This is a genomic window from Agrobacterium sp. 22117, from assembly GCF_052045735.1.
GTDB lineage: Bacteria > Pseudomonadota > Alphaproteobacteria > Rhizobiales > Rhizobiaceae > Agrobacterium > Agrobacterium cavarae.
Genome location: NZ_JBQEPP010000002.1, coordinates 503,265 through 844,796 on the forward strand (window position 1 = coordinate 503,265; position 341,532 = coordinate 844,796).

Annotated in this window: 310 protein-coding genes, 4 tRNA genes, 2 other RNA genes and 3 pseudogenes (1 of these 319 cut by a window edge); 173 read left to right on the forward strand and 146 right to left on the reverse strand. The window is 58.5% G+C overall.

Features of this window, described 5'->3' with window-relative positions:
- The 6 genes from ACTJKV_RS06840 to queF form a co-directional block, all read left to right on the forward strand.
- On the forward strand, positions 1-356 hold the 3' portion of the coding sequence (locus ACTJKV_RS06840) for an anthranilate synthase (protein ID WP_112359908.1). 1,834 nt of this gene lie to the left of the window's left edge; 356 of the gene's 2,190 nt are visible here — the last part of the coding sequence; the start codon falls outside the window, past its left edge; it ends in the stop codon at positions 354-356.
- A gap of 63 nt (positions 357-419) precedes the next feature.
- Positions 420-1,136: a TIGR02117 family protein gene (locus tag ACTJKV_RS06845; protein ID WP_440598553.1), complete on the forward strand. Its 717-nt coding sequence runs from the start codon at positions 420-422 to the stop codon at positions 1,134-1,136.
- Positions 1,137-1,270: 134 nt separating this feature from the next.
- A complete protein-coding gene (locus ACTJKV_RS06850; protein WP_440598554.1) occupies positions 1,271-1,903 on the forward strand; it encodes a LysE family translocator in 633 nt (210 codons plus the stop codon).
- Positions 1,904-1,932: 29 nt separating this feature from the next.
- The gene (locus tag ACTJKV_RS06855; protein WP_440598555.1) at positions 1,933-2,328 is read left to right on the forward strand and encodes a glyoxalase superfamily protein; all 396 of its coding nucleotides are present in this window, start codon (positions 1,933-1,935) and stop codon (positions 2,326-2,328) included.
- Positions 2,329-2,454: 126 nt separating this feature from the next.
- Positions 2,455-3,372 (forward strand): cation diffusion facilitator family transporter, encoded by a 918-nt coding sequence (locus ACTJKV_RS06860; RefSeq protein ID WP_062426349.1) that lies wholly within the window; start codon positions 2,455-2,457, stop codon positions 3,370-3,372.
- 3 nt (positions 3,373-3,375) lie between these two features.
- Positions 3,376-3,840 carry a preQ(1) synthase gene (queF, locus tag ACTJKV_RS06865; protein ID WP_062426350.1) on the forward strand — a complete coding sequence of 155 codons (465 nt, stop codon included), beginning with the start codon at positions 3,376-3,378 and terminating at the stop codon, positions 3,838-3,840.
- Between the two features lie 99 nt (positions 3,841-3,939).
- Here the strand turns inward: queF and ACTJKV_RS06870 are convergent, their stop codons facing one another.
- On the reverse strand, positions 3,940-4,737 hold the full coding sequence (locus ACTJKV_RS06870; RefSeq protein ID WP_440598556.1) for a DUF2076 domain-containing protein: 798 nt from the start codon (positions 4,735-4,737) through the stop codon (positions 3,940-3,942).
- 101 nt (positions 4,738-4,838) lie between these two features.
- Complete coding sequence (locus ACTJKV_RS06875) at positions 4,839-5,429, reverse strand: HupE/UreJ family protein (RefSeq protein WP_440598557.1); 591 nt, start codon at positions 5,427-5,429, stop codon at positions 4,839-4,841.
- Between the two features lie 235 nt (positions 5,430-5,664).
- On the opposite strand from ACTJKV_RS06875, the gene ACTJKV_RS06880 reads away from it, so the two are divergent.
- The 3 genes from ACTJKV_RS06880 to leuA all read left to right on the forward strand — a co-directional run bounded on the left by ACTJKV_RS06880 (position 5,665) and on the right by leuA (position 9,829).
- A complete protein-coding gene (locus tag ACTJKV_RS06880; protein ID WP_062426353.1) occupies positions 5,665-6,246 on the forward strand; it encodes an ATP-dependent Clp protease proteolytic subunit in 582 nt (193 codons plus the stop codon).
- Positions 6,247-6,606: 360 nt separating this feature from the next.
- Positions 6,607-7,803, forward strand: coding sequence for a benzoate/H(+) symporter BenE family transporter (locus ACTJKV_RS06885; RefSeq protein ID WP_440598558.1), 1,197 nt, complete (start codon positions 6,607-6,609; stop codon positions 7,801-7,803).
- A 316-nt stretch (positions 7,804-8,119) separates the two neighbouring features.
- The gene (gene leuA, locus ACTJKV_RS06890) at positions 8,120-9,829 is read left to right on the forward strand and encodes a 2-isopropylmalate synthase (RefSeq protein WP_274102006.1); all 1,710 of its coding nucleotides are present in this window, start codon (positions 8,120-8,122) and stop codon (positions 9,827-9,829) included.
- 122 nt (positions 9,830-9,951) lie between these two features.
- Here the strand turns inward: leuA and ACTJKV_RS06895 are convergent, their stop codons facing one another.
- From ACTJKV_RS06895 to ACTJKV_RS06905, 3 genes are all read right to left on the reverse strand, one after another.
- Complete coding sequence (locus ACTJKV_RS06895) at positions 9,952-10,242, reverse strand: GIY-YIG nuclease family protein (protein ID WP_274102007.1); 291 nt, start codon at positions 10,240-10,242, stop codon at positions 9,952-9,954.
- 185 nt (positions 10,243-10,427) lie between these two features.
- On the reverse strand, positions 10,428-11,393 hold the full coding sequence (locus ACTJKV_RS06900) for a metallophosphoesterase family protein (protein WP_274102270.1): 966 nt from the start codon (positions 11,391-11,393) through the stop codon (positions 10,428-10,430).
- 4 nt (positions 11,394-11,397) lie between these two features.
- Positions 11,398-11,646, reverse strand: coding sequence for a hypothetical protein (locus ACTJKV_RS06905; RefSeq protein WP_440598606.1), 249 nt, complete (start codon positions 11,644-11,646; stop codon positions 11,398-11,400).
- Between ACTJKV_RS06905 and ACTJKV_RS06910 the strand changes: the two genes are divergently transcribed.
- Positions 11,602-12,000 carry an NUDIX domain-containing protein gene (locus ACTJKV_RS06910; protein ID WP_274102271.1) on the forward strand — a complete coding sequence of 133 codons (399 nt, stop codon included), beginning with the start codon at positions 11,602-11,604 and terminating at the stop codon, positions 11,998-12,000. The genes ACTJKV_RS06905 and ACTJKV_RS06910 overlap by 45 nt on opposite strands.
- On the opposite strand, the gene ACTJKV_RS06915 is transcribed toward ACTJKV_RS06910, so the two are convergent.
- Positions 11,991-12,995, reverse strand: a complete 1,005-nt coding sequence (locus tag ACTJKV_RS06915; protein WP_440598559.1) for a glutathione S-transferase family protein — start codon at positions 12,993-12,995, stop codon at positions 11,991-11,993. The genes ACTJKV_RS06910 and ACTJKV_RS06915 overlap by 10 nt on opposite strands.
- A 289-nt stretch (positions 12,996-13,284) precedes the next feature.
- On the opposite strand from ACTJKV_RS06915, the gene ACTJKV_RS06920 reads away from it, so the two are divergent.
- Together ACTJKV_RS06920 and ACTJKV_RS06925 are read left to right on the forward strand one after the other, a co-directional pair.
- The gene (locus ACTJKV_RS06920) at positions 13,285-13,851 is read left to right on the forward strand and encodes a GNAT family N-acetyltransferase (RefSeq protein ID WP_440598560.1); all 567 of its coding nucleotides are present in this window, start codon (positions 13,285-13,287) and stop codon (positions 13,849-13,851) included.
- A gap of 91 nt (positions 13,852-13,942) precedes the next feature.
- Positions 13,943-15,256, forward strand: a complete 1,314-nt coding sequence (locus tag ACTJKV_RS06925; RefSeq protein ID WP_113178067.1) for an MFS transporter — start codon at positions 13,943-13,945, stop codon at positions 15,254-15,256.
- Positions 15,257-15,304: 48 nt separating this feature from the next.
- Here ACTJKV_RS06925 and ACTJKV_RS06930 read toward each other — a convergent pair whose 3' ends face one another.
- Genes ACTJKV_RS06930 through ACTJKV_RS06950 form a run of 5 tightly spaced genes read right to left on the reverse strand, consistent with a single transcriptional unit; the run spans position 15,305 to position 22,594 of the window.
- The gene (locus ACTJKV_RS06930) at positions 15,305-15,727 is read right to left on the reverse strand and encodes a GNAT family N-acetyltransferase (protein ID WP_274102013.1); all 423 of its coding nucleotides are present in this window, start codon (positions 15,725-15,727) and stop codon (positions 15,305-15,307) included.
- 1 nt (position 15,728) lies between these two features.
- Positions 15,729-17,810 (reverse strand): hypothetical protein, encoded by a 2,082-nt coding sequence (locus ACTJKV_RS06935; RefSeq protein WP_062426363.1) that lies wholly within the window; start codon positions 17,808-17,810, stop codon positions 15,729-15,731.
- A 3-nt stretch (positions 17,811-17,813) separates the two neighbouring features.
- Positions 17,814-20,621 (reverse strand): DUF4159 domain-containing protein, encoded by a 2,808-nt coding sequence (locus ACTJKV_RS06940; protein WP_440598561.1) that lies wholly within the window; start codon positions 20,619-20,621, stop codon positions 17,814-17,816.
- Positions 20,618-21,538 (reverse strand): DUF58 domain-containing protein, encoded by a 921-nt coding sequence (locus ACTJKV_RS06945; protein WP_062440233.1) that lies wholly within the window; start codon positions 21,536-21,538, stop codon positions 20,618-20,620. Before ACTJKV_RS06945 ends, ACTJKV_RS06940 begins: the two co-directional genes overlap by 4 nt.
- Positions 21,539-21,583: 45 nt before the next feature.
- Entirely contained in the window at positions 21,584-22,594 is a 1,011-nt protein-coding gene (locus ACTJKV_RS06950) for an AAA family ATPase (protein WP_296014523.1), read from the reverse strand.
- A gap of 181 nt (positions 22,595-22,775) precedes the next feature.
- Between ACTJKV_RS06950 and ACTJKV_RS06955 the strand changes: the two genes are divergently transcribed.
- From ACTJKV_RS06955 to ACTJKV_RS06965, 3 genes are read left to right on the forward strand one after another with little or no spacing between them, the layout of a single operon-like run.
- The gene (locus tag ACTJKV_RS06955; RefSeq protein WP_440598562.1) at positions 22,776-23,399 is read left to right on the forward strand and encodes a DUF1285 domain-containing protein; all 624 of its coding nucleotides are present in this window, start codon (positions 22,776-22,778) and stop codon (positions 23,397-23,399) included.
- Positions 23,396-24,043, forward strand: a complete 648-nt coding sequence (locus ACTJKV_RS06960) for an NUDIX hydrolase (protein WP_440598563.1) — start codon at positions 23,396-23,398, stop codon at positions 24,041-24,043. Before ACTJKV_RS06955 ends, ACTJKV_RS06960 begins: the two co-directional genes overlap by 4 nt.
- Positions 24,040-25,302, forward strand: coding sequence for a CCA tRNA nucleotidyltransferase (locus ACTJKV_RS06965; protein ID WP_440598564.1), 1,263 nt, complete (start codon positions 24,040-24,042; stop codon positions 25,300-25,302). The genes ACTJKV_RS06960 and ACTJKV_RS06965 overlap by 4 nt, the downstream gene beginning before the upstream one ends.
- A 54-nt stretch (positions 25,303-25,356) precedes the next feature.
- Here the strand turns inward: ACTJKV_RS06965 and ACTJKV_RS06970 are convergent, their stop codons facing one another.
- The 7 genes from ACTJKV_RS06970 to hemF form a co-directional block, all read right to left on the reverse strand.
- Positions 25,357-25,545, reverse strand: coding sequence for a DUF1059 domain-containing protein (locus ACTJKV_RS06970; protein WP_062440243.1), 189 nt, complete (start codon positions 25,543-25,545; stop codon positions 25,357-25,359).
- Between the two features lie 122 nt (positions 25,546-25,667).
- Positions 25,668-27,200 (reverse strand): putative bifunctional diguanylate cyclase/phosphodiesterase, encoded by a 1,533-nt coding sequence (locus tag ACTJKV_RS06975; protein WP_440598565.1) that lies wholly within the window; start codon positions 27,198-27,200, stop codon positions 25,668-25,670.
- A 135-nt stretch (positions 27,201-27,335) separates the two neighbouring features.
- Positions 27,336-27,806: a chemotaxis protein CheW gene (locus tag ACTJKV_RS06980; protein WP_144621291.1), complete on the reverse strand. Its 471-nt coding sequence runs from the start codon at positions 27,804-27,806 to the stop codon at positions 27,336-27,338.
- Entirely contained in the window at positions 27,806-29,599 is a 1,794-nt protein-coding gene (locus ACTJKV_RS06985; RefSeq protein ID WP_440598566.1) for a methyl-accepting chemotaxis protein, read from the reverse strand. Before ACTJKV_RS06985 ends, ACTJKV_RS06980 begins: the two co-directional genes overlap by 1 nt.
- A 443-nt stretch (positions 29,600-30,042) precedes the next feature.
- Positions 30,043-30,774 carry a LuxR C-terminal-related transcriptional regulator gene (locus ACTJKV_RS06990; RefSeq protein WP_440598567.1) on the reverse strand — a complete coding sequence of 244 codons (732 nt, stop codon included), beginning with the start codon at positions 30,772-30,774 and terminating at the stop codon, positions 30,043-30,045.
- A 140-nt stretch (positions 30,775-30,914) separates the two neighbouring features.
- Complete coding sequence (locus ACTJKV_RS06995) at positions 30,915-31,181, reverse strand: hypothetical protein (protein WP_062426375.1); 267 nt, start codon at positions 31,179-31,181, stop codon at positions 30,915-30,917.
- A 132-nt stretch (positions 31,182-31,313) separates the two neighbouring features.
- Positions 31,314-32,225, reverse strand: coding sequence for an oxygen-dependent coproporphyrinogen oxidase (gene hemF, locus ACTJKV_RS07000; protein WP_062426376.1), 912 nt, complete (start codon positions 32,223-32,225; stop codon positions 31,314-31,316).
- A 186-nt stretch (positions 32,226-32,411) separates the two neighbouring features.
- On the opposite strand from hemF, the gene ACTJKV_RS07005 reads away from it, so the two are divergent.
- Positions 32,412-32,687 carry a hypothetical protein gene (locus ACTJKV_RS07005; protein ID WP_062440259.1) on the forward strand — a complete coding sequence of 92 codons (276 nt, stop codon included), beginning with the start codon at positions 32,412-32,414 and terminating at the stop codon, positions 32,685-32,687.
- A 180-nt stretch (positions 32,688-32,867) separates the two neighbouring features.
- Here the strand turns inward: ACTJKV_RS07005 and ACTJKV_RS07010 are convergent, their stop codons facing one another.
- On the reverse strand, positions 32,868-34,520 hold the full coding sequence (locus ACTJKV_RS07010; protein ID WP_113271439.1) for a Na/Pi cotransporter family protein: 1,653 nt from the start codon (positions 34,518-34,520) through the stop codon (positions 32,868-32,870).
- A 190-nt stretch (positions 34,521-34,710) separates the two neighbouring features.
- On the reverse strand, positions 34,711-35,172 hold the full coding sequence (locus ACTJKV_RS07015) for a tRNA (cytidine(34)-2'-O)-methyltransferase (RefSeq protein WP_274102025.1): 462 nt from the start codon (positions 35,170-35,172) through the stop codon (positions 34,711-34,713).
- A gap of 415 nt (positions 35,173-35,587) precedes the next feature.
- Here ACTJKV_RS07015 and ACTJKV_RS07020 point away from each other — a divergent pair, with 415 nt between their 5' ends.
- From ACTJKV_RS07020 to ACTJKV_RS07030, 3 genes are all read left to right on the forward strand, one after another.
- Positions 35,588-37,444: an ABC transporter ATP-binding protein gene (locus tag ACTJKV_RS07020; RefSeq protein WP_062426380.1), complete on the forward strand. Its 1,857-nt coding sequence runs from the start codon at positions 35,588-35,590 to the stop codon at positions 37,442-37,444.
- A gap of 211 nt (positions 37,445-37,655) precedes the next feature.
- Positions 37,656-39,584: a methyl-accepting chemotaxis protein gene (locus ACTJKV_RS07025; protein ID WP_337993148.1), complete on the forward strand. Its 1,929-nt coding sequence runs from the start codon at positions 37,656-37,658 to the stop codon at positions 39,582-39,584.
- 166 nt (positions 39,585-39,750) lie between these two features.
- Positions 39,751-41,613 (forward strand): ABC transporter ATP-binding protein, encoded by a 1,863-nt coding sequence (locus ACTJKV_RS07030; protein ID WP_274102028.1) that lies wholly within the window; start codon positions 39,751-39,753, stop codon positions 41,611-41,613.
- A 157-nt stretch (positions 41,614-41,770) separates the two neighbouring features.
- Here ACTJKV_RS07030 and ACTJKV_RS07035 read toward each other — a convergent pair whose 3' ends face one another.
- Together ACTJKV_RS07035 and ACTJKV_RS07040 are read right to left on the reverse strand one after the other, a co-directional pair.
- Positions 41,771-44,095, reverse strand: coding sequence for a methyl-accepting chemotaxis protein (locus tag ACTJKV_RS07035; RefSeq protein ID WP_274102272.1), 2,325 nt, complete (start codon positions 44,093-44,095; stop codon positions 41,771-41,773).
- A 362-nt stretch (positions 44,096-44,457) separates the two neighbouring features.
- Positions 44,458-45,408, reverse strand: a complete 951-nt coding sequence (locus ACTJKV_RS07040) for an endonuclease/exonuclease/phosphatase family protein (protein WP_274102029.1) — start codon at positions 45,406-45,408, stop codon at positions 44,458-44,460.
- 310 nt (positions 45,409-45,718) lie between these two features.
- Between ACTJKV_RS07040 and petA the strand changes: the two genes are divergently transcribed.
- The 5 genes and pseudogenes from petA to ACTJKV_RS07065 all read left to right on the forward strand — a co-directional run bounded on the left by petA (position 45,719) and on the right by ACTJKV_RS07065 (position 49,618).
- Positions 45,719-46,297: a ubiquinol-cytochrome c reductase iron-sulfur subunit gene (petA, locus tag ACTJKV_RS07045; protein ID WP_062426384.1), complete on the forward strand. Its 579-nt coding sequence runs from the start codon at positions 45,719-45,721 to the stop codon at positions 46,295-46,297.
- Between the two features lie 13 nt (positions 46,298-46,310).
- The gene (locus ACTJKV_RS07050; RefSeq protein WP_062598688.1) at positions 46,311-47,594 is read left to right on the forward strand and encodes a cytochrome b; all 1,284 of its coding nucleotides are present in this window, start codon (positions 46,311-46,313) and stop codon (positions 47,592-47,594) included.
- A 21-nt stretch (positions 47,595-47,615) separates the two neighbouring features.
- Entirely contained in the window at positions 47,616-48,524 is a 909-nt protein-coding gene (locus ACTJKV_RS07055) for a cytochrome c1 (protein ID WP_274102273.1), read from the forward strand.
- Between the two features lie 74 nt (positions 48,525-48,598).
- Positions 48,599-48,990, forward strand: a pseudogene (locus ACTJKV_RS07060) (GFA family protein).
- Positions 48,991-49,075: 85 nt separating this feature from the next.
- Positions 49,076-49,618, forward strand: a complete 543-nt coding sequence (locus tag ACTJKV_RS07065) for an adenine phosphoribosyltransferase (protein ID WP_113225196.1) — start codon at positions 49,076-49,078, stop codon at positions 49,616-49,618.
- A 266-nt stretch (positions 49,619-49,884) separates the two neighbouring features.
- Here the strand turns inward: ACTJKV_RS07065 and ACTJKV_RS07070 are convergent.
- The 9 genes and pseudogenes from ACTJKV_RS07070 to ACTJKV_RS07110 form a co-directional block, all read right to left on the reverse strand.
- Positions 49,885-50,253: pseudogene (locus ACTJKV_RS07070) on the reverse strand (class I SAM-dependent methyltransferase); the annotation flags it as partial.
- Between the two features lie 30 nt (positions 50,254-50,283).
- On the reverse strand, positions 50,284-50,751 hold the full coding sequence (locus ACTJKV_RS07075) for a MaoC family dehydratase (protein WP_113225195.1): 468 nt from the start codon (positions 50,749-50,751) through the stop codon (positions 50,284-50,286).
- Complete coding sequence (locus tag ACTJKV_RS07080; protein WP_062426389.1) at positions 50,748-51,203, reverse strand: MaoC family dehydratase; 456 nt, start codon at positions 51,201-51,203, stop codon at positions 50,748-50,750. Before ACTJKV_RS07080 ends, ACTJKV_RS07075 begins: the two co-directional genes overlap by 4 nt.
- Positions 51,204-51,570: 367 nt before the next feature.
- The gene (ychF, locus tag ACTJKV_RS07085; protein ID WP_062426390.1) at positions 51,571-52,674 is read right to left on the reverse strand and encodes a redox-regulated ATPase YchF; all 1,104 of its coding nucleotides are present in this window, start codon (positions 52,672-52,674) and stop codon (positions 51,571-51,573) included.
- Positions 52,675-52,792: 118 nt separating this feature from the next.
- Complete coding sequence (locus ACTJKV_RS07090; protein WP_274102030.1) at positions 52,793-53,413, reverse strand: exopolysaccharide biosynthesis protein; 621 nt, start codon at positions 53,411-53,413, stop codon at positions 52,793-52,795.
- A 152-nt stretch (positions 53,414-53,565) separates the two neighbouring features.
- The gene (gene pth, locus ACTJKV_RS07095) at positions 53,566-54,282 is read right to left on the reverse strand and encodes an aminoacyl-tRNA hydrolase (RefSeq protein ID WP_274102031.1); all 717 of its coding nucleotides are present in this window, start codon (positions 54,280-54,282) and stop codon (positions 53,566-53,568) included.
- A gap of 87 nt (positions 54,283-54,369) precedes the next feature.
- Positions 54,370-55,098 (reverse strand): substrate-binding periplasmic protein, encoded by a 729-nt coding sequence (locus ACTJKV_RS07100; RefSeq protein ID WP_274102032.1) that lies wholly within the window; start codon positions 55,096-55,098, stop codon positions 54,370-54,372.
- 20 nt (positions 55,099-55,118) lie between these two features.
- Positions 55,119-57,515, reverse strand: a complete 2,397-nt coding sequence (locus ACTJKV_RS07105) for a sensor domain-containing protein (RefSeq protein WP_062440289.1) — start codon at positions 57,513-57,515, stop codon at positions 55,119-55,121.
- 276 nt (positions 57,516-57,791) lie between these two features.
- Positions 57,792-58,421, reverse strand: coding sequence for a 50S ribosomal protein L25/general stress protein Ctc (locus tag ACTJKV_RS07110; RefSeq protein ID WP_062426395.1), 630 nt, complete (start codon positions 58,419-58,421; stop codon positions 57,792-57,794).
- 281 nt (positions 58,422-58,702) lie between these two features.
- On the opposite strand from ACTJKV_RS07110, the gene ACTJKV_RS07115 reads away from it, so the two are divergent.
- Complete coding sequence (locus ACTJKV_RS07115; RefSeq protein WP_062598679.1) at positions 58,703-59,662, forward strand: helix-turn-helix domain-containing protein; 960 nt, start codon at positions 58,703-58,705, stop codon at positions 59,660-59,662.
- A gap of 159 nt (positions 59,663-59,821) precedes the next feature.
- Positions 59,822-61,339, forward strand: a complete 1,518-nt coding sequence (gene exaC / locus ACTJKV_RS07120) for an acetaldehyde dehydrogenase ExaC (protein ID WP_274102033.1) — start codon at positions 59,822-59,824, stop codon at positions 61,337-61,339.
- Here exaC and ACTJKV_RS07125 read toward each other — a convergent pair.
- Positions 61,309-61,539: a hypothetical protein gene (locus ACTJKV_RS07125; protein WP_274102035.1), complete on the reverse strand. Its 231-nt coding sequence runs from the start codon at positions 61,537-61,539 to the stop codon at positions 61,309-61,311. The two genes, exaC and ACTJKV_RS07125, sit on opposite strands and share 31 nt — an antisense overlap.
- A gap of 29 nt (positions 61,540-61,568) precedes the next feature.
- Between ACTJKV_RS07125 and ACTJKV_RS07130 the strand changes: the two genes are divergently transcribed.
- From ACTJKV_RS07130 to ACTJKV_RS07140, 3 genes are all read left to right on the forward strand, one after another.
- Positions 61,569-63,083 (forward strand): ArnT family glycosyltransferase, encoded by a 1,515-nt coding sequence (locus ACTJKV_RS07130; protein WP_440598568.1) that lies wholly within the window; start codon positions 61,569-61,571, stop codon positions 63,081-63,083.
- Positions 63,073-63,951, forward strand: coding sequence for a phosphatase PAP2 family protein (locus ACTJKV_RS07135; protein ID WP_274102037.1), 879 nt, complete (start codon positions 63,073-63,075; stop codon positions 63,949-63,951). The genes ACTJKV_RS07130 and ACTJKV_RS07135 overlap by 11 nt, the downstream gene beginning before the upstream one ends.
- Before the next feature lie 81 nt (positions 63,952-64,032).
- Positions 64,033-64,455, forward strand: coding sequence for a hypothetical protein (locus ACTJKV_RS07140; protein WP_274102038.1), 423 nt, complete (start codon positions 64,033-64,035; stop codon positions 64,453-64,455).
- A gap of 58 nt (positions 64,456-64,513) precedes the next feature.
- Here the strand turns inward: ACTJKV_RS07140 and ACTJKV_RS07145 are convergent, their stop codons facing one another.
- From ACTJKV_RS07145 to lgt, 7 genes are all read right to left on the reverse strand, one after another.
- Positions 64,514-64,789, reverse strand: a complete 276-nt coding sequence (locus ACTJKV_RS07145; RefSeq protein WP_274102274.1) for a type II toxin-antitoxin system ParD family antitoxin — start codon at positions 64,787-64,789, stop codon at positions 64,514-64,516.
- Positions 64,790-64,887: 98 nt separating this feature from the next.
- Complete coding sequence (locus tag ACTJKV_RS07150; RefSeq protein WP_062426401.1) at positions 64,888-65,820, reverse strand: ribose-phosphate pyrophosphokinase; 933 nt, start codon at positions 65,818-65,820, stop codon at positions 64,888-64,890.
- Between the two features lie 268 nt (positions 65,821-66,088).
- Entirely contained in the window at positions 66,089-66,793 is a 705-nt protein-coding gene (locus tag ACTJKV_RS07155; RefSeq protein WP_274102040.1) for a hypothetical protein, read from the reverse strand.
- A gap of 78 nt (positions 66,794-66,871) precedes the next feature.
- Positions 66,872-68,023 carry a M24 family metallopeptidase gene (locus ACTJKV_RS07160; protein ID WP_062598675.1) on the reverse strand — a complete coding sequence of 384 codons (1,152 nt, stop codon included), beginning with the start codon at positions 68,021-68,023 and terminating at the stop codon, positions 66,872-66,874.
- Position 68,024: 1 nt separating this feature from the next.
- The gene (gene pgeF / locus ACTJKV_RS07165) at positions 68,025-68,819 is read right to left on the reverse strand and encodes a peptidoglycan editing factor PgeF (RefSeq protein ID WP_427928669.1); all 795 of its coding nucleotides are present in this window, start codon (positions 68,817-68,819) and stop codon (positions 68,025-68,027) included.
- A 193-nt stretch (positions 68,820-69,012) separates the two neighbouring features.
- A complete protein-coding gene (locus ACTJKV_RS07170; protein ID WP_113261770.1) occupies positions 69,013-70,113 on the reverse strand; it encodes a class I SAM-dependent methyltransferase in 1,101 nt (366 codons plus the stop codon).
- 5 nt (positions 70,114-70,118) lie between these two features.
- On the reverse strand, positions 70,119-70,940 hold the full coding sequence (gene lgt, locus ACTJKV_RS07175; protein WP_274102275.1) for a prolipoprotein diacylglyceryl transferase: 822 nt from the start codon (positions 70,938-70,940) through the stop codon (positions 70,119-70,121).
- Between the two features lie 300 nt (positions 70,941-71,240).
- Here lgt and ACTJKV_RS07180 point away from each other — a divergent pair, with 300 nt between their 5' ends.
- The 4 genes from ACTJKV_RS07180 (at position 71,241) to ACTJKV_RS07195 (ending at position 73,750) form a co-directional block, all read left to right on the forward strand.
- Positions 71,241-71,504: an accessory factor UbiK family protein gene (locus ACTJKV_RS07180; RefSeq protein ID WP_062426406.1), complete on the forward strand. Its 264-nt coding sequence runs from the start codon at positions 71,241-71,243 to the stop codon at positions 71,502-71,504.
- A gap of 462 nt (positions 71,505-71,966) precedes the next feature.
- Positions 71,967-72,467, forward strand: coding sequence for a YbjN domain-containing protein (locus ACTJKV_RS07185; protein WP_062440311.1), 501 nt, complete (start codon positions 71,967-71,969; stop codon positions 72,465-72,467).
- An 8-nt stretch (positions 72,468-72,475) separates the two neighbouring features.
- The gene (gene proC, locus ACTJKV_RS07190; RefSeq protein ID WP_440598604.1) at positions 72,476-73,291 is read left to right on the forward strand and encodes a pyrroline-5-carboxylate reductase; all 816 of its coding nucleotides are present in this window, start codon (positions 72,476-72,478) and stop codon (positions 73,289-73,291) included.
- A 117-nt stretch (positions 73,292-73,408) separates the two neighbouring features.
- Positions 73,409-73,750: a tRNA-binding protein gene (locus ACTJKV_RS07195; protein ID WP_274102043.1), complete on the forward strand. Its 342-nt coding sequence runs from the start codon at positions 73,409-73,411 to the stop codon at positions 73,748-73,750.
- 33 nt (positions 73,751-73,783) lie between these two features.
- On the opposite strand, the gene ACTJKV_RS07200 is transcribed toward ACTJKV_RS07195, so the two are convergent.
- The 4 genes from ACTJKV_RS07200 to ACTJKV_RS07215 form a co-directional block, all read right to left on the reverse strand.
- Positions 73,784-75,163 (reverse strand): ATP-binding protein, encoded by a 1,380-nt coding sequence (locus tag ACTJKV_RS07200; protein WP_062440317.1) that lies wholly within the window; start codon positions 75,161-75,163, stop codon positions 73,784-73,786.
- 50 nt (positions 75,164-75,213) lie between these two features.
- Positions 75,214-75,924, reverse strand: a complete 711-nt coding sequence (locus ACTJKV_RS07205; protein ID WP_062426411.1) for a response regulator — start codon at positions 75,922-75,924, stop codon at positions 75,214-75,216.
- Positions 75,925-75,926: 2 nt separating this feature from the next.
- Entirely contained in the window at positions 75,927-76,424 is a 498-nt protein-coding gene (locus tag ACTJKV_RS07210; protein ID WP_113327837.1) for a MarR family winged helix-turn-helix transcriptional regulator, read from the reverse strand.
- 227 nt (positions 76,425-76,651) lie between these two features.
- A complete protein-coding gene (locus ACTJKV_RS07215; protein WP_111846842.1) occupies positions 76,652-77,254 on the reverse strand; it encodes a DUF1236 domain-containing protein in 603 nt (200 codons plus the stop codon).
- 234 nt (positions 77,255-77,488) lie between these two features.
- Between ACTJKV_RS07215 and ACTJKV_RS07220 the strand changes: the two genes are divergently transcribed.
- On the forward strand, positions 77,489-78,187 hold the full coding sequence (locus ACTJKV_RS07220) for an MBL fold metallo-hydrolase (RefSeq protein WP_274102044.1): 699 nt from the start codon (positions 77,489-77,491) through the stop codon (positions 78,185-78,187).
- Between the two features lie 89 nt (positions 78,188-78,276).
- Here ACTJKV_RS07220 and ACTJKV_RS07225 read toward each other — a convergent pair whose 3' ends face one another.
- The 3 genes from ACTJKV_RS07225 to ACTJKV_RS07235 form a co-directional block, all read right to left on the reverse strand.
- A complete protein-coding gene (locus ACTJKV_RS07225) occupies positions 78,277-78,492 on the reverse strand; it encodes a cold-shock protein (protein WP_003494703.1) in 216 nt (71 codons plus the stop codon).
- Between the two features lie 429 nt (positions 78,493-78,921).
- Positions 78,922-79,824 carry a DMT family transporter gene (locus ACTJKV_RS07230; RefSeq protein ID WP_274102077.1) on the reverse strand — a complete coding sequence of 301 codons (903 nt, stop codon included), beginning with the start codon at positions 79,822-79,824 and terminating at the stop codon, positions 78,922-78,924.
- A 242-nt stretch (positions 79,825-80,066) separates the two neighbouring features.
- A complete protein-coding gene (locus tag ACTJKV_RS07235) occupies positions 80,067-80,330 on the reverse strand; it encodes a hypothetical protein (protein ID WP_130979096.1) in 264 nt (87 codons plus the stop codon).
- 447 nt (positions 80,331-80,777) lie between these two features.
- Between ACTJKV_RS07235 and ACTJKV_RS07240 the strand changes: the two genes are divergently transcribed.
- On the forward strand, positions 80,778-81,980 hold the full coding sequence (locus ACTJKV_RS07240) for a pyridoxal phosphate-dependent aminotransferase (RefSeq protein ID WP_062598666.1): 1,203 nt from the start codon (positions 80,778-80,780) through the stop codon (positions 81,978-81,980).
- A 48-nt stretch (positions 81,981-82,028) separates the two neighbouring features.
- Here ACTJKV_RS07240 and ACTJKV_RS07245 read toward each other — a convergent pair whose 3' ends face one another.
- Both ACTJKV_RS07245 and ACTJKV_RS07250 read right to left on the reverse strand, forming a co-directional pair.
- Positions 82,029-82,532 (reverse strand): GNAT family N-acetyltransferase, encoded by a 504-nt coding sequence (locus tag ACTJKV_RS07245; protein WP_274102078.1) that lies wholly within the window; start codon positions 82,530-82,532, stop codon positions 82,029-82,031.
- Positions 82,533-82,565: 33 nt separating this feature from the next.
- Positions 82,566-83,678 carry a calcium:proton antiporter gene (locus ACTJKV_RS07250; protein ID WP_274102079.1) on the reverse strand — a complete coding sequence of 371 codons (1,113 nt, stop codon included), beginning with the start codon at positions 83,676-83,678 and terminating at the stop codon, positions 82,566-82,568.
- A 275-nt stretch (positions 83,679-83,953) separates the two neighbouring features.
- On the opposite strand from ACTJKV_RS07250, the gene ACTJKV_RS07255 reads away from it, so the two are divergent.
- Positions 83,954-84,226, forward strand: a complete 273-nt coding sequence (locus ACTJKV_RS07255) for a DUF2188 domain-containing protein (RefSeq protein WP_274102081.1) — start codon at positions 83,954-83,956, stop codon at positions 84,224-84,226.
- Between the two features lie 121 nt (positions 84,227-84,347).
- Here the strand turns inward: ACTJKV_RS07255 and ACTJKV_RS07260 are convergent, their stop codons facing one another.
- Complete coding sequence (locus ACTJKV_RS07260) at positions 84,348-85,292, reverse strand: LysR family transcriptional regulator (protein WP_274102082.1); 945 nt, start codon at positions 85,290-85,292, stop codon at positions 84,348-84,350.
- Between the two features lie 102 nt (positions 85,293-85,394).
- Here ACTJKV_RS07260 and ACTJKV_RS07265 point away from each other — a divergent pair, with 102 nt between their 5' ends.
- On the forward strand, positions 85,395-86,420 hold the full coding sequence (locus ACTJKV_RS07265) for an NAD(P)H-binding protein (RefSeq protein WP_274102083.1): 1,026 nt from the start codon (positions 85,395-85,397) through the stop codon (positions 86,418-86,420).
- A gap of 23 nt (positions 86,421-86,443) precedes the next feature.
- Here ACTJKV_RS07265 and ACTJKV_RS07270 read toward each other — a convergent pair whose 3' ends face one another.
- The 4 genes from ACTJKV_RS07270 to trxB form a co-directional block, all read right to left on the reverse strand.
- A complete protein-coding gene (locus ACTJKV_RS07270; RefSeq protein WP_111846848.1) occupies positions 86,444-87,556 on the reverse strand; it encodes an alkene reductase in 1,113 nt (370 codons plus the stop codon).
- Positions 87,557-87,605: 49 nt separating this feature from the next.
- Positions 87,606-87,896, reverse strand: coding sequence for an ArsR/SmtB family transcription factor (locus ACTJKV_RS07275; protein ID WP_062426423.1), 291 nt, complete (start codon positions 87,894-87,896; stop codon positions 87,606-87,608).
- Positions 87,897-88,464: 568 nt separating this feature from the next.
- Complete coding sequence (locus ACTJKV_RS07280; protein WP_062426425.1) at positions 88,465-89,361, reverse strand: LysR family transcriptional regulator VtlR; 897 nt, start codon at positions 89,359-89,361, stop codon at positions 88,465-88,467.
- A gap of 24 nt (positions 89,362-89,385) precedes the next feature.
- Complete coding sequence (trxB, locus tag ACTJKV_RS07285) at positions 89,386-90,360, reverse strand: thioredoxin-disulfide reductase (RefSeq protein ID WP_113178051.1); 975 nt, start codon at positions 90,358-90,360, stop codon at positions 89,386-89,388.
- A gap of 238 nt (positions 90,361-90,598) precedes the next feature.
- On the opposite strand from trxB, the gene ACTJKV_RS07290 reads away from it, so the two are divergent.
- Positions 90,599-91,066, forward strand: coding sequence for an Lrp/AsnC family transcriptional regulator (locus ACTJKV_RS07290; protein ID WP_062598662.1), 468 nt, complete (start codon positions 90,599-90,601; stop codon positions 91,064-91,066).
- A gap of 10 nt (positions 91,067-91,076) precedes the next feature.
- On the opposite strand, the gene ACTJKV_RS07295 is transcribed toward ACTJKV_RS07290, so the two are convergent.
- On the reverse strand, positions 91,077-91,814 hold the full coding sequence (locus tag ACTJKV_RS07295; RefSeq protein ID WP_274102085.1) for a glycosyltransferase family A protein: 738 nt from the start codon (positions 91,812-91,814) through the stop codon (positions 91,077-91,079).
- 218 nt (positions 91,815-92,032) lie between these two features.
- Between ACTJKV_RS07295 and ACTJKV_RS07300 the strand changes: the two genes are divergently transcribed.
- Both ACTJKV_RS07300 and ACTJKV_RS07305 read left to right on the forward strand, forming a co-directional pair.
- Entirely contained in the window at positions 92,033-92,794 is a 762-nt protein-coding gene (locus ACTJKV_RS07300) for a glycosyltransferase family 25 protein (RefSeq protein WP_274102086.1), read from the forward strand.
- Between the two features lie 42 nt (positions 92,795-92,836).
- The gene (locus ACTJKV_RS07305; RefSeq protein WP_440598569.1) at positions 92,837-93,703 is read left to right on the forward strand and encodes an alpha-1,2-fucosyltransferase; all 867 of its coding nucleotides are present in this window, start codon (positions 92,837-92,839) and stop codon (positions 93,701-93,703) included.
- A 128-nt stretch (positions 93,704-93,831) separates the two neighbouring features.
- On the opposite strand, the gene ACTJKV_RS07310 is transcribed toward ACTJKV_RS07305, so the two are convergent.
- The 6 genes from ACTJKV_RS07310 to gmd form a co-directional block, all read right to left on the reverse strand.
- A complete protein-coding gene (locus tag ACTJKV_RS07310) occupies positions 93,832-94,980 on the reverse strand; it encodes a glycosyltransferase (RefSeq protein WP_274102088.1) in 1,149 nt (382 codons plus the stop codon).
- Positions 94,981-95,010: 30 nt separating this feature from the next.
- On the reverse strand, positions 95,011-95,763 hold the full coding sequence (locus ACTJKV_RS07315) for a DUF1647 domain-containing protein (protein ID WP_337993149.1): 753 nt from the start codon (positions 95,761-95,763) through the stop codon (positions 95,011-95,013).
- A 153-nt stretch (positions 95,764-95,916) separates the two neighbouring features.
- The gene (locus ACTJKV_RS07320; protein ID WP_274102090.1) at positions 95,917-96,924 is read right to left on the reverse strand and encodes a glycosyltransferase family 10 domain-containing protein; all 1,008 of its coding nucleotides are present in this window, start codon (positions 96,922-96,924) and stop codon (positions 95,917-95,919) included.
- A 368-nt stretch (positions 96,925-97,292) separates the two neighbouring features.
- Positions 97,293-98,162 (reverse strand): WlaTC/HtrL family glycosyltransferase, encoded by an 870-nt coding sequence (locus tag ACTJKV_RS07325; protein ID WP_274102091.1) that lies wholly within the window; start codon positions 98,160-98,162, stop codon positions 97,293-97,295.
- Positions 98,163-98,169: 7 nt separating this feature from the next.
- A complete protein-coding gene (gene fcl, locus ACTJKV_RS07330; RefSeq protein ID WP_274102276.1) occupies positions 98,170-99,126 on the reverse strand; it encodes a GDP-L-fucose synthase in 957 nt (318 codons plus the stop codon).
- An 8-nt stretch (positions 99,127-99,134) separates the two neighbouring features.
- Complete coding sequence (gene gmd / locus ACTJKV_RS07335) at positions 99,135-100,205, reverse strand: GDP-mannose 4,6-dehydratase (RefSeq protein ID WP_274102092.1); 1,071 nt, start codon at positions 100,203-100,205, stop codon at positions 99,135-99,137.
- Between the two features lie 234 nt (positions 100,206-100,439).
- Here gmd and ACTJKV_RS07340 point away from each other — a divergent pair, with 234 nt between their 5' ends.
- From ACTJKV_RS07340 to ACTJKV_RS07360, 5 genes are all read left to right on the forward strand, one after another.
- Entirely contained in the window at positions 100,440-101,252 is an 813-nt protein-coding gene (locus ACTJKV_RS07340) for a glycosyltransferase family 25 protein (protein WP_274102093.1), read from the forward strand.
- A gap of 150 nt (positions 101,253-101,402) precedes the next feature.
- Positions 101,403-102,437, forward strand: a complete 1,035-nt coding sequence (locus ACTJKV_RS07345; protein WP_112360277.1) for a glycosyltransferase — start codon at positions 101,403-101,405, stop codon at positions 102,435-102,437.
- 9 nt (positions 102,438-102,446) lie between these two features.
- Positions 102,447-103,238 carry a glycosyltransferase family 25 protein gene (locus ACTJKV_RS07350; protein WP_274102095.1) on the forward strand — a complete coding sequence of 264 codons (792 nt, stop codon included), beginning with the start codon at positions 102,447-102,449 and terminating at the stop codon, positions 103,236-103,238.
- Between the two features lie 52 nt (positions 103,239-103,290).
- Positions 103,291-104,349 (forward strand): glycosyltransferase, encoded by a 1,059-nt coding sequence (locus ACTJKV_RS07355; protein WP_440598570.1) that lies wholly within the window; start codon positions 103,291-103,293, stop codon positions 104,347-104,349.
- 107 nt (positions 104,350-104,456) lie between these two features.
- Positions 104,457-105,245: an FkbM family methyltransferase gene (locus ACTJKV_RS07360; RefSeq protein WP_274102098.1), complete on the forward strand. Its 789-nt coding sequence runs from the start codon at positions 104,457-104,459 to the stop codon at positions 105,243-105,245.
- A gap of 148 nt (positions 105,246-105,393) precedes the next feature.
- Here the strand turns inward: ACTJKV_RS07360 and ACTJKV_RS07365 are convergent, their stop codons facing one another.
- Both ACTJKV_RS07365 and greA read right to left on the reverse strand, forming a co-directional pair.
- A complete protein-coding gene (locus ACTJKV_RS07365) occupies positions 105,394-106,452 on the reverse strand; it encodes a glycosyltransferase family 4 protein (protein WP_274102099.1) in 1,059 nt (352 codons plus the stop codon).
- Between the two features lie 31 nt (positions 106,453-106,483).
- Complete coding sequence (greA, locus tag ACTJKV_RS07370) at positions 106,484-106,960, reverse strand: transcription elongation factor GreA (RefSeq protein WP_062426441.1); 477 nt, start codon at positions 106,958-106,960, stop codon at positions 106,484-106,486.
- 221 nt (positions 106,961-107,181) lie between these two features.
- On the opposite strand from greA, the gene ACTJKV_RS07375 reads away from it, so the two are divergent.
- The 3 genes from ACTJKV_RS07375 to ACTJKV_RS07385 all read left to right on the forward strand — a co-directional run bounded on the left by ACTJKV_RS07375 (position 107,182) and on the right by ACTJKV_RS07385 (position 110,850).
- Entirely contained in the window at positions 107,182-108,414 is a 1,233-nt protein-coding gene (locus ACTJKV_RS07375) for a putative DNA modification/repair radical SAM protein (protein ID WP_062440378.1), read from the forward strand.
- Positions 108,414-109,865: a UdgX family uracil-DNA binding protein gene (locus ACTJKV_RS07380; protein ID WP_274102101.1), complete on the forward strand. Its 1,452-nt coding sequence runs from the start codon at positions 108,414-108,416 to the stop codon at positions 109,863-109,865. The genes ACTJKV_RS07375 and ACTJKV_RS07380 overlap by 1 nt, the downstream gene beginning before the upstream one ends.
- Before the next feature lie 199 nt (positions 109,866-110,064).
- Positions 110,065-110,850, forward strand: a complete 786-nt coding sequence (locus ACTJKV_RS07385; RefSeq protein WP_274102102.1) for a YfdX family protein — start codon at positions 110,065-110,067, stop codon at positions 110,848-110,850.
- A 90-nt stretch (positions 110,851-110,940) separates the two neighbouring features.
- Here ACTJKV_RS07385 and carB read toward each other — a convergent pair whose 3' ends face one another.
- Entirely contained in the window at positions 110,941-114,426 is a 3,486-nt protein-coding gene (carB, locus tag ACTJKV_RS07390) for a carbamoyl-phosphate synthase large subunit (protein ID WP_062440386.1), read from the reverse strand.
- Positions 114,427-114,685: 259 nt separating this feature from the next.
- Between carB and ACTJKV_RS07395 the strand changes: the two genes are divergently transcribed.
- Together ACTJKV_RS07395 and ypfJ are read left to right on the forward strand one after the other, a co-directional pair.
- On the forward strand, positions 114,686-115,354 hold the full coding sequence (locus ACTJKV_RS07395; RefSeq protein ID WP_440598571.1) for a glutathione S-transferase: 669 nt from the start codon (positions 114,686-114,688) through the stop codon (positions 115,352-115,354).
- Between the two features lie 74 nt (positions 115,355-115,428).
- Positions 115,429-116,325 carry a KPN_02809 family neutral zinc metallopeptidase gene (gene ypfJ / locus ACTJKV_RS07400; RefSeq protein ID WP_440598572.1) on the forward strand — a complete coding sequence of 299 codons (897 nt, stop codon included), beginning with the start codon at positions 115,429-115,431 and terminating at the stop codon, positions 116,323-116,325.
- A 246-nt stretch (positions 116,326-116,571) separates the two neighbouring features.
- Here ypfJ and ACTJKV_RS07405 read toward each other — a convergent pair whose 3' ends face one another.
- The gene (locus ACTJKV_RS07405; RefSeq protein ID WP_440598573.1) at positions 116,572-118,986 is read right to left on the reverse strand and encodes a YbcC family protein; all 2,415 of its coding nucleotides are present in this window, start codon (positions 118,984-118,986) and stop codon (positions 116,572-116,574) included.
- A gap of 5 nt (positions 118,987-118,991) precedes the next feature.
- Positions 118,992-120,575, reverse strand: a complete 1,584-nt coding sequence (locus ACTJKV_RS07410; protein WP_440598574.1) for a proton-conducting transporter transmembrane domain-containing protein — start codon at positions 120,573-120,575, stop codon at positions 118,992-118,994.
- 124 nt (positions 120,576-120,699) lie between these two features.
- Here ACTJKV_RS07410 and ACTJKV_RS07415 point away from each other — a divergent pair, with 124 nt between their 5' ends.
- Positions 120,700-121,575, forward strand: a complete 876-nt coding sequence (locus ACTJKV_RS07415) for a LysR family transcriptional regulator (RefSeq protein ID WP_440598575.1) — start codon at positions 120,700-120,702, stop codon at positions 121,573-121,575.
- On the opposite strand, the gene ACTJKV_RS07420 is transcribed toward ACTJKV_RS07415, so the two are convergent.
- Both ACTJKV_RS07420 and mcpU read right to left on the reverse strand, forming a co-directional pair.
- On the reverse strand, positions 121,572-122,051 hold the full coding sequence (locus tag ACTJKV_RS07420; RefSeq protein WP_440598576.1) for a DUF2938 domain-containing protein: 480 nt from the start codon (positions 122,049-122,051) through the stop codon (positions 121,572-121,574). The two genes, ACTJKV_RS07415 and ACTJKV_RS07420, sit on opposite strands and share 4 nt — an antisense overlap.
- 153 nt (positions 122,052-122,204) lie before the next feature.
- The gene (gene mcpU / locus ACTJKV_RS07425) at positions 122,205-124,292 is read right to left on the reverse strand and encodes a methyl-accepting chemotaxis protein McpU (RefSeq protein WP_440598577.1); all 2,088 of its coding nucleotides are present in this window, start codon (positions 124,290-124,292) and stop codon (positions 122,205-122,207) included.
- A 317-nt stretch (positions 124,293-124,609) separates the two neighbouring features.
- On the opposite strand from mcpU, the gene ACTJKV_RS07430 reads away from it, so the two are divergent.
- Positions 124,610-126,013, forward strand: coding sequence for an MATE family efflux transporter (locus ACTJKV_RS07430; protein WP_440598578.1), 1,404 nt, complete (start codon positions 124,610-124,612; stop codon positions 126,011-126,013).
- 59 nt (positions 126,014-126,072) lie between these two features.
- Here the strand turns inward: ACTJKV_RS07430 and carA are convergent, their stop codons facing one another.
- The gene (gene carA, locus ACTJKV_RS07435) at positions 126,073-127,278 is read right to left on the reverse strand and encodes a glutamine-hydrolyzing carbamoyl-phosphate synthase small subunit (protein WP_113327966.1); all 1,206 of its coding nucleotides are present in this window, start codon (positions 127,276-127,278) and stop codon (positions 126,073-126,075) included.
- A gap of 326 nt (positions 127,279-127,604) precedes the next feature.
- On the opposite strand from carA, the gene ACTJKV_RS07440 reads away from it, so the two are divergent.
- From ACTJKV_RS07440 to ACTJKV_RS07455, 4 genes are all read left to right on the forward strand, one after another.
- Positions 127,605-128,057, forward strand: coding sequence for a GatB/YqeY domain-containing protein (locus tag ACTJKV_RS07440; protein ID WP_062440409.1), 453 nt, complete (start codon positions 127,605-127,607; stop codon positions 128,055-128,057).
- Positions 128,058-128,456: 399 nt separating this feature from the next.
- Entirely contained in the window at positions 128,457-130,442 is a 1,986-nt protein-coding gene (dnaG, locus tag ACTJKV_RS07445; protein WP_274102113.1) for a DNA primase, read from the forward strand.
- A 494-nt stretch (positions 130,443-130,936) separates the two neighbouring features.
- Positions 130,937-132,991 (forward strand): RNA polymerase sigma factor RpoD, encoded by a 2,055-nt coding sequence (gene rpoD / locus ACTJKV_RS07450; protein WP_111846872.1) that lies wholly within the window; start codon positions 130,937-130,939, stop codon positions 132,989-132,991.
- Positions 132,992-133,106: 115 nt separating this feature from the next.
- Complete coding sequence (locus ACTJKV_RS07455) at positions 133,107-134,108, forward strand: DUF930 domain-containing protein (protein ID WP_440598579.1); 1,002 nt, start codon at positions 133,107-133,109, stop codon at positions 134,106-134,108.
- Between the two features lie 205 nt (positions 134,109-134,313).
- Here the strand turns inward: ACTJKV_RS07455 and ACTJKV_RS07460 are convergent, their stop codons facing one another.
- Positions 134,314-136,866: an HWE histidine kinase domain-containing protein gene (locus ACTJKV_RS07460; RefSeq protein WP_274102115.1), complete on the reverse strand. Its 2,553-nt coding sequence runs from the start codon at positions 136,864-136,866 to the stop codon at positions 134,314-134,316.
- A 298-nt stretch (positions 136,867-137,164) separates the two neighbouring features.
- Here ACTJKV_RS07460 and ACTJKV_RS07465 point away from each other — a divergent pair, with 298 nt between their 5' ends.
- Positions 137,165-137,587, forward strand: a complete 423-nt coding sequence (locus tag ACTJKV_RS07465) for a secondary thiamine-phosphate synthase enzyme YjbQ (protein WP_274102116.1) — start codon at positions 137,165-137,167, stop codon at positions 137,585-137,587.
- A gap of 128 nt (positions 137,588-137,715) precedes the next feature.
- Positions 137,716-138,060, forward strand: coding sequence for a hypothetical protein (locus ACTJKV_RS07470; RefSeq protein ID WP_062426460.1), 345 nt, complete (start codon positions 137,716-137,718; stop codon positions 138,058-138,060).
- Positions 138,061-138,185: 125 nt separating this feature from the next.
- Here ACTJKV_RS07470 and ACTJKV_RS07475 read toward each other — a convergent pair whose 3' ends face one another.
- Positions 138,186-138,920, reverse strand: a complete 735-nt coding sequence (locus ACTJKV_RS07475; protein ID WP_274102117.1) for an SIMPL domain-containing protein — start codon at positions 138,918-138,920, stop codon at positions 138,186-138,188.
- A 180-nt stretch (positions 138,921-139,100) separates the two neighbouring features.
- Between ACTJKV_RS07475 and ACTJKV_RS07480 the strand changes: the two genes are divergently transcribed.
- Positions 139,101-139,176, forward strand: a tRNA-Ile gene (locus ACTJKV_RS07480).
- A 200-nt stretch (positions 139,177-139,376) separates the two neighbouring features.
- Here ACTJKV_RS07480 and ACTJKV_RS07485 read toward each other — a convergent pair.
- A pseudogene (locus tag ACTJKV_RS07485) lies at positions 139,377-139,727 on the reverse strand (tyrosine-type recombinase/integrase); the annotation flags it as partial.
- 94 nt (positions 139,728-139,821) lie between these two features.
- On the opposite strand from ACTJKV_RS07485, the gene ACTJKV_RS07490 reads away from it, so the two are divergent.
- Positions 139,822-140,007 (forward strand): hypothetical protein, encoded by a 186-nt coding sequence (locus tag ACTJKV_RS07490; RefSeq protein WP_440598580.1) that lies wholly within the window; start codon positions 139,822-139,824, stop codon positions 140,005-140,007.
- 312 nt (positions 140,008-140,319) lie between these two features.
- Here ACTJKV_RS07490 and ACTJKV_RS07495 read toward each other — a convergent pair whose 3' ends face one another.
- Together ACTJKV_RS07495 and ACTJKV_RS07500 are read right to left on the reverse strand one after the other, a co-directional pair.
- Positions 140,320-140,586: a helix-turn-helix transcriptional regulator gene (locus ACTJKV_RS07495; protein ID WP_274102120.1), complete on the reverse strand. Its 267-nt coding sequence runs from the start codon at positions 140,584-140,586 to the stop codon at positions 140,320-140,322.
- A gap of 10 nt (positions 140,587-140,596) precedes the next feature.
- Complete coding sequence (locus ACTJKV_RS07500; protein ID WP_274102121.1) at positions 140,597-140,815, reverse strand: helix-turn-helix domain-containing protein; 219 nt, start codon at positions 140,813-140,815, stop codon at positions 140,597-140,599.
- 95 nt (positions 140,816-140,910) lie between these two features.
- On the opposite strand from ACTJKV_RS07500, the gene ACTJKV_RS07505 reads away from it, so the two are divergent.
- The 4 genes from ACTJKV_RS07505 (at position 140,911) to ACTJKV_RS07520 (ending at position 143,369) form a co-directional block, all read left to right on the forward strand.
- Positions 140,911-141,321: a helix-turn-helix domain-containing protein gene (locus ACTJKV_RS07505; protein WP_036585387.1), complete on the forward strand. Its 411-nt coding sequence runs from the start codon at positions 140,911-140,913 to the stop codon at positions 141,319-141,321.
- On the forward strand, positions 141,318-141,671 hold the full coding sequence (locus ACTJKV_RS07510; RefSeq protein WP_274102122.1) for a hypothetical protein: 354 nt from the start codon (positions 141,318-141,320) through the stop codon (positions 141,669-141,671). Before ACTJKV_RS07505 ends, ACTJKV_RS07510 begins: the two co-directional genes overlap by 4 nt.
- 79 nt (positions 141,672-141,750) lie before the next feature.
- A complete protein-coding gene (locus tag ACTJKV_RS07515) occupies positions 141,751-143,073 on the forward strand; it encodes a type II toxin-antitoxin system HipA family toxin (protein ID WP_274102123.1) in 1,323 nt (440 codons plus the stop codon).
- A gap of 17 nt (positions 143,074-143,090) precedes the next feature.
- Positions 143,091-143,369, forward strand: coding sequence for a helix-turn-helix domain-containing protein (locus ACTJKV_RS07520; protein WP_274102124.1), 279 nt, complete (start codon positions 143,091-143,093; stop codon positions 143,367-143,369).
- A gap of 78 nt (positions 143,370-143,447) precedes the next feature.
- Here ACTJKV_RS07520 and ACTJKV_RS07525 read toward each other — a convergent pair whose 3' ends face one another.
- The 3 genes from ACTJKV_RS07525 to ACTJKV_RS07535 all read right to left on the reverse strand — a co-directional run bounded on the left by ACTJKV_RS07525 (position 143,448) and on the right by ACTJKV_RS07535 (position 145,955).
- Positions 143,448-144,719 carry a relaxase/mobilization nuclease domain-containing protein gene (locus tag ACTJKV_RS07525; RefSeq protein ID WP_440598581.1) on the reverse strand — a complete coding sequence of 424 codons (1,272 nt, stop codon included), beginning with the start codon at positions 144,717-144,719 and terminating at the stop codon, positions 143,448-143,450.
- A 99-nt stretch (positions 144,720-144,818) separates the two neighbouring features.
- A complete protein-coding gene (locus ACTJKV_RS07530; protein WP_274102134.1) occupies positions 144,819-145,196 on the reverse strand; it encodes a plasmid mobilization protein in 378 nt (125 codons plus the stop codon).
- Between the two features lie 309 nt (positions 145,197-145,505).
- On the reverse strand, positions 145,506-145,955 hold the full coding sequence (locus ACTJKV_RS07535; RefSeq protein WP_274102135.1) for a helix-turn-helix domain-containing protein: 450 nt from the start codon (positions 145,953-145,955) through the stop codon (positions 145,506-145,508).
- Between the two features lie 301 nt (positions 145,956-146,256).
- Between ACTJKV_RS07535 and ACTJKV_RS07540 the strand changes: the two genes are divergently transcribed.
- The 3 genes from ACTJKV_RS07540 to ACTJKV_RS07550 all read left to right on the forward strand — a co-directional run bounded on the left by ACTJKV_RS07540 (position 146,257) and on the right by ACTJKV_RS07550 (position 149,793).
- Positions 146,257-147,552, forward strand: coding sequence for an RDD family protein (locus tag ACTJKV_RS07540; protein WP_274102136.1), 1,296 nt, complete (start codon positions 146,257-146,259; stop codon positions 147,550-147,552).
- 220 nt (positions 147,553-147,772) lie between these two features.
- Positions 147,773-149,062: an RDD family protein gene (locus ACTJKV_RS07545; protein ID WP_113226312.1), complete on the forward strand. Its 1,290-nt coding sequence runs from the start codon at positions 147,773-147,775 to the stop codon at positions 149,060-149,062.
- A gap of 278 nt (positions 149,063-149,340) precedes the next feature.
- The gene (locus tag ACTJKV_RS07550) at positions 149,341-149,793 is read left to right on the forward strand and encodes a hypothetical protein (RefSeq protein ID WP_062426464.1); all 453 of its coding nucleotides are present in this window, start codon (positions 149,341-149,343) and stop codon (positions 149,791-149,793) included.
- Positions 149,794-149,957: 164 nt separating this feature from the next.
- Here ACTJKV_RS07550 and ACTJKV_RS07555 read toward each other — a convergent pair whose 3' ends face one another.
- On the reverse strand, positions 149,958-151,205 hold the full coding sequence (locus ACTJKV_RS07555; protein ID WP_274102137.1) for an AGE family epimerase/isomerase: 1,248 nt from the start codon (positions 151,203-151,205) through the stop codon (positions 149,958-149,960).
- A gap of 189 nt (positions 151,206-151,394) precedes the next feature.
- Here ACTJKV_RS07555 and metH point away from each other — a divergent pair, with 189 nt between their 5' ends.
- Positions 151,395-155,168 (forward strand): methionine synthase, encoded by a 3,774-nt coding sequence (metH, locus tag ACTJKV_RS07560; protein ID WP_274102138.1) that lies wholly within the window; start codon positions 151,395-151,397, stop codon positions 155,166-155,168.
- 300 nt (positions 155,169-155,468) lie between these two features.
- On the opposite strand, the gene ACTJKV_RS07565 is transcribed toward metH, so the two are convergent.
- Together ACTJKV_RS07565 and ACTJKV_RS07570 are read right to left on the reverse strand one after the other, a co-directional pair.
- A complete protein-coding gene (locus ACTJKV_RS07565; RefSeq protein ID WP_274102140.1) occupies positions 155,469-156,596 on the reverse strand; it encodes an S-(hydroxymethyl)glutathione dehydrogenase/class III alcohol dehydrogenase in 1,128 nt (375 codons plus the stop codon).
- A gap of 88 nt (positions 156,597-156,684) precedes the next feature.
- Complete coding sequence (locus ACTJKV_RS07570) at positions 156,685-157,623, reverse strand: DMT family transporter (RefSeq protein WP_274102141.1); 939 nt, start codon at positions 157,621-157,623, stop codon at positions 156,685-156,687.
- A 204-nt stretch (positions 157,624-157,827) separates the two neighbouring features.
- Between ACTJKV_RS07570 and glmU the strand changes: the two genes are divergently transcribed.
- The 5 genes from glmU (at position 157,828) to ACTJKV_RS07595 (ending at position 162,848) form a co-directional block, all read left to right on the forward strand.
- Entirely contained in the window at positions 157,828-159,189 is a 1,362-nt protein-coding gene (gene glmU / locus ACTJKV_RS07575) for a bifunctional UDP-N-acetylglucosamine diphosphorylase/glucosamine-1-phosphate N-acetyltransferase GlmU (RefSeq protein WP_274102142.1), read from the forward strand.
- Between the two features lie 163 nt (positions 159,190-159,352).
- Complete coding sequence (gene glmS, locus ACTJKV_RS07580) at positions 159,353-161,179, forward strand: glutamine--fructose-6-phosphate transaminase (isomerizing) (RefSeq protein WP_274102144.1); 1,827 nt, start codon at positions 159,353-159,355, stop codon at positions 161,177-161,179.
- The gene (locus tag ACTJKV_RS07585; protein WP_274102145.1) at positions 161,176-161,679 is read left to right on the forward strand and encodes a GNAT family N-acetyltransferase; all 504 of its coding nucleotides are present in this window, start codon (positions 161,176-161,178) and stop codon (positions 161,677-161,679) included. The genes glmS and ACTJKV_RS07585 overlap by 4 nt, the downstream gene beginning before the upstream one ends.
- Positions 161,680-161,794: 115 nt before the next feature.
- Positions 161,795-162,463 (forward strand): DUF502 domain-containing protein, encoded by a 669-nt coding sequence (locus ACTJKV_RS07590; protein ID WP_062426471.1) that lies wholly within the window; start codon positions 161,795-161,797, stop codon positions 162,461-162,463.
- 73 nt (positions 162,464-162,536) lie between these two features.
- Entirely contained in the window at positions 162,537-162,848 is a 312-nt protein-coding gene (locus ACTJKV_RS07595) for a hypothetical protein (protein ID WP_274102146.1), read from the forward strand.
- A gap of 48 nt (positions 162,849-162,896) precedes the next feature.
- On the opposite strand, the gene ACTJKV_RS07600 is transcribed toward ACTJKV_RS07595, so the two are convergent.
- From ACTJKV_RS07600 to ACTJKV_RS07635, 8 genes are all read right to left on the reverse strand, one after another.
- Entirely contained in the window at positions 162,897-164,231 is a 1,335-nt protein-coding gene (locus tag ACTJKV_RS07600; RefSeq protein WP_274102147.1) for an MFS transporter, read from the reverse strand.
- 198 nt (positions 164,232-164,429) lie between these two features.
- A complete protein-coding gene (locus tag ACTJKV_RS07605) occupies positions 164,430-165,290 on the reverse strand; it encodes a hypothetical protein (protein ID WP_274102148.1) in 861 nt (286 codons plus the stop codon).
- A gap of 5 nt (positions 165,291-165,295) precedes the next feature.
- Positions 165,296-166,339, reverse strand: a complete 1,044-nt coding sequence (locus ACTJKV_RS07610; protein WP_274102149.1) for a zinc-dependent alcohol dehydrogenase family protein — start codon at positions 166,337-166,339, stop codon at positions 165,296-165,298.
- 56 nt (positions 166,340-166,395) lie between these two features.
- A complete protein-coding gene (locus ACTJKV_RS07615) occupies positions 166,396-167,454 on the reverse strand; it encodes an ABC transporter ATP-binding protein (RefSeq protein WP_062440456.1) in 1,059 nt (352 codons plus the stop codon).
- A gap of 9 nt (positions 167,455-167,463) precedes the next feature.
- The gene (locus ACTJKV_RS07620) at positions 167,464-168,246 is read right to left on the reverse strand and encodes an ABC transporter permease (RefSeq protein ID WP_062426477.1); all 783 of its coding nucleotides are present in this window, start codon (positions 168,244-168,246) and stop codon (positions 167,464-167,466) included.
- Positions 168,243-169,133, reverse strand: coding sequence for an ABC transporter permease (locus ACTJKV_RS07625; protein WP_062426478.1), 891 nt, complete (start codon positions 169,131-169,133; stop codon positions 168,243-168,245). Before ACTJKV_RS07625 ends, ACTJKV_RS07620 begins: the two co-directional genes overlap by 4 nt.
- A 96-nt stretch (positions 169,134-169,229) precedes the next feature.
- Complete coding sequence (locus ACTJKV_RS07630) at positions 169,230-170,336, reverse strand: ABC transporter substrate-binding protein (protein WP_062426479.1); 1,107 nt, start codon at positions 170,334-170,336, stop codon at positions 169,230-169,232.
- A 226-nt stretch (positions 170,337-170,562) separates the two neighbouring features.
- Entirely contained in the window at positions 170,563-171,444 is an 882-nt protein-coding gene (locus ACTJKV_RS07635; protein WP_062426480.1) for a MurR/RpiR family transcriptional regulator, read from the reverse strand.
- Between the two features lie 177 nt (positions 171,445-171,621).
- Here ACTJKV_RS07635 and ACTJKV_RS07640 point away from each other — a divergent pair, with 177 nt between their 5' ends.
- From ACTJKV_RS07640 to ACTJKV_RS07670, 7 genes are all read left to right on the forward strand, one after another.
- Positions 171,622-172,395, forward strand: coding sequence for an N-formylglutamate amidohydrolase (locus ACTJKV_RS07640; protein WP_274102150.1), 774 nt, complete (start codon positions 171,622-171,624; stop codon positions 172,393-172,395).
- A 195-nt stretch (positions 172,396-172,590) separates the two neighbouring features.
- A complete protein-coding gene (locus ACTJKV_RS07645; protein WP_112956747.1) occupies positions 172,591-174,105 on the forward strand; it encodes an amino acid permease in 1,515 nt (504 codons plus the stop codon).
- 72 nt (positions 174,106-174,177) lie between these two features.
- On the forward strand, positions 174,178-175,545 hold the full coding sequence (locus ACTJKV_RS07650) for a glutamine synthetase family protein (RefSeq protein WP_062426482.1): 1,368 nt from the start codon (positions 174,178-174,180) through the stop codon (positions 175,543-175,545).
- Positions 175,546-175,562: 17 nt separating this feature from the next.
- Positions 175,563-176,951, forward strand: a complete 1,389-nt coding sequence (locus tag ACTJKV_RS07655) for an aldehyde dehydrogenase family protein (protein ID WP_274102152.1) — start codon at positions 175,563-175,565, stop codon at positions 176,949-176,951.
- On the forward strand, positions 176,948-178,093 hold the full coding sequence (locus tag ACTJKV_RS07660) for an iron-containing alcohol dehydrogenase (RefSeq protein WP_274102153.1): 1,146 nt from the start codon (positions 176,948-176,950) through the stop codon (positions 178,091-178,093). Before ACTJKV_RS07655 ends, ACTJKV_RS07660 begins: the two co-directional genes overlap by 4 nt.
- A gap of 132 nt (positions 178,094-178,225) precedes the next feature.
- On the forward strand, positions 178,226-178,702 hold the full coding sequence (locus tag ACTJKV_RS07665; protein ID WP_274102155.1) for a VOC family protein: 477 nt from the start codon (positions 178,226-178,228) through the stop codon (positions 178,700-178,702).
- A 146-nt stretch (positions 178,703-178,848) separates the two neighbouring features.
- Positions 178,849-179,559 carry a ParA family protein gene (locus ACTJKV_RS07670; RefSeq protein ID WP_062598612.1) on the forward strand — a complete coding sequence of 237 codons (711 nt, stop codon included), beginning with the start codon at positions 178,849-178,851 and terminating at the stop codon, positions 179,557-179,559.
- Between the two features lie 91 nt (positions 179,560-179,650).
- Here the strand turns inward: ACTJKV_RS07670 and ACTJKV_RS07675 are convergent, their stop codons facing one another.
- Both ACTJKV_RS07675 and ACTJKV_RS07680 read right to left on the reverse strand, forming a co-directional pair.
- Positions 179,651-180,046, reverse strand: a complete 396-nt coding sequence (locus ACTJKV_RS07675) for a helix-turn-helix domain-containing protein (RefSeq protein WP_274102157.1) — start codon at positions 180,044-180,046, stop codon at positions 179,651-179,653.
- Positions 180,046-180,342 (reverse strand): type II toxin-antitoxin system HigB family toxin, encoded by a 297-nt coding sequence (locus ACTJKV_RS07680; RefSeq protein ID WP_062426487.1) that lies wholly within the window; start codon positions 180,340-180,342, stop codon positions 180,046-180,048. The genes ACTJKV_RS07675 and ACTJKV_RS07680 overlap by 1 nt, the downstream gene beginning before the upstream one ends.
- Before the next feature lie 166 nt (positions 180,343-180,508).
- On the opposite strand from ACTJKV_RS07680, the gene ACTJKV_RS07685 reads away from it, so the two are divergent.
- Together ACTJKV_RS07685 and ACTJKV_RS07690 are read left to right on the forward strand one after the other, a co-directional pair.
- Positions 180,509-181,129 (forward strand): TetR/AcrR family transcriptional regulator, encoded by a 621-nt coding sequence (locus tag ACTJKV_RS07685; protein WP_112521416.1) that lies wholly within the window; start codon positions 180,509-180,511, stop codon positions 181,127-181,129.
- A gap of 48 nt (positions 181,130-181,177) precedes the next feature.
- Positions 181,178-182,407 carry an MFS transporter gene (locus tag ACTJKV_RS07690; protein WP_274102158.1) on the forward strand — a complete coding sequence of 410 codons (1,230 nt, stop codon included), beginning with the start codon at positions 181,178-181,180 and terminating at the stop codon, positions 182,405-182,407.
- A gap of 103 nt (positions 182,408-182,510) precedes the next feature.
- Here ACTJKV_RS07690 and ACTJKV_RS07695 read toward each other — a convergent pair whose 3' ends face one another.
- Entirely contained in the window at positions 182,511-183,968 is a 1,458-nt protein-coding gene (locus tag ACTJKV_RS07695) for a L,D-transpeptidase family protein (protein WP_440598582.1), read from the reverse strand.
- Positions 183,969-184,180: 212 nt separating this feature from the next.
- On the opposite strand from ACTJKV_RS07695, the gene ACTJKV_RS07700 reads away from it, so the two are divergent.
- The 3 genes from ACTJKV_RS07700 to ACTJKV_RS07710 all read left to right on the forward strand — a co-directional run bounded on the left by ACTJKV_RS07700 (position 184,181) and on the right by ACTJKV_RS07710 (position 185,865).
- Positions 184,181-185,029 (forward strand): aldose 1-epimerase family protein, encoded by an 849-nt coding sequence (locus tag ACTJKV_RS07700; protein WP_274102160.1) that lies wholly within the window; start codon positions 184,181-184,183, stop codon positions 185,027-185,029.
- 112 nt (positions 185,030-185,141) lie between these two features.
- A complete protein-coding gene (locus tag ACTJKV_RS07705) occupies positions 185,142-185,480 on the forward strand; it encodes a TIGR01244 family sulfur transferase (protein WP_062426491.1) in 339 nt (112 codons plus the stop codon).
- A 43-nt stretch (positions 185,481-185,523) separates the two neighbouring features.
- Positions 185,524-185,865, forward strand: a complete 342-nt coding sequence (locus ACTJKV_RS07710; RefSeq protein WP_062440491.1) for a RidA family protein — start codon at positions 185,524-185,526, stop codon at positions 185,863-185,865.
- 104 nt (positions 185,866-185,969) lie between these two features.
- Here ACTJKV_RS07710 and ACTJKV_RS07715 read toward each other — a convergent pair whose 3' ends face one another.
- The 4 genes from ACTJKV_RS07715 to ACTJKV_RS07730 form a co-directional block, all read right to left on the reverse strand.
- Positions 185,970-186,734 (reverse strand): HugZ family pyridoxamine 5'-phosphate oxidase, encoded by a 765-nt coding sequence (locus ACTJKV_RS07715; protein WP_274102161.1) that lies wholly within the window; start codon positions 186,732-186,734, stop codon positions 185,970-185,972.
- 495 nt (positions 186,735-187,229) lie between these two features.
- Positions 187,230-188,894, reverse strand: coding sequence for a thiamine pyrophosphate-binding protein (locus tag ACTJKV_RS07720; protein WP_274102162.1), 1,665 nt, complete (start codon positions 188,892-188,894; stop codon positions 187,230-187,232).
- Positions 188,891-190,096, reverse strand: a complete 1,206-nt coding sequence (locus ACTJKV_RS07725; RefSeq protein WP_116492201.1) for a CaiB/BaiF CoA transferase family protein — start codon at positions 190,094-190,096, stop codon at positions 188,891-188,893. Before ACTJKV_RS07725 ends, ACTJKV_RS07720 begins: the two co-directional genes overlap by 4 nt.
- A 72-nt stretch (positions 190,097-190,168) precedes the next feature.
- Positions 190,169-191,134 (reverse strand): alpha/beta hydrolase, encoded by a 966-nt coding sequence (locus ACTJKV_RS07730; protein ID WP_274102277.1) that lies wholly within the window; start codon positions 191,132-191,134, stop codon positions 190,169-190,171.
- 116 nt (positions 191,135-191,250) lie between these two features.
- Between ACTJKV_RS07730 and ettA the strand changes: the two genes are divergently transcribed.
- Together ettA and ACTJKV_RS07740 are read left to right on the forward strand one after the other, a co-directional pair.
- Positions 191,251-192,900 carry an energy-dependent translational throttle protein EttA gene (ettA, locus tag ACTJKV_RS07735; protein ID WP_274102165.1) on the forward strand — a complete coding sequence of 550 codons (1,650 nt, stop codon included), beginning with the start codon at positions 191,251-191,253 and terminating at the stop codon, positions 192,898-192,900.
- A 214-nt stretch (positions 192,901-193,114) separates the two neighbouring features.
- Positions 193,115-195,457: a methyl-accepting chemotaxis protein gene (locus ACTJKV_RS07740; RefSeq protein WP_274102167.1), complete on the forward strand. Its 2,343-nt coding sequence runs from the start codon at positions 193,115-193,117 to the stop codon at positions 195,455-195,457.
- A gap of 77 nt (positions 195,458-195,534) precedes the next feature.
- Here the strand turns inward: ACTJKV_RS07740 and ACTJKV_RS07745 are convergent, their stop codons facing one another.
- The gene (locus ACTJKV_RS07745) at positions 195,535-196,005 is read right to left on the reverse strand and encodes a VOC family protein (RefSeq protein WP_274102168.1); all 471 of its coding nucleotides are present in this window, start codon (positions 196,003-196,005) and stop codon (positions 195,535-195,537) included.
- A gap of 298 nt (positions 196,006-196,303) precedes the next feature.
- Here ACTJKV_RS07745 and ACTJKV_RS07750 point away from each other — a divergent pair, with 298 nt between their 5' ends.
- Together ACTJKV_RS07750 and metF are read left to right on the forward strand one after the other, a co-directional pair.
- Positions 196,304-197,317 (forward strand): ArsR/SmtB family transcription factor, encoded by a 1,014-nt coding sequence (locus ACTJKV_RS07750; protein WP_274102169.1) that lies wholly within the window; start codon positions 196,304-196,306, stop codon positions 197,315-197,317.
- Position 197,318: 1 nt separating this feature from the next.
- Positions 197,319-198,215, forward strand: coding sequence for a methylenetetrahydrofolate reductase [NAD(P)H] (gene metF / locus ACTJKV_RS07755; RefSeq protein ID WP_062426501.1), 897 nt, complete (start codon positions 197,319-197,321; stop codon positions 198,213-198,215).
- A 423-nt stretch (positions 198,216-198,638) separates the two neighbouring features.
- On the opposite strand, the gene ACTJKV_RS07760 is transcribed toward metF, so the two are convergent.
- From ACTJKV_RS07760 to ACTJKV_RS07790, 7 genes are all read right to left on the reverse strand, one after another.
- Complete coding sequence (locus ACTJKV_RS07760; protein ID WP_274102171.1) at positions 198,639-199,865, reverse strand: lytic murein transglycosylase; 1,227 nt, start codon at positions 199,863-199,865, stop codon at positions 198,639-198,641.
- A gap of 237 nt (positions 199,866-200,102) precedes the next feature.
- A complete protein-coding gene (locus ACTJKV_RS07765) occupies positions 200,103-200,894 on the reverse strand; it encodes a glycoside hydrolase family 25 protein (protein WP_153311914.1) in 792 nt (263 codons plus the stop codon).
- Positions 200,895-201,050: 156 nt separating this feature from the next.
- Entirely contained in the window at positions 201,051-201,728 is a 678-nt protein-coding gene (locus ACTJKV_RS07770) for a class I SAM-dependent methyltransferase (RefSeq protein ID WP_274102172.1), read from the reverse strand.
- Positions 201,725-202,975: a DUF3419 family protein gene (locus ACTJKV_RS07775; protein ID WP_274102173.1), complete on the reverse strand. Its 1,251-nt coding sequence runs from the start codon at positions 202,973-202,975 to the stop codon at positions 201,725-201,727. Before ACTJKV_RS07775 ends, ACTJKV_RS07770 begins: the two co-directional genes overlap by 4 nt.
- A gap of 205 nt (positions 202,976-203,180) precedes the next feature.
- A complete protein-coding gene (locus ACTJKV_RS07780) occupies positions 203,181-204,293 on the reverse strand; it encodes a lytic transglycosylase domain-containing protein (RefSeq protein ID WP_274102175.1) in 1,113 nt (370 codons plus the stop codon).
- 121 nt (positions 204,294-204,414) lie between these two features.
- Positions 204,415-205,050: a LysE family translocator gene (locus tag ACTJKV_RS07785; RefSeq protein ID WP_274102176.1), complete on the reverse strand. Its 636-nt coding sequence runs from the start codon at positions 205,048-205,050 to the stop codon at positions 204,415-204,417.
- A 240-nt stretch (positions 205,051-205,290) separates the two neighbouring features.
- Positions 205,291-206,502: a pyrophosphate--fructose-6-phosphate 1-phosphotransferase gene (locus ACTJKV_RS07790; RefSeq protein WP_274102177.1), complete on the reverse strand. Its 1,212-nt coding sequence runs from the start codon at positions 206,500-206,502 to the stop codon at positions 205,291-205,293.
- A gap of 309 nt (positions 206,503-206,811) precedes the next feature.
- Between ACTJKV_RS07790 and ACTJKV_RS07795 the strand changes: the two genes are divergently transcribed.
- The 18 genes from ACTJKV_RS07795 to murB all read left to right on the forward strand — a co-directional run bounded on the left by ACTJKV_RS07795 (position 206,812) and on the right by murB (position 226,693).
- Positions 206,812-207,552, forward strand: a complete 741-nt coding sequence (locus ACTJKV_RS07795; protein ID WP_062426508.1) for a J domain-containing protein — start codon at positions 206,812-206,814, stop codon at positions 207,550-207,552.
- Positions 207,549-208,316: an N-acetylmuramoyl-L-alanine amidase gene (locus ACTJKV_RS07800; protein WP_062426509.1), complete on the forward strand. Its 768-nt coding sequence runs from the start codon at positions 207,549-207,551 to the stop codon at positions 208,314-208,316. The genes ACTJKV_RS07795 and ACTJKV_RS07800 overlap by 4 nt, the downstream gene beginning before the upstream one ends.
- A gap of 247 nt (positions 208,317-208,563) precedes the next feature.
- Positions 208,564-209,100, forward strand: a complete 537-nt coding sequence (locus tag ACTJKV_RS07805) for a lytic transglycosylase domain-containing protein (protein ID WP_062426510.1) — start codon at positions 208,564-208,566, stop codon at positions 209,098-209,100.
- 177 nt (positions 209,101-209,277) lie between these two features.
- Positions 209,278-210,465: an FAD-dependent oxidoreductase gene (locus ACTJKV_RS07810; RefSeq protein ID WP_274102179.1), complete on the forward strand. Its 1,188-nt coding sequence runs from the start codon at positions 209,278-209,280 to the stop codon at positions 210,463-210,465.
- Positions 210,466-210,579: 114 nt separating this feature from the next.
- On the forward strand, positions 210,580-211,773 hold the full coding sequence (locus ACTJKV_RS07815; protein ID WP_274102180.1) for an FAD-dependent oxidoreductase: 1,194 nt from the start codon (positions 210,580-210,582) through the stop codon (positions 211,771-211,773).
- A gap of 84 nt (positions 211,774-211,857) precedes the next feature.
- Positions 211,858-212,261: RNase P RNA component class A (rnpB, locus tag ACTJKV_RS07820), an RNA gene on the forward strand.
- A 389-nt stretch (positions 212,262-212,650) separates the two neighbouring features.
- Complete coding sequence (gene mraZ / locus ACTJKV_RS07825) at positions 212,651-213,091, forward strand: division/cell wall cluster transcriptional repressor MraZ (RefSeq protein WP_062426513.1); 441 nt, start codon at positions 212,651-212,653, stop codon at positions 213,089-213,091.
- 14 nt (positions 213,092-213,105) lie between these two features.
- A complete protein-coding gene (rsmH, locus tag ACTJKV_RS07830) occupies positions 213,106-214,131 on the forward strand; it encodes a 16S rRNA (cytosine(1402)-N(4))-methyltransferase RsmH (protein WP_113327896.1) in 1,026 nt (341 codons plus the stop codon).
- Between the two features lie 2 nt (positions 214,132-214,133).
- Positions 214,134-214,697: a cell division protein FtsL gene (gene ftsL / locus ACTJKV_RS07835; protein ID WP_062426515.1), complete on the forward strand. Its 564-nt coding sequence runs from the start codon at positions 214,134-214,136 to the stop codon at positions 214,695-214,697.
- Positions 214,697-216,436, forward strand: a complete 1,740-nt coding sequence (locus tag ACTJKV_RS07840) for a peptidoglycan D,D-transpeptidase FtsI family protein (RefSeq protein WP_062426516.1) — start codon at positions 214,697-214,699, stop codon at positions 216,434-216,436. Before ftsL ends, ACTJKV_RS07840 begins: the two co-directional genes overlap by 1 nt.
- 58 nt (positions 216,437-216,494) lie before the next feature.
- The gene (locus tag ACTJKV_RS07845; protein WP_274102182.1) at positions 216,495-217,955 is read left to right on the forward strand and encodes a UDP-N-acetylmuramoyl-L-alanyl-D-glutamate--2,6-diaminopimelate ligase; all 1,461 of its coding nucleotides are present in this window, start codon (positions 216,495-216,497) and stop codon (positions 217,953-217,955) included.
- Positions 217,952-219,385: a UDP-N-acetylmuramoylalanyl-D-glutamyl-2,6-diaminopimelate--D-alanyl-D-alanine ligase gene (locus ACTJKV_RS07850; protein ID WP_274102183.1), complete on the forward strand. Its 1,434-nt coding sequence runs from the start codon at positions 217,952-217,954 to the stop codon at positions 219,383-219,385. The genes ACTJKV_RS07845 and ACTJKV_RS07850 overlap by 4 nt, the downstream gene beginning before the upstream one ends.
- Before the next feature lie 117 nt (positions 219,386-219,502).
- Positions 219,503-220,603: a phospho-N-acetylmuramoyl-pentapeptide-transferase gene (mraY, locus tag ACTJKV_RS07855; RefSeq protein WP_062426519.1), complete on the forward strand. Its 1,101-nt coding sequence runs from the start codon at positions 219,503-219,505 to the stop codon at positions 220,601-220,603.
- 3 nt (positions 220,604-220,606) lie between these two features.
- A complete protein-coding gene (gene murD, locus ACTJKV_RS07860; RefSeq protein ID WP_274102184.1) occupies positions 220,607-222,016 on the forward strand; it encodes a UDP-N-acetylmuramoyl-L-alanine--D-glutamate ligase in 1,410 nt (469 codons plus the stop codon).
- A 4-nt stretch (positions 222,017-222,020) separates the two neighbouring features.
- Positions 222,021-223,175 (forward strand): putative lipid II flippase FtsW, encoded by a 1,155-nt coding sequence (gene ftsW / locus ACTJKV_RS07865; protein ID WP_062426521.1) that lies wholly within the window; start codon positions 222,021-222,023, stop codon positions 223,173-223,175.
- Positions 223,176-223,182: 7 nt separating this feature from the next.
- Positions 223,183-224,319 (forward strand): undecaprenyldiphospho-muramoylpentapeptide beta-N-acetylglucosaminyltransferase, encoded by a 1,137-nt coding sequence (gene murG, locus ACTJKV_RS07870; RefSeq protein ID WP_274102185.1) that lies wholly within the window; start codon positions 223,183-223,185, stop codon positions 224,317-224,319.
- Complete coding sequence (murC, locus tag ACTJKV_RS07875) at positions 224,316-225,731, forward strand: UDP-N-acetylmuramate--L-alanine ligase (protein WP_062426523.1); 1,416 nt, start codon at positions 224,316-224,318, stop codon at positions 225,729-225,731. The genes murG and murC overlap by 4 nt, the downstream gene beginning before the upstream one ends.
- The gene (gene murB / locus ACTJKV_RS07880; RefSeq protein WP_062426524.1) at positions 225,728-226,693 is read left to right on the forward strand and encodes a UDP-N-acetylmuramate dehydrogenase; all 966 of its coding nucleotides are present in this window, start codon (positions 225,728-225,730) and stop codon (positions 226,691-226,693) included. Before murC ends, murB begins: the two co-directional genes overlap by 4 nt.
- Before the next feature lie 119 nt (positions 226,694-226,812).
- On the opposite strand, the gene ACTJKV_RS07885 is transcribed toward murB, so the two are convergent.
- Complete coding sequence (locus ACTJKV_RS07885; protein ID WP_062426525.1) at positions 226,813-228,117, reverse strand: MFS transporter; 1,305 nt, start codon at positions 228,115-228,117, stop codon at positions 226,813-226,815.
- Between the two features lie 526 nt (positions 228,118-228,643).
- On the opposite strand from ACTJKV_RS07885, the gene ACTJKV_RS07890 reads away from it, so the two are divergent.
- The 7 genes from ACTJKV_RS07890 to recN all read left to right on the forward strand — a co-directional run bounded on the left by ACTJKV_RS07890 (position 228,644) and on the right by recN (position 237,953).
- Complete coding sequence (locus ACTJKV_RS07890; RefSeq protein WP_062440555.1) at positions 228,644-229,570, forward strand: D-alanine--D-alanine ligase; 927 nt, start codon at positions 228,644-228,646, stop codon at positions 229,568-229,570.
- Positions 229,558-230,487 (forward strand): cell division protein FtsQ/DivIB, encoded by a 930-nt coding sequence (locus ACTJKV_RS07895; RefSeq protein ID WP_162693843.1) that lies wholly within the window; start codon positions 229,558-229,560, stop codon positions 230,485-230,487. Before ACTJKV_RS07890 ends, ACTJKV_RS07895 begins: the two co-directional genes overlap by 13 nt.
- Entirely contained in the window at positions 230,484-231,818 is a 1,335-nt protein-coding gene (gene ftsA, locus ACTJKV_RS07900; RefSeq protein WP_062426528.1) for a cell division protein FtsA, read from the forward strand. The genes ACTJKV_RS07895 and ftsA overlap by 4 nt, the downstream gene beginning before the upstream one ends.
- A 93-nt stretch (positions 231,819-231,911) precedes the next feature.
- Positions 231,912-233,672 (forward strand): cell division protein FtsZ, encoded by a 1,761-nt coding sequence (gene ftsZ, locus ACTJKV_RS07905; protein WP_274102186.1) that lies wholly within the window; start codon positions 231,912-231,914, stop codon positions 233,670-233,672.
- A 297-nt stretch (positions 233,673-233,969) separates the two neighbouring features.
- Positions 233,970-234,929 carry a UDP-3-O-acyl-N-acetylglucosamine deacetylase gene (gene lpxC, locus ACTJKV_RS07910; protein WP_116492242.1) on the forward strand — a complete coding sequence of 320 codons (960 nt, stop codon included), beginning with the start codon at positions 233,970-233,972 and terminating at the stop codon, positions 234,927-234,929.
- A gap of 468 nt (positions 234,930-235,397) precedes the next feature.
- On the forward strand, positions 235,398-236,264 hold the full coding sequence (locus tag ACTJKV_RS07915) for an outer membrane protein assembly factor BamD (RefSeq protein ID WP_062426531.1): 867 nt from the start codon (positions 235,398-235,400) through the stop codon (positions 236,262-236,264).
- Positions 236,265-236,279: 15 nt separating this feature from the next.
- A complete protein-coding gene (gene recN, locus ACTJKV_RS07920) occupies positions 236,280-237,953 on the forward strand; it encodes a DNA repair protein RecN (RefSeq protein WP_274102187.1) in 1,674 nt (557 codons plus the stop codon).
- Positions 237,954-237,979: 26 nt separating this feature from the next.
- On the opposite strand, the gene ACTJKV_RS07925 is transcribed toward recN, so the two are convergent.
- The 3 genes from ACTJKV_RS07925 to ACTJKV_RS07935 form a co-directional block, all read right to left on the reverse strand.
- Positions 237,980-238,747 (reverse strand): EAL domain-containing protein, encoded by a 768-nt coding sequence (locus ACTJKV_RS07925; protein ID WP_274102188.1) that lies wholly within the window; start codon positions 238,745-238,747, stop codon positions 237,980-237,982.
- A 110-nt stretch (positions 238,748-238,857) separates the two neighbouring features.
- Positions 238,858-239,220, reverse strand: a complete 363-nt coding sequence (locus ACTJKV_RS07930; RefSeq protein ID WP_274102189.1) for a VOC family protein — start codon at positions 239,218-239,220, stop codon at positions 238,858-238,860.
- 16 nt (positions 239,221-239,236) lie between these two features.
- On the reverse strand, positions 239,237-239,851 hold the full coding sequence (locus ACTJKV_RS07935) for a LysE family translocator (protein ID WP_333631556.1): 615 nt from the start codon (positions 239,849-239,851) through the stop codon (positions 239,237-239,239).
- Between the two features lie 128 nt (positions 239,852-239,979).
- Here ACTJKV_RS07935 and ligA point away from each other — a divergent pair, with 128 nt between their 5' ends.
- Both ligA and ACTJKV_RS07945 read left to right on the forward strand, forming a co-directional pair.
- Positions 239,980-242,154 (forward strand): NAD-dependent DNA ligase LigA, encoded by a 2,175-nt coding sequence (gene ligA, locus ACTJKV_RS07940; RefSeq protein ID WP_274102191.1) that lies wholly within the window; start codon positions 239,980-239,982, stop codon positions 242,152-242,154.
- A gap of 48 nt (positions 242,155-242,202) precedes the next feature.
- Entirely contained in the window at positions 242,203-243,105 is a 903-nt protein-coding gene (locus ACTJKV_RS07945) for an aminoglycoside phosphotransferase family protein (RefSeq protein WP_274102192.1), read from the forward strand.
- On the opposite strand, the gene ACTJKV_RS07950 is transcribed toward ACTJKV_RS07945, so the two are convergent.
- The gene (locus ACTJKV_RS07950; protein WP_274102193.1) at positions 243,102-243,632 is read right to left on the reverse strand and encodes a GNAT family N-acetyltransferase; all 531 of its coding nucleotides are present in this window, start codon (positions 243,630-243,632) and stop codon (positions 243,102-243,104) included. The two genes, ACTJKV_RS07945 and ACTJKV_RS07950, sit on opposite strands and share 4 nt — an antisense overlap.
- 206 nt (positions 243,633-243,838) lie before the next feature.
- Entirely contained in the window at positions 243,839-244,738 is a 900-nt protein-coding gene (locus tag ACTJKV_RS07955; protein ID WP_440598605.1) for a DMT family transporter, read from the reverse strand.
- A 147-nt stretch (positions 244,739-244,885) separates the two neighbouring features.
- Between ACTJKV_RS07955 and ACTJKV_RS07960 the strand changes: the two genes are divergently transcribed.
- Positions 244,886-245,476 (forward strand): 3'-5' exonuclease, encoded by a 591-nt coding sequence (locus ACTJKV_RS07960; protein ID WP_062426538.1) that lies wholly within the window; start codon positions 244,886-244,888, stop codon positions 245,474-245,476.
- Positions 245,477-245,540: 64 nt separating this feature from the next.
- The gene (locus tag ACTJKV_RS07965; protein WP_062426539.1) at positions 245,541-246,029 is read left to right on the forward strand and encodes a CreA family protein; all 489 of its coding nucleotides are present in this window, start codon (positions 245,541-245,543) and stop codon (positions 246,027-246,029) included.
- Between the two features lie 227 nt (positions 246,030-246,256).
- Here the strand turns inward: ACTJKV_RS07965 and ACTJKV_RS07970 are convergent, their stop codons facing one another.
- Complete coding sequence (locus ACTJKV_RS07970) at positions 246,257-246,724, reverse strand: chemotaxis protein CheW (RefSeq protein ID WP_062426540.1); 468 nt, start codon at positions 246,722-246,724, stop codon at positions 246,257-246,259.
- A 219-nt stretch (positions 246,725-246,943) separates the two neighbouring features.
- Between ACTJKV_RS07970 and ACTJKV_RS07975 the strand changes: the two genes are divergently transcribed.
- The 3 genes from ACTJKV_RS07975 (at position 246,944) to ACTJKV_RS07985 (ending at position 248,926) form a co-directional block, all read left to right on the forward strand.
- A complete protein-coding gene (locus ACTJKV_RS07975) occupies positions 246,944-247,102 on the forward strand; it encodes a hypothetical protein (RefSeq protein ID WP_162686510.1) in 159 nt (52 codons plus the stop codon).
- 151 nt (positions 247,103-247,253) lie between these two features.
- Entirely contained in the window at positions 247,254-247,853 is a 600-nt protein-coding gene (locus ACTJKV_RS07980) for an SCO family protein (protein ID WP_274102197.1), read from the forward strand.
- A 188-nt stretch (positions 247,854-248,041) separates the two neighbouring features.
- Positions 248,042-248,926, forward strand: coding sequence for a 50S ribosomal protein L11 methyltransferase (locus tag ACTJKV_RS07985; protein WP_130979412.1), 885 nt, complete (start codon positions 248,042-248,044; stop codon positions 248,924-248,926).
- A 137-nt stretch (positions 248,927-249,063) separates the two neighbouring features.
- Here ACTJKV_RS07985 and ACTJKV_RS07990 read toward each other — a convergent pair whose 3' ends face one another.
- Entirely contained in the window at positions 249,064-249,237 is a 174-nt protein-coding gene (locus tag ACTJKV_RS07990) for a hypothetical protein (RefSeq protein ID WP_062426638.1), read from the reverse strand.
- A gap of 323 nt (positions 249,238-249,560) precedes the next feature.
- Here ACTJKV_RS07990 and ACTJKV_RS07995 point away from each other — a divergent pair, with 323 nt between their 5' ends.
- Positions 249,561-251,390 (forward strand): aminopeptidase P family protein, encoded by a 1,830-nt coding sequence (locus ACTJKV_RS07995; RefSeq protein ID WP_274102199.1) that lies wholly within the window; start codon positions 249,561-249,563, stop codon positions 251,388-251,390.
- Positions 251,391-251,416: 26 nt separating this feature from the next.
- Here ACTJKV_RS07995 and ACTJKV_RS08000 read toward each other — a convergent pair whose 3' ends face one another.
- A complete protein-coding gene (locus ACTJKV_RS08000; RefSeq protein WP_113327913.1) occupies positions 251,417-251,731 on the reverse strand; it encodes an AzlD family protein in 315 nt (104 codons plus the stop codon).
- Positions 251,728-252,444 (reverse strand): AzlC family ABC transporter permease, encoded by a 717-nt coding sequence (locus tag ACTJKV_RS08005; RefSeq protein WP_274102201.1) that lies wholly within the window; start codon positions 252,442-252,444, stop codon positions 251,728-251,730. The genes ACTJKV_RS08000 and ACTJKV_RS08005 overlap by 4 nt, the downstream gene beginning before the upstream one ends.
- A 198-nt stretch (positions 252,445-252,642) precedes the next feature.
- On the opposite strand from ACTJKV_RS08005, the gene ACTJKV_RS08010 reads away from it, so the two are divergent.
- Positions 252,643-252,891, forward strand: a complete 249-nt coding sequence (locus ACTJKV_RS08010; RefSeq protein ID WP_236769633.1) for a DUF2164 domain-containing protein — start codon at positions 252,643-252,645, stop codon at positions 252,889-252,891.
- 111 nt (positions 252,892-253,002) lie between these two features.
- On the opposite strand, the gene pncA is transcribed toward ACTJKV_RS08010, so the two are convergent.
- Entirely contained in the window at positions 253,003-253,629 is a 627-nt protein-coding gene (gene pncA, locus ACTJKV_RS08015; protein ID WP_274102202.1) for a bifunctional nicotinamidase/pyrazinamidase, read from the reverse strand.
- Positions 253,630-254,053: 424 nt separating this feature from the next.
- Between pncA and ACTJKV_RS08020 the strand changes: the two genes are divergently transcribed.
- Entirely contained in the window at positions 254,054-255,331 is a 1,278-nt protein-coding gene (locus ACTJKV_RS08020) for a DUF2778 domain-containing protein (RefSeq protein WP_274102203.1), read from the forward strand.
- A 15-nt stretch (positions 255,332-255,346) separates the two neighbouring features.
- On the opposite strand, the gene ACTJKV_RS08025 is transcribed toward ACTJKV_RS08020, so the two are convergent.
- The 4 genes from ACTJKV_RS08025 to ACTJKV_RS08040 form a co-directional block, all read right to left on the reverse strand.
- Positions 255,347-255,769 (reverse strand): DMT family transporter, encoded by a 423-nt coding sequence (locus ACTJKV_RS08025; RefSeq protein ID WP_274102205.1) that lies wholly within the window; start codon positions 255,767-255,769, stop codon positions 255,347-255,349.
- Entirely contained in the window at positions 255,766-256,239 is a 474-nt protein-coding gene (locus ACTJKV_RS08030) for a DMT family transporter (RefSeq protein ID WP_062598571.1), read from the reverse strand. Before ACTJKV_RS08030 ends, ACTJKV_RS08025 begins: the two co-directional genes overlap by 4 nt.
- 323 nt (positions 256,240-256,562) lie before the next feature.
- Entirely contained in the window at positions 256,563-257,471 is a 909-nt protein-coding gene (locus ACTJKV_RS08035) for a glycosyltransferase family 25 protein (RefSeq protein WP_274102207.1), read from the reverse strand.
- Positions 257,472-257,658: 187 nt separating this feature from the next.
- Complete coding sequence (locus tag ACTJKV_RS08040; RefSeq protein ID WP_062441120.1) at positions 257,659-260,133, reverse strand: ATP-dependent helicase; 2,475 nt, start codon at positions 260,131-260,133, stop codon at positions 257,659-257,661.
- A 364-nt stretch (positions 260,134-260,497) separates the two neighbouring features.
- Here ACTJKV_RS08040 and ACTJKV_RS08045 point away from each other — a divergent pair, with 364 nt between their 5' ends.
- From ACTJKV_RS08045 to ACTJKV_RS08060, 4 genes are all read left to right on the forward strand, one after another.
- Complete coding sequence (locus tag ACTJKV_RS08045) at positions 260,498-261,649, forward strand: efflux RND transporter periplasmic adaptor subunit (RefSeq protein ID WP_274102208.1); 1,152 nt, start codon at positions 260,498-260,500, stop codon at positions 261,647-261,649.
- The gene (locus tag ACTJKV_RS08050; protein WP_274102209.1) at positions 261,646-264,810 is read left to right on the forward strand and encodes an efflux RND transporter permease subunit; all 3,165 of its coding nucleotides are present in this window, start codon (positions 261,646-261,648) and stop codon (positions 264,808-264,810) included. The genes ACTJKV_RS08045 and ACTJKV_RS08050 overlap by 4 nt, the downstream gene beginning before the upstream one ends.
- Before the next feature lie 122 nt (positions 264,811-264,932).
- Complete coding sequence (locus ACTJKV_RS08055) at positions 264,933-266,342, forward strand: FAD-binding oxidoreductase (protein ID WP_274102210.1); 1,410 nt, start codon at positions 264,933-264,935, stop codon at positions 266,340-266,342.
- 95 nt (positions 266,343-266,437) lie between these two features.
- Positions 266,438-270,145, forward strand: a complete 3,708-nt coding sequence (locus ACTJKV_RS08060; RefSeq protein WP_274102211.1) for an AsmA family protein — start codon at positions 266,438-266,440, stop codon at positions 270,143-270,145.
- 53 nt (positions 270,146-270,198) lie between these two features.
- On the opposite strand, the gene ACTJKV_RS08065 is transcribed toward ACTJKV_RS08060, so the two are convergent.
- From ACTJKV_RS08065 to ssrA, 4 genes are all read right to left on the reverse strand, one after another.
- Positions 270,199-270,411, reverse strand: a complete 213-nt coding sequence (locus tag ACTJKV_RS08065; RefSeq protein ID WP_062426641.1) for a ribbon-helix-helix domain-containing protein — start codon at positions 270,409-270,411, stop codon at positions 270,199-270,201.
- Between the two features lie 477 nt (positions 270,412-270,888).
- On the reverse strand, positions 270,889-271,086 hold the full coding sequence (locus tag ACTJKV_RS08070; protein ID WP_274102212.1) for a DUF4169 family protein: 198 nt from the start codon (positions 271,084-271,086) through the stop codon (positions 270,889-270,891).
- 47 nt (positions 271,087-271,133) lie between these two features.
- A complete protein-coding gene (locus ACTJKV_RS08075; RefSeq protein WP_062426554.1) occupies positions 271,134-271,643 on the reverse strand; it encodes an SspB family protein in 510 nt (169 codons plus the stop codon).
- Positions 271,644-271,833: 190 nt separating this feature from the next.
- Positions 271,834-272,206, reverse strand: a transfer-messenger RNA (tmRNA) gene (gene ssrA, locus ACTJKV_RS08080).
- Between the two features lie 134 nt (positions 272,207-272,340).
- Here ssrA and ACTJKV_RS08085 point away from each other — a divergent pair.
- From ACTJKV_RS08085 to ACTJKV_RS08135, 11 genes are all read left to right on the forward strand, one after another.
- A complete protein-coding gene (locus ACTJKV_RS08085) occupies positions 272,341-272,649 on the forward strand; it encodes a DUF2853 family protein (RefSeq protein ID WP_274102278.1) in 309 nt (102 codons plus the stop codon).
- 91 nt (positions 272,650-272,740) lie between these two features.
- On the forward strand, positions 272,741-273,535 hold the full coding sequence (locus tag ACTJKV_RS08090) for a thymidylate synthase (RefSeq protein WP_062426556.1): 795 nt from the start codon (positions 272,741-272,743) through the stop codon (positions 273,533-273,535).
- On the forward strand, positions 273,532-274,059 hold the full coding sequence (locus ACTJKV_RS08095; protein ID WP_274102214.1) for a dihydrofolate reductase: 528 nt from the start codon (positions 273,532-273,534) through the stop codon (positions 274,057-274,059). The genes ACTJKV_RS08090 and ACTJKV_RS08095 overlap by 4 nt, the downstream gene beginning before the upstream one ends.
- 146 nt (positions 274,060-274,205) lie before the next feature.
- Complete coding sequence (gene hflK / locus ACTJKV_RS08100) at positions 274,206-275,348, forward strand: FtsH protease activity modulator HflK (protein WP_113177649.1); 1,143 nt, start codon at positions 274,206-274,208, stop codon at positions 275,346-275,348.
- A 1-nt stretch (position 275,349) separates the two neighbouring features.
- Positions 275,350-276,300 carry a protease modulator HflC gene (gene hflC, locus ACTJKV_RS08105; protein ID WP_113327924.1) on the forward strand — a complete coding sequence of 317 codons (951 nt, stop codon included), beginning with the start codon at positions 275,350-275,352 and terminating at the stop codon, positions 276,298-276,300.
- A 220-nt stretch (positions 276,301-276,520) separates the two neighbouring features.
- On the forward strand, positions 276,521-278,068 hold the full coding sequence (locus ACTJKV_RS08110; RefSeq protein WP_274102215.1) for a Do family serine endopeptidase: 1,548 nt from the start codon (positions 276,521-276,523) through the stop codon (positions 278,066-278,068).
- A gap of 380 nt (positions 278,069-278,448) precedes the next feature.
- The gene (locus ACTJKV_RS08115) at positions 278,449-279,801 is read left to right on the forward strand and encodes an LLM class flavin-dependent oxidoreductase (RefSeq protein ID WP_440598583.1); all 1,353 of its coding nucleotides are present in this window, start codon (positions 278,449-278,451) and stop codon (positions 279,799-279,801) included.
- 9 nt (positions 279,802-279,810) lie between these two features.
- A complete protein-coding gene (locus ACTJKV_RS08120) occupies positions 279,811-280,659 on the forward strand; it encodes an ABC transporter permease (RefSeq protein WP_440598584.1) in 849 nt (282 codons plus the stop codon).
- 43 nt (positions 280,660-280,702) lie between these two features.
- Positions 280,703-281,683, forward strand: coding sequence for an ABC transporter substrate-binding protein (locus ACTJKV_RS08125; protein WP_274102218.1), 981 nt, complete (start codon positions 280,703-280,705; stop codon positions 281,681-281,683).
- A gap of 9 nt (positions 281,684-281,692) precedes the next feature.
- A complete protein-coding gene (locus tag ACTJKV_RS08130; RefSeq protein ID WP_062440629.1) occupies positions 281,693-282,460 on the forward strand; it encodes an ABC transporter ATP-binding protein in 768 nt (255 codons plus the stop codon).
- A 78-nt stretch (positions 282,461-282,538) separates the two neighbouring features.
- Positions 282,539-283,285, forward strand: coding sequence for an SDR family oxidoreductase (locus ACTJKV_RS08135; protein ID WP_274102219.1), 747 nt, complete (start codon positions 282,539-282,541; stop codon positions 283,283-283,285).
- A gap of 24 nt (positions 283,286-283,309) precedes the next feature.
- On the opposite strand, the gene ACTJKV_RS08140 is transcribed toward ACTJKV_RS08135, so the two are convergent.
- Together ACTJKV_RS08140 and serB are read right to left on the reverse strand one after the other, a co-directional pair.
- Positions 283,310-283,870 (reverse strand): GNAT family N-acetyltransferase, encoded by a 561-nt coding sequence (locus tag ACTJKV_RS08140; RefSeq protein ID WP_274102220.1) that lies wholly within the window; start codon positions 283,868-283,870, stop codon positions 283,310-283,312.
- Positions 283,867-284,757: a phosphoserine phosphatase SerB gene (gene serB, locus ACTJKV_RS08145; RefSeq protein WP_274102221.1), complete on the reverse strand. Its 891-nt coding sequence runs from the start codon at positions 284,755-284,757 to the stop codon at positions 283,867-283,869. Before serB ends, ACTJKV_RS08140 begins: the two co-directional genes overlap by 4 nt.
- Here serB and miaA point away from each other — a divergent pair.
- Positions 284,756-285,652, forward strand: coding sequence for a tRNA (adenosine(37)-N6)-dimethylallyltransferase MiaA (gene miaA, locus ACTJKV_RS08150; RefSeq protein ID WP_274102222.1), 897 nt, complete (start codon positions 284,756-284,758; stop codon positions 285,650-285,652). The genes serB and miaA overlap by 2 nt on opposite strands.
- Positions 285,653-285,826: 174 nt before the next feature.
- Here miaA and ACTJKV_RS08155 read toward each other — a convergent pair whose 3' ends face one another.
- Entirely contained in the window at positions 285,827-287,785 is a 1,959-nt protein-coding gene (locus ACTJKV_RS08155) for an ATP-binding protein (RefSeq protein ID WP_274102223.1), read from the reverse strand.
- Positions 287,786-288,172: 387 nt separating this feature from the next.
- On the opposite strand from ACTJKV_RS08155, the gene ACTJKV_RS08160 reads away from it, so the two are divergent.
- The 3 genes from ACTJKV_RS08160 to ACTJKV_RS08170 all read left to right on the forward strand — a co-directional run bounded on the left by ACTJKV_RS08160 (position 288,173) and on the right by ACTJKV_RS08170 (position 292,947).
- Positions 288,173-289,966: an acetolactate synthase 3 large subunit gene (locus ACTJKV_RS08160; RefSeq protein ID WP_113261702.1), complete on the forward strand. Its 1,794-nt coding sequence runs from the start codon at positions 288,173-288,175 to the stop codon at positions 289,964-289,966.
- Between the two features lie 21 nt (positions 289,967-289,987).
- Positions 289,988-290,560 carry an acetolactate synthase small subunit gene (ilvN, locus tag ACTJKV_RS08165; RefSeq protein WP_062426570.1) on the forward strand — a complete coding sequence of 191 codons (573 nt, stop codon included), beginning with the start codon at positions 289,988-289,990 and terminating at the stop codon, positions 290,558-290,560.
- A gap of 464 nt (positions 290,561-291,024) precedes the next feature.
- The gene (locus ACTJKV_RS08170) at positions 291,025-292,947 is read left to right on the forward strand and encodes a methyl-accepting chemotaxis protein (RefSeq protein WP_440598585.1); all 1,923 of its coding nucleotides are present in this window, start codon (positions 291,025-291,027) and stop codon (positions 292,945-292,947) included.
- Between the two features lie 127 nt (positions 292,948-293,074).
- Here the strand turns inward: ACTJKV_RS08170 and ACTJKV_RS08175 are convergent, their stop codons facing one another.
- Positions 293,075-293,920: an aldo/keto reductase gene (locus tag ACTJKV_RS08175; protein WP_440598586.1), complete on the reverse strand. Its 846-nt coding sequence runs from the start codon at positions 293,918-293,920 to the stop codon at positions 293,075-293,077.
- A gap of 142 nt (positions 293,921-294,062) precedes the next feature.
- On the opposite strand from ACTJKV_RS08175, the gene ACTJKV_RS08180 reads away from it, so the two are divergent.
- Complete coding sequence (locus ACTJKV_RS08180) at positions 294,063-294,656, forward strand: LysE family translocator (protein WP_440598587.1); 594 nt, start codon at positions 294,063-294,065, stop codon at positions 294,654-294,656.
- Between the two features lie 28 nt (positions 294,657-294,684).
- Here ACTJKV_RS08180 and ACTJKV_RS08185 read toward each other — a convergent pair whose 3' ends face one another.
- On the reverse strand, positions 294,685-295,170 hold the full coding sequence (locus tag ACTJKV_RS08185; protein ID WP_440598588.1) for a DUF2269 family protein: 486 nt from the start codon (positions 295,168-295,170) through the stop codon (positions 294,685-294,687).
- A gap of 4 nt (positions 295,171-295,174) precedes the next feature.
- Entirely contained in the window at positions 295,175-296,455 is a 1,281-nt protein-coding gene (locus ACTJKV_RS08190) for an SDR family oxidoreductase (protein ID WP_440598589.1), read from the reverse strand.
- A 139-nt stretch (positions 296,456-296,594) separates the two neighbouring features.
- Here ACTJKV_RS08190 and ACTJKV_RS08195 point away from each other — a divergent pair, with 139 nt between their 5' ends.
- Positions 296,595-297,722: an ATP-dependent DNA helicase gene (locus ACTJKV_RS08195; RefSeq protein WP_062426576.1), complete on the forward strand. Its 1,128-nt coding sequence runs from the start codon at positions 296,595-296,597 to the stop codon at positions 297,720-297,722.
- A gap of 25 nt (positions 297,723-297,747) precedes the next feature.
- Here the strand turns inward: ACTJKV_RS08195 and ACTJKV_RS08200 are convergent, their stop codons facing one another.
- A complete protein-coding gene (locus ACTJKV_RS08200; protein WP_207773716.1) occupies positions 297,748-298,512 on the reverse strand; it encodes a MerR family transcriptional regulator in 765 nt (254 codons plus the stop codon).
- Between the two features lie 247 nt (positions 298,513-298,759).
- Between ACTJKV_RS08200 and ACTJKV_RS08205 the strand changes: the two genes are divergently transcribed.
- A complete protein-coding gene (locus tag ACTJKV_RS08205) occupies positions 298,760-299,515 on the forward strand; it encodes a pyridoxine 5'-phosphate synthase (RefSeq protein WP_440598590.1) in 756 nt (251 codons plus the stop codon).
- Between the two features lie 82 nt (positions 299,516-299,597).
- Complete coding sequence (locus ACTJKV_RS08210; RefSeq protein ID WP_440598591.1) at positions 299,598-300,884, forward strand: NAD(P)/FAD-dependent oxidoreductase; 1,287 nt, start codon at positions 299,598-299,600, stop codon at positions 300,882-300,884.
- A 63-nt stretch (positions 300,885-300,947) separates the two neighbouring features.
- On the opposite strand, the gene ACTJKV_RS08215 is transcribed toward ACTJKV_RS08210, so the two are convergent.
- Positions 300,948-301,994 carry an NAD(P)-dependent alcohol dehydrogenase gene (locus ACTJKV_RS08215; RefSeq protein WP_111846987.1) on the reverse strand — a complete coding sequence of 349 codons (1,047 nt, stop codon included), beginning with the start codon at positions 301,992-301,994 and terminating at the stop codon, positions 300,948-300,950.
- 186 nt (positions 301,995-302,180) lie between these two features.
- Here ACTJKV_RS08215 and ACTJKV_RS08220 point away from each other — a divergent pair, with 186 nt between their 5' ends.
- A complete protein-coding gene (locus tag ACTJKV_RS08220) occupies positions 302,181-303,095 on the forward strand; it encodes an AraC family transcriptional regulator (RefSeq protein ID WP_113175813.1) in 915 nt (304 codons plus the stop codon).
- 51 nt (positions 303,096-303,146) lie between these two features.
- On the opposite strand, the gene ACTJKV_RS08225 is transcribed toward ACTJKV_RS08220, so the two are convergent.
- Positions 303,147-304,034, reverse strand: coding sequence for an SDR family oxidoreductase (locus ACTJKV_RS08225; protein WP_274102279.1), 888 nt, complete (start codon positions 304,032-304,034; stop codon positions 303,147-303,149).
- 110 nt (positions 304,035-304,144) lie between these two features.
- Here ACTJKV_RS08225 and ACTJKV_RS08230 point away from each other — a divergent pair, with 110 nt between their 5' ends.
- From ACTJKV_RS08230 to ilvC, 3 genes are all read left to right on the forward strand, one after another.
- The gene (locus tag ACTJKV_RS08230) at positions 304,145-304,573 is read left to right on the forward strand and encodes a winged helix-turn-helix transcriptional regulator (RefSeq protein ID WP_274102230.1); all 429 of its coding nucleotides are present in this window, start codon (positions 304,145-304,147) and stop codon (positions 304,571-304,573) included.
- A 155-nt stretch (positions 304,574-304,728) separates the two neighbouring features.
- Entirely contained in the window at positions 304,729-305,382 is a 654-nt protein-coding gene (locus tag ACTJKV_RS08235; protein WP_274102280.1) for a TetR/AcrR family transcriptional regulator, read from the forward strand.
- Positions 305,383-305,426: 44 nt separating this feature from the next.
- On the forward strand, positions 305,427-306,446 hold the full coding sequence (gene ilvC / locus ACTJKV_RS08240) for a ketol-acid reductoisomerase (protein WP_062440673.1): 1,020 nt from the start codon (positions 305,427-305,429) through the stop codon (positions 306,444-306,446).
- 381 nt (positions 306,447-306,827) lie between these two features.
- Here the strand turns inward: ilvC and ACTJKV_RS08245 are convergent, their stop codons facing one another.
- On the reverse strand, positions 306,828-307,280 hold the full coding sequence (locus tag ACTJKV_RS08245) for an RbsD/FucU family protein (protein WP_062440687.1): 453 nt from the start codon (positions 307,278-307,280) through the stop codon (positions 306,828-306,830).
- A gap of 240 nt (positions 307,281-307,520) precedes the next feature.
- Here ACTJKV_RS08245 and ACTJKV_RS08250 point away from each other — a divergent pair, with 240 nt between their 5' ends.
- The 6 genes from ACTJKV_RS08250 to ACTJKV_RS08275 all read left to right on the forward strand — a co-directional run bounded on the left by ACTJKV_RS08250 (position 307,521) and on the right by ACTJKV_RS08275 (position 314,731).
- Positions 307,521-308,765, forward strand: a complete 1,245-nt coding sequence (locus ACTJKV_RS08250) for an aminotransferase-like domain-containing protein (protein WP_062426585.1) — start codon at positions 307,521-307,523, stop codon at positions 308,763-308,765.
- Positions 308,766-308,930: 165 nt separating this feature from the next.
- Positions 308,931-309,764, forward strand: a complete 834-nt coding sequence (locus ACTJKV_RS08255) for a PhzF family phenazine biosynthesis protein (RefSeq protein ID WP_274102231.1) — start codon at positions 308,931-308,933, stop codon at positions 309,762-309,764.
- A gap of 89 nt (positions 309,765-309,853) precedes the next feature.
- Positions 309,854-310,840, forward strand: a complete 987-nt coding sequence (locus ACTJKV_RS08260) for an ABC transporter substrate-binding protein (protein ID WP_274102232.1) — start codon at positions 309,854-309,856, stop codon at positions 310,838-310,840.
- A gap of 9 nt (positions 310,841-310,849) precedes the next feature.
- A complete protein-coding gene (locus ACTJKV_RS08265) occupies positions 310,850-312,544 on the forward strand; it encodes an ABC transporter permease (protein WP_274102233.1) in 1,695 nt (564 codons plus the stop codon).
- A complete protein-coding gene (locus ACTJKV_RS08270; RefSeq protein ID WP_274102234.1) occupies positions 312,532-313,560 on the forward strand; it encodes an ABC transporter ATP-binding protein in 1,029 nt (342 codons plus the stop codon). The genes ACTJKV_RS08265 and ACTJKV_RS08270 overlap by 13 nt, the downstream gene beginning before the upstream one ends.
- A gap of 61 nt (positions 313,561-313,621) precedes the next feature.
- Positions 313,622-314,731, forward strand: a complete 1,110-nt coding sequence (locus ACTJKV_RS08275) for an endonuclease/exonuclease/phosphatase family protein (RefSeq protein WP_274102235.1) — start codon at positions 313,622-313,624, stop codon at positions 314,729-314,731.
- A gap of 48 nt (positions 314,732-314,779) precedes the next feature.
- On the opposite strand, the gene ACTJKV_RS08280 is transcribed toward ACTJKV_RS08275, so the two are convergent.
- On the reverse strand, positions 314,780-315,337 hold the full coding sequence (locus ACTJKV_RS08280) for a DUF4269 domain-containing protein (protein ID WP_274102236.1): 558 nt from the start codon (positions 315,335-315,337) through the stop codon (positions 314,780-314,782).
- 98 nt (positions 315,338-315,435) lie between these two features.
- On the reverse strand, positions 315,436-315,669 hold the full coding sequence (locus ACTJKV_RS08285; protein WP_130979448.1) for a hypothetical protein: 234 nt from the start codon (positions 315,667-315,669) through the stop codon (positions 315,436-315,438).
- Between the two features lie 227 nt (positions 315,670-315,896).
- Here ACTJKV_RS08285 and ACTJKV_RS08290 point away from each other — a divergent pair.
- The 4 genes from ACTJKV_RS08290 to ACTJKV_RS08305 all read left to right on the forward strand — a co-directional run bounded on the left by ACTJKV_RS08290 (position 315,897) and on the right by ACTJKV_RS08305 (position 318,124).
- Positions 315,897-315,972, forward strand: a tRNA-Thr gene (locus tag ACTJKV_RS08290).
- Between the two features lie 330 nt (positions 315,973-316,302).
- The gene (locus ACTJKV_RS08295) at positions 316,303-316,785 is read left to right on the forward strand and encodes a hypothetical protein (protein ID WP_274102239.1); all 483 of its coding nucleotides are present in this window, start codon (positions 316,303-316,305) and stop codon (positions 316,783-316,785) included.
- A gap of 122 nt (positions 316,786-316,907) precedes the next feature.
- Entirely contained in the window at positions 316,908-317,207 is a 300-nt protein-coding gene (locus tag ACTJKV_RS08300; protein WP_274102240.1) for a hypothetical protein, read from the forward strand.
- A gap of 314 nt (positions 317,208-317,521) precedes the next feature.
- Positions 317,522-318,124, forward strand: coding sequence for a J domain-containing protein (locus tag ACTJKV_RS08305; RefSeq protein WP_062426650.1), 603 nt, complete (start codon positions 317,522-317,524; stop codon positions 318,122-318,124).
- A gap of 105 nt (positions 318,125-318,229) precedes the next feature.
- Here ACTJKV_RS08305 and ACTJKV_RS08310 read toward each other — a convergent pair whose 3' ends face one another.
- Together ACTJKV_RS08310 and ACTJKV_RS08315 are read right to left on the reverse strand one after the other, a co-directional pair.
- On the reverse strand, positions 318,230-318,781 hold the full coding sequence (locus tag ACTJKV_RS08310; protein ID WP_116492331.1) for a DUF922 domain-containing Zn-dependent protease: 552 nt from the start codon (positions 318,779-318,781) through the stop codon (positions 318,230-318,232).
- 441 nt (positions 318,782-319,222) lie between these two features.
- A complete protein-coding gene (locus ACTJKV_RS08315; RefSeq protein ID WP_062440716.1) occupies positions 319,223-319,699 on the reverse strand; it encodes a PRC-barrel domain-containing protein in 477 nt (158 codons plus the stop codon).
- Between the two features lie 174 nt (positions 319,700-319,873).
- Between ACTJKV_RS08315 and ACTJKV_RS08320 the strand changes: the two genes are divergently transcribed.
- From ACTJKV_RS08320 to ACTJKV_RS08335, 4 genes are read left to right on the forward strand one after another with little or no spacing between them, the layout of a single operon-like run.
- Positions 319,874-320,707, forward strand: coding sequence for a nucleoside triphosphate pyrophosphohydrolase family protein (locus ACTJKV_RS08320; protein WP_274102242.1), 834 nt, complete (start codon positions 319,874-319,876; stop codon positions 320,705-320,707).
- Positions 320,707-321,099 carry a hypothetical protein gene (locus ACTJKV_RS08325; RefSeq protein WP_274102244.1) on the forward strand — a complete coding sequence of 131 codons (393 nt, stop codon included), beginning with the start codon at positions 320,707-320,709 and terminating at the stop codon, positions 321,097-321,099. Before ACTJKV_RS08320 ends, ACTJKV_RS08325 begins: the two co-directional genes overlap by 1 nt.
- Entirely contained in the window at positions 321,099-321,701 is a 603-nt protein-coding gene (locus tag ACTJKV_RS08330) for a hypothetical protein (RefSeq protein WP_274102246.1), read from the forward strand. The genes ACTJKV_RS08325 and ACTJKV_RS08330 overlap by 1 nt, the downstream gene beginning before the upstream one ends.
- A complete protein-coding gene (locus tag ACTJKV_RS08335; RefSeq protein WP_274102247.1) occupies positions 321,698-322,363 on the forward strand; it encodes a uracil-DNA glycosylase in 666 nt (221 codons plus the stop codon). Before ACTJKV_RS08330 ends, ACTJKV_RS08335 begins: the two co-directional genes overlap by 4 nt.
- Positions 322,364-322,390: 27 nt before the next feature.
- Here the strand turns inward: ACTJKV_RS08335 and ACTJKV_RS08340 are convergent, their stop codons facing one another.
- Complete coding sequence (locus ACTJKV_RS08340) at positions 322,391-323,341, reverse strand: alpha/beta hydrolase (protein WP_274102248.1); 951 nt, start codon at positions 323,339-323,341, stop codon at positions 322,391-322,393.
- A gap of 82 nt (positions 323,342-323,423) precedes the next feature.
- Positions 323,424-326,414: an excinuclease ABC subunit UvrB gene (uvrB, locus tag ACTJKV_RS08345; protein ID WP_440598592.1), complete on the reverse strand. Its 2,991-nt coding sequence runs from the start codon at positions 326,412-326,414 to the stop codon at positions 323,424-323,426.
- Positions 326,415-326,710: 296 nt separating this feature from the next.
- Between uvrB and ACTJKV_RS08350 the strand changes: the two genes are divergently transcribed.
- From ACTJKV_RS08350 to ACTJKV_RS08360, 3 genes are read left to right on the forward strand one after another with little or no spacing between them, the layout of a single operon-like run.
- Complete coding sequence (locus ACTJKV_RS08350; protein WP_112360163.1) at positions 326,711-326,959, forward strand: type II toxin-antitoxin system Phd/YefM family antitoxin; 249 nt, start codon at positions 326,711-326,713, stop codon at positions 326,957-326,959.
- Positions 326,949-327,230: a type II toxin-antitoxin system RelE family toxin gene (locus ACTJKV_RS08355; RefSeq protein WP_113227187.1), complete on the forward strand. Its 282-nt coding sequence runs from the start codon at positions 326,949-326,951 to the stop codon at positions 327,228-327,230. The genes ACTJKV_RS08350 and ACTJKV_RS08355 overlap by 11 nt, the downstream gene beginning before the upstream one ends.
- A 4-nt stretch (positions 327,231-327,234) precedes the next feature.
- Positions 327,235-327,699: an N-acetyltransferase family protein gene (locus ACTJKV_RS08360; protein WP_440598593.1), complete on the forward strand. Its 465-nt coding sequence runs from the start codon at positions 327,235-327,237 to the stop codon at positions 327,697-327,699.
- A 33-nt stretch (positions 327,700-327,732) separates the two neighbouring features.
- Here ACTJKV_RS08360 and ACTJKV_RS08365 read toward each other — a convergent pair whose 3' ends face one another.
- From ACTJKV_RS08365 to ACTJKV_RS08375, 3 genes are all read right to left on the reverse strand, one after another.
- The gene (locus ACTJKV_RS08365; RefSeq protein ID WP_440598594.1) at positions 327,733-329,181 is read right to left on the reverse strand and encodes a PepSY-associated TM helix domain-containing protein; all 1,449 of its coding nucleotides are present in this window, start codon (positions 329,179-329,181) and stop codon (positions 327,733-327,735) included.
- Between the two features lie 192 nt (positions 329,182-329,373).
- Positions 329,374-329,778, reverse strand: a complete 405-nt coding sequence (locus tag ACTJKV_RS08370) for a DUF2946 family protein (protein ID WP_440598595.1) — start codon at positions 329,776-329,778, stop codon at positions 329,374-329,376.
- A 722-nt stretch (positions 329,779-330,500) separates the two neighbouring features.
- Positions 330,501-331,292: a hypothetical protein gene (locus tag ACTJKV_RS08375; protein WP_130979455.1), complete on the reverse strand. Its 792-nt coding sequence runs from the start codon at positions 331,290-331,292 to the stop codon at positions 330,501-330,503.
- A gap of 397 nt (positions 331,293-331,689) precedes the next feature.
- On the opposite strand from ACTJKV_RS08375, the gene ACTJKV_RS08380 reads away from it, so the two are divergent.
- Complete coding sequence (locus tag ACTJKV_RS08380) at positions 331,690-333,267, forward strand: DUF1800 domain-containing protein (protein WP_440598596.1); 1,578 nt, start codon at positions 331,690-331,692, stop codon at positions 333,265-333,267.
- Between the two features lie 3 nt (positions 333,268-333,270).
- Positions 333,271-334,452 (forward strand): DUF1501 domain-containing protein, encoded by a 1,182-nt coding sequence (locus ACTJKV_RS08385; RefSeq protein ID WP_440598597.1) that lies wholly within the window; start codon positions 333,271-333,273, stop codon positions 334,450-334,452.
- Between the two features lie 26 nt (positions 334,453-334,478).
- On the opposite strand, the gene mntR is transcribed toward ACTJKV_RS08385, so the two are convergent.
- From mntR to ACTJKV_RS08405, 4 genes are all read right to left on the reverse strand, one after another.
- A complete protein-coding gene (gene mntR, locus ACTJKV_RS08390; RefSeq protein WP_440598598.1) occupies positions 334,479-334,928 on the reverse strand; it encodes a manganese-binding transcriptional regulator MntR in 450 nt (149 codons plus the stop codon).
- A gap of 240 nt (positions 334,929-335,168) precedes the next feature.
- Positions 335,169-336,473 (reverse strand): Nramp family divalent metal transporter, encoded by a 1,305-nt coding sequence (locus ACTJKV_RS08395; protein ID WP_333631829.1) that lies wholly within the window; start codon positions 336,471-336,473, stop codon positions 335,169-335,171.
- 221 nt (positions 336,474-336,694) lie between these two features.
- Positions 336,695-337,105, reverse strand: coding sequence for an acyl-CoA thioesterase (locus ACTJKV_RS08400; protein ID WP_062598528.1), 411 nt, complete (start codon positions 337,103-337,105; stop codon positions 336,695-336,697).
- A 50-nt stretch (positions 337,106-337,155) separates the two neighbouring features.
- Complete coding sequence (locus ACTJKV_RS08405) at positions 337,156-338,037, reverse strand: TrmH family RNA methyltransferase (RefSeq protein WP_113227179.1); 882 nt, start codon at positions 338,035-338,037, stop codon at positions 337,156-337,158.
- 223 nt (positions 338,038-338,260) lie between these two features.
- On the opposite strand from ACTJKV_RS08405, the gene ACTJKV_RS08410 reads away from it, so the two are divergent.
- Both ACTJKV_RS08410 and ACTJKV_RS08415 read left to right on the forward strand, forming a co-directional pair.
- Positions 338,261-338,345: transfer RNA gene (locus tag ACTJKV_RS08410), tRNA-Tyr, on the forward strand.
- A 25-nt stretch (positions 338,346-338,370) separates the two neighbouring features.
- A tRNA-Gly gene (locus ACTJKV_RS08415) sits at positions 338,371-338,444 on the forward strand.
- Positions 338,445-339,000: 556 nt separating this feature from the next.
- Here ACTJKV_RS08415 and ACTJKV_RS08420 read toward each other — a convergent pair.
- The gene (locus ACTJKV_RS08420) at positions 339,001-339,135 is read right to left on the reverse strand and encodes a hypothetical protein (RefSeq protein ID WP_272865792.1); all 135 of its coding nucleotides are present in this window, start codon (positions 339,133-339,135) and stop codon (positions 339,001-339,003) included.
- A gap of 236 nt (positions 339,136-339,371) precedes the next feature.
- Positions 339,372-340,004: a TerC family protein gene (locus tag ACTJKV_RS08425; RefSeq protein ID WP_062426609.1), complete on the reverse strand. Its 633-nt coding sequence runs from the start codon at positions 340,002-340,004 to the stop codon at positions 339,372-339,374.
- A 350-nt stretch (positions 340,005-340,354) separates the two neighbouring features.
- Between ACTJKV_RS08425 and tuf the strand changes: the two genes are divergently transcribed.
- Positions 340,355-341,530, forward strand: a complete 1,176-nt coding sequence (tuf, locus tag ACTJKV_RS08430) for an elongation factor Tu (RefSeq protein WP_111851116.1) — start codon at positions 340,355-340,357, stop codon at positions 341,528-341,530.
- Positions 341,531-341,532 lie beyond the last annotated feature (2 nt).

The window sequence follows — 341,532 nt, forward strand, 5'->3', positions numbered from 1 at the left end:
CGCTGGCCGAAGCCTATGGCGGCGAGCTTCGTCAACTGGCGATCCCGATGCATGGCAAGCCCTCGCGCATCCGCGTTCTGGAGCCGGGCCTTGTCTTTTCCGGCCTGGGCCGTGAAGTCACCGTCGGTCGTTACCACTCGATCTTTGCCGACCCGGCCACGCTTCACCGCGATTTCATGATCACGGCGGAAAGCGAAGACGGCACGATCATGGGCATCGAGCATACGAAGGAGCCAGTGGCAGCGGTGCAGTTCCACCCGGAATCGATCATGACGCTTGGCGGCGATGCCGGCATGCGGATGATCGAGAATGTGGTGACGCATCTGGTGCGCAAGGCGAAGACCAAGGCTGCGTGATCATTTGAAATCTTTTGGCGGCGACTTTAGGCGCCGCCATTTCTCCTGATCGCGTGAGCGCTGGTGAAAATCCTCAAATATATATTTATTGTTCTGGTTCTTGCCGTTACGGGCATCGCCCTCGGCGTGGCTGTGCCAAGGCAGCCAGCCGTCTCCGATGACGCGTCGCCCGCGGAACCGTCCCGTCGCATTTTGGTGCTCAGCAATCCGATCCATACAGACATTGCGGTGCCGGTGGATGCGGAACTGCTGGCGCGCTTTGCCTTCCTGCGGGATGGCCAGCTTGAAATCGATCACCCCGGCCTTCGCTATATCGTCTTCGGCTGGGGCGGTCGGGCGTTCTACACGCGAACGCCGACATGGGCCGATCTTAAACCCATGCCTGTGTTGAAGAGTTTGACCGTCGATCAGTCGGTGATGCATGTGGCGCTTGCGGGCGATATCCCACTGTCAGAACCGAGTGTCATGCCGGTTGACCTCTCGGCTGCGGGATATGCGAGACTGCTCGATTTTATTGTTGCGAGCTTTTCTCGACCGGAGGGGAGGGAGGTTCCGCTCATTGGCCAGTCTTATGGTGCAGACGATGCGTTTTTCGAAGCGGAAGGCGCTTTCAACGTGCTGGTCGGCTGCAACATCTGGACGGCTGCGGCACTTCGGCAGGCGGGGATCGGCACGGGGTGGTGGACGCCGTTGCCCTGGCTTTTAACGACGTCCTTGCGCTTGCATAATGATGCGGGCGTGTTTGCAGTTGGGCCGCTTCGGGTCCGCGGTTTGGGGTGAGCGACGGTCGAGCCGGTTGGCATTGTTGCTGTACCCCCCCTCACGTTCAACGTTTCGGCACCCCCCGAATTGACACGACACTGCCACTCGGATGACATGGCACCTGAAGCCTCGCCCGAAGAAAGCCAGCCACAATGCTCGACCCGCACCAACTTCTAATCGTCTACGCCGCCTATATCATCGCGACCGCGAGCCCAGGCCCGAGCAACATGACGATCATGGGCGTCGCCATGAGCCAGGGCAGGGCGCCGGCTGTGGTGCTTGCGCTCGGTGTGATGACCGGGTCTCTCACTTGGGCTGCGATTGCCGCAACCGGCCTCTCCGCCGTGCTGGCTTCCTTCGCCAACGCGCTGTTCGTCATCAAGATATTGGGTGGGATCTATCTGCTCTATCTGGCCTACAAGTCTGCGCGCTCCGCTTTCATCAACGCGCCGCAAGCAGGGATTGGTGCAGGGAATGGCGGCAAGGCGGATTACGGCAAGCTCTATCGCCGTGGTCTTCTGCTGCATCTGACCAACCCGAAGGCGGTTCTCGGGTGGATGGCGGTCATGTCGCTTGGCCTCAAACCCGGTGCTGGCCCTGCCACGCTTGCCGCAATCGTCGGCGGTTGCGGGCTGCTTGGACTGGTGGTCTTCTGTGGCTATGCGTTGCTGTTCTCCACCGCGCCCGCCATCCGCATGTATCAAAAGGCCAAGCGCTCGATCGAGGCAACGCTTGCGCTCTTCTTCGGCTTTGCGGGTATCAAGCTGCTGCTCAGCAGGGTTTGATAGACTGCGCCAATCAGACGGGAATTCACATGTCGCACGAAACCCACACCACCCGCTTCACCCGTGTCTGCCCGATCCTGCGTATTTTCGATGAGGCCAAGGCGCGGGAGTTCTATGTCGACTTCCTCGGCTTCTCGGTGGATTGGGAGCATCGCTTCGGGGAGAATTTTCCGCTCTATATGCAGGTTTCGCGCGCGGGGCTCGTTCTTCATCTCTCCGGACATCATGGCGATGCGACGCCTGGTTCGACTGTGTTTGTCGAAACGCTTAGGGTGGAAGCCTATCAGCGCGAGCTTGCGGCGAAGGACTACACTTACATGAAGCCGGGCGTCGAGCCGCTGCCCTGGGGCCTGCAGATGGAAGTGACCGATCCATTCGGCAATCGTATCCGCTTCTGCGAGCGGCTCGAGACGGAAAGCGCTTGACCCTTCTGCAAGATTAAATCATAGAACGCGCCAACAGCGAACCGCCTGCACGAACCCTCGTGCGGGCGGTTCGTGCGTTTTGGGGTTCATTTCTGCAATTCGTTTGCATCTGCACGGGGTTTCGCCATGAATGATGAAGGTAACGCTCTCGTCCGAAAGCTGGCTTTCTGGGGCATTCCGTTTTCGTTTCTCGTCCTTGGACTGAAACTCTCGGCATGGTGGGTCACGGGCTCCGTCGCGCTGCTGTCCGACGGTCTGGAATCGACCGTCAATGTGGTTGCGGCCTTCATTGCCTACTTCGTCATTCGCTATGCGCAGAAGCCTGCCGATGACGATCATCAGTTCGGCCACCACAAGGCGGAATATATATCCGCTGTCGTGGAAGGTGTGCTGATCGTCGTGGCGGCGCTGTTGATCGTCAAGGAAGCCTGGGGTGGGTTGTTCGAGCCGCGCCTGCCGGAAGCGCCGGTGCTGGGTCTGGCGATCAATGCTTTTGCCGGCGGTCTCAATGCGGTCTGGGCGACGATCCTCATTCGCGTCGGTCGCAAGCATGCTTCGCCTGCGCTGACGGCCGATGGCCATCACATCATGTCGGATGTCGTGACCTCGATTGGCGTTCTGATCGGCCTCGTGCTGGCCATCGTCACCGGCTATGCGATCCTCGATCCGCTGCTCGCCATTCTGGTTGCCATCAATATTCTCATCCAGGGCTCGAAGGTCATTCTCCACTCGCTGAGCGGATTGATGGACAAGGCGGTGGAGCCGGAAGAGGACGAGGCAATCAAGAAGGCCATTGCCGAGCATTCCGCTGGCGTCCTCAACGTGCATGACTTGAAGACGCGCCGGGCAGGGTCTGCCGCCTTCATCGATTTTCACGTCGTCGTGCCCGCCAGCATGTCGGTGGGCGCGGCGCATGAGATTTGCGATCGCCTTGAAGATGCCATAAGGGGCGTGATACCCGGGGCCACACTCGCCATCCACGTCGAGCCTGAAAGCGAACAGGCGCATGGCGTCAGGGTCAATGTTCTAGAACCAGGAGTTTAAGCCATGTCAGTGACGGATGTTTCCGGCCTGTCCCAGCTGGGCGCGCAGGTCGCAGCCCCTGAAAATCCAGAAAGTGCTGTTCTGGAGCGCGTGCCGAACGGAAATGCAGGGACGGATTACGTCGTGCGCTTCACCGCGCCGGAATTCACCTCGCTGTGCCCGATGACGGGACAGCCGGATTTCGCCCATATCGTCATCGACTACATTCCCGGTGACTTTCTGGTGGAATCGAAGTCGCTGAAACTCTTCCTGCATTCCTTCCGCAACCACGGTGCCTTCCACGAGGATTGCTCGATCTATATCGCCAAGCGGCTGGTCGATCTGCTGGCGCCTAAGTGGCTGCGTATCGGCGCTTACTGGTATCCGCGCGGCGGCATTCCCATCGATGTTTTCTGGCAGACCGGGCCAGCGCCCGAAGGCGTCTGGCTGCCGGATCAAGGGGTGGCGACCTATCGTGGTCGCGGCTGACAGCCTATCCAGGAATATCCGTTGGTCGCCTGCAAAATAGCAATGTCTGCGCTTCCGGTGCTCACACCAACGGAAGTTCCTGATCAAACTGATCGAGGCTCAGACGAAGGAGCTATCGTCGCCTGAGTCGTAATCCGTGTCATTGCTGCTGTCGTCATAGCTCGGGTCATTGTCATCAGGCGTGTAATCCGCCTGCTGCACGTCGTTGCCGTTGTTATCGGCATTGGCCTGCTGTTGGTCGTCGCCATAGTAATTGTTGATGACCGTTTCCTCGACCGGCGCATTGCCAAGTGCATTGCCGCCGGAGAAGGGCGAACCCCAACCGGACGACGCCATGTGGTTGGAGAAGATGCCGCTCAGCGAATTGGCAAGCAGCATGCCGCCTGCGACACCCGCGGCGGCTCCAAGCGCACCTTGAAGGAAACTGCCACCACCGCCACCGGAGCGTCCGAAGCCGGATGTCTGCTGGCTCCACGGCCCACTCGGCTGCTGTGGCTCAGGACTTCTGCTCCAAGGTCCGGATGTCTGGCCGGACATGTCGTTGCGATAGACCGACTGCGGCTGTGGGGACTGCGGGGTTGGGGCAGGGGCGGGTGCCTGCGGCTGATTGGTGCCGAAAATGGAGCTTAGGAAGCCGCCTTGGGTTCCGCGCTGTTGATCGCTCGCACCGCTTTCCAGCTGGTGGATGCGTTCTTCAAGCTGCTTGATGTGGGCGGCGGCCGCTTCCAATCCCTTCTCCTGCACGATGACGGCCTGTGCGAGGTAATAGGGTGCATGCGGCTGATCCCGAACCGACTGGTCGATCAGTGCTTCGGCTTCCGGGTCACGGGCGGTGGACGATGCGGTCCTGATCCTGTCGAACAGGCCCTTGAGCAGTTGGGTTTCTTCTGGTGACATCTCTTGCCTCCTTGGCATGTCGAGAAACGCATACCAAGGAAGTAGAGTTCAAATCGGATTTTTCAAAGCCCCGATTTCTTACATTTCTGTAATCCGATACCTCATCCGCCGAAGGCGAGCGAGAGACCAGCCAGCGCTGTCAGGCCACCGGCGATGCGGGCTGCGATGGGACCGAAGCGCGAGACGCCCAGACCAAGGGCCACACCGGCAAGATGCAGAAGTGCCGTGGCGATCATAAAGCCGATGCCGAACTGCAGCGCGCCAGCCGTTCCAAGTTCCCCGCCATGGGCGTGACCGTGGAAGAGTGCGAAAACGCCGACAATGGCGGCCGCCGCAACGGTTGGCAGCTTGGCAGCGATGGCGACCAGAAGGCCAAGGCCGATGACGGACGCAAGGATCGCAGGTTCGACGAAGGGCAGCTCGATGCCGTAGACCGCCATGAAGAAGCCGATCGCCATGGTGCCGACAAAGGCTGCCGGGACGGCCCACAATGCGTTTTTGCGGCCTTCTGTCGTGGCGATCTGCGATGCCCAAAGGCCAACTGCCACCATCGCAAGGATATGGTCTGCACCAAACAGCGGGTGTGAAACGCCGGCCATGAAGGAGCCGTGCTCTTCCGGATTGAGATGGGCGAAAGCGGGCAGGGTGGTGGCGCCAAGGCTGGCTGCGGCAAGGATAAGTCTTTTCAACATCGTTCCCTCTTCAAATGTCTGGTCGGGTGCCTGCCGTTCTTGGGATAACGGCCACACCTTATCGCAGCCAACGATATGTCGATTCAGAAGAGCCTGTCCATGCGGCATTTGCCGGTGGTCCATGGATTGAGCGCTTTTATTAAGCAGTTCCGCGCCTTGTCTTTTTCGCTCATTGTTTTACGACACAAATCACACTATGTCCGATAGGCACTGAATTATGTTGGAGACCGTCCGTATGAACGAAGAAGAAGACGACAAGAGCAAGGAACTGCCGATCGGTAAAGAAACGGAAGCGAATCTTTTCAAGTCGCGTTCGATCTTCATTTATGGCGGTATTACCCAGGAACTGGCGCAGAAGGTCTGCACGCAGCTTGTCGCACTCGCTGCTGCGAGCGACGACGACATCCGCGTCTATGTCAATTCGCCAGGCGGCCACGTCGAGTCCGGCGACAGCATCCACGACATGATCAAGTTCATCAAGCCGAAGGTGTACATCATCGGCACGGGCTGGGTCGCATCTGCCGGCGCGCTGATCTACGTATCGGTGCCGAAGGAGCGTCGTCTTTGCCTGCCCAACACGCGCTTCCTGCTGCACCAACCCTCCGGTGGCACGCGCGGCATGGCGTCCGACATCGAAATCCAGGCGCGTGAAATCATCAAGATGAACCAGCGCCTGATCAGGATCTTCTCTAAGGCCACTGGCCAGACGGAAGAAAAGATCGCCAAGGACATCGACCGCGATTACTGGCTCGGCGCAGACGATGCCGTTTCCTATGGTCTGGTCGGCAAGATCGTCGAGCACCAGTCGGAAGTCTGACAGTCTGTCCGATAATCGCCGTTGGTGGACTGCAAATGGCAATTTCTGCGCTTCCGGTGCTCACGTACCTTAAGTACGCTGCGCTCCAGTTCTCGAAATCACCATTTTCGTCTCACCATCGACAATTCTTGAACAGACTGTGAGACGTTTCGATCTAAATTCAAAGCCCGTGCCGGTGAAAGCCAGTGCGGGCTTTTTGCTTTGGGTCTGAACCTTGGCACTCTCCCACCGCAACCTCACGCGATGCGAGGCTTGCAAGGCAAGCGAAAGAGCGGGTCGGCACCCGGAATGGCTGTAATGGCCTTGCACGACTCTGTGTTTTTTGGTCAGCCTCTACTCGATCCATTATCAGAGTAGACCATGTTCAAAGATTTCTCCCTTCAAGCCCTGTTCATGGGCTGCCTCACGGCTTTCGTCGGCTTTGCCAGTTCCTTTGCCGTGGTGCTGCAAGGGTTGAAGGCGGTTGGCGCAACGGATTTCGAGGCGGCGTCCGGCTTGATGGCGCTGTCGGTTTCCATGGGGCTTTGCGCCATCGTGCTGTCGGTGACAACCAGACTGCCGGTCAGCATCGCGTGGTCCACGCCCGGAGCGGCACTGCTGGCGACGACGGGTGAGATCGAGGGCGGGTTTCCGGCCGCTGTGGGCGCCTTCATCATCTGCGCCGCCTTCATCATCATTGCCGGGCTGTTCCGCCCGCTTGGGCGCGCGGTGGCCTCCATTCCGGCGCCGCTTGCCAATGCCATGCTTTCGGGCGTCATCATCGGGCTCTGCTTTGCGCCGATCAAGGCCATCGGTTTCAATCCGGCACTCGGCCTGCCGATCATTCTGGCCTGGATCGTCGTTGGGGCCTTCAAGCGGCTGTTTGCCGTGCCCGCAGCACTCGCAGCTTTCGTGCTGGTGATGATCTTCGGCGTGGACATCCCTGCCGGCGCCTTCGATGCGCTGGCGCAATCTTTGACGCCGCCAATGGAATGGGTGACACCGAGTTTCAGCCTGCATGCGGTGGTTTCCATCGCATTGCCGCTCTTCATCGTCACCATGGCATCGCAGAATATTCCCGGCATCGCGGTGCTGAAGGTCAATCATTACGATCCGCAGCCCGGGCCACTCTTTGCAACGACCGGCTTCTTTTCGCTTCTTTCCGCACCCTTCGGCGGCCATGCGGTCAACCTCGCCGCCATCACCGCTGCCATGTGCGCTGGCGAGGACGCCCATCCCGATCCTAAGCGCCGCTACTGGGCCGCGATCATTGGCGGCGTCGGCTATATCATCTTCGGCCTGCTGGCCGGTGTCGTGACCGCCTTCGTTGCGCTGGCACCGCCCATTCTCATTCAAGCGGTGGCGGGTCTGGCGCTGGTCGGCGCCTTTTCAGGTTCGGCGGTTGCGGCCTTCAAGGAGCCGGAGACACGGGAAGCTGCGGCGATCACGTTTCTCGTCACGGCATCCGGGCTTTCCTTCGGTGGAATTTCCGGCGCATTCTGGGGTTTGCTCGGGGGAGGGCTGATGCTAGCGCTGCAGCGAGCGGTCATCGCCGTGCGAGCACGCTCGCTAAAATGACAAGTCACGGCAGAAGATTACTTGTCAGATCAAAAACCGCTGTTTATAGAAAAACCATGACCAGTTGCATCAGGACCTTTTCCGGCATGAGCGCGCAGATTTCTGCGAAGGCTTCGCCGTGTGGTGCACTCTCGCTTCTTAGCCTCGACCTTACACGCGGTTGCCGGGTCCAGTGAGGAGCGCCCGGCGGCCGAAAGCCCGCTGGTGCCAATGCTCCTCATCTCGAAATCTCATTTCATTCTGGATTTAGGCCCGACAACGGGTGAAGCATCCGCCAGCGGCTTTTCAAGCGCCTGGATGCTCAAGGAGCAAGACAATGGACGCGAAGACAAACAGCATTTCCAAGGGTATGCCGGAAGCAGGCGTAAAATATCGCCCCTATCCCGCCATCAACATTCCCGACCGCACATGGCCCGGCAAGACCATCGACAAGGCCCCGATCTGGTGTTCGGTGGACTTGCGTGACGGCAACCAGTCGCTGGTCAATCCGATGGGTCATGATCGCAAGGCCCGCATGTTCAAGCTGCTGTTGGACATGGGTTTCAAGGAAATCGAAATCGGTTTTCCATCCGCCTCGCAGACGGATTTCGACTTTGCCCGCTGGTGCGTGGAAGAAGGGAATGTGCCGGATGACGTATCGCTGCAGGTGCTGGTGCAGTGCCGCCCGGAACTGATCACCCGCACCTTCGAGGCGCTGGAAGGTGCCAAGAACCCCATCATCCATTTCTACAACTCCACCAGCGAATTGCAGCGCCGCGTGGTCTTCGGCAAGGACGTCCACGGCATCAAGCAGATTGCCGTCGACGCGGCGAAGATGATCACCGACATGGCGGCAAAGGCTGGCGGCGGTTATCGCTTCGAATATTCGCCGGAAAGCTTTACCGGCACGGAGCTGGAAGTGGCGCTGGACATCTGCAACGCCGTCATCGACGTGGTGAAGCCGACCGCCGACAACAAGCTGATCCTCAATCTGCCCTCCACCGTGGAAATGGCGACGCCCAACATCTATGCCGACCAGATCGAATGGATGTGCCGCAATATCGACAACCGCGAAAACGTCATCATCTCGCTGCACCCGCATAATGACCGCGGCACGGGCATTGCCGCCACCGAACTCGGCCTGATGGCCGGTGCCGACCGCGTCGAAGGCACGCTGTTTGGCAATGGCGAGCGTACCGGCAATGTGGATGTGGTGACGCTGGCACTGAACATGTACACACAGGGCGTGGACCCGGAACTGGATTGCACCGATATCGAGCGCATCAAGGCCGTCTACGAATATTCCAACGAAATGACGATCCCCGAGCGTCACCCCTATGTCGGCGAACTGGTCTATACCGCCTTTTCCGGCTCGCATCAGGATGCGATCAACAAGGGCTTGAAGGCGATCAAGGTCGCCAACCACCCGGTCTGGGAAGTGCCCTATCTGCCGATCGATCCTAAGGATGTCGGCCGATCCTACGAGGCGATCATCCGCATCAACTCGCAGTCCGGCAAGGGTGGCATCGCCTATATCCTGCAAGAAGATTACGGCCTGAACCTGCCACGCAATCTGCAGGTGGAGTTTCGCGAGGACATTCAGCGCATCACCGACGAGGAAGGCGTGGAACTGCCCGCCAAGCGGATCTATGAGCGCTTCATGGAGCGCTACGTGACGCAGTCCAATGCGCGTCTGAAATTCGTTGATCACCACACCTATCCGGCCGGCGACTTCAAGGGCGTGCGCGTCGTTGCTGCCGAGATCATGGACAAGGGCGAAGTGAAGCGGATCGAAGGCAAGGGTACCGGTCCGATCGACGGCTTCATCAATGCGCTGTCGACCTATCTCGGCATCGATCTGTCGGTGAATGACTATTCCGAACACTCGCTGCAGCACGGCTCCAACGCATCGGCCATCGCCTATGTCGAGATGGAGCATCCGGGCGGCAAGCTCTTCGGTGCGGGTATCAACACCAACATCGTTGCGGCTTCGCTGGAAGCGATCGTGTCTGCGGCCAACCGCGTGCTGGAAGAGCGGGCGAAGTAAGCGGAGAGTATCTGGTCAGCCCGAGTTTCGGGCTGACGTCCTCTTCGTTGCGCAGACGCGCAACGGCGGGATCCCTGTGACAAGCACAGGGATGAGGGGAGAATTGGGAGCGCTCAGAGAGATCATAAACCGTGCAGGTAGTGGGAGATGTCCTGCCAATCAGGATTCTCCGCCTCTATGAGGTTCAGCTTCCATTGACGCGGCCATTTCTTGATCGTTTTTTCACGCGTAATTGCCGTCGTCAGCAGATCGTACTCTTCAAACCAGACCAGGGTTTTGACGTTGTACCTGGATGTGAAACCCTGCGTTAGCTCGTTTTGATGTTCAAAAAGCCTGTTGGGCAAGTCCTTCGTCACACCGGTGTAAAGTGTACCGTTCCGCTTAGAGGCAAGGATGTAGACATAACCCTTCATGGTCTCATCGTGCCTAGAGAGAGATGACGATGCAAGATGCTTGCGTCCGGAGGCAGTTTAACCGAGGCCAGAAGGTATTTGAGTGGCAGGACGGATTACATACCCTCCCTCATCCCTGTGCTCGTCACAGGGATCCAGCGTGATCAAGTCTTTGATCACAATAAGACTCTTCTCTAAAACAGCGGTTACTCCTCCGGCGCCTGTTCCACCGGGTTGCTGAAGCCAAGCGGGCGGCCGTTGTGGTAGAAGACTCGGATGTCTTCGAGCTCTATCCCGGTTACTTTCTCGTTGAGGCTGAAGCGTTCACAGGTTACTTCCCATGTTCCCGGGCCGCCGGAAATGTTGAAGAGATTGTAGCCGGCGCGGGGTTTTTCACCGCCCGGTCCCTGGCTTGCCGAGGCGATGCCGACGACAGGGATGTGGTCCTGGCCGCGATGGGTGTTCAGCCAGTAGACGGTGTTGAGGTGGGTGTGGCCGTGAAGCACGAGTTCGGCGCCGCCGGTGCCGAGTGCTGCGGCAAATCGGCGAATGCCGATCATGCGTTTGTGGGTGGCGGCAGCGCCGCGCACGGGTGGGTGGTGGATCATCACCACGCGGAACAGGCCTTGTTCACCGGCCTTTTTCAGCAGATCCGCGGTCGCACGCGCCTGGCGGCGGCCGAAATATCCTGTAGCGGAGAAGGGCGGGGTGGCGATCGAGGTGGAGCAGCCGATCAGTGCGACCGGGCCGCGCACACGCATATAGGGGAATATCTTGCGGTCTTCGTTCCAGTCTTGCGCATCGCCATCGCCTCGAACGTAGGGATACCATGCCGCCATCGCCTTGTCGTGTGCGCCCGGCACATAGGCGTCGTGGTTGCCGGGCACGACGGACACCTTCAGCGGGTCGCCAACTTCCTCCAGCCAGTCGGCGGCGGCACGGATTTCGATGCCGGTTGCCAGATTGACGAGGTCGCCGGTGATCGCAATGTGATCCGGCGCCTTGGTTTCCATATCGTCCACCAAGCGTTCCAGCGTGTCGGTGAAAAGATGCTTGCGGCGGTTGAGCCGCCAGTTCACAAAGCCGGTGATGCGCTTGGACGCCAATTCGCGAAAGGTGAGCTTGGGCAATGGGCCGAGGTGAACGTCGGAAATATGGGCGAGCTTGAACATGGGGTCAGACATATCGTATCCGTGTTGAGGCGTCCAATGCGAAGCCTCGGCATTTCAAGGGGATAAGTGCTTCAATCGGGCAGAAACCCATCAGGTGACGGAGAGTTGAACGTTGGTTGAGAACCGCAAGCTCGGTGAAGGGTTCCGGCAACTCTTTCGGAATATTGCCAAAAGGATTGTTCACCGGTTCTTTTTCCTGCGGCGCGGCATGACGCTTGGGGTGCGGGCGGCGTGTTTCGATGATGAGGGCCACCTCTTTCTCGTGCGCCACACCTATGTCTCTGGCTGGCATATGCCGGGTGGCGGCGTTGAGCGACAGGAAACCGGATTGCAGGCGCTGCACAAGGAAATCCGCGAAGAGGGCAATCTCGTTGCGACGTCTGTGCCCCAACTCGTCCACGTCTATTTCAACAACCGCACGAGCGATCGCGACCATGTGCTGTTCTATCGCCTTAGCGTTAGACAGACCGCGGTGAAAGTGCCGGATCGCGAGATTGCCGAGAGCGGGTTTTTCCCGCTCGATGCTCTGCCCGACGGGACGACACCTGCGACGCGGCGTCGTCTCGCGGACCTCACGGGTGACGCTTTGCCGGACGATTACTGGTAGCCTCCCGCCAACCTTGCGCGATCATGGGCCTTTTCGAGTTCCAATTCCGGTCCGACCGGGACGATGCCCGTCGGGTTGATCGTCTTGTGGCTGAGGTAATAATGCTCCTTGATGTGGCGCATATCGACCGTCGCCGGCACGCCGGGCGTCTGGTAGAGATCGCGCAGATAGCCGGTGAGATTCTGGTAGTCGTGAATGCGGCGGATGTTGCATTTGAAGTGGCCGACATAGACCGGATCGAAACGGACCAGCGTGGTGAACAGCCGCCAGTCGGCCTCCGTCTGCTCAGCCCCTAGAAGAAAGCGCTGGTTTGCGAGGCGTTCTTCGAGGATGTTGAGTGTTTCGAACACCTTGATGGCACTTTCCCGATAGGCGTCCTGCGTGGTGGCAAAGCCCGCCTTGTAGACGCCGTTGTTGACGGTGTCGTAAATCAGGTCGTTGAGCTGGTCGATTTCACTGCGCCGCTGTTCCGGATAGAAGTCGAGTTCAGATCCGGTCAACGCATCGAAGGCGCTGTTGAACATGCGGATGATCTCCGCCGACTCATTGGAAACGATGGTGTTCTGCTGCTTGTCCCAAAGAACGGGCACGGTGACGCGGCCGGAATAGTGTGGATCGGCCTTGGTGTAGACCTGCCAGAGAAACGACGAACCGAAGAGATGATCCTCCGTCGCGCCCGGCGTGCGCTCCCCCTCAGGCTTGAACTCCCAGCCGTTTTCCAGCATCAGCGGATCGACGACGGAGACCGGAATATAGTCGTCGAGCTTCTTCAGCTTGCGGAAGATGAGGGTGCGGTGCGCCCAGGGGCAAGCGAGCGAGACGTAGAGGTGATAGCGATCCTTTTCCGCCTTGAAGCCGACCTTGCCGGGGGGGCCGGGCTCGCCATCGGCGGTGATCCAGTTGCGGAACTGCGAAGCGCTGCGCTTAAAATGGCCCTTGGTTTCCTTGGTGTCGTACCACACATCCTGCCAAACGCCTTCAACCAGCCTGCCCATCTGCATTCTCCCTTGTTTCTTCTCTCACCCTAAGTCGCGCAGCGGGCAAAGCGAACCCTCGCATCGATGAACAATGCGTTCTTCCTTCGTGAATGCAACCGAAGGGCCATTTGTTCTGGACCGTCTGATAATTTCCTGATATCTGCGATTTTCATAATCTTGAGGAAATTCTCCCCTATGACCGAACCACGGACGCTCCGACGACGCTGACGCTCTTCTTGCCCTGTCAGGCAATGTCAGGTGCACCGTCACATATCGTCATGTCCGTATTCAACGTTCCGGTCTTTCCATGTCCAAGCACGAACTGGTCTATCTTACCGAGGACGCGTCTCACGACGCCGTTATCGAACTCATCAATGCAGAAGCTTTCGGCCCAGGCCGGCACACACGCGCTGCCGCGCGGATCCGCGAGCAGGGGCCTCATGACCGCTCGCTCTCCTTTATCTGCGCCGATGATGGCGAGACCATCGCGTCGGTGCGGATGACGCCGGTTCGCGCAGGTGAGGTGAATGGCCATATGCTTGGGCCCCTGGCGGTTCGGCCCTCGCACAAGAACAGGGGCATCGGGCGTGAACTTGTACGCATTGCGATTGCAGCTGCCAAGCGCAAGGGCTCCGACGCGGTAATCCTGATTGGCGATCCACCCTATTACATGCCGCTCGGCTTCGAGAAGGTCGCCTATGGCGCGCTCGATTTTCCAGGACCTGTCGACATGAACCGGGTGCTCGTCGTGCCCTTGGCGGATGATGTTCATGCTCGACTGAAAGGCACGATTGGCTGGCGGAATGACGAAGCCAAAGCGGTGGATGCGCAGGACGAGGTTGTGTTTAATCTGCCTCTTCGTGCCATGGGGTGACGCAACCGCAGCTATAACGCCTTGACAGTCTCTACCAGCGGACCGTAGCACTTTGCCCCAAGGTAACGACTCTGGTCGCAAGGGGGCGATGATGACGTCAATTACGATGAACGATGCGCTGGATCGCGCAGGAGCCGGTGCCTATCAGCGCCGGTTAATGGGTATCTTCGGACTGGTATGGGCCGCGGATGCCATGCAGGTTCTGGCGGTGGGCTTCACCGCCGCCTCGATTGCCGCGACATTCGGGCTTACCGTCCCGCAGGCACTGCAGACGGGGACCGCATTCTTCCTCGGCATGCTGCTTGGCGCCATCGGCTTTGGTCGGATGGCGGATCGTTATGGTCGCCGTCGGGTCTTGATCGTTACCGTAGCCTGCGATGCCGTCTTCGGCATTCTCTCTATATTTGCACCGGATTTCACCATTCTTCTGGTTCTGCGCTTCCTCACGGGTGCAGCTGTCGGCGGTACGCTGCCGGTGGATTATGCGATGATGGCGGAATTTCTGCCGGCAAAAAACCGCGGCCGCTGGCTTGTTCTGCTGGAAGGCTTCTGGGCCGTCGGAACGCTCGTGGTGGCAATCGCCGCATGGATTGCGAGCCTTTACCAACTCCAGGATGCGTGGCGCTACATCTTTGCCGTCACCGCGTTCCCTGCGCTGATCGGCATCGGCCTGCGTTTCCTCGTGCCGGAATCGCCGCTTTATCTGTTGAAGAGCGGTCGTTCGGAAGAAGCGAAAGTCGTGGTCAATGCCATGCTGAAGACCAATGGTCGCGCGCAACTGGATGCAGGCACCGGCATCGCCCAGTCCAAGGCTGTGAAGGGGCAGGGCCTGTTTTCGCCGGCTCTTCGTCAGCGCAGCATCATGATCCTTGCCATCTGGTTCCTGGTCTCGGTCTCTTATTATGGCGTTTTCACCTGGATGCCAGCTCGACTTGCGGGTGAAGGCTTCGGCTTCGTCCGCGGTTACGGCTTCCTGGTCCTCGTCGCACTCGCCCAGATCCCCGGCTATGCGCTTGCTGCCTACGGCGTGGAAAAATGGGGCCGCAAGCCAACGCTGATCGGCTTCTGCCTGCTTTCCGCGCTCGGCTGCCTGCTCTTCACACTCGCGACGACCGGTACGATCATCGCCGCATCTCTGCTCCTGATGAGCTTTGCGCTGCTCGGCACATGGGGTGCGCTCTATGCCTATACGCCGGAGCTCTACCCGACCGAATCACGCGCCACGGGCATGGGGGCAGCCGGCGCCATGGCCCGCCTCGGCGGGTTGCTGGCACCCTCGGTGCTTGGCTACGCCGTCGCTCAAGGGTTTGGGTTTGCAGTTGGCATATTCGCAGGTCTCCTGGTGCTGGCGGCAATCGCTGCAACGATGATCAATGCCGAGACGCGGCAGGTCAGCCTGTCTTAAAACTCGCGAGCCTATCATCCAGCCTGAGTGGGTATGCCTGCTCAGGCGTCAGACCAGCGACTTCTTCAAATAGGTCATGGCGTAATCCGGGCCGAACTCTGCGATCTGGCCGAAGATTTCGTAGCCGCATTTTTGGTAGAGCGTCAGCGCGTCAGCACTCATCGTGTCAATATAGGCGCCGGTGCAGCCGCGTTTGCGGGCTTCATCTTCCGCCATTTGAAGAAGTTTGGGGCCAAGACCTTGTCCGCGCAGGTCTTCGGGAATGAAGAGAAGGGCGATGTAAAGCCAGCCGCGGGCGGTGTGGCCGGAGAGGCCGCCGATGACTTTGCCGTCGTCGTTTTTCAGCGCGATGACCAACTCTTTCCAATCGGCAGGGCCGAAGCGATGGAGATTGTAGTCTTTCAGGCCGGCGAGAATGGCGGCCGTGGCGCTCTCATCCGCGCCATCGCTGAGTTCGATCTTGTCGTGCATCTTATCTGCCTTCGCGCCACCACAGAGCAGAGAAGGCCAGCAGCAGGGCGGCGAGGCCGGCGAAGCCTGCAAAGAGTGGCAGGGTGTTGACGCCCTTCAGCACGGTCTCATCCGTCATCCGGATCAGCATGCGGTCATTGTCTGCAACGCGGACCTCGCCGCGCACGGGGAGAATATCCGGCAGGACCACACGATTGGCATCGTCTACCACGCGATGGACGCTGCCTCTTGTCGCATCCGCCAGAGGCTTCAGCGTATCCGTGGTGGAGATCATCGCCTTGAATTCCGGCGCATCGACTGCGCCGACATGAACCAGCGTGGTGAAGTCACCATTGGAGACCTCGTAGAGACCCGTCTCGTTCATGCGGCGCTCGATCTTGTAGAGACCGGGGTCCGTTTGGGTGAAGTTCATGGTTTCGGTCTTGCCGGATGGGAATTTGACCGTGGCGTCGCCCGGATTGTCGCCGATGGTCTGGCGGGTGATCTCGAGCATGCGGCCATTGGCCCGCGCCGTCAGGGCCTCTTCCTCAAGCTCCGGCTCCTTCATCAGCCAGTGGGCGATGCGGCGATAAAGCGCCACATGCGGACCACCGCCTTCAAAGCCGCGCGCCCAGAGCCAGCCCTGGTCGGACAGCAGCATGGCAACGCGGCCTTCGCCCTGGCGGTTCAGCACCAGCAATGGGTCCTGGCCAGCACCGAGCATGACTGTCTGGCCCTGGGGTTGTTCCACCCCGACCGTGCGGAACCAGCGACCCCAATGGGGTGGCTCGTCGCCAGAGCCTTCCAAGCCGCGTGTGACCGGGTGCTTCTTTCCGGCCTCGGAAAGGCGGGGGAAGAAGGCGCCTTGATTGACCTGGCCGGTCGGCTGGGCGGGCAGCACCGATTCAAGCGGCGTCATCGCAATCGAATCCTGGCCCGCATGTTCGGGGCCTGCGGCAATCAGGAGCGCGCCGCCCTTTTCCACATATTGGGCGATGTAATCATAATAGAGGATCGGCAGTACGCCGCGATGCTGGTAGCGGTCGAAGATGATCAGATCGAAATCGTTGATCTTTTCGACGAAGAGTTCACGCGTCGGGAAAGCGATCAGCGACAGTTCGTTGATCGGCGTTCCGTCCTGCTTTTCCGGCGGACGCAGAATGGTGAAGTGAACGAGGTCTACGGAGGTGTCCGACTTCAACAGGTTGCGCCAGGCACGCTCACCGGCATGCGGCTCGCCGGAGACGAGCAGCACCCGCAGGTTCTGGCGAATGCCCTCGATAACATGGACGGCGCGGTTGTTGGCGGTGGTGACTTCGCCCGGAAGCTCGGCGACGGAGAATTCCATCACATTGTTGCCGCCACGCGGAACCTTGAAGGTGAAGGGAATGGGGCGTCCCGGCACGGCTTGCAGATTGCCGATTTCCTGGCCGTTCATCTTGATGGTGACATTCGCCGTGCCGCTTTGCGTGCGACCCTCGTCGAAGACGCGCAATGTGAGTTGCTGCTCTTCATTGACGATGCCGAAGCGGGGAGCGCGAACGACCTCGATGCGGCGATCGAATTCGTCGGCGCGGCCAGTGATCAGGCCATGGATCGGCGCCTTGAAGCCAAGCGTCTGTTCCACATCCGGCGTAGCGTTGGGGATGTCGTGGATCTGACCGTCGCTCAGGAAGATCGCGCCACCGACGCGGGAGGGCGAGACATCCGAGACGGAGGCCGAGAGTGCCGAGAAGAGGTTCGTCGCGGGCGAATCGCTGTTCTCATCGTTGCGAACCTCGACGATGCGGGGCTCGATGCGGGGGAAGCGGGCAAGACGCTCCCGAAGGTTTGCCAGCGCCTGATCGGTCTGCGCGGTGCGCTGCTGCACGTCCTGGCTCTGCGACCGGTCGACGATCACCGGCACGATGGTGGAGAGCGGCTCACGCTCCTCATTGGTCAGCAGCGGATTGGCGATGGCGAGCAGAAGGGCTGCAAGCGCAAGTCCGCGCAGCCATGCGCCGCGCACGCCACGCAGCAGACCGGCGACAGCCAGAACGAGCGCGGCTGCGGCCAGAATGGCGATGACGGTCCAGGGAAGGAAGGGGGCGAATGAGAGCGTCATGCGTTACTGCCCCAATCTCTGAAGAATATCGGGCACATGCACCTGATCGGCTTTATAGTTTCCGGTCAGCATATACATCATGATGTTGACGCCGGCGCGGTAGGCATATTCGCGCTGTATCTCGTCTGGCGGCACGGTTGGCAGAACCGGCGCGCCATTGTCATCCACCGCCCAGGCACCGGCAAAGTCGTTGCCGGTGATGATGATCGGCGAAACGCCATCGCCCGAAGACGAAATGCCGGAGGTGGTTTTGGCCGCATCCTGGCGCGACTCGACCCAAAGCGGGCTGCCGGTGTAGCGGCCTGGGAAATTCTTCAGCAGATAGAAGGAGCGTGTAACGACATGGTCCTGCGGCACGGGTTCCAGCGGCGGAATATCGACATTGGCGAGGATTTCCTGAAGCCGCTGGCCGTTGGCGCTGGTGCCGCTGTTCAAAGACGAAAACTGGTCGCGCGTATCGAAGAGCACGGTGCCACCGGCGCGCATATAGGCATCGATGCGGGAAATGGCCGCCGTTGATGGCATGGGTGCTGTGGCGGAAATCGGCCAATAGATGATCGGATAAAAGGAGAGCTCGTCCTTGGCGATATCGAGCCCGACCGGCGCACCAGGTTCAAGCGTCGTGCGCCAGGTCATGAACTCGGTCAGCCCCTGCAATCCCTGTTGGGAAACCCGATCGACATCATCCTCCCCCGTCTTCACATAGGCAAGATGGGTGGTGTCGAGACGGTTGAGGATTTCCTCGTCACCCGGCTTGGCGTCATTGGCATGGACCGGGTTTGGCGTCAGCAGGGCGAAGGCGGAGAATGCTGCAATGAGGATCGCGGCTGCAGATGAGCGTGCGCGCGGCATCTTGGAAAATGCGCCATTCATGAAAAGGATGATCAGGCTATCGGCAAAGAGCATGAGAAGAGCGGCGATGAAGAGAGCAGGGCGCAGCGACGTTGCCGCTTCGCCGACAAGACCTTCGGTGGCGACGGGCGTGCCGGCAAGTGACGTGTCGATCGGGCGAAGCGTCGCTCCAGGTGGCAGCAGGTTCAATGCAACGAAGCCGGTTTCCGTGCCGTAGAGGCCGGGCGGATTGTCGAAACTTGCGCGCGGCGCTTGACCGGGGCGCGCTTCCAGCGGGCGGGCGGCACCAATGTCGGGCGAGAGCGAGCCTGTCGCGGTCAACACGCGATAAGGCGGCAAGGCTGCGGCCGGCGCATTCGCAGACGCCGAAGAGCCGCCGACCTGCGACTGCTGAACGATCCGGCGCAGCATCTCGACGAAGTGGCCGGAGATGGGCAGGTCCGACCAGCTTGCTTCGGCGCTGACATGGAAGAGCACGATGCGGCCGGCATCGACCGTGCGCGTGGTCACCAGCGGCGTGCCATCGGCAAGGCTTGCCCAGGTGCGCTCCGCAAGATCGGGCGTCGGTTCGGCGAGAACCTGGCGCTTGATGTGAACGCCTTCGGCGCGTGGCATGCCGGCAAAGGGACCAAAATTGGGGAAGTCCGCCAGCGGCTGTGGCTCGGCCCAGGACAGGGCCCCACCCAGCGCACGTTCGCCCTGGCGCAAGGTCACCGGCACCAGCGGATCGTCTGCCGGTGCGGCGGCAAGGCGTGGACCGGCAAAGCGGATCAGCGTGCCGCCGCGCGAGAGCCAGCGTTCCAGCGGCGCATAGGTTTCCTGCGGCAAGCGGCCGATATCGGCCATGACGATGACGGAGGGATTGGTCTGCAGCAATTCTGGAATGGCGACGGCCAGATCGGGCTGCTGCTGCGGTACCAGATCCACATAGGGCTGGAGGGCGCGGCTGATGTAGTACAGCGGCTGGAGCAGCGGCTGGAAATCATTGCCAGTCTCACCGGCAAGAAGTGCCACGCGACGGCGGCGGAAACCGTCATCCAGAAGATGGACTGCGCCAGCGGTGGACAGCCGGTCGATGGAGAGACGGGCGAAATCATTGCGCAGCTCGAATGGCGCATTGATCTTCGCGGTGGTTTCAGCGGCACCGGGCGCAAAGCTCGCGCTGTCGCTGGCGAGAATACGCCCTTGGGAGTCCTGCGCGTTGATCGTGTAGTTGGCCGCCCCACTGGTGTTAAGGCGAGAGAGGGACACCGTCATGGTGTCGGCGCCGTTCTCCGCGCCGGTAATCGCGGCAACCTGCTGACCATCGCCTTCGATCACGCGGAACTCGGAGGCCTGCAGGCTGGCAAGGCTGCTCAGCGCCGCGCGGTCTTCCGGCGTTGCGACGCCATCGGTGATATAGGCAAGCGTACCCGGCGCGGTACCGTTCATCGCCTCGATGACGGACTCGGCAGCGCGAACACGGTCCGGCACCAGCGGTTGTGGCTTTGCGGCGGCGAGCTTTTCCAGTGCGGCTGCCGTCGTGCCAGGCTCGGCATCATGTTCGCGGTCCGCGGTGAAGGTGATAGACACGGGGCGCTCGGCGCGCTCCGCATCGCCAATCAAGGCTTCTGCGGTTCTGACGCGCCGCTCCCAATCCGGGGCAGCAGCCCAGCTATTGTCGACGATCAGCACCAGCGGGCCGCTTCCCGCCAGCGTGTTGTTGCGCGGATTGATGACCGGATCGGCAAGCGCAAAGATGACGGCTGCGGCCAGCAGCATGCGCAAGAGTGTCAGCCACCAGGGGCTTTTCGATGGCGTTTCCTCTCGCTTCAGAACCGTTGCGAGAATGCGCAGCGGCGGAAAGACTTCCGCCTTCGGTCGCGGTGGCGTGAGACGCAGCAACCACCAAATGGCGGGCAAAGCGAGCAGGCCGAAAAGAATATAGGGGCTGGTGAAGACGAAGGGGAGCGCGCTCATGGGCGGTCTCCGTTTCGCCCGCCAGCTGGTGAGCCGGAGAGATACATGTGCATGGCGACCAGCGCTTCGGATGCCAAATGGTCGGTGCGGTGGAAGATGAAATTCCAGCCAAGCCGGCGCAGCGACGAGGAGAGCGCCTCGCGACGGGCGAAATAGGCGCGGGTATAGTCCTCGCGGATGGTTTCGGCTCGTCCCGAGGTCAGCTTCTCGCCGGTCTCGGGATCTGAAAATTCCGTGCGTCCACTATAGGGGAAGACCTCTTCCGCCGGATCGGCAATCTCCACCACGTGACCGCCAAGACCACGGCGTGCCAGCGGCGAGAGCCGCTCCATGATCGTGGTCGCATCATCGAGAAAATCGCCGATCAGGACGATGTCACTGGCGCCACGGATCATGCTGGTATCGGGCAAGCCAGTGGTGGCTGGAGCGTGCATGATGGCATTGGCCAGCCGTTCTGCGGCGTTGCGGGCGGAGACCGGTTCCATGATGCCGGGGCAGCCGATGCGCTCACCGGAACGGGCGAGGATCTCCGCCAGTGCCAGCAGCAGGACAAGCGCGCGGCTCTCCTTGGAGACCGTTCCCAGCGTCGATTTATACATCATGGAGGGTGACAGATCCGCCCAGAGCCAGATCGTGTGAGCGGCTTCCCATTCGCGGTCGCGCACATAGGTATGATCGTCGCGGGCGGAGCGCCGCCAATCGATGCGCGACAGGCTTTCGCCATCGGCATAGGGGCGGAACTGCCAGAAGTTCTCGCCGATGCCGCGCTTGCGGCGGCCGTGCCAGCCGGCGGTCACGGTGTTAGCTATACGCCTTGCTTCCACCATGCAATCCGGCACCAGAGCGGCGCGCTGGCGCGCGCGGGCCAGCACGTCGCTGCCCGATGTCTGCTCTACGATCTGGCCGATGGATGCCACATGCGCTCCTGTCTGTTTCTAAAGACCGTCGTCTTTGGTGACGGTTTAGTTCTTCGCCTGCTCGACAAGTCCCGCAATGACGTCCCGCACCGACATACCTTCGGCACGCGCTGCAAAGGTCAGCGCCATGCGGTGTTCCAGCACGGGTTCTGCCAGCGCATAGATATCATCGAGCGAGGGCGCCAGACGACCTTCGTAAAGCGCACGTGCACGCGCCGTCAGCATCAGCGACTGACCGGCACGCGGTCCTGGACCCCATGCGACATTCTTGTCGGTCAGCTTGTTTCCCTGACCGGGGCGTGCGGAGCGGACGAGGCTGAGGATCGCATCCACCACCTTGTCGCTGACCGGCATTTGACGGATCAGCGTCTGGATTTCGATCAGCCGCTCGGACTCGATCATCCGGCGCGCTTCGGCAGATGCCGTTCCGGTGGTGTCAAGCAGGATCTGGCGTTCGGCGGCAAGCTCCGGATAATCGACATCCACCTGCAGCAGGAAGCGGTCGAGCTGCGCTTCGGGCAGGGGATAGGTGCCTTCCTGTTCCAGCGGGTTCTGGGTTGCGAGCACATGGAAAGGTTTGGGCAGATCATAACGCTGGCCGGCCACGGTGATGTGATATTCCTGCATGGACTGCAGAAGTGCCGATTGGGTGCGGGGGCTTGCGCGGTTGATTTCATCCGCCATCAGCAGCTGGCCGAAGATCGGACCCTTGATGAAGCGGAAGGAGCGGCGACCGCTCTCATCCTGATCCATGACTTCGGAGCCGAGAATATCGGACGGCATCAAATCCGGAGTAAACTGAATGCGGTTGGCATCGAGCCCAAGGACGGTGCCGAGGGTGGTGACGAGCTTGGTTTTGGCCAGACCCGGCACGCCGACAAGCAGCGCATGGCCGCCGGACAGGATGGCAAGGAGCGTGTTCTGCACCACCTTCTCCTGACCGAAGATGACCTTGGAGACTTCACCGCGAATGGCAGCGATATCGGCCAATGCCTTTTCGGCAGCGGCGACGATCGTCTTCTCGTCGAGGGTTTCGGTGGTGTTCATCACGCCCATATGGCTCTCCTCAAAACCCCGCCGCAGCGGTTCTTAAACGTCAACCTTCCTATTGGAATACAGGAGGGATTTGGCGCTGCCTATAGCTTATTGCCACGCTTGCCGCTGACAAGCATCCTTTAAATGACTATCTCGTTACCCATGTTCCTTTATTGCATAATTGGCAAAGCAGGGCTCGAATATGGCAGATGACAGGATTAATGCGGCACCGGATGCGGCAGGGCTTGCGGCATTGATTTCCCGTGCCAGCGAGCAGGCGGGCGACAAGCCCCGCGGACCGGCTCCGGTAGAGAAATGGAACCCGCCTTTCTGCGGCGATCTCGATATGGAAATCCGCGCCGATGGGACGTGGTTCTATATGGGCACGCCGATCGGCAGAGCCCCGCTTGTGCGTTTGTTTTCAACGGTTTTGCGCAAGGATGAGGATGGCAAGACATACCTCGTCACGCCGGTGGAAAAGGTCGGCATCCGGGTTGTCGACGCACCTTTCATCGCCGTCGAAATGAGTGTCAGCGAGAGGGACGGCGCCCCGCTTTTGACCTTCCGAACAAATGTTGGTGATGTGGTCGAAGCCGGGCTTGAGCATCCCCTTCGTTTCACCACGGATGGCGAGAATAATGAGCTGAAACCCTATATCCTCGTGCGTGGGCGGCTGGAGGCTTTGGTGTCTCGGGCAGTGATGTATGATCTGGTGGAGCTCGGGGAAGTGATCGATATTGACGGCCGGGCGATGTTCTCCGTGCGCTCCGGCGGAGAGGTGTTTCCGATCATGCCTGCGGACGAGCTGGAAGCGCTTGCCCGATGAGAGCTGAACTGATGGCATTTTCTGCTGCCGACTTCCGGCGGCGGGTTCTGGAGGATGGCGAAGGTGTCGCCGAGCGGGAGGATCGCGACGCGCGGGATATCGGCGATCATATTCTCAATCCGAGTGTGCGACTTTCCGGCGATGGTATCCGGCTGAAGGATGCGGCGGTGCTGGTTCCGGTCATCAATGACGGCGACGAGGCGCGGGTGATCTTTACCCAGCGGACCAAGACGTTGCGCAATCATTCCGGCCAGATTTCCTTTCCCGGTGGCGGCATCGATGCGCAGGATCGCTCGCCGGAAGAGGCTGCACTGCGTGAGACGGAAGAAGAGACCGGCATGTCGCGCCGTTTCATCGAGACGGTCGGGCGCATGCCTGATTACATTTCCGGCACGGGGTTTCGCATCAAGCCGGTTCTGGCTGTGGTCAGGCCTGGATTCACGCTGACGCCAAACCCGGCGGAGGTGGATGAGGTGTTCGAGGTGCCATTGTCCTTTCTGATGAACCCTGCCAACCACAGCCGGGGCAGCCGGATGTTTCAGGGGAGAGAGCGGTTTTTCTACGAAATGCCCTATGGCGAGCGCTACATTTGGGGCATTACGGCGGGCATCGTGCGCAGCATTTACGAGAGGTTCTATTCATGAGCGGCATTGCCGGGCAGAGCTGGTTTTCCAAACCCGGCCTTCAGCGGATTTTCTCGCTTCTGAACGCCGATGGCGGCGAGGCGCGCGTGGTGGGTGGGGCTGTGCGCAACGCGCTGATGGGACTGCCGGTTGGCGATATCGACATGGCGACGACGCTGCCGCCGCAGGACGTGGTGGAACGGGCGAAAGAGGCCGGTATCAAGGCGGTACCGACGGGTATCGACCATGGCACGGTGACGCTGGTCGTTGATGGTGAGGGTTATGAGGTGACGACGCTTCGTCGCGATGTCACGACCGATGGCCGCCACGCGGAGGTCGCCTTCGGTACCGATTGGAAAGAGGACGCCGAACGGCGCGACCTAACGATCAATGCGCTTTATGCCGATGCCTCCGGCGAGGTCATCGATCTGATCGGTGGACTTGCCGATATCGAAACCAAGACCGTTCGCTTCATCGGCGATGCGGCAACACGAATTGCCGAAGATCATCTGCGCATCCTGCGCTTTTTCCGCTTCTTTGCCTATTATGGTTCTGGTCGCCCGGATGCGGATGGCCTGCGGGCGAGTGCGCGCGCCAAGGACAAGCTTTCGACGCTGTCGGCCGAACGGGTCTGGAGCGAAATGAAGAAGCTGCTTAGCGCCGACGACCCGTCACGGGCACTGCTCTGGATGCGGCAAGCCGGTGTTTTGGCGCAAATCCTGCCCGAGACGGAGAAGTGGGGCATCGACTCGATCCACGGCCTGGTCGCAACCGAGCAGGCGCTGGGCTGGAGGCCCGACCCGATGCTACGGCTCGCCTCCATCATCCCGCCCGATGCAGAGCGGGTGACCGCTCTTTCCAGCCGGTTGCGCATGTCCAAGAACGAAGCGGCGCGTCTCGATCAATGGGCGAAAGCCCCGGCGATCGATCCGTCTCTCGCGGAGACCGCACTCGATCGTCTCCTTTATCGACAAGGCGTCGAGGGCGTGAAGACGCGGCTGAAACTTGCTCTTTCCTCTGCAAGAGCGGACATGTCTGCGGGGGAGGCCTCGATGCAGAAGATTGCCAAGCTTTCCACCTTGCTTGCGCGTGCCGAAAAGTTCAACAAGCCTTCTTTCCCACTCAGCGGTGCGGATGTGCTGGCAGCCGGTCTTCCTGCTGGCCCTCAGGTGGGCGAGGTTCTCTCTGAACTCGAAGCGGCGTGGGTGGATGGCAACTTCGCGGCTGACCGTGAGACGTTGCTTACACGCCTGGTGACGAAACTGCAGCAGCGCTCATGATGTATTCCACCCCGGACAACGTCCGGGGTGATACGTAATTGGGCGCGTCGAAGCTCAGGCTTCGACCTGGTTTTCATCGCGAATACGGGCCTTGATGTTTTCGACCATATTTTCGCGGATGATGGTTTCGCCATGGGCCTGGCGCATGTGCTCGACGCTGCGGCGTACAACCTCTGCGTCTTCATCGGCGCGGGTGTGCCATTCGCAACCGGGCACCAATGTTCCACATTCGAAAAGTCTCATAACAGCCTCCCTATATGGATTGTCGGCCAGGGTCACTGTTGCAACCGGCCTGACGTTCAAACGGTCGCGACAGGGTTATGTTCCTGGCGTTGTGCGTCCGATTGATCCCATGCTCAATCGGCTCAAGCGATCTGTCGTTCAGAGACCGCCAGCGTTTCCTCGATGGGGCGAGGTTTTCCAAGGAGGTAGCCTTGACCGATATCGCATCCGAGGTCCTGAAGCCGCCGGAGCTGTGATGCGTCTTCGATGCCCTCTGCGGTGATTTTAACCCCGAGCCCGATCCCAAGCGCAATGATTGCCCGAACGATTTTTTCCTGCCGGTCGCATTCTTCGAATGATGCCACAAAACTTCTGTCGATCTTGATTTTATTGAACTGATAGTTTGATAGCTGCGAAAGACTGGAATAGCCCGTCCCAAAGTCATCCAGAGCGATTTTGATGCCGGATTTGACAAGATCGTCAAGAACGTGGCGCGCCGTTTCGGCGTCGTTGATGAGAGCACTCTCAGTGACCTCAAGTTCCAGGCGATGCACAGGAAGGCCGACCTCGCCAAGCACCTTGAGAATACGCAGTCCAAGCAGTCTGTCGCTGAGCTGGACCGGAGAGATATTGAAGGACAGAACGGTGTGAGGGGGCCATGATAACGCATCCTGGCAGGCAATGCGGAATAACTGGTCGGTCAGCTCCACAATCAGTCCAGCGTTTTCCGCCAAAGGGATGAATTCGCACGGGGAGACGAATTTGCCAGGCTCTCTTTCCCAACGGGCAAGTGCCTCGTAGCCAACAACCTCTTGTGTCTTCAGATCAACCAGTGGCTGATAGTATGGGCGGATTTTCCCCAGCTTCATGGCAAGCTTCAGGTCCGCTTCCATCTGAATTTTCTTGATCAACTCTTCCTGCATTTCCGGCGCGAAGGCCTTGACGATGTTGCGGCCGATTTTCTTGGCCGCATACATCGCGCAATCGGAGTATTGGATGGCTTCTGCCGGGAAAGCGCTGTCTTCCGGGATACGAGCAAATCCAATGCTCGCACCAATTTCAACAGTCGCGCCATTGATGGCGATGGGTTTACTGATCGCAACAACCATGCGTTTTCCCAGAGCAGACAGATCCTGATTGCCCTTTCTCTCGACCACCACGACAAATTCATCGCCACCCAGCCGATAGACATTGTCTTCTGGGAACATCGAACAGAGCCGTTTTGCCACGACCTTCAGCACCTGGTCTCCATGCTCGTGGCCAAGAAGATCATTCACCTTCTTGAACCCGTCCAGGTCGAGACTGAAGATCGCACTTCGTTGCGTGTGAGAGAGGGTTAGAAGCTTTAAGAGGGCGACCTCCAGCAACCTCCTGTTCGGCAACTCCGTCAGCGGATCATGGCAGGCAATCCAGTCGACATGTTTCTCAGCCGTTACACGCAGTTGGATTTCTCGGTGCATGTCCTTGATGCGAAGCACCGAGTAAATCAGACCAAGCCCGCCGGCTATGGTCAACGCGGTGAATATCTCATCGAGATTGTAAGTCTCTTGAGAGACGAACAGGGCGTCGATAGCTTCGTGGCCGTTGAAGAAGAAGGCGGCGCCATAGATGAGCGCAAATGCGAGGAGCCAGACAATCGCCTCCCATTTGGCGCGGTTTGGATGCATGGACGGCATGACGTTTCTGCCTCGCGCTGAGAAATGGCATCATGCCGGTCGTATGGGAATGCATCCTCCCAACGTTTATGTATATTGCCGAATATGCGTTGCGGACGTGTTAAAGCATTCTGCCTCGGCACGTGCGGTTCCGCGTCAAGCTGCCAGCGCATCACTCGATGCAAACATGGCGTGGAGATCGAGAAAACAGATCATGCCCGATATGTGGGTAATGATGCCTGCGCACCAGGATCTATCGAAGGAACTGGCAACGGACGGTGTCGGCTGCAATTGATCGGAGGTGACAGACAGCATGTCGGTCACCTGATCGACCACCAATCCCAAAGGCGTGCCGCTCACCTCCACCACGACGATGGCGCTCCTCTCCGTGGTCTCGCCTGATCGCATACCGAGTTTGCGCGACAGGTCGATCGTGGGAATGACCATCCCACGCAGATTGATGATCCCAAGAAGCTCTGGCGAGGCATGCGGTAGCGGTGTCGAAGCGGCCCATCCACGGATCTCGCGAACAGAGGTTGTTTCGATGCAGAAGGTTTGCTCCCCAAGCTGGAAGGCGATAATATCGAGCGTCGTCAGACCGTTCATGTTTTGCGTAAGGTTGGACATCAGAACTCCTCCCAACTTTCGGTTTTGATCGCGGCATTGCCTTGAAACGCGTTCGATATCCTTGCCACCATCTGCCGGGGCTGGGATGCCACGGGACGCGCAGCGACTGATACAGGCACTGGCATCGAACGGCGCGCGGGTGCGTTTGAGCCGATCTTGAACTGAGACAACAGCTGAAAGAGCGCCTCTGCTTCTTTTGCAAGGCTGTGGGCCGCAGCCGATGTTTCTTCGACCATGGCAGCATTTTGCTGGGTGCCCTGATCAATCGTATTGACGGCCGTGTTGATTTCCTTCAGCCCTGTCGCCTGTTCCCTTGAGGCCTCGACAATAGCGACAACATTCGCATCGACGTGGACGACCTGTCCGACGATCTCCTCCAGGACCTTTCCTGTCTCGCCGACAAGAGCCACGCCGCTCTTGACGTGTCCATTCGAGGCGCTGATCAAACCTTTGATTTCCTTGGCGGCCTTAGCCGAGCGTTGCGCAAGTTCACGAACTTCCTGCGCGACAACGGCAAAACCCTTGCCTGCGTCTCCGGCGCGTGCCGCTTCAACGCCGGCATTCAATGCCAAGAGGTTGGTTTGAAAGGCAATTTCGTCGATGACGCCAATAATATTGGCAATTTCGGACGCAGAGGATTCAATCTTGCCCATTGCGTCGACGGCCTGGCGAACCACAAGACCGGAGCGCTCGGCATTGTCCTTCGTCTTGCGGACAAGCTGCCCTGCTTCCTGCGCGCGCTGGCTCGAATCCGAACCGGTCGTTGTTATTTCCTCGAGTGCCGCCGCCGTTTCTTCGACGGACGCAGCCTGCTGTTCCGTCCGGCGGGACAAATCGTCAGAGGCAGATCGGATTTCCTGGGACGCGGCCGCGATGGCGCTGGCGTTCTCCGACACCGCTTCCATTGCTGAGCAGAGTTTTGACGCCGCAACGTTGAAATCCGTGCGGAGTTTCTCAAGCGCCGGCAGGAAGGGTGTTGAAAGCTGCTGTGTCAGATCGCCTTCCGCGACGCTCTGGAGCGCCGCCGCAAGCAAGTCCACGTTGTCTACGCGAGCCGTGACATCAGTCGCAAACTTGACCACCTTGAAGACGTTACCGTTCATGTCCAAGATCGGATTATAGGACGCCTGGATGTGCACCTTTCTGCCACCCTTGCCGATGCGCAGAAACTCGTCTGCGACAAATTCTCCTGCCGATAAGCGCGCCCAGAAATTCTGGTAGTCGTTGCTGCCGACACAGGCTTTGTCGCAGAACATGGAGTGGTGCTTGCCCTTAATCTCGGCCAGTTGATAGCCGAGGACCGTCAGGAAGTTCTGATTGGCTGTCAGAATTTCGCCTGTCGGTGTAAACTCGATGACGGCCTGCGAGCGGGAAAGAGCATCGAGCTTGCCTGCGTCCTCGGCAGACTTCAATTTCTGCTCGGTGATGTCGGTTGCGAATTTGACCACTTTGTAGAATTTGCCGCCGCGCGACACCGGATTGTAGGATGCCTCGATCCAGACTTCCTTTCCGCCTTTGGCGATCCGTTTGTATTGGCGGCGATCGAACCTGCCGGCGTTGAGTTCGCTCCAGAATTGCCTGTAATCTGCGCTGGCGGCTTCAGCCGGATCGACGAAGATGCGGTGGTGTTGGCCAACGATTTCGCTTAGCTCATAGCCGAGCGCTTTACAAAAATTCTCATTCGCCGTCAGGATTTTGCCGGTCATATCGAATTCGATAATCGCTTGCGATTTACTCATTGCAGCCAAAACGGCTTTGGCGTCGTTCGAGAAACTCAAAGACATCATTCTCAAGACACTCCCTATCTGCCGGAGGCTCGGGTGCCTGATCCCTATCGATCTCGGTCAGTTTGGCCACGGCTGTTAAACGCAATACAGGCAGGGCGACCAATTGTTTTGAGAGCTACTTTCGTCCTGTCGCCCCCAGTTTTAGGGGTCAATTGTTGCAAAAGGCTTAATGCCAATATCCGCAATTGAGCTTTTGCTCATAAATTACGCGGTTTGCCCAATAAGTGGCTCATAGAGCGTCGTGTGGCGTATTGGATGCGCAAAGAAACTCTATCTCCTTTGATCTACGCATGGTGATTTCCGAAAGTCGATTCCGGTTTTCGAGCCGCTGCTGTCGTTTGACGCAGGGACATAAAATAGGCGGCGCAGAATTGGGGGGCGCGAAAAGGCCGTCCGATCAAGCCGGAACTGAAGTCAGGGCGAGCGAGCCTGAAGGATCGCGGCCGGCCTTAATGGATCAGACCGCGGCGGATGGCTTCGGCAATTGCGTGAACACGATTGTCCGCGCCAAGCTTGCGAATAGCCGTCTTGATATAGCTGTTCACCGTATCAGGCGTATAGCCGCTCGATTTCGCGATATCATCCGTCGTCTTGCCAAGGCTGGCATATCGTAAACAGACGATTTCGCCCTCGCTCAGTTTCAGGGTCTGAGCCGAGAACTTTTCCATGATCGGACGCGTGATAACGCGATGCGTCACTTCCGCCTGATCCTTGAGGAAGCTGATTTCATCCTGATCGAACGGCGTCGCTCTCGAGAAGGTTATTGCGCCGAAGACAACGTCGCCCCGCCGTATCGGAAACAACGTGCGGTTCAGAACGCCGAAGGTGCGTGCAAGATAGATCAGCCGCTGCGGTGGAGCTGCCTGCTCGTAAACCTTCTCGTCGATGATGACATCTGTTGCCGTTACGGAGGCTTGAACGAATGGGTCGGCTTTCAGAAGATCGTCGCCGTAATAGGCATCAAGAAACGCCGGCGGCACGTCCGTGTCGATCGAGAACCCGCTACCGAAGCGATATCCGTCCAAATCGAGTCCCGATACAGCAAAGAAGTCAAACGGCACGGCCTTGCGCAGCCTCTCCATGAAAGGATGTTGTGCCACATGACGCCGGGTCGGCACCGACCTCAGATCAACGGCCTCGTTTAACAACTCCTGCGGGGCAAGCGCACGTGAATATGGCAAATCGCAACTCCTAGAAACAGAAATCCAGTTTCTGGGGTGCGGATGTTAATTTTCTATGAAATTTTACGCTGAAACTATGAGGGGTGTTATCCTGACGCGCCGCACCTGCGAGCGAGGCGCGCCAGAAATATCGGTCATCTTCAACCCTGCTCGGGCAAAGCCCAGCAAGCAAAGACTGAGGACGTTGCAACGGCAGGGCCAGTCTTCTCATTCACCTTGTCGTCATTGGCGGCGTTTTCATTGGCCAGCTTGCGCTTCACCTGCTCGACATAGAACGACAGCGGCAGTTCGCGATCTCCCGTCTCGCGCATTTCCGTGGCCAGCCGGTCGATCAGTTCTGATGTGGGGATGATGCGCGGCTGTTTGCCGTCAACCGTAGAAATGGGCATGCTGTTCGAAGTAATCATGACGATAGCTCCTCCAGTCCATCTAGCACTCAAAGACTATCACCGCCCGATTTTTGCGATAGGGTCAATTTTTCAAAAAACCGCCACTTCACGCGAAGGACGATCAAAATTTTCGTGATTGCTTGATTTTTTTTAAGGCCAGCGCACGACAGGCGGGAGAGACGACAGGATCGACTCCACATTGCCCCCGGTCTTCAGGCCGAAAATCGTGCCGCGATCGTGGAGAAGATTGAATTCCACGTAGCGACCACGGCGAATCAGCTGTTCGTCGCGGTCTTCTTCGGTCCATGGCTGATTGAAATTGCCGCGTACGATCTTGGGGTAGGCAAGGTTGAACGCGCGGCCGACATCCTGAACGAAGGCGAAATTGGCATTCCAGCCGCCCTTGTCTTCATCCGGGTGCAGCCAGTCGAAGAAGATGCCGCCGATGCCGCGCGGCTCGTTGCGATGCTTGAGGAAGAAATATTCATCGCACCATTGCTTGTAGCGCGGATAGTCGGCGACCGCGTGTCGGTTGCAGGTGATCTCGAAGACGCGGTGAAAGAGCTGCGTATCCTGATCGTCCTGGGTGCGGCGACGGTTGAGGACCGGCGTCAGATCGGCGCCGCCACCGAACCAGTGGCTGGTCGTCACCACCATGCGTGTGTTCATGTGCACGGCTGGCACATTGGGATTGACCGGATGGGCGATCAGCGAAATGCCGGACGCCCAGAAGCTTGGGTCCTCGTCGGCGCCCGGCATCTGCTTGCGGAATTCCTCCGAGAATTCGCCATGAACGGTAGAGGTGTGGACGCCGACTTTCTCGAACACCCGGCCTTCCATCATCGACATGATGCCGCCGCCGCCTTGGCCTTCATCGCGCAGCCATTTCTTCTGAACGAAGCGTCCCGGCGGCTGATCGGAGAGCGGACCCTGAAGCTCATCCTCGATGGTCTCGAAGGAGGCGACGATCGTGTCTCGCAGGCTCTCGAACCAGGCTTTGGCGATCGCCTTCTTGTCCTCGATGTCGTCCGGCAGGCCCTTTGGCAAAACGGGGCGTTCCATATCCGGTCTCCTTCATGCGATTCGATTTTGTTCTGTCGATTTAGAGCATTTCCATCAGAAGTGTGTAGCGGTTTTGCGCACGGAAATGACGTCCCAACAAAAGGTGATCGCCATGGGTTGCGGATGCGATTTCGACTCGCCAAGCGGGCAGTCGCGCACTATCTTTTGAGGATCAGAGGTATTGGCATGACGAAATTTACCGGACCGCCACCGCTTGAAGGCTTGAAACGCAGGATCGCCGCGCACCGCCGCGACCGCGATGGCGGCGTACCCAAAAACCAGAAAAGCGGCATGTTCGTGCGCCAGACATTCTGCATGACGCGGGCCGAAGCCCGTGCCAAGGCGAAAGAATGGTTCGAGGAATATCCAAAGGCTGCTTACTGGACGGAAGTGGAAAGCTGGCGGCAGCTGGAAGGCGACCAGATCGAGTTCACCATGCGGCGTTTGCCCTCGGCGGACTGAGGGGCGGTCGCTGTTTTGCCGGGACTGTCCACACTCAGTGCCGTCATCCTCGGGCTTGACCCGAGGATTTACACCCTCATGAGATCGTTGGATAAAGATGGATCCTCGGGTCAAGCCCGAGGATGAAGGCGATGGGTGGCGCGGATGGCAGAGTCCGCCAAAAACCTTGCCGCCAAGCCCTTACGCCCGCGTCTCGGCGGTGCGAAGGCGGCTCTCGCCCAGAATGCCGCTTTCATCCAGAATGGGATGCGCGACCGAGACGATATGGGCGTTGATGCGTTTCAGGTCTCGCAGCATGTCGAGATGCAGCGAGCTGGTCTGCAGGCTCTCCATCAAGCCGTCGCGCAGGCGTTCCAGATGACGGCCTGAGGAGCGCTTTTCGAGGCGGCGGATATCGATCTTGATTTCCATCAGCCGCCGGGCAAGCGACAGGTCGCCGGTCACGAAGATGCTTTGGGCGGCGCGCAGGTTCTCGATGGTCATGTCGAAGAGCGTTTTCAATTCGTCATAGCCTTCATCGGAGAACTTGAAGCCGTTCAGGATCTTCTTGCGGATCTGCTCGCACAGGCCTTTCTCGATGATATCGCCCATATGTTCGAGATTGATGGCGTAGTCGATGACCGTGATCGAACGGCGGGCATCATTTTCGTCCAGTCCCTTGCGGCCAAGCTGCGAGAGGTAGATCTTCACCTCCTGCTGTAGCTGGTCCACCTTCTTTTCCAGCATTGCGATTTCGGCAAGCGGTGCCAGGTCGTTGTGCTTGAAGGCGTTTTCGGCGCGGATCAGCATGCGCTCGATCGTATCGCCGATGACCAGAACTTCGCGCGTGGCATTGGCCAGCGCGACGACCGGCGTATCGAGCGCATCCTTATCGAGAAAGCGCGGGCCATCATCGCTCTGCACATCGCTTGGCACGACCTTAGCCATGAAATCGGAGACGAAGCCTGAGAGCGGCCATGCAACGATCGTCAGCAGAATGTTGAAGATCAGATGGGCATCCACCGGCAGCATGCTTTCAGACAGCGGCAGTTGTTGCAGCGCGATCGCGCCATAGGAGGCAAGCGGCATGGCGATGGCGCAGCCGATGGCACGGATAACGAGATTGCCGAGCGTGATGCGCCGCGCGGCGGCAGGGCCGCTCATCGTGGCAATGACCGGCGGGATCGCCCCGCCGAGATTGGCGCCAAGAACGAGAACGATGATGAGCCCCGTGGACAGAATGCCGGCCGAAGCCAGCGACAGGATCAGCACGACCATCGCAAGGCTGGAAGAGGAGAAGAAGGCCATGGCTGCCGACAGAAGCAGTGCAACCGGCCAGGCATCGTCGAGCAGGCCGATGAAGGCGCCGAGTGCGGGTGATGCGCGCATCGGCTCGGTGGCGTTGCTTAAGAGATGCAGCGAAAGCAGCATCAGCCCGACACCGACGAGGGCCGTGCCGCCACCCTGACGGGCATTGGAGTTGCCCTTGCGCAGCACGATGCCGGACAGAATGAGGAGAGGCGACAGCCATGCCACACCGGTTGCGAAAATCCAGGCGGTGACGGCGGTGCCGACATTGGCGCCGAGGAGAACGATCTGCGCCATGCGCGGGCGGATCAGATCACGCTCGGCAAAGGAGGCGACGGTGAGTGCTGTGGCGGTCGAACTCTGGAGCGCGATGGTCGCGAAGAAGCCGGAGACGAAGGAGCGGGGCCCGTTGCGGGTGCTGGTGGCAAGGATGGTTCTAAGCTTCAGCCCGAAGGCTCGCGTGACGCCATCCTTGACCTGCGTCAGACCGAACAGCAGCAGCGCGACCGCTCCGAGCAAATTGACGATAACGATGGTGGATTCCATGAGCGGCCACTCCTTTCCGTCTATTCGGTCATGATCGAAGAATAGCCTTGCACGAGGTCTTCGTCGCCGAGCGCGTGCGGCGGGCAGGAAGAAATCGAGCGGGAAATCTTTCGTTGGCTAACCAACATAGGGACGAAAAGTTCAGTGGTACAGAGGTTTCTGAAACAATCTTTTCAGAATTTCCTGAAATTTATGGCCAAAATGTTTGACGAAGAACTTCGCCGGTGATCATTGCCGCCGACATGGCGACGTTGATCGAACGCTGGCCTTCCACCATCGGGATCAGAACCCGCTCATCCGCCTTGTCATGCACGTGGTCAGGCACCCCGGCGCTCTCCCGACCAAAGAGCAGGATATCGTCCTGTCGGTACTCCACCTTCGTATAGGGCAGGGCAGCCTTTGTGGACGCCAGGACCAGGCGCCGTCCGGTTGTGGCGCGCCACTCTTCGAACCGCTCCCAGTTGACATGGCGAACGAGTGCGGCCGAAGCGATATAATCCATGCCCGCGCGCTTCAGGTTGCGGTCGGAGATATCGAAGCCTGCGGGCTCGATGATGTCGACGCCGACGCCAAGACAGGCCGCAAGCCGCAGGATCGTGCCGGTATTGCCTGGAATATCCGGCTGATAAAGGGCGATCCTGATGTTGGACATGATGGCGTTCCTGTTTTCGACGAGGTGGAGGCGGTTAGCATGGAGGGCTCTCGATGGCCAGTCAAAGGGCTACCTTGATGTCACTCAAACACCACAACCTGGCGCGTGCACGACACAATCTTGGATGTGCAGCCGTTTACATCTGGTCAATGATTATATTTTGAGCTACAAGGCCTCATCTTCAACACCAGCCATAGGAGGTTCAGATGGATCAGCACAATCGATATCGCCTCCCGGGCTTTGTGGTGCCGTTTCAGGCCTAGGTGTGTCTTTGCGGGTCTCCCGCATTTTTCCGATTTAAAATTTCGTCATGTGGCTGTTACGGCCGCGTTCCATGTGTTTTCCCGTTCTGGCGGTGGCGCTTCATGTCCATTGCGCATGTTCTTTCGGGGTATTCTATTCGGAGCTTAGCCTCATGTTTGGCTGGTTTGAAAAACGACTCGATCCATTTCCTTCGTCCACGCCGTCGACACCGCCGAAGACGCTGATTGCCTTCATGTGGCACTACGTGAAACCGGCATGGCCATGGCTTCTTCTGCTTGGTCTGATGTCCATGGGCATCGCGATTGCCGAAGCCATGCTCTACAAGTTCCTTGGAAGCATCGTCGATTGGCTCTCCACCGCCAACCGCGAGACCTTCTTTGCGGATGAGGGCTGGCATCTTGTCGGGATGGGTGCGCTGGTTCTGATCGGCTTGCCATTGATGGGCTCGATCCACACCATGACCATGCATCAGACGCTGGCCGGCAATTTCGGCATGATCGCGCGCTGGCGGATGCACCGGTATCTGCTGCGCCACTCCATGACGTTCTTCGCCAACGAGTTTGCGGGGCGCGTATCGACAAAGGTCATGCAGACGGCGCTCGCCATCCGCGAAGTGGCATTGAAGATCATCGACGTTTTCGTCTACGCGATCAGCTTCGTCATTTCGATGCTGTTCATGGTGGCGGCCGCCGACTGGCGCCTGGTCATTCCCTTGCTCGCATGGCTCGGTATCTATCTGTGCATCCTGACCTATTTCGTGCCGAAGCTTGGCCGGTTGGCGCAGGAACAGGCGGATGCGCGTTCGATGATGACGGGCCGTATCGTGGATAGCTACACGAACATCTCCACCATCAAGCTGTTCTCGCATGCGGGGCGCGAGGAGGTTTATGCGCGGGAGGGCATGGACGTGTTCCTTGGAACCGTTCACCGCCAGATGCGCAAGATTTCCGGCTTCAACATGCTGATCGACATCAACAATGCGATCGTCATGTTCTCGACGGCGAGCCTTGGTCTTTACTTCTGGATGCAGGGCTCGGTGACCGCCGGTTCGGTCGCCATTGCCATCAGCCTTGCCATGCGCGTCAACGGCATGTCGCAGTGGATCATGTGGGAAGTGACCGCGCTGTTTGAAAACATCGGCACCGTCTATGACGGCATGTCGATGATGACCAAGCCGCACGATATCGTCGATGCTGCAAACGCACCAAGCTTAAGCGCACACAAGGGCGCAATCCTGTTCGACGACATCCGTTTCCACTACGGAAAGAACAAGGGTGTCATCGATGGGCTGACGCTGGATATCAAGGCGGGTGAAAAGGTCGGTCTCGTCGGGCGCTCCGGTGCCGGCAAGACGACGCTGATGAATCTTCTGTTGCGCTTCTACGATCTGGAGGGCGGCAGGATCACCATTGACGGGCAGGACATCTCGCACGTGTCGCAGGACAGCCTTCGCAGCCTGATCGGCGTGGTGACGCAGGATACCTCACTTTTGCACCGCTCCATTCGCGACAACATCGCCTATGGTCATCCGGGTGCAAGCGACGAGGAGATCATCGCTGCGGCCAAGCGTGCCAATGCCTGGGACTTCATCGAAACGCTGGTGGACATGCATGGCCGCCACGCGCTCGATGCGCAGGTTGGCGAGCGCGGCGTCAAGCTGTCCGGCGGTCAGCGTCAGCGTATCGCGATTGCGCGTGTGTTCTTGAAGAATGCGCCAATCCTCATTCTCGACGAGGCGACCTCGGCGCTGGACTCGGAAGTCGAGCAGGCCATCCAGGAAAACCTGTTTGCGCTGATGGAAGGCAAGACGGTGATTGCGATCGCGCATCGGCTTTCGACACTGACCGAGATGGATCGATTGATCATTCTCGACAAGGGCAAGATCGTCGAGGCCGGAACGCATTCCGAACTGGTGGCCCATGGCGGCATCTATGCCGATCTGTGGCAGCGCCAGTCCGGTGGCTTCATTGCCGACGAGGAGCCGGAGATGAAAGCAGCGGGCGAATAGGAAGTCTCTATAACCTGAGTCTGGCATAATCAGTATACCGAAGTATTGGGTCCCCGCATCATCATGTGGGGACCTTATTTTTTTGAAGTGTCTTCTCTTTTCTTGATATTTATCAATAACATTATCTTTAATAATCACTCGTAATAGTAGTTTGAATTGTTCGTTTTCGGATATCTATTCTACTATTGGGGGTGTCATGCGCTTGTTCAGAATGAAAATTAAACTTCTTTTGCCTGCACTCTTCACGCTGTTGATTGTCTTGGGAGCGATACAGGGCGGGCTGGCAATCTATTCCATGAGCATAATGAAAGAGGAGGGCACACAGCTGGCGAACCGGCTTGAGCGCACACTTCTTATTGGCGATATGGATCGAAGCTTCGGCGATGTGCGCCGGGAATATGCCGTTCTTCTCAGCGCCAAAACGCCGGACGATGTCCAAAAAGCATCCGTACCACTTCAGTCCGCGATCGCGGCGCGGCAGGCGGCCTTCGACGCTTATGGTTCGACAGTGGTCGTTCCCGAGATAAAGCACGTCTTCGAGGCGCTTTCAGCGGCTGTCGGCGATTACGAGAAGGCGGGCAGCGAGTTCGTCAGCCTCCTTGCTGCCTCCAAAGTGGATGAGGCGATGGCGCTCAGGACCGCGCGGATGAATCCTGCGGCGGATGCGTCGACCAAGGCCATCAATGCGCTGATTGCCGCGAACAAGGTTTTGACGGCTCAGTCCCATCAGCATCTGAAAGATGCCTCGGACTTTGCTCTGGAAGCCACGATGACGGCTCTCATTGCGGTGAGCATCATTGCGATTGGCGCGGCGCTTCTGTCGCTCTTCCGGATTGCGAGGCCGATCACCGACATTACCTGGGCGATGAATGCGCTTGCGGCGGGCGATACCGCAAGAGACATTCCCCATGGGCAGCGCAGCGACGAGATCGGTGAAATGGCTGCCGCCGTCTGCGTCTTCCGCGCCAATGCGCTGGAGCGTGAGCGACTTGAGCGGGAAGCGGAAGCCAATCGCAGTCTCAGCGAACAGGAGCGGGTGGCGCGCGAGAAGCAGAAGGCGAAGGAGGCTGCGGACGTGACGTTTGCGGTGGATGGTCTTGCCGATGGCCTGAAGCACCTTGCCGATGGCGACATGACCTTCCGGCTCGAGACGCCCTTCGTCAGCCAGTTGGATGGTGTGCGGCTGAATTTCAACGACTCGGTCGAAAAGCTGCAGGCAGCACTTCGCTCGGTGGGTGAAAATGCGAGAATGATCGATGCTGGCGCCAATGAGATCCGCTCGGCCACCGATGATCTCTCCAGACGCACCGAACAGCAGGCCGCATCGGTGGAGGAAACCGCTGCAGCGCTTGAGCAGGTGACGACGGCGGTGAAGGATTCCGCCGTCAAGGCGGGTGATGCCGGTGAACTGGTGGCGAAGACCAGGGCCGGTGCCGAACGATCCGGCGAGGTCGTGCGGAAAGCCGTGACCGCCATGACCGAAATCCAGAACTCTTCGAATGCGATCAGCAACATTATCGGCGTGATCGACGACATCGCTTTCCAGACCAATCTGCTGGCGCTCAACGCAGGCGTGGAGGCAGCCCGGGCCGGGGAAGCGGGCAAGGGCTTTGCCGTCGTTGCTCAGGAAGTGCGCGAGCTTGCCCAGCGTTCGGCAAGTGCGGCGAAGGAAATCAAGGTCTTGATCACAAGATCCGGCGAGCAGGTGCGTGACGGCGTGACGCTGGTTGGCGAAACAGGGCAGGCGCTTGAAGCGATCGTGGCGGAGGTTCAGGAGATCAACAGGAACGTGGCAGCCGTCGTTGCCTCTGCCCGCGAACAGTCCACCGGGCTTTCTGAAATCAACTCGGCCGTCAACCAGATGGACCAGGGCACGCAGCAGAATGCGTCCATGGTGGAGCAATCGAGCGCTGCGACCTATGGTCTTGCAACGCAAGCGGCTTCGCTGATGGCGCTTCTCTCCCAGTTCAAGCTGGAAGAGGGGGCTGTGGCCCGGCCCCTCTCCCAGCCGGTCCAGGCATCCAACCAGCCGGCACAACGATCGCCAGCCCGCGCGATGGGCCAGCGACTTGCTTCTGCCTTTGCAGGGCGGGGTTCTGCGGCGGTGGCGGTTGCTGAGGACAGCTGGACGGAATTCTGACCAGATTGCGGGCCGATCAATCCTAAGGGCGGGAACATCTCCCGCCTTTTTTCATTACAGATGGTCACTTCTGGCCCAACAACCGATCGATCTTGTGGGGCCGCATTACCGAAATATAATCTGCCCTGTTCTTTGCCCCTCTCAAGAATCCGCCTATACAATCAATATGATCATCACCCGTGTTTTCCACTATTTCGAAAACTGGATCGAGCCCTTCGCCCGCAAGGACGATCTGAGGCCCCCGGAAAGCACATTCGCTTTCATCTGGTTCTATCTCCGTCAGGCCAAGGCGCCGTTCTTTGCCATGCTGGTGCTCGGTGGATTGACGGCGGCGATCGAAGCGGCGCTCTTCTGGTTCGTCGGGCGGCTCGTCGATATTCTTTCGACCGTCAAGCCGGGCGATGGCTGGTCTGGCCTGCTGGCGAGCCACGGCTATGAACTGATCGGAATGCTGTTCCTGATCGCTGTGGTGCGCTTCGTCGTTACCATGCTGACGGCGCTCGTCGATCAGCAGATCATCACGCCGGGTTTCTACAACCTTGTGCGCTGGCAGTCCTATATGCATGTCGCGCGGCAATCGCTGAGCTTCTTCCAGAACGATTTCTCCGGTCGTATCGTCACCAAGGTCTGGTCGGGCGGGCAGGCGGCAGGGGACCTCGTTACGTCGCTGATGGAGAGCGTCTGGTTCGTCGGCATCTATTCGGTGTCAATGCTCTTCCTGATCGGCGGGCTGGACTGGCGGCTTGGACTGGTGGTGGTGCTTTGGGTCGGCATCTTCTCCATGCTGGCGCGCTATTTCGTGCCGCGCATTCGCTTCCATTCGCGCGAGACCGCGGAAGCCGCCTCCATGCTGAACGGGCGCATGGTAGATGCCTATAGCAACATCCAGACGCTGCGCCTCTTTGGCCGCGCTGATGCCAATGACCGCTATATGCGCCAGGGCTTCGATACCTTCCAGCGCACCACCATGACCTTTACCCGCTTCATCACGGGGGTCCGGGCGTCCATGGCGCTGCTATCGGGCATCATGATTACGTCGATGGCCGCCCTTTGCATCGATCTCTGGCTATCCGGCAAGATCAGCTCCGGTGCTGTGGCCTTCACGCTTGCCTTGGTGCTGCGGCTCAACTTCCTCCTCGGGCGGCTGATGACGCAGTTCAACGGCATCATGCGCAATTTCGGCACGGTGCAGAACGCCGCCGAACTGATCTCGCAGCCGATCGGCCTTGTCGATGCGGCGGACGCAAAGCCGCTCGAGGTGACGACGCCGAGCGTCCAGTTCGATGATGTCAGCTTCCACTATGGACGCGGCAAGGGTGTCATCGACCACCTCAACCTCACCATCGCGCCGGGCGAAAAGGTCGGTATCGTGGGGCGCTCGGGCGCCGGCAAGTCGACACTCGTCAATCTGCTTTTGCGCTTCTATGACGTGGAGCAGGGGCGCATCCTGATCGATGGGCAGGATATTGCCCATGTGACACAGGAGACGTTGCGCGCCCATATCGGCATGGTGACGCAGGATACCTCGCTTTTGCACCGCTCCATTCGCGACAACATCATGTTTGGCCGGACGGACGCGACCGATGAGGAGTTGCTGGAAGCCGCACGTCGGGCGCAGGCCGACGATTTCATCGCGCGGCTCGAAGACCAGCGAGGCCGCAAGGGCTTCGACGCCCATGTGGGCGAACGCGGCGTCAAGCTTTCCGGTGGTCAGCGTCAGCGCATCGCGATTGCCCGCGTCATGCTGAAGGACGCGCCGATCCTTATTCTGGACGAGGCGACGTCTGCGCTCGACTCCGAAGTGGAAGCGGCGATCCAGAGCAATCTCGACGCGTTGATGAAGGGCAAGACGGTGCTGGCAATCGCGCATCGTCTGTCAACGATCGCCGCGCTCGACAGGCTGGTGGTGATGGATGCCGGGCGGATCGTCGAGCAGGGTACCCATAGCGAACTGGTAGCGAGCGGCGGGCTTTACGCGGACCTCTGGGCGCGTCAGTCCGGTGGGTTTCTGGATGCTGAAGGAGAATAAGATCTTGAGCCCAGTCCCGGGCATCCGAGACGCGTCGGTTAGATGCGGCTCCGCTGCGTCATGACTTCCATTCTCATTTCAAGCTTTGCCACTATCGTATGAGCAAAAAAAGGGCGGTCGCTCGCAGAGCCCGCCCTGCTGCTCTGTTTTGCAGATATTAGAATTCTTCCCACTCTTTTGCTGCCGCATTGGACGCTGTGGCTCTGCCGCCGCCAAAGGCACTGGCGAGACGGTTGCCGAGTGCGCGGGCAGCGGAGGCGATGGGGGGATGTTCCGTTGCTGAGGCGGCGACCGGACGTGCTGCCTCGGAAACCTGAGTGTTCCCGATCCGAAACTGCGATATCAGCCGGGTCAGCTCATCTGCCTCGCTTGCGAGCGAGTGGCTCGCGGCGGTCTGTTCTTCCACCATTGCAGCATTCTTCTGCGTTGCCTGATCGATGTTATTGACCGCTTCGCTGACTTCTTTCAGGGCCGTCGACTGTTCGCGTGACGACAAGACGATCGCTGTCACGTTCCGGTCGATTTCCTGAACCTGATTGATGATCTGAAGCAGGGAATTGCCGGTCTCACCAACAAGTTCCACGCCCAATGTCACCTGGGTTCCTGATTTGGTAATCAGCGCCTTGATCTCTTTGGCGGCATTGGCAGAGCGCTGCGCCAGTTCGCGCACTTCCTGGGCAACGACGGCAAAGCCCTTGCCTGCTTCGCCAGCACGTGCGGCTTCCACACCTGCGTTCAACGCAAGAAGGTTCGTCTGGAAGGCGATTTCATCGATGACGCCGATGATGTTGGAAATTTCTCTAGATGAGGACTCGATGCCGGACATCGCGTCCACGGCACGCTGGACAACTGCTCCCGACGTCTCCGCACCGAGCCTTGTCTGCTCGACAAGCAAGCCTGCGTCTTCGGCGCGTTTGGTGGCATCCCGCAGTGTCGTGGAAATTTCCTCGAATGCTGCCGCAGTTTCCTCGACAGATGCCGCCTGCTGTTCCGTACGTTTGGCCAGATCGTCGGAGGCCGATCGAATTTCCGACGAACCGGCGCGGATCGCATTGGCGTTATCGCCAACCGAGCGCAGGGCGGCCTGGAGTTTCATCACTGCAGCGTTGAAATCATGGCGTAGCTGATCGAGGGAGCCTGCGAAGGCGGTATCGATCCTGTGGGTCATGTCACCTTCTGCGAGCTTGTTCAGGCCTTCGGCCAGCGCTTCGACGGCGGCACGCGTCTGACGCTCGCGCTCGGCAGCTTCTTCGGCGCGCTCGCGACGTTCTGCTTCGCTTATTGCGCGGTCACGTTCGGCCTCGGTCTCCAGGCGGGTCTTGGCGAGGGTCGCATCGCGCAGCACAGCCAGCGAACGGGCCATCTCGCCGATTTCATCCTTGTGAACTGATTGCGAGAGATCTACATCCGTTTTGCCGCGAGCGATTTCGCTGGTGGCTACGATAACTTTGTCCAGACGTTTGCGCATGCGCGTTGCCAGCAACCAGCCTACAACAACCATTAGCCCAGCGGCAGTCGCGATGATGATAATGGAGGTTATAGCAAGCGATGTGACCTCGGCAAAGACGACAGCTTTCGGAACGCTGACGACGGTAAACCATGTGGCGCCTTCAGCAAGTGGAACCGGGACCGCGACCGAGAGATAGGGCGTACCATCCTTGTCGGCGATCTCCAGCGGCTTTTCCGGATTGGCGATCAAAGCCTGCCAAGCCTGTGCATCGAGACCGGAATCCTTAAGCGCCTTGCCCAGCGTAGCCTTGTCTGGATGGCTGACTATATTGCCCTTCTGGCTCAGCAGTGCGACATAACCCTCTCCCAACGGCTTCAACTTAGCCATCTCGCTGGCCAGAGCGTCGAGCGCGCTATCGACGCCAACGACGCCAGCAAACTTGCCGTCAATCATCACCGGCGTCATGAAGGAGGTCATGTTGACCACCTTGTCACCGACCTTGTAGTCGTAAGGTTCGGTGAGCATGTCCTTGCCGTTCGACTTCGGCACCAGATAGTAGTCGCCATCGCCGGGCTTTTCGTAGTCGACCAGCGGCATGAGCGTGACCTTACCATCGACGCGCGCGACATAAGGAATGAAGCGACCCGTCGCGTCGTGACCCGGCTTGTTTACGTAATCTGCGTCCTTGCCGTCGAAGGCGTTGGGCTCCCAACCCGTGCTGAGGCCGAATGCAGTGTTGTCCGAAAGAAGACGTTCCATGAATGCCGTCATGCCATCGCGGTTCGGTGTGCCAGTCCGCTTCATTGCGTAAAGCGAGGACCGCATGTTCCAGGCGAGCGTCTTGATGCTGGCAAAATGGGTCTGCACTTTTTCGGCGCTGGAATGGGCATTGGCAACCATTTCCGAAACCGAACGCTCCTCGACCGTGCGATACGACATCCAAAGCAGAATGCTTGCCGTTGCTACGGTGGTTGCAACCCCGGTGGCGACAATAGCAAACATATTTCGGGCAATTGCAGTTTTTGGAACCAGCACAGAACTCTCCCAGGATGGGTAAACAATTTCTACATTCGTCTAAGCTGAACACATAGGCGCGAGACGATATTACGGAATATTTATTACTTATAATTTTTAAAAAAATAATTAATTGTATTGCGTATTGTTAAACGCAGGGTCGTCGTGCTTTGTTTTAGTGGGACGAGATGAGGAATTCACTTTCCTTGTTTGGGACGAAAAGTAAGACGGACATTGCCTGGATTTGTGCCGTTTTTCGAACGATCAGGCGGGGCAGCAAAAGTCAGCTGTGCCGATTCCCGAATAAGTAAATTTCGGGAAATACTTAGATTTCCTTCGATATACTTTGAATTTCGATGATTTTCGAATAGAGCGAGGTGTCAGTCGCTGTCGACTGTCTTGGCAGTAATCATGAAGTCGGCAATCAGCCCGTAATGGTTCGAGCCGAAATTGTCTGGCAGACGCTTGACGCTCATCAGCGTCGCTGGCTTGCGAGCGAAGATATGATCGATGGCGATGCCGAAGCGTCCGGCGCGGATCGGCCATGTTGCCGGTTCCCACGGCGCTTTCTGGAGGCGCGTTTGCGCCATGAACTCCCGCATATCGGGGACGATGCTGGCGGAGTTGAAATCACCACCGAGAATGAGTGGTCCCTCTATCTGGCCCAGTATGTCTGAAAGCTTGCTCAGTTCTTCGCTATGATATTTGTCGAAGTACGGTTTTGTCAGATGAACCTGCGCAAGCGTCAGCGTTATGCCCTCAAGGTCGATATGGGCAAGGCCTGCCCGTTCCTGGCTGACGTAGCTGAGGCTGCCGATCTTGCCATCGATGAGCGGTCTTTTCGACAGCATAAGAAGATCGCAGTCGCTGACAGCGATGCCGCAACCCAAACGATAGGGATAGATCTGGGAAAGCCGGGGGAGGACGCTTCGCAGGGCCGCTGCTTCCATGACGTAGACCACGTCCGCCTGCGAGGCGACGATGGCATCGGCAATTGATTCGGCGCTTCTGCGGTTTTCTCTCAGCACATTGAAGGACAACAGCCGGAACGGCTTGGCCGATGACGAATGAATCCCGTCTGTGGAGAAATCCTGTTGCATGATGACGCCATGCGCAGTGAGAACCAGCGACCAGGCCAGAAGGGCGACAAACAGCCGCGAGCGCAATGCCCAAAGGCAGATTGCCGAGGCAAACGACGCCAGAAGCGCTATATGAAGCTGGAAGCTGGTGACGAAAGCGAGCAGCCAGAAATCATAGATATATCTGAAGCTTATGGAAAAAAGCGCCGCAAGGATCGCAGTCGAGGCGATGCAGGTGAGCCGTGCTTTCACGCTTAAATTCCCGTCTTCTCGCGCTCCCGGATGTCGCTTAGCACGGCCCATGCCCGCACACAATGTTGCTGGATGGACAGCCGGCTGACAAAAACGGACGAAAAAGATGCGGCTCAAGGCGAAATTACGGCAGCTTTGTGTGCTTTCCTCTTGCCAAGGTCGGGCATATTTTGCGATCACACATATAAGCGCGATTTTATCTTCGCGCATGCATGACCAAGACGCTGGGGATGGAGTTTGTCTTGGATCAAATCGGAGCGGGAGGACTCATGCGATTTTCAACGAAATTAGCGCAGAGGATGGTGTAGCGGTGAGCGAGCACGTAAATGACCATGACGCGTCGGGTGAGCCCACCCGTCGCGATTTTCTTTACCTTGTGACGGGTATGGCCGGTGCCGTTGGCGCCGCCGCCGTTGCATGGCCTTTCATCGACCAGATGCGCCCTGATGCGTCCACGCTCGCACTCGCTTCCATCGAAGTTAATGTTGCCAGCGTCGAGCCTGGCATGTCGCTGACCGTCAAGTGGCGCGGCAAGCCGATCTTCATCCGCAACCGCACCGAGAAGGAAATTCAGGAGGCCAATGCCGTTCAACTGGCTCAGCTGAAGGATCCGGTTGCCCGCAACGCCAACCTTGCGCCCGATGCACAGGCCACCGACATTGACCGCTCGGCCGGTCAGGGCAAGGAAAACTGGATCGTCATGATCGGCTCCTGTACCCACCTCGGCTGCGTTCCGCTTGGTCAGGCGGGCGATTTCGGCGGATGGTTCTGTCCCTGCCATGGCTCGCACTACGATACGGCGGGCCGCATTCGCAAAGGTCCGGCGCCGGAAAACCTGCATATTCCGACCTTCGCATTCACATCCGATACCGTGATCAGAATCGGATAAGGGGACAGATGAAATGAGTGGTCATTCCAGTTACCAGCCATCGACCGGCATCGAGAGATGGGTCGATTCCCGCCTTCCGCTGCCGCGTATGATCTATGACAGCTTCGTGGCCTATCCGGTTCCGCGCAATCTGAACTACGCATACACCTTCGGTGCCATGCTCGCCGTCATGCTGATCGTGCAGATCCTGACGGGCGTGGTGCTTGCCATGCATTATGCTGCTGATACGACGGTCGCCTTCACCTCCGTCGAGAAGATCATGCGCGACGTGAACCATGGCTGGCTGTTGCGCTACATGCACGCCAATGGCGCGTCCTTCTTCTTCATCGCGGTCTATTTGCATATTGCCCGCGGTCTCTATTACGGTTCCTACAAGGCTCCACGTGAAATCCTCTGGATTCTCGGCTGCGTCATCTTTCTTCTGATGATGGCAACCGGCTTCATGGGTTACGTTCTGCCTTGGGGCCAGATGTCCTTCTGGGGTGCGACCGTTATCACCGGCTTCTTCACCGCCTTCCCGCTGGTGGGTGAGTGGATCCAGCAATTCCTGCTCGGTGGCTTCGCTGTCGATCAGCCGACGCTGAACCGCTTCTTTGCGCTGCACTACCTGCTGCCCTTCATGATTGCCGGCGTCGTCATCCTGCATATCTGGGCGCTGCACGTGACCGGCCAGACAAACCCCACGGGCGTCGAGGTCAAGAGCAAGACGGACACCGTTCCCTTCACGCCCTATGCGACGCTGAAGGATGCGCTTGGCGTGTCGATTTTCCTGATCGGCTATGCCTGGTTCGTCTTCTACATGCCGAACTTTCTGGGCCACCCCGACAACTACATCATGGCGGACGCGCTGAAGACGCCGGCCCACATCGTGCCGGAATGGTACTTCCTTCCCTTCTACGCCATGCTGCGCGCCATCACCTTCAATGTCGGCCCGATCGACTCCAAGCTCGGTGGCGTTCTGGTGATGTTCGGTGCGATCGTCGTGCTCTTCTTCCTGCCATGGCTTGATACATCCAAGGTTCGCTCTGCGGTCTATCGCCCCTGGTACAAGCTGTTCTTCTGGATCTTCGTCGCCAATGCCATCATGCTCGGCTGGCTCGGCTCGCGCCCCGCAGAAGGCCTTTATGTGACGATGTCGCAGTTGGGTACGCTCTACTACTTCGGCTTCTTCCTCCTCATCATGCCTCTTCTCGGCCTGTTCGAGACGCCAAGGCGAATCCCGAATTCGATCACCGAGGCCGTTCTTGAAAAGAACGCCAAGGCGACCACAGACGCGCCTGCCGGCGTGAAGATCTGAGTGCGGGAGAGAATGATGACAATGAAGAAGCTTGTAACGGGCATCGCGCTCATGGCCGCTCTCGGCGGGTTTACCGCCGCCGTGGCAGAAGAAGGCCATGACGATCTCGCGTCGAAGGCGACCCATGCGATTGCAGGCGGGCACTTCCCCATCCTGAAGCCGCATGAGGAGACGTGGTCCTTTGCCGGTCCCTTCGGCAAATATGACAAGGGTCAGTTGCAGCGCGGCCTGAAGATCTACAAGGAAGTCTGTTCCGCCTGCCACTCCATGAGCCTGGTTTCCTTCCGTACGCTTGAGGGCCTCGGTTACTCGGAAGATCAGGTCAAGGCTTTCGCTGCGGAATATGAAGTGCAGGACGGTCCGAATGCCGACGGTGAAATGTTCACCCGCAAGGCCGTGCCTTCCGACCACTTCCCGTCGCCATATCCGAACAAGGAAGCGGCGGCTGCCTCCAATGGCGGCGCTGCCCCTCCGGACATGTCGCTGCTTGCCAAGGCACGCGGTGTTGAACGCGGTTTCCCGCAGTTCATCATCGACATGATTCCGATCGTCGGCGGTTATCAGGAAGGTGGCCCGGATTACATCCACGCGCTACTGACGGGATATCAGGAGCCGCCGCCCGGCATCAAGAACCCGGATGGTACGGACTACAAGGTTCCGGAAGGCACGCACTTCAATCCGTATTTCGGCAGCGCTACATCGTTGAAAATGGCTCCGCCCATCAGCAACGATCAGGTGACCTACGATGATGGTACGCCCCAGACGCTGGAGCAATATTCCAGAGACATCTCGGCCTTCCTGATGTGGGCTGCCGAGCCCCATCTGGAACAGCGTAAGCGCACGGGCTTCATGGTGATGATATTCCTGTTCATCTTCACGGTGCTGATCTACCTCACGAAGAAGTCGGTTTATTCGCGAAAAGAGCACTGATAGCTTTCGCATGATCTGCGTAAGAGCCCCGCGGTCACCCGCGGGGCTTTTTTTGTGACGCGTGGGAGCGCTCGATGACGAGAATCCGAACCGGTGGATGTTTGTGTGGCTCGATCCGCTTTGAAACCAGGGCCGTGCCGCGCAATGCTCACACGTGCTCCTGCGAGATCTGCCAGCGGCACTCCGGTGCGACCAGCCTCACCTGGGTGGAGTTCAACGCGGACGATGTCTCTGGATCGGGTCCGGCGGTGCGCCATCGACCTATCGTTCCTCCGATTACTCCAGCCGTGCCTTTTGCGCCGCCTGCGGCAGCACGCTGGGCGCAATCGACGATGAGCCTGTCGTTGCGCTTGTCTGGGCAAGTTTTGACGATCGTGAGGATGAGGCGTTACGGCCTCACACCCATTCTTTCGAAGATGTCTGCCCGGTATGGGCCAAAATGCCGAGCATGACGACGGGCGAATAAGGGCCGTGCCTTTTTCGTTGGTTCGCCGACATCAACTTGATAAGGTACGGCAACTTTCCAATCTGCCACATCAACTGGACATATCATGACCGCTATTGCCTCGGAACTTGCTGACGCCATTCGCTCCATCAACGACTATCCGAAGCCCGGCATCATCTTTCGCGACATCACCACGCTTCTCGGCAATCCGCGTGCCTTCCGCCGCGCCGTGGATGAACTCGTCAATCCCTATGCGGGCACCAAGGTCGACAAGATCGCCGGCATCGAAGCGCGTGGCTTCATTCTGGGCGGCGCCATGGCGCACCAGCTTTCCACCGGCTTCGTGCCGATCCGCAAGAAGGGCAAGCTGCCGCACACAACGGTGCGTGTTGCCTATAGCCTCGAATATGGCGTCGACGAGATGGAAATGCATGTGGATGCGGTCCAGCCGGGCGAGAAAGTCATTCTGGTGGATGACCTAATTGCAACCGGCGGAACGGCCGAGGGTGCCGTGAAGCTATTGCGGCAGATGGGCGCCGAGATCGTCTCGGCATGCTTCGTCATCGACCTTCCCGATCTTGGCGGTCGCAAGAAGCTGGAAGAACTCGGCGTCGAGGTGCGGACGCTCGTGGAGTTCTCCGGGCACTGATCCTGAGGAGGCGACTGCTTAGGTTTTGGTATGGATTTTTTCAGGACGATCCAGGTCCAAGTAACACCTGAAGCTCGATTGCCTGCTTGAATCGAATCGGTTTCCAAGGCCCTGATTAGGCCAAGCCCTGCCTTCTCCGCCTGGGCGATGGCTTCGTCAGGACGGATTGGGTAGGATGGGCGTCCTGCCGGCGACGGACCATGCCGTAGAGACATAATCAGCAGCCCGCCTTCTTCCATCATGCGCGTCAGGACTTCCAAGGCGCGCTGGCGTTGTTCGATTTCGATATGGTGCCATACTCCGCACAGCGTGATGAGATTGAAGGGCGCGTAGGCGAGGGTTTTATTGAGAGCTGGCAAGCGGTCACTAAGCCATCTGATTCTCTCGGATGGATGCAGGCGCATGCCAGGCTCGCGCAGTTCACTGACAGGCTCCACCGCCAATACTTCGTGGCCTTGGCTCGCGAACCAGGCGGCATCGCGACCGGTTCCGGCACCGATATCAGCAATCCTGACAGGACGGATGGGCAGTAAATCCAAAACGGGCGCGTAGACCTCGCGGCAGTCCAAACTATCGAAGCGAGATATGAGTTCGGGGGTCGCTGCCTCTGCGTAGCCTTTCAGAACATCTGTCATCCGCCGGTGATCCTGCCTGCTGCGTTACCTTCACTCGAACTCCAGCACCTTGCTTTCAAACGTGACCACGAGCTCGCCATGCTGGTTGACGCCTTCGTTCAGCGTCGTGTTCAGCAGCAGGCCGGGCCGCGAGGCGAGGGGGCGGGTAGCGAGAAGGGTGGCGAAATAGGTTACGTCGTCGCCGGCATAGACCGGGTGCAACCATTTGAGGTTGGCGATGCCCGGGGAGGGACCGAGCTTCGGTGGTTCAATGCCTTCGCTCGTCAGCCGCTTCACTTCCCTCGTCCAGTAATTCAGGAAACACTTCATCCAAGATGCGCTTGTCTGCCAGCCGGAGGCACAAAGACCTTCGAAAACGGAGTTCTTTGCCCCTTCTTCACTCAGGTGGAATGGCTGCGGATCGAATTTTTCGGCATAGCGAATGATCGACTCGGCCGAGAAGTGGACCGTTCCGAGTTCGAGTTTGTGGCCCACGGGGTAAAGTTCGGTGAACTTCATGGCGTCGCCTCCGCCGATGTCGCCAGCATGGCATTCAATTCGACAATGCAGACCGTGTCGCCGTGCTGATTTTGCAGTTCATGACGGAGCTTGACGACGCCCCGGTCAGGCCTGGATTTCGACACGCGACGTTCGACAACCGTCGAGGAGCCCGTCAACGTGTCGCCCGCCAGAACCGGCTTCTTCCATTCGACAAAATCAACGCCAAGTCCGGCGTGGGCGCTCGATTGACCGATGTAGCTATCTACCGTCATGCGCATCAGCATGCCGCATGTGTGCCAACCGGAGGCGGCGAGGCCGCCCAGAATGCTGGCCTTGCCGGCTTCTTCCGAAAGATGCATGGGCTGCGGATCGAATTCCATTGCGAATTCAATGATCTCTTCCGCCGTCACCGTTTTTGGCCCAAGCGGAAAGCTGCGCCCGGGCGCAAAATCGTCGAAACTGTATTTCACGAGCTTACTCCTCCGTCCCGTGATGCTCAGAGCCGGTCTGGACACCCCGACAGGTCGATTTCGCGATGCATGTCGCGCACCTTTGCGTCAGGTTTCCAAACACGTTCCGACTGCAAGCTAACGCAAATGTTCCCTTTACGTAAAGGTCAGATCGGTTACGGGTTAATGAAAATCGATGATGGGTGAGAGGCGCTGAGGCGCCCCGCATGAGAAGCTGTAAATGATGCTTCCTCTCACGGGCAAGTGCGCTTCTGTCGAGCGCTACCCACACAAGCCTCGATTAAAGCGCGGGTGACGCAGAGGACGGCAGGAACTTTTGCGGCCGTCCGAGCGCCGCAGGTGTTTCGCCACCTGCGGCGAGACTCGATCAGGTGTTGAAGCGGAAGTGGATGACGTCGCCGTCCTGAACGACATACTCCTTGCCTTCATCGCGGCCCTTGCCAGCTTCCTTGGCGCCGACTTCGCCCTTATAGGCGACGTAGTCGTCATAGCCGATGGTGAAGGCGCGGATGAAGCCGCGCTCGAAATCGGTGTGGATGACGCCTGCGGCCTGCGGGGCCTTGGTGCCGCGAACGATGGTCCAGGCGCGGCATTCCTTCGGGCCTACGGTGAAGTAGGTGATGAGATCGAGGAGGTGGTAACCGGCGCGGATCAGCCGGTCGAGGCCAGCCTCTTCAAGGCCGAGTGCCGACAGGAATTCCTTGGATTCGTCTTCCGGCAGCTGTGCAACTTCGGATTCGATCGCTGCGGAAATGATGACGCATTCGGCACCTTGCGCCTTTGCCATTTCGGCAACGGCCTTGGTGTGTTCGTTGCCATCGACGGCATCGGCTTCCGCCACGTTGCAGACGTAGAGGACTGGATGCGAGGTCAGAAGGTTCAGGCCCTTGAGGACTTCGATCTCATCGGCTGCCAGCGTCTTCAGCAGAAGGCGGGCAGGCTTGCCTTCGTTGAGAAGCTTGATGACCGCTTCCATGACCGGCAATTGCGCGAGCGATTCCTTGTCCTTGGACGTGGCGCGCTTGCGGGTCTGTTCGACGCGGCGCTCCAGGCTTTCCAGATCGGCAAGCATCAGCTCGGTTTCGATCGTGTCGGCATCGCCGACCGGGTTGATGCGGCCTTCGACATGGGTAATGTCGTCATCTTCAAAGCAGCGCAGCACGTGAACGACGGCGTCCACTTCGCGGATGTTGGCCAGGAACTTGTTGCCGAGGCCTTCGCCCTTCGATGCGCCGCGCACGAGACCGGCGATATCGACGAATGAGATGCGGGTCGGGATGATTTCCTTCGAGCCGGCAATGTCGGCCAGAACGCGCATGCGGGCATCCGGCACGGCGACTTCACCGGTGTTCGGCTCGATGGTGCAGAAGGGATAGTTTGCCGCCTGTGCTGCTGCCGTTTTTGTCAGCGCGTTGAAGAGGGTAGACTTGCCGACATTCGGCAGGCCGACGATACCGCATTTGAAGCCCATGGCTTAAACCTGTCTTTGACTTTTGAATTTCCGATTGCGAGCCTTTTGCGGAAACGCCGGAGCAAGGTCAAGTCTTGTTGCAGCAAAGGGCGAGAAATCCGCCCTTTTGCGACTAGGCTTAAGGCTGTCCGAAGCCGAACCACGCGGATATCAGCGCCCAGCCACCATAGACGATGCCGATGGAGAAGAGCACCGAGACGACGGCCAGAACCAGTCCGCCGAGAAGCGCAAGGTCATCGCGTTGCGCCAGCGCCAGGGCGATGATCAGCACCGTGATGCCGGGGAGCGTATTGCCGAACGGGATCGGGAGTGCAATGATCACGGCCATCATAAAAATCACGATACCGATGAAGGCCGGTCCGGCAAAGCGTGCCAGCATGTGCCCGCGTGGTTTCAGCAGCGCTTCCAGCTTCTCCAGCCGGGGTGCTGCCTTGTCTGCCGTGAGTTCGATGATCGAGCGCGAGATGGAGAGACGACCCAGGACACCAGGCAGAACAAGCCTGCGTGCTCGAAACATCATCTGCAGCGACAGGATCGCCAATGCGGTGCCGAAGATCATGCCAGCCGGAATACCCGGCGTCGGAATGATCGCGGGAATGGCAAAGACCAGCAGCACGAAGGCGATCGCCTTGTCGCCCAGCCGGTCCAGCAGACAGTCGAGCGTGACACGTTCTGGGAGGTCGTGCGGCAGGCGCTTCAGCGCTGCCGCCATGCTTTGATGCGGCGCTTCCTTATCCATGGAGCGCCCAATTCGGGAAGATCACAATCAAATGGCCGATATTGGTCATGCGCAAAGAGATGGGGAGGTCGCGCCGTGTTTCAAGGCGCCATATCCCCAATCCTGCGTGGCCTGTCGTCTGATCAGGCTAAAGCCGGTGACGACTTTTGTTGTCAGTCCTTCTTGCCGAACATCCTCTTCAGCATCTCGGCCATGGGGCCAGTCTCCGGCAGCTTTTTCGGCTGGGCGTGGTTCCGCGCCTGATGGATGTGCGACTGCGCCGCCGGTTTTGCCGCTTGGATGGGCTTTTCGACTTCGGCCTTCGCGCCGGTCGCAAGCGCCAACTTATTCATAAGCTGGGAGTCTTCACCCTTCACCAGCATGGCGGCGTTGTCGGCGATGGCGTCGAGCAGCGGGTCGAGCCATGCCTTGTCGGCCTTGGCGAAATCGCCGAGCACATGACCATGCACGCGGTCCTTGTCTCCCGGGTGGCCGATGCCGAGGCGCAGGCGGCGATACTCCTTGCCGCAATGGGCGTCGAGTGATTTCAAACCGTTATGGCCACCATGTCCGCCACCGGTCTTGATGCGCGCGCGGCCGGCGGGCAGGTCCAGCTCATCGTGAATGGCGATGATGTCGCCAGGGGCCAGCTTGTAGAAGCGCATGGCTTCGCCGACCGATTCACCCGACAGGTTCATGAAGGTCAGCGGCTTCATCAGCAGGATCTTCTCACCGGCGATCTCACCTTCTGAGATTTCCGCCTTGAACTTTCTCGACCACGGCGTGAAGGAGGGCAGGCGTTGCAGGGCATCGACAGCCATGAAGCCAATGTTGTGACGGTTGCCCGCATATTGATTGCCGGGGTTGCCGAGGCCTGCAATGATGATCATGGACGAAATTCCGCTTCACTCAAAATCGATACACTTCACCAACGCGAAACGCCGCGGGTGTCAACTTTTTTGTGGGCGCGCTAACTGTTAGTCGCTGATGATCAGACCGTATTTTTCGTAAATGCGCCGCTGGGTACCATCGGCAATCAGATCGTCCAGCACCTTCTGCATCTTCTCGATCAGGCTGTCCGGCACACTTTTGTGGCAGGCCATACCAAGCCTCTGCCGGCTGAAGGTGATGACCTCCTCAAAGTCTTTCTGGGGGAGGTTCTTCAGCGCGCTTTCCGACATGGGCATCAGGTCGATGCGACCGGCGGCGAGCTTTGAGAGCGTATTGTTAAAATCGGCGCTGATGTCGATCCGTGGAAAATTCATCGAGCGGAGCAGGCCTTCGGTGTAGTCGTTGCGCTGTGTTCCGACGGTATATTCCTTGGCATCCTCGAGCGTCTTGATGTTCATGACGTGGCCCTGACGCGCAACCAGAACATTGCGATCCGTGTGGATGGGGGAAACCCATTTGAAGCGGGGCTCGCGCTCGGCGGTGCGGGCCGCGGCAAAGACGCAGTGCATGGGTGCGGTCTCGGCCAATTTGATGGCGCGCGCCCAAGGCATGACGGTCGCTTCATACTGCGTGCCGGTTCGTTCCAGAATGATCTTCAACTGATCCCAGTAGACGCCGCTTGGCTGTCCATCGGCGTCGCGCAGATTGTAAGGCGGATAATATTCCGTCGATAGAAACAGTTTTTCGGCACTGGCCGATGTCGCGGCCAGCAAGCAGGTCGACAGACCAATCGATAAGAGAATTGCTCGTAACACTGCTACCCCTCCCACAGCGTTTATTGCGCGGCTTTCAGCCTTTTTCCATCCTCCAGCGGAACCTGATAGGTTTCGATCAGAGACTGTATCGCGCGCGGTCTGGAAAACAAATAGCCCTGCCCGCAATCCACGCCGATCTCTTGCAGCATCGTCTTCTGCTCTTCCGTCTCGATCCCTTCGGCAATGACGAGGCAGTTCATCTTGTGGGAGATCGCGCTGATGCCTTCCACCAGCATCCGGCTTTTCTTGCTGATGTCGGGCGCATCCTTGCTGATGGAGCGCGTAAAGGACTGGTCGATCTTGACGATATCGACGGGGAAGCGGTTGAGGTAGCTCAGCGACGAATAGCCTGTGCCGAAATCGTCGAGCGCAATGCGGCATCCAAGCAGGCTGATGGCATTCAAGACGGCGCGCACCTGCGGGTCGTCATGCATCATCACGGCTTCGGTGATCTCCACCACAAGGCGCTGCGGAACGATGCCGTGGTGGTGCAGCAGGCCAGCGATGCGCGTCGGTAGACCGGCCTCAAACTGCTGGGCGGAGAAGTTGACGGCGACATAGGCCTTTTCGAGGCCGGGAACGGTTGAGATTTCCGCGAGGTTGCGGATGGAATGCTCGAGTACGCGGTTACCGAGGCGCTTGATGCTGCCATTTTCTTCCGCCACGCCGATGATCGGGCCGGGCGGCAGAATGCCCTTGCGCGGATGGTTCAAACGCATCAGGGCTTCGAAGCCGCAGGTCACGCCGGTCTGCAAGTTGAGAATGGGCTGGAAGTGTGCCTCAAGCCAGTCTTCCTCGATGGCCTGCTCGATTTCCTGCTCGATCTCTGCCCGCTGGCGCGCTTCGTTCATGATCGTGGCGTCGAAGATCTGGGCGCCATTCTTTCCGGCCCGCTTCTTGGTATACATGGCAAGATCGGAGTGTTGCAGCAGTTCCGAGGCGCTGCGGGCATGTTCCGGATAGATGGCAAGACCGATGCTGGCGCTGAGACGAATGCTTTGACCATGGAAAATGAAGGGGTCGTTGAACATCGCGCCGATCTTCTCGCAGATTTTCAGCGATCGCTCTTCCGCGTCCGACCCCGCAAGCAATAGGGCAAACTCATCGCCACCAAGCCGCGACGCGGAGTCGAGCGGATTGAGAACGCCTTTCAGGCGACCAACGAATTGTTTCAGAACCGCATCGCCTGCGGCATGGCCGAAATTGTCGTTGATGCCCTTGAAGCGATCGAGATCGATGAACAGGCAGGCAAGTTTCGTCTGAGCCGCATCGGCATGCAGTATCTTCTGGTCCAGCATGGCTTCGAAACCCTGGCGGTTCAAAAGCCCGGTCAGGTGGTCGGAAATGGCCTGGAGGCCGTTGCGCTGTTCCGACTGACGAAGCTCGGTGACGTCCGTCATCACGCTCAGTACATCTGCGCTGGTCTCCTCGATGCCGGTTTGCAGCGTCTTCTCGGCAATCAGCACATCCATCGAACGCCCATCGGCGCAGATGAAGCGGACGGTGAGCTCAGCCGCGTAGGATTCATCGGTATGGTCGGATGGGCGGTTTTGATGGCGCTGGCGGAAACTTTCGCGATCGTCCGGATGGAGGAAGGCTTCAAAGGCGCAGCCAAGGGAATCCTCGCGACTATAGCCGGTTGCCTTCACCCAATAATCGCTCACCGCTGCGACGCGATTTTCGGGATCGAGTGAAAACAGCATGGCCGGGGTGCGGTTGTAGATTTCCGTCGTGCGCCGATGGGCACGCTTGAGCTCGTGCTCTTCCCGTTCGAGCTGCGTCTGCATTTCGTTGAAGCTGAGAGCCAGCCGTCCCATTTCGTCGCGCGAGCGCCAGTCGACATGGTGGCGCGAGCCCAGCCTGCGAGTTGCCTCGATGGCGGCCGTCAGCCGCAGAAGCGGGCGCATGATCATCATCCGGTTGCCGACGATGGCGGCGCCAAACACCGTCAAGATCGCCAGAATGAAGATCGACAGGAAGGAAAGCTCGATGCCGTTCAGCGATGAGAAGACGCCGACATCACGGAAGATGATCTTGATCGTCCCGACCTTGGTTTCGCCGTCGAGGTTCTTGTAGTAGATGTCACGGCTAAGCGACGACATGTCGTCGCTTCTGGGGGCGCTTGATGTCTGAGTGACGTCGAGCTGGCCGAAACTGTCCTTGACCCGGACCATGTAGATCGCAGGATCGTTAATGAGCGTGCCGGTAATCTGGTTGATGCTTTCGTCATCCAGATCCCAAAGGGGGCGGCCGAGAGCCTGCGCGTTGGCGACGATGAGAATTTCGAGCCGGTCGGCCTGGCTGGAGATCGCGGCATTGTAGGACAGGCTGAGCAAAATCGTAAAAAGCGGCGCGACGATAGCCAGCAACGCGCCGGATATGATCACCAGAAATCGCCTTTCTACCGAATGGGTCATCTGCCCTCTCTTGATCCTCAAAAACTCCCGTCCATGCGGTAAAGGCCCAAGCGCCGTGAGGGCGTTTTCGATTGCTCGAGAGCCTTTTCCAGCTGCGGTTGTAGAACCAAAGCTTTGAGGTATCGTTTCGCAGAATGCTTAATCATTCTTGAATTGAGTGATGGCATTCGAAGCGCGTCAGATGGCGCGGGCAGCGTCGTCGTGCGGATGAACCAACATGCAAAAAGGCCCCGCATCTTTCGATACGGGGCCTCTTCAAGAAAAACCAAACAGGTCTTATTCGGACTTGTCTTCGCCTTCTGCTTCTTCAGCAGCAGGTGCTTCGTCTTCAACAACGTCGACAACCGGCGGAACGATCGTTGCAACGGTGAAGTCGCGATCGGTGATCGTCGGAACCACGCTCTTCGGCAGCTTGATCTGCGAGATGTGAACGCTGTCGCCGACCTTCAGACCTTCGAGGTCGACGGTGATGGCGTCAGGGATCTGGTCCGCAGGAACGTTGGCTTCGATGGTGTGGCGAACGATGTTCAGAACGCCGCCGGTCTTGATCTCGGACTTCTCTTCATTGATGAAGTGAACCGGGATTTCGACGGTTACGTTCGAGTTGGCCGAAACGCGCAGGAAGTCCACGTGCATCGTGAAGTCACGAACCGGGTCAAGCTGGTAGTCCTTCGGCAGAACCTTGTACTTCTGGCCGTTGACGTCGATCGTTGCGATCGTCGTCATGAAGCCGCCGCCGTGGATGCGCTTGGTGATTTCGTTGGTCGAAATCGCGATAGAAATCGGGGCCTGCTTGTCACCATAGATGACAGCGGGAATCAAACCGTTGCGGCGAAGTTCACGAGAGGACCCCTTACCAACTCGTTCGCGCGCCTCGGCCTTGAGCTCATAAGTTTCTTTGCTCATGGCATTTCCTTTTCGAGGTTATATGGAGAGTTCAAACCGGCTTGGCCGGACGAGAACTGGGGCGGCGCTTGCGCCAACCCGACCGCGTTGCCTCCAAGGGTGTCTACACGGATGCGCGCGCTATAGTATAAAGCGGCCTTGAACGCAAGACCGCGGGGGTTTTACGATGGGATCACACCTGGTCCACGCATCGCGACCTCATGTGGGGTCGCATGCGACTATTTTACCGTTGAAAGATCGCCACAACCGGCGCACGATAACAGAAGCTTTGGGAGGAGCCTATGTCGAACGATGCCGCACATGCCAATCATGTCTATGAGAGCGCCAACCGTTCATCGGCTGCCGCAAGTTCTCCGATCGTCGCATCCTGGCGACGCTGCATGACGATGCATCATCTGGCGCCGGAGGAAAATCGCAAGCCGATCTTCCTGTCCGAGGCGGAATTTCGCAGGGCGCGCGACGAGGCATCTGCTCTTCTGGCCGAAAGCACCGATGAAATCGACCGCATCTTTTCCACTGTTGGCAGGGCAGGGTGTTGCCTGCTGCTGACCGATGCCAAGGGCGTTGCCCTGGAACGACGCGGTGCTGCGGGCGATGATGACGATTTTCGAAAGGCGGGGCTCTGGTCCGGCGCGCTGTGGAGCGAGGCGAGTGTAGGCACCAATGGCATCGGCACCGCACTTGCCGACGAGCGGCCGGCGGTGGTCTATCGCGACCAGCATTTCTTCAGCTCCAACATCAATCTCTCCTGCACCACAGCGCCGATCCGCGACCACCGGGGGCAGGTGACGGGCGCGCTCGACATTTCCACCTGCCGGGACGACATCAACGAACTGACCTTTTCCATGGTGACGCAGACCGTGCGCGATGCCGCACAGCGCATCGAGGGCAATCTGTTCCGCCGCGCATTCCCAGGCGCCCGCATCCTGATCGTGCCGCCTGGCCAATCGACGATGCTGTCGCTGCTGGCCGTCGATCAGGACGATATCATCCTGGGGGCGACCCGCGCTGCACGGCTGGCGCTGCGGCTCGATGATGCGCGGATAGCGCAAGGGATCCCCGCATCGGACGCACTCAAAGAAGAGCGGCATGACAAAGGCAGCGACTTGATGGAAGCCGAGCGCGCTGCTTTAAGACGGGTCCTGGCGCGCACCAATGGCAACGTGACGCAGGCGTCCGAATTGCTGGGGATCAGCCGCGCGACGCTCCACCGCAAGATGAAGAAGCTCTCCGTGCATTGAAACGGAGGCGCAAGCCTTGATTGGCCTGGCCGTTGTCGCAGATGTGAAACACTGTGCACTGCGGAACGGCCTGCCGCCCCTTTGATTTGCCCGATTGTAGGCACAACCTCTCTCCACGCGATCAACCAATGATCGTTGTTCATCAGGGAGGATGAAAACATGAACATCCAGGTTCAGCACAAAGCGGGAGAAACCCCGTTCAAACTGAAATACGGCAACTATGTCGGCGGCCAATGGGTGGAGCCGAAGTCCGGCCGCTACATGGACAATATCTCCCCCGTTACCGGGCAGAAGATCTGTGAAGTGCCGCGATCCGATGCCAGCGATATCGAAGCAGCCCTCGATGCCGCGCATAAGGCGCGTGCAGCCTGGGGCCGCACCAGCGTCACCGAACGCTCCAATATTCTTCTCAAAATCGCTCAGCGTATCGAGGACAATCTCGATCTGATCGCCCGGGCAGAAACCTGGGATAATGGCAAGCCGCTTCGTGAAACCACCAATGCCGATATTCCGCTGACCATCGATCACTTCCGTTATTTCGCAGGCTGCATTCGCGCGCAGGAAGGGTCGATCGGCCAGATCGACAATGATACCGTCGCCTATCATTTCCATGAGCCGCTCGGTGTCGTCGGCCAGATCATTCCCTGGAATTTCCCGATCCTGATGGCTGCGTGGAAGCTTGCGCCGGCACTCGCCGCCGGCAACTGCGTGGTGCTGAAGCCGGCCGAGCAGACGCCCGCTTCCATCCTGCTTGTCATGGAATTGATCGAGGATCTTCTGCCGCCTGGCGTGCTCAACATCGTCAACGGGCTTGGCATGGAAGCCGGCAAGCCGCTGGCGCAGAGCAACCGCATCGCCAAGATCGCCTTTACCGGTTCGACCTCGGTCGGCAAGGAAATCATGCGCTATGCGGCGGATAACGTCACCAACATCACGCTGGAACTCGGCGGCAAGTCGCCGAACGTGTTCTTTGCCGATGTGATGAACGAGGATGATGCCTTCCTCGACAAGGCGCTCGAAGGCTTTGCCATGTTCGCGCTGAACCAGGGCGAAGTCTGCACATGCCCATCCCGCGCACTGGTGCATGAATCGATCTATGACCGCTTCATGGAAAAAGCCCTGAAGCGGGTCGAGGCGATCAGCCAGGACGATCCGCTGAATGCCTCCACCATGATCGGTGCACAGGCATCTCAGGAACAGTTCGACAAGATCATGAGCTACCTCGAGATCGGCAAGAAGGAAGGCGCGAAGGTGCTGACCGGCGGCGACAAGAAGTCGCTCTCCGGCAATCTGAAGGACGGCTTCTACATCCAGCCGACGGTGTTTGAAGGCAACAACAAGATGCGGGTCTTCCAGGAGGAGATCTTCGGCCCCGTCGTTTCCGTCACCACCTTCAAGACGGTGGAAGAGGCGATCGAAATCGCCAATGACACGGTCTATGGCCTGGGTGCAGGCGTCTGGAGCCGCGATACCAATCTGGCATATCGCGCAGGTCGTGGCATCGAAGCCGGTCGTGTATGGACCAACTGCTACCATGCCTATCCGGCAGGTGCTGCTTTCGGTGGTTACAAGCAGTCGGGTATTGGCCGCGAGACCCACAAGATGATGCTCGATCACTACCAGCAGACCAAAAACCTGCTGGTCTCTTACAGCCCGAACAAGCTGGGCTTCTTCTGATGTCGTGCGAACCCGGTGCCGGCGGTATTTCCGCCGGTGCCGACTCCGGCCATGGCTCGCATAAGGTCTTTTAAGTGCGCCGATGCCATTTGTATCAAGGCGATCTGAGTTGACGTAATAGTGTCATTAATCGGGCGCATATCCTCAACGATATTGTTGCGTGGATCGATATGCGCCCTTTCTTTTTTTATTTTTTTCATTCCGCTCGCGCCGCCCGTAGGTGCCAATCATGAGCGGTGTTGCCGGACAATTTCACGGCGCGGAACGTATCGGCGGGCTGGAAACGGAGCGTTCGCGCTGGCTTGCCATTGCTGTCTTCTCGGTGCTTGGCGTAACCCTGTTTCGCATCATCTGTCTTGCCTTCGACAGGACAGACCTCTTCGTCGATGAGGCGCAATACTGGCTTTGGAGCCGGGAGATGGCCTTCGGGGCCTATTCCAAACCGCCGCTGATTGGCTGGGTCATTCGCTTGACCACTTGGCTTATGGGCGGCGAGGGGACTTTCGACGTCCGTCTGGCGGCGCCCATCCTGCATGCGATGACCGCGGCTGCGATGTTCTATCTGGGGCGGATGATCTACGATGCACGGATCGGCGCGCTGGCGGCAATCATCTACATCACGCTGCCGGGTGTCTCGCTTTCCAGCCTGTTGATTTCCACCGATACGCCGATGCTGCTTTTCATCGTCGTCTCGCTGATCCTGTGGCGTAAACTTTCTGCCATAAGGACTGAAGGCGGGCCGCTGGCCTTGATGCTGGCGATCGGGCTTGGCTTTGCTGTCGGACTTGGATTTCTGTCGAAATACGCCATGGCCTTTCTGTTTCCCTTCGTGCCGCTGGCGGCCTATCTGGACAGGGATTGGCGGGTTCGGTGGTCGCATGCTCTGCTCGCGGGAGCGGTCGCCACACTCGTTGTCGCGCCCAATCTGTGGTGGAATTATGCGCATGACTTTGCCACTGCCCGTCACACGGTTTCGATCGCCCACTGGAATGCTGCCGGCCTGAATATCGGCTCGGCGCTGGGTTTCTTTGGGGCGCAGGCCGGTGTTGTCGGCCCCTTCGTTTTCATCGCCATGCTGATGGCCCTGCGTGACATGAGAACGCCGACAGTGCGGTCTCTGTGCGCACTCAGCATTCCACTTCTCCTATTGATGACAGCGCAGGCTCTGATCTCACGCGCTTTCGCCAACTGGGCCGTCGGCGCCTATGCGGCAGGCCTCCTGCTTGCAACGCCGTGGCTTGCGGCACGGCCGCATTGGCTGCGGGCGTCGCTCATTCTCAACACTGTCGTTGCCATCATCCTGCCGCTGCTGACCATCTTCGGTACGGAGTTGCGTCTTCCCAATGGTGATCTGGCGCTGAAGCGCTATCTCGGACGGTCTGCTCTGGTATCGACAGCGATTGCAGATGCGAGAAGGCTGGACGCTCACGTTCTCGTTGCGTCCGACCGGTCCTTCCTGGCGGAGATGTTCTATCAGTTGAGAGACGACCACCACATTGTGCCACGGGCATGGAACGAGGGTGCTGAGCCTCCCTCCAGTCATTATGCGCTGCTCTATCCGCTGCAGCCAGGCGAGACGGCGAACGCGCTTCTCCTATCGCGTGCCGACTCGCTTCCCGCCTGCATGAAGGATGAGCCGCCGCAGGCCGAGTGGGCGGCAACCGCCGGCTTCATGGAACGCGCCACGGTGGGTCTTTGGAAGATCCCAGCCTCCTGCCTTGAGGGGGCGAACCATGGACCATGACATCCTTCATATGCGGCTCACCATCTGGCTGACGATCGCAACGCTTTGCGCCGTCATCGTCTTTGCGGCTTTCCCCTTCCTGGACCTCAGAATTTCCTCCCTGTTCTTCAACGGGCAGGCTGGTGACTGGATGGGCCGCAGCCCGGACTTCATGTTCTGGAGAGATGTGCTGCGTCACGGCGGGGAGGCGTTTGCTGTCGTCACATTCCTCATCTTCCTGGGCAACATCCTGATCGGAACCACGCAACAGACCGGCTGGCGGGTCTGGGCGTTCATCTGGGGCAACACGCTGGCCTGCGCTGGGCTGCTGGTCAATGGTATCCTGAAGACATGGCTTGGCCGCGCCAGGCCTGACGGCGTGATCGAATTCGGCGGGGTCCAGACATTTACGCCGGCGTTTCAGCTGAGCAATCAGTGCTTCAAGAACTGTTCCTTTTCATCCGGCGAGGCGGCGCTGATTGCAAGCGTCGTCCTGCCGGTGTGCGTCTTGCTCTGGCCGCAGCTGTCACGCAGCGGCAAGGTCGTCTGCACGGTGATCGCTGCTTTCCTGGTCATCGCAACGGCCGCGATGCGCATGGCTGCGGGACGCCATTTCCTCAGCGACACAACGATGTCGATCCTTTTTGCCGCGCTGACGTCCCTTATCCTCTATCGTGTTCTCGCGATTGGGCAACATCGGCAAGTCTTCACAGTCCGCTCGGTGGTGGCGGACGTTTCAGTAATCATTTTGGATGCGCAAAACCGCGGACTTCGGTTGCTGACGACGGTGTTGCGGAACACTGTCAGGGCAGCTATTTATATGCAAACTTACGCAGCGAGAGAATGGACAAGGTTTTCACAGCATTTCTCGAGCATGGGCGCGAAGTAGCGGTGAGAGGTAGCCCTTACCATTACGTTGACTTGCGGTGCCACAACCGATCAATCTGCGGGATGATTTAAGGAGATTCGGGTGGGAAAATTACCGCGAGACGCTGATCTGATCTTTTTAGTAAAACATAACTTACTGTTCAAGCCTGTTGATTGGTTGCCCGCAATGTACGGCAATTTTATTAAGGCGCAAAAAAAGTATGGGCCGTCTTGCGTCCGCATTGGTCTTTCTGGGAAGGGGCACTCGCCAAATTATCGGATAGAACCTTTAAACGAACCGCCTAAGGCAACTCCAGAAGAATTCGAAAAAGCCCTTCTCTATGATGGCTCTCATCCACAGGTTGATAAGATGATCGCGAGAAACACCGCATTTAGTGGAAGAAGTCATAAACAGCCATCAACATTACAGGGAAGTCTTGATCAGGAAAATTGGAGCTCTGCTGTTAATACAGAGATCGAAATCAAGGACTTACTACAACAAGTAAGGAGAGCGCCGACGATATGAGGCGCGGTGCACACGAGATCGCCTCGTGGCTTCAAGGTCGAAGCGCACTGCTCGTCAATCAAACTTCATCTACACCTTTTGCGATGCGGCGTGCATGACCCATTGCTTGCTTGAGCGGCACGGCGCGTGTCGGATCTGATTTGTGAGCATCGTATGCCTCCACGACTTCATCCCGAAGCCAACGGTCCACTGCCGCGTCTTGCGCGGCGAGCGTTCTCAAACCATCGCGGATCACTTCGCTTTCGCTCGCATACTCACCAGACGCTACCTTGGCTTTGACCATTTCCGCCATGTCCAATGGTAGGGTAATGCTGAGGGACTGTGTTGTGCGCATGGTCATCACCTTCATATCGCCATCGGAGAATACACCAAGATAGGATTGAGTCCTACTCGTTTCCAACGGCGGATGTAGAAGGCGAAGGAGCAGCTAGATCAATCGAAGAGACCCGAAACCGACTGTTCCATCGCCGTGCGGTTGATCGCTTCGCCCAGCAGAGTGGCGGTGGTGATCACGCGGATGTTGTGCGCGGACTGGACGCCGGTGGTCGGCTGGATGCTGTCGGTGATGACGAGTTCGCGCAGCTTAGAGGATGCAACGCGGGCGACGGCGCCGCCGGAGAGAACGCCGTGGGTGATGTAGGCGGTGACGCTGGTTGCGCCGTTTTTCAGCAGCGCTTCGGCTGCGTTGCAGAGCGTACCACCGGAATCGACGATGTCGTCGATCAGAATGCAGTCTTTGCCGGAGACGTCACCAATGACGTTCATGACTTCCGACTCGCCTGGGCGATCGCGACGCTTGTCGACGATCGCGAGCAGACAGTCGAGACGCTTGGCAAGCGCGCGTGCGCGAACAACACCGCCGACGTCCGGCGAAACGACCATGACGTTGTTGGTGTCGTAGTGTTCCTTGACGTCGCGGGCCAGAATCGGTGCGGCGAAAAGGTTGTCCGTCGGGATATCGAAGAAGCCCTGGATCTGTCCGGCGTGAAGATCGAGCGTCAGGACGCGATCGGCGCCGGCTTCGGTAATGAGATTGGCAACGAGCTTTGCCGAGATCGGTGTTCTTGGACCGGCCTTGCGGTCCTGACGGGCGTAGCCGAAATAGGGGAGAACGGCGGTAATGCGCTTTGCCGAGGAGCGACGCATCGCGTCGATCATGATCAGCAGTTCCATCAGGTGGTCGTTGGCGGGAAAGGATGTGGACTGGACGAGGAAAACGTCCTCGCCGCGTACATTTTCACCGATTTCTACAAAGATTTCCTGGTCCGCAAACCGTTTTACTGTGGCATTTCCCAGGGGAACATTGAGATACTTGCAGATCGCTTCGGCCAGATGCCGGTTCGAATTGCCTGCGAAAACCTTCATGGGTGCCGCCTGTTTTCCATGCCATCGCTTGAGCCCGGGATTTTTAAAGTCTGTCCGCGGCCACTGCGTCGTTCAACGGGAAGGAATACCCGGCCCAGAAGGGCGCCGGACATGCCGTTTTGCCATGGGCGCCTTAATAGCGCTGTTGCCTGTGAATGCAATAGCCGGAACCGCGTTACCCATGATTTTCGTGAAAACTTTGTGACTCGGCTGTTTTCAATGTCGCTTCAATCGATTGGATCGGCGCAAGCGCTTTCGACCGACTGACTTATCCACGCCCGCTCTGCCGCCATACCTGGTAATCATCCAGCGTCTTGGCTGCGATCTTCTGCATCACGCCATCGGTGACGGCCGACCATGGGTCGCCTCCGCGCGAGGCCACTGATTCCTGCCCTTGGAGGCGATGAAGCCGCGCGCCATTGGCATCGAGAATATCCCAGACATAGACGATCGTAACCTTGCTGCCATCTTCGAAGGCGGACAGGTATCCCTTCAGGATGTTGTTGGCCGAGGTATCGGCGGAAGGCAGGATCGTCAGGCCCTTGGCGCGGGCTTCGGCGCCCAGTTGTCTGGAGAGCGGCGTGACGGCCTGTACCGGCGCGCCGATGATCGGCAGGAAGCGAATGCTGGCGCCACCCGACGGCGCAAGCGCTGCGGTCTGCTGCTGCGGTTGGGACGGTGGCTGCTGAGGCTGGCGGCTGACGGGCTGCCCATACTGACCGCCGCTCGTCATCGCCTGGGCTTGCGCCTGCAGCGTGTTCTGTGGCGCATAGGCCGGCACTTGCGAAGCGACGCCAGAGCCGGAGCGATCAGCGGCTGCCGCCATCTGGTCGAGATCTCCCTGATTGACGGGGGTCGATGGCGTCTGGTTGTGCCCGACATTGACTTGCGGGGTAAGCGCATCGCTGGTGTTGCATGCAGAAAGAGCCATCACGAGGCCGGGAACTGCAAGGACCGCACCGAGCCTCTTCATGCCTTGTATCTCTTCATCATTGGCTCCGTCCTCCCCAGGATTGCTGTGATTTAAGGGTGGTTTGGGTTCGGAGTCAAATCAGGCGGTCAGCATATCGAGGCTGTGACGGGACAGCGATTGTGGGGCGCCCTCGGTCGTTACATAGGTCTGACCCAGCGTCATGGCGATGCCGGCATCGCTATCCATGATGATCATATGCACGAAGAGTGTCATGTTCGGCAGGATTTCCTGGGTGTTGCCGGCGTAGAACATCTGATGCTCCATCCAGGAGGGAGAGAAGCGCGCGCCGAGCGAGTAGCCGCAGGCGTTGAGGCGATGGCGGGTCAAGCCGCGCTCATCCATGATCTTGGCGTGCACGTCGAACACATCGCCGAAGGTGTAGCCGGGACGAAGGACCTCTTCGATGGCGCGGATGTTTTCTGCACAGGCGTTGTAGAGTTCCTTGTGGCGAAACTCCGGTTCGCCGATGACGACGGTGCGCATCATAGCCGCGTGGTAATGGGCGCTCGCACCTGCCCATTCGAGCGTGATCTGGTCCTTGGCATCGAGCTTGCGGCGGCCGGCCTTGTAGCGGCACAAAAGCGCATCAGGGCCGGAGCCGATGATGAATTCGTTGGCGGGATAATCGCCGCCGCCGGAAAAGACCGCGCCCTGCATGGCGGCCAGAATGTCGGCTTCATCCGCGCCTGGCTTGATCAGGGCGATGGCCGCATCGAGCGCGTCATCGGCAAGCTCTCCGGCGCGTTTGGCATAGGCAATCTCGGCTGGGCTTTTTACCAGGCGAAGCGTGCTGACGAGGTAGGAGGCGTCGACGATCTGGCAGAAGCTTGCCAACTGGTTGTCCAGCAGGCGCGCCACGCGACCGGTCATGCCATGGGTGTCGAACTCGATGCCGACGCGGCAACCGAGCAGATCCATCTCGCTCATCAGGTTCTTGAGATCGAGCGTCGGATCGGCGTTGAGGCGATCCACCCAGATGACGATGTTCTCGATATTCGACGTATGACGGGCCTGACGCAGATCGGCGGAGCGCGTCAAAAGCGACACCGAGCCATCGGCCTTGACGATCAGCGTCTGAAAGAAGCAATAGCCGAAGGTGTCGTAGCCGGTCAGCCAGTACATGCTCTCCTGGGCGAAGAGCAGCACCGCATCCAGCTTTTCCTCTGCCATCTTCTCGATCAGGCGGGCACGACGGGCCTCGAATTCGGCGGGTTCGAAGTGTAGAGCCATCTTACGTCTCCAAAATTGCTATTGCTGAGATCTGCCGCCCGTAATCCGGCTCGGACAGATGCGTGGTCCTGCGGAAGGAAAAGAAACGCTTGTCATCCGGATAGGTGCAGAGATTGAGATTTTCGGCCCGGACGCCTGCTTTGGCGAGGCGATCCATGGTCAGTTGCTTGAGGTCGAAATAGGCATGGCCATCGTTCTTTGAGGGGGCGAAGTAGTGTTCGTAGTTGGGGTCGAGCCGCTTGAGGTCTTCGACACGCTCCGGGCCCACTTCGTAATTCTCCTGCGCGATGGAGGGGCCAAGTGCGGCAACGATGTTTTCGCGGCGTGCGCCAAGCGCGATCATGCTGTCGATGGTGTTTTCCAATACGCCATGAACCGCGCCCTTCCACCCCGCATGGGCCGCACCAACCACGCCAGCCTGGCTGTCGGCAAAAAGGATCGGCCCGCAATCGGCGCTCAATACGCCAATAATGACGCCGGGCGTCGCCGTCACCATGGCGTCGGCCTGGGGCCTGTTGCCATCATAGGCTTCATCGATCACGACCACGTTAGGGGAGTGGATCTGGTGGACGGTTGCAAGCCGCTCTACGGAAAGACCGAACCATTTGGCGACGCGGCTGCGATTTTCCAGCACCGACTGACGCTCGTCTTGCGAGCCGAGACCGACATTCAGACCGCGATAGATGCCCTTCGAAACGCCGCCTTCACGGGTGAAGAAACCATGGCGTATGCCGTTTTCAGATGCCGCCTCAAGCAATGTGCTCTGAACGGGAAGCGGCAGCGTGTCGTCCTGCATGGGGTGTTCAATCCTTTGCGGTGTCGCCGATTTTTCAGTGATGATTCTGAGCGAGTGTTTCCGATGGGCGCATCTCAAAAAGATGCCGTGCGGCAGATGTGCTCTGCTTCGAATTGACCCAATGTTGGCCCAAGCGGACGGCCTGTGTCAATCTCCTCTCAGGCGTCCGGCACGTTTCCACTCGTCAGCGGGCTCAATCCAGCGCGCGAAATGGCAGCAAATGAAGGGCAGGGCTGGAGACTGCAAGCACTTTGAAAAGCTCGCCCATCTTGCCTGCACCTTCGCCTGCGAGACGGTTGATGGCTTCGGCAATCGCGAGCGTCTGATCCGGCGTCGCGGTGGCCGCCAAAGCCTGTCCGCGTTCCTTGAGCCCGAGGCCATAGAGGAAATCGCCCTGGTGCAGGCAGCCGTTGACATGAACGCCATTTGCCGTTGCCGTCTTTACCAGGCTTTCGAAATCCACATGGCTGGTCAGATCGGCTTCGCCTGGATGGGCAAGCACGGGATCATATTCATGCATTCTAAGTGCCTGCATGGTGTCGCCATAGCCGGACACCATATGGCCGTAGTCGATGATCAGAGCCGTGCCGCTGTTGGCTTGCAGCCTCTCACAGAGTGCAGCCATGACGGCCTCGCGCGCAGGCGAATATTCGAAGATCGTGCCGAGCGCCTGGCGCTCCGGCTGTGGAGGAAGAAGGTCCGGATCGATGCCAGCGACACCTGCGGTGAAGATCAGTTCGTCATCCCCATCAAGGCTGACGACCCGTTCCCTGAAGCCCTGGGGCGTCTTGACGAACTGGCGGATGGGAATAGCATCGAAGAGTTCGTTGGCGGCAATCAGCAGGAAGCCCGCCGGCACGTCGTCGAAGCTCTCGTGCCAGCTGATCTTGCCCTCATGCGCGGCAAGCGTCTTCTGCTGCGTTTCGGTCAGAAGCGGGCTCGTTTCGATGAGATGCACGCTCATGGCGTCATAGAGCGGGGCGGCGATACGCTGGATGACCCGCAGCATATCTGCCATCATCGTGCCACGGCCAGGGCCGATCTCCACCAGCCGGACATTGGCGGGCAGGCCATGACGCTGCCAGGCATGGACCATGAAGACGCCGAGCATTTCACCGAAAAGCTGGCTGACTTCCGGTGCAGTGACGAAGTCGCCCGTCCGACCAAAAGGCTGGCGTGTCTTGTAATAGCCATGCTCGGGATCTGCCAGGCACAGCGAAAAGTAATCGGTGACGCTTAAGGGGCCGTTGAGCCGAATAAGAGACTTGATGCGACGGGCAAGGGGCGTTGGCATGTCACTTATCCGTTCTGGCGGGCACGGGCAGCAAAGCGTGCCCGCAGGATTGCCCAGACGCCGAGCGCGAACATGGGCGCGGAGAGAACCATTCCCATGGTCAGCCAGTTCCCTGCCAGATAGCCAATCTGCGCATCGGGTTCGCGGAAGAACTCCACGAAAATACGCGACAGCGCATATCCGGCAACGAAGGTGCCCGTCGCGGTGCCGGGTGTCTTCAGCGCCTTGAAGGCCCATATCAGTACGGAGAGAATGATCAGCAGCACGATGCCTTCCAGCCCGGCCTCGTAAAGCTGGCTTGGATGGCGGGCGAAAGGTCCGCCGGTCGGGAAGACGACGGCCCATGGAACATCCGTCAGACGGCCCCACAATTCGCCATTGATGAAGTTGGCAATGCGGCCAAAGAACAGGCCGACGGGTGCGACGGCCGCGATGATGTCGAACATGCTCCAGACGGGAATGGCGTTGCGACGGGCAAAGAGGATCATCGCGATCGTCGTACCCAGGAGGCCGCCATGGAAGGACATGCCGCCATTCCAGATTTCGAAGGCGCGGACGGGGTTCGCCATGACCGCAGGCAGATCATAAAAAAGCACGTAGCCGATACGCCCGCCCAGCACGATGCCGGCTGCCGCCCAGATGATGAAGTCATCCAGGTGGACCGGTGTCACGGGCGACTTGTCGCCCGGCCACAGTCGGTCCGTCATGCTCAGTTTACGTGCGTAGTACCAGCCCAGAAGAATGCCGACGACATAAGCGATGCCATACCAGTGAATCGAGATCGGGCCGATGGAAAAGGCGATCGGATCGATATTGGGAAACGGCATGATCGAAAGCGAGGCAAGCGGTGAAAACAAGTCGCGTATTCCATTCTCTTGTTGTTGTCGAAAACACCGGGTTTTCGCACGGCAGGCAGTATTGGCACGATCTTTCCCGCCGGGCGAAAATGGCGGGTGAAAAGGGAGCGGTCAAGGCGATTCTTTGGCGCTTTCACGACTGTCACAAGTAAGGTTACTGCCCGTCATAATCCCGTTTTTGCTTGCAACGCGCCGAGGGAGTGCCTACCTGAAATGCATGAGCCGGATAGAGCAATATGTTTCTCCGGATGAAGACGAGGACACCGCGCCATGAGCACAACCGGAACGAACCGCATTTTCGATGAATTCGCGAAGCTGATGACTGATGCCGCAGGGGCGGCGCAGGGTGTACGCAAGGAAGTGGAACAGGCGTTTCACGCGCAGGCCGATCGTTGGCTGAACAGCCTCGACGTGGTCAAGCGCGAGGAGTTCGATGCCGTGCGCGAAATGGCGATCAAGGCCCGCGATGAGAATGACGCTCTGCGTGCCAGGATCGAAGCGCTTGAGGCAAAGCTTTCCGGAAACGCTTCCTAAGCCAAATCCGATCTTCGATTTTGGACTTCTGTCAGACAGGCCGTGCCCTCAAAAAGGGCGCGGCCTTTTCAATTCGCGTGCTACCAACCGCCAACCTACGCGAGTGCGGATTCGTATCCAAAGAGCAAGCATTTTCATCAGCATTTTTTTTCACTCTGTGGACACATCCAAAAAGCGCAATCGGCAGAGTCGGTTATGACTCCCAACTGATCCGACGCGCCAAGAGATATCCACGGTTCTCCCCGGAAAATGGGACGACGGGGGGTGGCGCTCGGACTCGCTCGTTATAGACTGATTTTAAATGATGATTCGAAACGAACTCGGTAAGCTCCAGACAGGTTCACTGCGTTAATCTGGCGGCGTCGGGCAATCGTCCTAAACTGATGTACCGGCATTTGTATGTGCGTTTTTGTGCTTTCGTGTGCGAAACAGAACATTCATCTCCGGCTGAAAAGGTGCCGTATGAGCCTAATAGAATTCGAAGTTGAACGTCTCTCCAACCCGGTCGATATGATCGAGTTCGTGGCAGCCGCCAACGATTGGTCTTTCGAGCGCTCGGGCGAGGACGAAATTGCCATGACGGTGGAAGGCCGTTGGGCCGACTATCATATTTCGTTTTCCTGGATGGAACAGTTCGAAGCGCTGCATCTCGCCTGCGCCTTCGACATCCGGGTGCCCGACCATCGCGTCAATGAAGTGATCCGGCTTCTCTCGCATGTCAACGGCCAGACGCTCATGGGGCATTTTGACCTGTGGCGCCAGGAAGATGTCATCATCTTCCGCCAGTCGTTGCTTCTGGCAGGCGGTGCCGAGCCGACAAACCAGCAGGTCGAGGTTCTGCTGTCCAGTGCGCTTGAAGCCTGCGAGCAATATTACCAGGCTTTCCAGTTCGTCGTCTGGTCAGGAATGGATGCCAAGGCTGCGATGGATGCGGCCCTGTTCGAGACAGTGGGCGAGGCCTGATACGCGTGCTGTCCTTCGGTTCCAACCCTATCGTTCTCGTCGGCGCCGGCAATATGGGCGGCGCCATGCTTTCTGGCTGGCTGAAGAAGGGCGTTTCCGGCTCTTCGGTGATCGTCATCGATCCGCGTCCTTCCGACGCCATGTCCTCGACACTGAGCCAGGCTGGCGCTCGCCACTGCGAGAGCGCACCGGATAGCGTAACGGCCAGTATTCTGTTTCTGGCGGTCAAGCCACAATTGATGGATGCGGTTCTGCCGGGCCTGAAAGGTCTGGTCGGTGAAGAGACAGTCATCGTTTCGATCGCCGCGGGCAAGACACTGTCGTCCATCGAGAGCCATCTCGGTGAGGCGGCGACCGTGCGTGCCATGCCCAACACACCCGCCATGGTGGGGCGCGGCGTGACCGGTGCTTATGCCAATGAGCGCGTTTCGGCCGACCAGCGTCAGCTGGTGGAAGAGCTTCTGAAAGTCAGCGGCCCAGTGGAATGGGTTGCGACCGAAGGTGATATCGATGCCGTCACTGCCGTTTCCGGCAGTGGCCCCGCTTATGTTTTCTATCTCGTGGAATGCATGGCAGAGGCAGGTCGCAAAGCCGGTCTGCAGGCGGACCTTGCCATGCGTCTCGCGCGAGAAACCGTCGCGGGGGCTGGTGAGCTTCTTTACCAGTCCTCCGACGATGCATCCAAGCTGCGCCAGAATGTGACGTCTCCCGGCGGCACGACGGCAGCGGCACTTTCAGTGCTGATGGCCGAAGACGGCATGCAGCCCTTGTTCGACAAGGCGATTGCCGCAGCCAAGACGCGGGCAGAAGAACTGGCGAACTAAAGCATGTCGCGCAAAAGTGGTCACCGGTTTTGCGATAACGACATGCGACAAAACAAGGACTTAAAGCGTAAGGAGCGAATCTGAAAGATCGCGACACGCGTTAAAAGAGGGACGCGGATGAGCGCTGAGATCACCTATGCGGATTTCGAAAAGGTCGATATCCGTGTCGGCACCATTGTCGAAACGGAAGCCTTTCCCGAAGCGCGCAAGCCTGCCTTCAAGCTGAAGATCGATTTCGGTCCCGAGATCGGGATCAAGAAGTCGTCCGCCCAGATCACCGTTCACTACACGCTGGACAAGCTGATCGGTCGACAGGTGCTTGCCGTCGTCAACTTTCCGCCACGACAGATCGGGCCGTTTCGTTCGGAAGTTCTCACGCTCGGTTTTGCCGATGCCAATGGCGATATCGTGCTCGCTGCCGTCGAGCGCGATGTGCCGAACGGTGAGAAGATGTGCTGAGCGCGCAATGCCGCTAAGATCATTCTGACACGGTCAGGCGGGAATTTTCACGATCACCCGTAGCCCACCCAGCGGGCTGTCGTCCAGCGTCACATCGCCGCCATGGCTTCTGGCGATATCTCTCACGATCGAAAGACCAAGCCCGGTGCCGGATGCATTGAGGTTTCGCGCTTCATCGAGCCGGAAGAAGGGCTTGAAAACATCCTCTCGGGATTCCGGCGGAATGCCCGGGCCGTCATCATCGAAAACCAGGCTGACAGATCGGGGTGCGCGCCGCAGCTCGATGGACAGCGTGTTGGCGTAACGCTGGGCATTGGCGGACAGATTGCCGATCAGCCGCGAAAAGGCATTGGGGCGAACGGAAAGATGTGAGACGCCGTTGAGTTGAAACGTCATCGTCTTGCCGACCATGTGGAAATCACTCTGCAGTTTCTGCAGCAATGGCTCCACTTCCAGTGTGCCGACATCCTCTTCCGCATCATCGCGGGCAAAGGCGAGGTAGGCTTCCAGCATCGACTGCATGTCATCGACGTCCTTGTCGAGGCCTTCCAGATCCGGATTGTCGCTCGCAAGTGCGAGTTGAAGCTTGAAGCGGGTGAGGATGGTGCGCAGATCGTGGCTCACACCGTTCAGCATTGCGGTGCGCTGCTCCATCTGCCGCTCGATGCGTTCTCGCATGAGAATGAAGGCGAGGCCCGCGCGTCTGACTTCATCGGCACCCTTGGGCGAATAGGCGGTGATCTTCTGGCCGCGTCCGAAGCTTTCGGCGGCTTTGGCCAGCGCCAGGATCGGTCGGATCTGGCCGCGCAGGAAGAGGATGGAAATACCCAGCAGAACGAGCGATGCGCCGACCATCCACACAAGGAAAATATGGGTATTGGACGCATAGGTCTGGTTGCGGCGCGTGAAGATGCGCAGCGTCTTATCGTTCAACTGGATGCGGATTTCGACCAGCGATCCATTGCCATAGGTATCGATCCAGAAGGGCCTGCCGATCTGGGCTTTGATCTGATCGGCCAGGATGGAATCGAGGATGGAAAAGAAGGGTTGCGGCCGAGCAGGCGGCAGTTCCGTTTTCGGCTCGATATAGACGCTGAGATCCAGCTTTTCGCGAGCAATATTGATGACCCGCTGATAGTCGTCCTTTTCAGGATCCGTTTCGATCAGTTCGATGATGGCGGCAATATCGCGCGTAACCGCAGCAGACAGACGCTCCGTCACCAACTGCCAGTGTCTTTCCATGAAGACGGCCGCAACGACCGCCTGCAACAGAACCATGGGCAGAATGATGATCAGCAGCGAGCGTGTATAAAGCCCGGTGGGCAGCCAGTGCCGCAGCCACCGCACGAAGAAGCGCCACCCTCGTGCCGGGGCGCTGTTTCGGGCGAAACTCATGAAATCGAGGCTTGCCATAGATCACCTGTCCATCCGGCTCTTTTCCGGACGCGCCAGAAGGGTGTGGTTCAATCCACGCTCAGACGGTAGCCGATGCCGCGCACCGTCTGCAAATAGACCGGATTGGCCGGATCGTCCTCGATCTTGCGCCGCAGGCGGTTGATCTGCACGTCGATGGTGCGCTCCCCAACATCCGCGTCCGCATCCACGAGTTCATGTCTGGGAATGGTGTCGCCAGCGCGCAGCGCAAAGAGCATCATGATATCCAGTTCGCGGTCCGTCAGCCGGATCATCTCTGCACCGCGTCGAAGCTCCTTCTTGTGGAGGGAGAAGTTGAACGGCCCGAAGATGATCTGGTCGATTTTTGGCGTGTCCGGCGAGGTGTTGCGTCGCAGGATATTGTTGATGCGCAGCACGAGTTCGCGCGGATCGAAGGGCTTGGCGAGATAGTCGTCGGCGCCCGCCTCAAGTCCGGCAATCCGCGAATCCGCTTCGGAGCGTGCGGTCAGAAGAATGACCGGCACGGTCTTGTTTTCGTTAAGGGACTTCGTCAGCGACAGGCCGTTTTCGCCAGGCATCATCACGTCGAGGATAAGAAGATCGAACTGGATACCCTGCATCTTGCGGCGTGCTTCGGCGGCGTCTGCCGCAGCGGTAATGCGGTATCCCTTGTCGCTCAAGAAGCGCTGGAGAAGATCGCGGATACGCGCATCGTCATCGACGATGAGAAGATGGGGGGCGTCGTCATCCGCCGGCTGTTTTGGTGTGGCTGTGGCCATCGTCATTCTGCTCCCGTCGGTTCGGCGTCGCGCATTCTGGCGAGAAATTCAAGAACGCAGGTCCTTGCCTCCGTCGACATGCCCTCCAAGGCCCGCGCGATGCGGCGCGACTGCGGATCGCTCAAGGCAAGCGCCAGTTCGCGACCGGTCAATGTTGGGTAGAGCCTGCGCTGGCGACGGTCTTCGGGTCCCGCCATCTGGCGGATGTAGCCGTCGTCAATCAACTGCTTGAGGACCCGTGCGAGGCTCTGCTTGGTGATCTGCAGCGTATCGAGAAGATCGGCGACCGTCATTCCGGGGTTGCGGCAGACGAAATAGACCACACGATGGTGGGCGCGGCCATAGCCGAGCTTCTCCAGAATGGCGTCCGGATCGGAGACGAAGTCCCGGTAGGCGAAGAAGAAGGCCTCAATCGTGTCGAAGTCGATCTTTGCATCATCGACATGGGGCAGGGCCGGAGCCTGTTTGACGGCAGCCTTTTTCAGCGATTGGGCAGGCACTGTTCTTCCTTCACATTACCGAATGTGGACCATCATTATCACGAGATTGGCCCAAATGGTGTCCGACCCGGGCGTCACTCGATCATTTTCTGTTGCGTTCGATAATATGCCGCAGGTTGAACATCAATGCCGAAGCTCGGCCAAGGCATAGGCAATTGCATGCAAGCAAAAGAGCGCGGACGGGCCGCGCTCTTCGCTACTCATATACGGTGGTACTCTACGCGACTTTACTCGTACACGTACACCACGCGGCGCGTGCTTGGTTCAACCAGAACGCGGCGATCATTGACGCGGACGTAGCTGTACTCGTAGTCAGGAATGGCGACTAGTTCCGCGTTGGCAGGAACGGTCGTGCCGATGGCGACATCGCCCTCGACGCGCACGACGTTGCCCGGATGCTGATCGATATAGGTGATGACCTGCTCCGGCGGGTTCACCTCACCGACGCGACCGAGGTTCGGATCGCCTGGGTTCGGCTCTTCCTGCTGAACGCTGGCCGTCTTCTCGTAGGTCACGACCGGAACTTCGATGTCAGCGCGCCGCTCGTGCAGAATGACCGGCGAGCCTTCATACATGACATTCAGGTAATCGGCGTTGGCCCAGCCGCGAACGCCGTTGACTTCAATACGGCACCAGGCGCTGCCTTCGAGGCATCCGTCAAGAACCGCATTGCTGCCGCGCGTGGCAAGGCCCACTTCCGGGTAATCTTCGCCCGGGCCGGACCGCACGGAAATGTCAGATGCCGTGGTGGCAACCATGGCTGCATTGGCATAACCGGCGATCAAAGCGAAAGCGCCGCCAGCAATCATCAGTTTCAGCTTCTTGTCCATCTGTCTCTCTCCTTTGAAGACTGGGGCAAGAACGCAGCTTTTGCTTTTCCGTTCCCGGAATCGTGAACACTATGTTTGAAAAAGCACTATGCAGTCGGTTTTAAGATACTGATTTACTTACTCCTTTAACATTGTCGATAATGCTTTCGAAGCTTTGCTTTTTTTCACATTTCATTGTGCTGTCGCGCATGGGAGTCTATAGGGAGGGCGGTTTTTTGAAAGCAAGAGGTCATCATGGGAAAGTTGCAGGCAGGGATCATTCCGGTCACGCCATTCGAGCAGAACTGCACCATTCTCTTCGATGAAGACACGAAGGAAGGCGTCGTCGTCGATCCGGGCGGAGATGTGGATGTCATCGTTCAGACCGCTGCCGAAAACGGCATCACGCTGAAGGAGATCTGGCTGACCCATGGCCATCTGGATCACGCGGGTGGGGCCAAGGAGTTGAAGGAACGTCTGTCGCTGACGATCACTGGCCCGCATGAGGACGATCGTCCGCTGCTCGAGCGGATTGAAACCCAGGCGCAGAAATATGGGATGACCGGCTTACAGAACGTGCTTCCCGATCGCTGGCTGAAGGATGGGGATGTGGTGTCCTTCGGCGACCACAGTTTCGAAGTCTATCATTGCCCAGGCCATGCGCCGGGCCACGTCATCTACTACAATCGCGCGCAGAGCTTCGCCCATGTCGGCGACGTGCTGTTTAATGGTTCCGTCGGTCGTACGGACCTGCCCGGCGGAAACCACGAGCAGTTGCTCGCCTCCATCCGCGACAAGGTGCTGCCTCTTGGCGACGATGTAGGGTTCATCTGCGGCCATGGTCCGGGCGGGCGTTTCGGTGAAGAGCGGCGCTCGAACCCTTATTTGCAAAATCTCGGACCGATCGGGGCTGCGCCTGCGGCGCCAGGCGGGATTGAGAAAAGTAAAAACTGATAGAGGCGAGGGCACCGCTTCTCAATCAGATCCATAAAAAAACCCGGCATTCCTGCCGGGCTTCAACTAGAAGAGAAAGTCGTTATGGCTCAGCCAGCAATCTGAAGATTGACGGCCTTGGGGCCCTTGCCGCGACGATCCGGTTCCGTGTCGAAGCTCACTTTCTGGTTTTCTGAAAGACCGGACAGGCCGGAAGCCTGTACAGCAGAGATGTGAACAAAGATATCAGCGCCACCATTGTCTGGCTTGATGAAGCCGAAGCCCTTGTCGGTATTGAAGAATTTAACGGTGCCAGTCTCGGCCATGCATCAGGTCCTTTTCGCTCTGCCCGTGTTCAGCTCCAGGCAGCATTACAGTTTTGCCCGCTAGGGCGTACGGCAGGCAGTTCTTGATGTTTGAGAGATTGAACCATCGCCGTGGAAGTCTTGACGTTCTGATCAACGTTTTGTTGTTCCCACCGCTCGAAGTATTGTCTCCGATGCATCTATTTCTAGGTCTTCCCACGCTCGCAAATTGCCCGAACGGCGACAGAGTGATGTGTTTATTTAAAATTGGCAAGCAAAAGTTTTTAGGCGCCAACCGCGATCAATCGGGGGCGTTTTGACGCGTATAACGCGTGGCGCGGAATTTTTTCCCGTCAGGGCGTGGTTAAGAAAACAAAACCATCGTTAGCATTGGAATTTCCGGCAATTTTCGCTCACAGTGATGAAGACTTCATCAACATATGGCTGAGTTCAGGCCATTTCGCCAAGTTTTCGTTGGCGTCTTTTCGTAAGTTCCGGCACCAGTTCCACCAGCAAAATGGCGGCAAAGATGATGGCGCAGCCAACGTAACCCGCCGTCGGGATGATCTCTCCCAGAAACAGGGACGCAAAGAGGGCACCAAACAGAGCCTCGGAGGACAGGAAGATCGCCGCTTGTGGCGCGGTGGTATAGCGCTGGCCGATGACCTGGAGAACGAAGGCAAGACCGGACGAGACGAGCCCGACATAGAGGATCTCGCGGATCGATGCGGCAATCGCCTGGGTGTTGATCGGCTCGAAGAGAGCGCCGATGACCATGCTGAGAATGGCGCAGACGGAAAACTGGGCGCAGGAGAGGGCAAGCGGTCGATTGCTGGCCATAACGGCACGCCCGGCAAGTGTGATCTGCACAGCCCAGAAGAAGGCGCAGGTGATGCTGAGGAAATCCCCTGTCGTCAGACCGCTGAAGGCGCCTCCCGAGAGTAGGAAGATGCCGATCAGCATCATCGTGGCGCCTGGCCAGACGACCCAGTGCGGATAACGCCGATAGATCAGAACGGCGATGACCGGCACGAAGATGACGTAGAGCGCAGTCAGAAAACTGGAGTTGGTGACGGAGGTGGTCAGCAATCCCACCTGCTGTGTGGTTGCACCCATGAACAGTGCCAACCCGACCAGGCCGAAGGCGCGGTATTCCGCCTTGCTGGGTTTTGAGCCCATACGGCGCGTTTCCATGAGCGCGAAAGGCAGGACCGCAAGGGCCGCAACGGCGAAGCGCAAGCCGACGAACCAGAACGGACCGATGGAGTCCATGGCCGTGGACTGGGCGACGAAACCGCCGCCCCAGATCGCGGCAGCAAGAAGCAGTACGAGGTTTGCCTGAATGCGCGTCATTCTTCACCATCAAAGAAGCAACGGCCCGTTGCTTCATCGTCTTGTCGAAAAGGCGATCCGTTACCCCTGAGGCCCGACGAGCAGAGGTGCTCGGTAAAACCGGCGGGGTTGCATGAAGCAGCAGATCTTGACCCTGAAGATGGCGGAGATATCGCTACGTGTCGTAGCAGGTGCCTCGGACAGCCATTTCATCGGTGCTCTATCAGCAAGGGCGGAGTTCGGCAAGGCACGGGCAGGCGCGCTCAGTCACGGTTGCGGCGCAGACGGCTTTCGCGAATGCTGCTGAGCGTCAGGAGCACGCCGCCAACCGCCATGGTGCCGAAGCCGAGCACCACGAGGCCGGTGACGAAGATGCGATCCGATGCCTTTGAAATCGGTGCGCTGGCAATGGCGGATGTCGTCATGGGATCGACCGCTTCCGAAGCGTCGGAAGAGGTCGCAAGACCCGCTGCCATGGTGAGGATGACCATGATGGCCGCAAGCGCCATCCAAAGAGAGAACAGCATCTTTTGTATCTTCAGCCGATCTGCCAAATTCCGGTCATTCGTAAGCATCGCCGTGGTCCTTGTCTCTTCTGCCCGCGTGCCAAAAAGAGGCTTGGAAGTGGACCCCTTGGAGACCGAATTTCGTCAGTCCGGCGTATTTATTGTGGCGAAAAAAAGACACCAGTTAACGAGAGGTTAAGCCTGGTAAATCTGCCGATTTTTTTGGCGTCTGCCCGTTTGTGGCGTCATGACCGGGCTTGCGTCGACACGCTATCTTTCGGGCACGGCCGCGGTTTCATGTGGGCGGGGCCAATCGCCCATTCTGCAACAAAGTAAATACGACTCATCTTATCTTTTGATGGGTTTTGACCTTGAAAGACTTTCGGTCTTTCGACATACCACTTGCCGCAGAGGGCGGCGCTCCGCCTGCAACTTCTCTCGATGTCAACTTCAATAGGACCGATAAAAATGGCCTTCCTTGCCGACATTCTCTCCCGCGTAAAGCCATCCGCCACCATCGCCGTTTCGCAGAAAGCTCGCGAACTTCAGGCACAGGGTCGCGATGTGATTGGCCTTGGCGCCGGCGAGCCGGATTTCGATACGCCCGACAATATCAAGGAAGCAGCCATTGCCGCTATCAAAGCGGGCAAGACGAAATACACGCCTGTCTCCGGTATTCCGGAACTGCGCAAGGCGATTGCCGAGAAGTTCAAGCGCGAGAACGGTCTGGACTACAAGCCCGAGCAGACGATTGTCGGCACCGGTGGAAAGCAGATTCTTTTCAACGCCTTCATGGCAACCCTTAACCCGGGCGACGAAGTCGTTATTCCAGCACCTTACTGGGTGAGCTATCCGGAAATGGTGGCGATCTGCGGCGGCACGCCGGTTTTCGTCAACACCACGCTGGAAGACAACTTCAAACTGAAGCCGGAAGCGCTTGAAAAGGCGATCACGCCGAAGACCAAGTGGTTCATCTTCAACTCGCCATCCAACCCGTCGGGCGCGGCTTACAGCCACGACGAGCTGAAGGCGTTGACCGACGTTCTCGTCAAGCATCCGCATGTCTGGATCCTGACCGACGACATGTATGAGCACCTGACCTATGGCGACTTCAAGTTCGTGACGCCGGTGGAAGTGGAGCCTTCGCTCTATGACCGCACGCTGACGATGAACGGCGTTTCCAAGGCTTATGCCATGACTGGCTGGCGTATCGGCTATGCCGCCGGTCCGTTGCAGCTGATCAAGGCGATGGACATGATCCAGGGCCAGCAAACTTCGGGCGCCACGTCGATTGCCCAATGGGCAGCCGTCGAGGCTCTGAACGGTAACCAGGACTTCATCCCGGCCAACAAGAAAATCTTCGAAGGCCGTCGTGACCTCGTCGTCTCCATGCTGAACCAGGCCAAGGGCATCAATTGCCCGGTTCCGGAAGGCGCGTTCTACGTCTACCCGTCCTGCGCCGGTCTGATCGGCAAGACGGCGCCGTCCGGCAAGGTGATCGAGACCGACGAAGATTTCGTCACCGAGCTTCTGGAAACGGAAGGTGTCGCGGTCGTTCACGGCTCCGCCTTCGGTCTTGGTCCGAACTTCCGTATTTCCTACGCAACGTCGGAAAAGCTTCTGGAAGAGGCCTGCAACCGCATCCAGCGTTTCTGCGCCAATTGCCGCTAAGCCTTGATGGCATTGATGAACAGAAACCCGGCAGCGATGCCGGGTTTTTTATTGCTCGATGAGTTGGTCGATGTCGTCCCAGGCATAGACGATGTTGTCCGAGCGCCAGATCGGCCCGGGGTCGCGAAACTCTCCGATCTTGCGTGCATGGAGCGCTTCGTAAAATCTGCAGGCGGGCTCGTTGCCCTTGACGACGCTGAGGGCAATGGCACCGTAGCCCATCGCTTTGGCGTGAAGTGCCAGGTCCCTTAGAAGACGCTTGCCGATCCCCTGCCGTTGGAAGCTGGGCAGGATGTAGAGGTTCTTGATCTCTGCGCGGGATCCGAAGACCGGGTCCGAGGGTCGGCCGATCGCGCCGATGCCGACAACCTCGCCGCTCACCTCGGCCATCAGAACCAGTTGGTGCGGCTCTGCCTCGGACAGTTTCTTCGTCCAGTAGCGAAGCCGATGCTCCTCATTGAGCGCCGCAATGACGGAAGGGGAGGCCAACTCCCGCATCGTCTCACTCCAGACGTCGACATGGAGACGCGCGATGGTCTGCGCATTGCTCAACTGGGCCCTTCTGACGTCAAACAACCTACGTCCTCACAGCCCAAGAAACAGCAGCATGATGAAGGTGGCAAAGAGGATCAGATGCGTCATGCCTTCGATGGCATTGGTTTCCCCGTCATTGAGATTGATGGCAGCCACGATGAGGGTAATGAAGACCATGACCGTCTGGACCGGCGTCATCGCCATGATGAAGGGTTGGCCGGAATAGAGTGCGATAGCTTCCATGACCGGAACGGTGAGGATGACCGTTGAAAGCGAGGCGCCCATGGCAATGTTAACGACGGGCTGCATGCGGTTGCGCAAGGCGGCACGCATGGCGGTGAGGATTTCCGGTGCTGCCGAAATGGTGGCAACGACGACAGCCATCAGACCCTCCGGTGCGCCGCTTCCTTCCAGCCCATGGGTGAGGAAGGTGGCCATGAATTCCGCCAGAACGCCGATCAGCACCACGCCGACGAGAATGACGCCGATCGAATAGGCGGCCGAATTGTCCTCTTCACTCTCGGCATGTGCTTCACCTTCCGGGGCGGCCTTTTTACGATCTGCACGCGGGTAGCTGTAGCTGAAGAAATAGCTGTGCGGGCCAACCTGCATTTTCAGGAATAGGCCGTAGAGTGCGATCATCGCGACAATGGTGAAGGCGGAATAGAGGTGCCACTTTGCTTCTGGTACGAATTCCGGCACGATCATCGAAATGCCCATGGCCGTCAGGATCATCACGCCATAGGTGCGGCCCGAATCGTCATTGTAGGGCTGCTCGCCGTGACGAAGCCCGCCCAACAGTGCGGCCAGACCAAGGATGCCGTTGATGTCGATCATCACCGCCGAGTAGATCGTATCGCGCACCAGGGTAGGGGAACTCGACTCGCTCATGATGATAGCGAGGATCAGTACCTCGACCGCGACAGCGGACAGGGTAAGGATCATCGTGCCGTAGGGGTCTCCGACCTTTGCCGCGAGGATTTCGGCGTGATGGGCAACCCGCATGGACACCGCGACAATTACGGCAATCAGCGCCGCCGCAACGACGAAGGAGAGTGCCTTGCTTGCTTCCAGCACGCTATGTTCTGCCAGATAGGCGACAATCGCGACTGGAACGGCCAGCAACAGCATACGCTCCTGCTTCAAAGTGGTGGCGACGGACATCTTTCCTCCAGATCTCAGAGCCGTTCGGGCGAATACCGGCTCCGCTGCTGCAACTTTTCGGTCCTGCGCATTTTCACGCCCAACTGTGAGCAGGCGAAAATGCTTCGGGCCGATGATCTTTTCAGTGACAGGTCGAGAGGCGGGTTTGCACTCTTGGCCATTTGGTAGGATAGTGAGCGCGAGGACATGATAACGAAACCGCGATCTCAGTCCTGAAATGCCTGTTTGCGGTATTGGTTGTCAATCTTCTCCAAGCATAACAGGAGGACATGCGCATGACCAAGGTGTGTTATGAAATCGTCGAGCACGATGGCGGCTGGGCGTACCGAATGAACGGTGCCTACTCCGAAGCCTTCCCCACGCACTCCGACGCCGTCCAGGCCGCGAAGATCGCGGCTGCCGAACAGCAGGTTGGCGGTGAGGACGAGGAAATCAGCTATCAGGACGAACGTGGACGCTGGCACGAAGAGTTCAGTCAGGGCGGCGACAGGCCGGAAGCTGAGGTTGTCGATATCTATGCTCAACGACAGGCTGGCACCCCCGGTTGACTTCTCTCAGGGGTCTTAAAGCGTGTCGCGATCTTTCAGATTCGTTCCATAGGCTTCAAGTCCTTGTTTTGCCGCGTGTCGTTATCGCAAAACCGGTGACCACTTTTGCGAGGCCCATGCTTTAGCGCTTGGATGATGGCGCTTCGGGATCAGTCGCTTTTAGATGTGCTTTCAGCCCATCCACCAACGCAGTGAAGACCGCACGGCAGCGTGGCGAGGTTCGAAGATTTTCGTGCATGGCAACCCAGGTGTGGAGTGCCACTTCGAATTCCGGCAGGATGTGCTTTAGCCTCTCATCGCGTTTGGCCAGTCCGATCTGGCACATGCCGATACCCGCACCTGCGCGAACCAGCGCGAGTTGGGCCAGATTGCTATCGGCGCGCGTGGCGAAAGGAATTTGATCGGCGTCGGGGATCGCCGGATTTTCTTTCTTCATGTTCTGAAGGATGGCTCTAATAAAGGGCGTCTTGCGATCGAAGCCGACCAGCCGGTGCCCCTCCAGATCCTCCTTCTTTATCGGCGTTCCCATTTTTTGCAGGTAACTGCTTGTCGCGTGGAAGCCGACGCGAAAATTGCCGACATAGCGCATGACGATCGCATCCTGGACCGGCTCGGTCATGCGAATGGCGATGTCCGCCTCCCGCCGCAGCAGATCCTCGATGGTGTCGGAGAGCGAAAGCTCGATTTCGAGCTTTGGATAGGTGTCCTGCATCGCGGCGATGATGGGTGGCAGGACCTCCACCCCAATCACATCCGAGGCGCTGATGCGCACGGCACCTTCGATCTTGCCGACCTCGCCGGAGGCGGCACGCACAAGCGCCGCTGCGGTCGCAGACAGATTTTCCGCATAGGGCTTCAAGGCAATCGCCGCATCGGTGGGAACAAGGCCATGGGGCGAGCGGATGAAGAGCTGATAGCCGATCGCTTCCTCAAGAGCACCAATATGGCGGCCCACGGTTGGCTGTGTGATGCCGAGCTCTCTTGCCGCCGCTGACAGCGAGCCGTCACGCAGCACGCTGAGGAAGGTGCGGTAATAATCCCAACTGATTTCGCGATCGACTATCATAATTTTTGTATGGCCGGTAAACGTGTTTAGCTAATTCTGTATAGCAATCTTTTCGTCCATGCTCCAGTCCAGAACGATTGCTCAAAAGGATTGGAGTTCATCATGGCAGAGGAAAAAGAGCGCGAGCAGCAAACAGCATTGGTTCTTGGCGCCCGCGGTGGCATTGGCGGGCACATTACCGAAGCTCTGCTTGGACGAGGCTGGAAGGTACGGGCGCTCGTGAGGGATAAGGTGCCAAGCTCTCACCACCCGATGATCGAATGGTGCGTCGGTGACGTGATGATGGCGGAAGATGTAGTGCGGGCCGCGCAAGGCGTCTCGCTCATCGTTCATGCGGTCAACCCACCCGGTTATAGAAACTGGGAGACCCTTGTTCTCCCCATGCTCGATAGTGCCATCAATGCGGCGGAGACAGTCGGTGCGCGCATATTGCTGCCCGGCACCGTCTATAATTTCGGCCCCGATGCGTTTCCCTTGCTGAAGGAGGACAGCCCGCAGAGGCCGACGACGCGCAAGGGAAAGATCCGCGTGGAGATGGAAGACCGCTTGCGCGCGGCATCAACGCGCGGCGTGCCGGTGCTGATTGTTAGCGCCGGAGATTTCTTTGGACCGAAGGCGCGCAACAATTGGTTTAGCCAGGGTCTCATTCAGCCCGGAAAGCCTGTGCGCGCTATCTCCAATCCGGGAAGACCCGGGATCGGCCACCAATGGGCCTATCTTCCGGATGTGGCGGAAACAATGATGCGTCTGCTCGCGCGTGCCGATGAGCTACCACCCTTCGCCGTCTTTCACATGGAAGGCTTCTGGGATGCGAATGGGCGCCACTTGCCTGCCGCTATCGAGCGCGTCGTTGGGCACCACGTTAAGATGAAGCGCGTTCCATGGTGGTTGTTTCGCATCTGCGCACCCTTCGTCCCGCTGTTCAAGGAAGTCCTGGAGATGCGTTATCTCTGGCAACAGGAAGTGCGGATGAGCAACGAGAAGCTTGTGGCGTTTCTTGGCGACGAGCCGTGCACGCCGATCGATGCGGCCGTCTTTGCGACGCTCAAGGATTTGAATTGCCTTGAGCCATATCCTGCCGGCTCAGGGATGGACCTAGCCCGCAACGAAAGCCGCGCACCCGTTTGAGGTGCGCGGCGTTCAATCTATGATCAGGCAAGCGCCGGATAGTCGGTGTAGCCTTCAGCGCCGCCGCCGTAGAAGGTTTGCTGGTTCGGTTCGTTCAGCGGCGCATTATCCTTCAGGCGCTGAACGAGATCCGGATTGGCGATGAAGGCCTTGCCAAATGCGATGGCATCGGCCTTGCCGCTGTCTACGGCTTCGATGGCGGATGCACGGTCGTAGCCATTATTGGCGATCCACAGTCCCTTGCCGCCAGCTTCAACGTAAGCGGCTTTCAGGGCAGCGTAATCGAAAGGCTTGTCGCCCTGCTTGAAATCACGCGGGCCACCGGTTGCGCCTTCGATCACGTGGATGAAAGCAAGGCCTCGGGAGCCAAGCTCTTTCACGACGTAGTTGAAGAGTGGCTGCGGGTCGGTCTCGACAATGTCGTTGGCAGGCGTGACGGGAGACAGGCGAATGCCGGTGCGGCCCGCACCAATCTCCTTGGCAACGATGTCCACCACTTCCAGCAGGAAGCGTGCACGGTTCTCAATCGAGCCGCCATAGTTATCGGTGCGCTGGTTGGTGCCGGACTTCAGGAACTGGTCGATCAGGTAGCCATTGGCGGCATGGATCTCGACGCCGTCGAAACCTGCCTCGATGGCAGCGCGTGCGCCCTTGCGAAAATCTTCCAGGATGACCGGAATTTCAGCGGTGCCGAGTTCGCGCGGCTCGGATGTTTCGGCGAAGGACCCGGTGCCGTCATCGTTGATGATGTAGGTCTTGGACTTTGCCTTGATGGCAGACGGGGCGACGGGCTGGCCGCCATGCGGTTGCAGCGAGGTGTGCGAGATACGCCCGACATGCCAGATCTGCGCGACGATCTTGCCGCCCACTTTGTGAACGCCATCGGTGACCTTCTGCCAGCCTTCGATTGCTTCCTGCTTGTAGAGGCCCGGAACATCGGCATAGCCCTGGCCCTGCTGCGAGACGGGTGTGCCTTCGGTGATGATCAGGCCTGCGGTTGCCCGCTGCTCGTAATAGGTGGCGTTGAGGTTGTTCGGGATCGCACCCGGGGACCGATTGCGGGTAAGCGGCGCCATAACGACGCGGTTTGCCAGGGCGATATCGCCAGCCTGCGCGGGTTCGAACAGTTTGGTCATGGTGCTTTCTCTTCCTGTTGATAGGGAGCGCAGCGATTGCGCCAATACGTCAAAGGGTTTCGTTCAGATAGGCCAGAAACTTGGCGATGTTTTCTTCGTCACGTTCATAGAAATTCCACTGGCCAACCTTGCGCGAGCGGACGAGACCGGCCGCCTGCAAGGCTGCGAGATGGGACGAGACAGTGGACTGCGACAGACCACTGATTTCGAATTGATGTGCACATACGCCCATGCTGAAAGGGTGCGCCTGGTTGAAGTGGTTCTCAGGCTTTTTCAGCCAGTTGAGAAACTTCAGCCGCACCGGATGGGCGATGGCTTTCAATGCGTCTTCGGGGTTCATCTCATTCCTGCATATCTAAACATCATGATATTTATATCGAGAATTTTCGATATCAAGGAATGGTGGGAATTTATCTCAAAAAAAAGGCCGCTGGATTTCTCAGCGGCCGACAGTTTTGAAGGTAAAAACCTCCAGAGGGGAACAGCACCGGACAACTGGAAAGCGTCGGGTGCTGATCAAGATATGGAGGCGGAATACGCTGGAAACAAGGGCAATTTCCCTTAATAATGCATTCAAATCCAGAAAATTATTGCGGGTAAAAAAAGAGGGCCGCCGGATTGCTCCAGGGCCCTTGTAATTGTGAAGGTCAAAAAACCTCCAGAGGGGAACAGCTGATGCGGCGGAACTGGGAGGAAAAGCCGCCGTGTGCATCAGCTATGTGCGATATGATGCTTTTATGGGCAGGCTTCAACTCTTTTTTGTGCAAGACAGGCATGCGTGCTGTGCATTGCTTGCCTGTTTTGTCATATTTTCTTCGCAAGGCTGCCACTGCGCCGAGATGAAATTCGGCACTATGGTACCGCTCATCGCCTTGTATTGGTTCATCTTTCAGGCACTGAGTGACGCGTCAGAAGTTCCAGTTGCGGGCCTTTGCCACGATGAAGTCGCGGAAGGCTTTCAGCTTGGCGGCGTTCTTCATCTCGTCCGGGTAGCAGAAATAGGTATCGAAGGATGGAATATCGGCCGGAAGCGACAGCTGAATGAGACCTGGATCGCGTCCCACAATATAATCAGGAAGGCAGGCAATGCCGATTCCCAGCAGACAGGCGCGCTTGATCGAGGTCTGGCTGTTGATCTGCAGGTGGGCAAGCCGGGTGTTGTCGGATGAGCGCCCGGCATTTTCCAGCCAGTTCACGTCCAGCAGGTAGTTGGGTGCAGGCTCGCCAAACGAGATGATCTTGTGGTTGTCGAGATCCTCGATCGACTGCGGCTCTCCATATCGGTTGATATAGGAGGGCGCGGCATAGACGTGCATATGCACGGTGAAGAGCTTGCGCTGGATGAGATCCGACTGCTGTGGCTGGCGTAGGCGAATAGCGCAATCCGCATGGCGCATGTTCACGTCCAGCTCCTCATTGTCGAGGATGAGCTGGATCGCCATTTCCGGATAAAGCTGGAGAAACTCCTGCACCTTGTCCGTCAGCCAGCCCTGGCCGAGGCCGACGGTGGTGGTGACACGCAGTTTGCCGCTCGGCTTTTCGGTCGTCTCCGTAAGTTGCATCTTGACGGTTTCGAGCTTCAGCAGCACGTCATGCGCAGTTCGATAGAGCAACTCGCCCTGTTCGGTGAGGATCAGGCCGCGCGCGTGGCGGTGAAAGAGCTTGACGCCGACATCCTGCTCCAGCGCGCTGACCTGGCGGCTAATGGCGGACTGGGACAGATGCAGCTTGTCGGCTGCGTGGGTGAAGGATCCAGCTTCGGCAGCCGCATGAAATATGCGCAGTTTGTCCCAGTCCAATGGCATAGGCATGCGGTTTGGTGCCCTTCTTTATTCGGCTGCAACAGCCAGCGGCGCCTGTGCGGCGAGATAACGTTCGGCTTCAAGAGCCGCCATGCAGCCCATTCCGGCCGCGGTGATGGCCTGGCGATAGGTATCGTCGGTGACGTCGCCTGCGGCGAAAATGCCTTCGACATCCGTTGCCGTCGAATCCGGTGCCGTCCACATGTAGCCGTTTGGCTTCAGCTTCAGCTTGTCCTTGAACAGTTCGACCGCCGGTGCATGACCGATCGCCACAAAGACGCCGTGGATCGGCATTTCAGTGATCTCACCGCTCTTGGTGTTGCGCAGACGTGCACCAGTGACAGACGGTGGCATGGGTGGCTTGGCCGGCGTGCCGGTGATTTCGGCTACCTCGGTGTTCCACAGGATCTTCACATTCTCCTTGGCAAAGAGGCGCTCCTGCAAAATCTTTTCCGAGCGGAAGCTGTCGCGACGATGCACGACGGTGACTGACTTGGCGATATTGGCGAGATAAAGCGCTTCCTCCACGGCGGAGTTACCGCCGCCGACCACGATCACGTCCCTGTTGCGATAGAAGAAGCCATCGCAGGTGGCGCAGGCGGAAACGCCAAAGCCCTGAAAGTGCTGTTCGCTTTCGATGCCCAGCCACTTCGCCTTGGCGCCGGTGGAAATGATCAGCGTGTCGGCTGTCCAGACCGCGCCGGAGTCGGTCTTGACGGTGAAGGGGCGGACAGTCGTCTCGACCTCAGTGACCAGATCGTTGACGATCTCCGCACCGACGTGCTGCGCCTGCTTCAGCATCTGATCCATCAGGAACGGGCCCTGGATCGGGTCGGCATAGCCTGGGTAGTTTTCCACATCCGTGGTGATCATCAACTGGCCACCCTGTTCCATGCCGGCAATCAGCACAGGCTCCAGCATGGCGCGAGCAGCATAGATGGCGGCGGTATAACCGGCGGGGCCGGAGCCAATGATCAAAACCTTTGTATGGCGGGCGGACATGGGACGGTTCCTTTCAACAGGGTGCAGGCAGCCGGATTTGGAGGTTGCGCCAGGATAGATACCCTTCTTGCGCAGCATTTAAGGGTGTCCAGTGTCGATATTCAAGGGCAGCCTTGCATTACCAACAGGGCAGTTGCAACAGAACACGTAATTTTGTGTCCCGAGCACGACGGATTATTGCGAATCCCGCCGCGTGGAGTAGAAGGAAGCACACAACCGCTGACGAAGGAATGCATGCGTGGCCAGCGTCGAACTCGATGCCATCGATCTCAAAATCTTGCGTGAACTGCAGCGCGACGGCCGCATGACCAATGTCGAGCTCGCCGACCGCGTCGGCATTTCGGCACCGCCCTGCCTGCGCCGCGTGCGCAAGCTGGAAGAGGCCGGCATCATCGAAGGTTACCACGCGATGTTGAACGCCCCCAAGCTCGGCTTCGATCTCGTGGCCTTCTGCATGGTCGGCCTGAAGCGCCAGTCCGAAGCCAACCTCAAAGCCTTCGCCGCCGCCACCGACCGCTGGCCGCTGGTGCGCCAGGCCTGGATGGTTTCCGGCGACAGCGACTTCCTGCTTCACTGCGTGGCCGAAAACCTCACGCAGTTTCAGGATTTCGTCATCGAGGTGCTGACCGCCGACGAGCATGTGGAGACGGTGCGGACGATGTTGACCATCCGGCAGGTGAAACGGTTGGGATTGGTTGAGGTTTGAGGGGAGGCGGTCAGCCTTCCTTTTCCCAGTTGGAAACGCCATCGACATAAGTCTTGGTCAACTTCCGCTCATCGCGCCACTCGCGCCCGATATCGGTAATGAGAAAGCGCTTTTTCGCCCCAAGCATGTAGTTCTTGTAGGGACGCACGAAGTCCTCCATGGCCGGATTGATACCGTCATAGAACTGCTTTTCGGGATCGTAGCGATCATCCATGAGTGATGCCGCGGTTCTGGCAAAATCGGTTTTCAAGAAAGAGGGCGAGGTGGCGAATAGCGGGAATGGCTTGCCGACTTTGAAACGGATGCCGAGGATGGTCTTTCTGTCCCAGCGGCGATGGAAATGCCCGTATCTGAAATTCCAGTGCTTGTGGTAATGGTTCAAGGATAATTGGGCCACGTCTTTGTCAGAAAAGATGCGAAAGACTTCAGTTGGGTCGAGTTGCTCATCAAGCAGCCAATCATCCTCGAGGTGAAACAGGATTTCGGATTGCGCCTGCTGCCAGAGGTATTTCACCGCCTTGCAGAAGCCTGGTTGCTCTGGCGTATGGATGCGAGCGTTCGGGAAGAGGGAGCGAATGACCGCTATCGTCGCGGCCTCATCATCGGTATCACCAAAAATCGGATCGATATTAGCGTAGAAATTGGCGATTTCAAAACGATCGAACATCGAGGCCTTAAAGCTCTTCAGCGTTCTCTCAAGGAGCTCCGGCCTGCGGCCAGCGACAAGGCAGATATCGATTGGCGGCATTCGGCAAAGTCCTCAAAAAGGCTGCAGGCAATTGTTCAGGCGGTCTGAGGTTTAATGACTTCCGTATGTCGTTTCAACGACAGACTGGTCTCGAGGCATGCATGAGCCACTTCATGTCCGAAACAAAACCAACTCCTTTGCGATAGGTGGCAAGGAATATCCATTTTACCTCTGACCGCTATGTGTTAGGGGACGGAACCTTTGTTTCGGGACTGGACATGAAACAGCTTGATATCGTTGTGGTCAATTTGGCTCGCTCGCACCAGCGGCGCGATGCGATGACTGCTTTGTTGGATCCGCTGGGTCTGCCCTATAGCTTTTTCGAAGCGGTCGATGGGCGCTCAGGACCACATCCTCTTTTTGCCAGATTCGATCCGCGAATGGCTGAAATGCGCCGTGGCTACACTTTGACCGGTGGCGAACTGGGTTGCTACGCCAGCCACTATCTTCTTTGGGAACGCTGCATCTCAGAAGATAAGCCGCTGCTGATTTTTGAAGATGATGTGGCGCTCAATGAAAACTTCCTCACGGCGTATCAGGTGGCGGCTGATCGCATTGAGAAGTATGGCGTCATACGGTTTTCTCGACACAAGAGACCACCGTGGGCAGTCGTGGAGACGCCGGCGGAAGGGCTGGACATCGTCAGGTTGAAGATCGGTCCGCACGGCACATCATGCTACGCGGTTTCCCCGAGAGCTGCCAAAAAGTTGGTGGAGACGGCGAAGGTGTGGTTCGAGCCTGTGGACTGCCATCTCGACCGGTTCTGGTTGCACGGCGTCAACTGCTACAGTTTTTCTCCGTCGCCTGTGACCCATGCCGCAGAAACGGCAGCGGAATCGGAAATCTGGCAAGGTAAAGAACGTGAAAAGAAGTCGCGAAGATTCAGGCACCGGCGCGCGCTTTACCGGACAGCAGACAAGTTCGCCCGCTTTATATTCAATATTTGCTATGTCGGTCGCTGGCAACGCCACTCAAAATAGAGCAAGAATACCGCCTTTCGATCAAGTATGCAGTTGGGAAATATGGTGATTATTACTCGCATAGTAGGCGGACTCGGTAACCAGATGTTTCAGTATGCTGTCGGACGGGCGCTTTCCATTGAAAAGAATCAGACACTCAAACTCGATTTGACTGAGATGGATCGATATAAATTGCGGTCGTTCCAGCTTGATCAGTTTGGTATTCACTGTGACGTAGCAGACGAAAAAGAAATTCCTTTCCGCCTCCGCAAAAGCTTCTTCGGAAAAATCATTACCTCTTTCAAAAACGCGGGCCGTGTTGCTCAGGTGATCGAAAAGTCCATCTCTTTTGATCCCGCCATCCTGCAACTGCGTGGTTCAGTGCATCTATCCGGTTATTGGCAGAGCGAGAAATATTTTACAGTTCATGCGGACGCTATCAGGCAGGATTTTTCGCTAAAGCGACCTTTCAGCGGTGAAAGAGAAAGAAGCTTTAGTCAAATCCGAAACGCGGAAATCGCTGTGTCCGTCCACGTGCGTAGAGGAGATTATGTCACAAACCCCACTGCGAACTTAACCCATGGCACCTGCGAACCGGAATGGTATCGTGCGGCGATGGAGAGGATGGTTGAGCATACAGGCCCCGTCACATTCTTTGTTTTCTCCGATGACCCGCAGTGGGCGCGTAATAACCTTCCGAGTTTTGATCGAATGGTTTTCGTTGAACCGCAATCAGACGGTCGCGACGGGGAGGATATGCATCTTATGGCCAGGTGCCATTCCCATATTATTGCCAATAGTACCTTTAGCTGGTGGGGCGCCTGGCTCAATCCGCGCCAAGATAAACATGTGATCGCGCCCGCTCGATGGTTTCGTTCCGAAGCACACAACGCCAGCGACTTGGTTCCGGTGCAATGGGAGCGCGTATAAACCAGAGTTTCGCGCTAGCACGTCCAGCAAAAGTGCGTTGGCGATTTTGCGTCCGGTCTGCATCAAAACAAAAAGATTGAGCGTCTTAGACGATTCGATTTTAACAGGAAATGCTCTGGGCATCGGCATCAAGGGGATTTCTTCCCACCCCGCCGCAGCAATTTACTTTTGACGATCCAGTAGAAAACGACCACACGTCTCGTAAGTCCCTGAGCTCGCCTAAATCGGGTCTTGCGTTGGGGGCTATTCGAAGCGAGTGGGACGAAGTGGCTTTTTTCGATGCTAAACACCGGCTGGATTTTCGAGGTGTCGGATACTATGTCATCAACAATCTGCCTATAGCGGTCCACAATGTTCTTGTAATCAAAGCTCTTGGCATATGCGATGATCTCCTCTCGAGACTTGACTGCCTGAACGCGATTTTCAACAATTTTTTCGCGCAAATATTTAAGATCTTTAATCTTCTCTTCAGGAACTACGGTAATAAAAGATCTTGCGGTATCGAGGTTCGCCGACGATGCTTCGCTGACAACCACTCCTAAGCCTGATGAGAGTGCCTCCAAACATACCAAGGGATGGGCTTCTGCCTCACTTAGCAGTACCAAATTGCCGTAGTGCGTAAGCTCATTATAAACGTCTTCTCTCGTCCATTCCCCCAGATAACTTTCAGTTGTAGGGTTGAAACCGGCACGGTATGCCTTGGAGTAACTTCCTATACCGCCGACGAAATCGATATCGGCCCGAGCGCGCTGTGCCAAGCTCTGACGCTTCCTGACGCTGACCTGCGCCAGACATACGCTTTTGTGAGGCTTCGTCGGCGCGGGATCGTATTTGAAGAGACCCGTGTTGACGCCATTGGGAGTGATACGGATCCTCCTAGGATCAACGCCATCCCGAAGATACATTTGCGCAATTGAAGGAGACAGACAAAATAAATATAAATCCTCCTGAGAGACGGCGAAACTGTGCGTGCTGGCGATGTACTTGGGAAACAGGTGGGGGGTTTCCAGATACCCAAAATGAGACGTGAATGCCCTATTCTTGCAATTTATGCGAGTCATGATTCCAATATGATTGTCCGCGTGGCAATGTACAAAATGGGGATTATAACTATTCACTTTTTCGATAACTTCGTCTGCCGATTGTTGGTTGACGATCAGTACATCACATCCTTGCCTTTGAAGTTCGAGGCTATAGTCGTAAACCAGTGTCTCGACGGCTCCCCAACCTTGAGGTGGAACGCTGATCAGACCCGGAGCGATAAGTGCGATCTTCATTGAACTGTACCAAATGTGCGGTGAGTATTGCTATTCTACGTCTTTATGTGTCGCGAAATTTAGCGATTTTTGGCTGTAGCTATTGGGTATCCTCCCTGACAGATTGAGCAAGACAGACAGCAAAGCCTGATCCTGCCTGTGATTCTGCCTGTTCGATCCAATCGGAGCAATTGCTTCTCTGATCGTCGCCAATCGTGCCCACTCAGGAACAATGCTTTTTGCCGTTGGGTGCTCCGAGTATACGGCTATGCATGCGCCATTGATGTTTCTTTTTCCTTTGGCCCATTCTATATCTTTGTTAAAATAGCTTAGGGTCGCCGGATGTGTCCATCTCGCCAAGTCTCCTGATGAGTCTTGAGAGAACAAGCCATATTTCAGAGCATGTGCTTGAAGTCTCCAGAGTTTGCCAAGGATCATATTTCCCGCGTCCATCCAGATGACGACGCCACCCTGTTCTTGAACAATGTCATTGATTATTATTGGCTTCCACGCGTACTCGCCAGCATTAACGCTCACGTCGAACCATGCGGGATATTTGCTGTAATTGAATCGTCTGATGTCCGATGGCAGGTCTATTTTTTGAAGTCTTTGGACGCTTTCGTCCGATAGACCAAGATCAATTATAACCATTTTATCTTTTTGATGATTTTTCTGTGCGCTCTTTAGAAATTGCTCTAAAGAACGGGCATGGGTTTCATCGGCTGCGGTTACCAAAGTTAGCTTTGGCCTTTTTAGGTGATACCTCAGTAAATCTAACAAGTGTCTCGATATCCTAATCATCATCTCCTCCCATATAAAATATATACCCTAGTTATTTTATGTTATTATTGTTATGAATAATATTACTCTGTCGCATTTTCTCTTTTGTTCCTCTGGGTTATTTACTTTAATATATCTGGTTCCCCATATTTAAATGTATTTAACGTAAAATTGCCGTCAAGAATTGCTTCGCGAACGATGTAGTTTAGCTGCGTGCCACAGCGCTTTCGCGCCGTTCCGGACCTGGCTATATCGCCTCTCGAAAGAGACTTCAGAAAACAATGTCTTACTCTTGGCGTACTTAGTGAGAGTGACGTTGTTGCATATTTTTGAAATCAGATTTATCACATTGTATTCACTCAGGACTTTTGTTCTCGCGGCGCGAATTGCGTCAACTGAGATTTCTGCTCGATCCGACTCCAAAGCCGTCTTGATGGATTTCAGTGATCCTTCCAGGTCTCTGGGGTTTATGGTGATGATTTGTTTGTCTGAAAAATACTCGCCGATGTTTGGGCAACCACAATATATAGGTAAGGTCATGGAAAGATATGTATCAGAAAGCTTTTCTGTCCAATAGTCAAAGTACGAGCTATTTTCGATGGCTATGTGATAGCGGTACTCAGGAATTACCTGCAGCTTATCACCGAAATTATTTCTGCCCCTGCCAAACAAATCGACCTCATCTCCAAAGTAATTTTTTATTTTCTCCGCAAACTCAATGCGTTGCCGATGCCCCGTAGTGTATGCTTTGTTGGACGTGATGATCGAAATGGACTTTTTTTTTGTCGGTTGAAATTGTTCAAAGTCAGAATAATCCCACATTTTTTTGAGTGGGACGCCCTGTTCATCCCATAATCCAATATGCCAGAGTGTTGGAACGTGGCCTACAATCAAGTTCTTGTGTCTGCTGCTTTGATCAACTCCATAAACCACGTCAAACTGAGATAGAAATCTCTCGTTATAGGTTTTAATGCTGGGTGGTTCGGATGCCAAAAAGATGCTAGTAGTTGCCTTGATCTTTCCGGATTGATCCTCTGGAATTTCGTTGAATGCGACAATGAGGTCGCAATCGTTCACATCGCCGGAAAGCTCAAATTCGATACCGTTCCAGTAGGGAGACCTGTCTGGAAAATATCGTAGCCAGAACTCAGGCGTACATGACGATATCAGGCCAACTTTGGGCATTTCCAGGTCCTTGTTATTTCGCCGTTGAATAGTGTTCAGACGTGGCAAAAGTCGAAGTTAGTGGCTGGCGAGAGCCTTCGCCTCATCGTTTTCATTTTCTCTTCGCTCATCGGCCTTAGTGTCTCGGTAAAGTTCGCCCAAATCGCGCTGGTCAAATGCCCAAACTCTTGCAGATAAGTTCATGGGTGTGAAGAACGAAGATACCTTTGCCGTTCCAGAGTTGTCGGTGATGATCTTTGAGTCGTTTCGCTATAGATCAGACTTGGTGGTGCACAGACCGGAAATGTCGGACTAAGTCGGCAGCATTCGTGTCATCGATTTGCATATGCATACTTTCAGTTGTTGTGCCACTTGACGTTTCAATTGCTTTACATCCGCCGGAAGAAATCTTCCTTTGCCGCCTTCGCAGCTATTTTTTTGATCAGAGGAGCTCTTGTAAGGTCGAGCGGACCGTCGACTCCGCGTAGGACGCGATCAATATTTTCGAATACATCAAAATATTTCGGCGGCGTTGCTAAATGAAACATATCGGAGTTCGTGACGCTCATTACATCAAGAATAACTTGATCGTTAACGCACAATCCAAGCTCCAGTAATTTCTTGTATGAAGACCGTGCCAAGCTGCAGTATTTAGAGACCAGTTCTGCTGGAACAAGCTGCATTCCTCCCGCGCAGGCGAACCTTCCTTCAACGACCCGCATTCTGAGCTCTTCAGGTTTGATGTCAGTTAATCTCTCGGTTTTCTTGGCGGACAAGACAATTTTTCTTCTGGCGCGCGGTGTCACCTGGGTGAGGGATGGAAGAAACGGTGCAGCGCCTCCGCGTCTTCCCAGCCCGTAATCCAGCCATAAATAGTGCGTGAAACTGCCACTTGTTCTTAAAAAGGCACGTTCGATAGCATCCCACTTCGCTAATCCTACGATGTTATACTCGGCATGATGATACTCTATTCTATCAACCTTTGCCTTTTTTGTTAACTCCGAGAAAGACGTAGAGGATAAAGTGCGCCGTGATTCCTGTAGATACTTATGAGCCTCAAGCTCACCGAAGCCAGCTATATCCTTGTGGTCAAATCCGTCGGAAATCGCTCCGAGCTCGTCGGTCAATATGTATTTCGGCGGCGACATTCTCTTAACATATTCTGTCGCGAACTTGATGTAGTCGTCTTTTGAACGAGGCGATATATCCCATTTGGCCCGGCCTAGATCGTAAAACGCCGTAACGATAAGTATCTTCAAGCCGCCCTCATTGAATACTTCGTTTAACTGGGTTGTTAAAACTCGCCATAAACGTGGTCAACATGCCTTTGATTCCGGCATTCAACCCAATGTGGGGCTCCCACCCCATTGCACGCAATTCTCCCGCACTCATCAACTTTCGCGGCGTGCCATCCGGTTTACTGAGATCGTGCTTGACCTCGCCCTTGAAGCCCACGATGTCGCAGATCAGTTGAGTGAGATCCAGGATGGAGATGTCTTCACCGCTACCAACGTTGATATGCGCATCTTCCGAGTAGTTCTTCATCAAAAAAACGAGCGCGTCCGCACAATCGTCCGAATGGAGAAACTCACGGCGTGGGGTGCCGGTGCCCCATATAACGATCTCTTTGTCGCCGCGTATTTTGGCCTCACAAGCTTTGCGAAGAAGAGCTGGCAGAACATGGCTGGAGTTCAGATCGAAGTTATCGCCCGGGCCATACAGATTTGTTGGCATCGCTGAGATGAAGTCACAGCCGTATTGCTTGCGATAGGCTTGCGTCAGCTTAATGCCGGCGATCTTGGCGATCGCGTACCATTCGTTTGTCGGTTCAAGCGAGCCGGTGAGGAGTGCTTCTTCCTTGATCGGTTGTTCCGCGAACTTCGGGTAGATGCAGGATGACCCAAGGAACAGCAGCTTTTCGACGCCAGCGCGGTAGGATGCGTCGATGATATTGCTTTCGATCATCAAGTTTTCGTAGAGGAATTCGGCCGGGCGTGTGTCGTTGGCGAGAATGCCGCCGACTTTTGCTGCCGCCAGAAAGACCGCTTGTGGACGGTTTTCCATTATCCATTCGCTCGTTTGCGCCTGGTTTGCGAGATCGACGGTATCGCGACCGACGGTCAGGATTTCGCAGCCTTCCTGTTCAAGCCGCCTGACGATGGCCGAGCCGACCATCCCGCGGTGGCCGGCCACCCAGACGCGTTTTCCTTGAAGGTTATAGATGCTCATGGCTATACGCCTTTTGCGATGGTGTCGGACTGCATGAGCCGCAAGTCCTCGACAACCATCTCTCTTGCCAGTTCCCGAACACTCGTCTCATGCTTCCAACCCAGCTTCTCATGTGCCTTCGTCGGGTCGCCGATCAGGAGATCGACTTCCGTTGGGCGGAAGTAGCGGGGGTCTACTTCCACCAGCACCTTGCCGGTTGCGGTGTCGATGCCCTTTTCGTTGACGCCTTCGCCTTCCCATTTCAGCGTGAAGCCGGCGTCGGCGAAGGCCCATTCCACGAAGGTGCGGACGGGGGTGGTTTCGCCGGTGGCGAGAACGTAGTCGTCTGGCTCGTCCTGCTGCATCATCATCCACATGCCGCGGACATATTCCTTCGCATGGCCCCAGTCGCGCTTGGCGTCGAGGTTGCCGAGGTAGAGCTTTTCCTGGCGGCCGAGCTTGATGGCGGCGGCGGCGCGGGTGATTTTGCGGGTGACGAAGGTCTCGCCGCGCAGCGGGCTTTCATGGTTGAATAGGATGCCGTTGGAGGCATGCAGGCCATAGGCCTCGCGGTAATTCACCACGATCCAGTAGGCGTAGAGCTTGGCTGCAGCGTATGGGCTGCGGGGATAGAAGGGCGTGGTTTCTCGCTGCGGCACTTCCTGTACGAGCCCGTAGAGCTCGGAGGTGGAGGCCTGGTAGAAGCGGGTCTTCTTTTCGAGACCGAGAATTCGGATCGCCTCCAGCAGGCGAAGCGTGCCTATGCCGTCGGCATTGGCGGTGTATTCCGGCGTTTCGAAGGAAACCTGAACGTGGCTCTGGGCGGCGAGATTGTAGATTTCGTCCGGCTGGGTTTCCTGAACGATGCGAATGAGGTTGGTTGCGTCCGTCATGTCGCCGTAATGCAGGATGAAGCGTGGGTTTTCCTCGTGCGGATCCTGATAGATGTTTTCAATGCGACCGGTGTTGAAGGACGAGGAACGGCGCTTGATGCCATGGACGATGTAGCCCTTGTCGAGCAGCAGTTGAGCCAAGTAAGCACCATCCTGGCCGGTGACGCCGGTAATGAGGGCTACTTTTGCTTTTTCGGACATCGGCTTGCTTTCATCTTTTCTTCGCGCTGGCGCGTCGAGCAGAAGCAGGCGCGCGTTCACGCTGCGATACCGCAAGTCGTCGGCAAAATAAACCGGGAAGTTGACGCCGATGTCTTGAGAGTATTGAGACCGGGCCTCGCTGGCGGCGCATCTTGTGCTGTGATCGTTGAAAAGCCTATAGAGTCGCTGAGCTGCGAAGGCCTTGTTGGGCTTCAAGAGTTGGAAGAGTGCGACATGAACCAGGCCATTCCCGTTTTCGTCATTAACCTTGCGCGCCGCGAGGACAGGCTGGAGCGCGTGTCGCATCATCTTCAAGAGCGTGGCGTGGCGTTTACCCGCGTCGATGCCTGCGATGCCACGAAGGTGGATGAAGCGGTTCTGGATGGCGTCATTACACCTGCGGGGCCACTCGGTGCGCTCGGCCTCGGCGATCGGTCCTGCACGGTGAGCCACACCTATGCATGGGAAGCCTTTTTGCAGACAGGCGCGCGGTTCGGTTTGATGCTTGAGGACGATGTGTTTCTCTCAGGCGATGTCTCCAATCTCTTGCGGTCTGACGACTGGATTCCCCCTCATGTCGATGTGATCAAGCTGGAGAAATTCGGCTCCGGTATCTCCAAGGTCCTCTTGGGGGATGCTGAGATCAAGGTCCCTGGCACGGAGCGCGCTCTGCACCGTATGTATTCACGGCATGTCGGGGGCGGGGCCTATATTCTGTCGCGCCGGGCCGCGCAGCTAGCGCTGTCCTATCGAGGACGGATGAGGGTTCCTGTCGATCATTTTCTTTTCAACGACACGGTGTCGCCGGTCTTCCGGCAGTTGAAGCCATTCATCGTCCAGCCGGCAATGGCGACGCAGCGGCACTATGAGTACAACTCCGATATTGCCAAGTTCGGGAAGGCCGCTCGCCCCACGGGCTGGCGGCTGAAACTGAGGAAGCTGCGTCGGGGTTGGAACGAGATCAGCCAGATTCACCGGCAGCTCGTGGTTTTCCTGACCAAGCGCGGCGCCATCAGAGAGATTTTCTGGAAAGATTCCGCGCCCTAACGGTCATTTGGTCTGCATAAGCTTCAGTTTCTGGCTACCTTTATTGTTCGCAAGGCCGCCAAGCACACTTTTGCCCTATAAGTCACGTGGACTATTATCGGACGCGGTTATATAGCGCTTAAGCGTTGGCCGGGTGCGGAGCGATAGTGGATGAGTGCCGAAAGAATTCTTCATATGCATTTCGGCAAGGAGGGCGGTGCCGAGCGCTTTTTCGTCAATCTGGCAACAGCGTTTGGCGATCGTGGGATCGAGCAGCGCTTTATCGTGCGTCCGGGTCGCATCTGGCGCGACGAGATTGCAGCCCTTGGTCCCACCATTGAAAGCGAATATCGCCGCATCTCGCCAAAGGCACTCTGGCTTCGCTGGCAGGTGAACAAAATCATGCGCGAATGGAAGCCGGATGTGGTCATGGCCTGGATGTCGCGCTCCTCGCGGCTTGTTCCAGCACATGGCAACAGCGTGCGGCTGACGCGGCTTGGCGATTATCCCCGTCATCTCAAGAATTTCCGTAACAACGATCTCATTGTCGCCAATGCGCCCGGCATTGCCGAGGCCTGCGTGCAATTGGGATGGACGAAGCCGGTCAAGGTCGTCTCCAATTTCGTTCGTGAAACCACCATCAAGCCGGTATCGCGTGCCAGCATGGGTACACCGGAGGATGCCTTCCTCGTTGTGGGTACCGGACGGTTCATCCGGCGCAAGGGGTTCGATGTTCTGATCAAGGCCGTGGCGCAGATTCCCGATGCCTGGCTGTGGCTGATCGGCGAAGGCGACAAGCGGGCCGAGATGGAGCAACTGGTGCAGGAACTGGGCATGGCAGACCGCACCCGCTTCACCGGCTGGGTCGAGGAGCCGATGGATTATGTTGCCGCGGGCTCGATCTTCGTTATGCCATCGCGCCATGAGCCGCTTGGCAATGTGGTGCTCGAAGCCTGGCAGGCGGATGTGCCGGTGGTCTCCACCCGTTCCGAAGGGCCTTCCTGGTTCATCCGGGATGGGGAAGATGCGCTCATGTGTGACATCGACGATGTGGATGGCACCCTTGCGGCGATCAATCGCATCCGCACAGATGATCAACTGGCGGCGAAATTGCGAGAGCAGGGCAGGGCGCGGCTTGACGCCGATTTCCGCAAGGATGCGGTGGTGGATGCCTATCTCGATCTGTTCAAGCAGATGAAACGGTAGGGCGTTTTGATGGTCTCCAACTCAAATGACATCCCGGCAAATGCCGATTTCTGCTGCTACGTCATCAATCTGGATGGCAGCACGGAGCGTTTCTCACAGGTGTCGGCGTCGCTTGAGAAAGCCGGCGTCGCATTCGAGCGTCTCTCGGCTTTCGATGGACGCAAGCTGTCCCTCGACACGGTCGCCGATTATGATGCCGCGGCTGCCAGACGCTATATGGGGCGCGAGTTGGTCGGTGGCGAAATCGGCTGTTATTACAGTCACTTGAATGCGGCGAAGGCGTTTCTTCGCACGGACCAATCCTACTGCCTAGTAATCGAAGATGACGCCGCACCGCATGAAGCTCTGCAGGCGATCGTGACGGAAACGATCGGTTTTCTCAATGCGCATGATCCCGACTGGCGGATCGTCAACATGGGCAATGAGAAGCTGAAGATCTTCCGTCCACTGAAGACCATGAGCTTCGGGAAAAATATATTTACTCTTTGCTCCGCCCACTATTTTCCGATGACGACAGGTGCCATCTTGTGGTCGAGGAAAGGTGCGCAGGAGTTCGTCGATGGACACCGTGTGATCTTCGCGCCGGTCGATAACTTCTTCCGCTACTGGATCACCCGCGTTGGCGGCGGCTATTCTTTCTTTCCAAGGCCCGTGTCCACCACCGATGCGGTCAGCGATATTGCGCATCCCGGAAAGATATCGAGAAGCCGTAATGCCCGCAGCTTCCTTTATGGTCTGCGCAAACAGCGGCGGCTTCTGGTGGACAAGCTGATCGCGACCAAGCGGAAGTATTTCTTGTGATCTCGCCCCGTTACAATCACCTTACAGTCCAAGCCCGAGAAAGTGCGTTACGATGAGCGTGAAGCGGATCTTTCATCTGCAGTTCGGCACGGATGGCGGCACCGAGCAATTCTTCCTGCGCCTCACCCGCGCTTTTCACGAGCGTGGCATAGAGCAGCAATTCGCCATCCGGCCGGGCGTAACGTGGCGTCACGAGCTTGACGATCGGGGGATGGTGCATGAGGGCTACTATCTTCGCCGCTGGCCCAACTGGTGGCTGCGCACACAGTTGCTGAAGCGCTCGATGAAGCGGTGGCCGGCCGATGTGGTGATGGGGTGGCGTGCGCCGACGGCGCGGCTGATGCCGGACGCCGGTCATGCCATACGCGTCGTGCGTCTTGGCGACTATCCTCATCACGTCCGCTATTTCGGCAACACCGATGCCATCGTCGGCAATGCACCGAATGTCATCGAACACTGCCGTACACTCGGCTGGCAGGGTAAGACGACGATTATATCCAATTTTCCGGGCGAGGTTGGCACTTCCCTCGTCAAGCGGTCGGATTTTTCGACGCCGGACGATGTTCCTCTGGTTTGCGGTCTTGGCCGCTTCGTGCCGACCAAGGGTTTCGATACCTTGCTGCGGGCGATCGCTGCGACGCCTCACCTGTGGCTCTGGCTGGTAGGCGATGGCCCCGATAGAGCCGATCTGGAGCGGTTGGTGCAAGAGCTTGGGATTGCCGATCGCGTCCGCTTCATCGGCTGGGTATCGGAGCCGGCGGCCTATATCAAGGCGGCGGATATGTTCTGCGTGCCGAGCCGACAGGAGCCGCTTGGCAACGTGCTACTCGAAGGCTGGAAGGCGGAAGTGGCTGTGGTGTCCACCAAAACCGAAGGGCCGTCCTGGGCAGCTGCGCATGATGAAAGCGCTCTCTTCACCGAGATCGACGATGTCGAGGGTATGGCGCAGGCGCTCTTGCGTCTGCAAGGGTCGCCCGAGCTTCGAGCGAAGCTGGTTCAAGGTGGGCGAGAGCAATTGGCCGCACGCTTTTCCGCAGAGCGGATCGTCGATCAATATCTCGAATTTTTCGAGGGGCTGAGACGAGGAACGTCGCTCGGTCCAAACGTTTAGAACGCGAAGGCTGTGGGAACGTCACTAAATAGAGCTGGTCCCCTATCCTAGGTAGGCAGTTTTTCTTAATGCTTAGACAGAAATACTATTCTGTCGCGAGCTACAGTATGAATTCAAAATTTAGCAAAGCCTTATTTCTTTACTACTCTATGGTCCTCCATTTCGTTAATGTAAGAATGAAGTTTAAAGGTAGACGTTCACATTACTCACGCGCGGAGCGCGAACCTTTTTTTAAAGTCGACGATGGTGAGCAATCGCTCATCTTCTGCAGAAGGATACGAGCGCCATTCTACAAGAATGGTATTGGGAGACGCCTGCAAATTTTGATGACGTCCTATAATCTCGACAAAATTCCCCAAGACGTTACCGGTGCGTTCATTGATTGCGGCGCGAATATTGGCGAACTGGGGTTGGTATCACGTGCGCGAGGCTGGCAATATCACGCCTTCGAGCCGGAGCAACTAGAGGCAGATTGCTGTGATATCAATGCGTTCCAAGGGCAGCCGAAATGCAATCGGTTGGCGCTTTGGTCAGAGGAAACCACTCTCACATTCTACTCGAAGCCCAACACGGCTGATTCATCAGTTTTTGAACAAACCGATATTGTGTCCAAAAAAGAAATCAAAACGACCACCATCGACAAGTACATTTCTGACGCAGCCATCACCGACATCGCGGTTCTGAAAATTGAGGCAGAGGGTGCGGAGCCTGAAGTTCTTCTCGGTGCTGAGGCAGCGCTCACTCGCGCAAAGTTCGTGACGGTCGATTGTGGTTTCGAACGTGGAATGGCACAGGAAAGCACGCTGGTGCCCGTTGCCAACTTTCTTTTAAAGAGAAATTACGAGTTAGTTGCCTGGGACCGGAACTGGTATCGCTTCCTTTTCATGAAAGTCTAAGACACCATTCAGAAATCCTCATTGGGGATTGCAAACGGCAACTTCTGTGCTTGTGGTGCTCACCTACATTCAAGACGCCGTGCTCCGGTTCCCGAAACCATCACTTTCGCCGGCAAACGGCAATTTTTGAACCACCTGCAAAGCATCTTCATTCGAAGGCGACGTCTTGGTAGCACTTTGACAAGGCGTCCACTTCCTGCCGCAAATCAAATTTGTTCGTCGCCAGGATTCTTGCTTCTGCGCTTGCTGCTCTCAGTAATTGCTCGTCGCTCAGGAACAGGTTCGCCGCATTAGTCATCGCATCGAGATTATCGCGGCCAATGACGGTGCCGGTTTCGCCTTCACGCACCAATTCCGGAAAGGCTCCGACATCCGTTGCGATCACAGGCACACCCGTCGACATGGCTTCCAGAGGGGTGAGGCCAAATCCCTCCCAGCGCTGGGGGGCGATGAAGAGGTCAAGCGCGCGGTACCATTCGTTGATGTTGGTATGCTCTCCGACGAAGAGAATGCGGTCGGCAAGACCTGCGGCGCGCACTCTTTCCTTCAAGCCATTCTCGAAATCCACATGCGGACCTGTCGCGCGTCCGGCAACGATGGCCGACCATTGCGGGTGGTCTGGCAGAACGCGGATCATCGTGTCAACGAAGAGATCCGTACCCTTCTGGTGCCGTATACGGCCGAAGCAGCCGGCATATTTGCGCTGAGGATCGAGGCCGCGTGCGACTTTTGCCTCAGGCTTATCGGCGGGCGGGGAGAAGCGATCGGTGTCGATGCCGTGCATGATGACCGTGCTCGGTACCTCCAGATAAGAAGCCGTCTGGCTATTGGTGGCAATCACGCCATCCATTCTGGAAATCAGAAACTTGGTCCAGCCAGTGTGCTTACGCTGCGAGGCGGAGGTGAAGACGATCTTCAGCTTCATGCGCAGAATATCGCGCATGATGATGGCCGGCAGCATTTCTATATTGCGGCGCGCGTGCCAGACGCGCGGTCTGCCTGCCGGACCGTTTTGCCAGAGCCGCCACAGATCGCGGAAACGCACATATGGCAGGCTTTCGGGCAGGCCGGGGCCGATGACGGCGATCTTCTGCCCGAGCCGGTTCTGCACCGGCACGAGCTGAATGATCGTGGATGTCACGCCCGAGAGCCTGCGCTTGAAGTTCGGCGCAAGGACGCGGACATCTCTCAGATCGACATGGGGCAAGTCTTGAAGTCTCGCAACAGGAGCGGGGGATTCAGTTCCAGTTGACGGACAGGATCTCGTAGCCGCGCGAGCCGCCAGGCGCATTCACTTCAATGCTGTCACCGACTTCCTTGCCGATCAGGGCGCGGGCAATGGGAGAGGAGATCGAAATGCGACCTTCCTTCACGTCGGCTTCCTGATCGCCAACGATCTGATAGGTCTTTTCTTCATCGGTGTCTTCATCGATGAGCTTGACGGTGGCGCCAAACTTGATCTTGGAACCGGACATCTTGGAGAGATCGATGATCTCGGCGCGCGCAGTCAGATCTTCGAGCTCGGAGATGCGGCCTTCATTGTGGCTCTGCGCTTCCTTGGCGGCGTGATACTCGGCATTTTCCGACAGGTCGCCATGGGCGCGCGCTTCGGCGATCGCCTCGATGATGCGCGGGCGCTCTTCCTGCTGACGCCAGCGAAGTTCTTCCTGCAACTTGACGTAACCACCCTGGGTCATCGGTACTTTTTCTACCATCTTTTTATTCCTTCACATTCGCACCGCGGTAGTCGCAGACACAAAAAGAAACAGGTTCCGGAGCAAAACTTCGGAACCATGTCAAAATCACAATTTGTCGGACTATATCAGAAGAGCATCCTGAAATGCCAGCAAATTAAAAGGCCCGTAAAAAACAAGCATTTTCAATGTGCTCCGCTTGTGATTTGACTTTCGTCATTGGAACATATAAAGAACATACTATGAAGAAGTCAATCAAAGAGCGGCTTGCAGTTCTCTCGGATGCAGCGAAGTATGACGCCTCCTGCGCGTCCAGCGGGACCTCGAAACGCAACTCGGCGCAAAGCGGCGGGCTGGGGTCGACGGAGGGTTCGGGCATCTGTCATGCCTATGCGCCGGATGGTCGTTGTATCTCGCTTTTAAAGATTCTTCTGACCAATTTCTGCATCTATGATTGTGCCTATTGCATCAACCGTTCGTCGAGCAATGTCGAACGCGCACGCTTTACCGTGGAAGAGGTCGTGTGGCTGACGCTGGAATTTTATCGGCGAAATTACATCGAGGGTCTGTTTCTTTCTTCCGGCATCATTCGCTCTTCCGACCACACGATGGAGGAACTGGTGCGCGTGGCAAAAGAATTGCGCGTCACCCATGGCTTCCGGGGTTATATCCACCTGAAGTCCATCCCTGAAGCATCGCCGCATCTGATTGAAGAAGCGGGGCTTTATGCCGATCGTCTCTCAATCAATATCGAACTCCCGACCGATAGCGGAATTGGCAAGTTCGCGCCGGAAAAGCAGCCCGGCAATATTCGTCGCTCCATGGCGGATATCCGTTTGAAGATCGAGGAGGCGGGCGAGCCGACCCTGAAGACGAAGCGGGTCAAGACCTTTGCGCCGGCGGGGCAGAGCACGCAGATGATTGTCGGTGCCGACGGCGCCGACGACGGCACGATTCTTTCGACCAGTGCGCGGCTTTACGGAAGCTATGGCCTGCGGCGTGTCTATTACTCCGCCTTCAGCCCCATTCCGGATTCGTCGAAGAACCTGCCGCTCATCAAGCCGCCCTTGATGCGCGAGCACAGGCTCTATCAAGCCGATTGGCTCTACCGGTTCTACGGCTTCGACATCGGCGAGATTACCTCGACGCAACAGAACGGAATGCTCGATCTCGATATCGATCCCAAGCTCGCCTGGGCGCTCGGCAACCGCCAGAAGTTTCCTGTCGATGTCAATTCGGGTGAGAGAGAGATGCTGCTGCGCGTGCCTGGGTTCGGCGTGAAGACGGTGAACTCCATCCTGTCTTCGCGCCGCTTTCGGAGACTGCGCTTGGAAGATCTGGCGCGCTTTGGCGTATCGCTGAAGAAGGTGAAGGCGTTTGTCGTCGCGGATGGCTGGACGCCGGGCAAGTTGACCGAGCGGCCCGACCTGCGCGCCATGTTTACACCGCCACCGGAACAGTTGTCGTTGCTGTGATGTATGCGGTCGAACTGGAGGGCAGGGGCAATTTTTGCGAATGGCGCGATGCCGCGCGTTCGCTTCTTGCGGCGAGTGTGGCACCGAGCGAGGTGGATTGGCGGCTGAAGAGCGACCGCGGCACGCGTCTTGATTTCGAGCAGCAGGCCTCTCTACCGGTGGCGAAGACGCCAGCGCAGATCACGGTTCCATCGGCCTTCCTGCCATTGGCGGAGGCGATCATCTGCCACAGCGATCCGGCGCGCTTTTCTTTGCTGTATCGTCTCCTGTGGCGGCTGCAGCAGGATCGGGCGCTATTGCAGATCAAGGCCGATCCCGATGTTCAAGCGGCCCGGCAAATGGAGAAATCCGTCCGTCGCGACAGCCACAAGATGACCGCCTTCGTCCGTTTCAAGGAAGTGCCGGGCGAGGGCGCGCAAGCACGGCGCTGCTTCATTGCGTGGTTTGAGCCGGATCATTTCATTGTCGAGCGAAAGGCGCCGTTCTTCCAGCGGCGCTTCAACGACATGGATTGGCTGATCGCGACTCCGAAAGGGTCTGCGCGGTGGAATGGTCAATTGCTTGAGACGTCGCGCGAACCAGCGGAGCGGCCGGATATTTCCGACGAGACGGATGAGTTATGGCGCACCTACTATGCCAATATCTTCAATCCGGCGCGGCTGAAGATCAAAGCCATGACGGCGGAAATGCCGAAGAAATACTGGAAGAACCTGCCAGAGGCTGATCTCATCCCGGAACTTGTCATCGGCGCGGAGGCGCGCGTGCTTGGCATGGCGGCCAAGGCTGCGACCGAGCCGCAGATGTTTCACCATCGCATCCAGGCGGCGGCCGCAGCCAAGCCGCAGGAAGTGCTGCCGGATGCAAACACGCTCGCTGGCGTGAAGCGTGAAGCTCAAAGCTGTCAGATGTGCCCGCTACATTGTGCCGCAACGCAAACCGTCTTCGGCGAGGGGCCTGAGAAGGCGCAGGTGATGGTCGTCGGTGAGCAGCCGGGAGATCATGAAGATCTTGCCGGGCGACCCTTTATCGGTCCGGCGGGTAGGGTGTTCGATCAGGTCCTGGGGGAAACGGGGATCGAGCGTCCATCGCTCTATGTGACGAACGCGGTCAAGCATTTCAAATATGAGGCGCGGGGCAAGAAACGCATTCACCAACGACCCAATGCCGGTGAGGTTGAGCGTTGCCGTTGGTGGTTGACGCGGGAGATCGATCTTGTTCAGCCCAAGCTGATCGTCGCGATGGGCGCAACGGCGGTTTACGCTTTGACGGGGACGAAAGAGACGCTTTCGAGCGTTCGCAGCCGGCCGATCCCCATGGAGAATTCACGCATCCTCTTTGCCACGGTCCATCCATCCTACCTGCTTAGAATTCCCGACCCGGCACGTCAGGCGCAGGAGAGGGCGCTCTTCGTCGAAGACTTGCGCGCCGTGCGGCGATTGTCCGAAGCGTGAGGTGAAGCGTCCCCGCGTCTGGTTCTTGCTGCCGCAGTAGAACAGTTCGCCCTTTTCGAAAATGCGCTGTTTCTAAACATTAAAAGCCGTTCATGAAGTAATTGTAATGCGACTATCTCCGTTTTTGGGAGTTTAATCAGCATCAACATCCAACGGTGGTTAGGATGTTGTATGTGGAAGTTATAAAAGGATTTGTATCATGTCTATTCGTAATAATCTTGCTGTTATTCTTGTTGCCGGTACTATGCTCGGCGGAATTGCTTACACTGCCGAAGCTGCATCGGCAACTGCAGCGCAGACGGAAACCAAGGGCGCTGTTGTTCCGAATAAGGCCATCGACAAGGATGTTGGACGTCTCTCCCAGGACGGCGCACAGGCCTTGGCCGACATTCAGGCAACACGCCTGGCAATCTTCAACGCGAAGCCGGATGAGGCCAAGACCTTCATCAACAAGGCGAAGGACGAGCTGCAGAAGGCCTCCAAGGACGAAGCAGTCTTCATGAAGGCTGAAGCGGATCTGACGAAGCCCACCAAGGCACCCGTCGCTGGTGATGCAAAGGCAGATGCGAAGCCCGCATCTGCAACACCCATCCAATGGCTGCCAGTCGACTCGCAGTTGACGCTCGGTGAAGACTTCAAGGCAACGCCTGAAAAGGTCGCGGCCATCACCGAAGCCAACAAGAGCCTGAAGACCTCCGATCGCCAGGGTGCGCTTGAAAAGCTTGCTGTCGCGGATGTCGATGTCGAGTTCATCACCGCCGCCCTACCGCTCAATCAGACAGTCACCGATGTTGGCAAGGCTGCCGACCTGATCAACCAGGGCAAGTTCTATGAAGCCAATGCGGTGCTGAAGGATGTGACGGATAACGCGATGCTCAACATCGTCGATATCTACGGTCAGCCTTACAAGGCAAAGGCAGAAAAGCCTGCCAATGCCGCAGCGGTTACGCCTTCGACAGACAAGACCGCTGCTCCAAAGGGCTAATTGCCCTTCCACATACTGCAATGAAAATGGCCTCCCCGGTTGGGGAGGCCTTTGTTTTGAACACTTTACCTTTCGAACGGAAACGGTGCCTTAGAAATAGCTCTGCAGCGGCTTCACTTCGAGATTGCCGGCCTTCAGCGCCTTGATGGCAAGGGCTGCGGCTTCGGCACCGGCCATGGTGGTGTAGTAGGGGACCTTCTGCATCAGCGTTGCGCGGCGCAGCGACTTGGAGTCGGAGATCGCCTTGTTGCTGTCGGTGGTGTTGATGACCAGCTGGACCTGACGGTTGCGGATGCCATCCTCAATGTGAGGGCGACCTTCCTGCACCTTGTTGATCTTCTCGGCTGCGATGCCTTGCTCCGCGAGGAAACGCTGCGTGCCGCCGGTTGCCAGAACCTTGAAGCCTGCTTCCACCAGAATGCGGATCGCTGGCAGAACGCCTTCTTTGTCCTGATCGCGGACCGAGACGAACACCGTGCCGGAGCGCGGCAGGTCGACACCAGCACCCAACTGCGACTTGGCGAATGCCAGCGCGAAATCGGTATCGAGACCGATGACTTCGCCGGTGGAACGCATTTCCGGTCCGAGCAGAATGTCTACGCCGGGGAAGCGGGCGAAGGGGAATACGGCTTCCTTGACGGCGATGTGCTTCAAGTTGCGTGGATCGGGCTTCTCGCCGTAAGCGGCGATCGCCGCATCGAGCTTTTCACCCGCCATGACGCGGGCTGCGATCTTGGCAATCGGCGCGCCGATGGTCTTGGCGACGAAGGGCACGGTACGCGACGCGCGCGGGTTGACTTCCAGAACGTAGATGGTGCCGTCCTTGATGGCGTATTGCACGTTCATCAGGCCGCCGACCTTCAGCGCCTTGGCAAGTGCTGCCGTCTGGCGTTCCAGCTCATCCAGCGTTTCGGGCGAGAGCGAGCGGGCAGGCAGCGAGCAGGCGGAGTCGCCCGAGTGAATGCCGGCTTCTTCGATATGCTCCATGATGCCGGAGACGAAGACGCTTTCGCCGTCGCACAGCGCATCCACGTCCACTTCGACAGCATTGGTCAGGTAGCTATCGAAAAGCAGCGGGTTCTTGCCGAGCAGCGTGTTGATCTGGCCGGTCTTGTCGTTCGGGTAGCGCTGCTTGATGTCTTCCGGCACGAGGCCCGGAACGGTATCGAGGAGATAGGTCTGCAGCTGGCCTTCCGAATGGATGATCTGCATGGCGCGGCCACCCAGAACGTAGGAGGGGCGAACGACCAATGGGAAGCCAATTTCGGAGGCGACGAGACGCGCCTGTTCGACCGAGTAGGCGATGCCGTTGTTCGGCTGCGCCAGATCGAGCTTCATCAGCAGCTTCTGGAAGCGGTCGCGGTCTTCGGCAAGGTCGATCATGTCCGGTGCGGTGCCGAGGATAGGAATGCCGTTCTTTTCCAGCGCTTCTGCTAGCTTCAGCGGCGTCTGACCACCGAACTGCACGATGACGCCGACCAGTTCGCCCTTTTCCTGTTCCGCGCGCATGATCTCGATCACGTCTTCGGCGGTCAGAGGCTCGAAATAGAGGCGGTCGGAGGTGTCGTAGTCGGTGGAAACCGTCTCCGGGTTGCAGTTGATCATGATCGCTTCGAAGCCCGCATCCTTCAGCGCGAAGGCGGCATGGCAGCAGCAATAGTCGAATTCGATGCCCTGGCCGATACGGTTCGGACCGCCGCCGAGGATGACGACCTTCTTGCGGTCGGACACTTGTGCTTCGGAGCGCAGCGCGCCGACGAAAGGCATCTCATAGGTGGAGTACATGTAGGCGGTCGGAGAGGCGAACTCGGCAGCGCAGGTATCGATGCGCTTGAAGACCGGGCGCACATTTAGGCTGTTCCGCAGCTCGGCCACTTCCTTCGGGCGCTTGCCGGTCAGCGAGGCGAGGCGGGCGTCGGAGAAGCCCATGGCCTTCAGCATGCGCAGGTTTTCGGCATCGGTCGGCAGGCCGTGTTCGCGCACACGCGCTTCCATATCGACGATCGCCTTGAACTGGGCGATGAACCATGGATCGATCTTGGAGTTCTCGTGCACTTCGGCTTCGGACATCCCCGTGCGCAGCGCCTGAGCAACCATGCGCAGGCGGTCCGGCGTCGGCGTGCCTATGGCAGCGCGGATGGCGTTCTTGGAGCCTTCGCCTTCTTCGTAACCGGGGATTTCGATCTCATCGAGACCGGTGAGGCCGGTTTCCATGCCGCGCAGCGCCTTCTGCAGCGATTCGGCAAATGTACGGCCAATTGCCATCACTTCACCAACCGACTTCATGGCGGTGGTGAGGATCGGCGAAGCGCCGGGGAATTTTTCGAAGGCAAAGCGCGGGATCTTCGTCACGACATAGTCGATAGACGGTTCGAAGGAGGCAGGCGTTGCGCCTCCCGTGATGTCGTTGTCGAGTTCGTCCAGCGTGTAGCCGATGGCAAGCTTGGCCGCGACCTTGGCGATCGGGAAGCCGGTTGCCTTCGAGGCAAGCGCGGAGGAGCGCGACACGCGAGGGTTCATTTCGATGACGACGAGGCGGCCATCCTTCGGGTTGACGGCGAACTGGACGTTCGAGCCGCCGGTTTCGACACCGATCTCACGCAGAACCGCAATCGAGGCGTTGCGCATGATCTGGTATTCTTTGTCCGTCAGCGTCAGGGCCGGGGCAACGGTGATCGAGTCGCCGGTGTGAACGCCCATCGGGTCGATGTTTTCGATGGAGCAGATGATGATGCAGTTGTCCGCCTTGTCGCGGACGACTTCCATTTCATATTCCTTCCAGCCGAGAACCGATTCTTCGACCAGAACTTCCGTCGTCGGCGAGGCATCGAGGCCGCCAGAGACGATATCGAAAAATTCCGAGCGGTTATAGGCAATGCCGCCGCCGGTGCCGCCAAGCGTGAAGGACGGGCGAATGATCGCTGGCAGGCCGACATGGTCGATCGCCTGGGCGGCAATTGCCATGGCATGCGCCATGTAGCGCTGCTTGCGGTCCGTCTCGCCGAGGTTCCACTGGTTTTCCAGCTCGTCCAGAGCCTTGTCGAGGTCGGCGCCGGAAAGCTTGCTCTTCACCTCTGCGCGGGCTGCCTCATGCTTCTTGCGGTCGGCGTCCTTGATCTCGGTGGCGTTTGCCAGCATCGAACGCGGGGTTTCGAGACCGATCTTGGCCATGGCTTCGCGGAAGAGGGCGCGGTCTTCGGCCTTGTCGATCGCTTCCGGCTTGGCGCCGATCATCTCGACATTGTAGCGGTCGAGCACGCCCATGCGCTTCAAGGAGAGCGCGGTGTTGAGTGCCGTCTGGCCGCCCATGGTGGGCAGCAGTGCATCGGGGCGTTCCTTGGCAATGATCTTGGCGACCACTTCCGGCGTGATCGGTTCGACGTAAGTCGCGTCCGCAAGGCCGGGGTCGGTCATGATGGTGGCGGGGTTGGAGTTGACCAGGATGACCCGGTAACCTTCTTCCTTCAGCGCCTTACAGGCCTGAGTGCCGGAATAGTCGAATTCGCATGCCTGACCGATGACGATCGGTCCCGCGCCAATGATGAGGATGGATTTGATATCTTGGCGCTTTGGCATGGCTCTCGTTCCGCTTTCGTGTTGCGCAAAAAACGGCCATGGTGAAACTTCACCGGCCGGGGCGCGCAATTCCAAATCTTTTCAGGCTAGAAGCGGCTTATAGGCAAATGTTTTGGCGAACGGAACCCCGAATCTTCGCTTTCCGACAGGAAAGTTCTCGCGCCGCAAAAGGATCATGCCGGGTGATCCTTCGCGCGTTGTCAAACGTAAGCTTCTTCAACCGCTTAAATCGTAGCCTCCAACCGGATGCAGGATAATCATGATCATTGTTCATTACCTGGAAAATTCCCGCGCGCACCGTATTCTCTGGCTGCTGGAGGAACTTGAGCTTCCCTATGAGGTGAAGACCTACAAGCGCGGGTCGGATATGCGCGCGCCGAAGAGCCTCAAACAAGTCCATCCGCTCGGCAAGTCTCCGGTGATCGAGGATCGGGGCACGGTCTATGCAGAGAGCGGCGCGATCATTGAATATCTGCTCGATACCTATGGAGAGGGCAGGTTCCGGCCGGAGAAAGACACGGACGGCTATCGGCGCTATCTTTACTGGCTGCATTATGCCGAAGGATCGGCCATGCCGCTTCTGTTGCTCAAGCTTCTCTTCTCCCGCCTGCCGAGCCAGATGCCGTTTTTCCTAAGGCCCGTGGCGGGTATGATCTCCAAGGGCGTGGCGGCAAAGCTCATCGATCCGCAACTGATCGACCATGTGGCCTATTGGGAGGCCGAGCTTTCCAGGGACGGCTATTTTGCCGCAGACACGTTGACCGGCGCGGATATTGCCATGAGCTTTCCGGTCGAGGCGGCCATGAGCCGCGCGGACGGCGTTGGCGAAACGAAAGCGATCAGGCGCTTTCTCGATACCATACGCGCACGGCCTGCCTACCAGCGCGCGCTTGAGAAAGGCGGAGCCTATATCTACGCGCGCAGCTGACACGAGTACTCCTCTTGCGGGAACGCTTTGCGGTAGTTAGCGTTTAGCGCAAGCATATTGAAGGGGAGATTGCCATGCAGTGGAGAGGGCGCCGCCAGTCGGACAACATCGAAGATAGACGCGGCATGTCGACCGGCGGGATGGGCGGCGGTGGTGGTTTTCGCTTACCGACCGGCGGTCGCGGTGGTGGTATCGGTATCGGCGGTCTTGTCGTTATTTTGCTGATCAGCTGGGCGCTTGGCATTAATCCGCTCGCCTTGCTCTCAGGCGATATGTCGACGGATAGCGGCGGTCAGCAGCAACAGACCGGAACGCGCCCGCAAGGCCAATCCAGTGATGAGACGACGGCGTTCGTGCGCACCATTCTGGCGGAGACCGAAGATACCTGGGGCAAGATCTTCCAGGCATCCGGTGAAACCTATCAGAAGCCGACATTGGTTCTGTTCTCCGGCCAGGTTCGCTCGGCCTGCGGCAACGCGACGTCGGCATCCGGCCCGTTCTACTGCCCGGTGGATCGCAAGGTCTATCTGGACACCGACTTCTTCCGCGAGCTTTCACAGCGTTTCGGCGCGTCGGGCGATTTTGCTCAGGCCTATGTGATTGCGCATGAGGTGGGCCATCACGTCCAAAACCTCACCGGCGTGCTTCCTGAATTCAACCAGCGTCGCCAGTCTATGAGCGAGAGCCAGGCCAACGCGCTTTCGGTGAAGGTGGAACTGCAGGCCGATTGCTATGCCGGCATCTGGGGCAAGTCCACACAGCAGAAGGGCATCCTCGAAGCCGGCGATCTGGAAGAGGCACTGAACGCCGCCCACCAGATTGGCGACGATACGCTGCAGAAGAAAACGCAGGGCTATGTCGTTCCCGACAGCTTCAATCACGGCACTTCGGCGCAGCGCGTCGAATGGTTTCGCCGCGGGTTTGAGAGCGGGCGGGTTGAGGATTGCGATACATTCTCGGCTGATATTTAAGGGGCATCCCGAGTTCTCCTCGTCATCCTCGCCCTTGAGGCGAGGATCCATATCTTCCGGGGCAGTCAACGGCTTATGGATCCTCGGGTCGAGCCCGAGGATGACGGCAGTAGAGGTCTAGACCTCCCGCATTACGATGAACGCCGCGTTTCTTTTATGAGAAAACGCGGGCCCCGTTGAGGCGCCGCGGCGTCCCTTTGAGAAACCACAGCGCGTTGAACTTGGGGGAGCAACCAGATCGACGATTTAACTCGCCAGCCTCCGCGACGGAGCGTCCCTCTCTCCGCCGTCCATCTTCTCCCAAGTTCCACCGTTCCCGTAACGCCATGCAAGCTGGCCTTGATCGTCGATTGTGATGAGCGCGAGCCAGCCATTGTCAAACAGCGCGCTCACCTGCGGATGCCGACGCAGGATGTCGGCGATCGCCTCTTTCGGGGCCTCCACGGCGACAGTCAGCCGCAGCGGTTCGTGGACCAGTTTTTCGCCATCATACACCGACTGCCAGGGTAGCCCGGCGCGCAGATCGCCGCCATTGCCTTCCACCACGCCGATGCCGCCGACGACATTGTGCAGCAGTTTGTTGCCCGCACCGAAGAGGGAGGGTGCAACCGCCGAGCCGAAATATTGCAGGCTGATCCAGCTTGCGACAACCACAGGTGCGGTCAGGATCAGCTCGAGGATTTTGAAGTCCTTGTCCTTTTGCCAGACATAGTCATGCAGAAAGGCCTGTCCCTCCAGCGATTTGCCCGCCGTGCGTGCCCGTGGAGCGGCGATGAAGGCGCGGCACCCGGCAAGGCCGAATTCCGGCCGGGTCTCCGACCAGTCGCGGCTGCGCGCATGCAGATTATCCGCTGTCGCCCGAGGGAGGTTGCGTGCACGCTCTGCTCTCGTCAGGCGGCCAGCATCCGCCAGCCATTTGCGCAGTTGAGCCAGATCTTTCGAAGCGATGTTGCAGTCCAGATCATCTTCGAAGAGCGTGACGGCGTCCGTCGTCGTGTCGTGCAGGCCAGCAAGGAAGATGGTGTCGTCCGGAATGGCGATCCCTTTTGCTAACAGGGCCTCACGCACCGCCCGATCGTTGATGAGATCGGCCAGCAGCCGGGCATTGACGTCACCCGCATGGCCGCCGCAGGCGCCGCAATGCAGCGCGCTGGCGTAAGGGTTGTTGACGACATTGGCGCCGTGACCGCAGATCAGCACGAAGCGGCCGAAGCCCTCGGTCAGCGACATGGCTTTCAGCACCCTTTCCGCCATGGCTGCTTTCGTTTCCAGGTCGAGGTTTTGGACAAAGCGAGGCTTGGCCTTGTCGGGCTTCGCACCCTTGGTGAAACGCAGGCCGTCGCGCAGAAGCTTGCCGGCATAGACCGGCCCCATCGCTTCGACGAAGGCGAAGGAGGAGACGGCGGCGAGCTTGAACCGGCCCCAGGCACGGATAGCCCGCGCACCGAAGCGGGCCTTCTGGTCAGCCTCCTGATTGTCATCGACTGCGCTGCAGGTGAAGACGGATGGCTTCAGCAGCACCGGTAGCCGGTGTTCTGCGACATCGGAGGCAAAGCCGTGATGGCTGGCGCCAAGGCCGAAGAAGCCGGCAAAACCGATTGTACGGATGGAGGGGTCCATGCTTTCGAGGGACCGCCGGAAGACTTCGGAACGGACATCGATGCAGAAGGCTGCCTGCAGTATCGGCCGCTGGTCTGCCACGGTCGCGGTCGAAGGCGCGGCGAGAGCGGCTGCGAGCTTCCTCTGGGCCGCGTGCTCGGCCGCAGACTGCAGAAGGTTGTCGATCTGGATGTCGCGATTGGCGAGAACAGGCTCCACATGGGCTGTGCGGACCTTGCGCCACTCGGCCTCGATATCCGTCTTGTGCTGCAGGTATAGCGCTTCCTCGAACACCAGCCGGATTGCGAGAAGCTCAAGCGCTGTTGTGTCGACGCCGCCGTCGACTTCGGCCTTGAACTGGATGTGGCGGGCATATTGCGCCCAGCCACCCAGCGTCAGTAGCAGCTGGTGGAAATAGGTGCCGGGCTCTGCGCCAAGCCCAAGCGAAACGGAAGCCCGTTCGATGGCGGCATGGGGCGTTTCGGGAGTGTCCGACACATGGATGCCGAAGCCCTTGAGACCGAGAATTTCCGGGGTGAGGTCATGGGTGGCAAAGGCCCGCCAGGCGCCGTAAAGGCCGTTGCGTCTCGATGCCGCCCAAAGGGCCTGACCCTGATCGAAAAAGCCCGCAGCGAAAGTCCCGATCCGATCCGAGATCAGGCCCGGCCAATCATGATCCGTCGCCTTTGACGCAAGATCCGCCACGGTGGGCAGAGCGCGGATGGGTGACGCTTCCTTCGAGAGGGCAGCCTTGATCGCAGCCAGATCGATGCTCGGGTCTGCGGCGTTCGTCTGGAGTGCCGCGAGGATGTCCTCATCCGTCATGTCACCCTTGGCGATCTTGTCTGCAAAATGCTTGCGGGGTAAAGCAAGCCCTACGCCGCCGATGCGGGCAAGCAGTGCCGCCGTCTTATCGAAGCTCTCGTTCGACTGACCGAGGAAAGGGTTGACGGCAACCGTCGCCGTCAAGGGCCAGGCAGGTGGAATGGCCCGCACGGCCTGATCTGCAGCTTTTGCCAGAGCATCGCCGTGAAGTGTATCGACTGGGGTTATGGTGGTCATGAGACTTACTCCTTCACGGAAGCGGAGGTTGCGGAGGTGGAGGCGGGGAGTTTCCAGCCACCAAGCAGGCGATCGAAGAGGGCATTGACGTAAAGCCCGTTTGCGAGGTGGACGCGCAGACCGGCTGCTGCCGGATGATAGGCCCAGAGAGGAAAGAGCGACTGGGCGACGGCGACGAGGCCGAAGGTAACGACGGCCAGCAGCATCAGCGTCCACTCCAGTGGGCCGGGCTGGGGTGGAGGTGGGAGCGTACCGTGCATCAGCCCGTCAGCGATCTTCTGCAGGGCGAAATAGGCAGTTGCGGCCAGCATGGCGTAGAGCGAGGTGCGCCAGGTGAGCGCCCATGGAGCGGCATCCGCCAGACCCTGGGCGATCAGATAGGCCACGCCAAAGATCAGGATCGCGCCGAGTGCCAGTGCCTGCGGTGGCTTGTCGGCGAAGCCGAAGAGGAGGCCGATCACCGCATAGATGGCAAGAGCCAGCAGGAAGGCACGACCGACCGCCTTGGCATTGGGGATGGTGATTGGGCCGGGACGCCGGATCGAGGCGACGGTTTCGATTGCCGATCCGGAGGCCAGAAAGGAATGAGCCTTGTAGAGCGAATGCGCGACGATGTGCAGCAGGGCAATCGGGAAGAGTGCCAGGCCGCATTGCAGGATCATGAAGCCCATCTGCGCCACTGTCGACCAGGCGAGCGAGGTCTTGACCGCAGATTGGGTCAGCATCACCACACTGCCGAAAATCGCCGTGAAGCCGCCGACCATGACCAGAGCCGCAAGGACGATGGGGGCCTGCAGCATGACATCGGCGAAGCGGATCAGGAGGAAGCCGCCGGCATTGACGACGCCGGCATGGAGAAGCGCAGAAACCGGAGTCGGCGTCTCCATGACTTCCGTCAGCCATCCATGGGTGGGGAACTGTGCGGACTTCAACAGAGCAGCGACAGCCAGAAGTGCTGCAGCGGCGATCGTCAGCGGCAGGCCTTGTCCCTGCTGCGCTTCGAGAAGGATGGTGGCGATGTCACCGGTCTGGAAGGTGACGGCAAGCAGGACAACGGCGCCGATCAGGGCGAGATCGCCCAGCCGCGAGACGAAGAACTTCTTGCGCGCTGCGCGCCTTGCAGCAATCCGCTCCGGATAGAAGATCAGCAACTGGTGAAGCAGAAGACTTGCCGCACACCAGCCGATGACGAGCTGCAGCAACGTGCCGGATTGCACGAGCAGCAGAACCGCGGCAAGCGTTGCCGTCATCCAGCCGGTAAAGGGTCCTTGCCGGGCTTCGCCATCGAGAAAGGTCCCGGCATAGCGCAGCACGACCCAGCCGATGAAGGAGACGAGCAGAAGCATCACCAGGCTGACGAAGTCGAGCCTCGAGGCGAGCGCCACGTAGCCATAGCCGATCATCGGGCTCGTGCCGGGTCCGTAGAGAGCGAGGACGAGGCCTGAGAGGAGAGCGACGAGAATGGACGCGAGCGCGGCCAGTTCGGCAAGGCGGATCGCCGCGCGCGGACGAAGACCCGGTGCCTTGAAGGCACTATACGAGGCATAGGCGAGAAGAAGCGGTGCGAGGAGCGGTAGAGCGTAGATCACGAGAGTTCTCCGGTCTGTGGGCTGCTTGGGAGGATGAGCAGCGGCGTGTGACAGACGGATTATCAGGAACCAAAGCCCTATAAAAATTCATTGTTTCTCTCAAAACGTTCTATAAAATAGAACGATGTCCGATCTGAATTATCATCATCTTCGCTATTTTCGCGCTGTTGCTCATGACGGCAATCTGACGCGCACGGCAGAGCGGCTGAACCTGTCGCAGTCGGCATTGTCCATTCAGATCAAGCAGTTGGAGGAGCGGCTCGGTCACGCGCTCTTCGAGCGGCGAGGGCGGCAGCTTTACCTGACGGAAGCTGGTCGCATTGCGCTTGACCGCGCCGACACGATCTTTGCTGCTGGTGAGGAGCTGATCGAGACTTTGAAGGAGACGGGACGCAGCCGCCGCGCCATCCGCATTGGCGCACTCGCCACGCTGTCACGCAACTTCCAGATCGAGTTTCTGCGCCCGATCCTCGGACGTTCGGATGTCGACATGATTCTGCGCTCGGGTAGTACGAGCGAGCTTTTGGGCGCGCTGGAAACGCTGAACCTCGATATCGTTCTCCTGAACCAGCCGCCGATGGCCGATTCCGTCACACCCTTCATCGCCCAACATATCTATCAGCAGCGGGTCAGCCTTGTCGGCAGGCCGTCCTTCGGCAAGCCGGGAGCGACGCTCGCTGATCTTTTGGCCGAACATCCGGTGATCCTGCCGACGCTCGAAAGCAGCGTGCGTACCCAGTTCGAGGCTCTGACCGCGCGGCTTGGCCTCAGTCCTCAGATCTCAGCCGAAGTCGATGACATGGCGATGATGCGTCTTCTGGCACGCGAGGGGGCAGGGCTTGCGGTTCTGCCACCCATCGTCGTCAAAGGAGAACTGGAGGCCGGTACGCTGGTGGAGTTCGATGCGCTGCCGGGCATGGTCGAATCCTTCTACGCTGTGACGATCAAGCGCCGTTTCCCCAACCCGCTGTTGAAGCCGCTTCTGCAAGGTGAGAGTTAGGCAATCAGCAGCGCAGTGACAAACATGCCAAGCGCGAAGATCGTATGAGCAACGAGGTTGAGCGCGCGCACCTTGTTGGGGTTCGGTGTCTTGGAGGCAGCCCAGCCGATGCCGAGGCCGGGTTGGAGCAGGAACCAGCCCGCACCCACGGTAACGATGCCGACGATGAAGGGTAGCAGGAAGGTCGGGGCCGTAAACCAGCCCGGTGGCGCGATCAACGCAAGGATAATGCCGTAGAGAATGCCGACCGCATAGTGGGCGATCCAGCCGATCGCGACCTCATTGGCGTGCGGTTCGGCCTTTGCAATACTGTCGTGGAAGACTTTGCCCTTGGGCAGGTGCCAGAACCAACGGCCGACGGGACCCCAATTGGCGGGCGATTGGCCGAAAGCGCGGTGGAGGATGATCGCCCAGATATCCATGAAGAGCGTACCGCCAATGCCCATCGCCGTGCCGCGCCAGAAAATCTCCCACATCCGTTGTCCCTCCCGAATCGTGATGTGGAGAAGATGGCTCGCGCCTGAGGGGGAGGCAAGGGCAGGCAGACCCTCTGGCCTCTGGGGTAAAAGAAAAAGGCCCGAAAACCGCTCGCGGTTCTCGGGCCGCGTTTGTGTGGTCTAGGCTGACGATCAGGCAGCCTGGCCGTAGCCTCTATGTCGGCTTTCGTTCTGCGAGAGCTTGAACTGCGCGAGCAGTGTTTTCAGGGCCGCGGCTTCTGTCGCGAGGCCGTGGCTCGCGGCCGTCTGTTCTTCCACCATCGCGGCATTCTGCTGCGTTCCCTGGTCGATCGTGTTGATTGCGGTGTTGATCTCCTGCAGACCGGTCGACTGTTCGCGGGTAGCAAGCACGATGGCGTCGATGTGCTTGTTGATCTCCTGTACTTCCGCAACGATGGTTTCCAGCGCCTTGCCGGCATTGCCGACCAGCGTCACGCCGGATTCAACCTGCGTGGTAGACGTGCTGATCAAGGTCTTGATTTCCTTGGCGGCATTGGCAGAGCGTTGCGCGAGCTCGCGCACTTCCTGTGCAACGACAGCAAAGCCCTTGCCTGCTTCGCCGGCGCGGGCTGCTTCCACGCCCGCATTGAGGGCCAGCAGGTTGGTCTGGAACGCAATCTCGTCGATGACGCCGATGATCTTGGAGATTTCGTTGGAGGAGTGCTCGATGCCTTCCATGGCCTTCACTGCATCGCCAACGACGACACCGGATTGTTCTGCGTTCTGGCGCGCACGCTCCACCAGGCGACCGACCTCTTCGGCGCGCTTGGCCGAATCCTTGACGGTGGTGGTGATTTCCTCAAGCGCTGCGGCGGTCTCTTCGACGGAGGCTGCCTGCTGCTCGGTGCGCTTGGAGAGATCGTCCGCCGAGTGACGGATTTCGCTCGCACCGGCATCGATGGCGTTGGCATTGTGGCCGACATTGACGAGGGCCGCATTGAGCTTGGCGATGGAGGCGTTGAAGTCGGACCGCAGGCGATCGACGCGCGCGACGAAGGGCGTGTTGATGCGGTGGTTGAGGTTGCCATTGGAGAGATGGGTCAGGCCTTCGGCCAGCGCATCGACGGCGAACTGGATATCGGAGCTGTCCTTGGCGGATTGGCGCTCGCGTTCAGCCCGCTCCTGTTCCGTCATGGTGCGGTTGCGCTCGGCATCGCCCTCCAGACGCTGGCGCTCCAGCGCATTGGTGCGGAAGACGGCAACGGCGCTGGCCATCGAGCCGATCTGGTCGGTGCGCTCCTGGCCGGGGATGGCGACGTTGAGGTTGCCGGCGGCAAGCTGCTCCATGGCGAAGGTCATGCGCGTCACCGGCGTGATGACCACGCGGCTCAAAAGCAGAACCAGGCAGCCGATCATGCCGGCAACCGCGAGAGCCGTGGCGATGATCGCGGCAACGCGGAAGGTCGAAACGGAGGCGAAAGCGGCCTTGCTGTCGACGACGAAGCCCAGGTGCCAGCTGACCGAGGGCAGACCCGGCACCGGAATGAAGCCGATGATCTTATCGGCACCGTTCAACTGCGTCTGGCTGAGCGCCGTGCTGATCTTCGGCGTGTCTGTCGGGAAGAGATCTGCAAGCGTCTTGGAAATCACGCCCGCATCCGGGTGGATCAGGATCGTTCCGTCATTATTGACGAGGAAGGCGTAGCCATCCGGGCCGGCATTGATCTTCTTGATCATCTCGACAAGGCTCGTCAGCGTGAAGTCGCTTGCGGCGACGCCTGCGAGCTTGCCGTTGCGCTTCACCGGAATGGCGGCGCTGACGACCAGTTCGCTGGTGGAGGAATCGATATAGGGCTCGGTCAGGATCGGCGCGTTGACCGCAACAGCCGCCTGGTACCAGGGGCGTTTGCGTGGATCGTAGCCTTCCGGCATCTTCTCGTTTGGCCAAGTGGTGAACACACCGGCCTCATCGCCGAAATAGGTGGACTTGAATTCGCGCACCAGAACGTCGTTCTCGAGCGCCTTGTCAAGCGTGACCTGGTCGGCGCCCTTGCTTAGCGCCGAAGCAACCATCTCGGTCATGATGACGCGACCGTTCAGCCAGTTGGCAATGCTGAGGGCTGCTTCTTCACCGGTAGAGCTCACCTTGTCGGAGACAAAGCTGTTGGCGGCGCCGCGTTGGAGGCTGTCGATATAGAGGGAGAAGCCGGCAAAGGCAGCGACGACAAGGCAGGATGCGGAAATGACGATCCGCGTCATCAAGTTCGATTTCGTGGACAAGAGATGGTCCTCGGATGGCCCGGCATGAAGCCGGATTGACTGGAAACATGCCACTGGCAATTGCGGCGCGCGTCATGCACCCGAGAATTGATTTTCGTCAGTTAAGAAGCGTTAGAGTGAAAACTGTAAACATAAGCTTAAGCTGATGTTTTCCATAGTGCTTCGCGGATCGATCGACTTGATCTTCCGTAACGGCAACGGAAAGCTTGATTTTGAGGCAGCGCGCCTTTTTGTTGCGCAGTTCTGCCAAGTCTTTTATGCATAGCATCGACCGCTTCCAGCATACTCTGGAAGCGGTTTCAGTTTGAGGTGAGATCATGTCTTCGTCGGTAGCTGTCGGGAACGCGTCGCAAGGCGGCAGTTCATGGGCCGCGCATTTGCGCGCTACGCTTGCATTGGGTATTCCACTCATCGGAGCGCAACTCGCGCAGCTTGGCATCCATACGACCGACATGATCATCGTCGGTCAGCTTGGTGCGGAAAAGCTTGCTGCCATGGTGCTGGCCGGTCAGTTCTTCTTCGTCGTTTTCATCTTCGGCTCCGGCTTTTCGGTCGCGGTCGTCCCCATGGTTGCCAATGCCTACGGGCAGGGGGATGCGACATCAGCCCGGCGCGCGCTTCGGATGGGCATGTGGGTTGCGATTGTCTATTGGCTGCTGGCGCTTGGCATTTTTCACAATGCGGAGCGCATTCTGGTGGCGCTTGGGCAAAATCCGAATGTGGCGAAGCTGACCGGCGATTATCTTGCCATTTCCAAGTTCGGTATGCTTCCGGGCCTGCTTTTCTATGTGATGCGCGGTCTGGTCAGCGCTATCGGGCGTGCGAGCATTGTTCTCTATGCGACGATCGCCATGCTGCTGATCAACGGCGTTCTGGCCTATGGCCTCGTTCTCGGCCATTTCGGCTTGCCCGCCATGGGCATGAATGGTGCTGCCGTCGTGGCCGTCATCGTCAATCTTTTCAGCCTCGTGTTCATCGTCGTCTATATTCAGACCCAGGAGGAAACACGCCAGTACGAGCTCTTCGTGCGCTTCTGGAAGCCGGACTGGAAGGCGCTTGGCGAAGTCTTGCGTCTCGGTCTTCCCATCAGCATCACCATTCTGGCGGAAGTCACGCTGTTTTCGGCCGCTTCCATTCTGATCGGCCAGATCGGCACGATCGAACTTGCGGCCCATGGTATTGCGCTGCAATTGGCATCGCTTGCCTTCATGATCCCGCTTGGGCTGTCGCAGGCCGCAACGGTGCGTGTTGGCGTTGCCCATGGCAGAGGCGATTATCCCAATCTGATCCGCGCCGCCATCACCGTCTATGCGGTTGCCTGCGTCATTGCGATTTGTGGCGGGATACTGTTCGCGGCAGTGCCTGGAAGGCTAGGCAGCCTGTTTCTCGATGAGCGGCTGCCGGAAGCCCCACAGGTGCTGGCTTATGCGTCGACGCTGATCATCATGGCAGGTCTATTCCAGCTTGTGGACGGTATCCAGGCCGTGGCCGCGGGCCTGTTGCGCGGGTTGAAGGATGCACGCGTGCCAGCTTTTCTGGCTCTGATTTCCTATTGGCCGATCGGCTTTGGCCTTGCCTGGACCATGGCCTTTCCACTCGGCTTCGGGGGCGTGGGCGTCTGGTCCGGCTTTGTTGTGGGGCTGAGTGCTGCGGCGATCATGCTCACCACGCGCTTCTATCTGCTGGTGAAGCGGGAAATGAAAGCGGCAGGTAAAGCTTGAAACGAAAACGGCCCGCTTTGAGGCGGGCCGAGCATTATCTGGAGTAAAGCCGAGTCTTATCAGCGCTCTGCGAGGGCCGGTTCGCCCTTCTTCTCACGCAGCAGGTTGACGAAGCGGCGGAAGAGGTAGTGGCTGTCCTGCGGGCCGGGCGATGCTTCCGGGTGGTGCTGCACCGAGAAGACCGGCTTGCCAGTGATGCGCAGGCCGCAATTGGTGCCGTCGAACAGTGACGTGTGAGTCTCTTCAACGCCTTCCGGCAGAGACTTCGCATCCACCGCAAAGCCGTGGTTCATGGACACGATTTCCACCTTGCCGGTGGTAAAGTCCTTGACCGGGTGGTTTGCGCCATGGTGGCCCTGGTGCATCTTCTCGGTCTTCGCGCCAACGGCAAGGCCGAGCATCTGGTGGCCGAGGCAGATGCCGAAGATCGGCAGATCGGTCTTGATCAGGTTCTGGATGACCGGCACGGCATAGGTGCCCGTTGCAGCAGGGTCTCCCGGGCCGTTGGAAAGGAAGACGCCGTCCGGCTTCAGCGCCATGATGTCTTCGGCAGAGGTCTGGGCCGGAACGACGGTGACCTTGCAATCCAGACCGGCGAAGAGACGCAGGATGTTGCGCTTCACGCCGAAGTCGACGCAGACGACATGGTACTTGGCATCCTGCTCACCGAGCGTGCCGTAACCTTCGCCCCAAACCCACGGCGTTTCGCTCCAAACGGAGGACTGACCGGAGGTGGCTTCAATGGCGAGATCGAGACCGACGAGGCCGCTCCAGGCCTTGGCTTCAACCTTCAGCGCTTCGATGTCGAAAACGCCGTTCGGGTCATGGGCGATTACTGCGTTCGGAGCCCCGTTTTCGCGGATCCAGGCGGTGAGCGCGCGGGTGTCGATGCCGCACAGCCCGATGATGCCGCGGCTCTTCAGCCAGTCGTCGAGATGCTTGACGGCGCGGTAGTTGGACGGGTCGGTGATGTCCGCCTTGAATATGACGCCAACCGCGCCGTGGCGTGCTGCCGGCGTCAGGTCTTCGATATCTTCGTCATTGGTGCCGATATTGCCGATATGCGGGAAGGTGAAGGTGACGATCTGGCCGAGATAGGACGGGTCGGTCAGGATTTCTTCGTAACCCGTCAGCGCGGTATTGAAGCAGACTTCCGCCTGAACCTTGCCTGTCGCGCCGATGCCGGTTCCCTCGATCACGGTGCCATCTGCAAGAACGAGCATGGCGGTCGGTTTGCGTGTTGTCCAGGGAGCTGTCTCGGTCATCTCGTTTTCCGTTTCTGCCGGTCCGGCCCGCCTCTTGAAAGGCAGGACGAAAGCGGTCATGTTTTCTCGCGGAGCAAGGACGCGCGAAAGCCTTCGCGTCGTAACCTTCGTTAAATTCTCGTGCAGGTGCCGGAAAATAACGGAAGCGGTCCGTGCGGTCAACCGCGGGGCCGGCGAATTCGCAGGAATTAAAAGCAAGCGTCTTCAAAGACTTGAGCAAAGGGTTTGCCGATTGACGCCTGCTCGTTTATGTCACCCGCACAATTGTTAAGGAAAGTTTTGGGCTGGAAATATCTTCACGCCCGGCTTTCCAAGGAGAAACTGAGATGATCCGCGATACATTCGCAAGCGCCCTGAAAGAAGCCATGAAGGCCAAGGATGCCCTTCGCCTGTCGACGATCCGTCTGGTGCAGACGGCGATCAAGGATCGCGATATCGCCAATCGCGGCGTCGGCAAGGAGCCTGTTTCGGATGAGGAAATCCTGCAGATTCTCGCCAAGATGATCAAGCAGCGCGAAGAATCCTCTTCCATCTATGAGAAGGCAGGACGCGAAGAGCTTGCCAAGCAGGAGCGTGACGAAATCGCCATCATCAAGTCCTTCATGCCGGAAGAAATTCCAGAAGCGGAGGTTCGTGGAATCATCGAAGGTGTGATTGCCGAAACTGGCGCATCGGGCCTGCGGGACATGGGCAAGGTAATGGCTGTTCTGAAGGAGCGCTATCCGGGCCGTATCGATTTTGGCAAGGCATCGGGACAGATCAAGGATTTGCTGAAGTAAATCCAGCCACCGTTGTAAGACGATGAAAATAAGAAAGGCAGGGCCTATGTGGGAGCCCTGCCTTTCTTTTATCGGAAGGTGCGCCTGCGGACTGGCGACCTCTTATCGGGCGAGCGGTGGGGGGATTTCGCCCGGGCCTTCCGATGGTACTCATCACTCTCGACCTCATGTCGATGAATAGAGATTGCCACGCGTGCCGCTCCTCTTCAAATTACAAATAGGTAATTTGGGCGGTTGGTTTCTGCCGCAATTTCGCCCGAAGTTTCGATAGAGCCCCTGCTTTGCGTTCAATGACGGACACTGTGAATAACGTGTACGAGGACGCGTCAGGCTTGGTATTTGGCAGCCGACAGGCTTATATAGAAGATCGCCGGATGGCCGGCAGAGATTTCAGGTACAATGCGCTTTTCAGACTCCTTCCTCGAAGACATATGCGACCGGGTGAACATCTCCGATGTCATCGGCAAACGCGTGACGTGGGACAGGAAGAAGAGCAACGCTTCGAAGGGCGACTATTGGGCCTGCTGCCCCTTCCATGGCGAAAAGAGCCCGAGCTTCCACTGCGAGGATCGCAAGGGGCGTTACCATTGTTTCGGTTGCGGGGCTTCCGGTAATCATTTTCGGTTTCTGACAGACCTCGACGGTCTGACCTTTTCAGAAGCTGTGCAGCAGATTGCTGACATGGCGGGTGTTGCCCTGCCACAGCCGAGTGTGCAGGCTGAGCGGCGCGAGCGCGAGCGGACCTCGCTTGAGGGCGTCATGGAAATGGCGACTCTGTTTTTCCAGGATCAGTTGCAGACGTCGGCAGGGGCGAGAGCGCGTGCCTATCTGCGCGATCGTGGCTTGACCGGACGCACCATTGAGACCTTCCGCCTGGGCTATGCGCCGGAAAGCCGCAATGCGCTGAAAGAGCATCTTGCGGCCAAGGGGATCTCCAAGGAGCAGATGGAGGCCTGTGGCCTTGTCGTGCATGAGAACGTGCCGGTCTCCTATGACCGTTTTCGCGACCGCATCATGTTTCCGATCCTGTCGTCGCGCGAAAAGGTCATCGCCTTTGGCGGTCGTGCCATGGCGGCAGATGCGCTGGCGAAATATCTGAATTCGAACGAAACCGAACTCTTCCACAAGGGCAGCGTCCTTTACAATTTCGCCCGTGCGCGCCGCGCCACGCAATCCGCCGGCACGGTGATTGCGGTGGAAGGCTATATGGATGTGATCGCGCTTTATCAGGCGGGCGTCGAAAATGTCGTGGCGCCACTTGGTACGGCGCTGACCGAAAACCAGCTTGAGCTTTTATGGAAGATGGCGTCGCAGCCGGTACTCTGCTTCGATGGTGACGGCGCCGGTATTCGCGCCGCCAACCGTGCGGCGGATCTGGCGCTACCTTATATCAAGCCCGGACGCTCGGTCAGCTTCGCGCTGCTTCCCGACGGCAAGGACCCGGACGATCTCGTGCGCCACGAGGGCAGGGCGCCTTTCGACCGCGTGCTCTCCGAGGCAAAGCCGCTGGCTGCGATGATCTGGAGCCGTGAGACGAGCTCGACCGCTTTCGATACGCCGGAAAAACGCGCCGAGCTGGAAAACCGGCTCCGCCAGATCGTGTCGGTGATTGGTGACGAAAGCGTGCGCCGCTTCTACCAGCAGGATATGCGCGACCGGCTGAATGCGTTCTTCCAGCCGCAGTTTCAGCGCGGCGGCAACAACATGCCGAACCGCAACTTTGGTCGCGGTGCGCAGCCCAATGGCAGGAATGGACAACGAGGGCAGGGTGCAGCCTCTCCAGGCGGTGGCGGGCGGATTTCGGATCGGCTGAGCCAATCCGGTCTGGTCAAAGGCTATCTGACGGCGCCGGCGCTTCGCGAGAGCGTTTTGGCACTGACCATCGTCAATCATCCGCAGCTGCTGCTGGAGGAATATGACGAGATCGCCGCCATCGACTACGAGAACCGCGATCTTCAGCGGCTGTGGTCGCAGGTGCTGACCTATGCGGCGGAGAATGCGGCGGAGCTGTCTCGTACTGGCCTGATGGAGCGGTTGGAGGCACATGGTTTCGACGCGATGGTGAAGGCGATGAACCAGCAGGTGCGCAATGCACGGCTTTGGACCGCGACTGAGCAGGCAGCACCGGAGGATGCGCGCGAGTGTTACATTCAGGCGCTATCGCTGCACAAGCGTACCAAGGCTCTGCGCTGGCAGATGGTCGATCTCGAACGGGAAATTGCCGAGGCCATCGAGGCCGGAGATAGCGAACGCGTCACTTTGCTGATGCGGGCTCTTTCCGAGGTACAGCTTGAAATCGGCCGGATGGAAAACCAGGAGGCGATCATCGACGGCTTCGGTGTGATGTCGGGCAGGGTGAAGGGTCCCGCTTACGGGCATGGGTGAAGCGTGTTTCGATGGTGGAGATCGGTCGCTCAGGCGCTAGCGTCTTGGGTTGTTGCCCGTCCTTACCGCAAAATCGCGTGACGCATTCCTGCAGCGTGCATTCGTTGTTTCGACGCGCTCAGGCTTGCCTTTTGTAATTATTGCCCTAAATAGGGGATAAGTTGGTGAAGGCCCGCAAAATGTTGCCGCTATGACGGCTTTTTCGGTTTTTAACCCTAGGTCTGGCCGGAAAGGCTTGACGTAACGGGAAATAGCGGGAATCACCATTTCAGGAAAAGTAAGGTGGAATGGACCTTGGCGGATCGAAACTGCATGAGCATGTATTTCCGAATGCACTGTCTTAAGGTTCCTCCGGTAAGTGCCGCGTTTAATCGGCAGTTAAAGATCATTCCGTTAGGTGTTTGACGTGATTCGGGGCTGTCGCCGGAAACCTTTCCAAGGTGGACGGCGTTGGCCCAAGGCGGATGTGAGCGTCAGGGAAAGCGACGAGATAGATGGCAACCAAAGTCAAAGAAAACGAAGAAGCTGAAAACGAACGCGATGGCGCGACGGATGGGCCGCTTCTCGATCTTTCGGATGACGCGGTCAAGAAAATGATCAAGGCCGCCAAAAAGCGCGGCTATGTCACCATGGATGAACTCAACGAAGTTCTGCCATCCGATCAGGTCGATCCCGATCGCATCGAAGACATCATGGCGATGCTCAGCGAAATGGGCATCAACGTGGTCGAGGACGAAGACGCCGAGGAAGCTTCCCCCGAGGCTGACAGCGACGATTCCGACAGTGACGAGTCCGAAGGTGGCGAACTTGCGCCTTCGAGCGGCACGGCACTTGCGGCCGCCAAGAAGAAAGAGCCGACCGACCGCACCGACGACCCGGTGCGCATGTATCTGCGCGAAATGGGCTCGGTGGAGCTTCTGTCGCGCGAAGGCGAAATTGCGATCGCCAAGCGCATCGAGGCCGGCCGCGAGACGATGATCTCGGGCCTCTGCGAAAGCCCGCTGACCTTCCAGGCGCTGATCATCTGGCGCGACGAACTCAACGAAGGCACGACGCTGCTGCGCGAGATCATCGATCTCGAAACCACCTATTCCGGTCCCGAAGCCAAGGCTGCACCGCAGTTCCAGAGCCCCGAAAAGATCGAGGCCGACCGCAAGGCTGCCGAAGAAAAGGAAAAGACCCGCCGCGCCCGTAACCCGGGTGGCGATGACGACGTGACCAATGTCGGCGGCGAAGGCCTGCCACCGGAAGAGGAAGAAGAGGACGACGACGAGTCGAACCTGTCTCTTGCCGCCATGGAAGCGGAACTGCGTCCGCAGGTCATGGAAACGCTGGACACGATTGCCGATACCTACAAGAAGCTGCGCAAGCTTCAGGATCAGCAGGTCGAGGCGCGTCTTGCCTGCACGGGTACGCTGTCCACCGGCCAGGAGCGCCGCTACAAGGAACTGAAGGATCAGCTGATCACGGCGGTGAAGTCGCTGTCGCTGAACCAGAACCGTATCGACAGCCTTGTCGAGCAGCTCTACGACATTTCCAAGCGCCTGATGCAGAACGAAGGCCGCCTGTTGCGTCTTGCCGAATCCTACGGCGTGAAGCGCGACAGCTTCCTCGAGCAGTATCATGGTGCGGAGCTCGATCCGAACTGGATGAAGTCGATCGCCAACCTTGCAGCCAAGGGCTGGAAGGAATTCGCGCGCGAAGAGAACAACACGATCCGCGACATTCGTCAGGAAATTCAAAACCTGGCGCAGGAAACGGGTATCTCGATCGCTGAATTCCGTCGCATCGTTTCGATGGTGCAGAAGGGTGAGCGCGAGGCACGCATCGCCAAGAAGGAAATGGTGGAAGCCAACCTTCGTCTGGTGATCTCGATTGCCAAGAAGTACACGAACCGTGGCCTGCAGTTCCTCGATCTCATTCAGGAAGGCAATATCGGCCTGATGAAGGCGGTCGACAAGTTCGAATATCGTCGCGGCTACAAGTTCTCGACCTACGCCACATGGTGGATTCGTCAGGCGATCACCCGCTCGATTGCCGACCAGGCACGCACGATCCGTATTCCGGTGCACATGATCGAAACGATCAACAAGATCGTTCGGACATCTCGCCAGATGCTGCACGAAATCGGTCGCGAACCGACACCGGAAGAACTGGCTGAAAAGCTGGCGATGCCGCTCGAAAAGGTCCGCAAGGTTCTGAAGATCGCCAAGGAGCCGATCTCGCTTGAGACGCCCGTGGGTGACGAAGAAGATTCGCATCTCGGTGACTTCATCGAGGACAAGAACGCGCTTCTGCCGATCGACGCCGCCATCCAGGCGAACCTTCGCGAAACCACGACCCGCGTTCTCGCATCGCTAACGCCACGCGAAGAGCGTGTGCTGCGCATGCGCTTCGGTATCGGCATGAACACCGACCACACGCTGGAAGAAGTCGGCCAGCAGTTCTCGGTCACGCGCGAACGTATCCGCCAGATCGAGGCGAAGGCACTGCGCAAGCTGAAGCACCCGAGCCGCTCGCGCAAGCTGCGCTCGTTCCTCGACAGCTGATCGGCAGTCGCACAAGATTTAAAACCCGGTCAGACGATGGCCGGGTTTTTTGCTTTCATGCGGTCAAAGTTTTCACGCCGGGGCCGATTTTCGGTCGCTTGAGATGTCAACGCTTATGGAAACACCCCTGAAACAGAACATGCGGCGACCAAGAAACTGGATCATCCCAGCGTCTGTGCTGCTGCATGTTGTGCTCATCGGGGCACTGTATTTCTACGGCGACTATGAGGCTTCTATGCCCGTTGAGCCGGAGAGCGTGAGCGTGGAACTGGTGGACCCTCCGAAGGAGGAGCCGCCACCGCCATCAGAGGAGAAGAAGGCGGAAGAAGCGAAGAAGCCGGAACCACCGCCGCCGCCGCCGGATAATCAGCGCGCGGCCAGCCTTCCCAGCGTTGCCATTCGTCCCGACAAGACGCAGCTTGATGCGCGTGATGAGCCAGGGGAACAAACGGACCAAGGCGGGCAGGAACAGAGACAGCCGGGTCAAGGAGCGGTTCCAGAAGCGCAGAAAGACGAGATGGTTGCCAAGCAGGAGCCGCCGGCAACTCCGGTCGCACCTTCACCATCAACGCCAGTGTCTTCCGAAGCTTCTGCAATCCCTGCCAATGCCGCAAATGGTGAGATCGCGGCCTCTCAGAACCCGCCTGTTCAGGATCAGATTGCCACTGTGGTGCCTGTGCCAAGGCCAGATCCGAAAGAACTCAAGCCCTCGCAAGCGGATGCCCCGGCCTCCGGTGAGGGTAATCCAGAGCTGAAGCCCGCAAAAAAGATACTGGCAAGCGGTAAGCGCCCGAAACCGATGCTTAGACAAATCATGGGGAAGTTGCCTCCGCAAGAGCGCGTCGCGCAACTATGTATTGCGGAGACGATGGCTCAAATCAGAGTAAACAAGGGTAGTTTCATCGGATTGCAGCCGCATACGGGCAAAGACTATCCAATCGCTGGCAACCTCATGAACGCCAAGGGTGCGTTCAATGTCGGCAACAATACATGGTTCGCTGTCGACTACCGGTGCGAAGTGGACATCGACAAATACATTGTAACGGATTTCCGTTTTCACATCGGTGGCCAGTTTGCACCAGAAGACGTCAAGCGCCTCAAGCTTCCAGAGGGTTGATAGCGTGCAGAGTACTGGTCGGAAGATCGTCAGCGACCCCTGTGAATGGGACTTGAAGCGAGAATACCACCCTAAAAGTGCCCTATAGCACGGCCCGAAAATCGGCATCGATTTCCGGAAAAGTGCGATACGCAGATTTTAACAGTGGGGCGCGTCCTTCGTTCGTCCAATAGGACGCACGGCACTCTAGACGCCGCTCGGCGTTTTACGCGTCGACCTTTTTGCCAATGAGCTTGCCGATAGACGACAGCAAGGAATCCTCGTCATAGGGCTTGCGGATGATCGGCACATGCGCCAGTTCGCCCGGTACCATGATGCCGTCGGCGTAGCCGGTGGCGAACATGAAGGGGATTTCGCGTCTCAGCAACTCGTAGGCCACCGGGATTGAGGTATCGCTGCCGAGATTGATGTCGAGAATGGCTATGTCCGGCTTGGCCGTCTTCAGCTTTTCCAGCGCCATTGCGGAAGATGTCGCGGTTTCGATGTCGGTAATGCCATGCTGTTCCAGCATGTACTCCACGTCCATGGCGATCAGCATCTGATCTTCAACGAGAAATACGTTCAACTTTTCCTCCGGGGAATAGGATGCGAAATCGACTTTTCCGCCGATCTGCGTGTCGTTGGTCGTCTCCACGACACTGACCGAGGCATGGCGCGCGGGGATGAGAATTTGTGCTTCCAAGCCATGGGGCAGATAGTCGATGCGGCTTTTGCCACCGAGGTCATAGGGAACGCTGCGGCTGATGAGTGCCGTTCCGAAGCCGGTTTTTGCTGGCGGCGTTATTCTGGTGCGGGCCTTTTCCTGCCAATCGAGCACGACGTCACGCCGCTCGTTGAGGCGCCAAGAAACAGACAACTCCCCGCCGGCATGGGCAAGCGCGCCGTATTTGGCGGCATTGGTGGCCAGTTCATGCAGGACGAGTGCCATCACTGAAAAGGCGCGCGAATCCAGCACCACGGCCGGTCCATCTAGCGTAATCACGGTTTCCGGCGAGCGATGAGGAGAAAGCTCTGCCTCCAGCAGATCCTTCAACATGCCACCACCTTCGCCGCGCACCACCTGATCATGGGCGAAGGAGAGCGCCTGGATGCGTCCCTTGAGCGCCGTCACATATTCCTGCAGGGTGCGGCCTTCCTGGGTGGGGTTGCCCACCAGGGATTTGATAATGGCCAGCACGTTCTTGACGCGGTGGTTCAGCTCTTCGTTCAGCATGCGTTGGCGTACTTCTGCCTGCGCTCTCTCGTCCGCCATCAACTCGCTATGGCGGAATGCCACCTCCACCAGCGCAACGCGCGCCGCTTCCGCAATCTGCCGGTCTTCGTCCGTCCAGGGCTGGGCCTGTTTGTGAACGGTTTCCTTCCAGATGGCGAAGCTCTTGCGCGGTGTCAGACGGTCACCCATAGGGCCTGTCTGATAGGATTTTTCTGGATTGCCACCCCAGTTCAGCGTCTGGATCAACTCCTTGCGAAAGAACAGGAGATAATCGTTCTTCACCTGCGAGAGCGAAACGGCCATCAGGCCCGCCGTCACGCCGCTATACTCCTCGGCCTCGGGCAAGTGGTTGAAGAGCGCATGGGTTGCCCACACCTTGCCCTCTGCCACGGAGTGCAGAAGCCTGCCGATGTGCGGAATGGCGGTGTCCGGCGGCGTGCTGCCGACGCTATACCAATTGTCGTTCATCAACAGACCGACGCCATCGCAGGGCATCAGTGTTTTGAAGTCATGCAGGTTGTCCGCCAGCAGCTCTTCGATATTCGTCTGGTGGGTGGCAAGACGCAGGAATCGATCAAGTGCTGCGTGCGCGTCCTGCGCGGTCATCAGCTTTTTCTGCTGCTTGAGTGCCTGCAGGTGGAGGGAAAAAAACTCGCCGAACATTTCCGCCGCAATGCGCACCGGCATGGGCAGGATCCGCGGAGAATAATGGTGACAGGCAATCAGCCCCCACAGTTCCCCCTCGACAATGATGGAGATCGACATGGAGGCCGACACACCCATATTGCGAAGATATTCCAGGTGAATGGGCGAGACGCTGCGCAGATGGGCGTAGGAAAGATCCAGATGCTCTCCGGATGCGTCGAGACGCGGGATGACTGGGACCGTTTCACCCTCTGTGTTGGAAATGATGCGCAGCGTGTTCTTGAGATACAGCGCGCGCGCCTGCTGGGGAATGTCGCTTGCCGGAAAGTACTGGCCGAGGAAGCTCTCGAGCGCGGGCTGCTTTGCTTCCGATATGACCTTGCCGGCGCCATCCTGCTCGAAGCGGTAGATCATCACCCGGTCATAGCCGAGCATTGCCTTGATCAGACGGGATGTACGGGAAATCAGACTGTCGACATTGTCGGCTTCGCGAATGCGATCGATCATCAACTGGGCCGTGTGAAGAGGCTGCGCCTCATCGGTCGCCGTTTCCAGCTCGATGATCGTGACGGACTTATAGCGATGGATTGCAACATCATAGGCTCTGCCATTGCCCATGCGAACATTGGGCAGAAGGGCGGCGCGGTTGCTGTTTGCCGTCACCGTCAAGGCATTGCGCAGATCGTGCACGGCCGTATTGCCGAAGATCTCTTCGGTCTGGCGCCCGGTTAGGTCGCCTGCAATGCCAAGAAAGGCCTCGCAGTTCTCTGAATAGCGAAGGACGGTGCGCATTGCGTTATCGCACACGATCAAACATCCATGCGGCTGAATGCTGCCTGGAATGTGAATCGGTTCTCTATCGCAGTTTGTGAGATCGACCTTCTCGTCTAAAGGCATCATGGGTCAGTGTTCCAAGCGCAGTGTTATGCTGGACTGCAGGTGGGCCGCTCTTTGAAGGGAAGAGTTGGGCCAGTGGAAATCCCTTGTTATCTCTCTCCCTAAAGGAGAGGGTGCAAAGGTCCCAGAGCCGTTGTCTTGCATTTCGTCAAAAGTGCATATTCCAAGTTCTTCTGCGCTTGCAAGGCAATTCATAGATCGTCTCGTCCGTGGGGTGTGCGTCCAGTACGCACCGACTTTGCCCATAGTGAGCAATAACGGCCAGCTTTTACTTTGGTTCCAGCAATAGGAAAGAATAATTATGCCACAAAAGACGATTGAACTGAGCACTAGGGGACAGGGTCTTTACGAGTTTACCGATGAAGCTGCCGCGTTCGTCAGGAATGCCGGGATGGAGGAGGGGCTTTTGACGGTGTTCGTGCGGCACACCTCCTGCTCGCTGATCATTCAGGAGAATGCCGACCCGGATGTGCAGCGTGATCTCAAGACATTCTTCTCGCGCCTCGTGCCGCCGTCCAGCGATCCGACGATGCGCTGGGTCGTCCATACGATGGAAGGACCGGATGATATGCCGGCACACATCAAGGCGGCGCTGACGCAGGTCTCGATCGGCATTCCTGTGTCCGCGGGCCGGATGATGCTTGGCACGTGGCAGGGCATCTATCTTTTCGAGCATCGGGATCGTCCGCACCGGCGCAACGTGGTGCTGCATCTTTCCGTTTGAGAGTTTCTCTTGCCTGAACGATGGGTGAATGGCCGGTTCTGATCATGTTCAGCAGCCCTTGATTAGTGTCTGCTCAATCGGTCCGGCGCAAATGCCAGGCCACGGTTTTTAGAAACGGAGCAAGACCCATGATTGGCAACTTTGTAAAAGCAGGTTTGGCAGCCCTTATCGCACTTGGCGGTGTTTCCGCCACAGCCACCAGCGCCTCTGCCGACGGTTTCCGGTACGGCATGTATGTTCAGGATGGCTATCGCCATGGCGGCCACGGTGGTCCGGGTTGGGGCCGTCCGGATCGTGGTCGTGATCGCTGCTCGCCTTGGCTTGCAGAAGAGAAAGCAAGCCGCATGGGCATTCGTCGCGCTCGCGTTGTCGATGTTTCGCCGCGCCGCGTCGTTGTCGCCGGCTTCGATCGCTACGGCCGCGACCGCGTCGTGTTCGCCAATGTTCGTGGCTGCCCCGTCATCCGCCGCTAATTCCTGATCGCTAATCCGATCAGAACAATGCCCCCGTCATGAGAATGGCGGGGGCAATTTTGTTTTGGCCGATTTCAGCATCGAGCTTGGGGAAGGGCGCGCTTGGGAGGCGCGCCCTTTCTGATTTATTGCTCGATGGCGAATGTCACATTGACGTTGATGACATAGGTATTTTCGCCTGCGGCAATCGGCACGCTGTCTTCCTTTTGCATGGTGGCGCGCATCATCGGTGCGGGAACCGGCAGTGGCCGAGGGCTGTTCTCGCTGATCTCAAGAACGCGTCCGACCTTCACACCAGCGGCTTCGGCCAGCGTCTTTGCCTTGGCAACGGCGTTCTCCACCGCCTTCTTGCGTGCATCGGTGAAGACCGCTTCCGGATTGTCGTTAGTGAAGGCGATATCGCCACCCTGGTTGATGCCGAGCTTCACCGACGTATCGAGAATCGCGCCGAGCTTGGTCAGGTCCCGCACCCGCACTGTCAGCCCGTTCGTAACCTGATATCCGGTGATTTCCGGCGGAATATAGACACCATCCTTCGGTTCGAACTGCTTGTAGACGGGCTGCACCGAAAAATTGGAAGTCTGCAGATCGCGGTCGGCAATGCCGGCCTTCTTCAACGCTGCCAGAACTTCCGTCATCGCCTTGTTGTTTTCGCTCAAGGCCTCGGCGGCCGTCTGCGCCTGCTTCAGGACACTGAAGGAAAGAACGGCCATATCGGGAGCGGTAGAGGCGTTGCCTTCGCCCGAAACCGTAATCGTCGCTTCGCGCGGCTTGGCGTCTTGCGCAACGGCTGCGAATGGCGCGAGCGCGGCAAGCGTGACGGAGCCAATAGCGATCGAACGAGCCAGTCTGGATACCATGAAAAAGTCCTCTGTTGATGTCCCTCTACATCCTATGGCTTTAGATTATGAGACTATTACGGCATAGATTGTGTCCGCTGATTTTCAACGGCTTGTCGCACCGGAAAAATTGCGTTAGAGCGAGACCCACGCACCGGCTGGACCATTGCAGCCTTGCGCATCGACGCGTCTTGCATCGAAGGGCCTGTAGCTCAATGGTTAGAGCCGGCGGCTCATAACCGCTTGGTTGGGGGTTCGAGTCCCTCCGGGCCCACCATTTCTGTCTTCGGACGTTGTTTTTCCATCGTTTTTTCCTCGATTTGTCTCACCGGAATTCCGGTTCGATGAGAGTGGGACATTTTTGCGGGCCACATAGGTCTTCCGGCGTTCGAAACCGGCATCAATTATGCGCTTGGATTGAGCGGCTTTCGTGTAGTGCTGCGCCATCTTGGAATCAGACCAGCCGAAGATCGCCATCAACTGATGTTCGGTAGCGCCTGCCTCGGCGAGGATTGTTGCGGACGCCTTTCTCAGGCCGTGCGACGAGCATTCCGGCAAATCGGCGTCATTGCACCACTGGCGCATCTTGTTGCCGAACCCGTTCCCGCTGAACGCCTTGCCGTATTCGGTAACAAGGAAGGTCGGCTGATCATGCGTGATCGCGTCCAGCGCCTCGCGTAGCTCGTCTGTGACAGGCAGGCTGAGGGACTGTGCATATTTGCCTGAGCCCTTCTCCGGCATGAATTCGATACGGTCGCCGACCAGGTTCCGCCAGCCGAGCTTGACGAGATCGGAGCGCCTCACGCCCAGATTCAGCATCAGTTCCATTGCAAGCCGGGCTGTGGAGCCGAGCGGATAAGCAGCACGATAGCGCGCCAACTCCGCTTCGCTCCATGTGTGGAAGCCGGGAGACTTATGGATTTTGGTGACGCCGTTCGCGGGGTCGAAGGTCGCCAGTTCGGCGCTGATAGCCCAATTGAAAAGCGCCTTCAGATATTTCACCAGCTTGTCAGCCGCACCGGGCGTGCCGCTGCGCTTCATCTGGCTGGCTTCGATGTCGGATTTGCGAATCTTCTTTAACGGCAGTTCGCCCACATTGACGCAATAGCGATTGAGAACGCTCTTCTTGTCTTTCTGCGTGGCCGGAGACTGGCTTTGAAATGCCTTGGACCGATAATAGGTCTCGACTAGCCAGCGAACCGAGCCGGGCTCCAGTCTTGAAATCGGGACCGTCTTTTCACCACGATCGCCAGCGAGCACACGGTGATATTCCTCGGTAAATGCCTGGGTGACGCTGCCGGCCTCGTCCAGATAGGCGGACGTCATCCGGTACTTCGGCATACCTGGCAGGCGGAGATAAAACCGCTCGTTGCCGTGCCGATCGACATCCCGCGAGCAATATTTGAAGGGGACGCGCTGGCTACCCAACCGCGTAATCAAACGGGTTTTCGCCATCGTCTTCGTCTCCGCTCAAGCCCTGCTCTTTGATGTCGTACCAAGACGCCCGGATTTCCTCGGCATCCCAACGGCGCAACGCGCCGATCTTCACACCTTTCGGCATCAGGCCACGGCGAACCCAGTCTTCAAAGGTGCCCGTCGAGACGTCGAGAAGTTCCGCCGCACGGACGCGGCTAACCGCAACCTTGTAAATGGGCCGTGGGGCCAGCGCTTCAGCTTGCTGCTTCATGTGCCGCTCCTCACGCTTTGGAGGCGTTGTCAGCAAGTGCCAAAGCCTTCTGCTTGGGCTCGACCATATTCGCCGCAAGATACTCATCCACGGCGTTTTCCGGCAGAAACAGGCTACCGCCGATCCGGACATGACGGATCTCCTGCTTGGCGATCAGGTTCCGGATGCGAGCAACCGGCCATCCGGAACGATCTGCGAGTTGTTTGGGTGATAAAAGCTGAGAATGCATAACTGCCCAACTCCATAGAGATAATTCGACACAAGACAGAACGAATCATATAATCGCACTAACCGCAACAGTTTTATCGCATTCGAGATATTTTGATGCAAGACGGATTTATGGAGGCGATGGGGCAAAGGCTTGGGAAAATTCGAAAGGATTCCGGGTTGAAGCAAGTGCCCTTTGCCGAAGCGCTTGAGGTCTCGCAAAGCGCTTACAACACTTACGAGCGCGGAAATCGCGAGATGCCCGCGAAGCTTCTCCGCCTTTTGCATTTAAAATTCAATGTGAATCCCGCCTGGATGCTTACGGGAGAAGGAAGCCCCTACAATCGGGACAAGGTCGACTTGTATCACCAGGTGACGGGGGCGGTTAACGCTTTCATCGCGAGGGAAAACTGTCAGGTGGAACCGGATAAGCGCTTGAAGCTCATCCGGTTCCTGATCGACTACGCCGAACAGCACGGCGAATTCACAGAGGAAATCGCAGAAAAATATTTGAGGTCAGCGATATGAGTAAATCGAGCTTCGAAGAGCAGATAATGCAGGGCGCCTACGCCCTTTGTCGCCAGCGCGACCAACTGGCATCCGAAAAACGAAGGCTGGCAAGGCAGTTGCGCTATACTCAGCACTCGGTCCGACTCAAAAGCCTTTCAAAGCAATACGATTTCGGGATGGTCTTCTTCGCTGCAATGGGAGCCGTTTCGCTCATCTTGTTCGACGCAAACAGCGGCTCCGAAGCTTGGTTGACACCAGTGCTGAGCCTGTCGCTCATTCTGTTCGCGTGTGGCAATGCGCTGCGTGGCCGGAAGATGGTCAGCCGTATCAGAAGCTTTGATGACCGCTTCGGTAGCTGGCAGTTCTGAAGGCAATTATTCAACCCACTTTGATGGGTTGAATAATTTTAAAAAACGCATTATTTGAACCATTGAAAGGGGTCAATTAATGCGCTTAACGCTCCAAACCCATTTTGACGGTGAGTGGCATCACGCTGCGACATTGGAACTCAAGGACGACGCGGCCGGCTTCCAGGGCGCGTCGATCGTCGATTACGATCTCGACTATTTCGTCACCGTGGCATCGGCGGAGTTCTCTGCTGGAAAAACGGTTCGTGATCATCGCGCCTTATCCGTCCGCTATCCCGTCGATCTCGAAAATCGATATAGCCGCAGCTGGCCGCCCTTCCTCTTGGATCTTATGCCTCAGGGGCATGCACGGCGAAAGCTAGCCGAGCACCTCGGTCTTACAGAAGGCTCGCGCGCTTCTGATCTGCCACTGCTTCTCCGATCGGCGACAGGCGGCATCGGCAATATCCGCATCAAAGAAGCGGCGGACGCCGAAGCTGAACGGCTGTGCGGTGTCGAGCGCCAAGGTGTGACAGAGGCGGAAATCCTTGAGCGGTCGGATCGCTTTATGGAAGTCGCCGATCGCTTCGGAATGCTGGCCTCCGGCTCAAGCGGCTTGCAAGGCGAATGGCCGAAGGTCTCTATGACTCAGGCGAAGGATGGGCTCTACTATCCCGACAGCTTCGTGGCCGATGATGAGGCCATGCGCCACGTCATTGTCAAGCTGGTCCGCAGCAACGAGCCTGTGGATCGCCTTATCCTCGAAGGAGAAGCCCTCTATTCGCGGATCGCGCAAGAGATCGGTCTGAATGTCAGCGAACCTTCGACCTATGCCGAAGGCGTCCTTATCATTCCCCGTTTCGACCGGAAGAAGAGAGAAGGCGGCGGAACCGTCCGACTGGGGCAGGAAAGCCTGGTGTCCGCGATCGGCGTTGCCGATTTCGGCCATGTCGGCACGCATGAGGCCTATATCGACGTTCTACGCCGATATTCGGCCGATCCCTTCGCGGACATTGTGGAATACCTGAAGCGCGACATAGCCAACCTAGCCCTCGGCAATCCCGACAATCACGGCCGGAATTCCGCTCTCAGCAAGCACCAGGACGGCACGATCCGCCTGTCCCCGCTGTTTGATTTCGCTCCAATGCGGCTAGCCAAGGAGGGAATCGTTCGCTCCACCCGCTGGGCCATGATGCGTGACGGCGGTCGGGATCATCTTCCCGATTGGACGCGGATTTGCGCCGAACTGATGCCTGATCCTGCTGAGCACAGTGCGCTCGCAGCTACGCTTGCCATGTTTGCCGAACACCTGCGTCAGGCACCAATCATTGCGAAAGATTTGGGCGCGTCTCCGGACATTCTGGATCGTGCAATGGGGCGCTGTATCGCGATAGCGGACAGCGTTCTGGCCGCGTGTCAATGATGGCAAAGGACCGCTAAATGGCTCGATGGAAGAAGCCGGCGAAAGAGGAGATACTTGAAAACCGGCGAACACTTGCGGAGCGTGCGCGAAACGGAGACTTACGGCTACCTGAAGCGGTTGTCGAAATCCGCAAAGGGTTCGGCATGACGCAGGAAGAGTTTGCCAAGACCCTGTCGCTTACTAGGCGCCAAGTTGCGGAGATTGAAGCGGGTGCGGGAAATCCAACATTGGAGACGTTGGAGAAGATTGGGCGACTGTTCGGTTTTGGAGTGGGTTTTGTACCCAAAGGCGGTTGAAGTGATCACCCTTGCGAGCACGCCAGGCAGGCGGTCCCGGCACATCAGCAAAGGGAACCTAAAAATGCACACTGTAAACTAGGTCTTGGCATCCTGCAGCTCGCCGCCCAATCCCATTGCATCTGCAAGTCGAAGCTTCCGATACGCTTCAGAGGACAGCCAGCCGGTCACAACCTTCTGGAACGATTTATCATTCACAAACCGGGCAAAAATCTCCTCGTTTTGATCCATGCGCTCCACGAAAAGGGCTTCAAGCAAGTTCTTGAATACAAGCTCGAATTTGTCGGCTGGGTTCACCGCCGCGGCTTGCTTCAAAGCAGCATCTGAAACCGCAACCTCAACCAATTGATCGAAAAAGAACTGATCAGCTTGGTTGAAATCAGTGCCAAATCTTTCATTCACAACGTCGATAAGGCGAGACAGGGGAACAGCCTCTTCCCGCAGTATTCCACTGCCGACTTCGGATGGCCCCTCGAGCCGATTAGCCTGGCCATCGCTAAAGCTGATTGAGCCCTCACTAATCTTTTGAAGCCGATAATATTCCAGCCTCACTTCGTCATCGAATTGATAGGAGGGGCCCGCCCCCCGCTTTGGTAGTTTCGTTGCGAGGTGACGCAGGAACACATACAGTCTTTCCAGGTCCGTATCCTGATAAGGAATAATCTGGCTGAGGAAACCATAGAGGCTGCAGAAGGCCGACAGCTTTCCTCGCCATAGCTCAGCCTCCTCTGGCTTCTCATCTTGGAGCTCTTTGAAACGGGATGCTGGAGAATCGAGCGCGGCATCGCCGCGCCGGACGCTTTCGATGAGGCTAACGGTCTCGCGGGCGCGCTCCGGCGCCATTGGGTCATTCCAGCCATACTCCTTATTCAGAACATCGCGTAGGGCGTCGTAGTGCTTCTGGTAGCCGGGCGGCGCAATGTTGAGGCTGCGCCCGCTCGCAAGCTCCATGCGTGGCGTCACGAAATGCAGCTCGACGCGGCCCTCGTGGGTATGGCGGACCCAAAGCATATCGTGCTGGTCGGGTTCGAGGCCGGCAAAGGCAAGGCTCTCGAAGGCGTCCATCACCTGTCGTTGCTGGGCAGGGTTCGGCCCGTCTTCAGCCGTGAAGGCGATGACGCCGGCCCGATAGGTCCACTGGTGTGGACAGACGTCGATCAGCGCGCGCATGCGGTCGGCATCGCCACGCAGCACCTCCGGCAAAGGCTCGCGGGCAAACAGCATGACCTCGCCGCGCTCATCGCGGATCGCGTTGCGGTTCTGGTCGTAGGCGACGACGTCGCGCTCGACCAGATAGTTAACCGGTCCCGATCCGCCGCCCTGGCCGTTTCGGAAGAACTTGATCAGCACGGCGCGCCATCCTTGGCCGTGAACTGCTCAAAGGGTTTCCGATAGCGCCCGCTCGATGGCGACCAGGCGCGCGGCAACCGTGATTGCGTCGATGGCGGACTACTGGCCCTGTGCCTGGGTCGTGTTCAGCCATCGCGCAATCTGGTTGAGGTTGCCGCCGATCCGGGCGACGGCGCGCACCAGTTCCGGGTCCACCTTGGGAACCGGACGGCGACGCCGTGCCTCGGTGAGGCCAAGCGCTTCCCGCATCAGCGTGGCGAAGGGCAGACCGGCCCGCGCCGCGCGTGCGGTCAGCGCCTGCTTTTCCGAGGCCGTGCAGCGGAAAACCACGACGGCATTGAGTTCGCCTTTGGGCGATCGCGGCGTGCTCTTGGTGGGGTTTGAAGGGGAGGTCTGCCTCCCCTCATAAGGCTCCCGGTCAGAAGGCTCGCCGTATGACAGGGGTCGCCTTGCTCCCTTCAAATCGCCAGCCATCATGATGCCCTCCGAAGATCGGTTTGCCTCGCGGGTTCATCGGCGATGTGGTCACGGCGACGGCTGAAGAATGCGATCCAATCGAGGGCGCTGGGGCTTGCGTCATCAGGTGGCCAGTAGCCCGGCAAGGCATAACCCGGCTTCCTGGTTTTCACCGTTCGAACGCCCAAGGCGTCGATCGAAGGAAAGCCGTGACGACGTAGCCAATCGCGCCACTGCTCGACCTGATCCGCCTTGCTCTCGGCCACGAAAACGAGCGGGATGGCTCGCCGCGTCTCGATGCGCGGCGGGGCGTCCTCGCGCGGGTTAGGTTTATATATTTTTTTCTTTCTCTGGGTTTGGTGGACATATTTGTCCCCCTTCGCTGGACAGATCTGACCGCCTTGCCGGACGATTTTGACCGCCTTTGTCAGGGTAAAGGGTGACAACTTTGTCCGTCTTTTCGCGGGCGTCCGATGCGCGTAAAATCGACGCCGCTGAGGGACGATATTCTGTGTTGTGCCCGACGCCATTTCCGCGCTGGACCTCGAACCATCCTTTGACCTCAAGTTCACGGACGGCGCGCTGAATGGTCTTGACGCTCTTGCCGGTCGCGTCGGCAATCGTTTGATAGGACGGCCACGCCTTTTCGGTGTGGCCGTTCAAATGCGTGGTGATGATATAGAGCGCTACGGATCGCGCGCTGTCGCTCAAATCCTTGTCACAGCTCAACTGCTGAAGCCATTGCAGCTTCACGTCCCGAAATGGCCGCGCCCCGCTCATGCGCGCCTCCCTGGCCGCAATACGACCGGGAAAGAAGGGCCGAAAACGACCGGAAAAAGTGGGACGGCGGCTTTACTAAGCCATTGATTTCTATGAAGCGGTGTTTTCGTCCCACAAGGGGTTAAGCTGCTGATTTTCTTGGAATTCGGCAGGCCCTCCGGGCCCACCATTTTTCTTTTGCTTCAACTGGATAGCGCAAGCATCCTCTCACGGGATGAGAGCTTTGCCGTAGCCATTCTCGCAGCTTTACGGGTTGGGACCGCCTTGCTAAAGCTTGATCGGGGAAGCGGGGCATAGCAGCATGACGATCTGGTACTACACTGTTGGGCAGGAACGCGAAGGGCCTGTCAGCAAAGAGCAAGTCTGCGCGTTGATCGCAAGCGGCAAGATTGTCCGCGATGCCTATGTCTGGCGGGAGGGGATGGCGGACTGGGAGATTGTTGGGACGCATCCCGAGTTTGAAGACACGTTCGTGGCGCCGCTCTCGGTTAAACCACCACCTCTGCCCTTCGCATCCAAAGCGCTGGATGGTGAGCAGAACGCGATGCGTCCTTGGCGGCGCTTCTGGGCAAGACTTGTTGACATCATGCTTCTGGGGCCTTTGCTTGCCGCAGCGATCGCATTCACGCTGGCAGCATGGGCGCCATCCGTCTACATTTACATCTCCTCGATGGAAAGACCGATGCTGGACGTCCTGCTTATGGTCGCACTATTGCCGATTATAGCGGTGGCGCTGGCACTATGTATGACTCTCTTCGATACAACTCCAGGAAAGGCGCTTGCTGGCGTCCAGGGTCGTGTTCCGCAAGGGACGAACAGACTTTTCTTCTATCTCGCACGCGAGTTCAGAGTATGGTTTTCTGGCCTTGGAATGGGTATTCCCGTTTTCTTGCCAATCGCTCTTGTAGTTCAATACCGGAGATTGGTATCTTCTCGTGCAGCAAGTTATGATACGGCTTCTCAGCCGATTGCCGTCAATGCACGAATGTCTCTCGTTCCTGTAATCGCTCTTGCGGTCGTTCTTTTCGCCGGTCACGTTTTCCTTTGGAACGAAGGTGACCGTGCTGCCACTTACGTCATTGGAAAACAGGTTTGGGTCAATCCGATCAACGGTAACGAAACTCTGCTACCATCGTTCTGGAATTTCCAGCCGTTAAACTCCTCAAGCGAGACAGAGATACAATTCGCAACAGATGACTTGTTGGCAATGGACGCCTCGGCAAGAGCCCGAGGCACTAAACATGCGGATGATTTGAACGCGGACGTCGGAAGCAGGCTCGTTTTATCGGCTTTATTCGGCCATGATACGCTCGGTTGGGATGGTATTACTCCTGAAAAATATGCGAGTATCATTGATGGCATGGCAGGCAAACTTTGGACCCGCTCCTCCGACTGGCGCCCAGTGGAAATAGAGGGTTTCAAAGCGCTTCGCGCTACCGGCTATTCTCGGGATCGGTCCAGGGTCGATGTCGAAACCACCCTCATCGTTCAGGGTAGAGACGCTTGGCAGGTTTCAGTATCGACGTACGATAACAGCCCCGATCAATTGAGGGAGAGGGATCGGTTCCTAAGCGCGTTGCTCCAAACGATTAAGTGAGCAATCCGTTTGACCGACTTGAAACACACTCTGGAAGTGTTGCTCGCAGTCAACGGGCGACGGCCTGAAGGCTCGTTACTGGATCAGCTGAATGTGCCGTCCAAGCCCTCAAATTCGACCGAATCTTGGCAAAAACCGTCGATCCGAGTTCCGTCATACAAAATTATCGTCCTGCTATGGTCTGCTAAAACGCAGCCGGGAAAACGAGGCGTGAAACGGTATGGCTGACTGGTATTACACCATCGGGCCGAAGCGCGGAGGCCCCGTCGACGAGGAGATTATTCGCAGGCTGATCGAGACTGGTCATGTCACCCGCGACGACTACCTCTGGCACGAACAGATGACGGACTGGGAGAAGGCCGGTCTCAATCGCGTTTTTGCCGATAGTTTTGCATCACTGGCCCTCGGGTCTGAGGAACAGCGTGTCGCGCCGAAACCGTTCTTTTTGCCCGCGCGTCCTTGGCGCCGCCTATGGGCAAGGCTTTTCGATCTATTGATGATGTCACCTTTGTTCACGATCGTCGGACACGACATCTTGGTTGCTGCTTACCTCTATTTCCATGGGAACCGACCCGGTCTTCTCCTCGCTGCACTCGTCCTGTATCTAATGCTGATCTCTCTCGCAGCTATGATACCCGCAATATGCATGGCTTTATTTGGCACCACGCCAGGCAAGGCCATATTCGGCGTATGGGTGTTTGCGCCTCACGAGAGTTTTTGGCCACGTTTCAGATTTTATTTCGGTCGCGAGTACAGGGTGTGGTTTTGGGGGTGTGCGATGGGCATCCCGCCGTTGTTCATTCTCACATTCCTTTTTCAGTACAGGCGACTGAAGGTCGATCTGAACGCGAGCTATGACAGGGAACGCTCGAGTGTGTTGGTGCTTCGGCCAAGCCGCATCGCAGCCTTGATCATGGTGCCGGTTATGCTGCTTCTCATCGGTTGCGCTATTGTAAATGTGAGCGACTATCGCTCCGACGAAAGGATCACTGCGAGCCATGGCGCTCTTCCCGTGCCATCTTACGAAAGTGTCCCCTTCGATCGGATGGTCGTACCGAATTTGACACCGACCGACTCAACCAAAACATGGGTGAATCCCAGGTCGGGCAGGGGCGCCAGGATCAGCAAAATCTGGGAGCACCCTTATAATGACTCCTCTAAAGACAGCTTCGTCTTCCGGGCGCCGACGCTGGGGATGACAGCACTGGTTTCCCACGAGCTTATTGGGAATGACGGCGCCGATCCGACGGCTTATCTGAAGGATCTGGAAAGACGCGTCGACCATATTATGAAACCGACCTCCGATTGGGGGGCAGCCTATGTCAACGGAGTGCAGATCATGCGGGTATCCGGAATTGCCACGACTGCATCGGAAACACGCGCAGAACTCACGGTTTTCATGAGGGGTGGAAATGCCTGGCTGGCCTTGATAGTGACGCCAGGAAATTCCGAACTGCAGTCGATCGAAAGAAAGAATTTTTTGAGTGCGATCTTCGGAACAGTCAATTGACGGAAGGACATCCGTTCTCATTGGCCTCTGGTGGCCGGGCTATGTATGACAAAGGCTATCCGCCAGTTGTCGCGGATCGGGCACGTTGCGCCTTACCGTGGCGATCAAGAGCTTAATGGTCTTTTCGGTTCGGAGTGCTCTTGTCACGCCGACTTTACTGCGTCTGCCTGTGCGGCTTCGCGTTTAGGGCTATAAGGGAGCTTCGTATGCGTTTTGTCGACTGCCTTGGGAGAAAAAACACTGACTGACATCATGTCGTATATCGCGGAGCGTCGTTCATGATCGTCGGCATCGTTCTGACGGTCGCCTTGCTGTTGTTTCTGATGGCTTTCCCGCGACATCTGAAACCCGTTGTGGCAGCACTTGCCGTGGTGTGGGCCTGCCTCGGAGGCTGGGTTTTGTTTGACTGGGTCCGCTCTGGCGAAAGGCTGGAGAAGATCATTGCCACGGCGGCCTATGACCCAACCTGTCGGGATGAGAATGCGCCGATCCGGGTGAGCTTTCAGAATACCAATGATGTCGCGGTCGAGCGGTTGACCTATACGCTGGAAGGTTTTGAGCCCGCCTTCCGTGCGCCGATTTCGCTCGAGGCCTATCAGCCAAACGAAAGGCGGTTAGGGCCGCATGAGAGCTACGCTGCGTGCCGGCCATTTCGGTTGCGCAGCAATGAGCAGGCCGATCCCGCGCGGCTGGAATGGCGTGTGACGGTGAACTCAGCAGATTTCGAGTGAGCTTCCTGATGGCGCGGCGATACAGCATCGGCCCGAAAATCGGACTCGATTTTCGGAAAGCACGATGCGTAGATTCAAAAAAGTAAAGCGTCCTTTGTGCGTCCAATAGGACGCACGGCGCTTTTGGGTCTCTGCGCTTCGCCGTGCCATTTGTCATGCTTCAATCAGAAGCGCGCGCCTTTTTCGGCGATCATCTTCGTCAGGCTGCCATCCGCCGGGAAAAGCGGGATGAGGCAGGCTTGAAGGGCGTGGTAGATGTCTCCCTTGCCGGGGAAGAGGGTGTTGGCCGGAACGAGGTCTTCCGTCAGTTCCTCATGCCAACCACCGAACTGATGGTCGAGGAAGGTGTTGGCGATCGTGCTCCAGATGCGGCGATAGCTATCTTCGTAGAATTCGTCGGCGGGCAGATGCTCGTTGAGGAAGTGGGCCGCACCGGCGGCTTCGCACATCGGCCACCAGAGCTTTTCCGTCTTGGCAGGCGTGTTGTCCCAATCGAGCGTGTAGAAGAAACCGCCTTTTTCGCGGTCCCAGCCGAGCGCCATGGACTGGACGAAGAGTGACTTGGCGGCGGTCGGCATCCAGTCGTGCTTGCGCTCACCAAGGATCCAGAGCTGCAGGATAAGGCGAGACCATTCCAGCCAGTGACCCGGCGTTGAGCCTGAGGGGCGGAACATTTCGTTGCCGCGATAATCCTTGTCCAGCACCCAGTTCTCATCGAAATGCTCCGGCACGCGGAAGTCCAGCGCGCCAGCGGCGCGGCGGATGATGAGGTCGGCAATGCGTTCGGCCTTGATGAGGTAGGTCTTGTCGCCCGTGGCCTCGAAGGCGGCCATCAGGGCTTCGGTGAGGTGCATATTGGAATTCTGGCCGCGATAGTTTTCGATCGGCGACCAGTCTCGGTGGAATTCCTCATTGATGGCGCCGTGCTTCTCTTCCCAGAATCGGGTTTCGAGAACCTCGGTCACATCGGCCAGCATCGCATCGGCCAGCGGATGACCGACGACCTTGGCGGAGGAGGCGGCGAGCAGCACGAAGGCGTGGCCATAACCCTGCTTGGTGGCGTCGGCAGGACCGTTGTCATCCACCTGCCAGAAGTAGCCGCCATGCTCCTTGTCGCGGTGCTTGTCCCATAGATAGGTCATGCCATGGTCGACGATATCGCCGCAGCCGGGGCGACCGAGCAGGTGGCCGATGGAGAAGCAATGGACCATGCGGGCAGACGCGTGGATGCCGCGCACCGGATTGTCGGAGGAGAGGGGAGCGCCTTTCCGGTCGAGATCGAAGAAGCCGCCTTTGGGATTGACCGCGCGATACTGGAAGAAGTCGAAGAGGCCTTCCGCCTGCTTTACCAGCCATTGGCGATGCCAGGGCAGCGTGCTCCAATAGGCTTTCGTGCTTTCCGTCTCGGTCATCCGTTCCTCCTTTGATGCGCTGTTGGAGCATACCTATATCTTTGAGGCGCAAGGGTGTCATCCACGGTCGGAATTTCGTAGCTTCCTTTTTAGTCCAGAACCGCGAATGCCGGATGATATGTTGACATAAAGATATCTTTATGTGACTTGATATCTTGCTGATTTGCAAAGAATGAGGAGTGAGTGCCGATGTTGGACGATCTGTTTGGCCCCCTGGGCGGCAAACGCGACGGCGCGGAAATTCTGAAGGCGCTGAAACAGGCGGCTGAAGAGCGCATCCTCATTCTCGATGGCGCCATGGGCACGCAGATCCAGGGCCTTGGATTTGACGAGGACCACTTCCGCGGTGATCGTTTCATTGGTTGTGCCTGTCATCAGAAGGGCAATAACGACCTCCTGATCCTGACGCAGCCGGATGCAATCGAGGATATCCATTTCCGCTACGCCATGGCGGGGGCGGATATTCTGGAGACCAACACGTTTTCGTCCACGCGTATCGCGCAGGCCGACTACGAGATGGAAGGCGCGGTCTATGACCTCAACCGCGAGGGCGCCTTCATCGTGCGTCGCGCCGCTCAACGCGCCGAGCGCGAGGATGGCCGCCGCCGTTTCGTGGCAGGTGCCATCGGCCCGACCAACCGCACCGCGTCGATCTCGCCGGATGTGAACAATCCTGGCTACCGTGCTGTCAGCTTCGACGATTTGCGCGTTGCCTATGGTGAGCAGATCGACGGTCTGATCGACGGCGGTGCCGACCTCATCCTTATTGAAACCATCTTCGACACGCTGAACGCAAAGGCCGCGATTTTCGCCTGCGAGGAGCGCTTTGCTGCCAAGGGCATTCATCTGCCGGTGATGATTTCCGGCACGATCACCGACCTTTCCGGCCGCACGCTGTCGGGTCAGACGCCGTCGGCCTTCTGGAACTCGGTGCGTCACGCCAACCCGTTTACCATCGGTCTCAACTGTGCGCTCGGTGCCAACGCCATGCGTCCGCATTTGCAGGAACTGTCGGATGTGGCCGATACCTTCATCTGCGCCTATCCGAATGCCGGCCTGCCGAACGAGTTCGGCCAGTATGACGAAACGCCGGAGATGATGGCGGCACAGGTTGCCGAGTTTGCCCGTGAGGGACTGGTCAATGTGGTGGGCGGCTGCTGCGGCTCGACGCCGGAGCATATTCGCGCCATCGCCGACGCCGTGAAGGGTTTTGAGCCGCGCAAGGTGCCGGAACACAAGTCCCTCATGTCGCTGTCCGGCCTCGAGCCCTTCGTGCTGACCAAGGACATTCCCTTCGTCAATGTCGGCGAGCGCACGAACGTGACGGGCTCTGCCAAGTTCCGCAAGCTGATCACCGCTGGTGACTATACCGCTGCACTTGCCGTCGCCCGCGATCAGGTGGAGAACGGCGCGCAGATCATCGACATCAACATGGATGAGGGCCTGATCGACAGCCAGAAGGCCATGGTCGAGTTCCTCAATCTGATTGCCGCCGAGCCGGATATCGCCCGCGTGCCGGTGATGATCGACAGTTCCAAATGGGAGATCATCGAGGCTGGCCTGAAATGCGTTCAGGGCAAATCGATCGTCAACTCCATCTCGTTGAAGGAAGGCGAGGAGAAGTTTCTCGAGCAGGCGCGTCTGGTGCGCAATTACGGCGCTGCTGTCGTCGTCATGGCGTTTGACGAAGTGGGGCAGGCCGATACTTACGAGCGCAAGGTCGAGATCTGTACGCGCGCCTACAAGCTGCTGACGGAGAAGGCCGGGATTCTGCCCGAAGACATTATCTTCGACCCGAATGTGTTCGCCGTTGCGACCGGTATCGAAGAGCACAATAATTACGGCGTGGACTTCATCCAGGCCACCAAGACCATCCGCGAAACCATGCCGCTCGTGCATATTTCCGGCGGCGTCTCGAACCTGTCCTTCTCCTTCCGCGGCAACGAGCCGGTGCGCGAGGCGATGCATGCCGTGTTCCTGTATCATGCGATCCAGGTCGGCATGGATATGGGCATCGTCAATGCGGGCCAGCTTGCGGTCTATGAGAGCATCGATGCTGAACTGCGCGAGGCCTGCGAGGACGTGGTGCTGAACCGCAACCCCAACGCGACCGAACGGCTGCTTGAAATTGCCGAGCGTTACCGGGGTACAGGTGCCAAGGAAGGCAAGGTTCAGGATCTGTCGTGGCGCGAACTCCCCGTTGAGAAGCGGCTGGAACATGCGCTGGTCAATGGCATCACCGAATATATCGATGCGGATACGGAAGAGGCGCGCCAGCAGGCGGCCCGTCCGCTGCATGTCATCGAAGGTCCGCTGATGGCGGGCATGAATGTGGTCGGCGATCTCTTCGGTTCAGGCAAGATGTTCCTGCCGCAGGTGGTCAAATCCGCCCGTGTGATGAAGCAGGCTGTTGCCGTTCTTCTTCCCTATATGGAAGAGGAAAAGCGCCTGAACGGCGGCGATCAGCGCAAGTCGGCCGGCAAGGTGCTGATGGCGACGGTGAAGGGCGATGTCCACGATATCGGCAAGAACATCGTCGGCGTCGTTCTCGCCTGCAACAATTACGAGATCATCGATCTCGGCGTGATGGTGCCGACCACCAAGATTCTCGAAACGGCTGTTGCGGAGAAGGTCGATGTCATCGGTCTTTCCGGCCTCATCACGCCGTCGCTGGATGAAATGGTGCATGTGGCCTCCGAGATGGAGCGCATGGGGCTCGACCTGCCGCTTCTGATCGGTGGGGCGACGACGAGCCGTGTTCATACGGCGGTGAAGATCCATCCGCGTTACGAGAAGGGCCAGGCAATCTATGTGACGGACGCCTCGCGCGCGGTCGGCGTGGTGTCTGCACTTCTGTCGGAAGATCAGAAGCCAGCCTATATTGACGGCATTCGCGCCGAATATGCCAAGGTTGCCGATGCGCATGCGCGCAATGAACGCGAAAAGCAGCGCCTGCCGCTGTCGCGTGCGCGCGAAAACGCGCAGAAAGTGGATTGGAGAGGCTATCAGCCGGTCAAGCCGCAATTCATCGGTACCAAGACATTCGAGGGCTACGATCTCGAAGAGTTGTCGCGCTATATCGACTGGACGCCTTTCTTCCAGACCTGGGAATTGAAGGGTCGTTTCCCGGCCATTCTCGAGGATGAGAAGCAGGGTGAGGCAGCACGCCATCTTTATGCCGACGCGCAGGCCATGCTGAAGAAGATCATCGAGGAAAAGTGGTTCCGACCGCGCGCGGTGATCGGCTTCTGGCCGGCCAATGCGGTGGGGGACGATATTCGTCTGTTCACCGATGAAAGCCGCACCTCGGAGCTCGAAACCTTCTACACGCTGCGTCAGCAGCTTTCCAAGCGCGATGGACGGCCCAATGTCGCACTCTCGGATTTCGTCGCGCCGAAGGACAGCGGCATTGCCGACTATGTCGGCGGCTTCGTGGTGACGGCGGGTATCGAGGAAGTGGCCATTGCCGAACGTTTCGAACGGGCCAATGACGACTATTCATCCATTCTGGTGAAGGCGCTGGCCGACCGTTTCGCGGAAGCCTTTGCCGAGCGCATGCATGAACGGGTGCGCAAGGAGTTCTGGGGCTATGCGCCGGATGAGCGCTTCAGCAGTGAGGACCTTGTTGGAGAAGCATACGCCGGTATTCGCCCGGCGCCCGGCTATCCGGCCCAGCCCGATCATACGGAAAAGGACACGCTCTTCCGCCTTCTGGATGCGACAAACCAGACGGGTGTGGTGCTGACGGAGAGCTATGCCATGTGGCCTGGTTCGTCTGTTTCCGGTCTCTATATCGGCCATCCGGAGAGCTATTACTTTGGCGTTGCCAAGGTGGAGCGGGATCAGGTTGAGGATTATGCTCGGCGCAAAGGCATGCCCGTGAAGGATATTGAGCGCTGGCTTGGACCAGTGCTGAACTATGTGTCGGTGGATGCGGCGAAGGATGTTGAGACGGCGGCTTGATGGGTTGGGTTCGGGTCTTACGTAGAGGCTGAGGCGCGATACCCCCCTCTGTCCTGCCGGACATCTCCCCCTCAAGGGGGGAGATCGGATGCGGCCGCCACCCGGCCATCTCTAATGTCGCGAATGGATTGAGGAGCTGTCTTCTTTGCGATCTCCCCCCTTGAGGGGGAGATGTCCGGTAGGACAGAGGGGGTACCTTCCGCCATCTCTGCCGTCGAAAAGAAAGAGGGGCCTCGCAGCCCCTCCAAAACCTTCCAGCGCGGAAACCCTTAACCGGCCCCGCGCCAGCCATTCTTCACATCAATAGACGACGACGCCGCGGATGCTTTCGCCCTTGTGCATCAGGTCGAAACCCTTGTTGATGTCTTCAAGCGGCATGGTGTGGGTAATCATCGGGTCAATCTGGATCTTGCCTTCCATGTACCAGTCGACGATCTTCGGAACGTCGGTGCGGCCGCGAGCGCCGCCGAAGGCCGTGCCCATCCAGTTGCGGCCGGTGACCAGCTGGAAGGGGCGGGTGGAGATTTCCTGGCCGGCGCCTGCGACGCCGATGATGACCGATTTGCCCCAGCCGCGATGCGAGGCTTCGAGCGCCTGGCGCATGACCTTGGTGTTGCCGGTGCAGTCGAAGGTGTAATCGGCGCCGCCGATCAGGTCGCCATTGCGCTTCGTCATGTTGACGAGGTGGGGCACGATATCATCACCAACATCCTTCGGATTGACGAAGTGCGTCATGCCGAATTTTTCGCCCCAGGCCTTGCGGTCATTGTTGATATCGACGCCGATGATCATGTCCGCGCCGGCAAGACGTAGGCCCTGAAGCACGTTGAGGCCGATGCCGCCGAGACCGAAGACGATCGCCGTCGAGCCGATCTCGACCTTGGCCGTATTGATGACCGCGCCGATGCCGGTCGTCACGCCGCAGCCGATGTAGCAGACCTTGTCGAAGGGCGCGTCCGGGTTGATCTTGGCAACGGCAATTTCCGGCAAAACCGTGTAATTGGCGAAGGTGGAGCAGCCCATATAGTGATGGATCTTGTCCTTGCCGATGGAGAAGCGGCTGGTGCCGTCCGGCATCACGCCCTGGCCCTGGGTGGAGCGGATCGCGGTGCAGAGGTTGGTCTTGCGCGAGGTGCAGGAATAGCATTCGCGGCATTCCGGCGTGTAGAGCGGGATGACGTGGTCGCCCTTCTTGACCGAGGTGACGCCTGGGCCGACGTCGACGACGATACCGGCACCTTCATGGCCGAGGATCGCGGGAAAGAGACCTTCCGGATCGGCACCGGAGAGGGTGAAATCGTCCGTGTGGCAGATGCCGGTCGCCTTGACCTCGATCAGCACTTCACCGGCGCGCGGGCCTTCCAGCTGAACGGTCATAACTTCCAATGGCTTGCCTGCCTGAACGGCGACTGCGGCGCGAACGTCCATCGTCTCGTCTCCTTCGTATCTTTGTCATTCGTGGAAGCACTTTTTGCCCGACGCGGGCCTTATGAACAAGTGCAGTTGCGGCAATTCCTCAAACTTCCGCGACCTCTGTCATCTTGAGGCGGCGGGCGCTCAGCCTTTCGCGCCAGATGATGAAGAGGCCGGATGCCACAATGATGACGATGCCGAGCCATTTGGACGGCGTCGGGAAATCGGAAAACAGCAGGTATCCCAGAATAGTGGCGGAGATGATCTCAAAATACTGAAAGGGGGCAAGCAGCGACACCGGCGCAAGCCGAAAGGCCTTGACCACGAGAAGATGCATGTAGCCGGAAATCGAGCCGAGCAGGATCAGCAGAACGAGCCCATGATCCCAGCCGGGCAGGGACATCTCGAAATTGGCGTCTCCGAAACCGGTGCCGATCAACAGGGCGCCGCCCATGAAGATCGTTCCGGCAATGCCGGCCATCGTCTGCATCACCAACGGGCTGTCGCCATCGCCGATCGCGCGGTTGAGGAAGAGATAGAGAGTGAAGAGGAAAGCGCAGGCGACCGGCAGAAGCGAGGTGAGGCCAAAAAGCTCGAAGCTGGGCTGGATGACGATCATCGCGCCGATAAAACCCACGGCAATGGCGCTCCAGCGCATCCAGCCGACCCGCTCGCTCAGAAACAGCGCCGACATGATGGTGAGCAGGAAGGGCTCGACGAAGTAGATGGCGAAGACATCGGCCAGCGGCATGTATTTGACGGCGGCAAAAAATGTCAGGCTCGCGGCCGCATGCAGGACGCCACGCAGCAGGTTGAGCCAGGGGCGCTTGGCATGGATCAGCGACTTCGGCGACATGAAGAGCAGCAGCGGCAGGGTGCAGACCAGCTGAAAGAAGAAGCGATAGAAGGTGACCTGGCCAGGGGACATGCCGGCATGGGCCATATATTTCGCAATCGCATCCATCACCGGCAGCACGATCATGCAGGCCGCCATGATGAGCATGCCGCGGACCGGCTGGCTGATGCTGTGCGAAGAGGACATAGGAGATTTCCGCATTTCGGGATGAGGTGGTCGCGGCAGATTAGAGGATTCTTTGGCGGTGGAAAGCGCGTTCTCGCCTTTCACTTGCCTAACCACGCCAGCCATCACGTCGCTTTTCAAGCCGTCACGCAATTTCCATGGTGTCTTTATCGTCGAGCGGTTATAGCGGGCAAAAGACATCCGATGCTTGGAATGGAGATATCAGTGGAACGCACCTGTCTTGCCGTCATTCTCGCCGCCGGTGAAAGCACACGCATGAAATCCTCCATGTCGAAGGTTTTGCATCCGGTTGCTAGCCGTCCAATGATTGCGCATGTGATGCAGGCGGTTTCCGGTGCTGGCGTTTCCGCTGCTGCTCTCGTCGTAGGTCGTGATGCGGACAAGGTGGCGGATGCCGCGCGGGTGGCGGGTGTTTCTGTCGAGCCTTATCTGCAGAAGGAACGTCTTGGCACGGGCAACGCCGTGCTTGCGGCGCGCGAAGCCATCGAGAAGGGCTTCGACGATATTCTGATTGCCTATGGCGACGTACCGTTGCTGACCGCCGAGACGCTCAACCGGGCGCGCCAGGCGCTGACCGACAATGTCGATGTCGTCGTCATCGGGTTTCATACAGACAAACCAACGGGTTACGGGCGTCTTCTGGTGCAGGATGGTGAGCTGGTCGCCATACGCGAGGAGAAGGATGCGAGCGACGACGAGCGCAAGGTCACATGGTGCAATAGCGGCTTGATGGCGATCAATGGTCGCCGGGCGCTGGATCTGCTCGACCGCATCGGCAACAACAATGTCAAGGGCGAGTATTATCTGACCGACATCGTCGAGATCGCCCGCGCTCAGGGCGGCAGGGCTGTGGCTGTCGATGCCCCCGAGACGGAAATGACCGGCTGTAACAACCGCGCCGAACTTGCCATCATAGAAAGGCTCTGGCAGGAGCGGGCGCGTCATCAGTTGATGATCGACGGCGTTTCGATGATCGCGCCGGAAACCGTCTTCCTGTCCTGGGATACCAAGATCGGTCAGGACGCTCTGATCGAGCCGAATGTCGTCATAGGTCCCGGCGTCACCATCGAATCGGGTGCGATCATCCACGCCTTCTCGCATCTGGAAGGCGCGCATGTCAGCGCCGGGGCGACCGTTGGTCCCTATGCGCGGCTTCGTCCGGGCGCCAATCTGGCGGCGAAATCCAAGGTCGGCAATTTCTGTGAAATCAAGAAGGCCGAGATCGGCGAGGGTGCCAAGGTCAATCACCTGACCTATATCGGCGATGCGTTCGTCGGCGCGGGCAGCAATATCGGTGCGGGTACGATCACCTGCAATTATGACGGCATCAACAAGCATGAGACGCGGATCGGCAGAAACGCCTTTATCGGTTCCAACTCAGCGCTCGTGGCACCCGTGACCATTGGTGATGATGCTTACATCGCCTCCGGGAGTGTGATTACCGATGATGTTCCGGGCGATGCGCTGGCCTTCGGTCGGGCACGCCAGGAGGTCAAGGAAGGCCGTGCCAGTGTGCTTCGCGCCCGCGCCCAGGCGATCAAGGATGCCAAGAAGAAACCGGCGTAACCTTCTGACAAAGGTAACGAATAGACATTGAAAGTGACCGCGGTTGCGATTGCGGTTTTTGCGGAAATCGCTACGACTTCCGCCCATTGAAAAAGCATCCGTCAGAAGACCTGACTCGGTTTTCGGATCATCGGATGCTCACCAAAAAATCTTGGAGACCTGTATGTGCGGCATCGTCGGAATTGTTGGAACGCAACCGGTTGCGGAGCGCCTCGTGGATGCGCTGAAGCGGCTGGAATATCGGGGCTATGACTCCGCAGGCGTTGCGACGATCCATGATGGCGCAATGGACCGCCGCCGCGCCGAGGGCAAGCTCTTCAATCTGGAGAAGAAGCTCTTCGAAGAGCCGCTTCCCGGCATCACCGGCATTGCGCACACCCGTTGGGCAACGCATGGGGTTCCGAACGAAACCAATGCTCATCCGCATTTCGTCGATGGCGTCGCCGTCGTTCACAACGGCATCATCGAGAATTTCTCCGAGCTGCGTGAGGAGTTGAAGGCCGAGGGCGCGACCTTCACCACCCAGACCGATACGGAAGTGGTGGCGCAGCTGCTTGCCAAATTCACTCGTGAGGGACTGTCGCACCGCGATGCGATGCTGACGATGCTGAACCGCGTGACCGGCGCCTTTGCGTTGGTGGTGATGTTCCAGGATGAGCCCGGCACGCTGCTGTCCGCCCGCTCCGGTCCGCCGCTTGCCGTCGGCCATGGACGCGGTGAGATGTTCCTTGGGTCGGATGCGATCGCGCTTTCTCCTTTCACCAACGAGATCACCTATCTGGTGGATGGCGATTGCGCCATCATCACCGCAGCCGGTGCCGAGATTATCGATTTCGCCGGCAAGCCAGTGCAGCGCCAGCGGCAGATTTCCCAGGCGACGGCCTATGTGGTGGACAAGGGCAATCACCGCCACTTCATGGAAAAAGAGATCTACGAACAGCCGGAAGTCATTTCCCATGCGCTTAGCCATTATGTGGATTTTGCCGACAAGCGGGTGAAGGATGTCGACCCGGCGATCGACTTTTGCAAGCTCACCGGCCTGGCGATTTCCGCCTGCGGCACGGCCTATCTGTCCGGTCTGATCGGCAAATACTGGTTCGAGCGTTATGCGCGCCTGCCAGTGGAGATCGATGTTGCGTCCGAGTTTCGCTACCGCGAAATGCCGTTGTTGCCGACGCAGGCCGCGCTCTTCATCTCCCAATCGGGTGAGACGGCGGATACGCTCGCCTCTCTGCGCTACTGCAAGGAGAACGATCTGAAAATCGGCGCGGTCGTCAATGTGCGCGAATCGACCATTGCGCGTGAATCCGATGCGATCTTCCCGATCCTGGCTGGCCCTGAAATTGGCGTTGCCTCCACCAAGGCCTTCACCTGCCAGCTTGCCGTTCTGGCTTCGCTGGCGATCGCAGCCGGTAAGGCGCGTGGCACGCTGACGGCAGAGCAGGAAACCGAGCTTGTCCGTCATCTGATCGAGATGCCGCGGGTGATGAGCGAAGTGCTGAACGCCATCCAGCCGCAGATCGAAACCCTGTCGCGCGATCTCTCGCGCTTCAAGGACGTGCTTTATCTCGGCCGCGGCACATCCTTCCCGCTGGCGCTGGAAGGCGCGCTAAAGCTCAAGGAAATTTCCTATATCCACGCGGAAGGCTATGCCGCAGGCGAGTTGAAGCATGGGCCGATTGCGCTGATCGACGAGAACATGCCGGTCATCGTCATTGCACCGCATGACCGCTTCTTCGAGAAGACCGTATCGAACATGCAGGAGGTGGCAGCCCGCGGTGGGCGCATCATCTTCATCACCGATGCGAAGGGGGCCGCGGCCTCGTCGCTGGAAACCATGGCGACCATCGTGCTGCCGACCGTCGATGAACTCATTGCGCCGATGGTCTTCTCGCTGCCGATCCAGCTGCTGGCCTACCACACGGCCGTCTTCATGGGCACGGATGTGGACCAGCCGCGCAATCTGGCAAAGTCGGTTACGGTGGAATGATTGTCCGTCCGGAACAGGTCGGCGATCTCGACGCAATCGGCGTCGTGACGCAGGCGGCGTTCCGGGATGTTCCCTATAGTGACCATAACGAGCACCTCGTCATCGAACGCTTACGGCGGGCCGGTGCGCTCGCTGTTTCGCTTGTGGCGGAGGAGGGCGGGGCAATCATTGGCCATATCGGCTTTTCGCATGTCGGACTTCCTGAAAGCAGTGACATCTGGTTTGGCCTTGGTCCGCTTTCCGTGTTGCCGGAATGGCAGGGGCGGGGTGTCGGTTCTGCGCTCGTTCATCGCGGTCTCGACGCGTTGCGCCAGCTGAATGCCGGCGGGTGCGTCGTCATGGGCGATCCTGCCTATTACCGTCGCTTCGTTTTTCACCACGATGAGCGACTGAAGGCCGAGGGCATTGATGACGAATATTTCATGATCCTGCCCTTGCAGGGCGGAACGCCGTCCGGCATTGTCCGTTATCATCAGGCATTCTTCGGTGACATCGCCTAGAGCATTCCGGTGATAACGGGACCACCTTCAATGCTCTCGGTCTCTGTTTTACCGCATTGTCCGACGCCAAAGCGATCACGCTTCGGCTGGAGATGCTCCAACATTCAGTGAGTTGATGACGGATCACCCAATCAGAATTTCCTTCGCGACACGCCTGCGTAACAGCTTTCTGACCGGCGTTCTCATTCTGGCGCCCGTCACGATCACGATGTGGCTGGTCTGGACCTTCCTGCAATGGGCCGATAGCTGGGTGAAGCCGTATATTCCGACGCGTTACGACCCGGAAGAATATTTCAATGTCGCCATCCCCGGTTTCGGCCTGCTGATTGCCGTCATCGGCATCACGGTCATCGGCTTTCTCGGTAACAATCTGATCGGCAAATGGATCGTCGGTGTCGGCGAATCCATCCTAAACCGCATGCCGCTGGTGCGGCCGATCTACAAAAGCATCAAGCAGCTGTTTGAATCGGTGCTGAAGGAGCATTCCAATTCCTTCAAGCGCGTCGGCATGATCGAGTTTCCGTCGCCCGGCACCTGGGCCATGGTCTTCGTCGCATCCGAGGCCAAGGGCGAGCTTGCCTTCCGTTTCAATGAGTTAGGCCAGGAAATGGTGGCGGTGTTCCTGCCGCCAACGCCTGTTCCGACGGCGGGCTTTCTGCTGTTTGTGCCGAAGGACAAGATCATCATGCTCGACATGTCGCCGGAGGATGCCGCGAAGCTTTTGATTTCCGGCGGTCTGGTCGCCCCCGATTTCGAGCCGCCCAAGGCGCTTGCGCCCGTCTGAAACTGCCTGCATCCGTGGCTGGATCGAATCACGAATTTCCCTCAATGTTGCCTCGAACATTTGGGGGAAACATATGCGCTTTATTCGAAACGGGGTCATTCCGGTCTTCTCGACGATCATCTTCGCCTTCTTCGGTCTCCTGCTGACCGGGTTGCCGGGATACAATATCGTGACGACGCTCGACGGACGGCCTATCGCCGGTGCCCCGACACCTGCGCAGGTCGATGCCATGATTTCGCAAGGAAAGAGGATGGACAGCCACGTCGATTTCTATGGCGTCGTGCTGCCCGGCGAGCCCCTGTTCTGGACGATCGGGATCATTCTGGTGGCAGCGTTCATCGGCTACAAGCTCGGCTCGGCTTTGAAGATCCCGGCTGCCGCATGATTGGTGGGGAGGGGCGCCATGCGCGCCGCTTCCCGTTCTGTCGCGTTGTTACCGCCCCTCAAGCGTCGCCAGTTCTTCCACGCCCACATGGCTCTCCACGGCGCTGCCGCGAAGGTGAAGATAAAGCCCGATGAAGAAGGCAAGCACCGCGATGAAGACCAGGTACCAGGCATGCGCCATGGGGTTGATCGCAAGCGCTGAGCTGACCGCAATTGGCGTCAAGCCGCCGAAGACGGCGTAGGAGACGTTGTAGGCGAAGGAGAGGCCTGAGAAGCGGACCGACGCCGGGAAGGCGCGGACCATTACATAGGGCACCGCACCCGCCATACCGACGGAGAGACCCATCACCGCATAAAGCGCAAACATCGTGGTGAGCGACGTTCCGGCATAGCTGTAAAAGGTGAAGGTGGCGACGCCGAAGAAGATGCTGGCACCCATGAAGAAGATGCCGCTGCCGATGCGGTCGATCAGCGCGCCGGCGATGATCACGCCGAAGATCAGGAACAACGTGCCGAAGCTCGTGCCTGCCAGGGCTTGCGTCGGCGTGTAGCCGTAAAGCTTCTGCAGGAAGGTTGCCGTCATCAGCGTCGTGACGACGATGGCCGCGGACAGCACCCAGGTGAGCAGCGCCGAGACCACGACACCGCGCATATGGTTCTTCAGGACGAGGCTGAGCGGCAGCTTGTCTGAGAGCGATCTGGAGTTCTTCATCTGCGTGAAGATCGGCGTTTCTTCCAGCCAGCGGCGCAGATAGACGGCGATCAGGCCGAAGATACCGCCGATGAGGAAGGGGATGCGCCAGGCATAGCCAGACACGTCTTCCGGCGTGAAGATGGTGTTGATGGCAAAGGCGATGAGCGAGCCGAGCATGATGCCAAAAGACAGGCCGGAGGTCAGCAGACCACAGGCAAGGCCGACGTAGCGGAAGGGAACGTGCTCAGACACGAAGGTCCAGGCACCGGGAACCTCGCCGCCGATGGCCGCACCCTGAAGCATGCGAAGCACGATGAGCAGGATAGGGGCTGCAACGCCGATCGTCGCGTAGGTCGGCATCAGCGCCATGCCGAGCGTGGAGAGCGCCATCAGCAGGATCGAGAAGGCGAAGACGCGCTTGCGGCCATAACGGTCGCCATAATGCGCAAGAATGATGCCGCCGATGGGACGCACGAGATAGCCGGCAGCGAAGATGCCGAAGGTCTGGATCATCACCAGCCAGTCGGGCATATCCGGCGGGAAGAAGAGGTGGCCGATCACGGTCGCGAAGAAGACGAAGATGATGAAGTCGTAGAATTCCAGTGCGCCGCCAAGCGCGGAGAGGCCAAGCGTTCTGTAATCCTGCGCATTCAGCGCGCGGGCGGGAACCGGGGTCGTGGTGGGAGACATGAGCGGTTTCTTCTTTCAGGGATCGTTCCCTGTGCCATGCGGTATAGCCGCCGCTAATTCAAGTCTTTTGTCGGCAGATGTCACAGGCTCTTTTAACGCGTGTCGCAATCTTCAAGATTCGCTCCTTGCGCTTGAGTTGGTCCCTTTACCGCATGTCGTTATCGCAAAACCGCTGCACACTTTTGCGCGGACCATGCTTTAGTTGATCCTGCACAGGATGGCAGTCGTATCGTCCGATTGTTTAAGGCGCGGGTATTTCAGGCCTTCTGGATCGATCTCCCGCTCCAATTGGCGAAGCTCCTTGATCAAGCTCGGCAAACCCGCGGTGACGGCGCGGCGGATGAGGGAGCCCGGCGTGTACTGCCCGTAAAGGCTGACAAGGTCGGCCAGCCCATCGGAGCAGATAATGGCCGTAGCGCCGCCGGCGATGTCGATCGTCGCGGTGGCGATGTGGTCAGCCGTTTCAGGAACGAGGCTCAAGGACCAGACGGTGCCGTCTGCCGTGTTCTGTCGTTCGCGGTTTCGCCGAAGATCGGCGAGCGTCTTTGGATCGCTGGTTGCCATGCCCGCAGCACCGATGCCCCCCAGACGCGCGACATGGGCGCGGGCGGCGGCCTGCTCGCGCTCGAAGGCGTCGGGGAGCGCCATCAGACCTTCCTCGCGACCGTCATCGTGAAGAATGTAGACGACGCTATCGCCGAGGCCTGCAAATTGCAGTCCGTTTGGGATGAGGCGCAAGCCTGCGAGTGCCGCGACCGGCCAGGCATAGCGCGGCTGATCGCCGGCCAAGGCCTCGAAGCTGATCCTTGCATCGTGCGAGATGCGGCGGACGATCTCTGCGAAATCAGCCTCAGGCGTAACCTCGCTCATCAGGCGCTTGGCAGCGAATTCGGCAATCCATGCGGCGTCGGAGCCGAAACCCGTCATGAACTGCTGGTCGCCGAGGCCGGTTGCGCCATCGACGACGAATGCGCTGGAGGCATTCCACGCCAGACGATCTTCGTTGGCGCGCTCTGGCTTGCCGGGATCGCTGATGCTGTCGATGACGTCAATCTGCATGGGTCTCACTCGAAGCGGTTGATGATGCTGATGCCGCTGTCCTTGAAGCTGTCCATGGCGGGTAGCGCAGTGACGGCATCGGTCAGCGAAATATGTTTGCCGATAAGCTTTTGCGGCGAAAGCTTGCCGGTGCGGATCATTGCCAGCATATCGTCATAGCGCCAGGCCTGCATGCCGTGACTGCCATAGATTTCCAACTCATGGGCAATGACGCGTGCCATCGGGATCTGCGGCATGGAATGATCGGCCAGCATCAGGCCCACTTGAATGTGGCGACCGCGGCGGCGGAGATTGCTGATGGAGTTGCAGCAGGTTTGCGGGTGTCCGAGCGCATCGACGGAGACATGCGCGCCGCCGCCGGTCGCATCGCGCACCGCTTCGGTCACATCGGCAACATTGCGGCTGTTGATGGTGACGGTGGCGCCGAGTTCCTTGGCCAGCGCCAGCTTGTCATCGGCAATATCGATCGCGACGATCTGCGCGCCGAGACCGGCGCCGATCATGATGGCGGAAAGGCCCACACCGCCGCAGCCGTGAACCGCGAGCCACTCGCCACCCTTAAGGCGACCTTGATCGACAACGGCGCGGAAGGAGGTGGCAAAACGGCAGCCGAGGCTTGCCGCGGTATCGAAGCTCATCTCATCCGGCATATGGACGAGATTCTGATCGGCGTAATCGATCGCGACATATTCGGCGAAGGAGCCCCAGTGGGTAAAGCCCGGCTGGAACTGCGTTTCGCAAACCTGCTGGTTGCCCGAGCGGCACTCCTGGCAGTGGCCGCAGCCGGAGACGAAGGGAACGGTGACGCGGTCACCGACCTTGAAGCGCATGACATTCTTGCCGACGGCGGAAATCACGCCTGCGAATTCGTGACCCGGCACATGGGGCAGGTGGATGTCGCTGTCATGACCCATCCAGCCGTGCCAGTCGCTGCGGCACAGACCGGTGGCCTTGACTGAAATTACCACGCCGCCCGGCGTGGGTTCAGGGTCCGGCAGGCTCGCAATTTTCGGAGCTTCGCCAAACCGTTCGTAGAATAATGCGCGCATAGGTGCCTCCTGATCTGGCCCGGAGTTACCCGGTTTTTCGGCCCCGAAACAGTGCGCTACTCTGCTACAATCATCAAATCTTCTGATGCAAAGTGCAGCGTGATCCTCTCGCCAATGGCAGGTGGCGCCGTGCCGGGATCGTTGAACATGTCGAAGGAAAGCACGCTGCCGCCGACATCGAGACGGGTGCGAATGACCGAGCCGAGGAAGTGGCTTGAGGTAACGACGCCGGAAATGGCGACATCGCCCTTGGCGCTTTCTGCAAGTGATCCCGCTTCCGGACGAAGCGCAACGGTGACCTTCTCACCATTGGCTTTTGCAAGCGGTTTTTGCAGCGATACTTTCTGATCGCCGATCAGAATCGTGCTCGTCGTTGCATCGACAACAGTGGCATCGATCAGGTTCAGCGTGCCGACAAAGGAGGCGACGAAGCGAGTGGCAGGGTTGTTGTAGATCTCGAAGGGCGAGCCGATCTGGTCGGCGCGGCCGGCATTCATCACCACGATGCGGTCGGAAATTGACAGGGCTTCTTCCTGGTCATGGGTGACGAAGATGGTGGTGATGCCAAGTTTGCGCTGGATCTGACGGATTTCTTCGCGAAGCGACACGCGGATCTTGGCGTCGAGTGCGGAAAGCGGTTCGTCGAGAAGCAGGACTTCCGGCTTTGGCGCCAGTGCGCGGGCCAGCGCAACGCGCTGCTGCTGGCCGCCGGACATCTGGAAGGGATAACGGTCTGCCAGATGTTCAAGATGGATGAGCGCCAGCATTTCCTTGACGCGCGCATCGATTTCCGACCTTGGCTTGCCCGCGACTTTGAGGCCGAAGGCAACGTTTTCGCGGACATTCATGTTGGGAAACAGCGCATAGGCCTGGAACACCATGCCGATATTGCGCTGATTGGGTCGAAGTGTCGTCTGGTCCTTACCATTAATGACGATGGCGCCATCGCTTGGCGTCTCGAAGCCTGCGATCATGCGCAGGACCGTCGTCTTGCCGCAACCGGATGGGCCGAGGAAGGAAACGAATTCACCCTTCTCGATGGCCATGTTGAAGTCATGCACGACCTGCACCGGACCAAAGGACTTCTTAATGTGCGTGAGTGTCAAAAAGCTCATGTAAAATCCTCAGGCCTTGGGAGGCGCGCCCTTCTGGTAGCGGGAGACGAGTTGGATGAGACCGAGGCAACCCCAGGTGATGCCGAAGGAGATAACGGCAAGGGCAGCGGGCTCGTAGGCTCTATTTGCGCCGAGAAGCTGCATATAGGGGCCGAAGGCCGGTCGGTTCAAAAGCGCTGCCATGGTGAACTCACCGATGACGATCGCAAAGGTCAGGAAGGCGCCAGAAAGAACAGCCACCAGCACGTTCGGCAAAATGATCCGGGCAAGAATGGTGGTCCAGCCAGCGCCAAGGCTCTGCGCTGCTTCGGTGAGCGTGCCGATATCGATGGTGCGCAGGCCCGTGTCGACGGCGCGGTACATGTAAGGTAGCGCGAGCGTCGTGTAACCGAACATCAACAGCAGGTTGGTACCGGAGGTCGTACCCGTCAGAGGCAGCCAGCTGGAGGTGTTGTAAAGGCGGATATAGCCGAAGACGATGACGATGGCGGGGATGACGAGTGGCAACAGCGTGATGAATTCGATCACGGGGCGCAGCGTCGGCAGTTTCAGCCGCACCCAATAGGCGGTTGGTACCACCAGCAGCACGCCGAAGACGATGGTGACGAGCGCCATGATGACCGAGTAGGTGAAGGTCTCCTGAAAGCGTGGGTCGCTCAAGACCACGGCATAGGCGTCGAAGGAGTAGACGCCGCGCCGCATCTTCAGCGAGAAGTTCGTCATGCCGATCAGCGGCAGGGCAAAATAGAGGATGCCGAAGAGGAGGGCGCCCCAGGCAAAAATCCGCTTCATTTGAGCCACCTCTCACTGCGCGTGCGCATCCAGATGTAAAGCGTATTGGCGATACAGGTGACGATGATCATGCCGAAGGCCAGCGCATAGCCGAGATTGGGGTTGCCAAGAACGTCACCGCGAATCTGGGCGAAGAGCAGGATCGGGACGATGTTGAGCGAGGAGCCGGTGAGCGCAATCGCGGTTGCGACGGCGCCAAAGGCGTTGGCGAAGAGAAGCGAGAAGGTGCCGAGGATTGACGGCAGCAGGATGGGAAACGCCACCATGCGCCAATATTGCCAGCCGCTGGCGCCGAGAATTTCGGCCGCCTCGCGCCATTCGCGCTTCAGGCCGTCGAGCGCCGGCGTAATGATGAGGATCATCAGCGGGATCTGGAAGAACAGATAGGTGATCGTGAGGCCCCAGAAGGACAGAATATTGAAGCCCATCACGCGCAGGTCGATGCCGAGCTGGGTCTTGAGAAACAGCGTGACGAGGCCGACCGGGCCGAGTGTGGCAATGAAGGCGAAGGCGAGCGGCACGCCTGCAAATTGCGACGCGACACCGGAAAAGGTCAAAAGCGGCGCGCGGATTTTCTGCGGCAAGCCGCCCAGCACGACGGCGGAGGCCACGGCAAAACCAATCAGACAGCCAAGCGCCGCCGAGGCAACGCTGATCTTGATCGATATCCAGTAGGCCGCGAGAATGGAGGGCGTGAAGAGCCCGATGATGTTGTCAAAGGTGAAGCTGCCGTCCGGGCTCTGAAACGCGCCGATGACGATCTTCATCGTCGGCATGATCAAGAAAAGCAGGACAAAAATGGCAAAAGGCAAAATGCCGAGCCATTCGAGCTTCGGCCGATAGCGCCGTTTCACCGGCAGTGCTGTGCCAGTATCTGCTGATGACATGCTGTCCCCACTGCCGCGATCATCGCGGTCTCGTTCTTTATATGCAGCAGGCCGCCCCGGAGTTTTCATGCCGGGGCGGCCATTGGTCTTTACGTCTTACTTGACGTTCGCGCCGACAACCTTGTCCCAGCCGCCGGTAACCGCTGCCTTGTTGGCATCGACATCGTCCAGCGTCGGGAAGGTGGCCTTTTCATAGGCTGCCGGAGGCGGCAGGGCGTCGAGAAGGTCCTTCGGAATCTTGTTGGCCTTGGCAAGCGCGTTGAAGCGGATCGGATGGCAGAAGCCCTTGAGCCAGCCGAGCTGACCGTCGTCGGAGTAGAGGTGCTCCATCCACAGCTTCGCAGCATTCGGATGGGGTGCATAGGCGGAGATGCCCTGCACGTAGACGCCAGCCAGAACGCCCTTTTCAGGAACGACGACTTCGGTTGGCGGGTTGCCGTTCAGGGTCTTTGCCCAGCCGAGAGCGTTGTAGTCCCAGGCAATCACGATCGGGGTTGCGCCCTGAGCAAGCGTCCCGGCCTTGCCGATGACGGGAACGAAGTTGCCAGCCTTGTTGAGGTCTGCGAAGTACTTCAGACCGGCTTCGCCAGCTTCCTTGCCGTCCTTGGCGCCCGTGGAGAGGCCAGCGGCGAGAACGCCGAGGATCGCCTGGTTGGAGGCGCGTGGGTCGCCAGCAAGCGCAACCTGGCCGGCATATTCCGGCTTCAGAAGATCAGACCAGTCCTTCGGCGAATTGCTGACGAGGTCCTTGTTCACGAAGAAGGACATGACGCCGTAATAGTCGCCGTACCAGTAGCCTTCGGCATCCTTGACGTTGTCTGGAATTTCGTCCCAGGTGGAGACCTTGTAAGGCTGCAGAAGGCCTTCCTTCTTTGCCTGCGGACCGAAGGCCAGACCAACGTCGATCACGTCAGGCGCCTGCGGGCCCTTGTTGTCCTTGTTGGCCTTGATGGCTTCGATTTCGTCGGCCGAGCCCGCGTCTGGGTTCAGCTCGTTGACCTGAATTTCCGGGTACTTAGCCTTGAAAGACGCGATGACGTCGCCGTATCCACACCAGTCGTGCGGCAGGGCGATGGTCGTCAGCATGCCTTCTTTCTTGGCAGCTGCGATGAGTTCTTCGCTTGGTGCTGCCGTGGCGATTGCCGTGGTGGCAAGCACGATTGCGGTGGTAAGCGAAAGCAGTCGGCGGCTGTGCGAGATCACTTTAGTTCTCCTCTTCGTGTCTCATGCGTCGGCGGACGCTGTACGTGGCTTGCATGAATGTGATGTGACGGTTGTAAGGGTGCTCATCGCGGTCACGCTAGCCCCGTTTGGGCCTCCTCGCCATCATTACGTCACTTTTTTGTCATGTTGCGGTGTGTGCGACATTTGTCGTTCTGCTTGCGTCTTCTCCCTTTTGTCCCTCAGTCGGTTTCGATCGTCCGGCTTGTCACCCTCGATCGGGTTTTCTGAACAGGCGTGTCTGTTCGAAAAGGCCTTCAAGCGCGTTCATGCGCTGGCGAGTTTCGTCCCATCCATTGCTCTGCACCGCCTCGATCAACGCTTCGACGACGAAGAGGGTGACGACCGAGCTGTCCCATGCCGAAGGCGCTTCGATCTTCACCCGGAAGGTGTGTTTGGCAAAGCGGGAGACAGGCGATGTCCACTGGTCGGTGAACAGAAGAATGCTGACATCGTTGTCATGCGCCACCTGGGCGAGCGTCACCATATCCTGCTCGTAGCGACGGATGTCGAAGATCACCAACACGTCGCCGGCGCTCATGTTCAGCATATATTGCGGCCATGAGCTGGAGTTGGATGACATCAACGCCGTCTTCGGGCGAATGACCTGCATATGGGTGAAGAAATATTCCGCAATCGCGCCGGTGATGCGCCCACCGACGAAATAGATGCCGCGCTTCCGGTCCGAAAGCAATGCGGCCGCATTGTCGAAATCGGCCGTGTCCAGATCGCTCAGCGTGTCGCGCAGATTGTTGGTGATGGCAGCGGCGAAGCGATTGAGGATATGCAAGCCCGGCGCGTTGCTTGCCCATCTGTCATGCTTGGCAATCGGGTTGGAAATGGTGGCTTCGAGCTCCTGGTGAAGGCTTGCCTGAAACTCGGGGTAACCCTTGTAGCCAAGCTTTTGCACCATGCGGGCAACGGTCGGGGTGGAGACGCCAGCATTTTCCGCGACAGTTGTGATGCTGCCGAGGCCGGACACGGGGTAATTCGCGAGCAGGCTCTCCGCGAGCTGCCTTTCGGCGCGCGTCAAACCCTCATAGTGGGTCTGGATGACCTCCGACACCGTCGCAGACGACGTGTTGCTCAAATTCTTCCCCTTTTCCGGTTTTGTCACCGGGTTTTGCGCAAGATTAAGATACGCAGTCACGCCGAAGTCAATCGGAAAAATGAAGAGAAAATTTCAAAAATCCATTTGACACTTCGGGATATGTGAAGAATTCTCTTCGCGTCGTTGGGGAACGGCAAAACCAGATGGGGTACGACCATGACGGTTCGTTCGCAATTTTTCCACGCCGACGAAGGTGACGCAGTCGCGGTGGAAAACGAAATGGGGAAAAGCCGGGTGCTGCTCGTCTGCGAGCACGCCTCGAAAACGCTTCCCGCCCGTTATGGCGATCTCGGTCTTGCCGAGGATGTCTTGTCGAGCCACATTGCCTGGGACCCCGGCGCGCTCGCGGTGGCGCGTCTTTTATCTCAGAAGCTCGATGCAGCGCTCGTTTTCCAGCGGTTTTCGCGGCTGATCTATGACTGCAATCGTCCACCGGAATCGGCCTCCGCCATGCCGGTCGTAAGCGAGATCTATGACATTCCGGGCAACGCCGATCTGGATGAGGCCGAACGGTTTCTCCGAACTGCCGCCCTCTACGTCCCGTTCCATGAAGCCGTGTCCAGCCTCGTCGAAAAGAGGAAGATCCTCGGCATTGAGAGTGTCATCGTGACCATTCACAGTTTTACGCCGGTCTATCATGGGCGGGTGCGCGAGGTGGAAATCGGCATCCTGCATGACAGGGACTCGCGTCTGGCCGATGCGATGCTCGCCGACCGGGAAGGCGCCTCTTTCAAGGTTGAGCGCAATGAGCCCTACGGGCCGGAGGACGGCGTAACCCACACGCTTCGTCTGCACGCGCTGCCGGAAGGTCTGTTGAATGTGATGATCGAAGTTCGCAACGATCTCATCGCAGACGAGGCGGGACAGCGTGCCGCTGCCGACTATTTGGGGGAAAGCCTCGAAAGAGCGCTTGCCAGCATAGGAGACTAGACTTGGATGTCGGCAGGTTACCCTGCCGAAGAATAATGTGCCGTGTGGTCCAGAACGCCAAAAATGGCGCGCGCCAGACGGGATAGGGAACAGCAGATGCATGCGGCCGGTGGGAAGGTCCCGCCAGCCGAACTGGGGCAAAATCGGCCAATCCGGCTGACTGCCTGCTTTTTTCTTGATCAGGAGAGACAAGGCATGGACAGTTCATCATCCGGCGTCAGCTATAAAAAGGCGGACGCATCCTATTTCGAAAAGCGTGGACTATCGCGTTACGCGGGCGTCTGGTCGCTGTGGGCGCTCGGCGTCGGCGCCGTCATTTCCGGACATTTTTCCGGCTGGAATTTCGGCTTTGCGACCGGCGGCTGGGGCGGCATGCTGGTGGCGGGTATCATCATCGCCATCATGTATCTGGGCCTGACCTTTTCCATTGCGGAAATGAGCCCGGCGTTGCCGCACACCGGTGCGGCTTACTCTTTTGCGCGGACTGCGATGGGGCCTTGGGGCGGCTTCATTACCGGGCTTTGCGAAAATGTCGAATATGTTCTCACCCCCGCCGTCATCGTCACTTTCATCACGGCCTATGTGAATTCCATTTTAGGGCTCGATCCGGCCTATTCGCCGCTTCTGTGGGTGTTGTTTTACATCATCTTCCTGGCGCTCAACGTCTTCGGACTTGAGCTCTCCTTCAAGGTGACATTGGTCATCACGCTGATTTCGCTCGGCGTTCTGGTGTTTTTCTGGATCAGCGCCATTCCCAATATCGATTTCTCCCGCTGGGCGCTGAATATCGGCGTCGGGCCGGATGGCAAGGCGGTCGAATTGCCGGAGGGCAATGGCTCCTTCTTCCCGTTCGGCATTTCCGGCGTTCTGGCGACACTTCCATTTGCCGTCTGGCTGTTCCTGGCGATCGAACAGTTGCCGCTCGCAGCCGAAGAGTCGGTCGATCCCAAGCGCGACATGCCGAAGGGCATCATTCTCGGCATCATCACGTTGATGGTTTCCGCCTTCATGATCGTGCTGCTCAATCCATCGCTTCCCGGCGTCGGCGCATTCCACCTCAGTTCGGCGCTGGAGCCGCTGCTGGATGGCTTCAAGGCGGTCTATGGCGATAGCGGCGTGGTGTTGCTGGGTCTGGTGGCTTTGACCGGCCTCATCGCCAGCTTCCACACCATCCTTTATGCGCAGGGGCGGCAGATCTATTCGCTCTCTCGCGCTGGCTATTTCCCGACAGCATTGTCCATCACCCATGCCAAGTTCAAGACACCGCATGTCGCCATGCTAACGGGTGCGATCGTCGGATTGGGCGTCATGATGATCATCTGGTTCGCACTCGGTGCGGAGCAGGGCGGCAGCATCATCGGCAGCGTGTTGCTGAACATGGCCGTGTTCGGCGCGATGTTCTCCTACATCATGCAGGCGATCTCCTTCATTCTGCTGCGCAAGAACCTGCCGCATATCGAACGGCCATTCCGTTCGCCGCTTGGCGTTCCAGGTGCGGTGCTCACCATCATCATCGCCGTCGTGACACTGCTTTATCAGGTGCAGGACCCGAACTTCACCAAGGGTGTGTTGTGGGTGGCGATCTGGTTTGCCGTGGCGATCGCCTATTTCGCCATCATCGGTCGTCATCGCCTGATCCTCTCGCCGGAGGAAGAGTTTGCGATGGAGCACAAGCAGGCTGCACTCAAAGCTTCTGCCGCGAAAGCCTGAAGATCAAAAAGAGAAGGGCGGCGCTCTTAGGGCCGCCCTTTGACAAAAACCAACATAGGGAACAACGAGATCATGACGACCTACACATTCGACGAGTTGAAGAAGGATGTCGCCGAAGGGCGCATCGACACGGTTCTGGCGTGCCTCGTGGATATGCAGGGTCGCCTGATGGGCAAGCGGTTCCAAGGGCAGTTCTTTGTCGAGAGTGCGTATGATGAAACGCATTGCTGTAACTATCTGCTCGCCACCGACATGGAGATGGAGACCGTCCCCGGCTATAGAGCCACGAGTTGGGAGAAAGGCTACGGTGACTACACGCTGAAGCCGGACATGGCGACGCTGCGTCGGGTGCCTTGGCTGGAAGGAACAGCGCTGGTTATCTGCGATGCCTATGATCATCACACCCATGCCGAAGTCCCGCATTCGCCGCGTGCGATGCTGAAAAGCCAGGTGGCCCGGCTCGAGGCCATGGGGCTAAAAGCCTATATGGCAAGCGAGCTTGAGTTTTTCCTCTTCGACCAGAGTTTCGAGTCGGTACGTGCCAGCGGCTATCGCAACCTCAATCCGGCCAGCGCCTACAATGAGGATTACCACATCTTCCAGACCACCAAGGAAGAAGAGGTGATGCGCGCCATCCGCAACGGTCTGCAAGGGGCTGGCATTCCGGTGGAAAACACCAAGGGCGAAGCGTCCGCCGGTCAGGAAGAAATCAACGTGCGCTATGCCGACGCACTGACCATGGCCGACCGCCATGCCATCATCAAGAATGCCACCAAGGAGATCGCCTGGTCCAAGGGCAAGTCCGTGACTTTCCTTGCCAAGTGGAACTATAGCGCTGCTGGCAGCTCCTCGCACATTCACCAGTCTCTCTGGAGCCTGGATGGCAAGACATCGAAGTTCTTCGATAAGGATGCTGATCACGGCATGTCTGAGATGATGAAGCATTATGTGGCGGGGCTTCTGGCGCATGCCAGCGAGATCACCTATTTCCTTGCGCCGTATATCAACTCCTACAAGCGTTACATGGCCGGCACATTTGCGCCGACCAAGGCAGTCTGGAGCATGGACAACCGCACGGCCGGCTATCGTCTGTGCGGCGATGGCACCAAGGGCATTCGCATCGAGTGCCGTGTGGGTGGCTCCGATCTCAATCCGCATCTTGCCATGGCAGCACTGCTTGCGGCCGGCATTGACGGCATCGAGAAGAAGATGGAACTTGAGCCGCAATTCGTCGGCGACGCCTATGGTGGCAAGGAAGTTCGGGAGATACCGAAAACGCTTCGCGACGCCACGGATCACCTGAACGGTTCCGCCATGCTGCGCGGAGCTTTCGGGGACGACGTGATCGACCACTATGTGCGTGCTGCAAAGTGGGAACAGGAAGAATATGATCGCCGCGTGACCGACTGGGAAGTCGCGCGCGGTTTCGAAAGAGCATAACAGGCTAGGAACATATCATGGTCATGATCCAGAATATCTCGCCGATCGACGGCTCGGTCTATGCCGAACGGGAGGCGATGTCGCTGGATGCGGCGCGCGGCGCTGTGTTGAAGGCGCGGGCTGCGCAAAAAGCGTGGGCACGCCGCCCTTTGGAAGAACGCGTTCAACTGGTGTTGAAGGGCGTGGCGCGCCTCAACGAAATGGTGGATGAGGTGGTACCGGAACTGGCCCACATGATGGGCCGCCCGGTTCGCTATGGCGGGGAGTTCAAAGGCTTCAACGAACGCTCGAATTACGTCGCCTCGATTGCCGCCGACGCACTGGCGCCGCTTGTGATCGAGGAGAGTAGCAATTTCGAACGCCGCATCGAGCGCGAAGCGCATGGCGTGGTCTTCGTCATCGCGCCTTGGAACTACCCCTATATGACGGCGATCAACACGGTGGCGCCAGCGCTGATGGCCGGCAATACCGTCGTCATCAAACATGCGGCGCAGACGCTTCTTGTCGGCGAGCGCATGGTGCGCGCTTTTGTCGAGGCGGGTGTTCCCGATGATGTGTTTGTGAATGTCTTCCTCGATCACCAGACAACGTCTGCACTGATCTCAGAAGGGCTGTTCAACTTCGTCAATTTCACCGGATCGGTGGAAGGCGGGCGCGCCATCGAGCGCGCGGCGGCTGGCACCTTTACCGGTCTTGGACTGGAGCTTGGCGGCAAGGACCCAGGCTATGTCATGGAAGATGCCGACCTCGATGCGGCGGTCGATACGCTGATGGATGGTGCGACCTATAATTCCGGTCAGTGCTGCTGCGGCATCGAGCGTATCTATGTCAACGAAGCGCTCTACGAGGCCTTTGTCGAAAAGTCCGTTGCCTGGGTTTCGAACTACAAGCTTGGCAACCCGCTGGAGCAGGAAACGACACTTGGGCCGATGGCCAACAAGCGTTTCGCCAAGGTGGTGCGCCAGCAACTGGCCGACGCGGTTGCGAAGGGTGCCAAGGCGCTCGTCGATCCGAAGCTCTTCGCCGCTGATGACGGCGAGAGCGCCTATGTTGCGCCGCAAGTTCTGATCGATGTCGATCACTCCATGGAGTTCATGACGGAAGAGACCTTTGGCCCGGCTGTCGGCATCATGAAGGTGAAGAATGACGAGGAAGCCATCCGGCTGATGAACGACAGCAAATATGGCCTGACCGCCTCGCTCTGGACCCAGGATGCCGAACGGGCAGGGCGCATCGGCCGCGAGATCGAAACGGGCACCGTCTTCATGAACCGTGCGGATTATCTCGATCCGGCGCTTTGCTGGACAGGCGTCAAGGAAACCGGACGCGGCGGTTCGCTCTCCGTCATCGGCTTCCAGAACCTGACACGTCCAAAATCATACCATCTGAAGAAAGTCACGAAATGAACATCGTCGCAAACTGGAGCTATCCGACCCCCATCAAGCTCGGGCGTGGCCGCATCAAGGAACTGGCGGATGCCTGCAAGACGCTCGGCATCAAGAAGCCGCTTCTGGTCACGGATCGCGGTCTTGCCGGCATGGCGATCACCGGCCATGCGCTGGATATTCTTGACGAGAATGGACTTGGCCGCGCGATCTTCTCCGACGTCGATCCTAACCCGAACGAGATCAATCTCGAGGCGGGTGTGAAGGCCTTCAAGGATGGCGGTCACGATGGCGTCGTGGCCTTCGGCGGCGGGTCGGGCCTTGATCTCGGCAAGGCTGTCGCCTTCATGGCCGGGCAGACGCGGCCGGTCTGGGACTTTGAAGATGTCGGCGACTGGTGGACGCGTGCCAATTCCGATGGGATCGCACCGATCGTAGCGGTGCCGACGACGGCTGGAACGGGTTCGGAAGTGGGACGCGCGAGCGTCATTACCAACTCCAAGACCCATGTGAAGAAGATCATCTTCCATCCGAAATTCCTGCCGGGCGTCGTCATCTGCGACCCGGACCTGACCGTTGGCATGCCGAAGGTCATCACCGCGGGCACCGGTATGGACGCTTTTGCCCATTGCCTGGAAGCCTATTCCTCGCCCTTCTATCACCCGATGAGCCAGGGTATTGCCCTGGAAGGCTTGCGGCTGATCAAGGAGTTCCTGCCTCGGGCTTACAAGGACGGCACGGATATTGAAGCACGCACCAACATGATGACGGCAGCCGCCATGGGTGCGGTCTCCTTCCAGAAGGGTCTCGGCGCGATTCATTCGCTGTCGCATCCGATTGGCGCTGTCTACAATACCCATCACGGCATGACGAATGCTGTGGTGATGCCTGCCGTGCTGCGCTTCAACCGTCCGGCGATCGAAGACAAGATCGTGCGTGCGGCTGCATATCTCGGGATCGAAGGTGGGTTCGACGGCTTCTACGATTACGTGCTGGAGCTTCGCAAGGAACTTGGTGTGCCGGACAATCTCACGGCCATGGGCATCAAGCCGGATCGGATCGACGAGCTGACAGCTGAGGCGATCAAAGATCCGAGCTGCGGTGGCAACCCGGTCGAGATGACGCTGGAGAACACCAAGGCCTTGTTCGAGGCTTGTTTCTGATTGATGGAGGCGGGACGTCACGCGTCCCGCCTTGTCCATTTCCTGCCGGTACCAAAGTGCAGGCTCCATCCTCCAATATCGCCATATTCTCATAAACGCGCTACGATCCTTTCTTCCACGGGAGGAAGGATCATGAGCAAGAATACGGTCTGTATCTGGTACGACAAAGACGCCGAGGCTGCGGCACGGTTCTATGCCGAGACTTTTCCGGACAGTTCGGTTGGCGCAGTTACGCGTGCGCCGGGCGATTATCCGAGTGGCAGCCAAGGTGACGTTTTGGTGGTGGAATTCACCGTCGCAGGAATTCCCTGCATCGGCCTGAATGGTGGCCCGACCTTCAAACACAGCGAAGCTTTTTCTTTCCAGATCGCAACCGACGATCAGGAGGAGACCGACCGCTACTGGAACGCCATCGTTGGCAATGGCGGGCAGGAAAGTGAGTGCGGCTGGTGCAAGGACCGGTGGGGCATTTCCTGGCAGATCACGCCGCGCACGCTGCTCGAAGCGTTGGCTGCAGGCGGCCGGGAGGCCAAGCGCGCCTTCGCGGCGATGATGACGATGAAGAAAATCGATGTGGCAAGGATCGAGGCTGCGCGCCGCGGCGACTGACCCTTGTCACCGGTATCGGCCTAAGATGATGTGCTTCAGAGGTGTTTCCAATTTGTTAACCATATTGGTTAACACTCTCTCAAGCACCATGCTTCGGTGCATTCCAGAGCATCGCATTACAAAGGCTCTGACATCTCGGGGTCACCATGACAGTCATCACATTCGCCAACACAAAGGGTGGGGCCGGCAAGACCACTGCGGTTCTTCTGCTCGCAACGGAACTGGCCCGCACAGGCCACCGCGTCACCGTTCTCGATGCCGACCCGCAGCTTTGGATTTCGCACTGGTTTGAAATCTCCGGCTCGATCAACAATCTCAGCGTCATATCAAACGTGACGATGGCCTCGCTGGAAGGCCATATCCGTGAGAACCGGTCCAATACCGACTGTTTCATCATCGATCTGCCTGGCACCAAGAGCCCGCTCTTGACGATGGCGCTCGGCATTTCAGATCATGTACTGATCCCTGTGCAGGGTTCCGCCATGGACGCCCGTGGTGCAGCGGAGGTGCTTGACCATCTGGCATTTCTCGACGCGAAGATGGGCCGAAAGATCGATCATTCCGTCGTGCTGACGCGCGTCAACGCCATGGTCAGCACGCGTGCGCTGCTTCAGGTGAAGATGCTGCTCGAAAGCCGCAACGTGCGTGTGCTCAACACACCGATTGCCGAACGTGCTGCCTTCCGCGACATCTTCGACCACGGCGGCACGATTGCCGCGCTCGACTGTCAGAAGGTCAGCAATGTCGACAAGGCGCTGGAGAATGTGCGGCTCTTCGCTACCGAGGTGCTGGCTCTTCTCCCGGCACGTGTCGTTCGTTCTGGCCGGGATTTCAGGTTCGGCCGCAGGGCTGCATGATAGGCAACTGCGATGCAAGCTAGGGCGCTCACCGTCCTGGTTTGCCGTGCCCCTGTTATGATCGCTTCCACGACAACGGGGGTACTCTGACTTACGCCACGTCCCTTTGCTGGGCTGCGAGATGATAGGGCTTCACCAGACAATCTGCAGGAATGCCCCATTCCTTATGAAGCTTATAGATCATGTCTACGGTCAGGGCGCGCTTCTTGTTCAGCACTTCAGATGCGCGAGAGCGGGAGCCGAAAAGCGCGCCGAGATCCGACTGTGTCCGCCCGGTCATCTCCATATGCGACCTTATTAACTCCACCGGTTCAGGCGCATCGATCGGGTAGTACGTATCTTCATAGGCCTCTATGAGAGCCGCCAGAATATCGAAGCGTTCCCCTTCAGGCGTTCCCCGTTCCGGCGGATTATCGAAGTAGGGTGAGACCTCGGCAATGGCCCATGCGAGGTCATCATTGTTCCTGATGGCGCGAATGTTATCCATTACACTGTCTCCGGGTTGATTTTGTCATATTCCTTGTGGGTGCCGATGAATTTTATCAGGACCCGTTTATACGCATAAGCAACATGCACGATCAGTCGATATTTGTTTCCCGCGATGTCGAATATGATCCTGTTGTCCGAAACAAAATCGACCGTAGCGCCAAATGCGGCCTTTACATCCGAGGGGCCAGTCCAGTCCGCTTTGCTGACAATTGCATGCCACGTCCTCAGCGGAGTTTCAGCTTGGGAGTGTTGCTCCCAAAAGGCCTTCAACGTCGATTTGGCGATGATCTGCATGCATCACCATGTAACACAAAGGGCACGCTCGGGCAAGAAAATTCCCAAATCGGGAACGTTCTGTGGCGTTTTTGACAAGGGGAATTCTCTGTGAGGAGGCCGTTCCATGACGAAGGCTGAAAACTTTTGCTTGATTTGGAAACGATCATTTCCTATATCTCGATCCATGACAGAGATTGCCTCCTCGCCATTACCCAATCGCCAGCGCGGCCGACCGCGCGAGTTCGATGTCGATGCCGCTATCGACAGGGCGATTGGTGTGTTTTCCGAGCGTGGCTTCCATGCGACCTCGGTGGGCGATCTGACGGAGGCGATGGAACTGACGCAGGGTAGTCTCTACAAGGCGTTCAAGGACAAGAAGGATATCTATATCGCTGCGGTCGAGCGCTACAAGCTGGTGCAGACGAAGCGGTTCGAGGCCAAGGTGCAGGCCGGGGAAAACGGCCGCGAGAGGCTGAGGGCGGCGATGGAGTTTTATGCCGGCAACTCGGCGGGCTCGTCCGGTGAACAGGGCTGCCTGATCGTCGGGGCTGCCGCCGATCTGGCGTCGCTGGATGCCGATGTGGCGCGCGTGGTGAGGAGCGCCATCGAGGCGCGCGAGAAGATACTGGCCCGCCTTGTGCGGGAAGGGCAGGCGGATGGCTCTGTTACGGGTCGGGGCGATGCGGACGTTCTGGCCAAGACGGCACTCTGCTTGCTGTATGGAATGCGGGTTGTCGGCAAGACCGGCCCCTCACGGGAGGATATGTCGTCGGTCGTGGATGCCGCCATGCGGATTTTCGATTGATCTTTTGTTTAATTTGGAAATGGTTGTTTCCTAATTTGGAGTGACGTTATGGCTTTGAAAGCTGTCGACACGAATGAAACGGCGGCAGAGACGATGTCGTCCGCCATGATCTCCTTGCTGGCGAGCGCCTGTGGGCTCGTGGCAGCGAACATCTATTATGCGCAGCCCTTGGCGGGCGTGATCGGCCCTGAACTCGGCCTGTCAGCGGCAGCGACTGGATTGATCGTGACTCTGACCCAGATCGGCTATGGTCTTGGCCTTCTGTTCGTCGTGCCGCTCGGCGATCTGGTGGAAAATCGCAAGCTGATCGTCGGCACCGTTACGACTGCGGTTCTGGCTCTGATTGCCGCGGCGCTCGCGCCGCATGCCGGCCCCTTTCTGTTTGCAATGTTCCTCGTCGGCGTCAGTTCGGTGGCTGTACAGATGATCGTGCCCTTCGCTGCGCATATGACGCCGGCTGCGATCCGCGGACGGGTCGTCGGCAATGTCATGAGCGGCTTGATGGTCGGCATCATGCTGGCGCGCCCGGTCTCCAGTGTTCTCTCGCAGTTTGTTTCCTGGCGTGGCGTCTTCCTGGTCTCTGCTGTAGCGATGGGTATTCTGGCGATGGTGCTCTACCGGCAGCTGCCACGGCGCATGCCGGACGCGAAGCTGCCCTATCGCGCGCTTCTGGCATCCATGGCGGAGCTTGCGCGCACGACACCGATCCTGCAGCGGCGGTCTGCCTATCAGGCAGCGATGTTTGGCGCCTTCAGCCTGTTCTGGACGACCACGCCGCTTTATCTGAGCGGCCCGGCTTTCCAACTGACGCAGGGACAAATCGCGCTCTTTGCCTTGGCGGGTGCGGCCGGTGCGATTGCGGCTCCCATCGCTGGACGTGTCGCGGATCGCGGCTGGACATGGGGGGCAACGCTCTTTGCGCTCATCACGGCTGCGACGTCTTTCCTCGTCACCCATATCGCGCCGGAAGGATCCCGTCTGTCTCTGGCGCTGCTGGTCGTCGCCGCCATCATCCTGGACTTTGCCGTCACCACCAATCTGGTGCTGAGCCAGCGTGCCATCTTTGCGCTCGGCGCAGAGTTCCGCAGCCGCCTCAACGGCGTCTTCATGGCAACCTTCTTCATGGGCGGTGCGGTCGGATCGGCGCTTGGCGGCTGGGCCTATTCCCACGGACAGTGGACAGCGGCGTCCTGGCTGGGTTTCGCCTTGCCGGTCATGGCTCTCGGCTTCTTCCTGACAGAGCGGAGAAGTGAGCAGCGGGCAGTGAGAGTGGGCTGAGGCTTCGGCTGGTCTCGATCATCTGCTGAGTCAAACGAGCCGCTCAAACGAAAAATCCCCGGCCATGAACTAGCCGGGGATTTTTGCTGAGCGGAACCGGATACTACTCGGCAAATTCTACCACGACACCGGGGCGGACCATCTTGGCAAGCTCCGTGGCATCCCAGTTGGTCAGGCGGATACAGCCATGGCTGTTGGTCTTGCCGATCTTCGAAGGTTCCGGCGTCCCATGGATGCCGTAGGTAGGTTTGGAAAGCGCGATCCATACCGTCCCTACGGGGCCGTTCGGCCCTGGCGGGATCTGCAGGATCTGGGTGTTCTGGCCTTGCTGGAAGTTGATCTTCGGGTTGTAGGTATAGCCCGGATTGAGCGCGATACGCTCTACCGTATGGGTGCCGCTCGGGGACGGCGTGTCCGAAGACCCGATGGTCGCCGGATAGGCGGCGATCAGCGTGCCGCCCTCATCGTACGCGAAGACCTGCTTGATGCCCTTATGCGCCACGATGCGCGCGACCTGGCCCTTCTTTGGTTCACCCGGATTGGCAACCTTGATGATCGTGCCGGGAACGGTGAAATCAACGCCGGGGTTGAGTTCCTTCAGATAGGTCTCGTCCATGTGGAATCGCTCGGCTAGCGCTTCCGTGGTGGACGTGTAGGACATGGCGGGAAGCTCAGCCTTGGCGGCATAGTCATCCGGGATGGAAGCGACATAGGGGCCTGCCGCATCTGCTGCGGTGATCGTGTAGTCGACGATCGCCATGCCGCCGCTGTTACGAAGACGCTCGAGAATGTCGTCGGTGTTGTTCGGGTCCAGCCGCTCGCCAGTCATCTCCTGCCACGCGGAAATGGCCTTGTTGACGTTGTCACCCATCTTGCCGTCGATGACGCCGGGCGAAATGCCCTCGCGGTCGAGAAAGACTTGAAGAGCGACGATTTCCTGGCGTGAGCGGTTGACCGGTGCGGTGACCGGCTGGTTACGCTCGATCAGATGATCCGGCTGTGGCACGGCGGCTGTCGTGCTCTCGCCCGGCATCGGCTGGCTCAGAGGGCCGCTTTCGACATCGCCGCGCTGGGGCTCGACCGAGCCGGTATAGACATCGTCGCCGATGCCATCATTGCGAAACTCGCGGTAGTCGCGGTACTGGCCGTTACCCTGTTGAAGGCGCTGATTCTCCTGATAGCCATAACTGCGGCGCGGCTGTTCAGGCTCGCGGTATCGGCCGGGCGGCGGGGGATAATAGGTGTCGGGTTCGCTGTAGTAGGGATCTCGCTGCGCCTGGTAAGGGTCGCGCGGCGCCTGCCGCTGCTGTTGAGCGCCGCCCGGCATCTGCGTGCCGACGAGGTTGCCATAGCGGTCGTAATAGACGGTGCGGCCCATGCGGTCCCGGCTGATGACCACATCATTCGGGTTCGGCAGATAGTCGAGAACGGTGCCGTCTGGCGCGACCAGGACGCCCTGTTCCTGAGTGACATAGCGCTGCTGTGCGGAGGCGTGCGACGGTGCAAGCACCGGCGATGCTGCGACTGCCAGACAGAACACGGCGTTAAGAAAAAGTTTCACGTTCTTGCGATCCCTCGGGTTAGTCCCAATAAACACACGGTAATCTTGACCCTATTGTGAAAAAGGTGAATTCGCGGTTAATGCAATCTTAATTTCTGGCCCTTGCGATCGCTTTTGCGTGAACTTGCGTCAATAGCATCACAGATATTACGTATTCGCGCGGGACAAGCCTCATTCGAAGGCGTCATAGACATGCGTGGGAGAAGCCGCTGATGAAAGAGTTCAAAGCCGGAAAGTCGCCGTCGATTTTCCTTGACGAGACCTCCGTTCTCGATATCGGCCCCTGCATCGTCGATGGTGTGAACATCGCGCCCGAGCGCGCCATTCCAGACGATGGCGACCCGCGTATCGATCATTCGCTCGAAGGGTTTTTGTTCACCTGTGGTCCAGACCATATTCGTCATCCGCAGCTCATTCCGGGTGATGCGAGCGGGCGAAAGTTCCCCCTGCATGGCTCCTTCTCCTCTCATCCGGCCGAGATCACGCGCTGGTCCGTATCGGATGGTAATGCCGAAGCGGCGGCGCAGGTTCCTGTCTCGCTCGCAGAGGGCGGGACAGCGCTCCTGGAGCGGGTCTGGCGAATCGATGGTGCAAGCGGTGAGGTGAGCCTTGAGGACCGGGTGACCAACACCAGCGATCATGCTCGTCCGACATTCCTCATGTATCACATGAACGTTGCGGCGAAGCTGTTTGACGATGCGGTGCGGCTTGAGGGCGCGTCTTTTGACGGCGGTGGCTTCGGTTGGCGCTTCGGAGACGAGCCGGGCAGCGTCTTTTGTGTGCCGGCGCAGGGAGAAAATGGCTGGGCGACGCTAACACTTGGGCCGATGGCATCCATTGGTGGGCGGCGCCTGAAAGTCTCGTTTCGGACCGACACACTCCCCTATCTGCAGATGTGGCGAAACCAGAAGGCGCCGGCCAATGTGCTTGGCATAGAGCCGGTCTCACATCGCTGGGTGGACCGGGCCGAGTTGGAAAGAGCAGGCGAGTTCAATATGTTGCAGCCGGGTGAAAGCCGCAGCTATGGTTTGCGCTTTTCTATTCTCTCAACGGCTGTTTAATTGAAAAAGCCTGTCATTGACGCATCCGGCTCAACCCCTTACATCGGATACGGATTTTGCGAAATGGCGGGGCTTTGGGTCCCGCAATGCCGTCACCTTCGGAGGATAGAAGATGGATATCAGACGCATCGATGACGATTACTCCGTAACCGGCCAAATCAGCGTGGCCGATCTCGATGAGGTGAAGGCGCTCGGTTTCAAATCCATCGTTTGTCACCGTCCCGATGACGAGGAAGAAGGCCAGCCGCGTTTTGCCGATATCGCCGAACGGGCTGAAGAGCTCGGCCTGACGATCATGCATGTGCCGGTTGGTCGCTTCGGAGTCGATCCGGATGCGGTTAGCGGCATGGTGGATGCGCTGGACGAATTGCAGCGCCCGATGCTCGGCTATTGCCGTTCGGGTGCGCGCTCCACCGCTATTTACGAAAAGACCCATCATCTGCGCGGTTGATCCTGCGCCGTTTATCTAGAGCCTACCAAACAGGAGTATTTCCATGAGCATCAAGCGTATCGAACCCGGCAAGCGCATGAGCGGTGCCGTCGTTCACGGCAACACCGTCTACCTCGCAGGCCAGGTCGGCGAGGGCACCTCCGTGACCGAACAGAGCAAGTCTGCTTTGGCTGAAGTCGATCGCCTGCTGGCTCTGGCCGGCTCCGACAAGTCGAAGATCCTGCAGACGATCATCTACCTCTCTGATATGTCCACATTCGGTGAGATGAACGCCGTCTGGGAAGGCTGGATCGACCCGGCCAACCCACCGGCGCGCGCCACCAGCGAAGCAGCCCTTGCAACGCCGGACTATAAGGTCGAGTTCATCGTCACCGCCGCGATCTGATCATCAGCGATAGTGTTTTGAAAGCCGGTCCTTAGGGCCGGCTTTTTTGTTGGGTGAGAGCGTGGGAAACGAAAAAAACGTTTCATCCGAATCTCTTAGCTGTATCACTTCGCAGATTGAGTCAGTGCCTTGGCAAGTTGATTCAAGTCGGTGACCCGCTCGGCAAACCACAGTCTTGCCAGATCCTGTGACGAGGCCAGATTGACGCCGTCAGGATCGATCGAGGTGACCTTCCATGCCCCGGGCTTCCTACCGGCCATGACGGCGAGCCTTGAGGCTTCGCCCTTGATCGCGTTGATGTGGGCTATCTCGTGGTCGACCGCAGCGATCAAACTGTCTGCGCCGGTCAAATCCGTGCGCAGGTTGTCGGCGGTGATGTTGCTGGCGTTGCGCGCAGGGCCGCCATTGATTTGCACGCCGTCAATCCTCATCCGGTAAAGCTGGGTGTCCGGTAAACCGAGGTAGAGCTTGGCCTTTGGGTAGCGTGCGATATAGCGCGCCTTGGCAAGTGGTGTTTCCGCGTCGCTCATCAGTTCGGCCCGGCCGACCAATGTCAGACGAGGCAAGGTAAGGGCGTCGCCCTTGTTAAAGGGAGCAAGCACCAGCGAGATGCGGGGATCAGCCTCGATGTTTCGCGCATGAAGCGCCAGGCGCGCGGCGAAGAAGAACGGCGTTCCATCCGGCTCGACGGCGATGTTGGTGGCGGTATTGTAGGGGTAGCCGCTTGCGGGATCGAGAGTTGCCAGACCGCAGGTTCGGGATGTCAGCAGCACATCGCGTGCCACCCGGATGGCTTCGAAGGGAGCACCGGCCGAAGCTTCGATCTTGGCATTGCGGGGTGTGATGACCGGGATTTTGCTGTTGTGCATGGCAGTCCGTGACGTCCTGTGCTTGTGTCCTACGTTGGACCAGTCTTAAATTCTTATGCACTCTCTGCACAATTTGCATTCCCCGATCATACGCAAGAAGCGAAGCGAATGATAAGAGGCACTACCCGCAAAATGCGCAATACGTTCAAGTGGTGAAGGACATGCCAACCTGGGTTGCAACTCTCTTAGCTCTAAATGCACTTGCGGGTTTAATGCCGTTTTTCTACGCGCGGAAACTTGGTCGCAAAGAAGGTGCACCTGGTGAGGCTATGCCGAGGTGGTTCGGAGGGTTCCGTGGTTACCATCGGGTGGCCAGCATGCTGCGGAAGCATTCCCAAAACGGAGATCGGTGGGCGCTGACGGCCTACTGGATCTATTGCTGCAGCTTTGTCATTGTACCAGCTACGATCGCATTGCTTTTCATTCAGGACCAGTGGTCGCGCTGATCTTCTTGCAACGCGACCAATGTTTCGATCCCGACGAAAGATATTGTCCTCAGCTCTTGTTCCTGATCTGCGTCAGCGTGCGGGCAGGGGTAATGGCTTCTGCGTCGAGCTTGATCTCGATGATGGCCGCTTTGCCGCTGGCGCGTGCGCGTTCGAAGGCAGGACCAAAGTCTTCGGTCTTTTCCACCAACTCCCCATGTCCGCCGAAGGCTTGGGCATAGGCGACGAAGTCCGGGTTGACGAGATCGGTGGCGCTGACTCGGCCGGGATATTCCCGCTCCTGGTGCATACGGATCGTGCCATAGGTGCCGTTGTTGACGAGCACAGTGATGATCGGCAGGCCGTAGCGCACGGCGGTGATGAATTCCTGCCCATGCATCATGAAGCAGCCATCACCCGCAAAGCAGATGACTTCTCGTTCCGGGAAGAGGTGTTTTGCCGCAACGGCTGCGGGCAGGCCATAGCCCATGGAGCCGGAGGTGGGCGCGGCTTGCGTGTTGAAGCGGCGGAAGCGGTGGAAGCGGTGGACCCATGTGGCGTAGTTGCCGGCGCCATTGGTGAAGATCGCATCCTCCGGCACATTGGCCTCGATCCAGTCCATGATCGGCCCCATCTGCACGTTGCCGGGACCGGTCTTGGGGGGTGTGGACCATTTCAGATAGGCCTCGTGCATGGCAGAAGTGCGTTCTTCCCAGGCTGGGTTTGCATCCATTTTGAGCTCTGCCAGAGCTTCGACGAAGTCCTCCGGCGCGGCGCAGATGGCGAGATCCGGGCGATAGATGCGGCCAAGCTCCTCGGCCTCTGGGAAGACATGGACCAGCGTCTGCGACGGGTAGGGGATGTCCAGCATGGTGTAGCCGGAGGACGGCATTTCCGACATGCGGGCGCCGACAAGCACGATGAGATCGGACTCCTTGATCTCCTTCGACAGCGCCGGATTGATGCCGATGCCCACATCGCCCGCATAGGAGGCGCTCGTGTGATCGAAGAGCATCTGGCGGCGGAAGGAGCAGCCGACCGGCACCTTCAGGCCTTCGGCGAAGTGCTTGAATAAGGTGACGGCCTCTTCCGACCAACGCGTGCCGCCGAGGATGAACATCGGGCGCTTGGCGTTTGCGAGCAGTTCAGTGAACTTCTCCATCTGCTTGCGGCCGGGATGGTTTTCGACCGGCGTGTATGCTTTGGCTTCGGGCGCTTCGACCTCTTCCACCAGCATATCTTCGGGCAGTGTCAGCACGACTGGGCCGGGGCGGCCGGATGTTGCAACCGCAAAGGCGCGTGTGACGAATTCGGGGATACGGCGTGCATCGTCGATCTCGCCGACCCATTTGGCGAATTCGGTGAAGGCGCGGCGATATTCGACTTCCTGGAAGGCTTCGCGCTCGCGTGCGTCGCGCTGCACCTGGCCGACGAAGAGGATCATCGGGATCGAATCCTGTCTTGCGACGTGCAGGCCGGCGGACGCATTGGTGGCGCCTGGACCGCGTGTGACCATGCAGATGCCGGGTTCGCCGGTCAGGCGGCCCCAGGTGTCGGCCATCATCGCGGCGCCGCCTTCCTGGCGGCAGACGACGGTCTCGATGCCGCTTTCATAAAGCGCATCCAGAACCGCCAGATAGCTTTCGCCTGGCACGCAGGAGACGCGCGATACGCCATTGGCTTTCAGCGCCTCGACAATCAGCTGCCCGCCGGTTCTTTTTCCCAAAGTCGTCATTGCGCGATGTTCCTTTCGATATCGTCCAGTTCGGCCAGAACTTCGGCCTGATGTTCTCCAAGGCGCGGGCTTGGACGGGTGTAGCGCAGCGGCGTTTCCGAGAGCACGATCGGCGTGCGGACGCCGGGGATGACCGTGCCATCGGCGGCTTCCAGATCGATGCGAAGACCGCGTGCCTGAACCTGCGGATCGGCAAACATTTCCTCAATGGAGTTTATCGGGCCTGCCGGAACCGCATTGCTTTCGCAGGCGGTCAGAAGATCCCGCTTCATCCATTTCAGCGTCTCGGTGGAAACGATCTGCCGGACGTCCAGCTTGTGCGCCACGCGCGCTTTGTTGGTGGCGTAGCGCTCGTCATCGGCAATCGCCTCGATGCCGAGGATCTTGCAGAGGCGCTTGAACTGACCGTCATTGCCGACGGCAAGAATGAGGAAGCCATCGGCTGTCGGCACCACCTCATAGGGGGAGATGTTCGGGTGCGCATTGCCGAGCCTGACGGGCGGCTTGCTCGAGATCAGGTAGTTCATGTTCTGATTGGCGAGCACGGCGGACTGCACGTCCAGCAGCGCCATATCGATGTGCTGACCCTGGCCGGTTCTGAGGGTGTGGATCAGGGCTGCCTGAATGGCGGTGACGGAATAGATGCCGGTGAAGATATCGGCAACGGCCACGCCCGCCTTCATCGGCTGGCCGTCCGGTTCGCCAGTGATCGACATGAAGCCGGACATGCCCTGGACGATGTAATCGTAACCGGCAAAATCCGCATATGGTCCCGTCTGGCCGAAACCGGTAATGGAGCAGTAGATCAGCTTCGGGTTCAGTGCGCGAAGGCTCTGGTAATCCAGGCCATATTTCTCCAACCCGCCGCGTTTGAAGTTCTCGATCACTACGTCGGCGGTCTTGACCAGGCGCCGCACGATCTGGCGGCCTTCCTCGGTCTTGAGGTCTACAGTGATGGAGCGTTTGCCGCGATTGGTCGAGTGGTAATAGGCGGCCGAGAGGTTGTCGCCATCCTGGCTTTCGACGAAGGGCGGTCCCCAGGCGCGGGTATCGTCGCCACCATCCGGGCTTTCCACCTTGATGACATCGGCACCCATATCGGCAAGCATCTGGCCCGCCCATGGGCCTGCCAGAACGCGGGCAAGTTCGATGACACGAATGCCCTTTAGGGGCGGCTCTTTCGAGGATGACGGTTCGACCATGAGTTACCTTGCGCTTTCCCGAGCCTTATAGACGGGCGGGTTGAGGCGCGCATGTGAATTTATCTCATGGCCTTATTCCGTTTGGGAAACGACGCTGTTCTTGCCCGTGGTCACTCTTGCAGCCCAGGCCGCGAAATCCGCAGCAGGCTTTTCCCAGCCGATCTCATTCAGCGTCTCGTGGCGCATGCCCGTGTAGATCTTGTCTTCCACATCCGAGAAGCCGGCATTGCGGAATTTCTCCGCCAGCCAGCGGATTTCTCGGCCGTCATTGGTCGCGGCGTCCTGGTCACCACTGACGAGCAGGATCGGAAGCTGCTTGGACAAGCGCTGGATCAGTTTCGGGCCGCGGTAGGACATTTCGAAGACATCCTGCCACAGCGAAACACTGGCCTCGAACTGGCAGAGCGGATCGCCGACATAGGCATCGACGGCCGCCTTGTCGTGGCTCAGCCAGTCGGCTGTGGTGCGCTTTTCCGGCATGCGCGCATTCCAGATGCGGAAGGTGGCTTTTGGCAGAACGGCGGACGGCACGTCGGAGCCCTTCAGCATTTTTTCGATGCGCAGAACAGCTTGCGCGAGGCGCCCCATCACGCCGGTGTTGAGGTTGGAGTTCCAGATGGAGAGTGCGTCAAAACGATCCGGGTGGCTGACGGCGGTGTTGAGTGCGATCAGTCCGCCCATGGAGTGACCGAAGAGAATGACGGGGAGGCCTGGATGGCGTTGCTCGACCAGATCGCGCATGGCGATGACGTCCTCGACGACCTTGTAGAGTCCGTCCCTGGAAGCGAAGCGCCCGATCGGTGCGTCCGCCGAGCGCGTGCGGCCATGGCCGCGATGGTCATGCGCATAGACCTCGAAGCCGTGATCGGCCATGAAATCGGCGAAGTGGCGATAACGCCCGGCATGATCGACAAGCCCGTGGCAGATCATCAGAACACCTTGCGGTTCGCCTCTGGCAGGTTCATGGCGATAGGCGAGCGTGGCGCCGGATGAGCTTTCCAGCCGCTCGATTTTGCCGAACATCAGATCGTCGCCCATGCGCTCTTCCACTTGCTTATTATTGGCCAAGAGGTTGCTCCTCAGCCCCGTTTACCTTACATAGCGGCAAATTTCCCAATCCGAATTTTCACATCCGACGCGGAGCATTCGCTACAATGGCACGCCAATTCATCTATCACATGTCCGGGCTGAACAAGTCCTATGGCGCGAAGAAGATTCTCGAGAACGTGAACCTCTCCTTCTACCCGGATGCCAAGATCGGTATTCTCGGGCCCAACGGTGCCGGTAAGTCCACCGTTCTGCGCATCATTGCCGGTCAGGACAAGGAATTCACGGGCGAAGCGTGGCTGGCCGAAGGCGCGACTGTCGGCTATCTGGAACAGGAGCCGAAGCTCGATCCCAACAAGAACGCCTTCGAAAACGTCATGGAAGGCGTTGCCGACAAGCAGGCCGTGCTCGACCGCTACAACGAATTGATGATGAACTATTCCGACGAGACCGCCGATGAAGGCGCCAAGCTCCAGGACATCATCGACAGCCAGAACCTGTGGGACCTTGAACAGCAGGTCGAAATGGCGATGGAAGCGCTGCGCTGCCCGCCTAAGGATTCCGACGTGACTGTTCTTTCGGGTGGTGAGCGTCGTCGTATCGCCCTTTGCCGTCTGCTGCTGTCGCAGCCGGACCTGCTGCTGCTCGACGAACCGACCAACCACCTCGACGCTGAAACGATCGCCTGGCTCGAAAAGCATCTGCGCGACTATCCCGGCGCCGTCATGATGATCACCCACGATCGCTACTTCCTCGATAACGTCACGGGCTGGATCCTCGAGCTCGACCGTGGCCGCGGCATTCCTTACGAAGGCAACTACTCCGCATACCTGATGGCCAAGGCCAAGCGCATGCAGCAGGAAGCGCGTGAAGAAGCCGGTCGCCAGAAGTCGCTGTCGCGCGAACAGGAGTGGATTGCATCCAGCCCGAAGGCCCGTCAGGCGAAGTCCAAGGCGCGTATCAAGGCCTACGAACAGCTGGTCGATGCGGCCGAGAACATTCGTCCCGGCGATGCGCAGATCATCATTCCTGTTTCCGAACGTCTCGGTCAGGTCGTCGTCGAACTCGAAGGTGTCAAGAAGGGCTTCGAAGGCCGCACGCTGATCAACGATTTGTCGATCAAGCTGCCGCCAGGTGGCATCGTCGGCATCATCGGCCCGAACGGTGCCGGTAAGTCGACGCTCTTCAAGATGATCACCGGCCAGGAAAAGCCGGATGCCGGTTCGATCCGCATTGGTGAAACGGTTCATCTCGGCTATGTCGACCAGAGCCGCGATGCTCTCGATGCCGACAAGACCGTCTGGGAAGAAATTTCCGGCGGCGCGGAAATCATCAAGCTCGGCAAGTTCGACATGAACAGCAGAGCCTATTGCGGCGCCTTCAACTTCAAGGGCGGCGATCAGCAGCAGAAGGTCGGCAATCTCTCCGGTGGTCAGCGCAACCGCGTTCACCTTGCCAAGATGCTGAAGGCCGGCGGCAACGTTCTTCTCCTCGACGAACCGACCAACGACCTCGATACCGAAACGCTGGGTGCGCTGGAAAGCGCGCTGGAAGCGTTCGCCGGCTGCGCCATCATCATCAGCCACGATCGCATGTTCCTCGACCGTCTGGCCACGCACATCCTCGCTTTTGAAGGCGACGGTCATGTGGAGTGGTTCGAAGGCAACTTCGAAGATTACGAGCAGGACAAGGTCCGCCGTCTCGGTCCGGATGCGCTGAACCCCGGCAGCCAGGCGTACAAGCGCCTGACGCGTTAAGATCGGTTGCCGCTCAGCAATGAGGACGAGGCATCGGCGAAAGCCGGTGCCTTTTTTCTATTGATTTGCAACTCTTTGTTGCCGTCATCACGAAACTCGACCCGGGTTTACCAAATTTTATGCCGCACTCGCTTAGGTTGGGAAAGCACAGCATCAACCTTTCCCGCGCGGTCAAGATTTTCCAAATCGTGCGGCTCCGCTTTTTGAGGGACCCATGTTTTCTATCAGGAATATTCTTGTCGGTGCCTTTTTGCTTGTGAGCATTATGCTCTGCGGCATCGTCGGTTCTTTGACCTATTCGGCATACTCGCAATATAAGGTCAGCCAGTCGGTCAACGAGTTGGCAGACCTCGATCGCGCGCTATTCAACGTTCTGTTGAACTTTCGCAGCGAGCGCGGCGATAGTGCGACTGCTTTGACGATGTCGCGCGCCGCGGGCGCCACATCCTACGAATCCGTTCAGAAGGCGCGGGCTAAGGTCGATGCCGCGATCTCTCAAGCATTGGCTGGTAGCGAAACCGTGGCAACGCCAGAAATCGGTAGCGCCATGGCGACCACTCGCTCCATGTATGATAGGCTCGTTGCCCATCGAAAGAAGATTGACGAGGCCCTCACGCTTGAACTGGAGCAACGGGAAAAGGGCCTCGACAAGGTAACGCTCGATCTGGGTACGGAATTCCTCAATTCGCTTGAGGCGTCCTCGCTGGCAATCGAAGGTGAGATGCGCAATCTCGATCCAAGCTCGGTCGCGTTGATCCAGATCCGTGCCCAGGCGTGGGCCGCGCGTGCCCTGGGTGGTACCGGTACGGTGGTGATGAACGGCGCGATCGCTGCCAATCGTGGTTTGAACCCGGCCGAGGTAATCAGTGTCACATCGGCGGATGCAGGTGTCGATTTCGCCTGGAAGTCCGTTCGCGTCCTGATCAATCATCCCGATGTTGCTCAGACCTTGAAGGATGAGTTGGTCAAGGCCGACAATGGATATTTCAAGGGTGATTTTGCTGGCTGGCGTTCCGCAATCGTCAGCAAGCTGAAGGCCGGTGAGCCTGGCGGCGTCTCCATCGACGAATGGCGCCCGAAGGTCACGGCTGCGCTGGGCACGATTGCCTCGGTCGCTTCGCTTGCCATGGACGAACTGAACCGCGTCGCGATGGCGCATGAAGCAGCCTATCTGCAGTCCCTTATCTTCTACTTGGTGCTTCTCGTCGCTGCCGTGGCGATCGGCGTCGCTGGTATGGTCATCGTCGTCAACCGTGTGACGAAGCCAGTCTCTGCCCTGACCCGCAGCATGCGCCAGCTTGCTGACGGCGATCTTTCCGTTACGATCGACGGTGCGAGCCGCAACGACGAGATCGGCGGCATGGCGAGCTCCGTGGCGGTCTTCCGCGAAGCTGCGATCCGTAACAAGCAGTTGGAAGCAGAGGCCGAAGCCAATCGTGTTCGTTCGGAGAACGAGCGCGTGGCAATGCACCGGCAGGCGGAAGAAGAGGCCGAAGCACGACTGGTGCAGGCCACCGGCACCTTCGCTTCGGCCATGAAACGCCTTGCGGCGGGAGACATGCTTTGCGAAGTCAATGAGCCTCTCGCTGCACAGTTCGAGGGACTGCGCCACGATTTCAACACCTCGGTCCGCCAGTTGCGCGAAGCCCTGGTAAGCGTCGGGGGCTCTGTCGATACGGTCACCGGCGGCTCCAGGGAGATATCGGACGCGTCCGACGATCTTTCCAAGCGTACGGAACAACAGGCTGCTTCTCTAGAGGAGACGGCTGCTGCGCTCGAAGAGATCACGGCGAATGTGACGGCGACATCCAGACGCACGAATGAAGCCCGCGACGTGGTGCTCGAGGCCCGAAAGAAGGCCGATCATTCCGGTGAGGTCGTCGGCAACGCCGTTGCTGCGATGGAGCGGATCGAAGGGTCTTCGAAGCAGATCGGCCAGATCATCAGCGTCATCGACGAGATCGCGTTCCAGACGAACCTTCTGGCGTTGAACGCCGGTGTCGAAGCGGCACGCGCTGGCGAAGCGGGTAAGGGCTTTGCGGTCGTCGCGCAGGAAGTGCGCGAATTGGCGCAACGCTCCGCCAGTGCGGCCAAGGAGATCAAGCAGCTGATCAGCAACTCCGCCATCGCGGTCAGCGAAGGCGTTCGCCTCGTCAGCGATACCGGTTCGGGTCTTTCGCAAATTGCCGAGCTCGTACAGTCGGTCAATATCCACATGGACGCCATCGCCACTGCCGCGCAAGAGCAGTCTGTGGGGCTGGCCGAAGTCAATCACGCCGTCAACCACATGGATCAGGCTACCCAGCAGAACGCCGCGATGGTGGAGGAGATGAGTGCGTCTGGTGCCGCACTTGCGCAGGAAAGCATCAAGCTTAAGGAGCTTCTCTCGCAGTTCGAGCTTGGCCACGCCGCAAGCCAATTGCGCGGCATGGGCGAAACGATGCGTCACGCAGCATCTTCACGACCGGCGCCGCAGCCACAAGCTGCTCGCATGCGCTCGGCGCCGATGACGCATGGCAACGCAGCCGTCGCGGCAAATGAGTGGACCGAGTTCTGAAAGCGGCTCGCGTTCTAGGATAATGAGAGAGGCGGGAGATCATTCCGCCTCTCTTTTTTTGTGGAGCGGTCTCTGCTTTAGGATTGACCAGCAGCAATTTGCTTCCACTTGGAGAAGGTTAGCGTCCCGGGTATGTCTCTGCGAGGCTGATCTGGCAGGAGCGCGATATACTCCAGCGAGTGGCCATCGGGATCATCAAAGTAGACGCTGGCAGCCGGCATCCAGGGAAAGATGATGGGCTCTTCGATCTCCGATCCAGCACCGTCTCTTGGAGTGATGTCCTTGGAGCGCAGATAGTCGGAAGACTTCAGCAATTGCTCAAGGCTTGTTTGGAAAGCGATGTGCAGCCGGTTTCGCAGTGGAGAACTGTGTATGGACCATAGACCCAGCATAGAGGTCTCGCGGCCTGCAACCCAGAAGAACGCTACATTCCTTTCGGGTATGACATGCGCCAGCTCCAATCCGACGACATCGCGGTAGAAATCGATGGATCGATCAAGGTTTGAAACGGTGAAATGGGTTTCGTAGAGACCTTTGAGGGAAATCATGAGCGTACTCCTGGTTATGCGCCTGCTTCGAGGCTGCTTTTTGAGTTGCTCGCGTTGGTACGACCTCAACCATAGTTGAGGTCAAGGCATTCTTTGCAGATATTTCCAGTGGCGGAAAGCCGCTGATCTTGGTGGGAGAAATCCTTGGTGGCCGGCCAAGAGGTGTCCGGTCGTGGACGGAACATTTGGTGCTTGCTCTCCTCCACTGGTTTTCGAGTCTGGATGCAAGTCCAGTCTTGCATCTCTTTGCTAATCGTATAAAGATATCTTTATATGTTGATTGGATGAGGTTGCGGCTTTGGCGCTCGGGTTGGATAATCTGGTGGATCTGTTGAAGGCAGCGGGGGAGCCGACGCGCTTTCGCTTGCTGGCGCTGCTGTCTGCCGGTGACTTGACGGTGACCGACCTCACCGAAATTCTCGGTCAGTCGCAGCCGCGTATCTCGCGTCATCTCAAGCTTCTGGCCGAGGAAGATCTGATCGACCGCTATCAGGAAGGTGCCTGGGCTTACTTCCGCCTGAAGCAGGATGGCAAGTCTGCCGAACTCGTCAAGCAGTTGCTGTCGCTTGCGTCTTCTGCCGATGCCGTTTTGTCGCGGGACAATGAGCGACTTGCGGCCGTCAAGCGCGTGCGCGCAACGCGCGCGCAGGAATATTTCAGCCGTAACGCCTCTGCCTGGGACGAGCTTCGCCGCCTGCATGTCAGCGATGAGGCCGTCGATGCGGCACTTCTGAAGCTCATCGGTACGACACCGGTTGATTCGATGCTCGATCTCGGTACGGGCACTGGCCGTATCCTGCAGCTTCTCAGCGGCATTTATCGTCGCGCCATCGGCATCGATGCCAGCCGCGACATGCTGGCAGTTGCACGCTCCAATCTGGACAAGGTGGGTGTGGCACATGCCTCCGTGCGTCACGGCGATATTCTCAACCTGCCGCTCGAAGGCCAGGATTTCGATCTGGTCGTCGTCCACCAGGTTTTGCATTTTCTCGATCATCCGGAAATGGCGATTGCCGAGGCGGCGCGGATGCTGCGCCCCAATGGCCGTCTGGTGATCATTGATCTGGCGCCCCATTCGCTGGAATATCTGCGAGAAGAGCACGCGCATGTTCGCCTGGGCTTCTCAAACCAGACCATGGAAGAGTGGCTGAAGAAGGCCGGTCTCTCGCCGGAAAAGTCGGTGGACTTGCATTCCGGCAAGGCATCCGCCCAGTCGCTGGACGTCACCATCTGGGTTGCACGCGACCCGCGCCTGCTGATTGCCGGGGATCAATCCGCAGAGCCTCAATTCGTTTCCGCCGGGAGGGCATGACATGACCAAGACAGAGATCGACCGCAACCCTTCCAGCGACTTCAAGCTCTCCTTCGAGTTCTTCCCGCCGAAGAGCCCTGATATGGATGTGCAGCTTTGGGAAACGGTGGAAGACCTGTCGCGCTGGAACCCGGACTTCGTATCCGTGACCTATGGGGCAGGGGGCACCACAAAGGCGCCGACGCTGGAAGCAGTGCGCCGGATGATCTCGGTGGCAGGCTTGTCGACGGCATCGCACCTGACCTGCGTGGATGCCAGCAAGCGCGAGACACACGAGGTTGTGGAAGAGCTACGCAATGTGGGCGTCAAGCATTTCGTTGCGCTTCGCGGTGATCCTGCGACGGGAATCGGTACGGCCTACAAGCCGCACCCGGAAGGGTACGAGAACGCCGCTGCCCTTGTGCGCGGCTTGAAGGAACTGGGCGACTTCGAGATTTCGGTGTCCTCCTATCCGGAAAAGCATCCGGAGAGCGAAAGCAATGCCGTCGATATCGAGATGCTGAAGCTCAAGGCGGATAACGGTGCAACCCGGGCGCTGACGCAATTCTTCTTCGACAATGATATCTTCGAACGTTACATGGAGCGCGTCACCAAAGCCGGTATCAAAATACCGGTCGTGCCGGGCATCATGCCGATCCAGAACCTTACGCAGTTGAAGCGTTTTGCCGGTCGCTGCGGCACCAGCATTCCAGCTTTTCTCGACGAGCGCTTTGCCGGTTATGATGATGATCCGGTCGGTCGTGCCAAGGTTGCCGCCGATGTTGCTGCCGAGCAGATCTTTGATCTGCAGCGTCGCGGCGTTAACGAATTCCATCTCTACACGATGAACCGCGCACCACTGGTCAATGCCGTTCTAGAGAATGTCGGCTTCCGGCCAGCGCGCAAATCTGCCGCCTGATTGAGCCGCGATCAAATCAAAATAAAAAAAGCGCAGGTAGAAAAACCTGCGCTTTTTTAATGGCTTATGAGGATCAACTTGCGGCCGGGCGTCCTAAACCCCAACGCTTCGTCAGATGAAAAGCATCAATCCGACAAACGCAAACGCCACGCCGACTGCCAAGGCATTAAGAGAATTTGTAAGTCCCATGCTCTGCCTCCTGTTCGTTGACAGTAAGCATTATGACCCTTTTGTGTCTTTTGAAAAGCGCTTTTTATGATGCGCTGCACACCAAACAGGCCGCTTCTGGGTGAAATTGCGGCAGCAATCCATTGAAAAACAACTTATATTACACGGTGAAGATTTCGTTATTCCGACCGTAAAAAAAGTAAATGGCCGAGGTTTCCCCCGGCCATTTTCATCGAATCCGATCGTCTCAGATCATTAAAGCTTGTCGAGGAGCTCGCGGGTCGGCCAGCCATCGGCGGGGAGGCCCAGACGCTGCTGTTCGCGCTGAACGGCGATGCGAGTACCGGAGCCGAGAATGCCATCGATCTTGCCGACATCATGCGTCTTGGCATCCAGCTTCGTCTGCAGTTCCTTCATCTCGGCATCGTTGAGGCCGGGATCCGGGTTGCCTTTGTTGTAGACCGGAGCGCCCATCAGACGTGTGGCAAAATAGGCCGCAGAGGTCGTGTAGATAAACGACTGGTTCCACTCGAGATAGATGTTGAAGTTCGGGTAGGTGAGGAAGGTCGGTCCCTTGCGGCCCTGCGGCATGATGAGCGCTGCCTGGAGATTGGCGAACTTCTTGTCGCCGTCGCGCGGCGTAACGCCAAGGTTGAACCAGTCACCAGCGGTCATGGTGCCGCCAAGGCCGGATTTTTCCCACGGCAGGTTTTCCGGTACCGAAACCTCCTGGATCCAGGGCTCGCCCTTCTTAAAGCCGAGGTGCTGGATGAATTTCGCAGCCGTCAGGATCGCGTCCGGCGAGCTACCCTTGACGTTGACGTGGCCATCGCCATCACCATCGACGCCGAATGCAATAATGTCCTTCGGCAGCATCTGCACCTGGCCGATTTCGCCTGCCCATGCACCCGTGTTGGTCGCAGGGTCAAGATCGCCATGCTGGACCATTTCGGTGAGTGCGATCAGCTGCGGACGGAAGAGCTCCGGACGGCGGCAATCATGCGACAGTGTGACCAAGGCATTGCGGGTGTTGAAATCGCCCTGTACGGCGCCGAAATCGGTTTCCATCGCCCAGAAGGCGGCGATGACGCCAGCGGGCACACCGAACTCGTCCTCGGCGCGCTTGAAGGTGGAGGAATATTCCTGAAGCTTCTTGCGGCCCATGTCCAGACGGCCCTGGCTGACGGTGCGCTGCGAGAATTCGAGGAAGGTCTGGCGGAAGACGCCCTGAGCGCGGTCGCGCGAAAGAACCTTCTGGTCGATCTGGGCACCGGCGAGCGCCTTGTCGACAGCTTCTGCCGATACGCCCTTACCGATGGCTTCGTCCTTCACGCCCTTGAGGAAGGTCGGCAGATCGCCACCGCAGGGAACCTGCTTCGGGTCATCGGGGGAGACGGTTGGGGTCACGGCGAGCGCGGAACCGCAGGACAAGGCAAAAAGAGTGGCAGCAAGAACCAGGCTGCGTTGCGAGAAGCTGAACATCAGAATTCCTCAAATGTGCGATTGGCCCACTGGTTTCCTTCCCTTTGTGGCGGAAGCATGGGCAAGATCGTGAAAGACAATCGCAGAGGTTTTGTTTCGTCGCCCCTGCGATTATTTCGTCGCACATCTGCCTGTATTGGCTCAAAAAGCAAGTCCAAAGCAGGTCGCGCAGAAGTGGTATACGCTTTTGTGGCAACTGAACCCGCTATCCACGGCGGTCTGGCGTTTCGTTCGTCGTCAGCTGCGGGCGTTGGAGGCAGACGCGACCCATGTGCGCCAGTTCTTCTCGCTTCCGGAGAAGACGTTGATGTCGGTCGGGGTGCTGATGCCCGGAATGACGCCCGTGCCGGTATATTGCCAGAAAGCCCATTGGCGCTGCGGATAGATTTCCGATGGATGAGCTGCGACCGAACGAACCCAGAAATGATAGTTCTTGAACTGGCCGACCAGATTGTCCCGGTGGAAATCGACGCTGGTATAGATGATCGGCCGCTTGCCGTAGTAGTTTTCGATGCGGGTAAGGAAGCGCTGGATTTCGGAGCGAACCACATCGGGTGACGGCCGCGTCTTGCAGGTCGGGGAGGCGGGGTTCCACTCCACATCGAGTACCGGCGGCAGCTTCATCGATTCCTTCGGCACGTTGCGGATGAACCAGTCGGCCTGCGCATCGGCGGGCGCACAGAAGTAATAGAAGTGGTAGGGCGCGTGCGGCACACCGGCTGCGGCCGCGCCGCGCCAGTATTCTTCGAATCGGGAATCGAGACGATCGGTGCCTTCGGTCGCCTTGATGAAGGCGAAGGATACGCCGGACTTGCGCACGGTCGCCCACTCGATTTCGCCATTCCATTTGGAAACGTCGATGCCGTGCACCTCGTGCCTGTGCGGCGAGTTGCGCCCGAAATCGTGCGGATCGTTATCCTTGAACTTCGGTCGTGCGACGGAGGCGGTCTCGAGGAAATCGTAACTGGTCGAGGTGCAGCCACTAAGGACCAGCAAGGTGCCAAGAAGAGCCGGAATGAGCCGCCGCATGATGTTCCCAGTTGAATGAGTTCCCGCCGATTGCGCGCGCCGGCTCATTGGCCGACGCGGCATATCGTTAATCCGTATTTACCATAACAGGGTAAACAACCGGTTATGACAAGAGGAAGGATTAAGAATTCATTCCTGAGCGGTGAGGCGGCTTTCTCAAATTTTCGGCATCGTCAGCACCGCACGCCACGCATAGCCGCGGGCGAGCGGCTCGAACTCCAGGGATGCATTATGGCTTCCGGCAAGCGTCTCCAGTACGTAGCGGAGGTTTGAACGCGGTGTGACGTGGAACTTCGTCAGCCACGCCTGCAGCAGGCTGCGGAACCAGACGGGCAGGTGCTCCTGCTGGCCGAAATCGACGATGTGCAGCGATCCGCCCGGTGCCAGCGACAGGAGGGCACGTTCCACGGCCTTTTCCCATTCGGGAATCATCGAGATCGCATAGGAGATCATGATGCGATCGAACCCTTCGCTGCGACCGAACTCTCCCAGCCTGAAGGTGGTGGCGTCAGAAACGCGCAGCGTTGGACGCGCCACCTTGCCCGAGAAGTTCTCTGCCGCCGTGCTCAGCATCTCGGCGGAGATATCGAGACCGTAGAGCTTGGCCAGCGGAAAATGACGGGCGGCGAGCAGGAGATTGCGGCCTGTGCCGCAGCCGACCTCCAGAAGGCTGCCGCCATGGGGAATATCCAGACGTTCAATCGTGCGGTCACGTCCGAGCAGATAGTATTTGCGGGTAATGTCGTAGATGTGCCGCTGATGGCGGTACATTCTGTCCATCAGGGTCGCATGCTGGGCGTTTGCGAGGCCGACGCTGTCTCCGATGCTCTTCATGCCGATGCCCTCTGATAGATGTGGAAGCCGCCATAGATGGCCGACCGGTCTTTAGCATTGAGTTCAAGGGAGCGGTCTTCGAGATAGGACCATTGGGCGCGGATATCAGCAGAGAGGCGGCCTTCGATGACACTCTTTTCTGCCGCCGTGCGGAAGATCACGCGGGCGTCGGGTGTCGCGGTACGGCTGATCTGGGCCCATAGCTCGTTGATCTGCACGTCGCTCATCCAGTCCTGCGCATCGAGCAGCACATAGCGATCCACCGACGAGGCGGGTTTGGACGCCAGAAGCTCGGTGAAGGTGGCGTGGTGGACGGTGACGCGATCGGCATTCTTGCGAATGGCGTCGTAATATTCGGGTTTCAGATAATCCGGTAGCGTCCCTTCACTGGCATCGGGGTAGCGGCGGGCGAAGGCTTGCCAGGCAAAGTAGTTGTCTTTCAGGGAGAAGTCGCAGGCGAGCTTTTCCAAGCGTCTGCGCAAGACGGGCGCGATGGTGTTGCCGTCCGAGAGGCTGGCAAGCTCGTCATATTGGCGCGGTGGAATGCCAAGGCCGAAGAGCGAGCTTTTGCGCTTGGTCAGCCAGCGGATCATCGGCTTGTCAAAGAGAGGTCCCACCTTCTCATCGAAGAACCGGCGCTGCTCTTCTATCGAGCGGGTCTTTGCAATGTCCTGGAGCTTGACGCCGTGCAGGCGCGCCAGCAGGTGTCCGGCGCCGATGAAGCGGCCGAGCAGTCCGGTACGGTAGATGTTGCGATCGAAAACGGAGATGCGACGGCGTCCTGCAATCGTGCGCTTCGACCAATAAGCGCGCGTCTGCGCATCGAGGTTCGGGGCGATAAAGCGGTCATAGCCTTCGCTATTGGAGCCAATATTGGCCTTGCCGAATTGGCGCACGACATCGCCATGGCTCGGCAGGTGGCGGAAGGCCGCGAGCTTCAGCCGATTGAGAGCGATGTGGTGGGGGTTGAGATCGACGACGTCGATGCTTTTCGGGCTCTGCGACAGGTAGGCCAGCGCATTGCAGCCGCCCGAACCGATGGTCACGATGCTATGACCTTCGCAAAGCTCCATGGCCTGCATGTCGACATCCGGGTCTTCCCAGATTTGCGGATAGACGAGGCCGGAAAACAGCATGCCAAACAGCCGCTCCGACAGGCCGCTCGTTGAAAGCGCCTTGTGCTGGAGAAGGGCGGCCTGGAGCTTGGTATTCTTGCTGAAGCCGGTTTTGGGGGCAGCACTCGTCATATGATTCCACCTATCGTTCGGGTGACAGGCGTGTAGCGTCAGGACGCAACAGTTTAATGACGGGAGGAGATGGAGGCAGTCACTCCGTTAGCGCGCGTTGATAAAAGGTTGCCCTGAGCAGTGCCGCAGACGCCAAAAGGCGTTCGACTGCCCTTTGTTCAAGGGCAGGTCAGATCATAGAGAGTTGAGGGAATAGAGCGTTCTGCTACTGACGCAGGACGTGGAGCATGTTCTTGCGCTTGGCGTCGTAATAATAGCCGCGGGCATAAAGACGCACAGCGCCGTCACGATCGTTCTCAGATACCTTCCACGCACCGCTCAGATATTTGACGGCATAGCGCAGATTTGTCTCTGCATCGAAAAGACCGGAGGCGGGGCCACTGAAACCCATGGAACGGGCGGTGGCATGCTTGATCTGCATCAGGCCAAAGTGACCACGATTATAGGCGCCGGGATTGTAGCGGCTTTCGCGCATGACGACGCGGTGCACCAGATCTTCAGGCACGCTGTACATGGTGGCGTATTTGGAGATCAGACCGCTGAGCTTCTCGCGACCGACGGGCTGCGGCCCGGTGCTGAGCCCCTCGCGCGTGCTGATCGCAGCCAATGCTGCGTTCTGCGGGGCGGAAGCGTAGGCGAGAACGGTGCTGTCAGGCTTGGGCAGCGGCACGATCGTTTGCGCGCGCACCATGTCTTCCGTCAACTGCACAGGGGCCGCCGATGGCGTACCGGGTGGTGGCGGGGCCGGTGGGAAGGAGCCCTTGACGGCTACGACCTGCGGCAGGGATGCGGTGGCGGAGGTGTTTGCTGCGGCCTGAAGGCCGGCGGCGTGATTGGTCGTCATTGCCGTCGCGGCAACTGGCGTTGCGCCAAGCGATGCTGCCGTTGTAGCCGATGCCATTTGTGGCGTGCCGGTCGGCGATTGCATCTGTGCGGAGATTGCGGCTGCGGCTGCAATTTCTGCTGCCGGGGGAAGGGCGACACGACCGCCCTTTAGGGCCGGCGTGGAGGGCATAGGGGTTGTCGCGGAATTGGATGCGACCTGAACCGGGGAGGCCGCGTCGGCTGTCGGCGCGTTGGTCGCTGCCGCTGCTACGGTGCCGGGCTGATGGCCCTCGGTCGTCGTTTGCGTGCCGGGCGCTACCGTACCTGCCGCCGTTGCCGGCGCTGCGACGGGTGCGGCTGCAATCTTCGGGGAATGAACGTTGGAATTCGCTGAATATTCGACGCTGGTGCATCCTGCCAATGCCAGCGTCAAGCCCATGGTGGACGACAAAAGTGACGCCGATTTACGGCGCAAATTGCCAGAAAATATCATGCTGCCGCCTCTACTTTGCCTGCCTGTTGATGCCCCCGTATCAAACGAAGCACGCAGTCTCCTGGGCGGATCATTAACCTATCGTAAGGATTCCGGCAAGACGGGAGGCGTCAGATGTGTTTCAGGCGGCGATGCGACGGTAGCCGGCGGAGACGGCGCGACCGGTAATGAAGCGCGTTCCGCGGTTGTTTCGGACCTTTTTCGTCACCGATGCACGACGCACCATGGCGATCGTCGAGCGGGCAAAAGTGGCCTGCAGAGTGAGGCAGAGGAGGGACAGGACCAGGGTCGCGGCCTGCATCTGCGTCAATGTTTCCACCACGTCGCGGGAGCGATTGATGAACTGCGACAGGAAGGCGATGAAGAAGGCGAAGTAGCGTAGGCGCAGCGCCGCCAAGACGAAGCAATCGACAAATATGGTGCCGAGTGTTCTGGCGCGCAGATTGTCATTCTCCGCCTGTGATTCGCGCGCGGCGGGCGTTGCGATCGTCCACAGGCCGAACAGCATCAACCAGCCGATTCCAGCCCATTGGATGACATCGAGAAAGGACGAGGGCACATAGGACGCGCCAGCCACCACGATGGCCGCCGCGGAAAATGTCGTCATGACGCCAAGCGTCGCGCCGCTGACCGACGCGATCATGGTGCGCTTGCCGCGCACCGCTGCATAATTTGCAACCTTGAAAGCAATTGGCGATGGCAGCGCAAAAAGAATGGCACAGGCTGTGCAGAACACCAGCCAGACTTGTGCGGACATGACGACCTCCTTGCCCTTCACATCTTTTTACCAAGCGATGAGGCGATAATAAAGCCTTCGTCACATGGAGTTTGGAACAATGCGGGCTTTCCCGCGCTGCGTTGTGCGAAAGCCACGCATTCCTCCAGGAGAAGACCATGGGGGAATAAAGCATCGGCCCGGAAACCAAAACGGATTTCCGGGCCGATGGATGCATCACGTCAATCACGTCTTCCTAATTATTTAGGGAGACTGGAACTGTTACGCCGCTTTGAAGGGCTGGCCGATATGGTCCATCACCTCGGAGAACCAAGGCGTCGAGATATCGAAATGCTTGCCGCCCTTGATGCGCGGGAACTCGATGGTGCGCAGCTTGCCGCCCTGATCCTCATCATGACCGGTGACGCCGGACACCTTGTTCAGCGCGCTTTCGACCGCCAGATCCACCATGCTGTGGATCAAGCGCAGGTCTTCGCCATTGGCCGGGGCAGACCGTGCATAGTAGCCGGACTTCTGTACCATGGTGCGCTCGGCGCCGATCAGGCTTGCAAACTGCTTCTGGAACCAGCCGCCGACATTGATCGTGTCGATCTTCACATGGCCGAAGGCATCGCGCTTGACCGCTTCGCCGGCCGCTTCACGCTCCGCCACGATCGAATCGAGGCCTGCACCTTCGGAGACGAAGAGGGTGACGAAGCCGTTCTTTTCCATGATTTTCTTCAGGCGGGCCGCTTCTGCCTGGATGTCGAAGGCCATTTCCGGCAGGTAAAGACCGTCGATGCGCTTCAACTCTTCTCCCATCAGCAGGCCCTCGACATAGTCGTTGCCCTTGACCTTCTGGATGTAGGCGCGTGCGGTGGCCGCCGTGAGCCAGCCGCAGTGACGCCCCATGACTTCGTGAATGACGAAGGTCTTGGGCGCCGCACTCTGTTCATTGCCGACATTGTCGAAGAAATTTGCGCCGACTTCGGCAGCCGTCCAGGCGCCAAGCGACTGCTTGATCGGGACCACGTCATTATCAACCGTCTTGGGAAGACCGACGACCGTCAGGTTATAGCCATTGGCGCCGAGATAGGCGGCAAGGTCTGCCGCGGTCGTGTTGGTGTCGTCGCCGCCAATGGTGTGAAGAATGGTGACGCCATCCTTGGCGAGGCGATCGGCGGCAACCTGCAATGGGTTTTCGCCTTCCTTCACCAGTCCACGCTTGGCGCAGTCGGCCGCATTGGTGAGCTTCACGCGGCTGTTGCCGATCGGAGAGCCGCCATAGCGATGCAGCAGGGGAGCCTTCTCACGCATCTCTTTGGTGATGGCGACGCTGTCGCCGAGAAGCATGCCCTGATAGCCGGAGCGGTAGGCCACGATGTCGATTTCGGGAGCGATGTCGGTGTAACGCTCGATCAATCCGCCCACGGCAGACGAGAGGCAGGGCGCCAGTCCGCCTGCGGTCAACATTGCGACTTTCTGTTTGGCCATTGGGGCTCTCCTTTGTCGGTTCTCAATGCGTGTTGGGGCAAATGGATGCGACAGCCTGTTTTGCATGTAAAGTTAATTTCTCAAGAAAAACGGGTATTTCGCGGTATTTTCGAATATCGGTGAACTGCTTGGCGAATATAATCGTTTCAATGCCAAGAAGTGTCGACGACCTCGGAACCGGCTTGTGGAAAAGCTGTTACGGCGGTGTCAGACAATCAGCATAAAGCGAAGCTAAGATGACGAAAACTTAATGATCTGCGACCTTTATGCGTCTTGCATTCACACCATGGAGCCGTCATGCTGAGAGACATGATGTTCGATTTCGCCTGTTTGCACATTTCATCCCTCTGGGAGCGGCTGCTCGGCGCGATCGGCGAAGCGGCAGGAAATGTGCTGGGTCGAGTGATCGAAGCGGTTAGAACCGTTTTCGAAGGCGATCCGGAAACCCGCCGCAAGGTTTCCTTCTCAGTCGCGATCATCGCTCTTTCCGCCAAGATGGCGAAGGCTGACGGTGTCGTGAACGATGCCGAGGTGCGCGCCTTTCGCCAGATATTCGATTTTCCGGAGGAGGAAGCCAAGAACGTCGCAAGGCTCTATAACCTCGCGCGTCAGGACGTTGCCGGTTATGAGGCCTACGCCGAGCGGCTTGCGGGTCTCTGCGGTACGGGCCGTGAAAATTGCGAGATGCTGGAAAGCGTCGTCGATGGTCTGTTCCACATTGCCAAAGCCGATGGCCTGATTCATGAGCGTGAAATGGCCTTTCTCGGACGGATCGCGGAAATCTTCCGGATCACCGAGGATCATTTCGAAACGATCATGGCGCGCCATGTCCACATGGACGGCCGAGATCCCTACCGCGTCCTCGGCGTTTCGCCATCCGACGACTTCTCCGATATCCGCAAGCGCTACCGTCTGTTGGTGGCCGAGCATCACCCCGACAAGCTCATTGCCCGTGGCGTTCCGATGGAATTGCATGCGGCCGCGAATGAGCGTATGGCGGCACTCAATGCCGCCTATGCGGCCATCGAGAGAGAACGCCGCGTCGCATGAGTGACTTTCTGCCGGATTATGCCGGTGCCAGCGTCCAGCCCTCGCCAAACCATGGCGAGCGGGTGGGGGTGAGCGCACCCGACTCCATCATTCTTCACTATACGGGGATGGAAAGCGCCGAGCGCGCGCTGTCCTGGCTTTGCGAGCCGGAAAGTCAGGTTTCCAGCCACTATCTCGTTTTCGAAGACGGACATGTCATTCAGATGGTGCCGGAGAGCCGTCGGGCCTGGCATGCGGGCAAGAGCTTCTGGGCGGGCGAAATCGATCTGAACTCGCGTTCCATAGGCATCGAGATCGCCAATGGCGGCCACCCTGCTGGCCTTCCGGATTTTCCTAAAGCCCAGATCGACGCCGTTGCCGAATTATGTCGCGACTGTGGCGCGCGGTGGTCGATTGCGCCGGAGCGGGTGCTCGCGCACTCCGATATTGCCCCTGTTCGCAAGGTGGATCCGGGCGAGAAGTTCCCATGGGACATCCTGTCGCAGAAGGGCGTCGGCCACTGGGTCCAACCCGCGCCAATCGGCGGCGGACGCTTCTTCCAGCGCGGCGACAGCGGACAACCGGTTGAGGCCTTGCAGTCCATGCTGTCGCTCTATGGCTACGGCGTTGAAATTTCGGGCAGTTATTGTGAAAAGACGGAAGGCGCAGTTGCAGCTTTCCAGCGTCATTTCCGGCCTGCGCTGGTGGATGGCATCGCCGATTTCTCCACCATCGACACGCTGCACCGGTTGATTTCGCAACTGCCCAAGTTCAAGCGCGCGTAGGCGTCGTTGTCGATAAAAGCGGCGTGATCGGCGCTGGTCCACATTGCGTTCCTAGGCCCTTGCCACAGTAAATCCTTATTGGCCGACTTTAAACGCCGCATCGAAATGCGGCCGGCTGGGTGTTGTCCTAGACGCCGTCAATATCAATGACGAAGACTTTCCGAAGGATTGTTCCCGTGACTTTCCCGATGCGTGCCCTTGCGCGTCCATTACTGGATGTCTTTGTGACTGGAGACTATTTCTACTGATGAGAAGAGTGATTGTTGCTGTCTCGGTCTGCATCTCGATGCTGGCCGTGCAGACCGGAATTGTTGTTGCCAAGGATGACGTGAAAACCAAGACCGTGACGCTGCAGACCTATTTCCGCAAACCCGGTTACCCCATCCCTGAGCGGACCCTTCCTGCCACGCTGAAGAACGATTACTCCGATCTTATCGTCAAATATGCCAAGCGTTACGGCGTACCGACGAACCTGGCGCACGCGGTCGTTTCGGTGGAAAGCCGGTTCAATCCGAAGGCCCGCGGAAGTGCTGGCGAAGTCGGGCTCATGCAGATCAAGCCAGCTACCGCAAGGATGATGGGCTATCGCGGCACGGTGAAGGCGCTCTACGATCCGGAAACCAATATTCGCTGGGGGATGCAGTATCTCGCCACGGCGCATCAGCTGGGCGGCGGCGAAGTCTGCAGCACCATTTTGCGCTACAATGCAGGTCATGGGGCAACCCGTATGAACCCGGTGTCGAAGGCCTATTGTGGCAAGGTGCAGGCGCTGCTCCAGGGATGATCGTATCGGTGCGGTTTGGGCTTCTTTCTGCCGGCAGATTTTGTTAGTCGAGAACGGCGATAGCATCGGCCCGAAAATTGGATGCGATTTTCGGAAAGCACGATGCGTCCATTCAAAAAGGTAAAGCGTCCTTCGTGCGTCCAATAGGACGCACGGCGCTCTACGACGGAGCGCAGGATGACCGACTTCAGATACATCGTGATCGGAGCTGGAATGATGGGGGCCGCTGCGGCACGCCATCTTTCTTCGCAGACGGAGGGCGTGGCGCTGATCGGTCCTGCCGAGCCGACAGACCGCAAGAGCCACTACGGCGTGTTCTCCAGCCATTATGATGAGGCGCGGATCACGCGCGGTTTTGACGGCGACCCGGTATGGGCGGAACTCGCGAAGCGCTCGATCGAACGATATGCCGAGATCGAGCAAAAGAGCGGCATCCGGTTTTATCACGAGTTGGGCTGCCTCTTCACCGGCAATGGCAATGGGCTGGGCGGTGATTATGTCTCGGGCGCCATGGGCAGGAAAGACGCGCTGGGTCTGACAGTCGAGACCTACGAGCCGGACGCGCTTTCCTCTCGTTTTCCAATGTTCTCTCTGCCGGACGATCACCATGGCTGGTTCGAGCCGCACAATGCCGGTTACGTCAATCCACGCGCCTTGGTGAAGGCTCAAATCACGATTGCCGGGCAACAGGGTGCCTCGATCCTTCGTCAGACGGTGGTGAAGGTTTTCGATGGCGGTTCAGGCGTCGAAATAGAGACCTCGGAGGGGCATCGATACACGGCGGAGAAGGTGATCGTCGCAGCGGGCGGCTTCACCAATATGGCCGACATTCTGCCTGTTAAAGTGGACATGGCGGCAACCGGCCGCACCATCGCCTTCTTCGAACTGGACGATGAGAAGCAGGAAGCCTTTGCCGGCATGCCCTCCACCATCGTGCTGGCGGCGAGCGAAGACGACATCGTTTACATTCTCCCACCTGTTCGCTATCCGGATGGCAAGGTCTATTTGAAGATTGGCGGGGAAAGCGAAAAGGGCAGGCTGGAAACACTCGATCAGGCGGTCCAGTGGTTTCATTCCGACGGGACTGCGAGTGAGGTGGATTTCCTTGTCCGTCGCGCCATCGAGTTGATGCCCGCTCTTGCCGGATGCCCCGTGACGTCCGGCTCCTGCGTTGCCTCCATTACCCGCACTGGCTATCCGTATATCGGCTACACATCGTCTTCCAATATTGCGGTGCTGACCGGTGGCAATTTCGTTTCGGCGAAATCTTCCGATGAGATTGGCCGGCTTGGGGCGGTGCTTCTGCTTGAGGGGCAGTTGAGCGAGGATAATTTTGCGGCGCAGATGGCGCCGGTGCTCGTCTGACGGCCTATGTGTCAGGAGGCAGTCCTTCATCAAGACACTCAAATCCCTCTGGCGGTGAATCAGGAAGCCGCTACAAGTCTTTGACGCAGAATCTGAAATCGGTTGAGAGCAGTTATGGCAGCGCAGTTCAAATATATTGTCGTCGGTGCGGGCATGATGGGGGCTGCTGCTGCTCGGCATCTTTCTCTCGAATCGGATGGTGTGGCGCTGATCGGGCCGCATGAGCCCGCCGACATCCGACATCATCAGGGTGTGTTTGCCAGCCACTACGATGCGGCGCGGATCACGCGGACCATCGATGATGATGCGGATTGGGCGCGGCTCGCCAATCGCTCGATTGAGCGCTACCGGGAGATCGAGCGCGAGAGCGGGATAGGCTTCTACCACGAGGTCGGTTGTCTGATTGTCGGCAAGGCGCGTGGCACCGGTGTGCCCTATATAGAGAATGTCTGCGCTGCGGCCGAGACGCTTGGGGTTGATACCGACGTTTTTGAAGATGCCGAGTTGATCGAGCGCTTCCCTTATTTTTCCTTCGAAAGTGGTTGCGAAGGTGTCTTCGAAAGGCGCAATGCCGGTCACATCAATCCACGCGAAATGGTGCGCGCGCAAATCCTGGCAGCGCAGAAGCGCGGCGTGATGCGCTATGACGATATTGTCGTTTCGGTCCGGGACGAGGGTGGTGTGGCGACCGTCACCACTGCCTCCGGCAAAAGCTATACGGCGGAAAAGGTGCTCGTGGCTGCGGGCGGATTTTCGATTGCGGAAGGGCTGTTGCCGCAGGCACTTTCGATGAATGTGTATGCTCGCACCGTTGCATTCTTCGAGGTCGATGATGCCGATCTTCGAGGCTTTTCAGAAATGCCGTCGCTGATCTATGAGCCGAGTGACCCGACCAAGCACATCTATCTTCTGCCGCCGGTCGTCTATCCCGATGGCAAGGCCTATCTGAAGATTGGCGGCGATCCGGAAAATATTCTGCTCGGTACGGATGCGGAGATCCGCGCCTGGTTTCGGACTGGCGGAAAGCCTGAGGTGCGGAATAATTTCGCAGCCATCATAGAGACGCTTGTTCCCAGCATCGATGTGACACGACTGTCGATGGCGGCCTGTGTCACGTCCTATACGCCAAGCGGATATCCGGCGATAGGTTATTGCGGATCTGGGCGGATTGCGGTTCTGACCGGCGGCTGTGGCGCAGCGGCGAAGAGTTCAGATGAGATCGGGCGGCTCGGCGCGGTGCTGTTGGCCCAAGGCCATATCGAGGACGAAGGTTACGAGACGGATTTCGCACCGGTCTTCGCCTCGTAAGTCTGGCGGCTCCCTTTAACCGCAGCTCAACTTGCGACGATTTTCCGTTGGCTTTTCATCTTGAACCCGTCTAAGGAGCGCGTGCCAGTTGGCCGGGCAGCCGCGCTTTATCAATGTCGAAAGACGGTGAGGTGAGGAAAGTCCGGGCTCCACGGAAACACGGTGCCGGATAACGTCCGGCGGGGGCGACCCTAGGGAAAGTGCCGCAGAGAGTAGACCGCCACCTTTCAGGTGGTAAGGGTGAAAGGGTGGGGTAAGAGCCCACCGCGCCGCTGGTAACAGGGGTGGCATGGTAAACCCCACCGGGAGCAAGACCGAATAGGGATGACGTGGGGTGCCGCGGAAGCAGCGCCTACAGCCTGTTTCTGGGCGAGTCATCCGGGTGGGTTGCGCGAGGCGGCATGCAAATGTCGTCCCAGATGAATGGCTGCCACGTTCCGGGTCAAACCGGGGCCATACAGAACCCGGCTTACAGGCCAACTGGCGATTTCTCTCTTTTTCACTCCTCATGCGAAGCCGATTCCGGCGATCGCAATAGGTCATTGTTATCGTTCAACTATTTTTCATTAAAACTTCCGTTACGGAAGGCAGAGATGCCGCGTGAAACGGTTGCCGGTAAACCATTCGTTAAACTTAACGGGATATGAATATTCGAATCCGAAGTCGGTTCGCGCCGCCTTCTCCCATTGACGCCCATAGTGTCCCATGGTATCCCAAATGCACACCACAAGGGGTCGTGTTTTTGACCCGCAATCGCTGAAACGGAGACAAGGCCTTTCCAAGGCTGCAGGACTTTTTGTTCTGCCGGTCAGCGATTTGTCGTGCGTATCGGTGTCGCCTGAGCATGCGGCTTCAGGCGTTTCTGGCGAGTTGTCATATGGGGCGCTTTTTATCGAACGTGACGAACAGGATCGACGCCAAGGGGCGCGTTTCGGTTCCATCGGCGTTTCGTTCGGTGCTGGCACAACGCGACATCCAGGAGCTTTATTGTCTTCAGGATTTCGCTTTTCCGGCCATCAGCATTGGCGGGCCGGACCTGTTGGATCGCTACGAGCGGCAGATCGCGTCGATGGACGCGTTTTCGCCGGAAGCCAATGCAATGTCGCTGCTGGTTCACGGTGGCGGCGTGTTCATGAAGCTCGACGGGGAAGGGCGGTTGATGGTCACGGATTTCATCCGGGACTTCACCGCTATCACCACCGAAGTGACCTTTGTCGGTCGGGCGGATCATTTTCAGTTGTGGCAGCCGGAAGCGTTTCACGAGGCGCAGACGGCGGCAAGAACGGGGCGCAGTTTTTCTGCTGTTCGTCCCGTATAAGGCGGGGACACGGAATGGCGGCGAATTCTGGCGGACGATCTTCTGATGCCGGTGGCGGACCTGTTCGCCACATTCCGGTTCTCCTTCGCGAAGTTCTAAGCGCGCTCGATCCCGCGGAAGGCAAGATCATTCTCGACGGTACATTCGGCGCTGGCGGCTATACCCAGGCGATCCTCGAGCGCGGTGCGAATGTCATTGCTCTCGATCGTGATCCCACTGCCATCGCTGGGGGCCAGCCGATGGTTGCCGCCAATGGCGGGCGGCTCTCTCTCATTCAATCGCAGTTTTCCGATCTGGCAGCGCATGCGCCTGCACAAGGCCTCGATGGCGTGGTCTTGGATATCGGTGTCTCCTCCATGCAGATCGATGAGGCCGAGCGCGGCTTCTCCTTTCAGAAAAACGGACCGCTCGACATGCGCATGTCGGCATCCGGCGTCTCCGCGGCCGATGTCGTCAACCGCTGCAAGGTCGGCGACCTGATCCGTATCTTCGGCTTTCTCGGTGAGGAAAAGCAGTCAGGGCGTATTGCCCGTGCCATCGAAAAGAAGCGCGCGGAAGAGCCCTTCCGCACGACGCGCGACCTTGCCGGGCTGATCGAAATCGTCACGCCGCGCAAGGCGAAGGACAAGATCCATCCCGCAACCCGCGTCTTCCAGGCGCTGCGCGTCTTCGTCAATGACGAGTTGGGCGAACTGGCAAAGGCCTTGTTTGCGGCCGAACAGGTGTTGAAGCCCGGCGGACGCCTCGTCGTCGTTACCTTCCACTCGCTAGAAGACCGTATCGTGAAGAAGTACTTCGCCGATCGTTCCGGTCGCGCGGCAGGGTCTCGCCACATGCCGATGGTGGAAGACAAGCCGGCGATCTTCGATTCGCTCGGCAAGCCTATGATTGCGGCGAGCGAGGAAGAGGCGGAGTTGAACCCGCGCGCCCGGTCCGCCAAGCTGCGCGCCGGCATTCGCACCACCGCTCCGGCACGTCCGGCAGATATTTCCATTTTCGAACTTCCCGATCTCGCCAGCCTTGAAAAGATGGGAGGCTGACCATGCTGCGTACACTCGACCTCATTCTCGTCGGCGTGATGGTGTCAGCGGCCGTCGTCACCTATTCCATCAAGCATCAGGCCGATCTCAAGCTTGAATCCGTCAAGAAGCTTGAAGCCGAAATCAAACTCGAGCGCGATACGATCGATCTTCTGCGCGCCGACTGGGCGCTTCTGACACAGCCGAACCGATTGCATCGTCTGGTCAACGCCTATCAGGCCGATCTTCAATTGACGCCGACGCTGCCGACGCAACTCGCACAGCCGCAGGAGCTGCCGATGTTGCGTTCGCAACTGCCGCAGCCGCCAGAGCCGGAGGGCATGAGCGTCGAGGATGTGATCGCTGCTGCGGTCAACGGCTCCAAGCCGGGCGCCACACTTGGTGGTGCCAAGCCGAAATCGGCACCTGCCGGCCAGATCGTCGCCACTGGCGGCAAGCCTGTTCCGGCACCAGCGCCGCGCTCGCATGTGGCCCGTGTGCCCAAGCAGCCAATGCCTGCTGCGAAAGCGCCGATTGGCGACGAGTCCGGCGAAATGGATGAAACGATAACAGGATCGGTGGACTGATGTCTTTTCTCTCTCGCGTCATGGTTTTGAAGAGCAAGGCCCATTTTTCCGCCAGCACGATCGGTGGGGCGGACCATGCTGCCTTTGAGGGCGCACGCAAGAAGCGCGCTTCGCAGGCCAAGAGCCGCGTTGGCCTGTTGATCTTCGGCTTCGTCTGCTTCTACGGCGTTATCGGCGGTCGTCTGGTGCAATATGGCTTGGCCCAGCAGGAAACCGTTTCCAGTATTGCGCCCGCCGACAGGCTGATGGCCTCGCGTCCCGATCTTCTGGATCGCAACGGCGAAGTGTTGGCGACCGATATCCGCACCGTGTCGCTTTTTGCCGAACCGCATCGCATCGTTGACGTGGATGAGGCGATCGAGAAGCTGCGCACCGTTCTGCCCGATCTCGACACGCGCGGCACCTATCAGAAGCTGACAAACAATTCGCGCTTCCAGTGGTTGCGCCGTCAGTTGACACCGAAGCAGCAGAGCCAGATCCTGGCGCTTGGCATTCCCGGCATCGGTTTCCGTCCTGAAAAGCGCCGCTTCTATCCGGGTGGTCCGACGGCGGCCCACGTTGTCGGCCACGTGAACATCGACAACCGCGGCGTTGCCGGCATGGAGCGCTATCTCGACAGCCAGGGGCTGGCCGATCTGACAGCGCTTGGCATGACCTCCGACCAGCCGCTTGAGCCGGTGAAGCTTTCCATCGATCTGCGCGTCCAGGCGATCGTGCGCGAAGTGGTGGTCAATGCCATTCAGAAGTTCCAGGCGATTGGCGCAGGTGCTGTTGTCATCAACGTGCATACGGGCGAAATCCTCGCCATGGCGTCGCTGCCGGATTACGATCCGAACAACCCGGCGGAAGGCGCCAAGGAAGGCTGGCTGAACCGCATGTCGAACGGCACGTTCGAGATGGGCTCGACCTTCAAGTCCTTCACCATCGCCATGGGTCTGGACGAAGGCGGCATCTCGCTCGGCTCCACCTTCGATGCGCGCTTCCCGATCCGCATCGGTGGCTTCACCATCAAGGACTTCCACGGCAAGGGACGCATCTTGTCGGTGCCGGAAATCTTCCAATACTCCTCCAACATCGGTACGGCGAAAATTGCCGATACGGTTGGGACCGAAGGGCATAAGGAGTTCCTGACCCGTCTTGGCCTGCTGTCCCGGATGCAGACGGAATTGCCGGAAGTGGCGATGCCCACACAGCCGCGCCAGTGGAAGAAGATCAATTCCATCACGATTTCCTTCGGTCACGGTGTATCGACCACGCCGCTGCAGACGGCGATTGCCGGTGCGGCCCTCGTCAATGGCGGCAAGCTGATCGAACCGACCTTCCTGCCGCGCACCGTCGAACAGGCCGACCTTGTGGCGAAGCAGGTGATCAAGCCGACCACCAGCCGCGACATGCGCTTCCTGTTCGAATGGAACGGCGTCAATGGCTCCGGCCGCAACGCCCGCGTCGAAGGCTTCAACGTCGGCGGAAAGACCGGAACGGCCGACAAGGTTGTCAATGGCCGCTATGTCCACGACAAGAACTTCAACGCTTTCCTATCGGCCTTCCCGATGGATAAGCCCGAATATGTGGTTCTTTCCTTCATCGACGAACCGAAGACGGACAAGGGCAATGGTGCGGCACTTGCAGGCACGTCCGCGGCCCCGATGGTGCATGACATCATCACCCGCTCGGCTGCGATCCTCGGCGTGAAGCCGAAGTTCGGCAAGGATGGCTCGGCCTTGCTCGTGTCTTATTGATTGGTACAGCTTATGATGGACCGGCGATTCGCGTCGGGGGGACATGACGGACACATCAATGAATTTGCGAGATCTATCGGGACAGTCGTTTCCGGAACTGAATGAATTGCTTCGCGCAGATGCCGGAGCGCTGACCATCACCTCAATCACGGCGGACAGCCGCAAGGTTGAGCCGGGCGCGCTCTTCGTCGCCGTTTCCGGCAACAAAGCGGATGGCGCGACCTTCGTGCAGGACGCGGTTGCCAAGGGTGCTGCCGCGATCGTTTCGGGCCAGCCCGTTTCCGCAGATGTGCCGGTTCTCGTCGTTTCCGATCCAAGATTGTATCTCGCGCTTGCCGCTGCCCGCTTCTACTGGAAGCAGCCTGAGACGATGGTTGCCGTCACCGGCACGGCCGGCAAGACGTCGGTTGCGTCCTTCACCCGACAGATCTGGGCTTTCGCTGGTCATCCAGCCGCGCAGATCGGCACGACCGGTGTGATTGCGCCCGGCCGCGAAGAATATGGTTCGCTGACGACGCCCGACCCGGTTTCGCTGCATGCGCTTCTGGCTGAGTTGGCATCGGAAGGCGTGACCCATGCGGCAATGGAAGCATCCAGCCACGGTCTTGATCAACGTCGTCTGGATGGCGTGAAACTCTCTGCTGCCGGCTTTACCAATCTCGGTCGCGACCACATGGATTACCATCCAACGGTCGAGGACTATATGGCCGCGAAGATGCGGCTGTTCGATACGCTGCTTCCGAAGGGCTCACCCGTCGTCATCTTTGCCGACGATCCATGGTCGGCTCAGGCGATAGAGGTGGCGACGAAGGCCGGTCACGATGTGCGCACGGTTGGCCGTAAGGGCGATTATCTGGCGTTGAAGCGTGTCGAGCACTTCCGCCATAAGCAGATGATCGAGGTGCATCACGAAGGTGCAATCCACGAAGTTGATATCCCGCTTGCGGGCGATTTCCAGGTTGCTAATGCACTGGTCGCGGCGGGTCTTGCCATGTCGACCGGCGTGTCCGCATCGGTGGCGATGAAGGCGCTGGAAAAGCTGATCGGTGCTGCCGGTCGTCTCGAACTCGTCGGACAGACGAAGAATGGCGCGCTGGCTTATGTGGATTATGCCCATAAGCCCGACGCGCTGGAAAATGTTCTGAGCTCGGTGCGTCCCTTCACCTCGGGCCGCATCATCACTGTGTTTGGCTGCGGCGGTGATCGCGACAAGGGCAAGCGTCCAATCATGGGCGAGGTGGCAACACGGCTTTCGGATGTGGTGATCGTCACGGACGACAACCCACGCTCCGAAGAGCCTGCCACCATTCGATCCGAGATCATGGCGGCGGCGCCCGGTGCAATGGAAATCGCAGACCGCGCAGAGGCGATCCGCCATGCCGTGTCGATGCTGGGGAATGGAGACACATTGATCGTTGCGGGCAAGGGGCACGAGGAAGGTCAGATCATCGGCGGCGTAACACTGCCGTTTTCGGACCATGAACAGGTGCGTTCGGCGCTGGAAGGATTGAAGATTTGAACTGGTTATGGACAGTTGCGGACATGATTGCCGTTACGTCGGGACGTCCGGTCGGCAATCTGCCGCAAGGTATCACGGGCATTTCCATCGACAGCCGCACGGTGCAGCAGGGTGAAGCCTTCTTCGCCATCAAGGGCGACCGGGTCGACGGCCATGATTATGCAAGTTTTGCCGTTGCCAATGGCGCGAGCCTGATGGTTGTCGCCGAGGCCAAGCTGCCGGCACTTGGACGCCTGACGGTGCCGATGATCGTCGTCGATGACGTTCTCTCCGCCCTCGTCAAGCTTGGTATTGCTGCGCGTGAAAGGACCTCAGCACGCATCATTGCGGTTACCGGCTCGGTGGGCAAGACGACGACCAAGGAAATGCTGCGGCAGGTGCTGGCCCCATCGGGCAAGGTGCATGCCGCGGTCTCGTCCTTCAACAATCACTGGGGCGTGCCGCTGACGCTGGCGCGTATGCCCGCCGATACCGAATTCGGCGTGTTCGAAGTGGGAATGAACCATCCGAACGAAATTCGTCCACTGGTAAAGCAGGTGAAGCCGCATGTGGCGATCATAACCACCATTGCAGCGGCGCATCTCGGCAACTTCAACAGTCTCGAAGAGATCGCCGACGCAAAGGCTGAAATTTTCGAGGGTGTTCTGCCCGGCGGTGCGGTGATCCTCAACCGCGACAATGCGCAGTTCGAGCGGCTGGAGGCGGCAGCACTTCATGTCGGCATCGACCATATTCTGACTTTCGGCCAGCATGCCAAGGCTGATTTCCGGCTTGCAGATTTCGAAAGCACGCCGAATGGCTCGACCATCTGGGCGATCATCAATGGCGAGACCAGCGAGCTGAACATCGGTACGCCGGGTCGTCATGTCGCAGAAAATGCCATGGCTGCCCTTGGCGTCGTCGCTGTGACCGGTGCCAACCTCGATCGCGCTTTCCATGCGCTCGGCAATCTTCGAGCCGTCAAGGGCAGGGGAGAGCGCCACCGCTTGTCGGTTGGCGATGGGTCATTCCTCCTGATCGACGAGAGCTATAACGCCAACCCGGCCTCCATGCGCGCGGCGATCGCGCTCCTGGCGCAGGCGGAAGTGCGCGGCAACGGACGGCGCATTGCGGTTCTCGGCGACATGCTCGAGATGGGCGAGTTTACCGCGGAGGTGCATGAAGAGCTATCCGGTCCGATCCTTTCTGCCGGCATCGAACATGTGTGGCTTGCCGGAGAATCGATGGCGCATCTTCGCGATGCGCTTCCCGAAAGCGTCAATGTGTCCTGGTTCCCGACGACCGCTGAGCTGGCTGACTTCGTGTTGAAATGGGTGCAGCCGGGCGATGTGGTAATGATAAAATCGTCACTTGGCATCGGTTTTGGCAAGATTGTCTCGGCTCTTCTTGACAAGTATCCGGCATTCCCCGAGACGGAGCGCCAGAATTAGGAAGCCTGAAAGCCCGAATTTTTCGGCTTTCTGCGCTCGATACGGAAACAAGGACCTTGAAGCGGCGCTGGCATTACCTCCCGCCCGCCGCTTCGACCGCCTTTCGAAAGGGCAAACATGCTGATCTGGCTCGTTGAACTGTCGGACAAAATTCAAATCTTCAACCTGTTCAGGTACATCACGTTCCGGGCGGGTGCAGCGCTCTTCACCTCCGCTCTCATCGTCTTCCTGTTTGGACCGGCCATCATCAATTCGCTGCGCATTCGCCAGGGCAAGGGTCAGCCGATCCGCGCCGATGGCCCGCAGACCCACTTCAAGAAGGCCGGTACGCCGACCATGGGCGGCCTAATGATCCTCGCAGGCATTCTTGGCGGGTCGCTGCTCTGGGGCGATCTGTCGAATGTCTATGTGGTTGCGGTTCTTCTGGTGACGCTCGGCTTTGGCGCCATCGGCTTTTACGACGACTACCTGAAGGTGACCAAGCAGAGCGACAAGGGCTTTTCCGGCAAGGCGCGTCTCGGCATCGAATTCGTTATTGCTGCCATCGCCACCTTTTTCATGATGAAGATTGCGCTTGCGACGGCACCGCATGGCGGAACGCTTGGAAGCTCGGTCGCCTTTCCCTTCTTCAAGGAATTCGTGATCAATCTCGGCTATTTCTTCGTTCTCTTCGGCGCGTTCGTTATCGTGGCGGCCGGTAACGCGGTCAACCTGACCGATGGTCTCGATGGTCTTGCCATCGTGCCGGTGATGATTGCGGCTGCGACCTTCGGCGTGATTTCCTATCTCGTCGGTAATGCGATCTTTGCGAACTACCTCCAGATCAATTTCGTGCCCGGAACCGGTGAGCTTGCGGTGATCGTCGGTGCCGTAATCGGTGCCGGTCTTGGCTTCCTCTGGTTCAATGCGCCGCCCGCTGCCATCTTCATGGGGGACACCGGTTCTCTGGCGCTTGGTGGCCTGATTGGCTCCATCGCCGTCGCTGTCAAACATGAGATCGTGATGGTGATCGTCGGCGGTCTCTTCGTCATGGAGACGCTCTCCGTCATCATCCAGGTGTTCTGGTTCAAGCGCACCGGACGGCGCGTGTTTTTGATGGCGCCGATCCACCACCATTTCGAAAAGAAGGGCTGGACGGAGAGCCAGGTGGTCATCCGCTTCTGGATCATCTCCGTCGGTCTCGCCATGCTCGGCCTCGCCACGCTGAAGCTGAGGTAAGCGATGATCCCCGTCACCACACTTGCGGACAAGAAGGTTGCTCTCTTTGGTCTTGGTGGCTCCGGCCTCGTGACCGCCAAGGCCCTGGTCGCCGGCGGCGCCGATGTCATTGCCTTTGATGACAACCCCGACAGTGTTGCGAAGGCGCAAAGCGAGGGTATCCCGACTGCTGACCTGCGCACGCTGGACTGGTCGAAGCTTGCCGTTTTCGTGCTGGCGCCGGGCGTGCCGTTGACGCATCCGAAGCCGCACTGGTCTGTCGATCTTGCCAAGGCGGCGGGCGTCGAGGTGATTGGCGATATCGAGCTTTTCGTTCGCGAACGCCGCGCTCATGCGCCGAAGTGCCCTTTCATCGCCATTACCGGCACCAATGGCAAATCCACCACGACGGCATTGATTGCGCACATTCTGAAATCGGCAGGCCGCGATACACAGCTTGGCGGCAATATCGGCACGGCCGTTCTCAGCCTCGACCCGCCGAAAGCAGAACGCTTCTATGTCGTCGAGTGCTCGTCCTATCAGATCGATCTCGCTCCGACATTGAACCCGACCGCTGGTATTCTGCTCAACCTGACGCCGGATCACCTCGATCGCCACGGCACGATGCAGCACTATGCCGATGTGAAGGAGCGTCTCGTTGCAGGAAGCGATACCGCCATCGTCGGCGTCGATGATAGCTACTGCACGCTGATTGCGGACCGCATCGAACGTGCTGGCGTCAACGTCACCCGGATATCCAAGCGCAATGTCGTGGCGGACGGGCTTTATGCCGAAGGCAGCCGGGTCATGAAGGCCGCGGGTGGCACGTCGTCGCTGCTCGTCGATCTTGACGGTATCCAGACGCTGCGCGGCAGCCACAATGCCCAGAACGCGGCCGCTGCGATTGCGGCTTGCCTGGCGGTCGGCATCTCCGACGATGAGGTGAGGGCAGGCTTGACATCATTCCCGGGCCTGAAGCATCGCATGCAGCCTGTCGGGCGGCGTGGCAATGTCACCTTCATCAATGACAGCAAGGCCACCAATGCAGACGCTTCGGCACCGGCGCTTTCGAGCTACGACCGGATTTACTGGATTGCTGGCGGCTTGCCCAAGGCCGGCGGCATCACCAGCCTGTCACCGCTCTTTCCCCACATCGCCAAGGCCTATCTGATCGGCGAGGCGGCGGCGGAATTTGCTGCGACGCTGGGTGAGGTGGTGCCTTACGAGATCTCCGGTACGCTGGACAAAGCGGTACAGCATGCCGCGGCCGATGCCCTTGCCGATGGTGCGAGCGGCAATGTCGTGATGCTCTCCCCGGCTTGCGCAAGTTTCGATCAATATAAGAATTTTGAAATACGTGGTGATTCGTTCGTTTCCCACGTCGCTGCACTCGATGGTGTGACGATGCTGGTGGAAGTGCAAAAGGAGCACTGAAGACATGGTAAGCCGTACTGACCGCGGTCCAGTCGCGGAGTGGTTCTGGACAATCGACCGCTTTTTCCTGGCGGCCTTCATTGCTCTCATCGGCATTGGCCTGATGTTGTCTTTTGCTGCGTCCCCCGCAGTTGCCGAGCGCATCGGTCTCAATAGCTTCTTCTTCGTCGAGCGCCAGGCGATGTTCATCGTCCCGTCGCTGGCGATCATGATCGGTCTGTCGTTTCTGTCGCCGCGCCAGGTGCGGCGCGTCGCCATCGTGCTGTTGATCGCCTCGCTGCTGATGATGATCTTCGCGCTGTTCTTCGGCATCGAGGTCAAGGGTGCCCGCCGCTGGATTTCGATCGGCAGCTTTTCCATCCAGCCGTCCGAATTCATGAAGCCGGCCTTCGTCATTGTCTGCGCCTGGCTCTTCGCCGAGCGGGCTCGTCATCCGGAAATCCCCGGCAATCTTTTCGCCATCATCACCTTCGGCATTGTTGCAGCCCTTCTGATTGCACAGCCGGACTTCGGGCAGACGATTCTGACATCCGTCGTCTGGGGCGGCATGTTCTTCATGGCTGGTGTGCCGTGGTTCTGGATCATCATGCTCGGCGGTCTTGGTGTCGGTGGTATCGTCACCGCGTATCTGATGCTGCCACACGTTGCGGGTCGTATCGACCGTTTCTGGACGGGTGAGGGCGACACGTTCCAGGTGGACACGGCGCGTGAAGCGATCATTCGCGGCGACTGGTTCGGCCAGGGACCGGGTGAAGGCATCGTCAAGCGCATCATTCCCGATAGCCATACCGACTTCATCTTCTCCGTTGCTGCGGAAGAGTTCGGTATCGTCTTCTGCATGGCCCTGGTTGCGATCTTCGCCTTCATCGTGCTGCGGGGCTTAAGCCACGCCTTCAAGGAAAAGGACGATTTCGTCCGCTTTGCCGTGGCAGGTCTGGTTCTTCAGATCGGTATCCAGTCGATGATCAATATTGGCGTCAATCTCGAACTCATGCCGGCCAAGGGCATGACGCTGCCGCTGATTTCCTATGGCGGTTCTTCGATGATGGCGATATGCGTGACGGCTGGCTTCCTGCTGGCGCTGACACGACACAGGCCCGAGAAGCGCGCACAGGAGCGCAGCTTCTTCCGCGTCGGCGCGGGTCTTCCTGCGGAGTAAAAGAGTGATGAGCAAGGGTATCGTTTTGCTTGCCGCCGGTGGAACCGGCGGCCATGTTTTTCCGGCAGAGGCACTTGCCTACGAGTTGAAGGCGCGCGGTTACTCCGTGCATCTGGTGACCGATAGCCGCGCCGAGCGCTATGCGGGCAAATTTCCTGCCGACGAAATTCACGTCGTGCCGTCTGCGACGATCGGCTCGAAGAACCCGATCCGCGTCATCAAGGCGCTTGCCACGCTCTGGACCGGTCTTCGCTCTGCGCGCAAGCTGATGACGCGCTTGAAGCCGGTTGCCGTCGTTGGCTTCGGCGGCTATCCGACAGTGCCGCCGCTTCTCGCCTCGACCGGCATGGGTGTTCCTTCGCTGCTGCATGAACAGAATGCTGTCATGGGTCGCGCCAACAAGGCGCTGGCAAAGCGGGTGAAGGCGATCGCCGGTGGCTTCCTGCCGGAGAACCAGGGCGAGTTCGGTGACAAGATCGTCATGACGGGCAACCCTGTCCGCCCTGCGGTGCTGTCTGCTGCCGAGATTGCCTACACGCCATCTCAGGCGGGTGAAGATTTCAACCTCGTGGTATTTGGCGGAAGCCAGGGCGCGCAGTTTTTCTCGGCTGCTGTCCCGGCGGCGATCTGCCTGTTGCCCAACGATCTGCGCAACCGTATCAAACTGACCCAGCAGGCGCGGGTCGAGGACAAGGACAGCGTCGTCGAGTCCTACAAAAAGCTCGGCGTGAAGGCGGATATCTCGCCCTTCTTCGGTGATATGGCCGAACGGCTCGCGCAAGCAGATCTGGTGATCAGCCGATCCGGCGCTTCGACCGTCTCGGAGCTTTCCGTAATCGGCCGTCCATCTGTTTTGGTTCCCTATCCGCACGCTCTCGATCACGATCAGGCGGCCAATGCGGCGGCCCTTTCTGCCGCTGGCGGTGCCAGCGTCATCAAGCAGCCCGAGCTTTCGCCAAAAGCACTTTCTGCCCTGCTGGCAGACGCGATGAACGACCCAGCACGACTGGAGAAGACTGCCGCCGCCGCCAAGGCCACCGGCAAGCCGGATGCCGCCAAGCGCCTTGCCGATCTTGTGGAGGCGATCGCCGCGGGGACAAGTGTTCAGCAATTCAAATCGAAGAATGAAGGAGTGCATCCATGAAGATGCCGAAAGCCATCGGTCTTGTCCATTTCATCGGAATTGGCGGCATCGGCATGAGCGGTATTGCCGAGGTGCTGCACAATCTCGGCCATCGCGTTCAGGGTTCCGATCAGGCAGACAGCGCCAATGTGCAGCGTCTGCGCGACAAGGGCATCGAAGTTTTCGTCGGTCACAAGGCCGAAAACCTGGGTGACGCGGAAGTGGTCGTCGTGTCGACCGCCATCAAGAAGAACAATCCGGAACTGGTTGCCGCGCGCGAAAAGCACCTGCCGATCGTTCGCCGTGCCGAAATGCTGGCCGAACTGATGCGCTTTCGCAATGCGATTGCCATTGGCGGCACGCATGGCAAGACCACGACGACCTCCATGGTGGCGACGCTCTTGGAAGCCGGCAATCTCGATCCGACCGTGATCAATGGCGGCATCATCAACGCCTACGGCACCAATGCCCGCATGGGCGAGGGTGAGTGGATGGTGGTGGAGGCCGATGAATCCGACGGCACCTTCCTGAAGCTTCCCGCCGATGTTGCGGTCGTGACCAATATCGACCCGGAGCATCTCGACCACTACGGCAATTTCGATGCCGTGCGTGAGGCCTTCCGCCAGTTCGTGGAAAACGTGCCATTCTATGGCTTCGGCGTCATGTGTCTTGACCATCCAGAAGTGCAGACGCTGGTCGGCAAGATCGAGGACCGCAAGGTCATCACCTATGGTGAGAACCCGCAGGCCGATGTGCGCTTCTCCAATGTCCGTATCGACGGCACGAAGTCCGTCTTCGACGTGGAGATCCGCCGCCGCCGCACGGGCAAGGTGTTTTCCTTCAAGGATCTTGTCCTGCCGATGCCCGGCCGTCACAATATCTCGAACGCCACGGCGGCGATCGCTGTTGCCAACCGTCTTGGCATTTCAGAGGCCGACATCAAGAAGGGGCTCGGATCTTTCGGCGGGGTCAAGCGTCGCTTCACGCTGACGGGAGAATCGAATGGCGTTCAGGTCTTCGACGATTACGGTCATCATCCGGTGGAAATCAAGGCGGTGCTGAAGGCCGCACGTGAGGCCTGCCAGGGCCGTATCATCGCCGTGCATCAGCCTCACCGCTTTACGCGCCTGTCGAGCCTTTTCGAGGATTTCGCCCATTGCTTCAACGATGCGGACACGATTCTTCTTGCTCCGGTCTATGCTGCGGGTGAAGATGCCATTGAGGGCGTGAACTCCGAGACGCTGGTTTCCGCAACCAGAGCTGCGGGACATCGCGATGCCCGATACCTCGCTTCGCGGGACGATCTGGCAAAGACGGTCGCAGCCATTGCGAATCCGGGTGATTTCGTGGTTCTCTTGGGGGCTGGTAATATTACGCAGTGGGCGGCAGCGCTGCCCTCGGAATTGGATAGCATTTCAGGAAAGTCTGCATGAGACAGGTGGATGGGGTAAAGTTGCTGGGAAGGCTCGGCGACGGAGTAAAGGAACTAAGAGGACGTGTGACGCCGGACTCGCCAATGGATCGCGTGACGTGGTTCAGGGCCGGTGGTCTTGCGGAACTGATGTTCCAGCCCCACGATACGGATGATCTCATCACTTTCCTCAAGCTTCTGCCGGACGATGTGCCGCTGACAGTCGTTGGCGTCGGTTCCAACCTGCTCGTGCGTGATGGCGGCATTCCAGGCGTGGTCGTACGTCTGTCCGCCAAGGGTTTCGGTCAGGTGGAGCTTGCAGGCGAGAACCGCATCAAGGCCGGTGCCATCTGCCCGGACAAGCATATCGCTGCCATGGCAATGGACAACAGCATTGGCGGCTTCCATTTCTACTATGGCATTCCAGGCTCCATCGGCGGCGCGCTGCGCATGAATGCCGGCGCCAATGGTGGCGAGACCCGCGATCGCGTTGTCGAAGTCTATGCTTTGGATCGCAAGGGCAACAGCCATGTGCTCTCCAATGCCGATATGCAGTATAGCTACCGCCACTCGGGTGCGGACAAGGACCTGATTTTTACCGGTGCGCTGTTTGAGGGCTATCCGGAAGACCGTGCGAAGATCCGGGCCGACATGGACGCTGTGCGTCATCACCGCGAGACGGTTCAGCCGATCCGCGAACAGACGGGCGGCTCGACCTTCAAGAACCCGGAAGGTCATTCCGCCTGGGAACTGATCGACGAGGCGGGTGGTCGCGGCATGGTGATCGGCGGCGCACAAATGTCGTCGCTACATTGCAACTTCATGATCAATACCGGTCACGCGACGGGCTACGATCTCGAATATCTTGGTGAAGCCGTGCGCAAGCGGGTCTTCGAAAATTCGGGTATTCGTCTTGAATGGGAAATCAAGCGCCTCGGACTTTTCATGCCGGGCCGGGAAGTCGAGCCGTTTCTCGGCGCATAAGCGCCGTCATTAGCAATCAAAGAAAAGCCCGCGGAGTCAGAAACTTCGCGGGCTTTTTTGTGAGCTTGATTCAGGGGCAAGCGGCGCATCCGTGATGGTGCGCCGCTTGTCCGTGGTCCTTAGACTTCGTCCTTGCCGGAGGCCAGGATGCAGATCAGCGTGATGACGGCAGCAAGGCCGAGATAGTAGCCGACGGCTGCCATGCCGTAAGTCGTCTGCAGCCACGTCGCGATGTAAGGAGCGAGTGAGGCGCCGACGATGCCTGCGAAGTTGAAGGTCAGCGACGCGCCGGTGTAGCGCACGCTGGTGGGGAAGGGTGCCGCGAGTGCTGCACCGATCAGCGCGTAGGTCATACCCATCAGCGCCATGGCGGAAGCTGCGAAGATCGCAACACCTGCTTCACCGCCGCCCAGCAGAACCGGAAGCAGGAAGGAGAAGGCGGCAATCAGGACCGTGATGACGATCAGCGACAGGCGACGACCGACCTTGTCACCGACGATGCCGGTCAGCGGAATGAAGATGCCGAAGACGACGGCGCTGAGGATCTGGATTTCCAGCGCGTCGAGGAAGGGGATCTTCAGAACCTTGACGTTGTAGGACAGCAGCCAGGCGGTTGCGATGTAGAACAGCACGAAGGTGACGAGCGCTACGAAGGTGCCGAGGAACAGGCTGCGCTTGTACTTGGTGAAGATTTCCTTGGCAGGAACCGCAACGCGCTCATGCTTGTCGATGGCCTTCTGGAAGGCAGGTGTTTCCGAGATGGAGAAACGGACCCACAGACCAACGGCGATCAGCAGCGTGGAAGCGATGAATGGAATACGCCAGCCCCAGGAAATCAGCGCTTCATTCGACATGACATGCAGAAGCAGCCAGAAGATGCCGGAGGACAGGAAGAGACCGACCGGTGCGCCAAGCTGCGGGAACATGGCATACCAGTTGCGTTTGCCGGGAGGCGCGTTTTCCGTTGCCAGAAGAACGGCACCGCCCCATTCACCGCCAAGACCAAAGCCCTGACCGAAACGACATAGTGCCAGCAGCAGCGGAGCGAGAACGCCGGCTGTCTCATAGGACGGCAGAAGACCGATCACGACGGTGGAAATGCCCATTGTCAGAAGAGCCGCAACGAGCGTCGTCTTGCGGCCGACGCGGTCACCGTAGTGGCCGAACACCAGCGCGCCGAGCGGACGGGCAAAGAAGGCGATCGAGAAGGTGGCGAAGGATGCAAGAAGCGCCGTCATCGGATCGCTGTTGGGGAAGAACAGCGTCGGAAACACGAGCACGGCTGCGGTCGCATAAACGTAGAAATCGAAGAATTCGATGGTCGTGCCGACCAGGCTGGCAGTGAGAACTCGTGCAGGCGAATTTGTCTTTACATCGTTCGGCTTGTCAGCTGTCGGCGATACAGGCGATATCGCGTCAGTCATTATATTCGTTCCATTGTTAAGTAGGACTTATGACCTTCAAGAGGCTGCGGTTGCGTTAACGCAATTTTCGATCCTTTGAAACGCTTAAAGCGCAATAAGCAGCAAAAAATATGAGGGAATGCAGGGTGTTTCCGTTCGTGGCGACTTCAACCGGCTTGTCGTTTGCCCGTGATCGGCATGACGAACGGTGTCGCGAGGCGGTGTCAAAAACCCTGGGGACAAGCCGGCGATCTTAACGAATCGATCTTGCTTTCGATGCCGATGCTCAAACTCCGCGCAACGGTTTTATTTGATCCGGTTGAAATTCTGAATCTTGCATCGACCGCAACACTCTGATTCCAAGGAAGGAATCCGTGCCTCATGTGATTCTTTAACAAAAATCGCATCGCGGGCCGTTTCGGTTAAGGAAAGTAAACGCTTCGTTAACCTTAATGACGTTTAAGTGGCTCGTACGGGTCGGGCGAGAGAATCGCGAACCATTCCGGTTCCGGTGCCTCGTCTGAAATTTCAGGTGTTAGAGGTTTTTATGAGCGGCAAGCACGTAGCTGTTCTTATGGGTGGGTTTTCTGCGGAGCGGCCGGTCAGCCTCTCGTCGGGAGAGGCTTGCGCGTCCGCGCTGGAAGGCGAGGGCTATAAGGTCACGCGTGTGGATGTCGACCGCAACATCGCTGCCGTTCTTGCGGATCTGCGGCCCGATGTCGCCTTCAATGCGCTGCATGGCCCATTCGGTGAAGACGGTACGATCCAGGGCATCCTGGAATATCTTGAAATTCCCTATACGCATTCTGGTGTCGCGGCGTCTTCTCTGGCGATGAACAAGTCGCAGTCCAAGAAGATTGCTGCTGCCGCCGGCATTCCTGTTGCTGCTGAAAAGCTGATGAACCGTTTCGATATCGGTTCGGAGCATCCGATGGCGACGCCTTACGTCGTCAAGCCGGTCCGCGAAGGCTCGAGCTTCGGTGTCGTCATCGTCAAGGAAGATCAATCTCATCCTCCGCAAGTGCTGGGCTCGACCGAATGGCGTTATGGTGATTCGGTCATGGTCGAGCGCTATGTTCATGGCCGTGAAATGACCTGCGGCGTGATGAATGGCGAAGCCCTCGGTGTCACGGAAGTGGTGCCGCTCGGCCATAATTTTTACGATTACGACGCGAAATACGCCAAGGGTGGCTCAAAGCATGTCATCCCGGCGGAAATTTCACCGAATATTTACCAAAAAATCCAATCATTGGCAGTCATGGCGCATCAGGTGATTGGCTGCCGTGGCGTGAGCCGTTCGGATTTTCGCTACGACGACCGTTTCTCAGAAGATGGCGAACTTATCTGGCTGGAGATCAATACCCAGCCGGGCATGACGCCAACCTCCCTCGTGCCCGAAATGGCGGCTCATCAGGGCCGTTCCTTTGGTGAGCTTGTCCGGTGGATGGTGGAGGACGCGTCGTGCTTGCGGTAAACGGCAAAAGATCGACAGCTAAAAAACGTGTGAACAACGCATCGGTCGGTGCGGACGATCGCCTCGTCCTTCCGCGTCCGCTACGTCGTGTGTTCCGTTTTTGCGCCAGCCTTGCGACCGGGCGCATTCACATTCCAGCTCACACCGGTACGGCTTCGACACTGGTATTCTTCTCCGCCGTTGGTCTCTATGGCATGTCGCTTGGTGGCCACACGGAACTGGTCGCTCAGGCGACGACCTCTGCTGCCGGTTTTGCCGTCGAAGACGTGAAGGTCTCCGGCAATCTGCAGACGTCGGAGATCGAAGTCTTTCAGCTTCTTGGTCTCGATGGCGCGACGTCGCTGATCGCTCTTGACGTCAATGCAGCGCGCAAGAAGCTGACCGAGCTTCCCTGGGTTGAAGATGTCGAAGTTCGCAAGGTCTATCCGAAGACGATCGAAGTTCGTCTGAAGGAGCGCCAGGCTTTCGGCATCTGGCAGCACGGTTCGGAACTGTCGCTGATCGAAAAGAGCGGCAGCGTGATTGCGCCGTTGCGGGACAACAAATATGCCGGTCTACCGCTCTTCGTCGGCCGTGACGCCGAAACGGGCGCTGCGGGCTTCGTCGACGAGTTGGCCGACTGGCCGGAAATCCGCAACCGCGTTCGCGCTTATGTGCGCGTCGCCGGTCGTCGCTGGGATCTGCATCTCGACAACGGTATCGTCGTCAAGTTGCCGGAAGAAAATGTGCCGAAGGCGCTGCAGCTTCTTGCTCGCCTCGATATGGAGCAGAAAATCCTCTCGCGCGATGTCGCTGCCGTTGACCTGCGCCTTTCCGACCGCACCACGGTGCAGTTGACGGAAGGTGCGGCCGAGCGTCGCCAGACCGCCGTTGACGCCCGCAGCAAAGCCCTCAAGAAAGCGGAGAAGAGCACATGAGCTTGTTCGGTTCTTCTCAGTTCGGTCTTCCGCGCCTGAAGCCCTTGTCGTCGAAGCGCAACCATGTGGTTTCCGTTCTCGATATCGGCTCCACCAAGGTGGTCTGCATGATCGGCCGCCTGACGCCGCGTCAGGAGAGCGAAGTTCTGCCCGGTCGCACCCATAAAGTGGATGTGATCGGCATTGGTCATCAGCGCTCGCGTGGCGTGAAATCCGGCGTGATCGCCGATCTCGACGCGCTGGAAGGCGTCATTCGTCTTGCGGTCGATGCGGCCGAGCGGATGGCGGGTCTGACCGTCGACAGCCTGATCGTCAATGTTTCGGCTGGCCGTCTGGCAAGCGACATCTACACCGCCTCCATCGATCTCGGCGGCCAGGAAGTGGAAGCTGGCGATCTTCGCAAGGTTCTGATTGCCGCAAGCCAGCAGTCGCTGCGCCAGGACCGTGCAATCCTCCACTCGCTGCCGACCGGCTATTCGCTGGATGGCGAGCGTGGCATTCGCGATCCGCTTTCCATGTATGGCGACCTTCTGGGCGTGGACATGCATGTTGTCACCGCTGAGCGCACGGCGCTGAAGAACCTCGAGCTCTGCATCAACCGCGCGCATCTGTCGGTCGAAGGCATCGTTGCAACCCCTTATGCCAGCGGTCTTGCGGCACTTGTGGATGACGAAGTCGAACTCGGATGTGCTGCCATCGACATGGGCGGCGGCACCACGACGATTTCGGTTTTTGCCGAAGGTCGCCTGGTTCACACCGATGCTATCGGTCTTGGCGGTCATCACGTCACCACCGACCTCGCACGTGGTCTTTCCACGCGCATCGAGGATGCCGAGCGTCTGAAGGTCGTTCACGGTTCCTCGCTTGCCAATGGTGGCGTGGACGATCGCGAGATGATCGCCGTTCCGCCGATTGGCGAGGACGATCGCGATCAGCCATCGCAGGTTTCGAAGGCTCTGGTCAGTCGCATCATTCGCGCTCGCATCGAAGAGACGCTCGAACTGATCCGCGACCGTATCCAGAAGTCCGGTTTCAGCCCGATCGTGGGCAAGCGCGTGGTGCTGACGGGTGGCGCAAGCCAGCTCACCGGTCTGCCGGAAACGGCGCGTCGCATTCTGGCTCGCAATGTGCGCATCGGTCGTCCGATGGGCGTGGCGGGCCTGCCGGTTGCGGCCAAGGGCCCGGCCTTTTCCACGGCTTGCGGATTGATGATCTATCCGCAGATCGCGGACATTGAAATTCACGCGGCGCAGAGCGGAATGTTCTCGCCGTTTGGAATGGGCAGCGGGCGGATCGCCCGTGTGGGGCAGTGGCTGAAAGAAAGTTTCTGATCCTTTTCCTGCGTATCACGGAAGAGGAATGAGTGAAGTTCAAAGAAATTGGCCAGCGGGGCGTTGCCGGCCATCAAAAGAAGGAATGGTAAAATGACAATACAGCTGCAAAAGCCGGATATCACCGAGCTGAAGCCACGCATCACCGTTTTCGGTGTTGGCGGCGGTGGCGGTAACGCTGTCAATAACATGATCACGGCAGGTCTGCAGGGCGTCGATTTCGTCGTCGCCAACACTGACGCGCAGGCCCTGACGATGACGAAGGCCGACCGGGTGATCCAGCTCGGCGTCAACGTCACCGAAGGTCTCGGCGCGGGTTCTCAGCCGGAAGTCGGTCGCGCTGCTGCCGAAGAGTGCATCGATGAAATCATCGACCACCTGAATGGCACCCACATGTGCTTCGTCACCGCCGGCATGGGCGGCGGCACGGGCACGGGTGCGGCTCCGGTCGTTGCTCAGGCTGCCCGCAACAAGGGCATCCTGACGGTCGGGGTTGTTACCAAGCCGTTCCATTTTGAAGGTGGACGCCGCATGCGTCTGGCCGAACAGGGCATCGAAGAGCTGCAGAAGTCTGTCGATACGCTGATCGTCATTCCGAACCAGAACCTCTTCCGCATTGCCAACGACAAGACGACCTTTGCCGATGCCTTCGCGATGGCCGACCAGGTTCTCTATTCCGGCGTTGCCTGCATCACCGACCTGATGGTGAAGGAAGGTCTCATCAACCTCGACTTCGCCGACGTTCGCTCGGTCATGCGCGAAATGGGCCGCGCAATGATGGGTACGGGTGAAGCGTCCGGCGAAGGCCGCGCAATGCAGGCTGCGGAAGCGGCAATTGCCAACCCGCTGCTCGACGAAACCTCGATGAAGGGCGCACAGGGCCTCCTGATCTCCATCACCGGTGGTCGCGACCTGACCCTCTTCGAAGTCGACGAAGCTGCAACGCGTATTCGCGAAGAAGTCGATCCGGATGCCAACATCATCCTCGGCGCGACTTTCGACGAAGCGCTCGAAGGCCTCATCCGCGTCTCCGTCGTTGCCACCGGCATCGACCGTGTACCGGGCCAGATGGAAAAGAACATCGCCGAGATGCGTGCAGCCGCCGCTGCAGCAGCAAAGCCCGTTATCCGTCCCTCCGCGGCCGTTGCATCCGCTCCGGCCGCAGTTCAGCCTGCCCCAGTTATGCAGGCACCAAAGTCCGTAGATCCGATTGCTCAGACCATCCGCGCTGCGGAAGTCGATATGGAGCGCGAACTCGCTCTGGCCGCTGCTGAACAGCAGTTGCGCCAGGCACAGGCAGAAGCCGAGTTCCGCCCACAGAGCAAGCTGTTCGCATCTGCTCCGGCCGAAGCGCCGGTCGTTGCTCGCCCCGCAGCACCGGTTCAGGCTGCTCCGGCACCTGTATACCACGCTCCGGAGCAGGTCGCAGCGCCGGCTCCGCGCATGGCACAGCCACAGGCTCAGGTTTATCATGAACCAGCTCCTGTCGCGCGCCAGCCGGAGCCGGTTCGCATGCCAAAGGTCGAGGACTTTCCGCCAGTGGTGAAGGCTGAAATGGATCACCGTGCACAGGTTGCTCACGCAGCACCTGAAGAGCGCGGCCCCATGGGACTGCTGAAGCGAATCACAAATTCGCTCGGCCGTCGCGATGAAGAAGAAACTGTTCCTTCCGATATGATGGATGCTCCGAGCCTCGCTCCGCAGCAGCGCCGTCCGATGTCTCCGGAAGCGAGCATGTACGCACCGCGTCGCGGCAACCTGGATGACCATGGTCGCCAGTCGCCGGCTTCTGCCAGCCATCACGAAGACGATCAGCTCGAAATTCCGGCCTTCCTGCGCCGTCAGTCGAACTGATCGGATAGCCGGTCGGTGAACCGATCAGGCGATTCTGCGTTAAGCGAATACCCGGGTCTAAAAGGCCCGGGTATTCGTGTTTCACCGCCTCGGTGCGAGGGTGCTTCTCTCAATTCTTTCAAATGCTTGGGTCTGTAACAAAGCGAAATCAACAGTGATTTGTGATGGCGCTGCAGTGTGCGTATGTAAGAACATGGGAATGGGAAATAACGTCTCCGTGAGCGCTTCATTTCCCCTCTTTTGACTTCGGACCAAGCCGGCATTGCTGGCGGGGTCACATGAAAAGGCTTGATACGCATGACCATCGGATTGCTCGGTTTTCAGACAACTATCGCCAACCCTGTTCAACTCAAGGGTATCGGCGTGCATTCGGGCAACCCGGCTTCCATGACGTTTCAGCCGGCGGAAGCCGGAACGGGCATCGTCTTCAGCCGCACGCTGGAGAACGGTACCGTGGTGGAAGTGAAGGCGGTTTCTGCCAATGTCGGCAACACCGATCTTTGCACCGTGATCGGTCGTTCACCCGCACAGTCCGTTGCAACCGTTGAACATGTTATGGCCGGCATCTACGCGATGGGCATCGACAACCTGATCGTTGAAGTCGACGGTCCGGAAGTGCCGATCATGGATGGCAGCTCCGCACCGTTCATCGAAGCGATCGAATCGGTTGGCATCGTCAATCTTGGCGTGAAGCGCCGCTACATCCGCGTCATCAAGCCGGTTCGCATCGATGCTGGCGCGTCCTGGGCGGAGTTCCGCCCATATGATGGTACGCGCTTCGAAGTCGAAATCGATTTTGATACGCCGCTGATCGGTCGCCAGACCTGGAAGGGCGACCTGACGGCTGAGACGTTCAAGAACGAGCTTTCGCGTGCTCGCACCTTTGGCTTCATGCGTGATGTGGAGCGCCTGTGGGCTGCCGGTTACGCGCTTGGCTCCTCGCTGGAAAATTCGGTTGTCATCTCCGACGACCATACGGTCATCAATATGGAAGGCCTGCGCTACGAGAAGGAAGAGTTCGTCCGTCACAAGACGCTCGACGCCGTTGGCGATCTGGCGCTCGCCGGCGCACAATTCATCGGCTGCTACCGTTCCTATCGCGGCGGTCACAAGGTCAATGCGAACGCGCTGAAGGCGCTTCTTAGCGACCCGACCGCCTATGAGATCGTCGAAGCGCCTGCCGCGCGTCAGCCGGTCGTTCGTGCGCGTGAATTCGTGGCGATCAACCAGTCGGAATTTGCGCCCTGGTCCGCATAAGATCATAATTCTATTCGACTTTTCATAAAGGCTGTCCTCCAGGCAGCCTTTTCTCTTTTGTCCGTGCTGAGGCGTGATCGAGTGCTGCCGAAGGGCGGTGGCGTTGCCAGATGGGAGGCTGGCAAAAGCGATGACAACCGTCAGAGAGTTTCCCGAGGTGAGGGTGGTTTGTCGGGGAATTGTTTGCCGCGGCCACGGTGATCGGCTTTTCTGTACCTGTGGGTACGCTCTTAGGTAGTCACCTTCGGCGCAAAGGAAATCTGCTCCGGCAGAACGCTTCCATTTAAAAAGGAAACGCTCTAATAGGAGTTGCAAGGGTGGAGGCCGGGATTATCGCGTTTGATGCGTGAGCCTGCCATAAAAATGCGTTAATGCGTCATCATTGCGTTGCCCTGCTGGTGCTTTTGCGGCTAGAACCGCCTGCGAAAGCCTAAGCTCTGTAGTGACGCGGGAAGTGGGAACTGTCGAATGAAGCGTGTTGGGTCTGGTGCAATGAATGGAACGGTGCGGGTTGGGCTCGTATCGCTGATGCTGCTTGGCGCCGGAACGCTGGTCACTGCCTGCCAGTCCGATCCCGATATTGACATTACCAAGCTCGGCGTTGAAACCGATCCGCCGGATGTGCTTTACCGCCAGGCGCTTGCCAATATGAACAAGGGCAACATGACGGAAGCCGGTCGCAAGTTCACCGCGATCGATAAGCAGTACCCGTTTACCGAGTGGGGCCAGAAGGCTCTGGTGATGAACACCTTCATCGCCACGCGTCAGAACAAAAACGAAGCAGCGATCACATCCGGTCAGCGCTTCCTCAAGCAATATCCGCGCGCCAAAGACGCAGCCTACGTTCAGTACATGATTGGTCTTGCTTACTCCAAGCAGATCGCCGACGTGACGCAGGACCAGCGCGCTGCGCAACGTACCATCGAAGCGATGAGCAAGGTGGTCAACGACTATCCGAATTCGGAATATGTCGCCGATGCGCAGGCGAAGATCCGCTTCGCGCGTGACCAGCTTGCCGGTCGCGAAATGCAGGTCGGTCGCTACTATCTTGAGCGCAAGGAATATCTGGCTGCTGTGTCCCGCTTCCGCATCGTCGTGGAGCAGTACCAGAACACCAACCAGATCGAAGAGGCGCTCGCACGTCTCACAGAAGCCTATTACGCCATGGGACTGGTGGATGAAGCCCAGACGGCAGCTGCCGTTCTCGGCAACAACTACCCGGACAGCCAATGGTATGCCGATTCCTACAAGCTCTTGAAGGGCCAGGGTCTGGAGCCGCGTGAAAACCGCGAATCCTGGATTTCCCGCGCCGGCAAGAAGCTGATCGGAGCGTAAGGCAAAGGCGTTCCCATGCTGGTCCAGCTTTCGATCCGCGACATCGTTCTGATCGAACGGCTCGACCTTGGGTTCGAGGCCGGTCTCTCCGTGCTGACCGGCGAAACCGGCGCCGGTAAATCCATTCTTCTCGACAGCCTGTCGCTTGCCCTTGGTGGGCGTGGCGATGGCGGTCTCGTGCGCCATGGCGAAGATAAGGGGCAGGTGACGGCCACTTTCGAAGTTGGCATGGATCATCCTGCGCGCCTGCTGCTGCGCGAAAACGGTCTCGACGATGATGGCGATCTGATCTTTCGTCGCGTGCAATCCGCCGATGGGCGCACCAAGGCCTATGTGAACGATCAGGCCGTGTCGGTACAGATGATGCGCCAGCTTGGCCAGCATCTGGTGGAAATTCACGGGCAGCATGACGATCGGGCACTGGTGGACACCAATGCGCACCGTGCGCTTCTCGATGCCTTTGCAGGCCTCAGCGATGAGGTTACCTCCGTTCAAGCCCTTTACCGCACCTGGAAGGACGCCGAGCGCGGCTTGAAGGTGCACCGCGCCAAGGTGGAGGCGGCTGCCCGAGAGGCGGATTATCTGCGCTCGTCCGTCGAAGAGTTGGAAGCGCTTTCTCCTCGCGATGGCGAGGAGGAAGAACTGGCGGAACGCCGTTCTGTGATGCAGAAATCCGAACGCATTGCCGGCGATATCGCCGAGGCCAGCGAATTCCTGAACGGCAATGCCTCGCCTGTGCCGATCATCGCCTCGATGATGCGGCGGCTGGAGCGCAAGAGCCATGAGGCTCCGGGTCTGCTTGAAGACACGGTGCAACTGCTCGACGCCGCGCTCGACAATCTTTCCAATGCGCAGATGGAAGTGGAAGCGGCGCTTCGCCGGACCGAGTTCGATCCGCGCGAGTTGGAGCGCGTCGAAGAGCGTCTCTTTGCCCTTCGCGCTGCGGGCCGCAAATATTCCGTTCCCGTAAGCGATCTTCCAGCGCTCGCCGAGCGCATGGTGACGGATCTTGCCGATCTGGATGCCGGCGAAGAGAAGCTGGCGAAGCTCGAAGCGCAGCTCGGCGTCGTGAAGGCCGATTTCGACCGAGCGGCACTGTCGCTTTCCGACAAGCGGCGCAATGCGGCCGCGGCACTGTCCGAGGCGGTGATGGCGGAGCTTCCGGCCTTGAAGCTGGAGCGGGCGCGCTTTACCGTGGAAGTCACGAGCGATGCCTCGTCAGCCACAGCAGACGGTATCGATGTGGTCGAATTCCACGTTCAGACCAACCCCGGCACCCGACCTGGCCCGATCATGAAGGTGGCGTCCGGCGGCGAGCTTTCACGCTTCCTGCTGGCGTTGAAAGTGGCGCTTGCCGATCGCGGTTCGGCCCCGACACTGGTCTTCGATGAAATCGACACCGGCGTGGGTGGTGCGGTGGCGGATGCCATTGGCCAGCGGCTGAAGCGGCTATCAAAGACAGTTCAGGTCTTGTCGGTCACCCATGCGCCACAGGTGGCAGCACGTGCCTCAACCCATCTGCTGATCGCCAAGGGACCGGCGGGCGATGGCACCGAGCGGATCGCGACCCGCGTTGCGACCATGCAGCCGGAACATCGCACCGAAGAGATTGCGCGCATGCTCGCCGGTGCGTCGGTGACGGATGAGGCGAGGGCGGCTGCTGCGCGACTGCTGGCCGCACAGGACTGAGCTATCGATCGAAGCTTCCTTTAAAATTATGCGGCAGGTGCCAGCACATCCGCGATCGTGCTGGGCACGGTTACGGATTCGAAAGCGGGCTTTGCCAGGAGATATCCCTGCATCAGGTTGACGCCAAGGTCGCGGAGTGCCGCAAGTTCGTCAGCTGTTTCGACGCCCTCGCAAAGCGGCGTGATGTTCAGATCGGCCAGCATGTTCAGCGTGTTGCGCAGGATCACGCGTCTGACCGGATCGCGATCGATGCCGCGGATCAAGTCCATGTCGAGCTTGACGATATCGGGCTGGAAATGGGTGAGAAGGTTGAGGCCGGAATAACCTGCACCAAAATCGTCAATCGCTGTCATGAAGCCGATGTCCCGGTAGGTGCGCAGGATGTTCAGCACATGCACCGAGTCCAGCTTTTCCGTTTCTGTGAACTCGAAAATGATGCGGTTCAGCGGGAAGCCGGTCTTCATGGCGGTTGCCAGCGTCAGGCGGATGCAGGCGCGCGGTTCATAGACGGCGTTCGGCATGAAGTTGATGGAAAGCTTGGTGGTATCCGTCGGATCGAATAGCCGCGCGGCGAGCTCAATCGCCTTGACGCGACATTGCTGATCGAACGTATATCGGTTGCTCTCGTCGACCTTTGATAGAACCGTTCCCGCACCCTCGCCATTTGGGCCACGCACCAACGCTTCATTGGCAAACACCACGCCGGTGTTGACGTCGAAGATAGGCTGAAATGCCATCGAGAATGGGAAGTCGAGGTCTTTGCCGTCGCGGCAACCTTCACATTTTGTCGACATGTCCGCCTTTTCTCCGTGATTTTTGCGGACAATCTAGCCGGGTAGTCTTAAGTATTCGTGTGAAGAAGATGCTATATCTGCGTCCTAAAACGTACAGTTGGAGGGCGCTCTCAACCCTCTTCTTCGTGAGACAAGATATTGATCAGCCGGCCGAAGGGATCACGGAGGTAGATGCGCTTCACGCCCCATGGCTCACGGGCAGGGCCGTATTCGAGCTTCAGGCCTGCCGCTTTCACGCGCCGAAGCACCTCCTCAAGATCGTCAACCTCAATCGACAAATCCGGGACGGGGGTTCCTGATCCGCCTTGCGTCGCGATGCTCACTTGTGGTCGCGCCTCGATCACGGGCGCTGCAAAGGTGACGATCCAGCCATGGTCCATGGCAAGGTCGAGGCTGAGGATATCGCCATAGAAGGCTTGGGCGGCTTTGACATCCGGGGCGGCGATATTGGCGATGATCCTTTTGACGACCATGATCGCTTCGCTCGTTTCAGCGGCTGGCCGCAACAGCCACGCCGGAGCCGATCATAACGCCCCCCGCCACGCGGTTGACGCGGCGAACGATGCGTTCCGAGCGCAGCAGCTTTCGTGCTCTCACCGCAAGCAGCACGTGCCCGCCGATCACCACCACCTCGACGCAGAGGATGACGGCGGCGAGCGCTGCCAGATGATCCACGGTCAGCGATGCACCGACGATATTGGGCAGGAGCGCGACATAGAAGAGCGGCATCTTCGGATTGCCGAGATTGAGGACGAAGCCAGTGAGGAAGATGGAGAAGAGGCCACGTCTCTCACTCACGGGCTGAAGCTGCGGTACGACCGCTGGCGCCGTCCACATCTTCACCCCCATCCAGATCAGATAGGCCGCACCGCCATAGCGTAGGACCGTCATGGCGACGCCCATTTCCTGCGCGATCAGCGACAGACCAAAGGCGGCCAGCGTTAGGAAGATCAGAATGCCTGCAACGGTACCAAGCCCATAGGCGATGCCGGAGGGCGCGCCATGGGTGATGGTTCGCGCAACGATGGTCATATTGTCGGGGCCGGGACTGGCTGCGAAGACGAAGAAGGCAGCGGCGAAGGCAATCAGGGTCGTCATGTCCATGGGCGGCTCCGGAACAGAGGGATTATCCGGATGTTCAGAGTAATCGATTCCGTCCTGATGAAAAGGGGCCGTTTCGCCAGCTCCAATAATTGGATAAAAGCTCAGGCAGATTCCCGAATGAGGCCGCCATGTCGAACGACCAGACACCCGTCGAAAACCTGACCGAGCTTGAAGCGTCTTCCGAGCTTGCATTTCTCGCGGCGGAAATTGCGCGGCACGATGCGCTCTATCACGGCAAGGATCAGCCGGAGGTTTCGGACGCAGAGTATGATGCGCTGAAACGGCGCAACGATGCGATCGAGGCGGCTTTTCCGGCAATGGTGCGCGCCGACAGCCCATCGAAAAAGGTGGGCTTTGCGCCGCTGCCGACTTTTGCGCCCATCGTTCATGCGCGCCCGATGCTGTCGCTCGACAACACCTTTTCGGACGAGGATGTCGCCGACTTCGTCGCGTCGGTCTACCGCTTCCTCGGGCGGCTGCCGGATGACTCGATTGCCTTCACCGCCGAGCCGAAAATCGATGGGCTTTCCATGTCCATTCGCTATGAGCGTGGCAGGCTGGCGACGGCGGCGACGCGTGGCGATGGCACGACGGGTGAGAATGTCACCGCCAATATCCGCACCATCAAGGAAATCCCAAACGAGCTTCCCGCCGGGGTTCCGGAAGTGGTGGAAGTGCGTGGCGAAGTCTATATGGCCAAAAGCGACTTTCTGGCGCTGAATGCGCAGATGGAGGCGGAGGGCAAGCAGACCTACGTCAATCCGCGCAACACGGCGTCCGGATCGTTGCGCCAGCTCGATCCGATTGTCACCGCACGGCGCAAGCTGAAGTTCTTCGCCTATGCGCTGGGTGAGGTCTCCAATGGCGGGCAGCCGACGCGCATTGCCGACACGCAGCATGGCATTGTCGAAGAATTCCGCGACTGGGGTTTTCCGGTGAACCCGTTGATGAAGAGATTCACTTCAGCCGCGCAACTGCTTGAGCACTATCATGAAATCGGGATTGCGCGACCGGACCTCGATTACGATATCGACGGCGTCGTCTATAAGGTCGATGAGCTTGATCTGCAGGAACGTCTCGGCTTTCGCTCGCGCAGCCCCCGCTGGGCAACGGCGCATAAGTTTCCCGCCGAGCAGGCTTTTACCACCGTCGAGGCGATCGACATTCAGGTCGGTCGCACTGGCGCGCTGACGCCGGTTGCGCGGCTGACGCCGATTACCGTTGGCGGTGTGGTGGTGACGAACGCCACCCTACACAATGCCGATTACATCGAGGGGATCGGCAATCACGGTGAGCGCATCCGACCGGAGGAGCATGATATCCGCATTGGCGACACCGTCATCGTCCAGCGCGCTGGCGATGTCATTCCGCAGGTTCTGGATGTCGTTCTGGAAAGGCGCCCCGACAATCTCAAGCCTTACGAGTTTCCCAAAAAATGTCCTGTCTGCGGCAGCCATGCGGTGCGCGAGCGCAATGAGAAGACCGGCAAGCTCGACTCGGTCACACGCTGCACCGGCGGCTTTGTCTGCCGGGCGCAGGCGGTGGAGCACCTTAAGCACTTCGTCTCGCGCAATGCCTTTGACATTGAGGGGCTCGGCACCAAGCAGATCGAGTTCTTCTTCGAGAGCGAAGATCCCGCGCTGTCGATCAAGACCGCTCCCGATATCTTCACGCTGAAAGAACGGCAGGAGCAGAGTCACCTGACCAGGCTTGAGAATATCGATGGTTTCGGCAAGGTCAGCGTCAAGAAGCTGTTCGATGCCATCGATGCCAGGCGCGAGATCGATCTGCACCGGCTCATTTTTGCGCTCGGCATTCGCCATGTGGGAGAGACGACCGCGAAGCTTCTGGCCCGCAGCTATGGCACCTATGCGCATTTCGAGGAGTCGATGAAGGCTGCCGCTGATTCGTCCGGCGACGCCTGGAATGAACTCAACAGCATCGATGGCATCGGTGAAGTGGTGGCGCGCGCCATTGTGGAGTTCTACAAGGAGCCGCGCAATCTCGATGTCATTGACCGGTTGATGAAGGAGCTTCGCCCGAAGGAGGCGGATAAGCCATCGACGGAGGGAAGTCCTGTGGCTGGAAAGACGGTGGTCTTCACCGGCTCGCTGGAAAAATTCACCCGCGACGAGGCAAAGGCGCGGGCCGAAAGCCTTGGCGCCAAGGTCGCAGGCTCGGTGTCGAAGAAAACCGATATCGTCGTGGCGGGTCCCGGTGCGGGATCGAAACTCGACAAGGCACGCGAGCTTGGCGTGCAGACCATGGATGAGGATGAGTGGTTGGCTTTGATCGGCGGGTGACGATGCTGACGTCATCCGGTCGGTCTGGCTAAAGCCTTAGGGGGCCTTATGAGCGATCGGCTGGATGTGTCGATAGAGACAGTGGCGCGGCTGATTGCCGAGCAGTTTCCGCAGTGGGCCGATCTACCGGTCTGTTCTGTGCGTCATAGCGGCTGGGACAATCGCAGCTTCCGTCTGGGCGAGGCGATGCTGGTGCGCCTGCCGAGCGCTGCGGGCTACGTTCCTCAGGTGGAAAAGGAACATCGCTGGCTGCCATATCTTGCAAAGCGCCTGCCGCTGCCCATCCCGGAGCCACTGGCGAAGGGCAAGCCATCGCATGACTATCCGTTTCCGTGGTCCGTCTATCGCTGGCTGGACGGTGAGCCACTGGCGCTGCAATTGCCCGGTACTGATCTGGTGCAACTGGCCCGTGATGTCGCGGCATTCCTGAGCGTGCTTCATGCCGTCGATGCCAGCAACGGGCCGCCTGCGGGCGCACACAACTTCCACCGCGGCGGTTCACTGCTGGTCTATGATGCGGAAGCGCGGGCCGCGATTGAGGCGGTGAGCGATGAGGTGGATGCAGGCCTCGCGCGGGAGATCTGGGAGGTCGCTCTCAAAAGCCGCTGGCAGGGCAGGCCGGTCTGGGTGCATGGCGACATCGCCGAGGGCAATCTTTTGATGCAAGCCGGGCGGCTTTCCGCCGTCATCGATTTCGGCAGTTCAGGTGTCGGCGATCCCGCTTCCGATCTCATCATAGCCTGGAATGTGCTCGATGCCCAAAGCCGCGCCGTTTTCAGGCAGGCGCTTCCCCTCGATGCTGAGACATGGCAACGCGGTCGCGGTTGGGCGCTGTGGAAGGCGATGATCGTGCTTGCGGCGGAGCGGGAACGAGACGCGAGACTGAGCGAATGGTCACGCAGGACCATTCGCAACGTGGTGGATGACCACCTGGAGCACAGTGGGTCTTAACGAAGCCTCGCCATCAGATAGCAGTCGGCATAGACGCCATTTCGAAGAGCGTATTGGCGCATCGTGCCTTCCTTCTCGAAACCAAACTTCTCGTAAAGCCGAATGGCGGGCGCGTTGTCGGTGAAGACGTTGAGTTCGATCCGTTTGAGATCGTGCCAGTTATCGGCCGCGTCCAGTAGGGTTTTGATGAAGAGCGTTCCGAGGCCCTTGCCGGTAAAATCATCGTGGATGCCAAGCCCGAGCGACGCAGCGTGTCGTCGGCGGCCGCGCTGGGCGTGAAGACCGGCATTGCCGAGAAGCCGGCCGCGCCACTCGGCAGCGATGACGATATCGGCGGGTGTCAGGGATTCAATGTGTTTGCGGGTGTGGGCCACGCTCTGGAAGGGCTGGCGCAGCGTGCCGTGGCGCACGCCCGGCATGTTCAGCACTTCTGTCAGAGCCTCGGCATCATCCGGGCGAATGCCGCGAATGATAACATCATCGAGGGAAAAATCGGCGGGTGAGGGTGGTTCCTGGGATTGCGACATGCTGTTTCCTTTCAATCGGAAGAGCAGGTGCATTCTGTTGCCCTGCTGCTTCGGCAGGGCTTCGGTGGAATGATCGCGAGACCTATCGCGAAAAGGCTCCACACAAGGCTCCACCGTCCACCGGCGCGCCGGTGGTCCCCACGGTAAGCATCATTGTGTTGGTCTTTGCGATCATGGCCGCAGGATGCGGTGGCCGGTCGGTGCTGTCAAGTCTTGAAGGACTTGCGCTGCAACAGCCGTCCGTCGATGGCGACGAGACCGGCGGCGATCATTGCCATGCCGATAAAGTGCTTCAGGGCCAGCTGTTCTCCCAGGACCAGCGAGCCGAGGACGATGGCGCTGACCGGAATGAGAAAGGTAACGAGCGCAAGGTTCGTCGCGCCCGCCGAAGAGAGAATGCGGAAGAAGATGAGATAGGCGAGTGCGGTGGAAAGAAGCGCAATGCCGAAGAGGGCGGCCCATGTTTCGCCGCTCGGCATGGCAAGCGTCCAGGGCTGGTCGACAAGGAGTGCAACGGGGATGAGGACGAGGCTTGAGGCGGAGATCTGGCCTGTGGCCGTCACCAGGGGCGGCACGCCCATGGCCTTGAACCGCCGTCCGAAAATACCCGCGAAGGCGTAGGAGATGGCAGCACCGAGGATGGCAAGTTGACCCCAGAGGCTCGAGCGCTCACCTGTGAGTGCCGCAGGACCGATCATGGTCGCGACGCCGACAAAGCCGATGATGACGCCGGCAAGCTTGTTGGCGCTGAGCTTCTCATCGGTCGTCATCATATGGGCGACAAGCACGGTGAAGAGCGGCGTCGTGGCGTTGAGAATAGAGGCGACGCCGCTGGCAATATGGGTCTGCCCCCAGACGATCATGGAGAAGGGGATAATGTTGTTGAGGAGGCCCATGATCAGGAAGGCGCGCAGCACCTCCGGCTTTCGTGGCAGGCTGTAGCCGAGGACACGGCAGACAGTGAGAAGCGCGAGCGCGGCGATGGTGACCCGCAGCGTGACGATGGTGATCGGTGGCAGTTCCTTGACCGCGATGCCGACAAAGAAGAAGGAGCCGCCCCAGAGGATAGAGAGCGCGACCAGCATTGCCCATTCCGTTGCATTCATTCGGCTGTGTACGCTCATCTCGATCACCCCCATCGCGTTATCGGGTTCTAAGCTGGGGAGGTTGTCGTTCCCACCCGTTTCTTGCCTGGTGGTTCATTTCCAAGCCATTTTGTTCTATGCCGTTTGCAACGCACCGGGAATCGCCTCTTGAAAACAATCGCCATCGATTTTGAAACCGCCAATGAAGAGCGTGGCAGCGCCTGTTCCGTCGGGCTGGCATGGATCGAGGATGGCGTAATCACGCGGGTGGAAGAGCGGCTGATTCGACCGAAGGAGATGCGATTTTCCCACTTCAACATTGCGGTGCATGGCATTCGCCCGGCCGATGTGGAAGATGCGCCTGAATTTCCCGAAGTCATGGAAGAGTTTGTCGACGAGTTTCGTGAAGCGACGATGATTGCCCATAACGCGGCCTTCGATTTCAGCGTCATGCGTGCGAGCTTCGACAAGTACCGCCAGAGCTATCCGTCGCTCTCTTACTTCTGCAGCGTGAAGATGGCACAGCGCGTCTGGCCGTCGCTGCCGTCGCACAAGCTCAACATCATTGCCCATCATTTGCAGCTTCGCTTCGTCCACCATAATGCGGCGGAAGATGCCGTGGTCTGCGCCTCTGCGGCCATTGCCGCTGCGAAGTCGCTGGCCTTGCAGCATGTGCGCGACATACCGGCAAAGATCGGCATGGTGGCGGGGCGTCTGCACGCGATGGGTTATGAGCCCTGCACGATGAGAAAACGCTAACACGCCGATCTTGTTACGCTGACGCGCCATCCTATCTGTTGTCTCAGACATGGAGGTAAAGGCGATGACATCACGAAAACTTCGGGCGATCCTGGTTGCGGGACTGGCACTTTTCCCACTTGGCGCATTAGCGCAAGTGGTGGGCAAGGTCGGTGTCGACTGGACAGGCAATGATATCGTGGTGGAAGCCATCGCCGATCCCAAGGTGAAGGGCGTCACCTGCCACATCACCTATTTCGAGCGCGGCGTGATTGATCGCCTGAAAAATGGCAATTGGTTCGAAGACCCATCGAACAACGCCATTTCCTGCAGCCAGACAGGGCCGGTTGACGTGGGCGATATCGATCTCTCAAAGGGCGGCGAAGAGGTCTTCCGCCAGGGCATGTCGCTGGTCTGGAAGAAAATGGTGGTCAACCGGATCTACGATAAGACCAACGACACGCTGGTCTACTTGGTCCATACGCGCGAACTGACGGACGGTTCGGCGAAGATGGCGATCTCGACCGTGCCGCTCTATGGGCAGACCGTGACGTGGAAAAACGGCAAGCCATAACAGTCTGTCCAATAATCGCGTTTGGTCGCCTGCAAATGGTAATTTCTGCGCTTCCGGTGCTCACGTACCGAAGTACGCTGCGCTCCGGTTCTCGAAATCACCCTTTTCGGCAGACCAACCACAATTCTTGAACAGACTGTAGGTACGGGTGGGTATACAGGAAGTCGCGCAACGAAAAACGGCGGACCAAAGGCCCGCCGTTCTAGGAAAATCCAAGGTGCCTGACGTTATGCGGCTTCGCGTGACAATTCGTCGGCAATGACCGTGTCGAGGTTGAGGAAGCAGACCATGCTCTTTTCCAGCGCCACGATGCCGCGGCAGAAATTGCGCTGCTCTTCCGGAATGATTTCCGGGGCGGGCTGGAGGTCTTCGGAACGGATGGTCATCATGTCGGAAACCTGTTCGACCAGAAGGCCGACCAGCTTGCCGCCGATGTCTGTAACGATGATCGCGGAACGCTCGGAGGGTTCGGTCATCTTCATGCCGAGGCGGCAGGCCATGTCGATAACCGGGATCACCGCACCGCGAAGGTTGATGAGGCCGAGAACGTAAGGCGGAGTATGGGGCATTGGCGTCACCGGCGCCCAACCGCGGATTTCGCGGATCGCCATGATGTCGATGCAGAATTCCTGATCGCCGAGATGGAAGGAAACGATTTCGAGGTATGCGCCGGATTGTTTGATGGCGTTCGACATGGTCGTTGCTTGTCCTGGCGGCTCTCTGGCGGGCCGTGTGCTGGGAAGGATGAATGCGGCGTCCAGGTGAAATCCGGTGACATCATGTCGTGCGCTTGCGCGGACCGCTGGCGACGATGATGGCAAGAATCGTTTAAACTTTCACTAACGGGTGTGAAAGCTTACAATCGAGGACTGTCCGCGCTTCTCCTTGGGGCCGCCGTGGAGTATAACAGGAAGATGAGCGCATTATTGTCCCATTCCGGCAAGCTTCTGCTTGCAGCTCTTGCCACGGGCGCTGTTCTTTTCGGCGTGATCGCCACCTTTGACGGCTGGCTGCGACACGGCACCGATATCTTTATTGCGTCTGTGCAGAATGGCATCGCCTGGTGCTTCTGACAGGCGGCTCTCGAGGCTGCGGCATAGCGCGGTATTGAGACAAAAGAGCGCGGTTGCGCTTTCCAGCCGTTCTTGATTTGCGCAACCTCAATGGCTTGGCTATCACTCGCAAAGGGCGTTTGCCGCCAATTATCGCATGGTGAGGAACAGCATGAAATCGATCCGTCTCGCGCTCTGGGGTGCTGTCGTCGTTCTCTTGGGCGTCATGGGCTGGTTGACGATGGAATTGACCAACAGCCGTGAGCAGATGGTGGAGGAGGCCTATGGCACGCCCTTTCAGCTCGTTGCGCAGAACGGTCAGCCGATCACCGAGAAAGCGTTTCAGGGCAAGCCGACAGCGCTGTTCTTCGGCTTCACCCATTGCCCTGAAGTCTGCCCCACAACGCTGTTCGAGCTGAATGGCTGGATGGAGAAGGTCGACCCGGCGGGCGACAAGCTGCAGGCCTATTTCGTTTCGGTCGATCCCGAACGCGACACGCCCGAGGTGATGAACCAGTATATCTCCAACGTCTCCAAGCGTATTACCGGCATTACCGGTACACCGGACAAGATCGCCGAAACGCTGAAGGGTTATCGCATCTACGCCAAGAAGGTGCCTGTCGACGAGAAGGACCCGAATGGCGATTACACCATGGACCATACGGCCTCGGTGATCCTGCTTCGCCCGGACGGCTCCTTCGGCGGCACCATTGCTTACGGCGAAAATCCTGATGTGGCCGTTCAGAAGCTGCAAAATCTCGTCAAGTCCTGACAGGTCGCTGTAAGAAACGCCTTTCGCTCCATTGGATTGCCGCGTGTTTTGTGGCAAAGGCTGACGCTTCAACCAGCTGAAGCGTGTGGCGATTGATCCTCACGCTTGAAGCCCTCGTTTCGTTGCATGTCATCATCGCAAGACCGCTTCCCGGGATTGCGCAACATGCCTTAGGGAAAGCGTCTGTCGTGAGCGAAATCCGTCTCTATGTCACCACAACCGAAGTTCAGGCAGGCGACGTGCTTGATGTGATGTCGGAGGTCTTCGGCGAGGAAGATATTGCGATCGCGACCACCGAGGTCGATGAGAAGCGCGATATCTGGGAAGCATCGATCTATTTGCTTCTGGAGCAAGAAGACGAGATCACCGAGCGCTTTCAGACGCTGTTGCAGGCTTCCTTTCCGCATCTTGCGATCGAGCGCGAAGTCATTCCCGATGTCGACTGGATCGCCAAGTCGCTCGAGGGACTAAAGCCGGTGCGGGCAGGGCGCTTCCTGGTGCATGGTTCGCATGACCGCGACAAGGTTCGTCCAAACGATCTCGCCATCGAAATCGAGGCCGGTCAGGCTTTCGGCACTGGGCATCACGGCACCACGTCAGGCTGCCTGGAGATGATCGAGGACGTTCTGCGTTCGCGCACGATCCGCAACGCGCTGGATCTCGGCACGGGCAGCGGTGTTTTGGCAATTGCGACGGCAAAGATGCGCAAGGTGCCGGTACTGGCCACCGATATCGATCCGATCGCGACGCGTGTCGCCAAGGAGAATGCGAAGCTGAACGGCATCGCCTCCGGCATTGCCTTCGAGACAGCGCCCGGTTTCCACTCGGATTCCTTTCGCCGTCATGGGCCATTCGATCTGATCATCGCCAATATTTTGGCGCGACCGTTGATCAAGATGGCGCCGCAACTCGTGGCGCATCTGGCGCCCGGCGGCACGGTCATCCTATCGGGTATTCTCAGCACCCAGCGCTGGAAGGTTCTGTCCGCCTATAACGGTATGAAGCTCAGCCACATCCGCACCATCTGGCGCAACGGCTGGGTCACCATCCATCTCCGTCGCGACATGCTCTGACGACATGAAAAAGGCGACGCTTGCGCGCCGCCTTTTCAATCGGTCCTGCCGACCGAATCCGCGAGCCTTGGGAGGAGAGGCTCAAGCGGATAAACGTATTCCTTGTTCAGCGAGCCGGGAGGAAGCTCGCCTCACGATCAGAATACGTAAGTGGATTTCGCCTTGCGACGCAGCTCTTCGCGCGTAGTGCCGAAAGCGGCAATGGTGGTGTCGTCCAGGTTCAGCATTGCGCTGCTGACATAACGGTCTGCCTGCCGCTGACGGGCTTCGACGACGCGTTCAAATGCGGTGCGAAAGATCGACTTCGACATGTTGGACATCCTTGTTCTGCGGGGTTTTCGTTGCCCCTTCGATGCTTTGGAATTTAAGACAGTGCAGCTCCTGACGCCATAGCCGCTTCGACATTCGTGCTATGCGTTAAATGCAATCCTGAGCTTGATCGCCCTTCAGATTTTCGCGATCTGCCTAAGTATTGGGCGGATGGAGGTGCCGTGGGACGGCGTTCGCTTTGATCTGGACCTGCGAGATGCCGTCGGGCTATGGTCTGTAAAAGATGCGTAGATTCCAAAAGACAGAGCGTCCTTTGTGCGTCCAATAAGACGCACGGGGCTCTGGACAATCCAGAAAGCATGCCATGTTCCAGTCCTTTGACAACAAGTCCACTCCGCAGTTCGGCAAGGCCCGCGTGGAGGCGTTGCGCTCGACCTTCGATGCGCTCGACATAGACGGGTTTCTCATTCCCCGCGCCGATGAGTATCAAGGTGAATACGTACCGGAATGTGCCGAGCGGATGGCGTGGCTGACGGGCTTTACCGGTTCTGCCGGTGTGGTGCTGGTCACCCGGTCGCAAGCCGTCGTGTTTGTCGATGGGCGCTATACGACGCAGCTTTCGTCACAGGTCGATCCGGCGGTGTTCACGTGCGGCGATCTTGTCGGCGCGCCGCCAGCAAAGTGGCTAGGTGAGCATGCGCCGAGCGGCTTCCGTCTCGGTATCGACCCCTGGCTGCACACGAGCGCGGAACTGCTACGGCTGGAAAAGGCTCTTGCCGAAAAGGGTGGCTCCGTCGTGCTGCTGGCTGCCAACCCGCTCGATCCTCTGTGGGAAGGGCGCCCTGCAGAACCTCTGGAGTTGGTCACGATTCAGCCGGACGCCTTTAGCGGCACGCCCGCGCGGCAGAAGATCGACAACATTGCCGAGGATGTGAAAGGTCGCAAGGCGGATGCGGTTCTGGTGACCGATCCATCGTCGATTGCGTGGATCTTCAACATCCGCGGCAACGATGTGCCGCACACACCCCATCCGCTGGCTCGCGCGATTATCCATGCCGATGGCAAAGCCGATCTGTTTGTGGATGAGCGGAAATTGAACGGCGAGGTCAAAGCATATCTCAATGACCTCGTGAAGCGTCACGCGCCAACAGAAATCGAGCCGACTCTTCGCGGACTTGCCGAGAAGGGCGCGTCGATCCTGGTGGATGCCGACGTGGTGCCGGTGGCGCTGACGCGTGTCATCAAGGACAATGGCGGCACGGTTGTCGAGGCGATCGACCCCGTCAAGCTGCCGCGTGCCTGCAAGAACGAAGCGGAGCTGGCCGGTTCCGCTGCTGCCCATGTTCAGGATGGCGCGGCGATGGTGGAGTATCTGGCATGGCTCGACAGCCAGCAGCCAGGTAGTGTCAGCGAAATCCAGGCGGTAACGAAGCTGGAGCAGGCACGGGCGCGCCTTGGCGAAGCGATGCAGAACCCGCTCAAGGACGTTTCCTTCGATACGATTTCCGGCTCCGGCCCGAATGCCGCGATCATCCATTACCGCGTGACCACCGATAGCGACCGCCGCCTGCAGGATGGCGAGATGTTCCTTGTGGACTCCGGTGCGCAATATGTGAACGGCACCACCGATATCACGCGCACCGTCGCCATCGGCAATGTGCCAGACGAGCAGAAGCGTTTCTTCACGCTGGTGCTGAAGGGCGTCATCGCCATCAGCGACGCGAAGTTTCCGAAGGGAACGCGCGGTTGCGATCTCGATCCGCTGGCGCGCATTGCGCTGTGGAAAGCAGGCGCCGATTACGGCCACGGAACCGGTCACGGAGTCGGCTCCTATCTGTCAGTGCATGAAGGCCCGCAGCGCATTTCCCGCGTGTCGCAGCAGGAAATCCTGCCGGGGATGATCCTGTCCAACGAGCCTGGCTATTACCGTCCCGGCGCTTTCGGCATCCGCATCGAGAACCTGATCTATGTGCGAGAGGCCGTGGCAATCGAAGGCGGTGATCAGTCAATGCTCTCCTTCGAGACGCTGACCTGGTGCCCGATCGACCGCAGACTCATTATCGTTGCGCTGCTGACAGAAGACGAGCGCACCTGGCTGAACGACTATCACGCCAAGACACGCGAGAAGCTGATGCCGCTGATCAGCGATGAGAGTGTAAAGCAGTGGCTCGTGGCTGCGACCGAAGCCCTTTGATGTGAGCCCGTGACGGCATTTTCAATTCACGCGAGTTGAAAATGCCGGAGCGCCACGACCAGCGCCCAGCCGGCGAAGAGCATTATCAGGCCGGGGAAGCGCAGACCAACGATCAGCGCCACGATCAAGCCGAGCTTCACATCATATCCGCCTTCGAAAAAGGCGGGTGCGACGAGCGTCGTCAGAACGGCGACGGGGACGGCATTCAACCCGGCTTCCACGCGCGGCGGAATGGATTTCATTCGCGTCATCAGCACGTAACCGCCCACGCGGGTGAGGTAGGTCGCAACAGCACCGGCAACGATGATGATGAGTGTCTGGAGGTGGAAGAACTCGCTCATGGGGTCTGCACCTCGGGCTCTTCGACGGGTTCACTTTTCGCAGGCGGCAGGATGACGGCGATGATGATACCGGTCATCGCGCCGATGCTGACATGCCAGGGCGAGCCGACGAAGTGGAAGGAAGCGATCGCGCCGATCGCGCTTGCCAGCATGACAGGGTAGAAGCTGTTGCGCTTGCGAAAGCCGAGCACCATGCCCATGAAATAGATCGGCAGCAGCACGTCGAAGCCAAGCGCTTTTGGATCGCCGACAAGATTGCCGAGCGAGGCGCCGACCACGGTCGAGATCATCCACAGCGCATAGACGACGAAGGCGTAGCCCATATAGAGCGAATAGCTCACCTCGCCATGCATTTCCTTCTGCCGGACGGATTCGGCAAATTGCGGATCAACCAGGAAGAAGAAGCCGATGGCTTTGCGGGCAAAGGACCATTCCGGAACAATGCGGACCATTGCGGCGGAATAAAGCACATGCCGGAAGTTGACGGCAAAGATCGACAGCACCACGAGCCATGCGGGCAGGTTTTGATTGAAAAGCTCGATGCCGACCAGCTGGCTGGCCCCGGCATAGATGATGCCGCTCATCAGCGTCGCTTCATAGATGGTCATGCCGTTGTCGATCGCGACAGCGCCAAATAGCGCGCCGAAGGGCAAGACGGCAAGAGCAACGGGGAGGCCAAGGCGGATGCCCGACCTGAAGGGTGACTGTGTCATGGGGTAGCCGGTCCTGTACCGGAGAACATGGGATGTTTGTCTCCTACAGCCTCGGGCGTATGCGCACAAACAAAAATAAGGAATGGCTTGATTGATTTATTTGAAGCTTGGCCTACCCTTCCACCTCTTGTTCTGCCGCATATCGTTGTCGCACAGTCGCTTTATGCTTTGCACGACCGGCGAGAGGAGGACCGCATCTTGGAACTGAAAATCGACAAGCAACAGAAAGCAGAGCTGGCCAAGGCAGTCCAAGATTATCTGGTGAATGAGCTGGATGTCGATGTCAGCGGGCTGCAATGCGAGATGTTGCTGGACCACGTGGCGGAGGTGATCGGTCCGGCATTCTACAATCAGGGACTACGGGACGCGCAGGCGGTGATCTCACGGCGAATGGACGACGCAGCGGCTGATATCGACGTGCTGGAGCAGCCATTGAACGGTCGCTGAGGGGCCTAAAGCGCGTTGCGATCTTTCAGAGTCGCTCACCCGCGCTTTCATCCTTCCTATTGTCGCATGTCGTGATCACAACACCGTCGCACAGTTTTGCGCGATCGCGCTCTAAGCTTTCAGAATATCGCTGCTGTTGACCACCGCAATGCCCTTGGCACGCATCGCGGCAATCGCCGCCTTGATGCCTTCCGGGTCGATGCCGCGGCTGGCATCTTCGATGAAGCGCACTTTCACATCCGGCAGCATGTCGCGCGCATCGAGTGCGGAGAAACTGACGCAGTAATCCGTTGCAAGCCCGCAGATGTCGAGAACGGTTACGCCCTGGCGGTTGAGGTAATCGGCAAGGCCCGTTGTTGCCGACTGATCGTTATCGCGGAAGGCCGAGTAGCTATCGACGGCTGGGTTCTCGCCCTTTTGCTGGACGTGATCGAAGGCTTGAGTATTGAGATCCGGGTGGAAGTCCGCATCCGGCGTTTCCTGAACGCAGTGATCCGGCCACATGACCTGCGGCTTGCCCGACAGTTCGCCCATCTCGAAAGGCTGCTTACCGGGGTGTTGAGATGCGAAGCTGCCATGATTGGCCGGGTGCCAATCCTGCGAGGCGACGATCAGGTCGTAGCCGCCATTTTCGATCAGCGCATTGGCAATCGGCACGATCTTGTCGCCATCGGCCACGGGAAGATTTCCGACGGGGCAGAAGCCGTTCTGGATGTCGATCAGCAGCAGCGCCTTCATGTGTCGTTCCTTCAAGTCAATCGCTTGTGGCCGAGCTTAGAAGGTTTTCGTCAAAATGAAAACTACGGGATGACCGGGGTCGCCCTCATCGCCGCATTTTAGGCAAAGTCGAAAGATACAGGCTTTGCCCAGAAGAGGGGACCCCGACTCAGCCATATGTGTGCTGCACGGACAGCCTTGCTCTTCGGTTTCGACGCCCGAAAAACAATGGGGCGCGAACATCGGATCTTACCTGCATGAACATGGCTTGCGCTTTTAGGGACAGCGTTTTCAGGGGACTCGTAAAGACTTTGGTTACCATAATTCGGCATGCTTCGAACCTGTTCGCTTCGAGGATGGTGCGATTCGCATCTGACGATCGAGGCCAACGCCAAGTCGCCGGCGATAAGCCGGTTTTGCGTAAACGGTTCGAGTAACGAGTATCATGGCGTCATCAGTCGTGACCTATCAGGGCGTGCCCATTCGCGGTGCAGCCCATGCAAAAAAACGTGCTGGCCTGTCGTCAGGCGGCCTCTCCGCTCTTCTGGGCGGCGGGATCCTTGCCAGTGTCTGCGCTGTGGCCGCTTTTGCTTCGCTGCATGGTATGGCGCAGGCGTCGCATGGCACTCAACGTTTTGACAAGATGCTGCTGGCTCAGCTGGATCGGCCCGTGGGCGAGGCGCCCGATGACGTGCAGCCCACCATTCACGTCCACAAGTTCTCGCGCCTTTCGGCCAATCCCGAAGGCCACCAGAAGATGACGCGCCTGGCAGCAGAGCACCATCTCAATGCCAAGCTCTTTGCAGCGCGCTTCGGCACGGCAGCGGCCATCGACGCGCAAGGCCAGGCGACGGTCAAGGAACTGGCAGCGCTTCGCCCATCGGCAATCGTCGATTCAGCGCTTGGTCGCGGGCCTGAGACCGCGATGCTGGAAACACAGGAAGCGAAAGAGCATCCTGCGTTTGAGGCCGCGCTCGGTCGCCCGCAGGCGAAGGCCGATGAAGAGATCGATCTTCTACCGGAAACCGTCCCGCTCCCGAATTTCCGGCCCGAGATCGCAAGAGCTTTTGAGGTCGAGCCGACACCGCGTCCTGCCAGCCCATCTGTCGTCGAGAAGGAAATCGCTGCGCAAGCGACCGTTCCGACGCCCGCTAAACCACCGGTGCAGCAGCCCGCGACATCGACGATGGTTGCCTTCGCGCGGCCCGACAATCCGATGCGCGAAACGAAAATGGACGCCGTCGTTCCGTGGCCGGATCGCGGTAATGGCACCGCCATCTACGATATTTCTGCAGGTGTCGTGCATCTTCCAAGCGGCGAGAAGCTTGAGGCCCATTCGGGTATCGGCAAGATGCGTGACAATCCCGATTTCGTGCACGTTAAGATGCGCGGTGCGACGCCACCGTCAAGCTATCGCCTGACCATGCGCGAATCGCTCTTCCACGGCGTGGAAGCCATTCGCCTGACGCCAGAAAGCGGCGTCAATCCGCATGGCCGTAACGGGCTTCTGGCGCATACCTATATGCTGGCGAAGCGCGGTGAATCGAATGGATGCGTCGTTTTCAAGGAATATCCAAAGTTCCTGGCAGCCTTCAAGCGCGGTGAGGTCAAGCGTCTCATCGTCGTGCCGAAGCTGAACGGTCGTCCGTCCGCTGTTGCAGCCAGCAGCAGTGGAAAGAGCGGCGGCAAGACATTGTTCGGCAGCCTGTTCGGCAAGAGCTGAGGTCGCGGACCAGATTTAACGGCGGCGTTGGGTCAGTACCATGCCGCCGAGAATGAAGATCACGCCGAGCGCAGTCGCCCAGATTTTCGGCGGCTGGTCGCTGAAGAAATCCAGGACGACGCCTGAGACCATCTGGCCGCTGATGACGAGGAGTGCCGTGTTGACGGCACCGATGCGCGCGATCAGCCAGCTGCCGGAGGCGATGAAGACAACGCCGATCGGCCCGCCAATGAAGGCGTACCATGGCGCATCGCCCGCACCTGGCGGGAAAAGACCGACAATCACCAGTCCCGCCAGCGTCAGCACGACCAATCCGACAAAGTGATTCCAGAAGGATGCGGTCAGCGGTGACGTGGACAGGCTGAGGCGGCCATTGATCTGGCGGCTGAGCGAAACGAAGACGCCGCCGACAAAGGCCATTGCGATCCAGACGATCATGCCGCTCTCCCGACCAGAATGATGAGAGCGCTGCCGCCGAGGATGAGGGCGATTGCGAGAATGTCCTGTCCCTGTGGCCGGCGCTTCGGAAAGCCGAACAGGCCCCAGAAATCCGCCGCGAGGCTGAAGATCACCTGCCCAGCCAGTCCAAGTGCGATTGTGCCGGAAAGTGCGAGAGGCGAATTCACCGCTGTGGAGGTCAGCATGACGAGGACAGCGCCGATCATCCCGCCCATATAGGCCCAAAGTGGGGCCTTAGGTTTTGCCGGCTGTCCCGGCTCCGGTTTGCGGTAGAGCAGCCCCATGACGATGATTGCCGCGACCGTTCCTGTGGCGTGAGCCGTCCAGGAGGAAAACAGCGCGTTGCCATAATGGGCGAGCATTCCGTTGAAATGCACCATCAAGGTCAAAAGACCGCCGCTAGCGAAAGCGGCCGCCAGGTGAAGCGGATTGGAACGTGTCGGCGTCATGGGAAACTTTGTCTGTTTGAGATGGCCCTTAAGAAGTCATCTGGCTTTAGAACCTTACGGCGCAAAAACAAAACGAAATGCGTTGATGGGTCCCGCCATTTGCAGTGATGGGTGAGGCATCACCAAAGCGCCACGCGTTTATTTCTATACACAAAGGACGCTTCATCTCTTTTGAGACGACGCATCGTGCTTCCGATGTTTTAGGGAACAAAATCAGCGCAAAGCTGTTGTTTGCGCATGAAGAAAACGACACGCAAACCACTAAGCCGGATGACGATCTTTGTCATCTCGATCTTTATCATCGCCGCTATCGTTGCGGCAGTTTACCTGATCGGGTTTACGCCGGGCGAGACGACCGCGTGAACCGGTGCCGGGTCGTAGGAGGCCGGGTGGGTCGACACTGATGTGACCGAAGAATCACTCTTCCTCTTTGCAGCTGGCAGTGCGCGCGGCGTGCGCATATTTCCCGCATAGCCCAAAAGAAGCCTCGCCCCTCTGAACACGAAGCGGGTCACCTCCAGATATGCGCGGAAGGGCAGGACGGTGAAGTACCGCCAGCGGGGCAGCTTGTAAGCGCGAGCGACGCTTTGAATAGAGCTGGTGTTGTCTGCATCCTGCGAGGCGCAGAGAGGATAGATGAAGGCCGACTTGAGGCCTGCCAGATATTCCAGATCATAGGCGATATCATAGGCCAGCCGCATCGGGACCAGCTTTTCCGCGATCCACTTGGCCGCCTTGCGATTGACGATATAGGCACCCGAGCCTTTTTCGCGCGTCAGTGCGATGCTCAAGGAGCGATCAGCCGTCAGCTTGCGGAAGGCATGTTTTTTCCCGTGGCTAACTGTCGATAGCCGCAGAATATCCCAATCGTTTCGATGATCGATTGCCGCCTCGACCGATTCCATGAAGCCCTGCTTGAAGACCACGTCGTCCTCCAGGATCAGCGCAAACTCTGCCTCGCTTTGCAGCAGTCGGCGTGCGCATTCCACGTGGCTCAGATAGCAGCCGATTTCCGGAGGACAGGTTCGGCGACCGTGCATAAGCTTGTAGGAAAGCTCGCTGAATTCCGGGATCGGAAATGTCAGGGCTCTGCCATCCACCGCTTCGACCCGCTCTGCCGTAAGCCCGATGGCTAAGAGCTTTTCGATCATGGCTTGGTTGCGTTGCTGTGCATTGGCCATGTTGATGAGGTAAACTGCAAGTATTGAATTAGAATTCTTGAATATATGCAATTTAACCTCAGGAGGACGAATCTGCGAAACCATGTGGTTATTGCCGAGAATCGCCCCGAGGAAAATAGTCGAAGCCGTCAGTTACTCAAAAATACGAGGTGAAAACTTAGGGGCTAGCGCGCCTTTTTTGGGCGCACGAGGCATGCTTATCGTCTTTAAGCTGGCGCGGCTTCTTTATGTTTGGGAATCAGGCCTTTTCCACGAAGCCGTCGAGCACGCGTTTCTGGCCCGCTCGGTCGAAATCGATCGTCAGCTTGTTGCCTTCGACGGTCGCGACATTGCCGTTTCCGAACTTGATATGGAAGACGCGATCTCCGACCGCAAATTTCGAGGGCGCGTCGGCCACTGACTTCGCGACCAGCTCTCCATCGATGGTTCGGGCACGCGGACCGCTCTCACCATAGCCGATCCGCTCTACCGCATGTCCCGACCGGCTGCCCCAGTTGTCGCGCGTTGCATCCGACCTGTTGGCCTGAGCGCGCTTCCAGCCGGGCGTGGCGTAATTATTGGCAAAGGGCTCGGCCTTGTCGAAGCGGGACTGGCCGTAGCCGCCGCGACCGCCATAGCCACCATAACTGCTTTCCGATGCCGTGACTTCGACATGGGATGCCGGCAGCTCATCCAGGAAGCGTGAGGGCAGGGTGGATTGCCACAGGCCGTGAATTCGGCGGTTCGAGACGAACCAGATGTGGCAGCGGCGCTTGGCGCGGGTAATGCCGACATAGGCAAGGCGTCGTTCTTCTTCGAGACCTGAGCGTCCGCCCTCATCCAGAGAGCGCTGATGTGGGAACAGACCTTCTTCCCATCCGGGCAGGAAGACGGTTTCGAATTCCAGGCCCTTGGCGGAGTGCAGCGTCATGATCGAGACGGCATCGAGCTCTTCATTCTGCTCGGCATCCATGACGAGCGCCACATGCTCCAGGAAGCCGCGCATGCTCTCGAAGGAGTCCATCGAGCGGATGAGTTCCTTCAGGTTTTCCAGGCGTCCCGGCGCTTCTGCGGTCTTGTCGGCCTGCCACATGGCGGTGTAGCCGCTTTCATCCAGAATCTGTTCTGCAAGCACCGTATGTTCGGTGTTTTCCAGCAGCCCTTGCCAGCGGCGAAAATCCTGCACCACATCGAAGAGCGCCTTGCGCGCCCTGGGCTTCAGCTCGTCCGTCTCGATAATATCGGCGGCGGCTGCCAGCATGGGGATATCGCGGGCGCGGGCATAGTCGTGCAGCGTGCGAATGGTCGTGTCGCCAAGCCCGCGCTTCGGCGTGTTGACGATGCGCTCGAAGGCCAGGTCGTCCGCCGGTTGGCAGACGAGGCGGAAATAGGCCATGGCATCGCGGATTTCCATGCGCTCATAGAAGCGTGGGCCGCCGATGACGCGGTAGTTGAGACCAAGCGTGACGAAGCGATCTTCGAATTCGCGCATCTGGAACGAGGCGCGAACGAGGATCGCCATGTCGTTGAGATTATGCTTGGTGTTGCGTTGAAGTGCCTCGATCTCTTCGCCGACGGCACGGGCTTCCTCTTCGGAATCCCATGCAGCATGCACCACGACCTTTTCGTCGTTCGGGTCGACGCGATCGGTGAAGAGCGTCTTGCCCAGACGGCCCTCATTATGGGCGATCAGGTGACCGGCTGCGCCCAGAATATGTTCGGTGGAGCGATAGTTACGCTCGAGCTTGATGACCTTGGCGCCGGGAAAATCCTTGTCGAAGCGCAGGATATTGTCCACTTCGGCACCGCGCCAGCCATAGATGGACTGATCGTCGTCGCCAACGCAGCAGACGTTTTGCGGCTCGCCCTTTGCGCGCTGCGCCAGAAGCCGCAGCCACATATATTGGCAGGTGTTGGTGTCCTGATACTCGTCCACCAGAATGTAGCGGAAGCGCTGGTGATAGTCCTTGAGGATATCGCCGTGGCGGCGGAATATGGTGATCGGGTGTAGCAGAAGATCGCCGAAGTCGCAGGCATTCAGCGTCTTCAGTCTTGCCTGATAGGCGGCATAAAGCTCGCGGCCCTTGCCATTGGCAAAGGCGCGGCTGTCGCCTTCTGGAATATCCGGCGGTGTCAGGCCTTTGTTCTTCCAATTGTCGATCATCCCGGCGAACTGTTTGGCCGGCCAGCGCTTGTCATCCAGACCTTCGGCCTGGATCAACTGCTTGATGAGCCGCACCACGTCATCGGTATCGAGAATAGTGAAGTCCGATTTCAGCCCGACGAGTTCGGCGTGCCGACGCAGAAGCTTCACGCCGATGGAGTGGAAGGTGCCAAGCCATGGCATGCCTTCGACCGCGCCGCCGACGAGGACGCCGATACGTTCCTTCATTTCGCGCGCCGCCTTGTTGGTGAAGGTCACGGCGAGGATCTGGCTTGGATAGGCTTTGTTGGTTGCGAGAATGTGGGCGATACGTGTCGTCAGCACGCGGGTCTTGCCCGTGCCGGCACCAGCAAGAACCAGCACTGGACCATCCACCGTTTCGACCGCCTCCCGCTGCTCCGGATTGAGGCCGGAGAGATAATCGGGCGTGCCACGTGCCTGATCACGCGCCGCCATGGCGCGCGCGGCAATGCCCAAGCCACCGGGTGCGGGAGCTGCGTTTGGGGCCGGACGGCGCGGCTCGTTTGGTTCTTCGTCGAAGAACGGCATATCGTCGAAACTATTGCTCATGCGGCTCAATGTAGTGATTCGGGATATAAACGCTAGAACGTCGTTCTGCTTTTATTCCCGTATTCACGGTGATCGCGACCAATAGAAGGCAAAATGCCAGTTTTATGCATGCCCGCGGCCTCTCTGCCATGTGCGTGCGATGCTGAGCCGAGGACGGTTTCAAAGCGGAATTACAACTGGCGATAAAGTATATCGGTGATTTTTCGATGTCTTGCCGCAAAATTTTCGCAAATTACAATTCGGTAAGAAACGAAATGTTGCGTTGCGTTGTTAAGCAGCAGCAAAGATACTGCCCCAAATCATTCGCCTGCCTGTCCGCGTTGCGGCACGGCTGCGGTTGTGGATGGATCACACGGAGAATTGCATGCGGGTTTGGAAGCAGGTTGGTGTCAGTCTGGCGGTCGTCGGGGCTGGTTTCTTTTTGTGGGCGTTCAATTCGTCCACAGGGCAGAACCTGCTGGCGAAGGCTGGCATCGTCACGACGGGCGAGCCTGCCGCAAACAACGCCGCCAGTGCTTCGTCCAGACCTGCAGGCCAAGGTGGCGGAGGCGGGCGCAGCAATGCCACGCTCGTGATGACCGCTCCTGCCAAGACCGGCACAGTTAACGACCGTCTCAATGCGATCGGCAACGGTGAGGCGATCCAGACCGTCGTCGTGACACCTCAGGCGTCCGGATTGATTTCCGAGATTCTCGTGTCGTCCGGTCAGAAAGTGAAGAAGGGCGATGTGCTGGCAAGGCTTGATGATGACGAGCAACTGATCGAGCGCGACAAGGCGCAGGTCTCTCTCAAAAGTGCGGTTGAAAAATCTTCCTCCTATAAAAATCTTCAGTCGGTGGCCCGTCTCGATGTTCTCGATGCGCAGATTGCCGAGGAGTCCGCCAAGCTTGCGGTCAGCACGGCCGAGCTCAATCTGAAACGGCGCAATATCGTCGCGCCGATCGACGGCATTGCCGGCATCGTCGCCATTAATGTCGGCGACAATGCAACGACACAGACCAGTATCGTCAGCATCGACGATCGTTCGAAGATCCTCGTCAATTTCTGGGCACCGGAACGATTTGCCACGGCAATCAAGGTCGGCATGCCGGTGGAAGCGACCTCAATTGCCCGCCCGGGTGAGACCTTTACGGGCCAGGTGGAGGCGGTCGACAATCGTGTGGACGAAGCAAGCCGCACCGTTCGTGTGCGCGCCGTTTTCGATAACGCCAAGGATGAGCTACGCGCCGGCATGTCCTTCAGCGTCACCATGAAGTTCGAAGGCGAAACCTATCCATCGGTCGATCCTCTGGCCGTGCAGTGGGACGCCGACGGTTCCTATGTGTGGCGCGTGAAGGACAACAAGTCGAACAAGGTCCGCGTTCAGGTGGTGCAGCGCAACCCTGACGCTGTTCTGGTGAAGGCCGAGCTTTCACCCAATGACCTCCTGGTGACGGAAGGTCTGCAGCGCGTGCGTGAAGGCGGCGCTGTGCGCATCGGCAACGAACCGAAAGCACCGGAGGTCGCCAGCCAATGAGCGGTTCATCTACTGGACAGACGCCGCCCGCAGGGCAGGACTCAAAGCTTGCCTTTACCGCGCTCTTCGTAAGACGGCCGATCCTTGCTGCGGTGATCAACACGCTGCTGGTGGTTGCCGGATTGGCAGCCCTTGTCGGCGTAGAAGTCCGTGAATTGCCGGATGTGGACCGTCCGGTCATCTCCGTGCGCACGACCTATGACGGCGCGTCGCCGCAGACGATCGACCAGGAGGTGACGCAGACGATCGAAGGCGCTGTCGCCCGTGTCAGCGGGGTCAAGTCCATCTCGTCGGCCTCGCAGTTTGGTACCAGCCGTGTGACGCTGGAATTTGGCGACAATATCGATCTCGCGGTTGCCGCCAATGACGTGCGCGACGCGATCGGTCGTGTCACCAATCAGATGCCGGAAGATGCCGATGAACCGCAGATCATCAAGGCCGATTCCGACAGCCAGCCGATCATGCGTCTTGCCGTCACCTCTTCCACGCTCAGCATGGAAGACCTGACCAAGCTTGTAGAGGATGAGGTCGTCGACCGCCTGGCTGCCGTCGATGGCGTTGCCGATGTGGAGCTTTACGGCGACCAGGAGAAGGTGTTCCGGATCGATCTCGATCAGGCGGCACTCGCAAGCCGTGGTCTCACCGTAACCGATGTATCCAACGCGCTGGCAACCGCCGCATTGGATGTTCCGGCCGGCTCGCTGAAAAGCTCCACGCAGGACATCGTGGTGCGCGCGACCGCCAATCTCACCACACCTGCCGAATTCGAAAATCTGCTGATCAAGGACAAGGTGCGTCTTCGCGATGTGGCGAGCGTGCAGCTTGGTGCCGATGATGAAAGCACATCCCTGCGTTCCAACGGCGTGCAGGGCGTCGGCCTTGGCGTGATCCGTCAGGCACAGTCCAACACGTTGAACATTTCGACCGGAGTCAAGGCAGCTGTCGATGCGATGACGCCGAACCTGCCGGAGGGCACACGAATTGTCGTTACCAGCGACGACGCTGTCTTCATCGAAGGCGCGCTTCACGAGGTGGAACTGGCGCTCGGTCTTTCTGCGCTGATCGTCGTCGTTGTTCTTTATCTCTTCCTGCGCGACTGGCGCGCGACGCTTATTCCAGCCATCACCATGCCGGTCGCGCTGATCGGCACGCTGGTGGCCATCTACATGGTTGGCTTTTCCATCAACATTCTGACGCTGCTTGCCATCGTGCTGGCGACGGGTCTTGTGGTGGACGATGCGATCGTGGTTCTGGAAAATATCGTGCGCCGCAGAGCCGAAGGGATGGGGCCGCGTGCTGCGGCCGTGCTGGGTACGCAGGAGGTGTTCTTCGCGGTTCTCGCCACCACGGCAACGCTCGCCGCTGTCTTCATTCCGCTCTCCTTCCTGCCCGGCCAGTTGGGCGGCCTGTTCCGTGAGTTCGGCTTCGTGCTGGCCTTTGCCGTTGGCTTGTCCTCGATTGTGGCGTTGACGCTCTGCCCTATGCTCGCGTCACGCATGTTGAAGAAGACTGTGGAGCATAAGACCGGCCCGCTTGCCTGGTTTGGCAATCTCTTTGCCAGCACCTACAAGAACACGCTGTCGAGCTGTCTCAACAATCCGCTGATCGTTATCGTCGTGTCGATTGCCTTTGCAGGGGTCTCCTGGGTGGCCTTTGGCATGGTGCAGAACGAATTGACGCCGCGCGAGGATCGCTCGTCGATCTTCCTGCGCGTGACTGCGCCGCAGGGCGTCAGCCTGGAATATACGCGCGACCAGTTGCAGCGCATCGAAGAGAATCTGATGCCGCTGCGCGAAAGCGGGGAAATCCGTAACGTCTATTCGATCACCGGAATGAATGGCTCGTCCAATACGGGTTTCATGGTGTTGACGCTCGCACCATGGGCGGATCGTGACCGCACGCAGAACCAGATCGCTCAGGATATCAATTCCGCCGCACAAAAGGTGCCTGCGCTTCGCGGCACGGCGCAGCAGCCGAACAGCCTGCGCATTCGCGGCGCGGGCAATGGTCTCAGCATGGCGATGGTCGGCTCCAACTATCAGGCGCTGACCGAGTCCACGCAAAAGCTGCTGCTGTCGATGGAAGAAACCGGCATGTTCGACACGCCGCGCTTCGATAACGAGCCGAACCAGGCGCAGCTTTCCGTCTCCATCGATCGCGAACGGGCATCCGATCTCGGCATCGACATCACCGGGCTGTCGCGCGCCATGCAGTCGCTCCTCGAAGGCCGCTCCATCGTCGACGTCTTTGTGAATGGTGACGCGATCCCTGTTCGTCTTCTTGCCTCCACCCGGCCGATCAACGATCCGACGGATCTTGAGAACATCTTCTTGAAGACAGATGACGGCAAGATCGTGCCGATGTCGGTGATCGCATCTCTGAAGGAAAATGCGGTCGCGCCGCAGCTGAACCGCGAGCAGCAGCTACCATCGGTCGGCTTCTCCGCCAACCTGCGCGAAGGTGTTTCTCTGGGTGATGCGGTTGCCAAGGTCAATGAACTGGCGAGCCAGATCATGCCATCCGGTGCGCGGCTGATCCCGCTCGGTGAAGCCGCCACGCTTCAGGAAAACTCCAGCGGCATGTTGCTGACCTTCGGCTTTGCCATTGCGATCATCTTCCTGGTGCTAGCGGCGCAGTTCGAAAGTGTCCTGAGTTCGTTGATCATCATGACGACGGTGCCGCTCGGTCTTGCCTGCGCGGTGATCGCGCTGCTCGTTACTGGATCAAGCCTCAATGTCTACAGTCAGATCGGCCTCGTGCTTCTGGTCGGTGTGATGGCGAAGAACGGCATTCTGATCGTGGAATTCGCCAACCATCTGCGCGATCAGGGCGCGAGCGTGCGTGAAGCCATCGAGAAGGCTTGCAGCATTCGCCTTCGCCCGGTGATGATGACGATGATCGCCACCATTCTCGGCGGTGTGCCACTGGTGCTGGCACAGGGTGCGGGTGCTGAAGCGCGTATCGCGCTGGGTTGGGTCATCGTCGGTGGTCTCGGCTTTGCAACGCTGGTGACGCTCTACATCACCCCGGTTTCGTACCTGCTCCTGGCACGCTTTGCCAAGCCGCAGGCGGATGAGGAAATTCGACTGCATCGCGAACTGGAGACCGCCATTCGCCGCCGCGCCCTGGAGGAGGAAAAGCCACTTCTCGCCGCGGAGTGATTTGGCGTCAAACACCGGACAGTCGCAAAGCCCGCGCTGGACAAAGTGAGAGCCTTGTCACATACCACGCCTTGGCCCGCGCGCGACGCGGGCTAAAAACTTGCAGCGTGGTGGAGCATGTCATGGCTTTGAAAGATGTCGTATCGGGAACACGAAACGAGGCTGGCATTGCCGCTGTTCTGACGGTGCTGAAGCGCGATCTCGGCGAAAAATTCCAGACGGGCCAGTCTTTCCGCGAACAGCACTCCCACACTACGACCTATCTGACGACCCAGCTTCCCGATGGGGTTGCCTTTGTTGAAACCGCCGACGACGTTAAGACGGTGGTAAAGGCGTGCGCGGAGCACAAGGTGCCGGTCATTCCCTTCGGAACGGGCTCTTCGCTGGAGGGCCAGGTCAATGCGCCATCCGGTGGCATTTCCATCGATTTCAGCCGGATGAACCGAATCATCGAGGTCAATGCCGAGGACTTGGACGTGACGGTCGAGCCCGGCGTCAACCGCGAGCAGCTCAACACCTATCTGCGCGATACCGGTCTGTTCTTTCCGATCGATCCCGGTGCTAATGCCTCGATTGGCGGCATGGCATCCACGCGCGCATCCGGCACGAATGCGGTGCGTTATGGCACGATGAAGGACAATGTGCTGGCCTTGACGGCTGTCACTGCCAATGGTGAGGAAATCCGTACCGGCAGGCGCGCGCGCAAATCCTCTGCCGGCTACGATCTGACGCGGCTTTTCGTCGGTGCGGAGGGCACACTCGGTGTGCTCACATCCGTTACGCTTCGTCTTCAGGGCATTCCGGAGAAGATCGCCGGCGGTGTCTGCACTTTCGAAACGATCAAGGCCGCCTGCGATGCGGTGATCATGACGATCCAGATCGGTATTCCGGTGGCTCGTATCGAGCTGCTGGACGAGGTCCAGATCCGCGCCTGCAACGCTTATTCCGGTCTGGGATACGAAGAGAGACCGACGCTTTTCGTCGAATTTCACGGGACGGAAGAAACGACTGCGCTGCAATCGCAGCAATTTGCTGAGATCGTTGCGGAATTCGGCAGCACGGATTTCAAATGGACCGGTGACGCGCAGGAGCGCAACAAGCTGTGGAAAGCCCGCCATGATGCCTATTGGGCATCGCGTGCGCTCGCGCCGCATCTCGACGGCCTTTCGACCGATGTCTGCGTTCCGATCTCGCGCCTGGCCGATTGCGTCGTGGAAACGCAGCGCGACATCATGGAAAACAACATGCTGGCGCCGATCGTCGGGCATGCGGGCGATGGCAACTTCCATGTTCTCGTGCTTTTCGACGGCAAGGATCCAGACAGTGTGGCGAAAACCGAAGCCTTTGTGGCGCGGCTCAATCGTCGTGCGCTGTCCATGGATGGCACCTGCACCGGAGAACACGGAGTGGGGCAGGGGAAGATGAGTTTTCTCGAAGAAGAGGCCGGTCCCGCACTCGATACGATGCGCGCCATCAAGCGGTCTCTTGATCCGGATAATATTTTCAATCCGGGCAAGCTCTTTCGTCTTTGATCTGGTTAGAGAGCAAAGGGCTTTCGACCAAATGATGCTTGCCCTAGGGCGAAAAACCGCTAGTTTTCAGCGGTGATTATGGGAGACGACGGGTCGTGCTCGGACGCATATTGGTTTTTCTGGGCGGACTGCTGGTTGTGGCGCTCTTTGCGGCGCTTCTGATTCCCTATTTCATCGACTGGACCGACTTCCGTCGCGACTTCGAAGATCAGGCAAGCCGCATTCTGGGCAAGAAGGTCGTGGTGCACGGACCGGTCGAAGCCCGGCTTCTGCCTTTTCCATCGGTGACGCTGCATGATGTGAGAGCAGGCACCGACGCCGATGGCTCGCCGCTCATTCAGGTGGCACGTTTTTCCATGGATGCCGAACTCGCGCCGTTTCTTTCAGGAGAAGCGCGCATCTTCGACATGCGTATCGAAGAGCCAAAAGCGAAGATCCGGCTGCTGAAGGATGGCACGCTGGACTGGATGCGTGGCGGCCGCGTCGAGATTCCGGCCCGCACCGTGGTGCTTGAAAGCGTCAACATCGAAGACGGGCAGATCGAGTTCATCGACGAGCAATCCGGTCGCAACCGCACCATCACCGGGCTGAATGCGGCGATGTCGGCAAAGTCACTCGCAGGGCCGTGGCGGGCTGAAGGTCGGGCCGCGATTGATGGCCACGCCGGATCGTTTTCGCTTTCAAGCGGCGAGCCGGACCCGACGGTCGGCCGCATGGGACTTCGCCTGCGGCTGCAGCCGGATGAGTATCCCGTCGAGATCGATCTTGATGGCGGCATTGGCGCGACGGCTGGTCGTCCTGTCTATAGCGGTTCCTTCGCCTTCAATTTCCGCCGTGACGACAATCAACAGCAGAAGGGGCAGCAGAAGCAGGATCAGTCGATCTTCTCGGCACCGCGCACACGCGGCAGCTTTGAACTGACCAACGGGCGCCTGCGCATTCCCAGCTACCGCATGGAGCTGGGCGCCATCGACAATCCCTATATCGTCACCGGCGAAGCCACGCTCGATACGGGTGCGGCGCCTGAGTTCCTGCTGACCGCCGACGGGCAGCAGATCGATTTCAACCGCTTGACGCCGGTTCCGGTCCCGTCCAGCGGCAAGACATCCCGCGTACCGACAGTGTCGGTGCGTCAGCGTATCGAGGCTTTTGCCGATCTGATTGCGCGCATTCCGGTGCCGCAGGTGCCGGGTAAGGCCAGCATCAGTCTGCCCGCGCTCATCTCCGACGACACAACCATTCGCGATATTCGGCTTGATGTGCGACCTGACGGGGCAGGGTGGCAGGTGGTGAATGCCGTTGCCGTGCTGCCAGGCCGCACACAGTTCGAGGCCAAAGGCTCGCTGACGCTGACTGATGGCCCCGCCTTTAATGGTGATCTTCTGGTTGCTTCCAACCAGCCGTCCGGCCTTGCCAATTGGCTGACGGGCAGCGTCGATCCGGCAATCCGCCAGCTCAACGCTGCCGGCTTCTCATCCAAGGTCTCGCTGACGACAAAGGCGCAGCGCTTCAACGATCTCGAACTTGCCATCGGCCGGGCATCTTTGCGCGGCAGCCTGCTGCGTCAGACGACGGATAAGGGGTCGAGCATCGATGTCGATCTTGCCGGAGACGAGATCGATCTCGACGCGCTGAAAGCGCTTGGGAGCCTTGTTCTTGGCGATCCGAATGGCGCATCCGTCTTCGATGAGCGCATCGCCGCGAAATTCAAGGCCGACCGTTTCAATATGGCGGGTGTAACGGCGAACAAGGTCGAGACCGCCTTTACGGTGTCGGACGGCGTTCTCTCGCTCGATACGATGACGGCTGGCGATATTGCCGGTGCCGAGGTGCATGCCAAGGGACAGCTGCAAGGAACACTGCTGAAATATGGCGGCAAGGGCAACATCAATCTGCGCGCCGCAGACATGCAGCCAGTGCTTGAACTGATCCGCCAGAAACTGCCACACCATCCGCTGCTGGATCGTCTGGTGAGAAGCGCTCCCTGGTACGCCAATTCGGATGTCACCGTCGATCTTTCCGTCGATAGCAACAGTGGCGGTGCCAATGCCGCCGTTTCCGGCACGATCAATGGCAGCCGTCTCTCGGCGGTTGCCAAGTTGCCGGACTTCTTCTCGATCACGGACGATACCGCGCTGACGCTGGAAGCGGTTCTCAAGAACCAGTCGACTGCGATCCTCTTCGGCCAGGCGGGGCTTGATCCGCTGCCTTTCGATGCGGATGGCGAAGGTCTGCTTTCGGTCAAGCTCAATGGCAGCCTCGGTTCTGCGATGCAGACGGATTTCCGCTTCTCCACGGAACGCACCCACTTTACGGCTGGCGGCAGCTTTTCGCTTGCGCCCGAGACCTTCGGTGAAGGCAGCGCCGATCTCGCGCTCGAAAGTGCGGATATCGAGCCTTATCTTATCATGAACGCCGTTGGCTTGCCGCAGCTTGGTGGCGGGATGTCGACCAAGGCAAATGCCAAGCTTTCCGTCGACAAGGAAAAGGCCACTTTTGCCAATCTGATTGGCCAGGCCGGCGGTAACGCCTTTTCCGGCAATGTCGCACTATCGCGTGCAGCGCCCTACAAGGTGACAGGCGATATCTCGCTTGCGAGCGTCGATATGGCGTGGCTGGGTGACGCCATGTATGGACCGGTCATCGATCCGGAAAGTGGCGGGCTGAACGCCAAGCCGGTCGCGCTTCCGTCCTTCCCTAAGATCGAGGCCGCACTGTCCGTCAAGGCGGCGAAATTTGAGGTCGGCCCCTTCGGCACCGTCACCGGATCGTCCTTCTCGATGACCCATGGAAACGGCACGCTGTCGCTTGATAATATCGCGGGCGACTGGATGGGCGGCAAACTGTCCGGAAGAATGGCGATGGCGACGGGCGAGGGGGCTGGAATCTTCCGCACCAAGCTCGCCATCTCCGGGGCCAATCCTGAAGGCATCATCTGGAAGAGCGGCAACAGCCCGGTGTCGACGGGCCGCTATGCGGCTGATGTGACGGCCGAAGCAACCGGCAAGAGTGTCCGCGAATTGCTGACATCCGCCAGCGGCTCAGGTGAAATCCGCACCAATGATCTGGTTCTGCGTGGCATCAACCCGAATGCCTTCCAGCCCTGGCTTCAAGCGGCTGCTGGCCTGCAGGGCAATATCGACGCGGCAAAAGTTCGCCCATTGGTGGATCAACAACTCTGGCAAGGTGACGTTACGCTGGGTCAGATCTCCATGCCGTTCACCATCAGCGATGGCAGCCTGAAGATGCAGAATGTCACGGCATCCACAGACCAGTTGTCCCTCAAAGGTGATCTGTCGCTGAATATTGCCGATGAAACGCTGACCGGAGGTCTTGAGCTCGACTACAAGCCGGGCATCGAGGAGCTCGCCGGTGCCACCCCTTCCATCCGGCTGAACTATGTCGGTCCTCTGGCGCAGCCAGCTTTGACGACAGATGTTTCCGGTCTCACCGGCTATCTCTCTCTTCGCGCCTTTGAAAAGGAGCGCCGCCGTGTGGAAGCGCTACAGGCGAGCGTGCTGGAAAAACAGCGGCTACGACGCGAGGTTGCGCTTTATCGCTTCCAGGCGGCGGAGCGGCAGGCGGCAAAGGAACGGGCAGAGGCGGAGGAAAGAGCAAGGAAGGCGGAAGAGGAACGGCTTAGGGCTTTGGCGCAGGAGCGTCTGCAGGCGGAGAAGGAGCAACAGGAGCGGTTGCAGCGCCAGCAGCAGACACCTGAGGCGACGCCGACGCTCAGAGTTCCGCCGACGCAGGATGTGATCAGGCAGTTTTCCGATCCGTCGAACGCATCCCCACCTCAATAAGGAGGTGACGCTTGCTGCCACGCGTCAGTGTTGGGCAAAGTGGGGTGGCTCGTCTACTTCTGACTCTTGAGCCAGATCAGCACATAGACCCTAAGCGCCGATGACAGGTTGCTGCTTTCCGATCTGTTGTCATCTATCTCCGCCAACAGGGACGCGAAGCTCATCTTCCGCTTTTCCGCAATCGCGCGGAGTTCGTCCCAAAACGCATCCTCCAATGAGATGCTTGTGCGGTGACCATGAAGAGTCGTGGAGTGCTTGCGTATCAAGGTCGCTGCTTTCCAAGCCGATTCAAGAGGGTGCCAATCTGATTCATTTTCTGCCTGCAAGTCCATGAAATGTATAGGAGCTTGCGTTCGATAACGTTGTTATGTGTCCTCGGTTCCACCACTTCTCATCCAGGATGAGCGATATCGAAAGAGAAGCTGAAAAAAGTCCGATGCTGTCGACACCATCCGGAATGTCGGGTGGGATACGCGTTTTGGTGTGTGGTGAGAAGCTCGGCCCCGTGCGCGCGCTAGCAGAAAGCATCACAGCTTCGCGATCAAGAGGGCAGGCGGCATACTGCCTTCAATGAACGAGGTGCTTAAAGCGCCTTGCGTTTCTGAATCGACGCATCGTGCCTTCCGAAAATCGAGTCCGATTTTCGGGCCGATGCTGCGAACCCGAGTTCGAGAACTGAATGCGGCAAAGCTTTTGGAGCGACGTTGCTGTGAGGTGGTAGGCGAAGATCTTGGCTGCGGAACCTATTCGGACTCGTCATCCCGACGATCAAGCTTGCCTTGGTCTAGCTGGCGCTCAGCCTTGTTATTCAAGGCGGTTGTCAGAGACTTTTCGGATTTCGTTCTGCCAAATGACAGGCGGTTTTGCTCCGCCTGTTTTTCCTTCTCGGAGCGCGCCTTCTGCTTGCGAAACTGGCGCAGGTTGACGACATCACCCGTCATGAGGCCCTCTCATTGGTCAGCACCGCGTTGAGGACAGCGCCAGCGCCTTACTTGTTCTTGCGGAAAGCATCCAGAGAGACGACCGAGCCGGCCTTCTTTTCTTCGTCCGTCTTCTTCTCTTCAGAAGGCTGAACCTTGGCTTCAGCGGGTGCAGGGTAGGCGGTGATTTCCGCTTCCTGAACCTCTTCCTCTTCGGCCAAAGGCACGTCGAATTCGAGTTCGAAGTTGACCGACGGGTCGTAGAAGCCACGGATGGCGTTGAAGGGGATAACGAGCTTTTCAGGCGTGTCGGAGAAGGACAGACCGATCTCGAAAAGGGTTTCGGTCACCTTCAGGTCCCAGAACTGGTGCTGAATGACGATCGTCATCTGCTCGGCATACTTCGCCTTGAGATGCTGCGAGATCCGCACACCCGGCGCGCCGGTGAGGAACGTGATGAAGAAGTGGTGATCGCCCGGCAGCCGGCCAGTGGCCGCAACCTCGCTCAGAACCTTGCGGATAACGCCGCGAAGGGCATCCTGTGCGAGAATGTCGTAACGGATATGATCCTGCCCCATACGGTCCTGTCTTTCCTTATTCGAACGTCTTTTACCTGAGTATACGCAATGTCTTAGTGCGCAGCAACGAAAAAGCCTTCATCGCCTGCAGCATGTTTTAGCCTTCAACCGCGGCAAATATATGCGCGATCTCAAGCGTACCAGAAGCGAGTCAGGCGCACCATATAGCGAATTTCAAGAGAGGGGAGAAGGTGGAGGTTTCTGTTGCCAGGTACCTCCGAACCCCGCCTTACGGGGCTAACCGTAAGGACTTAGAGCGGAATTCCCGCACCGCCATTAGGCAGCGAGAGCGTATTCCTTAGCGTTGTTGTCATTTGCAACTACACTTGTGACCCGATAACGGCGGTATCATGCCGAGCAAAAGTTCGATCTTTACGCCCTTGTCGATCCTATTTCGCCCCCATCAAAAGCCGGCCTTTTCTCAAGAAGCCGCCGGTTTTTGGTGGAGGCGCCGGGTACCGCCCCCGGGTCCAATAGGTTTATTCCATCGACCGTTTATCGCCATAGCCGGATTTGCATCCGGCAGAGGTCATATAGGCATTTCCGCGCGCTGAGGAAAGAGGCCTTGTGACATTTCGGTAAAGGACTTGCCCGCAGATGGTTGCATGAGATTCTTGACGCGGTTGCAGGCTTGGCACATCTTCTCCCTGAAGTGGCCGTGGATGCGATCTGGCTGCTCAACATGGAGGATGAGGACATGACGGACTATCTTGCAGATGTGAAGAAGTACGATGCCGATGCCGATGAAGGTGTGGTGAATAAGATCGTCAAATATTTGGGTATCGCGCTTCGCAATCGCGACTCGGCGCTGGTGTCGTCGTCGGATCCGGAGGAGCTTGCTCGGGTCAAGAGCGGATGGTGCGCCAAGAAGCTCGGCGTCGATGGCGCAGAGGCGGATGCCGCGATTGACGCAACCGCCAACGCGATGGCGGCAGACCGCAGCAAATCCCGTGTGACCTTCTACTACCTCGTGGCCAAGCATCTCGGAAAGCTTGATACGGTCTAGGCGCAAAAGTTGTGACGAACCGAGTCCATCGATTGGTTCCGCTGCCGGGAAGGGGTATAACAACCCCATAGAGACTCGGTGGCGGAATGACATGAAGCAATATCTCGATCTTCTTCGGCATGTGATGGAAACGGGCAGCGATCGTGGCGATCGCACCGGTACGGGCACCCGCTCTGTCTTCGGCTACCAGATGCGTTTCGATCTCTCAGAAGGCTTCCCGGTGCTGACCACCAAGAAGCTTCATCTGCGCTCCATCATCCATGAGCTGCTGTGGTTCCTGAAGGGCGACACCAACATCGCCTATCTCAAGGAACACGGCGTGACCATCTGGGACGAGTGGGCGGATGAGAAGGGCGATCTCGGGCCTGTCTACGGCGCGCAGTGGCGCTCATGGCCCGCACCGGATGGTCGCCATATCGACCAGATTCAGCTTTTGATCGAAGGCCTGAAGACCAATCCCAATTCGCGCCGTCACATCGTCTCTGCCTGGAATCCGGCGCTGGTGGACGAGATGGCGCTTCCGCCATGCCACTGCCTGTTCCAGTTCTATGTTTCGGATGGCAAGCTCTCCTGCCAGCTCTACCAGCGCTCGGCCGATATCTTCCTTGGCGTGCCGTTCAACATTGCCTCCTACGCCCTGTTGACGCTGATGGTGGCGCAGGTCACGGGTTTGAAGCCTGGTGATTTCGTTCACACGTTGGGTGACGCCCATATCTATGCGAACCACTTTGAGCAGGCGAAGTTGCAGATGACGCGGACGCCGAAGGCCTTGCCGACCATGCGGCTCAATCCGGATGTGCGGGATCTGTTTGCCTTTAAGTTCGAAGACTTTACGCTGGAGAACTACGAAGCTGATTCAAGCATCAAGGCGCCGATTGCGGTATGAGTGAACCCCGCATCATTCTGATCGCTGCCGTGTCCCGCAACAATGTTATCGGGCGCGAGCTGGACATGCCCTGGAAGCTGTCTTCCGATCTCAAGCGCTTCAAGGCTGAGACCATGGGCAAGCCGATGATCATGGGGCGCAAGACGTTTCTCTCCGTCGGCGAGCGGCCGTTGCCCGGTCGTCCGCATATCATCGTCAGCCGCAACCCGGATTATCGCCCTGACGGCGTGGAGGTCGTTTCCTCGCTTGAGGAAGCGCTGTCTCGAGCAAAATCCAAAGCTCGAGAGCTTGGTGTGGAGGCGGTTTATGTGGCCGGTGGAGGCGAAATTTACCGCCAGGCTATGCCCTTCGCCGATCAACTTTCCGTCACCCATGTGGAGGTCGAACTGGATGGCGACACGTTTTTTCCGGAAATCGATCCGGCCGTTTTTGAGAAAACCGACGAAACTGCCCTGCCAGCCGGGGAAAAAGACGATTACGCCGTGCGTTTCGCAACCTATCAGCGCCACGGTGCGGCAAAGTGAACTATTTGGGTCGATCTGGTATTAAGTTACCGCCCCTGCGTTGAAACAGACGCTTCGCCTTCTTATAACGAGGACGATATTCCCGCCGGCATCGCAAAAGCGCGTTGGAGAGGGAGCGGGAAAGTTTTTATAACAAAGAGGTATGAATGCCCTGGAGCAATCAGAATGGCGGCGGTGGCCCTTGGGGCGGCGGCGGCGGTAATAATGGCGGCGGCGGAGGAAACAACCAGGGTGGACCTTGGGGACAAGGGCCAAACCGGCCACGCGGCGGTGGCGGAGGCGGCGGTAACGGCAATGGCGGCCCGCCCGATCTGGAAGAAATCATCCGTCGCAGTCAGGATCGCTTCAAGCGCATGCTGCCGGGCGGCTTCAATGGTGGCGTCGTGGCCATCCTTGTTCTCGTGGTTCTTGCCTTTATCGGCATTCAGTCCATCTACACCGTCCAGCCGGACGAGCGCGGCGTAGAACTTCGTTTCGGCAAGCCGAAGAACGAAGTGTCGATGCCGGGTCTCCATTATCACTTCTGGCCTATCGAGACTGTCGAGATCGTCAAGGTGACAGAGCAGCAACAGAATATCGGTGCACGTGCGACGTCTTCGTCGGCTGCCACCGGCGTGATGCTGACCGGCGACCAGAACATCGTCAACGTCCAGTTCTCGGTTCTCTATACGGTCTCCGATCCGAAATCCTATCTCTTCAACGTCGATACGCCGGCTGAAACCCTTCAGCAGGTGTCTGAAAGCGCGATGCGCGAAGTCGTTGGCCGCCGTCCGGCGCAGGATATTTTCCGTGACAATCGTCAGGCGATTGCCGCCGATGTTCGCTCCATCATCCAGGCGACGATGGACAGCTACGGTGCCGGTATCTCCATCAATGCGGTTGCGATCGAGGATGCGGCACCGCCGCGCGAAGTCGCCGATGCCTTCGATGAAGTGCAGCGTGCCGAGCAGGATGAAGATCGCTTCGTGCAGGAAGCCAACCAGTACGCCAACCAGAAGCTTGGTGCGGCACGCGGTCAGGCAGCCCAGATCGTCGAAGAGGCGAACGCTTACAAGAGCCGTGTCGTCAACGAATCTCAGGGTGAGGCTCAGCGCTTCATCTCGATCTACGACCAGTACCAAACGGCACCGGAAGTGACCCGCGAGCGCATGTTCATCGAAACGATGGAGCAGGTCCTCAAGGGTTCGAACAAGATCATTATCGATGAAAAGCAGGGCGTAGTGCCATATCTGCCTCTGAATGAAATGATGCGCGGCAATACCGGCGCAGCACAGCAGGGAGGCAACTGATATGAGCAATCGTCTTACGGCAATTCTCGTTGGCCTCGCGATCCTGTTCTTCCTCGTCTACTCCTCGGTCTTCGTCGTGAATGAGCGGCAGCAGGCAATCGTCGTCCGCTTCGGTCAGATCCAGGATGTGAAGACGCAGCCAGGCCTTTACTTCAAGCTGCCATTCGCCTTCATGGATGCCGATCGCGTTCAGTATATCGAAAACCGCGCGTTGCGCTTTGACCACGACAACATTCGTGTTCAGGTTTCGGGCGGCAAGTTCTACGAAGTCGATGCTTTCGTGGTCTATCGCATCACCGATGCACGTCGCTTCCGCGAAACCGTGTCGGGCGATCAGCTCTCTGCTGAAACGCGTCTGCGCACGCGTCTCGATGCATCGCTTCGCCGGGTCTACGGTCTGCGTGGCTTCGAATCCGCTCTGTCGGATGCCCGCGCATCGATGATGCAGGAAGTGCGCGACGATCTGCGTCCTGACGCCGAGTCGCTCGGTATCAGCATCGTCGACGTCCGCATCCGTCGTACGGATCTGACGCAGGAAGTCTCGCAGCAGACCTTCGAGCGCATGAAGTCGGAGCGTCTGGCGGAAGCCGAACTGATCCGCGCCCGCGGTAACGAAGAAGGCCAGCGTCGTCGCGCTATCGCCGATCGTCAGGTCGTCGAGCTTGAATCCGATGCCCAGCGCCAGTCCGAAGTGCTGCGCGGTGAGGGTGATGCCGAACGCAACCGCATCTTCGGTGAAGCCTTCCAGCGTGACCCGGCCTTCTTCGAGTTCTACCGCTCGATGACCGCCTATACCAACGCGCTGACGGGTAACGGTACGACCCTGGTTCTGTCACCTGATTCGACCTTCTTCCGCTATTTCAACAACATCAACGGCACGCAGCCGCAGGGTGCAGCACCCGCAGTTCCGCCAGCGCCTGCCACGGCGCCGGCACAGGCGCCAGCGAACTGATTGTTGGATATACGAGATTGAAAAGGCCGCCTTGAGCGGCCTTTTCTTATGGAAGAAAATAGGTGTGATGGTCAGGGCTTTACGATAGGCCTTCATTTGCAGTGGAAGGAGCGCGAAGATTCGCGTGCTCTTCACGAAAAGGTTTTTCACACTTCATCATTCCGCCTTATGCTTGGCTACTAAAGCTTGAGGCTACTATTTGCAGATGCGAGGACGCTTGATGCCCGTGACCCGATTTTCGCCTTTCCGCAGCAGCGTTGCCGGTCTGGCCGCCTTTGCCATCGTGACCGGTGGTGTGGCTGTGCCGGTGGGTGCGATGGCGCAGACCAATGGGCCAGCTTCCGTTGCCGATCTCGCGGCGCCGCTTCTCGATGCGGTGGTGAATATTTCGACATCGCAAAGCGTGAAGGCGGAGGGCAAGGGTCCGACGCCACCGCGTATCCCGGATGGTTCGCCATTCCAGGAATTCTTCAAGGACTATTTCGACAACCAGAAGCCCGAGAGCGGAGAGAAGGTCAATTCGCTAGGCTCCGGCTTCGTCATCGATCCGGCGGGTTACGTCGTCACCAACAATCACGTCATCGAAGGCGCTGACGATATCGAGGTGATCTTCCCCAATGGTACCAAGCTCAAGGCAAAGCTCGTGGGAACCGATACCAAGACGGACTTGTCCGTTCTGAAGGTCGAGCCGAAAGCGCCGCTGAAGGCGGTGAAGTTCGGCGACTCCCGCACCATGCGCATCGGCGATTGGGTCATGGCGATCGGCAATCCTTTCGGCCTCGGCGGATCTCTGACCGTCGGCGTCGTCTCGGCTCGCGGCCGCAACATTAATGCCGGTCCCTATGACAATTTCATTCAGACCGATGCCGCCATCAACAAGGGCAACTCTGGTGGTCCGCTCTTCAACATGAAGGGTGAAGTCATCGGCATCAATACGGCGATCATTTCGCCGAGCGGTGGCTCGATCGGTATCGGCTTTGCCGTACCAACCGAGCTTGCGCAAAACATCGTGCAGCAGCTGATCGAGTTTGGCGAGACGCGTCGCGGCTGGCTTGGCGTGCGCGTTCAGCCCGTCACCGACGATATTGCCTCCAGCCTTGGCATGGACACCGCCAAGGGCGCGCTGATTTCAGGCGTTGTGAAGGGCGGTCCGGTTGAGAACGGGCCGATCAAGCCGGGTGATGTGGTGCTGAATTTCGATGGCAAGCCGATCCAGGAGATGCGTGACCTGCCGCGGATCGTGGCCGAAAGCCCGGTGGGCAAGGAAGTCGATGTCGTGGTGCTCCGCGACGGCAAGGAGGAGACGGTCAAGGTCAAGCTCGGCCAGTTGCAGGATAGTGCCGAAGATCAGCAGCCCGGCGCCGGCAGCGACGACGCCATGCCTGAAGATGGTGAGGGTGGCGAAATGACCGCGCCTGATCAGAAGAACGGCGAAACCGAGCAGCAGGCGCCCGATACACGCGAGGCAGCGCAGACTGTGCTCGGCATGAACCTCGTGACGCTGACCGACGAGTTGAAGAGCGAGAAGGGCGTCGCCGAAAGCGTTGAGGGCGTCTATGTGGCAAGCGTTGCGCCCGGTTCCATTGCAGAGCAGAAGGGCGTCAAGGCGGGCGATGTGATCGTTGAAGTCGGCCAGGATTTCATGGAAGTCCCCGGCGACGTGATGGTGCGCGTCAACGGCCTGAAGTCTGCCGGACGCAAGAATGCGCATATGATGATTGCCGACGCGCAAGGCAATCTGCGTTTTGTCGCGATACCGCTGGAATAGTCGGCTCCACGCCAAGCGTTGTGCTTGGTGAGCTTGAATTATACGGGCCGTCTTTTTTGTTAGCGGCTTACAAATTGAAGGCCGGACCATCGGATATGATGTTCCGGCCTTCTTTGTCTTGAGGTTGGCTGCCACGCCGTTGACACGGAGTTGCATGAGCTCCTCCATTGCCGAACATATTTTGCGCTCGTTCTGCCTCTGCGCTCAAGAACAGAAATATTTTTGCTCAGGATGCGCAACAGAGCAATCTCCTTTCTATATAAAAATAGTAGACAATATAGGGTTCTTCTCAAGCGGCACGTGGTGAACGGGTGCTGCAGCTGAATGGTCCGTTTCTCTGCCTGAAGGCAGATGCGGCAAAGCTTCAAAGCGAGGAACCAATGGCACGCAAGATCAGACTGGGCGCATTCCTGCCGGGCGGTGGACAGCATATCGCATCATGGCGTCATCCCGATCAGCCGGTGGATGGCGCGGTGAGCTTCGAGTTTCATAAGCAGCTGGCGCAAACCGCAGAACGCGGATTGTTCGACGCCTATTTCCTGGCGGACAATCTGGCCGTCGGCTTTGGTGGAGCGCGGGAAGGTGGCAATGCCAGGGTGGCGGGTTTTGAACCGACGACGCTGTTTTCGGCGCTGGCACCTTTCACCACAAATCTCGGCTTCATCGCTACCTCGTCCACGACCTATGAGGAGCCCTATCTGACCGCGCGCAAGTTTGCGTCTCTGGATTTGATTTCCGGCGGCAGGGCAGGGTGGAACGTGGTGACGACCACTGGCGATTCCGCCGCGCAGAACTTCAATCTCGATACCCAACTGCCCCATGCCAGCCGCTACAAGCGCGCTGCCGAGCATGTGGATGTCGTCAAGGCGCTGTGGGACAGTTTCGAGGATGATGCTTTTGTCCGCGATGTCGAAAGCGGCGTCTTCTACGACAAGGCCAAGCTGCACGAGACCAATCATCGCGGCGAGCATTTTCAGGTGCGCGGTCCGCTGAACGTGCCGCGCTCGCCGCAGGGTCACCCCGTCATCGTTCAGGCGGGGCAGTCCGAAGATGGTCGCGATCTGGCGGCCGCGACAGCCGAGGTGATCTTCACCGCGCACCAGCATCTCGAGACGGCTCAGGAGTTCTACCGCGACATCAAGACGCGCGCTCGCCGTCTCGGCCGCGATCCAAACCATATTCTCGTCATGCCGGGCGTGTCGCCCTTCGTGGGAAGAACCCTGGCGGAAGCGCAGGAGAAATATGAAAGGCTGACCTCGCTCATCCTCGAAGAGGATGGCGTCGGTCTTCTGAATGGTCTGACGGGCGGTACGCTGGACCTCAAGGGCTACGATCTCGATGGACCGCTCCCTGTCGCGCCGCCAACGGAAGGTATGAAGAGCCGGCAAGCGCTGCTGCGTCAGATTGCCGACGAGAACAACTTTACCATCCGCCAGCTCTATCAGTGGGTCGCTTCTGCCCGTGGCCACTACACGATCGTCGGCACGCCGGAAACCATCGTCGACACGCTGCAGGAGTGGTTCGAGAACGAAGCCGCCGACGGTTTCAATATCCTGCCGCCATGGCTTCCGACTGCGCTCGACGATTTCGTCGATCTCGTTATTCCAGAGCTGCAGCGTCGCGGCCTCTTCAGGACGGAATATGAAGGGACGACTCTTCGCGAGAATCTAGGCCTGCCATATCCCGTCAATCGCTGGTCTGTAGAGCGGCCAGTTGCCCAGGCAGCGGAGTGAGGTGCGATCATGTCCTATGACGAGGTAAAGTCCACGCATTCAGGGGTTCTGGATTATCGGGGCGAGAAGCGAACGCCCGTCACTCTACAGGTGGCGAACCGCTACGTCGCGCCGTTCCTCGCCCGCTACGGGCTGGTGCTTGCCTTTCTGGCAGCCTGGCAAATTTCGAGCACGCAGGGGTGGATCAACCCGGCGGTCTTTCCACGGCTCGACATCATCGTCGCCGCTCTGTGGAAGGGCATTGTCGGCGGGGCGCTGATCGATGATATCGCGATCAGCCTACAGAGATCCGGCATTGCCTTTGCAGCGGCCGTCGCCATCGGCATTCCGCTCGGCCTTTTCATGGGGCAATTGGCGGCCGTTGAGCGCGCGCTCGACCCGCTGCTGCAATTCTTCCGCCAGACCTCGGCGCTCGCCCTCTATCCTGTCTTCATTCTGATGCTGGGGCTGGGTGAAGCATCCAAGGTCTTCGTCATCTTCTGGGCAACGCTCTTTCCGATCCTGCTATCCACCATTGGCGGCGTGAAGGAAGTGGACCGCAAGCTGATCGAAATGGCGCGCACCTATGGCGCAGGACCGATCGCGATTTTCCGTCGTGTGGTGTTGCCTGCTTCCGTTCCGGCGATTTTCGTCGGCTTGCGTCTTTCCGCCACCACCGCGCTCCTCCTGCTCATCGCTGCCGAGATGATCGGTGCGAATAAGGGTGTCGGCTTCCAGGTGATGAACGCCCAGTACAATTTCCAGATTCCGCTGGTGTACGCGTCGATCCTTCTTCTGGCGCTTCTCGGGCTCGCGGCCAATGCCGGGCTCGTGCTGCTCCAGCGCAAGCTTTGCCGCTGGTCTGCGCCGTCCCATTGATCCCCGCATCGATCCCCTTCTTTCAAGTTCAAAGGATAAGACCATGACGTTCCATTCCCGCAAGCTGCTGCTCTCGGCAGCCATCCTCTTCGGCCTGACCACCATCGCCTCGGCGGAAGAGGTGAAGCTGCGCTATCTCGCGAGCCAGGGCGGTCTTGCCGCCCATGAGCTTGCCGAAAAGCTCGGCTATTTCAAAGGTACCGGTGTGAGCTTTGAAAATGTCGGCTATGCCCAAGGTGGTCCGGCTTCGCTCTTTGCCCTTGCTTCCGGCGATGTCGAAATCGGCAGCGCTGCGACATCCGCCGTGCTGAACTCGATTGCCGGCGGAAACGACTTCGTCGCCGCCTATCCGTCGAACGGCATCAATGATCAGGTCCAGTCGGTCTTCTATGTCCTCGACGACAGCCCGATCAAGTCGATCAAGGATATTGCCGGCAAGACGATTGCAGTGAATACACTTGGCGCCCATCTGGACTACACGATCCGCGAGGCGCTGCATTCGCAGGGATTGCCGGTCGATGCGGCAAAGCCGGTGGTCGTGCCGGGACCGCAGCTGGAGCAGGTGCTTCGCTCCAACCAGGTGGACATCGCCGCCTTCGGCTACTGGCAGACGACCTTCGAAGGGCTTGCGAAGACGCATGGCGGTATCCGGCCGGTTTTCGATGACACGGATGTTCTCGGCGATATTGCCGGCGGCTTCGTGGTCTTGCGTCGCGATTTCATCAAGGCGCATCCAGAAGCGGCAAAGACCTTCGTCGAACAGTCTCAACGCGCGCTTGATTACGCTCGCGAACATCCGGAGGAAACCAAGGCGATATTCGCCAAGGCCCTGAAGGAGCGCGGCGAAAATCCCGAACTGGCGAAATATTTCCTCGGTTATGGCGTCCGCCCCGGCGGCAAGGCTGTCGATCGCGACCTGCAGTTCTGGATTGACGTGCTGACGCGCGAAGGCAAGGTAGAGCAGGGCCAGCTCGTGACGGAGAAGATCCTCTATTCGCCTGAAACCGCGACCGCCAGCAATTGAGGTGATGTGATGAGCGCCGTGCAATCTCTACGGGGAGAGGTGGCGATCCGCCACCTCTCCAAATCCTACCAGTTGAATGGCAAGCCGTTCCAGGTGCTGAAAGACCTGAACCTGACGATCCGATCCGGCGAGAGCCTGGCTATCGTCGGTGCCAGCGGGTCCGGCAAGACGACATTGCTGCGCGTGCTGGCTGGGCTTGAGGAGGCCGATCGTGGTGATGTGCTGATCGATGGAAACGCGGTGCGTGGCGTCGGTCGTGAGAGGGCGGTGATTTTTCAGGAGCCGCGGCTTCTGCCCTGGTTGACCGTGCTCGACAATGTTGCCTTTGGGCTCGAGACGCAGGGATTGAGCCGGGAAGAAGCACGCAGCCGTGCCCGTCGCTACATCAACCTCGTTGGCCTGCAGCAGTTCGAAAGTGCCTATCCGCGGCAGCTCTCCGGCGGTATGGCGCAGCGTGTGGGCATTGCTCGCGCTCTCGCCGTCCAGCCGGAAATCCTGCTTCTGGACGAGCCGCTCGGCGCGCTGGATGCCATGACGAAGATCGGCATGCAGCAGGAATTGGCAAGGATCTGGCGGGAGGAAGACGTGACCACGGTTCTCGTGACGCATGATCTCGAAGAGGCGATCTATCTTGCAGACCGGATTTTGATCCTGCCGCGTGAAAAGGGTGCTGCGCCACGATTGATCGATGTCGATCTTCCGCGCCCGCGTGACCGCAGTTCGCCAGCCTTTGTTCGCCAGCGCGAGGAACTGCTGCACGTCTTTGGCCTGCATTAGCGCAAGTGCATGAAACGGGTGGCTGTCAATCAAGCTGCCCTCTAACCCTTGGCTTTCATTAAATGGAGGCCCAAGGCTGTGACACTGCTGAATAACAAAGTCGCAATTATCACTGGCGCATCATCCGGTATTGGCCGGGCGACCGCGCTGCTCTTCGCCGCAGAAGGTGCTGCGGTCGTCATCAATGCGCGTGGCGAGCAGGCGCTGAATGAGGTTGCCGAAACAATTGCCGATCTGGGCGGCCGGGTGCATGCGGTGGTCGGCGATGTCGGACTTGCGCAGACCCATGAGCGATTGGTTCAGGCGGCGGATCTGTTCGGTGGTCTTGATATTGCCGTCAACAATGCAGGCGCTGTGGGCGCGATCAAGCCGCTTGCCGAACTTTCGCTCGAAGAATGGCATCACACATTGAACGCCAATCTGACCTCAGCCTTTCTCGGTACCCGTTTCCAGGTGCCATCGATGTTGGCGCGCGGCGGCGGGGCGATTGTCTTCACCTCCAGCTTTGTCGGCACGAGTGTTGGCCTGCCCGGAATGGCCGCCTATGGCGCGGCAAAGGCGGCGCTCATGGGACTGGTGAAAGGTCTGACCGCCGACTATGCCGCGAAAGGCATTCGCGCCAATGCCTTGCTGCCCGGTGGCGTGGATACGGCAATGGCTGGAGACGACGCACAAAAAGAATGGGCCGCTAGTCTTCACGCGTTGAAGCGCATCGCAAACCCTGAGGAATTGGCGCAGGCAGCGCTCTTCCTGGCAAGTCCGATGGCGAGCTTCGTTGCCGGATCCGCCCTGTATGCCGATGGTGGTAATGCTGCGGTCAAATGAAATGTTCGGCGGCGGCATGGGATGTTATCGCGCGCGCCATTCCTCAAGCGTCAGCGCATAGGTGACGTGGGGTCTGAGATGCGGATGTGTCTCTTCCGGCACGCGCGGATGATCGAAATCGCGTGAGGGGTCACGTTTCAAACCGATGCGCTTCATCACCGCGGTGGAGCGATGGTTATTGTGGACGGCGAAAGAGACGATCTCTGTAAGGCGCTTGTCGTCGAATGCCATGGCCAGCAGCGCTTTCGCCGCCTCCGTCACGTAGCCCTTTCCCCAGTATCGGGTGGCAAGCCGCCAGCCGATTTCCATGGTGCCGGGCGCAAAGACGTCGTCGACCGTAACGGGGGCAACGCCGCAAAAGCCCATGGGCTCGCCGGTCTCGCGATTTTCCATGGCATAAAAACCGAAGCCGGTGGCGTGGATCATGGCGTTGATCCGCTCCATCATGGCGTCGGATTCTTCATCGCTTCGACGAACGGCAAAGAACTCCATCACCTCGGGATCGGCATTGATCTCGCGGAAGAGAGTGCGGTCGCTGTCCTTCCAGTCGCGCAGGATGAGGCGCGGTGTACCGTGGATGATCATACGGTAACGAAATCCGACTTGCGATAGCCCTGGAGATAAAGAAGGGCGGTCAGATCGCCGTGATCGATGCGGATCTTTGCTTCGGCTGCGACGGCAGGCTTGGCATGAAGTGCCACGCCGCTGCCGGCAAGGTGAAGCATGCCGAGATCGTTTGCGCCATCGCCAACGGCCAGCGCATCTTCCGGTGAAATACCAAGCGTGTCGGCAATGTCGATCAGGGCATCGACCTTGGCCTGCTTGCCGAGGATGGGTTCGGCCACGGTGCCGTCCAATTGTCCGTCCTGCTCACCCAGAATGTTGGCACGATTTTCCTGGAAACCGATCATGTCCGCGACACGTGTCGTGAACACCGTGAAGCCGCCGGAAACGAGCGCGGTATAGTAGCCCTTCGCCCTCATCGTCGCCACGAGTTCCTTGCCACCGGGGGTCAGCGTGATGCGCTTTTCAATCACCTCATCGATGACAGAGACGGGCAGGCCCTTCAGCAGCGCGACGCGCTCGCGCAGTGCGGGCTCGAAAGCGATCTCGCCATTCATTGCACGCGCGGTGATCGCCGAGACCTTGTCCTTCAATCCAACCTCGGCAGCCAGTTCATCAATGCATTCCTGGCCGATCATCGTGGAATCCATATCGGCGATCAGGATTTTCTTACGGCGGGTGTCCTGATCCTGAATGACGATATCGATCGGCAGGCCGGCTATCGTGGAGGACAGCGTCTTGCGCGCGGCGTCCGTATCGGCGCCTTGCGGCAGCACGATATCGCAGGCAACACCGTCTGCCAGCCAATAGAGCCCGGACGCGCCAACGGCCTGCGCCGCAGTTTCCCCAAGGGCTGCGGCAAGAACAGGATTTGACGGATTGGCGATAAGCGTGGCAACGAAAGCCATGATGAAAAACCTTGATGAACCATTTGATGCGATCCTGATAACCGGCCCGACGGCAAGCGGCAAGTCCGCGCTTGCGCTTCGTCTTGCGCGCGAACACGGCGGCGTCGTCATCAATGCAGACAGCATGCAGGTTTACGACACGCTACAAGTGCTGACGGCCCGCCCTTCAGTGGAGGAGATGGAGGGGGTGCCGCATTATCTTTACGGGCACGTCCCCGCCAACGCGCTCTATTCGACGGGTGAATGGCTGCGAGACATAACGTCACGTCTCGATGAGGTAAGGGGGAAAGGGCAGCTCCCCGTGATCGTGGGAGGCACCGGGCTCTACTTCAAGGCGCTGACCGGCGGGTTGTCGGACATGCCGGCGATCCCTGCGGATATCCGGGAAGGGTATCGGCAGCGGCTGTTGGACGAGGGAAGTGCTGATCTCTACCGCGAACTGGAAGCCCGAGATCCGGAGATGGCAGGGACGCTGATGCCGACGGATGGCCAACGGATCGTGCGAGCACTGGAGGTTTTCGAAACGACCGGGCAATCGATCCGGTTGTTTCAGACTGCAACTGGTCCGATGATCGTCAATTCCGATCGTGCGCGCAAGATCGTGGTTCTGCCGGAGCGCAGCGTTTTGCATGATCGCATCAACCGCCGTTTTGCCGGTATGATGCAAAGCGGTGCGGTGGAGGAGGTCAAGGCGCTTCTTGCTCTTGCGCTTCCCGCAGACTCGACTGCGATGAAGGCCATCGGCGTATCGCAGATTGCCGAGATGCTGGACGGTCGCATGAGTGAGGCCGAGGTCATCGAGAAAGCCGCAGCTGCGACCCGTCAATATGCCAAGCGGCAAATGACCTGGTTTCGCAACCAGATGGGGCCGGACTGGCAGCGCATCATCCCGTGACCGTCTTACAGCATCGGCCCGAAAGTCGGAATCGATTTTCTGAAAGCACGATGCGTCGATCAAAGAAGATAGAGCGTGTCGCGATCTTTTAGATTCGCTTCCTGCGCTCTAGGTCTTTGTTTTGTCGCATGTCGTTATCGCAAAACCGCTGCACAGTTTTGCGTGGACCATGCTTCAGTCCTTCTTGTAGAGGCTTCCCAAAGGTTTCTTCAGCAAGGTCTCGCGAATGGACGAGCGTGTCTCATTGGTGAAGAACGGGCGGGCGGTGTCCGGCGCTGGAGAGAGTGGTGGCTCCGGTTCCGGCTTCGATGTTGTGGCTTTGTTGATACGCGGAAGCATGTCGGGGCGGTAGGGTTCGCAGTCGCCTCCGATGGTCTCGGACGAGTCATAGGTCCAGCCCCCCATCTCGATCTCGCCGACATCCTTGGCAACCGTCGCCTCATAGCTTTGCCGGAAGCCGGAGATATCCGGGCCCGAGATTGCGCGCATCCTTTTGACGATGGAGCGCAGGTCCACATTGTCCGGCACATCTTCATGGTGGTGGCTGATGATGCCATTTGCCTTTGGCAGCATGTGCGGCGGCAGGCGGTTGAAGCGCATACGCATCGGCACGTTGATCGCTTCGCCGAAGGCAATCGCTTCGCCATTGCCAAGCGAGGACAGGAAGCTGATCGTCGACGTTGACGAGTTCGAAATCGCCGAGCGGATGATCTCCTGGTCGTTGTCGTTGGACAGGCGCATGGCAAAGACCGTGGAGCACTGCGACAGGATTGTCTGGTCGAGTTCACCGGGGCGCTGCGTGATGATGCCTAGCGAGACGCCGTATTTGCGGCCTTCCTTGGCGATGCGGGCGATGGCCTGGCGCGTTGGGAAGAAGCCAAGTCCCGGATTGGCCGGAACGTAGCGGTGCGCCTCTTCGCAGACCACCAGCGTATGGATCGAGCCTTGACCCCAAAGCGCCAATTCGAAGGCCATGCGGCAAAGAACTGAGGCGACGGAGTTGACGACTTCAGACGGGATGCCCGCAAGTTGGAATACCGAAATCGGCTTGCCATCTCCCGGCACGCGGAAGATATGCGCCACCGTCTCCATGATCGTGTCACTGATGGTGCTGTTGGAGAACATGAAGTGGTAGCGCGGATCGTTGATCGCCGCCATGATGCGTAGCTTGAGAGTGCGAAGGACAGGCTTTTCTCCGCGCCCCTCCAGCCGTCCGATGCGCTCGTCTATCAGCGCCAGAAGATCGGCAATACGGTATGGGACCGGCGTGTCGGCGGTCAGTGCGGTTTTTTCCGAGGCACGACGCATGGTCGACGCGTCTGTTCCGCGAAAAGCGCGCTTGGCTTCCGGGATGAGATCGCGCAGCACATCCAATTCGTCGGCAGGCGGCTCTTGCCCACGAAACAGCACTTCTGTGAACTCTTCGAGCTTCATAAGCCAGAAGGGCAGATCCAGCGTATCGGTGTCGATGACGACGGAGGTGTTGGGAAAGGCCGCGGCAAATTCATTATGCGGATCGAGGACCAGCACCCGCAGCTTGGGGTCCTTCTCGATGGCCTTGTTGAGAAGCAGAGTGACGGCTGTCGTTTTGCCGACGCCGGTGGAGCCGACCACGGCGAAGTGCTTGGAGAGCATTTCCGGAATATTGACGATGGCATCGACGCTCTGATCCTGGCTCAGTTGACCGATGATGCAGCTGCCTCTCGCGCTATTCTCATAGATGCGGACGAGGTCGCTGGAGCGGATGCGGTGCGCGATGGCGCCGAGATAGGGATAGCGGGTGATGCCGCTTGTAAATTGTTCGATGCCTTCTGGCGTGGAGTAGATTTCACCGAGCAGTTCGACATCGATGAGCAGCGTGTTCGGTTCGCCTTCGGACCAGAGCGGGCCATCGACATTCATGGCATAGGTGAGGGCCGCGACACGGGTTTCACCGAGATCGATGGAGATGAGGCGCCCGACCGACCACAACTGAGCAAAGCTTGGATTGGCGCTATCGGTGGTGACGGAGATTCTGGCTTTCGAGCCGCTGCAGAAGATCACGCGCCCGAGCATGCGGTTGCCCGCTGTCTGAGCGTCGCGGCGGTCGTGATTTCCAGCTTTCGCCGATGTCTGCAGATCTTCGTTAAGCACGTGTTGTCCCTGCCAGGTCGATGCCGATGTCTTCACAAGGCCGTCTTTTTCTTGTCGGCAGGTTATAGACCTTGTGGCTTTAACAAGTGGTGTAATGCCTGCGTATTTTTATTGCGTTGGCGGGCGGTCCGCGGCAATAAAGTTAAGAACCGGTGCATTTTCTCGGCATTTTGCGTTGACGCCAATCTGGTTTCTGTCTAACACTCCGCTCCATGAAAAATCTTAACGTACTTATCGTGGTGGGACGGCGCATGGGCAGGATGGTGTAACCATCCGGCGAAAGCACCCATGCGCTGAACGAGGCTCCTCTAGGGGCCTTTTTTTATGTCTCCACTTGGGCGGTCACGCCCAGCGATATCCAAAAGCCAAATCGGGATGGAACAGGCAATGACGGATAAGGATACTACGGACAACAGCAATCGCATGACCGGCGCGGAAATCGTTTTGCGCGCGCTCAAGGACAATGGCGTCGAGCATATTTTCGGCTATCCGGGCGGTGCAGTTCTCCCGATCTATGACGAGATTTTCCAGCAGGAAGAAATCCAGCACATCCTGGTTCGCCACGAACAGGGTGCCGGCCACGCTGCGGAAGGTTACGCACGCTCCACCGGCAAGGTTGGCGTCATGCTTGTTACGTCCGGCCCGGGTGCGACGAATGCGGTTACGCCGTTGCAGGATGCGCTGATGGACAGCATTCCGCTCGTCTGCATCTCCGGCCAGGTTCCCACCACGCTGATCGGCTCCGATGCCTTCCAGGAATGCGATACGGTGGGCATTACGCGCCCCTGCACCAAGCACAACTGGCTGGTCAAGGACGTCAACGAGCTGGCGGGCATCATTCATGAAGCCTTCCGCATCGCTCAGACGGGTCGCCCGGGCCCGGTCGTCGTCGACGTTCCGAAAGACATCCAGTTCGCCACCGGCACCTATACGCCGCCATCCGCTGCCATTCAGCAGAAGAGCTATACGCCGAAGGTTCAGGGCGATTTGAACGCCATCCACGCGGCGATCGAACTGATGTCGAAGGCGAGACGCCCGGTTTTCTATACCGGTGGCGGTGTCGTCAATTCCGGTCCCGAAGCCACCCGGCTGCTACGCGAGCTGGTCGAGCTGACCGGCTTCCCGATCACGTCCACCCTGATGGGTCTTGGCTCTTATCCGGCCTCCGGGGACAAGTGGCTGGGCATGCTCGGCATGCATGGTTCTTACGAAGCCAACATGACCATGCATGATTGTGACGTCATGGTCTGTATCGGCGCGCGTTTCGACGACCGTATTACCGGCCGGCTGAATGCCTTTTCGCCCAATTCCAAGAAGATCCACATCGATATCGATCCGTCCTCGATCAACAAGAATGTTCGCGTCGACGTTCCGATCATCGGCGATGTCGGTCGTGTTCTGGAAGATATGGTTCGTCTGTGGCGGGCACTGCCTGCCAAGCCCGAAAAGGCGCAGACGGCGGAGTGGCACAGCCAGATCGCACGCTGGCGGGCACGCAACTCCTTTGCCTACAAGAATTCCAACGACGTCATCATGCCGCAATATGCGCTGGAGCGTCTGTCGGAAGCGACCAAGGGGCACGATACCTACATCACCACCGAAGTCGGCCAGCACCAGATGTGGGCGGCACAGTTCCTCGGCTTCGAACAGCCGAACCGCTGGATGACCTCCGGTGGCCTTGGCACGATGGGTTACGGCTTCCCGGCCGCCATCGGCGTTCAGGTCGCTCATCCGGATGCGCTGGTCATCGACGTTGCCGGTGACGCCTCGATCCAGATGTGCATTCAGGAAATGTCCTGCGCCATCCAGTATAATCTGCCAGTCAAGATTTTCATTCTGAACAACCAGTATATGGGCATGGTCCGCCAGTGGCAGCAGCTGCTGCACGGCAACCGTCTCTCCAACTCCTATACCGAAGCGATGCCGGATTTCGTCAAGCTGGCGGAAGCCTATGGTGCCGTCGGCATGTATTGCGACAATCCGAAGGAGCTGGATGACAAGATTGCCGAGATGATTGCGGTGAAGAGGCCGGTGATCTTCGATTGCCGCGTTGCCAATCTCGCCAATTGCTTCCCGATGATCCCGTCTGGTAAGGCACATAACGAGATGCTGCTGCCAGATGAAGCAACGGACGAAGCCGTCGCCAATGCCATCGATGCCAAGGGCCGCCAGCTCGTTTAAGCGTGGGAAGAGGATAAAGACATGAACGCACACCTACAGCCCACCGGCTCCGCATACTTCATCCAGACGGAAACGGCGATGGTGGAAAACCACACGCTTTCCGTTCTCGTCAACAACGAGCCAGGCGTCCTCGCTCGCGTGATCGGCCTGTTCTCCGGCCGTGGCTACAACATTGAAAGCCTGACGGTTTCGGAGACCGAGCACGAGGCGCATCTGTCGCGCATCACCATCGTGACGCGCGGTACGCCCGGTGTCCTGGAGCAGATCAAGGCGCAGCTTGAGCGGATCGTTCCGGTTCACCGCGTGGTGGATCTGACGGTGCGTGCCCGCCAGGCCGGGCAGGAGCGTCCGATCGAACGCGAAGTGGCCCTTATCAAGGTCGCAGGACGCGGAGAAGATCGCGCGGAGACCTTGCGTCTTGCCGATGCCTTCCACGCCAAGGTGGTGGACGCGACGCTCGATCACTTCATTTTCGAGATCACCGGCAAGTCCTCCAAGATCGATCAGTTCGTTTCGATCATCAAGCCGCTCGGCCTGATCGAGATTTGCCGCACCGGCATTGCGGCGATGAACCGCGGTCCGGAGGGTATGTAAGCTCTTTTGCTTGTCGATCGAATGCTGAGGAAGGTCCCACTTCGTGGGGCCTTCTTTTTTGCTTGTTGCCTCGCCAGTCGGAGCGTGATGCGCCTAAGTCCCTGTCTGTCACGTGGTGGGCATCGCTCGAGCACGACCTGTCGCTGTGCGCCCTAAGATTTTCCGGTGTAAATATGGAGGGCAGAGCTCTGGTGTGAATGCAGGGCAGGCGAAGACCTGCTGCTGTTGCGCCGATGCTCCTCACGTTACGTAAACTTATGATGCATAACGGTTTTTCTTGAAATTTTTGGAGCAACGCGGGTCGATTAAACTTTTATACATTTGTTCTTTCGCATAGTGGCGGCCGTTCTTCGCGCCATGACGGTGCGTTTCATCATGACAGACAAAGCAATGATCCGTGGCCTCGGAGGGGTATCGGTCGGCGGTCGCTATTGTCATCTGCAGCCTGATTTAAGCGAGGACAAATGTCGTTTTTCGAGAACGCAAAAATTCGCACCAAGATACTGAGCCTGATACTCCCGGTTTCCCTGGTTGGTCTGGGGGGTGTGGGCGCTGTTGCTATCAACTACAAGAATGCCGACACCGCCTATTCCGACCTCATTTCAAAGAATAGCGCCGCCACGACTGAGCTATTTCGTGCTAATACATCTCTTGTGGCCCTAGGTTACGATACGACGCTTGGTTTATTGCAAGCGGAGCAAGGCCGTAAGCCAGCCGAAATCCAAGATGATTACAAGAAAGACGTTGGTGCGCTTTTTGCCAGGCTTGAGGCAGCGCCTAAGCTTCTTCCAGAAATCAACTCCTCCCTGTCTGACATCACCGATCGGGCACGCGCCATCGTGAAGGCCACTGATGAAGTCTGGGTGATGATGAAGAATGGCGATTTCCTGACCGCTCGCCGTAAGCTGACTGACGTCAACGCGCAAATTGCCGATTGGCGAGCCGATATCCGGGCGTTGAATGAGAATTCACTGAAGGAGGTCGTTGATCAGTCTAACACTCTGTCTGCCCTCACCAATTCCACCATACTTTACTCTCTTATTGCACTCGGGTTGCTGTTCTCATCCGCTGTAGCCATCTCATTGCTAGTATCGTCCCGTGGAATTACCGGCCCGATCGCTCGGCTTTCCACACGCATGGTCTCTCTCGCCGGTGGCGAGACGCGCGAAGAGATCGACGGAGTTGGTCGCAAGGACGAGGTTGGTCAGATGGCGCAAGCCGTTGCCGTCTTCCGCGAGAATGCACTTGAGCGCATCCGTCTTGAACAGGAAGCAGATGCCAATCGCAGCCTGTCGGAGAAGGAGCGCATTGCCCGCGACGAGCAGAAGGCCAGGGAAGCCGCAGACACGCAGTTTGCCGTCGACAATCTCGCCAACGGATTGTCACGCCTGTCGGATGGCGATGTCTCTTATCGCATCAGCCAGCCTTTCGTCGCCCATCTCGATACGGTTCGCGAGAACTTCAACGCCTCTGCCGAAAAGCTTCAGTCTGCTTTGACCCGCGTGGCCGAGAATGCCCGTGGTATCGATGCCGGTGCAAACGAGATCCGTGCCGCGGCAGACGATCTTGCCAAGCGCACCGAACAGCAGGCAGCCTCGGTCGAAGAAACCGCAGCGGCACTGGAAGAAATCACCACCACGGTGAAGGACTCCACCCGTCGCGCCCAGGAAGCCGGCCATCTGGTTGCCAAGGCCCGCACCGGTGCCGAACAGTCGGGTGAGGTCGTTCGCAAGGCTGTCGTTGCGATGGAGCGGATCGAGAAGTCGTCGGGTGAGATTTCCAACATCATCAGCGTCATCGATGAGATCGCCTTCCAGACCAACCTTCTGGCACTCAATGCCGGTGTCGAAGCTGCCCGTGCCGGTGAAGCGGGCAAGGGCTTTGCGGTCGTTGCCCAGGAAGTGCGTGAACTGGCACAGCGTTCTGCCAGTGCCGCCAAGGACATCAAGGGTCTGATCTCGACGTCCAACACGCAGGTTCAGGAAGGCGTTGAGCTTGTCGGTGAAACCGGCCGTGCGCTGGAAACCATCGTTGCCGAAGTGCAGGAGATCAACCGCCACGTCATGGCGATTGTGGAAGCGGCACAGGAGCAGTCCTCCGGTCTGCAGCAGATCAACACGGCTGTGAACCAGATGGACCAGGACACGCAGAAGAATGCGGCGATGGTGGAAGAGACGACGGCTGCCAGCCATGGTCTTGCCCGCGAAGCCTCTTCGCTGAACCAGCTTCTCGGTCAGTTCAAGCTGTCTGCCACCTTCGAAGCGCCGATCCGCGCCGCAACGCCTGCGGAGCGTCCGTCAGCGTCACCCGCCCGCGCGCTTGGCCGCAAGCTTGCAACCGCCTTCAGCGGCAATGCAGCCGTCAAGCAGGACTGGGAAGAGTTCTAAGAACACCCAAACGACGAGTTCAAATGATGAAGCCGGGCGTCAAGAACGCCCGGCTTTTTTGTTTCGTCTCTATGCTGCGAGCCTCAGAAATAGAATCCGCAAACGGCGCTAAGCCAATGAAATGGAATCACAACATCGCCAGTGACGTCTTTCTGGTCGGCGGCGGAAAAGCAGCATCGAGCGATGCCCAGTCCTCATCGCTGATATCGAGATCGGTAGCGCCGCGATTTTCCTCGACCCGCTCCGGCTTGGCGCTTTTGGGGATGGCGAGCACGCCGTCACGTTCCAGAAGGAAGGCGAGTGCCACCTGGGCCGGCGTTGCCTGATACGCCTTGGCGATGCGGATCAGTTCATGATTGTTGAGAATGCGCCCCTGTTCGATCGGGGAATAGGCCATGAGTGGCAGGCCCTTCTCCTGGCACCAGGGCAGAAGGTCATATTCCACGCCGCGCCGGGACAGGTTGTAAAGCACCTGGTTGACCGCGCAGTGGCGACCGTTCTCAACCTCGAACAATTCCTCCATGTCGTCCGTATCGAAATTCGACACGCCCCAGTCCCGGATCTTGCCGGACTGCTTCAACGTTTCAAATGCCGCGACCGTTTCCTCCAATGGGTGGGAGCCTCGCCAGTGGAGAAGGTAGAGATCCAGGTGATCGACACCGAGACGTTTCAGGCTGCGTTCGCAAGCCTCGATCGTTCCCGTCGCGCTGGCGTTGAAGGGATAGACCTTGCTGACGAGGAACACCTCGTCGCGCAGATCCGCAATTGCCTTCCCAACGATCTCTTCCGATCGCCCGTCGGCATACATTTCCGCCGTATCGACAACCGTCATGCCGACCTCGACCGCTTTGCGGATGCTTGCCACCTCCTGTGCCTCTTCGGCGTTGCTCTCGCCCATGTTCCAGGTGCCGATGCCGAGAGCGGGGATGTCTCTTCCCGAGGGTAGGGTCAGCGTTGGGATATCGTCATACATGAAGGCCTCCTCCTATGTTTCTCAAATAATAAACCAGAAGCGATCTCTCTCGATCCATCAAAACTTGTGCGACATGCCATTCATACCGACTGCTGGTTTTCCCCTTGGCTGGTGAATAGGATGACGCTTCAAGGGGATATTCATGACGATCGAGACTTTCATCGCGCTTCTGGTGTTTGCGTTCACCACATCGATCACGCCAGGGCCGAACAATATGATGCTGTTTGCGTCCGGAGTGAATTTCGGCTTTCGCCGGACTATTCCGCACATGCTTGGTATTGGCGTGGGTTTCCTGTCGTTGCTGATCGGTGTGGGGCTTGGACTTGGCGCACTGCTGCACTCGATCCCGGTGCTCTACACCGCTTTGAAATTTGCCGGCGGTGCCTATCTCGTCTGGATTGCTTGGAAGATTGGAACGTCTCGCAGCCTCGGTGACGGAAAGGTCGGTGCCAGGCCCATGACATTTTTCGGTGCGGCTGCGTTTCAGTGGGTCAACCCGAAAGCGTGGGTGATGGCAGTCGCTGCCATGGCAACCTACACGGATGAGAGCCAGTATATGCTGACGGTCCTGCTTGTCGGTCTTGCCTTTGCGGCTGTGAACCTTCCGAGCGTTTCGACGTGGGCAGGGTTCGGCTCTGTGCTGCGCGAATGGCTCTCCGTTCCGGTGCGGTTGAAATGGTTCAACATCACCATGGCGGTGCTGTTGGTACTCAGCCTCTGGCCGATGTTGAAGTGAAGCTCAAGGGCCTGCCAAGCTTCTCGCTTTACCCCAATCCGAAAGGAAGATCGGGCTTCGTCAGCATCAGCCAAACGATCGCGATGACAGCGAAGAAGGCCGGGTAGCCGCAGGCAAACCAGATTCGGTACAGTTTGAACCATCGAGGCGGAAGAGCCGAACCGGCATCTGCCGAGGCCCTGGCAATATCGCGCAGCCTGATCTGAATCCAGACGACCGGAAGCCAGAAGAGACCGACGAAGACGTAGAGTAGGAGCGAGAGCCAGACCCATCCTTGCGTCAGCGGCCAGCCTATCAGGCGTGCCAGAAGATAGCCGGTGATCGGTTGAAGGATGGCGGCCGTTGCCGTGAAGATGGTATCGGCGATCACCACCGTTCCTGCAACATGGGCAATCAGCGTCGGGTTCTCGGTGCGACGCGCCATGACCATGAAGAAGGCGATGCCCGCCCCGGTTCCGAGCAGCACCGTGGCGCCGATGACATGAGCGAGGCGGAGCATGTCTTCCAGCGTCATGCGCCTACCGTTCTTCCAGCGTCGCCAACGCCGCGAGAGTGAGAACGATCGATGGCAGCACCTTCACAAGCGGCCCGAGCGGATCGAGCCAGAGCGACGGCTCAAGGACCGTTGCACCAAGAAGATAGAATGCCGTCAGCAACAGCATTCCTTGCATTGCCCTTCTGGAAAAGCGCTTGATAAGGACGGCGACGCCAAGCGTGATATCGAGCACGCAGGTCGCAAGTGTGAGGGCGGTGGCCGCAGAGGGTGGCAGGAGGATTAGGAAGTGGCTTGCAGCACCCTCGAGATTTGTCAGCGGAACGAGGCCGGACAGCAGCCAGAAGAGCGACAGGCAAAGAATGACGATTGGTTTCAGCAGATAGAGGCGAGCGAACCAGAGGTCCTGCACGGCAGATGGATGACGCGCCAGCGTCTCGGCGGCCGTTGCGACCGAGAGCGTGTTTGTCTGCGCTTGGGTTGACACGCCTTCCGACATCACCGCCATGGCCGTGGATCGAAGCGGCGAGCGCCAGCCGAGATAGCCTGCGAGATCCGCCAACATGCTGACAGGCTTGGCTATGGCGGGTGAGAGGGAGAGAAACTTTGCAGGTGGAAGGCCGAGCCATTGGCGATGGAGCGCAACGAGGTCTTTCAGCGTCACGGTCTCATCGGCTGCCAGGTGCAGGTCGCTTCCCGGCGCGATATGGCCACTGACGGCGCGCGATACCGCCGAGGCGACATCGTTGACCGAGACCACGCGAACGGGGCTCTCCGCATGCGCGAGAGGAACGACGCGGGGCAGACCAGCGAGTGCCCGAATGAGTGCTGTGCCGCCATGGGCGTTGCGACCGATGACGAGGGCTGGGCGGAAGATGACATGCGGCAAACCACTCGCGGCAAGGGCTTCGTCGGCGCCGCGTTTGGTCGCCAGGAACGGCAAGTTTGCAGCGGTGCCGGAGGTTTGCGCGGAAATTTGTATGACGAGCCTGCCGCGTGCCAGAATGCAGGCTTCATAGAGCGCCAGCATCGCGTCCAGCTGCGTGGCAGAGAGATTGTCTGCCAAACCATCTTGAAGCGCACCCGCGCAATTGACGATGACCTCATGGTCCGCCACCAGTTCTGTCCAACTTTCGGCATCCTTCATCCGCGCAAGATTACCATCGATCCAGTTGGCGAGGGGGAATTTCCGGCGGGCCGTGACGGTATTGCGCGCCAGACCGGTGACGACATGGCCGTCATTGTGCAACCTGCGAAGAATGTCCGAGCCGATGAAGCCGCTTGCACCAAGAATCAATATCTTCATGCATCTATCTAATCAAATGTGACGTGGGATGCCATCGCCTGCCCCTGCCAGTTGCGTCTTCCCGTCGCTTCCGGGCGGAACATTCTTCTTTCGTTCTTTTTCTGTTGCGCTTGCGGCTCGAATCCTGCGAAGAGGATGGATGCAATTTTCTCCGCAACAGGATGAAGCCCTCAAGGCTGTTTCGCGCTGGTTGAAGGAAGGCCGTTCGCCGGTATTCCGTCTCTTCGGCTATGCCGGCACGGGCAAGACCACGCTCGCCAAGCACTTTGCCGAGCATGTCGATGGCGAGGTACTGTTTGCCGCGTTTACCGGCAAGGCCGCGCAGGTTCTGCGTTCGCGTGGCGCTTCCAATGCCCGCACCATCCACTCGCTGATCTACCGGCCGCGTGGCGAAGAAGCCGTCGAGGACGAGGAAACCGGTAAGACATCGATTGCGCCGATGTTCACCATCAATCGCCAAAGCCCGCTTGCCAAGGCCGCGCTCATCATCATCGATGAATGCTCGATGGTGGATGAACAGCTCGGCAAGGACCTGATGAGCTTCGGCACGCCTGTTCTGGTGCTGGGCGATCCCGGACAGTTGCCGCCGGTTTCAGGCGGTGGTTACTTCACCGAGCAGGAGCCGGATTATCTGCTGTCGGAGATCCATCGTCAGGCAAAGGACAACCCGATTATCCAGCTTGCCATGGATGTGCGAGAGGGACGTGAAATCATGCGCGGCGACTACGGCACTGCGCAGGTGATTTCCAAGTCGGAGGTGACCCAGTCTCTAGTGCTGGACGCGGATCAGGTTCTGGTCGGGACCAACCGGACGCGCAAGCGCTACAATCAGCGTCTTCGCGAGTTGAAGGGCTTTTCGGCGGAATATCCGCAATCCGGCGACAAGTTGGTATGCCTGCGCAACGATCCTGCGAAGGGCCTGCTCAACGGGTCCCTCTGGCAGGTGATGAGTTCATCTCGGGAGACGGTCAAGCCGGGCATCAATCTGATGATCAGGCCGGAAGACGACGATATGGATCGCGGTGCGGCGAAGATCAAATTGCTTAAAGCGGCCTTCGAGGAGACGGATACGGAAATTCCGTGGTCCACGCGCAAGCGCTATGATGAGTTCGACTACGGCTATGCGCTGACGGTGCACAAGGCGCAGGGTTCGCAGTGGAACAATGTCGTGCTCTTTGATGAAAGCTACGCGTTTCGCGACACGCGCGAACGCTGGCTTTACACTGCAGTGACCCGCGCGGCGGAGACACTGACCATCGTCCGGTAGGTTTTGTTGGGCTTATCAGTGCGTTTCAGTGCTCGATGATGCCCATTGTCAGCGCTTTTGCGACCACCTGAAAGCGGTTGTTCACGCCGAACTTCCCAAGAAGGCCTTCTTCCAGCCCGCTCAGTTCATCTGCAGACATGCCGAGGGTGCGGCTGAGGCGTGTCGATGAATAGCCTTCCGCCATCAATTCGAGGCAGTACTTTTCCTGCTCCGTCAGATTGGAAACCGTGTCGTAGACAGGCTCGGGATAGGTCTCGTCGGACACGTCCATCAGGTTGCTGATCTGGTCGATCTGGCGATGAACGGTGGATATCTCCAGCGTCAATTCGCGCTTGCGGGTTTCAAGCGCAGTCTGGAAAATGTCGTCTGCTGCTTCCTGGGATGGGGCATGATCAAGCTTGCCCATGATCTCCTGAATGACCGCAACCGCAACGCCGATATCGCGCAGCAGGTTGATGACGGCCATGCGGCGAACGTCCTGGTGCGAATAGATGCGCATCAGCCCCATGCGGCGGGAGGAGAGGATCTTCTTCTCTTCATAAAAATGCAGGGTTCTGTGCGTGACCCCGAACAGATTTGCCATGTCTGCAATGACGACGGGCTCGGGCGGGAGGGAGGATGGGACCTTGACGTCTGGTAGAAAGCCCTTCGAGATCTTCGATCCCGGCGCTGCGGTTGTCTCGGTTACCTTTTTCATGGATTTTCTGCTCCATGACCCGGTGGTGAGAACGACCGTATCGCGGCCATCCTGGCCCGGCATGGTCATATCCCGGACATCCAGCTCCGGCATGGCGGCTGCGCCCATATCAGTAGCGAAAGCGGCGTCTAAACTCAAATCGATATGAGAGTCTTCTAATGAAAATGATTGCGTCATGTCGGTCCCCGATCCTTAGGGGCGAAAATGCGCGCGCGCGAAGATGGTTCCACGAAAATCTCGATTTTTTTTGGTGGCTTGCAAAATGATGCGATAAGGGGAGAGATGACGTCCGATCGGGGTCGTCATGCAGCGCCCTCCACCATGAACGCCGGGGAATGAGATGCCGACCAAACTGTCCGTCAATTTGAACGCGATTGCCATGCTGCGTAACCGGCGCGACTTGCCCTGGCCGGATGTGGCGTCATTCGGCCGTATTGCGCTGCAGGCGGGGGCCAGCGGACTGACGGTTCATCCACGACCGGACCAGCGCCACATCCGCTTTCTGGACCTGCCACTGCTTCGGGCGTTGATCGATGACGAGTTTCCGCAAGCCGAATTCAACATGGAAGGCTATCCCACCGAGGACTTCCTTCTGCTTTGCGAAGAAAATGAGCCGGAGCAGGTGACGCTGGTACCGGACGATCCATCGCAGGCGACCTCCGATCATGGTTGGGATTTTCGAAAGCATGGTGATTTTCTCAAGCATGTCACCTCTCGTCTCAAGGCAGGCGGCATGCGGGTGTCGCTCTTCGCCGACGGCGATGCAGACCGTTCCGTCATGGAACTGGCAGCGGCCACGGGCGCTGCGCGTATCGAGCTTTACACCGGTCCCTATGGCGGCTGTTACGATAACCCGGAAGCGGCTGCGCACTGGATTGAGAAACTCGGACAGACGGCTGATTTTGCGAAGGAATTCGGACTTGACGTCAATGCCGGACACGATCTTACCGTGGACAATCTTCCGGCACTGGTGAAGCGCATTCCTCATCTTGCTGAGGTATCGATCGGCCACGGCCTGACGGCAGATGCTCTCGAATACGGCATGGCCGAAACGGTTCGGCGTTTTTGCCGGGCCTGCGGTCAGGCTATTTCATAACTCACGTCAATTTTTGCCCCTACAATGAAACCGCGTACAACCTGCGCGGTTTGATTTTCTGATTGTAATGAGGGCAAGTCTTATGCAGGAACATCATGTCGTCGTCGTTGGGGGAGGCTTCGGCGGGCTACAAACTGTCCATGGTCTGAAGGGTGTGCCGACACGGATCACCCTGATCGATCGCCGCAACCATCATCTCTTTCAGCCGCTTCTTTATCAGGTCGCAACGACGGCACTCTCGACATCGGAGATCGCCTGGCCCATCCGCCACCTGTTTCGCGACAGGCCTGAAGTCTCGACCGTGCTTGCCGAGGTGTCGGGCGTTGATCGGACCAATCGCACCGTTCATCTCACTCATGGCGAGACGGTCTCCTTCGATACGCTGGTGCTCGCGACCGGTGCGCGCCATGCCTATTTCGGCAATGACGCCTGGGAAAAACATGCCCCTGGTCTGAAGACCTTGGAGGATGCGACGACCATCCGCAGGCGTCTGCTTCTTGCCTTCGAGCGTGCCGAGCTGGAAAAGACGGAGGAGGTCAAGCAGGCCTATCTCACCTTCGTCGTCATCGGCGCGGGTCCCACTGGCGTCGAAATGGCGGGCATGATCGCCGATCTTGCCAAGAAGGTTCTGCCGCCGGAGTTTCGCAACATCGATACGCGCAAGACGCGCATCATCCTCGTCGAGGCGGGCAAGCGCGTGCTGCCTGCTTTCACCGAGGAGCTATCGGAGTACAGCAAACGCGCGCTGGACAAACTCGGCGTCGAAGTGATGCTCGGAACGCCCGTCTCGGATTGCACCGAAGAGGGCGTCAAGGTCGGCGATCATTTCATTCCCGCACGGACCATCATCTGGGGTGCTGGCGTACAGGCCTCTCCGGCTGCGCAATGGCTCGGTGTCAAGGCGGACCGCGCCGGGCGCACCGAGGTTGGTCCTCATCTCCACATTCCAGAGGACCCGAACATCTTCGTCATCGGCGATACGGCATCCGTTCAGCAGGCAGACGGCAAGACGGTGCCTGGCATCGCGCCTGCGGCCAAGCAACAGGGAGACCATGTCGCCAAGCTCATCAAGGCGCGACTGACGGGGAAGGCGGAGCCCGCGCCGTTCAAATATGTGCATAAGGGGAACCTTGCCACGATCGGCAAGCGAGCTGCGGTCATCGATTTCGGCAAGATCAAGCTGAAGGGCGTCATCGCCTGGTGGATATGGGGCCTTGCCCATATCTACTTCCTCATCGGCACACGCTCGAGGCTCGCCGTCGCCTGGAGTTGGCTGTGGATCTACCTCAGCGGCCAGCACAGTGCGCGTTTGATTACCCAGCGTGACACGCTGAAGGATGAGGCGCAGCCTGTGGGAAAGACTCTCTAACGAAAAGAGGCGGGTCCTGATCAGGCCCCGCCTCGGTTTTGTCTACGTGCTGTGACGCTTGGATCAGGCGTCGAGCGTCGCCATGTCGATGACGAAGCGATAGCGCACATCGCTCTTGAGTACGCGCTCATAGGCCTCGTTGACGTCCTTGATGTCGATCTTCTCGATCTCGGAGACGATGTTGTGTTCACCGCAGAAATCCAGCATTTCCTGGGTTTCCTTGATCGAACCGATCATCGAGCCGGACAGGCTCTTGCGGCCTGGGATCAACGAGAAGGCGTGGACGGGAATGGCGTTTTCAGGTGCGCCGACCACCACCATCGAGCCATTGACCTTGAGCAGGCCGAGATAGGCGTTCCAGTCGATTTCTGCCGATACGGTGCAGATGATGAGATCGAAGGTGCCGGCGAGCTTCTCGAAGGTCGAGGCATCGCTCGTCGCGTAGTAGTCCTTCGCACCGAGCTTCATGCCGTCTTCCTTCTTGGAAAGCGACTGAGACAGCACGGTGACATCCGCGCCCATGGCTGCACCGATCTTCACGCCCATATGGCCAAGACCACCCATGCCGACGATGGCGACCTTCTTGCCGGGACCGGCGTTCCAGTGCTTGAGCGGCGAATAGAGCGTGATGCCGGCGCAGAGAAGCGGCGCAGAGGCGTCGAGCGGCAGGTTGTCCGGAATGGAAAGCACATAGCCTTCCTTGACGACGATGTGGTCGGAGTAACCGCCCTGGGTCGCCGTCTTGCCATCGCGCTCGACCGAGTTGTAGGTCTGGACGAGGCCCGGCATGTATTGCTCGTTATCGACGTCACGGCTGGCGCAGCCAACGCAGCTATCGACGAAGCAGCCGACACCGACATGATCGCCAACCTTGAAGCGGGTCACCTTGGAGCCGACGGCCGTCACGACACCAGCAATCTCGTGACCGGGGACGATCGGATAGACCGCATTCTTCCATTCGTTGCGAACAGTATGAATGTCCGAATGGCAGATGCCTGCATATTTGATGTCGATGACGACATCGTCCTCGTTCGGCTCGCGGCGCTCGAAGGTGAACGGCGTAAGCGGCTTGGATGCGTCTGTTGCAGCATAACCTCTTGCAGTGGCCATCTGAAGTTCCTTTCAACTGTGGAATGGGATGGTCGATCATGCGCCCGGAACACGAAAGAGCGTTAGAGCGATCCTCCAAGCTTCTTGCATAATTCTACAAAATTGCGGTGGGCCCTCTTTGCGAAGAGGGGAAGGCATTTTAGATATGCCCCAACGGAATTGCCGTTTGCCCCAAGGTTTTCGCCCATGACGCTGCCTTTCAGCCCTTACCAGGAAATCGTCTCGATTGCCGCGCGCTATGCCAAGGCCGAGGGGGAAGTGACGACCGACATCGATGCCTTGCGGCTCAGCAAACGCTCAAGCCCGAGCGCGCCTTGCCACGGCAGCTATCATCCCTGTTTTGCCATGGTCATTCAGGGCGCCAAGAGCCTACAACTCGGCACCGACACCATCAATTACGGGGCAGGGGATTACCTGCTGACCTCGTTCGATCTGCCGGTGGCGTGGCGTGTGGTGGAGGCAAGCCAGGAAGTGCCGCATTTTTGCATTTCGATTGCGATCAACAGTGAGAAGCTCCTCGACGTGATGAGCCGGGCGCAGATCGCTCGCCCGCCCACGGCCGTCCTCAGCCAGCGCGGCATCGTGGTGAATGCCGCAACGCCTGAGCTTCTGGATGCGACGACGCGGCTTTTGCGCTTGCTTGATCGTCCAGCTGATATTCCTGCCATGGCGCCCTTGATCGAGCAGGAGATTCTCTACCGCATTCTCACAGGGCCAGCAGGTGGGCAGTTGATGAGCATTCTGGCGGCAGACAGCCATGGCAACCGGATTGCCCGTGCGATCGCATGGCTTCGTGAGAACTACGCCCGCCCGATCCGTATCGAGGATGTGGCAGAACGGGTCGGCATGAGCGTCTCTTCCTTCCACCAGCATTTCAAGGCGGTGACGGCGATGACGCCGGTGCAGTATCAGAAGCAGTTGCGCCTCCACGAGGCGCGCCGACTGATGCTGTTGGAACGGCTGGACGCGGGCACCGCCAGTCACCGTGTGGGCTACCAGAGCCCTTCGCAGTTCAGCCGGGAATATGCCCGCGTCTATGGACTGTCGCCAGCGCGCGATGTGGAAGCGTCGCGTGAGAGCATGAGCACCGCTGCAGAGTGATCCGGCTTCCCATACCCCGGCTCTGCGCCGGAGTATGAGTGGCTAAAAGGGTTAGCCGATCAGAGCGGCTTTGTGGGCCTTGAAGAACTCCGCGGAGGTCTGCGGCTTCTTGCCCGTCAGCGTTTCGTAGTCATCGGTCAGGATTTCGAAGTTGCCGGCTGCGATATTGGCATCCGCCGAGGCCAGCATTGCAGCGACAAAACCGGGAAGGCCGGCACCTTCGATGCCCTTCTTCAGATCGTCAGGCGAAACCTTGACCGCTGTGAGCGGCTTGCCGGTCGCTTCGGAGACCAAAGCGGCAATCTGGTCTGCATCGAGCAGTTCCGGTCCCGTCAGCGTGTAGGTCTTGTTTTCCGCCTTGCCCTTGGCGAGAGCGGCTGCGGCTGCGCGAGCGCAGTCATCCCGCGAGATGTTGGAGACCTTGCCGTTGCCCGATGCCGTGAACCACTGACCACCTGCCAGATTATGCGGCATGCCGTGAAGGTAATTGTCGAGATACCAGGCATTGCGGATGATCGTGTAGGGAAGGCCGCTTGCCTTGACAGCCTCTTCCGTTCCCAGATGGTCAGGGGCAAAGGTGACGAGCGATTTGTCCGGGTTCGGCATCGAGGTGTAGGCAAGATGCTTGACGCCTGCCTTGGTCGCGGCGGCAACGGCTGCCTTGTGCTGCGTCAGGCGTTGGCCGGGAACGGCGAGAGCGTCGGTGGAAATGATGAGCAGCGTGTCGATCCCCTGAAATGCTGTCTCAAGCGAGGATGCATCGTCGAAATCGGCAGCGCGTGTCTCCACACCCTGTGCGGCGAGACCGGCGAGCTTGCTCGTATCGCGGCTGGCGGCAACGATGCTGGCCGCCGGAACCTCATAGGTTTCCAGCAGATGATGGATGATGGCCTGGCCGAGATGACCAGAGGCGCCGGTCACGAGAATCTTGCTCATAATGTCTGTCCTTTGTTGGTCTCAAAAAGAGAGTAGCTCTAAAATAAGAATTGACCGGGTGCTGTAAAGAAGGCATTTCTGACGCCCTACGTTACCAGAAGGGAACCACCGCCATGGGCGCGACAGTCTCACGGTTGAAGCCAACAGCAACGAGTGCTTCCGCGCAGGTCTCAGCGCCTCTTCCAGATTTCGCCAATCTCGATTTCGACAACTGCCCCGTGCGCGATCTGCTCAATCATATCGGCGGTAAATGGTCGACGCTGCTGTTGCAGGCGCTCGCCGAGCGCCCCTATCGCTTCGGTGAATTGCGGCGCATGGTGCCCGATATCTCACAACGGATGCTGACCCAGACGCTGCGTGATCTGCAGCGTGATGGCTATATTCACCGCGAGGTGTTTCCGACCAAGCCGCCCAGCGTGGAATATAGCATGACGCCGCTCGGGCGGTCGCTTTATCTGCCCTTGTCGCAGGTCATCAATTGGGCACTCGATCATCATGATGCGGTGAAGCAGGCGCGCGTGACGTTCGACGCCACGGCGTAACCCTTTGTGCCATATATAAATTTCAGCGGACCTTATATTGCGGCGCGTCAATTCGCACCACGGGTTCAAGAATCCTCTTGACCCTGAGAAGCGCTCCGCTTAAATGTCGCTCGAACCGTACCGTACGGTACATAATTGAGAGTGGAGTGGACAAGGTGAGGACCGATCCGATCACAGCGCAGGAATTTTCGCCGCGACAGAACGCCGTTCTGGAGCAGGCATTGCGTCTTCTGGTCGAGGGTGGAGAAAAAGCGCTGACGACGTCCGGTCTGGCACGCGCTGCCAATTGCTCCAAGGAAAGCCTCTACAAGTGGTTTGGCGACCGCGATGGTCTTCTGGCGGCCATGATCAGCTTCCAGCAGAGCAAGGTCCGCACCTTTGAGAAGGCTGGCGATCGCGTCACCGCGCCGCAGCTTGTCGATCACCTCGAAGTCTTTGCCCATGATCTGCTCGACGTTCTGGCGGGCGACGTGTCGCTGGCGCTCAACCGTCTGGCCATCGGGCAGGCGAGCCGCGATGGCTCGAAGCTCGGCAATCTTCTGCTGGAACGTGGCCGCCGTCAGATCGACAAGCGTGCCCGTGGTCTGATCGAAGCCGGTCGCCGTTGCGGCTACCTGCGCTTTGACGATCTGGAAGATGCCTATCGCAGTTTTTACGGCCTGATCGTTTCCGATCTGCATGTGCGCATGCTGCTCGGTGAGGCGCAGACCAAGGATTTTTCTGCCCGGGCACGGAAGGCGGTTGCCGCCTTCCTGACGCTTTACGGGACAGAAAAGGTACATTCGGAAAAGGGCGGGAAAACCGCCTGAGCTCCGGTTCAATCATCTGGTTTTGAATAGGGAAGGACCAAGAAATGCGCGTTTATTACGATCGTGATGCCGATCTCAATCTCATCAAGGCGAAGAATGTCGCCATCGTCGGTTACGGTTCGCAGGGCCGCGCGCATGCGCTGAACCTGAAGGACAGCGGCTCCAACAACGTCGTCATCGCTTTGAAGGCCGGTTCGCCGACCATCAAGAAGGCAGAAGCCGACGGCTTCAAGGTCATGACCGTTGCCGAAGCTGCCAAGTGGGCCGACCTGTTGATGATGGCAACGCCTGACGAACTGCAGGCCGACATCTACAAGGCCGAGATTGCCGGCAACATCCGCGACGGTGCTGCGATTGCTTTTGCCCACGGCCTCAACGTTCACTTCGGCCTCATCGAGCCTAAGGCTTCGGTAGACGTCGTCATGATCGCACCGAAGGGCCCAGGCCATACGGTTCGCGGCGAATACCAGAAGGGCGGCGGCGTTCCTTGCCTCGTTGCCGTTCACCAGAACGCCTCCGGCAACGCTCTTGAAGTTGCACTCTCCTACGCCTGTGGCGTTGGCGGCGGCCGCTCCGGCATCATCGAAACCAACTTCAAGGAAGAGTGCGAAACCGACCTCTTCGGCGAACAGGTCGTTCTGTGTGGCGGTCTCGTCGAGCTGATCCGCGCCGGTTTCGAAACGCTGGTTGAAGGCGGCTACGCGCCTGAAATGGCCTACTTCGAGTGCTTGCACGAAGTGAAGCTGATCGTCGACCTGATCTATGAAGGCGGTATCGCCAACATGAACTACTCGATCTCCAACACGGCCGAGTGGGGCGAATACGTCACCGGTCCGCGCATCATCACTGCCGAAACCAAGGCTGAAATGAAGCGCGTTCTGCACGACATCCAGACCGGCAAGTTCACCTCCGACTGGATGCAGGAATACCGTTCGGGTGCTGCCCGCTTCAAGGGTATCCGCCGCATGAACGACGTTCACCAGATCGAAGAAGTCGGCGCGAAGCTGCGCGGCATGATGCCCTGGATCGGCAAGAACAAGCTGGTCGACAAGGCTGTAAACTAAGACGGTTTGGAGCCTGCGCTGTCAGGCCAAGCACACGGAAAATGCGAGGGCGCGGAGGGAAACTTCCGCGCCCTTTTTCTTGCTGATATCAGAGAAAGCTGGTTCCATGTGCGGGAATTGGGAAGGGCGATATCATGCATGAACACGACGCATCATTCTCTGTGGCTGATCAGGACGGCATGCGAAAGCTGGAAGGGGGGGACGCCTGTTGGCGTCAATCTGGATGACACATCCCACCTGTTGTCCAGTAAAGCCAATAGAAAAAGGCTGCGCGAGTCCATCGCGCAACTCGAGAACGGTGATCTGATTGAGCGAGAACCGCCCTAGGCCTAATGGTTCGCTAAGCCGGAATTTTCAGTGCACGCTGCGCTCGCGGTCAAATCATGCCGCTGGATAAATCACGCCTTTGGTCAGAATGAAGCAGCCGTAGAAGCGAAGCTCACCCGTGGTGATGACACAATAAGCGTCCTTGGCCTTTTCGTAGAACGCAAAGCGCTCAATGCCGTACATCGGTGCCGACTTGCCTTCGGCAGCGTCGATCTCAGCCTGGACTTCACGCTGGACCGGTTCGATCTGATCCGGTGCGCCCATGACTTCCATGCGGCCGACGGAGGGCTGCAGCGGCGTGTCGAGCGGGAAGACCGAGAGGATCGCCTTGATCGCCTGGGCGGAGGTGAGGTTTTCCATACGCAGCACCTGGCCGACGGCGGTGTGCTGGGCAATGCTGTCGGATGGGAAGTTGGTGTCGGTCACGACGAGCGTGTCGGCGTGGCCCATGGCGCGCAGCGCGTGCAGCACATCGGCGTTCAGCGCAGGGTGGATATTCTTGAGCATTTCGTCTCCTCCGGACAGCAAATCAATCGGTGCGCAATCCATCCTTAAATTTGCCGCCCGTCAATCCATTGCCGAGCAGATTGTGAAGTCGTCGAAGAGATTGTATGGGAAGTCCGCAACTTGGGAGAGGACGCAAAAAATCTGATAAACCGTACCGAAAACTGATAAGTCAGTATTGCTGACCTATCGATGTTTTTGTACATGTTTGCGTCATAAAACGAAATATGAGGAAACAGACCCATGCTCGATTGGGAACAAATCTTCGCCACCCGCTCGTCGCGGATGAAAGCGTCCGAAATCCGGGAGCTTCTCAAGCTTCTGGACCAACCGGACATCATTTCCTTTGCGGGGGGTATTCCCGATCCGGCGCTGTTTCCCGATGCGGAATTCAAGGAAGCCTATGCGGACATCTTCTCCGGCCCCCAGGTCAATTCAGCGCTCCAGTATTCGGTGAGCGAAGGCTACAAGCCGCTGCGCGAATGGATCGTCAAGGACATGGCGAAGATCGGCATTGAATGCTCGGTCGATAACGTCTTCATCACGTCCGGTTCGCAGCAGGCGCTGGATTATCTCGGCAAGCTGTTCCTGTCGCCGAACGATACCGCACTCGTCACATGGCCGACCTATCTCGGCGCGCTGTCTGCCTTCAACGCCTATGAGCCGAACTACGACCAGCTCAACCCGGGCGGCAATCGCACGCCTGAGACCTATCGCGACAACGCGACCAAGGCCGGTGGTTCGGTCAAGTTCGCCTATCTCTCTGCCGACTTTTCAAACCCGACGGGTGAGACGGTCGATCTGGCAGGTCGCAAGAAACTGCTGGAACTCGCCGATGAGCTCGATATCGCGGTCATCGAAGATGGTGCCTATCAGAACCTGCGTTTCGACGGTCAGCCGGTGACGCCGATCATGGCGCTGGACATCGAGCGCAATGGCGGCATCGAAAAGACCCGTACCATCTATTCCGGCAGCTTCTCCAAGACGCTGGCGCCGGGCCTTCGCGTCGGCTTCGTCGTCGCCGCAATGCCGGTCATCCGTAAGCTGGTTCTGATGAAACAGGCTGCAGACCTGCATTCCTCCACCATCAACCAGATGGCGATCGAGCATGTCGCATCCCGCGGTTTCGACGGTCAGGTTGCCAAGATCAAGGCTGCCTATAGCGCGCGTCGCGATGCCATGCTGGCCGCGCTCGACAAATACATGCCGAAGACGGCACGCTGGACGAAGCCGGAAGGCGGCATGTTCGTCTGGGTGACGTTGCCGGAAGGTCTCGACGGTGCGGAGCTTCTGGCGCAATCGCTTTCCAGCGAGCGCGTGGCCTTCGTTCCAGGCAAGGCCTTCTTTGCCGATGGTTCGGGCAGCAACACGCTGCGCATCAGCTTCTCCTGCGCCAATGAGCAGATGATCGATGAAGGCATCAAGCGCCTCGGCCGCCTGATCGCCAATGCCGAGACCACGACCAGAGCGACGATGCCGATCGTGTGAGGTGAGGGAAGGGCGCTGTCCCTTCTCACCATGACAAACTGATGCTGGCCGACGTTGAAAGCGGCCAGCATTCGAAGTGAGCCTTCGCTCCGTTGTCTTAAGGATCTTTGCGCCGGTGCCACGCATCGCGCAACACGTCCGCTTTCCATGTGAAGGATATGCGCCATGGCCAGAACCTACCCCTTCCATCAGGTCGATGTCTTTTCTGCCAAGCCCCTGAAGGGCAATCCGCTTGCCGTGGTCTGCGATGCCGACGACTGGTCGGATGAGGAGATGGCGGCTTTCGCCAACTGGACCAATCTCAGCGAGACGACCTTTCTGATGAAGCCGACGGTTGAGGGTGCGGACTACCGTGTGCGGATTTTTACGCCGGTGGGCGAGTTGCCCTTTGCCGGTCATCCCACACTCGGCACCTGCCATGTCTATCGCTCGCATTCCGGGCAGACCGGCAAAGATGAGATCGTCCAGCAATGTGAGGCAGGTCTGATCAAGATTAGGATCACCGGCGAAAGGCTTGCTTTTGCGGCTCCGCCGTTGCGGAAGTTCGGCGCGGTCGATCCAGTATCTATTTCGCAGGTCGCAGCGGCACTGGGGCTCTCGCCAGAGGTGATCCTCGATGCAAGCTGGACGGATAATGGTCCGGGTTGGGTGTCGCTGCTTCTCAGGAGCCGCGCCGATGTTCTTGCCATCAAGCCGAATTTTTCTGCAATCGGTGGCTTCAAAGTCGGTGTCGTCGCGCGCTGCAAAGCGGAAGACGGGATCGATGCGGACTTCGAAGTGCGAGCCTTCTTTGAAGGTGGCGAAGATCCGGTGACCGGTAGTCTCAATGCTGGCCTTGCGCAGTGGCTGATCGGCGCTGGTGTGGCGCCTGATCGCTATATCGCCAGCCAAGGGACTGCTCTTGGTCGGGCAGGGCGCGTCAGCGTCGACAAGATCGGCGACGACATCTGGGTCGGCGGGCAGGTGACGACTTTGATCGAAGGAAAGGTTACGCTTTAACCGCGAATTTGACAGTCAAATCCTGTCTGTCACATACATGTTATGCAGGTGTGTTTTAGCGGTCCCAGCTTCAAACAGGGACCGCACTCATGAAAACGCTTCTTTCAGCCTTCACTGCCGTCGTGTCGCTCGGTCTTCTCATGGGCAGCGCAAATGCTGCCGATCTGGTGCTCTACACCAGCCAGCCCAATGAGGATGCCCAGGCGACCGTAGATGGCTTCAAGGCCGCCAATCCCGGTATCGATGTCGAATGGGTGCGCGACGGAACGCCGAAGATCATGGCGAAGCTGATGGCCGAGATCGAGGCGGGCAATCCGGTTGCCGACGTTCTGCTGATCGCCGATACCGTGACGCTGGAACGCATGAAGCAGGCCGGACAGTTGATGGCCTACAAGTCGCCGGAAGCGGCCCATTACGACGCTACGCTGTTCGATGCGGATGGCTATTATTACTCCACGAAGCTCATCACCACCGGCATCATGTATAACACGCAGGCTGCGATGAAGCCGACGAGCTGGAAGGATCTGGAGAAGCCGGAAGCCAAGGGCCTCGTGACCATGCCGAGCCCGCTGACCTCCGGTGCGGCCCTGATCCATGCACAGACGCTGGCGGCCGTGCCAGGCCTTGGCTGGGATTACTACAAGGCGCTGAAGGACAATGGCGCGATTGCTGCCGGTGGTAACGGCGCGGTTCTGAAATCCGTCGCTTCCGGCGAGAAGGCTTACGGCGTCGTCGTCGACTACATGCCGATCCGTGAAAAAGCCAAGGGCGCGCCGATCGAGTTTGTCTTCCCGAGCGAAGGTGTGTCTGCCGTGACCGAGCCGGTCGGCATCCTTGCCCACACCAAGCATGCGGATGCGGCCAAGAAGTTCGTTGACTATGTGCTTTCCACCAAGGGACAGGAAGGCTTCGTCAAGCTCGGCTATATTCCTGCGCGCAACGATGTCGCTCTGCCAGCCGGCTTCCCCGCTCGCGACCAGATCAAGGTGCTGCCGCTGAACCCGGCAGAAGCGCTGAAGAATTCCGAAAAGGATCTCAAGACCTTCTCCGATATCTTCGGCGGCTCCAAGGGCTGATCCTTCTCTATGCCAGCTTTTTCAACTCATGGAAGCAGCCAGCCACGCTGGCTGTTTCCTTTTGTCGTCACAGTCGTCTTTGTGCTCAGCGCCTTGCCACTGGGGCGACTGGCCTATACCGGCATCATATCGTCACTGAAAGGTGACATTTGGCCGTTGCTGAGCGATCCGGCTTTGTGGCAGGCCGTGGTCAACACCCTCTCCACCTCGTTTTTCGGCATGCTGATCTCGCTTGCGATTGGCGGCGGTTTTGCGCTGGCGCTGACGCTTTGCAATATTCGCGGCAAGTCTCTGCTGAGCTTCCTCTTCATGCTGCCGATGATGATCCCGCCACAGGTGACGGCGCTCTCCTGGATCGGCATGACCGGGCCTTCCAGCACGCTGTTGAAGGCAATCGGTCTGGCGCCGCCGCTCGGCTCTGCTCAGCCGCTCTATTCGATCTTCGGCATTTCGCTTCTTCTTGGCGTCCAGCACGCGCCGCTCGTCTATCTCTCGTTGCGGTCCGGGTTGCTGGCGTTGCCGCAGGATGGGATCGAGGCGGCGAAGCTCTCGGGTGCATCCTCCTGGCGGGTGCTCAAGGACATCATCCTGCCGCTCTCCATGCCGGGTCTGATTGCCGGTGCCGCGATCGCCTTTGTCTCGGGGGTCGGCAACTTCGGCATATCCGCCATTCTCGGCATACCGGCCTCCATCTTCACCCTGCCGACGCTGATCTACAGCCGCTTCTCCAGTTTCGGCAGCAGCACCTTTGGCGATATCGCCATGCTGTCCGGCATGATCGCGATCATCTCGGTTCTCGGCCTCGCAATCCAGGAACGGGCAATGAAGGGGCGTGATTATCGCATCATCGGGCTTTCCGGCAAGGCGGCCACCTTCCAGCTTGGGACATGGCGTCTGATCGTCGAGGCCCTTCTGTGGCTCTCCATCCTCATCATTCTCGTCGCGCCTTTGACGGCGCTCGTCGCAAGCTCACTTGCTCCGGCCTACGGTGTGCCGCTGACGCTGAACACGGCGACGATCCATGCGTATGAGGAAATCCTGTTTCGGCAGGCCGTGACCCGCACGGCCTTCATCAATTCGCTTTTTCTGGCGACAGTCACCTCCTTGTGTCTCCTGCTGGTGACTGTGCTGACGGCCTATTTCCTTGTGCGTGGCAAAAGCCGGTTCATGTTCCTGCTGTCAGCGTTGGTGGATATTCCCTACGCGCTGCCGGGCGTGGTCATTTCCGTGTCCTATGTGTTGCTGTTCGCGGCCCCGATCCCGCTTGTCGGCATCACGCTTTACGGCACGCTGTGGATCATTCTGCTGGCCTACTTCTCCTCCTTCTTCGCCGTGAGCCTGAAGCCGATGGTCAGTGCTTTCACCCAGTTCGACCCGGTGCTGGAAGAGGCGGCAAGGCTTTCGGGGGCCGGTTTCTGGAGGCGGATGAAGGACATCATCCTGCCGCTCGTCGGCCCCGCTGCGGGCGCCTCCGTCATTCTGGTCTTTCTGATTGCCTGCAATGAATTGACCGTCTCCGCGCTGCTCTGGTCGGCGGGTACGCAGACCCTCGGCGTGGTGATCTATAATCTCGATGATAGCGGCAGTTTCGATCTCGCCTCGGCACTCTCGGTGCTGGTGGTGGCGATGGTGATTGTGCTGATGCTGCTGCTCGAACTGCTCGGCCGCAAGCTGCCGAAGGGAGTTGTGCCTTGGCGAAACTGATCCTCAACCGTTTGTCGAAAAGCTTTGGCGGCGGCAAGCCTGCGGTCAATGATGTGTCGATGACGATCCGCGAAGGCGGCTTTCTGGCACTGCTTGGTCCTTCCGGCTGCGGCAAGACGACAGTGCTGCGGATGATCGCAGGCTTCGAGCAGCCGAGCGACGGGGCGATCCTTCTGGGTGAGCGGGTGCTGGCGGATGCCGGCAGCATGGTGCCGCCGGAGCGCCGCAACATGGCGATGGTCTTCCAGTCCTACGCATTATGGCCGCATATGACGGTGGCGGAAAATACCGGCTATCCGCTGAAGGTGCGTGGCATTTCCGGTGAGCGTTACCGCCGCAAGGTGATGGATGCGCTTGCAACCGTGCGGCTCGACGCTTACGCCGAGCGTCGCCCATCGGAGCTTTCGGGCGGGCAGCGTCAGCGCGTCGCGCTTGCGCGCTGCCTTGTGACCGAGCCCGACGTTGTGCTTCTCGACGAGCCGCTTGCCAATCTCGACCGGCATCTTCGCCAGGAGATGGAAGAGACATTTCGCGAGTTCCACGCCACCTCCGGTGCGACAATGGTCTATGTGACGCATGATCAGGCCGAAGCCATGGCGCTTGCGACAGATGTTGCAGTGATGTCGGAAGGCAGGCTGTTGCAGATGGCGCCACCGGCGGCGCTCTATGCAAGACCTGAGGGACGGCTCGTCGGCTCGCTGGTGGGCCAGGGCGCCATTGTCTCGCTCAAGCTCCCGGAAGCTGCGCCGCGGGCGCTGGATTGGGAGATGCTGAAAACAGCCATGCAGGCTGAAGAGGGAATATCTCCGGCAAGTGACATTCTTGTCCGCCCCCAGGACGTGCTCCAGGACGCCGAGGGTATCACCTGCCGGGTGAGCAGCATTTTGTATGAGGGCGAGCGTTACGCGCTGCGCCTCACCTTGCCGGATGGGCAGGCACTGCGTGCCTATTCCCGGGAGCCTGCGGCACTAGGGGCGATCTATCCCGTCGCCATCCGCTCGGCCTGGCGATTATAAACTGGGTCACTTGGCTTCCAGTCAGAAGCGACTAAGTTGGGCATTCATTCGGGAATGATTCATGTCGCTGCGGCTTGCCACTTTCAATATCGAGAACCTGATGACCCGGTTCGATTTCACCGGGTTTCGCAACCAGACCCGTCGCGATCGTGCCATGCAGCTTTTCGATGTGCGCGACGAGGCGACCTATAATGCGCTGGAAAGTGCGCGCATGCTGGCCTCTACCGATGACACGCGCCAGCTTTCGGCGCTCGCCATTGCCGATGCGGATGCCGACATCCTTTGCCTGCAGGAAGTCGATAACATGGCGGCCTTGCAGGCCTTCGAATATGGCTATCTCTACCGCATGGTCGGCAATGGCTACCGCCACAAATATCTGGTGGAAGGCAATGACAGCCGTGGCATCGATGTGGCTGTGGTCATGCGTGACGAGACCTTGGATGGCGAGAAGATCGAGCTTGTCGATATTCGCAGCCATGCAGCACTCACCTATCGCAATCTCGACCTGTTCAACGACGAACTGGTGCTGACCAATGCCATTGATGACAAGATCTTCAAGCGCGACTGCCTGGAGCTTGAGCTTAAGATCGGCGGCAAGCCTTTCTCTCTCTTCGTCACCCACCTGAAATCCATGAGCAATGCCCGCGAATCCACCGATGCGCGGCTTGGGACCATGCCGATCCGTGAGGCGGAAGTGCGCGCGATCCGTCGCATCATCGAGAACCGCTTCGGTCTGGATCAGGTGCGGCACAGCGATTTCGCCATCTGCGGGGACATGAACGATTATCAGGAGCGGGTCGTCATCGCCGGCAACCGCCGGACCGGCCACAGCTTCAGGCCGGTGACGGAGGCGCGTAGTGCGCTAGATCTCCTGACCAGGGATGGCTTTGCCATCAACCCGATGCAGCGCCGCGATGTGATGGATCGCTGGACGCTGTATCACTCCAGAGGGCCGCAGGAGCAGCATCTTTGCCAGCTGGACTACATCCTACTGTCGCAAAGCCTAGCCGAGCGCAATGCGGCACGCGTGCCGGAAATCATTCGCGGCGGGCAGCCTTACCGCACCGTCTTCCCGCCAGGGCAGGAGGTGGAGCGCTATCCACGCACCGGCTGGGATCGGCCGAAGGCATCGGACCATTGCCCGCTGGTGATGACGCTGGATTTGGGATGAGGCGACCCGCAGGCGTTCGCCTTTGAATATTCAGCGAGCGGTAAAGGTCTAGTCGTCTGAAACACAGCTGCCTGGGCCGAAGCCTAAGCGAGCAAGTTTCTCGCGAAGCGCATCGTCCGTTGCGGTTTCAAGAGACAACAGCCCTGTATAGGGATCGCCGGATTGTTTCAGGGCCGACCAGAAAGCCGGTTCAGTCTTCATACCCTGTTGCCGCAAACGCTTGATCGCCTCTTTGAAATCCTGACCGCCGATGGCAAGAAGCCGTCTTTCGATCTCGAAGTGGCGCCAGCCATTTTGGAGCGCAACCGGCTGCGGGCTTGCGAAGATCTCGAAGTCCCAGCCATGCGCATGAAACGTTACGATGATCGGCCGGTCTTTGGATATCCACTGCCATATCCGCAGGTCGCTCGTCGTGCCGTATGCGTTCTGAACATCCGTCAAAAACGCGCTGGGGTCCGGCGCATGGCAGAGAATGTCGATATCGCTCTTCTCTGTCTCGACGCCAAGAGGCGGCGTCCCGGCGACCCTGGGGTCATAGGCTCTCAAGGCTTTCAGGACGCCAAGTTGTTGAAGGGCGATTTCGAAATGAGGTCGCGTGATCTGCATCATCCCCGCAGCGAACATAACGGCTTATGGATGTTCGGGCCAAACCCGATCATCGGGACGTCGAGGTTGCAGCCCGTGACGAGCGAGCGTAAGGCGCTTTACACGCCTTCGAACTTCACCGTCACGCCGCGCTGGCGGAAATAGGCCTGCATCAACTTCCGCCCGGAGCGGTTGTTGTGCGAAAGCTTGGATGCGTCGAAGGTCGCCTCCTTCAAGCCCGCGTGCTTCAGCGCCGCCTTCAGGTTGGCGATGTGCAGATCGATGTCGGCATTGTCTGCGCGCAGCGATTCGTAAATGCGATCTGTCGCGTCCGCTACCGTCAATTCGCTCATCGTCATGCTCCTGTTCGTTCCGGCTGATGCTCAGCCTCAGTGCGGTTGTCAGAGCCACACTTTTTCCAGCAGCGCAAGCTTTTTGCCTGGCGAACCGGTGGAGGCTCTTTTGGGTGAGAAGGTTGGTCTGGCCTCATCTATCAAACAGATCGCCTCCCTTTTTGGCCGGACGGACAAATTTCTTCTTTACATAGAGGGGGAATCTGATAATTCGGCGGCACTGGCTTGCCCTTGTAGCTCAGTTGGTAGAGCACCTGATTTGTAATCAGGGGGTCGCGGGTTCGAACCCTGCCGGGGGCACCAGTAAAATCAAAGGCTTGGAGCCGTTTCTTCCCTGAAATATGTCGCATTGTGTTGTAAAGCTGTTCTCAACGTTTGCGGGGCGTTGGCGTCTGCCCGAGGCTGTTGCACGCAACATGGACTGCGACATGCAATAGGAAAATGGATCAGCCTGCATTCATTTGCTGTCGTGCGCGCTCGGGATAGGTACGTTGCAGAGCCACTATTACGGCATCGATAAGAGCATCGCTTGCTTCGATACTTCGGCCTCGCTCACGCCCATCGCCCAGGCGAGGGATCCTTTCATTGTCTCTTCATATGCCCTATCGTCACTCATCTCATGAGGGCTGAGTGATGGGCGAATTTCTGGTTTTTCTTGCGGGTTTGCCAAGCATTGCATTGAGCGCGATTTTCGGCGCCCTCTTTGGACTGGTTGGTGGTCTGCTCGGTGTGATTCTGAAGCGATGGGGGTTTACGAATGCGTGGAGGTACGCGGCTGGGATTGCGGTTGCGGTTTCTGTCCCCCTGACAAGCAATCTGATCAAACCCGCGATACAGGACGCCGCTTTAAACGATGGCCTGCCGAAAAAGCTTGACGATTTCACCATCCACGAGGCGACGAAAGTCATACCTGGTGGTGTCGAGTACCGCTTCAGATTGGTGGGTGCCATCCCGCCAGACTTCAAAGTCTCCGCAGTTAAGCAGAATAACCTGCAAGGGCTTTGCCAGATTTGGAAACCGGATTTAGACGCGGGCCGAGCAACCAATATTATATATTCTTACACATGGGACGGTGGCGCCGATGCCTATTCCGTTGTTCCAGGCGATTGCAAATAAGCGACAGAACCCGAGCCAGAAAGCCATATCCGGCTGACTCGGCATTTTCTCGCACGCCTCTGGCCGGATGTTTCAATCGCAGGCATAGAATAGGCCTCGCTGTCGTCGCCTGGAGGAAGAGAATGTTCGAAGCCGCTTTCGTGATCGTTTGGGGGCTGATTTACCTGGCCTGCTGGCTGCTGCCTTTTCATCTGTCCAAGCGTATCGCGATGCACCCTTATGCGGGATGGCTCCGTTTCCTCGTGATTCTCCTATGTTCGGTGCTGGCGATCGCCATCTGTTTTGTCAGCACCATCACCGTATTCGCGTACCAGATTGCGCCCGCCGGGACCTTTATGGAAACGCTGTTCGTCGGGATCGGGCTTTCTATCTGGGCGACCATGCGAGGCAAAAAGCGCGTGCCTGCCAGTGTTTTCGAATGAGCGTATGCAATTTGGCCCATCAGACTTCATCCTTGCGTCGCCGTTCCCGTTGCCCCTGATTTCTTTATTGCCGGGCTTTCCACAATTTTGTCCCTCCTTCGCCTATCATGGTCACGCGCAGGACAAATTTGCGGGTAATTGGCTTCGGCGCGCCGTTTCAGTTGCTGCGCGCTCTTCCGTGGTTTGGCGTTTTACGTTCAAAACCGTAGGCGAGGGGTGCCGTGGCTGGTGAAAATTGCGTATGATCCCGCCAGCCCTTATGCGTGGTCTCACCCGCAAAGGCGGATTTCGGTAATGCGAGTACAGGTGTTTCGGTGATCGATCCTTATGTTTTGCTGGGTGTTGAGCGCGAGGCCGATGAGGCTGCGATCAAGGCTGCCTATCGCAAGGCGGCGAAGAATGCCCATCCGGACAGCGGCGGGGATGCCGACCAGTTTGCCAAGCTGCAACTGGCCTATGATCTGTTGAAGGACCCGGTGCGCCGCAAGGTGTTCGACGATACCGGCTATGATCCGCAACTGGCCGATCCGAAGGATCTGAAGGGCCTGTTGATGCTGGAAACGCTGGTCAATGAGTTCATTCTCGATGAGCGCGAGCCGGGCAGTTTCGATCCGGTCGCGGCCATGCGGCGCAAGCTGACCGACGATATTCTCAAAAGCCGCTTCCATATTCTCGAGCTTGAGCGCCATCGCACCCGCGTGCGCAAGCACATGGACCGGCTTGGCATGAAGCCGGAAACGGATGTGCTTGGCTCCATGCTGCGCGCACGCAGCCAGTCGCTTGCCGAAGCGATCCGCAATGCCGAGCATCAGATCGAGGTCATCGAACAGGCCTATACGATGCTGGAAGGCTATTCCTATGAGCTGGAACGGGCTATCTTGGCCGAGCCTGTGCTGAAGGGCGAGGCGGCGGAGTAACGTCGTTCGCCCAAGCGCAGTGGTGCAATTCCCCGCCACGTGGATGCCTGCGGTCTGCGATTCATATTGAGATGTGAAACATGACCGGCCTACGCCGGACGCTCCTCAGGGACCGTTGACCAGTGCGAGAATGAGCTGATGCACCGCGCCGCCATTGGTGAGTTCGACCTTGTCGAAATCCCGCCCGCGCTGGCGCTGCTCGTCTGAAAGCTCCTTCAGACGCTGCTGTAAGACGGCGCGCACCTTCTGGCACTTCGGGTCGTCTTCCGCCCGCAGGCCGACGCTATAGGCCTCGATCTTCTTCACCATGTCGAGAATATGCTCGCCATGCACGCGTTCGTGCTTTTCCACGCCGGCAATGAAGCGCTGCCAGCTGGCCGCAACATCCGCCGGCAGTTTCGCCGGCGCCTTGGGCCATGTGTAGATGATCGTCAGGTTGGGTCGCGCGGTCGCCAGGATGCAGGCGCCATTCGGCTGCGGGCGGTAATCGCGCCGCCAAGTCAGCTTGAAGGTAGTATGGGCAACGGCCTGGACACCGGCCTGTGGCCCACGCTCGCCGATGGATCGATAGAGCTCGATGCCGGAACTGCCGGATATGGCATACGTCTTGATCTGTTCGGAGGGTTGCCAGTTCGCGGCTTGAGCTTGCGCCGCCATGGGTATCAGAGATGCCAGGAAAAAGCCCGCAAGGGCGGCGAGGGGGCGGAAACTGGGCAAGCGGAGAGTCCTGTTGATGATGCGGGGGACGATAAGCGAAGTGATGGTGAGCGGGCAAGCGGCTTGCGGATGCGCGTGATGCTAAAGCGCCGTGCGCCGTATTGGAGGCACCACGGACGCTTGATCTTTTGAACCGGCTCATTGTGTTTTCCGAAAATCGAGTCCGATTTTCGGGCCGATGCTGTACGTGGTTTGCCCGTGCACACCGCGTGTGACTCTCGAGACGATCTCCCTCCACGGAACCCCGAGACAACCGATATGCGGCAATGCATGGGAAGCGATCATCTCTCCACACTCGAGGCCTCAACCGCGCATAAAAAAGGCCCCTGCGCTTAGAGCACAGGGGCCGTTGATCGATCGCCCGAGGGCGCGTGCGATCAATCAATCGTCGAGCTTGTCGTAGTCCAGCTTCGGCGCGTTCTGCAGCGCTTCCTTGGTGGTGTCGACGTGAGCCTTCCACGTGCCATTGTCGTTGTTGATGGCAACGGAGGTCGGGTCGAGAACAACATAGCTCTCATTGATGCCGAGGAAGCCGCCAACGCTGGCAACGATACCGATGACGGCCTTGCCGTCGCCGATGACAACGTCTTCGATCTCGCCGATCTCTTCGTTCTGGGCATTGTAGATGTTCATGCCTTCGAGCTGATCAGCGGTCAGGTCGGTCTTCTGCACGTTGACAAACTTCAACGGGCCAGCTGGCTTCGTACCCATGGTAAAGCCTGGACCAGACATCATCGCATCAGCGCCGGCAGCGGCTGGTGCAGTTGCAGCCGGAGCGGCAGGTGCAGCAGTCTGGGCGAAAGCGACGGAGGAGGTCAGAGCTGCAACGGCAGCGAGTGCGAAAACCTTGTTTTTCATGAATGTTTCTTCCCTTTTGTATGCTGAACATTTTGTTCGGGGGAAGAACGGGTGGGGGCAGAATTGGTTCCAGCGCATGTTGCAAACTCATAGGTTTTATTTTTATCTTCGTACTCAACCCTGGGGTAGACAGCATTCAGCTTAGTGATAGAATACCGATCACTGGGGGGCGCTATGGACATTAAAACTTACCAAGATGAAGCCGCGAAGACTAACGTTACGAAGCATCCTCTGATATCTTTGCTTGGTCTGGCCGGTGAAGTCGGTGGACTGTATTCCGTTGTCAAGAAAAAACTTAGAGATAAGCCGTCACAGACTCAATTTCGAAACGAATTGGCTGAAGAGATTGGCGATCTACTGTGGTACCTGGCTGCAGTAGCTACCCATTACAACATTAATCTCGCTGAAGTTGCTGAGCAAAATTTGGTGAAAGCTAATGGATTCTTCGGTGGAAGCGAATCCCCTTTTTTTGATGAGCGGTATCCTGAGGCGGAGAGATTTCCTGATCGAATGAGGGTGGAGTTTTCTCTTGATCAGGAAGGCCGTGCTTCGATGTTTTATAACGGCATTCAACTCGGCGATTCTCTTTCTGATAATTCTCACGACGAAGACAAATACCGTTTCCACGACGCATTTCACTTGGCGTTCCTAGCGCATCTACATTGGTCTCCCGTCATTCGGAGACTTCTAAAAAAGAAGAGAAAGTCTGTTCCTTTGGTGGATGAGAATGAGGACGGTGCGCGAGCTGCTATTGTTGAAGAGGCTGTTGCAGCTCTCGTATTTGCTCACGCTGAGGAGGCAGAGTTTTTTCCAACGGTAGAATCGGTGCCATTGCGGTTGGTGACGCTAATCCAAAAGATAACATCAAAATTCGAAGTCAAAAATTGTTCTGCTTCGTCGTGGCGACAAGCGATACATGAAGGCGCACAAGCTTTTAAGAGGCTTGGGGAGAACGGCGGAGGTGTGATCGAGGTCGACCTCAATATGTCGCTGATGGAGGTAGAGTAATGGTCGCGTATGTTGTGAATGAACCTGTGACCGATCACGAGATCGATCTGCTAGCATCGGCTTCTGCTGGTGTAGTGGAGATAAGAAGGTGGCCGTCTAACGACATTTCATTGCCTGCTGATGCGTCTCTAGGAATACTCATCATTCGTGAAACAAGCGTTGTTGAGGAGGAAAGACGGGTTATTTCCTGTGTAGCTGCAGGCATAAGATTGGTCTGTGTTTATCTTGATGAGGTACTCGAGCCGGCGGAGATCGTGAAAAAATATTGTTCAGCGAACTGTTCACTCGGCGGAACAGGGTTTGCGGACGCCCTGAAGGGCGACGATAGTGTTCAAGTGGATCACAACGATCAGCCACTACCAAAAACCAACCGAAAGCATCATAACTGCTGATGAAAATCTATCGATACGTGATCGACCACGATATGGGCTTCTCGCCCAATCCGTTCTATGGCGTTTGCACGCTGGCCAACTGCAAACCCGTTATAAGGCGGGTAGCGAAAACAGGCGATTTTATCTTGGGTTTTGGTTCCGCGAATTCAGCTGTTTCAGGAAAGCTCATCTACTGGATGCTGGTCGAAGAGACGACCAATTTTGATCACTATTGGAAAGATCCAAGGTTCCAACGGAAGAAGCCTGTTGTGAACGGAAGTCTCATCAAGTTTTATGGTGATAATATCTATCACAGGGATGACCATGGTGCGATAGTTCAAGAATGGTCGTTCCATAGCCTCCCAGACGGTCGTCCTAATCCGAGAAACATAAAACGTGATACGGGTAGCACTTCACGTATACTTGTCGGCTCGGATTTCGGGTATTATGGGCGTGCTGCAATAACCGTTCCGGAAGAGATTTCGCCCGTTATCGCGAGAGGGCGAGGACACCGCACCAAGCTCAGAGGATGCTCGCCTGAGGACGTTGCACATTGGCTGCTACATTCTACGGAGCGAGGCTTTTGTGGCGAGCCACTAGGATGGAGCAGGATTTCTGCGTGACAAAGATTCTCAATTTTGTGGACCGGCTGGCTGGCACTGGATTGCCGGATTGTTTCAACCCATACTGCGATAAGTGCGAGGTGTTTGACCGGGAGAACGCGCCATCTATAAGGACGAAAAATCTTCTAACAATATTTGACGCTCTCAAGGATAAGCCTAGTGTCGATTTGTGGGTAGGGCGGGATCTCGGTTACAGAGGTGGCAGGCGAACCGGTCTGGCGCTAACAGACGAATACAGTTTAGATTTGTACGCGGTGCATCTTGGCTTGCCCCAGCTTCAAAGAGCCACAAGTGGGCCGCCAGTGAAAGAGAGAACTGCCGCCAACATTTTCGAAATTTTGTCGGTGCTGGCCCGTCCAATCCTGACTTGGAACGTGTTCCCCTTTCATCCTCACCGCTCAGACAATGTTTTTAGTAATCGCCAACACTCCGCGTCTGAAGCCAAGTTGGGCTTCTCCTTCCTACAAGAATTAGTCGAGATATTTCCTGTTAACCGAATTGTCGCAATCGGGAATGATGCAGCTCGGTGGACGACTCAGTTGCGAGGAGAGCATCTCCAAGTACGACACCCGAGCTACGGCGGCCAGACCGAGTTCCAGACGAAGATGCGTCGAGTGTACGGCATAGGGGTCCCACTTGAGCGTCAACCTACACTATTTTGAGCTATGAACCCTAATTTCGCTACCGTCTCACTTCCACTCCCCATCCACAAACTTCAACGCATCGACAATCGACACCTTCCACAACGACCAAACGTGATCGCCATCGGTAATCCGCAATTCCGATTTGCGGTTGTCGGCCTGTAGCGTTTCGTGCAGGGCAACCGCGCCGCGCCAGAGGTAGAAGCCGTCGTCGTCTCCGACGGTCAGGTAGGTGGCGGGGAGGTCCTGGGATTCGGCGATGTGTTGGGCGACGAGGGTGAAGACGTTTTTTTCGTTGAAGAGCCTTGCGTCGAAAGGTGTGCCGAAGGCGCCGGAGAAGTGGTCACCGGTCGAGGGCAGGACGATGCCGCTGGTGATGGTGGCGCGATCGACGCGGTGGAAGAAGGCGCTGTCCTGGATGAGTTTCAACTCTGCCGGGGTCTTGTCGAGATCGGAGGCGGGGACGTTCTGCCAGATGGCGCCCGACAGGCTGGCGACTGCGGCGTAAAGATCTTCGTGCGCATAAGCCAGATGCAGCGCGCCGAAGCCGCCCATGGAGAGGCCCGCAATGGCGCGGCCTTGCCCATCCTTGCGCACCGGCAGCGTCTTTTCGACATGGACACGCAGATCGCCGGTGATGGCGGTCTCGTAATCGCCGGGGCCATCGACGGCGGCGGAATTCACGTACCAGCTGTTCTTCACGCCCGGCATGACCACGACCAGCGGGCGAATGGTGCCGGCGGCGATCATGCCGTCCAGCGTCTTTTCGATATTGCCGAGATCGCGCCAGCTGTTCTGGTCGCCATCATGGCCGTGCAGCAGATAGAGCACCGGCCAGCCATTTTCTGGCGGTTCGCCATCCGGGCGATAGATGTTCACCGGGAGATCGGCGTTCAGCGCATTGCTGTGAAACGTGGCGCCAGTCAGCGTGCCGGCGAGGGCGGGTGAGGCGAAGCAGGCGAGAGCCAGGGCCGAAAGAGCAAGGTGGTGCAGCCGCATGGCGCTTCTCCCTCCGTTTCATTGCGCGCAACGGGAATGCCGTCGCGCGCTTGAAAGTTCCCGCGTTCTGTCTGTGCGTGGGCTATTGCCCCGGTCTGCCTGTCTTGCCCTTGGTGCGGCCCTTGCGCTTTTGCTCGCCGGGGTCTTCATAGGAGCCGACGCCGACCTTGCCGCGTTTGAGCGGGCGTGGATCGTCCTTGTCGCCCGTTGCGCGTTCCGGCTGACCTTCCAGAAGCGGCGAAAAGCGCTTGCCGGATTCGGTTGTCGGTTTTTCCGGCGCCACGCCGCGGACGGGTTTTTCCGTGCGGCCGACGGTCATTTCATCCAGCGTGTTCTTGCGGAACAGCGGCTTCACCATGTCTGTGCCCGGGCCCATGTCGTCCAGCGACGGTTTGGCGAAAAGGGATTTTTCCGGTGTGCTCGGGTTGTCCCCCTCTGTGCTGCCGGACATCTGCCCCTCAACAGGGGAGATCGACCCGCGGTTGGCACTCGATCCAGTTTTTCTGGACCTGCCTCCGCCCTCTTGTGATCGTGCTTCGTCTTTCGCGATCGGATCATCCATGGCGGCGAGTTCGGCGGCTTTGAGGCGCTTGATTTCGTCGCGCAGGCGAGCGGCCTTCTCGAAGTCGAGATCGGCTGCGGCATCGCGCATCTGTTTTTCCATGGCGTTGAGATGCGCCTGGAGATTGTTGCCGACGAGGTGGCCGCCATCCGCAAAGCCCTTGCCGGAAACGCCGGAAATATCGGCCCTTACGTGGTCGCGTTCATAAACTGAATCAAGAATGTCGGAGATCTTGGCCTTGACCGATTCCGGCGTTATGCCGTGTTCTTCGTTATAGGCCATCTGCTTTTCACGACGGCGGCTGGTTTCTTCCATCGCGCGCTTCATCGAACCGGTGATGTTGTCCGCGTAGAGGATGACCTTGCCATCGACGTTACGCGCGGCGCGACCGATCGTCTGGACGAGCGAGGTTTCGGAACGCAGGAAGCCTTCCTTGTCCGCGTCCAGAATGGCAACGAAGGCGCATTCTGGAATGTCCAGACCTTCGCGCAGCAGGTTGATGCCCACCAGCACGTCGAAGGCGCCGAGACGCAGGTCGCGGATGATCTCGATACGCTCGAGCGTGTCGATGTCCGAGTGCATGTAGCGCACACGAACGCCCTGTTCGTGCAGATATTCGGTCAGGTCTTCCGCCATGCGCTTGGTCAGCACGGTGCAAAGCGTGCGGTAGCCCTTGGCGGCGGTCTCGCGGATTTCGCCGAGAACGTCGTCCACCTGCGTGCGTGCGGAGCGCACTTCCACCGGCGGATCGATAAGACCCGTCGGGCGGATGACCTGTTCGGCGAAGACGCCGCCGGATTGTTCCAGCTCCCAGCCGCCGGGCGTGGCGGAGACGGAGACCGTCTGCGGGCGCATGGCGTCCCACTCCTCGAAGCGCAGCGGGCGGTTGTCCATGCAGGAGGGCAGGCGGAAACCATATTCGGCCAGCGTCGCCTTGCGGCGGAAGTCGCCCCGATACATGCCGCCGATCTGCGGAATGGTGACGTGGGATTCGTCGATGAAGATCAGCGCATTGTCCGGGATATATTCGAACAGGGTTGGCGGCGGCTCGCCGGGGGTGCGGCCCGTCAGGTAGCGCGAATAGTTTTCGATGCCATTGCAGGAGCCGGTGGCTTCCAGCATTTCGATATCGTAGCGGGTGCGCTGTTCCAGGCGCTGCGCCTCCAAAAGACGGCCCGCCTTTTCCAACTCGGCCAGACGATGCTTCAGCTCTTCCTTGATGGACTTGATTGCGCCGTTCAGCGTCGGGCGCGGGGTCACATAGTGCGAGTTGGCGTAGATCTTGACCGATTGCAGATCGCCGGTCTTCTGGCCGGTCAGCGGATCGAATTCGGTGATGCTCTCGATCTCGTCTCCCCACATGGAAATGCGCCAGGCGGCGTCTTCCAAGTGGGCGGGGAAAAGCTCGATCGTATCGCCGCGCACGCGGAAGGAGCCGCGCTGGAAATCCATGTCGCGCCGCTTATATTGCTGTGCCACGAGATCGGCCAGCAGCTGGCGCTGGTCCAGCTTGTCGCCCACCTGCATCTGGAAGGTCATAGCGGTGTAGGTTTCCACCGAGCCGATACCGTAAATGCAGGAGACGGAGGCGACGATGATACAGTCGTCTCGTTCCAGAATCGCGCGGGTGGCGGCGTGGCGCATCCGGTCGATCTGCTCGTTGATCGAGGATTCCTTCTCGATATAGGTGTCGGAGCGCGGCACATAGGCTTCCGGCTGGTAGTAGTCGTAATAGGAGACGAAATACTCGACCGCGTTGTTGGGGAAGAAATTCTTGAACTCGGAATAGAGCTGGGCGGCCAGTGTCTTGTTCGGCGCCAGGATGACCGCCGGGCGCTGCGTCGCCTCGATGACCTTGGCCATGGTGAAGGTCTTGCCCGAGCCGGTGACGCCGAGCAGAACCTGAGAGCGGTCGCCGGAATTGATGCCCTCCACCAGATCGGCAATTGCTGTCGGCTGGTCACCGGAGGGCTTGTACTCCGTGACCATTTCGATGGCGATGCCGCCTTCGGATTTCGGCGGGCGGACAGGACGGTGCGGCGTCCACAGCTTGCCATCCTTGAACAGCGGATTGCCGCTTTCAATCAGCTTGGAGAGCGCATCCACCGTGGCCGTGACCGCACCGGGCGCCAGCGACTTGGCGTCTTCCAGCGAGACATCCATTCCGGCCACCGGGTTGAGGCCAGCGGCGGCGCGCGTCTTCGGATCGGACGAGCCGCCGATGGAAACGCCGCGCGAGGTCTTGGACGCCGTCGGCATCTTGCTTGCCTTGGCGGCAGCCTTTTCCGCTTCCTTGCGCGCTTCGATCTCGATCTTCTTGCGGTGCTTGCCCGCCTTGGAAGCGACTTCGCGCTGGGTTTCCACAGAGGTCGCTTCGGCTTCCGCTTCCAGCTGCTTCACCCAATCGGCAACAGAGCCGGAGAGGGGAGCGCCTTCGAAGGATGCCTGGGGCATCTCTTCAAAACCATTGGAGCGGGAGCTTTCGGAGGATTTTTTCGGTGATCTGGCCATGGGCAGAATATGGAGCGCTTAAACCTCAAAAGGAAGAGGTGCGCGTGAAAAAATGAGTACAAAAAGGCAACGTGTTTGGGTCACTGGTTCCGCGCGATTGAAGGTGGCGAAGGGCTTCGCTCCTTGGCCGTTGAGCGCTGTCGCCGGTCTGTCTTGAAGGATGCTGCAGATTGGTCGCTCCGCATCCAATCTGCTTGCGCGCGGTCAGCACACCATTGCTCTTTTTGGCATTAGGTGCTTGAAAGACCTGTTGTGGGTGCTATTGTAAGCACTCTCAAAAGGTTTGGAGATGTCGTATGGCACATGTTGTTTTGGCTGAAATGACGGCCAGCGTATCGGAGCTGAAAAAAAACCCTATGGGAACGGTCGCAGCTGGCGAGGGGGCCGCCGTCGCCATCTTGAACCGCAACGAGCCGGCTTTCTATTGCGTACCTGCCAAGGTCTACGAGGCCATGATGGAACGGCTTGACGACATCGAGCTCAATAGGCTCGCCGATGCCCGGACGGACGACAAGGTTATCAGGGTCAAGCTCAGTGAGCTATGAACTCGGCTTCGTAGAGGCCGCTCTGAAGGAATGGCGAAAGCTCGACAGCAATACGCGCGAGCATTTCAAGAAGAAACTGGCCGAACGATTGGAAAACCCGCGCGTCCCTTCCGCGAAGCTTTCAGGACATCAGGATCGTTACAAGATCAAACTGCGTGGTGCCGGATACAGGCTGGTCTATGAAGTGAGAGACAAAGAGGTTCTGGTTCTTGTCGTTGCTGTCGGGCGGCGGGATCGCGGTCAAGTCTATAAGCTTGCAGAAAAGAGGTAGTGCCATGATCACCCGTCCCGCAACGATAGATGATGCCGAAGGAATGGCGGCGGTGCAGAACGAGATTTTTGCGGCTGGGCTGCGCAAGACGCCGACGGATGTCGAGACGGTCACGAACACCTATATTTCAGACCCCGACCGGATCGCCTGTACGGTCGCCGTCGATGAGGACGGGCGCATTCTCGGCTTCCAGTCGCTGAAGCTCGCCACCGCTGCCGGCAATCCATACGGCGTGGCAGAAGGCTGGGGCATTATCGGCACGCATGTCAGCCCGTTCGCGGCGCGAAAGGGTGCTGGTAAGGCGCTGTTCAGGGCAACGCTTCAGGCTGCTGAGGCCTTCGGTCTGAAGGATATCGACGCCAGTATTGGCGCCGATAATGATATGGGGCAGGCCTATTACGAAGCCATCGGTTTTCGCACCTATCGCACGACGGACGATCGTGTCTGCAAGGCCTATCGGCTCGGATGACGCTTATCTGTCGTCACTCGAGCCAGAATCGGTTCAGGATGTTGCGGCGGCTTTTCTTCGCTGTCCGAGCTTCTGCACCGCGAGATCCAGGAGAAGCATGACGATCAGGCTCGCGCCGACCAGCGGAAAGATGATCCCGCCCGCTGCGAGCATAGCGGCAAGCCCGTAAAGTGTGCCTTTGCTTTGCGGCATCGGTGGAACACCGAGCGAGCCCTTGGGGCGGCGCTTCCACCACATGACACCGCCGGACACGGCGAGTAGGATGATGGCGAGGCAGGCGAGCGCCAGCACGATCTGGTTCGCAAAGCCGAATTGCTGACCCATATGCACGTTGATGCCCCATTCCAGCCCGCGACCGAGCGGACCGTAATCTGCGTAGCGCATGTCGATCAGTGGTTTGCCGGTATATTGATCCAGATGAATGACCCGCTGTTTGGAAAGATCGTCCGGGTAAACCGATCCGCTATAGACGCCCTCCGGCTTCGTCGGAAGCGCCACGGCATAACCGGCTGCGAGGCCGAGTTCATCGAAGCGCGCGACGGCGTTGTCGATGCCGATGGGGGCTGGCATCTGGTTGGCGGGCTCGTGGTTCATGGCCGCGTGGTCCATGGGCATGGCGGGCGAGGGCTCCATGTGCTGACCATGATCGTGCCCTTCGGAGGTCGGTATCTTTGCCTGCTCCAGCGACCATGAGGTTTTCAACACATCGTCGAGCCTATTTCCCGACATTGGCACATCGACACGCACGCCTGCCGGATAACCGAAATTGCTGCCATTGGCCCATTCATTGACCTTCGCGCCCCAGACGCCGGACCACGGCATGCCGGTGATAGCGAGGAAGACGATGAAGGCGCCGACGAAAATGCCGGTGACCGCGTGCATATCCCGCCAGAAGACCCGCTTCTTCGGCGTGCCGCGAACCGACACCACGCCGCCGGTCTGGTTGCGCGGCCACCAGAGATAGATGCCGGTGGCGACCAGCAGGATCGACCAGCCAGCGGCGATCTCGATCAGGTAGCGGGCATAGGTACCGAAATATTTGAGGCTGTGGAGGGTGCGGATCGTCCACATGACGGTGCCGCGATCCGGCAGGGAGCCGAGGACTTCTCCCGTGTAGCCATTCACATAGACAGCGCGCTTGCCCTGAGGCGTGCTGACGGTGACCTCTGTCGACGCACCGGGATCGGCCGGTTTGGTGAGTTTGACGGCGGTGCCGGGTACAGCCGCCACAGCGTTGGCAATGATCGTGGAGGGTAGGGCAGCGGTGGCGTTCTCCACCACGGTCACCCGCTTCAGGTTGGCATGGATGGCGTTATCCAACTCATCCTTGAAGAGGTAAAGCCCGCCGGTGATGGCAAGCGTGATCATGAATGGCAGGACGAAGAGACCGGCGTAAAAATGCCAGCGCCAGACGGCGCGATAGAGATTGAGCGATGACGGCGCGCTTACGCGCTCACCCAGGGAGGTGGTGCTGATGGACATTATTGGCTCCGCAAACGGTGCAGGCAGTCGCATCTATCCTGTCGGCGACGTACCCGCTGGAGATTTCAACACAGAGGTCGGATCGCAAAATCGCCGTGAGCATTTGAGGCAATTTCAGCGCGATACGCCCGTAGCCAGCAAGGAGGCTGATTGTGCTCCGTGCCTTCCCCTGTTCGGGAGAAGCGCGCCGGATCATGCGTGAGACAAGGAGGGAGGCCCGCGCGGCTGCTGCTCGCGCGTCGGCGGCGCAGCGATCTTGTTCTCAGTCCAGCGCCACAAGGTGACGTGAACATGCGGAACGATGCGCCCGGCAATCTCGGTCGGGCTTGCGAGCAAGGCGGTGAAGGATGTGGAGGCAAGGCGGCAGAGTGTGCCGCAGCAGCTATTGGCGAGCTTCTCCGCAGGCGATTGCTTCTGCGTACCGGCATCCGGCAAATGAGCGGCACAGATAATGTCATCGGCCGCAAGGACCGTGGCCGCCATGCTGCCATGGGCAACGCCATTCGCAAGGCCTTGCAGCAGAAAAAGCAGCAGGGCCAGCACTGCGACAGCGCTAGCCGAACTGCGATCCTGCATGATCCTGCGAATAAGCTTCATGGCAAATGCAGTGGCACAGTTTCGCCACGATGTCACTGCGACAAAGGCGGCAGGGGAATACGTGTCTCAGGCCTCGTGCGGACGGGTTAATGTCGGCTAGCCACGCCAAATCCGTCAGACATCAAGCGCCCCTTGGCTTCCTTACGATTATATGTAGGGGCGGAAACATGACACAGGTTTAGTCTGAAGTTCGCGATCGATTGCGCTCGCATATCGATCAGGTGATGGAATGAGATCACTCTGTTTGACTGCTGCGACGCATCTTTGGGTATCACCATCCCGGCAGAGGCGAAGCAGCTCGCGAGACTTGCCGCTCTCTGACAGACGTTTGTAAGTGATCCGGCCGCTGGTTACATCGATGTAGATGGGATCGGGTTGTGCGGCGAACTCGCGCACTATTATGTCCAGGTTCATCTTAGCGCCGCGGTCGGCAGCGTAGATGGCTAGAACCAGCGCGTGAGACTGTTTTTTGGCGGACCTGCCACTGCGGGGGTCGGGTCCAGGTGGATCCAAGAGCCCGATTAAGAACTCGCTTGAGAGTCTTTCTAGCGCGGCAGGGTCACCCTGCTTGGCCTTTCGCCAGGCGTCATTCCAAATCATACCACATGACTCTGCCAGTATTGCCCTATCGGTGCACCCAGCGAGCGGACCTAGCAATAATGGATAAAGAAAAGGGAGCGTGAGGAAAGCGGAACGTCCCCTTTTTGAGTCGTGCCGGACTTTCATTCTGCCACCGTTCCATTATTCGCCGCTTTGCGCCAGCGATGAGCGAGTTCGTAGGCCGCGTCGATATTTTCGCGCCATCGGGGTAGGTCTAAGAGGGAAAATTGCACAGTTAGGCCGAGGTTTTCCATACTCCACCACACGTGACCGAAACAGATAGGGTTTGGCACGCGCTCGGCCTTAGCGCACTGCAAGATTACCGACGGCTCGCTGCCGGAGAAAAAGTGATCAAATGGTGCTTCCTCTGATCCGTCATAGTAATTGAGGTCATATTTCGTGCCAGAGAACTCGGCACCGAGGTTCTTCTTGGTGTTTTCAAGGCGCTCCGCTGGGAGACGGTCTCTCAGTGGAGACGTGGAAAGAGGCAACCATGGGTTTTCGATTGAAGCAATGACGATGAAATCGCCATCCTCCGGCATCTTCCTTCCATTCTCGCAGAAGCGCGAGGACGCTATTGACAGCGTGTCCCTTTCTGGCCAGCGCAATGTCGGCATCCAGAAGGCGTAGCTGATCCCTGTACCCATACGCTTTTCACTAGCACCCGGCGTTGCAGGCGTGATGTCCTCCAAAGGGGCACCATACCACGGGCTTAGGTGGCCCAGCGGCACTTTGAGCCAAGTTCCTGACGCGTTGAAGAAGTATTCTTTGGATAGCTCGCGACCCCGGTAATCCCTTTGATTGATCGGATTGCTCGGCTTGATTGATGGCGGGCAAGTAACGTTATCCGCGTAGGCGAGGGAAAAAAAAGTTAGTGTTGCCGCTAGGCACAAGAGACCGAACTTCACTGCCATCGCGTTGCGCTTCTTCGCCTTGTTGTTGATCGCGCTGTTTGGACCGCCCTTGCGCCCTCGCTTCAGCGATTCTCCACCTTCGCCGAAGTCTGGTCAAGCCGCATTCAACCTGTGAGCCTCACCCCTGAAACCGCTTCGAGTTCCAACGTCACCGTTGTCGATTCACTGCGCGGCGCAGGTGACAACAGTATCGGCGCGTGGTGTTTCGTCTGCGTAGACGGTGAGGGCAGGTCTCTCAGGCTAAATGCATCGCATTGGCGAGCAATCCTGCGCCAATGCTACTGCCTTGGCACGGATTACAAATTGTCCATGTCGGCAAAATGCCGCCATTCTGCACGTTTTTTGCCCGAATTGACGGGGATTCTGCTGCTCTCGATAGTTGGCAGGAGTGGCAGGCATGGCTCCGTTTTCTCCAACGATGGCGGCGATCCGCTATGGTTACGGTCTTGCGCCGGACCAGATACTCAGCCGAAACACGGACGATCTGCTGGTGCAGCTCGTGGATGCGCCTTTGAAGGAAAGCTTCTTTCCAATTGGCGGTGCTTTTGATGCGCGGCAAAGGGCAGACGACCTCGCCAAGGGGTTTGAGGCGCTGAAGATCGCCAAGAAAGACAATGATGCCGAGACTGATCGCGCGGCGCGCCAGCAATTGCAGCGCAAGGCGGAGCAGAGCTTTCAACGCGATAGTCTTGCCCGGGTGCTTCAGGCGGCCTTCTCATCCTATGGGTTTCACGAGAGGCTTTCGGCCTTCTGGTTCGACCACTTCTCCGTCAATGCGCACAAATCCTTCCCGATGCGGATGATCACGCCGCTCTATGAGGTCGAAGCCATTCGCCCACATCTTGCGGGATCGTTTCGCGATCTGTTGCAGGCATCGGTTCTGCATCCGGCCATGCTGATCTATCTCGATCAGGCGCAATCGACTGGCCCGCAATCGGCAGCGGCGACAAATCGAAAGAAGGGTCTGAATGAAAATCTCGGGCGCGAGTTGATCGAGCTGCACACGATGGGTGCGGGCAGCGGTTATACGCAAACCGATGTGCGCTCTGCGGCGCTGGTGCTGACGGGCATGACCGTGGACGATCATTACGAGATGATGTTTCGCCCCCGCATGGCAGAACCTGGAGAGATCAAGGTGCTCGGCGTCAACTACGGTGGCGACCCGCGATCGGCTGATGACTGTCTCGTCATGCTGGATGATCTGGCAAGCCGCCCGGAAACGGCGCAGCATATCTGCCGCAAACTCGTGGCCCACTTCATCGCCGACAATCCGCCGCCGGATGTGATTGCCGCGATGGTCAAAGAGTGGAAGGCGAGCGACGGCAATCTGGCGAAGGTCTATGCCGCCATGCTCAACCATCCGCGCGCCTGGCAGGAGCCCGGTGCCAAGATGAAGCTGCCTTTCGACTATGTCGTCTCCGGACTTCGCGCTTTTGGCATCACCAGGAAGAATTGGCGCGAGCGCATGTCTCCGGATGGTGATGATAGCTACACGCCCTTCGATACGCCTGTCGCGGCTGCGGCCAAGCAGGCATTGAAGAGCGCAAGCGATGACATGGCGCCCGCCATGCAAGGCGACGGCGCGCAGATGGCGATGGAGAAGCCGACTGCGGAAATGAAAGCAGCGATGCCCTCCGATCCGGCGCAACTGCCGAAGCCGAAGGCCAGTCTTGCCCGGACGTTGACGGTGGCAGCCCTTCGCCGCATGGGCCAGCCGGTGTGGCAGCCCCCGAGCCCCGCGGGCTTCGAGGAGGGCGTTGCCTCGTGGCTTTCGCCCAGCCAGATGAGCGAGCGCATTCTCTGGGCGCGGAAGGCATCCGGCGCGCTCGGCAAGGATATGGAGCCGAAAAAGCTTCTTGAAGTGTCGCTGGCCGATCAGGCGCGCGACGACACGATCCGAGTGGTTGGGCAGGCGCCGAACCGGGTCAGTGGTTTGACGCTGGCGCTGTCTTCCCCCGAATTTAACAGGAGATAGGACATGGCCTTCTCTCAGGATATGATGTTGAGCCGCCGCGGCTTCTTGATGACCGCTTGCTGTGCGGCCGCTGTGCCAGCTTTCTCTCCGGTCAGTTTCGCCGCAATGCCGGGCGAAAACCGCTTCGTGACGATCGTTCTGCGCGGTGCGATGGACGGGCTCGATTTGGTGCAGCCCTATGGCGACCCCGCCTTTGCCCAATTTCGCCCGACATTGGCGCTGAAGCCCGATGAAGGTCTGATCGATCTCGACGGGCATTTCGGCCTGAACCCTGCGGCAGAGGCGCTGATGCCGATGTGGCAGGCGAAGGAGTTGGCCTTCGTCCATGCGGTCTCAACGCCCTATCGCGACCAGCGCAGCCATTTCGATGGGCAGGACATGCTCGAAAGCGGCGCAGAGGCGGTGCGTGGCGAACGCACGGGTTGGCTGAACCGGGCGCTGTCTGCCATCCCGCGATCCGAAGATCGCAAGGCAATCGATATCAACACATCGATGGAGCTCATTCTATCTGGGCCGAACGAGGCGGATGTCTGGGCCTCTAGCTCCAACATGACGATGGCGGCCGATGAAGTCGGTTTCTTCAAGCGGCTCTATGCCAATGACGCGGAGTTCAGCCGGGTGCTGGCCGAAGCGCTGCGCACCGATATGGCGGCCGAGCAATTGTTTCAGGATGAGAAGCGCGGGCAGGGCATTCGCGATATTGCCAAGCTTGCTGGCGGCATGCTGCGCGAGGACTATCGTATCGCCAGCTTTTCTGTTGATGGCTGGGACACGCATGCGGGACAGAAGGCGCAGTTTGCGCGCACCGTAAAGGATCTGACCATTGCGTTGACGACGCTGAAAGATGCCCTTGGGCCCGATGTGTGGAAGAAGACAACGGTCCTCGCAATGACGGAATTTGGCCGTACGGCGAGGGAGAATGGCACTGGTGGAACCGACCATGGCACGGGCGGCGTCGCCATTCTCGCAGGCGGCGGCATTCAGGGCGGTCGTGTTCTTGGCAAATGGCCGGGCCTCGGTGACGGCAAGTTGCTGGACGATCGCGACCTGATGCCGACCGGCGACGTGCGCGAAGTCGCTGCCGCCATGCTCTACCGCCAGTTCGATGTCGGTAGCGAAGCCCTGACCAATGGTATTTTCCCGGGACTGTCTTTCGACAGGTCGTCGGCTTACCTCAAGATATGAGCGGCGTTCGATCGGACCAAGGGTCTCTACTCTTTTTCGAGAAAGCGTTGGAACGCCTTCAGCGTCTTTTCGCTGACATGGTGCTCAATTCCTTCGGCATCGGCCCGTGCCGTGTCCGGATCGATGCCAAGACGACATAGGAACGCTTCGACGATCTCGTGGCGCCGTCTCGTCTGCTCGGCCAATTGCTGGCCCTCTTCGGTGAGGAAAATGCCGCGATAGCGCCGTTGCGTGATCAGTCCTTCTTCAGCAAGGCGCTTCAGCATCTTGGCGGCGGTTGGCTGCTTGACGCCGAGACGTTGGGCAATATCGATCTGACGTGCCTCACCGGAATGCTCGATCAGGTCAGCGATCAGCTCGACATAGTCTTCCATGAGTTCGCTGCGACGTGCCTCCCGGCTTTTCTGAAAAGCTTCGGCATGCGTTTCCACCTCGGTGGAAGACAGTCGGCTTTCATTGGGGATGGGCTGCTTCATCGGTCGAGACTCTTCACGCTTCCGTTCTTTGTTTTGTCGCGTGTCGTTATCGCAAAACCGGTGAACACTTTTGCGCGACGTGCTTTGAAGCGTGTCGCGATCCTTCAGATTCGCGCCTTACGCTTTCGTTCTTTGTTCTGTCGCATCTCGTTATCGCAAAACCGCTGCACACTTTTGCGCGAGATGCTTTATGATCATCTCATATAGCCTGTGAATTTCCAGAGTATTGATGAAGTGCTCTTAGCCCAGGCCTGGGACCGGAACGCCGAAGGTCTGAAGCAGCAGCACTGCATTGAGGCACAGGATGATGACGGTGCCTACGATCGCTGCGATGTCGAGCAACCGCTTGTTGGCGAAGCTGCCCATGATCGCGGGATTGCGGGTGAACATGACGAGCGCGATCATTGGAATCGGCAGGGCGAAGGACAGCACGACCTGGCTGTAGACCAGCGCATCGGTGGTGTTGACGCCCATCAGCACGACGACAAATGCCGGCAGCATGGTGACAAGGCGGCGCAGCCAGATCGGGATATGGAAACCGACGAAACCTTGCATGATCATCTGCCCCGCCATGGTGCCGACGGCGGAAGACGACATGCCCGAGGCCATCAGTGAAATGAGGAATACCATGGCCGCGGCTCCGCCCAGCAACGGCGTAAGCGTGTGATAGGCGGTTTCGATCTCGGCGACATCCGTATGGCCGGCATGGAAAGCCGCCGCCGCCATGATCACCATCGCCATGTTGACCATCCCTGCGACGGCAAGGGCGATGACGCATTCCCAGTTGGAAAAGCGCAGGAGTGTTTTTCGCTCGGCGTCGTTGCGGGCCGTGGCACGATGCTGTGTGAGGCCGGAATGGAGATAGAGCGCGTGGGGCATGACCGTCGCTCCGATAATGCCGACCGAGATCGTCAGCGCCGCTGCATCCGGCATGGAGGGGGTAATCACGCCGAGACCGGCTGCGGCCCAGTCAACCGGCGCGATGAACATCTCGATGACATAGCAGATGCCGATAACGGAGACCAAAGCCCCGATGATCAGCTCCATTGGGCGGAAACCGCGCCCATCGAAGAGAAGAATACCGTAGGTGACGACGGCCGTGACCGCCATGCCGGCAAGCAGCGGCATGCCGAAGAGCAACGACAGACCGATCGCACCGCCAAGGAACTCCGCCAGATCGGTCGCCATGGCTGCGATTTCGCTGACGATCCACATGACAATCCTGACCGGTGTGGAGAACTGGTCGTGGCACATCTCCGCCAGATTGCGTCCGGTGACGATGCCGAGTTTGGCCGATAGAGCCTGGAACATCATGGCGATCAGATTCGCCATCAGCACGACCCATAGCAGCGAATAGCCATAGCCGGAGCCCGCTTGGATGTTGGTTGCGAAATTGCCAGGGTCCATATAGGCGATTGAGGCAACGACAGCCGGTCCAGCAAAGAGCAGCAGCGAGCCGACACCGCGTCGCTCTCCGGTCAGAACTTCTCGTATTTTTGCATCGGTTCGTTCCGACAGGGTCGGTCGCGTCACCGTGTCCGTCATCAGGCTCTCCACGTCGCTGCACTGCAACATAGCAAGGGCTAATTCTCTGTCAATGAGCTATGATTGGGAGATAAGGCAAAGTGAAAACATCGCCCCTTCGGACTCGATCGCGAGTCCGAAGGGGCGATGCTAGATCGGTAATGGACTGATGAGGCGTGCCGGGAAGCGAGATCAAGCTATCCCGTGGCTATCCCAACGTGGCCCGAGGGCGGCAGTGGGTCTCAGACCTCGATAGTTTCGACCGAATTCAGCGGCGGAAGCGGCGTTGGCGTACCGTTTTCATCCATGGCAACCATGATGAAGGTGCCAGCCGTGACCTTCTCCAGCTTGTCGTAGCGTGAGCGCTGCGCCCATGCCTCGACGCAAAGGGTGATCGAGGTGCGCCCGGTGCGGGTGATATCGGTATAGATGGACAGCGTGTCACCGATCTTGACGGGAAGCTCAAAGGCCATTTCCTTCACCGCCGCCGTCACCACGCGACAGCGCGCCCGTTCGGCAGCACGAATGCCGCTTGCCAAGTCCATCTGAGACATGACCCAGCCCCCAAAAATATCCCCTGCCGGGTTGGCATCGGCCGGCATGGCCAGCGTGCGAAGCGTCAGTTCACCGGTGGGCTTGGGGGCTTGGTTCATTGGGTTGTCTCTCCATGGCTGTTTAAGTTCTCGTGAATCACGCGATGGCCCTACGCCTTCGTCAAAAACTGCCGCGTTGCATAGAGCGCAATGGCAGCCGCATTCGAGACGTTCAGCGACTTGATTTCGCCGGGCATGTCGAGGCGCGCCAGATGCGTGACCGTTTCGCGCGTCTTCTGGCGCAGGCCTTTGCCTTCGGCACCGAGAACCAAGGCAATCTTGTCGCCGCTGAAGGTCTGCTCAATGGGAGCGGGGCCTTCGGAGTCGAGGCCGATGGAGGTGAAGCCGAGCTTGTGCAGTTCACCCAGCGCATCGGCGAGATTGGTGATCTGGATGTAGGGGATCATTTCCAGCGCGCCGGAGGCGGATTTTGCTAGCACGCCGGATTCGGTCGGGCTGTGGCGCATGGTGGTGATCAGGGCACCGGCATTGAAGGCGACTGCCGAGCGCATGATGGCGCCGACATTGTGCGGATCGGTGACCTGATCGAGAACCAGGATCAGCGGGCTGTCTTTCAGGGCCGAAAGCTTGCGAACCGGCAGCGGCCGGGTTTCCAGCATCACGCCCTGGTGGATGGCGTCCGGACCAAGAACCTTATCGATGTCCTGCGGCGCAACCATCTCGACCGGGAAGGGCTGGGCGGTGGCTTCACCGATTTCCAGCCGGGCGAACGCGTTTTGCGTCACGGACAGCTTGATGATCTGCCGTTCCTTGTTGGCAAGGGCCGCACGCACCGTATGCAGGCCGTAGAGATAGACCTGGTCGGCGCCAAGCTGCGGCGGCTTCCAGTCATCTGCGCCCTTGTTGCGGCGCTTTTGCTGCGGCGGCGTGGGGATTTCTCCGCGCTCACGCTTACCGTCGCGCACCGCGCGTCGGAGGTTGGCATAGTGCGTGTCGCGGGTGGATTTATCTTTGGGATCGTCTTTGCTCATGTCGCTTTATATCGCTGCCGGGTCATCCGCACCAGTCCCCACCGCATGAGCTGGCGCCATCCACAGGGCTTTGACACTGCTCGAATTTTTTCCTGAAATTTCGACCCGCATCGTGTTGACAGAACGATGAAGGGCCGTCATATACGCGGCCACAGACGACGAACGGCGCAGCGCCGAACGGACATCTGGACTAAGCTTGGTCGCTTGATCCTCGCAGAATACTGGAGGGATGCCCGAGTGGTTAAAGGGGACGGACTGTAAATCCGTTGGCTCAGCCTACGTTGGTTCAAATCCAACTCCCTCCACCATTCTGCACGGATCGAAATCACCGCCGCGGGTATAGCTCAATGGTAGAGCAGCAGCCTTCCAAGCTGAATACGCGGGTTCGATTCCCGCTACCCGCTCCAAACACGTTTCCCCTACATAGATCTTGTTCGATTGCAGATGACGTCGATGTTTTGCGTTGAGGCGTTCCGCGTTCGAACTTCAATCACGAAACATCGTCTGCCTGATTCCTCGTCTCTCTGTGAGACGGATCAGCGATGACCGCAGAATCACCGACTGCATCGCGATTTTGGTGAAGTCGGTTGAGATGACGATCCGCACTATGAACTGACGTGGCTGCTCACCGCAGCACTGAACGGATGATCTCAGCCCTTCGCAGCCTGTCGTCGATACCTGACCTCGAAGAGGTCACGGTGGAGCGCCCCGAGTGGGGTCTATCCTCCTTGTAATTTCAAGGTCTGAGGAAATGCGAGGGGAGTGTGCGACTCAACGTCTGCCTAGCCGCTCCGGAAGGCGCGGAGACTGTAGGATTAGACGTGCTGCTCGAGATTCGCTGTTCGGGTGCAAGAACTGCGGCGCTGCCAGGATATAGAAGACTCTTTCGAGCGCTTGGACAAACGTACGTTTGGCTGGGATGGGCTGCGGTCTTGCCAAAGGCCGCAGCATTTTATTCGGGGTTTAGCTCGCGGTGTAGTAGACGAACTGCGCAACCAACGCGGCCAACAGCATGAAGGTGAGTGCTGCGCCAATCTTTAACTGTCGAGAGCGCCGTGTACGGCCGCCGGACCAGTCATAGGCCATGGGTTCAGACATCCTTTTGGTTATTCGTTATGTCTAAAGTAGTGGTCTTCTATGCTTGCGTGAGGCTGACGGCAATCACCAGAAGGGACAGGCGAGTTCTTTGGCTTGTTTTAGAGCCGCTTTACGCGGCCGCGAAGAATCAACTTGGCGGATACAGTCCTGGTATCCTTCGCTTTCGATGGAGATGAGAAGCCCGAAAGATTCTGTTTCGGGCTGCCCTTTATTATTAAGAGAGCGGTCCGGCTCGCTTAGCTGAAGTAGGGCTGGACGTAAGGCCAGACTTCGACAGCGCCATGATAGAGCATGTTGAGCGCGACGTAGACGATGACGGCGAGGCCGACATAGGAGATCCAGCGATAGCGGTGGAGCAGCTTGGCAACGAAGTTGGCGGCAAGGCCCATCAGCGCGATCGACACGACGAGGCCGATGATGAGGACAGTCACGTGGTCCTGTGCGGCACCGGCAACGGCCAGAACATTGTCCAGCGACATGGAGACGTCGGCAATGACGATCTGGGTTGCGGCCTGGAAGAACGTCTTGTGACCCTTGGTCAGATCGGCTTCCGCGTCGGTGACCGTGTCTCCTGCAGACGCGTTTTGTTCGCGAAGTTCGCTCCACATCTTCCAGCACACCCAGACGAGCAGGAGCCCGCCGAAAAGCTGGAGGCCGACGATAGCAAGCAACTGAACTGTCAGCGCCGCAAAGGCGATGCGCAGCACGGTTGCGGCGATGATGCCGACGAGGATCGCCTTGCGGCGCAGATGAGCAGGAAGGCCTGCGGCGGCCAGACCGATGACGATGGCGTTATCACCTGCGAGAACCAGGTCGATCGCGATGACCTGTAGAAAGGCGGTGAAGCCAGCTGCTGTAAAGATTTCCATTCTATATCCCGAAGCGTAGGCAAAGGGCCGCGCGAAAAGCGACGCCGAAGTGATGTGTGAAGAGCGCTAGAGCCTGTTTCAATCGCCGTTTCCCCCTGGCGATTTCGGCTGGCAATATGACAGGAATTGGATCGAGGTAAAGAGTAACGGTACTTCAGCCGCGTCACGGGCTCCTTAAAGTGGTTGATAACGCGGTGAAACATCCCCATATGCCGGCAATCGCGCTGCTTTTGGCTGCCGATTCCACGCGTCGACAATTAAGTCTTGCGCATTCGGTTACAAAGCCTTAAACGGCGACACCAAACCGGTTCGCCGGGAAAACTACTTCACGTTCACAGGAAGCAATTCACATGGCAAAGAGCAAGTTTGAGCGGAATAAGCCGCACGTCAACATCGGCACGATCGGTCACGTTGACCACGGCAAGACGTCTTTGACTGCCGCGATCACGAAGTACTTCGGCGAGTTCAAGGCGTATGACCAGATCGACGCGGCTCCTGAAGAGAAGGCTCGTGGTATCACGATTTCGACGGCGCACGTTGAGTATGAGACCCCGAACCGTCACTACGCTCACGTTGACTGCCCCGGCCACGCCGACTACGTGAAGAACATGATCACCGGTGCTGCGCAGATGGACGGCGCGATCCTGGTTTGCTCTGCTGCTGACGGCCCGATGCCGCAGACGCGCGAGCACATCCTGCTTGCTCGCCAGGTTGGCGTTCCGGCGATCGTCGTGTTCCTCAACAAGGTTGACCAGGTTGACGACGCAGAACTTCTGGAGCTCGTCGAGCTTGAAGTTCGCGAACTTCTGTCGTCCTACGACTTCCCAGGCGACGACATTCCGATCGTCAAGGGTTCGGCACTTGCTGCTCTTGAAGATTCCGACAAGAAGATCGGCGAAGACGCCATCCGCGAGCTTATGGCTCAGGTTGACGCCTACATTCCGACGCCTGAGCGTCCGATCGACCAGCCGTTCCTGATGCCGATCGAAGACGTGTTCTCGATCTCCGGTCGTGGTACGGTTGTGACCGGCCGCGTTGAGCGTGGTATCGTCAAGGTTGGTGAAGAAGTCGAGATCGTCGGCATTCGTGCGACGTCGAAGACGACTGTTACCGGCGTTGAAATGTTCCGCAAGCTGCTCGATCAGGGCCAAGCTGGCGACAACATCGGTGCACTGGTTCGTGGCGTACAGCGCGATGGCGTTGAGCGTGGTCAGATCCTTTGCAAGCCAGGTTCGGTCAAGCCGCACAAGAAGTTCATGGCAGAAGCCTACATCCTGACGAAGGAAGAAGGCGGCCGTCATACGCCGTTCTTCACGAACTACCGTCCGCAGTTCTACTTCCGTACGACTGACGTTACCGGTATTGTTTCGCTTCCAGAAGGCACGGAAATGGTTATGCCTGGCGACAACGTCACGGTTGAAGTCGAGCTGATCGTTCCGATCGCGATGGAAGAAAAGCTGCGCTTCGCTATCCGCGAAGGCGGCCGTACCGTCGGCGCCGGCATCGTTGCCTCGATCATCGAGTAATC

What these genes read in the sequence shown, in the direction of transcription:
- ACTJKV_RS07220 (WP_274102044.1), top strand. Translation starts at nt 77,489, where the DNA reads ATGGGAAAGTTGCAGGCAGGGATCATTCCGGTCACGCCATTCGAGCAG.
- ACTJKV_RS07170 (WP_113261770.1), bottom strand. Translation starts at nt 70,113, where the DNA reads ATGCCAACGCCCCTTGCCCGTCGCATCAAGTCTCTTATTCGGCTCAAC.
- ACTJKV_RS08340 (WP_274102248.1), bottom strand. Translation starts at nt 323,341, where the DNA reads ATGCGGCTGCACCACCTTGCTCTTTCGGCCCTGGCTCTCGCCTGCTTC.
- ypfJ (WP_440598572.1), top strand. Translation starts at nt 115,429, where the DNA reads ATGCAGTGGAGAGGGCGCCGCCAGTCGGACAACATCGAAGATAGACGC.
- ACTJKV_RS08210 (WP_440598591.1), top strand. Translation starts at nt 299,598, where the DNA reads ATGCAGGAACATCATGTCGTCGTCGTTGGGGGAGGCTTCGGCGGGCTA.
- ACTJKV_RS07460 (WP_274102115.1), bottom strand. Translation starts at nt 136,866, where the DNA reads ATGATGCCTTTAGACGAGAAGGTCGATCTCACAAACTGCGATAGAGAA.
- ACTJKV_RS07250 (WP_274102079.1), bottom strand. Translation starts at nt 83,678, where the DNA reads ATGTCCGTCGCCACCACTTTGAAGCAGGAGCGTATGCTGTTGCTGGCC.
- ACTJKV_RS07340 (WP_274102093.1), top strand. Translation starts at nt 100,440, where the DNA reads ATGAACCAGGCCATTCCCGTTTTCGTCATTAACCTTGCGCGCCGCGAG.
- ACTJKV_RS07265 (WP_274102083.1), top strand. Translation starts at nt 85,395, where the DNA reads ATGGCAGAGGAAAAAGAGCGCGAGCAGCAAACAGCATTGGTTCTTGGC.
- ACTJKV_RS07745 (WP_274102168.1), bottom strand. Translation starts at nt 196,005, where the DNA reads ATGATTTCCCTCAAAGGTCTCTACGAAACCCATTTCACCGTTTCAAAC.
- ACTJKV_RS07890 (WP_062440555.1), top strand. Translation starts at nt 228,644, where the DNA reads ATGAGCGGCAAGCACGTAGCTGTTCTTATGGGTGGGTTTTCTGCGGAG.
- ACTJKV_RS07650 (WP_062426482.1), top strand. Translation starts at nt 174,178, where the DNA reads ATGACGACCTACACATTCGACGAGTTGAAGAAGGATGTCGCCGAAGGG.
- ACTJKV_RS06910 (WP_274102271.1), top strand. Translation starts at nt 11,602, where the DNA reads ATGACGCTTGGGGTGCGGGCGGCGTGTTTCGATGATGAGGGCCACCTC.
- ACTJKV_RS07415 (WP_440598575.1), top strand. Translation starts at nt 120,700, where the DNA reads ATGTCCGATCTGAATTATCATCATCTTCGCTATTTTCGCGCTGTTGCT.
- ACTJKV_RS08170 (WP_440598585.1), top strand. Translation starts at nt 291,025, where the DNA reads ATGTCGTTTTTCGAGAACGCAAAAATTCGCACCAAGATACTGAGCCTG.
- ACTJKV_RS07350 (WP_274102095.1), top strand. Translation starts at nt 102,447, where the DNA reads ATGGTCTCCAACTCAAATGACATCCCGGCAAATGCCGATTTCTGCTGC.
- ACTJKV_RS07710 (WP_062440491.1), top strand. Translation starts at nt 185,524, where the DNA reads ATGAGCATCAAGCGTATCGAACCCGGCAAGCGCATGAGCGGTGCCGTC.
- ACTJKV_RS07570 (WP_274102141.1), bottom strand. Translation starts at nt 157,623, where the DNA reads ATGTCCTCTTCGCACAGCATCAGCCAGCCGGTCCGCGGCATGCTCATC.
- rsmH (WP_113327896.1), top strand. Translation starts at nt 213,106, where the DNA reads ATGGCGGCGAATTCTGGCGGACGATCTTCTGATGCCGGTGGCGGACCT.
- ACTJKV_RS07655 (WP_274102152.1), top strand. Translation starts at nt 175,563, where the DNA reads ATGGTCATGATCCAGAATATCTCGCCGATCGACGGCTCGGTCTATGCC.
- ACTJKV_RS07885 (WP_062426525.1), bottom strand. Translation starts at nt 228,117, where the DNA reads ATGACTGACGCGATATCGCCTGTATCGCCGACAGCTGACAAGCCGAAC.
- ilvN (WP_062426570.1), top strand. Translation starts at nt 289,988, where the DNA reads ATGAACGCACACCTACAGCCCACCGGCTCCGCATACTTCATCCAGACG.
- ACTJKV_RS07720 (WP_274102162.1), bottom strand. Translation starts at nt 188,894, where the DNA reads ATGACGACTTTGGGAAAAAGAACCGGCGGGCAGCTGATTGTCGAGGCG.
- ACTJKV_RS06875 (WP_440598557.1), bottom strand. Translation starts at nt 5,429, where the DNA reads ATGTTGAAAAGACTTATCCTTGCCGCAGCCAGCCTTGGCGCCACCACC.
- ACTJKV_RS07945 (WP_274102192.1), top strand. Translation starts at nt 242,203, where the DNA reads ATGAGCGATCGGCTGGATGTGTCGATAGAGACAGTGGCGCGGCTGATT.
- ACTJKV_RS07240 (WP_062598666.1), top strand. Translation starts at nt 80,778, where the DNA reads ATGGCCTTCCTTGCCGACATTCTCTCCCGCGTAAAGCCATCCGCCACC.
- ACTJKV_RS08265 (WP_274102233.1), top strand. Translation starts at nt 310,850, where the DNA reads ATGCCAGCTTTTTCAACTCATGGAAGCAGCCAGCCACGCTGGCTGTTT.
- ACTJKV_RS07670 (WP_062598612.1), top strand. Translation starts at nt 178,849, where the DNA reads ATGACAGTCATCACATTCGCCAACACAAAGGGTGGGGCCGGCAAGACC.
- ACTJKV_RS07540 (WP_274102136.1), top strand. Translation starts at nt 146,257, where the DNA reads ATGACGATCTGGTACTACACTGTTGGGCAGGAACGCGAAGGGCCTGTC.
- ACTJKV_RS06960 (WP_440598563.1), top strand. Translation starts at nt 23,396, where the DNA reads ATGAGAGCTGAACTGATGGCATTTTCTGCTGCCGACTTCCGGCGGCGG.
- ACTJKV_RS07115 (WP_062598679.1), top strand. Translation starts at nt 58,703, where the DNA reads ATGTCGAACGATGCCGCACATGCCAATCATGTCTATGAGAGCGCCAAC.
- ACTJKV_RS08420 (WP_272865792.1), bottom strand. Translation starts at nt 339,135, where the DNA reads ATGTCTGAACCCATGGCCTATGACTGGTCCGGCGGCCGTACACGGCGC.
- ACTJKV_RS08320 (WP_274102242.1), top strand. Translation starts at nt 319,874, where the DNA reads ATGGACATTAAAACTTACCAAGATGAAGCCGCGAAGACTAACGTTACG.
- ACTJKV_RS07280 (WP_062426425.1), bottom strand. Translation starts at nt 89,361, where the DNA reads ATGCCATTGGACTGGGACAAACTGCGCATATTTCATGCGGCTGCCGAA.
- ACTJKV_RS08140 (WP_274102220.1), bottom strand. Translation starts at nt 283,870, where the DNA reads ATGATCATCCACGGTACACCGCGCCTCATCCTGCGCGACTGGAAGGAC.
- ACTJKV_RS07385 (WP_274102102.1), top strand. Translation starts at nt 110,065, where the DNA reads ATGTCTATTCGTAATAATCTTGCTGTTATTCTTGTTGCCGGTACTATG.
- ACTJKV_RS08045 (WP_274102208.1), top strand. Translation starts at nt 260,498, where the DNA reads ATGCGGGTTTGGAAGCAGGTTGGTGTCAGTCTGGCGGTCGTCGGGGCT.
- ACTJKV_RS06860 (WP_062426349.1), top strand. Translation starts at nt 2,455, where the DNA reads ATGAATGATGAAGGTAACGCTCTCGTCCGAAAGCTGGCTTTCTGGGGC.
- ACTJKV_RS07690 (WP_274102158.1), top strand. Translation starts at nt 181,178, where the DNA reads ATGGCTTTGAAAGCTGTCGACACGAATGAAACGGCGGCAGAGACGATG.
- pgeF (WP_427928669.1), bottom strand. Translation starts at nt 68,819, where the DNA reads ATGCAGGACGACACGCTGCCGCTTCCCGTTCAGAGCACATTGCTTGAG.
- ACTJKV_RS08070 (WP_274102212.1), bottom strand. Translation starts at nt 271,086, where the DNA reads ATGACGGGTGATGTCGTCAACCTGCGCCAGTTTCGCAAGCAGAAGGCG.
- murB (WP_062426524.1), top strand. Translation starts at nt 225,728, where the DNA reads ATGAGACAGGTGGATGGGGTAAAGTTGCTGGGAAGGCTCGGCGACGGA.
- ACTJKV_RS07225 (WP_003494703.1), bottom strand. Translation starts at nt 78,492, where the DNA reads ATGGCCGAGACTGGCACCGTTAAATTCTTCAATACCGACAAGGGCTTC.
- ACTJKV_RS06885 (WP_440598558.1), top strand. Translation starts at nt 6,607, where the DNA reads ATGTTCAAAGATTTCTCCCTTCAAGCCCTGTTCATGGGCTGCCTCACG.
- ACTJKV_RS07565 (WP_274102140.1), bottom strand. Translation starts at nt 156,596, where the DNA reads ATGGACGTTCGCGCCGCAGTCGCCGTTCAGGCAGGCAAGCCATTGGAA.
- ACTJKV_RS07440 (WP_062440409.1), top strand. Translation starts at nt 127,605, where the DNA reads ATGATCCGCGATACATTCGCAAGCGCCCTGAAAGAAGCCATGAAGGCC.
- mraY (WP_062426519.1), top strand. Translation starts at nt 219,503, where the DNA reads ATGCTGATCTGGCTCGTTGAACTGTCGGACAAAATTCAAATCTTCAAC.
- ACTJKV_RS07700 (WP_274102160.1), top strand. Translation starts at nt 184,181, where the DNA reads ATGAAAGAGTTCAAAGCCGGAAAGTCGCCGTCGATTTTCCTTGACGAG.
- ychF (WP_062426390.1), bottom strand. Translation starts at nt 52,674, where the DNA reads ATGGGCTTCAAATGCGGTATCGTCGGCCTGCCGAATGTCGGCAAGTCT.
- ACTJKV_RS06900 (WP_274102270.1), bottom strand. Translation starts at nt 11,393, where the DNA reads ATGTTCAAGCTCGCCCATATTTCCGACGTTCACCTCGGCCCATTGCCC.
- ACTJKV_RS08425 (WP_062426609.1), bottom strand. Translation starts at nt 340,004, where the DNA reads ATGGAAATCTTTACAGCAGCTGGCTTCACCGCCTTTCTACAGGTCATC.
- pncA (WP_274102202.1), bottom strand. Translation starts at nt 253,629, where the DNA reads ATGAAGGCGCTGCTGCTGATCGACATCCAGAACGGCTTCTGCCCCGTC.
- murG (WP_274102185.1), top strand. Translation starts at nt 223,183, where the DNA reads ATGAGCAAGGGTATCGTTTTGCTTGCCGCCGGTGGAACCGGCGGCCAT.
- ACTJKV_RS07725 (WP_116492201.1), bottom strand. Translation starts at nt 190,096, where the DNA reads ATGGTCGAACCGTCATCCTCGAAAGAGCCGCCCCTAAAGGGCATTCGT.
- ilvC (WP_062440673.1), top strand. Translation starts at nt 305,427, where the DNA reads ATGCGCGTTTATTACGATCGTGATGCCGATCTCAATCTCATCAAGGCG.
- ACTJKV_RS07680 (WP_062426487.1), bottom strand. Translation starts at nt 180,342, where the DNA reads ATGCAGATCATCGCCAAATCGACGTTGAAGGCCTTTTGGGAGCAACAC.
- ACTJKV_RS08020 (WP_274102203.1), top strand. Translation starts at nt 254,054, where the DNA reads ATGGCGTCATCAGTCGTGACCTATCAGGGCGTGCCCATTCGCGGTGCA.
- glmS (WP_274102144.1), top strand. Translation starts at nt 159,353, where the DNA reads ATGTGCGGCATCGTCGGAATTGTTGGAACGCAACCGGTTGCGGAGCGC.
- ACTJKV_RS08250 (WP_062426585.1), top strand. Translation starts at nt 307,521, where the DNA reads ATGCTCGATTGGGAACAAATCTTCGCCACCCGCTCGTCGCGGATGAAA.
- lpxC (WP_116492242.1), top strand. Translation starts at nt 233,970, where the DNA reads ATGACCATCGGATTGCTCGGTTTTCAGACAACTATCGCCAACCCTGTT.
- ACTJKV_RS07135 (WP_274102037.1), top strand. Translation starts at nt 63,073, where the DNA reads ATGGACCATGACATCCTTCATATGCGGCTCACCATCTGGCTGACGATC.
- ftsZ (WP_274102186.1), top strand. Translation starts at nt 231,912, where the DNA reads ATGACAATACAGCTGCAAAAGCCGGATATCACCGAGCTGAAGCCACGC.
- ACTJKV_RS08300 (WP_274102240.1), top strand. Translation starts at nt 316,908, where the DNA reads ATGTTCGAAGCCGCTTTCGTGATCGTTTGGGGGCTGATTTACCTGGCC.
- ACTJKV_RS07530 (WP_274102134.1), bottom strand. Translation starts at nt 145,196, where the DNA reads ATGATGGCTGGCGATTTGAAGGGAGCAAGGCGACCCCTGTCATACGGC.
- recN (WP_274102187.1), top strand. Translation starts at nt 236,280, where the DNA reads ATGCTGGTCCAGCTTTCGATCCGCGACATCGTTCTGATCGAACGGCTC.
- ACTJKV_RS06855 (WP_440598555.1), top strand. Translation starts at nt 1,933, where the DNA reads ATGTCGCACGAAACCCACACCACCCGCTTCACCCGTGTCTGCCCGATC.
- greA (WP_062426441.1), bottom strand. Translation starts at nt 106,960, where the DNA reads ATGGTAGAAAAAGTACCGATGACCCAGGGTGGTTACGTCAAGTTGCAG.
- ACTJKV_RS07515 (WP_274102123.1), top strand. Translation starts at nt 141,751, where the DNA reads ATGCGCTTAACGCTCCAAACCCATTTTGACGGTGAGTGGCATCACGCT.
- carB (WP_062440386.1), bottom strand. Translation starts at nt 114,426, where the DNA reads ATGCCAAAGCGCCAAGATATCAAATCCATCCTCATCATTGGCGCGGGA.
- ACTJKV_RS07955 (WP_440598605.1), bottom strand. Translation starts at nt 244,738, where the DNA reads ATGAATGCAACGGAATGGGCAATGCTGGTCGCGCTCTCTATCCTCTGG.
- ACTJKV_RS07595 (WP_274102146.1), top strand. Translation starts at nt 162,537, where the DNA reads ATGCGCTTTATTCGAAACGGGGTCATTCCGGTCTTCTCGACGATCATC.
- ACTJKV_RS08130 (WP_062440629.1), top strand. Translation starts at nt 281,693, where the DNA reads ATGAGCGCCGTGCAATCTCTACGGGGAGAGGTGGCGATCCGCCACCTC.
- ACTJKV_RS07310 (WP_274102088.1), bottom strand. Translation starts at nt 94,980, where the DNA reads ATGAAGATCGCACTTATCGCTCCGGGTCTGATCAGCGTTCCACCTCAA.
- ACTJKV_RS07585 (WP_274102145.1), top strand. Translation starts at nt 161,176, where the DNA reads ATGATTGTCCGTCCGGAACAGGTCGGCGATCTCGACGCAATCGGCGTC.
- ACTJKV_RS08255 (WP_274102231.1), top strand. Translation starts at nt 308,931, where the DNA reads ATGGCCAGAACCTACCCCTTCCATCAGGTCGATGTCTTTTCTGCCAAG.
- ACTJKV_RS07970 (WP_062426540.1), bottom strand. Translation starts at nt 246,724, where the DNA reads ATGTCGAACGCCATCAAACAATCCGGCGCATACCTCGAAATCGTTTCC.
- ACTJKV_RS07765 (WP_153311914.1), bottom strand. Translation starts at nt 200,894, where the DNA reads ATGCGGCGGCTCATTCCGGCTCTTCTTGGCACCTTGCTGGTCCTTAGT.
- ACTJKV_RS06965 (WP_440598564.1), top strand. Translation starts at nt 24,040, where the DNA reads ATGAGCGGCATTGCCGGGCAGAGCTGGTTTTCCAAACCCGGCCTTCAG.
- ACTJKV_RS07500 (WP_274102121.1), bottom strand. Translation starts at nt 140,815, where the DNA reads ATGCATTCTCAGCTTTTATCACCCAAACAACTCGCAGATCGTTCCGGA.
- mntR (WP_440598598.1), bottom strand. Translation starts at nt 334,928, where the DNA reads ATGAAGCAGCCCATCCCCAATGAAAGCCGACTGTCTTCCACCGAGGTG.
- ftsA (WP_062426528.1), top strand. Translation starts at nt 230,484, where the DNA reads ATGAGCTTGTTCGGTTCTTCTCAGTTCGGTCTTCCGCGCCTGAAGCCC.
- ACTJKV_RS07785 (WP_274102176.1), bottom strand. Translation starts at nt 205,050, where the DNA reads ATGTCCGCACAAGTCTGGCTGGTGTTCTGCACAGCCTGTGCCATTCTT.
- ACTJKV_RS07545 (WP_113226312.1), top strand. Translation starts at nt 147,773, where the DNA reads ATGGCTGACTGGTATTACACCATCGGGCCGAAGCGCGGAGGCCCCGTC.
- ACTJKV_RS08370 (WP_440598595.1), bottom strand. Translation starts at nt 329,778, where the DNA reads ATGAAGCTTATTCGCAGGATCATGCAGGATCGCAGTTCGGCTAGCGCT.
- ACTJKV_RS08215 (WP_111846987.1), bottom strand. Translation starts at nt 301,994, where the DNA reads ATGGCCACTGCAAGAGGTTATGCTGCAACAGACGCATCCAAGCCGCTT.
- ACTJKV_RS07205 (WP_062426411.1), bottom strand. Translation starts at nt 75,924, where the DNA reads ATGGCCACAGCCACACCAAAACAGCCGGCGGATGACGACGCCCCCCAT.
- ACTJKV_RS07740 (WP_274102167.1), top strand. Translation starts at nt 193,115, where the DNA reads ATGTTTTCTATCAGGAATATTCTTGTCGGTGCCTTTTTGCTTGTGAGC.
- ACTJKV_RS07615 (WP_062440456.1), bottom strand. Translation starts at nt 167,454, where the DNA reads ATGAGCTTTTTGACACTCACGCACATTAAGAAGTCCTTTGGTCCGGTG.
- ACTJKV_RS07230 (WP_274102077.1), bottom strand. Translation starts at nt 79,824, where the DNA reads ATGACGCGCATTCAGGCAAACCTCGTACTGCTTCTTGCTGCCGCGATC.
- ACTJKV_RS07915 (WP_062426531.1), top strand. Translation starts at nt 235,398, where the DNA reads ATGAAGCGTGTTGGGTCTGGTGCAATGAATGGAACGGTGCGGGTTGGG.
- ACTJKV_RS08275 (WP_274102235.1), top strand. Translation starts at nt 313,622, where the DNA reads ATGTCGCTGCGGCTTGCCACTTTCAATATCGAGAACCTGATGACCCGG.
- ACTJKV_RS07510 (WP_274102122.1), top strand. Translation starts at nt 141,318, where the DNA reads ATGAGTAAATCGAGCTTCGAAGAGCAGATAATGCAGGGCGCCTACGCC.
- ACTJKV_RS07800 (WP_062426509.1), top strand. Translation starts at nt 207,549, where the DNA reads ATGAGTGACTTTCTGCCGGATTATGCCGGTGCCAGCGTCCAGCCCTCG.
- ACTJKV_RS08025 (WP_274102205.1), bottom strand. Translation starts at nt 255,769, where the DNA reads ATGATCGTCTGGATCGCAATGGCCTTTGTCGGCGGCGTCTTCGTTTCG.
- ACTJKV_RS07775 (WP_274102173.1), bottom strand. Translation starts at nt 202,975, where the DNA reads ATGACGAGTGCTGCCCCCAAAACCGGCTTCAGCAAGAATACCAAGCTC.
- ACTJKV_RS07380 (WP_274102101.1), top strand. Translation starts at nt 108,414, where the DNA reads ATGTATGCGGTCGAACTGGAGGGCAGGGGCAATTTTTGCGAATGGCGC.
- ACTJKV_RS07010 (WP_113271439.1), bottom strand. Translation starts at nt 34,520, where the DNA reads ATGGAATCCACCATCGTTATCGTCAATTTGCTCGGAGCGGTCGCGCTG.
- ACTJKV_RS07645 (WP_112956747.1), top strand. Translation starts at nt 172,591, where the DNA reads ATGGACAGTTCATCATCCGGCGTCAGCTATAAAAAGGCGGACGCATCC.
- ACTJKV_RS08280 (WP_274102236.1), bottom strand. Translation starts at nt 315,337, where the DNA reads ATGCAGATCACGCGACCTCATTTCGAAATCGCCCTTCAACAACTTGGC.
- pth (WP_274102031.1), bottom strand. Translation starts at nt 54,282, where the DNA reads ATGATCATCATTGCAGGCCTCGGCAACCCCGGCAATCAATATGCGGGC.
- ACTJKV_RS07685 (WP_112521416.1), top strand. Translation starts at nt 180,509, where the DNA reads ATGACAGAGATTGCCTCCTCGCCATTACCCAATCGCCAGCGCGGCCGA.
- ACTJKV_RS07125 (WP_274102035.1), bottom strand. Translation starts at nt 61,539, where the DNA reads ATGAAAAAAATAAAAAAAGAAAGGGCGCATATCGATCCACGCAACAAT.
- ACTJKV_RS08085 (WP_274102278.1), top strand. Translation starts at nt 272,341, where the DNA reads ATGACGGACTATCTTGCAGATGTGAAGAAGTACGATGCCGATGCCGAT.
- ACTJKV_RS08295 (WP_274102239.1), top strand. Translation starts at nt 316,303, where the DNA reads ATGGGCGAATTTCTGGTTTTTCTTGCGGGTTTGCCAAGCATTGCATTG.
- uvrB (WP_440598592.1), bottom strand. Translation starts at nt 326,414, where the DNA reads ATGGCCAGATCACCGAAAAAATCCTCCGAAAGCTCCCGCTCCAATGGT.
- ACTJKV_RS08380 (WP_440598596.1), top strand. Translation starts at nt 331,690, where the DNA reads ATGGCTCCGTTTTCTCCAACGATGGCGGCGATCCGCTATGGTTACGGT.
- ACTJKV_RS07495 (WP_274102120.1), bottom strand. Translation starts at nt 140,586, where the DNA reads ATGAAGCAGCAAGCTGAAGCGCTGGCCCCACGGCCCATTTACAAGGTT.
- ACTJKV_RS08385 (WP_440598597.1), top strand. Translation starts at nt 333,271, where the DNA reads ATGGCCTTCTCTCAGGATATGATGTTGAGCCGCCGCGGCTTCTTGATG.
- ACTJKV_RS07505 (WP_036585387.1), top strand. Translation starts at nt 140,911, where the DNA reads ATGCAAGACGGATTTATGGAGGCGATGGGGCAAAGGCTTGGGAAAATT.
- ACTJKV_RS08050 (WP_274102209.1), top strand. Translation starts at nt 261,646, where the DNA reads ATGAGCGGTTCATCTACTGGACAGACGCCGCCCGCAGGGCAGGACTCA.
- ACTJKV_RS07150 (WP_062426401.1), bottom strand. Translation starts at nt 65,820, where the DNA reads ATGAAGGTTTTCGCAGGCAATTCGAACCGGCATCTGGCCGAAGCGATC.
- miaA (WP_274102222.1), top strand. Translation starts at nt 284,756, where the DNA reads ATGATGAAAAACCTTGATGAACCATTTGATGCGATCCTGATAACCGGC.
- ACTJKV_RS07975 (WP_162686510.1), top strand. Translation starts at nt 246,944, where the DNA reads ATGAGCGCATTATTGTCCCATTCCGGCAAGCTTCTGCTTGCAGCTCTT.
- ACTJKV_RS07555 (WP_274102137.1), bottom strand. Translation starts at nt 151,205, where the DNA reads ATGACCGAGACGGAAAGCACGAAAGCCTATTGGAGCACGCTGCCCTGG.
- ACTJKV_RS08040 (WP_062441120.1), bottom strand. Translation starts at nt 260,133, where the DNA reads ATGAGCAATAGTTTCGACGATATGCCGTTCTTCGACGAAGAACCAAAC.
- ACTJKV_RS08160 (WP_113261702.1), top strand. Translation starts at nt 288,173, where the DNA reads ATGACGGATAAGGATACTACGGACAACAGCAATCGCATGACCGGCGCG.
- carA (WP_113327966.1), bottom strand. Translation starts at nt 127,278, where the DNA reads ATGACCGAGACAGCTCCCTGGACAACACGCAAACCGACCGCCATGCTC.
- ACTJKV_RS08260 (WP_274102232.1), top strand. Translation starts at nt 309,854, where the DNA reads ATGAAAACGCTTCTTTCAGCCTTCACTGCCGTCGTGTCGCTCGGTCTT.
- ACTJKV_RS07620 (WP_062426477.1), bottom strand. Translation starts at nt 168,246, where the DNA reads ATGAAGCGGATTTTTGCCTGGGGCGCCCTCCTCTTCGGCATCCTCTAT.
- ACTJKV_RS08185 (WP_440598588.1), bottom strand. Translation starts at nt 295,170, where the DNA reads ATGACGCTGGAAGACATGCTCCGCCTCGCTCATGTCATCGGCGCCACG.
- ACTJKV_RS07705 (WP_062426491.1), top strand. Translation starts at nt 185,142, where the DNA reads ATGGATATCAGACGCATCGATGACGATTACTCCGTAACCGGCCAAATC.
- ACTJKV_RS07360 (WP_274102098.1), top strand. Translation starts at nt 104,457, where the DNA reads ATGAATTCAAAATTTAGCAAAGCCTTATTTCTTTACTACTCTATGGTC.
- serB (WP_274102221.1), bottom strand. Translation starts at nt 284,757, where the DNA reads ATGGCTTTCGTTGCCACGCTTATCGCCAATCCGTCAAATCCTGTTCTT.
- ACTJKV_RS07950 (WP_274102193.1), bottom strand. Translation starts at nt 243,632, where the DNA reads ATGTCGCAATCCCAGGAACCACCCTCACCCGCCGATTTTTCCCTCGAT.
- ACTJKV_RS08220 (WP_113175813.1), top strand. Translation starts at nt 302,181, where the DNA reads ATGACGCTGCCTTTCAGCCCTTACCAGGAAATCGTCTCGATTGCCGCG.
- ACTJKV_RS08000 (WP_113327913.1), bottom strand. Translation starts at nt 251,731, where the DNA reads ATGAGCGAGTTCTTCCACCTCCAGACACTCATCATCATCGTTGCCGGT.
- ACTJKV_RS07295 (WP_274102085.1), bottom strand. Translation starts at nt 91,814, where the DNA reads ATGCCGCCAATCGATATCTGCCTTGTCGCTGGCCGCAGGCCGGAGCTC.
- ACTJKV_RS07980 (WP_274102197.1), top strand. Translation starts at nt 247,254, where the DNA reads ATGAAATCGATCCGTCTCGCGCTCTGGGGTGCTGTCGTCGTTCTCTTG.
- ACTJKV_RS07235 (WP_130979096.1), bottom strand. Translation starts at nt 80,330, where the DNA reads ATGCTGTTCTCTCTTTGGATGGCGCTTGCGGCCATCATGGTCATCCTC.
- tuf (WP_111851116.1), top strand. Translation starts at nt 340,355, where the DNA reads ATGGCAAAGAGCAAGTTTGAGCGGAATAAGCCGCACGTCAACATCGGC.
- metH (WP_274102138.1), top strand. Translation starts at nt 151,395, where the DNA reads ATGTTGGACGATCTGTTTGGCCCCCTGGGCGGCAAACGCGACGGCGCG.
- hflC (WP_113327924.1), top strand. Translation starts at nt 275,350, where the DNA reads ATGAGCAATCGTCTTACGGCAATTCTCGTTGGCCTCGCGATCCTGTTC.
- ACTJKV_RS07030 (WP_274102028.1), top strand. Translation starts at nt 39,751, where the DNA reads ATGATCATCACCCGTGTTTTCCACTATTTCGAAAACTGGATCGAGCCC.
- ACTJKV_RS07520 (WP_274102124.1), top strand. Translation starts at nt 143,091, where the DNA reads ATGGCTCGATGGAAGAAGCCGGCGAAAGAGGAGATACTTGAAAACCGG.
- ACTJKV_RS07055 (WP_274102273.1), top strand. Translation starts at nt 47,616, where the DNA reads ATGAAGAAGCTTGTAACGGGCATCGCGCTCATGGCCGCTCTCGGCGGG.
- ACTJKV_RS08315 (WP_062440716.1), bottom strand. Translation starts at nt 319,699, where the DNA reads ATGAAAAACAAGGTTTTCGCACTCGCTGCCGTTGCAGCTCTGACCTCC.
- ACTJKV_RS07600 (WP_274102147.1), bottom strand. Translation starts at nt 164,231, where the DNA reads ATGTCTCCCACCACGACCCCGGTTCCCGCCCGCGCGCTGAATGCGCAG.
- ACTJKV_RS07215 (WP_111846842.1), bottom strand. Translation starts at nt 77,254, where the DNA reads ATGGACAAGAAGCTGAAACTGATGATTGCTGGCGGCGCTTTCGCTTTG.
- ACTJKV_RS08350 (WP_112360163.1), top strand. Translation starts at nt 326,711, where the DNA reads ATGGCACATGTTGTTTTGGCTGAAATGACGGCCAGCGTATCGGAGCTG.
- ACTJKV_RS07270 (WP_111846848.1), bottom strand. Translation starts at nt 87,556, where the DNA reads ATGACCAAACTGTTCGAACCCGCGCAGGCTGGCGATATCGCCCTGGCA.
- ACTJKV_RS07675 (WP_274102157.1), bottom strand. Translation starts at nt 180,046, where the DNA reads ATGGATAACATTCGCGCCATCAGGAACAATGATGACCTCGCATGGGCC.
- ACTJKV_RS07845 (WP_274102182.1), top strand. Translation starts at nt 216,495, where the DNA reads ATGAATTTGCGAGATCTATCGGGACAGTCGTTTCCGGAACTGAATGAA.
- ACTJKV_RS08180 (WP_440598587.1), top strand. Translation starts at nt 294,063, where the DNA reads ATGACGATCGAGACTTTCATCGCGCTTCTGGTGTTTGCGTTCACCACA.
- lgt (WP_274102275.1), bottom strand. Translation starts at nt 70,940, where the DNA reads ATGCCGTTTCCCAATATCGATCCGATCGCCTTTTCCATCGGCCCGATC.
- ACTJKV_RS07305 (WP_440598569.1), top strand. Translation starts at nt 92,837, where the DNA reads ATGGTGATTATTACTCGCATAGTAGGCGGACTCGGTAACCAGATGTTT.
- ACTJKV_RS07770 (WP_274102172.1), bottom strand. Translation starts at nt 201,728, where the DNA reads ATGAAGAGCATCGGAGACAGCGTCGGCCTCGCAAACGCCCAGCATGCG.
- ACTJKV_RS07015 (WP_274102025.1), bottom strand. Translation starts at nt 35,172, where the DNA reads ATGTCCAACATCAGGATCGCCCTTTATCAGCCGGATATTCCAGGCAAT.
- ACTJKV_RS08400 (WP_062598528.1), bottom strand. Translation starts at nt 337,105, where the DNA reads ATGAACCAAGCCCCCAAGCCCACCGGTGAACTGACGCTTCGCACGCTG.
- queF (WP_062426350.1), top strand. Translation starts at nt 3,376, where the DNA reads ATGTCAGTGACGGATGTTTCCGGCCTGTCCCAGCTGGGCGCGCAGGTC.
- ACTJKV_RS08405 (WP_113227179.1), bottom strand. Translation starts at nt 338,037, where the DNA reads ATGAGCAAAGACGATCCCAAAGATAAATCCACCCGCGACACGCACTAT.
- murD (WP_274102184.1), top strand. Translation starts at nt 220,607, where the DNA reads ATGATCCCCGTCACCACACTTGCGGACAAGAAGGTTGCTCTCTTTGGT.
- ACTJKV_RS07195 (WP_274102043.1), top strand. Translation starts at nt 73,409, where the DNA reads ATGAGCGCTGAGATCACCTATGCGGATTTCGAAAAGGTCGATATCCGT.
- ACTJKV_RS07990 (WP_062426638.1), bottom strand. Translation starts at nt 249,237, where the DNA reads ATGTCGAAGTCGATCTTTCGCACCGCATTTGAACGCGTCGTCGAAGCC.
- ACTJKV_RS06970 (WP_062440243.1), bottom strand. Translation starts at nt 25,545, where the DNA reads ATGAGACTTTTCGAATGTGGAACATTGGTGCCCGGTTGCGAATGGCAC.
- ACTJKV_RS07815 (WP_274102180.1), top strand. Translation starts at nt 210,580, where the DNA reads ATGGCAGCGCAGTTCAAATATATTGTCGTCGGTGCGGGCATGATGGGG.
- ACTJKV_RS08365 (WP_440598594.1), bottom strand. Translation starts at nt 329,181, where the DNA reads ATGTCCATCAGCACCACCTCCCTGGGTGAGCGCGTAAGCGCGCCGTCA.
- ACTJKV_RS08030 (WP_062598571.1), bottom strand. Translation starts at nt 256,239, where the DNA reads ATGACGCCGACACGTTCCAATCCGCTTCACCTGGCGGCCGCTTTCGCT.
- ACTJKV_RS07395 (WP_440598571.1), top strand. Translation starts at nt 114,686, where the DNA reads ATGATCATTGTTCATTACCTGGAAAATTCCCGCGCGCACCGTATTCTC.
- ACTJKV_RS07145 (WP_274102274.1), bottom strand. Translation starts at nt 64,789, where the DNA reads ATGCGCACAACACAGTCCCTCAGCATTACCCTACCATTGGACATGGCG.
- ACTJKV_RS07320 (WP_274102090.1), bottom strand. Translation starts at nt 96,924, where the DNA reads ATGCCCAAAGTTGGCCTGATATCGTCATGTACGCCTGAGTTCTGGCTA.
- ACTJKV_RS07020 (WP_062426380.1), top strand. Translation starts at nt 35,588, where the DNA reads ATGTTTGGCTGGTTTGAAAAACGACTCGATCCATTTCCTTCGTCCACG.
- ACTJKV_RS07965 (WP_062426539.1), top strand. Translation starts at nt 245,541, where the DNA reads ATGACATCACGAAAACTTCGGGCGATCCTGGTTGCGGGACTGGCACTT.
- murC (WP_062426523.1), top strand. Translation starts at nt 224,316, where the DNA reads ATGAAGATGCCGAAAGCCATCGGTCTTGTCCATTTCATCGGAATTGGC.
- ligA (WP_274102191.1), top strand. Translation starts at nt 239,980, where the DNA reads ATGTCGAACGACCAGACACCCGTCGAAAACCTGACCGAGCTTGAAGCG.
- ACTJKV_RS07715 (WP_274102161.1), bottom strand. Translation starts at nt 186,734, where the DNA reads ATGCACAACAGCAAAATCCCGGTCATCACACCCCGCAATGCCAAGATC.
- hemF (WP_062426376.1), bottom strand. Translation starts at nt 32,225, where the DNA reads ATGGAACGCCCCGTTTTGCCAAAGGGCCTGCCGGACGACATCGAGGAC.
- ACTJKV_RS08005 (WP_274102201.1), bottom strand. Translation starts at nt 252,444, where the DNA reads ATGACACAGTCACCCTTCAGGTCGGGCATCCGCCTTGGCCTCCCCGTT.
- ACTJKV_RS08125 (WP_274102218.1), top strand. Translation starts at nt 280,703, where the DNA reads ATGACGTTCCATTCCCGCAAGCTGCTGCTCTCGGCAGCCATCCTCTTC.
- ACTJKV_RS07260 (WP_274102082.1), bottom strand. Translation starts at nt 85,292, where the DNA reads ATGATAGTCGATCGCGAAATCAGTTGGGATTATTACCGCACCTTCCTC.
- leuA (WP_274102006.1), top strand. Translation starts at nt 8,120, where the DNA reads ATGGACGCGAAGACAAACAGCATTTCCAAGGGTATGCCGGAAGCAGGC.
- ACTJKV_RS07355 (WP_440598570.1), top strand. Translation starts at nt 103,291, where the DNA reads ATGAGCGTGAAGCGGATCTTTCATCTGCAGTTCGGCACGGATGGCGGC.
- ACTJKV_RS07625 (WP_062426478.1), bottom strand. Translation starts at nt 169,133, where the DNA reads ATGTCATCAGCAGATACTGGCACAGCACTGCCGGTGAAACGGCGCTAT.
- ACTJKV_RS08175 (WP_440598586.1), bottom strand. Translation starts at nt 293,920, where the DNA reads ATGTATGACGATATCCCAACGCTGACCCTACCCTCGGGAAGAGACATC.
- ACTJKV_RS07610 (WP_274102149.1), bottom strand. Translation starts at nt 166,339, where the DNA reads ATGCGCGCATTATTCTACGAACGGTTTGGCGAAGCTCCGAAAATTGCG.
- ACTJKV_RS07455 (WP_440598579.1), top strand. Translation starts at nt 133,107, where the DNA reads ATGGAAACACCCCTGAAACAGAACATGCGGCGACCAAGAAACTGGATC.
- ACTJKV_RS07105 (WP_062440289.1), bottom strand. Translation starts at nt 57,515, where the DNA reads ATGACCCATTCGGTAGAAAGGCGATTTCTGGTGATCATATCCGGCGCG.
- ACTJKV_RS07780 (WP_274102175.1), bottom strand. Translation starts at nt 204,293, where the DNA reads ATGATATTTTCTGGCAATTTGCGCCGTAAATCGGCGTCACTTTTGTCG.
- ACTJKV_RS08095 (WP_274102214.1), top strand. Translation starts at nt 273,532, where the DNA reads ATGAGTGAACCCCGCATCATTCTGATCGCTGCCGTGTCCCGCAACAAT.
- exaC (WP_274102033.1), top strand. Translation starts at nt 59,822, where the DNA reads ATGAACATCCAGGTTCAGCACAAAGCGGGAGAAACCCCGTTCAAACTG.
- ACTJKV_RS07160 (WP_062598675.1), bottom strand. Translation starts at nt 68,023, where the DNA reads ATGGCTCTACACTTCGAACCCGCCGAATTCGAGGCCCGTCGTGCCCGC.
- ACTJKV_RS07605 (WP_274102148.1), bottom strand. Translation starts at nt 165,290, where the DNA reads ATGCAGATTGACGTCATCGACAGCATCAGCGATCCCGGCAAGCCAGAG.
- ACTJKV_RS06895 (WP_274102007.1), bottom strand. Translation starts at nt 10,242, where the DNA reads ATGAAGGGTTATGTCTACATCCTTGCCTCTAAGCGGAACGGTACACTT.
- metF (WP_062426501.1), top strand. Translation starts at nt 197,319, where the DNA reads ATGACCAAGACAGAGATCGACCGCAACCCTTCCAGCGACTTCAAGCTC.
- trxB (WP_113178051.1), bottom strand. Translation starts at nt 90,360, where the DNA reads ATGTCCGCCCGCCATACAAAGGTTTTGATCATTGGCTCCGGCCCCGCC.
- hflK (WP_113177649.1), top strand. Translation starts at nt 274,206, where the DNA reads ATGCCCTGGAGCAATCAGAATGGCGGCGGTGGCCCTTGGGGCGGCGGC.
- ACTJKV_RS07795 (WP_062426508.1), top strand. Translation starts at nt 206,812, where the DNA reads ATGATGTTCGATTTCGCCTGTTTGCACATTTCATCCCTCTGGGAGCGG.
- ACTJKV_RS06925 (WP_113178067.1), top strand. Translation starts at nt 13,943, where the DNA reads ATGACGTCAATTACGATGAACGATGCGCTGGATCGCGCAGGAGCCGGT.
- ACTJKV_RS08120 (WP_440598584.1), top strand. Translation starts at nt 279,811, where the DNA reads ATGTCCTATGACGAGGTAAAGTCCACGCATTCAGGGGTTCTGGATTAT.
- ACTJKV_RS07025 (WP_337993148.1), top strand. Translation starts at nt 37,656, where the DNA reads ATGAAAATTAAACTTCTTTTGCCTGCACTCTTCACGCTGTTGATTGTC.
- ACTJKV_RS08310 (WP_116492331.1), bottom strand. Translation starts at nt 318,781, where the DNA reads ATGGCGGCGCAAGCTCAAGCCGCGAACTGGCAACCCTCCGAACAGATC.
- ACTJKV_RS08110 (WP_274102215.1), top strand. Translation starts at nt 276,521, where the DNA reads ATGCCCGTGACCCGATTTTCGCCTTTCCGCAGCAGCGTTGCCGGTCTG.
- ACTJKV_RS08075 (WP_062426554.1), bottom strand. Translation starts at nt 271,643, where the DNA reads ATGGGGCAGGATCATATCCGTTACGACATTCTCGCACAGGATGCCCTT.
- ACTJKV_RS07155 (WP_274102040.1), bottom strand. Translation starts at nt 66,793, where the DNA reads ATGAAGAGGCTCGGTGCGGTCCTTGCAGTTCCCGGCCTCGTGATGGCT.
- ACTJKV_RS07180 (WP_062426406.1), top strand. Translation starts at nt 71,241, where the DNA reads ATGAGCACAACCGGAACGAACCGCATTTTCGATGAATTCGCGAAGCTG.
- ACTJKV_RS07110 (WP_062426395.1), bottom strand. Translation starts at nt 58,421, where the DNA reads ATGAGCAAAGAAACTTATGAGCTCAAGGCCGAGGCGCGCGAACGAGTT.
- ACTJKV_RS07840 (WP_062426516.1), top strand. Translation starts at nt 214,697, where the DNA reads ATGTCTTTTCTCTCTCGCGTCATGGTTTTGAAGAGCAAGGCCCATTTT.
- mraZ (WP_062426513.1), top strand. Translation starts at nt 212,651, where the DNA reads ATGGGGCGCTTTTTATCGAACGTGACGAACAGGATCGACGCCAAGGGG.
- ACTJKV_RS07470 (WP_062426460.1), top strand. Translation starts at nt 137,716, where the DNA reads ATGATTGGCAACTTTGTAAAAGCAGGTTTGGCAGCCCTTATCGCACTT.
- ACTJKV_RS08285 (WP_130979448.1), bottom strand. Translation starts at nt 315,669, where the DNA reads ATGAGCGAATTGACGGTAGCGGACGCGACAGATCGCATTTACGAATCG.
- ACTJKV_RS08325 (WP_274102244.1), top strand. Translation starts at nt 320,707, where the DNA reads ATGGTCGCGTATGTTGTGAATGAACCTGTGACCGATCACGAGATCGAT.
- ACTJKV_RS08205 (WP_440598590.1), top strand. Translation starts at nt 298,760, where the DNA reads ATGCCGACCAAACTGTCCGTCAATTTGAACGCGATTGCCATGCTGCGT.
- ACTJKV_RS07075 (WP_113225195.1), bottom strand. Translation starts at nt 50,751, where the DNA reads ATGAAGTTCACCGAACTTTACCCCGTGGGCCACAAACTCGAACTCGGA.
- ACTJKV_RS07590 (WP_062426471.1), top strand. Translation starts at nt 161,795, where the DNA reads ATGACGGATCACCCAATCAGAATTTCCTTCGCGACACGCCTGCGTAAC.
- ACTJKV_RS06930 (WP_274102013.1), bottom strand. Translation starts at nt 15,727, where the DNA reads ATGCACGACAAGATCGAACTCAGCGATGGCGCGGATGAGAGCGCCACG.
- ACTJKV_RS08395 (WP_333631829.1), bottom strand. Translation starts at nt 336,473, where the DNA reads ATGACGGACACGGTGACGCGACCGACCCTGTCGGAACGAACCGATGCA.
- dnaG (WP_274102113.1), top strand. Translation starts at nt 128,457, where the DNA reads ATGCGCTTTTCAGACTCCTTCCTCGAAGACATATGCGACCGGGTGAAC.
- ACTJKV_RS06950 (WP_296014523.1), bottom strand. Translation starts at nt 22,594, where the DNA reads ATGGGCGTGATGAACACCACCGAAACCCTCGACGAGAAGACGATCGTC.
- ACTJKV_RS07375 (WP_062440378.1), top strand. Translation starts at nt 107,182, where the DNA reads ATGAAGAAGTCAATCAAAGAGCGGCTTGCAGTTCTCTCGGATGCAGCG.
- ACTJKV_RS08195 (WP_062426576.1), top strand. Translation starts at nt 296,595, where the DNA reads ATGCAATTTTCTCCGCAACAGGATGAAGCCCTCAAGGCTGTTTCGCGC.
- ettA (WP_274102165.1), top strand. Translation starts at nt 191,251, where the DNA reads ATGGCACGCCAATTCATCTATCACATGTCCGGGCTGAACAAGTCCTAT.
- ACTJKV_RS07810 (WP_274102179.1), top strand. Translation starts at nt 209,278, where the DNA reads ATGACCGACTTCAGATACATCGTGATCGGAGCTGGAATGATGGGGGCC.
- ACTJKV_RS08245 (WP_062440687.1), bottom strand. Translation starts at nt 307,280, where the DNA reads ATGCTCAAGAATATCCACCCTGCGCTGAACGCCGATGTGCTGCACGCG.
- ftsW (WP_062426521.1), top strand. Translation starts at nt 222,021, where the DNA reads ATGGTAAGCCGTACTGACCGCGGTCCAGTCGCGGAGTGGTTCTGGACA.
- ACTJKV_RS08090 (WP_062426556.1), top strand. Translation starts at nt 272,741, where the DNA reads ATGAAGCAATATCTCGATCTTCTTCGGCATGTGATGGAAACGGGCAGC.
- ACTJKV_RS07090 (WP_274102030.1), bottom strand. Translation starts at nt 53,413, where the DNA reads ATGGATAAGGAAGCGCCGCATCAAAGCATGGCGGCAGCGCTGAAGCGC.
- ACTJKV_RS08230 (WP_274102230.1), top strand. Translation starts at nt 304,145, where the DNA reads ATGGGCGCGACAGTCTCACGGTTGAAGCCAACAGCAACGAGTGCTTCC.
- ACTJKV_RS06870 (WP_440598556.1), bottom strand. Translation starts at nt 4,737, where the DNA reads ATGTCACCAGAAGAAACCCAACTGCTCAAGGGCCTGTTCGACAGGATC.
- ACTJKV_RS07345 (WP_112360277.1), top strand. Translation starts at nt 101,403, where the DNA reads ATGAGTGCCGAAAGAATTCTTCATATGCATTTCGGCAAGGAGGGCGGT.
- ACTJKV_RS06880 (WP_062426353.1), top strand. Translation starts at nt 5,665, where the DNA reads ATGAACGAAGAAGAAGACGACAAGAGCAAGGAACTGCCGATCGGTAAA.
- ACTJKV_RS07660 (WP_274102153.1), top strand. Translation starts at nt 176,948, where the DNA reads ATGAACATCGTCGCAAACTGGAGCTATCCGACCCCCATCAAGCTCGGG.
- ACTJKV_RS08115 (WP_440598583.1), top strand. Translation starts at nt 278,449, where the DNA reads ATGGCACGCAAGATCAGACTGGGCGCATTCCTGCCGGGCGGTGGACAG.
- ACTJKV_RS07065 (WP_113225196.1), top strand. Translation starts at nt 49,076, where the DNA reads ATGACCGCTATTGCCTCGGAACTTGCTGACGCCATTCGCTCCATCAAC.
- ACTJKV_RS07930 (WP_274102189.1), bottom strand. Translation starts at nt 239,220, where the DNA reads ATGGTCGTCAAAAGGATCATCGCCAATATCGCCGCCCCGGATGTCAAA.
- ACTJKV_RS07200 (WP_062440317.1), bottom strand. Translation starts at nt 75,163, where the DNA reads ATGGCAAGCCTCGATTTCATGAGTTTCGCCCGAAACAGCGCCCCGGCA.
- ACTJKV_RS06935 (WP_062426363.1), bottom strand. Translation starts at nt 17,810, where the DNA reads ATGACGCTCTCATTCGCCCCCTTCCTTCCCTGGACCGTCATCGCCATT.
- ACTJKV_RS07430 (WP_440598578.1), top strand. Translation starts at nt 124,610, where the DNA reads ATGTCTTCGTCGGTAGCTGTCGGGAACGCGTCGCAAGGCGGCAGTTCA.
- gmd (WP_274102092.1), bottom strand. Translation starts at nt 100,205, where the DNA reads ATGTCCGAAAAAGCAAAAGTAGCCCTCATTACCGGCGTCACCGGCCAG.
- ACTJKV_RS07300 (WP_274102086.1), top strand. Translation starts at nt 92,033, where the DNA reads ATGAAACAGCTTGATATCGTTGTGGTCAATTTGGCTCGCTCGCACCAG.
- ACTJKV_RS07730 (WP_274102277.1), bottom strand. Translation starts at nt 191,134, where the DNA reads ATGGGCGACGATCTGATGTTCGGCAAAATCGAGCGGCTGGAAAGCTCA.
- ACTJKV_RS08055 (WP_274102210.1), top strand. Translation starts at nt 264,933, where the DNA reads ATGGCTTTGAAAGATGTCGTATCGGGAACACGAAACGAGGCTGGCATT.
- ACTJKV_RS06980 (WP_144621291.1), bottom strand. Translation starts at nt 27,806, where the DNA reads ATGTCCAACCTTACGCAAAACATGAACGGTCTGACGACGCTCGATATT.
- ACTJKV_RS07640 (WP_274102150.1), top strand. Translation starts at nt 171,622, where the DNA reads ATGACGGTTCGTTCGCAATTTTTCCACGCCGACGAAGGTGACGCAGTC.
- ACTJKV_RS06975 (WP_440598565.1), bottom strand. Translation starts at nt 27,200, where the DNA reads ATGCCGTCCATGCATCCAAACCGCGCCAAATGGGAGGCGATTGTCTGG.
- ACTJKV_RS07790 (WP_274102177.1), bottom strand. Translation starts at nt 206,502, where the DNA reads ATGGCCAAACAGAAAGTCGCAATGTTGACCGCAGGCGGACTGGCGCCC.
- ACTJKV_RS08190 (WP_440598589.1), bottom strand. Translation starts at nt 296,455, where the DNA reads ATGAAGATATTGATTCTTGGTGCAAGCGGCTTCATCGGCTCGGACATT.
- ACTJKV_RS07935 (WP_333631556.1), bottom strand. Translation starts at nt 239,851, where the DNA reads ATGGACATGACGACCCTGATTGCCTTCGCCGCTGCCTTCTTCGTCTTC.
- ACTJKV_RS07550 (WP_062426464.1), top strand. Translation starts at nt 149,341, where the DNA reads ATGATCGTCGGCATCGTTCTGACGGTCGCCTTGCTGTTGTTTCTGATG.
- ACTJKV_RS07535 (WP_274102135.1), bottom strand. Translation starts at nt 145,955, where the DNA reads ATGAGCGGGGCGCGGCCATTTCGGGACGTGAAGCTGCAATGGCTTCAG.
- ACTJKV_RS07275 (WP_062426423.1), bottom strand. Translation starts at nt 87,896, where the DNA reads ATGAACCCCGAAGACGCATTGAAAGCCATCGCCCATCCGGTGCGGCTG.
- ACTJKV_RS08375 (WP_130979455.1), bottom strand. Translation starts at nt 331,292, where the DNA reads ATGGCAGTGAAGTTCGGTCTCTTGTGCCTAGCGGCAACACTAACTTTT.
- ACTJKV_RS07475 (WP_274102117.1), bottom strand. Translation starts at nt 138,920, where the DNA reads ATGGTATCCAGACTGGCTCGTTCGATCGCTATTGGCTCCGTCACGCTT.
- ACTJKV_RS07995 (WP_274102199.1), top strand. Translation starts at nt 249,561, where the DNA reads ATGTTCCAGTCCTTTGACAACAAGTCCACTCCGCAGTTCGGCAAGGCC.
- ACTJKV_RS08200 (WP_207773716.1), bottom strand. Translation starts at nt 298,512, where the DNA reads ATGCCGGAGCTGGATGTCCGGGATATGACCATGCCGGGCCAGGATGGC.
- ACTJKV_RS07005 (WP_062440259.1), top strand. Translation starts at nt 32,412, where the DNA reads ATGACGAAATTTACCGGACCGCCACCGCTTGAAGGCTTGAAACGCAGG.
- rpoD (WP_111846872.1), top strand. Translation starts at nt 130,937, where the DNA reads ATGGCAACCAAAGTCAAAGAAAACGAAGAAGCTGAAAACGAACGCGAT.
- ACTJKV_RS07925 (WP_274102188.1), bottom strand. Translation starts at nt 238,747, where the DNA reads ATGTCGACAAAATGTGAAGGTTGCCGCGACGGCAAAGACCTCGACTTC.
- ACTJKV_RS06940 (WP_440598561.1), bottom strand. Translation starts at nt 20,621, where the DNA reads ATGAGCGCGCTCCCCTTCGTCTTCACCAGCCCCTATATTCTTTTCGGC.
- ACTJKV_RS06955 (WP_440598562.1), top strand. Translation starts at nt 22,776, where the DNA reads ATGGCAGATGACAGGATTAATGCGGCACCGGATGCGGCAGGGCTTGCG.
- ACTJKV_RS07405 (WP_440598573.1), bottom strand. Translation starts at nt 118,986, where the DNA reads ATGACCACCATAACCCCAGTCGATACACTTCACGGCGATGCTCTGGCA.
- ACTJKV_RS08330 (WP_274102246.1), top strand. Translation starts at nt 321,099, where the DNA reads ATGAAAATCTATCGATACGTGATCGACCACGATATGGGCTTCTCGCCC.
- ACTJKV_RS08360 (WP_440598593.1), top strand. Translation starts at nt 327,235, where the DNA reads ATGATCACCCGTCCCGCAACGATAGATGATGCCGAAGGAATGGCGGCG.
- ACTJKV_RS07050 (WP_062598688.1), top strand. Translation starts at nt 46,311, where the DNA reads ATGAGTGGTCATTCCAGTTACCAGCCATCGACCGGCATCGAGAGATGG.
- ACTJKV_RS07255 (WP_274102081.1), top strand. Translation starts at nt 83,954, where the DNA reads ATGACCAAGGTGTGTTATGAAATCGTCGAGCACGATGGCGGCTGGGCG.
- ACTJKV_RS06995 (WP_062426375.1), bottom strand. Translation starts at nt 31,181, where the DNA reads ATGATTACTTCGAACAGCATGCCCATTTCTACGGTTGACGGCAAACAG.
- ACTJKV_RS07465 (WP_274102116.1), top strand. Translation starts at nt 137,165, where the DNA reads ATGCCACAAAAGACGATTGAACTGAGCACTAGGGGACAGGGTCTTTAC.
- ACTJKV_RS07665 (WP_274102155.1), top strand. Translation starts at nt 178,226, where the DNA reads ATGAGCAAGAATACGGTCTGTATCTGGTACGACAAAGACGCCGAGGCT.
- ACTJKV_RS07315 (WP_337993149.1), bottom strand. Translation starts at nt 95,763, where the DNA reads ATGATGATTAGGATATCGAGACACTTGTTAGATTTACTGAGGTATCAC.
- ACTJKV_RS07420 (WP_440598576.1), bottom strand. Translation starts at nt 122,051, where the DNA reads ATGTGGGAGATTTTCTGGCGCGGCACGGCGATGGGCATTGGCGGTACG.
- ACTJKV_RS07130 (WP_440598568.1), top strand. Translation starts at nt 61,569, where the DNA reads ATGAGCGGTGTTGCCGGACAATTTCACGGCGCGGAACGTATCGGCGGG.
- ACTJKV_RS07185 (WP_062440311.1), top strand. Translation starts at nt 71,967, where the DNA reads ATGAGCCTAATAGAATTCGAAGTTGAACGTCTCTCCAACCCGGTCGAT.
- ACTJKV_RS07805 (WP_062426510.1), top strand. Translation starts at nt 208,564, where the DNA reads ATGAGAAGAGTGATTGTTGCTGTCTCGGTCTGCATCTCGATGCTGGCC.
- ACTJKV_RS06850 (WP_440598554.1), top strand. Translation starts at nt 1,271, where the DNA reads ATGCTCGACCCGCACCAACTTCTAATCGTCTACGCCGCCTATATCATC.
- ACTJKV_RS06915 (WP_440598559.1), bottom strand. Translation starts at nt 12,995, where the DNA reads ATGGGCAGGCTGGTTGAAGGCGTTTGGCAGGATGTGTGGTACGACACC.
- ACTJKV_RS06920 (WP_440598560.1), top strand. Translation starts at nt 13,285, where the DNA reads ATGTCCAAGCACGAACTGGTCTATCTTACCGAGGACGCGTCTCACGAC.
- ftsL (WP_062426515.1), top strand. Translation starts at nt 214,134, where the DNA reads ATGCTGCGTACACTCGACCTCATTCTCGTCGGCGTGATGGTGTCAGCG.
- ACTJKV_RS07760 (WP_274102171.1), bottom strand. Translation starts at nt 199,865, where the DNA reads ATGTTCAGCTTCTCGCAACGCAGCCTGGTTCTTGCTGCCACTCTTTTT.